Source organism: Dyadobacter arcticus (assembly GCF_011762185.1).
Taxonomy (GTDB): Bacteria; Bacteroidota; Bacteroidia; order Cytophagales; family Spirosomataceae; genus Dyadobacter; species Dyadobacter arcticus.
Genome location: NZ_JAASQJ010000003.1, coordinates 692059 through 1153431, shown reverse-complemented (window position 1 = coordinate 1153431; position 461373 = coordinate 692059). Strand labels below are relative to the sequence as shown.

General features: G+C 44.8%; 380 protein-coding genes, 3 tRNA genes and 1 pseudogene (1 of these 384 only partly in view). 196 read left to right on the top strand and 188 right to left on the bottom strand.

Annotated elements, in window-relative coordinates; all coding sequences use genetic code 11:
- The 7 genes from FHS68_RS18325 to FHS68_RS18295 all read left to right on the top strand — a co-directional run.
- Positions 1-73, top strand: the 3' portion of a protein-coding gene (locus tag FHS68_RS18325; RefSeq protein ID WP_167272931.1) for a family 1 glycosylhydrolase. Its footprint begins 1268 nt before the window's first position; only the last 73 of its 1341 coding nucleotides appear in the window; its start codon lies off the left edge, out of view; its stop codon occupies positions 71-73.
- A 2-nt stretch (positions 74-75) separates the two neighbouring features.
- Positions 76-858, top strand: coding sequence for an alpha/beta fold hydrolase (locus tag FHS68_RS18320; RefSeq protein WP_167272928.1), 783 nt, complete (start codon positions 76-78; stop codon positions 856-858).
- 111 nt (positions 859-969) lie between these two features.
- Positions 970-1548 (top strand): Crp/Fnr family transcriptional regulator, encoded by a 579-nt coding sequence (locus FHS68_RS18315; RefSeq protein ID WP_167272926.1) that lies wholly within the window; start codon positions 970-972, stop codon positions 1546-1548.
- A 138-nt stretch (positions 1549-1686) separates the two neighbouring features.
- Positions 1687-2340 carry an isochorismatase family protein gene (locus FHS68_RS18310; protein WP_167272923.1) on the top strand — a complete coding sequence of 218 codons (654 nt, stop codon included), beginning with the start codon at positions 1687-1689 and terminating at the stop codon, positions 2338-2340.
- Positions 2341-2409: 69 nt separating this feature from the next.
- Positions 2410-2844, top strand: coding sequence for a DUF6069 family protein (locus FHS68_RS18305; protein WP_167272921.1), 435 nt, complete (start codon positions 2410-2412; stop codon positions 2842-2844).
- 219 nt (positions 2845-3063) lie between these two features.
- Positions 3064-4110 carry an LLM class flavin-dependent oxidoreductase gene (locus FHS68_RS18300; protein ID WP_167272918.1) on the top strand — a complete coding sequence of 349 codons (1047 nt, stop codon included), beginning with the start codon at positions 3064-3066 and terminating at the stop codon, positions 4108-4110.
- 83 nt (positions 4111-4193) lie between these two features.
- The gene (locus FHS68_RS18295; protein ID WP_167272916.1) at positions 4194-4748 is read left to right on the top strand and encodes a dihydrofolate reductase family protein; all 555 of its coding nucleotides are present in this window, start codon (positions 4194-4196) and stop codon (positions 4746-4748) included.
- Positions 4749-4872: 124 nt separating this feature from the next.
- Here the strand turns inward: FHS68_RS18295 and FHS68_RS18290 are convergent, their stop codons facing one another.
- On the bottom strand, positions 4873-5502 hold the full coding sequence (locus tag FHS68_RS18290) for a DUF6624 domain-containing protein (RefSeq protein WP_167272914.1): 630 nt from the start codon (positions 5500-5502) through the stop codon (positions 4873-4875).
- 290 nt (positions 5503-5792) lie between these two features.
- On the opposite strand from FHS68_RS18290, the gene FHS68_RS18285 reads away from it, so the two are divergent.
- Complete coding sequence (locus FHS68_RS18285) at positions 5793-7160, top strand: alpha/beta hydrolase family protein (protein ID WP_167272913.1); 1368 nt, start codon at positions 5793-5795, stop codon at positions 7158-7160.
- A gap of 36 nt (positions 7161-7196) precedes the next feature.
- Here the strand turns inward: FHS68_RS18285 and FHS68_RS18280 are convergent, their stop codons facing one another.
- The gene (locus tag FHS68_RS18280) at positions 7197-7841 is read right to left on the bottom strand and encodes a DUF3267 domain-containing protein (protein ID WP_167272911.1); all 645 of its coding nucleotides are present in this window, start codon (positions 7839-7841) and stop codon (positions 7197-7199) included.
- A 319-nt stretch (positions 7842-8160) separates the two neighbouring features.
- Here FHS68_RS18280 and FHS68_RS18275 point away from each other — a divergent pair, with 319 nt between their 5' ends.
- The 6 genes from FHS68_RS18275 to FHS68_RS18250 all read left to right on the top strand — a co-directional run bounded on the left by FHS68_RS18275 (position 8161) and on the right by FHS68_RS18250 (position 14513).
- Positions 8161-8649, top strand: coding sequence for a hypothetical protein (locus FHS68_RS18275; protein WP_208408346.1), 489 nt, complete (start codon positions 8161-8163; stop codon positions 8647-8649).
- A gap of 378 nt (positions 8650-9027) precedes the next feature.
- Positions 9028-11118, top strand: coding sequence for a tetratricopeptide repeat-containing sensor histidine kinase (locus FHS68_RS18270; protein ID WP_167272906.1), 2091 nt, complete (start codon positions 9028-9030; stop codon positions 11116-11118).
- Positions 11111-11884 (top strand): LytR/AlgR family response regulator transcription factor, encoded by a 774-nt coding sequence (locus FHS68_RS18265; RefSeq protein ID WP_229211950.1) that lies wholly within the window; start codon positions 11111-11113, stop codon positions 11882-11884. Before FHS68_RS18270 ends, FHS68_RS18265 begins: the two co-directional genes overlap by 8 nt.
- Before the next feature lie 154 nt (positions 11885-12038).
- On the top strand, positions 12039-12938 hold the full coding sequence (locus FHS68_RS18260) for a helix-turn-helix domain-containing protein (protein ID WP_167272904.1): 900 nt from the start codon (positions 12039-12041) through the stop codon (positions 12936-12938).
- A 100-nt stretch (positions 12939-13038) separates the two neighbouring features.
- Positions 13039-13935, top strand: a complete 897-nt coding sequence (locus tag FHS68_RS18255; protein ID WP_167272901.1) for an alpha/beta hydrolase — start codon at positions 13039-13041, stop codon at positions 13933-13935.
- Positions 13936-14000: 65 nt separating this feature from the next.
- Positions 14001-14513 (top strand): nuclear transport factor 2 family protein, encoded by a 513-nt coding sequence (locus FHS68_RS18250; protein ID WP_229211949.1) that lies wholly within the window; start codon positions 14001-14003, stop codon positions 14511-14513.
- Between the two features lie 49 nt (positions 14514-14562).
- On the opposite strand, the gene FHS68_RS18245 is transcribed toward FHS68_RS18250, so the two are convergent.
- From FHS68_RS18245 to FHS68_RS18235, 3 genes are all read right to left on the bottom strand, one after another.
- The gene (locus FHS68_RS18245) at positions 14563-15336 is read right to left on the bottom strand and encodes an SDR family NAD(P)-dependent oxidoreductase (protein ID WP_167272898.1); all 774 of its coding nucleotides are present in this window, start codon (positions 15334-15336) and stop codon (positions 14563-14565) included.
- 78 nt (positions 15337-15414) lie between these two features.
- On the bottom strand, positions 15415-15984 hold the full coding sequence (locus tag FHS68_RS18240) for a Crp/Fnr family transcriptional regulator (protein WP_167272896.1): 570 nt from the start codon (positions 15982-15984) through the stop codon (positions 15415-15417).
- Between the two features lie 54 nt (positions 15985-16038).
- On the bottom strand, positions 16039-16479 hold the full coding sequence (locus FHS68_RS18235; protein WP_167272893.1) for a helix-turn-helix domain-containing protein: 441 nt from the start codon (positions 16477-16479) through the stop codon (positions 16039-16041).
- Positions 16480-16625: 146 nt separating this feature from the next.
- Here FHS68_RS18235 and FHS68_RS18230 point away from each other — a divergent pair, with 146 nt between their 5' ends.
- Positions 16626-16988, top strand: a complete 363-nt coding sequence (locus FHS68_RS18230; protein WP_167272890.1) for an ATP-binding cassette domain-containing protein — start codon at positions 16626-16628, stop codon at positions 16986-16988.
- Between the two features lie 230 nt (positions 16989-17218).
- Complete coding sequence (locus FHS68_RS18225; RefSeq protein WP_167272887.1) at positions 17219-17620, top strand: hypothetical protein; 402 nt, start codon at positions 17219-17221, stop codon at positions 17618-17620.
- A 63-nt stretch (positions 17621-17683) separates the two neighbouring features.
- Here FHS68_RS18225 and FHS68_RS18220 read toward each other — a convergent pair whose 3' ends face one another.
- The 4 genes from FHS68_RS18220 to FHS68_RS18205 all read right to left on the bottom strand — a co-directional run bounded on the left by FHS68_RS18220 (position 17684) and on the right by FHS68_RS18205 (position 23250).
- The gene (locus FHS68_RS18220) at positions 17684-19693 is read right to left on the bottom strand and encodes a hybrid sensor histidine kinase/response regulator transcription factor (protein WP_167272885.1); all 2010 of its coding nucleotides are present in this window, start codon (positions 19691-19693) and stop codon (positions 17684-17686) included.
- 8 nt (positions 19694-19701) lie between these two features.
- The gene (locus FHS68_RS18215; protein WP_310588596.1) at positions 19702-21678 is read right to left on the bottom strand and encodes an ATP-binding protein; all 1977 of its coding nucleotides are present in this window, start codon (positions 21676-21678) and stop codon (positions 19702-19704) included.
- Positions 21623-22579 (bottom strand): hypothetical protein, encoded by a 957-nt coding sequence (locus tag FHS68_RS18210; RefSeq protein ID WP_208408345.1) that lies wholly within the window; start codon positions 22577-22579, stop codon positions 21623-21625. The genes FHS68_RS18215 and FHS68_RS18210 overlap by 56 nt, the downstream gene beginning before the upstream one ends.
- A gap of 167 nt (positions 22580-22746) precedes the next feature.
- Positions 22747-23250, bottom strand: coding sequence for a VOC family protein (locus FHS68_RS18205; protein WP_208408344.1), 504 nt, complete (start codon positions 23248-23250; stop codon positions 22747-22749).
- A 317-nt stretch (positions 23251-23567) separates the two neighbouring features.
- Here FHS68_RS18205 and FHS68_RS18200 point away from each other — a divergent pair, with 317 nt between their 5' ends.
- Complete coding sequence (locus tag FHS68_RS18200; RefSeq protein WP_167272879.1) at positions 23568-25136, top strand: carbon-nitrogen hydrolase family protein; 1569 nt, start codon at positions 23568-23570, stop codon at positions 25134-25136.
- Positions 25137-25147: 11 nt separating this feature from the next.
- Here FHS68_RS18200 and FHS68_RS18195 read toward each other — a convergent pair whose 3' ends face one another.
- The 4 genes from FHS68_RS18195 to FHS68_RS18180 are packed head-to-tail and all read right to left on the bottom strand — an operon-like array spanning position 25148 to position 33411.
- Positions 25148-26008 carry an alpha/beta fold hydrolase gene (locus FHS68_RS18195; RefSeq protein WP_167272876.1) on the bottom strand — a complete coding sequence of 287 codons (861 nt, stop codon included), beginning with the start codon at positions 26006-26008 and terminating at the stop codon, positions 25148-25150.
- Between the two features lie 44 nt (positions 26009-26052).
- A complete protein-coding gene (locus FHS68_RS18190; protein ID WP_167272874.1) occupies positions 26053-28845 on the bottom strand; it encodes an alkaline phosphatase family protein in 2793 nt (930 codons plus the stop codon).
- 17 nt (positions 28846-28862) lie between these two features.
- Positions 28863-31358 (bottom strand): bifunctional YncE family protein/alkaline phosphatase family protein, encoded by a 2496-nt coding sequence (locus tag FHS68_RS18185; RefSeq protein WP_167272871.1) that lies wholly within the window; start codon positions 31356-31358, stop codon positions 28863-28865.
- A 34-nt stretch (positions 31359-31392) separates the two neighbouring features.
- On the bottom strand, positions 31393-33411 hold the full coding sequence (locus FHS68_RS18180) for a TonB-dependent receptor plug domain-containing protein (RefSeq protein ID WP_167272868.1): 2019 nt from the start codon (positions 33409-33411) through the stop codon (positions 31393-31395).
- Between the two features lie 239 nt (positions 33412-33650).
- Here FHS68_RS18180 and FHS68_RS18175 point away from each other — a divergent pair, with 239 nt between their 5' ends.
- Positions 33651-34064 carry a hypothetical protein gene (locus FHS68_RS18175; protein WP_167272866.1) on the top strand — a complete coding sequence of 138 codons (414 nt, stop codon included), beginning with the start codon at positions 33651-33653 and terminating at the stop codon, positions 34062-34064.
- A 93-nt stretch (positions 34065-34157) separates the two neighbouring features.
- On the opposite strand, the gene FHS68_RS18170 is transcribed toward FHS68_RS18175, so the two are convergent.
- The gene (locus tag FHS68_RS18170; RefSeq protein WP_167272863.1) at positions 34158-35291 is read right to left on the bottom strand and encodes an alpha/beta fold hydrolase; all 1134 of its coding nucleotides are present in this window, start codon (positions 35289-35291) and stop codon (positions 34158-34160) included.
- A gap of 246 nt (positions 35292-35537) precedes the next feature.
- Between FHS68_RS18170 and FHS68_RS18165 the strand changes: the two genes are divergently transcribed.
- The 6 genes from FHS68_RS18165 to FHS68_RS18140 all read left to right on the top strand — a co-directional run bounded on the left by FHS68_RS18165 (position 35538) and on the right by FHS68_RS18140 (position 45580).
- Positions 35538-37286 carry an alkaline phosphatase D family protein gene (locus FHS68_RS18165; protein WP_167272860.1) on the top strand — a complete coding sequence of 583 codons (1749 nt, stop codon included), beginning with the start codon at positions 35538-35540 and terminating at the stop codon, positions 37284-37286.
- 39 nt (positions 37287-37325) lie between these two features.
- Positions 37326-40706: an ExeM/NucH family extracellular endonuclease gene (locus FHS68_RS18160; RefSeq protein ID WP_167272858.1), complete on the top strand. Its 3381-nt coding sequence runs from the start codon at positions 37326-37328 to the stop codon at positions 40704-40706.
- 59 nt (positions 40707-40765) lie between these two features.
- The gene (locus tag FHS68_RS18155; RefSeq protein ID WP_167272855.1) at positions 40766-41815 is read left to right on the top strand and encodes a DUF2278 family protein; all 1050 of its coding nucleotides are present in this window, start codon (positions 40766-40768) and stop codon (positions 41813-41815) included.
- Between the two features lie 256 nt (positions 41816-42071).
- Positions 42072-43043 (top strand): glycosyltransferase family 2 protein, encoded by a 972-nt coding sequence (locus FHS68_RS18150; protein ID WP_167272852.1) that lies wholly within the window; start codon positions 42072-42074, stop codon positions 43041-43043.
- Positions 43044-43046: 3 nt separating this feature from the next.
- Positions 43047-44720: an ArnT family glycosyltransferase gene (locus FHS68_RS18145; protein ID WP_167272850.1), complete on the top strand. Its 1674-nt coding sequence runs from the start codon at positions 43047-43049 to the stop codon at positions 44718-44720.
- Entirely contained in the window at positions 44717-45580 is an 864-nt protein-coding gene (locus FHS68_RS18140; RefSeq protein ID WP_167272847.1) for a lysylphosphatidylglycerol synthase transmembrane domain-containing protein, read from the top strand. Before FHS68_RS18145 ends, FHS68_RS18140 begins: the two co-directional genes overlap by 4 nt.
- Here the strand turns inward: FHS68_RS18140 and FHS68_RS18135 are convergent, their stop codons facing one another.
- Positions 45581-47926, bottom strand: a complete 2346-nt coding sequence (locus tag FHS68_RS18135) for a ThuA domain-containing protein (RefSeq protein WP_167272844.1) — start codon at positions 47924-47926, stop codon at positions 45581-45583.
- Positions 47868-49052 carry a CehA/McbA family metallohydrolase domain-containing protein gene (locus FHS68_RS18130; protein ID WP_167272841.1) on the bottom strand — a complete coding sequence of 395 codons (1185 nt, stop codon included), beginning with the start codon at positions 49050-49052 and terminating at the stop codon, positions 47868-47870. Before FHS68_RS18130 ends, FHS68_RS18135 begins: the two co-directional genes overlap by 59 nt.
- 212 nt (positions 49053-49264) lie before the next feature.
- Between FHS68_RS18130 and FHS68_RS18125 the strand changes: the two genes are divergently transcribed.
- From FHS68_RS18125 to FHS68_RS18115, 3 genes are all read left to right on the top strand, one after another.
- Positions 49265-52591, top strand: coding sequence for a SusC/RagA family TonB-linked outer membrane protein (locus tag FHS68_RS18125; protein ID WP_167272839.1), 3327 nt, complete (start codon positions 49265-49267; stop codon positions 52589-52591).
- A 6-nt stretch (positions 52592-52597) separates the two neighbouring features.
- The gene (locus FHS68_RS18120) at positions 52598-54379 is read left to right on the top strand and encodes a RagB/SusD family nutrient uptake outer membrane protein (RefSeq protein WP_167272836.1); all 1782 of its coding nucleotides are present in this window, start codon (positions 52598-52600) and stop codon (positions 54377-54379) included.
- Positions 54380-54488: 109 nt separating this feature from the next.
- Complete coding sequence (locus tag FHS68_RS18115) at positions 54489-55055, top strand: dihydrofolate reductase family protein (RefSeq protein ID WP_167272834.1); 567 nt, start codon at positions 54489-54491, stop codon at positions 55053-55055.
- A gap of 92 nt (positions 55056-55147) precedes the next feature.
- Here the strand turns inward: FHS68_RS18115 and FHS68_RS18110 are convergent, their stop codons facing one another.
- Positions 55148-56116, bottom strand: a complete 969-nt coding sequence (locus FHS68_RS18110) for a Na/Pi cotransporter family protein (protein WP_167272831.1) — start codon at positions 56114-56116, stop codon at positions 55148-55150.
- Positions 56117-56385: 269 nt separating this feature from the next.
- On the opposite strand from FHS68_RS18110, the gene FHS68_RS18105 reads away from it, so the two are divergent.
- The 4 genes from FHS68_RS18105 to FHS68_RS18090 all read left to right on the top strand — a co-directional run bounded on the left by FHS68_RS18105 (position 56386) and on the right by FHS68_RS18090 (position 63503).
- Positions 56386-58026, top strand: coding sequence for a tetratricopeptide repeat protein (locus tag FHS68_RS18105; protein WP_167272828.1), 1641 nt, complete (start codon positions 56386-56388; stop codon positions 58024-58026).
- Positions 58027-58283: 257 nt separating this feature from the next.
- The gene (locus FHS68_RS18100; protein ID WP_167272825.1) at positions 58284-61043 is read left to right on the top strand and encodes a TonB-dependent receptor; all 2760 of its coding nucleotides are present in this window, start codon (positions 58284-58286) and stop codon (positions 61041-61043) included.
- A 24-nt stretch (positions 61044-61067) separates the two neighbouring features.
- Complete coding sequence (locus FHS68_RS18095) at positions 61068-62342, top strand: right-handed parallel beta-helix repeat-containing protein (RefSeq protein WP_167272822.1); 1275 nt, start codon at positions 61068-61070, stop codon at positions 62340-62342.
- 60 nt (positions 62343-62402) lie between these two features.
- Positions 62403-63503, top strand: a complete 1101-nt coding sequence (locus tag FHS68_RS18090; RefSeq protein ID WP_310588595.1) for a phytase — start codon at positions 62403-62405, stop codon at positions 63501-63503.
- A gap of 92 nt (positions 63504-63595) precedes the next feature.
- On the opposite strand, the gene FHS68_RS18085 is transcribed toward FHS68_RS18090, so the two are convergent.
- The 10 genes from FHS68_RS18085 to FHS68_RS18040 all read right to left on the bottom strand — a co-directional run bounded on the left by FHS68_RS18085 (position 63596) and on the right by FHS68_RS18040 (position 74409).
- Positions 63596-64888 carry an esterase-like activity of phytase family protein gene (locus FHS68_RS18085; protein ID WP_167272820.1) on the bottom strand — a complete coding sequence of 431 codons (1293 nt, stop codon included), beginning with the start codon at positions 64886-64888 and terminating at the stop codon, positions 63596-63598.
- 144 nt (positions 64889-65032) lie between these two features.
- Positions 65033-65470 carry a DUF1801 domain-containing protein gene (locus tag FHS68_RS18080; RefSeq protein ID WP_167272817.1) on the bottom strand — a complete coding sequence of 146 codons (438 nt, stop codon included), beginning with the start codon at positions 65468-65470 and terminating at the stop codon, positions 65033-65035.
- A gap of 161 nt (positions 65471-65631) precedes the next feature.
- Positions 65632-65943: a helix-turn-helix domain-containing protein gene (locus FHS68_RS18075; protein WP_167272814.1), complete on the bottom strand. Its 312-nt coding sequence runs from the start codon at positions 65941-65943 to the stop codon at positions 65632-65634.
- Positions 65921-66277 carry a type II toxin-antitoxin system RelE/ParE family toxin gene (locus FHS68_RS18070; RefSeq protein WP_167272811.1) on the bottom strand — a complete coding sequence of 119 codons (357 nt, stop codon included), beginning with the start codon at positions 66275-66277 and terminating at the stop codon, positions 65921-65923. Before FHS68_RS18070 ends, FHS68_RS18075 begins: the two co-directional genes overlap by 23 nt.
- A 72-nt stretch (positions 66278-66349) precedes the next feature.
- Positions 66350-68746, bottom strand: a complete 2397-nt coding sequence (locus tag FHS68_RS18065) for a phosphoketolase family protein (RefSeq protein ID WP_167272808.1) — start codon at positions 68744-68746, stop codon at positions 66350-66352.
- Positions 68747-68807: 61 nt separating this feature from the next.
- Entirely contained in the window at positions 68808-71468 is a 2661-nt protein-coding gene (locus FHS68_RS18060) for a cation-translocating P-type ATPase (protein ID WP_167272806.1), read from the bottom strand.
- Positions 71469-71598: 130 nt separating this feature from the next.
- Positions 71599-72222 (bottom strand): TIGR04282 family arsenosugar biosynthesis glycosyltransferase, encoded by a 624-nt coding sequence (locus FHS68_RS18055; RefSeq protein WP_167272803.1) that lies wholly within the window; start codon positions 72220-72222, stop codon positions 71599-71601.
- A 10-nt stretch (positions 72223-72232) separates the two neighbouring features.
- Positions 72233-73279 (bottom strand): arsenosugar biosynthesis radical SAM (seleno)protein ArsS, encoded by a 1047-nt coding sequence (gene arsS / locus FHS68_RS18050; protein WP_167272800.1) that lies wholly within the window; start codon positions 73277-73279, stop codon positions 72233-72235.
- A 36-nt stretch (positions 73280-73315) separates the two neighbouring features.
- Positions 73316-73648 (bottom strand): arsenosugar biosynthesis-associated peroxidase-like protein, encoded by a 333-nt coding sequence (locus tag FHS68_RS18045; protein ID WP_082217972.1) that lies wholly within the window; start codon positions 73646-73648, stop codon positions 73316-73318.
- A 68-nt stretch (positions 73649-73716) separates the two neighbouring features.
- Positions 73717-74409: a TIGR04283 family arsenosugar biosynthesis glycosyltransferase gene (locus tag FHS68_RS18040; RefSeq protein WP_167272798.1), complete on the bottom strand. Its 693-nt coding sequence runs from the start codon at positions 74407-74409 to the stop codon at positions 73717-73719.
- A gap of 146 nt (positions 74410-74555) precedes the next feature.
- Between FHS68_RS18040 and FHS68_RS18035 the strand changes: the two genes are divergently transcribed.
- Both FHS68_RS18035 and FHS68_RS18030 read left to right on the top strand, forming a co-directional pair.
- Positions 74556-75341, top strand: coding sequence for a DUF547 domain-containing protein (locus tag FHS68_RS18035; protein ID WP_167272795.1), 786 nt, complete (start codon positions 74556-74558; stop codon positions 75339-75341).
- Positions 75342-75361: 20 nt separating this feature from the next.
- Positions 75362-76351, top strand: coding sequence for a phosphotransferase (locus tag FHS68_RS18030; protein ID WP_167272793.1), 990 nt, complete (start codon positions 75362-75364; stop codon positions 76349-76351).
- Between the two features lie 19 nt (positions 76352-76370).
- On the opposite strand, the gene nhaA is transcribed toward FHS68_RS18030, so the two are convergent.
- Positions 76371-77573 carry a Na+/H+ antiporter NhaA gene (nhaA, locus tag FHS68_RS18025; protein ID WP_167272790.1) on the bottom strand — a complete coding sequence of 401 codons (1203 nt, stop codon included), beginning with the start codon at positions 77571-77573 and terminating at the stop codon, positions 76371-76373.
- Positions 77574-77737: 164 nt separating this feature from the next.
- Between nhaA and FHS68_RS18020 the strand changes: the two genes are divergently transcribed.
- Positions 77738-80143: a TonB-dependent receptor gene (locus FHS68_RS18020; RefSeq protein ID WP_167272787.1), complete on the top strand. Its 2406-nt coding sequence runs from the start codon at positions 77738-77740 to the stop codon at positions 80141-80143.
- Positions 80144-80167: 24 nt separating this feature from the next.
- On the opposite strand, the gene FHS68_RS18015 is transcribed toward FHS68_RS18020, so the two are convergent.
- Positions 80168-81151: an exonuclease/endonuclease/phosphatase family protein gene (locus tag FHS68_RS18015; RefSeq protein WP_167272785.1), complete on the bottom strand. Its 984-nt coding sequence runs from the start codon at positions 81149-81151 to the stop codon at positions 80168-80170.
- Positions 81152-81343: 192 nt separating this feature from the next.
- Between FHS68_RS18015 and FHS68_RS18010 the strand changes: the two genes are divergently transcribed.
- The 5 genes from FHS68_RS18010 (at position 81344) to FHS68_RS17990 (ending at position 86998) form a co-directional block, all read left to right on the top strand.
- Entirely contained in the window at positions 81344-82516 is a 1173-nt protein-coding gene (locus FHS68_RS18010; protein WP_167272782.1) for a glycosyltransferase family 4 protein, read from the top strand.
- Positions 82513-83508 carry a lysylphosphatidylglycerol synthase domain-containing protein gene (locus tag FHS68_RS18005; RefSeq protein ID WP_167272780.1) on the top strand — a complete coding sequence of 332 codons (996 nt, stop codon included), beginning with the start codon at positions 82513-82515 and terminating at the stop codon, positions 83506-83508. The genes FHS68_RS18010 and FHS68_RS18005 overlap by 4 nt, the downstream gene beginning before the upstream one ends.
- A 54-nt stretch (positions 83509-83562) precedes the next feature.
- Entirely contained in the window at positions 83563-84678 is a 1116-nt protein-coding gene (locus FHS68_RS18000; protein ID WP_208408343.1) for a glycosyltransferase family 4 protein, read from the top strand.
- A 140-nt stretch (positions 84679-84818) separates the two neighbouring features.
- The gene (locus FHS68_RS17995; RefSeq protein WP_167272775.1) at positions 84819-85688 is read left to right on the top strand and encodes a helix-turn-helix domain-containing protein; all 870 of its coding nucleotides are present in this window, start codon (positions 84819-84821) and stop codon (positions 85686-85688) included.
- Between the two features lie 176 nt (positions 85689-85864).
- Positions 85865-86998 carry an epoxide hydrolase family protein gene (locus tag FHS68_RS17990; RefSeq protein WP_167272772.1) on the top strand — a complete coding sequence of 378 codons (1134 nt, stop codon included), beginning with the start codon at positions 85865-85867 and terminating at the stop codon, positions 86996-86998.
- On the opposite strand, the gene FHS68_RS17985 is transcribed toward FHS68_RS17990, so the two are convergent.
- The 3 genes from FHS68_RS17985 to FHS68_RS17975 form a co-directional block, all read right to left on the bottom strand.
- Entirely contained in the window at positions 86990-88045 is a 1056-nt protein-coding gene (locus tag FHS68_RS17985) for a phosphatidylinositol-specific phospholipase C1-like protein (RefSeq protein ID WP_167272771.1), read from the bottom strand. The genes FHS68_RS17990 and FHS68_RS17985 overlap by 9 nt on opposite strands.
- Before the next feature lie 175 nt (positions 88046-88220).
- Positions 88221-88502 (bottom strand): TIGR03643 family protein, encoded by a 282-nt coding sequence (locus FHS68_RS17980; RefSeq protein ID WP_310588599.1) that lies wholly within the window; start codon positions 88500-88502, stop codon positions 88221-88223.
- 18 nt (positions 88503-88520) lie between these two features.
- Positions 88521-89729 carry a glycosyltransferase family 2 protein gene (locus FHS68_RS17975; RefSeq protein ID WP_167272768.1) on the bottom strand — a complete coding sequence of 403 codons (1209 nt, stop codon included), beginning with the start codon at positions 89727-89729 and terminating at the stop codon, positions 88521-88523.
- A gap of 122 nt (positions 89730-89851) precedes the next feature.
- Here FHS68_RS17975 and FHS68_RS17970 point away from each other — a divergent pair, with 122 nt between their 5' ends.
- A complete protein-coding gene (locus FHS68_RS17970; RefSeq protein ID WP_167272766.1) occupies positions 89852-90961 on the top strand; it encodes an acyl-CoA dehydrogenase family protein in 1110 nt (369 codons plus the stop codon).
- Between the two features lie 10 nt (positions 90962-90971).
- Here FHS68_RS17970 and FHS68_RS17965 read toward each other — a convergent pair whose 3' ends face one another.
- Entirely contained in the window at positions 90972-92360 is a 1389-nt protein-coding gene (locus FHS68_RS17965; RefSeq protein ID WP_167272763.1) for a glycoside hydrolase 5 family protein, read from the bottom strand.
- A 151-nt stretch (positions 92361-92511) separates the two neighbouring features.
- On the opposite strand from FHS68_RS17965, the gene FHS68_RS17960 reads away from it, so the two are divergent.
- The 11 genes from FHS68_RS17960 (at position 92512) to FHS68_RS17910 (ending at position 102895) form a co-directional block, all read left to right on the top strand.
- On the top strand, positions 92512-93063 hold the full coding sequence (locus tag FHS68_RS17960) for a YciE/YciF ferroxidase family protein (RefSeq protein WP_167272762.1): 552 nt from the start codon (positions 92512-92514) through the stop codon (positions 93061-93063).
- Between the two features lie 19 nt (positions 93064-93082).
- Entirely contained in the window at positions 93083-95272 is a 2190-nt protein-coding gene (locus tag FHS68_RS17955; RefSeq protein ID WP_167272759.1) for a catalase, read from the top strand.
- A gap of 123 nt (positions 95273-95395) precedes the next feature.
- The gene (locus FHS68_RS17950) at positions 95396-95746 is read left to right on the top strand and encodes an ArsR/SmtB family transcription factor (RefSeq protein ID WP_167272756.1); all 351 of its coding nucleotides are present in this window, start codon (positions 95396-95398) and stop codon (positions 95744-95746) included.
- Positions 95747-95775: 29 nt separating this feature from the next.
- Positions 95776-96213 (top strand): SRPBCC family protein, encoded by a 438-nt coding sequence (locus FHS68_RS17945; protein WP_208408342.1) that lies wholly within the window; start codon positions 95776-95778, stop codon positions 96211-96213.
- Between the two features lie 19 nt (positions 96214-96232).
- Positions 96233-96679 carry a nuclear transport factor 2 family protein gene (locus FHS68_RS17940; protein ID WP_208408341.1) on the top strand — a complete coding sequence of 149 codons (447 nt, stop codon included), beginning with the start codon at positions 96233-96235 and terminating at the stop codon, positions 96677-96679.
- Between the two features lie 134 nt (positions 96680-96813).
- The gene (gene ppsA, locus FHS68_RS17935; RefSeq protein WP_167272754.1) at positions 96814-99453 is read left to right on the top strand and encodes a phosphoenolpyruvate synthase; all 2640 of its coding nucleotides are present in this window, start codon (positions 96814-96816) and stop codon (positions 99451-99453) included.
- 91 nt (positions 99454-99544) lie between these two features.
- On the top strand, positions 99545-99916 hold the full coding sequence (locus FHS68_RS17930) for a hypothetical protein (RefSeq protein WP_167272751.1): 372 nt from the start codon (positions 99545-99547) through the stop codon (positions 99914-99916).
- Positions 99917-100089: 173 nt separating this feature from the next.
- Positions 100090-100971 (top strand): SDR family NAD(P)-dependent oxidoreductase, encoded by an 882-nt coding sequence (locus FHS68_RS17925; protein ID WP_310588594.1) that lies wholly within the window; start codon positions 100090-100092, stop codon positions 100969-100971.
- A gap of 12 nt (positions 100972-100983) precedes the next feature.
- A complete protein-coding gene (locus tag FHS68_RS17920) occupies positions 100984-101910 on the top strand; it encodes a helix-turn-helix domain-containing protein (protein ID WP_167272749.1) in 927 nt (308 codons plus the stop codon).
- A gap of 94 nt (positions 101911-102004) precedes the next feature.
- A complete protein-coding gene (locus tag FHS68_RS17915; protein WP_167272746.1) occupies positions 102005-102379 on the top strand; it encodes a VOC family protein in 375 nt (124 codons plus the stop codon).
- Positions 102380-102400: 21 nt separating this feature from the next.
- Positions 102401-102895: a hypothetical protein gene (locus tag FHS68_RS17910; RefSeq protein ID WP_167272744.1), complete on the top strand. Its 495-nt coding sequence runs from the start codon at positions 102401-102403 to the stop codon at positions 102893-102895.
- A gap of 39 nt (positions 102896-102934) precedes the next feature.
- Here the strand turns inward: FHS68_RS17910 and FHS68_RS17905 are convergent, their stop codons facing one another.
- On the bottom strand, positions 102935-103561 hold the full coding sequence (locus tag FHS68_RS17905) for a hypothetical protein (RefSeq protein ID WP_167272741.1): 627 nt from the start codon (positions 103559-103561) through the stop codon (positions 102935-102937).
- 255 nt (positions 103562-103816) lie between these two features.
- On the opposite strand from FHS68_RS17905, the gene FHS68_RS17900 reads away from it, so the two are divergent.
- The 4 genes from FHS68_RS17900 to FHS68_RS26790 all read left to right on the top strand — a co-directional run bounded on the left by FHS68_RS17900 (position 103817) and on the right by FHS68_RS26790 (position 105663).
- Positions 103817-104581: a PIG-L deacetylase family protein gene (locus tag FHS68_RS17900; protein WP_167272739.1), complete on the top strand. Its 765-nt coding sequence runs from the start codon at positions 103817-103819 to the stop codon at positions 104579-104581.
- Complete coding sequence (locus tag FHS68_RS17895) at positions 104574-105173, top strand: SAM-dependent methyltransferase (RefSeq protein WP_167272736.1); 600 nt, start codon at positions 104574-104576, stop codon at positions 105171-105173. The genes FHS68_RS17900 and FHS68_RS17895 overlap by 8 nt, the downstream gene beginning before the upstream one ends.
- Positions 105174-105268: 95 nt before the next feature.
- Complete coding sequence (locus FHS68_RS17890) at positions 105269-105472, top strand: type II toxin-antitoxin system HicB family antitoxin (RefSeq protein ID WP_167272734.1); 204 nt, start codon at positions 105269-105271, stop codon at positions 105470-105472.
- A 53-nt stretch (positions 105473-105525) separates the two neighbouring features.
- Complete coding sequence (locus tag FHS68_RS26790) at positions 105526-105663, top strand: type II toxin-antitoxin system HicA family toxin (RefSeq protein ID WP_208408365.1); 138 nt, start codon at positions 105526-105528, stop codon at positions 105661-105663.
- A gap of 98 nt (positions 105664-105761) precedes the next feature.
- On the opposite strand, the gene FHS68_RS17880 is transcribed toward FHS68_RS26790, so the two are convergent.
- The 4 genes from FHS68_RS17880 to FHS68_RS17865 are packed head-to-tail and all read right to left on the bottom strand — an operon-like array spanning position 105762 to position 111894.
- Positions 105762-107192, bottom strand: coding sequence for a TolC family protein (locus FHS68_RS17880; protein WP_167273405.1), 1431 nt, complete (start codon positions 107190-107192; stop codon positions 105762-105764).
- Positions 107182-110385 carry an efflux RND transporter permease subunit gene (locus FHS68_RS17875; protein ID WP_167272731.1) on the bottom strand — a complete coding sequence of 1068 codons (3204 nt, stop codon included), beginning with the start codon at positions 110383-110385 and terminating at the stop codon, positions 107182-107184. The genes FHS68_RS17880 and FHS68_RS17875 overlap by 11 nt, the downstream gene beginning before the upstream one ends.
- Before the next feature lie 24 nt (positions 110386-110409).
- On the bottom strand, positions 110410-111492 hold the full coding sequence (locus FHS68_RS17870) for an efflux RND transporter periplasmic adaptor subunit (RefSeq protein WP_167272728.1): 1083 nt from the start codon (positions 111490-111492) through the stop codon (positions 110410-110412).
- A gap of 33 nt (positions 111493-111525) precedes the next feature.
- Positions 111526-111894: a hypothetical protein gene (locus FHS68_RS17865; RefSeq protein WP_167272725.1), complete on the bottom strand. Its 369-nt coding sequence runs from the start codon at positions 111892-111894 to the stop codon at positions 111526-111528.
- Between the two features lie 315 nt (positions 111895-112209).
- Between FHS68_RS17865 and FHS68_RS17860 the strand changes: the two genes are divergently transcribed.
- The 3 genes from FHS68_RS17860 to FHS68_RS17850 all read left to right on the top strand — a co-directional run bounded on the left by FHS68_RS17860 (position 112210) and on the right by FHS68_RS17850 (position 114101).
- Positions 112210-112455, top strand: a complete 246-nt coding sequence (locus tag FHS68_RS17860; protein ID WP_167272722.1) for a hypothetical protein — start codon at positions 112210-112212, stop codon at positions 112453-112455.
- The gene (locus tag FHS68_RS17855) at positions 112452-112853 is read left to right on the top strand and encodes a type II toxin-antitoxin system VapC family toxin (protein ID WP_167272720.1); all 402 of its coding nucleotides are present in this window, start codon (positions 112452-112454) and stop codon (positions 112851-112853) included. The genes FHS68_RS17860 and FHS68_RS17855 overlap by 4 nt, the downstream gene beginning before the upstream one ends.
- A 183-nt stretch (positions 112854-113036) precedes the next feature.
- Positions 113037-114101 carry a fatty acid desaturase gene (locus tag FHS68_RS17850; protein WP_167272717.1) on the top strand — a complete coding sequence of 355 codons (1065 nt, stop codon included), beginning with the start codon at positions 113037-113039 and terminating at the stop codon, positions 114099-114101.
- A 19-nt stretch (positions 114102-114120) separates the two neighbouring features.
- On the opposite strand, the gene FHS68_RS17845 is transcribed toward FHS68_RS17850, so the two are convergent.
- Positions 114121-116079: a T9SS type A sorting domain-containing protein gene (locus tag FHS68_RS17845; protein ID WP_167272715.1), complete on the bottom strand. Its 1959-nt coding sequence runs from the start codon at positions 116077-116079 to the stop codon at positions 114121-114123.
- A 245-nt stretch (positions 116080-116324) separates the two neighbouring features.
- On the opposite strand from FHS68_RS17845, the gene FHS68_RS17840 reads away from it, so the two are divergent.
- Entirely contained in the window at positions 116325-116852 is a 528-nt protein-coding gene (locus tag FHS68_RS17840) for a hypothetical protein (protein ID WP_167272712.1), read from the top strand.
- A gap of 74 nt (positions 116853-116926) precedes the next feature.
- On the opposite strand, the gene FHS68_RS17835 is transcribed toward FHS68_RS17840, so the two are convergent.
- A complete protein-coding gene (locus tag FHS68_RS17835; protein WP_167272710.1) occupies positions 116927-118396 on the bottom strand; it encodes an MBOAT family O-acyltransferase in 1470 nt (489 codons plus the stop codon).
- Positions 118397-118407: 11 nt separating this feature from the next.
- Entirely contained in the window at positions 118408-119463 is a 1056-nt protein-coding gene (locus FHS68_RS17830) for a hypothetical protein (protein WP_167272707.1), read from the bottom strand.
- Positions 119464-119732: 269 nt separating this feature from the next.
- On the opposite strand from FHS68_RS17830, the gene FHS68_RS17825 reads away from it, so the two are divergent.
- A complete protein-coding gene (locus FHS68_RS17825; protein WP_167272704.1) occupies positions 119733-120560 on the top strand; it encodes an Ig-like domain-containing protein in 828 nt (275 codons plus the stop codon).
- On the opposite strand, the gene FHS68_RS17820 is transcribed toward FHS68_RS17825, so the two are convergent.
- Both FHS68_RS17820 and FHS68_RS17815 read right to left on the bottom strand, forming a co-directional pair.
- Positions 120557-120964, bottom strand: coding sequence for a helix-turn-helix domain-containing protein (locus FHS68_RS17820; protein ID WP_167272702.1), 408 nt, complete (start codon positions 120962-120964; stop codon positions 120557-120559). The genes FHS68_RS17825 and FHS68_RS17820 overlap by 4 nt on opposite strands.
- 48 nt (positions 120965-121012) lie before the next feature.
- The gene (locus FHS68_RS17815) at positions 121013-121393 is read right to left on the bottom strand and encodes a hypothetical protein (RefSeq protein ID WP_167272700.1); all 381 of its coding nucleotides are present in this window, start codon (positions 121391-121393) and stop codon (positions 121013-121015) included.
- Between the two features lie 294 nt (positions 121394-121687).
- Between FHS68_RS17815 and FHS68_RS17810 the strand changes: the two genes are divergently transcribed.
- The 6 genes from FHS68_RS17810 (at position 121688) to FHS68_RS17785 (ending at position 132404) form a co-directional block, all read left to right on the top strand.
- Positions 121688-122293 carry an RNA polymerase sigma factor gene (locus tag FHS68_RS17810; protein WP_167272697.1) on the top strand — a complete coding sequence of 202 codons (606 nt, stop codon included), beginning with the start codon at positions 121688-121690 and terminating at the stop codon, positions 122291-122293.
- Positions 122294-122324: 31 nt separating this feature from the next.
- Complete coding sequence (locus FHS68_RS17805; RefSeq protein ID WP_167272695.1) at positions 122325-123431, top strand: FecR family protein; 1107 nt, start codon at positions 122325-122327, stop codon at positions 123429-123431.
- A gap of 227 nt (positions 123432-123658) precedes the next feature.
- The gene (locus FHS68_RS17800; protein WP_167272693.1) at positions 123659-126988 is read left to right on the top strand and encodes a TonB-dependent receptor; all 3330 of its coding nucleotides are present in this window, start codon (positions 123659-123661) and stop codon (positions 126986-126988) included.
- 19 nt (positions 126989-127007) lie between these two features.
- Positions 127008-128546 (top strand): RagB/SusD family nutrient uptake outer membrane protein, encoded by a 1539-nt coding sequence (locus tag FHS68_RS17795; protein ID WP_167272691.1) that lies wholly within the window; start codon positions 127008-127010, stop codon positions 128544-128546.
- 61 nt (positions 128547-128607) lie between these two features.
- A complete protein-coding gene (locus FHS68_RS17790) occupies positions 128608-130941 on the top strand; it encodes a PSD1 and planctomycete cytochrome C domain-containing protein (protein WP_167273402.1) in 2334 nt (777 codons plus the stop codon).
- Between the two features lie 5 nt (positions 130942-130946).
- On the top strand, positions 130947-132404 hold the full coding sequence (locus tag FHS68_RS17785; protein WP_167272688.1) for a DUF1501 domain-containing protein: 1458 nt from the start codon (positions 130947-130949) through the stop codon (positions 132402-132404).
- Between the two features lie 101 nt (positions 132405-132505).
- Here the strand turns inward: FHS68_RS17785 and FHS68_RS17780 are convergent, their stop codons facing one another.
- Positions 132506-133321, bottom strand: a complete 816-nt coding sequence (locus tag FHS68_RS17780) for a class I SAM-dependent methyltransferase (protein ID WP_229211948.1) — start codon at positions 133319-133321, stop codon at positions 132506-132508.
- Between the two features lie 194 nt (positions 133322-133515).
- Between FHS68_RS17780 and FHS68_RS17775 the strand changes: the two genes are divergently transcribed.
- Together FHS68_RS17775 and FHS68_RS17770 are read left to right on the top strand one after the other, a co-directional pair.
- Positions 133516-134394 (top strand): helix-turn-helix domain-containing protein, encoded by an 879-nt coding sequence (locus tag FHS68_RS17775; RefSeq protein ID WP_167272686.1) that lies wholly within the window; start codon positions 133516-133518, stop codon positions 134392-134394.
- 113 nt (positions 134395-134507) lie between these two features.
- On the top strand, positions 134508-135305 hold the full coding sequence (locus tag FHS68_RS17770) for a TlpA family protein disulfide reductase (protein ID WP_167272683.1): 798 nt from the start codon (positions 134508-134510) through the stop codon (positions 135303-135305).
- 72 nt (positions 135306-135377) lie between these two features.
- On the opposite strand, the gene FHS68_RS17765 is transcribed toward FHS68_RS17770, so the two are convergent.
- The 3 genes from FHS68_RS17765 to FHS68_RS17755 all read right to left on the bottom strand — a co-directional run bounded on the left by FHS68_RS17765 (position 135378) and on the right by FHS68_RS17755 (position 138061).
- Entirely contained in the window at positions 135378-135956 is a 579-nt protein-coding gene (locus FHS68_RS17765) for a PIN domain-containing protein (RefSeq protein ID WP_167272681.1), read from the bottom strand.
- Positions 135953-136402, bottom strand: a complete 450-nt coding sequence (locus tag FHS68_RS17760) for an excisionase family DNA-binding protein (protein WP_208408340.1) — start codon at positions 136400-136402, stop codon at positions 135953-135955. The genes FHS68_RS17765 and FHS68_RS17760 overlap by 4 nt, the downstream gene beginning before the upstream one ends.
- Before the next feature lie 63 nt (positions 136403-136465).
- On the bottom strand, positions 136466-138061 hold the full coding sequence (locus FHS68_RS17755) for an aminopeptidase P family protein (RefSeq protein ID WP_167272678.1): 1596 nt from the start codon (positions 138059-138061) through the stop codon (positions 136466-136468).
- A gap of 443 nt (positions 138062-138504) precedes the next feature.
- Between FHS68_RS17755 and FHS68_RS17750 the strand changes: the two genes are divergently transcribed.
- A complete protein-coding gene (locus tag FHS68_RS17750; RefSeq protein WP_167272667.1) occupies positions 138505-139110 on the top strand; it encodes a YdeI/OmpD-associated family protein in 606 nt (201 codons plus the stop codon).
- Between the two features lie 52 nt (positions 139111-139162).
- Here the strand turns inward: FHS68_RS17750 and FHS68_RS17745 are convergent, their stop codons facing one another.
- Both FHS68_RS17745 and FHS68_RS17740 read right to left on the bottom strand, forming a co-directional pair.
- The gene (locus FHS68_RS17745; protein ID WP_167272665.1) at positions 139163-139435 is read right to left on the bottom strand and encodes a hypothetical protein; all 273 of its coding nucleotides are present in this window, start codon (positions 139433-139435) and stop codon (positions 139163-139165) included.
- Positions 139436-139604: 169 nt separating this feature from the next.
- Positions 139605-139982 carry a hypothetical protein gene (locus FHS68_RS17740; RefSeq protein ID WP_167272663.1) on the bottom strand — a complete coding sequence of 126 codons (378 nt, stop codon included), beginning with the start codon at positions 139980-139982 and terminating at the stop codon, positions 139605-139607.
- A 313-nt stretch (positions 139983-140295) separates the two neighbouring features.
- On the opposite strand from FHS68_RS17740, the gene FHS68_RS17735 reads away from it, so the two are divergent.
- Positions 140296-140700, top strand: a complete 405-nt coding sequence (locus FHS68_RS17735; RefSeq protein WP_167272660.1) for a VOC family protein — start codon at positions 140296-140298, stop codon at positions 140698-140700.
- A gap of 4 nt (positions 140701-140704) precedes the next feature.
- On the top strand, positions 140705-141604 hold the full coding sequence (locus tag FHS68_RS17730) for a histone deacetylase family protein (protein ID WP_167272657.1): 900 nt from the start codon (positions 140705-140707) through the stop codon (positions 141602-141604).
- 1 nt (position 141605) lies between these two features.
- Here FHS68_RS17730 and FHS68_RS17725 read toward each other — a convergent pair whose 3' ends face one another.
- Positions 141606-143285, bottom strand: coding sequence for an N-acyl-D-amino-acid deacylase family protein (locus FHS68_RS17725; RefSeq protein ID WP_167272654.1), 1680 nt, complete (start codon positions 143283-143285; stop codon positions 141606-141608).
- A gap of 17 nt (positions 143286-143302) precedes the next feature.
- On the opposite strand from FHS68_RS17725, the gene FHS68_RS17720 reads away from it, so the two are divergent.
- Genes FHS68_RS17720 through FHS68_RS17705 form a run of 4 tightly spaced genes read left to right on the top strand, consistent with a single transcriptional unit; the run spans position 143303 to position 146347 of the window.
- Positions 143303-143452, top strand: a complete 150-nt coding sequence (locus tag FHS68_RS17720) for a hypothetical protein (RefSeq protein ID WP_167272651.1) — start codon at positions 143303-143305, stop codon at positions 143450-143452.
- Positions 143413-144621 (top strand): acyltransferase family protein, encoded by a 1209-nt coding sequence (locus FHS68_RS17715; RefSeq protein WP_167272649.1) that lies wholly within the window; start codon positions 143413-143415, stop codon positions 144619-144621. The genes FHS68_RS17720 and FHS68_RS17715 overlap by 40 nt, the downstream gene beginning before the upstream one ends.
- A 3-nt stretch (positions 144622-144624) precedes the next feature.
- Positions 144625-145653, top strand: coding sequence for a sensor histidine kinase (locus tag FHS68_RS17710; RefSeq protein WP_167272646.1), 1029 nt, complete (start codon positions 144625-144627; stop codon positions 145651-145653).
- A 1-nt stretch (position 145654) separates the two neighbouring features.
- Positions 145655-146347 (top strand): LytR/AlgR family response regulator transcription factor, encoded by a 693-nt coding sequence (locus FHS68_RS17705; RefSeq protein ID WP_167272643.1) that lies wholly within the window; start codon positions 145655-145657, stop codon positions 146345-146347.
- A gap of 29 nt (positions 146348-146376) precedes the next feature.
- Here the strand turns inward: FHS68_RS17705 and FHS68_RS17700 are convergent, their stop codons facing one another.
- Both FHS68_RS17700 and FHS68_RS17695 read right to left on the bottom strand, forming a co-directional pair.
- Positions 146377-147186 (bottom strand): pseudouridylate synthase, encoded by an 810-nt coding sequence (locus FHS68_RS17700; protein WP_167272640.1) that lies wholly within the window; start codon positions 147184-147186, stop codon positions 146377-146379.
- 74 nt (positions 147187-147260) lie between these two features.
- Positions 147261-147632, bottom strand: a complete 372-nt coding sequence (locus FHS68_RS17695; RefSeq protein WP_167272637.1) for a VOC family protein — start codon at positions 147630-147632, stop codon at positions 147261-147263.
- A gap of 239 nt (positions 147633-147871) precedes the next feature.
- Here FHS68_RS17695 and FHS68_RS17690 point away from each other — a divergent pair, with 239 nt between their 5' ends.
- The 6 genes from FHS68_RS17690 (at position 147872) to FHS68_RS17665 (ending at position 156019) form a co-directional block, all read left to right on the top strand.
- Positions 147872-148588: a YqjF family protein gene (locus FHS68_RS17690; protein ID WP_167272634.1), complete on the top strand. Its 717-nt coding sequence runs from the start codon at positions 147872-147874 to the stop codon at positions 148586-148588.
- A 55-nt stretch (positions 148589-148643) separates the two neighbouring features.
- The gene (locus FHS68_RS17685) at positions 148644-149510 is read left to right on the top strand and encodes an N-acyl homoserine lactonase family protein (RefSeq protein WP_208408339.1); all 867 of its coding nucleotides are present in this window, start codon (positions 148644-148646) and stop codon (positions 149508-149510) included.
- A 134-nt stretch (positions 149511-149644) separates the two neighbouring features.
- A complete protein-coding gene (locus FHS68_RS17680; RefSeq protein ID WP_167272631.1) occupies positions 149645-150361 on the top strand; it encodes a DUF3891 family protein in 717 nt (238 codons plus the stop codon).
- A 100-nt stretch (positions 150362-150461) separates the two neighbouring features.
- Entirely contained in the window at positions 150462-154613 is a 4152-nt protein-coding gene (locus tag FHS68_RS17675) for a hybrid sensor histidine kinase/response regulator transcription factor (RefSeq protein ID WP_167272628.1), read from the top strand.
- A 204-nt stretch (positions 154614-154817) separates the two neighbouring features.
- The gene (locus FHS68_RS17670) at positions 154818-154988 is read left to right on the top strand and encodes a hypothetical protein (protein WP_167272625.1); all 171 of its coding nucleotides are present in this window, start codon (positions 154818-154820) and stop codon (positions 154986-154988) included.
- 32 nt (positions 154989-155020) lie between these two features.
- The gene (locus FHS68_RS17665; protein ID WP_167272622.1) at positions 155021-156019 is read left to right on the top strand and encodes a hypothetical protein; all 999 of its coding nucleotides are present in this window, start codon (positions 155021-155023) and stop codon (positions 156017-156019) included.
- An 89-nt stretch (positions 156020-156108) separates the two neighbouring features.
- Here the strand turns inward: FHS68_RS17665 and FHS68_RS17660 are convergent, their stop codons facing one another.
- Complete coding sequence (locus tag FHS68_RS17660) at positions 156109-156486, bottom strand: helix-turn-helix domain-containing protein (RefSeq protein WP_167272619.1); 378 nt, start codon at positions 156484-156486, stop codon at positions 156109-156111.
- A gap of 208 nt (positions 156487-156694) precedes the next feature.
- On the opposite strand from FHS68_RS17660, the gene FHS68_RS17655 reads away from it, so the two are divergent.
- Positions 156695-157693 carry an FAD:protein FMN transferase gene (locus FHS68_RS17655; protein WP_229211947.1) on the top strand — a complete coding sequence of 333 codons (999 nt, stop codon included), beginning with the start codon at positions 156695-156697 and terminating at the stop codon, positions 157691-157693.
- Here FHS68_RS17655 and FHS68_RS17650 read toward each other — a convergent pair.
- The 3 genes from FHS68_RS17650 to FHS68_RS17640 are packed head-to-tail and all read right to left on the bottom strand — an operon-like array spanning position 157687 to position 161861.
- On the bottom strand, positions 157687-159882 hold the full coding sequence (locus tag FHS68_RS17650; protein ID WP_167272616.1) for a PepSY domain-containing protein: 2196 nt from the start codon (positions 159880-159882) through the stop codon (positions 157687-157689). The two genes, FHS68_RS17655 and FHS68_RS17650, sit on opposite strands and share 7 nt — an antisense overlap.
- Positions 159883-159888: 6 nt before the next feature.
- Entirely contained in the window at positions 159889-160383 is a 495-nt protein-coding gene (locus tag FHS68_RS17645; RefSeq protein ID WP_167272613.1) for a DUF2271 domain-containing protein, read from the bottom strand.
- 5 nt (positions 160384-160388) lie between these two features.
- Positions 160389-161861 (bottom strand): ankyrin repeat domain-containing protein, encoded by a 1473-nt coding sequence (locus FHS68_RS17640; RefSeq protein WP_167272610.1) that lies wholly within the window; start codon positions 161859-161861, stop codon positions 160389-160391.
- A 309-nt stretch (positions 161862-162170) separates the two neighbouring features.
- On the opposite strand from FHS68_RS17640, the gene gap reads away from it, so the two are divergent.
- The 3 genes from gap to FHS68_RS17625 all read left to right on the top strand — a co-directional run bounded on the left by gap (position 162171) and on the right by FHS68_RS17625 (position 166533).
- On the top strand, positions 162171-163166 hold the full coding sequence (gap, locus tag FHS68_RS17635; protein WP_167272607.1) for a type I glyceraldehyde-3-phosphate dehydrogenase: 996 nt from the start codon (positions 162171-162173) through the stop codon (positions 163164-163166).
- A gap of 8 nt (positions 163167-163174) precedes the next feature.
- Positions 163175-164188 carry a GlxA family transcriptional regulator gene (locus FHS68_RS17630; RefSeq protein ID WP_167272604.1) on the top strand — a complete coding sequence of 338 codons (1014 nt, stop codon included), beginning with the start codon at positions 163175-163177 and terminating at the stop codon, positions 164186-164188.
- A gap of 77 nt (positions 164189-164265) precedes the next feature.
- A complete protein-coding gene (locus tag FHS68_RS17625) occupies positions 164266-166533 on the top strand; it encodes an ATP-binding cassette domain-containing protein (RefSeq protein WP_167272601.1) in 2268 nt (755 codons plus the stop codon).
- Here the strand turns inward: FHS68_RS17625 and selD are convergent.
- The 3 genes from selD to FHS68_RS17610 are packed head-to-tail and all read right to left on the bottom strand — an operon-like array spanning position 166530 to position 169084.
- Positions 166530-167570: a selenide, water dikinase SelD gene (gene selD / locus FHS68_RS17620; RefSeq protein ID WP_167272598.1), complete on the bottom strand. Its 1041-nt coding sequence runs from the start codon at positions 167568-167570 to the stop codon at positions 166530-166532. The two genes, FHS68_RS17625 and selD, sit on opposite strands and share 4 nt — an antisense overlap.
- A gap of 8 nt (positions 167571-167578) precedes the next feature.
- A complete protein-coding gene (mnmH, locus tag FHS68_RS17615; protein WP_167272595.1) occupies positions 167579-168619 on the bottom strand; it encodes a tRNA 2-selenouridine(34) synthase MnmH in 1041 nt (346 codons plus the stop codon).
- 27 nt (positions 168620-168646) lie between these two features.
- On the bottom strand, positions 168647-169084 hold the full coding sequence (locus FHS68_RS17610; RefSeq protein ID WP_208408338.1) for a rhodanese-like domain-containing protein: 438 nt from the start codon (positions 169082-169084) through the stop codon (positions 168647-168649).
- A 189-nt stretch (positions 169085-169273) separates the two neighbouring features.
- Between FHS68_RS17610 and FHS68_RS17605 the strand changes: the two genes are divergently transcribed.
- Positions 169274-171256, top strand: coding sequence for a glycoside hydrolase family 97 protein (locus FHS68_RS17605; protein ID WP_167272592.1), 1983 nt, complete (start codon positions 169274-169276; stop codon positions 171254-171256).
- Positions 171257-171271: 15 nt separating this feature from the next.
- Here FHS68_RS17605 and FHS68_RS17600 read toward each other — a convergent pair whose 3' ends face one another.
- A complete protein-coding gene (locus tag FHS68_RS17600; RefSeq protein ID WP_167272589.1) occupies positions 171272-174043 on the bottom strand; it encodes a DUF7133 domain-containing protein in 2772 nt (923 codons plus the stop codon).
- Between the two features lie 134 nt (positions 174044-174177).
- Entirely contained in the window at positions 174178-174315 is a 138-nt protein-coding gene (locus FHS68_RS17595) for a hypothetical protein (protein ID WP_167272587.1), read from the bottom strand.
- A 207-nt stretch (positions 174316-174522) separates the two neighbouring features.
- Here FHS68_RS17595 and FHS68_RS17590 point away from each other — a divergent pair, with 207 nt between their 5' ends.
- From FHS68_RS17590 to FHS68_RS17580, 3 genes are all read left to right on the top strand, one after another.
- The gene (locus FHS68_RS17590; RefSeq protein ID WP_167272584.1) at positions 174523-176493 is read left to right on the top strand and encodes an AAA family ATPase; all 1971 of its coding nucleotides are present in this window, start codon (positions 174523-174525) and stop codon (positions 176491-176493) included.
- A gap of 424 nt (positions 176494-176917) precedes the next feature.
- A complete protein-coding gene (locus FHS68_RS17585) occupies positions 176918-179353 on the top strand; it encodes an outer membrane beta-barrel family protein (RefSeq protein WP_167272581.1) in 2436 nt (811 codons plus the stop codon).
- Positions 179354-179450: 97 nt separating this feature from the next.
- Entirely contained in the window at positions 179451-179948 is a 498-nt protein-coding gene (locus tag FHS68_RS17580) for a GyrI-like domain-containing protein (RefSeq protein WP_167272579.1), read from the top strand.
- 7 nt (positions 179949-179955) lie between these two features.
- Here the strand turns inward: FHS68_RS17580 and FHS68_RS17575 are convergent, their stop codons facing one another.
- From FHS68_RS17575 to FHS68_RS17555, 5 genes are all read right to left on the bottom strand, one after another.
- Positions 179956-181296: a sensor histidine kinase gene (locus FHS68_RS17575; protein ID WP_167272576.1), complete on the bottom strand. Its 1341-nt coding sequence runs from the start codon at positions 181294-181296 to the stop codon at positions 179956-179958.
- A 2-nt stretch (positions 181297-181298) separates the two neighbouring features.
- Positions 181299-181610 carry a circadian clock KaiB family protein gene (locus tag FHS68_RS17570; RefSeq protein ID WP_167272573.1) on the bottom strand — a complete coding sequence of 104 codons (312 nt, stop codon included), beginning with the start codon at positions 181608-181610 and terminating at the stop codon, positions 181299-181301.
- Positions 181607-181906 (bottom strand): circadian clock KaiB family protein, encoded by a 300-nt coding sequence (locus FHS68_RS17565; RefSeq protein WP_167272570.1) that lies wholly within the window; start codon positions 181904-181906, stop codon positions 181607-181609. Before FHS68_RS17565 ends, FHS68_RS17570 begins: the two co-directional genes overlap by 4 nt.
- A 17-nt stretch (positions 181907-181923) precedes the next feature.
- On the bottom strand, positions 181924-183627 hold the full coding sequence (gene kaiC / locus FHS68_RS17560; protein WP_167272566.1) for a circadian clock protein KaiC: 1704 nt from the start codon (positions 183625-183627) through the stop codon (positions 181924-181926).
- A 205-nt stretch (positions 183628-183832) separates the two neighbouring features.
- Positions 183833-187813, bottom strand: a complete 3981-nt coding sequence (locus FHS68_RS17555; protein WP_167272564.1) for a PDC sensor domain-containing protein — start codon at positions 187811-187813, stop codon at positions 183833-183835.
- Between the two features lie 210 nt (positions 187814-188023).
- Here FHS68_RS17555 and FHS68_RS17550 point away from each other — a divergent pair, with 210 nt between their 5' ends.
- Both FHS68_RS17550 and FHS68_RS17545 read left to right on the top strand, forming a co-directional pair.
- On the top strand, positions 188024-191908 hold the full coding sequence (locus tag FHS68_RS17550; RefSeq protein WP_167272561.1) for a hybrid sensor histidine kinase/response regulator: 3885 nt from the start codon (positions 188024-188026) through the stop codon (positions 191906-191908).
- An 87-nt stretch (positions 191909-191995) separates the two neighbouring features.
- Positions 191996-192865 (top strand): sugar phosphate isomerase/epimerase family protein, encoded by an 870-nt coding sequence (locus FHS68_RS17545; RefSeq protein ID WP_167272557.1) that lies wholly within the window; start codon positions 191996-191998, stop codon positions 192863-192865.
- A gap of 32 nt (positions 192866-192897) precedes the next feature.
- Here the strand turns inward: FHS68_RS17545 and FHS68_RS17540 are convergent, their stop codons facing one another.
- The 4 genes from FHS68_RS17540 to FHS68_RS17525 all read right to left on the bottom strand — a co-directional run bounded on the left by FHS68_RS17540 (position 192898) and on the right by FHS68_RS17525 (position 196514).
- Entirely contained in the window at positions 192898-193419 is a 522-nt protein-coding gene (locus tag FHS68_RS17540) for a DUF4199 domain-containing protein (protein WP_167272555.1), read from the bottom strand.
- A gap of 110 nt (positions 193420-193529) precedes the next feature.
- Positions 193530-193949, bottom strand: a complete 420-nt coding sequence (locus FHS68_RS26680) for a response regulator transcription factor (protein ID WP_310588592.1) — start codon at positions 193947-193949, stop codon at positions 193530-193532.
- Between the two features lie 216 nt (positions 193950-194165).
- Positions 194166-194327: a hypothetical protein gene (locus FHS68_RS17530; protein WP_167272549.1), complete on the bottom strand. Its 162-nt coding sequence runs from the start codon at positions 194325-194327 to the stop codon at positions 194166-194168.
- Positions 194328-194330: 3 nt separating this feature from the next.
- Entirely contained in the window at positions 194331-196514 is a 2184-nt protein-coding gene (locus FHS68_RS17525) for an outer membrane protein assembly factor BamB family protein (RefSeq protein ID WP_167272546.1), read from the bottom strand.
- A 156-nt stretch (positions 196515-196670) separates the two neighbouring features.
- On the opposite strand from FHS68_RS17525, the gene FHS68_RS17520 reads away from it, so the two are divergent.
- From FHS68_RS17520 to FHS68_RS17510, 3 genes are all read left to right on the top strand, one after another.
- A complete protein-coding gene (locus FHS68_RS17520) occupies positions 196671-198230 on the top strand; it encodes a M20/M25/M40 family metallo-hydrolase (RefSeq protein ID WP_229211946.1) in 1560 nt (519 codons plus the stop codon).
- A 20-nt stretch (positions 198231-198250) separates the two neighbouring features.
- Complete coding sequence (locus FHS68_RS17515; protein ID WP_167272543.1) at positions 198251-201046, top strand: M16 family metallopeptidase; 2796 nt, start codon at positions 198251-198253, stop codon at positions 201044-201046.
- Between the two features lie 110 nt (positions 201047-201156).
- A complete protein-coding gene (locus tag FHS68_RS17510) occupies positions 201157-201432 on the top strand; it encodes a hypothetical protein (protein WP_167272540.1) in 276 nt (91 codons plus the stop codon).
- Positions 201433-201446: 14 nt separating this feature from the next.
- On the opposite strand, the gene FHS68_RS17505 is transcribed toward FHS68_RS17510, so the two are convergent.
- Positions 201447-202037 (bottom strand): ASCH domain-containing protein, encoded by a 591-nt coding sequence (locus tag FHS68_RS17505; RefSeq protein WP_167272537.1) that lies wholly within the window; start codon positions 202035-202037, stop codon positions 201447-201449.
- A 201-nt stretch (positions 202038-202238) separates the two neighbouring features.
- On the opposite strand from FHS68_RS17505, the gene FHS68_RS17500 reads away from it, so the two are divergent.
- A complete protein-coding gene (locus tag FHS68_RS17500) occupies positions 202239-204503 on the top strand; it encodes an NADP-dependent malic enzyme (protein WP_167272534.1) in 2265 nt (754 codons plus the stop codon).
- A 24-nt stretch (positions 204504-204527) separates the two neighbouring features.
- Here the strand turns inward: FHS68_RS17500 and FHS68_RS17495 are convergent, their stop codons facing one another.
- Positions 204528-205343 (bottom strand): helix-turn-helix transcriptional regulator, encoded by an 816-nt coding sequence (locus FHS68_RS17495; protein ID WP_167272531.1) that lies wholly within the window; start codon positions 205341-205343, stop codon positions 204528-204530.
- Between the two features lie 189 nt (positions 205344-205532).
- On the opposite strand from FHS68_RS17495, the gene FHS68_RS17490 reads away from it, so the two are divergent.
- The 4 genes from FHS68_RS17490 to FHS68_RS17475 all read left to right on the top strand — a co-directional run bounded on the left by FHS68_RS17490 (position 205533) and on the right by FHS68_RS17475 (position 208430).
- Positions 205533-206039 (top strand): anthrone oxygenase family protein, encoded by a 507-nt coding sequence (locus tag FHS68_RS17490; RefSeq protein ID WP_167272529.1) that lies wholly within the window; start codon positions 205533-205535, stop codon positions 206037-206039.
- 203 nt (positions 206040-206242) lie between these two features.
- The gene (locus FHS68_RS17485; RefSeq protein WP_167272526.1) at positions 206243-207184 is read left to right on the top strand and encodes a ThuA domain-containing protein; all 942 of its coding nucleotides are present in this window, start codon (positions 206243-206245) and stop codon (positions 207182-207184) included.
- A gap of 17 nt (positions 207185-207201) precedes the next feature.
- The gene (locus FHS68_RS17480; RefSeq protein ID WP_167272524.1) at positions 207202-207714 is read left to right on the top strand and encodes a glycosyl-4,4'-diaponeurosporenoate acyltransferase CrtO family protein; all 513 of its coding nucleotides are present in this window, start codon (positions 207202-207204) and stop codon (positions 207712-207714) included.
- 152 nt (positions 207715-207866) lie between these two features.
- Positions 207867-208430 (top strand): hypothetical protein, encoded by a 564-nt coding sequence (locus FHS68_RS17475; RefSeq protein ID WP_167272522.1) that lies wholly within the window; start codon positions 207867-207869, stop codon positions 208428-208430.
- Positions 208431-208597: 167 nt separating this feature from the next.
- On the opposite strand, the gene FHS68_RS17470 is transcribed toward FHS68_RS17475, so the two are convergent.
- The gene (locus FHS68_RS17470; protein ID WP_167272520.1) at positions 208598-210109 is read right to left on the bottom strand and encodes a glycoside hydrolase family 32 protein; all 1512 of its coding nucleotides are present in this window, start codon (positions 210107-210109) and stop codon (positions 208598-208600) included.
- A 261-nt stretch (positions 210110-210370) separates the two neighbouring features.
- On the opposite strand from FHS68_RS17470, the gene FHS68_RS17465 reads away from it, so the two are divergent.
- The 7 genes from FHS68_RS17465 to FHS68_RS17435 all read left to right on the top strand — a co-directional run bounded on the left by FHS68_RS17465 (position 210371) and on the right by FHS68_RS17435 (position 222007).
- Positions 210371-210970, top strand: coding sequence for an RNA polymerase sigma factor (locus FHS68_RS17465; protein WP_167272518.1), 600 nt, complete (start codon positions 210371-210373; stop codon positions 210968-210970).
- A 69-nt stretch (positions 210971-211039) separates the two neighbouring features.
- Positions 211040-212326 (top strand): FecR family protein, encoded by a 1287-nt coding sequence (locus FHS68_RS17460; protein WP_167272516.1) that lies wholly within the window; start codon positions 211040-211042, stop codon positions 212324-212326.
- A 237-nt stretch (positions 212327-212563) separates the two neighbouring features.
- Positions 212564-216079, top strand: coding sequence for a TonB-dependent receptor (locus FHS68_RS17455; protein ID WP_229211945.1), 3516 nt, complete (start codon positions 212564-212566; stop codon positions 216077-216079).
- A gap of 11 nt (positions 216080-216090) precedes the next feature.
- Positions 216091-217770, top strand: a complete 1680-nt coding sequence (locus FHS68_RS17450; RefSeq protein WP_167272514.1) for a RagB/SusD family nutrient uptake outer membrane protein — start codon at positions 216091-216093, stop codon at positions 217768-217770.
- Positions 217771-217796: 26 nt separating this feature from the next.
- On the top strand, positions 217797-218957 hold the full coding sequence (locus FHS68_RS17445) for a glycan-binding surface protein (protein ID WP_167272512.1): 1161 nt from the start codon (positions 217797-217799) through the stop codon (positions 218955-218957).
- A 16-nt stretch (positions 218958-218973) separates the two neighbouring features.
- Positions 218974-220257: an IPT/TIG domain-containing protein gene (locus FHS68_RS17440; RefSeq protein WP_167272508.1), complete on the top strand. Its 1284-nt coding sequence runs from the start codon at positions 218974-218976 to the stop codon at positions 220255-220257.
- Between the two features lie 16 nt (positions 220258-220273).
- Positions 220274-222007 carry an alpha-L-arabinofuranosidase gene (locus FHS68_RS17435; RefSeq protein ID WP_167272505.1) on the top strand — a complete coding sequence of 578 codons (1734 nt, stop codon included), beginning with the start codon at positions 220274-220276 and terminating at the stop codon, positions 222005-222007.
- 28 nt (positions 222008-222035) lie between these two features.
- Here the strand turns inward: FHS68_RS17435 and FHS68_RS17430 are convergent, their stop codons facing one another.
- Together FHS68_RS17430 and FHS68_RS17425 are read right to left on the bottom strand one after the other, a co-directional pair.
- Positions 222036-224087, bottom strand: coding sequence for an alpha-amylase family glycosyl hydrolase (locus FHS68_RS17430; protein ID WP_167272502.1), 2052 nt, complete (start codon positions 224085-224087; stop codon positions 222036-222038).
- Between the two features lie 184 nt (positions 224088-224271).
- Entirely contained in the window at positions 224272-225090 is an 819-nt protein-coding gene (locus FHS68_RS17425; RefSeq protein ID WP_167272499.1) for a DoxX-related protein, read from the bottom strand.
- 118 nt (positions 225091-225208) lie between these two features.
- On the opposite strand from FHS68_RS17425, the gene FHS68_RS17420 reads away from it, so the two are divergent.
- The 4 genes from FHS68_RS17420 (at position 225209) to FHS68_RS17405 (ending at position 230019) form a co-directional block, all read left to right on the top strand.
- Entirely contained in the window at positions 225209-226504 is a 1296-nt protein-coding gene (locus FHS68_RS17420; RefSeq protein WP_167272496.1) for a hypothetical protein, read from the top strand.
- A 97-nt stretch (positions 226505-226601) separates the two neighbouring features.
- Positions 226602-227507, top strand: coding sequence for a prohibitin family protein (locus FHS68_RS17415; protein ID WP_167272494.1), 906 nt, complete (start codon positions 226602-226604; stop codon positions 227505-227507).
- A gap of 63 nt (positions 227508-227570) precedes the next feature.
- Positions 227571-228596: a Gfo/Idh/MocA family protein gene (locus FHS68_RS17410; RefSeq protein WP_167272491.1), complete on the top strand. Its 1026-nt coding sequence runs from the start codon at positions 227571-227573 to the stop codon at positions 228594-228596.
- Between the two features lie 103 nt (positions 228597-228699).
- On the top strand, positions 228700-230019 hold the full coding sequence (locus FHS68_RS17405; protein WP_167272488.1) for a Gfo/Idh/MocA family protein: 1320 nt from the start codon (positions 228700-228702) through the stop codon (positions 230017-230019).
- 37 nt (positions 230020-230056) lie between these two features.
- Here FHS68_RS17405 and FHS68_RS17400 read toward each other — a convergent pair whose 3' ends face one another.
- On the bottom strand, positions 230057-232486 hold the full coding sequence (locus FHS68_RS17400; RefSeq protein WP_167272486.1) for an ABC transporter permease: 2430 nt from the start codon (positions 232484-232486) through the stop codon (positions 230057-230059).
- Between the two features lie 347 nt (positions 232487-232833).
- Here FHS68_RS17400 and FHS68_RS17395 point away from each other — a divergent pair, with 347 nt between their 5' ends.
- Positions 232834-233820 carry a DUF6268 family outer membrane beta-barrel protein gene (locus FHS68_RS17395; protein WP_229211944.1) on the top strand — a complete coding sequence of 329 codons (987 nt, stop codon included), beginning with the start codon at positions 232834-232836 and terminating at the stop codon, positions 233818-233820.
- A 162-nt stretch (positions 233821-233982) separates the two neighbouring features.
- On the opposite strand, the gene FHS68_RS17390 is transcribed toward FHS68_RS17395, so the two are convergent.
- Entirely contained in the window at positions 233983-234150 is a 168-nt protein-coding gene (locus FHS68_RS17390) for a RelB antitoxin-like protein (protein WP_167272483.1), read from the bottom strand.
- Positions 234151-234453: 303 nt separating this feature from the next.
- Between FHS68_RS17390 and FHS68_RS17385 the strand changes: the two genes are divergently transcribed.
- The 4 genes from FHS68_RS17385 (at position 234454) to FHS68_RS17370 (ending at position 240548) form a co-directional block, all read left to right on the top strand.
- Positions 234454-235620, top strand: coding sequence for a DUF4856 domain-containing protein (locus FHS68_RS17385; protein WP_167272481.1), 1167 nt, complete (start codon positions 234454-234456; stop codon positions 235618-235620).
- Between the two features lie 4 nt (positions 235621-235624).
- Positions 235625-236770, top strand: coding sequence for an imelysin family protein (locus tag FHS68_RS17380; RefSeq protein ID WP_229211943.1), 1146 nt, complete (start codon positions 235625-235627; stop codon positions 236768-236770).
- Positions 236771-236800: 30 nt separating this feature from the next.
- A complete protein-coding gene (locus tag FHS68_RS17375) occupies positions 236801-238150 on the top strand; it encodes an HTTM domain-containing protein (RefSeq protein ID WP_167273379.1) in 1350 nt (449 codons plus the stop codon).
- A gap of 130 nt (positions 238151-238280) precedes the next feature.
- A complete protein-coding gene (locus FHS68_RS17370; protein WP_310588590.1) occupies positions 238281-240548 on the top strand; it encodes a TonB-dependent receptor family protein in 2268 nt (755 codons plus the stop codon).
- 76 nt (positions 240549-240624) lie between these two features.
- Here the strand turns inward: FHS68_RS17370 and FHS68_RS17365 are convergent, their stop codons facing one another.
- Genes FHS68_RS17365 through FHS68_RS17350 form a run of 4 tightly spaced genes read right to left on the bottom strand, consistent with a single transcriptional unit; the run spans position 240625 to position 244745 of the window.
- Positions 240625-241143, bottom strand: a complete 519-nt coding sequence (locus FHS68_RS17365; protein ID WP_167272477.1) for a group II truncated hemoglobin — start codon at positions 241141-241143, stop codon at positions 240625-240627.
- 21 nt (positions 241144-241164) lie between these two features.
- Positions 241165-241614, bottom strand: a complete 450-nt coding sequence (locus FHS68_RS17360; RefSeq protein WP_167272474.1) for a hypothetical protein — start codon at positions 241612-241614, stop codon at positions 241165-241167.
- Between the two features lie 23 nt (positions 241615-241637).
- A complete protein-coding gene (locus tag FHS68_RS17355; protein WP_167272472.1) occupies positions 241638-244343 on the bottom strand; it encodes a PQQ-dependent sugar dehydrogenase in 2706 nt (901 codons plus the stop codon).
- 30 nt (positions 244344-244373) lie between these two features.
- Positions 244374-244745, bottom strand: a complete 372-nt coding sequence (locus FHS68_RS17350) for a hypothetical protein (protein WP_167272470.1) — start codon at positions 244743-244745, stop codon at positions 244374-244376.
- A 208-nt stretch (positions 244746-244953) separates the two neighbouring features.
- On the opposite strand from FHS68_RS17350, the gene FHS68_RS17345 reads away from it, so the two are divergent.
- A complete protein-coding gene (locus FHS68_RS17345) occupies positions 244954-246201 on the top strand; it encodes a PAS domain-containing sensor histidine kinase (protein ID WP_167272468.1) in 1248 nt (415 codons plus the stop codon).
- Between the two features lie 72 nt (positions 246202-246273).
- The gene (locus FHS68_RS17340) at positions 246274-247314 is read left to right on the top strand and encodes an SDR family NAD(P)-dependent oxidoreductase (protein ID WP_167272465.1); all 1041 of its coding nucleotides are present in this window, start codon (positions 246274-246276) and stop codon (positions 247312-247314) included.
- Between the two features lie 74 nt (positions 247315-247388).
- Here FHS68_RS17340 and FHS68_RS17335 read toward each other — a convergent pair whose 3' ends face one another.
- From FHS68_RS17335 to FHS68_RS17315, 5 genes are all read right to left on the bottom strand, one after another.
- Positions 247389-248189, bottom strand: a complete 801-nt coding sequence (locus FHS68_RS17335) for an SDR family NAD(P)-dependent oxidoreductase (RefSeq protein WP_167272463.1) — start codon at positions 248187-248189, stop codon at positions 247389-247391.
- A 57-nt stretch (positions 248190-248246) separates the two neighbouring features.
- Positions 248247-248858, bottom strand: a complete 612-nt coding sequence (locus tag FHS68_RS17330; RefSeq protein WP_167272461.1) for a hypothetical protein — start codon at positions 248856-248858, stop codon at positions 248247-248249.
- A 90-nt stretch (positions 248859-248948) separates the two neighbouring features.
- The gene (locus FHS68_RS17325; protein ID WP_167272458.1) at positions 248949-249815 is read right to left on the bottom strand and encodes a phosphoenolpyruvate hydrolase family protein; all 867 of its coding nucleotides are present in this window, start codon (positions 249813-249815) and stop codon (positions 248949-248951) included.
- A 51-nt stretch (positions 249816-249866) separates the two neighbouring features.
- The gene (locus FHS68_RS17320) at positions 249867-251099 is read right to left on the bottom strand and encodes a Tm-1-like ATP-binding domain-containing protein (protein WP_167272456.1); all 1233 of its coding nucleotides are present in this window, start codon (positions 251097-251099) and stop codon (positions 249867-249869) included.
- Between the two features lie 21 nt (positions 251100-251120).
- Positions 251121-254255, bottom strand: coding sequence for a DUF7133 domain-containing protein (locus FHS68_RS17315; RefSeq protein ID WP_167272453.1), 3135 nt, complete (start codon positions 254253-254255; stop codon positions 251121-251123).
- 198 nt (positions 254256-254453) lie between these two features.
- Here FHS68_RS17315 and FHS68_RS17310 point away from each other — a divergent pair, with 198 nt between their 5' ends.
- The 4 genes from FHS68_RS17310 (at position 254454) to FHS68_RS17295 (ending at position 257793) form a co-directional block, all read left to right on the top strand.
- The gene (locus tag FHS68_RS17310; protein WP_167272450.1) at positions 254454-255302 is read left to right on the top strand and encodes a helix-turn-helix domain-containing protein; all 849 of its coding nucleotides are present in this window, start codon (positions 254454-254456) and stop codon (positions 255300-255302) included.
- An 82-nt stretch (positions 255303-255384) separates the two neighbouring features.
- Entirely contained in the window at positions 255385-256137 is a 753-nt protein-coding gene (locus tag FHS68_RS17305) for a class I SAM-dependent methyltransferase (RefSeq protein ID WP_167272448.1), read from the top strand.
- A gap of 160 nt (positions 256138-256297) precedes the next feature.
- The gene (locus tag FHS68_RS17300) at positions 256298-256723 is read left to right on the top strand and encodes a hypothetical protein (RefSeq protein ID WP_167272445.1); all 426 of its coding nucleotides are present in this window, start codon (positions 256298-256300) and stop codon (positions 256721-256723) included.
- Between the two features lie 137 nt (positions 256724-256860).
- Complete coding sequence (locus FHS68_RS17295) at positions 256861-257793, top strand: aldo/keto reductase (protein WP_167272443.1); 933 nt, start codon at positions 256861-256863, stop codon at positions 257791-257793.
- A 37-nt stretch (positions 257794-257830) separates the two neighbouring features.
- On the opposite strand, the gene FHS68_RS17290 is transcribed toward FHS68_RS17295, so the two are convergent.
- On the bottom strand, positions 257831-259948 hold the full coding sequence (locus FHS68_RS17290) for an outer membrane protein assembly factor BamB family protein (protein ID WP_167272440.1): 2118 nt from the start codon (positions 259946-259948) through the stop codon (positions 257831-257833).
- 59 nt (positions 259949-260007) lie between these two features.
- Entirely contained in the window at positions 260008-261963 is a 1956-nt protein-coding gene (locus tag FHS68_RS17285) for a sialate O-acetylesterase (RefSeq protein WP_167272437.1), read from the bottom strand.
- Positions 261964-262041: 78 nt separating this feature from the next.
- Here FHS68_RS17285 and FHS68_RS17280 point away from each other — a divergent pair, with 78 nt between their 5' ends.
- The gene (locus FHS68_RS17280) at positions 262042-262944 is read left to right on the top strand and encodes a glycosyltransferase (protein WP_167272434.1); all 903 of its coding nucleotides are present in this window, start codon (positions 262042-262044) and stop codon (positions 262942-262944) included.
- Here FHS68_RS17280 and FHS68_RS17275 read toward each other — a convergent pair.
- The 4 genes from FHS68_RS17275 to FHS68_RS17260 form a co-directional block, all read right to left on the bottom strand.
- Complete coding sequence (locus FHS68_RS17275) at positions 262941-263750, bottom strand: DUF5672 family protein (protein ID WP_167272432.1); 810 nt, start codon at positions 263748-263750, stop codon at positions 262941-262943. The genes FHS68_RS17280 and FHS68_RS17275 overlap by 4 nt on opposite strands.
- Before the next feature lie 27 nt (positions 263751-263777).
- On the bottom strand, positions 263778-264725 hold the full coding sequence (locus tag FHS68_RS17270; protein WP_167272430.1) for a hypothetical protein: 948 nt from the start codon (positions 264723-264725) through the stop codon (positions 263778-263780).
- An 18-nt stretch (positions 264726-264743) separates the two neighbouring features.
- A complete protein-coding gene (locus FHS68_RS17265; protein ID WP_167272428.1) occupies positions 264744-266567 on the bottom strand; it encodes an ABC transporter ATP-binding protein in 1824 nt (607 codons plus the stop codon).
- 111 nt (positions 266568-266678) lie between these two features.
- Positions 266679-267662, bottom strand: coding sequence for a glycosyltransferase family 2 protein (locus FHS68_RS17260; protein ID WP_167272426.1), 984 nt, complete (start codon positions 267660-267662; stop codon positions 266679-266681).
- Between the two features lie 793 nt (positions 267663-268455).
- On the opposite strand from FHS68_RS17260, the gene FHS68_RS17255 reads away from it, so the two are divergent.
- Positions 268456-269637 carry a putative sensor domain DACNV-containing protein gene (locus FHS68_RS17255; protein ID WP_167272424.1) on the top strand — a complete coding sequence of 394 codons (1182 nt, stop codon included), beginning with the start codon at positions 268456-268458 and terminating at the stop codon, positions 269635-269637.
- 4 nt (positions 269638-269641) lie between these two features.
- Here the strand turns inward: FHS68_RS17255 and dinB are convergent, their stop codons facing one another.
- A complete protein-coding gene (gene dinB / locus FHS68_RS17250) occupies positions 269642-270727 on the bottom strand; it encodes a DNA polymerase IV (RefSeq protein ID WP_208408337.1) in 1086 nt (361 codons plus the stop codon).
- 199 nt (positions 270728-270926) lie between these two features.
- Between dinB and FHS68_RS17245 the strand changes: the two genes are divergently transcribed.
- A complete protein-coding gene (locus FHS68_RS17245; RefSeq protein WP_167272407.1) occupies positions 270927-273074 on the top strand; it encodes a M43 family zinc metalloprotease in 2148 nt (715 codons plus the stop codon).
- Between the two features lies 1 nt (position 273075).
- Here FHS68_RS17245 and FHS68_RS17240 read toward each other — a convergent pair whose 3' ends face one another.
- Positions 273076-273471, bottom strand: coding sequence for a hypothetical protein (locus FHS68_RS17240; RefSeq protein WP_167272404.1), 396 nt, complete (start codon positions 273469-273471; stop codon positions 273076-273078).
- A 16-nt stretch (positions 273472-273487) separates the two neighbouring features.
- On the bottom strand, positions 273488-273661 hold the full coding sequence (locus FHS68_RS17235; protein ID WP_167272378.1) for a hypothetical protein: 174 nt from the start codon (positions 273659-273661) through the stop codon (positions 273488-273490).
- Between the two features lie 105 nt (positions 273662-273766).
- Between FHS68_RS17235 and FHS68_RS17230 the strand changes: the two genes are divergently transcribed.
- Together FHS68_RS17230 and FHS68_RS17225 are read left to right on the top strand one after the other, a co-directional pair.
- On the top strand, positions 273767-274531 hold the full coding sequence (locus FHS68_RS17230; protein ID WP_167272376.1) for a 5'-nucleotidase C-terminal domain-containing protein: 765 nt from the start codon (positions 273767-273769) through the stop codon (positions 274529-274531).
- Positions 274503-275456, top strand: coding sequence for a bifunctional metallophosphatase/5'-nucleotidase (locus FHS68_RS17225; RefSeq protein WP_167272373.1), 954 nt, complete (start codon positions 274503-274505; stop codon positions 275454-275456). The genes FHS68_RS17230 and FHS68_RS17225 overlap by 29 nt, the downstream gene beginning before the upstream one ends.
- 83 nt (positions 275457-275539) lie before the next feature.
- Here FHS68_RS17225 and FHS68_RS17220 read toward each other — a convergent pair whose 3' ends face one another.
- From FHS68_RS17220 to FHS68_RS17205, 4 genes are read right to left on the bottom strand one after another with little or no spacing between them, the layout of a single operon-like run.
- Positions 275540-275977 carry a hypothetical protein gene (locus FHS68_RS17220; RefSeq protein WP_167272370.1) on the bottom strand — a complete coding sequence of 146 codons (438 nt, stop codon included), beginning with the start codon at positions 275975-275977 and terminating at the stop codon, positions 275540-275542.
- A complete protein-coding gene (locus FHS68_RS17215; protein ID WP_167272368.1) occupies positions 275967-276179 on the bottom strand; it encodes a hypothetical protein in 213 nt (70 codons plus the stop codon). Before FHS68_RS17215 ends, FHS68_RS17220 begins: the two co-directional genes overlap by 11 nt.
- 23 nt (positions 276180-276202) lie before the next feature.
- The gene (locus tag FHS68_RS17210; RefSeq protein ID WP_167272365.1) at positions 276203-277528 is read right to left on the bottom strand and encodes a cytochrome P450; all 1326 of its coding nucleotides are present in this window, start codon (positions 277526-277528) and stop codon (positions 276203-276205) included.
- 5 nt (positions 277529-277533) lie between these two features.
- Positions 277534-278013 (bottom strand): Dps family protein, encoded by a 480-nt coding sequence (locus FHS68_RS17205; RefSeq protein ID WP_167272362.1) that lies wholly within the window; start codon positions 278011-278013, stop codon positions 277534-277536.
- A 201-nt stretch (positions 278014-278214) separates the two neighbouring features.
- Here FHS68_RS17205 and FHS68_RS17200 point away from each other — a divergent pair, with 201 nt between their 5' ends.
- Genes FHS68_RS17200 through FHS68_RS17195 form a run of 3 tightly spaced genes read left to right on the top strand, consistent with a single transcriptional unit; the run spans position 278215 to position 279107 of the window.
- A complete protein-coding gene (locus tag FHS68_RS17200) occupies positions 278215-278754 on the top strand; it encodes a lipid-binding SYLF domain-containing protein (protein ID WP_229211942.1) in 540 nt (179 codons plus the stop codon).
- Positions 278658-278897 carry a YSC84-related protein gene (locus FHS68_RS26445; protein ID WP_229211941.1) on the top strand — a complete coding sequence of 80 codons (240 nt, stop codon included), beginning with the start codon at positions 278658-278660 and terminating at the stop codon, positions 278895-278897. Before FHS68_RS17200 ends, FHS68_RS26445 begins: the two co-directional genes overlap by 97 nt.
- 12 nt (positions 278898-278909) lie before the next feature.
- Entirely contained in the window at positions 278910-279107 is a 198-nt protein-coding gene (locus FHS68_RS17195) for a KTSC domain-containing protein (RefSeq protein WP_167272359.1), read from the top strand.
- Positions 279108-279245: 138 nt separating this feature from the next.
- Here FHS68_RS17195 and FHS68_RS17190 read toward each other — a convergent pair whose 3' ends face one another.
- The 4 genes from FHS68_RS17190 to FHS68_RS17175 form a co-directional block, all read right to left on the bottom strand.
- On the bottom strand, positions 279246-280958 hold the full coding sequence (locus FHS68_RS17190; protein WP_167272356.1) for a GMC oxidoreductase: 1713 nt from the start codon (positions 280956-280958) through the stop codon (positions 279246-279248).
- 68 nt (positions 280959-281026) lie between these two features.
- Positions 281027-282214 (bottom strand): esterase, encoded by a 1188-nt coding sequence (locus tag FHS68_RS17185; RefSeq protein WP_167272353.1) that lies wholly within the window; start codon positions 282212-282214, stop codon positions 281027-281029.
- 101 nt (positions 282215-282315) lie between these two features.
- Positions 282316-283827 (bottom strand): DUF1501 domain-containing protein, encoded by a 1512-nt coding sequence (locus FHS68_RS17180; RefSeq protein ID WP_167272350.1) that lies wholly within the window; start codon positions 283825-283827, stop codon positions 282316-282318.
- Positions 283828-283830: 3 nt separating this feature from the next.
- Positions 283831-287055, bottom strand: coding sequence for a DUF1553 domain-containing protein (locus FHS68_RS17175; protein WP_167272347.1), 3225 nt, complete (start codon positions 287053-287055; stop codon positions 283831-283833).
- A gap of 157 nt (positions 287056-287212) precedes the next feature.
- On the opposite strand from FHS68_RS17175, the gene ypfJ reads away from it, so the two are divergent.
- Positions 287213-288058: a KPN_02809 family neutral zinc metallopeptidase gene (ypfJ, locus tag FHS68_RS17170; protein ID WP_167272344.1), complete on the top strand. Its 846-nt coding sequence runs from the start codon at positions 287213-287215 to the stop codon at positions 288056-288058.
- 70 nt (positions 288059-288128) lie between these two features.
- On the opposite strand, the gene FHS68_RS17165 is transcribed toward ypfJ, so the two are convergent.
- Both FHS68_RS17165 and FHS68_RS17160 read right to left on the bottom strand, forming a co-directional pair.
- The gene (locus FHS68_RS17165; RefSeq protein WP_167272341.1) at positions 288129-288917 is read right to left on the bottom strand and encodes a phytanoyl-CoA dioxygenase family protein; all 789 of its coding nucleotides are present in this window, start codon (positions 288915-288917) and stop codon (positions 288129-288131) included.
- Positions 288918-288929: 12 nt separating this feature from the next.
- A complete protein-coding gene (locus FHS68_RS17160; RefSeq protein ID WP_167272339.1) occupies positions 288930-289160 on the bottom strand; it encodes a DUF4287 domain-containing protein in 231 nt (76 codons plus the stop codon).
- A gap of 114 nt (positions 289161-289274) precedes the next feature.
- On the opposite strand from FHS68_RS17160, the gene FHS68_RS17155 reads away from it, so the two are divergent.
- The gene (locus FHS68_RS17155; protein WP_167272337.1) at positions 289275-289661 is read left to right on the top strand and encodes a response regulator; all 387 of its coding nucleotides are present in this window, start codon (positions 289275-289277) and stop codon (positions 289659-289661) included.
- Between the two features lie 21 nt (positions 289662-289682).
- On the opposite strand, the gene FHS68_RS17150 is transcribed toward FHS68_RS17155, so the two are convergent.
- Positions 289683-290456: a DeoR/GlpR family DNA-binding transcription regulator gene (locus FHS68_RS17150; protein ID WP_167272335.1), complete on the bottom strand. Its 774-nt coding sequence runs from the start codon at positions 290454-290456 to the stop codon at positions 289683-289685.
- A 143-nt stretch (positions 290457-290599) separates the two neighbouring features.
- Between FHS68_RS17150 and FHS68_RS17145 the strand changes: the two genes are divergently transcribed.
- From FHS68_RS17145 to FHS68_RS17135, 3 genes are all read left to right on the top strand, one after another.
- Positions 290600-290968, top strand: a complete 369-nt coding sequence (locus tag FHS68_RS17145; RefSeq protein ID WP_229211940.1) for a DUF4406 domain-containing protein — start codon at positions 290600-290602, stop codon at positions 290966-290968.
- Positions 290969-291088: 120 nt separating this feature from the next.
- Entirely contained in the window at positions 291089-291610 is a 522-nt protein-coding gene (locus FHS68_RS17140; protein ID WP_229211939.1) for a hypothetical protein, read from the top strand.
- An 82-nt stretch (positions 291611-291692) separates the two neighbouring features.
- The gene (locus tag FHS68_RS17135; protein ID WP_167272333.1) at positions 291693-293303 is read left to right on the top strand and encodes an aminotransferase class V-fold PLP-dependent enzyme; all 1611 of its coding nucleotides are present in this window, start codon (positions 291693-291695) and stop codon (positions 293301-293303) included.
- A gap of 98 nt (positions 293304-293401) precedes the next feature.
- On the opposite strand, the gene FHS68_RS17130 is transcribed toward FHS68_RS17135, so the two are convergent.
- Together FHS68_RS17130 and ytxJ are read right to left on the bottom strand one after the other, a co-directional pair.
- The gene (locus FHS68_RS17130; RefSeq protein WP_167272331.1) at positions 293402-293569 is read right to left on the bottom strand and encodes a hypothetical protein; all 168 of its coding nucleotides are present in this window, start codon (positions 293567-293569) and stop codon (positions 293402-293404) included.
- Positions 293570-293688: 119 nt separating this feature from the next.
- Complete coding sequence (ytxJ, locus tag FHS68_RS17125; RefSeq protein ID WP_167272329.1) at positions 293689-294030, bottom strand: bacillithiol system redox-active protein YtxJ; 342 nt, start codon at positions 294028-294030, stop codon at positions 293689-293691.
- 298 nt (positions 294031-294328) lie between these two features.
- On the opposite strand from ytxJ, the gene FHS68_RS17120 reads away from it, so the two are divergent.
- Positions 294329-295519: a pyridoxal phosphate-dependent aminotransferase gene (locus FHS68_RS17120; RefSeq protein WP_167272327.1), complete on the top strand. Its 1191-nt coding sequence runs from the start codon at positions 294329-294331 to the stop codon at positions 295517-295519.
- A gap of 64 nt (positions 295520-295583) precedes the next feature.
- Here the strand turns inward: FHS68_RS17120 and FHS68_RS17115 are convergent, their stop codons facing one another.
- Positions 295584-296573: a S1C family serine protease gene (locus tag FHS68_RS17115; protein WP_229211938.1), complete on the bottom strand. Its 990-nt coding sequence runs from the start codon at positions 296571-296573 to the stop codon at positions 295584-295586.
- A gap of 192 nt (positions 296574-296765) precedes the next feature.
- Here FHS68_RS17115 and FHS68_RS17110 point away from each other — a divergent pair, with 192 nt between their 5' ends.
- Entirely contained in the window at positions 296766-297338 is a 573-nt protein-coding gene (locus FHS68_RS17110) for a cupin domain-containing protein (protein WP_167272325.1), read from the top strand.
- 55 nt (positions 297339-297393) lie between these two features.
- On the opposite strand, the gene FHS68_RS17105 is transcribed toward FHS68_RS17110, so the two are convergent.
- Positions 297394-299379 carry a sialate O-acetylesterase gene (locus FHS68_RS17105; protein ID WP_167272323.1) on the bottom strand — a complete coding sequence of 662 codons (1986 nt, stop codon included), beginning with the start codon at positions 299377-299379 and terminating at the stop codon, positions 297394-297396.
- 324 nt (positions 299380-299703) lie between these two features.
- Between FHS68_RS17105 and FHS68_RS17100 the strand changes: the two genes are divergently transcribed.
- The 6 genes from FHS68_RS17100 to FHS68_RS17075 all read left to right on the top strand — a co-directional run bounded on the left by FHS68_RS17100 (position 299704) and on the right by FHS68_RS17075 (position 303784).
- The gene (locus FHS68_RS17100) at positions 299704-300642 is read left to right on the top strand and encodes a ring-cleaving dioxygenase (protein ID WP_167272322.1); all 939 of its coding nucleotides are present in this window, start codon (positions 299704-299706) and stop codon (positions 300640-300642) included.
- Between the two features lie 7 nt (positions 300643-300649).
- Complete coding sequence (locus FHS68_RS17095; RefSeq protein WP_167272320.1) at positions 300650-301273, top strand: alpha/beta hydrolase; 624 nt, start codon at positions 300650-300652, stop codon at positions 301271-301273.
- A 112-nt stretch (positions 301274-301385) separates the two neighbouring features.
- Entirely contained in the window at positions 301386-301964 is a 579-nt protein-coding gene (locus tag FHS68_RS17090) for a Crp/Fnr family transcriptional regulator (protein ID WP_167272318.1), read from the top strand.
- Between the two features lie 143 nt (positions 301965-302107).
- Entirely contained in the window at positions 302108-302572 is a 465-nt protein-coding gene (locus FHS68_RS17085; RefSeq protein WP_167272308.1) for a ferritin-like domain-containing protein, read from the top strand.
- 198 nt (positions 302573-302770) lie between these two features.
- On the top strand, positions 302771-303256 hold the full coding sequence (locus tag FHS68_RS17080) for a response regulator (RefSeq protein WP_167272305.1): 486 nt from the start codon (positions 302771-302773) through the stop codon (positions 303254-303256).
- A 204-nt stretch (positions 303257-303460) separates the two neighbouring features.
- Positions 303461-303784 carry a hypothetical protein gene (locus tag FHS68_RS17075; RefSeq protein ID WP_208408335.1) on the top strand — a complete coding sequence of 108 codons (324 nt, stop codon included), beginning with the start codon at positions 303461-303463 and terminating at the stop codon, positions 303782-303784.
- Here the strand turns inward: FHS68_RS17075 and FHS68_RS17070 are convergent.
- The gene (locus FHS68_RS17070) at positions 303781-305445 is read right to left on the bottom strand and encodes a hypothetical protein (RefSeq protein WP_167272303.1); all 1665 of its coding nucleotides are present in this window, start codon (positions 305443-305445) and stop codon (positions 303781-303783) included. The two genes, FHS68_RS17075 and FHS68_RS17070, sit on opposite strands and share 4 nt — an antisense overlap.
- Positions 305446-305807: 362 nt before the next feature.
- On the bottom strand, positions 305808-308537 hold the full coding sequence (ligD, locus tag FHS68_RS17065; RefSeq protein ID WP_167273367.1) for a DNA ligase D: 2730 nt from the start codon (positions 308535-308537) through the stop codon (positions 305808-305810).
- A 250-nt stretch (positions 308538-308787) separates the two neighbouring features.
- Here ligD and FHS68_RS17060 point away from each other — a divergent pair, with 250 nt between their 5' ends.
- The 6 genes from FHS68_RS17060 (at position 308788) to FHS68_RS17035 (ending at position 314524) form a co-directional block, all read left to right on the top strand.
- A complete protein-coding gene (locus FHS68_RS17060) occupies positions 308788-309147 on the top strand; it encodes a hypothetical protein (protein ID WP_167272300.1) in 360 nt (119 codons plus the stop codon).
- A 103-nt stretch (positions 309148-309250) separates the two neighbouring features.
- Positions 309251-310651: an ATP-binding protein gene (locus FHS68_RS17055; RefSeq protein ID WP_167272297.1), complete on the top strand. Its 1401-nt coding sequence runs from the start codon at positions 309251-309253 to the stop codon at positions 310649-310651.
- Positions 310652-310681: 30 nt separating this feature from the next.
- Entirely contained in the window at positions 310682-312343 is a 1662-nt protein-coding gene (locus FHS68_RS17050; RefSeq protein ID WP_167272294.1) for a response regulator, read from the top strand.
- A complete protein-coding gene (locus FHS68_RS17045; RefSeq protein WP_167272292.1) occupies positions 312343-312612 on the top strand; it encodes a UBP-type zinc finger domain-containing protein in 270 nt (89 codons plus the stop codon). The genes FHS68_RS17050 and FHS68_RS17045 overlap by 1 nt, the downstream gene beginning before the upstream one ends.
- 105 nt (positions 312613-312717) lie before the next feature.
- Positions 312718-313143, top strand: a complete 426-nt coding sequence (locus tag FHS68_RS17040; protein ID WP_167272289.1) for a response regulator — start codon at positions 312718-312720, stop codon at positions 313141-313143.
- Between the two features lie 43 nt (positions 313144-313186).
- Complete coding sequence (locus FHS68_RS17035; RefSeq protein WP_167272287.1) at positions 313187-314524, top strand: sigma-54-dependent transcriptional regulator; 1338 nt, start codon at positions 313187-313189, stop codon at positions 314522-314524.
- Positions 314525-314555: 31 nt separating this feature from the next.
- Here the strand turns inward: FHS68_RS17035 and FHS68_RS17030 are convergent, their stop codons facing one another.
- Entirely contained in the window at positions 314556-316457 is a 1902-nt protein-coding gene (locus tag FHS68_RS17030; protein WP_229211937.1) for a CocE/NonD family hydrolase, read from the bottom strand.
- A gap of 196 nt (positions 316458-316653) precedes the next feature.
- Between FHS68_RS17030 and FHS68_RS17025 the strand changes: the two genes are divergently transcribed.
- The 6 genes from FHS68_RS17025 (at position 316654) to FHS68_RS17000 (ending at position 323207) form a co-directional block, all read left to right on the top strand.
- Positions 316654-318498: a T9SS type A sorting domain-containing protein gene (locus FHS68_RS17025; RefSeq protein WP_167272282.1), complete on the top strand. Its 1845-nt coding sequence runs from the start codon at positions 316654-316656 to the stop codon at positions 318496-318498.
- Positions 318499-318601: 103 nt separating this feature from the next.
- Entirely contained in the window at positions 318602-318970 is a 369-nt protein-coding gene (locus tag FHS68_RS17020) for a hypothetical protein (protein WP_167272279.1), read from the top strand.
- Between the two features lie 227 nt (positions 318971-319197).
- Entirely contained in the window at positions 319198-319671 is a 474-nt protein-coding gene (locus FHS68_RS17015; RefSeq protein WP_167272276.1) for a response regulator transcription factor, read from the top strand.
- Positions 319672-319793: 122 nt separating this feature from the next.
- Entirely contained in the window at positions 319794-320327 is a 534-nt protein-coding gene (locus tag FHS68_RS17010) for a DUF4199 domain-containing protein (RefSeq protein WP_167272273.1), read from the top strand.
- 107 nt (positions 320328-320434) lie between these two features.
- Positions 320435-322576 carry a T9SS type A sorting domain-containing protein gene (locus tag FHS68_RS17005; RefSeq protein ID WP_167272271.1) on the top strand — a complete coding sequence of 714 codons (2142 nt, stop codon included), beginning with the start codon at positions 320435-320437 and terminating at the stop codon, positions 322574-322576.
- 112 nt (positions 322577-322688) lie between these two features.
- A complete protein-coding gene (locus tag FHS68_RS17000; protein WP_167272268.1) occupies positions 322689-323207 on the top strand; it encodes a Riean_0653 family protein in 519 nt (172 codons plus the stop codon).
- 54 nt (positions 323208-323261) lie between these two features.
- On the opposite strand, the gene FHS68_RS16995 is transcribed toward FHS68_RS17000, so the two are convergent.
- The 6 genes from FHS68_RS16995 to FHS68_RS16970 are packed head-to-tail and all read right to left on the bottom strand — an operon-like array spanning position 323262 to position 330647.
- A complete protein-coding gene (locus FHS68_RS16995; RefSeq protein ID WP_167272265.1) occupies positions 323262-323639 on the bottom strand; it encodes a DUF983 domain-containing protein in 378 nt (125 codons plus the stop codon).
- A gap of 21 nt (positions 323640-323660) precedes the next feature.
- Entirely contained in the window at positions 323661-324242 is a 582-nt protein-coding gene (locus FHS68_RS16990; protein ID WP_167272262.1) for a chemotaxis protein CheB, read from the bottom strand.
- Complete coding sequence (locus tag FHS68_RS16985) at positions 324224-325033, bottom strand: CheR family methyltransferase (RefSeq protein ID WP_167272259.1); 810 nt, start codon at positions 325031-325033, stop codon at positions 324224-324226. The genes FHS68_RS16990 and FHS68_RS16985 overlap by 19 nt, the downstream gene beginning before the upstream one ends.
- A gap of 10 nt (positions 325034-325043) precedes the next feature.
- Positions 325044-325409 (bottom strand): response regulator, encoded by a 366-nt coding sequence (locus FHS68_RS16980; RefSeq protein WP_167272257.1) that lies wholly within the window; start codon positions 325407-325409, stop codon positions 325044-325046.
- Positions 325410-325443: 34 nt separating this feature from the next.
- On the bottom strand, positions 325444-329037 hold the full coding sequence (locus tag FHS68_RS16975) for a response regulator (RefSeq protein ID WP_167272254.1): 3594 nt from the start codon (positions 329035-329037) through the stop codon (positions 325444-325446).
- Complete coding sequence (locus tag FHS68_RS16970; protein ID WP_167272251.1) at positions 329034-330647, bottom strand: hybrid sensor histidine kinase/response regulator; 1614 nt, start codon at positions 330645-330647, stop codon at positions 329034-329036. Before FHS68_RS16970 ends, FHS68_RS16975 begins: the two co-directional genes overlap by 4 nt.
- Positions 330648-330936: 289 nt before the next feature.
- On the opposite strand from FHS68_RS16970, the gene glgX reads away from it, so the two are divergent.
- Both glgX and treZ read left to right on the top strand, forming a co-directional pair.
- Positions 330937-333117, top strand: coding sequence for a glycogen debranching protein GlgX (gene glgX / locus FHS68_RS16965; protein WP_167272248.1), 2181 nt, complete (start codon positions 330937-330939; stop codon positions 333115-333117).
- Entirely contained in the window at positions 333114-334961 is a 1848-nt protein-coding gene (gene treZ, locus FHS68_RS16960) for a malto-oligosyltrehalose trehalohydrolase (protein ID WP_167272245.1), read from the top strand. Before glgX ends, treZ begins: the two co-directional genes overlap by 4 nt.
- On the opposite strand, the gene FHS68_RS16955 is transcribed toward treZ, so the two are convergent.
- Together FHS68_RS16955 and FHS68_RS16950 are read right to left on the bottom strand one after the other, a co-directional pair.
- A complete protein-coding gene (locus tag FHS68_RS16955) occupies positions 334948-335520 on the bottom strand; it encodes a hypothetical protein (RefSeq protein ID WP_167272242.1) in 573 nt (190 codons plus the stop codon). The genes treZ and FHS68_RS16955 overlap by 14 nt on opposite strands.
- A gap of 94 nt (positions 335521-335614) precedes the next feature.
- Entirely contained in the window at positions 335615-336502 is an 888-nt protein-coding gene (locus tag FHS68_RS16950; RefSeq protein ID WP_167272239.1) for an AraC family transcriptional regulator, read from the bottom strand.
- 175 nt (positions 336503-336677) lie between these two features.
- On the opposite strand from FHS68_RS16950, the gene FHS68_RS16945 reads away from it, so the two are divergent.
- Together FHS68_RS16945 and FHS68_RS16940 are read left to right on the top strand one after the other, a co-directional pair.
- The gene (locus FHS68_RS16945; protein WP_167272236.1) at positions 336678-338117 is read left to right on the top strand and encodes an arabinose isomerase; all 1440 of its coding nucleotides are present in this window, start codon (positions 336678-336680) and stop codon (positions 338115-338117) included.
- The gene (locus FHS68_RS16940) at positions 338111-340810 is read left to right on the top strand and encodes a family 78 glycoside hydrolase catalytic domain (protein WP_167272233.1); all 2700 of its coding nucleotides are present in this window, start codon (positions 338111-338113) and stop codon (positions 340808-340810) included. Before FHS68_RS16945 ends, FHS68_RS16940 begins: the two co-directional genes overlap by 7 nt.
- A 65-nt stretch (positions 340811-340875) precedes the next feature.
- Here the strand turns inward: FHS68_RS16940 and FHS68_RS16935 are convergent, their stop codons facing one another.
- Both FHS68_RS16935 and FHS68_RS16930 read right to left on the bottom strand, forming a co-directional pair.
- Positions 340876-341055, bottom strand: coding sequence for a hypothetical protein (locus tag FHS68_RS16935; protein WP_167272230.1), 180 nt, complete (start codon positions 341053-341055; stop codon positions 340876-340878).
- A gap of 59 nt (positions 341056-341114) precedes the next feature.
- Positions 341115-342287 (bottom strand): THUMP domain-containing class I SAM-dependent RNA methyltransferase, encoded by a 1173-nt coding sequence (locus FHS68_RS16930; protein WP_167272229.1) that lies wholly within the window; start codon positions 342285-342287, stop codon positions 341115-341117.
- 262 nt (positions 342288-342549) lie between these two features.
- Here FHS68_RS16930 and FHS68_RS16925 point away from each other — a divergent pair, with 262 nt between their 5' ends.
- On the top strand, positions 342550-344799 hold the full coding sequence (locus tag FHS68_RS16925) for a hypothetical protein (protein ID WP_167272227.1): 2250 nt from the start codon (positions 342550-342552) through the stop codon (positions 344797-344799).
- A 606-nt stretch (positions 344800-345405) separates the two neighbouring features.
- Here the strand turns inward: FHS68_RS16925 and FHS68_RS16920 are convergent.
- The 4 genes from FHS68_RS16920 to FHS68_RS16905 all read right to left on the bottom strand — a co-directional run bounded on the left by FHS68_RS16920 (position 345406) and on the right by FHS68_RS16905 (position 350791).
- On the bottom strand, positions 345406-347721 hold the full coding sequence (locus tag FHS68_RS16920; RefSeq protein WP_167272224.1) for a DUF7133 domain-containing protein: 2316 nt from the start codon (positions 347719-347721) through the stop codon (positions 345406-345408).
- Complete coding sequence (locus tag FHS68_RS16915; RefSeq protein WP_167272222.1) at positions 347718-349019, bottom strand: MFS transporter; 1302 nt, start codon at positions 349017-349019, stop codon at positions 347718-347720. The genes FHS68_RS16920 and FHS68_RS16915 overlap by 4 nt, the downstream gene beginning before the upstream one ends.
- Before the next feature lie 164 nt (positions 349020-349183).
- The gene (locus tag FHS68_RS16910; RefSeq protein WP_229211936.1) at positions 349184-349900 is read right to left on the bottom strand and encodes an SGNH/GDSL hydrolase family protein; all 717 of its coding nucleotides are present in this window, start codon (positions 349898-349900) and stop codon (positions 349184-349186) included.
- 69 nt (positions 349901-349969) lie between these two features.
- Entirely contained in the window at positions 349970-350791 is an 822-nt protein-coding gene (locus tag FHS68_RS16905) for a maleylpyruvate isomerase N-terminal domain-containing protein (protein WP_167272220.1), read from the bottom strand.
- A gap of 166 nt (positions 350792-350957) precedes the next feature.
- Between FHS68_RS16905 and FHS68_RS16900 the strand changes: the two genes are divergently transcribed.
- Positions 350958-351695 carry a proteasome-type protease gene (locus tag FHS68_RS16900; RefSeq protein WP_167272218.1) on the top strand — a complete coding sequence of 246 codons (738 nt, stop codon included), beginning with the start codon at positions 350958-350960 and terminating at the stop codon, positions 351693-351695.
- 17 nt (positions 351696-351712) lie between these two features.
- Here the strand turns inward: FHS68_RS16900 and FHS68_RS16895 are convergent, their stop codons facing one another.
- The 6 genes from FHS68_RS16895 to pdxA form a co-directional block, all read right to left on the bottom strand.
- On the bottom strand, positions 351713-354034 hold the full coding sequence (locus FHS68_RS16895) for an efflux RND transporter permease subunit (RefSeq protein WP_167272215.1): 2322 nt from the start codon (positions 354032-354034) through the stop codon (positions 351713-351715).
- Positions 354035-354107: 73 nt separating this feature from the next.
- Entirely contained in the window at positions 354108-355334 is a 1227-nt protein-coding gene (locus tag FHS68_RS16890) for a class I SAM-dependent methyltransferase (RefSeq protein WP_229211935.1), read from the bottom strand.
- Between the two features lie 24 nt (positions 355335-355358).
- Positions 355359-357152: a tetratricopeptide repeat-containing sensor histidine kinase gene (locus FHS68_RS16885; RefSeq protein WP_167273360.1), complete on the bottom strand. Its 1794-nt coding sequence runs from the start codon at positions 357150-357152 to the stop codon at positions 355359-355361.
- Between the two features lie 170 nt (positions 357153-357322).
- Complete coding sequence (locus FHS68_RS16880) at positions 357323-357949, bottom strand: DNA-3-methyladenine glycosylase (RefSeq protein WP_167272213.1); 627 nt, start codon at positions 357947-357949, stop codon at positions 357323-357325.
- A gap of 4 nt (positions 357950-357953) precedes the next feature.
- Positions 357954-358841: a YicC/YloC family endoribonuclease gene (locus FHS68_RS16875; protein ID WP_167272211.1), complete on the bottom strand. Its 888-nt coding sequence runs from the start codon at positions 358839-358841 to the stop codon at positions 357954-357956.
- Positions 358842-358846: 5 nt separating this feature from the next.
- Entirely contained in the window at positions 358847-359956 is a 1110-nt protein-coding gene (gene pdxA, locus FHS68_RS16870) for a 4-hydroxythreonine-4-phosphate dehydrogenase PdxA (protein ID WP_167272208.1), read from the bottom strand.
- Between the two features lie 95 nt (positions 359957-360051).
- Between pdxA and FHS68_RS16865 the strand changes: the two genes are divergently transcribed.
- Positions 360052-360978, top strand: a complete 927-nt coding sequence (locus FHS68_RS16865) for a 2-hydroxyacid dehydrogenase (RefSeq protein WP_167272206.1) — start codon at positions 360052-360054, stop codon at positions 360976-360978.
- Between the two features lie 60 nt (positions 360979-361038).
- On the opposite strand, the gene FHS68_RS16860 is transcribed toward FHS68_RS16865, so the two are convergent.
- The 4 genes from FHS68_RS16860 to trpS are packed head-to-tail and all read right to left on the bottom strand — an operon-like array spanning position 361039 to position 364174.
- Positions 361039-361605, bottom strand: a complete 567-nt coding sequence (locus FHS68_RS16860) for a 50S ribosomal protein L25/general stress protein Ctc (protein ID WP_167272203.1) — start codon at positions 361603-361605, stop codon at positions 361039-361041.
- Between the two features lie 36 nt (positions 361606-361641).
- Complete coding sequence (locus FHS68_RS16855) at positions 361642-362586, bottom strand: ribose-phosphate pyrophosphokinase (RefSeq protein WP_167272200.1); 945 nt, start codon at positions 362584-362586, stop codon at positions 361642-361644.
- Between the two features lie 38 nt (positions 362587-362624).
- Positions 362625-363200, bottom strand: a complete 576-nt coding sequence (locus tag FHS68_RS16850; RefSeq protein WP_167272199.1) for a phosphatase PAP2 family protein — start codon at positions 363198-363200, stop codon at positions 362625-362627.
- Positions 363197-364174, bottom strand: coding sequence for a tryptophan--tRNA ligase (trpS, locus tag FHS68_RS16845; RefSeq protein WP_167272197.1), 978 nt, complete (start codon positions 364172-364174; stop codon positions 363197-363199). The genes FHS68_RS16850 and trpS overlap by 4 nt, the downstream gene beginning before the upstream one ends.
- A 163-nt stretch (positions 364175-364337) precedes the next feature.
- Here trpS and FHS68_RS16840 point away from each other — a divergent pair, with 163 nt between their 5' ends.
- The 5 genes from FHS68_RS16840 to FHS68_RS16820 all read left to right on the top strand — a co-directional run bounded on the left by FHS68_RS16840 (position 364338) and on the right by FHS68_RS16820 (position 369808).
- A complete protein-coding gene (locus tag FHS68_RS16840; RefSeq protein WP_167272194.1) occupies positions 364338-365009 on the top strand; it encodes a DUF2461 domain-containing protein in 672 nt (223 codons plus the stop codon).
- Positions 365010-365045: 36 nt separating this feature from the next.
- Complete coding sequence (gene dnaE, locus FHS68_RS16835) at positions 365046-368684, top strand: DNA polymerase III subunit alpha (protein WP_167272192.1); 3639 nt, start codon at positions 365046-365048, stop codon at positions 368682-368684.
- A gap of 88 nt (positions 368685-368772) precedes the next feature.
- The gene (gene trxA, locus FHS68_RS16830; protein ID WP_167272190.1) at positions 368773-369105 is read left to right on the top strand and encodes a thioredoxin; all 333 of its coding nucleotides are present in this window, start codon (positions 368773-368775) and stop codon (positions 369103-369105) included.
- Positions 369106-369227: 122 nt separating this feature from the next.
- The gene (locus FHS68_RS26785; protein ID WP_167272188.1) at positions 369228-369407 is read left to right on the top strand and encodes a type II toxin-antitoxin system HicA family toxin; all 180 of its coding nucleotides are present in this window, start codon (positions 369228-369230) and stop codon (positions 369405-369407) included.
- 5 nt (positions 369408-369412) lie between these two features.
- A complete protein-coding gene (locus tag FHS68_RS16820) occupies positions 369413-369808 on the top strand; it encodes a type II toxin-antitoxin system HicB family antitoxin (RefSeq protein ID WP_167272185.1) in 396 nt (131 codons plus the stop codon).
- 32 nt (positions 369809-369840) lie between these two features.
- On the opposite strand, the gene FHS68_RS16815 is transcribed toward FHS68_RS16820, so the two are convergent.
- The 7 genes from FHS68_RS16815 to FHS68_RS16785 all read right to left on the bottom strand — a co-directional run bounded on the left by FHS68_RS16815 (position 369841) and on the right by FHS68_RS16785 (position 377141).
- Positions 369841-370719, bottom strand: coding sequence for an aldose 1-epimerase family protein (locus FHS68_RS16815; RefSeq protein ID WP_167272183.1), 879 nt, complete (start codon positions 370717-370719; stop codon positions 369841-369843).
- A gap of 71 nt (positions 370720-370790) precedes the next feature.
- A complete protein-coding gene (locus FHS68_RS16810; RefSeq protein WP_167272181.1) occupies positions 370791-372002 on the bottom strand; it encodes an aspartate aminotransferase family protein in 1212 nt (403 codons plus the stop codon).
- Positions 372003-372063: 61 nt separating this feature from the next.
- Positions 372064-373257 carry a hypothetical protein gene (locus FHS68_RS16805; RefSeq protein WP_167272179.1) on the bottom strand — a complete coding sequence of 398 codons (1194 nt, stop codon included), beginning with the start codon at positions 373255-373257 and terminating at the stop codon, positions 372064-372066.
- Positions 373250-374092, bottom strand: coding sequence for a type 1 glutamine amidotransferase (locus FHS68_RS16800; RefSeq protein ID WP_167272177.1), 843 nt, complete (start codon positions 374090-374092; stop codon positions 373250-373252). The genes FHS68_RS16805 and FHS68_RS16800 overlap by 8 nt, the downstream gene beginning before the upstream one ends.
- A 29-nt stretch (positions 374093-374121) precedes the next feature.
- Positions 374122-375219: a carboxylate-amine ligase gene (locus tag FHS68_RS16795; protein ID WP_167272175.1), complete on the bottom strand. Its 1098-nt coding sequence runs from the start codon at positions 375217-375219 to the stop codon at positions 374122-374124.
- 20 nt (positions 375220-375239) lie between these two features.
- Positions 375240-376403 (bottom strand): ATP-grasp domain-containing protein, encoded by a 1164-nt coding sequence (locus tag FHS68_RS16790; protein WP_167272172.1) that lies wholly within the window; start codon positions 376401-376403, stop codon positions 375240-375242.
- Between the two features lie 30 nt (positions 376404-376433).
- Positions 376434-377141, bottom strand: coding sequence for an esterase family protein (locus FHS68_RS16785; protein ID WP_167272170.1), 708 nt, complete (start codon positions 377139-377141; stop codon positions 376434-376436).
- Between the two features lie 27 nt (positions 377142-377168).
- On the opposite strand from FHS68_RS16785, the gene FHS68_RS16780 reads away from it, so the two are divergent.
- Positions 377169-378089, top strand: coding sequence for an alpha/beta hydrolase (locus FHS68_RS16780; RefSeq protein WP_167272168.1), 921 nt, complete (start codon positions 377169-377171; stop codon positions 378087-378089).
- Here FHS68_RS16780 and FHS68_RS16775 read toward each other — a convergent pair.
- The gene (locus FHS68_RS16775; RefSeq protein WP_167272165.1) at positions 378061-379086 is read right to left on the bottom strand and encodes an acyl-CoA reductase; all 1026 of its coding nucleotides are present in this window, start codon (positions 379084-379086) and stop codon (positions 378061-378063) included. The genes FHS68_RS16780 and FHS68_RS16775 overlap by 29 nt on opposite strands.
- Positions 379087-379216: 130 nt before the next feature.
- Between FHS68_RS16775 and FHS68_RS16770 the strand changes: the two genes are divergently transcribed.
- The 3 genes from FHS68_RS16770 to FHS68_RS16760 all read left to right on the top strand — a co-directional run bounded on the left by FHS68_RS16770 (position 379217) and on the right by FHS68_RS16760 (position 382476).
- Positions 379217-379564 carry a 4Fe-4S dicluster domain-containing protein gene (locus FHS68_RS16770; RefSeq protein WP_167272163.1) on the top strand — a complete coding sequence of 116 codons (348 nt, stop codon included), beginning with the start codon at positions 379217-379219 and terminating at the stop codon, positions 379562-379564.
- Positions 379565-379911: 347 nt separating this feature from the next.
- Positions 379912-381105: a porin gene (locus FHS68_RS16765; RefSeq protein ID WP_229211933.1), complete on the top strand. Its 1194-nt coding sequence runs from the start codon at positions 379912-379914 to the stop codon at positions 381103-381105.
- Positions 381106-381156: 51 nt separating this feature from the next.
- Positions 381157-382476 (top strand): ammonium transporter, encoded by a 1320-nt coding sequence (locus FHS68_RS16760; protein ID WP_167272160.1) that lies wholly within the window; start codon positions 381157-381159, stop codon positions 382474-382476.
- Positions 382477-382688: 212 nt separating this feature from the next.
- Here the strand turns inward: FHS68_RS16760 and mtaB are convergent, their stop codons facing one another.
- Together mtaB and FHS68_RS16750 are read right to left on the bottom strand one after the other, a co-directional pair.
- A complete protein-coding gene (mtaB, locus tag FHS68_RS16755; RefSeq protein WP_167272157.1) occupies positions 382689-384017 on the bottom strand; it encodes a tRNA (N(6)-L-threonylcarbamoyladenosine(37)-C(2))-methylthiotransferase MtaB in 1329 nt (442 codons plus the stop codon).
- Between the two features lie 37 nt (positions 384018-384054).
- Positions 384055-385890, bottom strand: a complete 1836-nt coding sequence (locus FHS68_RS16750) for an LTA synthase family protein (RefSeq protein ID WP_167272154.1) — start codon at positions 385888-385890, stop codon at positions 384055-384057.
- Between the two features lie 147 nt (positions 385891-386037).
- Here FHS68_RS16750 and FHS68_RS16745 point away from each other — a divergent pair, with 147 nt between their 5' ends.
- Positions 386038-388224, top strand: a complete 2187-nt coding sequence (locus FHS68_RS16745) for a glutamine synthetase III family protein (RefSeq protein ID WP_167272152.1) — start codon at positions 386038-386040, stop codon at positions 388222-388224.
- 33 nt (positions 388225-388257) lie between these two features.
- The gene (locus FHS68_RS16740) at positions 388258-388809 is read left to right on the top strand and encodes a hypothetical protein (protein WP_167272149.1); all 552 of its coding nucleotides are present in this window, start codon (positions 388258-388260) and stop codon (positions 388807-388809) included.
- Positions 388810-388875: 66 nt separating this feature from the next.
- On the opposite strand, the gene FHS68_RS16735 is transcribed toward FHS68_RS16740, so the two are convergent.
- Positions 388876-389889: a glutamine synthetase beta-grasp domain-containing protein gene (locus FHS68_RS16735; protein WP_167272146.1), complete on the bottom strand. Its 1014-nt coding sequence runs from the start codon at positions 389887-389889 to the stop codon at positions 388876-388878.
- Positions 389890-390280: 391 nt separating this feature from the next.
- Between FHS68_RS16735 and FHS68_RS16730 the strand changes: the two genes are divergently transcribed.
- The 3 genes from FHS68_RS16730 to FHS68_RS16720 all read left to right on the top strand — a co-directional run bounded on the left by FHS68_RS16730 (position 390281) and on the right by FHS68_RS16720 (position 392558).
- Positions 390281-390988, top strand: coding sequence for an RsmE family RNA methyltransferase (locus FHS68_RS16730; protein ID WP_167272143.1), 708 nt, complete (start codon positions 390281-390283; stop codon positions 390986-390988).
- A gap of 16 nt (positions 390989-391004) precedes the next feature.
- Complete coding sequence (locus tag FHS68_RS16725) at positions 391005-391679, top strand: DUF4159 domain-containing protein (RefSeq protein ID WP_167273354.1); 675 nt, start codon at positions 391005-391007, stop codon at positions 391677-391679.
- A gap of 132 nt (positions 391680-391811) precedes the next feature.
- Entirely contained in the window at positions 391812-392558 is a 747-nt protein-coding gene (locus tag FHS68_RS16720) for an acyl-CoA desaturase (RefSeq protein ID WP_167272140.1), read from the top strand.
- A gap of 267 nt (positions 392559-392825) precedes the next feature.
- On the opposite strand, the gene FHS68_RS16715 is transcribed toward FHS68_RS16720, so the two are convergent.
- The 5 genes from FHS68_RS16715 to FHS68_RS16695 are packed head-to-tail and all read right to left on the bottom strand — an operon-like array spanning position 392826 to position 398028.
- A complete protein-coding gene (locus FHS68_RS16715; protein WP_167272137.1) occupies positions 392826-394208 on the bottom strand; it encodes a sensor histidine kinase in 1383 nt (460 codons plus the stop codon).
- A gap of 3 nt (positions 394209-394211) precedes the next feature.
- Positions 394212-394889, bottom strand: coding sequence for a response regulator (locus tag FHS68_RS16710; protein ID WP_167272135.1), 678 nt, complete (start codon positions 394887-394889; stop codon positions 394212-394214).
- Positions 394886-395419, bottom strand: a complete 534-nt coding sequence (locus tag FHS68_RS16705; RefSeq protein WP_229211932.1) for a 5' nucleotidase, NT5C type — start codon at positions 395417-395419, stop codon at positions 394886-394888. Before FHS68_RS16705 ends, FHS68_RS16710 begins: the two co-directional genes overlap by 4 nt.
- Positions 395419-396696, bottom strand: coding sequence for a dihydrolipoamide acetyltransferase family protein (locus tag FHS68_RS16700; protein WP_167272133.1), 1278 nt, complete (start codon positions 396694-396696; stop codon positions 395419-395421). Before FHS68_RS16700 ends, FHS68_RS16705 begins: the two co-directional genes overlap by 1 nt.
- Before the next feature lie 57 nt (positions 396697-396753).
- Entirely contained in the window at positions 396754-398028 is a 1275-nt protein-coding gene (locus FHS68_RS16695; protein ID WP_167272130.1) for a competence/damage-inducible protein A, read from the bottom strand.
- Between the two features lie 104 nt (positions 398029-398132).
- On the opposite strand from FHS68_RS16695, the gene FHS68_RS16690 reads away from it, so the two are divergent.
- Complete coding sequence (locus FHS68_RS16690; protein ID WP_208408334.1) at positions 398133-398861, top strand: DUF4197 domain-containing protein; 729 nt, start codon at positions 398133-398135, stop codon at positions 398859-398861.
- A gap of 58 nt (positions 398862-398919) precedes the next feature.
- On the top strand, positions 398920-399261 hold the full coding sequence (gldC, locus tag FHS68_RS16685) for a gliding motility protein GldC (protein WP_167272128.1): 342 nt from the start codon (positions 398920-398922) through the stop codon (positions 399259-399261).
- An 80-nt stretch (positions 399262-399341) separates the two neighbouring features.
- Here gldC and FHS68_RS16680 read toward each other — a convergent pair whose 3' ends face one another.
- The 5 genes from FHS68_RS16680 to FHS68_RS16660 form a co-directional block, all read right to left on the bottom strand.
- A complete protein-coding gene (locus tag FHS68_RS16680) occupies positions 399342-399698 on the bottom strand; it encodes an MmcQ/YjbR family DNA-binding protein (RefSeq protein WP_167272119.1) in 357 nt (118 codons plus the stop codon).
- Positions 399695-399874, bottom strand: coding sequence for a DUF6728 family protein (locus FHS68_RS16675; RefSeq protein ID WP_167272116.1), 180 nt, complete (start codon positions 399872-399874; stop codon positions 399695-399697). Before FHS68_RS16675 ends, FHS68_RS16680 begins: the two co-directional genes overlap by 4 nt.
- Before the next feature lie 33 nt (positions 399875-399907).
- Positions 399908-401911: a (E)-4-hydroxy-3-methylbut-2-enyl-diphosphate synthase gene (ispG, locus tag FHS68_RS16670; protein WP_167272113.1), complete on the bottom strand. Its 2004-nt coding sequence runs from the start codon at positions 401909-401911 to the stop codon at positions 399908-399910.
- A 79-nt stretch (positions 401912-401990) separates the two neighbouring features.
- Entirely contained in the window at positions 401991-403073 is a 1083-nt protein-coding gene (locus FHS68_RS16665) for a mevalonate kinase family protein (protein WP_167272110.1), read from the bottom strand.
- A gap of 3 nt (positions 403074-403076) precedes the next feature.
- Entirely contained in the window at positions 403077-404300 is a 1224-nt protein-coding gene (locus FHS68_RS16660; RefSeq protein ID WP_167272107.1) for a sugar MFS transporter, read from the bottom strand.
- Positions 404301-404646: 346 nt separating this feature from the next.
- Here FHS68_RS16660 and FHS68_RS16655 point away from each other — a divergent pair, with 346 nt between their 5' ends.
- Together FHS68_RS16655 and folE are read left to right on the top strand one after the other, a co-directional pair.
- Complete coding sequence (locus FHS68_RS16655) at positions 404647-405063, top strand: 6-pyruvoyl trahydropterin synthase family protein (protein WP_167272105.1); 417 nt, start codon at positions 404647-404649, stop codon at positions 405061-405063.
- Positions 405023-405712, top strand: coding sequence for a GTP cyclohydrolase I FolE (gene folE, locus FHS68_RS16650; protein ID WP_167272102.1), 690 nt, complete (start codon positions 405023-405025; stop codon positions 405710-405712). The genes FHS68_RS16655 and folE overlap by 41 nt, the downstream gene beginning before the upstream one ends.
- 176 nt (positions 405713-405888) lie before the next feature.
- On the opposite strand, the gene FHS68_RS16645 is transcribed toward folE, so the two are convergent.
- On the bottom strand, positions 405889-406812 hold the full coding sequence (locus FHS68_RS16645) for a sugar phosphate isomerase/epimerase family protein (RefSeq protein WP_167272099.1): 924 nt from the start codon (positions 406810-406812) through the stop codon (positions 405889-405891).
- Positions 406813-406836: 24 nt separating this feature from the next.
- Positions 406837-407850 (bottom strand): cation diffusion facilitator family transporter, encoded by a 1014-nt coding sequence (locus FHS68_RS16640; protein WP_167272096.1) that lies wholly within the window; start codon positions 407848-407850, stop codon positions 406837-406839.
- 38 nt (positions 407851-407888) lie between these two features.
- Between FHS68_RS16640 and FHS68_RS16635 the strand changes: the two genes are divergently transcribed.
- Together FHS68_RS16635 and FHS68_RS16630 are read left to right on the top strand one after the other, a co-directional pair.
- Positions 407889-408443 carry an NUDIX domain-containing protein gene (locus FHS68_RS16635; protein WP_167272094.1) on the top strand — a complete coding sequence of 185 codons (555 nt, stop codon included), beginning with the start codon at positions 407889-407891 and terminating at the stop codon, positions 408441-408443.
- Between the two features lies 1 nt (position 408444).
- Positions 408445-409059, top strand: a complete 615-nt coding sequence (locus FHS68_RS16630; protein ID WP_167272091.1) for a LysE family translocator — start codon at positions 408445-408447, stop codon at positions 409057-409059.
- Between the two features lie 6 nt (positions 409060-409065).
- Here the strand turns inward: FHS68_RS16630 and FHS68_RS16625 are convergent, their stop codons facing one another.
- Entirely contained in the window at positions 409066-410631 is a 1566-nt protein-coding gene (locus tag FHS68_RS16625) for a GH3 family acyl-acid amido synthetase (RefSeq protein ID WP_167272089.1), read from the bottom strand.
- 14 nt (positions 410632-410645) lie between these two features.
- A complete protein-coding gene (surE, locus tag FHS68_RS16620; RefSeq protein ID WP_167272086.1) occupies positions 410646-411413 on the bottom strand; it encodes a 5'/3'-nucleotidase SurE in 768 nt (255 codons plus the stop codon).
- A gap of 113 nt (positions 411414-411526) precedes the next feature.
- On the opposite strand from surE, the gene FHS68_RS16615 reads away from it, so the two are divergent.
- Positions 411527-412027, top strand: coding sequence for a GNAT family N-acetyltransferase (locus tag FHS68_RS16615; protein ID WP_167272084.1), 501 nt, complete (start codon positions 411527-411529; stop codon positions 412025-412027).
- Here FHS68_RS16615 and trhO read toward each other — a convergent pair.
- Complete coding sequence (gene trhO / locus FHS68_RS16610; protein WP_167272082.1) at positions 412024-413010, bottom strand: oxygen-dependent tRNA uridine(34) hydroxylase TrhO; 987 nt, start codon at positions 413008-413010, stop codon at positions 412024-412026. The two genes, FHS68_RS16615 and trhO, sit on opposite strands and share 4 nt — an antisense overlap.
- A gap of 190 nt (positions 413011-413200) precedes the next feature.
- Between trhO and FHS68_RS16605 the strand changes: the two genes are divergently transcribed.
- The gene (locus FHS68_RS16605; RefSeq protein WP_167272081.1) at positions 413201-413815 is read left to right on the top strand and encodes a deoxynucleoside kinase; all 615 of its coding nucleotides are present in this window, start codon (positions 413201-413203) and stop codon (positions 413813-413815) included.
- Positions 413816-413821: 6 nt separating this feature from the next.
- Here the strand turns inward: FHS68_RS16605 and FHS68_RS16600 are convergent, their stop codons facing one another.
- Positions 413822-414304, bottom strand: coding sequence for a hypothetical protein (locus FHS68_RS16600; RefSeq protein WP_208408333.1), 483 nt, complete (start codon positions 414302-414304; stop codon positions 413822-413824).
- A gap of 124 nt (positions 414305-414428) precedes the next feature.
- Positions 414429-414510 (bottom strand) — tRNA-Leu (locus FHS68_RS16595).
- A gap of 157 nt (positions 414511-414667) precedes the next feature.
- Here FHS68_RS16595 and FHS68_RS16590 point away from each other — a divergent pair.
- Positions 414668-416071 (top strand): Gfo/Idh/MocA family protein, encoded by a 1404-nt coding sequence (locus FHS68_RS16590; protein WP_167272079.1) that lies wholly within the window; start codon positions 414668-414670, stop codon positions 416069-416071.
- 110 nt (positions 416072-416181) lie between these two features.
- Here FHS68_RS16590 and FHS68_RS16585 read toward each other — a convergent pair whose 3' ends face one another.
- The gene (locus FHS68_RS16585) at positions 416182-417507 is read right to left on the bottom strand and encodes an amidohydrolase/deacetylase family metallohydrolase (protein WP_167272077.1); all 1326 of its coding nucleotides are present in this window, start codon (positions 417505-417507) and stop codon (positions 416182-416184) included.
- 257 nt (positions 417508-417764) lie between these two features.
- Here FHS68_RS16585 and FHS68_RS16580 point away from each other — a divergent pair, with 257 nt between their 5' ends.
- The 4 genes from FHS68_RS16580 to FHS68_RS16565 all read left to right on the top strand — a co-directional run bounded on the left by FHS68_RS16580 (position 417765) and on the right by FHS68_RS16565 (position 422119).
- Positions 417765-419501, top strand: coding sequence for a T9SS type B sorting domain-containing protein (locus FHS68_RS16580; RefSeq protein ID WP_167272075.1), 1737 nt, complete (start codon positions 417765-417767; stop codon positions 419499-419501).
- 393 nt (positions 419502-419894) lie between these two features.
- The gene (locus FHS68_RS16575) at positions 419895-420464 is read left to right on the top strand and encodes a dihydrofolate reductase family protein (RefSeq protein WP_167272073.1); all 570 of its coding nucleotides are present in this window, start codon (positions 419895-419897) and stop codon (positions 420462-420464) included.
- A 12-nt stretch (positions 420465-420476) separates the two neighbouring features.
- A complete protein-coding gene (locus FHS68_RS16570; protein ID WP_167272071.1) occupies positions 420477-420833 on the top strand; it encodes a YciI family protein in 357 nt (118 codons plus the stop codon).
- A gap of 44 nt (positions 420834-420877) precedes the next feature.
- Positions 420878-422119, top strand: coding sequence for an RNA polymerase sigma factor (locus FHS68_RS16565; protein WP_167272069.1), 1242 nt, complete (start codon positions 420878-420880; stop codon positions 422117-422119).
- On the opposite strand, the gene FHS68_RS16560 is transcribed toward FHS68_RS16565, so the two are convergent.
- From FHS68_RS16560 to FHS68_RS16550, 3 genes are all read right to left on the bottom strand, one after another.
- A complete protein-coding gene (locus tag FHS68_RS16560) occupies positions 422104-422604 on the bottom strand; it encodes a VOC family protein (protein WP_167272067.1) in 501 nt (166 codons plus the stop codon). The two genes, FHS68_RS16565 and FHS68_RS16560, sit on opposite strands and share 16 nt — an antisense overlap.
- A 99-nt stretch (positions 422605-422703) precedes the next feature.
- Positions 422704-424020: a WG repeat-containing protein gene (locus tag FHS68_RS16555; RefSeq protein WP_167272065.1), complete on the bottom strand. Its 1317-nt coding sequence runs from the start codon at positions 424018-424020 to the stop codon at positions 422704-422706.
- A gap of 172 nt (positions 424021-424192) precedes the next feature.
- Complete coding sequence (locus FHS68_RS16550; RefSeq protein WP_167272063.1) at positions 424193-426985, bottom strand: ATP-binding protein; 2793 nt, start codon at positions 426983-426985, stop codon at positions 424193-424195.
- Between the two features lie 349 nt (positions 426986-427334).
- On the opposite strand from FHS68_RS16550, the gene FHS68_RS16545 reads away from it, so the two are divergent.
- Entirely contained in the window at positions 427335-429719 is a 2385-nt protein-coding gene (locus FHS68_RS16545; RefSeq protein ID WP_167272061.1) for an ABC transporter permease, read from the top strand.
- 213 nt (positions 429720-429932) lie between these two features.
- On the opposite strand, the gene FHS68_RS26675 is transcribed toward FHS68_RS16545, so the two are convergent.
- From FHS68_RS26675 to FHS68_RS16490, 11 genes are all read right to left on the bottom strand, one after another.
- Positions 429933-433781, bottom strand: coding sequence for a two-component regulator propeller domain-containing protein (locus FHS68_RS26675; protein ID WP_310588589.1), 3849 nt, complete (start codon positions 433779-433781; stop codon positions 429933-429935).
- An 18-nt stretch (positions 433782-433799) separates the two neighbouring features.
- The gene (locus FHS68_RS16535) at positions 433800-435800 is read right to left on the bottom strand and encodes an ATP-binding protein (RefSeq protein ID WP_167272059.1); all 2001 of its coding nucleotides are present in this window, start codon (positions 435798-435800) and stop codon (positions 433800-433802) included.
- A 47-nt stretch (positions 435801-435847) separates the two neighbouring features.
- Complete coding sequence (locus FHS68_RS16530) at positions 435848-437014, bottom strand: acetyltransferase domain-containing protein (protein ID WP_167272057.1); 1167 nt, start codon at positions 437012-437014, stop codon at positions 435848-435850.
- Between the two features lie 313 nt (positions 437015-437327).
- Positions 437328-438905 (bottom strand): serine hydrolase, encoded by a 1578-nt coding sequence (locus FHS68_RS16525; protein ID WP_167272055.1) that lies wholly within the window; start codon positions 438903-438905, stop codon positions 437328-437330.
- A gap of 18 nt (positions 438906-438923) precedes the next feature.
- On the bottom strand, positions 438924-439559 hold the full coding sequence (locus FHS68_RS16520; RefSeq protein ID WP_167272053.1) for a hypothetical protein: 636 nt from the start codon (positions 439557-439559) through the stop codon (positions 438924-438926).
- A gap of 45 nt (positions 439560-439604) precedes the next feature.
- Positions 439605-440333, bottom strand: a complete 729-nt coding sequence (locus FHS68_RS16515; protein WP_167272051.1) for a DUF418 domain-containing protein — start codon at positions 440331-440333, stop codon at positions 439605-439607.
- A gap of 19 nt (positions 440334-440352) precedes the next feature.
- Positions 440353-441834 carry a M20/M25/M40 family metallo-hydrolase gene (locus FHS68_RS16510; protein ID WP_167272050.1) on the bottom strand — a complete coding sequence of 494 codons (1482 nt, stop codon included), beginning with the start codon at positions 441832-441834 and terminating at the stop codon, positions 440353-440355.
- Positions 441835-441853: 19 nt separating this feature from the next.
- Positions 441854-442303: a hypothetical protein gene (locus FHS68_RS16505; RefSeq protein ID WP_167272048.1), complete on the bottom strand. Its 450-nt coding sequence runs from the start codon at positions 442301-442303 to the stop codon at positions 441854-441856.
- 193 nt (positions 442304-442496) lie between these two features.
- Positions 442497-443999 carry a YfcC family protein gene (locus tag FHS68_RS16500; RefSeq protein WP_167272046.1) on the bottom strand — a complete coding sequence of 501 codons (1503 nt, stop codon included), beginning with the start codon at positions 443997-443999 and terminating at the stop codon, positions 442497-442499.
- A 313-nt stretch (positions 444000-444312) separates the two neighbouring features.
- Complete coding sequence (locus tag FHS68_RS16495; RefSeq protein ID WP_167272044.1) at positions 444313-445737, bottom strand: AraC family transcriptional regulator; 1425 nt, start codon at positions 445735-445737, stop codon at positions 444313-444315.
- A gap of 60 nt (positions 445738-445797) precedes the next feature.
- Positions 445798-446658, bottom strand: a complete 861-nt coding sequence (locus FHS68_RS16490; protein ID WP_229211931.1) for an alpha/beta fold hydrolase — start codon at positions 446656-446658, stop codon at positions 445798-445800.
- A gap of 295 nt (positions 446659-446953) precedes the next feature.
- Between FHS68_RS16490 and FHS68_RS16485 the strand changes: the two genes are divergently transcribed.
- The 5 genes and pseudogenes from FHS68_RS16485 to FHS68_RS16465 all read left to right on the top strand — a co-directional run.
- Positions 446954-450583 carry a S8 family serine peptidase gene (locus FHS68_RS16485; RefSeq protein ID WP_167272041.1) on the top strand — a complete coding sequence of 1210 codons (3630 nt, stop codon included), beginning with the start codon at positions 446954-446956 and terminating at the stop codon, positions 450581-450583.
- Between the two features lie 138 nt (positions 450584-450721).
- Complete coding sequence (locus tag FHS68_RS16480; protein ID WP_167272040.1) at positions 450722-451294, top strand: Crp/Fnr family transcriptional regulator; 573 nt, start codon at positions 450722-450724, stop codon at positions 451292-451294.
- Between the two features lie 116 nt (positions 451295-451410).
- Positions 451411-452250 (top strand): DUF2306 domain-containing protein, encoded by an 840-nt coding sequence (locus FHS68_RS16475; protein WP_229211930.1) that lies wholly within the window; start codon positions 451411-451413, stop codon positions 452248-452250.
- Positions 452251-452321: 71 nt separating this feature from the next.
- Entirely contained in the window at positions 452322-452624 is a 303-nt protein-coding gene (locus FHS68_RS16470; RefSeq protein ID WP_167272038.1) for a DUF1330 domain-containing protein, read from the top strand.
- Positions 452625-452759: 135 nt separating this feature from the next.
- A pseudogene (locus FHS68_RS16465) lies at positions 452760-453017 on the top strand (aldo/keto reductase); the annotation flags it as partial.
- A gap of 227 nt (positions 453018-453244) precedes the next feature.
- On the opposite strand, the gene FHS68_RS16460 reads toward FHS68_RS16465, so the two are convergent.
- Both FHS68_RS16460 and FHS68_RS16455 read right to left on the bottom strand, forming a co-directional pair.
- Positions 453245-454162 (bottom strand): helix-turn-helix domain-containing protein, encoded by a 918-nt coding sequence (locus FHS68_RS16460; RefSeq protein WP_167272036.1) that lies wholly within the window; start codon positions 454160-454162, stop codon positions 453245-453247.
- A gap of 12 nt (positions 454163-454174) precedes the next feature.
- Positions 454175-455074: an NAD(P)H-binding protein gene (locus FHS68_RS16455; RefSeq protein ID WP_167272034.1), complete on the bottom strand. Its 900-nt coding sequence runs from the start codon at positions 455072-455074 to the stop codon at positions 454175-454177.
- Between the two features lie 168 nt (positions 455075-455242).
- Between FHS68_RS16455 and FHS68_RS16450 the strand changes: the two genes are divergently transcribed.
- A complete protein-coding gene (locus FHS68_RS16450) occupies positions 455243-455467 on the top strand; it encodes a hypothetical protein (RefSeq protein WP_167272032.1) in 225 nt (74 codons plus the stop codon).
- On the opposite strand, the gene FHS68_RS16445 is transcribed toward FHS68_RS16450, so the two are convergent.
- The 6 genes from FHS68_RS16445 to FHS68_RS16420 all read right to left on the bottom strand — a co-directional run bounded on the left by FHS68_RS16445 (position 455424) and on the right by FHS68_RS16420 (position 460598).
- Complete coding sequence (locus FHS68_RS16445; RefSeq protein WP_167272030.1) at positions 455424-456086, bottom strand: L-2-amino-thiazoline-4-carboxylic acid hydrolase; 663 nt, start codon at positions 456084-456086, stop codon at positions 455424-455426. The genes FHS68_RS16450 and FHS68_RS16445 overlap by 44 nt on opposite strands.
- A gap of 84 nt (positions 456087-456170) precedes the next feature.
- Positions 456171-457385 carry a sigma-70 family RNA polymerase sigma factor gene (locus tag FHS68_RS16440; RefSeq protein ID WP_167272028.1) on the bottom strand — a complete coding sequence of 405 codons (1215 nt, stop codon included), beginning with the start codon at positions 457383-457385 and terminating at the stop codon, positions 456171-456173.
- 2 nt (positions 457386-457387) lie between these two features.
- Positions 457388-457735 carry a YciI family protein gene (locus FHS68_RS16435; protein ID WP_167272026.1) on the bottom strand — a complete coding sequence of 116 codons (348 nt, stop codon included), beginning with the start codon at positions 457733-457735 and terminating at the stop codon, positions 457388-457390.
- A gap of 320 nt (positions 457736-458055) precedes the next feature.
- Positions 458056-458131: transfer RNA gene (locus tag FHS68_RS16430), tRNA-Lys, on the bottom strand.
- A 377-nt stretch (positions 458132-458508) separates the two neighbouring features.
- A tRNA-Thr gene (locus tag FHS68_RS16425) sits at positions 458509-458581 on the bottom strand.
- 112 nt (positions 458582-458693) lie between these two features.
- On the bottom strand, positions 458694-460598 hold the full coding sequence (locus FHS68_RS16420) for a DUF349 domain-containing protein (protein ID WP_167272024.1): 1905 nt from the start codon (positions 460596-460598) through the stop codon (positions 458694-458696).
- A gap of 106 nt (positions 460599-460704) precedes the next feature.
- Between FHS68_RS16420 and pdxH the strand changes: the two genes are divergently transcribed.
- Positions 460705-461346, top strand: a complete 642-nt coding sequence (pdxH, locus tag FHS68_RS16415; RefSeq protein ID WP_167272022.1) for a pyridoxamine 5'-phosphate oxidase — start codon at positions 460705-460707, stop codon at positions 461344-461346.
- Positions 461347-461373 lie beyond the last annotated feature (27 nt).

Sequence of the window (461373 nt, the reverse complement as noted above, 5' to 3'; positions counted from 1 at the left end):
AATTACGATTTTCCCGCACGGAGAACTTTTCGAGATCACAACAAGTGAGGCCCTGCTTAAAGTAGCTATCTGATCATGCAAACGCAATCATCCACGTTAAACTTTCTGGCGCAGGGAGATCCGGATAATCCGGTGCTTGTTTTCCTGCATTTCTTTGGAGGATCTTCCAGGACATGGTCAGCTGTGATGGAAGGGTTGTCGGATCAGTTCTATTGTGTCGCACCCGATCTCCCGGGCTGGGGAGACTCCGCTGCTCCTTCCGGGCAGATCTCCGTAAAGGCGAGTGTGGATCTGGTCATGCAGCTATTAAAGAGTTTAGACTTAGATCATTTCACACTTGTTGGTCATTCAATGGGTGGTAAGATTGCATATTTTATTGCAGCTCATCAGCCGCAAAGCGTTCAAAACCTGATTCTTATTGCTCCTTCCCCGCCTACGCCGGAGCCAATGAGTGAGGAGGACAGAATAAATTTGTCCAAAGCATTTGCTAACCGGCCTGCCGTGGAAAAGTTAATGGAGAAAACTACTTTTAAAACGATCTCCCCATTGCTGAAGGAAGCAGTCATCCATGACCATTTGCAGGCAACCTACAATGCCTGGAATTCCTGGATTGAAATAGGATCCCGCGAGGATATTTCAAATTTGCGTGTCGATGCGATGTTGTCGGCGTTAATCGTAAGTGGCGAAAAGGATTCGAACTTTTCGTCAGGTTTTCTAAAACAGGAATTCACAAAATACTTTCCGTCGGCGTTGTTTCATGAGGTTCCGGAAACTGGACATCTGCTACCGCTTGAATCTCCGTCTGAATTGGTCGCCATAGTGCGGGGTTTTATAGAAAAGAATAACCTGGCTCCTTAAAGTCCAATAAACCATGGGGGTTTCGTGAAGGATGATGGTTGTGTATAGGCTTATTTGTAACTTGGTGCGTAAGCGGCAACACAATCAATTTTTAAGTTTCACTTTTTTCTCATGCACCAAGAACTTAGAAACTACATCAATAAATATGCATCCACAGAAGTAACAGATGATGATTTTGAGTTGATAAAAGAGAAGTTTATCGCAAAACATTTCCGCAAGAACCAATACCTGTTGCAGGAAGGCGAAGTTAGCAAGCATGCAATATTTGTAGTTAAGGGAGCATTACGACAATACAGCGTCGATCAAAAGGGCGTAGAGCATATTGTAAATTTGTGCACAGAAAACTGGTGGGTTGGCGACAGGGAAAGCTTTACCATGCTGACGCCTTCCAAGTATAACATTGAAGCGGTAGAAGATGCTGATGTTTTGCTGCTAACGAAAGCAGGCTTCGGGGAGCTGGTAGATACTGTCCCCATTTTCGTTACCGTTTTAAGCGCAATGGATTATAACTATCAAATTGCATCGCAGGAAAGAATCAACTCCGCCATCAGTTTTTCCGCGGAAGAAAGATATCTAAACCTGGTGGCAACCAATCCTGCGTTGATACAACGTTTTCCTCAAACCATGATTGCTTCATTTCTCGGCGTTTCTCCTGAAACAATAAGCCGCATCCGCAATAAGGCGCATTAATATAGTATTCCTTTCTTCTTGTTTCATATCTCGTCTCTTGACAAATGTCAAGCCAATTTCTTGCTGTTTGTCATTGCAACAGGCCCCTCCGCGAATGCACCTTTGTACAGTAAAATTTTAAAACAAAAAATTCATCAAATGAACGCGACAACGAAATATATACAATTCAATCCTTCAAATGCTGCGATTGTTTTAGTTGATCATCAACCCGGCGTACTTGCCATGGTTGGCAGCTTTCCCGCAAAGTCAGTTGCTGCAAACACAGCACTCCTTGCACAGTTAGGTGAAGAACTTGGGATCCCTATGGTAATTACCAGCACACGCGAAAACCTTAAGTTTTTAGGAACCAATTTGCCGGAGATACAAAAGGCTGCACCGATAGGTTATAAAAATCGCGTTCGTCGTGCCGGTACACTAAATGCCTTTCACGACCCCGCATTTGTTGACGCCGTTAAAAACCTCAACCGCAAAAATTTGGTGATGGCGGGACTGCTAACAGATGTATGTCTCTTTCATAGTGTAGTAAGTGCAATTGAAGCAGGTTACAATGTTCAGGTAGTTGCCGATGCAAGTGGGACAAGCACGCCGCTTGCCAATAGCGTAACATATGACAGGCTTCGCGACCTTGGAGCAGTAATCACGTCAACCTACGGCATCCTGTTTGAATTATATTCAGACTTATCTACGCCCGAAGGTCAGAAAGCAGAAGGGATTGCAGCAGCATCTGCCCAGGCGCAACAAAAGGAAGCTGCTCCAAAGGCAGCTCTTCTGGAGAACATCACAAGTAATTAATTGCCAGTTGCCTCTATAATCCTGCACTCTTCACATCAAAAGCAAACCTCACAAATTAAAACAAATACAATGATATCAAAATTAGACATCAAGCAATCTCTTGTTGCCGGGCTATTGGCAGGCATCACATCGGCGGTAATCAACGCAATTCTATTTTTTATTTTTCATGGCGCAGGTGTCATCACCGATACGATATACCCGCAGCCTGATAAGCCAATGACGATTGCTCCTGTGATCATGGCATCAATCGTTCCATCAATAATTGGAAGCCTTGTGTTTTTCCTGTTTGAAAAATTTACAAACAATGGTTATAAGATATTTTCTATCGTTGCCATTGTGCTCATGGTGCTTTCACTTTTCAGCCCATTTACAGTTATACCTGGTGTAACTATGGGTTATTCATTAGTGCTTTGTGTAATGCACATCGTAGTGCCATTAACATTGCTTTACTTCATTCGCCGGGCAAAACAAACAAAGGGAATGAAAACAAGTACGACACTTTAACATTTTTTATAAACTAATTAAACTTTCAATTATGCCAAAAGGTTATTGGATCGCCAACTCAGATGTTCGCGACATGGAAGGTCTCATGAGGATTGGAATTGTAACCGTCTCGAAGTTTTGAACCACCATGTCACGAAGGGCACGAAGAGTAAAAAAGCCTTCGTGAAACTTTGTGTTTTTGTGGTTCCGGTTCATTAATAAAAATTAGAAAGAAGATATATGGAAATTGGAATTGACAGTTTTGCAGCAAAGTTTGATGATAACTCAAACGACAACGATGTGGAGGCTTTGGAACAGTTGCTGGACCGAATTGAGCACGCCGATAAAATGGGGCTGCATTCATTCGGCATTGGCGAGCATCATCGTAGAGAGTTTCTTGACTCTGCACCTACTATGATTTTGGCAGCAGCAGCGGCACGCACTAAACGTATCCGGCTCCACAGTGCTGTTACGGTGCTTAGTGCCGGCGACCCTGTACGGGTTTTTCAAAATTTTGCAACGTTAGATTTGCTATCAAAAGGCAGAGCGGAGATGGTTGTAGGACGTGGTTCTTTCGTTGAAGCGTACCCGCTATTTGGATTGAGCCTCCAGGATTATGATGCCTTGTTTGCGGAGAAGCTTGGGCTGCTTCTTAAAATTCGTGATAATGAATTTGTAACATGGTCAGGAAAATTTCGTCCGGCGATGAACAATCAACCCGTGTACCCGCGACCGGTCCAGAAACCCTTACCTATATGGTTAGGCGTAGGTGGTACACCTGAGTCTTTTGTGAGAGCTGGAATGCTGGGGTTGCCTTTAATGGTTGCAATCATTGGTGGTGAAACACATCGCTTTCGTCCGCTGGTTGATTTGTATCGCCAGGCGGGGTTGCGCGCCGGTTATAAACCTGAGCAGCTAATTGTAGGTATGCATGCCTTTGGCTATGTGGCAGAAAACAGTAAGCAGGCCGCAGATGAAATGTATGAAGGGTATAAAATTGCTATGTCGGGAAGTATTGCGAAAGACCGCAATTTTCCACCTATAACACGGCCACGATTTGATGCACAAGCAGGCCCCCTTGGCGCATTTTTATTAGGTAGTCCGCAGGATGTTGCCGAAAAAATAAAACGCCACAGCGATGCATTAGGCGGGCTTACAAGAGTAAGTTTTCAAATGGACACGGCGAACATGAAACACGATCAATTAATGAACGCTATTGAGCTGATCGGGACGCAGGTGATACCAATGGTGAATGATATTAATGACCTAGGCTTACCGCTTAAATGAATAGGCAAATACATTTAATAGTGCCTGTTTGCAGTTAGCTATTTTTGCTACTGTTCAAAACCTATCAACAAATTTGATCACGTATGAGAAAGATAATTGCCGCTATCAATATGACGCTCGACGGTTTTTGCGATCACACCGCAGTCTCGCCCGACGAAGCAGTGCACGATCACTACGGTGAGCTCCTGAAAAATGCCGGTACTGCATTGTACGGCAGGAAAACTTATCTGCTAATGGAGTTCTGGAAAGGCTTGGCGGAACACCCTAGCGGAGAAAAATCGATGGATGATTTTGCAATGAATATGGACGCTATCCCCAAAATCGTATTTTCCCGCACCTTGCAAAGTGTGGATTGGAAAAGCGCAAAGGTTGCTACCCGCGACCTCGAAGCGGAAACGCTGGCGCTCCGAGGAGAAGATGGCGGTGATATTCTGGTTTGCAGCCGCAGCCTGATTATTGCCCTGATCAACCTCGGCCTCGTAGATGAATTTCAGCTGATGGTCCACCCGGTGGTGGCGCGAAAAGGCTTGCCTTTATTTGACGAACTGGCAGACGAAGTGGTTTTGCAATTGATAAAGACGCACGCCTTCACTAGTGGTGCCGTATTGCTGTACTACGCTCCATCAATGCAACAATAGCTGAACCGGACGCATCTCTTCAGCGCTGATATCAGTCCTGATGCTTCGAAAAACTTATATGCGCCCAAACGCGCTGCTGAGTTTTACTCGCGGCTGCTGCCCGTTATGAATAGGCCTTATTTCTCTATTTCTTAGGTAAAGTCCTAATTTTGTACGCTACTCCGAGACGTTTCGCATTTTGTTCAACTGTAGTCTTAAATCCTGCCTGTTTTCTGCGTTGATTAACTTGAGTAGGATTGGCAATTGGCCATACATAGCACTCCGAATTTTCGCATCGTACTTGTGTGCCGTACAGCTGCTCCTTCCCTTGACCCATGAGTAGCCGGTCTTGCATCATAGCCACTAAATCAAAGGGTAGTTCTTTGCTTTTTCCAGCCTTCTCAATCAAGGGGAAATATTCAGAAATATCTTCCGAGTGCTGAATAACGTACCAGGCAGCTTCGTTTGTGGGAGAGCCAACCAACTTAGTGCCAGGGTATCCATACTGCTCAATGATCTTTTTGACCCGTTTTATATTAGAGTGGTCAATCTCGGTCATTTTGTCAAAAATGCGTTGATCGACCTCCTGCCCGGATAAGTTGTGTACTTTCGCCAGCGAGTCCTTCTTCGGTGGATTGTCTAAGATGTCTCTGTACAATTGATCGACATGATAGATGCTATCTAATTCAGCTTTGAGCTGATTGTTGATTTGGCCACAAACACAAAACGGCACCAGGTAAACGAAAATCGAAACAGTTAAGCGCAGTATATGCATATAGATGAATTAAGAAGCCTGATATTAATGATAAGTGAAAATCTCAAAATGTGAAGAGACAGTCCATTTACTCAACTGACGAAATTTTTATTTTTTAGCCTGCTTGCTTCTCTTCAATGACAAAAGCGTTACCGATAACTGTGACAGTTACCGCCTGGCGCGGAGCATTTGACGTAGCTGATAGCTGGTTTAAATGGAGGGGGGTAGGTAGTCCACTTCCGTGATTCTGTTCGGATCTTTACTGCGAACAATCCATCGTAAAGTTTTCTTAAAACTGTTTCTAATAACCAATGAATAGCTTGGATATCTTGATTTTGGTAGTGCTTTTGATAACTACGGTTTATGCAATAGTCTCTGCTAATCGGGCCAATGGCATACTCACCGTCTCAATAAGCTTATTGGCCCTGTTATTAGTGATTCAATTTTTTTGGAAAGGTTTTTATTGGCAATACATTCCAGCCTATTTGCAAATCTGTTTGTTGATAATCATAATTTACGTCAACGCAGCATTACATCGAAAACTTCAGAACATTAGCTTAGGGGTTTTACTGGTCGTTACCTTGGTGCCCTGGGCTATTTTTCTGCCTGTTCCTAGTTTAACAGAGCCTATGGGCAAGTATGCTGTTGGAACCCAGGTTTTTCGCTGGGTAGATTCAACTAGAACTGAACAAATAACCAAAGACCCCTTTGACAAGAGAAATGTAATTGTTCAAGCCTGGTATCCAGCACAGGGGGACTTAAAAGGCATCCACTCACTTTATCTGGATGGGTTGCGTACCTTACCGCCAAAGGTGAGTGTTATACCAAGCTTTTTATTGGACCGCTACGATCAAATTGATACTTATGCGATAATAAATGCAACACCGGCAGGCGCTCGGGGAAAGTGGCCTGTTGTGCTTTTTCTACCTGGTTATGGAGCCGCGCGCGCATTTTATACCAGCCTTGCTGTTGGCCTGGCTAGTCATGGCTACGTTGTTCTCTGTCTTGATCACCCCTATGAAGCCGCTATTACTCAACTGGCTAACGGTAAATTAGCCACTACGATTGAAAACTTTCAACCGGAGGCTCCCGACCGACTTGGGTTTATGGAAAACCGGCTCGATATTCGTGTTGCAGATGTGCAGTTCGTACTCCATCAATTAGAAAATAAAAATTCTTCCACTAATACTTTCTTCACTTCACTTGACCTGAACCGGATAGGTATCGCTGGTCATTCCTTCGGTGGTGCCACGGGTGCCGCTGCGATGGCTCATGATTCAAGAATTAAAGCAGCGGTCAATATAGATGGCACCTTGTATGGCGGATTGCCCAAATCGACTGGGTATCGTCCTTTTCTAATAATAGAAAGTAATAAAGATGAAATAGGTCGTTTCGCAAGATACGAAGCAGGCAATCAGTTGTTATTCAAGCAATTTCGAGGTGGGTATCGATACGAACTGGAAGACGCCGATCATTACAGTTTTACGGATGTCCCGCTCCTGTTAGCACCTCCTGCCCGCCTGTTGGCAGGGTACCTTTTAAGCGTTGGTCAACAATCGACAAAAACTCATACGGCAACCATCAGCCTACTAGATGCGTTTTTTGATCATACGCTAAATGGTAATCCATCCCAGATTGACGCCGTTGCCAACCGCTATGAGGCTATCGTGCGGCGGTGAGCTCTTCACATCTTACTTTGGTCTGTCCGTAACTTTTTAGATCCATGCGTTGTTTTCAATGTTGGCCTTCGCATAGAAGTAGGAGATACCCTTTTCTTTGTCGTCATAGGTCAGCACCTCCTTGTCGCGGTGAAAATCGAAATAGCTTAAAAGGCCAAAGTCACCTGAGCAACAAGCTGCGTGTACCAGCAGCATGGTCATAATAGTGAGTGTCCAAAGCTTGCCCGTGAGTAACATCAGCAGTAACAATGCGATGGAAATGACCGTAAACGGAGCGAGTGCGACAATCTGAAACTCTTTCCGGTTGGCAACAAACTTGTCTGCGATGGCCATGAAATAAAACTTTTTCAGGTTCGCATCATATGACGTCTTTGTTGCACCCTGAGATTTGTAGGCAAGTACATGAATATACTCGTGCAAGGGGATCAGCGCGAAGGCGAACGCCAAGCCGTAGGAAAGATGTGAGAGACCGGCCTCCAATGAAAAGGCGCCACTGCCCACGTTTTTCCCGAGATACCAGCCAACGCACGCCAGAAGGACGATGTTGATCACCATATAAAAAATAGAAAAGCGGGTCCTTTTTTTTATGTATTCTTGAACGAAAGGCACAATTTCCATGTGGCCAAGGGTATCGAGCAAAACGAAGTCGGTTTGACTTAACTGCTCAGGATCCAGTTTCATAGCATCGGAGGTAAGGCATTAATTTTCATTTTCTGCTTTCAGAATATCCAGCCGGTCATGCATATCATTACTAAGATCGGAAATCATTTTGGATTTAAATAGCGCACTGGCCATATCCAAAAGCTCATTTTGAACATGCCAAAAATTCAACCACGCACCGAAACCAGGTGTCTATACACCCATTGATCCAACTACACATTGTGCTTAGGAGACCTGTTATCGGGTCAATAATTTCGTAAAGGATCTAAATAATTTAAAAACCTTTGCTATGAAATTCAAACGCCTATTCTTTTCGGCCGAATCTAAAACCTATTTTTCAATGAACCGATTTAAACACACTCGATGGTTGATGCGGCCCCCGATCTTGCTACTTGTTTGTATACTGCTGACAAACTCCTGCACAGATCACCAAATCCCACAGCCCAACTTCAACCTGGATGTCACGCTTCTGGGAACAGGCAATGCTTCTGGCTTCGTGAAATTTCGGCAGTTCCCCGAAAAACCATTCACCATCAATCTGGGCACGTCCATACAGGGATTGGAACCCAATACCAACTACGTGCTTCAACGAGCCGTAGACACGAACCTGGATGGCAATTGCACCAGTACAACATGGCTGACGCTCGGTAAAGGCCTTGTGGCGCAAGCCATTTTGACGGATAATGTGGGTGCTGGCACTGCGGACCTTTTTCGTGATATCTCGGCTTTTCCCGCGGGCACAACCTTCGACATTCACTTCCAGATCGTTAATCAGCAAACCTCCGCGGTCGTGCTGACCAGTAATTGCTATCAATATACCGTTAGGTAAATCTTTACAGAAAAAGATATCGGCTCTATTTGGAGTAGATCTCTTTTTGACATAGCCATTTGCCTAATACGCTGGAAGGTCAAGGCTGCTTGGCGGGCTCCATTATGCGCCTTCTATTACAATAGGCCTGGTTCAAGGAAGACAAATCGGAGAAATGGCTGTTAAGCTAAAAATAGAACATTGACGGAATGAAAACATCGGCATTCGGCCATCGGCAATCGCATAAATAATCCGCGAGCCGATAGCTGATTGCCGACTGCTTTTCATTAATTTTAATTTGCTTGATTTCCTCGCGCCCAACCCGCTTCGATCGATTACCCAACCCGCTACTTCAATTTTTTTATAAAGAGAGTGATGCTAAAAAAGTGGATTATACTCTTGATCTTTTTGCTGCCTTCTGTTTCCAAGGCACAGCAAGCCGGTGTGGACAGCCTTTTAAAAATCTTACCGACTTTGAAAGGCAGGCCTCGTATAGATTGTCTCAATGAAATAGCAGAACATTGTTTATGGACAAGATCCGACTCTGTTGCATGGTATGCACAAAAAGCATTAGAAGAATCATCCGCCATTCATTATCAGAAAGGGATTGACATTGCGTGGTTTTCTATTGGCACAACAAAAATAGTAAACCTTCAAAACGTCGAAGCCGAAAGACTCATGCGCCGTTCGTTAGCAGCGTTTGAAGGGGTCGACGCGTATCATACCGGATGGTCTATGTTGTATCTGGCTGATTTGTTATCTCACCAATGCAAATACGACTCATCCATAACACTACTGGAAGCGTCAATACCCATCCTCAGGATACATGACAAACCGGGAGGTGATGGCGTAGCAAGAGCCCTCACATTACTTGGTCTTGCTTATGGCGCAAAAGGTGATTACGAAACTGCGCTGGACAGGGCACAAAAAAGTTACACAATACGAAACAAAACAGGCGATAATGTAAGCATGGCCTGTTCCTTGCACAATCTTGGTAGTCTGTATGGCCAGGTTGGCGATAATGAAACAGCATTCAGTTATTACCGCCAGGCCCTGCGTTTATATCAAACGGTATTTGAACCATTTTCGCTTTATGCGGATATGGCCCGCCTTTTCAGCAATACCGAAAAGCTTGATTCCGCACATATTTATGTAAACAAGGCATTGCGAATATCTCGTGGCCAGTACGGGGATGCTGTTTCCGGTGAAATAGACCTGAAAGAATTTCACTACGACAAAGCCATACCGAAATTTCAAAAATCCATGGTTGTTGCCGGAAATAATAACGGCCGGGAAGATGTGGTGATCAATCTGCTTAACCTTTCCAAAGCCTTTATCGGTAAAAAGCAGTACCAAAAGGCACTTGGCTATGCTTCGGAAGCCTACGCGATAGCTGACGCTGCGGGGGCCAGGCCGGTAATACGCGATGCAAGTGGCTTGCTTTCTGATATCTACAATGGCCTGGGCAAAGCCGACAGTGCTTATCACTTCCTCTCCTTGTACACAAAACTTAAATCGGAAGTATTAAATGACCAGTTTAAAGGAAAGCTATTTGCATTCAGAAGCAGCGTAGAAGACGAAAGGCAACAGGCAAAAATTGAATTGCTAAGCAAAGCAAAAATAATCAGTGAGCAGGAGCTAAAAAGAGAATCGTCCATAACAAGAATATTGATCGGGAGTATTGTTGTTATGCTGCTGCTGGCAATCGTTATATTCAGGAACATTACACTTTCCAGAAGAAATGTCAAACTGGAAGCGGAACGTTTTAAAAAAGATTTACAAGTGCAGCAAATGGAAAATGATAGTAAGGAAACCGAATTACTGCAAAAAGCGGAGCGGCTTGAGATGAAAGCACTTCGCGCTCAAATGAACCCACATTTTATTTTCAATTGTCTGAGTTCAATTAACCGGTTTATTCTTGTCAATAATCGGGAAGAAGCGTCAGATTACCTCACTAAATTTTCCAGGCTTATCAGATTGGTTTTGCAGAATTCCGAAAAAACATTAATAACGCTGGAAGCCGAGCTGGATATGTTGCGCCTCTACCTGGAAATGGAAAGGCTAAGGTTTAGAAATGCTTTTAACTACCGCATTACTTTCATGAATACCATTGATTCAGCCACAATATTTATTCCACCCTTGCTCATGCAGCCTTTTGCAGAAAATGCGATTTGGCATGGTTTGATGCATAAGGAAGGTGTTGGAGATCTTGAAATAGCCCTGAGCATTGATGGTAAAATTTTGAATTGCATCATTACGGATAATGGCCTGGGGCGGCAACAGGCTGCCAAATTAAAACTCAAATCTGCCGGAGAAAATAAATCCATGGGCATGCAAATTACAGTTGACCGACTGGCCCTTCTAAATCAGCTATCAGGTGAAAATGCTTTTTTCGATATTGAAGATATACTGGATGACAAAGGAAGTAATTCAGGAACAAAAGTGATCTTAAAAATGCAATACAAAAATCTGATGGAAGCTTATGAGTAGTTTCAAAACAGATGGAATGGTTAGTGCAGTCATTGTGGATGATGAACCTGATTGTTGCGAATCGCTGGCAACATTGCTGGAATTATACTGCCCGAATGTAAAGATCATTGATATCTGTTTTTCTGCTGAATCTGCTTTGAAATCGCTGAGGGCAAACCCGCCTCAAATACTTTTTCTTGATATAGAAATGCCCTTTTTTAATGGGTTTGAACTGCTGGAAAAGTTGGGTGATATCAACTTCCAACTAATCTTCACGACAAGCTATAATCAATATGCGATCAAGGCCATCCGGTTCAGTGCATTGGAATATTTGTTAAAACCTGTTGACAGGGAAGAGCTCCGTTTCGCTGTTCAAAAAGCTGTTAAAAAAAGCTTAAATCCATTGCCCCACCAATTGAAAATTTTATTGGAAAGAATCAGGCAACCTGCCATATCAGTCAATAAAATCGCCATCCCGACCCTTGAAGGCTTTAAAATGGTACTGGCCGAATCGGTCGTCAGATGCGAAGCCGATGGAAATTACACACACCTGTACCTGAGGGATAAGTCAAAATTAACAGCTTCACGTAATCTGAAGGACATGGAAGAAATGCTTGAAGATTATCCTTTCATCAGGGTACACAATTCCTATCTGGTAAACATCAACGAAATAGATCAATATGTTAAGGGAGAAGGAGGGTATTTGGTGATGAGTGATGCTTCAATTGTTAACGTGTCCCGCAGCCGAAAAGAGTTGCTATTAAAAAAAATCATAGCGGGAAACTGACTTCATTTAACAAAAAACATCCGGTATCCATAAAAAGAGGGGATAGGCGTCTCAGGAATGAGGGTTTCATGAGACCATCGGTGGTTACGGATTTTATCCATTCTTTAAATTTAATTAGATTTGAATACCTAACACCTCGGTAGCCTGACTTCCATTGAAAACAATCACAACCCTCCCAGACTATTGCAGGCACATCAATATTCCACCGCCTAAGTATGCCTTCTTTGACATTAGGCGATTTGAAGATAAAACAAAAACCGAAAACGCAAAACAAGCCCCGTTTCGCCACGAATTTTATGCCGTAGCGCTACGTCATGCCGGCAAAAATAAAGAAGTGAATGGGCAGCCCCTGCAAGCTGACCTATTCTTCAACTCACCCTACCAGACTGTTTCCTGGGATGTTTTGCCCGACTGGAAAGGTTGGTACATCATGTTTGGCCAGGATTTTCTGGTCATGAATCCAGCCTGGAAAAACTTTATCCTGGATTTTCCTTTCTTTAGGCTCGACCAGTCAATTCCATTCGACCTTTCGGCAGACGACATGGTGTTCGTGACGCAGATTTTCGAGCGGATTTTTGACGAATATGTGTCTGACCGTGCTGATAAATTCCTGCACATACAAACTTATACGCAACTTTTACTCATACTAACAAAGCGCTATTTCAACCAATCGCACTTCGATCAGGTCAGTAAGCAGGCCAGCCGAACCGCTGACATATTGTTGGTATCCCGCTTTCAATCGCTGATTGAAACCGCCATGACCGCCGAAACGGCAGGCGCTGAAATTAGGCAGACGTCTTTTTATGCTAATACATTAAGGATTCACCCGAATCACTTAAATGCGGTTGTCAAACGAATTACCGGCAGCACCGCAACCAATCTTATTCAGAATCAATTGACTATCTCCGCCAAATCCTTGCTTCAACAAACCACGCTTTCGGCCAAAGAAATTGCGTTTCGGCTTCATTTTTCCGAGGCCACCCATTTTAACGCCTTTTTCAAAAAAAGAACAGGTCTTACGCCACGTCAATACCGGGAAACGCAGAGGCTTTGAAAGCACATGCTTTGAAATTTGTCAGTAATTCGTTGAACCGTGTTAGCACGACCTTGCCTGGAAGTCGCATCTTGCAATTGAATCTAAACACGCAACGCAGATGGTACAGGCAGTTCAATTCAACAGTGATGGGTTAATACTGGCAGGAAACCTTTACACACCCGACGATTTCGATTTCGATAAAAAATACCCCGCTATTTTGGTCGGCGGTTCGTGGACTACTGTAAAAGAACAAATGAGTGGGCTGTACGCCGAAGAACTGGCAAAACAGGGGTTCATCACTTTGGCCATCGACCCGCGTTACTTTGGGGAAAGCGAAGGGCAACCCCGGTTCTGGGAAAGTCCTACCGCCAAAACGGCCGACTTCAAAAACGCGATTACCTACCTGCAAACGGTAGAAGGCGTCGACCCCGATCATCTTTTTCTGGTTTCGGTTTGTGCCAGTTCGGGCTATATGGTCAATCTGGCCGCCGAGGACGAACGCGTAAAAGCATTGGCAACGGTTGCGGCATGGCTGCACGATGCCGAATCGGTTGAAGCGATATACGGTGGTGCCGAGGCAATCAAAACAAAAATTAGCCAGGCGCAGGCGGCCAAAAAGAAATTTGCCGAAACCGGTGAGGTCGACTACATCCCCGCAATTAGTACGACCGATAAAGATGCGGCCATGTTCGGGGAAGAATTCGACTATTATCTTAACTCTGACCGGGGCGCTATTCCCGAATGGAGTGCGGATAAATTTGCCGTCATGAGTTGGGAGGGATGGCTGACTTTCGACCCGATGCCGACGGCAAAGCACCTTCACTTACCCGTGCTGATGATTCACTCCGATGAGGCCGTATTGCCCGACAATGCCAAACGGTTCTTTAAGGATATACCCAACACCAACAAGGATTTGCTCTGGACGAAGGGTACGCAAATGGACTTTTACGACCAGCCCAAACAGGTTTCAGAAGCGGCGGCAGCAATTACTGATTTTTTTCAAAAACTGCATTAATCAAATTAAGAATACACAAACCATCATAACACCTGGAAGAGTAAGATCACTAATCATCCATAACCATGAAAAAGGCAAACATCCTATTCGTAGCCATGTTTAGTCTGTCACTTTTGACAGGCTGTGAGAACAAAGAGGATTTCACTGAAGTACGGGATAAGCAGCAACTGACGGAATTGGTCAATCGGCTGTTCATGTACACCGACTCCCGGAACTGGACGGGTATTGCCAATGAAGTGTTTACACCGAATGTCTACCTGGATATGCAGTCGAACGGCGGCGGGCCACCTGCAACCATGACGGCGAAGGCCGTTACCGACGGCTGGGAACAGGGCTTTCAGGGTGTTGATGCGATACACCACCAAGGCGGGCATTACCTTATTACGGTTAAGGGGGATCAGGCGGATATTTTTGGGTACGCCGTCGCAACGCATTACCGGGCGGCTGCCACGAAAGGCAAGACCCGCACGTTTGTGGGCGACTATGATATCAAAGCCGAGCGGACCAGTAGCGGCTGGCGCCTCAACCATCTCAAGTACAACCTAAAGTACACCGAAGGGAACACGGCTCTGGAGTGATTGCTATCATCACATGCAAGTACCCATGCCTCATCACTTGCATACCGGCCTAACGGAATGGTACGGTCATCCCGCCGTCTACCACCATCGTATGACCAGTCACAAAGGAAGCGTGGTCGGAGCAGAGCCAAATTACTGCATTTGCAATTTCCTCAGGATCTCCAATCCGGGCGAGGGGAATGTTTTTCTCGAAGTGACTTTTGACTGCGTTTGGATCAGTAGGATTGCTTTTTGTCATATTTCGTGCCAGCATGGGCGTATTAAACATGCCCGGGCAAACGACATTGATCCTGATCTTATCGCTTGCATACTCGAGTGCAGCTGACTTACTGAGGCCGATCAATGCGTGTTTTGCAGAAGAATATGCGGCTGCACCGGGTGTGCCACCTAAGCCGTTAATTGAAGAAATGTTGACAATAGCGCCCGCAGAATTGCTTCGCATCATGTTTAGCTCAGATTTCATGCATAACCAGACAGCCTTTAAGTTGACTCTCAGCTGGATATCAAAGTCTTCCTCCGCAATATCAGCTGTAAGTGCGCCTGTTCCTTGATCGGTCCCTGCATTATTACAGGCAAAATCCAGCCGTCCATAGCTCGATTGGATGGTTGAGAAAAGTTGGTGAATGTCTTCGGGCACGGACATGTCTGCCTTGATAAAGGTTGCATCTCCACAATGCTTGTTCAGATCCTCCAGCGCCGCTTCGCCCCGAAGGATGTTTCTACCGGTAATGATGACTTTGGCTCCTGCTGATGCAAATTTCATGGCAACAGCTTTTCCGATGCCTGAGGTGCCACCGGTTACAAGTGCGATTTTGTTTTTCATTTTACAAATATCCAGTGATGTGACCTGTGATAAGCATGTAAAATTAGCAGACGTTTTCGTCGGAAATATTGATGGAGATCAACGTTTCCTTAGTCTGCTTAGCGTCTCTGGTTTCATTCCGAGATACAATGCGATGTGTTTGTTGGGGATGTGCTGGAATATCTCCGGTTTTCTGTCGTAGAGTCGTCGAAGACGGTTGGCCGGAGATTTGCTCAATAGATCTATTTCTCTTTGTGCGAAGTTAAGTAGTTGTTTTTCAAGATTATTTTGCCAGTGTGCCGACAAGGACGGGCTCTCTACAAGCATTTTAAGAAAATTGCTTTTTGAAATTCCTACTAAACGCGTCGCTTTAATGGCTTGAATGTAGAATTCGGAAGGGGAATCGGTGATAAATGAAGGCAAATTAAAAACGCAGGAGTTTTTATATCCGAACTCGACTATTATTTCTTCCTCATCCGATTCGTGGCAAATTTTGACTGCGCCTTCCTCGATGAAGTAAATGTTGTTTTCGCTGGTGCCTGCTTTGTAAAGAAGCTCGTTCCGTTTGATTGTTTTGCTGATCGTCCACATTCTCACGAACCGGTCGAGCTCGCCGTCACTTAGGCCAGGAATCTGGCTTTTTAGGTGATTTTGAAGGAGTGTGTTCATTTTTTGCGAAATATTTACCAGACGTAATCAGGTCGACATGCAGTTACCTTAAACCTACCGCCAAATCAGGAAAACGATCATCGTATAAAATATTGCAACTGCTGCCCAAAGCAAAGCCGCCTCGAAGGCTGTTTCCGGAAAAGTTGGTGATTGAAAGATGTACGCAGAAACCAGCAGTACGATCACGGACGCAACACCGATTGTCAAAATGATTTTTTGTGTTTTATTGGTCCTTCGCACCACTTCTGGTTTGTCGATGGTTTTCACCAGAGGGACTATCGCATCTTCCAGCTCAAATGGTTCCGTCACAAAATCCAGGTGTTCTGCCAAAACCTTCACGGTATACAGCCTGGGCTGCACTTCTCCATTCTCGATACGCTGTATAGACCGCAGGCTGATTCCATTCATGTCGGAAAGTTCCAATTGGGTCAATCCCTTCGCAGCCCGACTTTCCCTGACACGCCTGGCAATTTTATTCTTCTTATTTAATTCCATAACCATCCCCAATGATAGGCCACTTAACGCCATATAAGCGACATTTCGCAAATGTCGTCCATATTCCAGGCGAAAGATAATAATTTTCGGATCGTTGGGGCTTACTGGTTGAGCATAACGATCAGCACTTTATATAATTCGTAGCCATGATCGAAATAGAAAATCTTAGTTATCTATTCAGCAAAAAGAAACGGCTTTTTAATGGCCTGAACCTGAAACTCCCTGCTGGTAAAATTTATGGATTGTTAGGGAAGAATGGCGCTGGAAAATCAAGTTTAATAAAAAACATGGCAGGCCTTCTTTTCCCTTCTGAAGGCAGCTGTCGGGTCAATGAATTCATTCCTCGTTATCGAAAAACCGAATTTTTAGAACAGCTGTTTTTGATACCCGAAGAATGTTATTTGCCACCGATGTCTATCCACGAATTCATCCAGGTTTATGCCCCATTTTATCCGAATTTTAGCGAAGCTCTGTTTTTTCTTCGGCATTCCGGCCCGATCAAATCCTGATTATTTCTACCCACCAGGTCCGTGATTTAGACGATTTGATTGACTCCGTCATCATTCTGGAAGACGGCGAAATACTGTTTCATGCTACCAAAGAGCACATAACAAACAAGCTATTTTTTGTACTGATGTTGAAACAAACGCCACTCAGGAAATTCTATATGCTGAACAAACCCCGGCAGGAGAGATTTCTATGACTGAAATACTCGGTTAACGATGGCAAACTTTCCATCGTGTTCAGCGTGGCAAAAGTCGGTATTGAAAATATTAATCCTCAAAACATTCCAATTGGCCTGCTTATTACTTGCCCGAAGCTTATTTCATTCACGTCAACCGATAGTTATAACATATTGGATAGCCTTCAACAGGATAGTCTGTCGGTTATGTTGAATGGCAACAGCTACACACGTTTCAGCAAAAACAATGTTAAGCAGTTTACGGTGACCGCGGGGGATTATTCTTATGCTGAATTTACGGATGCTAATACTGCAAATGAATTGCAAACGAGATTGTCGGGTAAAACCAAATTGCGATTAAATGAAGTTCAGTTCTCAACATTTATTCCGGTCGTGAAGGAACAGGCAGAAATTATCTTGTCAGCATCAGCAATAGCGCAAATGCAACTTCCCATGTAATAATATAGCATCATCCAAATCATCCACATTGCGATTGTGACTTGCGAAATAATTTTGGGCGTTTCAGTTTATCATCGTCACGTACTCGGTGGGTGTTTTTTGGAAGTACTCTTTGAATGCCGTAGCGAAGTAGGAGGGACTGTCGAAACCTACGGCATATGCACTTTCTGAAATGGAGACGCCTGCTCGAAGCATCTCTCCTGCTTTCCTAAGCCGGTAAATTCTGATGAGCCTGGCAGGACTTATACCCGTTAAGGTCGTCAATTTTCTGGTGAGCGTTCGGATACTCATTGCAACTTCTGACGCCAGGTGTTCCGGTCCAAATTCACTATTGTCAAGGTTATGGTCGATCAGATTGTGCAATTTTTGTACGAAAGGATTGGGCATTTCGGTTTCTATGGCGGAAGTGTCGGCGGCCGACGATATGGCGGCCGACGTGTCGGTAAGGGATAAACGTCGTTGAAAGTGATCCCTGATTTTTTGTTGCCGATTGAGCAGGTTTTGGAGCCTCAGTTCCAATTCTGATAAATGAAATGGCTTTGAAATATAATGATCTGCTCCTGCAGTAAGCCCGACCATCCGGCTGTTCTGTGCGTCGCGCGAGGTGAGCAAAATCACGGAAATATGACTGGTTTGAGCGTCATTTTTCAATTGGTTGACGAGCTCATAGCCATCCATTTCAGGCATCATTACATCGCTGATCACAACATCCGGCAGCTCTCTGCGAGCGATAATCAGACCTTCTCTGCCATTTTCGGCTACAAGCACGCGGTATTTGTCTTTTAGTGATCCGCGCATGAATTCCAATAGTTCGGCATTGTCCTCCACCAGCAGAACGATTGGATCATCCGTTTCCAGGCTTGCGGTATGCAATACGTCTGTTTCCATAACGCCGGGTTGATAGCCATGGAAAGACAGGTTTGGTTCGGGCACACTGGCTTGGGACATTTCCGGTGCCGGCAAAAAGGACTCATTCAGTTTTTTTAACGGTAATCGGATCCTGAAGGACGTTCCCATGCCAGGCTGACTTTCCACTTCGGCGCTCCCTCCCAGCAGGTTGCTCAACTCGCGCACTAAAGCCAGTCCGATTCCAGATCCTCCGTATGCACGTGTTTGCGAATCATCAACCTGGAAAAAGCGATCAAATACGTGGTCCAATTTATCCTTTGAAATGCCAATCCCTGTGTCGTTGACACTTAGGTTCAAATTCATCGAGTCAGACAAATTTGCTTCAACATCTATATTCCCACCGCCTTTTGTAAATTTTAATGCATTGGAAAGCAGGTTATTGACAATTTGTTCCCATTTATTTTTATCAAACACAAATAACTTATCGATATCGTTTTTTTGAAAGGAGAGCAGTATCCCTTTGTGTTCAGCCGCTGTCCTAAACGACTCTACCAACTGACCAATAAATGAACCGACGTTACCAGGAGATTCAACAATGGCAAGCTTGCCGGCTTCCAGTTTTGAAAGTTCGAGAAGCTGGTTGATCAGTAGGAGCAGATGATGCGCGCTTCTCTCAATGGTTAATAAATCCTGGCGCGTTGCGTCGGATAACGCAGATGATTGCAGCTGTCGCTCCGCTGGGGCAAGGATCAATGTGAGCGGCGTACGAAACTCATGGGTTATGTTGTCAAAAAAGCGGGCTTTCAGGTTAGCAATTGCTTCCGTGCGAATGGATTCGCGAAGTTGACCCACATGCCTGGCTGTTTTGTCAATGGTCAGTTCGAGATCCTGAAAATTGATTGGTTTAAGCACAAAATCAAAAGCGCCGCGATTCATGGCCGTCCGAATATTGCTCATATCGCCGTAAGCTGATACCATTACAGTCCGGGACGACGGCAGCAGCTCCGAAAGCTGCCCAAGAAGCGCCAGTCCGTTGATGTCCGGCATGTTAATATCCAGCAGCACAACGTCTATTTCAGGTTGATTCTTAATGATCGACAATGCTTCGCGGCCGCTGGTGGCAAAAAGAAATGCATACTGATTTGCCTGAATTTTACGGCGGAACCTCAGCTGCATCAAAGGCTGCATCTGCGCCTCGTCGTCAACAACCAAAATATTGACCATGTTTGTAATTAATTAACGGGGAAGCAAATGACAAATTCTGTAAAAATACCGGGCTCAGAAGAAACATATATTTCACCTGCATAACCTTTCGCGATGATGTCATAACTAAGGCTTAATCCCAATCCTGTTCCCTGGCCGGTAGGTTTTGTCGTAAAAAATGGCTGAAAAATTTTGCGAAGAATTTCCGTTGGAATCCCTGTTCCGTTATCTCTTACTTTTAAAGTGACGGAATTTTTTAACCGTTTGGTGCTCAGCCAAAGTGTCGGTGGCTGGTCACCTTCGGCATAGTTAAGTTCTGTTTGTTTTTTCTTTACTGCATAAAAGGCATTGCTGTAAAGATTTAATAAAACCCGACCGATATCCTGGGGTACCAGTTTGACTTGTCCTAAGTTTTCGTCAAAATCCGTAACAAACTCAATGTTGAAATCGGGGTCCTTGGACCTAATGCCGTGATAGGCCAGTTTGAAGTATTCTTCCGCCAGATTATTCAGGTCGGTGGACTGCGCTTCGCCGGTTGTTGTTCTACTATGTTCCAGCATACTCCGAACAATGTCAGAAGCACGCTGGCCATTCTGAGCAATATGGATCATATTCTGCCGCAAATCATGGGATAATGCTTGAATCATTTTTGTGTCACCCTGACTTACAGATTCATCCAGTTCCTCTGCTAGCTCCACCGAAACCTCAGCGAAATTGTTTACAAAGTTGAGCGGATTTTGAATTTCATGCGCGATACCGGCCGTAAGCTCCCCAAGAGATGCCAATTTTTCATTCTGTATAAGCTGGGCCTGTGTAGTTTTAAGCTTTTCGAGGGTTGACTCAAGTTCTTGGTTTGCAATGTGTTTCAGCCTGTTGTTTCGCCAGAGTATGATTGCCAGGATCAGGAAAAATGCAAGAACTCCGCCCAAAGACAATTGCATAAACCGGTTTCTATCCGCCGTCAGCCTTTTTTGAAGTTCGAATTTATTTTCCTGTTCGTTTAATTTGAGTTGCTCGAGTTGTCTCAGTTTCTGTGAATTATAGAGCGAATCTTTGGAGTCACTATAGATTTGCAGGTAACGCATAGCCTCTTTCGGATTTGACTTCGCATACTCTTTTGCTAATATTTTGGAAGACTCCTGAATTCCAAGGGGATCTTTTTGTATCAGGTTGAATTTCAGACCAATTTTTGCATAAAAAACGGCTGAATCATGCTCATTTAAAATCTGATACGTTTTTGCAAGGCCAATTTCATCCGGGGCCAGATGATAATTTTTAATGGCTGATGGATAATCCTTACTACTGAAAGCAAGGTTGCCAAACAATATGTACGAATTTCTGGCCAGGTCGGGGATTGCTTTTGCATACTTTTTTACATACATGGAGATAATGTCTGCATAATATCTGGAAGAGTCCAGCCTATTCAGAATATAATAGATTCGCCCGAGCTGCATGTAAGTCGGCCAGTTGCTAATTTCCGGGCCGGATCCGAAGGCAGGATTGCGCAGTGCTTTAAGCGAATATTGCAATGCCATTTCATTCTCTCCTTTTGTGTGAGCAACGATGACCATGATATTATTCATGTAAATAAGCTTGGCGGGATCGTATTTTTCACACAGTGGAATGGCCTTATTCACGTCATTTGTTGCTTTGACCCACTCGCCGCTCTGCGCATAGCAGAACGCCGATTGTGCCAAACACCCTATTTCACCAACCGGGTCGTCAATCCTTTCCGCTATCGCTGTGCCTTCCTTTGCGTATTTGATCGTCAAAGCGGGATTCACCATCAAATGCATCGAAGCTAGAAGCCTTAATTGTTCCACTTTTGCTTTGCTGTCCGACATTTTGGGTAGCAAAACGATAACGCTATCGACATACTTCTTATCGAAAGGGGTGGGCTGCGCAAAACCAGCCGCGCTTTTGATAACGACAATCAGCAATGCCAGATATTTAAAGTTTGGAGTAAAAAGCGCGTGGGGCATGGTCTTTCTCAGGCTGTATTTCACTTTTTTTGAATTTTGTCACCAGCGCAACCCCTAACCAATATAATAGAATAAAAGGTATTCCTGGAATAAAGAATAGAAATAAAAACTCAAATCCCTTCGGAAGGTTCATTTTAGTAACAAGGATTAATGTTGCTGAGACAATACCCAATAAGCTAATTAGTATAAGTATGATTGGACTCCATATTTTGATTTGACGCAACTTGTATAAATATAATGAAAGCCAAATTATTGATATGAATTGAAAGTATCGTCCAATCGATCCAAATGTTATTGCATTGAAATTGTCGTAATTTTTCCCAAATTCATCGGCGTTTTTACCCTGGCCTAACCATTCCCTTAGTCCTTCCGGATATAAATAGTGGTGCGTGAACTCCCAGGTAAATTCTGCGAAGACCATAATAAAAATCACAGTCATTATCCATCTGATTGATTTTTTTATTGTTAATAATTCACTTCTAAATAGAAATAGGATAAAGCCCGCAAAAAGTATTTCTGCTATAAAGAGCAAACTATACCTAAAATGTTCTCGTTCTGGGTGTTCAAGCATTTTAAGGCTGAGGTCGGGCGCGGAAGCTAGACCATATATTCCAATAATTGGACACGCTAGTAAAAAAAGCAATATTCCACCAACCGGAATTTTCTCAAAAGATTGATGGAAATATTTAAATGATGGCAACGCAATCGCGACAGTGACAATGGAAGTAACGATCCAAATTATTACATAACTCTGAAAACTGTTGCCTTCCAAATAGGGCGTATAGTTGCTTATCCAAGTCCCTACTAAAAACGGAAGTATAATTAAAAACAAGGTGGCCAAAATGGTCGCCAAATTGGCCCCTGGCGTGATTGGTATTTTATTTTTCATTGATTGATTGATTAAATTTTTTGGTTTCGAAGTCATTTGGAATGTGATTTTCTATTAAATCATTTTCCGCAATCCCATATCCCAAAGTTGCCTGTTCAATCAATAAATCTTGTTTGATTCTTAGCCATATATCTGCGATTTCCGGACAAAATGCAGACAGCTGTTCGAACGAATATGAGCATTGCCTGCTCGAAAATGATTATTTATGGTTCGGGACTTTCTCCGTTGTAGGCGCGCTGAATTTCCGCAATATCGAGTTTTTGCATTTGATAAATCGCGTTCAATACCCGCTGTGTCTTTTTGGTGTCAGGGTCTTTCATCATTTCCCACAGGATCGACGGTGCAATTTGCCAGTATACCCCAAATTTGTCCTTTAGCCATCCACACTCCTGCGGCTGGCCGCCTTCCAGCAATTTTTCCCATACTTCATCGATTTCCTCTTGTGTTTCGCAGTTCATATAGATCGACAATCCCTCACTAAACTTGAAGGTGGGCCCGCCATTTGCCACCCGGAATTCCTGCCCGTCAAGATAAAATGCGATCAAACTTACCTGGCCTTTGGGAACAAACTGCCCCTCAGCGGAGCGGATTATATTAATGATGCCGGAATTTTTGAAAACCGACACGTAAAAATTAACGGCCTCTTCTGCCTGGTTGTCAAACACCAGCGAAGGCAAGATTTTGGGGATGATTGTTTGCGTAGCCATAATGGAGTAGTTATATATAAGAATTAGATACGATGTTTCCATTGAAATTGTGATTTATTTCTTGCAAAGCCAACCTTTGGGAAACATCTATTCCCGGTTCCTCCTTTTTTGGGAAACTTCCGGGTTGTTTCTTTGTTACTTCTCTGTATTGTTCGCAATTTTAGATGGACCTTTTATTATGAAGACGCCAAAAAAGTTGGCATTCACCGTTTGTTATACAACACAATCTGCAAGTAAACATTTCAAATCAACCGGTTATAACAACCCAATCCCCGTCATTCACCCTGCAAAAGACAGGTAAAACGGCGTGAAACACCATGGAAACTACAAAAGACATTAAATCAATTGAAAATATTGAGTTGGTTTTTCTAAAACCAGAAGATTACCGGGAGATTAAGGAAATGATGATAGAGACCTATTCCAGTTTGGCGAATGCCTATTGGAAAGAACATCACATCAAAACACTGATCACCATTTTTCACGAGGGGCAAGTAGGCATAAGAGTAGATAATGAACTGGCCGGGTGCGCATTATCAATTATTGTAGACTACGACAAAGTTGACTCTAAACATACCTATAGAGAGATCACGGGAAATTACAGTTTTAAGACCCACACAAACGAAGGAGATGTTTTGTACGGGATCGATGTATTTATACGGCCTAAGTTTCGCGGCCTGCGATTGGGAAGGCGTTTGTATGATTACAGAAAAGAGCTTTGTGAGGAATTAAATTTAAAAGGAATAGTATTTGGTGGCCGAATCCCAAATTACCATCAATATTCCGATTCCATGTCCCCCAAAGAGTATATTGATAAGGTTCGAAACAAGGATATACACGATCCTGTTTTAAATTTCCAATTGTCCAATGACTTCCACCCTGCCAGAATATTGCAAGGGTATCTTGAAGGCGATAAGGACTCCAATGAATATGCCGTATTGCTTGAGTGGGATAATGTTTACTATGAGAAAAGTTCAGATCAGGCTGCGTTCAAAAAGTCAATTATCAGATTGGGTTTGATACAATGGCAAATGCGGTTGTATAACGACTTTGATGAACTCATGCAGCAGGTTGAATATTTTGTGGATGCGGTATCGGGTTACAGGTGTGACTTTGCCCTTTTTCCTGAATTTTTCAATGCCCCATTAATGTCGGATTACAATCATCTCGCAGAACCGGACGCAATAAGAAAGTTAGCAGAATATACGGAGAGAATTGTTAACCGCTTTTCTGAGCTTGCCATTTCCTACAACATCAACATCATTACGGGAAGTATGCCGGAGGTCGTTGGCCATAGTCTCTATAACGTGGGTTATTTATGCAAAAGGGACGGCGGCATTGAACGGTTCGAAAAGTTGCATGTAACGCCGGATGAAGCAAAGATATGGGGCATGCAGGGCGGTAACACTCTAAAAACGTTTAATACCGACTGCGGGAAAATAGGTATCCTAATTTGCTATGATGTTGAGTTTCCCGAGTTAAGCCGCATTTTAGCCGATGAGGGTATGAATATTCTATTTGTACCCTTCCTGACCGACACCCAAAATGGTTATTCGAGGGTAAGAAACTGCGCCCAGGCAAGAGCTATTGAAAATGAATGTTATGTTGCCATCGCCGGCAGTGTTGGCAACTTGCCGAAGGTCCACAATATGGATATTCAATATGCCCAGTCCATGGTTTTTACCCCATGTGATTTTTCATTTCCCACTAACGGAATAAAAGCAGAAGCAACCCCAAATACAGAAATGATTTTAATTGCCGACGTTGATATTGATATGTTGCGGGAATTAAATCAATTTGGAAGTGTTCGAAATCTAAAAGACAGAAGAACTGATATTTATTCAATCATACGTAACAAGGACAGCAAAGACAATGGCACCGGTGCCTGACAAACCACAAATTAATGTGTTTGTAAAATCTGATGCAATGCTTTGTTAAACTGTTTGGGTCGCTCAATCATTGGAAAATGGCCTGAGCTGTCGATAGTGATGATTTGGTAGCCATTTTTGCAATATTTTTTAAGCGCATTTTCGTCATATGGCGTGTTAGTGCTCATGATAAATTTCATCGTAAATGGCATTGTAAGTAGTCTGTCTTTTGCTTTGGCAGCTTTGGGATACAGGTTCATGAGCGATGGAACCGCAATAGAAGGATCGGCATATTTGTAACTATTTACCAGCCTGTGAACGATTGCACTATCCTTTGAAACGGTAAACTCTCTGGCCATTTTTTCGGCTATTTTAGGATAGTTGGCAAGAAATTCTTTGATATAAGGCTGCATCCCGTCCTGATCTTTCTTCGAAATAGTCATCCCGACGTTTTTTAGGTTATCTATACCAATAATTCCAATTACTTTACCAGGGGTGGCTGCGGCAACATCCAATGCAATTTCTCCGCCCATGGAGTGCGCGACCAACACTACGTTGTTGAGCTGTTCTTTGTTGATCACAGATGAAATATCCCTGGCAAAATTTTCGACCGTCCAATTTTTCCGGTTTTTTCCCGACGATCCGCAGCCTGCCAGGTCGAACAATACCAAACGATAAGAGGTGGAAAACTCAGCCTCCTGATTTTGCCAGTAGGTATGATCTAAATTCCATCCATGGATAAAAAATAGAGTAGTATCTCCTTTGCCCGTGATCTTGTAATTCAATTTGACCTTTTCATAGGCCTCGGCATCATATTGAAAAGGATCGAACGATGAACCTTTATGATTTGTGCAAGCCGTAGCTATTAAAAGAAATAGAAGAAAACGGTACATTGGCAGCGTATAATTTATTGAGCAAGGCCAATTGCACTATAAATTTACTCTTTTGGACGACTTAAATTTGACTTCCTTTGCCGATAACTTTTCTTCCGCAAATCTTCATCATCTTCTGCTCGCCTTTTTTGCATTGTTTCGGTCCGGTCCATTTCTTCAGATTCCGAAAATGCCTTCCAGTCAAATTTCTCATCAAACGGATCAAGGGCTTTTTGAGGATCAAACAAACGCGGGTCGATGGCAACAGCATTGTAAGGCGTAAAGTCAGGCTTATCGGTGAACAGATCATTCATATCCGTAGCCGTGGCGTCGTACTGGTTCAGGTACGGAATACCCAGAATATGCCAGAATGTTTTAAAAATACTGCCAAAACTGTAATGCTGCTTTCCAACATAATTCTTCTTCATGTATGGCGAAATGGTCATCAGAATGCTCCTGTGCGCATCCACATGATCGACGCCACCCTGTGGATCATCTTCGGTGATCACAATCAGCATATTTTTCCAATATGGCGTGTGCGATAGAAATTCTATTGTACGGCCCAAAGCGAGATCATTATCGGCCATGTAACTTTCCCCGAACGGAAAGCCTGCATCCGGTCGTTCCTTCGTTCCATGGTCATTGGGCAGCATAAGTGTTATCATGGAAGGCAGCGTTTTACCGTCGCCGATCCATTTTTCCTTGAACTCTTTTATAAAAACATCCGCCCTGAATTGATCCGGTATTGCCATATTATAGCTGGGAAATGTCTTCGACGATTTGTCAAAAATCGGCGCGGGCACCGGGTAATTGGCCATATACAATTCACCAATATGCTTCATGGTACTGTCCGAATAATTGGCAGCCATTTCCAGCCCAAAACCGAAGTTGAAAAAATCCTTCTTATTCCGCTGCAAATGGTCCCAAAGCGAACCGGCTTCGTTATAGTCTTCCGGATAAATGCTTCCCGCAGAACCGTAAAATGACAAATTTCCCGGAGCGGAAGAAGTGTCCAACAAATTACGGCCACCCCCATACGCAGCCGCAGTCCCGGTTTCGACCCATTCATTGGGGTAAGTATTTACCAGCCAGCGATGCCCGTCAGCGGAAACATCGGAATCACAATAGTAGTTATCCGAAATCGCGAATTGTCTGGCCAGGGCAATGTGGTTTGGCATCACATCCACACCTTTTAGCGAGGATGTTTTTTTCCTGTTTTCAAAGTTTCTTTTCAACCCAAATCTCGCTATGGTCGAATCCCCGTTTCCGGAAGTGAGCTGCCCGAAAACCTCGTCATAAGTTCTATTTTCTTTTGAAATAAAGACAATGTGCTTAGTGGGAGATTCGGTCGCACCCGGATAAACCGGGACAGGATTTTTAGAATTAGCCGAAACCTGGGTGAATGTATAATTGTTGTCCAGCACCTTTTTAGTCAAACTAGGCAGCTCACTATCTGCCGGAATATCGATTACGGAAACGGTGCCTTTCATCAGGCTTCCGATAAAACTTCCTTCAATGCCCAGTTTATAATTTTTGCCTCCATTCGGTCCGCTGCCCAATCCTTTCGCATTGCTCACGATGAGCTTTTTGCCGTCCGGGCTTACTTTCAATTTGCTCGGAAACCAGCCTGTCGGAATATGTCCGAGTACTTTCATCGTCGGGATGTCAATAACAGCAACTGCATTAATTCCCGCTTCGGCGACAAATAGCCTTTTCTGATCCGGCGAAACAGTTACGCCAAAAGGAATAAGTCCGCGAAGTGAGCCAAGCCGCGGCTCAGGATTGAGATGCAAGGTATTGACAACAGTATCTTTTGCAATATCAATAACCGAAACGCAATCATTATTCCCATTGCTGACAAATACAAACTCATTGGTAGCGGCGAGTGAATTTGGGCTGCTTCCACCAACGGCCGGGAAATCTTCCACCATTTGACCTACCAGGATACCCGTTTTAATCTTGGCTTTAACGGCAGGTTTCGTGCCTGTCAAATCGTAGCTCCATACAGAGAATGCTTCCAATACATTCGGGTCACCTAATGCAGGGACGCCTTTCTCAGGAACGCCATCTTTCATTTCTTTCGATCCATATTTGGACGAAGGCCATTCGTGCGCGGTTCCCTTCAGGTTATTTTTATCAAGATCGGTGAAAGGTTTGTATTCGAAAACACCCACATTGGCAACATAAATGCGCTTTTCATCCGGCGAAAGGCAGATCCCGAACGGGTACCGGCCCGTGGGAATGTTGCTGACAATCTTATTGGTTTTGGTGTCGATCACCATCATCCGGAACCCGATCTGATCCAATGCATAAAGTGTGGATCCGTCTTTGGTCAGCACCATATCGCCAATGTAGCCGTGACTGTACTTATTGCCATTTTCAGTCGCCTGGCAGTTGATAGTCAGTTTATTCTTGCCCGTTTCGATATCAAAAACGAAGATCTTATTGGTTTGGCCGCCAGCAACATAAATCGATTTGTTATCCGGCGTGATCGCTAAACCCATAAAGCAGGCTTCCAGAATTCCTTTATCCGTTTTCGGCCCTTCAGGAATTTGCCTCACCATTGGATTTTCGCTCAAAATGTTTTTCAATACACTGATTGAGAACGGATTAATGCCTGAGTTGGCCGTAACCGCGATGTTACCATCAGCACTTAACGCGAGGCCGTAGGGATGCGGTGCGACGGTTAGTTGCTTTCCGGCAGGGGTGAGGTACCGTCCATTGGGAATGATTGTTTTCCCAGTTTCATTTTTCTGCGGATATTCCTTGCCCGACGGTGCATTGGCGACCCATTTCTGCGCCGCGGCGTGCAACGTACTTGCGAGAAATACAACAATCAGGAGCTGGTACTTTTTCATGGTTTGTCAGATTTCGATTAATCTTCGTCAAATCCTTCCTCCTCATCCTCATCCCCTTTTTCAAGTCTGACAAAAGCACCCCGGCGCGGCGCGGGCATGATGCTCTTTTCACCACGGACGGTTTGCCACACAATCCGGCTGAAAATAAGGTCGTCAATGGCATCAGGTACTGAAAGATCGAACTGATCAGATTGGCGGGAATTGGAGTTCACTGCCATATTTTTCTGTGCAAGGTCAACCCCTGCTTCCCTGGATGTAAAAGTGGCTGGATTTGCTGTTTTATTAAAGCATCTCCACATGGGCGTAGCGGCTGCATCGTACTGGCTCATCGGTTTCAGGCCCAGGATCAGCTCCATCGTACGGAGCATTCCTGAGGTTGAATACATGGTATGATCTACAAAACCTCTTTTCACGAAGCCCCCGGCAACATATGCAGGCGAGCGGTGGGCATCCACGTGGTCCGGTCCATTCTGGGCGTCGTCTTCCAGGATAAATACTACTGATTCATTCCAAACCTTACTTTTGGAAAGATGTTCAATAAAACGCCCCACGGCCAGGTCATTGTCTGCCACAGCCGCAAATGGCGTTGGTTTCCCAACACTCGCACCGGAAGTATGGTCGTTGCCTAACCGGAGTGTATTTAACCTCGGAAGCTTGCCCGCAGCCAGCAATTCATCAAAATCCTTTTCCCAGGCTGCTTCGCGGTCAATGTCCATGTAGTTAAGATTATACCCCTTATATGTTGGACAATACTTCCCTTCAAGCGTTTTGATATTGGCTTTCCCTTCGTCAGCAAACCAGCCGTAGCTGCGGAACGTAACGCCTGCCCGTAACGCATGGTCCCAGATAAAGCCGTCCCTCGGATGAGCGATTTCCTTGCTGCCTTCATAATCATAGGTGCCGCCACGACCGCCGTAGCTGGTCACCCAGTTTTTTTCCACATAATCATTAGCATAGGCAGCAGAAGACCAGTTATGCCCGTCGGCACTTACCTCAGCGTCCACATAAAAGTTATCGAGCAGCACAAACTCGCGGGCGATTGCATGCTGGTTTGGCGTTACTTTTTCCGGAAATAAGCAAAGTGATGCATCGCCATTTCCTTCCTTCATATCTCCCAGAACCTGATCGTAAGTCCGGTTTTCCTTGATGATGTAAAATACATATTTAATTGGCGAATTGTCGGCTACTTTCATCGGGATCGGGTTTCCAGTTTCCCCTTCTGCATTTAACTCCTTGTTTTTGGTATACGGTGTGTTGGCATAAACCACACGTGAGTAGGCGGAAAGTGTTTCCTTTGACGGGGCGTCGATGATCGACAAAGTACCTTTAAACAAACCTCCAATGTACTGCTCCCGGCCGGTGTAAGCCTGCGGATTAGGCCCTACCTGCTGCGGGACTTTCGATAAGTTTGGATTTGGGCCTTTGGGGTTTGCTTTGGAAGAAAACCCTTTTCCATTGGTAACAAATATCTTCGAACCAATCGTTTTCACAGCGGTCGGATACCAGCCGGTCGGGATAAATCCGATGGAATGGCTGCGTCCTTTGGTTTCTACATCAAATACCGCAAGACAGTTGTTATCGGCATTGGCTATATATAATGTTTTCTCATCCTCGCTCAGCGCCAGGCCATTGGGAGTCGTTCCGACGGGTGCATTTGGAAAAAGAGATGTGGTTAATGTCTCTGATATCTGACGTTTTGTAAGGTCAATGAGTCCGACAGTGTTGTCATTGCCATTGGCTACGTACAAAAATTTGCCGTCTTTGGTCAATAGTAAATCATTTGGGTTTTTGTTAGTGGCAATTTCGGCTGCTATTTTCTGCGTTTCCGTATTCACAATCACAACACGCGAGCCGCCCCAAAGTGAAACATAAAGTTCTTTTTTATCATTGGAAAGCAGACAGGTGTAAGCTGCTGCGCCCAGATTTAGTTTACCAATGGTTTTTTTGGTTTGAGAATCACAAATGTAAAGTGAGCTATCTTCCTTGGTCACGACATAAATCCTGTTCTGGGCGTCGTCAACTGATATTCCGGTTGGGGAAATTTTCACTGGCCAGGGTTTGCCCAGCTCAATCGGCTCAGCAGGGACAAGCTGCTGATTTTCAATTTTGAATACCAAAATTTTATTGTCATTCCCGCCCGATGCATAAATTGTTTTCTCATCCTGACTGAAAGCAAGGCCAAGGTATGACTTTGCTACTCCCGCCGAATCCAGCACTTTTTCCGAAGCGGCATCAATTAGGGTAATGCTCTGTGTGCTTTGCCCATTATTAGTAACTGCCAGGTACTTTTTCGACGGAGAAACCACGAGGTTCAAAGGCAGGTCATCCAGATCCAGGCTTCTGCCAACCGGCGTGAGTGACCAGCCATTGGGCAAATTGATGCGTTTTGACGAAAGCTCTTTAAAAAGGGCAAGCTCCTCCGGCTGACCGGTTGAGCTGATATTCTTTTTGCAGCCATAGGCGAATACGCCGGCCAGCAGCAAGTAAAGTCCGAATTTCAAATGTCGTGTCATGGTGAGTTATGGGTAGTATTGAGAAAATGCGTCTTTAAAACTTTCCTGTCAAAGTCAGCCAGAGGCTCCGGCCTACGCCATTGATCCCCGACCCGTGCGTACGATAATCTTTATTAGTAAGGTTTTGGGCAACAGCGTTAACCGCAAAATGTTTTGCATCATAACCTGCCATCAGGTTAATAACTACCCAGCCAGGTGTGCCGCCTTTTGGGATGCGGTTATCTCCGGCATCTCCCGCTGCCAATCGCGTTTGATCATCTGCAAACCATCCTTCCGGACGGGCATACCATCCTTTTTTTCGGTATTCAAGTCCAAACCGCCCGTTTAATGGCGGAATGCGCCGCACCGGTTCATTTTTGGTGACATTTTTGCCGAAATTATAAGCTCCCGACCCGTACACTCTCCAATAGTTGCTGAACACATATTCTGCTTCCAGCTCTCCGCCGCGGATGTAAGCGCGCTCTACATTTTCCTTTCGGTACACATCTATTCCGTCAATTTTCTCTCCCGCCACTTTCACGCGCGTGATCAGGTTGCGAAGATTATTCTGGAATAATGCTGCGCTGAGGGCTAACCCGCCTGAATGGTATTTATAACCTGCTTCGAAGTTGTAAGATGTCTCTGGTTTAAGGTCATAAGCAGGCAGCTCGTACCGAAAATCAACGATGCCCAGCGTTCCCATATCATCAATGTTCGGTGCGCGGAAACCTGAGTGGAAAGATGTGTAGAAATTGGAATGTTCTTGAGGTAAGTATGAAATCGATGCATTTCCCACCAATGCCTGTGGCTTTACAGACACATTACCCAGCACTTCGTCTGCAACTTTTATACGAAAACCATTAAACCGGCCACCGAACGTAAACTGCCAGGCATCCAATTTCAACTGGTGAAGTGAATAGATAGCATAATTAAGGTATTTGCTGTCGTCCGGATAAAGACCTCGGCTGGCAACCGGATCACCACCCGCAACCTGATCAACCTTATCGCTGTTTACAAGATCATTGTAAATTTCAATACCTGAACTTGCTTTCCAGAATTCAGTGATATCAGATTGTACATTAAAGATCAATCCTGATGTCTGCACCTTGTCCGTTTCAGTGCGAAGGCTGTTACTGCCATTTTTCCGGCTGAGCCGCCCTTCATTGGTTGCCTGCCATGATCCGGTCAGCGATATTTCGGTAGCCAATTTATTTAAGGTAGTGCCTTTTAATTTGAAATAACTTAAAGAACGTTTTTGCGGATTGAATTCATTCAAAGCGAAATTTTCAAGTTTGTAGCGGTAATAAAGCGGGACATGTTTTTGAGAAACTGATTGATGGGCCAATGTGAGTGTCCACGAATCGCTCAGGCCAAAAACCAATTTAGCGTCAAAAGCCCGGTCTTTGTAGCCACTCGGTGATTGCTTACCGGTGGTATCCCCGCCAATCAGATCGCCAAAATTCCGGATACTCAGGCCTCCCGAGAATGCGACACGTGAGCCGGAAAGCGCTATTCCCGCCCGCAATGTTTTTTCCATTTCGCCGGTTGCATACCGTGCGACCGCTTTACCGTGAACAGCCGGTTTTTCTGAAAATGCCGGATCAAAACTAAAAATTTGAAGCGTGCCGCCCAATGCATCGGATCCGTAAGCGACAGAACCTCCGCCGCGCAAGACTTCTATTTTGTCAATGGTGAAAGGGTCAATGGTGTTTAGGTACTGATTCGGCCCGTAGCGGAATGTACTGTTATTCAGGCGGATCCCATCGAACAGGATCAGTGTTTGGTTTCCGGTCAATCCGCGTAAAAAAGGCGATCCCGCACCATGGGTGGACTTTTGAACAAAAACCCCGGTGGCTCCCATAAGGACCTCCGGTGTCGTTCGTGGCTGGTAAGTTTGTAAAGCCTGAGAGGAGATTACTGATACAGATCCGGCGGTCTCAAAGGATTTCTCCCGGGTCCTGTTGGCCGTGACAGTTACCTGACTAAGCATCTCAGTTTGAAGTGAGTCACTGGTCTGGGCAATTCCAGGGAGCGCAGAAGATAGTGTGATTAAACAGCAGTAGAATACCTTCATAATTCGCCGGTGTAAGTCATTACAAGGCAGCAAAACTAGACGTTATACTCAGCGAAAAGCAGTTTCCCAAATTATGATTTTGTTAAGTTAAATTTTGAAAACCTGGCAGGGATATGCCATTTTTTTGCCACTAACTCAAGAATTTTACCAGTAACTCATTTAACCGCAGCACTTTCATTGCAGATTTTTACGTTTGTACCGCCTTTTGGATGTACTAGGAGGTTTAACAAATATTAGCTATGAAAACGACTTATTTTATGAACGGCTTATGCCAAAGACTTTCCAGAACGATGGCTCTGATTGTCATTCTTGCCACAACTATGTTTCTTGCTCCGTTTGCTGCTGAGGCCGAGAACAATTCACCACGAAAGCAAGTTTCGTCCAGGCTGGACAGAAACCTGGGGCAGCAAATCGGACGGTACATTAAAGTAGAAAATTCCGATCTTGCCGAGCTGGAAAAGGGGATCATTGTAATCAGTTTTTCCCTCAATGAGAAAAATCAATTAAGCCAGGTTGTCTCGCACAGCCAAATCCCTGCTGTTGATCTTTATATAAAATCGAACTTGGAAGGTAAAACAGTAGAAATAGCGGAAGGGGAAATGGTCAATCATGATCGTCAATACGTTAAACTCAGGTTTTTTACTGAGGAATGATTGATTTTGGCCGATGAGATGATTAATCTGCACGGAATTCAGCCTGGCAATCAATGATTGTCAGGCTGAATTTTTGTTAGGTATCTAGAAGTTTCAGGTAAGACCTGCTATGACAGGAGAGAAAAATTGGCTCACAGCTTCATTTACTTCCTGGTGCCGTTCAACAAGTCCCATATGCCCTGCCGGCTGTAATGTCACGAGCTTTGAGCCGGGGATGCTTAGGTTCATTTTGATACTAGCTTCGTTCTTTGTCAAACGGTCTTTGTTTGCCCCAATAACCAGTGTTGGCACTTGAATTCCGGAAAGAATGTCAGATGCATCATAATCAAACATAGCAAGAACACCCCTGCCCGTAACAGCTGGTGGCGCCATGGCGGCAAGAAAACTGGCAAAATCAAGCTGCTTACCCGTCTGCGTCCCTGCGAAAGTCAAAAATCTGGTCATGATCAGCATGTTGCCATTGAAATAACTCATCCACCTGCTTATCCATAAAATAGGGGATAGCAGGATCATCAGCCAGCAGATAGGCTTCAATATTGGGTTTTGTATGGTGGTCAATAATTTGCTCAAAATGGATGTCTTGGTGGGATTGGTAAAAGTGGTGTGTTCCAGGACAATGCCCTTGATTTTCGACATTTTGTGCTTGTAAACTTTGCAGAATGTTAAAATGGTCATGCCTCCCATGCTATGTCCCCACAAAATCGGATCCTTCGCGTCCGATTCATCTATTACCGCGTCCAAGTCAGCAGCCAGCTTTTCCAGGCTGAAATCTTTATTACTAGCCCGTTTTGACTTGCCCAAACCGGGGTGATCCATCAGTACAAGATGGTAGTTACTGCTGAAATATTTTTTTTGATAATACCACTGCATGCTGTTTGAGTTCCAGCCATGGATAAAGATGATGGTTTGCTTACCCTTCATTCCTCCCTGTTCAATATTAATTACGCTTCCATCTGGTCTTTGCAGTTTAGATTGGTCTTTCAGACGTTCTGCCCGGGGTTCATCAACACCCTTGCCACCTTTGCTCAAAAGGATGCGGATCAGCGCCTTCCCAAATAACATGAAAACAAGTAAAGCAAACGCACCAATCAAACAGCGCTGGGCGTAATCGTGATCACCGATGATATCTTTATGTAAGTACCATTCACGGCCTAAGTAGACCTCGAGGCCCAAAAATGCAATCGTAGATAGATTGGTTAGTAACAAGGCAAGTAATAAAATTGGCATACGAATGTTGGTGAAGTTTCTGGAACGCCTAACCTTAATAAATACCGTTCCATAAGGGGCTAATGAAGATTAACGATATGTTATGATTTATTGTGAGCCGGGCAAATCTTGCTAGCGACCAGCCTATCGGCTTTCTCATCCCTACAGGTGAAAAGAGATCGCTTAACAGCAATTTAAACTTGTGGTTACATATTGGAAACAATGGGAAGGTAGCTTTATGGATTAATCTCAATAATCCATAATTGTATGAAAGGTAACTTTACGATTAACCGCAGGAAATTTTTGGAACGCTCTGTGCTGGGGGCAGGAGGTGTTATTTTATCAACTGTCCTGGTTGGAAGCTGCACTGATCACAACATTCCCGACCCTAACGATCCCAATCAGAATGGCAGCTTTGATTACAACGTCGCCAGTTTTGACCCGACCGACAGTCAGATCATTCTTTGGACAAGGGTTTCTCCCGCCAACGCTTCCTCCCAAAAAGTAACCCTTACCTATGATATTGCTACCGACCCTGGTTTTGGACAAATCATTAAAACCGAAATGCTGGACGCATCAGTCAATGATGATTTTACAGTAAGTGTTGACATTAGTGGCCTGAAATCAAACACCAAATACTACTATCGTTTCGCCATCACAAATACCAATGTGATATCGCCGACCGGGGAAACAAAAACGCTCGCCAAGGCCGGTGAAATGGAAGATGTGAAGCTGGCAGTGTGTTCATGTTCCAACTATCCGGCAGGGTTGTTCAATGTTTATGGGGCCATCGCAGCTTCCGAGGCCGACGTTGTACTACACCTGGGCGATTACATTTATGAATACGGCGCCGGCCAGTACGGTTCCAACCCAAACACAATCGCACTGGGACGTCTTCACCTTCCGGCGAATGAAATCCTATCCCTGGACGACTACCGCACCCGCTTTAAACAATACCGCAGCGATCCGCAATTGCAATTGGCGCATCAGAAAAAGCCATTCATTTGCGTATGGGACGATCACGAGGTTGCAAATGATGCGTTCAAAGACGGTGCACAAAATCATAACCAAAATGAAGGCAGTTTCGAAGCCAGAAGGGAGCGGGCGATCAAAGCCTATCACGAGTACATTGGAGTAAGAACACTGGTCGATGCGAAAATTTACCGGAGCTTCTCTTTCGGTAATATTATGGACCTGCACATGCTCGACACCCGGATTATTGGTCGCGATGAGCAACTTTCTTATGCAGATTATCTGACCCAAACGGGATTAGACGCAGCGGCTTTCCAGAAAGATTGGCTTAATCCAAACCGTACAATTCTTGGAAAAGAACAGCTTACCTGGCTGGGATCCGCAATTGGGACTGGTAAAGGCGTATGGCAGGTTCTTGGGCAACAAGTTTTGATGGGTAAAATGTATGTTCCTGCTGAACTGCTTTTGGCGATCGTCCAGATCGTTGGTGAGGTAGATGCTACCGGCTCTGCTACTCCGGCGACATTTAAGATGTTCCAGACCCTCTTAATCCAGCTTACACAGATTAAAGGCCGTTTCCTGGCCAACGATCCTTCTTTGACACCTCAGGAGATTGCACGGATACAAACGGTGCTGCCGTACAACCTCGATGCATGGGACGGTTATCCGATTGAGAGAGAAATCGTATATGCGATGGCAAAGGGCAAGAAGCTAATTGCGCTGTCGGGAGATTCACACAATGGATGGTATTCCCAATTGAAAGCGAATGACAAAACGGAGGCAGGCCGCGAACTGGCCACATCTTCGGTTACCTCGCCGGGTTTTGAAGAATATCTTGGTGCCGATCCGGCTTCACTTGGCGGTTTTGAGCAGGCGCTGGCATTGTTGGTGGATGACCTGGAATACCTGGATGCATCCCGGAGAGGATATGTTCTGGCAAAATTCAGCACAAGTAAGATTGTCAGCGAGTGGCGCTATGTGTCGACCATTATCACCCCGACTACCGCAACAACTGTCGGACATACTGAAACGATTAACGCGTAAAGCGAAGTAATCAAATTTTCACTTTCATCAACATTACATATGATCAAATACCTATCCGGTAAAAACTTCGGTCTTTTACTCGTTCCAGCATGGATTTTCCTTTTGGCTTCGAATGTGCTTGCACAAACGTCACCGCCTCCCCAAACCCTACCATTTTCCTTTACCGAGATCTCAGGTTCGACACTTCCGGCCGGCGTAGCGGTTCACCGCTTCGGGACAACCACCGGCAGCATTCCAACTACAAGAACAGCAAGCCCGGGAAATGGTGACCTGCCCTACTTAACCAACACAAGTTCTGGTGGCTGGCTAAACGCAGGAACGAATGGAGAAAATGGGATTGCAATGCTTGCTTCCGGATCAAACGCCGCAGGTGCGGTAGTGATCTCTGTCAATACTTTGGGGAAAACAAATATCCTGGTTGAATGGACGGCCCGGACGATCCAGCAACAGGCTAGCCGTGACAACAGCCTGGCCCTTCAATACAGGATTGGAGATTCCGGCAATTTCTTTGATTTAGGTACTGCATCTGACATTTATTCATCTGCGGGGAATATCGTCGGGCATTCCCAGTCATTTTCGCTGGTACTTCCAGCTGCACTCGAAAATCAGAGTGTCGTACAATTAAGATGGGTGTACTGGGAATCTTCCGTAGGTACCACCGGCAGCCGCGACCGCATCGCATTGGACGACGTAACTATTGATGAAAGCATTCCGGGACCGGACGTTACTGCACCTGTGATTAGCACGCTTAATCCGGCCGATAATGCTGTGAATGTGCAATTGACAGCGAATCTGGTACTGACTTTTTCTGAAAGTGTTTCTAAAAAGACTGGTGCATTTACGATTACCAACACAACCGATAACACAACCGAGGTAATCGATATCCAATCGGCTAATGTTACCGTTAATGGTCCATCTGTTACAATATCGGGTGTAACTTTACTCAATAGCAAGGTGTACTCGGTAACTTTGTCGGCCGGGGCATTCAGCGACGCCGCCAATAATGACTTTGCTGGTATCACCGATGCATCAACCTGGAATTTTACCACCATCGCTCCTCAGGGATTGCCAACGAAGATCAGTGCGATCCAGGGAAGCGGACAGCTGGCGGCGCTGACGGGCGATTTCACGATTGAAGGCGTGGTTACCCGAACTTTTTTTGGGTCAACCGGGCTGAATGGTTTCTATATGCAGGAAGAAGATGCGGATGCTGACGGAGATCCGGCTACATCGGAAGGAATATTCGTTTTCAATGTTGCTTCCAACGCAACGGGGGTGGTAACCCCCAATCAGGGAGATAAAGTGAGCCTGACGGGTACGGTAGTAGATTTTGTAAGCACAACCAGCGGCGTTACCACACGTTTGACGGAGATAACATCGCTGACCAGCTTTACCAATCTGGGGCCAGTCGCATTGCCTGCCCCGGTTTCTGTTAAAATGCCGGTCGCCAGCATTGCTGATCTGGAACGATATGAGGGGATGCTGGCCGAATTGAGCGCGACAACTGGCAATCTCACGGTCACCGAATTCTTTGAGCTGGGACGCTATGGACAGGTATTGCTTTCGGCAGAAGGCCCGGGTAACCAGCCGGATACCGATGCGCGGCTGGATCAGTTTACTCAGTTCAATGCGCCTAGCACAAGTGGATACACTGCCTATCTGGCCGAAAACGCCAAACGACAAATTTTGCTGGACGACGGGAGCACGCGTCAAAACCCCGATCCGATTATTTTTGGACGCGGCGGAAATCCGCTTAGCGCATCCAATACATTGAGGGGCGGCGACCAGGTTGCCAGTATTACCGGGATCCTGGACGAGCGGCTTGAAGGTTACCGCATGCAAACCGCAACCGGTGTCAACTTTTTGCCCTCGAATCCCCGTCCTGTCGCTGTACCCGCTCTGACGGGAGGCGCGGTTTCCGGGACACCGTCGCTTACGATTGCAAGCGCCAATGTGCTGAACTATTTTGTGGACCTGGATGTCAGCGGTGATACGTACCGCGGAGCGAATACCGCCACGGAATTTGAACGGCAAAAAACGAAAATCATTAAGGCATTGATCCGGTCGGGTGCGGATTTGATTGGATTAATGGAAATCCAGGTCAACGGCGCCACGCCTACAACAGCTCTGGAAGACCTTGTAAATGGTCTGAATGCTGACCTGGAAGGAAGTGGCAGCTATGCCTTTATAGATCCGGCAAGCGCTGGTGATCCGATTTCGACAGATGCGATTACAGTAGGGTTCATCTACAAAACGGATAAAGTAACTCCAAAAGGGAACGCAGCAACGTTGTCCACCAGTGCGGCTTTTGATCTGGTGAGACGCAGGCCGTTGGCGCAGACTTTTACCCAAAATTCAAATGGCGAAGAGTTCACAGTCGTGGTCAACCATTTTAAATCCAAGGGATCCAGCTCGGGAGGAGTAGGCGATGAGGACACTGGAAACGGACAAGGATTGTCAAACGGGACACGGAGCCGGCAGGCAACGGACCTGGCTGCCTGGCTGGCGGGAAAACCTACCGGCAGCACAGATCCGGATTATTTAATCCTCGGTGATTTGAATGCTTATGCAAAGGAAGAGCCGCTCACGATCCTGGAAGCGGCAGGATATAAGAATCAGCTCCCAGCAACTTCCTATTCGTACGTGTTCGACGGGCAGTTTGGCTCCCTTGACCATGCATTGGCAAATACCACATTAACCAGGCAGGTAACCGGGGCTGCCAAGTGGCATATCAATGCCGATGAGCCGGGTGTAATGGACTACAATACGGAGTTTAAATCCCCGGGACAGGTAACCAGCTTATACAGTGCCGACCAATTCAGGGCCGCTGACCATGATCCTGTGCTGATTGGGCTAAGTCTGGACAAGTCACTGCCAGTTGAGTACATCTCATTCGATGGCGTTGCCGCCGGGCAAACAATAAGGTTAAGCTGGAAAACATCCAGCGAAGAGGACAACATGGGTTTTGATGTTTTGAAAAGCACGGATGGAAAGCATTTTGAGAAAATCGGGTCCGTTCCGGGTAAGGCGACGACAAACCAGCAAAGCACTTATGATTTCGATGATGCAAATGTCGGGGCCGGACGAATTTATTATTACCAGTTGAAACAGGTTGATTTCGATGGCAGGTCAGAATTTTCAAGGATAATCGCCGTTAAATCAGCCTCCAATCCATCACAGTTTGCGGTTTATCCAAACCCTAATCAGGGGAATTTTAAGCTTGTCGGTTACAATGTAGACCAATATTCTATCCGGATGTTTAGCATAACAGGAGTGCCAGTCAATACAACCGTTTCAAAAGCGGAAGGTGAAAATACATTCTCAGTTCAGTCGAAACAAGTCTTGACGCCTGGGTTGTACTATATTCAGTTTGCTTCTGAACCACTTGGTAAACAGAATGTTAAATTGATTATAAGGTAGTTTTAAAAGTACCGGGGAGTGCGACATTTGGCTGTTTTTAAACACAAAACCAACTTAACATGGGCTTAAAAAATTATCACCTGTTTATTGGAACGTTCGAACGCGGCATGATGGCACCGGACGCAAATCATTATGAAATTAAGCTAAATACAGGCGGCGATTTTTATCGTATCGCTGTCAACGTCCGCTCGCAGGACGGCTCTATGCTGATGACGTTTATCGACGAAAATTTTCAGCATGAATTGTGCGACCGCCTGCTTGCAGCGTTTCCGGAAAACGGGACTTATAACATCAATGATCCGGATAGCCGCCGCCAGTTCGGCCTGGATTTTCTCAGGAGAAACCTGGTTGTTGACTTCAACCAGATGGTAATTCTTCCTAATAACGCCCCCGGGTTGGACAACGACCTTCAAGAGAAGCTGACAGCCCTGTTAAATAAAACTTTTGGGGACGAAGGCGCACGGATTTTTGCATTTGGTGAGCAGTGGCCAAGTACCAGCGCAAAGGACAGGTATTTCCCCGAGATCAAGGATCAGGGCTTGCATGATATCCATATGAACCAAGGCAACCCGACCGGGCGTTTTGATAAGGATAATGGTGTTTATCAGGACGGAGGTATCTTGTTCTACTTTCCTTCACTTAACCGCTGGGCTGTGATCCTGTTGGCTTTCCAAAGCCAGTTTAATACGCTGAACCCAGCCACCCTGCATACGGACGACGTTACCGGGCACAGGATTACCAGTGGAACCGGAGAAGATCCTGACCAGCCAACTGATGTCGATGGAGATGTTGTGATCGTAGGTGCCCTCGTCAATCCGAAAGGGAATGAAGAAGGTAAGGAAAAAGTTATATTGATGAATACGACGGATGAGCCGATCAGCCTGGATGGATGGCAGTTGCTTGACCGGCTACGCAATCCTTTTATCATTAATAATGCCACAATTGGTGCTGCAGGGACATTAGAAGTAATTATTCCTGCTGCCAGCAACCTTGCTTTGGGCAATAAAGGTGGAACGATATCGCTTCTGAATAAGCAGGGTATTAAGACCAGCGGCGTGCAGTATACCAAGCAGCAAGCCCAAAACGAGGGTCGGGTAATTCATTTTTAAAAACCTCACAACGCTTTTAAAGAGGTCGCTCACCGGAGCGGCCTTTTTTTATGACCTCAAATATGCGATTGTAAAAAATTGTATTGTGTTTTACCCGAAATGCTAACTGCCGTGAACCGAGTGTTATTGGAAGATTATCTAATTATTAAAGGTTTAGCGCAAATCAAGGATTTTTTAACAAATTGTTAAGAGTCAGTATTCAATAAACCAGCCAGCTATTTTCCATGTTTCCCGGTCGTTAAGTAAATTTTCTTTTATGACCGCTGCCAGGTTGATTTCCGTGGTAATACCGCTTTTTAATGAACAAGATAATATAGTACATCTGCTCCAGGCTATCAGGCTTGCCCTGACTGGTTATGACTACGAAATCGTTGCCGTTGACGATGGCTCAACAGACCAGACCGTCGAGGTGTTAAGGAAACAGATTGACGACCGGCTGCGCATTGTGGTGCTCATGCGTAATTACGGACAAACCAGCGCCATGGCGGCGGGTATATCAGTATCGGATGGCAAGTATGTGGTCACAATTGACGGCGATCTCCAGAATGATCCTGAGGATATTATCCGGATGTTTGTCCGGGCTTCTCAGGGCGATTGGGACGTGGTGGCCGGCTACCGCGCCAACCGGCTGGACGACTGGCTCTTTCGCAAGCTTCCGAGCAGGATCGCAAACAAGATCATCCGTACGCTCACCGGCGTACACCTGAGAGACTATGGCTGTACATTAAAAATATTCAAACGGGAAATCGCCCAAAATCTGGGGTTGTATGGGGAGCTGCACCGATTTATTCCGGTTCTGGCAAGTATGATGGGTGCACGGATGACCGAGATGCCCGTCAGACATCACAGGCGACTTTTTGGAACCTCAAAGTATGGCCTCGGCAGGACATCCAAAGTACTTGGTGACCTGCTGCTCATGCTTTATATGCAGCGCTATATGAAAAAACCCATGCATCTTTTCGGAGCGATCGGCGGTGCGTCCGTTCTTGGCGGTGTATTGCTGATTTTATCCCAGGTCATATCCTACATTGTCACCGATCACTTGGAAAAACTATGGATTGTATCTGCACTAATGCTTCTGCTTTCAGGGGTATTCATAATCCTGATGGGTTTTTTTGCCGAGATACAAATGCGCATTTACTACGAAGGGTCTGGCAAAACCCCCTATCTGATCCGAAAAATCCTGCAACAAAAAGGAAGCGCGGTTTCAGAGGATTTAAGCATTTAGCGAATGGCACGTTTCAATTACGTTCCTTATATCTACGCTATCCTGATCCTGGCCGTTTACTTTTTTGGACTCAGCATACCGCTTTTTGACGACGACAGCGCACACCATGCACTGATCGGCATGCACATGTACCTCACCGGCGATTACGTAGACCTGATTGACCGCGGCCACGACTATCTGGACAAGCCACACCTTTTGTTTTGGATATCGGCTATTGGTGACGAGCTTCTGGGCGTCGGTACGTGGTCGTATAAGCTGCCGACTTTTTTGTTGGCCCTACCAGGAGTATATGCAACTTTCAGGCTCGCCCGTCGGCTTTATGGACAAAATGCGGCCAGAAATGCAGTTTTGGTCCTGGTGTCATCTCAGGCGTACATTCTTGCGCACAACGATGTGCGGATGGACGCGATCCTGCTTTCGTTCATCATTAGCGCTACTTGGCTATTATACGAATACACCCTCACCAGCCGCATCGATCGCCTGATTTTGGGTACACTATTTCTGTCACTCGCTTTTGCGACAAAAGGTATGACGGGCGCGGCTGTGCCCGTGATTGCCGTCGGATCGCAGGTGTTGTACCAGCGAAACTGGCTGTTCATTCGCTCTTTAAAATGGTTATGGGCAGTTCCGTTGTTCTTTATTTTTATAAGTCCCGTGTTGTTTTGCTATTATCTCCAGTTTGATCTTCATCCCGAAAAGGTGATCCGGGGCATGGGTAATATCTCCGGGGTCGCATTCATACTTTTTTTTCAAAATACCGAGCGTCTGCAGGGTGTCAATTGGGGGAGTTCCGGCGGTAGCGACCCATTTCTGTTCTTTCATTCACTCCTCTGGGCGTTGCTGCCGTGGTGTCTGCTGGGATATTGGGCGGTTTTTAGGAAAGGTTTATTTTTAGTTAAAACAAAATTCACATTTCTTCAGGGCGAAGAGATCATGTGCTGGACTACGATTGTCATCATGTTCGCTATCCTCACTTCCTCAAACTTTCGGTTGCCGCACTACCTGAATATTCTTTTTCCTTTCTTTTCGATCCTTATTGCGGGAGAGCTTGAAAAAGTTGTTTCTACGCAGGCCGAGGGCAAATGGCTGATGATTGTCCAGAACTTTGTAGCGGTGCTCATGCTGCTGTTTGGCCTGATTATTAACTTCTATATCTTCCCGATAAAAAATATCGGCGTCCTGATACTTAGTTCATCAGCATTGGTTTTGCTAATCTGTGAATGGAGGTATAACCGCACCTTTGTGAATAAATTGGTCATGATCTCTTTTTGCGCCTCCCTGTTCGCCAACCTTTTGATGAATGGAAATTTTTATGTACAAATTCAGCAACTTCAGGCCGGACATCTGATTGCAGCCAGGATCAGACAGTTGGACATCCCACTGAAAAATGTGTACATGATGGATTGGAAAAGCCCCTCCATGCATTACTACTCGGAGTATTTCTTTAAGGATGCCGGGTCCGATACGCTTGCGAAACAAACGGATTTTTGGGTTGCAGCACCCATGCAAAGTATCAATTTGCTGGCGCAGGAAAGTCAACTGGAAATCAAAGAATCCTATATTTTTCCTGATTTCGATACGACAAAATTAAAATTCGAATTTCTTAACCCGGCCACCAGGCATGATGCCTGCGATTACATTGGATTGGTTCACCTGAGAAAAGAGCAAAGCGATTGAAGCAATATTTAAAATGGGCCGCCAAGCTGCTGGCTACCGGAGCGCTATTATACTGGGTTTTTTTGCAAACGGACCGGGAAAGTCTTTTTAAGGCATTGAAAGGCTCCAACAAAGTTGCCTTATTATTATCGTTTGTTCCGTACCTCGTTTCCCGGGTATCCGGTGCGATGAGGCTTACTGCCATTTTAAATGCAATAGGGGTGCCTCTTTCCCAGGCCTCAGGCATGCGGCTAAACTGGGTCAGCATGTTTTACGGAATGTTTTTGCCGGGAGGGCTTGGCGGTGATGCCTACAAGCTGATCCACCTAAAAAGACTTTCACCGGACAAAGGCACGCTGCTACTCACCCGGGCGCTGCTTTGGGACAGGTTGATCGGTTTGGTCTTGCTGGTCATGATTACTGCGCTCTTTTCAATGCCTTACTTGTCTTTAAACCTGCGTATTTTAACTTTTGCGGTTGTCCTGGCTGGTTGCATTGTATTCTGGCTGGCAGGTAAACGATGGTTTCCTGAGATTATCCCGCGTCTTGGCAAGCTACTCGCATTATCATCCGTCGTTCAGTCTGCACAGATTTTCTGCATCTGCATCTTACTTTATTCCATACAGGTCTATACTGATTTTGGGAAGTACAATCTCTTGTTTCTGATTTCATCGGCGGCATCAACACTTCCAATCAGCGTCGGCGGAATAGGAGTGAGGGAAGTTGTTTTTTTGAAGGGTGCGGAGCTTTTAGTGATTCCTACGCAAGCCGCAGTCACAGTGAGCGTCCTGTTTGATATTATTGTGACCCTCGCAGCCGCTACGGGATGCATACCAATAATCATTAAGTCACGATCCGGTTCTTCCCTGAAACCGAACTGATCAGTCCAGCTTTCCCGCCCACTTGATGCCTCCCATGATGTGTCGCATGGCATTATCGTCTGTGAAGGTCTCTTTATTATGTCCCAGAGCGGTATAAAACATTCTGCCTTTTTCCACTGAATGCGTCCATGAGATCGGGTGATCGCCGTCCATTTTATACCAGATAGAACTGTACGACTTTTCATTGAGGCTTAGTAAAACCTCAAAACCGGGTTTACCGCGGATATTGTCTTGAAAGTTATACCATTCATCTGCTTTATGCCATCTTGCCGGAAGTCCCTGGTTTGCCGGGTGGGCGGGACTCTCTGTTAAAAGTTCGCCATCGGGAATGTGGGTGGGGAAGAAGGTATGGTCGCGGAACAGCGTCCCAAGTAAGGTGCGATACCAGGGCCAATGATGTTCCGTGTCCCCGGCAGAATGAATACCTGCATATCCGCCGCCATTTTCAATATACTTTTCAAAATCCGTTTTTTGTGAAGGACTTAAAATAGCGCCTGTGGTGGATAAGAACACGACGACTTTAAAATGGGCCAGGTATTTAGAGTTGATCATTGCAGCGTTTTCTGTGACCTGTACGTCCCAGCCGTTTTGTACGCAGGCTTTTCGGATCGCGGCAATAGCTGGTTCAATGGACTTGTGCCGGAAACCGCTCGTTTTACTGAAAATAAGGACATTATCCTGCCCTGCACTTTGAATAGACTCGGGCATTGGAGCATCTCCTTTGGCATTTTTCAGCCGGTATACAAACCAGTTCCTGGCCGTCGCGCCATTCCTTTTCTGTACGATGGTAGCCGCTTTTTCATAAGTTTTAAATTGGTCGCCGTAAATCGCTACAGGGTCAGTGAAATTATTGGATGGCGAAATATAGTAGGCATTGTCCCCTGGTAGTATCGCGTCGTAGCGCTGGTTGAGCCACTGAAATTTGTGCAGATCACTTAATTTACCCATTCCCAGGAGGTTCATTCCCAGAGGATAAGCGACATAGTAGTACAAATGTGCCCCTGGAAACCATTTGTGCACGACAATCGGCGCATCGGGGGACATGACCTTCCCTGCAATGTCTGTTTCTCGTATTTTCTTAAAAGACGGCAAAAGGGCGTCCCAGCCATAGAGATCCAGGGTTGCATCGCCATTTCCAATATTTGGAAAGGATTTTTTGCCCATTGTTCCAGGATACAAATGAATGAGCGGAAGGCCTGCCAGAATGACGAAAAGAATCAAAGCGGAGGAAGCATTCAACAACTGATGGTATAATTTTCCTCTTGCATGGGACAAACCGTTTTCAACAAAAGCAGCGGACAAGATCATTAACGCAACGAACCCTGGTCCGCTCCAATGCGGAAGCGTATCCCGAACCAGGGAAACGAGCGTGGTACAAAGGATGATCGGCAGGCTGCTCCAAAGCAGAAGCTGTACCTGAGTCCGATCTGCAAACCATTTGTTATTCAGGACCGCAGCCATGGTCAGAATAAAAATCACAAACTGAAATGGGTTATTGTATAGGATCTGGCCAAATGTGGTTTTTAAGAATGATTTCCAGCTGATCCCGAAATCGGTGGGCCCGACCCTTTCGCTATGGAAACGCCATGTAATAAAATCATTGTCCATATTCCAGATCAGGATTGGAGAAATAATGACTGCGGTGATTAAAACAGATAGGTACAGATATGGGTTTTTAAGCCAGGCTGGTTTATTAAAAGTAATAAATCCGAGAAAACCAGCCCACAGAAAAACGCCGTGAACTTTGCTCATGATCGCTAGCCCTGCCCAAAAACCTACCCACAGAATCTGCTTATTTTTTATGCTATCTGATTTTGTATGAGCACTTTGTAGCATTGCATACAATGCCAGAAGCCAGAATACGAGCTGGACGGAATCGGGCAAAATAAAAACGCCCGATACGATACTGGTGTAAATGGAGGTGTTGTAGAGGATTGCCGCGATAATGCCCGCCTTCTCATTGCGGACGAGCTTGCCACATTTCGCGATGAGCCAGGTGTTAATGGCCGCACCCACAATGGCTGGCAGCCGCATGAACAATTCGCCGTAATGATGCAGATTGAATGTGAAAAGCCGTATTAAGATTCCTACCAGCGGCGGGTGGTCGAAATGGTTCAAGTCGGGCTGGACTGCGTAGGTAAAGTAGTAAACTTCATCATTTCCAAGGTCAAGGCTGCCAGCGACAATGCAGCGAATGGCTGTCGCAATGATCATAATCCAGAAAACGGAAAACCTATTGCTGCTGATCAGAGGCATGAGTGCATTTACATGTGAACCGGCAAAGGTATTATCTCCATGACAATCTCCTCCTGCTAAATCTTTGACTTTTATTTCGTGGCAGGCCATTCCAAATTATCAGCGCCCACAGTGCGAGGACGCCCACTCCTAACGCCCGGAAAATGGTCGTTTCACCCCCGTCTTCGTAAGCGCCTAATTTCCTGTAACCTGATTTTGAAACGAAAAAAACAGGGTTCAGGTAAAGTGCGGTGCCGTTTTCGTATTTGAAAGTTGCCCGGGCATAATGGTCATCCGGGGAAACTTTGAAATTGATTTTGTCGGTGTGATTTCCCGAAGCGAGTATTTTTCCATTTTGCCCGGTTAATGTTACTTCCCTGGCAGGCTTACTTGTGACAATGAATACCGAGTCGCCATTGACGTCAAATGATTTCACAAGCGGGAGCGAGTCGGGCGATTGTCCCGCGCCGATTACTACCCCGTAACTTCTTCCTGTTTTTAGCGCATTTAAGACATGGTCAGCTGATCTGTCAGGCACATTGACGACGGTGCACATTTCGCCGAGCCGTTTTTTGGCTGGGGCGTTGTGCGTATCATCGTCACCTACAATAAACACTTTTTTGCCGGAAGAAAGCGCAGCGTCCCATTGCTTTGTCGAGATTACAGAAGGACTGAGGACTTCCATGCAGTCGTATCCGCTAACCTGGGAAAGATCTTCGGCGGTATATCCGTTTTTCAGTGCCGGGTGGTTGAGGATCACTACCCGGCCGGATTCGCTGAGGTGTTTCAATACATGCTGCTTGTTGTGGACGGATTGAGGAAAAAGATAATCCAGCCATTGCACGTTTTCGGATCCCAGGACAAGCTGATGCGTTTTATTAATATTATAGCCGTGCTCATAGGCAGAAATATAACCCGGATCGGAAGAATGTGTGGTGTCGATATGGTGATAGTTGGACACGCAGTGCACGCCGTAGTTCAATGCCTTGTAAGCTTCATGTACTTCTTCGGCAGTTCCGTGTCCATTTGTAACGCCTTCCCATGCCCTTGAATGTGCGTGAAAGTTACACTTCACCCAGTCGCCGGCATTTATTGAATCGTAAGGATTAAAGAGGACGGGGCCTTCGAATGGGATAGGGTCGTCGAATTGAAAACGAGCACATAAAAGGTATTGGGATACCAGAAGCCACAATATCCAGGTCAGGAAAATCAAGGCGATGAAACTGAGTATTTTCATGAAAGCAAAGATGGCTTTCTCCTGTTACCCCAGTATTAGCTAAATAAAAAATCAGTCATTATCAATCGCCCCTCACCATTCAATAAATTATCAAATTGTTAAATAGCGCCTTCTGAAAAGCAGTTGTTATAGGAATTATTCAATTTTGCGGCGTTAAGGAGTTCTATCTTATTTCTCATCCATCTCCTATTTTATTCTACAAACTATACGCTATGTTTAGCTGCAAGCATCGGTGGCCTTTTTCAGGGAACACCTTAATCAAATCGCTCGCCTGCTTTGCGTTGATCATTCCGATTGGCGGTAAAAGCTGGGCAAAGACCCCTTATGAGACAAATAGGGCACTAATATCGTCTAACTTGAATGCATCAGCTGCGAAGGCAGAACGCCAGATAAGTGGCAAAGTAACAGACGGAACCTCATCCGAAGGGTTGCCGGGTGTTAATGTCGTAATTAAAGGCAGTCAGACAGGAACTGTAACAGACGTAAATGGAGGCTACACACTGAGCATTCCGGACGAAGGAGCCGTATTGGTTTTTTCATATGTGGGTTACCTCAGTCAGGAAGTCAGTGCAGGTACCAGATCGACGATTGATTTACAATTAATTGCCGATGCAAAATCGCTCAACGAGGTAGTCGTTGTAGGATACGGAACGCAAAAGAAGGTGAACCTGACCGGTGCTGTGGACCAGGTAGGGCCGGAGGTATTTCAAAACCGCCCCATTCCAAATATTGCGCAGGGACTTGTAGGTGCAATTCCCAATCTTAACCTGCGAATGCTGGATGGAAAGCCAACGCAGTCGCCCAGCTTCAACATCCGCGGGACGACTTCAATCGGACAGGGCGGCAATGCACTGGTATTGATCGACGGTGTGGAAGGTGACCCCCGCGTGCTGAACCCCAACGATATTGAAAGTATATCCGTTTTGAAAGACGCCGCTTCGGCTTCCATTTATGGTGCCCGGGCGGCATTTGGCGTGGTGCTGATCACAACAAGAATGCCGGTGGAGGGTAAGACGTCTGTATCCTACTCAGCCAATTATTCAATCAAATCACCCACCGAGGTTCCTGATAATATTACCGATTCCTATCCATGGGCTAAGGGATTCAGCGATGCATGGTCGAGGTGGAATGACAATGGAAGTACGCCGACGGCGATCAACAAAACGATCAGCTTTTCACCGGCCTACCTCGCCGAACTTAAGAGAAGATATGAAGATCCGTCCCTGCCGAGAATAGAAGTAAACCCTACTACTGGTGAGTACCAGTATTTTTACAGTACCGACTGGTATAAAGAGCTATACAAGAAGCGTTTCAGTGCGCAGGATCACAACCTATCCATTTCCGGCGGGAGCGACAAGGCTACATTTTTATTGAGCGGCCGTTACAATGGTCAAAGTGGTTTGTTCCGTTACAATTCGGATGATTACCAGATGTACAATTTACGTGCAAAAGGAAGCATCCAGGTTGCTCCGTGGCTGCGCATTGATAACAACACCGAGTATTCGTCCCAGAAATACCATCAGCCACTAAACGTAGGAGAAGGCAGCGGTATTTACCGGAATATTGCCGATGAAGGACACCCACTGGCCCCTTTGCTGAATCCTGACGGAACATTGTCTTTTTCAGCAGCTTACACAGTCGGAGACTATTATCTCGCCAAGAGTGGCATTGATAACACCCAGCGGTTTTTGAAAAACCAGATTGCTGCAAAGGCGCAGTTCTTCGATAACGCTTTGTCTGTACGTGCAAACGTAACATTCCAAAGCACTGACATTGGTACGCAGCAGAACCGTGTGCAGGTACCTTACAGCCGTTCGAAAGGCGTGATTGGTTACACAGGGACCAATACGAATGACATCATGCAGAGAAAAAGGACGACCAATTATCTGGCGACGAACTTCTATGCTGACTATTCTAAAACGATTAATGAATCCCATAACCTTACATTGCTGGCCGGTATCAACTACGAGCAATCTGTGTACAGCAACGTTGCTGCCCAGCGGAATGGGATCGTTTATTCCGGTGCCGACGACATTAACCTGGCCCTGGGACAGAGTATTGTAACAAATGGGGGCTATCAGAAATGGGCGATTGCAGGAGGATTTTTCCGTGTGAACTACAACTTCCGCGAGCGCTACCTGCTCGAAATCAACGGGCGTTATGACGGATCTTCCAAATTCCCCACCGACCAGCAATGGGCATTTTTCCCGTCTGCATCAGCTGGCTGGCGAATTTCCGAAGAGCCTTTCTGGAAGGTTAGCCCCAAGGTTCTTTCCAATGTAAAACTGCGTGCTTCTTATGGCTCGCTTGGAAATGGAAATATCGACCCGTACACATTTAATGAGCGATTTTCGATTGGACAGTCCGGTAGGGTTATCAATGGAATAAGGCCACAGGCAACACGCCAGCCAAACGTGGTTCCCGATGGACTTACCTGGGAAACTTCTACAACCGGCAATGTTGGTCTTGAATTCAGCAGTATGAATAAGCGCCTGACGTTTGTCGGAGATGTGTACCGCCGGTGGACAACGGATATGTTCACGAACGGTCCAACGGTCCCCAATATCTACGGTACCAATGTTCCGAAAGGCAACTACGCCGATTTAAACACGACAGGATGGGAGCTTTCCATCAACTGGGCGGACCATTTCACGATGGCATCCAAACCATTCAATTATAGTGCTCGGTTTATCCTTGCCGATTCGAAAGCTATTATTACCAAATACAATAACCCGGACAAAAATCTGACTGACTACTACGAAGGACAGCGCATCGGGGAAATCTGGGGGTACCGTGTGGAGTGGTTATTCAGGTCGGCAGCTGAAATAGCTGAATCGCCTTCTCAGGCCAACATTCCGAACACCAATACCCGCAAAAATTATGTGGGAGATATCAAATTCAGAAATCTGGACGGCGACAATGTGATCTATCAGGGCTTGAACAGGGTAGGGGATTCGGGTGACAAAACGATTATTGGGAACTCGGAGCCACGCTACACATTCGGTTTAAATCTTTCAGGTGACTGGAACGGGTTTTTCTTAGCCGGACTTTTCCAGGGCGTTATGAAGCAGGATTGGTACCCATCCGCCGAAGCGCGTTTTTGGGGACAGTATAACCGCCCATACAATGCATACCCACGCTGGCACCAGGATAATATGTTCCGCGAGGAGCTTGGTAATTTCGACGCATACCTGCCACGTCTTGTTGGCTACACAGCGCAGGGCACTGGCCGGGCTTTGCAGGTCGCCAACGACCGTTACCTGCAGAATGCTGCATACATCAGGCTAAGGAACCTTCAGGTAGGATACACTATTCCAGACCGCATTGTTTCGAAAATCCACGCGAGCAATCTGAGAATTTACTTGTCAGCAGAAAATATCTGGACCTGGTCGCCGATGTACAAATGGACACGTGATACTGACGTAACAAACATTTACGGATCCGACCGCGATCTGAGCAATCCTCAGGGAACTGCCGGAGACGGTTACAATTATCCAATGCTGAAAGCCGTATCAATGGGTCTGACACTCAACTTTTAATCAATCATGAAAACGACAAAGATATTTAACTATACCCTGGCCCTGTTGCTACTGGGCAGCGCCAGCTCCTGCGATTTGACCGAAGTGCCTGTTGATACGGCCACCAATGAAGCCGTATTTGGTTCAGAAGGTGGTTTGGACTTGTATGCCAATTCATTTTACGACTTGCTTCCCAATACGGACGTGGGTGTATTCCAGGACGACGACATTTCGGACCTGGTAGCGCGCAACGGCGTTGACAATTACCTCGCACCCAATGCACTTAGCCCGATCACTAGCTCGGGATGGGATTTGAATGCATGGATACCGCTTCGAAATATCAATTATTTCCTTGAAAACGCTGAGAAGAGTGAGGTACCAACCAAAACGCATTACATGGGGGTCGCTCGGTTTTTCCGTGCCCTGTTCTACTTTGACAAAGTAAAAAGGTTTGGCGATGTGCCATGGATTGATAAAACAATTGATGTGAATGATCAGGCGGCGCTTTATGGCCCCCGCACAGACCGGTTCGAGGTAATGGATAATGTATTGGCCGACTTGAACTACGCGATTGAAAACATCACATTAACTTCCGACCCAAGCGTTACGAGGATTACGAAGAATGTGGCACGGGCGTACAAAACGCGTATCTGTCTTTTTGAAGCATCTTTCCGCAAATACCACACTGAGTATAACAAGCAATCCACTGCCAACACCTGGTATGAGGAAGTAGTGAAAGAATCAAACAATATAAAAGGTTTCACCCTGCACGAGGGCGTGTCTCCGGACCGGGCTTATCGCGAACTATTCATTGCCAAGGCTGCTTTTACAGACGAGACAATCCTTTCGGTTGCATTGAGCGCAAGTCTGCAGGTTTTCAGCTCGGCCAACCGCCGGTTTATCAGCCCTACTTATGGTAACCGCCCGAGTCTGACACGCCGATTTGTCAATACCTATCTCAATCTGGACGGAACACCTTTTACAAGCAAAGCAGGCTATCTGACCACTCCTTTTGTGGAGGAGGTAAAAAACCGCGATTTACGGCTAAAACAGACCATCCGCGTAGGAGATTATAAAAGGACTGAGAATGGTATCCCCGTAGTTGCCCCACCAAATTTCAGCCAGACTTATACTGGATACCAACCAATCAAATGGAGCTACGACGAGCGCTTTCCATACGATGACGAAAGCCGTAATGACAATGCGCACATCATCATGCGCTGGGGAGAAGTACTTTTGAACAAAGCAGAAGCATTGGCCGAGCTGGACAAAATGACTGCCGCAGACTGGACTGCCACCATCGGTGCTTTGCGCAAAAGAGCCGGCATTACCGGAGTTACGCTCACCACAGTGCCCACGGTAGCGGATCCCTATATGGTATCTTTTTTCGCAAATAAGTTTACCAGTCCCGTCTTACTGGAGGTACTTCGCGACAGAGGTACAGAATTGATCTTTGAAGGCCTCCGTCCTGACGACCTGAGAAGATGGAAGCTGGGCGAATTGTTCCAGACCGCGCCGATGAACGGAATGTACGTTCCTGCTTTGGGGGAGTATGACCTTAATGGTGACGGAACCAAAGACGTTTACTTCTATCAGGGAACCAAACCGGCTTCTACGACGCCAGGGATTGCATTTGTGGATGTTAGTCCCTCAACTGCCGTAGGAAGATTGCAGCTTTCCAAAGGAACTTCGGGTGAAGTGATATGGAACCCGGGAGCGCGTGAATGGGCCGATAAAAAATATTTGTACCCCATTCCGGAAGCAGACCGCACCCGGAATCCTGCGCTGGGTCAGAACCCAGGCTGGTGACAATAGATTTTTTGCTGTTATTTCTTTACTAAGGCTGTATTTTTCAATGCAGCCTTAGTAATTTTAGATGAGCAATTATCTGTTATAACTTTTAAGCCCCTGGCTGTCAATGAGAAAGGTAGTTTTATTTGCGCACATCTCGCTGGATGGTTTTGCAGGAGATGTCAATGGCGGACTGGGCTTTTTGACCTATAATGAAGAATTACAAGAATATGCGGATGAACTGGTAAAAACAGTGGGCGCTCCCTTATATGGAAAGACTACCTACCAATTGATGGAAGGTTATTGGCCTACTGTATTGAACAACCCCGATGCCAGTAAACAATCGCTCGCACATGCTCAATGGGTGCAGCATGTTCCCAAAGTAGTGTTCTCAACGACTTTGGACGAAGTGACATGGAACAACACTACTTTGATCAAAGAGAATGTTGTAGAAGAGGTGGACAGACTCAAACAACAACCAGGCAAAGACCTGGTGATATTCGGCAGCCCCGGTCTCGCCAAAAGTTTCATGAATCTGGGGCTGATAGATGAGTACAAACTCACCTTGCATCCCGTGATATTGGGAAATGGTATTAGGCTATTCGACAGTCACGAAACCATCAGTTCCCTGAAATTGCTTGAATCAAGAACGCTTCAATCAGGGGTAATTACGATGCATTATTCAGTGAATTGATCAAAGCGAAGGACTCTGTTTTTATTTGCTCTGAATATCCCCCATAAAACAGCCAAATCTTAGAGACGCGAATGCGACGTTTGTAGCTTGCGTTAACCAGTGGTTAAAGACGGTTCATTCTCCGGTACTTTTTCTTTATTAGGAAGCAAGCGATCAAGCAATCTTTCGACCATCGGAATAAAAGGTAAGAACAAAATTACTCCGGCAATGTTGAAGATCATGTGCGCATTAGCAATCTTCTGTTCTATCACGGCAGATCCTGAAACCCACTCAATAAGTTTATTAAATAATGGAAATACCGCCAGTCCAACAGCAATACAAATGATGTTGAAGGACAAATGGAAGAGTCCAGTCTTCACCGCTTGTCTATCCGACCGGATGGTTGCAAGTAAAGTATCCGAGCAGGTCCCCAATTCGGCACCTAACATAACCGCTATTGCGCCGGGTAAATGGATGAGTTCTTTTTTGGCTAATGTAATCACCATCCCAACTGTTGCTGAGGACGACTGGATCACAAGTGTAACCAATGCACCTATCAATGTGCCGCGCAGGGGATTATCCAGCTTTTCCATCCAGGAGAGAAATTCTGGATGATCTTTCAATGGCTCAACAGCCCTCTCCATTGTATATAAACCAAAAAATAAAATACCGAAAAACAAAACCACACGTGCCGTTTTGGTAATTTTTTCGCTTTTGGCAAGAAAGCTGAAAACCAAACCGAGAAAAATTGGGATTGGCGAATATTGCCCAACGTCCAGCGCAATAAGCTGGCTGGAAAACGTGGTCCCGATATTAGCGCCCATCACAATTCCAAGCGATTGCCGGAATGACAATGCTCCTGTATTGACCAGCACGATCGTCATGATAATTACTGCCGATGACGAATCCAGCAGGATGGTCGCTACGGTTCCGGTGAGGATCGAGGCTATTAAATTCTTTGTAAAAAGGTTTAACCACTTGTTCGCCTTGTTGCCGATCAAATCTTTTAATGTATCGGACAAATTATTGATTGCAAACAGGAAAAGGCCAAGCCCGCCGAGCACCATTAAAAATATATCCATGTGCAGACTTTCTTAACAAGATAGCGGCTTTAATGTTATGCAAAAGTTAATTTACAATTCGCCGGAAACCGGCTATCACGCTATGCTCTTTTGACAATTTGATAAACATTATTGGTCATTTGGTACTGTTTCAAATATGGATTTTAGGTTTTGATCCCTTTTTTTTATTAATGTCGAAACCAAAACCGTCCTATATTCACGATTGCGTAACATTCAGGTAAAATACGGGTACAATGCTTCTTTTAGATTTGTGTAAAACTGTCTTGTAGATGAGGTATAGGTCTTGCCTGGTAATGTTGATCAGCTGCTGCATGATTGCGGGCATTTGCCCCGCACAGGAAGACCTGTCCCCGGATCCGGAAAGCAATAGCGAACGGATTATAAGCACTTTCTCCCGGCCCGACTCCCTGCTTCTGGTAACAAAAGAAAAGTACAATCTGGCTATTAAAAATGATAAGGAATTGGAAGCCGCGGGTTATCTTCAGCAAATGGGCCGGATATTGTTTTTCTCAGGACATTACCCGCAATCACTTGATTATCTGCTTAAAGCGGATAAAATCTATCGAAACGGAAATGATAAAAGCCTGCTGGCAGAAAACCTGGGCGTAATCGGGGAGCTTTATTACCGGAACAGGCAGAGTCCATTGGCCCGAAAACAATATGAAGAAGCACTGCAATATTATGAGGACTTGAAAAGTGAAGCCGGGAAAGCAGGGATATTTGGGAGGATAGGACATTTATATGAGAAAAAACAGCTTTACGACAGCGCTTTCTATTTTCAGAACAAGGCACTTCAGGCTTACCAGCACGCGAACAACCGGGAAGGGACCGCTAAAATCTACGAGAACCTGGGAAGCATTTATGAAGATCAGGAACGTTACGATTCGGCTTACGCCAACTTCAACCGGGCTTACACATTAAATAAGCAACACGGAGATGAAAGGGCTCAGATTGAGGTGCTGAACAACCTGGGAGATGTGCTGCGAAAAACCGGGCAATATCGAAAAGGGTTGGTTTTTAGTTTTCAGGCATTGGCACTGGCGCAGCGGAAAGACGAATTTTATCAGCTTTCGGGCGCGTACAACGACATTGCGAAGGGATACAATTTCCTGAATAAAAACGACAGCGCTTTTTATTACCTGGCGCTGAGCAGGGAGTTTCTGAGTTCCATTTATTCGCAAGAAAGTAATAAGCAACTCGCTCTGCTGCAAACGCTTTATGACATTGAAAAAAAGGACAACGAGATTGAAAAACTGACCCAGGCGAGGAGGGCAGACCTTGTATTTGCGATTGCGACCGGGGTTGTGGTGGTCCTCGTCATTTTAATCGCTGCGCTAATCCTGAGCAGGCAACGATTGAAATTCAAGAATGAACAAAAGCTTCATGCACAAAACAAGCAGGTATTTGAAACGCAGAGCCAGCTGATGGAAGTAGAATTACAGAATAAAAGGTTGCAGGAGGAAAATCTTAAGCAGCAATTGGAAATCAAAACAAAGGAATTGAGTAGCTATACCCTACATGTCATTCGCAAGAATCAGCTGCTGGAAGATTTGCAGTCGAAGTTGGAAGAATTGGGGAAGGAGGAAAAGCGTGACCAGAAGAAACAGATCCGACAGCTCTCGGAAAAGATCAGGCTGGGACTGAACGATGACCAGCATTGGGAAGAGTTCCGAACGATTTTTGAACAGGTACACCAATCATTTTTCGACCGCTTGCAGCAGCAGACAGATTCACTCACTTCCAACGACCTGCGGCTGATCGCCCTGATCAAAATGAACCATACTTCCACGGACATTGCCACTTTACTTGGTGTTTCGCAGGATAGTTTGCGGGTGATGCGGCACCGTTTACGCAAAAAGCTGAACCTGGCCCAAGGCGACAATATTTCTACCTATATCCAGTCAATCTAGGCTGGTAACATTAGCTTAACATTGAGGTAACATAATGTTAATGGCGTAAAATTATTGTTGTAACTAACTGATTTTTAACCAAGTAATACCTTTATGTACTGCCTCAATCTTTTTTGTAACGCCAATTTTCGCCCAGCTGCTTTTTTGTAACGCCCGCTATTGGGCAGCCTACTCATTCTTTTATCACCTTCGCAGCGTCATTGCCGGAAAGCAAAAAACGCAGTGACTTGATTTTCCAACCGTCTGCGATTTGAAACATGATCTATAAAATTTATGCATGCCTGGTATTGTCGATCCTGACTTCGGTAATACTTCATGCAGGTACCGTGAAAGGGAAATTACTGGAAGCCGCCACCGGGGAGCCTGCATTGGGTGTGGTGGTTACCATAGAGGGCACCGACTTCCATGATGTGTCGGGAATGGACGGGACTTACAATATACCAAATGTCAAAAACGGATCCTACCGGCTGGTTACGCACCATATTTCTTATGCTTTGCTGCAAAAGGATTTCATAATAAGCGCCAATCAAGTAGTTCAGCTGGATCTGTCACTTGAAACGGCCAGCGATTTGAAACTCAATGAAATAGCGGTTTTTGGTAAAAAAGACGGAGCTAGTGACAATATGGCCAGGTCTTTGGAACGGAATGCGAGTCAGGTCATGAACATTGTTTCCGGTAAAACGATCCAGATATCGCCTGACCTGACTGTTGCCAATGTTATTCAACGGGTTTCTGGCGTAAGCATTGAACGTAACAGCAACGGGGATGGGCAGCATGCTATCCTGCGCGGAATGGACAAACGGTACAATTATACATTGGTCAATGGTGTGAAAATCCCCAGCCCGGACAACAAGTACCGCTATGTGCCATTGGACATTTTCCCGTCCGATCTCTTGGACAGGCTGGAAGTGTACAAAGCCTTAACGCCGTCGATGGAAGGGGATGCGATCGGTGGGGCAATTAATATGGTGATGAAAGATGCGCCGGACCATTTTACCTTATCTGCCAATGTTTCTACCGGATATAATGAATTGTTCGTGCAGCGTGATTTTATGGGTTTCGATTTTCGTAATATTCAGTCGAAATCACCTTACGAGAAGAATGGTAACCAATACAATGCAACGCCCCAGGATTTTTCGAAAGCAGCCATTGATTATCATTCCAAATCACCCGCTCCTAACCTGCTTGGAAGCCTTGCTATTGGAAACCGCTATTTGAATAATAAGCTGGGCATTTTGTTGGCAGGAAGCTATCAGAATACCTATCGAGGAAGTAATAGCTTGTTTTTTGACTCCCAAACCGTGGATACGCTGCAAGGCGAAACATTGACGAAAATGAATGAAAGGCAGTATTCGGAACAGCAGATTCGATATGGCCTGCATTCGAAAATTGATTTTCGGATCAGTGAGAAACATAAGATCCAGTTCTACAATGCATTCATGAACCTGACCAATGTGCAGGTAAGAGACGTAAAATCGACCCAGCTGACCATTGGCGGCTACGATCCGATCCGCGGGAATGCTACCCTCGGATTTGCAACCCGGTCGAGACTGACCAAACAGCAGATATTAAATAGTACGCTTCAGGGAAAGCATCAGTTGTCCAACAAGTTTGCATTGCAATGGTCGGCCGTTTATTCGAAGGCAACCAATGAAGTACCCGACAATGTAACTGTACCCTTGCTGGGAATCCGTGAGAATTTTATCGAAAAGCGCACAACCGTGGATGACGCCACCCGAAGATGGGAGCATAATTCTGACCGGGATTTATCAGGATATCTGAACCTGACCTACACTATGCCAATTGGCGCGATGCAGGGAGAATTGATGGCAGGGGGATTGTACCGGGACAAAACAAGAAGCAATTTTTACAATAATTATCAGCTTCGCCCTTCCCGTCCATTTGATGAATACGGCGTTGACTTTACCGAATATGCTCAAATAGGTTGGGTGATCCAAAATCCCCGTGGTTCTGTCGCGTCAGCCTTGAATTATGATGCCAGCGAGAAGATAACAGCCGGTTATATACAGTTCAAAGCAAGTTCTGAAACATTGGAAATATTGGGTGGGCTCCGCGTGGAAGCAACCGATCAGGGGTATGAAATGCTTTTTCCAATAGGTGAAGACAGACCGGAGGGAAGCCAGGTTTACACGGATCTATTGCCGAGCCTTCATTTGAAATACAAAACGCGAGAGAATGTCAACCTTCGGGCCTCTTATTTCCGATCGCTCAACCGGCCGGGCTTTTTCGAAATTGTGCCTTACCGGATTGTGCAGGAAGAATATCAGGAACGCGGCAATGCGGATCTGAAAAGGGCTATTGCGGATAACATTGATTTGCGTTATGAGCTATTTCCAAAGCCTTCTGAGCAGATCATGTTAGGGATTTTTTACAAACACATTAAAGACCCGATCGAGTACACTTTGCAGCGGGATGCAAATCGCGGGCAGGACATTTATTACGCGCCGGGCAACTTTGGAAATGCAGCCAATTATGGATTGGAAATTGATTATATCAAATATTTCAAGATACTCGGGATCAAGGCCAATTACACTTATACCCATTCGCAGATCACCACTCCCAAGTCCAAAAGGATTAGAAATGCCATTGGCGACCTGGAAACGATCAATGTAGACCAGACGAGGCCGCTGTATGGGCAGTCCGCACATGTAGCCAATCTCTCGGTACTATTAAAGGATTCGAAACGAGGTATCGATGCCCAACTTTCCGGCTCGTATACAGGTGACCGTATCAACACAGTCGCGCAGTTTGTAAACAACGACCTTTGGCAAAAAGGCTTTGTACAGATGGACGCATCGCTTGAAAAAACCTTCAAAAATGGTCTGGGTATATTTTTAAAAGCCAATAACCTGCTCAATACACCGATGGAAGTATATATGAAAAGCCGAAGCCCTGCGAATGAAAATGTTCCCAATCAGAACAGTGCAGGCAGGACGCTCGTACGCAAGGATTTTTACCAGCGGTCATACCTGCTGGGGATACGATTTAAACTTTAAACAATTCACATAAAATCAAGTAAAATGTACAATCTGAAAATGAAAAGCACAATGATAGCCGCCAGCCTCGCGATTTTCGCTCTGGCAGGATGCAGCGACGACACAAGTGAGCCGACACCGGTGATCCCGCCAGTTGTTCAGGAATCCGTATCTGGTGAAGTTTCTGGTGTTTGGACCAAGGGAGGAACCTACAAGATAACTGGGCACATCCTTGTTCCAGCGGGAAAATCATTGACCATCGAAGAAGGCGCAACGGTATTGTTCAGCGATTCGGTTGTGAAGCCGGAAGTGGTCGTGCTGGGTAACCTTTACAGTATGGGATCTGCGGAGAAACCTGTGAAATTTACGGTGCCAGATGCATGGAAAACGGCAGCGAACCAATTTGGAAACCTTTGGGGCGGTATTATTGCAGGACCAAACTCGACAGAATTAGTCCTTAGCAACACCATTCTGGAATACGGCGGCGCAGTGACTACCGAAGAATCGCCATCCGTAAAAGCACAGCTTTACAAAGCGGAAGCGGGAGAACACGTTCCGGTTGCCTATTTTATGAATCTGGCTGGAAAATTTGTCGTGGTGAACAGTATCATCCGGAATTTCAATGAAGACGGTTTTTATATTGAAGGCGGGAAGGTGATCATTGCCAACAATATGTTCTATACAACGGGCGTATCCGGCGGTGATGCCATCAACATTAAGTCTGGCGTGCAGGCCGATGTCGCATTCAATGTTGTTTACAGCCCCAATACCAATGCGCTGAAACTTTCCAATTCGGGTGAGCGCAGCCCCCAGGCTTATGTAGTGGGTTATAACAATACGATTATCAATGCTGGATGGAGAAGACCTACTACCAAAGGAGGATCGATCTGGCTTGAAGCGGGCGTGCGCGCAGATTTGTATAACAACCTGCTTGCGAATGACCGGTATGGAATCAAAAGAAATGCGGGCGAACCGGAGGATAAACGTTCGGTAATTGCGAACACATTTTACTACGGCGCCGACCAGGTTACTGCCAACCAGTTCCAGCCTTCTACCGAAATCGTGAAAGGGCTTAATGACATGATCTCGACCAAAGCCGGAGAAAACGACCCGAAATTTGTAAATTATCCGTTGACGACTGCGACCAACAACGCAAATTTTGATACAGCCTGGGATTTTCACTTGCAGGCAGGATCTCCCGCATTGGGTAAGGGTAAGACAGATTTTGCCCGCTTGTATGCCGATGGCATTGTGGTGAATGGAGTTACTTACAAATCCCCGGCACCTGCCAATTACGCAGGCGCATTTGGAACAAAATAACAAATCCTCCCTCCCGGCAAAAGCATTTGCAGCGCCGGGAGGTTTTTTAATTCTGACTTTGTGAAAAAAACGAATATCTTATTTTTGAGCCTGGGAATATGTTTTTTTTCTTGCGGGGACAAAAAGCAGCTTGCCAAAAGGGCGACCGGCAGTGAACGTGCAAACGATTCTCTCGCTGTTTTAAAACCACTTTACATTACAGATACCGTTGCCCACGACACAGACGATCCGGCAGTGTGGATCAATCCCGCTGATCCCGCAGCCAGCCTGATCGTCGGAACTGACAAGGACCAGGACGGTGGCTTATACGTTTTCGACCTGCACGGAAAGCTTCAAAAAAACAAAACAGTACGGGGCCTGAAACGGCCGGATAATGTCGATATTGAATATGGGTTCGTGTTAAAGGGTAAGAAAACGGATATTGCTGTCACTACCGAACGGTTTACGCACAAGCTGCGGATTTACTCCCTGCCTGATATGCTTCCGATTGATGGGGGAGGAATTGAAGTTTTTACAGGGGAAAAGGGCGTGAATGAAAGGGACCTGATGGGCATTGCACTTTACAAAGCCAATTCAGGTAACATATATGCGATCACAGGCCGGAAATCCGGGCCAACCGACGGGACTTACCTGTGGCAATATTTGCTGGAAGACAACGGAAAAGGGAGAGTCAAGGCCAGGCTGGTCCGTAAATTTGGAGCATATAGCGGCTTGAAAGAGATAGAATCGATTGCAGTAGATGATGAGCTCGGCTATGTGTATTATTCGGATGAGGGCAAGGGCGTGCGAAAATATTATGCCGATCCTGAAAAAGGAAACAAAGAACTCGCGCTGTTTGCTACCACGGGTTTTACCGAAGACCATGAGGGTATCTCTATTTATCAGTTAACAGACACCACCGGCTACATTGTCGTTTCAGACCAGGGTGCCAATTGTTTTCAGATATTTCCGCGTGAAGGGGATGCCAAGGATCCAAATAACCACCCTTTGTTGAAAAAAATAAAGGTATCCGCTAACAAAAGCGACGGCTCAGAAATGGTATCGGTACCCTTGAATACTGATTTCACCAAAGGGCTTTTCATCGCCATGAGTGATGACAAAACTTTTCATTTGTACCGATGGGAAGACATCGCTGGCCTAACATTAAAGGAAATACGATAAAAAACCTGCTATAAAAAGCCCGTTCGATGATTCTATAAACTTTGGCACTCACCGGGTGGCGGGATTATTATAGCAGGTTTCATGGATACAACCTACCAAAGCGGTTGTTTCAGCTTCACGAAGTAAATGGTATTGCGGTCGACGGCGCCGGTACTGGGAAGAATTTTCGGAGCATATGTACCAAGTCCCACCACGCCAAAGTCATCGTCATTGGCAATGGCAATGGTGGTTGAATTGATGATGGCAATACCTTCCGCCTTATCGTGCGGATATAAAGAAGGAATGTCCGTCATCAGATCGGCAACCAGCATTTTCTTGACAGGTACTATTCCGTTTGTTGATAATGTTGCAGCGTCTTTCAGCTGTTCTACGGTTAAGCCCGCGTATAATTTACCACTAGCGGTATTGGCAGGATCACTGATATCTGTGGCACCCGCGATGTCGATTTTATAAACCTTTTTTACAACCGTGGATTTATTGGCATTAGTAGCATATTCTCCGTCCCGCTCCAAAACCAGGAAGGTCGTGTTGCTGATAGCAGCAATCTCGCTGTTCGCCTGAAGATTTGCCTTTTCTATAAGGTATACATATTCCTTGCTTTTTCCGCTGGCAATGTCATAAGCCAAAATGCGCGTAACCAGCGAGCCCGCAATTGCTGCAGACGAAGGATTGTAAAGTGGAAACTGCATGATTCCTACCAGCGTTTTGCCATCAGGTGTGATCGCCAGTCCTTCCATGCCGCGATTGGGCCTTCTTTTCGCAAAAACCAAAGGAATAGTTCTTCCGCCTTTTCCATTTCCAAATGGGTTTATCCGTTCAATGGTATTACCCATTGCATCAAAATGGACCAAATGCGGGCCATATTCATCACTGACCCAGAAAGTACCGTCTTGTGCCATTGCAAGGCCTTCCGAATCAAGTCCGTCGACGCTGTTTGGGAGGATATTGCCCATCATATCCAAAGCCGTTTCGCCGCTAAAACCGAAACCGGCCGGATTAGGCAGACCTGTCAGATCTACGCCATTCTCATTTTTGAGTTTGATGGTTTTTTCCAAAACAAGCTGATCGCCAATCAACCTGAATTTGCCGATCTGCGGAACGAAACCAGGGGAAGCAAAAACTTTGGAATTGGCAACCGTCCCATCGATATTAGGGCCGCGGTCGGTTAACAAATAGAAAGCCATGCGATCATTCGGGTCCTGCACGATCGCAGATCCAAAACCGCCATTGTAAACTTTCACGCCGCTCACCTCAGCAAGTAACGCGGCATTAGAGGCTTCGGCCTTATCTGGATAATTTTCAGAAGGGAAATCGTGGTCTGTGCAGCTACTAATCACACAGCCAGCAAGAAGGATTTTGAGACAAGAACGTAAAGGGATAGTCATTTTAACAGAATTTTAGTTTCTGTAAAACTACATTTACGCATTTTACCAAAAAGTTAAGTTGGCATCGTGAATGTTATGCAAATGTTAAAAACATTCGATGTGCCGTGCATAAGCGATCCGTGCTTATTCCAAAGTGGTAGTGCCTTACTCTTTATCAGCGGACTCGTAATTTTCATTTACGTATTTAATTGTCGCTTTACAGAGTTTTTCCAATGTGTCGAGATTAAGGTCAGCCAACTTTTTGAAATAAATGCAGGCTTTACCCATTTTATATTTCCCTAAATTTTCAAGAAGCTTTTTATTGTCATTGCCTGGATCTATAACATAAAGGGAGAACTCGGCCTTTCGAGGGGAAAAGCCAATGAGCATGGCGTCCCCTTCGTGTCCGCTTGCATATTTGTAATGGTAACGACCATAACCTATCATGGTCGGTCCCCACATTCTTGGTTCAAAACCCGACCATTCCCGCATCAGTTCTATGAGGCGAAAGCTGTCTTGTTTTTTTGGCTCGTTGTCAACGAATGAGTTAATAAAATCAATCACGTCGACTTTTGTTTCCGTAGTTTTATTTATGGTGGCCATATGGGTTGTCAATTACTTTTTTCAGTATCGTAGATTAGAGGTTTAATGGTGTTTCGTCGGTTCAAAGAGTGGTTATTTAAGCCAATTCCCTTATTCGCCAATGTGTTTGTCAATCATTATGTCAAGCGAAACTGTTCAAGCGCTCGCGTTGAGGTAGACGATCAGCCCGTCACGCTCAATTTCAAATTTCCACCTAAACCTTCCCTAACAATTCGCATCAAAGTGGAAAGCCTTATGTCGCTTGCGTTGTTTTCAATGCGTGAAATGTAGGTTTTTGTCGTGCCGCATTTGTCGGCAAGTTGTTCTTGTGTCAAACCTTGTTTCTTTCGCAATTCCTGAATCATTGCTCCCAATTTGAAGGCTTCAAATTCTTCTTCGTATTGGTCTCTCTCATGCGTTCCCGCTTTTCCATACTGATCGTCCAAATGTGCGGAAAAGGATGTTAACTTTTTATTTAGAGTCTCGTTGCTCATTGAAGTATTGCTTTTTAAGTTTTTCTGCCAGGTCTAGTTCACTTTCAGGCGTTTTCTGCGTTTTCTTTTTAAATCCATTTAGCAGTACAATCAGGTTTCCTTTGTCGAAAAAACTGAAAACACGGTAAATGTCAGACCCAACTTCAACTCTGACTTCATAAATTCCTGTTGAGTTAGTCATATGCTTGAAATATTTTTCAGGCACTTTGTCAATGGTCGCAATGAGTTGAAATGTCCAGTTGAACTTCTTTTTTACTTCGGGTTTCAACTCCTCAAAAAAATCAAGATAGTAGTTTTCATAATAAAAGATATCCCTGATAAACTTTTCGCTCATTGCTGATATAGTGGTGTCAATTTTTATGAAGTTAGCTAATTAGATAACAATTAGAAAATCCTTCATCAATTATTATTTGATCACCCCCAACTCCCACTTCCATTCCAATATCTCAGGCATATCTTCTCCATGCACTTCAATGTAAGCTTTGTGATCGAGCAGCTTATCTCGCAGGAATTGTTTGAGATATGCCCCTTTTGCGCCTAAACCAGGCAGCCGGTCAATGACATCGCTGACCAAATGAAAACGGTCCAGGTCATTGAGCACAACCATGTCAAATGGGGTTGTGGTCGTACCTTCGCCTTTGTAGCCTCGTACATGGAGATTCTTGTGGTTTGTGCGGCGGTAGGTCAGACGGTGGATCAGCAGGGGATATCCATGGAATGCAAAGATGATGGGTTTGTCTTTGGTGAAAAGGATGTCAAAATCATTATCGTTCAAACCATGCGGATGCTCACTTTCGGGTTGGAGCGTCATCAGGTCTATCACATTGATCACACGAATCTTTAATTCAGGCAAATGTTCCCTGAGAATCTGAACAGCAGCTATGGTTTCAAGCGTGGGCACATCTCCGGCGCAAGCCATGACCACATCGGGTTCAAAGCCTTCGTCATTACTGGCCCATTTCCAGATACCCAAGCCAGCCGTGCAATGTTTGATCGCATCATCCATATCCAGCCATTGCATTTCCGGCTGTTTCCCGGCAACGATCACATTGATATAGTCCCGACTCCTGAGACAATGGTCAGTTACCGAAAGCAGTGTATTCGCATCCGGCGGCAGATAAATACGAACAATATCAGCCGTTTTATTGGCCACAACATCCAGAAATCCCGGATCCTGATGGCTATTCCCATTATGGTCCTGTCGCCACACATGCGATGTCAGCAGATAATTGAGCGATGCGATTGGTTTGCGCCACATAAGGTTTCTGGTAACCTGAAGCCACTTCGCGTGTTGGTTAAACATCGAATCCACAATGTGAATGAACGCTTCGTAGCAGGAAAACAGTCCGTGCCTGCCGGTTAAAAGATAACCTTCCAGCCAGCCCTGACAAAGATGTTCGCTCAACACTTCCATAACCCGGCCATTGGGTGAAATATGGTTATCTCCCGGGATGATCTCAGCCGTGGATGTCCTTTCGGTTACGTCAAAAAGATGAGAAAGGCGGTTAGAACTCGTTTCATCCGGCCCGAATATTCTGAAATTCCGTTCATTCCAGTTTGTCTTCATCACATCCCTCAAAAATCCTCCCATCACCGAAGTTGCTTCGGCAGTAATGTTTCCTGGGGTTTGGACTGCCACTGCATGATCCCTGAAATCCGGCATCTTCAAGTCCACAAGAAGCGATCCGCCGTTGGCACTAGGATTTGCCCCCATTCTTCTGTTTCCTTTTGGGGCCAGTTCGGCGAGTTCAGCGATTAGTTTTCCATTTTCATCAAACAGCAGTTCGGGCTTGTAACTTTTCAGCCATGATTCGAGCATTTGAACATGTTCGGGTTTGGTGGCTAGTTCCGCCAATGGTACCTGGTGAGCACGCCAGGTACCTTCTACTTGAAGCCCATCCACTACTTTTGGCCCCGTCCATCCTTTTGGTGTACGGAAAATAATCATCGGCCAAACCGGGCGTTTTTTATATCCATAAACCCGCGCGTCACTCTGTATTTCCCGGATTTCTTCTATTACGATATCCAATGTCGAAGCCAGCAATTCATGCATCGTATCAGGGTCATCGCCTTCCACAAAATAGGGATTGTAACCGTAACCACGAAAAAGCTGCTCCAACTCTTCTTTTGGAATTCTTGCTAAAATGGTAGGATTTGCAATTTTGTAACCATTTAAATGCAGTATTGGGAGTACCGCTCCATCATGCACGGGATTTAAAAATTTGTTGGAATGCCAGCTTGCTGCCAGTGCCCCGGTTTCGGCCTCGCCGTCTCCGATGATACATGCTGCGATGAGGTAAGGATTATCAAAAACGGCCCCAAATGCATGGACAAGCGAATAACCAAGTTCACCGCCTTCGTTGATGGAGCCAGGCGTTTCCGGTGCCACGTGGCTTGGGATGCCGCCTGGAAATGAAAACTGTTTGAAAAGCCTCTGTATTCCGGGTTCATCCTCACTGATATTCGGATAAACCTCACTGTAAGTTCCCTCCAGATAGGTATTGGCTACCAGTCCAGGCCCGCCGTGCCCTGGGCCGGTAACGTAAATGATATCCAGATCGTACTGTTTGATGATACGGTTGAGATGGACATAAATGAAATTGAGTCCCGGCGTGGTACCCCAATGTCCCAATAGCCGCGGCTTAATATGTTCAAGCGTCAATTTTTCTTTTAGTAACGGATTACCATATAGGTATATCTGGCCGACGGATAGATAGTTGGCTGCGTGCCAGTAGGCATTCATTTTTCGTAATAATTCCGGCGTTAAAGTTTTCACCTCAGAACTTGCGTCTTCAATTTTCATAATCTTTTTGTTTAAAGGTGTTAAATGAAAGATCTATTCTTGATTGCCTGTCTAAGCTGTATTATTTTATGGGGTATAATATGCGCACCGCTTGTATTACCAAAACAGGAACAATCCCGGCAGCCAATATCAGTTTGAGGGAATTAATGTCAATGATTTGAAGCGAAAGTATTTGTCGGAAGAAGGGAATGTAGTTGGTTGCAAACATAATTAGGATGCACAAAACCAGCGCCATCCAGATAAATTTGTTCCGTGTGACTTCGTTGCTAAAAAAACGCAGTTTACCGGAGTACAGGTTAAATACATGTAGCAGCTGTGCCAGTGAAAGCGCATAAAATGTAATGGTGTTTCCTTCCTCCGGGCTCAACCCTAATTGATTGATTGCATACCAGTAAACGCCCAGTACAGAAATTGTCATAACGAGGGCATAAAATACAATCCGTTTCCAATCTGCCATTTGTAGAATGGGCTGTTTTGGATCCCTTGGTGGAGATTTCATTAGTTTCTTGTTGTCTTTGCCAACACCCAATGCAAGTGCTGGGAAAACGTCTGTAATGATATTAATGAAAAGGATTTGCAACGGTAGGAGCGGACTTCCCACATTAAGAAAGCCTGCAAATGTGACAACAAAAATTTCACTCATATTACAGGACAACAGAAAAACGATGAACTTTCTGATGTTTTCAAAAATCACTCTTCCCTGCTCAATTGCGAGCACGATGGATGCGAAGGAATCATCTTTCAAAACCATGTCAGCTGCTTCGGCGGCAACAGCAGTTCCGCGCAGCCCCATCGCTATACCGATATCCGATTTTTTTAATGCAGGTGCGTCATTCACGCCATCGCCGGTCATGCCGACAATGTCCCCCTGTTTTTGGTAGAAATCGATCATATCCAGTTTCTGCGCAGGATTTACCCGGGCAAATACGTGGCACTGGATCATTTTGTTTTGATCATCCGCAGATGAAAAGTCAAATGATTCGAGCTCCTTTCCCGTGATCACCAATTGCTCTTCCGGTCCTATCAGGTTGACCTGTTTAGCGATTTTCAGCGAAGTAGCCGGATGGTCACCAGTAACCATAATAACCTTTATACCCGCTTCATGACATGCATTTAAAGATTTAATCACTTCCTTACGCGGCGGATCAAGAAAGCCGATCAGCCCCGCATAGGTCAGTTTTTCGTCATTTGTAAAGTTTTCGCCCGGTTTGCGATCAGTTTGCCGGTACGCGAACGCAAGGGTTCGAAGCCCGTCAGCTGCCATCGCCTCGGATATTTCAAGTTCCCTATTTCTATCTTCCGGATTATCCCAGTTACAAAGTGCAGAGACTTCTTCTACCGCGCCTTTTACACCAATAAAGTAGTCCGTTCCGACCAGGTCAAGGGTAGCCATCATACGCGTGTCGGAACTGAACGCTTGTTCGGCCTGACGTTTATAATCCTTATGTAGCTTGTGAAGATCTATACCAGAAGCTCGTGCATACACAAGCAAGGCAACTTCGACAGGGTCACCCAATTCTTTCCGATCTGATTTTTTGGAATCCAGCTGTGCGTTATTAACCAGAGCGCCGATTCGGGATAACATCTCAAAATCGGGAGAATGGATGAGCTCCTGATCACCCTTAATGACTTCCAATTTTCGAGCACCCTCATTATTTGTATCCAGCCGAATTGTAAAATCATTTCCAGCAACACGCAAGGTTTGAACTTCAATTTTATTTTGGGTAAGTGTGCCGGTTTTGTCGGTGAAAATAACATTGGTCCCTCCCAATGTTTCAACGGCAGACAGCCGTTTTACAATCACTTTCTTTTCAGCCAGGCGAAGCATCCCATAGGCCAGCGCAACGGTGGCAACTACGGACATGCCTTCCGGAATCGCTGCAATAGCTAATGCCACGGCTGTTTCTATCAACTGTTTAATCTCCTGCCCTCTCAAAAATCCAACGATTAAAAATAGCGTCGCCATGCCGAGTGTGACCCAGATCAGCACTTTACCCAATGCATCCAGTTTCGCCTCCAGGGGTGTGGCCGTGCGCTTCGCTTCGCTAACCATGGTTGCGATCTTACCCAGCTCAGTAGATTGTCCAATTTTGGTCACCAACGCTTTGGCGTTTCCATTGGTGATAGCAGTTCCTTTAAATAGCCAGTCGTGCCGGTCGCCCAGTGGCGTGTCTTCGGCCGACGGATCCGTACTTTTTTGAGAAGGGACAGACTCGCCCGTGAGTGCCGATTCGTCAACCGTCAGCTGATTGACTTCTAAAATGCGCGCATCCGCAGGTATCAGGTCACCGGCCTCTAAAATCAGGATATCGCCCATTGTCAACTGATCGGAAGGGACTTCTTTGATTTTTCCGTCACGCAGTACCCTGGCTGGTGTAGTGTCCAGTTTTCGCAATGCCTCCATGGACTGCCGGGCATTGTATTCGAGTATAAAACCGGTCATTGCATTGATCAAAATCACCGCAATCACCGCAAAGCCTTCAAGGGTATCTCCAATGAAAAAGGACACGATTGCAGCCGCTGCCAGGATCCAGACAATGACACTGTTAACCTGCCGTAAAAGGATGGACCAGATACTTTCGGGCTTTACTTGTTCTAATTCGTTCAGGCCAAATTGCTCGGTGCGCAGCGCTGCTTCCTGACTGGATAGGCCGGTTTTTAAATCTGTAATTGCAAGCTTGCCAGGCTCTTCGATCGAATTTTGGCGGGGTGTTGCTGACATGTTACAGTTTTAAATTTCAAACCTCACTTGTCAAATTATAATAATCAAACCAATATATAAGCTGAAGGGGTATTACCTTATAGTTACTTTAGTAAAGCGCAACAATTTCGGCTAACCATTGCGAGGTTTATCAGTATTTGATGCGTGTCGACAGATCATTCCCTTGCAATTCATTCCAAGAACGAAGGTCAGTTTCATTATCAATGTCTGAAAGTTCTTTAAGCAAAGTATATGTAAGCTTCTGGTTAGCACATTTATTAAGTGTCAATTCCAGTACTTTGGAGGTACTCCATGGGATGTCTTCAAAGAGACAGCCGTAGAAGTTTTTCATGCCAAGAAGATAATAACCGCCGTCAGTCGCCGGCCCTATCACAACCTGATGCGCATCCAGGGCATCAAAGCCCTGTTCAATAATGGATGAATCCAAACCAGGGCAATCAGTTCCAATGATCATTACTTTCTGGGCAGGTGAATCGAATACGTCTTCAAATGCATTTGACATCCGTTCTCCCAAATCATCTCCTTTTTGTAGTCGAAGGGAAAATTGTTTTTCGATTTGTGGCAGATCGCTATCCAGATGATCCGAGAAGTAAAGCAGTGCGTCCTGTTCGGTCTGGCTGACCTGCTTTAAGGTATGTGCAACGAGCTGGCCATAAATATCAAGGGCTTTTTGGTCGCCAATGGTCGCTGCCAATCTGGTTTTAACCTTCCCCAGGCTCAAATTCTTCAAAAAAACGATAACAGCACTGGTCATAAGTAAGAGGCTAGATCGTGTTACCGCCGCAACTGGAACCTGCGCCTGCGGTGCAGCCATAGCAATGCTGGCCGGTCAGGATCTCACGGTGATCTATCAACTCCTGATTATAGCGGCTGATGTGGTTGTATTCAGGGGCAAATTCCATGTCCAGCATTTGATTGAAATCACAATCGTACAATAAGCCATCCCACCCGACGGAAACCATCGACCTGCACATGACACCGGTTGCAGCAACCGGATTGAAGGCATTAACAAGTTTTTCCATGTAGCCGTCATAATTGCCGGAGCTGATCAAATAGTCCAGATAACGGCTGACAGGAATATTGGTAATTGCAAAAAGCTCATTAAATACAATACCGAATTCATCAAGCAGTGCCTTTTTAAACTGGCGCTCCAAGCCTTGCTGCGGGGCAGGCATGAATGCCCCATTTGGATTATATACTAAATTAAGAATAAGCCCGCTGCCTTCTACACCATAACCTCTTGCGTTTAGCATCCTTAATGCCTTTACTGAATCCGCAAAAACACCTTTACCTCTCTGCCGGTCTGTCTTATCGGCATTATAAAAGGGTAACGAGCTGACCACTTCCACCCCATGTTCCTTGAAAAAGTCTGGCAGGTCATGGTATTTTGGATTGGCAACGATAATGGTCAGGTTACAGCGTACGATGATGTGCTTGCCAAGTGCAGTAAGTTGCTGAACAAACCAGCGAAAATCCGGATTCATTTCGGGCGCTCCGCCTGTGAGATCAACGGTGGTAATTTCAGAATTCGTAAGCGTATCCAGACATTGCTGCATGGTATGCCTGGTCATGATTTCCTTCCGGTCGGGACCTGCATCCACGTGGCAGTGCTTGCAGATCTGATTGCACATTTTACCCACATTGATCTGCATGGTAGTAGTGCGTATTGCTTTCAAAGGAAACAGAGATGCGGCTTCCAGCTTTTGTTCAAAAAGAGGCAGATGCAAATTCTCGAAAACCTCGTCATGCAATGTCTTGATTTGCGATGCAGAATCCGCCAACACATGCCCGCTTGCCTTGAGTGATTTCATTGGATCAATATTTTGTTCAAAAACGCCGACTGTTGCCTACATCGAAAGGTCTTTTGCTTTGTTCATCATCTGAACACCGTGTACCAAAGTCGCCCCACCTCTAATGGCGGCCGCCACGTGCACAGCCTCCATCATCTCTGCTTCCGAGCATCCTTTTTCAAGGGTATCTGTGGTGTAGGCATCAATGCAGTAAGGACATTGGACGGTATGCGAAACAGCCAGGGCAATAAGTGATTTTTCCCGGGCTGTGAGTGCACCTTCGGCAAAAACGGAGCCATAATAGGAGAAAAATTTATCGGCCAGTTCTTTTTGGAATTCCCCAATTGAACCAAATTTTTTCAGGTCTTCCGGGTTATAGTAGGTATTCATTTTTGGCAGGTTAAGATGATCGTTTATATACGAAAATGAGAATTATAAAGATTGAGTATGCCGGGTTCTCACAGGTAATCCAGCATGGATTTATATTTTAAAGCAATGCTGGCCGGTTCTTTTTTTAAATAAAACATGGTAAACGCGGTCAGATTGGCAAGTTGTACCCGCAGCCAGCTATTGTTCTCATATTTCCTGGCAGAAACGATTACCTCCTTGGGAATGATCTTAAACCGCGCGATTTTCCAGATCCGGATGATGATATCGTAGTCCTCCATAATGGTGTGGTACTCGTCGAATCCATTAAGCTGATCAAACAATTTTCTGGTAACAAAAAGGGTCTGGTCACCGCCGCGGCACATCAGCCTGTTAAATCGTGTAAAGTAACTATTAATCTTGAGTATCGCGCGGTCAGAATCAAAGCGAAAGCGGTAACAACCGGCATCAAAACCATCTGAGACTGCATTTTCAATGTCTTTAAAATAATCGGGATGTATGCCAACATCCGCGTGAACAAAATAAAGTACGTCGCCTTGTGCAAATTGGGAGGCGTAATTCATTTGTGCTGCTCGGCCCGGTTTGGGAGATTTGATCACGCTGGCGCCAGCTAATGCAGCTATGTCCATGGTAGCATCTTTGCTTCCGCCATCCGATACAATGACTTCAATGCATTGTTCACCAGCATATCTGTACAAATCCCTGACAAGACCAGCAATGTTGGCGGCCTCATTATAAGTGGGAATGATTACACTGAGCTTCATAAGTGTACCGGCATAATCCGGTTGAACAATCTAAATAATATTACTGTCCGTATGTACGGGGGCGAACAGTAAATAGTTTTGTAAAAAGAACGGGATTTGTAATTTAAAGTCTGCTTCGGTAATTGGTGCAGCATTTTGACGGATTAATGATGAATCAATTAAAATGGATATGGATAATAGCAGGCATTGTTTTGGCCCTATGGGGAATTGGCTTACTGCCTGTGACCGGTCAAACTAACAAGGAGCCTGACCGGAAATTGGTGGATTTATCCGGAAAACTGCTTTTGCAGGTAAAGATGGATGAACCCGTTGATAGTCTTCGCGAGGTTTTGGCGAAAATAGAAACCGATAGTCTGATTTGGAGCCTGTCCAACGATGATGCCCGTAAAACATTCTGGATCAACATCTATAACGCCTATTTTCAGATTCTTGCAACTAAGGAGAAGAAAACCAGACCTGCTATTTTTAAAGAAAAACGGATCACCATTGGCGGGGTAAGGCTGAGTCTTGACCAGATCGAACATGGAATCCTGAGAAGGTATCGGTCCAAATTTAGTCTGGGCTATCTGCCGCAGTTTTTCCCGGGCAAGATCATTAAGCAGCTCGCGGTTTCACAAATAGATTACCGTATTCATTTTGCCTTAAACTGTGGTGCGACCAGCTGTCCGCCGATTGCTTTTTACGATTATAGTAAAATTGACAAACAACTTAGTATTGCCGCATCATCGTTTTTAAAAACAGACACGCAGATCGATTCGCTGGAAAAACAGGTAATGGTCAGCAGGATATTGCAATGGTTCAAAGCTGACTTTGGCGGAAATAAGGGAATAAGAATCATTTTGAAAAAATACCTGAGCCAGGATTTTTCAGACTACTCATTGAAATTCAAAGAATACGACTGGACGCAAAAAATGAAAAACTTTGATTCATAATTTACCCTAGACAGCCACACATGTTTATTCTGGACGCAAACGATATTACTTCGCTGGAAATTTATTTGCAGCGCCAGGAATGGTTATCAAGCAATGAAGCGATCAGTCAGGTTTCAGTGCCGGGCGAAGGGAATATGAATTATGTTCTGCGAATTACTACCCGTGAGAGATCTTTCGTCATTAAGCAATCCAGGGGATATGTCGAAAAATACCCGAATGTCCTTGCACCTGCTGAGCGGGTTTTAATGGAAGGCGCTTTTTATCAAACGACAAAGGTTGACCCATTCATTGCGAAGTTTACCCCGGAACTCATTGGCGTTGATCAGGTCAACAATATCATGGCTTTGGAAGACCTGGGCGAGGCGAGTGATTTTATGTTTCTGTATAATTCATTTAAGGTTATCGAAATCTCTCAACTTACGCAGTTGACTGATTTTTTGGGCAGCTTGCATAAGAATTTTTACAGCCTTTCACCAGGGGAAAATTTTAGCAACAGTGCGATGAGGTCGCTTAATCATGAGCACATTTTTTTATATCCGTTCATGGAAAAAAATGGCTTTGATCTGGATTCGGTCCAGCCAGGATTGCAGGCTGTTGCCGCTATTTATAAGGATGATAAGGAGCTAAAAAATGAGGTTGAGCGATTAGGTCAAATCTATCTTTCTACCGGAAACTGCCTTTTGCACGGAGATTTTTATCCTGGAAGCTGGCTTGAAACAATGCATGGGATCAAAATTATCGACCCCGAATTCTGCTTTTATGGTCCGGCCGGGTTTGATCTGGGTGTCATGATAGCGCACCTGCACCTGGCGGGGCAAGGCAAGTCATTAATCGATTTTACATTGGATAGGTATAGCTCCATCAATCAAATCGATTACGCTACACTGAATCAGTTCGCAGGTATCGAAATCATCAGGCGGCTGATTGGATTGGCGCAGTTACCCCTGCAAAGAACTTTGCAGGAAAAACAGGAATTGTTAAGATTTGCAAGAACGTTGATTATGGCATAGCCTCATGAAGCGATTCCATTTATAATTTGGTCGTTCTGGTCCTTGATTTGTTCCTTTCACTTTCAACCATACTCAGCCAGACATAGCCAATAATACCAGACATAACCGAAGCGGTTAATACGGAGAATTTAGCCTTCGAAAGGATTATTTCCTGTCCGGAAAAAGAAAGCAGGGCAATAAATATGGACATTGTAAAACCGATTCCTCCAAGCATCCCTACACCAATGATATGCATCCAGGAAGCATGCCTTGGCATTTTACCAATCCCAATCTTGACAGCGATCCATGAGAATAGTGTTATGCCCATTGGCTTTCCAGTAACAAGTCCGGCGATAATGCCAAGCCCAAGTGCGGTGGTCAGTCCTTGCAGCATTCCCGATTCGAACTTGATATTGGTGTTTGCAAGGGCAAAAATGGGCATAATGACGAAATTGACGGGGTTGACGAGGATACGTTCCAGCTTTTCCAGAGGTGATTCGGTTGAGTCCGGGGTAGTCGGCAGGGCAAACGCAGTCAGCACACCCGCAATGGTTGCATGTACGCCTGAGTGATGGATAAAATACCAGATAAAAAGTCCAGGGACCAGATATGCAGCCAGATTCTTGACTTTCAGTTTGTTGAGGAGCAGCAGGAAAATAAAAATCCCTAGCGCATACAAAAGGTAGTTGTAATGGATCTTATTGGAATAGAATAGGGCGATAACCAGTATCGCCATTAAATCGTCAACAATCGCCAATGCTGAAAGAAATATTTTTAATGAAGACGGCGCACGTTTTCCCAGCATTGAAATGACGGCAATAGCGAAAGCAATGTCGGTTGCCATCGGTATCCCCCAACCACCAGCCGTTTCGGTGCCCGTGTTAATAGCGAAGTAAATCGTCGCCGGTATCATTACTCCCCCGATTGCTGCCAGGATTGGTAAAGACGCTTTTTTGAAAGAAGAAAGTTCTCCTTCCACCATTTCCCTTTTGATTTCAAGGCCTACCAACAGAAAGAAAATCGCCATTAACCCATCATTGATCCAGAGCAAAACAGGATACCGGAGGTGAATGCCAGCCATTTCCGCCCCGATTTCGGTAGCCAGAAATGCTTCGAGGACAGGTCCGGCGCTTGTGTTTGCAATAATGATTGAGATGATCACACAAATGATCAGGATGATCCCACCCGTTGAGCTGGATTGAAAGAATTTCTTGAAGGAATGAAGGTTGATTAGTTTTGCCATGACGGTAAAACTAGTCATCTTTGGTAAGACTTGGTTGCGCAGAAAATCATTTGAGAAGAAGCGTTGCTGGTGTGAAATTTTCTGGTAACAAGTACTCCATCAGTCTGATCCGTTTCTTATTGGGGTTTGACTAACCGACTGACTCACTTAATTGAACCACCCAAATGAAAACCTTTTATTTTATTATACTTCTTTTGTTGTCCGGGTTAAACTCCATTCTCGCACAAGATGTGCCGGTAAATGATTTAATCATCAGCGGCAACCTTGAAGAAGCCAATAACAAGCCCATTCTTTTTGCAAACGTCGCCCTTTACTCATCACTGGATTCTGCACTGATTGGAGGCGCTGTCTCTGATGAAAAGGGGAATTTTGCTATTCCTGCCGAACCTGGAAAATATTTCCTCAAAATCTCCTATTTAGGCCTCAATGAGAAGATTGTACCCAGTGTAGTCGTTCAGGATCAGGCAGTAAACTTGGGAATCATATCATTGAATGCAGATGCAAAACAATTGCAAGAGCTTTTAGTGACAGGGGAAAAAAGCCAGATGGATTTGCAGCTTGACAAGAGGGTTTTCAATGTCGGTAAGGACCTGAGCAATCTTGGAAGCAACGCTTCTGATATTTTAAACAACATGCCTTCGGTTACCGTAGATGTGGATGGCAATGTAGCGCTCCGCGGAAGCGGTAACGTCCGGATTTTGATTGATGGCAAACAGTCCGGGATGGTGGGAATGAACCCTGCCGAGGCGCTTCGCCAGATTCCCGGTGACCTGATTGAGAGCATAGAAATCATTACAAACCCATCGTCGCGATATGATGCCGAGGGCGAAGTGGGGATCCTCAATATCGTGATGAAGAAAAATATCAAGTACGGATTGAACGGATCATTCACTGCCACAGCAGGGTATCCGTCCAACTTTGGCGGTTCATTCAACGTCAACTACCGCAAAAAGAAGGTCAACCTAATTGCGAGCTACGGGAACATCTACCGGGAAGGCCCGGGTAAAGGAACTTCCCGGCAAGTGTACAATGGCGCCGATACAAGTTTTGTTTACGAGCAGGTTAATAAACGGACAAGGGGTGGATATTCCAATAGCTTCATGGTAGGGATGGATTATTTTGTCAATGACCAAAATACGCTTACCGGGACTTTGTCTTATCGGAATTCCCAAAACAGTAATAACTCTAGGCTAGAATACCGTGACTTTGATTTCAATAACAACTTAACCAGAACAGTAGTACGCACAGAAAAAGAAACAGAACCTCGAAACAACCTTGAAGCAGCACTTAATTATAGTAAAACCTTTGAGAAGAAAGGTCAGAGCCTCGAATTTTCGGCAAAGTACATTGTGAGCGACGAAACGGAGGCTGCAAAGTTTAATCAGAGTACAACAGAAGGGCTCGCCAATCTTATGCAGCGTTCCTACAATACTGAAGATGAAAAGAACATCCTTTTTCAATTGGATTATATATATCCATTTGGGAAAAATGGCAAGCTTGAAACCGGGCTCAAAAGTTCTATCAGGTTGCTTGACAATGACTTCTCGGTTCAGCAGCAAAATGAGGAAGGCAATTGGGTTATTCTTCCCCAATTCGATAACCGGCTTGCTTATGATGAGAAAATCCATGCGGGTTATCTGATGGCCAGCAATCAATTCGGCAAATTTTTCATGCAGGCGGGCTTGCGTGGGGAATATTCAGATATTCAGACCGAGCTGAAAAAGACGAGTGAGGCTAACCACCGCAAATACTTCAACCTGTTTCCAAGCCTACACCTTACCTATAAACTCAAAGACGCCCAGACACTGCAGTTAAGTTACAGTTATCGTTTAAGCCGACCAAGTTTCAGGGACCTGCTTCCATTTTCAAGTTTTAGTGATTCCCGCGTTTTCAGGTTGGGTAATCCGTTGCTAAACCCGGAATATACCCATTCGTTTGAAGCAGGGCATTTGCTTAACATGTCAAAAGGGACATTACTGTCGAGTGTCTATTATCGTCACAGGTTGGGTGTTGTCGAAAATATTACTTCGGTTGACTCAACGGGCTTTACCACCATCAGACCTGTCAATTTATCAACCGGAGACTCTTATGGATTTGAATTTAACCTGACATATGATCCTTTCGAATGGTGGAAATGGACGGCAAACGCCAATATATTCCGGGCAATTAATGAAGGGGTTTATCAGGATCGGTTATTAAAAAGCGATACTTATTCATGGACAAGCCGGATTTCATCCCGGGTCACGCTCTTCAAAAGTTTGGATTTTCAATTATCATTCAATTATAGAGCACCCCGAAAAACCACTCAGGGGCGCGAGCTTGCGCAATATTTTATTGACTTGGGACTTTCGCGCGACTTGCTCAAAGGCAGGGCCACCGTTACGGCCGGCGTACGTGACTTATTTAATACCAGAAAACAACGCCAGGTGGTGCAGAATGCCGGATACTATTCCAGTTCAGAGTTTCAATGGCGGGCACGCCAGTTCCTGGTCACCTTTTCATACAGGCTCAACAGGTCTAAGGATAGAGATCGCGAGGATAATGATGGAGATGGGGGAGACGAAGGTTGATCATCCTGAAAAAACCAATCAGGGTTAATTGTCGGAGACGGTCAACCGGGGCTGGTCCTGAATGTGGGTTGTCCACATGATGCGGGCACTCACAGGGTGGTGGTCGGAGAGGGGCAATCCTTCCGCATTTTTGAAAAGGTTGTTTTCAAGTCGGTAATCTACCGCTTTGAGTTGAATAGCGGGACTGCTCCGATAGAGGATTTTATCTATTGTTTCCGATGAATCACTCAGGGCAAGGATATTGCTTGCTGGCATATCAAGCGAACTTACCGGGAATGCTCCATTGTTTTTGAGCACGATCCATGAGTCTTCGAGACCATGCCCAGTGGTCAGCAAGCCGATGTTGTCGTGCCCGTAAGAATAGTGCCCGTTGAGGTCACCCATCACGACCACCGCATTTCCGATCGAATTCGTTTGAATAAAGTCCGACAGCTGCATGATATTTTTCCGGCGGGCTGCTGCCGCCGCCAAATGGTTATAGGCATTGGCATGCACATTGTAAAAATCGATAAAAACACCTTTTGCTATTTCCAATTGGCTATATGTAAAACCTTTGGGTGTGAGGCAATCCGCACCTGAACAGTCATTCCATTTGATCCGTTTCACATTGTGGATTGGAAATTTGGAAAGGGTATTTAATCCATCTCCGAACAGCACTTTTCCTTTCGTAATCGTCCGGAAGTTATGCTCGCTTGCCCGATAGAGAAACCGGTTATAGTTGAAGTCTTCCTGGACATGCGCAATGTCAAACCGGTTGAGTTTTCGACCAATTTCTTCGGTGCTCGCTGCTCGGTCCGTGGTGGCACTCGAAATGATCTGTGGAAGGCCTGCAATGTTGTATGAGATTACTGAAAGATTGCCGCTTTTAAGGTGGGCAAGGTTAAGTAGGGAAGGAAGCGTTTCAACGGATGTCCGTTTGAATTCGGTACTGCTAATTAAAAAAGGGAAGAGAAGAGAGAGCCAAATCGAGTGGCGTGCAATGAGATTTTTGTTGGTTTGACCAGACATGTAATCAAAGTTGACCTGCAACAAAATTACCGTTAGCATGTGACCGGTATGCCAGGTATACATTACCCTGTTATTATCTTAATGCACTTATTTTAAAATATATGTTATATTTCCAGGTGATGGCGAGAATTAATATACAGTTCACTTTAAAAAGAATGTGATCTCTTACCTTAGTTGTTTTAAATATATTGAATGAGAAAAATTAAGGTTGTTTTCTTTGCCGAAATCCTGGTGCCAGATTTTGATGGCGCAAGCAGAACGATGTTTCAACTTCTTGACCGGATTGATGCCGGGAGATTTGATTTTCTTTTTGTTTGTGGAAGCGGAGCTGACAGGATTAATCAATTCGAATGTATAAAACTTCCCACACTGCCAATCCCGCTGAACCCGAAATACAAACTGGCCATTCCATCTTTCAGCACCGAAGAACTCTTGCGTAAGCTTGATGGGTTCGCACCGGACGTGATCCACATTGCAACACCATCGCTTCTGGGCCACTTTGGTTTGAAATATGCGCGCAGCAGACATATTCCGGTCATCAGCATCTATCACACGCATTTCATCAGCTATATCAGCTACTATTTCAAATACTTTCCTTTCCTGATACGGCCGGTTCGAAATTATCTCAGAAAAACTCAGAATGAATTTTACGGATATTGTCAAAAAATATATATCCCTTCGGTTACACTGGCACGCGAGCTGATCGAAAGCGGGATGCCGAAGGAAAATATTAAAATCTGGCAAAGGGGAATAGATACGACCCTCTTCTCTCCAAACAAGAAAAATGAAGTTTATATAAGACAATTAACAGGCAATGATCGTCCGGTAATATTGTTTGCGAGTCGCTTGGTTTGGGAAAAAAACCTGGAAACTTTGATAGCGATTTACGCGAAACTCAAAGAAAAGGGTATTCAATACAATTGGGTCGTCGCCGGGGATGGGTCTGCCCGGAAGGAATGTGAGAGACGGATGCCTGATGCAATCTTTTTGGGCCAGTTAGATCATGGCAGCTTGTCTGTGCTTTATGCATCCGCTTCGCTGTTTATCTTCCCATCTATTTCCGAAACATTTGGAAACGTAGTATTAGAAGCCATGGCGTCCGGACTAGTGCCGGTTATTGCCGACGGTGGGGGAAGTAAGGACATGATTACCAACGGATTCAACGGCTACAAATGCAAGGCTGACGACCCGGATGCATTTGTAGAGAAAATAGCCGTTATCCTGGAAGACGAAGCTTTGCGCCTGACGTTGCGTAAAAATGCCCTGGAATATATCAAAGCGTTTGACTGGGAAGAACTCGCGCAAATCTACTTTGATGATCTGGTTGAGTTGGCTTCATTGATTATTGAAAATGAAAGGGCTTGAAAATCTCTCCGCGTTCTATTAAGATTATCAAGGCAGTGCTTTTAGTGAGCGTGCTGATTTTACTGTGGCAGTATGTTAAAGTCATAGATCCCGCGGAGGTGAAGGCTGCATTGATGAAGGCGGGGGCCGGTTTTGGCTGGATGATTCTCAGCACCTTTGTCGCCTATTCGCTTGCCACGCTAGGCTGGTGGTATTGCCTCAGCGACGCCCGAAAAGGCATTCCCAAGGCAGGACTTTTTGTGATCCGGCATGTATGCGAAACATTCGGAATGTTCACCCCGGCTAGTGTTGCAGGTGGAGATATGCTCAAAATCGTCTTACTCAAACCTTACGCAATTAATCCACCGACTGTGGTTGCCTCCGTCGTCGTGTCGAGGCTGCTCATGATTACCAGCCAGGTTTGTCTGCTGTTGAGTGCAATTGCCTGGCTTCTTTTCAACCACAAGCTGGACTCTGAACCATGGCCTTCACATTCCCTCGCAATCATTGCCGTGGTTTGTGCGGTACTGGCCGCGGGGTTTTATGGACTAGTGAAGTTCAGGCGCAGCATGTGGCTGAAATATGCCGGCACAAACGCCAAATGGCTACGATTCAGGTCGAGGATGATGGAAGTTTGGTTGGAGATCAGTCGCTTTTACCGCCAATATCCCAAAGAATTGGCGATTGCATTTACCCTTTTTACCTCTCACTGGATCATTGGGTCACTGGAATTCTACATCATATTAAAACTTCTAGGCTATCCGATTTCACTGGTCGATTCCCTCGTGCTTGATATGGGGGTAATAGCCGTTAAAGCCGCAGGGGCTTTTATTCCGGGCCAGCTGGGTGTTGAGGAGTTGGGAAATAAGATGATGCTATCGCTGATCGGTTTTGCGAGCATTCCGCTTTGGATTTCTGTTTCCGCCTTGCGGCGCACCCGGCAACTCTTCTGGATATTGGTCGGAGTTCTCTTATACTCTATAATCATACACAAGAAAAAAAGCACTGTTTGACGGACTATGGAGATTTTGTTTGTCAGCCACAAATTTCCACCGTCGGTGGGGGGTATGGAAAAGCAGAGTTTTGAGCTCATTACAGGGATGCAGCGGCATTGTAATGTCCATCGCATTGTCTATGACGGAGCAGGCAGCAGGGTACTTTTTTTTCTGCAATTGAGGAAAAGGATCCTGCAAGTGTGCCAGCAACATCCCAAAATACAGGTTATCCATTTTAATGATGCCCTTTTGGCTACATTCTGTATCTGGCACAAAGGATATGAGCACCTGAAACGAACCGTAACACTGCATGGTCTGGACGTTGTCTTTCCCAGCGGGATTTACCGGAAACACGTCCTTCCAAAATTCAATCAATTTGACCATTTAATAGCGGTAAGCCGCGCCACGGCGGACCGCGCGATTGCCCTGGGAATTGCAGCAGATAAGGTAAGCGTTATCAGCAATGGAGTGGACCAAAGGAGTGACGATTCCCATAATTTGTCCTGGCCAAAGCCCGAATTTTTGAAACAGTATGCCATTCCGCCTGGCAAGCTTATCCTGCTTGCTATTGGTCGACCGGTTAAACGAAAGGGCTTTTCGTGGTTTATTCGTGAGGTAGTTCCAAAGCTGAATGGTTCGTTTATCGTTTTGTTCATCGGGCCGTTCGACAAACAGCCGAAGATTCTGGAACGTGTATTGTCGGTTGTGCCTGAAAACCTGCGTCAGAAAATTATGCTTTTTCTGGGTTTCGGTTCCGATGCCGGTGCAATCCGGGAATTACTGGATATACCAGGGGCCGACGGACAGGTAAGGCACCTGGGCCGCCTGCCGGAAGAGCAGAAGCAAGCGATACTAAAATTTTCAGACGCTTTCATTATGCCAAATGTGTCGGTAAATGGTGATATGGAAGGCTTTGGCCTGGTTTGTCTGGAAGCAGCCCTGGCAGGAGCCACCGTATTCGCGGCGAACATCGACGGTATTCCCGACGCCATTCAGCACGAAAAAAATGGTTTTTTGCTACCCATTGAGGATTCAAACATTTGGGCTTCTAAGCTTAATAAGCTGATAGCAAATCCCGAAGGTTTTGAGGCTCACAAAATGAACTTCCAACAATTCACCATGGACAATTACAGTTGGGAAAAGATGGTGAAAGCATATTACGAGCTGTTTCTCTCGCTTCGGGGTTGATTAGTTAGAGGCCAATTGAGGCTATTGAAATGGCTTGTGAGAGCTAGTGGAATTAAGGCGACAAGCCTGTAATTGAATTGAAAAATTGCTTTTAATAGTAAAAACAATGTCATTGCCTTGCCAACAAGTACATAACCGACATGCAGCAAAAACTTAATCTAAAATCCTTTAACCTGTACGAGTTTTTAAAACATCAGAATTCAGAAAGCCTTTATGCCCCATACTTTTTGGCCGACAAACAAACTTATAAAAATGCCCACGTCAACTTTCCCTTCCGAACATCTACCTATGGGCTGGGAATCACGTATTCGGGTGAGGGAGACGTATTCACGATCGGCAGCACGGATTATCTCGTGAAAACCGGATGCCTGATGACAATAGGGCCGGGGTTGGTTTGCCAATGGAAGGGTAATTATACTGCGGAACACGATACCGTTTATTTTACAGAAGAATTGTTTAACGGTATGCAAAGCAGTTCCTTTTTACAGTCAATGCCGTTTTTTTTTCACGGTGGTAAGCATGTCATCAGTTTGACAGCCGACCAGACCGACAAGATGGCTTCGCTATTTAATTTATTGAAAGAATTAAAAGACCAGCCAAGTGCCATCCCGGGCATTGTGTATGCGCTGTTGATGTTGACCGATTCCTTTCATACTAAATTGGACGGGAAGCCTAAAAACGGTTCTATTTCAAATGGGGAAAAAATCACGCAGACATTCAGAAGGTTGGTTGCTGAGCATTTTCCGGAGCATAAGGAGGTATCCTACTATGCAAATGAACTCAATATTACATCGAAATATCTAAGCGAAGTTTTGCAGACTGAGTTAGGAAAAGCAGCGAAGACATTTATTGACGAATATGTGATGATGGAAGCTAAAAGTTTGTTAAAACAGACCAGCTTATCCATACAAGAGATATGTTATTGGCTGGGTTTTGAAGATGCCTCACATTTCAACAAGTCGTTCAAAAAGCTGACAAACACGACGCCCACCGAATACCGCCGGAGGTAAAATTTCTCACTGCAGTTTTTACCATTATTCCCGCCATTCTTCCTAGCAAAGCCTTCTTTCGCAGTAATACCTTTGTTTAGTAAAATAACTGGCGGCCGGAAAAGGCTTTTCGCTTGTTACGCTTCATCACGATTAAGCCAACTTATTTCTTATTTATAAACAAAAAGATGTCAACAATGGAAAACACGGAAATATTCAAAGTATCAGTCCCACAACAAGTGCTTGATGATTTAAAAAGCCGTTTGGAAAATACCCGCTGGCCGGGCGAAGCAACAGGCTCGGGCTGGACCTTCGGCACCAGCGAGGCATACCTGAAAGAGCTGGTGAAATATTGGCTCACCGAATACGACTGGCGTAAACAGGAAAAAGCGCTTAACATATATCCTCAATACATCGCCAATGTGAATGGGGTGAAGATCCATTTTCAATATGTCAAAGGAAAAAGCGAAAACTCAAAACCACTCGTATTGACACACGGCTGGCCCGACAGCTACTACCGATTTCACAAGATTATTCCGCTACTGACCGAAGGCGTACAGAGTTTTGATCTGATCATCCCATCCATTCCAGGGTTTGGATTTTCCGATAAAACGGCTCTCACGAGCGAAGCGGTTGCTGATTTATGGAAAGGACTCATGACTGAAAATCTAGGCTATGAGAAATTCTATGCAGCTGGCGGGGACGTGGGTATGGGTGTAACCAAAGCATTGGCGTCCAAATATCCCGATGTGGTGGCCGGCGTCCATTTCACTGACCTTGGTTACCCAATGGGACAGGAAGACCCTGCTACTATGACTGAGGCCGAAAAGCAATTTGCAGAGTTTGTGCAGGAGTGGTGGTACAGCGAAGGGGCATATGCGATGGTACATTCCACCAAACCGCAATCGCTCGCATATGGACTGAATGAGTCGCCTGCCGGATTGGCATCCTGGATTATCAGCTTTGGCACTGCGGGTGCTTCTCCGGATATCCTGGAAGATGCTTTCGGAGGAAAGGATGAATTGCTCACCAACATCATGATCTACTGGGTTACGCAGACAATTGCTACTTCTATGCGGATGTACAAGGTGGATGCCGCAGCACAATGGAGCGGGGCCGAACCTTTACAGAAATCCGACGTACCTTCCGGCGTTGCAACATTCCCTCGGGAAGCCCAGTTTCCCAAAGAATGGGCGGAACGCTTTGTAAATGTGGTCAGCTTTACGAAAATGAAAGAAGGCGGTCACTTTGCTGCCCTGGAAGTGCCTGAAATCTTCGCGGGAGAACTACAAACCTTCTTTTACGGCATTGATAAAAAGTCCTTAAAATAGCGGATTGGGCCGGAAATAGGTGCCACCTTCAAAGCTGACGGAGTAATCCGATTTGAAATGCGTGCTTTTCATATAATAATCGGTGGTGATGATCTGCGCACCGGAGTTGCAGGCAGCTTCAAATGAACTCCTGTCATTGACACGTGCTTCCCGGGTATCTGAGTCGGCGCGGGTGCGGATGATATAACCTTTTTTGACAAGGTCTTTAATTTCTGCTGCTCTGGGGTTATTCCTGATCATCATACCTGCCTCAGGTGTGCCCGGAGCAGCGTTTACAAACATGGTCCGTCCCGTCAAAGATGGATGTCCTGCAACATACAAATCCCGTTTTGCGCCGGAGTCGTCCAGAATGAAGAGATACCTACCTTTTGAGTTTTTCAGGGTTGGCCAATCATTTTGAAGAACAGCGCTTTCCAGATTTTCATGCTTGCCCCTTACCATATCAGGCGTGATGATGTGATCTTTGCCAAGGTTGTCCATCAGGATCTTATCCAGCTCGTCGAAGTTTTTTGCTGAGACTCCTTGCACTGCTGCTGCCACACCACTGCCCTGCGCCAATGGACCTTTCACTTCCAGAGTGACGAAAATGGGGCTATGGTCGGGATTTGCATCAGACCATTTTCTCAGATCTTCTAGGCAATCAATCAATGTGAGGTAATGACTGCGGAAATCCAGATCTGGAACATGCAGAATTTTAAATCCGGGTTGTTTCATTTTACCCTCCGGATCATATGGCTTTTGCCCAGGGGCCATGTCAAGACCTTTCGGATGCGCATATTTACCGCCGTTGTCATCGGGATATACGTCTATTTCAAGATTGCGAAGGCCTAGGTCAAGCTGCCGGGTGATCGGGATATGCTCGTAGTCGATTTTGCTGACTGAAACAGAGTCTTTTCGTTGAAACACACTAAACAAAACGGTATCAATTGCTTGCTTGTAACTATTATGAGATCCGATGACCTGGATCTTGTTGATCGGTAAATCTTCGTTAGTTTGACTTACGGCCGGCAGGCTGAGAATTAGAGAGAGCCCAGCAAACAGTTTCATAGTAGCAACCTTTGTTTTTTCACGTGTCATAAATAGTTTCGCCTGTTTCCAATTGCAAAGTTAACGTTTGCAGCGCCGGATGGTTGGGGTTAATAATAAGATAACACAGCATTGGTTTGATACTACCGAATAGAACGCCGTTGCAGCGTGTAACATGCTTAAGCCAATCCCTCAATCACAGATTGATAGGGCGTTTGCTGATTTTGTTTGCGCTGATTAGCTTCTGCAAGCTGGATTTGAACCGGTAATCTTGGACTTCTGACAATTTTAGATGCTTTGTAACCCGGCCCTGAACGCGCTTCCGCCACATTCTGAAACTGCTCGGCTTCATTTCCCGGCGCATCAGGGTTATTACCTGTTGTTCGCTTAACCCAAACTGCGCCTTGATTACATCAAAAGGCGTTCTGTCTTCCCAGGCCATTTCAATTACACGATCAATCTCTTCTGGTTTCAAAATCTTTTAGTTTTCAATTAATCACTTACGGCTGGATATATTACGCTCCGGCAACCGAAGTTGCAACTGACTGGATATCCTGAATATTTCATTTTTTAGCTGTGGTATTGCTTTCACCACATCCACCGCTGGCCAGGTCTCCGACCAGCCTTCCTTTTCTATTCTTTCTTCAACGCTTTCCCAGAGCTCGCCAAAATAACGTTTAGTTCCCATCTGTTCTTCAATCCAGTAAGGTTCCAAACCAAGCAATGAGCCAATTTGGGCTAACGTTTGAGGATTGGTAAACTGGGCATTCCACACATCGCGAAGCGTTTTTCTTGCATTGAGTTTCAAAATCAGCGATCCCACTGGCTCCACCATCAGCGGGTGTCTGTCCGCGGTCATTTCACCCCATTGTTTGAGCTGGATCGATAACCCAAAATCGACCCTTCCCTGTATTCTGGCCGAAGTTGAAACCTGGACGAGCGGACTTAGGCGGATCTTGGCGTCTACCCTGATCAGCGATTTATGAAAGGCCATATCTTCTAAAAACGGTACAACCGGCAATCGGCCGCTCAAATCATACATCCGGCAAGTAACAGCAAAGCTGGCCCCAAAACATTGGAAATGCCTGGGCCATCTGTCGTTAACAACCGGGTCTAACAAGTCTTCAACCCTGGATACCAAATATTTATAAGTAATGTCGCGCAAATAATACAGGCGGGAAATACTCTTATCGGGCTTTGTCAGGATCCTGCCGCCTACCACATCATTGCCCTTCCTAATCTCTGTCAAGGTCTGGTATAACCAATGATGATCTACTTCCGAATCGCTATCCGTGCTCGCAATAACACCCTCAGGTTTGTTGATAATCGAAAAGCGTTCATAGGCAGCATCCATCAGCAGCCGTCTTACCGTGCCTATATGGGCTACCGGAGCAGGTAATTTAATATCTTCAATATGAAGGTTAAAACCTGGATGTTGTTTCTGGTACGACCTGGCCAAAACAACCGACTGGTCTGAACAATTGTTGGCCAGCAACAATACTTCATAGTGTTTGTAGGGGAAGGGTTTCCCCGAGCAATCCATTTGTAATCGCAAGGCATTCAATGCTTTGACGATGTTATCCTCCTCATTGCGAACGGGGAGTATGACACAAATCTTTAAGTTAGGGTTTGCCGGGCAACTGCTGAAAAGGTCTTTATTTATCAATAATTCCGGCGATTGCCGTGCCGCGAAAATTTCAGTCATGTAGTGAATAAATGTGTTCGTGGCCTCTCTATTAAATCCATGCCATTTATGTGATGCGGCAACTTTTAAAGCCTGGGTATGATAATGATAGTAAGCATTGCGTATCAGCTACTGGCATTTAAATGGACATTCTCTCTCGAAGATCACTTATAGAACAACTTAAAAAACATGCTCAGGCAAGCGACCGGGAGGGGGCATTCCCAGAACAGGAATTTGAGTTGGTCCGCAAAGCAGGACTTCTGGAAATGTCCTTGCTGGCAAATCCGTATCGATATAAAGAATTCAACACCAGCCAATTAATTGATGTTCTTATTATGCTGGGATCAGCCAGCCTTCCTGTGGGCAGAATATATGAAGGCCATGCAAATGCACTGCTCTTGATCAGTTTATTTGGGGATCAACAACAAAAGGATACGTACTTCAGTGAAGTCTTTAACAAACAGTGCTTGTTCGGTGTTTGGAATACCCAGGATGGTGATGGCGTAAAGATTCACGACATCGGGAATGGAAAATACAAGCTTAGCGGCGCCAAAACCTTTTGCTCCGGCGCAGGATGGATTCAGCGCCCACTGATTACCGGAGAACTCATATCGACAAAGACAGAAGGTTGGCAAATGTGCATTATCCCGGAAGCAAAAGTGAAGGAAATCGTCTCGGACGCGAGTTTCTGGCAGCCACTGGGCATGCGTGCTTCTGCCAGTTTTAGAATGGATTTTTCAGGAATTGTTCTTGATCAGTCCGACCTGCTGGGGCCACCTGGCGCATATTATCAGCAACCGTATTTTTCTGGCGGCGCCATTCGTTTTGCTGCTGTCCAGCTTGGCGGGGCGATTGCGATGATGGAAGAAACCCACCGATTTTTGAAAGAACTTAACCGCACCGACGATCCTTTTCAGAGAGCAAGAATGGGCGAAATCGCTTATTTGGTTGAAACTGGAAATTTGTGGCTGGGCCGGGCTACACAAAAGACAGAATCTTCCGCAGATCAAACCGGGCAACTTCTTGCCTATATCAATATGACGCGGACGGTTATAAATGAAGTTTGTCTTAAAAGCATGCATCTGGCTGAATGCTCCGTTGGGGCAAGAGGCTTAATGCGACCTTATTCGCTGGAAAGAATTCATAGGGATTTAACAACATACCTTAAACAACCAGCGCCCGACGCAACCCTAACTTCAATCGGAAAATATGTATTCGATCAGAAGGATACCTCGTCACTATGGACAGATTGATGAAACCAATTCATAGCTGCCTGCGGATGGCCAGCGCCAGATTAGTAGTAGTCATTTGACATTGAATTGACAACTCTGCGTCCTGCTTTATAATGTTGTTACTGCTCAAAATGCCGGTAAGTGTATCCCAGAAATGAACGATATATGCGCCATCGGCAAGACCTGGTACCGATAATGTTAGCAGCGATTCATCGGCCGATGTCAGTATCCATACTATCGCCTGATGCGCATCCCCGCAGCCAAAAACCTGCACCTTCGGCCCAATAACGGAGATTTGATCATTCAAATTCTTCCGTTTGAAATTCTGCCAGTCGATCAGGCGGGCAAATTGTGCCAGGTTCAGCTGCGCCCGGCGCATGCCGTGCGTTAATGTGTGCGGATACCGGTAAGGCCAGCGCATACCACCACCCGCTGCTCCCGCCGCCAGGTGCGCCCATTGCATATGCAGGAAATAGAGATCATCAAATGCTTCCGGTAACCCGCGCCTGCGCCTGCGAAAATAGCTGATCGGCCCATGTTCAGTATCTAGGAAAGGGCGTCCTGGAGGGAGCAACTGCAATGCTTCTTTGACCATTTTCCCGGTTGTGACTGCCGCTGCGTTCACATTTCTGGGATAGTCTATTGAGCCCGTCTGGTAAAAATGGGTAGAGGCAAAGTCGAGCATTGGATGTCGAAAGATGATGTCGTCCATCGCATGCTTTTTTTGCAAAGGGGCAAAAACAGATACAGTTTGCGGACGGGGTTTTTTATACAAAAGCATTTCCTTTTCGCGAATGTGTGCGCTGATCTGGTCAATATATTGATATAGGTTTTCTAAACTCTTGCCTGCGTTCAGCGGGTTGATTTCATTCCATAAATCCCAACCGAAAATTACGCCGCTTGCACCCCAGCGCTCAATAAAAAAAGTGAAGCGGTTTTTGATAGCCATTATCATCCCCTCATCAGTAAGCCACTGCCATTTGCTTTTGCAAGGCCCGCCCGAAAGTGCATTGTATTGATGACATTTCCACCTTCTCGCCATCCAGAATGTGTCAAATGGGGTTAATAGGACCCGTATTTTATATTGCTCACAAAGCCGGAAAAGGTCATCCCAGAACTGGATCATATTAGGCTGAAATGTTCCAACCGGCTTTTCCAGATACCGGTTTTCAGTCTGGCCATATTCCATCATCATCCGGATGCAGGTAATGCCGTGGGCTGCGAGGTATGCCATATGGCCTTCAACCCGGGCAACATCCTTTCTTCTGAAAAGCCCCTGAAAGTCCGGCCAGGTGATCGCGTCGTTCTGTCCGATAGGGATCCAGCTATCTCCCTGTTCAGTTTCAAAGTAAGGAGCGTCCCCGCAAACCCTGATCCACGCCAATGGTTTGGGCTGGGAGGGTTGGGTTGAATTCAACATATAAAAATTAGAGATCTTTTGAAGTCGAAGGCAAGTAATCAATTTTATGCAAAGAAACTGCCCACGCTGAAGATTTAATGGGATAATACGGGGTTGTATTTTTGCCGGGAATACATTTTGTAGAGGGCAGGCAACTTAACCATCTTCAACTATGGACATCGAATCAGGCTCAGAGCCAAAATTTAAAACTAAAACATCGACAAAGGCGGAGCCTGCGTTAAATGAATTATTCCTGGATAGTCTTCGCGATATTTATTGGGCTGAAAATCACCTGGTAAAGGCACTTCCCAAGATGATCCAGGCTGCAAGTTCACCAAAATTGGTGCAAGCAATTGAAAATCATCTGGATCAAACCATTGAGCATGTAAGCAGGCTGGAAGTCATTTTTGACATGCTTGGAGAAAAGGCAATTGCCAAGAAATGCGATGCAATGGAAGGGCTTTCCAAAGAAGCCGAGGGCATCGTGGAGGGTACTGATGAGGGTACTGCCACCAGGGATGTAGGAATTATATTGGCCTCACAAAAAGTAGAACATTATGAAATTGCCACTTACGGCGGCCTGACACAACTTGCCAAAACATTAGGATTGGACGATGTGGCTGATATTTTGGCCCAAACCCTTGCCGAGGAGAAAAAAGCAGATGAGCTCCTTACTGAGGTAGCAGAAAATGAAGTCAATTACAAAGCGGCAGAAGAAGCCTGACCCACAATCAAAAATAGAAATGGCAACAAAAAAAGATTTGGAAAACCCGTCTTTACAGCCGGACAATGACAAGACATCAAAGCTAATGCCTCATACGGCTGATGGTAATGGTGAATTTTTAACTACTAATCACGGGCTTAGAATCAATGATGACCAAAATTCCCTGAAAGCTGGGGAAAGAGGTGCAACATTGCTGGAAGATTTTATACTTCGGGAGAAGATTACTCATTTTGATCATGAGCGCATTCCGGAGCGCATTGTACATGCACGCGGGTCGGCGGCACATGGTGTTTTTAAAGTTTATGAACCCATGGGCGCCGTGACCAAAGCTGGATTTTTGAATGATCCTGCCATTGAAACCCCCGTTTTTGTAAGATTTTCTACTGTCGCTGGCTCCCGCGGATCTTCTGATCTGGCAAGGGATGTGAGGGGGTTTGCAGTAAAATTTTATACCCAGGAGGGAAACTTTGATTTAGTGGGCAATAATATGCCCGTGTTTTTTATTCAGGATGCGATTAAATTCCCAGATCTGATCCACGCGGTTAAACCGGAGCCGGATAGTGAAATGCCGCAGGCCGCTTCGGCTCACGATACTTTCTGGGACTTTATTTCTTTGATGCCCGAATCCGCACATATGATCATGTGGGTGATGAGCGACAGGGCGCTTCCGCGCAGCTATCGGATGATGGAAGGTTTCGGTGTGCATACATTCCGTTTTGTAAATCAGGAAGAGGTATCAAGTTTTGTGAAATTTCTTTGGAAGCCACTTTTGGGCGTTCATGCTGTGGCTTGGGACGAGGCGCAAAATATCTCTGGAAAAGATCCTGATTATCACCGCCGCGACCTTTGGGACGCGATCGAAAGTGGTAATTTCCCAGAGTGGGAACTTGGCGTGCAAATCGTTCCGGAAGAAGATGAGTTTAAATTCGAATTCGATCTCTTGGATCCAACCAAGCTGATACCTGAGGAACTGGTGCCCGTGCAACGCATTGGCAAACTCACTTTGAACCGTAACCCGGATAACTTTTTTGCAGAAACCGAGCAGGTAGCCTATCACCTTGGGCATGTCGTTCCTGGTATCGATTTTTCCAATGATCCTTTACTTCAAGGAAGGCTATTCTCTTACACTGATACGCAGTTACTCAGATTGGGAGGCCCCAATTTCCACGAAATTCCAATCAACAGGCCTGTTGTGCCAGTGCACAATAATCAGCGCGATGGACACATGCGGCAGACGATTAACAGAGGAAAAACCAGTTACGGCCCCAATAAAATCGGTGACAACTTTCCTTTACAAGCCAAGGCATCCGAAGGTGGATTTACGACTTACCCCGAGCGGATTGATGCCAGAAAAGTGAGGGCTAGGAGCAAAAGCTTTTTCGATCATTTCAGTCAGGCGCGCCTGTTTTTCAACAGCCAGTCTGATCCAGAGAAGAACCACATTGTGGATGCATTGAGTTTTGAGCTGGGCAAACTTAAAACCGTAAGCATTCGTGAAAGGATGCTCGGGATATTGTCAATGATCGATAAGAGCCTAGCCGCAGAAGTAGCTTTTGCGCTTCGGATATCTGTTCCCCAGGATCCTGAACTTCCTATGAATCACAGCATTCCGGCAGATGGAAATCCGGCGGATTTTGATTCAGTTATCTTTAAAGGTTCTCTTATATCATCGGCTGCGCTAAGTATGGCGAACACGCCGAAGGATAGTGTTAAAACGCGGAAAATTGCATTCCTCGCAGCGGATGGAGTGGATGAGGAATCGCTTAAAACTGTCAAAGATGCGTTGGAAGCGGCAGGTGCAATTGTTGAGGTAATTGCGCCAAGGCTTAACTATATTATCTCTAAAAATGATGTAGAAATTCCTGTCGATCATAGTTTTTTGACTGCTGCTTCGGTGTTTTACGATGCAGTGTACGTGCCGGGGGGTACCAATAGTGTGGCTACCGTTGAGGCAGACGCGGATGCGGTACATTTTCTGAATGAGGCTTTCAAACATTGTAAAGCGGTCGCAGCTGATGCTTCGGCGATGCAGGTAGTGGAAGCAACCTATTTCAGCAAGAAAATCCCTGCTGAGTTTTCTGATGAAACTGTGGTTAGAGAGGGTATAGTAATTGGCGAAGATGCGGGGGTTTTGGTGGATAAATTTATCCTGGCCATTTCCCAGCACCGTTTCTGGGAGCGCGAAAAGCCAAGGAAAATTCCTGCTTAATTATTGGAGTATAAATGACGAAGGCTGATTGTTATCCACAATCAGCCTTTTTTGCATTTTTTCCATAGCTACTTGCGCAAGCAGATCCTTGCGCTTATATTTGCAAGCACTTACTTGCAGATTATGAAAGCCAGACGAGACGTATACCAGGCAATAGCCGATCCGACGAGACGTGATATTATCAATCTTATTGCAGCTCAACCTGATGTAGCCCGGCCTTACAATGTGAATACGATCGCAGAAAAATTTGATATGACCAGGCAGGCAGTTTCTCTTCATGTGAAAATACTGGCGGATTGCGGGCTGATTATGATTACAAAAAGCGGAAGGGAACGATTCTGCGAGGCGCACTTAGAGCAACTCGATGAAGTGGAGACCTGGATAGAACAATCAAAAAAACTGTGGACCAGGAGATTTGAAAAATTAGGTAGCTATTTGAAGGAAGTAAAAAACAAAAGCAATGAAGACAAATAAAGGAGACCTTTTGCTCACGCATGTGTTCGATGCCACGTGAGCTCGTTTTCGCGGCTTGGACGGACCCGGAGCAATTACAACACTGGTACGCCCCCGACGGATGTACCATTGAATATAGATCCATTGAAGTGAAGGCTGGGGGTGAATTTCATTCTTGCATTCACGATCCCGTGCATGGAGATTGCTGGATAAAAGGTGTTTATCATGAGGTGTCATCTCCTGAGAAATTGGTTCTGACGATGACGCTGAGCAATGAACAAGGGGATGTTGTGACAGCTAACAATGCAGGAAAGCCGGAAGACTGGCCACAGGCCATTGTCACTACCGTCACATTTGTTTCCATTGGTGAAAAAACCGAGGTAACCCTGCATCAGACTGTCGCAGAAAGTGAAGCCAGAAAAACAGGTGCCTATCAAAGCTGGTTCAGTATGTTCGATCGCCTAAATAACCTTTTAGTAACCCGCTAACTTTAAACATTTGAACATCATGGCTACACGTCAATTCATACAATTCATGTTGCTCTTCTTCACATTCATCCTGAGCAGCTTCACCAACTTTTCTAAACTTCAACCAATCCAGAACATGAGCAAAAACAAAGAGACGGTCACCAAATACATGGAAGGTTTCAATGCAACCGACCATGCGAAAATACTTTCCTGCCTGACGGAAGATGTCATTTGGGAATTACCGGGCGCATATCTTCACAAGGGTAAAGCTGCTTTCGATAAAGAAATAGAAAATGAAGCTTTTACGGGCAAGCCTATTATTAAAGTGACCCGGATGATCGAGGAAGACAATGTGGTAATCGCTGAGGGAACCGTCAAGGCAACAAAAAAGGATGGGACGGTACTTAACCTCGTTTTCTGCGATGTATTTGAATTAGAAGACGGGCTGATAAAAAAGCTGACCAGTTACTTGATGACAACCCCTTGAAAACCGGCTGGTTGTATGGATAACGTCCCTACTTTCTGCGGTATTGTGCATCAAAAACTATAGTTGAAAAACCGCGTTTTCATGCTTCCTTCCCCATATTTTTGGCTTTCCACATCATAAAAAGGCCACGAAATATGAACATTTACGTACGCGGTTTTCGGGAGATTAACAGATCCATGTTGTCCGTTGTCGGAGGTAAGGGTGCTAACCTGGGCGAATTGTCAAAGATCCCGGGAATATGGGTGCCTGATGGGTTTTGTGTTGCCACTCATGCATATCAAAAAGTAACCAAAAACAATCAGGAGCTCGACATCCTGCTGGACGCCTTATCAGGTCTCAAAGCAGAAGAGCGGTCTTCGGTCCGCGAGGTCAGTGCGAAGATCCGAGTGCTCATTGAAAGCATTTCTATTCCAAATGATATAGTTGACGAAATATCAGATTACCTCACAAAATTTGGTGAAGAGGATGCTTTCGCTGTACGGTCCAGCGCGACCGCGGAAGACTTGCCAACAGCATCCTTTGCAGGCCAGCAGGATACGTATTTAAACATTATTGGATTAAAGGCAATCCTGAGACACATTAGCAAGTGCTGGGCTTCGCTGTTTACCGACCGAGCTGTTACCTACCGTCTGCAAAATGGATTTGACCACCGAAAGGTTTATTTGTCAGTCGTTATTCAGAAAATGATTTTCCCCTATGCGGCTGGCATTATGTTTACAGCTGATCCTGTCAATGGTAATCGGAAAGTGTTATCCATTGATGCCAGCTTCGGTTTGGGTGAGGCACTGGTTTCCGGATTGGTGAATGCGGATCATTACAATGTTCGGGAGGGCAACATTATCGATAAAAAGATCTCGGCCAAAAAACTTGCTATCTATGCATTGAAAGAAGGCGGTACCAAAGAACAGGAGATTGCGCCGGAGCAGCAGCATGATCAGTCGCTAACCGATGAGGAGATTTTGGAATTGGCCCAAATTGGCAGAAAGATTGAAGCACATTTCGGCAGCCCCCAAGACATTGAATGGTGTTTGTCTGATGATAAATTTTACATTGTCCAGAGCCGACCGATCACTACTTTATACCCGATCCCCGAAGCAATTGACCCGGGGAATAACGTGCAAATTTACCTCTCTGTCGGTCACCAGCAGATGATGACAGATGCGATGAAACCATTGGGATTGTCGGTCTGGCTGTTAACAACGCCTGCATCCATGCGGACAGCCGGTGGAAGGTTGTTTGTTGATGTTACGTCGATGCTGGCTTCGCCCGAGAGCAGGCATACGATTATAGACACCTTGGGCAAATTCGACCCGCTCATCAAAGACGCCTTGACCACCATAGTTAACCGGGGATATTTTGAAGAATCGCTTGTCGATAATCAAAACGAACCGAGTAACGACAAAAGCAAAAAAGCTGAATCGCTCCCGAATTATAAGGCATTAAACGAATACGATTTGCCAGGCGGTCCGGCGGCAATCGTGTCTGATTTGATCAATCGTAGTCAAACAGGGCTGGAAGCATTAAAACAAAACATCAAAGCGAAATCAGGAACGGATCTTTTTGATTTTATCCTGGAAGATATCCAGCAATTGAAGAAGACTTTACATCATCCGCAAAGTTTTGATGTGATTATGACCGGAATGAATGCCTCAGCATGGGTCAATGAAAAAATGAATGAATGGTTAGGTGAGAAAAATGCTGCAGACACGCTTGCCCAATCTGTGCCGAACAATGTTACTTCCGAAATGGGGCTGGCGCTATTGGATGTCGCAGATGTAGTCCGTCCCTTTCCGGACGTAATTGAATTTTTGAAGTCTGCGAAAGACGATAAATTCTTGGAAGATTTTTTTCAATTAAACGGCGGAAAGGAAACCCGCAACGCTATCCATTTTTTCCTCAGCAAATATGGAATGCGATGTGCAGGTGAAATCGATATTACCAGGACACGCTGGGCTGAAAGACCAGCGACGCTTCTCCCGTTAATTCTAAGTCATATCAAAAACTTCGAGCCGAATGCAGGGGAACGGAAATTTGAGCAAGGGCGACAGGAGGCTTTGAAAAAAGAACAAGAGTTATTAGACCGCTTAAGACAACTACCGGACGGGGAACGAAAGGCGGAAGAAACAAAACGAATGATCGGCCTTATCCGGAATTTGAGTGGTTATCGTGAATATCCAAAATATGGTCTGGTCAATTGCTACTTCGTTTATAAGCAGGCGTTACTGAAAGAAGCCGGGCAACTTTTGGAGGCCAATGTTATTCGGAGAAGAGAAGACATTTACTATCTTACTTTTGAAGAACTTCGCGAAGTGGTCCGCACTAATAAAGTGGATGATCAGCTCATTGAAAAGAGAAAAGCCGAATACGAAACCTATCAAAAACTAACTCCGCCACGCGTTATGACGTCTGATGGCGAGATCATCGGAGGTTCGTATGCGCGGGAAAATCTTCCCGACAATGCGCTTGTCGGTTTAGCTGTTTCCTCGGGAATAGTAGAGGGGCGTGCACGTGTGACCTTGAAGATGGAGGAAACCGATCTGGAAGATGGGGATATATTAGTCACCACATTTACCGATCCAAGCTGGACACCATTGTTTGTTTCCGTCAAAGGTCTGATTACCGAAGTAGGCGGACTGATGACCCATGGAGCGGTGATCGCTCGTGAATATGGATTACCGGCAGTGGTCGGAGTGGAGAATGCTACGAAACTGATCAAGGACAGACAGCGGATCCGGGTGAACGGAACGGAGGGGTATGTAGAGATTCTCTCGTAACCTTGTTTCATAAAATCTTTGCACAAAATCAGGATTTATATTTATTTTTCAATCACATTTGAAACTTCAAACTTTAAACTACTAATCCACGATGAAAACTAAGTATCATTTTTTGATGGTCATTGCCATTGGTATTTTTTCAATTGCTGCGACAAGATCAATCACTGCCGACGACCTGGTAGGCACCTGGAAATATCTGATCAGCGACGTTCCTGCGGAATACGAATCGGGGTTTCTCAAATTTGAACAAAAAGATAACAAAACGGTAGGATACGTCGAGGCCGCTGAAAAACAGGAAGTTAAGGATCTGACCATGGATCAGGGAAAAGTAACTTTTTCAACTGAAAACCAGAACGGCGTGTTCAAATACAGCTTAGTTCAAAAAGGCGACACATTAACCGGCCTGATCTCATCTCAATACGGAGATTTCCCAATCAAAGCGGTCAGGGAAGCAAAGAAGTAGCCGATTGCGACAAGACTTGGATTGTTGATGCAAATTAGAAGATAGGTGCCTGTAAATCATTGGTTTGCAGGCATTTTTTTGGATTCTCATTTTGGCTACGAAAACCCGCGATTAGGCTACAAATGGCCAGCGGCCAAGGTAGACCTTTGTTGTACTTAAATCAAAAAATCAAAATGATGGCACAACAAGAAGAAATTTCAACCGCTGGCATTGCGCCGGCCACAGCTTTGGCTGATAAAGTATGGTTTATTACGGGCGCCTCCCGCGGTTTTGGACGCGTTTGGGCTGAGGCTGCGCTTGAACGTGGCGATAAGGTTGCGGCAACCGCGCGTTCGCTGGCAAGCATTGCCGATCTCGAAGAAAAATTTGGCGCAAATGTGTTAACGCTGGAGCTCGATGTTACAAACACCGAGCAGGTGAAATCTGCTGTGGCGCAAGCTCACGTGCATTTTGGAAGACTCGATATTGTGCTTAATAATGCAGGCTATTCATTGGTTGGTACGATCGAGGAAGCTAGTGCGGACGATGTTCGGGCACTTTACGACACGAACATTTTCGGGCCCCTTGCCGTTATCCAGGCAGCGCTGCCTTTGCTCCGTGAACAGGGTTATGGCCACATACTTGGCACTTCCAGTAATCTCGGGCACGTAGTACTTCCGGTGATTGGCTACTATTGTTCTTCCAAATGGGCGTTCGAGGCCATTCACGAAAGTTTGGCAGCGGAAGTCAAAGCGTTTGGGATCAAAGTAACGATCATAGAGCCAGGTGCTTATGCGACGGAATTTGGGAGTCAGGAGTCTTTAAAATTTGCTGCCGGAATGGACATTTACTCGGATTTTAAAGAGCAGTTTATCAACGGGATCAGGAACCTGGAAAGAGGCGATCCAGCCGCAACACCACAGGCGCTTTTCAAGATGGTAGATTCGCCCAATCCGCCGCTGCGGTTCTTTCTTGGAAGCCACAATTTGCCTTGGGTGCGTAAGGATTACGCTGAGCGGTTGGCAATCTGGGAGGAGTGGGAGGAAGTTTCAAACGCTGCTCAGGCGATAATTTAAAACTCAAACCAAATGAAAAACGAAGACGCCCCGTATAAATTCGACTCCTTATCTGAAATGCACCGGGCATTTGGTATGCCCAAGCCGCTGCATCCGCTGATTAGCTTGATCGATAATAGCAAAACGCCGATTGAACTCAGAAAGCTGCGACATTCGCATATGCTGACTTTTTATAAAATAGCCTTAAAAGGAAAACTCAGCGGAAAGTTGCGATATGGTCAGGATTATTATGATTTTGATGAGGGCGGACTTTTGTTTGCGGCTCCTGGCCAGATCATTGGTCATCAGGCCGATGACACTAATGTGACCGAGAGTTGTTCGCTGTTTACGCTATTGATTCATCCGGATTTTCTGCTGAATTACCCTTTGGCAAAAAAGATTCGTCAGTATGGATTCTTTTCCTATTCCGCCAATGAAGCATTGCATTTGTCGGACCAGGAAAAGGCTGTGATATTATCGCTTTTTGACATCATGAACGGAGAGTTGCGCAGCCGGATCGATGAATTCAGTCAAGATGTAATGATTTCCCAGATTGAATTATTGCTGAATTACGCAAACAGGTTTTACAAACGTCAATTCATTACCCGCAAGGCATCAGGCAACAATCTGCTGCAAAAGCTGGAAGAAATTTTAGACGAATATTTTAACGAGGAAAAGTCTATAAACCAGGGAATTCCGACCGTTCATTTTCTTTCAGACAATCTCAATATCTCTCCCAGTTATCTAAGTGATATGCTGCGTTCCCTGACCGGCCAAAATGCACAACAGCATATTCATCAAAAACTCATTGAAAAAGCAAAGGAAAAGCTTTCAACGACCAGCTTAACTGTGAGCGAAGTTGCCTACGAACTGGGTTTTGAGCACCCGCAATCATTCAGTAAGTTATTTAAGACGAAAACAAGCTTCTCCCCACTGGAATTCAGGAGATCATTTAACTGACAAATCCTGGTGTTCCTTACGGTCTCGCCGGGGCTGGCGTTTCAGGAAGGAAAATGTCAGTAAGTAGTGTATATTTAGTGAAAAACTAATCACAATGAAACGAGTAACAGGAATTGGCGGCATTTTTTTCAAATGCAAGGACACAGAGCAAATCAATGAATGGTATAAAACCCATCTCGGGTTAGAGACAAGCCCATACGGAGCGAAGTTTGACTGGATACAAGACGGAGACTCGGCTGAGAAAGGATATACGCTATGGTCCCCGTTTGCTGATAAGACCAAATATTTTGAGCCTTCAACAAAGGATTTTATGATTAATTATCGGGTTGAAAACATTGAAGCACTCGTAGAAGAGTTGAAAAGGGAAGGGGTGACTGTGTTGGATGAAATCGCGACCTATGATTATGGAAAATTTGTTCATATTCTTGATTTAGAGGGCAACAAAATTGAGTTATTTGAGGCAGCATAATGAATTAAATGTTAACCCGATATGGCAGAATATCAAGCAAAACCAAACAACTCATTAAATTTTGATTTGATTAAGGCTGAGAAATTGATTGGAAAACTTTCTTACAAAAGTTGGTTCAAATTTGACGCTTTAATTGAGCTGACAAACAACATCAATTATCAGGTCGAACCAAAAGGATTTTGGGGTACAACAATTGAACTCAAAGAAAGGGGACAGGTGCTATTAAAGTTCGAAATGAATTGGAACGGGAAAATTGTCATTCAAACTTTTCATCACCACGTCGAAAAAGGTTATGTTTTTAAACATAAAGGTTTTTTTAAAGAGTCATATACACTTGCGGACAAAGAAGGAATTGAACTTTTAATAATGAAACCTTCTGTGAAATGGAATAAAATGAGTTACGAGCATCAAATAACAACCTCGGATGATTTTGAGCTTTTATCTGACAAGGAAATGCTATTGATGATCTCCCTACATTGTGCAAATTATTATGTGTCAATGATGGGTTCATACTAGTATCTAAGCGCCTGCCTGAATTAGCTCTGCGATCGGGAACTAGGTAGCCATTGTAAAGCGCTCGTACGTTGTTGTTACAATTACTTCTTTAACCCCGTCACTCGTATAGAGTCTGCGCGTTGCAATTACAACAAGCTTCCCATCATTCAATACAGTGACGCTTTTAGGAGCTGACAGCTTGAATACAGGATCTTCAGAATCATCCGGAATAACGATCAACTGTTTGAGGTCTTCTGAGAAGCTGAATTCCCGAACGAGAACCTTCATATCGAAGTCGAACGTATAATCTTTGTTAAAGGGAATTATTGCTATTCCGTCCCAAACCTTTCCCTGTTCCAGCCGCAAAAACTGTTCGGGCCAATTTTGAATAAAGAGAAACGATGGTTTGGGAGTGGCATTGAACGATCTCGGAATATTGACCTGTGAATAAAATTCTGTCTGTGCCCCAGTTCGCAATTCATCTATTTCCGCTAATAAGTTTGTTGAAGGATTTCCATCGAAATTTACATCCAAAGCTTCACTAGCGACAGCGCTGACGATTTTGTATCGGCCATGAAATTGTTGGTAAAGCGCGTCCAGATCTTGTTCTGGTGGCAATGGCGTATCCTCAGATTTACAGCTAAAAAGCTGACTTAGAGCTAGTGCAAACAATAATATTCTTCTCATGGTACACTGATTAATATACCGAAAGTTACTTAAAGTAGATAATTGTGCATTTAATTTTGTATTAAGATATTGTTAAGTTGAACATTAACAGATCAATCATAGCACCCCGTACTTCCTGAGATTTTAAAGAGGCCATTGTAATGACTGTGTTATTAAATCATTAATATTTCGTCGGGTATGGTATTTGCTTTACGGCTGAGTTATCAAATGTTACTACACAGTTAATATGAAGAATCACATCAAGGCAGCCTTCTAATGGACAGCCAGCCGGTAGTGGATTTCGAGAAAAAAATGGCGGATGTACCTACCGTTCCAGCCAGTTCATTTGGAGATAGCATGGTCATTGCACCTCATGCAGATGATGAAACCTTGGGATGCGGGGGCACGGCAGCGCTGCTTTTGCGGGAAGGTTTTACTGTACAGTTTGTATTTGTCAGTGACGGAACGCTATCTCATCCCAATTCAAAAAAATATCCTGCTCCGAGGTTAAGGGTACTTCGGGAGCTGGAAGCTATTCATGCGGTGGAGATACTCGGCGGCAAAAAAGAAAATGTAGATTTTTTGTCTCTGCCAGATCGAAATGTCCCTCATGCTGACAGCCTTTATTTTGAATCTGTTGTGCGATTGATGATGGCCTGCATTCGGCAACATCAACCTCAGACCATTTTTATTCCCTGGCAGAATGATCCGCATCCAGACCATCGCGCCAGTTTTCAAATTCTAACTGAGGCCGTTTTGCGATTAGATGTCAAGCCCAGAATATTGCAGTATCCGATTTGGCTTTGGGAAATGGGCAACGTTAGGGATATTGAATTAATCTCGAAGATGCAGATCTGCGGTGTCGATATCAGGAACGTATTAGAGATCAAACGAAAAGCATTGGATGCACACCAGTCCCAGATCACCGATTTAATTGATGACGATCCGGATGGTTTCCGGTTATCCGAAGAAATGATTGCCCATTTTAGCAATGCAAGAGAAATATTTTTTGAAAACGAACGTACGATTTTTGATGGATGAAAATAAAAAGACGCTTGATGCTTCCTATTTTAACAATTTGTATACGCAAAATCAGGATCCCTGGAACTTCGAAGAAAGCGAATACGAGAGAAAGAAATACGACCAGACAATGCTATTCCTTCCCGACGGCGTTTATGCAAGTGGTTTTGAAATCGGCTGTTCCAATGGTTTGCTGAGCTCAATGCTCCGTCAAAGGTGCCAAAAACTGCTTGCGGTAGATTCAAGTACCATTGCTGTTGCAAATGCACAAAAACGACTGGCAGAATATTCGAACGTTACTGTCAGGGAAATGGAGATACCCAATGATTTTCCGGATGAAAAGTTTGATTTGATCCTGCTTTCAGAAGTAGGGTACTTTTTAAGTGAAGCAGATCTGCTCGCAGCGCGTGAGAAAATCAACGGTGCCTTATTGCCCGGCGGCAAACTGTTGCTGGTCCATTGGACACCGCTTGTAGACGAATTTCCGCTTACCGGTGACCAGGTACATGAAATTTTCATCAATACTTCGGGAGATGAAATGTCCAAGCCGCTGATCCATTTGAAAAATCAGACCGAACCGCAGTATCGAATGGATTTGTTTCAGAGGAGGTAGTAGAATGTGCTTTTTGGCTATTTTCAGCGAAATTTCGTGGATTTACGTTATTTTTATGTTTTAAAGAAGATATAAGTTGTTAACGCTTACAGCTCATGAAACTAACAGTTTTAATTGTACAGGGAGCCGAGTATCTGATAGGATCTATCAAGGAGATACCTGCGGTAGTTACTCAGGGAACGTCGCGTCAGGAAGTTTTGGAAAATATACAGGACGCACTTGAACTCTACATGGAAGATATGCGATCCGAGGAGGATTTTGGTAATGTCATCTCAAAAGAGGAATTCGTATTTGCCTGATGTCTATCAAGAGAAGCAAATTTATCAGGCATCTGGAATAAAATTCATGCTACCTGCACCGAAATGGTTCCAAACACGATATTTTCAAAAATGAGCTAACTGGTAAAAAGACAACAGTTCCCCGCCATCCGCAACTTGATCCATTTTTATGTGACGTAATCTGCAAGCAGCTTGAAATAGGTAAAATGTAGCAGTTCAGTTCGAGCGAAATCGTTTCTTTTTCTTTAAATATCCAAAAAAGGCCGCCGCGGATACCGAGACGGCCTCTTTCATTTCTCATTAAAGCTAATCAATTCCACCCGCCACCTAACGCCCGATATATATTGACCGTGGCGCTCATTTGCTGCATTTTGGTTTCGATGAGGTCGAATCTCGATTCCAATGCATCTCGCTGGGTTAGTAGCACTTCCATATAATCTGCGCGGGCTGAACGGAAAAGGCCATTTGAGATGGTGATCGATTGGGTCAATGCATCCACTTCTTTCGATTTCAGATCATAGCTGCTGGCCAGGTTACCGATGTTGGATAGCTGATTGGCAACTTCAATGTAAGCATTCAAAACCGTCCGTTCGTAATCATAAACCGCCTGGATCTGGCGGGCATTCGCGCTGGCATAAGTTGCCTTGATCGCATTTTTGTTGATCAATGGCCCAGCCAGGTCACCTGCCAGCGTTGCGACCAGGGATTCTGGTAATCTCGCAATATATAACGGGCTGAACGCTCGAACGCCCAAAGTAGCGTTTAGACTCAGACTCGGATAAAAATTTGCTCTCGCAACTTCCACATCCAGCCTGGCTGCGGCCAGGTTGTTTTCAGCTTGTCTCACGTCGGGACGGTTCTGCAGCAATTGCGACGGAATACCGGTCTGAATAATATTGGGGAGCAGAGTTGCAAAACCAGCGCTATTTCTCAGAACCGGCTGCGGATACCTGCCCAACAGGAAGTTAATTCTATTTTCAGTTACCGTAATCCGCTGTTTGATATCATATTGCAGATCTTGCGTGTGCAATACCTGCGCTTCAAATCTCTTGACAGCCAGTTCTGTTACCCGCGTGGCCTCTTTCTCCATTCTCACAATTTTCAGCGCATTATTCTGAATTTCAATGTTCTGTTGAATGATAGCGAGTTGCGTATCCAGTGCAAGCAATTCATAATAGGAATTGGCAATTTCCGAAATGATATTGGTCATCATAAAATTTTTCCCTTCCACAGAAGCCAGGTATCTTGATACCGCTGCTTTCCTCGCATTTCGCAGTTTGTGCCAAATGTCAACTTCCCAATGTGCAAATGCTGCTACCTGGACATCCGGCAAAAATTCCGGCGTTTCTTTTCCTGGTTTGATGTCCGTTGTGGCTTCACTCGCACCGATGTTGGTGTACCTGCCAATCTTATCCACACCTGCACCGCCGCCCAAGCCGACAAAAGGCAAGTATTCCCCCTTTCTGGCCCTGATTTCCTGCCTGGAAATTTCGATTTCCTGTAAGGTAATGTTCAGTTCCTGATTGTTTTTGAAAGCCGTGTCAATCAGTGCGACCAGGTTAGGATCTGTAAAATAGGTTTTCCAGCTCAATTTGCCTGTGTTGGTAGAGTCCTGTGAGCCATTATAGCTCACAGGCGTCGTTCTGTTCTCGGATCTGTGAACTACTGGCGGTACACTGCATCCGGTATATATCAAGGTCAGGAGTACGATCCCGACCCTTATTTGTCTTTTATTGCGCATCATTTTGAGTTTCTTGAGTTACTGGGAAGGCGTCGATCGCGTGGACAAATTGCTCAGACAATGAGCTGTCCTCTTCGTCTTTGATCATTTTTCTACCGTCGGCCAGCGAACCGAATATGAAGTACAGTCCCGGAATAATGATAACCCCGAAAACTGTCCCGAATAACATACCACCCATTGCCGAAGCACCGATGGTACGGTTTCCAATGGCTCCCGCGCCCGACGCACCGATTAATGGAATCAAACCTGCAATGAAAGCGAACGAAGTCATTAAGATCGGGCGGAAACGCACCTTGGCGCCTTCAATGGCTGCATTTAGGATGGTTTCACCCTGATGTCGCTTCTGAACCGCAAACTCGACGATCAGTACGGCATTTTTACCCAATAAACCAACCAGCATGATCAATCCGATCTGGGCATAAATGTTGTTTTCAAGACCCATGAGTTTCAGCAGCAGGAAAGAACCAAATACCCCAACCGGCAAAGACAACACAACCGCCAAAGGAATGATGAAACTTTCATATTGAGCAGCAAGCACGAAGTACACAAAGGCCAACACGATCAGGAACACATAAAGAGACTCATTTCCCCGACTTGCTTCGTCATAAGAAAGCCCCTCGAAAGCGATATCGTATCCTTTTGGCAATGTTTTAGCTGATACTTCTCTAATGGCCTGAATAGCATCCGCAGTGGTATACCCTTTCGCGGGAAGACCCTGAATCGCCGATGAATTGTACAAATTGAATCGGGTAATCTCATTGGGGCCCTGGCCTTTTTTAAGCTTCATAAATGAAGAATAAGGCACCATTTCCCCTGCGTCGTTTTTCACAAAAAGCTTTAAGAGATCCGATGGAAGTCGTCTGAAACCTGGGTCAGACTGTACGTACACTTTGAAGAACTGGTTAAACCGTGTGAACCCTTGTTCGTAGGTACTGCCGATCATAATGTTGAGGTTCTCCATTGCCTTTCCAATGGATACCCCTTTTTGCATCGCCAGCTTATTGTCTATTTCCAGCTCGTATTGCGGATAATTGGCTGAGAAAAACGTGAACAAGCCTGTAAGCTCTTTCCGTTTTGCCAGATTTTCCATAAATTCCTTATTTATCTTATCAAACTCGCTATAATCCGTGTCGCTTGTTTTATCCAACAAACGCATTGAAAAACCTCCTGAAGTACCAAAACCTGGAATCGCTGGTGGTTCAAAGAATTCAACAACTGCACCAAGACCTCTTGTCTTTTCTTCCAGTTCTTCCATGATTTCCTTCACATTCTGTTTTCGGTCCGACCATGATTTAAGGTTGATCAAACAAGTACCCGCATTGGATCCACGTCCTTCTGTCATGATTTCATAACCAGCCAGAGACGATACCGATTCGATTCCATCAATTTCTTCACAAATTTTCTGAAGCCTTTGAGAAACCTCGTTCGTTTTTTCCAGAGTAGAACCCGGGGGGGTCTGGACAATCGCATAGATAGTGCCCTGGTCTTCATTTGGAATAAAGCCTGAAGGCAGAATTACATTTACGAAATAGGTCCCGGCGCAGAATGCCAATAAAATTACGATGGTAACCACTCTTCGATTGACGATTAGTCTTAACAAGCCTACGTATTTGCCCGTAACCCTTTCAAAACCACGGTTAAAACTGTCGAGCAGCCTGGACAGGGGATTTCTTGATTTGGGTTTTCCATGGTTATTTTTCAATAACATCGCACATAGCACAGGAGTGAACGTCAGGGCCACCACTGCCGAAATTACAATTGAGCTGGCCATCGTTATGGAAAACTGCCGATAGAAAACACCAACCGGGCCGGACATAAATACCAGGGGTACAAATACCGCGGTCATTACCAAAGTGATCGCGATGATAGCGCCACCGAGTTCACGAAGTACTTCCAGGGTGGCTTTATAAGGTGAAAAATTCATTTCTTCCATCTTGGCATGCACCCCTTCCACGACTACAATAGCATTATCTACCACAATACCGATCGACAATACAAGTGCGAAAAGCGTGATGAGGTTGATGGAGATTCCGAAAAATTGCATTACAAAAAAAGATCCTACCAAAGAAACCGGAATCGCGAGAATTGGAATCACCGTAGACCGCCAGTCGCCCAGGAATACAAATACGACCAGGGCAACCAGTAAAAACGCATCCCGCAAGGTATCGATCACCTGCTCAATAGATGCATCCAGGAATTGAGATACATCGTAGCTGATCTTATAATCCATTCCCGGCGGAAAAGATTTTTTCATGATATCGAGTTTGAGTTTTACGGCCGCAATCACATCATTGGCATTCGTACCATAGTTCTGCTTTAGTACGATCGCGGCAGAAGGGTGGCCATCGAGATTTGAGTAAATATCGAAAAACTCACTGCCCAGCTCTATCCGTGCTATATCTTTCAGAAGGATGCTTTCACCTGCTGCATTGGCTCTGATGATGATATTCTCATACTCTTCCGGTTTGTTAAATCTACCTTTATAGGTAAGCACATATTCCAGCGATTGGGCCGCTATTCCGGAACTTTGACCGATCCTTCCGGGACGACCTACCACGCTTTGCTCACCTATGGCTTCCATTACGTCTTCCACCGAAATCTTATAGGCACGCATCCGGTCAGGATTAAGCCAAACCCGCATGGCATAACGGCGACTACCTAATATTTGAGTCCGGGCTACGCCTTTGGTGCGGTTAATTTCCGGAATCATGTTTACCGTAGCATAGTTGAATAAGAACTTTTCGTCCATACCCTTATCCTTTGAGAACAAGTTGACGTACATCAACATACTCGGTTGAATAGGGGTAATTACAACGCCCTCACGCTGAACTAATTCCGGCAAAAGCGGCATAACCTGATCCACTCTCGTTTTCACCCGGATAACGGCATCATTCGGATCCGTACCGGGTTCAAATATGATCCGGAGCGTTGCCTCCCCTGCACTGGTTGCATCGGTTGCAATGTACCGCATATCCTGAACCCCGTTGATCGCCTGTTCGAGGGTGATCAGCGTGGATTTAACCAATACGTCGGCACTGGCCCCGGGATAAGCAATAAATATATTTACTGTTGTCGGGGCAATGTCGGGGAACTGCGAAATAGGTAATTTCTTGATAGCCAGTACACCTATAAAGACGATCATAATCGAAATTATGATGGCAAATACTGGCCTATGTATGAACTTGGTAAACATGTTCTTTTCTTTTAAAATGTTGAACTACTCAGCATACAAGCCTAAATTGGAAATGACAGCTTCCGGCTTCATAAATTTGTAGTGGATCTTTTCGTTTTCGTGCACCTGCCTGAGGCCTTCCAGCAGAATTTTGTCATCCTTTTTCAAGCCACCCTGAACAAGAAAAACGTGTGGCAACTCTGCTCCGATGGTGATTTCCCTTGATTGGATCTTGCTGTCTTTGTCCACTACGTACACATATTTCTTTTCGAGCACTTCGAAGGTGGCTTTTTGAGGAATGATCAATGCATTTTTTAAGGGAGTGGTAATGATGATACTACCGGTTTCTCCGTGCCGCAGCAGTCCTTTTGGATTAGGAAATGTTGCCCGGAAAGCGATGTTACCAGTCTCGTTGTTGAAATCCGCTTCAATTGTTTCCACAACTCCCGAGTGACCGAATAGCTCATTGTTAGCCATCTTCAATTTCACTACTTCCTTATTGTTGGATTTGAGGCCATTCTGATAATTAAGATATTCGGCTTCTGGTACGTTAAAGTACACCCACATTTTACTGTTGTCGGAGAGGGTAGTCAGTAAATCACCTTCATCTACCAAACTTCCCAGCCTTACCTGAAAGTGGTCCATCATACCATTAAAAGGTGCTTTTACCTTTGTAAAGCCTAAATGCACCGATGCAAGCGACAGCTCCGCTTTGGCTTTATCCAGCTTTGCCTTTGCCATCGCAAGTTCATTTTTCGAAACAATATTGCTATCGGCCAGCGACTTTGTATTCTTATATTCAACATCAGCGAAATTGGCTTCCGCCTGTGCTTTTTGCTGCTCTGCTTCATAAAGCATCGGCATGATCTGGAACATCAGCTGTCCCTGCTTTACACGTTGACCTTCATCAACATAAATTTTTTGCAGATAGCCTTTTTCCAGGGCCCTTAATTCAATGTGGCTGATGGCGCGGATTTGGGCAACATACTCTTTGTCTACAAGCGTGTCTTTTTCCACAGGACTGGTTACCAGGAAATTAACCTCTTCTTCCTTTTCTTCTTTTTTTGATTCACAGCCTGTGTGGAGCATCAATGTGCACAAGCTGATGAACATGAGAATTCTCTTCATGATTTTGTTTTTCTAGTTAATTAAATTAGGATTTTAGTAGTAGTAAGATTGGATTGAAAGATTCTCAGATCCTGATGACCCGAAGTGTAAAGCAGCGTTGAGAAGATGTATAAAACCAATGTGGAAAGAAAGGCAGGTACCGCCTCGTTGTCTGCCATCTTCTACGTCACTTTCCTCCGAATAAATAGAATGATTCCCAGTTTCTTTAGTACCCTGCAAAAAAGGTTTATTAAGAATCGCCAGGCTTATGTTGGGGTCAAATCCGGCACATTCTGATTTTTCAAAACGGGTTATTGGTGCATAGCAAAGCTGAACCTTGCAGGAATGGGCAGGCAACAAGCGATATACGCCTCTCAAAAAAATGCACAGCGGCAGAATATATTTCCTTAACTTTTTGGACATCCGGGACTGCAGTGTGTCAAATTAGATTATTCATAGAAAGTGACCCTTTGTTAACTTGAATACAAAAACCGCATGTTATCCTTAATTACACGTTAAAAGCAAGTTAAAAAGCCATTAAAATCCAGCCGATCCCCGGCGGCAAAACAAATCAAAGAAATAATAATCCGCATTTTAGAAGTTAAGATTTATCTCCCAAGCACCGGTATATGGCTAAACTTAACATTTGTTGATTCGGACTTTGCAAACAATATTTAATACACCAATCTTAGCAGCAGGAATATTTTTGTAGATTTGTAATGTGTTAAAGGACAAAAAATGAAGACAGGAAATATTGATACAGCCCTGATTGACAGCTACTTTACAATGCTAAAAGGGCTAAGTCCTAATAATAAGTTAGAACTCATTGCAAAGCTGTCAAAGTCTATGAAGACTACAAAAAAAGCCGAAGATACATCTTGGAAAATGTTGTTTGGCGCTTTGCAACTTGACCAATCGGCTGATGATTTTGTAGAGGATTTGAAAAAAGACAGAGAGTTTAGCCGCAAATCCATTGACTTTTGAAAAAGTATCTGTTAGACACCAATATTTGTGCATACTTCCTAAATGGGAAATTCAATCTCAAAGCAAAAATTGACGAAGTTGGTTTTCGAAACTGTGTCGTATCTGAAATCACAATTGCCGAGCTGAAATACGGAGTTGAAAAAAGTACACACACAGAAAAGAACAGACAAACCCTTGAAACGTTTCAAACGAAGTTTGACGTAATTCCCATTTTTCCCGCACTTGACATTTATGCGAGGGAAAAAGCACGACTAAAAACAAAAGGAAAGATTCTAGACGATTTTGATTTGCTTATTGGCGCAACAGCTATTTTTAACGGCCTAACCCTCGTAACAAGAAATATTAGCGATTTTGACCGGCTCGAAGATATAGGGATCGAGGATTGGACGGAAACCTGAGAAGTCCAAGAGCAAATAATAACTTTAGTCGCCGATTTTCGGATTTTCAAGAGGCAAACCTACATTTCTCCCGTTACCTCAAATTATCGGTTTACCTTTGATATAATATATCGATCCTGGGAAAACATCCGCTTGGATCAATTATTGTATATCCGGTCGAGCTAATCACCTAAAATAACGCTAATGACATTTATTGATATTGTCCTCCGTCGCCCGTCATACGGATGGCAAGATTCGACCGGCCAATTGGTCAAGCCAAGTGCCGGGCAAATTTTTAGTGAGTTTTTTTCCAGATTGAATGTATTTAAAGACCGGAAGAACTGGCTGCCGTTTATGAGCTGGCTGAAAGTGCTTTGCATGGTTCCATTTTTGTTACTGTTTATTTTCAAATTTTTCAGCTTTTGGATGTTGGGGGCGGCGTTTCTTTACAGCATGATTATCATGGGGACGCACGGTACCATCTGGCACCACCGGTATTGTACACACGGGGCTTATAAGTTCAGGAATGCATTCTGGCGCTTTTTCACACAGAACCTCACAATCAGCATGATACCTGAGGAAATCTACGTCATTTCCCACCACGTCCATCACGCAAAATCCGATCAGCCCGGTGATCCATACAATGCACAGGCTGGTTTTCTGTACTGTTTTCTGGCCGATGTAAATCATCAGCCTATCGCGACAAATCTGACTGAGCCTGAATACAACCGGGTAAAATTGCTGATGAGACACACCGGTGTTGCAGGTAATACTTACCGGCAATATCTCAAATGGGGGTCTTATCTTAACCCTGGCAATGCCATTTTTTCCTGGGTCATGAATTGGTCGTTTTGGTACCTGATTTTTTATCTGGTTGGCGGTCATGCGCTTGCTTGTACGTTATTTGGAGCGGCCGGTTTCTGGGCAGTCGGGGTGCGGACGTTCAATTATGAAGGGCACGGAAAAGGGGAGGCTGTGCAGCGCGATGGTATTGATTACAATAAAAAGGATGGTTCAGTCAATCAGCTTTGGCCTGGCATTGTTGCAGGCGAATGGCATAATAACCACCATTTATTTCCCAAAAGTGCACGGAGCGGATTCAAGCCGCATCAAATTGACCTGGCCTGGTATTACATCAAATTCATGAGCATCATTGGCGTGGTAACAAGTTATAGGGATTCTAAAAAGCAGTTTTACGAACAATACCATTTGCCTTATGAAGCCGCGAAGGCAATGCAAAGTAAACCTGTGCTTGCAGAGATAAATTAGTCAGACGGCAATAGGTAGCTTACTTATTCACCGTAATCTTCTGCGTTGCTATTGAGCCGTCCACATTCCTCAGCTGAATATAGTAAATGCCTGCCGAGAAATTCCCGGTGGAAATGCCTTCCCCATTTGCGATGGCAGCTTCATAAACCATTTGGCCTGCATTATTCAAGACCTTGATGGATGAGCTCTTGTTGAAATCTGTGGTTTTGATGAAAATCCTGTTCACTGCCGGATTCGGAAATACAACCAACGCCTCCCTGTCTTTTGATAGCAGGCTGCGGATGCTGCTGAAAGTAAAGGTTCCATCCTGGTGGTCCTCCGCGCGGTCTATCATTTTTAGGCGGTAGTAAATGCTGCCGACGCCAATGTTATAGTCCCAATGGGTATAATGCAATGGTCTGTTACTCTCCCTCGCGGCGTCGATGATGCCAATCGGATTCCAATCTCTGGCATTCAGGCTTTTTTGTACTTCAAAATAAGCGGTATTGGTTTCCGCAGACGTAGTCCATTGCAATAATGCCTGGTTCTCAATCTTCGAAACCTCAAAACTCGCGAGGGTAACGGGCAGGGAATTAAGCTGCTTGAAAACGAATACAGCGCCCGGGAATGAAACGGTGCTCAGGTCACCCGGTTCTCTGGCAACGCCCAGCGAACTAACGAATAAAGTTTTGCCGTCCAGGGCTACCCAGATGCCGAAGTTTTCGGAAGGGACGCGTGTGGAGGGAAACAATTTAGCCGATAGCCCCCAATTATTTTCACTGCCTGTATTCCGCTCATAAATGTAGGTTGCGCCGGATTCATACATATAGTTTTCTTGTTTGGCGTCCATGTTCTCCCTTCTGCCGCCGACTACTGCAATGTCTTTGCCAATTCCAACACTCTCGCCGTACGTGCCGTTGTATCCACGGGTATTAGAAATTAGTTTTTTCGCCTGTCCCCAGTTACCAGCGCCACCTTTATCTTTTGCGAAAATATATGCGGCGCCAGCATCGTTCATAGAATTCTGTTCATTCGCGTCTTCATCTTCGCCACTGGCCCCAACGATGATATGATCGCCGGAGATATCGACACCAACCCCGAAATTATCGTTATCAGTACGCACTGCAGGGGTAATTTTTTTCACCTGTCCCCAATTGTTGTTGCCACCCTGATCCCTGCGAAACACGTAAGCCGCTCCTGAAAAGGACAATGTGCTTCCACCCGAAACGGCTTCGCTTCCTCCTTGCGCACTCACGATCAGCTGGTCCCCATCGATCGCCGCTGCATATCCGAAATAGTCGTATTGTGCCCTTACATTTGTAGTAATTTTCTTCACCAGTCCCCAATTCTCCACGCCACCGAGATTTTTCTGAAAAATGAACGCGGCCCCTGAGCCATCCAGAAAACTGCCATCGCCCGAGTCCAGGTCATCATAACGCGATGTCACGACAACGAAATCGTTGCTGATGTCAACCATTAGTCCGAAGCTGTCAAAACTACTCCGAGTGCGTGCGTGGAGCCTTTTGACTAACCCCCAATTGCCTGCTCCTCCCTGATCTTTCCTAAAAATGTAAGCAGAGCCCTTCGGAGATCCGTCGAGCCGCTCGTCAGATTCCCCGACTATCATGTAATCACCGCTGATAGCCACGGAGCAACCAAAGCGTCCGTAAAGGCTTCGCACAGGTGCGGTCAATTTTTTTAATGGTTTCCAAATGCCGCCGTCATTATACAAAATAAAAGCACTTCCGGCCGATTGCATTGGGTTACCCCCGGATTCATCAACCCCGTCATTGACAGCGCCGACCACCGCATAATTGCCGGAAACACTGACAGCATTTCCATATGTCATATTATCAATTGATGCCGCATTGCCGTTTGCATAACGGGCCACGAGCTTGGTCACTTGTTCCCAATCCTGGGCTTTGGAAGTTATGGAGTGGGCAAAAAAAAGCGCACAGGTCAAAAAACCAGGGCGAAGTAGACGTAAAAGATTTTGCATGAAGTTATGGAGGGTGGAAAGGGCAATAAATGCTTATTCCAAATATAATATGTAACCATGAGACTAGAAAATGAGCCGAAACCTTTACAAGCTTTTTTTACGGGTGAAAAGAAAATTTGCACCAAAACATTTAAGCCAGTTACAGACGGGTCTAAAAAGTGGAAAATCAATTTCCAAACGCGGCCCAAATTGCCCCTGGCATGGTTTGTTTAAATTTTAATTCTCAAAATCTAAACTGAAAAATCATGCTTGATGAATTGTTTAATCTGATAAAGCAAAACGGACAACAAACAGTTGTTGAAAATGAGGCTGTGCCGAATGAACACAACGAAGCCGTTATGCAGGAGGCCCAAACCTCCATCGTGGATGGTCTTAGCAACCTTAGAGACCCATCTCAGGTAGATAGTTTGTTTGAATCTGTGCGAAACGGGCAGACAGAAAGTAACCCGGCGGTGCAGCAGATTTCAAACAATTTTACCGGAAACATCATGCAAAAGTTTGGCATTAATGGCAGTACAGCCGCGTCGATTGCTGCTTCCCTGATTCCAATGGTATTGAGCAAGCTGGGTAACAGAGGCAATCAAGGTGGGTCAGGCGGTTTCGATTTGGGCGGACTGATCGGATCATTAACCGGTGGTGGCATGTCAGGTGGCAATGCGACCTCGGGAGGTGGATTGGGAGGAAATATCGGTGGCATGGGCGCGAAGCTCGGGTTGGACAAGGATGGTGACGGCGATGTCGATCTGAATGATCTTACCAAGATGTTCAAGTAACTTGCAGCTTTTCCGATCAGTTATAAATGTTCAAAGGGCGGTTTCAACTGCACCGCCCTTCGACATCTCCGTAATTAAAATTGGAAATAGATAAATGAACCAGTGCTTTTCTGGGTCATGACAATTAGTATCAGCATAATAGCCCATATTATTCCCGAGGACCACCAGGGCAGCGATTTGAATAAATCTTTCACAGAACGGTCACGCATACTCCAGTGCGAAATGATAAGCGCCACCGTAACGATAGCGACTTTGAGCATATCAGGCGTGCTGAGCATCTTAGGTCCTTCGGTGATAACGCCGAACATGCAAAGCAGCATCAGCATGGCCTTTTGAAAATCGGGCGCCCGGAAGAATACCCAGGTTACGTTTACCAGGAAAAAAGTTAATAGTGCGAGCATAAAGTTGGATACATTTTTGCTGCGTATGGGGATCACCGTTGCCTGTAATACGACCTCGTCTACCACAGCGGATTTGCGCCGTTTTTTTGACCAATTTTGATACAATCTTTCCACGCAAAGAAATATACCGTGCAAGCCGCCCCATATCACAAAATTCCAGGAAGCACCGTGCCACAAGCCACCCAATAACATGGTGATCATCAGATTAACGTAGGTCCTGAAACGACCTACCCGATTTCCGCCAAGCGGAATATAAAGATAGTCGCGCAGCCAGGTGGACAAGGTAATGTGCCAGCGACGCCAGAAATCCGAGAAGCCAATGGATGCGTAGGGATACCGGAAATTTTCGGGCAGCTTAAATCCCAGACATAATGATACCCCAATTGCGCAGGTGGAGTAACCGCTGAAATCGCAGAAAATCTGTCCCGAGAAGGCCAGTACAGCCGACCAGGCGTCGAGCGGGTTGACGGGAAATGGCAGGCTGAAAATGAGGTCTGATGTTTCGGAGAGCCAACCGTCTGCAATCACCACTTTCAGGAACAAACCCAGTGTCAAAAGGAACAATCCCCAGATCATTTGTTCGGAAGTCGCTTTTTTCGGTTCCTTGAATTGCGGGATCAAATCTTCCGGACGGACGATCGGTCCGGCTACCAGGTGAGGAAAGTAAGTAACGAAAAGAGCAAAATCTAAAATCGACGTTTCAGGTGTGAACTTACGCCGGTATACGTCAATGGTGTAGGACAATGTAACGAACGTATAGAAGGAAATTCCGACAGGCAAAATAATGTCCGGTTTGGCGGCCTGGAATGCGATTCCCATTGAATTCATCAATACGGTAAAATTTTCGAGCAGAAATCCGCCGTATTTGAAATAGCTCAGCATACCCAGGTTCAACACCAGGCTTACCGCCAGCCAAAGCCGACGGCGATTTTTTTCTTCCGTAACCGAAATCAATCTCGCCATGTAAAAATCAACCACAGTCGATAGCCACAGCAGCAGGATAAAGGGCGGGTTCCAAAGCGCATAGAAAAGGTAACTGGCTCCCAGAAGATTGATTTTCTTGGTTTTCCAGGAGAACGGAAGATTGTGCAGCACAAGCAGGAGCACAAAAAACAGGATGAAGGTATACGAGTTAAAAACCATGACTTGTGGTGTTAAGGAATGTTCTGAGAAACTGCATTTTGTAACGGCCATTTGGTTTTGGCCTCAATAATCCTGGTTAGATCTTTTGTGAAAATCCGCGCATCGGCTGGACTAAGGTGCGACCACTCAGGGCATACATACTTGGAAAGCTCAGGATAATCCTTAAAGTGAATGCCAGTGACGCCGGTATCTTTCAACAACCTCTCCCAATAAAGCTCCCTGGGATAGGCCTGTTGTTCAGCCTTCCAAACCGGGTCGCTGGATGGGAAGCGGATAAAAATAACCTGACCACCACGCGCCCGAATTTGATTGACTGATTTCGCGACAGACTGGATAACCCGAGTCAATGTGTCACCGCCAATCCCTCGTTTTGTATTCGTGAGTCCTAGCTTTGTCCATACATCCGTCATTTCACGAAGGGCGGTGGTATCTTTCAAAAAATTGTCGGTAAAGGTCAATTGCCCATCTGGCAAAGCATATTCCAGATCAATGGGGAAATTGGGAAATACAAAAACGCCCGGCCTGCTCTCGATAGGAAGCCTTTTTAAGAGCGAATTCAGCGAGAACCGTTCCTCGTCCAGGAATATTAAATGGTCTTCGAGTTGCCGGTTGATATGAAAACCGGCTTGCTGTGAAAGCGACCAACGCGGATAATAATCCAGCCGTTTCTTGGCCGAAATTTCCATAAATGATCCATCGGGTTGGAAGAAAAGCGCTTCCAGGACATCGACCAGCACAGTACCTTTAAATTCAGGATCGCTCGCCAGGTCGCGGAGGACGGGGCGTGGGTTGGTCCCTACGATAGCCAGCTGTACCGGGACTTTTCCGGTGATGCTTTTCCAGGTTTTAAGATCAATGTCAAACTTGGCACGCGAGGTACCGACGATGACCGGTGCAGCCGGCGATGTGTCATAAATCCTGTTCCTGGCATTCGCCCACAGGCTTTCATCATCGTTGTATGACAAGGTGAATCCCTGCGAGCGAAGATAGGATTCCCAACCAATGAGAAACAGAATGACAAACGTACCGGCAAGGCACGCAGTTTTCAGGTAGTTTGTTCTTTGCATGACTGTGAATTTGAGGAATGAGTGCGAATGCCAAGTTGCTTATTCGTGGTAATGAATTGTATATCAATTATTTATTATTACAAAAATAAAAATTAAACTGTTACCGCTACAACCGATGAATAACTGCGCGTGAATTTATTATTCATCGGTATTACTTTATCCCAACACCATTTTTATTGCCATTTGAAACATACGTGTTCCTGCAAAGAATTGCCTGGCAATATCTTTACAGCTTCGCTGGATTTTCCAATGAAGCTTAGCCATGAACTATGAAAAACGCCTTTCTACCTTTTGCATTGATGTTCTTTTGGTCCTGTTCCGGTTCGAAAGACGATAAGGATTTGCCTTTTCCCGATGAGAACATTACGGTCGCATTTGTGACCCCGGTACCAACATCCGATTTAGCATATAACAAAGCCTATGACTTGGAGGTGAGTGCAACGGGCGACGTTAAGTCAGTGGAATTTTTTCTGGATGGGAAAAGCATTGGCTCAGTCGCTGCCCGTCCCTATAAAATTTCGTGGACTGCCAGAGATCTGGATCCCGGATCACATCAGTTGAAGGCGATTGCTACCTCCGCGAAGCGAAATGAATTTAAAAGTGAAATCGAAATTGCCTTGAAGCTAGCATTGGGCGATGATTTTAGGGGCGGAAGAGTATTTGAAATTGATCCCTCAGGAAATCACGGGCTTATTGCCGCAAAGGAGGATTTAGCAGATGAAAAAGGTCAGCCGCAGTATTTGATATGGGGAGCCGATGGAATGATCGGGACTTCTTTTGAGGATGGGATTGAAAATACAAGGAAAATATCTGTCCAGGCAACTGGTCCCAATCAAATGGGCGACAGATTTAAGGGTAACGGATTGGAGATCAATGGCTTTAAAGACTGGTATATCCCTTCCTTTTTTGAGCTTGGAACATTGAGAGGGAATGCGGCTTTGGTCGGCGGATTTAGTAAAATCGATCGTGAAGCCACTTACTGGTCTTCCTCAGAACGGAACTTGCAGCAGGCTTTTTATATCAATTTTGTTTCTGTAAAAGAGGTCTACAATTTCAGGACCGTGAAGGCAAAGGTCAGGCCGATACGAAAATTTTAGTAGGAGGCTTCGCTATCAAAATCAATGGATAGCGAAGCATTTAGCCCGGAGGAAGTGATCATGTGCTGCCGATAATCGCTGGGGTTGATACCGAACATCTTCTTAAAATTAGTGGCAAAATACGATGCATGGTTAAATCCTACCTCATACATCACTTCGGTTACATTGCCGAAGCCCTGCTCTAAAAGGCTGGCAGCTCTCTTCAAACGGATAGAGCGGATAAATTCACTCGTAGACTGGTCGGTAAGGGCTTTTAACTTTCGATGCACCTGAAGCCGGCCCATGTCAATTTTTGATACGAATGTTTCAACTGTGAAATCAGTATCGGTCAAATGATCTTCAATGAGCTTGACGGCACGCTGAAGGAAAACCTCATCTGATGTGTCTCTTGGCTGTAATTTCATTTCTTTTGAAAAACGTTCTCTTAAAAGTTTCTTCAATTCACAACATTATCAATAAACCGTCAGATGGCGCGGCAAAAAGGTAGCCACCGGGCCTATGTGAAAATCTTTGATTTCTACATTGTCCCCGATGTAAATTAAGACTTTATAATCACCGTCTTTCAGTTCCGAAAGGTCATAATTGATCGCTGTTTTAACGCGTGTCCGGCCGACATAATTTTTGTGGACGGTTTCACCTTCCTGACATTTAATGAGTACCAACATCCTCTCCCTCTTATGGTTATTAATATTCACCCTGAGCTTGCCGTCTTTCGATGGAAAGATCACCCATTCGAAGGATTTGGCATTTTTGGTTTCTTTATCATCCGCATTGGCCTGCAACGCAAACAACAGGGCGAATTGAAAAATGAATGCTTTAAAAGTAATTTTCATGGTCTTTTTAATTTTTGTTATCAGAAACAGTTCAGATCTGCTGGCCAACAAATCGGAAACAAAAGTAGCAGTCTCGTATACGTTTGAAGAACACAGATGCTACAAACCAGAACAGAGATGTTTCATTTTAAAGTAAATGTCAATTTTCGAGGAAAATGCGAAATAGTCTTTCACCACTGTCCCGCTGCCACAGCCAATTATATTTTAATATTTCTGTAAAAAATATAAATTTCTTCATTTTTCGAGGGGTAAGTTTTCCCATTTATTGGCTCAAGCTTGTATATGTTATGAGTTATGGTCAGACGGCTTACTAATTCGGAGGGAAAACAGCTTTGGCAGGATTACCGGCAAGGCAATATATATGCACTCGGTGAACTGCTGGATGTATATTATAGTGACCTCTACCATTGGGGAATGCGGTTGCATCATGACAGAGAATTTGTGAAAGATTCTATTCAGGAAGTTTTTTTAAACCTCTGGAAGGTTCAACAAACCACATCTTCTGTTGAAAACGTTCGCGCTTATCTCTTAATGGTCCTGAAAAACCACATGTTGCGAGAACTTTGCGACAAACACAACAAGCTTCAATCGAGCCTGAGTGAGGACTATTCCTTTTCCGTAGAATTTGCGGCCGACTTTCGGATGATCGAGGAGGAGCGGGAAGTTTATCAGTTCCGTAAGCTGGAAACGATCATGAATAGCCTCCCGCCCAGACAAAAGGAATTGCTGTATCTTAAGTTCTACCAGAACCTTGATTTTGAGGAAATAGCGGATGTGATGAATCTCGGACGACAATCCGCCTATAACCTTTTTCAAAAGTCTATCAATAATTTTCGCAAAAACTGGCCGGTAACTATGTTGATGCTTCTATTTTTCGGTGCGATCCTAAATATATTCTAGCAGTTACTTATAAAGCTTTCAAGAATTCGATATGAAAAATTATATGTCTTACACATTGGAAGATTTTGTAGATGACCAGGATTTTATTGATTGGGTGCAAGGACGCAGCGATAGCAATGACTTTTGGCCGTCTTATGCGAAGCGTTTTCCAGACAAGGCAGAGGTTATGAAACAAGCCGAACAGATTATCCGCACCGCGCAGGTTCATACCGACAAAGTAGGTAAGAGGGAAATAAGGTTGGAGGTAGAGCAATTTTTACACAGCGCGCGCAACATGAAGATTGTGAATTCCGAGGTGAAAGTTTTCACAAAGACAATGTTGTCTTTCCCAAATCTAATGAGAGCTTCCGCCATAGCTGCGGTTATCGTATTTATTATAGGATTAACCTGGTATTTGCTTCCCATTGAGGATGGGAATTTTGAGAACTCAATCTCTGAGGTTATGCAAAACAGTCTTGCGCAGGCAAAAAATGATACGGATAAACCATTGCGAGTAGTCCTGAATGATAACTCAATCGTTGTTTTAAGTCCGCAAAGTTCTCTTAGCTATCCATCCGTTTTTTCTGGCAGCGACCGGAAAGTTTACCTCCATGGAGAAGCAAGTTTTTCTGTGACGCATAGGTCGTCGCCGTTTATGGTCTACACGGGAGAAATGGTCACGAAAGTAATGGGGACCAGATTCGTAGTAAGATCTTTTGATCACGACCAAAAAATAAGTGTTCAGGTACAATCAGGCAAGGTGTCGGTGTACTCAACCAAACCCTCGATTTCTGCAAATGCGATGGAGAAAAACGGTGTCATACTCACGGCTAACCAGGCCGCTTTTTTTGAAAAAGATAAACATCAGATATCTAAAACATTGGTAGCCAATCCAATACTGGTAAACAAGGATAACAAGAGCGTAAATTTTTATTACGATGAAGTACCTCTGCCTGTAATCATAAGAGAATTAGAGAAAGGGTATGGTATCCCAATCCAGTTTGATGAGCAAAGCTTTCAGGGATGTAGGATCACAGCAACTTTCTCCAGAGAAACATTATTTGAAAAGCTCGATCTGCTGTGCAAGACGGTGAGCGCAACTTATGAGATTGTAGATGGACAAATTGCCATTAACGGAAGTGGATGCAGCAGTTTATAAATCCCGATTTACCCTAAAACTTTAACAAAATGACCTGAAAAAAATAAAAAAAATCGGCAATAGCGAACTATTGCCGAAGGCAAAGAAACTGAATGACCGCTCGCCAAAGTAACCATTCAGAAAATTCTGTAACAGAACCTTTAACCTTTAACAAAACTATGAAAATAAATGCTACCCGACAATTTGGCTTCGAACTCATGAAATTTTCTCTGACCCAATGTTTATTCATGATATTGATAGTAGGTGTTTCATACGCCCATACCTCCAACGCGCAGCAATATCTGGATAAACGCCTTAGCCTAAACGCAGAAAATAGGGAGATTAAGAAAGTGTTTGCCGACATTGAAAAGTCAACAGACGTCAGATTTGTATATAGCTCGCAGGTGATTGAATCGTCGAGAAAAGTATCTGTTCATCAGAACAATACGACGTTGGCGCAGGTCTTAGCCGATCTGCTGCTTCCTCTGAAAGTGGAGTATGAACTGGTGGGCAGAAAAGTGGTATTATCAACCAGCCGGGCAGAAAGCAATCTCATTGATAAAGGCCCGCAACCCGACATAATTCAGTCTGTAAATGCGATTGAACGTATAACAACTGGTAAGGTTACCGATGAGAAAGGGCTGGTTCTTGCTGGTGTAAACGTGATTCTGAAAGGAACTCAGACAGGTAGTACAACCGATACCGACGGGCAATATTCCATTCAGGTTCCCGACGAAAATGCGATACTCGTTTTCAGTTTTGTGGGTTATCAAAGCCAGGAAATTGCAGTCGGTGACAAAACCAGTATTTCCATTAGTCTTAAACCAGAAGATAGAGCGCTTGAAGAAATTATTGTCGTGGGCTACGGAACCCAAAAACAGAGAGAAGTTACCGGCTCGATAGCTACAATACAGGCGGCGCAACTGGAAGATCAGCCGGTAGGGCAATTTGCACAAAAGCTTCAGGGAAGAGTGGCGGGGGTGCAGATCAATCAGTCGACAGGTGTTCCTGGTGCAGGCATTGCCATACGTATCCGGGGAGCAGCTTCAATTAATGCAGGTAACAATCCCCTGTACGTCGTTGATGGTTTTCCTATTGTGGGAGGAATTAATAATATTAACCCCAATGAAATTGAAAGCTTTTCCATACTGAAAGGAGCATCGGCCGCGGCTTTGTACGGATCCCGGGCAGCAAACGGAGTGGTACTTATCACCACCAAGCAAGCTAAGCCTGGAAAGACCTCCATACAGTTCAGCGCTACTTACGGTGTCGCGAGGGTGCCGCAGCGGGGAAGGGCCAAGCTGATGAATGCAAAAGAATTCCTGGCTGACAGAAAAGCCATATTTGAAGATAAAATAAAATATGAGGGCTGGACAGGTGGCATACCGGAGCTTTATCAGAATCCGGAAGCATATTCCGGCCCCGACACGGATTGGTACGAAGAGCTTTTGCAGCCGGCTGGGCAAAACAGTTATAACCTGACGTTGCTATCGAATAAGGATAATTTCAGCACTGCAACAACCCTGGGGTATTATAAAGAGAAGGGCTCAATTATCAACACAGATTTTCAGCGTTTCTCTCTCAGGTCAAATAATGAATATAAGGTTAACAAAGCGATAAAAGTAGGGATCAACATCGCGCCAACTTACCAAACAAGCAATAATCCGGACTCGGACAATTTTTATAGCCTGATTTATGCAGCTGTTATTACGCCATCCATTTTTTCTCCGGATGATACTAATCCCGATGGCTCGCGAAAATTGAGTTTTACAGGACCCGGCTTGTTTACTTTTCCAAACTGGAAACGTTCCTTGGAAGAAACTAAAAATGTCACAAACGCAACCAGACTACTCAGCAGTGCTTATGCACAAGTAGAGTTCCTCAAAGATTTCAGGTTCAAAAGCTCGGTTTCTATTGACATTGAAAACAGAAAGCAGCGTATTTTCAGCCCATCAACAGTCGGAACAATCTTTGCTAATGCACCCAAACTCGCAACTGGTTCCTATCAGACAAATCAGTATACATCCTGGTTAACCGAGAACACGCTCAACTACGCCAAAACCTTTGGCGGAGATCATACGGTTGAAGCTCTGGTCGGCTACTCGGCCCAGTTGTTCAGACAGGAAAACAATACCCTTACCGGCACCAGTTTTCCGGATGATGCGGTAAGCTGGATCGATGCCGCAGCGCTCAAAAGTGGAAGCAGTAATGCCACAGAATGGTCGTTGTTATCATTGTATAGCCGCTTGAATTACAATTTTAAAGGTAAATATCTGCTTTCCGCATCAATACGCAGGGACGGTTCTTCCCGCTTCGGTTCTGACAACCGTTGGGGTGCATTTCCTTCCATATCAGCAGGATGGATTATTTCCGACGAAGGTTTTGCCCAAAGATGGAGATCGGTCAGTTATTTGAAATTAAGGACTGAATTTGGAGATGCGGGTAACTTCAACATTGGTAATTACAGCCAGTTTGGTAACATCAATTCAACCAATTATGTCTTTGGCGGCGCATTGGTACAGGGACGAAGCCCTTCTTCTATTGGTAATTCGCTGCTTACCTGGGAAACAACGCGTGGAATGGATGTCGGGCTGGATATCGGGCTCTTTAAAGACCGGATTTCCCTAACCCTGGATTATTACAACAAAAGCACAAAAAATATGCTTTATCAGGTTGATATTCCAAATGGCGCGGGATTTTCGAACATTCAGGATAATATCGGGGAATTCCATTTTTGGGGGTATGAAGCAGGTGTTACAACCAAAAACCTCGTGGGCGATCTGAAATGGAGTACCGACTTTAACATTTCAATAAACCGCAATAAAGTAATCAAGCTGGGCACCAACAATACGCCCATCGGAGGAATTGGTGAATATTCTTCTGATATATGGAAAACGGAAGTGGGAAATCCAATGGGCCAGTTCTATGGTTACGTATTTGACGGGATTTATATGACTAAATCCGAATTTGACTCTCAGCCCAAGCACAGCACATCGCAGATCGGGACAATGCGGATGAAAGATTTAAATGCTGACGGTGTCATCAATAGCTTGGACAGGACGTACATCGGTAATCCAAGTCCAAAGTTTTTATTCGGTATCAACAATAGCCTCACTTACAAAAGTTTTGATCTGAATCTGGTCTTCTCGGGATCATATGGGGGCAAAATGTACTATTCACTTGCCGAATGGTCGGAAACACTGGAAGGGATCTTCAATGTTGAAAAATACATGAAAGACAGATGGCGCTCAGAAGAAAATCCGGGTGCAGGAATTGTTGGGCGCTCGCTATCTGGTACTACCTCTTTTCCGAGGAGCAATCAGGACAGACTAGTGCTTGATGCCTCTTATTTAACGCTTAAAAATGTGACGCTGGGCTACACTTTTCCTGCATTGACTAAATACGTAAGTAAGGCCCGTATCTTCATTAGTGTACAGCAGGCATTTATTCTGACCAAATATAAAGGTGCAAATCCGGAGGCCAGTCTCAATGGGCTTAACGGTTTGAGAGAAGGTGTGGATGTCAGCCCATATCCGATTCCCAGGACTGTGGCGTTGGGTGTTAACTTAAGTTTTTAATCTTCAAAAGATCTCAATCATGAAAAAGTCAATATATATACTTGCGTTAACCACATTGTTCCTGACGGCGTGTTCGGAGGAATTTTTGAACCGTGTGCCCGAAAGCTCTGTCACTTCAGGCAATTTTTATAAAACTGAGGCGCAATTTGAGCAGGCATTGGTCGGCGCATACGCGGCTACAAGAAATGCCAAAAGCTCCATTTCGGACTGGTCAATGGGTGAGATGCGTTCCGATAATACCCATATTGAGTTCAATAACACCAATAGGGGCGGACAATATATTGAGAGGGAAGATGCAGATTTCTTCCTGGATAAAAATGTAAGCGGACTGGTTGCCAGCAAATACAATAGCCTTTACGTCGGTATTGCAAGAGCAAATAACATTCTGGATTATATCGTTGCTGCCGGCCTGAGCCCTGACGCTGTCAACAGATTTACCGGTCAGGCCAAATTTTTACGTGCGCTATTTTACTTTGACCTGGTAAGGTATTTCGGTGGTGTGCCGCTTTATCTGAAAGCTGTCCAGGGTGCCGGTGACGCGTATGTGCCACGGTCATCTGTTGCCGAGGTTTATAACGTAATCATTGAAGATTTGAAAGATGCGATAAGTAAATTGCCTGTACCCGCATTTCCTCAAAACGGCCGCGCGACACAGGGTGCAGCAAGGATGCTGCTGGCAGATGTTTATTTAGTGCAAAAAAACTTTGCAGCGGCGGAAACAGAATTAAAAAGTGTCACCCAGATGGGATATGCATTGCTTCCTGATTATGCTGCGGCTTTTAGCTTAGCGAACAAAAATAGCAAGGAATCCATTTTTGAAATTCAATATCAACAGGGCAATCAATTGCAGGCCAGTGATTTTGTGTACCCGTTTTTACCATTATCTTCTGATGTAAAGATCATTACCGGCATCGCTTCCCAAAATCGTCAGGGCGGCGGATGGAATGTCCCCACCTTTGAAATGATCGGGACTTATGAGCCGGGTGATAAACGATTGGAGGCTTCTATTGCCATTGCGGAGGGTACGGGCGTAATCGGTGATATGGTAATTGACGCCATTAAGAGTCCGGTAGGATACAAGATGGCTGCTGGCAAACGTGCTTATCCTTACATTAAAAAGTATCTGCACCCGCACGCCCTGGAACAGAATACCGACGACAATTTCCCCATTTACAGATATTCAGATGCCTTGCTTTCCCTTGCAGAAGCATTGAATGAGCAAAATAAGACAGCTGATGCGTTAGTATATCTGAACCCAGTTCGCACCAGGGCCGGACTTGCGGCTGTCACTTCTTCTACTCAGGCTGCTTTACGGGATATTATCCTGCATGAGCGTAGGGTTGAACTTGCATTTGAAAATAAAAGATGGCTGGATCTTGTCAGGACCGGGAAAGCCATAGATGTAATGACGAAAAATGGGGAGTATATTAAGCAAGCCCATAAAGGAGAATCCTATATTCCAGCTACCAGTTATAATGTTACACCTGATAAGTTGATTTATCCAATTCCCAACCGGGAAATCTTAATCGGGGCACTGGATCAAAATCCAGGATATTAATTAATTCGAATTGTCTATGCGGGATCAGAATCGTGAAAGTGAAAGCAATAAAGTGTATGTGATGCGTGTGAAATATCTTGGGTCTTTTCTTGCAGTACTGTACGCTATAATTTTCCTGGAATCATGCACAGGGTCTTCAAAAGACAATTTACCCGAGCGTATTCCGAATGAGATCAGCTACAATTTCGATGTAAGGCCGATTCTCTCCGACAAATGCCTGGCATGTCACGGCCCTGATGCCAACAAAAGGGAGGCAGGTTTGCGGCTCGACATTGCCGAGGAGGCTTATCGGGCATTAAAGGAAAATCCCTCCGCACATGCAATTGTCCCGGGAAAACCGGAATTGTCGCAGATGTATCTCAGGATATCGACCACCGATACAAGCATGCAAATGCCGCCTAAGTCTTCGAATCTAAGGCTGTCGGCATATGAGATTGATTTGCTAAAAGCCTGGATCAAACAAGGCGCGAAGTATGAAAAGCATTGGGCATTTACGGTGCCGAAAAAACCAGCGTTACCCGCTGTCAAAAAAGAAGGTTGGAGTAAAAATGAGATCGATCTTTTCATCCTGGCCCGGCAGGAACAAAAAGGATTATCTCCCAACGAGGAAGCTGATCAGGAGCGGCTGCTCAAAAGATTAAGCCTCGATCTGACCGGCTTACCGCCAACTTTGGCCATGATGGACGGTTTCGTCGCCAATCAAAATGCCAATGCTTATGAAAAGGTCGTCGATAAGTTGCTGGCAAGTCCGGAGTATGGAGAGCGAATGGCTTTGCCTTGGCTGGATGTGGCCCGTTATTCTGATTCTTACGGTTACCAGATGGATAATTACCGGTCGCAATGGCCCTGGCGCGATTGGGTGATCCATGCTTTAAACAAAAATATATCTTACAAGGACTTCATTACCTGGCAGCTGGCGGGGGATTTGATTCCGAATGCCAATAAAGAACAATTGCTGGCAACGGGCTTCAACCGTAACCACAAAATCACAGAAGAAGGCGCTGTGGATGAGGAAGAGTATCGAATTACCTATGTCACGGATCGCAGCGACACATTTGGGAAGGCATTGCTCGGCGTAACTATGGAATGTGCGCATTGCCACGATCACAAGTACGACCCGTTTTCTCAAAAGGAGTATTATCAGATGTTCTCCTTTTTCAATAATGTGAATGAAATGAGGGCAACATATACCGCCATTGACCCATCGGTCGGTAAACCCGAGTCCTTTGCGAAGAAACCCATGATGGAGATCAGCAATGAGGATGTCAAATCGATACTGAAATTTGTCAATAAGCCGGATACCAGTCGGTTAATCGTCTCGGTCATGGGTGATTTGGACACGACCAGAAAGACTTATGTGCTGAAAAGAGGTGTTTTTAATGCATATGGCGATCAAGTACAACCCGGAACTCCCAAATCAATACTTCCTTTTGATCCAAAATACCCTAAAAACCGGCTCGGCCTGGCACAGTGGCTCTTTGACAAACGTAACCCATTGACTGCAAGGGTGTTTGTTAACCGAATGTGGCAGGAGTTCTTTGGACGCGGAATCGTAAAAACATCCGGAGATTTTGGGATGCAGGGAGAATTGCCCACCCATCCGGCCTTGCTCGACTGGCTGGCCGTGGATTTCATGGAACACAATTGGGATATGAAAAGGCTTGTGAAACAGGTCGTTATGTCGGCAACTTACAGGCAGTCGGTGGTAGTAACTCCTGAAAAAAGGGATGCCGATCCTGAGAACATTTATCTTGCAAGATCTCCGAGATACCGCATTCAGGCAGAGTTTATCAAGGACCTGGTGCTGTCCAGTAGCGGGTTGCTGGTGAAGACCATTGGCGGGCCAAGTGTGAAACCTTACCAGCCAGAAGGCCTGTGGGAAAGTGCCACTGCGGGCGGTGACGTGATGCTATCTGTATACAGGCAGGATCATGGCGCTAGTTTGTACCGTCGCGGCATGTATACTTTCGTGAAACGCACCGTCCCTCCTCCGTCCATGGGAATATTCGACGCAAGTAACCGCGACTTGTGCGAGATCAGCAGACAAAAAACCAATACCCCATTGCAGGCACTGGTGATGATGAACGATCCAACTGTATTGGAAGCTTCACGGGTTCTGGCAGACAGGTTATTGAGTGAAAAATCGGAGACGAAAGCGAAAATTACAAAAGCATTCAGGATGATCATCTGTCGCACGCCTACTGACAAAGAGATCGCTGTCCTTACTGAATATTATGCTGGCGAAGCGAAATCAATGAATATTAAGCAAGCGGAAAGACTTCTTTCAGTGGGAGAATATCCGCAATCAAATAAAGCAGACAAAAAGCTACTGGTAGCCATGATGCGCGTCATTTCTACGATTTACAACCTTGAAGAGGCGATCACGAAAACTTAACGATTATGGAAAACGAGATCCGGGAACATTCTCTCAACTTCAACAGGCGGCGGTTTTTGTCGAAACTTAGTCTTGGATTGGGAAGTATCGGATTGGGCTCCCTGCTGATCCCTGACCTTTTCACGCAGAACAATGCAGACGATGGTCCTATTTTCAGTCCAGGTATTCCAAGCTTTGCACCGAAAGCGAAACGGGTTATTTACCTGTTCCAAAACGGGGCACCGTCTCAGCTGGAATCCTTTGATTACAAACCCAAATTGAGGGAAATGATGGGGCAGGACCTTCCGGCTTCCGTTCGCGGCGGGCAAAGGCTTACGGGTTTTACGGCCAATCAGGCAGCGCTGCCCCTGGTTGGATCTTTTGTGGATTTCAAACAATATGGGGAGTCGCGCGCTTGGATCAGCGACCTGTTCCCGCATACCGCAAAAATTGTGGGTGATATCTGCATTGTACGTTCCATGCACACGGAGGCGATCAATCATGACCCTGCGATTACATTTTTTCAAACGGGTGCGCAGCAGGGTAACCGCCCGAGTATGGGCGCCTGGCTTAGTTATGGGCTGGGGAGCGAGAATAAAAATCTTCCCGCATTTACCGTGCTCATATCAAGAGGCAAGGGTAATAGCCAGGGTGTTTATTCCAAATTGTGGTCCAATGGATTTCTGGATTCCATTCATCAGGGCGTTCAGTTTGGGAAAGGCGATGATCCTGTATTGTACCTCCGCGACCCCGAGGGCATGAACAAACTGGATCGCCGCAAAATGCTGGACAAATTGTCGGTTTTGAATGAACTGGCCTATGACGAACTGGGTGATCCGGAAATCATCGCAAAAGTAAAGCAATATGAAATGGCCTACCGGATGCAAACCGCTGTTCCGGAAACGCTGGACATTTCGCAGGAACCTGATGATATCATTAAGTTATATGGTACTGAATGCCTTATTCCAGGCACGTTTGCCGCAAATTGCCTTCTCGCCCGCAAGCTGTCAGAAAATGGCGTGCGTTTTGTGCAGTTATACCACCAGGGCTGGGACCAGCATGCCAACCTTCCTGGTGATATTACCGGACAGGCCAAAGACGTTGATCAGGCCTCAGCAGCATTGGTTACCGATTTGAAACAAAGAGGGTTATTGGATGAAACGCTGGTAATCTGGGGCGGTGAGTTTGGCCGGACCAATTTCAGCCAGGGGCAACTTACCAAGGATAATTATGGCCGCGACCATCATCCTCGCTGTTTCAGCATCTGGATGGCAGGAGGCGGCATTAAGCCGGGCATTGCGTATGGGCAAACGGATGAGTTCGGCTACAATGTTGTTGAAAACCCAGTGCACGTCCATGATTTCCAGGCTACTGTGCTTCACCAGCTCGGGCTTGACCACGAAAAGCTCGTTTATAAGCACTTAGGACGAAGGTTCAGGCTTACGGATGTGTCAGGGAAGGTTGTAAAGGATATTATAAGTTAAGTAGTAGATATTAGCGTTAGTTTAAGTCCTTAGAGAAAGGTCCTGCAAACCAGTAGTTTGCAGGACCTTTTTTGATTGGCTAATAAATGAAAACAATTACCTCAGCATTGAACGGTAACCCTCAGAAACTTAGCTGGGATAGATGTCGTAGCTTCGTTCCCAGAAGTGTTTTGGCTGGCGAACAATGCTTCCAGTTCGCGCTGCAAATCAGCCGCTTTTCCGTTTTTCTCTGCCGCTTCGAAAGCATTCATCGTGGGGCCATAGAAGTTTTTGAAATTACTTACCAGTATGGCCGTGGGGTAGGAGGCATTGAAAGTGAAGGTGTCTTTAATGAACGAAATGTTCTCTTTTGACACCCCAGCTGCACCAAACCGCTCAATGACCTGCTCCTCAACACCCCACAACATCGGGCTGATGAAGCCTTCCGGTGGCGCAGGCGTGTATGCCGAGCTGATCTTTAATATTTGCGCAACCAGCGTTGGGTCGCCGGGTATCCAGTTTCCCATCACAATCCGGCCGCCCGGACGGGTAACCCTGACCATTTCTTTCGCTACATCAAATGGCCTCGGTGCGAACATAACGCCAAAGATGCTGACAACCAGATCCAACGTATCATCCGCGAGTTCGCTCAAATCCGTTCCGTCGCCTTCCTGGAACGTCAGGTTGGTAAGTCCCGCTGCTTTTGCACGGACGTTTCCAGCTGCAACCAGGTTTCTTGCAATGTCTACACCAAGTACATCCGCCCCTAACTGTGCTTCTGGTAGGGCAGTGGTACCATCGCCGCAACCTAGATCTAAAACTTTAAGGCCGTGGGTAACGCCTAGCTGTGCAACAAGTGCTGAGCCGCTTTCCCTCATAGTGTCCGCGAGTACGGTGAAATCGCCTTTTTCCCACAGTGCTTTGTTTGCATTCATCATGTTTTGTGTTTTGTGTAATAAAAATTAAGAAAAATATGCACTATTTTCAAGGCACAATATTACCGATCCTCAGATTGATGCTGATGACTTCAACGTTCAATTTTCTGCCTGCAAAGTCCAGCTATTAAACGGCTGTAATCTGATTCAAATCTTATCTTACTCAATGTTTATTACTTAAACAGTCTGTGCGACAAATGGTTAACTTCTTTGAACGTGTACTGCAGCATCCAAATTATTACCGGCAGTTCAACTGCGGACAATCACTTATTACCGCATTCAATTGCCCGATGGAGGCCCGGCTGATGAAAACCCGGTTTGCTGATCTGTGGACGCAATACAATTACCTCTTTTATGTGATCGACGGCGAAAAGACCTGGCATACCGCAAGGGGCAGTTACCATATTCAGAAAGATAGCTGCGTGTTTGTGAGAAAGGGCGGTTTTATCCTGGAACAATTGATGGATACCGGATTTTGTGTGATGTTGTTTTTTATTCCTGACCAATTCATTTGCGATACTTTGTACTCCCGGACTAAGCCGCTCCAGAAATACGAGCAGCAACACGAGCCCGTCATGCTTCTCGAATCCAGTGAAATGCTACAGGGTTTCTTTCTGTCGATGTCAGCTTATTTTGCCGGGATGGAAGATCCGGACCCATCATTGCTGGAATTGAAATTCAAAGAGCTGGTGCTGAATATTGCAGATAATGCGGTCAACAAGGATCTTCTGTCGTATTTCTGCACGTTACTTCATCGTCCGCAGGCTATCCTGCTGCAACGGGTCATGGAGGATAATTTTTGTTATAATTTAAAACTCGACGTTTACGCTGAGTTAAGTAACCGCAGCCTGTCTGCATTTAAAAGGGATTTTGAAAAGATTTTTAACTGCACACCAGGCAAGTGGCTGCTTGAAAAAAGGCTGCAATACGCATTACATTTACTAAGTAACCAGCATAAAACGGTTGGCGAAGCCGCATTTGAAAGTGGCTTTGAAAGCGCTTCCCACTTCAGCCGCGCATTTAAAACTAGATTTGGAAAAGGGCCTGCGGCAATGAGAAATGAGGTGCTGGTTTGAAAAACTGTGGACTGGATTCCTGACAGAAGAAATAATTAAGTATTGATAAGTAGATTTATTATATATATAATTTTATTATATATTATTCTAAATTTACTTTGATTTAAGAAACTATGGAAAGGATTTCAAAACTGCCGATAACAATCTTTCTGCTGAGTATTATATGGGTTGCGGGCTGCTCCGAGGACAAAGACAAACTCGGAACACCGGTTGCCGGAACGGAGATGGCCATGTCCGATTTTGCCCACTTTTGGTCGTATTATTCCAATCACGTCAAATTTTATAAGGACTTCGAGACATTCAATACCGATTCGAAACCAATGCCGGCAGATAGTTTCATGGCCAGGTACAAAACGGGAGAATATGTAGTCCTCAAATACATGGCGCGGGATACGGTAATTCAATACAAGTTGGAAAAACTCAAACCCAATGTTGAAGACAACATTAAAAATCAATTGCGAAGCCAGGCGTTTACCGATTACAATTTTTACAAAAAGAGGGGAAAGCCGCTTGACGGGCTGAATTTTACAGATTTAAACGGTAAGGTTTACAATCCGAAAAATACGCTTGGCAAGTATGTGGTGATGAAATTCTGGTTTATCGGCTGTGTGCCTTGTGTGGAAGAAATGCCGGAATTGAATGAAATGGTGGCTAAAAACAAAGACCGCGATGATGTCGTTTTCCTGGGCATTGCCCTGGATCCGGAAAAGGCATTAAATAAATTCCTGACCAAGAAACGCTTCGACTACCATGTGATCGGCAATAAAAATGATTATGTGATGGACACGCTTAAGATTAATCAATTCCCGACGCATCTGGTCATCGACAAAGAAGGCAAAGTAATGGGCCTGTGCAACTCTTCGAGGGAATTGAAAGATTTGATCAAATCCCGGACTTCGATCCGGATTTGATGATTAGGAGGACTAATTTGCTAGCTTTGGGCATTTCTGGTGGAAGTCGCTGTTACGGTTGTAAGTAGTGCTTTATTCGCAATACCACAATTGATCCAGACTTTCAGAAGTATTTTGTAGTCCTGCCTTCCTTAACTTATCAAGCACCGTGTGTGCGGTCATGGGTGGATTTCGCAAATTTCCTATTTGATTGTTGAAGGCAGTCAATGCACATTCCGGATTTAGTTCAATCAGATTCGATATAAAGAAATCTGGATGTTGAGCCTCGATATCAAACTGTTGTAGATATTTATTTGGAAAGTCCTTCATGTTGGCAGTCACAATCACGTCTGCTTTACAGCGAATCGCTGCGGCAAGTACGTGAGCGTCGTTCGGATCAGGCAGCTTAAATGATTCGATGAGCGATTCGTAATTGGACACATTTGCATCGGGAAAGGTATTTTGCATCGCCGCAATGGTTCTTTGCAACTGTTTCGATGCAATGTCAGGTCGGTTCTGCAACAAATTACGCGTCCATTCTTCATGGATTTTGTCAGTCCATTTAGGCGTGTATAAACCCACATCGGCAAGGTGCATAAGCAAATCACGTACTGGTGCCGGATACAGAATGCATGCGTCAAGGATTGCTACAAACCTTGCGGAATGAATCATTCGTAACCAAGATTTAATTCCTGGGCCTGCTCTGAAAGGAATTTTAGATTTTTCTTTCTTGTCTCTTTTTGCAACCCGGCATATTTCATCAAGTCTTCGAGTAAAATCCTTCGATGACTGCCCGCTTTTTTAAAAGGGATGACTCCCTGTTCGAGCAACTTCACGATATGCGGCCTGGATACATTGAGCATGTCGGCTGCCTGCTGTGTACTCAACTCAGACTCAGACGGTATCAGTGAAATGGCCTTTCCCTCGGCCATGATTGACAAGATATAAGAAAGAAATTCAAGGGCTTTTCTGGGAATTATAAACGACTCTTCGCTCTCATGAATTCTAATATTGACATTATCCGACTTTCGCCTGGATATGGCCGAAGTAAAGTTTGCAACCGTTTCGCTTGCCATTTTTTGTTCCCGTTTTGTTGGCCTTTCTAATACCGTTTCCATCTTGAGTAAGTTTCCCAAATGTACAAACGAAATAAACGAAACAGAAATTTCCAACAAATTTTATTACTTATCCAGCAGCGGCAAATTCACCGCATCCAAAAAGCTTTTTTCACGGGTCATTTTCTCAACTTCGTCCCACTTCCGGGGAGCGTCCAGGGACAGGATTGTGCCTTTGTCTTTTCCGATCACGACGTCGTCCTCAATCCTGACAGCGATATTCCACCATTTTTTATCGCAAGGACTGCCTTCGGGAATGTATAGACCTGGTTCGACAGTGATTACCATATTTTCCATCAATGTTTTATAGGAACCTTTATCATGCACATCCAGACCCAAATGATGTGAGCAGCCATGGGGATAGTAGGTATTCACCTCGTCTGCCGTTTTGATAATCCCGAGTTTGATCAGTCCGGCAGCCAATACCGATTGGGCTTTTTTGTTCAAATCGGCAAATGGCACCCCAGCTTTACAAAGCTTGAAAACTTCTTCCTGGGCGTCAAACACGAGCTGATAAATCGCCTTTTGCTCATCTGTAAATTTTCCGTTAGCAGGTATGGTACGGGTAACGTCAGCGGAATAACCGTGATATTCTGCGCCTACATCCATTAATACCAGCTGATTGTTGACCGTCGTCACCTCATTTTCGATGTAATGCAGAATACAGCCATTTGCACCTGCGCCCACAATCGGCGGGTAACCTTCATCCTCGGCCCCGTATTTTTTATGAACATATAAAAACACACCTTCCAGCTCCGATTCAGACATATTGGGTTTTATAGCCCGCATTACCTCCGCGTGTGCAATGCTCGATAGCTTGATTGACTTACGCAAAAGTTCAAGTTCCTCTGATGTCTTAATGCCCCGTAAATCGTTTGTAAATCTATTAAAGCTGGCAATTCCGCCATATTGCGCCTGATAGCCAGCCCTGAATGCCATCAGACCCAAAGAATCGGGTTGGCGGTACAGATTCTGGATCAGTGAGTTGTTTTTGTATGCTTCCAACGTAAGTTTTGGTTCTATGAATCGCTTAGCAGCAGCGGCGACGTTCTGAGGGGTGGCCATTGCGTTGGTAAATACCAGGTCTTTCAGTAACCCTTCGTCTACGGGCGTTACGCCGGATTTTTCGGTAAATGCCCGGTATAAATCGTTCATATTACCTGTGTTACGAGGAATGACGTCGTGAAAAAGCTTGAATTTTTTAAGGTCAACCGGAAACTTGGCAAATTCATCGCTATTGTAAACCCTTTTGAAGCCCAATTGCGTTTTTACCCCTTCAATACCGAGACGCCTTCCTGTCCATTGTTCCTGCGCCGGGTTTCTCGACTGTACAAAAAAGAGCTCATTGAAATCGCCGTCGGCGTCGTGCTGCATATTTTTAAATATCACCAAAACACCGCTGGTCTCTTTGTATCCGGAAAAGTAAAGCAGATCGGGATTCGGGTGGTAAGCATAGTTTATGTCTTTGGAGAAAACCTCCAACGGATATGCAAAAAGCACGGTAGCAGAACTATCGGGCATTAATTTTCTCAAAGCCTCCCGCCGCCCTGCTCGAAATTCCTTTGTTAGATAGTCCTTCGGAAGATCAGATTGGGAAAAAACCTGGCCCGAAAACAGGCTGATAATTAATAATGTGCAGAGGAGCCTTGCGAAAAATTTCATTGTAATTTTTTGGTTGATTATTTGGAAGACTTAAGATCTTGCAGAAATCTTTTATGTGGATTTATAAATATATTAAAACACATCTACTTTTATCGCTGTTCCGCAAAACGGTTTTATGAATCTTTCTTCTCAGGCCTGCTTCTTGCCATTTTCCCCATTGTCTTTCTCGGAACTTAAGATTGCAGATGCTGTGGGAATGCTTGTGGCTGATAAAAGCTAGTTTTTGACCCGGTGTAAGACAACGGGGGCTTTTACGGCAAATCTTTGGTCACCCGAATCATGGCAGGTTAGGCGGTTGAGTAAGAAATAAAGTTAATGATCAGTTCGCAGGATCGCTACTGTTCGGATTTCCCGGGTTGGAATTTTCGCAGGCAGTCGCCGATTCTTCATGATTTTTCGCTATAAAAATAGTTGCTACTTTTGGTGAAAGCCAGCAGAAGATCATGACTGAAAAAGAGCTATATACTTTTTGTCCGGTGAACCATCAACAATGGAGAGATTGGTTGCAGAAACATCATGATAAGGAAAAATCGGTCTGGCTGATTTACTATAAGAAAAAGCCAAACAATGAGAGGCTGACATGGAGCGAAGCTGTCGACCAAGCGCTTTGTTTCGGATGGATAGATAGTTTGGCGAAGCCTTTGGATGAAGAACGGTACATGCAGTTTTTTACCAGACGAAAAGCAAATAGCGTCTGGTCACGAATCAACAAAGAGAAAGTCCAGCGCCTCATTGACGAAGGATTGATGACAAAAGCCGGTTTTGATAGCATTGAAACCGCCAAACAAAATGGCTCATGGTCGATCCTGGATGATGCCGAAGCGCTCATAATTCCTGCGGATATGGAGGAGGAGCTTGGAAAAAAAACTAATGCAAAAAACTACTTTTTAAGTTTAAGCAAGACCGACAAACGAAATCTTTTGCAATGGCTTGTTCAGGCCAAACGGCCCGAGACGCGACAAAAACGCATTATGGAAATTGTGGAATGTGCCGACCAAAACGTGAAACCCAAAATCATTCAATGGACCAAAAAGCCCGCCGATGATTGACCCTTATGAAAAAACAGATTTCAAGTATGGATAAGTTTTTATCCCCGCCATTTCACTTGCAGAAATTTTGTTTGAAAGAATCCCTCGAGTTTTCATAGGATTTTTTATCCGCACAGTCCTTCGATAGGTACAGATCATAAGCCTCTAACACCTTCTGACAATTCGAAGGATTTTGATTGGCAAAGAAATTTTTGGTGGCCGTTTCGATTTCTTTCTCCTGAACCTCGCAATCAAAATCCTTTTCCTTTTCTTGACAACTATTGGTCAGGCAAAAAGCGCATAATAGAATCACATACGCGATCAGATTCAGGTTTCGAAATTTCATGATATTCTGGTTAAGATTTAAAAGCCCTGCGTCCTTCGCTTAGGTGTTCAAAGTACGCGATGTTAAGCTGCCTGATAAATAGTTAGTTATAACGATTTTGGCAACATCGACCACAAAAAAAGCCTCCGGGGTAACCCGGAAGCTTTTTACTTGAACCTTTAAAGCGTGACTATTTAACAGTCAGAATTCTTTCAGTTTGTTGTTCCGAAACCTGGAAAGATTTGGTTTGGACTTCGTCTCCGCTGATCACATCCAATTTGTACTGGCCGGCTTCCATTTGGTCCATGTTCAAAGAACGACCGAATTTTTGGTTGTCTTTGCCGACCGTTTCACGATATACAACGTCTCCGTTTTCATTTCTCAATAAAAGAACGGTGTTGCTTTCAGCGTCAGCTTTGTTCACCAGGACGTTGATTTTTCCGTTTTTGGTTGGATAGATACCGGTTCCAAATTTGGATGCTTTGGTTTCTTTGTCTTCGGCGTTGGCAGCGAAGGTTGAAGCGATAAATGCGAATGCAAATGCGAAAGTTTTAATTGTGATTTTCATGGCTATTTAATTTTAAAGATTGATTATTTTAATTTTCATGGTTGACTATATATTAAAAAAGGCTGTGCCATATCAAGGATCACACGCCATTTCGATAATAACCTTGGATATAACTATCTTATTTTTAAATAGTTAGAAATATTTTTCATAAAACTTTAAAATTTTTGATCAAACCTTATAGTGTTCGGAAGCGGACGAACGATCGCCGAATCGTACGGTTTTTGACCTGGACATAAGTGATATGAAACGCTGTTGACATGGGGTTGTCACAGGCGATGTTTTACTTTGTCCTACCAACAAACTAAATACCATTATGAATTTTTCATCCGTGCGGATCATTACCGCTGACATTAACCGACTCGTGCCGTTTTATGAAAAAATCTCCGGTATGCCGGTCACGAAGTATACAGATGATTTCGCCGAATTACGTACCTCATTGGCAACATTAGCGATTGGAAGCATTCGCACACTGGCGCTATTCGGAGGAGATAAAGTGGCCAGTGCGGCAAATAACCGTTCCGCTATCATCGAATTTCGGGTTGATAATGTTGATGATACCTATTTAAAACTCGCCGAATTTCTCGGCGATGCCGTCGTTCAAAAGCCAACAACCATGCCTTGGGGTAATCGTTCGCTATCATTCAGGGATCCGGACGGTAATTTGGTTAACTTTTTTACACCAATCACTTCGGAGGCCCAAGAAAGGTCGGATTCGTAACGATATGTTTCCAATCGCATTCAATTCCATTTATAAATATCCCGTTCCGGAAGGCCATCGCTTTCCGATGGACAAATACGAGTTGCTGCCTTTACAGCTATTGCGGGAAGGTATTGCGGAAGAATCCGATTTCTTTGACCCGGAACCTGTTGATATGCAGGCGGTTTATGCGGTGCACGACCGGGCATATGCGGACTGCTTTGTGCAGGGAAAGCTCAGTAAGCAGGAAATGAGGAGGATTGGTTTTGAGCAGACACCGCTGCTCGCCGAGCGGGAACTGCGGATCACGAACGGAACATTAAAAGGTGCGCTCAGTGCCTTCGACACTGGAATCGCCTTCAACATTGCCGGTGGTACGCACCATGCCGGGCGCGATTTCGGCGAGGGATTTTGTATGATCAATGACCAGGCCGTTGCTGCTCAATACCTTCTTGATCATAAGAAGGCAAAGCAGATACTGGTCATTGACCTGGACGTTCATCAGGGAAACGGAACGGCCAATATCTTCGCCAATCAGCAGCGGGTATTTACCTTTTCGATGCATGGCAAGAATAATTACCCTTTCAGAAAGGAAAAAAGTGACCTGGATATTCCGCTTGAGGACAGGACAGACGATAAAACATATCTTGGCAGGTTGGAAGGGACGCTGCCTATGCTAATTGAGAAAGTTCAGCCGGATTTTATTTTCTATCAGGCTGGTGTGGACATTCTGCAGACGGACAAAATTGGTCGTATGTCCTGCACGGTGCAGGGTTGCCGGTTACGCGACGAAATCGTATTCCGCATGGCATGGAAACATTGTATTCCGGTGCAATGCAGCATGGGCGGCGGTTACTCGCCCCAGCTTAAGACAATTCTGGAAGCGCATTCCAATACTTTTCGCATTGCCGGGCAAATCTTTTAGCTTATTGATTTCCCGCAAATCCTGGCCCTTTCACAAACCTGCCCGGCCTGGCATTGGTATGTTCCCCATTTTTTAAAACCTGCACGCCATTGACAAACACATCGGAGACCCCCGAAGCAAATTGCTGCGGCTTGTCGTAAGTGGCGTGATCCTGTACTTTTTCGGGATCGAAAATAACTACATCGGCGTAGTTACCCACTTTCAATTCGCCGCGCTTTTTGAGTTTTAAATTGGTGGCAGGTAGCTTTGCCAATTTATAAATGGCTTTTTCCAGCGGTAGTATCTTTTCATCCCGAACATAATGTCCGATCACCCGGGCGAAGTTTCCATAAGACCTCGGATGTGGCTGCGATTTGAGAAACACGCCTTCCGGGCTATAACTTCCCGCGTCCGAGCCAAAACTGACCCAAGGCAATGCGATCTCCTTTTTCAGATTACTTTCCGTCATAAAAAAGTAGGCGACATCGATCCGCGTGCTATCCTGGACGATCAGGTCCATAGCGGTTTCCTCAGGAGAAGTACCCCTTATTTTCGCCACTGCCGCCAGTGATTTGCCTGTGAACTTTTTGAGAGAATCCTGTTTGAAGCCAAGCAGCAACACATTCTCAGGAGATCCGGCTCCATAATACAGGTTTTCCCATTCTTTGGGGTTGGATTTCATGACCGTCTTCATTTGCGAACGGATGGCTGGATCCTGCAAACGCTGCCATAATTTCCCGAAGCCTCCATCTTGCAATGAAGGAGGAAAGGCGGCAGTAAGTCCCGTCGCGCCAGCCTCGTAAGTGTACATGTCTGCGGTAATCCGCAACCCTTCCGACCTGGCTTTTTCTATGCGTTTGATGACGCCATCCATTTTATGCCAGTTGCCTTTGCCCACTGCTTTAATGTGGTATATCTCCGCCGGAATGTTGGCCTCTTTGGAAATGGTAATCAATTCTTCAACGGCTTCATCCAGCTTGTTTCCCTCGCTTCTCATATGCGAAATGTACATGCCGCCGTGCTTTGCGGCTTCTTTGCACAGCGTGATCAACTCATGCGTATCTGCGAAAAAATCGGGTGGGTAAATGAGCGAAGACCCGACTCCCAGAGCGCCTTCTTCCATGGCCTGTTTCACCAGTAATTGCATGCTATCCAGTTCTGCCGGAGTCGCCTTCCTGTTATCTTCACCCACCACATAGGTTCGGACAGTCCCGGATCCGATGAACGAGGCGACATTACAACTGACGCCTCTCTTTTCGAGGAAAGTCAGATATTCCCCCAGCGTATTCCATTCTACTTTGTACTTAATGTCCCCTTGCCCCGCCTGCCACTCCCGTTTCATCTTTGCATTAAACGGTCCTGCACTAGTGCCTTCGCCCATTACTTCCAGCGTCACACCCTGGCGGATATCGCTTTGACTGCGCCCATCCTGTATCAGGGATTCGACAGCCCAGCTTAGCATATTGACAAATCCCGGAGCTACTGCTTTCCCCTTTGCATCGGTTTCATTGGCGGCATTCGCATCTTTCAAGTCGCCTATAAAAGCTATGGTATCTGCATTGATCCCAACATCGGCCGTGTAGGGCTTTTCACCGTTGCCATCGTAGATCGTTCCGTTGCGGATGATGGTTTCATATTTCGGTTTGGTGTTGCAGGAAAGCATTGTGGCGCTGATCAGCACCAGGAGTATCAGATGTTTCATAGAGATAAGGTTGCGAAATGGAATATACCAAAAACCGCCTGAATGTCACCAATAACCTGCAATTGGTCAAAGAAATCTCATCGGAAAGCCTGCATTGCATTCTTTTGAAGAAAAAACAAAAAGAAATATGGAAACTACCAAACGACAAAGCTACCTGGATTGGTTAAGGATCATCTCCATTGCCGGTGTCCTCATTTTCCACTCCGCAATGCCTTACGTATCAGACGAATGGTGGCACGTTCGCAATGCGCAAACCAGTCCGCTTATGGCAATGTCTAATTATTTCATGCATTTGGTGCGCATGCCGCTACTGTTCTTCATTTCGGGAACGGTCAGCTATTATATGATGCAGCGCCGCACAGCAGTGAGTTTTATTAAAATGCGGTTTACGAGGTTATTCATTCCATTGCTGGTCGGGATGTTCATCATTGTGCCGCCTCAGATTTACTTGGAGCGCATTACACAGGGATTTAGCGGGAATTATTGGGATTTTTACAAAACTGTGTTTCAGTTCGAGCCTTATCCAAAGGGAAGTTTCAGCTGGCACCACCTTTGGTTCATTGTTTACCTGTTTGTTTACGATATCGTTTTTGCACCCGTTTTTATGTGGCTGATGTCTGAGAAAAGCCGTAAGTTCAGAATGTCTCTGGATGTATTGGGTAAAGGCAAATGGGTTTATGTGCTGGCTCTTCCGTCCATTGTCTGGTATACAATGTTAAGCGAGCAATTCCCCGAAACCAATAACCTCATTCAGGATGGCTGCTTTTTTGTTTATTGGCTGTTATTTCTGCTAGCCGGTTTCTTTTGCATTTTACAGCCGTCCCTCATGAACAGTTTGCAGCGAAACCGTCGCTTCGCGATCACCATTGGTTTTCTTTGCCTTATTCCCCTTTATTATTTATGGCTGCTTCCTGACACGGACAATGCGTTTATGGCCGAGTGGGGACGCGTTATTTTCCGGACATTGAGCCCGGTCATAGCCTGGAGTTGGGTACTCGGATTGGTGGGCTATGGAAAGCAATATCTGAACCGCTTTCACCCCGCTTTAAATTATCTGAATCAGGCAGTATACCCTTTTTATATCCTGCACCAAACCATAATCGTCATTTTAGCTTACTATATTACCCGTAATAATCAGGATACGGTGCTGATGAAATACATTTATACCGTTGGCGTCACCTTGTTTTTTACAATGGGAATATTTCATTTGCTGATAAAGCCTTATCCGGTTATGCGGTTCCTGTTTGGCATGAAACCCATGGAAAAATTAATAGGCAAGGTGGAAATAACTGACAAACCCAAAAGCATTAAAGTAGTGGAAAGAATACTGGTTTAGCTAATGAAAAGATTGTTCAAAATTGTATTTCCTGGGATTTACGGGCTTATCAATTACTTCACGATCAGGCTTTTGCAGGATATAGGATCCTCGTTTCATTTTTGGCAAAGACCGGTACTCACTACGTCACTTGAATTAGGAATAAGTATCATTACCGGATACGTTGTCGTCTTTGGGGTGAGCAGGATTTGCGACTATACCGATAGGCATCGCGTAGCAGGTGAGGCGGATTCTGCATCGCTTGGCAAAGAGCTTTTGATGGTGGTAGCGATGTCAGTGATTGTTGCAAACGGGATCCTTCTGCCATTTACGGCGCTTACCGACGACGGATTATCAATGAATGACATGGCCACCATCAACACAATTCCACTACTTTATACCTTAATCTATTATGGCATCATCCGCAGCCGGACTTATCTGAAAGGGTATGTGCAGCACCGGTTGCTTTCAGAAAAGTTGGCCAATGAAAATTTGCAGACCGAGCTAAGATTTTTGAAGGCGCAATATCATCCTCATTTTTTGTTCAATGCACTGAATACCATTTATTTTCAGATCGATGACGATGTGCCCGGCGCAAAGCAAAGCATTGAGTTATTATCCGAGTTGCTGCGCTATCAGCTTTACGACCGCCAGCAAAAGGTTACTATGAGGGAGGAACTGGCTTATCTTCAAAATTACATTCTATTGCACAAAGTCAGAACAAGCAAGAAAATGAAACTGAAAACAGAATTCGACCCGACTTTGAGCGATCAACAGGTTTACCCACTGTTATTTTTACCGCTGGTTGAAAATGCTTTTAAATATGTCGGCGGGAATTATGGCATTACCATCGCCGCGACCAGCAGCAGCGACGGCATTACATTCAGAGTTGAAAACGATCTGCCCGAGCTGGATCATGCCCGTGCTGAAAAGGGAGGGATTGGCATTGAAAACCTGAAAAGGCGGCTTGAACTTCTGTATCCCGGAAGGCACCATTTACTATTGGAAAAGCAGAGCGACCATTTTACAGCGGAACTTGAACTGATATTCTGATATGAACCAACCGATCAGCTGCATCATCACCGACGACGAACCATACGCCCGCAAAGGCTTGCGGGCGTATGTGGACAAAACCAGGTTCTTGGATTTGAAGGGTGAATGTGAAGACGCCATGGAGCTTGGCCAAATGCTTAAAACGGAATCTGTTGATCTATTATTTCTGGATATACAAATGCCTCATATCAGCGGAATTGAATTTCTGCGGTCATGCGTTAACCCGCCTAAGGTGATTTTTACCACTGCTTTTAAAGAATATGCGGTGGAAGGATTTGAGCTGGACGTGCTTGATTATATGTTGAAACCTATCTCCTACGAACGTTTCCTAAAAGCAGCCAACAAAGCGCGGGACTATTTCGATTTGCTTCATGATAAAAATGAGCCCGCCTACTTATTTGTAAAAGCCGATGGCCGTCTGGAAAAAATCGTTTTTGAGGAAATATTATATCTTGAAGCCATGCAAAACTATGTGATCATCCACATGCCCGGGAAAAAGGTCATTACCCACAGCACATTCAAAGCATTGGCCGAGCGACTTCCCAAACGCGGGTTTTTCCAAACACACAAATCCTTTATTGTAGCCATCAACAAAGTGAATGCTGTCGAAGGCAATATGTTGCTGATCGCCGGAAAGCAGGTACCCATCAGCCGTCAGCTGCGGGATGATGTTCTGGGTGCGATTGTAAGGTGACAGGCGGCATCGAGGTCCGGTACTTCGCATTAAGATAAAGTTGGCTCCGCGTATGTTTCCGTCGCAGACAACATATGTTCGAGAATAGGCGCACATTTTTCGCGGCATGCGGGATAAAAATGGCCGTGTTTCCAAAAGTCGGATTTAGGGGACAGGCCCCACCAGAATTCAGCCATCGCGATCGGTTTCATGTTGTGCCGAAAAGCATATTGGAGCAATTTAGGCGCGGCACATTCACCGGCACCAGCAGGTGGATTTTTGTAAGAAGCATCGACGAAGATTTTGCGCAGACTGCACTCCTCGCCAGTCTGGTTCAGAAAGCGATACTGATCAAAAATCTCATTTTGTAAGGAAACGGAGTGGTTTCTTCGCAATACTTTCAAATTCCTAACCTGAGTCTCGTGGGATTCACTTTTCTGATCTTCCCGCATCCTGATTTCGGAATTCATCCTGGAAAGCGCTATCATCCCCGCATTCAAAAACCCCCCTTTGGCTATTCCGTCGAAAATTGGGGGTACAAATCGGGCATGATGATTTCCTCCCGCAAGTTTCCCTGAAAACGCTGCAAGGTACCCAATTTCATTTCGCTCGGTCCTGACCACCAACACGCCAAACATTTTACCAATTACGCTTCCTGCCTCATCCGATAATCCAAAGTTATGCTGCCAATCCTGCTGGGTTTCCAGATGTAACTGGAGCATTTCAACGGCCGGTAAACTCAGCGGATGAGGAATGTAATTGAATGGCGAAGGGAATTTATCGGGTAAGGAATAATCTGCTATCGATCCTTCGAAAGGCGTGAAAAACGGGTTGACAGTCGGATGGGAGGGTGTTAACAAAGGATTTTGGGGTTGGGGCTAGTTTTATGCATTTGGTGGTCAATACTTACAAAACCTCTGTAAGTATAGGCCATTTAGCTGGTTTGGTTAAATTGCCCAAAGTGCCAGAGAATCCCAGAGGGATCGTGCAAGAAGCATTCCCGGCCCCAGTAATCCACTTGGATAGGTGTCAATCTTGTCCCTTCATATTTGCTGGGCAGGTTCAATGCAAGCAGTTCGTTATAGTAACGGTCAACATCATCGACTTCAAGGAAGATCATGGTGTTATCTATCCAATCCTTCACATAAGAATCTTGCAGATAAAAAGCGAGCTGTTTGATTTTGAAAACAGAAAAATCAGGACCCAGCACAGTCTCCTCAAATCCCAGGTCACGATAAAAGCGCCTGGATACTTCAAAATCTTTTGCCCCAATAAATGGCCGAAGCGATGCAGCTCGATGTTCCATCGTGTACTTAAATTTTCTGTTTAATGAAAAACAAAAATAGAAAAGTGTTTCGGTTTCCGCACTTGATAGAAATCAAGAAATGACATAGGAACGCAATATTAAAAGGACCACATTTCATTGGTCAATAAAAAACAGTTGTTAGGCGTCCGGCTCTTTGGAGGGATTATCGAGAGAATTTGAATACTTGAAATTACTTGTGTCAAAGTTCTGTTAGTTTTAACATACCCAAAAATTAGATTGTGACCAATTTTTTAAATGCAAAGTGGGAAAACCTGATCATGGCCAATTACAGCATTGGACCGGAAATACTTTTACCGTACCTGCCAAAGGGCACGGAACTCGATTATCATGACGGAAAAACCTTCGTGAGCCTGGTCGGTTTTCTTTTCAGGGATACCCGGATATTCGGCCTGCCAATTCCATTTCTTGGGACTTTTGAGGAAATCAATTTAAGATTTTACGTGACCCGCAAAGTAGGCAGTGAAGTGCGTCGCGGTGTGGTTTTCGTGAATGAAACGGTACCAAACCGGTTTGTAGCCTGGGTCGCAAACTATCTTTATAAAGAGCATTATGTAGCGGTGCCAACAACGCATGACTGGACGGTTAACGAAAATGTCAAACGGGTTAAGTATCAGTGGATCAATGATAAGGAGTGGAAAAGCATCTACGCCGAGGCACAGGCAATAAATAAGCCTCTTATAGTCGGAAGCGAAGAGGAATTTATATTTGAACATTACTACGGATATACCAGGGTGGACGAGCGAACCTCAGAGGAATACGCCGTGCAGCACCCAAGATGGAACGTGAATGACGTGACCAGCTACCAAATCGACTGTAATTTTGAAACGATGTACGGCAAGGACTTTGCGTTTTTAAACAATGTTAAACCTGATTCTGTATTTCTCGCGGAAGGCTCCACCGTGAGTGTTAAATGGAAAAGGAACCGGTTTGTATAATAATTAGGATCAGTTGAGTAAATTGGCATTACTCATTCTTCAGAACCTTTTCTATATGATCAGCTTCTCCTACCGGAAAATTAAGCTAATGCTGATTGTTCCAATGCTGCTTTCCCTGCATTGTATCCATGCACAAACTCCAACCTATAAGGTCTATGCGGTAAAATTTGCAGATTCATCTTATCCCTTTACAATCGGTGACTGGGCTGATGGCGGATCAAAGACGGATAAAGTTGAGATCGACTTCATGGTTTGGCTGATCAAAGGCGGTAATGGAAAAAGCATTTTGGTAGATGCGGGTTTTTTAGGCGATAACGAAGGTGCGAAAGAATTTAAGCTCACCAGTTACATCAGGCCTGATTCTGCCCTCTCAAAAATAGGAGTGAAGGCGGAAGATGTTACTGATATTATTTTAAGTCACCCGCATTGGGACCACCTCGATGGAATAAGTTTATTCCCCAATGCTCAATTATGGATGCAGAAGAAGGACTACGAATATTTCATTGGAGGCGCCTGGCAAAAGGAGGGCCAAAACGGCGGCTTTGACAAAAAGACTGTCCGACAGGTAGTGGAGTTAAACTTAAATGGCAAAGTGACGCTTGTTGACGGAGATGATAAGCAAATCCTGCCGGGAATAACCGTGTATACCGGGTCCCGACATACTTTCGACTCTCAATATGTGCTGGTCAATACAGGTAGTAATAAGGTTATCTTCGCCTCTGACAACATTTGGATTTATTATAACCTGGAACATCCGGCACCTGCTTCTCCCGGCGGCACCTTTGATGCGCCGGGATATTTAAAAGCGATTGAGCGAATGAAATCCATGGTGACAGATCCCAAATTCATTATCCCTGGCCATGACGGTGCATTATTTAAAAAGTTTCCCGCAGTTTCCGAAGGTGTGGCCGAAATCAAATAGACAATTTATTTAGAGCGGAATGTTTTCGCCGGATTCAGCTTCTCCTGTTTTTCCAGGTGCCGCAACACATCTTCCCGATCCAGCAGTGCCGGAAATTATACATATGTGGCACGTTTTTAATCTAGGCCTATTTCATGATTGTAACTTACACAGAAGAAGGATGGTCCATTATTTTGCAACGTTCCCACGGACTGCTGGCAGGCCAGATTTGCGGCCATTGGAAGAGAAGCAAACAACCGGAAAGATGGGTTGAAACGCTGATTGCCACCGCAGAGCACGACGATGTGAGCAACGAGTTAAATAGTTCGGATCTTCTGACACAATCCGGCGGGCCGAAAAATTTTAAAGCCAATAAATTTAACAAGGAAGAATGTGATCATTTGCTGGCACGCGCTATTGAAAAGGGCTTATATGTTGCGTTGTTAATCGCACGACATGTCACATTCCTGTATGGAAAAGAACCATCCGCCAAAACATATTTTGCCGCGCTAAAAAAAAGAGAAAAGGAATGGATCAGACAGACGAAAACAACTTCTGAAGAAATAGCAGCGAGTTATGAATTGGTTGAATTTTGCGATGCCATGTCCCTATTGATTTGTCAGGATCTGATCCAGCCCGAAGAACGAAAGATTGAAATCAGCACCGGCCCCGGTGGTGCGCATTACGAATTATGGAAAAGAGATGACCAGCACCTTATTGTGTCCCCATGGCCATTCGAGGAAGATTCCTTTACCGCCAATTATGAAACGCGAAGCATTGCGCAACTAGCATTTAAAAATGACACCGAATTCAAAGAAATTCTGGAATCGTCCGAGGTCACACTGATGTCATTGAAAATATCGAAGGACTAATAAATTTCCTCATTGTATTCCGCTCCCTAAGTTTCCTACTCTAAACGCCTGATTCAAAGAAAAATAAGGTAGCTTAATAGCGAATCTTGCTTAGATCATCATGATCCAATTTGCTATCCGCTATTTGCTTGCATTCACGCTCTTTTTATTCAGCGGGATGCGGCTTTGGGCACAAAACCCTGCCCTTGAAACGGTTAGTATGCCACCGAGTGTTGATCCGCAGGAAATAGCGGATATCCGTCAGGACGCGCAAGGATATCTTTGGCTTGCTACCGGTTCAGGATTGATGCGTTTCGACGGTTATACCTGGAAAGTTTACCAACATGATCCGAAAAATGCCAATTCTCTTGCAGGCAATAATATCCGGAGCATTTGTCCTACCCGCGACGGATTGATCTGGGTCGGCGGATGGAATTCAGGACTGGATTGTCTAAACCCCCGAACAGACAAAGTCACGCACTATCAGGTTATCAAGCGCAAGGAATACAAATATGAAGACAATGTCATCAGTGCGCTGGTTGAAGATCATTTGGGTAACCTCTGGGTCGGCACGGTGGGTGGGCTGTACCGTTTAGATAAAGCGAGCGAAAAATTCATTCCGTATTTATCAGTTGCAAAAAAAGCCCGGACGCTGAGCCACAAGCATGTGAGCAGTATTTACGAGGACAGGCAAGGCACACTTTGGGTAGGCACCGGCGATCAGGGCGGTAGCAAGCTTTTTGAGGGAGGTTTGAATAAACTCGATCGCAAGACAAATACATTCACCCGCTATCTCAACAAACCTGGCGATGCGAACAGCCTCATAGAAAACAGGGTGCTGGCCATTTTTGAGGATAGTCGCGGCACATTCTGGGTGGGGACGGGTGGGGATGGTTTGCATACAATGGACCGCAAATCGGGCAAATTTACCCGATATCCTTTTCAGGACGAACACAGTGGCAAGCTCAGCCGCCCCTTTCCAAAAGAAAAGAACCTTCGGACATTTCCTACAAGCGGAATCCGGTTTATCCAGGAAGATGCAGCAGGCGCGATCTGGATTGGTACATTTGATGCAGGCGCAAACCGATACGAGCCAGCGTCTGGACTTGTGACAAAATATGCAACGCCCGCGGACGGATTTCCTGATTTTAACCTTTTTTCTGCTTGCCTTACCCGTGACGGTACGCTTTGGATGGGGACCATTCCAGGCCATCTTATCAAGATTGTGACCACAAATAGTCCGATTGCAAAAGTGAAAATGCCCTCGGGCGTCCATTATTTTCAGGAAGATACTTCGGGTACGCTTTGGATCGGGACGATTGTGGGATTAACAGCAGCCGATCCTGTTACAAAAGAAGCGGGAAAATGGCTAGGGGAAGCTGCCAGGCAAACCGGCCTTTTGACCGATCATGTGACACGGCTAAATTCGGACAGGCAAGGAAATCGCTGGATTTCAACCTGGAATAATGGATTATATCAATATCAGCTAACAAACGGTAAGTTTACTCACTATCTCCACGACTCATTAAACATGGCCAGCATCAGCCCCGGAGAAGCAGCTGGCTTTTACCAGGACCGCAGCGGAGCAAATTGGGTATTGACAGCAGGGGGACTGGATAAACTGGACACTAAAACCGGAAAATTCATACATTATCGCCACCAGGAGCGGGATACCACTTCTCTTCGTAATGATTATATCCTTGTAGTCAAAGAAGACCATGCGGGCGCCTTTTGGGTGGGAACAAATGGCGGTGGGCTGAACCTGATGGATCGTGCAACCGGAAAGTTTAAACATTTTCTAGCGTGGAGTATTGTTACTGAACTGGTAGAAGATGCATCCGCCACACTTTGGGTGGCTTCCAGCCTCGGACTGCACCGGTACGACCGTAAGCGTGGCGTTTTCGTACCTTTTATTGATCCTGGCTCGGGCAAACAACTTTCTTTCGTCAGATCAATTGTCGAGGATAATGAAGGCAATTTGTGGGCTGCAATGCCTAATGGTATTGCAGCAATTAGTGCTAACCGGCGATCTATGCGCTGGTTTGGAGCCAATTACGGCATTTCGCCCGGTGAAGATTTCTTTTTTGGAGGAAGTTATAAAAGGCGTGACGGCAGCATTTATTTTGGAAGTATGGAAAAGTACTTTCATTTTCAACCGAAAGTGCTTTTGAAACACCACCCGATCACACCGTTACTCCACTTTTCTGCGTTCCGGGTTCATAATCAACTGATCACGCTTCCTGCGAAATCCGTGGAGCTGGCCTATAACCAGAACGTTTTCTCCATCGACTTTGCAGCCATCGATTTCCGGCATCCTGAACTTCATTTATACACTTACAAACTGGAAAATTACGATCTGGAATGGCGTCCGGTGAGTGCCGAACGTACTGCCAATTATTTCAATGTTCCGCCGGGAAAATTTAAACTTCGCGTAAGAGCTGCTAACAGTGATGGGATTTGGGTTGAAAAGTCCATTATGATATTTATTTCACCGCCCTGGTGGCGTACTGGTTGGGCTTTTGCTGTTTATGTTCTTATGCTGGCAGGGCTTTTCTTTGGTGGCTGGCAGGTTTTACTTCGTCGTGAACGTGCAAAAAGTGCATTCAACATCAGGGAAATGAAAGCGCAGCAGTTGCTCGAAATGGACCGCCTTAAATCCGATTTCTTCGCCAATGTTACCCATGAGTTTCGCACGCCCTTAACCCTCATTCTTAGTCCGTTGGAGCATTGGCTTAGCAATATGCCTGATGATGATCCCTATGCCCAACCATTTAGGAGTATGCGAACGAATGGAAGGCGGTTGTTACATTTGGTCAATCAATTGCTGGACCTGTCGAAACTGGACGCAGGGAAGATGCAGCTAAAAACGCAGCCGGGCGACCTCATTCATCTTGTACATCGCATTGCCAGTTCTTTTTCCGCTATTGCCGAGAACCGTGGGATCGCTTTTCAGGTCACCGCTCCCGAGGGAAGCCTTTGGCTGAGCTTCGACGCAGATAAGCTGGAAAAAATTCTCAATAATCTGCTTTCCAACGCCTTCAAATTCACGCCCGACAATGGCCAGGTTTCCTTATCAATGCTATTGGCCCCGGTTCCGGAAATACAGAAGAAGCCAGGCGAAAAACCATTTGTATCGGCCGAATTAAAAGTTACAGACAGCGGAACAGGCATTCCGCCCGATCAACTCGAACGAATTTTTGACCGTTTCCATCAGGTTGACCATTCTCTTGCCCGTGAGCAGGAAGGGTCTGGCATTGGTCTGGCGCTTACACGGGAATTGGTGGAACTTCAGGGGGGCACCATTGCCGCATTAAGTTCAGCAGGTCAGGGAAGTCAGTTTGTGGTATCTATGCCGTTGGAGTTATTACACCCTGGCCAGCTCGGGCAACAGCAAGCATTCTTTAACCCGGTTTCACAAGAGGTTTCATCCATCTCGGATATATATGAGCCGCTCGCATTGCAGGAAAATCAACAAGTGAGCGGAAATGCAAACCCGGATGCGCCGCTAGTGTTGGTCGTGGAGGACAATGCGGACCTGCGCAATTTCATTTGCCAGTCGCTTACGCAGCATTCGGCCTATCGGATATTGAAGGCGATCCATGGCATGGAAGGTTATTCGTTGGCGCAGGAGCACATTCCCGATCTGGTTATATCCGACATTATGATGCCTAAGATGGACGGAATTGAATTTTGCAGACGTCTGAAAACCAACGAAAAAACCAGCCACATTCCTATAATTCTGCTTACTGCGAAAGCTTCGGGTGAAAATAAATTGCACGGCCTGCAAACAGGCGCTGATGATTACCTGACTAAACCATTCGAAGTAAAAGAGCTGCTGACCCGGGTTCATAACCTCATAGAAGGACGCCGACAACTCAAAGAACGATATACTCGGCAGGTCACACTCCAGCCCAGCAATATTGCCATTACTTCTACCGATGAGCAGTTTCTGAACCGTACCATGGCGATTATCGAGCGGTATATGGCCGAGGAGCATTTCAGTGTCGAGGTTTTTGGCAGAGAGATTGGTATGAGCCGGATGCAATTGTACCGCAAACTGCAAGCTTTGACCGGCCAGTCACCCAGCGATTTCATCCGAACCGTCCGACTGCAACGCGCTGCGCAATTGCTATCTGCGAACAGCGGTACGGTATCCCAGATCGCCGATCAAGTCGGGTTTGCTTCGCATTCTTACTTCTCTAAATGTTTTCAGGAGCAATACGGCAAGTCGCCGTCTGCATTTGTCGCAGAACTGGACCGTGCTCATAAGTAGCGCTTTTTATCCACGTATAACTACCATCGGTTACCACTGTTACAGCTTTTGTTACGAGCGTTACAAGGCTAGCATTTGGAAAATTTCCTGCTATTTGAGGGTTACGAGATTGTTACATTGAGGGCTGATCGTGTTAACCCCTGCCTGATCAGCCTATTTACTTTTGGTTGAAAGTTTTCCAACAACTCAACCATCCGAAATCCAATGAAAACCTACATGCTTTCCTTATTAGATGAAAAGCCGCTCCTGCTCATCCTGAGCTGTATCTACTGGATCGTTTTCCTGGCCATCTGCTGGTTCTCGTTCGACAGTGTCATGCAATATTTAATGTATATCCTTTCCAAAATTGATGTAACCACATTTCCAAAGTCATGATAGACGCTCCAAACGAAAACATTCATTCAGGGATGGATAGACTTTTAACGAAAAAAAGGACGGGCCGCTACTTTTTCGTTGCCATGGCCATTGTGTTCCCAATCCTGGTTATGCTGGGATTTGTCCCTGATTATCAGATGATCGCAAGTGGGCAGATTAAAGTACATTGGTTTTTGCATGTACATGGAGTCATTATGACCGCTTGGCTGGGAATTTTTCTGGCGCAAAGTCTGCTGATAGCAAATGATAATGTAAAACGTCATAGGCAACTCGGCCAAATAGGTTTCATATTTGGCATTTTGGTCTGGATTTCTCTGGTCATTATTACAGTTCGTGCATTAATTGTCAACAACCCACCGGAGGCCGACGGACAGTTTGATATCCTTTTTATTCAATTACAGGGCCTGGTGCTTTTCGGGATTTTCTTTACCTGGGGTATGTGGGTGCGCAAAAAGAATATCGGGGCTCATAAGCGGTTGCTTCTTCTGGCAACTGTAATCATTTTGCAGGCTGCGGTGGACCGGATCCGCTTTCTGCCAGGATTGCAATACGCGATATTTATCAGGTTTCTCTATCTGGATTTACTCCTGATCCCCTTATTTATTTACGATTGGATTAGCGTGAGGCGCATTCATAGAATGACGTTGCTTGGCACTTTGCTAATCTGCGTTGTGCAGGCAGGCATTACCTTTGGCTGGGGCTCGCCTGTGTGGCACCGGTTTTGGTATAATGCCATCACGCCATTGGTGGAGCGTCTACCCGAAGTGAACCTTGACAATGCGCAAAGTGACCTGCTAATCGGCCACTACGGCGATGCGAAATGGCACCTGACCGTTAGCCGTAACGCCGGGAAACTCTACCTTCAGCTTCCCGGCCAGGATAAATGGGAACTCGGTGCAACCTCTGAAACCCAGTTATTTGTAAGGATCATGAATTGGAAACTAAATTTCGTCAAAGGCCCCGATGGGAAGGTTGAAAAATTAATCAACGACCAGATATTCACTGTTTGGGAAGTACCGAAAATGCCATGAGAAGTTCAGTTACCTGGCTGATAGTAAAGGTTTTTCTCATTCCGCAAAATAAGAATGAAATAGAGGATAAGTACGCCGACCGTTGAAATTCAGGCATTATCAAGCAAAAACCCCGGATCCACACCTAATTTCTGATAAACTGCTTTCAGGAAAGGAACATCCGGCTCACGTTTTCCATTGAGGATCTGAGAAAGTTTTGGCGTTCCCAATCCAAGCATCTCAGCCAATGCCGTTTGGGTTAATTTGAGTTGAAAGCGCTTTAATTCAACCATTTCGGGGATGGTTTTGGGTTTTGGCAACGGGTAGTGGATATCCTCAAATTCTTCCGCAGCAACAGCCATTTTTTGAAGCTTCCAAACTTCATTTTTTGAAAGATTTCCCTCCCCCTTGTTCATCAGGGCAAGTATTTCTTTCATTGCGATTTCGTATTCTCCTTCGTTTGAGTAACTGAGTTTGTCGTTTTCCATAGCCTAGCCCCTGAAAGTAATTTGTGTTGCATCTACTCTATCATATTCTGCAGAAGCGCATCGGTTGCTCGCGGCTCAGTTTCAGCAAATACATTAATCGCTCGCTTGGAAATGATAACCATTTAAGTGTGTGTTACGAAACAAATGTCAGTAAAAATTCCAATATTTGAAATACAATTTCATATTATGAAACATATTTAGTTCCTGAATGAATGAGATGAAATACTATTTCTCGATGCTTCTCATCTTCTTTTGTCTCGCTTCCCATGCCCAGGTTGTGCGAAAACGTACTACCATGCTGATGGGCGGACGGTTCGACATTACCATTGTGGCAAAGGATTCGTTGGCGGCGGAAATGAACATTGATACTGTGATTGCAGAAATTACCAGGATAGAAAATCTGATATCCGACTGGATTCCCGCTTCCCAGGTTTCGCAGGTAAATGCAAATGCAGGAATTCGCCCAATCAAGGTTGATCAGGAAGTTTTTGAACTTACAGCAAGGGCTATTGCACTTTCGAAGCTTACCAACGGTGCCTTCGACATTAGCTTTGCGGCGATGGATCGGATCTGGAAGTTCGATGGTTCCATGACTAAGATGCCAACAGCCGCAGCTATCAGGAAATCCGTTGAAAAGGTAGGCTACCAAAATATTATCCTGGACAAAGAACATTCAACCATTTTCCTGAAAATGATAGGAATGAAGATTGGTTTTGGGGCCTTGGGGGAAGGTTATGCGGCCGATCAATGTCGTGAAATGATGTTGAAAAAGGGGATTAATTCGGGTATAGTAAACGGTTCGGGAGACATGAGTGCCTGGGGGATGCAGCCGGACGGTAGCGACTGGATCATTGGCATCAATGATCCGGTTCATCAGGGCGAACTTTTTGCGGTGGTACCGTTACGCCAGGGCGCGGTCGTAACTTCGGGAAGTTATGAGAAGTATGTGACTTTCAACGGAAAACGCTATTCCCACATTATCAATCCCGCGACTGGATATCCAGCTACGGGAGTTACCAGTGTGACCGTTTTTGGTCCAAGTGCCGAAAAGGCCAATGGTTTCAGCACTTCGATAATGGTTTTGGGCGAAGAGGCAGGACTTAAATTGATTAACCGTTTTCCGGAGTTCAGCTGCGTCATGATTACAGACGACGGCAAAGTTTTTACTTCCAGAAATTTCGATATTACAAAATACAAATCTCAATAACAATCCATAAGGACCTGGCCGTGGGATTGATAAAAGCTTACGCTTTTACCCAGCCGGGTCTGACAAATGTGATCCAGTAACGCGACCACGTTGTTTTGCATCGAAAGGGATCCGCAAAGCATGATAACGCCGTTATTTTTTAGAGTATCCGCCACAAAAGCTTCATCCTTTGTAAGCAGGTCTTTCACGTATTGCTTCTCTCCATCCCGTGAATATGCTATGTGCAAGCTTTTTAATTTTTTCTTTTCCAAATTCTTTTGAACGGCAGCATTGTAAAGCGCAAATGACTTCTGATCGCGAAAACCGCAGTACAAATGACATTGTGCATTTGCCGTTTGCTGGTCGATCATTCCTAGGAATGGCGCAATGCCTGTTCCGTTAGAAATCATGATAACTGAATTTGCCTTTTCCGGAAAATGGAAATGTCCGTTGCTCACAATGCGTGCGCTGATGGTGTTACCTGAATCCTGACGATTTAAATAACTTGAACCCTGACCCTGCGCATGCAGTTTTATACTCAATTGAATGTCTGTCCCGATTTTTCCAATAGAATAAAGCCGTTCCCGATGATCGTTTGCTGGGTAAATCGCCAGAAGATCGCCAGAAGTAAAGTTCGAGCGGCGTTTTGGGCGCAAACTGATTAGGAAAGACTCGCCTGAGCTGGTAATCTCTGTTTTGTCAATCACAGTCAATTCCTGCAGACTCTCGTGCCGCGTTATGAGCAAACTGGGTGAAATGGACAGTGCGACTCCTGCCAGCTGCGACCAGCTAGCAGCCCATTGACTGAATTCGTCGGGGGATTTATCATTAACAGTATGGATTTCGAGCATTGGAATAGCCCAATCCTGCCTGGCAAATACATTATCGACTTCAAAAGCGAATTTACAAAAGTCAGGATAGCTGTGCGATCCAAAGCCTACCACCGAGAAGCGGACAGGATTAGGCTGTTTGTGCTTTTCAAAAATTTTTGCAAAATGAGCCGCATTGGTTGGCGGGTTGCCCAGTCCGTAAGTCGCGGTCATCACAATCATGTTCGATGCTTTTGGGAAGACTTTGTAATTGTTTAGTTCGGTGACGTAAGCCGATTTTCCTCCCGCAGTCAGTTGCTGATGAATGGCATTGGCGAACCCGAACGTACTGCCATTTTCAGAACCAACGAGAATAATAAATTCACTTTCATCGGCACCGTACTTGTTTCTTACCCGACTAGCTCTGCGTTTGAAGGTCATCGCAAAACCCGAGTAAATGAAAAAAAGAATATTGCCCGAAGCGATTGCAAGTATTATAGCCCATATGCCGCTCGTCCGACCGGTATGCAAATCCCCACTTAATTCAGTGAGCAATGCAGAAGTTGGGGATTTAATCTCCCTCAATATCTCGCCAGTTATTTGGTTTACAGTAACCTCCCGGTCGTGAAGTTTCAATGTGTAGTAATCTTCGGGATCTTCTGAAAACGGGAACTCAACCGTCTGTACTTCTGGTAGCCTTATCTGTTTGAAAATCTCAAAATCAGCCGGATTTTTGGCAGGTCCGGTTTTGATTGCGTCAAAATCCACCTCGGATGACACTTTGGGAGATTCAATGAATCCAAAACGCGCCAGCGACAGGTAAGTCCCGCTTAATGCAATGATGAATATGGGGACAAGCGACAAGCGTCCCAGGACGACATGGAAATATTGAGCGAAGTTTTCACGGACAATGCGGGTGAAGAAACGTTTCAATCCCCGCTGCCGCTGGATAATCAGCATCGTGCCGGAAACGGTGATCAGCAGCAGCAAAAATGAGGTCAGTCCAATGAAAAACCGGCCGGTTTCATGAATAAAAAGTGAACGATGCAATGCAGTTACCCACTCAAAAAACGCACTTTTTGGGGTTGGATAACCTAAAATTTTGCCGGTTTGCGGATCGATGTAGGCGTCGAGCTTCTTACCGTCGGTGTCACTGCCTTTGATGCTGACGAATTTGTTCTTATCAACCGCTAGTTCGCTGATTTCCGGGTATTGCTTTCTTAATGTTGGAAGTGTTTGTGCGAGCGTGGTCTCGTCGAAATGATTGGTGCGATAGGGCAGGACTTTTTCCGATAATGGCTGGAATGACAGCACTATTCCAGTTACAGAAGCGAGGGACAGTAAAAGAAAAGAAGATACAGCCAGTGCAAGGTGGCTATATCTCCATATAGAAATGGTCATAAAGCATTAATTGGGGCTAAACCGGACGTAGCGGATGTAGCCGGTACCCTCGCTTTTTGCGGAAAGTGTTTCCGTCGTCAAAGGTATTTCCAGGTCTTTTACATGGTAATCTTTGTCTTCCACCGCGCTTTCAAACCGGATTTTATATCCTGCATTGATTTTAGCATTATCAATTTCGAAAACATTCACGCTGCGGTCGCCTCCTGTAACCGACGCCCCGGTGATGGCGCTGATATTAGCGGGCTTTTTGGCATTGAATTTATGCCACTCTTTCAGACTGTTATACCATTTTTTATCCGGGCCGAGTACATATAATGTTTTGTCATACGCGCCTTTACTGTTGATGAGCGAAATGATGATATAGGCGCCTTCACCCATGTAATTCGTCATTTGAATCATGCATTTGTATTTGCTGTTTCCTGTGTTTTGAGCGAATGTGGCAGTAGGGCCGGCAAATGTCAGCCCCAAAATTATTAGCGCCGTTTTTAGTAAGTTGGACATGAAATTTATTTCAGGAAATTAACAGTAACATTGTTTTTTGACAGCGTTTCATTCTCGCCTGCCAGGTCATAGGCAGTTTCTCTGAAGTTGGTCTCAATGTCTTTTTTTGCACCAATGGATATCAGGTATTTCAGCATATTATCATCCTTCGAAACCATCGCAGCCTTGTGCAGAGCAGTTATCCCTTCACTATTTTTGGCATTCACATCAATTTGATATGCTTCCAGTTTCTTGACCAGTGAAAGGTCATTTTTCGCAACCGCCACATGGTACATCGTGTTGCCATTTTTTGCAGGAACAGTTAGTTTGAAACCTTTATCTTGCAGCACTTTCACTTTGGCATCAAAATCATCGGCCTTTTGTGCATTGTAAGATTGCGCCAGATGAAGTGACAAGTTATCACCATTTTTATCGGTCATATTTATATCGGCTCCCTTGTCAATCAGGTAACCGATCACCTCGGGTGAATTGCTGCGGACGGCCATGGCTAATGCGCTCACGCCTTTTGCGTTACCCTGATTGATATCCTTTACCTTAGGAAGCAAAATGTCAAGTGTTGCCGTTTCACGATTGCTGGCTGCCGCATTCATAAAGACGGTATTTCCATTTTCATCTGCCTGGTTTACATCAACACCCTTACCCAAAAAATACTTGATAATTTCTTCCTGCTTAGGTTTGCGAACGATTGCGTGCAACGCATTTTCTCCGTTTTTCCCAATCACAGTCGGTTTCAGGCTCAGGCTTTCCAGATATTGGTATAAATCAATCGGATTCGCATTACCGCGTGATCCCTGTGATGCCATCAAAATTGCGTTTGAATTTGCTGGAACACCTTTTTCCAAAAGCGTTTTCAATACATCAATTTTACCGGCACGGGCGGCATAGCTGAATGCATTGTTACCCGCAGCATCGGTACTTTTTAAGTCGAGGCCTTTTGAGATGAAATAATTGGTTAGCGCAAGGTTCTTATCATTGGCCACAGCTATGAGCAATGCATTCGCGCCATCATGATTGAGGTCCTTTTTCAAATCGGCACCATTTGCCAGGCAGATATCGTAAACTTTGGTATTCTGCTGACCGCCGCCTGCTGCAAAATTGATCGGCGTAGCGCCATGTCCATCGATAAAATTGCCTTTTGATCCTTTTGCAATAAGGTATTCCATCAACTCAATATTGCCTCGCATGGCAGCCCAATGTATGTAGATGCGCCCATCGTGGGTTAATTTGTCGACCGTATTACCCGGCTGGGTCATCAAATATTCAATGGTTGGATTAGGAGCCTGGGCATTGATTGCCAGCACCACAGGATCAAACATATTGTTGTTGAATTGAGCAGGATTTGCACCTTTTTCAATTTCTGCTTTCACTGCATTCACATCCGGGGAGGATTTCCAGAACGATTGATCCAAAAGCACATTTTGCTGTGCCTGGGCAGCGAAAGCAAATAAAATATAGACGGCTATAAGAAGTTTTTTCATATAAACACAAATTATTGAGACCTGGGTTATCTGCGAAGGATTCTTTGTCAAATCAAAGTACGCAAAGCTAACGATAATTAGTCTAAATAATAGGCTTGGCACAATGAATCCTTTTTAGTGACCCAATTAGTCACACCCTGGAATGTACTCTCCTGCTGGCAGTTCAGGAAACCACTTATCGCTGAGCATTTTGGCAGAATTAGTATATTTTTTGTCATTTCGGACAAATTGCAAATCTGTTAAATTCGCGTATTAATTCGGAGACGTTCGAGAGATTGGTTTCCGGATAGTACTTTAAAATTTACAGATATGAAAATTGCAATTAATGGATTTGGAAGAATAGGACGCATGACTTTACGTGCGTTGCAAAACAAGGAAAATGTTGAAGTCGTAGCAATTAACGATTTGACTGATATAAAGACGCTTACGCATTTATTGAAGTACGATTCGTCGCACGGACATTTTCCCGGTCCGGTTTCGGAAGACGGAACGAGTATTCGGGTTAACGGAAAAGACATTGTTCTGCTGAGCGAGAAAGATCCGGCAAAATTGCCCTGGAAAGATCTCGGAATAGATGTGGTAATAGAGTCGACCGGCCGGTTTACGGAAAAAGAAAAGGCGCAACTGCACATTACCGCCGGTGCAAAAAAAGTGCTGATTACTGCGCCCGCAACCGGTGGTGTGAAAACCATTGTAAGCGGTGTTAATAATGACATGATCACATCGGAAGAAGATATTTTTTCAACGGCTTCCTGTACCACCAATGCTATCGCCCCGGTTTTGCACATTTTGGATAAAGAATTTGGGATCGAGTCGGGTTATATGAGTACGGTACACGCTTTCACGGCCGACCAGGTATTGCAGGATGCGCCACATCGTGATTTGCGGAGGGCCAGGGCTGCGACGCAATCCATTATCCCAACTACCACTGGCGCGGCAAAAGCAATTGGAGACGTATTACCAAACCTGAAAGGCAAATTGGACGGTTTTTCTTATCGTGTTCCAGTTGTAGATGGCTCCATTGTCGACCTTTCGCTTAATCTTGTTAAACCGGCTTCGGCGCAGGAAATCAATGATGTATTGAAATCATATGCAGAAAATCAGCTGAAAGGCGTGCTCGAATACACGGAGGAACAGTTTGTTTCAGTGGACATTTTAGGTAACACCCACTCATCCATTGTCGACGGAACACTAACAAAAAGCATTGGCAAGATTGTGAAGGTCGTTGCCTGGTACGACAATGAGGTAGGTATTTCAAACCGTATTTCCGAACTTGTTTCTGAGCTCGTAAATACACCAGAGTAAATCGCCAAATGGAGGCAGTCCAGCATTCAAAGCTCATTGTAATCGTCGCATTCCCGAACCTGCCATTGCTGGAAATAGCAGGTCCGGGGGATATCTTTTTTCAGGCTTCCAAAGCGGTTTATGAAAAAATTGGTTTTGAAAATGCGTATAAAGTACTGGTAGTGGCTGCTGACCGCTCTGAGCAAATCGTGACGCGGTCAGGTATTACCATTAGCTCTCCAACCAAACGAGACGACATTCAGCAACCTATTGATACACTGCTGATTGCAGGTTATAACTTTGAAAATCCAGCCATAGAATCATCCGACTTCTATGACTGGCTTTCTGATATCTATCCCAAAGTGCGTCGCATAGGGTCCATTTGTGTCGGTACTTTTGCGCTGGCCAGGGCAGGGTTGCTTACTAATAAACAAGTCACCACGCATTGGGAAAAAGGGCCCAAATTACTTCGTGAATTTCCGGATGTGCGCGTCGATTCCTCACAACTTTTTATCAGGGATGGGAATATTTATACGTCCGGCGGCGTGTCGTCGGCGACAGACCTTTCCCTTGCTTTGGTAGAGGAAGATTACGGCCGCGAAATTGCAGTTTCCGTTGCCCGACATTTGGTATTGCATCTCAAACGCCCCGGTTACCAATCACAATTCGGAGACTTACTGCCTGAGCCAGAGCTCGAACATGGTGTTTTTGGCAAAATTCAGGATTGGATGATCGCAAACCTGGACAAGGATTTGAGTGTGGAACAGCTGGCTGCGCATAGCAACATGAGCCCAAGGAATTTCGCGAGGGTCTTCCTAAGGGAGACCGGTTTAACGCCAGCGAAATTTGTGGAAAAACTCCGGGTTGAAATGGCCCGTAAATTATTGGAAGAAAGTGATTTAAATATAGAACAGGTCGCCGGAAAGGCCGGATTAGTTAGCCTCGTTTCCATGCGCCGTATATTTTTGCGCAATCTCATGATCACGCCCAGCGATTACAGGAGAATGTTCCGGACAACCAGGAATGAAGTTGCATTTGCATAACCGCAGCTAAAAGGGAGTATTTTGGATTTGATCAAATCTTCTAGTTTTGTAAAATCAACAAAACTTAAAATACGAACATGGCCCAGGAGTATATCGAAATCCGTGGAGCACGGGAGAATAACCTTAAAAATGTGTCGCTCCGCATACCTAAACGTAAGATTACCATCTTCACTGGGGTGTCGGGATCGGGGAAATCCTCCATTGTTTTTGATACCATTGCTACGGAGGCCCAGCGTCAGCTGAATGAAAATTTCAGTATGTTCATTCGCAATTTTCTTCCCAAGTATGCCCAGCCGCATGCCGACGCTATCGAAAATCTGAGCATGGCCATTGTGGTCGACCAGCGCAGGCTTGGAGGAAATTCGCATTCAACAATGGGAACGATAACGGATATTTCTCCTGTTCTGAGGCTGTTGTTTTCGCGGATTGGTGTGCCGCATATAGGCGGTTCCAATGCATTTTCATTTAACGATCCCACCGGAATGTGTCCTGAATGCAATGGGATTGGGAAGAAAATGGTCGTTATCGCTGATTCATTTCTCGATATGAACAAGTCGCTCAATGAAGGTGCCGTGCAGGTTCCGGTGTTTGCGACCTGGGAAAAAAGCAGTTATGCCGCGTCGGGATTTTTTGATAACGATAAAAAGCTCTCCGACTTTTCTCCGGAAGAAATGGACCTTCTACTTTACGGCAAAGACCTGAAATTCAAATTACAGGTGGGCGGCGGATCCATGAATGCCACTTATCTGGGCGTGATTGAAAAATTTGAAAAGGCATACATCAAAAGGGACATTAAAACCTTATCCGAACGCACCCAGAAATCGGTGGCTCCTTACATTGCTCTCGGTCCTTGCCCGTCCTGCAAAGGTGCACGGCTGAGCCAGGCCGCACTGGGTTGCAAAATTGACGGGAAGAACATCGCTGAAATGGCGGCGATGGAAGTTTCGGAATTGCTTTCATTGGTAAGTAAGATCAAAGATCAGATCGCTGTTTCCATGGTCGCGACATTATGCGAAAGATTGCAGCATTTGGTGGATATTGGTCTTGAATATCTCAGCCTCGACCGCGAAACGAGTACATTGTCGGGAGGGGAATCGCAGCGGGTGAAAATGGTTAAACACCTCAGCAGCAGCCTGATCGACGTGATGTATATTTTCGATGAACCAAGCGTCGGCTTGCATCCCCGGGATGTACACCGGCTGAACGAGCTCCTTGGAAAGCTCCGCGACAAGGGTAACACGGTGATCGTTGTTGAACATGATCCGGACGTAATCAAAGTGGCAGACCACGTTGTCGACGTGGGTCCGCATGCAGGAAGTAAGGGAGGGCAAATTGTTTTTGAAGGAACCTTTGCCGAACTCGTGAAGGCCGATACGCTCACAGGCCGTTTTATCAAACAATCATTGCCTGTTAAAGAAAAGTCCCGCAAACCAAAAGGAAAACTTTCGGTGGTAAATGCCAAAATCAATAATCTGCACAATGTGAGTGTCGATATTCCAACAGGTGTGCTTACGGTCGTAACCGGCGTGGCGGGTTCAGGCAAAAGCTCGCTGATCAACCATGTGTTTTTGAAACAACATCCCAAAGCAATCGTCATCGACCAGTCGGCAGTAGGTACCTCCACGCGCTCCAATCCGGCTACATACACGGGTGTGATGGATGATGTGCGCAAGGCTTTTGCAAAGGAAAATGGCGTGAGCGCATCGTTATTTAGTTTTAATTCCCAAGGTGCCTGCGAAAATTGCCAGGGCCTCGGCGTGATCTACACTGACCTTGCATTTATGGACGGAATCAAAACACCCTGCGAAGTTTGTGAAGGGAAACGATTTAAAGAAGAAGTACTGGCATATAAGCTGGATGGTAAGTCCATTTCCGATATTCTGGAACTGACCGTTTTGCAATCTTTGGACTATTTTACCCAAAAAGACATTCTTCATAAGTTACAGGCTATGAGCGATGTGGGGCTCGATTACCTGACTCTCGGCCAGCCGCTCAGCACCTTATCAGGCGGTGAATGCCAGCGGATCAAATTAGCCAGCGAGCTACACAAAAAGAGTGGCGTTTATGTCCTCGACGAGCCGACAACCGGTTTGCATATGTCGGACATCAGTCACCTGCTTTCCATTATGAACCGCCTGGTCGACTCGGGCAATACAATGATCGTGATCGAGCATAATCTTGATGTGATCAAAAATGCCGACTGGATCATTGATATGGGCCCGGATGGTGGTACGAAAGGCGGAAAGGTAGTTTTTGAAGGTACACCCACGCAATTGCTAGGTGCAAAAGGGTCAATTACAAGTCAGTATCTGAGCAACGTCCGGTACAAAAGTCTTATCGATTAAGTCACATTAATTAATGGCCCATTATCCTGAACTTTCAAAAACCCAAAGGAATTGAAATGGTGACCAAGATCCGACAGTGTTTGTTCAAATTCACCTCCAAATTCCTTAGAAACAGCTACTAACAAGCCACCGCTGGTTTGGGGATCTGCCAGAATATATCGCTGATCGTCGCTCACATTTGAGATTTTATGGCCATAGCTGTTCCAGTTACGCTGTGTTCCGCCCGGAAAGCATTTTCGGTCAAGGTAATAGGGCAGGCTTTCAATAACGGGAATCTGATCAAACTGTATTTCCGCTGACAACTGACTTCCCTCGCACATTTCACAGAGATGTCCGAGCAGACCAAAACCTGTTACGTCCGTCATGGCTTTTACACCGTCCATCCGACCAAACATTTCTCCTAACTTGTTCAAAGTAACCATACTCTCCAAGGCGATCATAGCATCCTGTGGTAAAAGCAGGCCTTTCTTTTGTGCCGTGGACAAGATGCCCACACCCAAGGGTTTGGTCAGATAGAGCTTGCATCCGGCTGTTGCAGTGGAATTCTGTTTTAATTGCGCAATGCCAACCATTCCGCTGACGGCCAGTCCAAAAACCGGCTCAGGACAGTCAATACTGTGGCCACCAGCCAGGGTAATGCCTGCTTCTGCACAAATGGCGCGGGATCCTTCCAGTACTTTCTGCGCAACCTCGGGAGGCAATTTATCAATGGGCCATCCCAAAATCGCGATGGCGAGCACCGGTTTTCCACCCATTGCGTACACATCGCTGATCGCATTGGCTGATGCGATTCGACCAAAATCGTAAGCGTCATCAACGATAGGCATAAAAAAATCGGTAGTCGAAATCAATGCCGTTCCGTTTCCTAAATCCAGTACAGCCGCGTCATCGCGTTTGTCGTTGCCGACCAACAGGCGCGGATCAGCTTGGAGAGCCACGGAACTATGCAAAATCTTGTCCAGAATTGCCGGACTAATCTTGCAGCCGCACCCGGCGCCATGGGAATAATGTGTAAGCTTAATGTCTCGTACGTCCATGAATTGAATTATATCCTGCCTGCCGGAATTGTATTGATAAATTCTAGTATTTGCTCAGCAGTATTTTTCATTGGATCGCCAGTTAGCTTCATTGAAAAAACCTGATCTGAATTCCGCCTGATAAGACTGTTGCGATATGATTTGTCATAATAAACAAGCACCAGTCGGATAAACGCTTCCATCCGGTCCTCTCTGATTGCCTCAACTGCCTGCCTGGTCTGGACAGGGCCTAAACGCTTTCCGATCCGCTCCGTACAGGCAACCAGAAAATCTTTATCAAGCTGTCCGTACTCTTTTACCAACGCACTTACCCGCTGGTCCAGTTCAACTTTTAGGTCGATTAAAACAGCGCTAGTCATTTGGTCCCAAAAGGCATTAGGTACGGAAAGCTTGCCAATGTTATGGCTTTCATCTTCCACCCAAATGCTGCGGTCATGGTTTAGGTTATTCAATTTGGCAGCCAGATTATTTTCAAACTGCTCCTGCGTGGGCTGCAACATTTTGTTCATGCTCCCGAACGACGAACCCTGATGCTGGGCCAGGTTCTCAAGGTCTATCATTTGTGCGCCTGACATCTCCATTTCCTGCAAAATCCGGGTTTTGCCCGAACCTGTCATGCCTCCCAGCGTGAGCAGATGATAGGGTTTTTCAAACTGGTTCAATACCCATCTCCGATAATGCTTGTAACCGCCTTCAATCAGGTAAACTTCAAAACCGTACAGATCCAATGCCCAGGCCATGGCGCCGCTGCGCATCCCGCCGCGCCAGCAATGAACACCGATTTTTTTCCCAGGTGCCATAAGCAAGGCATCCTGGATAAAACCTGACCATTTTGGTCCTGTCAGGTCAAAACCCAAAAGGATCGCCTGCTCCCGGCCGATCTGTTTGTAGGTTGTGCCAACCAGTACCCGCTCTTCATTGCTGAAAAGCGGAAGATTGAATGCGCCTGGTACGTGTCCGTGCTGATATTCCGCGGGTGTCCGTACGTCTGCAAGCGCAACCATTGTTGTCAGATTAAAGAATTCCTGGACCGTAATGTTTTTGATCATCCTACACGCCTCGCAAAATTGTGGCCATCAGTTCATTGGATAACCTTTGTCAATCCAGTTGACTTTCAGATTTTGGGTGAGATTTAGGAGCTTATGATTTTTGAAACCCATTTGATTGAGTAAACTAAATGCAGGCCGGATGTTCGGGCAGTCTTTGAATGGGCAGCAGCCGCAATAAATTACGACTTGCCTGGTCTTCGATTCCTGGGACAGCCTGGTGCGAAGCTTTTCAAGATTTTCTTTGTCCTTGGCCGGGTTAGCTTCGATGGCGCCTTTAATCAGACCAGCCGGGCCGACGCTGATGATAAGGGGCTGCGGCTGGGTCGGATCTGTAATGACATCGGCCAATGCTTTTGGTTCCAGAAGCTGAAACGGGTTCCAGGGCTCTTCTTTAATGATAATGAAGCTCAGAAACAAAATGCCCAATCCCAGGGCTGCGTAAGAAAGTTTTTTGTGATGATGCATGATTTGAAGTTTTTAAAGTGTCAAGAGGTTTTGATCCGGCAATTCCAAATGTAATGTATAAACCTTTTATATAAAGCAACAACGCAGTTTGCATTTTAACAGGCAGGTAGTAATGGATGAATGTTTGCTTACCTAAACATTACCTTACCTCATTTTTGAAATAAGAAATCTTAACCTGAATTCGCCGCAATGAGCTCCATTTTTAAAGCCCTGCTTCTGTTTTTACTCTGCCATGGAGTGAATGTCCTGGCGCAAAATAAGATCACGCTTAAATCTCCGGATGGGAAGCTTGTCTTTGCATTCAAACTGACAAAAGAAAAGCCGCTTTACCAGGTAAGCTATAAGGGGAAATTGCTGATTAATGACTCCGAACTTAATCTTCAGTTTAAGGAAGGCGGCAATTTTGGGACGAATCTCAAAGCGCTAAAACCTATTTTTAGTGATGTGAATGAAAACTATGAACTTGCTGTCGGTAAGACGAAAGTCGTTCGTGACCTGCACCGTCAAGTAATCATACCATTGGTGCATCCGGCGGGAAGTGAAAGGAAGCTAAACCTGGTGGTCAGGGCTTTTAATGATGGAATTGCCTTTCGCTATGAATTTCCGGTGCAAAAAAATTGGTCTGAATATACCTTGACAGACGAAAATACCTGGTTTAATATCGTCGGAAGTCCGAAAGTCACCACGCTTTTATTCGACAATTACACAAGCAGCCACGAAGGGTTATACCAAAAGCAATCATTGACCGAGCTGCCTGAAAACAAGCTGATGGATATGCCTGCACTGTTTGAGTTTTCGGACAAAACATACCTGGCTATTACGGAGGCGAGTTTGAGAGATTATGCAGGAATGTATCTGGTCAAAAAAAATGGGGCACTCAAAAGCCAGCTATCGCCGTGGCCCGGGCAACAGGAAATAAAGGTAAAAGCTGTGCTCCCGCATCAGAGCCCCTGGCGCGTGTTGCTGATCAGTGACCGGATAGGCGCTTTGATCGAATCCAACATCATAACAAGCTTGAACGAGCCGACTAAACTTAAAGATCTTAGCTGGCTCAAACCCGGTAAAACCTCGTTTCACTGGTGGAATGGCGACGTCCTTCCAGATTCCACGATTTCACCCGGTATCAATTTTGAAACCAACAAATATTACATCGATTTCTGCGCCAGAAACCATATAGAATATCATTCCGTGATTGGCTACGGCGGTATTGCCTGGTACCCTACGAATGGTCCGGGTTATGGCGACCCTGGTACATTTTCGGATGTTACCAAAACCGTCCCTTCCCTGGACATGCAGCAGGTTTGCGATTACGCGAAGCAAAAAGGAGTAGGCATTCACGTGTGGATTAATTGGAAGGCGCTGTACCCGCAGCTGGAAGCCGCGTTTACCCAATTTGAAAAATGGGGGATCAAAGGAATGATGGTCGATTTTATGGACCGGGATGATCAGGAAATGGTGAAAATACAGGAAGAAATTCTTAGCAGCGCGGCTGCACACAAGCTTTTTATCCAGTTTCATGGATCTTTCAAACCCACTGGCCTGAGTCGCACGTATCCAAACGAGTTTACCCGTGAGGGGACTTACAATTACGAAAATAACAAATGGCTTGCAGCTGGTATCAGTCCCGAGCACGACCTGGATATTGGTTTTACACGTTTGCTAGCCGGTGCCAGTGACTATCATTTGGGCGGTTTCAGGGCGGTAAGGCCTGATCTTTTCAAAACACATTACGTGCGCCCAATGATGATTGGGACCCGCTGCCACATGCTCGCCATGTACGTGGTTATGGAAAGTTACCTCCATATGGCCGCAGATTATCCGGAGGCTTACGAAGGTCAGCCAGGATTTGATTTTCTTCAAAAAGTGCCGACTACCTGGGATGAAACCCGGGTGCTGGATGCGGCATTGGGCGAAGTACTCACGATTGCGCGCCGAAAAGGGAAGGATTGGTATATTGGGACGATCAACAACAGCACGACCAGGACCATAAAGGTCAATATGGATTTTCTGGGTGAGGGGAATTTTCAAGCGGAATTATATTCAGATGCGCCGGATCCGGATACTGATCCGAACCATCTGACGAAGAAAATAAAAGATATTACTGGCAAGGACGTACTGGAGGTGAAGCTGGCATCGGGAGGCGGCCAGGTAATGCGCATCATTTCAAAATAGGGTTTTGAGCTTAAATCACGGCATGGCAAGCGCAAATACTTTCATCTGCCGCATCGACCAGGCTACTTCATCCGGGTCGACAGCCACGGTTTCGCGGAGACGCAGCTTTAAAAATTTCCCTTTGCTGCCATTCAGGGATATGATGTTCTCTCCGTTAACACCTTTGATTTCGGGTATTACTTCCTGCCAGTTTTTTCCATCCGAAGACGTTTCAATAGCAAAGACCCTTGGATAGGTCTGGATATAAGGCGCTGGGCTGGTTTGCGGCCCGGGCGGCCGTTTCCAACCTTTTCTGATCGTTTGCGAAGCTGTAAAATGTAGCTCGGCTATCGATATTTCGGTTGGAAATTCGATTTGATACCACATATCTTTTTCCTGCCTGACTCCGGTTGACCAGCCTTCGTAGGTAAATGCGCTGGCAGCCGACACATTCCCACCAATGCGGGTTGAAGCAGTATGGCTGGCTGTGGCGACCATTTCCTTCGGCATCAGTTCGTACGGAACCGATTTGTACAATTCGGCATATTGGTACAAACCCTGCTGTCTTGCCGTGGATTTGCGGACTTTAGCAACCTGTTCCGCAGATATCAGGGATGCGTCATTTGATAGACCATTGCGGATATATGAAAGCACATCCGCTATCCATTCGTCAGGCTGTTCCTTCATGCTCGTCATCAAACCTCCCGCGTAAGTTTTGCCATCAATGGCACCTTCCAATCCGTGAAGTACCACGCGTATCGCGTAATCAGGGTGCGATTGCATATGTGCAGATCCCGCAAGCGCCGGTGCGAGTAACCTTCCATTTCCGGCTGGCGTTCCCATGCCGCTATTGCCATGACATTGTGAGCATAACTCATTGTAAATCAATGTTCCATTTTCAATCTGGGTCTTTTGAGCAACAGTCAACTCCGGTCCTGCATTCCGCGGCTTCGGTGGGTTCAGGATTTGTTCACCAACAAGTTTTACCCCTGCCGCCTTGTTGCTGGCCATGGCTGACTTCATACCATTTTCAAATCCTGGAAGTTTCAGGAATTTTGCGGTGAGCATTGCCTGGATCTGCACGTCGGTATCGGTATCATACAATGCGTTGATGAAATTGGCTTCCAGTGTTTTGTCGCCAGCTTTGATCAGGCTTTCTCCCGTCCTTAACCCTTGAATCCTCATTTTCGGATTGACGTCTTTGAGTGTTTTTTGAACAACATCGGTTTTCAATGCACCCAAACCCTCCAATGTCCAGAGCGCATGTGTTCGGGTCAATGGATTTTTATCTGAAAGTGCCATTGCAGTTAGTTGCGGCACAATTGCTACGTCTTTACGCTGCACAAGAACCTGCTGCGCCGCATCACGCCACCAGCCGTTCGGGTGGTCAAGATGCTTTACAAGTTCGGCGGATCTGGCTGCATACATGTTTGGTCTTGCCTTATCACGTTCTTTTCCTTCGTACGAAATCCGCCATATCCGGCCTAGTCCAACCACTTTATCCAGTTGATATTGTTCGATTTTGGCGCGTAAGTAAGTGCCTTTCTGCGTCCACTGGCCTTCCTGGATGATACCATGGTACATATCGGTAATATATAGAGTGCCGTCCGGTGCTGTCGTCATATCCACTGGCCTGAACAATGGGTCCGTTGAGCGCAAAAACTCGGATTGCTGATCCTGAAAAACATTGTGAAGCGTCGTAAGTCCTTCATTTACAACCGGATTGATCTGCCTGACGATCCTGGCAACAGGTTCACCGTAAAAGTACTGCCCTTTTAAAGTGGCCGGGAGCCTGTCCCCGCGATAAATGTCATTGCCAGCCGCGCCGGTAACCCTGGCCAACGAGCCGTCTGGTTGGCGGACTTCGTCCATTCCGCCTTGCATATCAGCCAGTTTCACAGCTGCTCCCCAGGGTATATCGAAGCCTTTGGCAAATTCATCAGGCACTTCAAAATTTCCATAATGAATGGGGAACTGAAAGTAGGAGGGAAGACCGCTAGCCCCGCCCTGAAACCACAATTTTCCCGCATCGTCATGGGTAATTCCCCATTGGGCGCGATTGGTGCCGGTTTTTTCACGGATAATGCCGGTCGGGGTTTCTCTGATGCGAAAGGCATTTACGGTACTGTAAAGCCAGTTATCCATTCCCCAATACATAAAAGCCTGCTGATGCTCGACATTTCCCGAACGTCCATACTTATTGGTAAATAACTCTTTCTTATCGGCTTTGCCATCGCCATTGGTATCGGTGTGTTTGAACACATTGTCCTGATCCGATTCCATCGTAAGGATGCAATCTTTACCATATGGCAGTACGAAACGCGGGAAAATCAGACTGTCAACAAATGTGGTGCCTGTTTCATAAACCCCATCGTTGTTTTTGTCTTCCCACCTGGAAATCCGGCTGGTCGGCTGCAATTCATCTTTGGAATCTGCCGTCAGCATATAAGTCCGCAATTCGAGTACATACATGCGGCCATTGCCATCGAAACTAATGGCGGCGGGTTGCTGAATGGCCGGCTCGGTCAAAACAGGTTCTATTTTGTACCCGGGTGGCAAGAGGAAAAGCTTTTGTTCTTCGGCTGCCTCGAGTGGCTGGACGGGTGCTTTCGGCGCCAGGTCAATGCCTGCCCAATCCGGATCTTCTGGATTCGCACCTTCGGGCAGAGTGGGTTTCGGCAGTGTGTCGGATTGATTGTAAGCCTGCCGCAGCCGGATGTCCCTGATAGGAGATGAGCCTACAAACGATAATAAAGCAATTGTACTCAGCGCGATGGATAGCGCAAGTTTGTAGATAGGTTTTATCATAAGGGGCTTACTTGCTTTTTTTATAATAAATATAGTCAAAGCAATAATCCCGACTGCAATGTTGTAGAGATTATAGATCAAACAGGGTCAAACACCGATAGAACTATGGTTTTAACCTCTCGACATTGGAGGCGTTAACCCCATTTGCCCATTAAATCCCGGATAGCATCCTTAGATAACTCATCGACAGCTATTTCCACATTGCCAATATTGACATCATTTCTGCTGATCGAACCGATTTTATTGATGTCGACAATGAACAAACGGTGCACGCGCAGAAATTTTGACAGTCATTCTTTCAGAGGAATTAGAGAAGCTCGGTAGCACCTCGTCATGGAATTCAAAAGCGGACAAAAAAAAATCGTTGCAGTGATGCTCTGACCAAGAGCTAACTTTTAAGCACGAAATAGTAAGTTTTTGAAGTAGCTATTATAGTCATACCCCTTCTCTTGGTTGTGCAATCATAACATACCCAGACCATGATTATCAACCTTCCAGACCGTTTCAAATCGCTATTCCCATTTTCAAATCCAGTTGTTTTGCCGCAGCTCACAATTATTACTGGAAAGAATGGAAGTGGGAAAACACACTTCCTTGAGGCATTTGTAGAGTCTGGTGCGATGCTTATCTATGACAATAAATCGATACCCGAAGGCAAGTGGCGGCCTAGTAACGATTTTTCGTTTTTTGATCGGGCCGATCTCTCTAACTTAGACACACCAAATAAACTACTTCCGTCAACAACACCGGGACCTGGATATCCGCGAAATCAAGTTGACGATTCCACTTATAAATTGATTGATTTCATTTTGGAACATGATCTCATGGACAGTGCATTAGATAAAGGTAGGACAGAGATGTTGAGTACAGAAGAAGCTTATATTGGTATTATCGACGAACTTACTGAGGGAACTTGGCCCTTTGACTCAGAAACAAATGATAAACTGAAAGAGCAACGATGCATTGAAGAGCGCCTCACATCTGACAACGTGGAAGCCGTTAAGGAAGTTAGGCGTCGCCAGGCAATCATGCAGACTGAATTCAGGGATTCACAAGTAGGTCAGTATTACCCCGACCTTGTAGCTGGTCTCCGGCTTTCTCAAATAACATTAGGAAATTTACATGACCAATATATCAGTCGTAGATACGATAATAGGGTGAAGCATGCCTTGGCTGGAACAGACTCGCTACCTGGGGAGGCTATTTCGGATGAACAGTTTGTCAAAAATTACCCACCACCGCTTGAAACGTTAAATGGAATACTTAGCCGTAATGAACTTGGCTTTCGATTAACGGGACCTACTCTTACGGAATACCACAATGACAAAACCCCGAAAATTGGCCTAATAAATCAACGCCTAAACACACCGTTTCAATTCAACGAGCTGTCATCAGGCGAGTCGAAGATTTTTGGCATTATCTTGAAAATATTTTATTCTATATATTTTAGAGGAATAATCACCTACCCAAAATTGCTATTGTTCGACGAACCCGATGCACATCTGCATCCTGAATTCGTGCAAATGATGCTAGGTATATTGCAAGATGAATTTATTACCAAAAAAGACGTGTCAATAATAATGACCACACACTCACCGACTACGGTGGCTATTGCGCCAGATGATAGCATATTCGAAATAAGAAACGGTGAACCTACTATCTTCCGCAGCATTCATAAGGACGACGCGCTTAATATTCTGACCGATTTTCTCCCGACATTAAGCATTGATTATAAAAACCACAGGCAAATTTTTACCGAAAGTGACCGTGATCTCCAATATTATCAAGCGATTTTTGATGCCCATTATCCAAAGAATAAAAATAGTTTGCCCCATAGGCTTTATTTTGTTTCCGGTAGCAAAGGCAATTCAAATTGTGAAACTGTGAAAACCATCGTAAAGGCTCTTAGAGATGGCGGAAGTGTAAGCGCATTTGGCATTCTTGATTACGATAATGGGGCTTTCCAAAACGGCCAATTTGAAAACATTTATGTGCATGGACAGGGTGAACGATACTCACTGGAAAATTTGATTTTCGACCCTATCTATTGCATTGCTTACCTTTTGTCGAAAGATGATGGATTGCTTCGAACGAGCATGGGACTTTCTTCCAATTATTCCCACCTCGAAATGGCAAAAGAGTCAGAAACAGATTTACAGCAAATGATAGACCAATTCTACGCGAAGATGTGTCTTGCCCTTCCGGCTTTCCCATTCAATGCTGAAAGAGAATTTACCTATTGTAATGGTGTTCGTCTTAGACAACCGGCAAATTTCATGATGGAGAAGGGGCACACGTCATTCCTTCCTAAGATCAATAAAGCTTTTCCCGATATTCCAGCCAATCCAAATGGGCCGTTTTATATGGAGATGATTGAAATGATAGCGCAATTATATCCACTAGTCCCCAGCTCATCTATTCAATTGTTGGAGCGCTTGGCCAGACCTTGAGTGTGATACTCTGTAACATACAGCAATTGATTAAAAGGACAGTCTGCCTGAACCTACCATAACTTCTCGCAAAAAGTATATAAAAATTAAAATCCTTTTTGGCAGAATTTTCGAATCTTAAAGCAGCGAATTCAAAACTTTGTATCGCTGATACAAAATGAAATCAACCAGTTTTCTATCTAACAGCTCATCAATATCATCTCTAGAATATGAAGAGCAACAACCCCCCTGCAGCGTCGGAGAGATTATAGATCAAAACGGGTCACCGATAGAACTATGGTATTAACCTCTCGAAATTGGCGTGCTTCCCTCAACGTTTTCCGCCGTTCAATCAATAATGCATGGTATTCCTCCTGAATTGTTTCTATACGCTTGTCTGGACTCGTATATTTGAATGATAGCGAAATGCTTGATTCTCAAACACATGAAAACAACTCTATTGCTTCTGCTCGGCGGGATGTTCTATCTGTCGCCCTTTCAGGCTATTTCTCAAACCACGCTAAGCGGGACTATCCGGGATGCGTCTGAAAAGCCTGTTCCGTTCGTAAATGTTGCCTTGCTGACCGATGGCGATTCCAGTATTTCGAAAGGTACTGCAAGTGATCAGCAGGGATTTTACACATTCGACAATGTCAGGGCGGGCAGGTATCTCGTACGCGCAACTGCCGTCGGTTACCAAAAAGTGCATTCGGCGGTGATCGACGTATCAGGCCAACCGGTAACGATGCCTTTGCTGACATTGAATGAACTGACTGGCCAACTGGGCCAGGTGGAAGTGCGGGCGAAGAAGCCATTTGTTGAACAGCAGCTGGATCGCATGGTAGTAAATGTAGCCAACAGCATTGTGGGCAGTGGGAGTACTGCATTGGAGGTATTGGAAAAATCGCCGGGTGTGACGGTCGACTATCAGAACGAGCGGCTGCAATTGCGCGGCAAGGAAGGGGTCATCGTCCAAATCGATGGAAAGCAAACCTATTTATCGGCCCAGGATGTGATTGCGATGCTGCGTGGAATGTCCAGCGATAATATTGATAAAATTGAATTGATTACCAATCCTTCTGCCAGATATGATGCGGCGGGCAATTCGGGTATTATCAATATCCGACTCAAAAAAAATGCGGGTATCGGCACCAATGCGACGATTTCCGCAGGTGCCGGATCGGGGCGGTTCGACCGGGAGCGGGGAAGCATCCAATTAAACCACCGTACCCTTAAATTCAATTTGTTTGGCAACTACAGCATCAATCGCGGTGGCAATTATTGGGATTTTGACCTAAACCGTAATCAGCCGGATGCTACGGGTGATGAGCCAGGAAGGCGAAATCTGGTATCGCAATTCAGCCGCCTTTCGTTTCGCGACCTCGGGCAGAATGCAAAGGCCGGACTCGATTTCTCTCCCTCTAAAAATACAACGATCGGTGTCGTTTGGACAGGCCTTTGGAGCAAACACAGCGAGCTTGGGCCGGCTGGCGCTAGTTTCCGGCGCGCGGAGAACACACCTGTCTACCTGCAGACTTCAACTAAAAAAACCTATAATACCTATTCTCAAAACCAGATTGGTAATGTGAACCTGCAGCATGCTTTTGGTGAAAAGGGTGGACAGCTTACGGCAGACTTTGATTTGGGGCATTTCAGCAGGGAATTTGCCAATAGTTTGCAGACGCAGACGGTTATTAACATGGGAAATGAAATTGGCCCGGTTGCAAACCTACTCATCACGCAACCCACCGAAATTGATATCCGCACAGCGCAGCTTGCCTATAACAGGCCTTTGAAGGATAATTGGAAATTGGAAACCGGGTTGAAAAGCGCGTCGGTGAAAACGGATAACGTGCTCGAGTTGAGCAGTGGAACCTCCGGTGTGCTGGTTCCGGATCCAAAGCTTTCCAATCATTTCCAATATACCGAAAGGGTCAATGCAGGTTTTGTGAGCGTATCGGGAAAATGGCGAAAAACAAACTTACAGGTAGGGTTGCGCACTGAACATACGCACTCGGAAGGTAAATCGCTGACGCTGAATCAAAATATCATCAAAAATTACCTGAAATGGTTTCCAAGTATGTTTGTATCGCGCCCGCTTTCAGAACAGCAGACCCTTACACTTTCCTACAGCTACCGCATAGACCGGCCCAATTACCAGAACTTAAACCCGGCCCGGGGATATGTTGATCCGTATGCATATCATCAGGGCAATGCGTACCTCAGACCGCAGTTTACGCATGCGTTTGAAGCAAAGCTTGGTATGAAAAATGGCGTTTTCGCTTCAATCGGAGCTAATTATACTACCGACCTCATGTTTTTCACGATCCATGCAATTGAAGGTAATAAGTCCTATGTGACGACGGAAAACCTGGACCATTCGTCGGGATACAACGCTACGCTCAGCTGGCCGGTGACGGTGGTGAAAGGCTGGCAGCTGCAAACCAATCTGATGGGTTACTATAACCGTTTTCAATACAGTTACGAAGGCACCGTGCTCAACATTGAAAACATTTCGGGACGTTTGAATGGCAACAACGCGTTCACATTGGGAAAGCGCTGGACGGCAGAACTGAATGGCTGGGTAAGTACGCCTTCAGTAAACGGGATCTGGTCTTCGCCCTGGTTGGGAGCTATGGACTTCGGATTGCAGCGGACCGTTACATCCACGTTAAAGTTAAAACTTAGTGTCCAGGATGTTTTTCATTCCAACCGTTACCGGCCCAGGATTGATACGCCAAGCAGCAAGCAAAGCGGAGTTTTGACCTTTGATACCCGTGTGGCTTTACTCAACATTACCTATTCCTTTGGCAATCAGCAGGTAAAAGCGGCCAGGCAACGGCGTCTGAGCTCTGATGAAGAGTCCAGGCGCACCAACTAGGAAATGTCGCAATTAGCCATGCATAATGTCGCAATCACACCCTTTTGGTAGTTTTACGAAGCAATATATTTGTGATTGAAAAACTAAATCAGACGTCATGCTTTCAGAACCTAAAATCGAGCATCTCCCGGAACGCCCTTATCTTGTGATCCAGAAAAGCGTACACCAGCGTGATATCCCGAATATACTTCCGCCATTGATCCCGGAAGTGAAGGAATGGATGAATCATCATCGTATAGAACCTGCGGGCGTTGATTTTTTTCATTATAAATCCATGAACGTCCAAGGTGAAATGGGATGCGAAGTGGGGTTCACGGTGCATGCACTTGTTCAGGGTGACGGACGCATTGTAGGCGGCGCATTTCCAGCAGGGACTTATGCCAGCATTGTCTACACGGGTGATTTTAAAAATATGATGGAAGGGCATATGGCTTTGGAGAGCTGGATCAAAACGCAGGGTCTGAAAGAGAAAACGACAACTTCCGAAGGCCTCGTCGAATGGGGCGGGCGTACAGAATTTTATCTCATTGATCCGGATAATGAGCCAGATCCAAACAAATGGCAAACTGAAATCATGTTCCTTCTCCAGGGCTAAAAACTATTTACGCTGGGTGGACATTGGATCTTGTGGAGACGGAATTTCGATTGTTCAAGTTGGCCTTCACCTGCTGTTTCATTGGAAGCTTAATGGTAAACCGGGCTCCTTCGCCAAGGACGCTGTCAGCGAAGATAGTGCCGTTGTGTTTGTCAACGATTTTCTTAGTGATGGCCAACCCGATGCCGGAGCCTTCGTATTTATCTTTCGTATTCAATCTTTCGAAAAGGGAAAATATCCTTTCCTGATAAGCCGCGTCGAAGCCAATGCCATTATCACTGATCAGGATTGTGCAGGTAGGGTCTTCATCAGATCCTGGCGTGGCTTGTTGCGTTGATGGTTGCGGGTTAATTTCAATTAAAGGCGTCTGGTCACTTTTAGAGAACTTGATTGAATTGCTGATGAGATTTTGAAAAACCTGCTTGATCTGGGCCCGGTTTGCTTGAATTTCAGGTAGATCGCCAATGGCTACCTCTACCTTTTTTTCGGCTAAAAGAATTTCGTAGTCCTCCAAAATTTCCATCACAACTTCTCTCAGATTGACCTGCTCAAAATTGTCAAAGTGGGTGGATAGTCTGGAATAGTTCAGAATGTCGGAGATCATGGCACGCATTCTTAACGATGCCGAAACGATTTTTTCAAGCTGTATCCTGCTTTCGGCAGGAAAATCTTCATCGTGCCTACTCTTAAGCATATTGGAAAAAATCAGGATTTTTCGCAAAGGTTCCTGAAGATCATGTGAAGCGACGGAGGCGAACTGTTGCAAATCATAATTGCTGGCTTCCAGCTCTGAATTAATTTCTTCCAGCCGTTTATTGTTCGCTTTCAGCTGATTTTCAATGTCTTTTTGACTTGTCAGGTCAGTAATAATCACACTTAAAGAGCGGCCCTCATCCAATTGCAGGGTAGTGACAGATAACTGACACGGGACGAGACCATCCCTTTTCCGGACCGCCAGCTCCATTTTAGTATCTTGTACCCAGCCATTTTGAAAAAGTACTTGAAAAAGCTCCTGATACTCGGCTGGTATAAAAGACTTAAAAGTTGAACCCACAACCTTAGATAAGGGTATTTCCAACATTGAAGCGAACATCGAATTGGAATAAAGAATAACGCCATGCTCATTCAACGTGACAGCGCCTTCATTCATTTTTTCAATAAAAACCCGGTAAGTCTGGTCAGCAGTTTTGAGCGTGTAGAGCTGGTGACCAAGGCTTTCGTCATTGACGACCAGGGCATCCACCTGACCAGTACGGATCGCCGTAATTGTCTCGGTAGCTTCTTCCAGGCGCAGGGAAAGCTCCTCATTTTCCCTGATCAGTTCTTCGTAGGTCTTTACTGTATTCATACTCACATCTGAGAAATTCCGAGGCCTTTCAAGACCTTCGGAGTGTCTGACATATCACCAATCAACCTTCTCTCCGGACTGGGACTTAATTTAATCAGCATTGGAAGCGCGATGAGCTGCTCTTTCGCAGCGATCGACTTCTCCTGATGTACGTCCACAATCTCAAGGGAATAGTTGTCTTTAATGTATTTTTCACAAATTTCTTTCAAATTGGCTACTGCCCTCATGGAATTCAGGGAAGCACCTATAATGAATAAGCGCAGCACATAGCGCTCCTCTTCTTCATCAGATTGGGGCTGGGTTTCGCTATTCATTCCGTTTTATTTGCGGGACGAATGTTAAGACCAACCAATACTTTTTCCTCATTGGAGAGGTCCCCAATGATCTTGCGAATAGGTTCAGGTACCTTTTTTACAAGTGTTGGAATGGCCAGGATCTGGTCACCTTCCGCCAATTGTGGTTGTACCAGCAAGTCAATTACCTCAATGACATATTTATCTTTAAGATGCTCTTCACAATATCTTTTCAAGTTGGTGAGCGCTGCCACCGACCGGGTTGTTTTCCCCGCGACATACAGTCTGAGTTCCCATATTTCTTCCTGTTCTTCCATGTTTAACTTTGAAGGGTTTATATCGACTTATCCCGCTTTTGGGTCAGTTCCTTTTTATTTTCGTCCAGGATACTTTGTTTAAGCTTATCCGCTATGTAAGTTTTATTGAGCTCTTCCTTTATAGACTCAAATTCTTCTTTCATTGACGCTATTTTTGCTTCAAGCAACGTTCTTTTCCGTTCAATCTCGCGATCGGTGCGCGTAATGGCTTGGTCGCGAAGGGCAACATCCGTTTTCTCCAATAGCTGCTGGGTTTCTCTTGCCGAACCGGTAAGCACGCCATCCGGGCCGACGAAAACTTCGACCAGCCTGAGTCCTTTATCTGTAATCAGAAATTCCCTGACCTTGTTCGAGTGTTTCATGCCCCTTGACTTCATAACGTAAAGACATCGGTTGCGCTCACCGTTCGATTCAATGTCCCTCAGAAGCAGCCATGCATCCACCAGGGACGAAACGCTCTCATCTGTTTGCTCCGCCCGCTTGTCACCCAATGCCAATGAGGTAAACATGACCGTTATTTGATAGGCTTGCAGAAAATCTATAAGCCTTATCAGGAGGTTTTTCACTTCACTCGCCGAGCCAACAGTGATGAGATTGCTGATAGGATCCAGGACAATTACAGCAGGTTTGAATCTCTCGATCAGCCGTGTAATGGATAACAGGTGCATTTCCAATCCCCTAAGCGTTGGCCTTGAAGCGCTAAAAATCAAAAGGCCCTTATCAATGTGGGTCTGGAGGTCGATCTTGATCGAACGCATGTTCCTGACGATCTGATGAGGGGATTCTTCAAAAGCAAAGTAAATGGCTCGCTTTCCATCCAAGCAGGCCTCATTGACGAAGCTTCCTGCAATGCTCGTTTTGCCTGTCCCAGCGGTACCGGATACAAGAATGCTGCTGGTCCTGAAAAATCCTTCACCTCCAAGCATCCTGTCCAGCTCTGGAATACCGGATGAAAGCCGTTCGGAAGTAACCTCGTGATTGAGAAGTAAAGAGGTGACGGGCAACACGGAAATGCCTTCCTCATCGATCAGAAATGGATATTCATTGGTTCCATGTACGGAGCCCCGATATTTGACGATGCGTAAAATTCGGGTGGAAATTTTATTTTCAACCCGATGGTCGAGCATGATCACGCAGTCGGACACATATTCTTCCAAACCCTGACGAGTGAGCATTCCGTCGCCTTTTTCACCGGTAATAATGGTAGTTACCTTCTTTTCTTTCAGCCATTCAAACAACCGTCTGAGCTCTGCTCGCAGGATAGCCTCATTGGTAAGTCCGGAAAATAAGCTTTCGATTGTATCTAAAACGACGCGTTTGGCACCAATGCTGTCTATTGCATACCCCAGCCGGATAAACAAACCGTCCAGGTTATACTCACCAGTCTCCTCAATTTCACTGCGCTCAATGCGAACGTGATCCAGCTTGATCAGCTTGTCAGCCTGCATCTGCTGAAGGTCAAACCCGAGGGAGGCGACATTAATGGAAAGTTCGTCGGTTTTCTCTTCAAAGGCAATAAAAACGCCTGGCTCATGATACATGACGGCACCATGAACGAGGAATTCCATCGAAAAGAGGGTTTTTCCGGATCCGGCTGCGCCGCATATTAAGGTTGGTCTGGCCTCAGGAAGACCGCCCTGGGTGATTTCATCCAATCCCTGGATGCCAGTCAAAGTTTTTGGTAAGGTGTTGAATTGTGATTTAGAGGGTTCAATACTCATTGCTGCTAAATAGGAACAAGGTTTAACATCATTTTCAATCTATTTAGCAACTTACAAAAATATCGTGCCCTATTGTAAGTCAATTGCACTGTTCGAACATTACCTAAGGTTGTCAAAAGCGGGTTTAATGACTCTTGTGCTGGTACATTTCGATCTGGTGCAAGAAATTGCGAAGATGCGTGGATGAGATGTCAAGATGAAGGTTTCACTTTCCCGACGCCTTAAATAATGAAAAGAACTGAATGACAGCTGCGACAGCGCCGGATATAGCCGTAATATAGCTTAATGAAGCAGAATATACTTTTTGATTGGATGCGAAAACGATGGCGAACGAGGTTATTAAAATGATAATCAGTAGTGTTCGCAATTGAACCCAAGTTCCATTTTCACTGATCTGTTTCCTTATTTTTACGGCATCAGCATTACCAATATCAGCAAGGACAAAATTCCTGAATCTGTCATTGAAAAGTTTGATTCCAGATTCAGTTTGTACCATCAGACCCTTGCTGATTAAAATAGACAAATTTCGACTATCGTGTGTATTTACAAGGCCATCCTCCGCCAGATCATATAGAAGGAATTTTTCTTCACTGGTTAAGTACATCCATAAATTTTGAAAATGAGAGTCAGGCAATGATTCCGTTAGATTATAGGTATCGGAGTCTATCTTAATGTTCTTGTCATATTTAGACTTGCTCCGGCTGTCTTGTACTGGTCGCCTGATTGACTGTGAAAAGGCATGATTATTCGTAATTCTGGATGAATTTTGCTCTGAGGAATCTGGCGTTGCCCCTGCACTATCTTTTATGGCATTCATATTCTTGAAAACTATTTTAAAGTGGCGTTGTGATGATGACCATCGAGCCAAAACTTGTTCTGATCCCGTGGTTGCATCAAGGGCGCCTGAACTTCCAGTACTAAGCGATTCAAAAAATTGATATGGATTAATCGCGGAATTAACGATAATCCTTGAACGGTCATTGGTAACTAAATTTTCGATTAAATCAAATTTTAGCTGGTTGGAATAAGAATTGCTAATGTTGTTTTCGAAATTAGCGAGGATAATGAATGGTTTGAATTCTCCAAATATCGTGCTTAACTGATCTTGCCAGCGTTTATTTTTTTCAGGGTTTTCATCTGAAGTAGGAGCTAAGCTCATGTCCGTAAAGTGGTATGGCTTAAAGCTCTTGTCAGGACAGTCAATGTGCAAATGCCTGTTATCTTTTCCCTTGATAACACCTTTTGTTATGAGTCTGCAAATCTCGTTCACTGTCCCTTCGCCAGCAATGATGCTGGGTTGAGAAATAACAAACAAATTACGCCCGTCATCTTTTTTGAAAATCCCATCGAAGTCATTTGTCGTTTGATCTAATAAAATATCCAACCCAAAAAGTTTGAGAAGTACCTTATGAAAGGTGTACCACAGGATACCAAGCGCTAGGGCTACCATTAACCAATAAAATGCATGATATGGAGAGTTTGCAGATCCAGCAACAAAATTTGGGAAAGAATAGCCAAGTGGAAGACTTAATAAGCTTAGCTTGCCTGCTTTGGAATCTGAAAAGAATGTTTCACTCTTGCCGCCTTCAAAATTATTGTATTTAAATCCTTTTGGATTTTGATAGTCGCTTGATATTATTCCGCCGGTCAGATAACCAATTAACTTGTTTTCGCTTTCTTTATCCCACGTTGGCTTATACGAGCTATTGCTGGAATGGCTCACTTTATTAATCCATACACCATCGGGAACTGCGCCATTAAACTCGACCTCGGATGATTGTGTATTTATTTTTGAAATATTTTCGGCTATGAATGAACTCTGCCTGAATCTGCTCAATAACATATTTTCATTGTTATAGACAGATACATAAAACGCCGCAACAGGAATTCCAATAATAATGATCAATCGCGTAAATACCATCAAAGAAAAACTCTTTTCAAACCCATATTGGTTAAATATTTTTTTAGAATTGTTATTTGGAAGAAGATAGAGTAGGAAAGTGGATAGCAGGCCAAACAGAAATACCCATAACTGAAAAATCCACGGCATTTTGTTTTCAGTTTTGATTAAAGCGACAATATTAAGTGCGACTACTGCGAGAAAAAGTATAAAGAAAATCCTGACCCTTATCAAACTTAAACTATCACCCAACATATTGCGCCATACGAACAGACGATAGTTTTCAAAAATTATATTAAACGAAATTGTCACAAAAAGAATAAGAAGAAATTGTAGGATTGAGGTATAATTATACAATACCACCAGATATGCAATGCTAAACAGATTCCAGATAATATTTAAACAGTATTGGTAATGATATTCTTTCTTAGGACCAAATCGAGTGAAATCGAATGTGCCATTAATCCAGAAAGATGAGTTGGTGGACAGCGCGATCATGAATACCAATGCCAGGAAAATAGATAATCCAACCAGCATGTATAGAATAAAGGTTATGATTTTTAATTCAATGGAATTATGAATTGATGTGTCTTCAAAAATGACAATATGATAAGGAATAGTCTTCATACTCCGTATGAAGACCCTATATTCCTTGCCAAAATATTTTGTCACAAAAAATTTTTCGTTTTCCGAAATAATTGCGTTGCTAAGTTTCTCATTCTCGGAAAACTCATTGATCAAATTTTCATTCAGATTTTTCGATTGATTATCATGATATAAGACTTTCCCTGTTTTGTCAATGATACAGTAGGAGAATCCGGCAGGAACCAACTTGCCACTTAATTTTTCCAGCCGGAATGAGATTGAGGTATAAATGTTTTCTTTACAGGATGGGATGGACAAAACTGATGTGAACCTTCCACTGGTCCAGGAAGTTACCTGTTCAAGAGAGAAGGTCTTGGCTTTGTTGTCATTTAAATAATAGGGCCTCTTATCTACAAGTTGCCTGAAATAGCCTCTTGCCGCGTAATTAGCCGAAGGAGCGTTCTTGCGGCCAGCGGTCCAATTCAATACCTCATCGCCTTTGTGATTCAGCCAGAAGACCTGGCTTATCTTTAACTTTTCCGAAAGCAAACGGATTTTTCTCAATGAACGCACACTATCGGAAGCGGATTTCGAATCCAGACTGTCGGGAGATGCACCGATATCTACCGCGTTGTATTTATATGTGAGACTTAGTTTATCCATTTCATGGACTATTGCATAGGCGTTGTTGACTTCGGAAATGAATGTCTTCTCAATACCATCAGCCAGTGTCTTCTTCATTGTTTGTGGATATTCGCTGTCTGGCCTGAGGAATTCGTTGTATTTCACAAAACCATAAGCAAGAATTGACATCAGGATCACTGCGGGTAGAAAGCAGAGGATGCCGTCCGTTGTCGTCAAGCGTTCGCGATTGCCCAAATGAAAAAGTTTAACCCAGGGCATTGTAACGATTATTGCAATTCCAATAATCGCCAGTAACAACACCAATGTTTCCGGAAGCTGAGTTTTTAACTGCTGATAATTTTCGGTTTTTAACAGCCCAAGGATCATGATCTGGTGCATCTTATCAATACTCAGACGTTGGGTGAAGAACCGGTAATCTGAGCCGCCTAACCGCAGTTCGCCCAATTCCCTGTGCAAAAAGGCATCATTATGGCCTTGTAGCGAATCCCTGTTTAATTCGGTAACCCCACTCGGAAAAGTCTGGTAAAGTACTCGTCCTGCGGAATCCAGCAAGAGATACTGGTCAAAGATCTCGGCCGGTAATAGGGGTTCGATGAATCGATTAAGGTAATACTTGAGGCTGATTACATGCTGATTTTTTTGTAGCATAACAGTTATCTCATTATTGCTAAATATTGTGGACGAAAGACTATCCGTCTTCAATACCTCGCTTGTGGCGGGCATGGAGTCGACCTGACTCACTTTGAACTTGTCATTGGGGTAAGTCCTGATATATTCCCGCAGCGTATCTTTATTGTAATTATACTCTGGCCTTTGGTTTTTAAATGTTTCCAGCAGCTGGTTAAGCAGGACAACCGAATTATCGATTTTGGAATGTACGTTGTTATCAATGGTTTGCAGACTGCGGAAACGTAATTGTTCCAGATTTCTCTGGTTTTCCGGAATGTAAACAAACACATAAGTGACCCCCGAAAATAGGACCAGTAAAATAGAAAAGATAACCGCTCTATGTTTGCGTTTGACTACGAATAGCCCGGAAAGATTTGGGAATTCCATGAGATGAACGTTGAAGGAGTCAGTTTTGAAGGTAACTAATAATCAATAAGTTACATCAGATTAACTTCTAAACTTATTAAGCGGATCAGGGGTGATGAACAGGCGCCGGACCCAAATCAAATTCCTGAGAAAATAGTGTGCAAGCGCTTTTTAAACGTATATTACCGCGTAAAAATCTACGAAGTAATTTTACGTTTGGCGAGAAAAAACATGAAGCTATTTTTGTGCTTTTTTTATTATGCATGGCTGCTGCAAGGGCTGTCAGCAGTAGCATTCGGGCAAAGCAAGCCTCTTCATTTTAAGCATCTTTCTTCGGAAAACGGACTGATTGATAATCATGTAAACTGCGTATTTCAGGATAGGAAAGGTTTTGTCTGGATTGGAACAAATGGTGGGTTAAACAGGTACGACGGAACGGAATTCAAAACCTATAAGAATGATGAAAAAGACCAGAACAGCCTGAGCAATGATGTTATAACAAGCCTTGCAGAAGATGGGTCCGGAAATATTTGGATTGCGACAAGCGGAGGCGGATTGAATAGGTTCGACCGGAAAAAAGGGCTCTTTAAACATTACCTCTCCGACAAAAAGAATCAAACAAGCATTGCCGGCAATTTCATCAACAGGATTGTTTTCGACAAGGGAGGTAACTTATGGTTGGCGACCACCGGCGGACTCGACGTTTTTGATCCCGTGAAGCAGATCGTAACTACCCATTACAAGTTTGATCTGAAAAATGAGAAAAGCCTGAGTGATGATAATGTAAATACCGTTTTTTGTGATCGGGAAGGACGTATCTGGGCAGGGACTTCATCGGGCCTGAACCTGCTGGATCAGCATACCGGCCTATTCAAACGATTTATTACAGATATTAACTCGGAAACTTCGCTGTCCGGAAATGACGTAAGATGCGTTTACCAGGATAGTAAAAACAGGATCTGGATCGGAACGTATGGGAGTGGCCTCAACCTCTATCAATCGAATGACGGAACATTCCGTCGCTTTAAAAACAACCCGGAGAATCCTTCATCGATATCAATTAATACGGTTACGAGTATTAATGAAAACAATGGGAGCATTTGGGTCGGGACTGAAAACGGAGGGCTCAATATTCTAAATACCACAGCCTGGACTTTCGCGGCTTACAAGCATGATGAAATCGATCCAAGCAGCATTGCAGGCAACTCAGTTGATTACATTTATAAGGACCGGCAGGGCAACCTATGGCTGGGTATCTACAGCGGCGGTATCAACATTTATAAAAGCAATAACAGCTTCGAGCATTTTCAACATAACTCTTCCGAAAATAGCATTTCCAATAATTCTGTACTCTGTTTTTATCAGGATGACGCCCGGAACCTGTGGATCGGTACGGACGGCGGGGGACTCAATTTGTTTGACCCCAAAACCCAAAAATTTAAAGCTTACCAGCATAATAAATCAGGCAATGCGATTTCGGGAGATTATGTTCTGGCTATTATCGGCGACGATGACCAAAACATATGGGTCGGCACCTGGGGCGAGGGCGTGAGTGTCTTTGATCCGAAGACACGCCAGTTCACCGTTTTCAAACACCAGCCCGAAGTACCCACCAGTCTACAAAATAATGATATATACGCGCTGGCAAAGACACCTGACCATAAAATATGGCTGAGCACTTACGGTCAGGGAATTGATGCCTATGATCCGGCGACAAAGATTTTTAAGCATTATTTAAATGATCCTTCCAATTCCAAAAGTCTGTCTGACAATACCGTCAATTGCTTTCTGACTGATCGTAAGGGTAACCTTTGGCTTGGCACAGGTTCCGGTCAGCTTAGCCGTTATGATAAAGCATCGGATACCTTTACCGCGTTTACGGTTTCAGGGAATGAAACAGTAAGCAACAGTTCCGTTAACAGCCTGGTGGAAGACCGTAACGGGATCTTATGGCTTTGCACGCTAAAAGGGCTCGTCCGGTTTGACCCGGTAAGCCACAAGTTCAAAAAGTATACTACTGAGAGCGGTCTCATTAACAATGTGACAGAAGCGATTGTCGAAGATGCTATGGGAATGTTGTGGATCAGCACCGATGAAGGGTTGTCAAAATTTGATCCGAAACTTGAAAAATTTCAGAATTATTCCACCGCATACGGACTTCAGGCAAAGGAGTTTAAGCAAAAGTCGGGTTATAAAGACCGTGAGGGTAATTTGTATTTCGGCGGGGTAAATGGTTTTAACAAATTCAATCCCAGCCAGATCAGCCAGGACAATGGCCGGTATCCCATCGTAATTACTCGTTTCAAAATATTCAACCGGGATATTACCGCCGCAAAAAGCGGAGATATGGAGTCCGTTTTGTCGCAGGACATTTCTGAAACGCGCTCGGTCACACTTTCACATGACCAATCCTTCATTTCCCTGGATTATGCAGCCCTGGATTATATTTCAAACCAAAAAAACTACGCATATATCCTTGAAAAGTTTGATAAGGACTGGAACTATGTGGGTAACGAAAATACGGCGGTGTACACCAACCTGCCGCCGGGGCGTTACCTTTTTAAAGTGAAGGTCCAGAACATTGCAGGAGAATGGATAGGAGGTACTGACAGTCTGGCGATCATTATTACACCGCCTTTTTGGGCAACCTGGTGGTTTAGGTTAGCGGCAGTTTTGTTTATATTGACTTCGGCTTATCTGCTTCACAGGTACCGCGTCAACGCGATGATCAGGCAAAAAGCGGTATTGGAAAAATTGGTCGAAGAGCGGACCACGACCGTACAAAAGCAAAGCGAGGAATTGCACGCGCAATCGGACCATCTGCAATTACTGAATGAAGAATTGCAGTCGCAGTCCGAAGAACTGCGCGTACAAGCAGAGGAACTGCACGAACAGCACGATCAGGAACAGCTTGCCAGAGAAGAAGCTGAACGTGCCAATCAGGCTAAAAGCATTTTTCTGGCTACCATGAGCCATGAAATCAGGACGCCCATGAACGGGGTTATTGGTATGACTGCATTATTGTCGGAAACAGAATTGACCGATGAACAGCGGGAATACACCAAAACAATCGCAAGCTGCGGGGAGACGCTGGTGAATGTGATTAACGACATTCTTGATTTTTCAAAAATAGAATCCGGAAAAACGGATCTGGAAGAGCGGGAGTATGAGCTGCGACTGACGATTGGAGAGATTAAAGACCTTTTTGCCTTGACGGCATCGAAGAAAAATATTGACTTATTGTACCACATTGACCCAGATCTGCCGGAATTCCTGATTGGGGACAGTTTGAGGCTCAAACAAATTTTGACAAACCTGATCAGTAATGCCATCAAGTTTACGGCTAAGGGCGAAGTTTCTGTCAACATTTTTAAGCATTCCGAAGCGGCCAACGGTGAAATGGGCATTGGCTTTATCGTGAAGGATACAGGGATCGGGATTAAATCGGACGATCTTTCCAATTTGTTCAAGGCATTTTCACAGGTGGATTCCTCCGTCAATCGCAGATATGGCGGAACTGGCCTCGGTTTGGTGATCAGTGAAAGATTAATCAGGCTGATGGGTGGCGAGATTTCCGTGAAAAGTGAATATGGGATTGGCTCAGTGTTTCAATTTCACATCATGACCAAATTGAGCAGCCGGATATCAGAAAAAGGCATGGCAGCCATTGCATTGTCCGGTATAAAAGAAAAACAGGTATTGCTTCATGAAGACTTTGCGGCCGAGTATCCGTTGGTGATTCTGGTTGCAGAAGATAATTTGGTCAATCAAAAGTTTATCCGTTATGTGCTCAAAAAGATGGGATATGAGGTTGAGATCGCCAGCAACGGAGCCGAAGTGCTGGCCAGGTTGGCGAAGAATTCTTATGACGTGATATTAATGGATGTGCAAATGCCTGAAATGGACGGTCTCGAAGCAACAAAGGTCATCCGGGAGCAATATGGCCCGCTACCCTATATTGTTGCGTTAACTGCTAATGCGATGAATGAAGACAGAAATAATTGTTTGAGCATTGGGATGGACGATTATATGGCTAAGCCAATGAAACTGGAATTAATCAAAGAGGTTTTGATCAGGGCATTCCAAAAAATCCACAAGCAACATCCCGATATTTAATATGCTGCATGGAAATGTCATGGTATCCGATGATATTTAACAGGTTTCTGTCTTCTGGTTTAGATTATCCATTTAAAAGACAAAACGATGTTGATAGGCAGAGACATATTTTTGAAAAGAATTTCGCTCCTCGCAGGTGCAACGGTGTTATCTACGGACCTGCTAGCAAATGCGCTGCAAAAAAAGCCGCAAATGCAGCTGGGTTTTGTTACCTACCTGTGGGGAAAAGACTGGGACGTTCCAACGATCATCAAAAACCTTTCGGAAACCCACATCCATGGTGTGGAGCTGCGGGTGGAGCACGCACATAAGGTAATGCCTGAGCTTACGGCCGCTGAACGGACCGAGGTGAAAAAGAAATTTGCAGACAGCCCGGTTAAGATCGTCGGCCTGGGAACGAACCAGCAGTTCGACTTCCCTGATCAGGAAAAGCTCAAAATATCCATCGAACGTGCTAAAGAGTTCATCCGGCTGAGTGCCGATGTGGGCGGGACCGGGGTTAAGGTGAAACCCAATGCATTGCACAAGGATGTGCCCGTGGAGCAGACCCTTGCGCAAATTGGAAAGTCGTTGCATGAACTGGCGGCTTATGCCGCTGATTTTGGGCAGCAACTGCGCTTGGAAGTGCACGGCGAGCAAACACAGGAACTGCCCAACACTAAAAAGATTATGGAATATGCCGATCATAAAAACGCAAAGATCTGCTGGAACTGTAATCCGCAGGATTTGAACGGCAAAGGGTTCCAATCCAATTTTGATCTTGTAAAACAATATTTTGGCGACACAATTCATGTTCGCGAATTGGACAGGACGGATTATCCTTACCCCGAGCTGATTATAAACCTGATCAAAATGGATTACAAAGGCTGGGTACTGTTGGAATGTCATACCAATCCCGATGATAAAGTCAAATCCCTGGCAGAACAGCGGAAAGTGTTTGATAAGATGGTTGTATAGTGCAAAAAGAGTCCGGAAAGGCGGAGGAGCTTTTACACATTCGCTTTCTTTTTCAAAATCAAAGAACTAATCAGCGAAACAATAAGGCCGACCGGCAAGACTTCCACATAAGTAATGAGGACGATGAATAGTGGGTTCTTATACATTTCCTTAAACTTTTGCATTTCCGTGTTTGTAGATGCCAATTCCCTGGCTGTGGCCCCGTTTCGGGCGGCATCTTTCAATACGTGCGGAATATATTTATCCATAAAATCGGGCACAAATAAATAATAATAAAACAGCCAGACGATGACATAAATGGTTGAACCCATCAGCGCAATGAGTGCGCCTGTCTTAAATGCTTTTCCTAGCGAAATGAAGCCGCCAAGTTCTTTGTTGCGGTAGTTTCTGATACCAAAAAAGGTGAGGGAGAAAACGACAACCATTGCGGTGTAGCCAACGACATCATTACCTACAAAGTCGGGGTGGTTGTAGCAGATGTCTACAATGTACACCAGATTTGCGCAAAGGATTACACCGAGGATCAGTCCGAAAATCAATACATTTCTTTTCATTGTTTTTGCATTAGGTTCAGGGCAAAACTAAGATGGACGTTAGTTTTTGACTTCATACTTTAGTACCGATTGCATTTGTCCGACCGATTTCATACTAAAGTCCAGGTTTTTCACGCAGTTATTTTCAGCCGTTTTGCTTTTTCAATGGCCTGCGCCCTGCTTTTAACATCCATTTTTACAAAGAGGCTGGATACATGGGTTTTCACGGTACTCAATGATAGGAACAAGGTCTCAGAGATCTCAGTATTACTATAACCCTTGGTCAACAGCTGTAATACTTCATGTTCGCGGTTGCTGAGGTTAAGCTTTCTCAACTCATCCTCATTGATTTCGAATTCTGTCGGCGGTTCAATAAATATTTCTTTTTCTACTACGACCGTCTGGATTTTGGGTTTGATAAGCTGCATGGCGGCCCATACACCTAATACAGTAAAAAAGATGGCAATTAAGCCAATGTATATTTCGAGCGAATTATCAACAATCAGGAATTTCCATTGCAGCCATTTCAAAACGAAAACGAGAATGGCCATGAGCGCCCCGTAAAAAGCAATATGTCGAGTCCTGAGAAAAAAGTCTTTCAAAAAAGGCATGAGGAAATGGGAAGCTACAAAAATAGACGTAAAGCTGGGTGAAAAGCTATTAGCTGTTAGCGATTAGCTTGATGACTGGCTGCAATTTCGAAAAAGCTAACCGTGCGACGGCCGCAGCTAACAGCTTCTAAACCCCAACCCAATGAGCCAGGCGGTTTACTGTACCAATGTTACGTTCATATTGCCGGTACGTATTCTTTTGAGGACAAAACCTCTTTTCAATTCCAATGCGTGAAAGGCGGTGTCGTCCCATTTGAAATTCACAGGAATCCATTGACCATCAACAGCTTGCAAGTGAATACCCGTTGTAGCCGGCAAAGGTCACGGGAGTTTGAACGCCATGATAAACCCGGAAGGATTTTCCTTCGTACCCCCGACGGATAATGCAACATATTGCTTGCCGCCGCTCATATAGGTGCATGCGGTGGCATTGGCGATCCCTGGAAGTTCCGTTTTCCAGAGCAGTTTGCCCGTTTTCTTATCGAATGCACGGAGATTTTTGTCGTTGGTGCCGCTGATGAAAACGAGTCCGCCAGCTGTGACGATCGGTCCGGCAGAACCTTCCTGTCCTGTTTCCGGGCCATTTTTTTGCTGCCTTTTTTCATCATTGCCCAGCGGTACCTGCCATTCGTATTCCCCTGTGTTGAGGTTAACAGCGCTTAATGTTCCCCAGGGTGGCGTGAGGGCAGGATTGCCATTTGGGTCACGGAAGTGGCCGTAAGCGGTGAGATTCAGGTATTTGTCTGCGCCAGGTTTGGTTTTGCCTGTTTCAAATTTGGTCACAGCACTGGTACTATGCTGCTCTCTTTCGTACAAAAATGCAATAATCGCTTTGTCTTTTCCTTTGACAACGCTGGCAAAAGCAGGCATTTTCCCTGCTCCTTTTTTGATTTTATCCAATGCGGCTTCCCTCGTCAACCGGTTCCGTAAGCCAATCAATGAAGGGTAAGTCGGTTCATCCCCATTTTTGTCTTTCCCGTGACAAGCCACGCAATATGTCATGTAAAGAGACTTTCCTTGTTGAAAAACAGACATATTCTTCGATGCCTCTTCCAAATCAACCTTTTTCATGGATTCGATTTCGGGGGAGTCATTGGATTTAACAAACAATACGCTCGATGTTGGGTCAATCGCTGCTCCTCCCCATTCTGCACCGCCGCGGGAGCCAGGCAGCATTAAAGTCCCTTTCAGATCGGGAGGAGTAAAAAGGCCTTCATACCGCATGGAGCGGTATTTTTTCACGATAGAATCATGACCAGCATTGGTATAATGCGTTAAATCCGACTCTGTCATGAACTGTCTTGCGAAAGGTTTCGGTTTCAGCGGAAATGGCTGGGTGGGCCAGGCTTCTTCGCCGGGAATGTTGGATGCAGGTACTTTGCGTTCTTCAATCGGGAAAAGTGGTTCTCCGGTTTCACGGTTAAAAACAAAAATGAAACCGTGTTTGCTTACCTGCGCCACGGCATCCACTTTTTGGGTCCGACCGTCGGGACCGTCTTTTTTAACGGTTACCAGGTTTGGAGGGCAGGGGAGGTCGTAATCCCAAAGGTCGTGGTGGACGGTCTGAAAATGCCAGCCATATTTTCCGGTTGCGGCATCCAATGCGACCACGCTGTTTCCGTACAGATTTTTGCCTTTACGGTCGGCGCCATAATAATCATAGGTAGGTGAGCCGGTTGCCAAAAAGACCATTCCTCGTTTCGTATCTACGCTCATGCCACCCCAATCATTGGCGCCGCCCGCATATTTGTAAGCATCTTTTGGCCAGGTTTCATAACCCGGTTCGCCTGGCAATGGAATAGTATGGAATGTCCAGACGAGCTTGCCGGTTTTGCAATGATAGGCCCGGATGTAACCAGGCTGCGCGCCATATAACTCGGACACTTCCGCGCCCATGATCAACAAGTCTTTGAAAATAATACCAGGGGAAGTGGGAATGACAGAAATGGTTTTGGGATCGTCCCTTAACCCGACATTCATGCTTACTTTGCCATTTTTGCCAAAATCCAGAATCGGTTTTCCGCTTTTGATATCCAACGCAAAAAGGTTATCCCCGCCCGTTACCAAAATCCTTTTTTCATTACCGCCTTCACTTTCCCAATAAGTTACTCCGCGACTTACGCCGCCACCTTCCGCACCCGCAAACGGATCAAAAGACCAGATTTGCTCACCCGTTGATGCATTCACTGCATAAACCCAATGCTTCGCGGAAGTCGCGTACATGACGCCGTCGACAATGACCGGATTACATTCCGCGCTGCCTGGACGTGCGCCGTCTTTCATGTCTTTTAAAGCAAAAGTCCAGGCTGGCTGAAGTCGGGTAACATTGGCGGTATTGATCTGATCCAAAGGAGAATAGCTGGTGCTGTGGGAGTCTGCTTTGTAAACGCTCCACGTCCGGCCTTCTTCCTTGCTGGTTTGATAAGCAACCAAAAGAATAAAAGCGAAAAAGGAGATCAGGAGCCCGGAATGCTGATTGAGGAGGTGGAATTGAGGTTTTTTCATGCAAAAGGTATAAGTCAGGTAACGTTTCATTTTACTACCTATCGCTTTTTGCGTATCAAATTTGGAGCGCAGGCAACGTTTTGAAAAATGTTTAGAGTAGATTGTGTTTGAATGCGCCAGGTAAGGCATAGTCATTTTTTAATTAATCAAGACAAAATGAAAAATTTCTCTTTCAGATCCATGTTTGCTGTGTTAATTCTTACGGGTACAAGCGTTTATGCGCAGCAAGAGGCGATTGACACGGCAGTTTTCGGCGCCATACGCCGTGCTGAGCTCAAAAGCTCACAAATTCCTCAATTGGCTCATTACCTTACCGATGTGTCGGGTCCACGGCTCACTAATTCTGCTGGTTTCAAACGGGCCAGCAACTGGGCGGTGGCAACCATGAAAAAGTGGGGACTGGAAAATGTGGCGCTCGAACCATGGGGTGAGTTTGGCAAACAATGGGAGCCGGAAGAATTCAGCATTGCAATCACTGCACCTTATCCGCAATCTGTCATTGCTTATCCGACTCCATGGACTGTGGGAACCAAAGGATTGAAAAAGGCAAAAGTGGTTGTGCTTTCGTCCGTTCAATTAAGGGATAGCGCCTACGTCACGAAACATTTGAATGAATTCAAAGGCAAGATTATCCTGGTTGCAAACAGTGAGCCGAGTGGGGAACCTGTGGAGGAAGCATCCGTTGAACGCTTTTCGGATAGTACGCTCGCCAATATGAAGGACCAGTACCATGTTACCCGGCCCATGATCGAATTTTATATGAAATATCATAAAGCCATGGATAGGATTGCCCAAATGCTCAAAAAATCGGGGGCGATCGCAGTCATCCATTCAGAAGAGGGACATACAAACGGGCCGGTCCTTGTACAAGCCAATGGGGGTCAGAAATTGGATGCGCCCGAAACATTACCACAGGTTTCTATGGCATTTGACGACGGACAAAAAATTGCGAGACTGATAAAGTCCGGTCATGAAGTGGAAATATCGCTGAATATAAAAAGCAAATTTTCAACAGAAGATACCAAAGGTTATAATGTTGTTGCTGAAATTCCCGGCTCGGATCCTACGCTCAAATCAGAGTTGGTCATGCTGGGCGGGCACCTTGATTCCTGGCAGTCGTCCGAGGGCGCTACTGATAATGCTGCGGGTTGTGTGGTCATGATGGAAGTGGTCCGTTTGCTGGATTCTTTGAATATCAAGCCAAAAAGAACTGTGCGTATTGCGCTTTGGAGCGGCGAGGAGCAGGGGGTTTTTGGTTCCTATAATTATGTTAAAAATCATTTTATGAATGCGGATGGCACGCCAAAACCGGAGAATGGGAAGGTATCTGCTTACTTTAATCTGGATAATGGCACTGGAAAGATCAGGGGTATTTTTAGTCAAAATAATACTGCGATCAAGCCAATTTTTGAACAATGGTTTACGCCGTTCCATGATCTGGGTGCAAAAACGGTCACGACAAAAAACACGGGATCAACCGACCACATTTCCTTCGACTGGGCAGGAATTCCAGGTTTTCAGTTTATCCAGGACCCGATGGATTATGAAGCCAGGACGCATCATACGAATCTCGACGATTACGATCACTTGCAGATCGATGACTTGAAACAGGCTGCGATCATTGTTGCATCATTTGTTTACCAGGCCAGTGTTCGTCCCGAGCTGCTGCCAAGAAAAGCGCCGGTAAAAGAGACATTTGTTTTCGAAGGTTTTTGAGCAGAAAAAAATTTATTGACATGATCAGAACTGGCTTATCCCTAACCCTTTTCCTATGCATCTTACAGGCGAAAGCCCAAAATGCAATTGATATTAACTTCGAAAAGTTCACACTGGATAATGGCCTGACGGTCGTCTTTCACATCGACCGTTCGGATCCGGTTGTGGCCGTCGCATTGACGACCCATGTTGGTTCTTCACGGGAAAAGGTTAAAAGGACAGGATTTGCACATATGTTTGAGCATTTGCTGTTTCTGGAATCTGAAAATCTAGGAAAAGGGGGTTTAGATAGGCTGAGCTCGCGGATTGGAGGCAGCGGTGCCAATGGATTTACAAACCGGGACATTACCACTTATCACCAGACTGTCCCGAATGACGCTTTGGAAAAAATGCTTTGGGCTGAGGCGGATAAGCTTGGGTATTTTATCAACACGGTAAGTGATCCTGTTTTAGCCAAGGAAAAACAGGTTGTGAAAAATGAAAAGCGGCAATCGTACGATAATCGCGCGTATGGCTTTAATTTTCAAGTTATTGACATGAATCTTTATCCTGAGAACCATCCTTACAACTGGGAGGTGATCGGTTCGCTGGAAGATTTGCAAAATGCAACCTTGCAAGATGTGAAGGATTTTTACAACCGCTGGTATGTACCTAATAATGTTACGCTGGTGGTAGCGGGGGACTTTGATCCGGCGCAGGCGAAAACCTGGGTTCAAAAGTATTTTGGAGAGATTAAAAAAGGGGAGGCGATCCCGGAAGTTAAAAAAATGCCGGTTTCCCTTTCGAGTACAAAGAGACTGTTTTATGAAGATAATTTCGCCCAGTCCCCCCAGCTAAGCCTCGTTTGGCCCACTGCTCCCAATTATGCAGCAGACTCCTATCCGCTCGAAGTTTTAGGGAAATATCTGACGGAAGGGAAAAAGGCTCCATTCTATAAAATATTAGTGGAAGAGAAAAAGCTGACGGATCAGGTGCAGGCATATAATTACAATTCAGAACTGGCGGGGCAGATGATTTTTGAAGTAAGGGCTTATGAAAATGTGAGCTTGGACAGTGTCAATGCCGCGATGAATACTGCTTTTACCAAATTTGAAAAAGAGGGAATTTCGGAAAGTGACCTGAACCGGATCAAAGCGTTGGTTGAAGTTGATTATTATAATGGAATATCCAATGTGCTGGGTAAGGCGTTCCTGCTGGCTCAGTATCAGATCTTTACAGGAGATCCTGGATTTGTCAAAAAGGATATCAGTAACATTTTGGGCGTGAGCGCCGCAGATGTGATGCGGGTTTATAGTCAGTATATCAAAGGGAAAAACTTTATAGCCACCAGTTTTGTGCCAAAGGGACAGTCCAAACTAATGCTGACGGGTTCGACACCCGCCGTGATCGAAGAAGAGAAAATCGTGGAAGGAGCGGAGAAGGCAGTGGATGCTTCCATTAAGGCCACTTACACAAAAAGTCCGTCCTCATTTGACCGCACTGTGGAGCCTCCATACGGTAAAAGTCCGCAAGTAACTGTGCCGAAAATCTGGGACGCCAAGCTGGATAAAGGATTAAGGGTTTTTGGGATAGAGGACAAAGAGATTCCATTGGTACAGGCGCAGTTAAGTATTAAGGGCGGGCAATTATTGGATAGTAAAGAAAAAACAGGTGTTGCGAACTTGCTGGCTGAAATGCTTACAAAAGGTACCAAGACCAAAACGGCCGAGCAGCTTGAAGAAGCGATGATGAACCTCGGGACATCTATTACCGTGAAAATAGCGCCAGAAGAGATGAACATTGGATTCAGCGCGTTGGCCCGAAACTATCAGGCGGTGATGGACCTAGTGAAGGAAATAATCCTAATGCCCAGGTGGGAGGAAAAAGAGCTGGAACTGGCCAGGGCTGCGGTTTTAAACCACATCAAACAAGAAAAGGCCGATCCCAATGCAATTGGAGACAATGCATTCACTAAGATCCTTTATGGTCCTGAAAACATTCTTTCGCAGAACATTTTGGGTACGGAAGAATCTTTGAAATCCATTACAATGGCCGACCTTCAAAAATATTATGAAGCCTATTTATCTCCTTCCGTAGGCACATTTCATATTGTAGGGGATATTTCAAAAGAGCAGGCTGTGAAAGCAGTGGAGAAACTGAATACAGATTGGAAGGAGAAGAAAGTAACATTACCTATGTTACCAGCCCTGACGAAGCTTACGAAGCCGACTTTGTATTTCTCCAATGTGCCAGGTGCGAAGCAGTCCGTACTATTTTTTGGTTATCCGGCTGTGAAAGCAACCGATCTGGACTATTATCCTTTGCAGGTGATGAACTACATTCTGGGCGGCGGCGGCTTTGCGTCCAGGTTTACCCAGCAATTGCGTGAGGGCAAGGGTTATACCTACGGAATACAGTCTGGCTTTAAAGCCTCCGCTACTTCCGGGTACTTTTTGGTGCTAAGCGGTGTGCGGAGCAATGTAACCTATGAGTCGGCCGCGCTCGTGAAAGATATTCTGCAAAACTATGGCAACACATTCACCGAGCAGGACCTTGAAATAACCCAAAGTTTTCTCTCGAAAAGCAGCGCGAGGGAATTCGAAACCCGAAATGCAAAATTGGGTATGCTCAAAAATATCAGCACTTACAACTGGCCGTATGATTACGCAAAACAGCGACAAGAGATTGTAAAGACAATGACGCTTGCCAGGATCAAGGAATTGGCCGGGAAATACATCACCCCCGACAAAATGAATTATGTGATCGTCGGCGACGCTGAATCACAATTAAAGAAATTGAGCGGACTGGGGATTGGGGAGGCTGTGATAATCAACTGATTGGTATATAAATCGTTACAACTAACTATTGAGCCTGCACCGCAACTTCATTTACTTTGAGAGTCGGCTTCATAACGTCGCCGACGTCTCACTTATAAATGTTGAAAATCATGAAATTCCGAGGCGGAGGTTTTATTAGTTATGCGCTTATTTTGTGCATTTTTCCTTTGATTAATGGCTGTGGCGGCAACATGGAAGGCGATATACAGTGTGATGTCCTGGTTACCGAAATAGATATAGCAAAGGAAAAATACTTCGCCGACAAAAATGCAGGCAATTGTCAAAAGGTCGTGGAAGCCTATGATAAATATATAAAAAACGACTGCGAGGATAAGGGTTCTTATGTGAACTCGCGGGATTCCTTCAAAGACGATAACTGCAAGTAATGTATCTATTGGAATCAGGCCTTTCTAGTGCCAACCCTTTCAAGATAATGTTCGCCCAGGGGTGAAAGGGTATAGCCGGGTTCGTGGCTGATGGTGAGGCCGAGATTTTTCAGTTTACGGACGTTGAGTTTGAGCCATTCTTTTTCTTTTTTAGCTTTCACGGCCAGATCAGCCGCGCGTAGTTTAGGATTTTCCTGGATGGCGCGGAGGACTTTTATGGTCCAATTACCCAATTTGCTTGCCTGGTCCAGTCGGGTGAGTTTTTCTTTTAATGCTTCAAATTCTTCATCCGGCATCGTAGGTTGCTCCCGAAGATCAATCCTCGGATCTTCGCTGAAATACTTGACATCCATTTTATAAATACTGCCTTCGGTAAATTTGTCTAGGGCAGCAAGCAACGATTTTGAATCCCGAAAACCTGCCTGAATGGCATCCTGCTCCGATATATCATTTCGATTGCATTCAGAAAGGGCAGAGATTTCGACCAGACCAATGCCCGTCTGTACCCTGCTTCCGTTTTTCACAGCCAGCTTTTTCCATTTGCGAAAAGCCAGGGTGATTTTCCCGGACTTGATCTCCCCCAAATGCTTCATCGTAAAGAGCATATCTATAGAGCTTTATTGTTATTAATTTCCCGAAGTTAGCCAGTCCGGCGATATAAAAGCACATTCCGCTAGGTGCCTCTCCCTGGCAGGGTTTCTGAGCTATGTATTTTTAGTAGGGAAGGTCGAAAGGATCAGCTAATTTAGGCAAAAGCTGAATGGCAGGATTTGAAATAATCTGACCTTCTGAATAAACCAACCGCAATGAATACGCAAAAACTGAAAGAGGACGCGCTGCATTATCACGCAAAAGGGCGTCCGGGAAAAATAGAAGTAAGACCAACCAAAGAAACATCAAACCAGCGTGACCTCTCGCTGGCCTATTCACCCGGAGTCGCGGAGCCTTGTCTGGAAATTGGCCGGATACCTGATACCGTTTACGATTATACGACGAAGGGGAATCTCGTCGCGGTGATCACCAACGGAACGGCTGTGCTTGGCCTGGGTGACATTGGCCCCGAGGCTTCCAAGCCGGTAATGGAAGGTAAATGTCTCCTATTCAAAATTTATGCCGATATCGATGCATTCGACATCGAGCTGGACACTAAAAATATAGACGAGTTTGTGCGCACCGTTCGGATCCTGCAACCGACTTTCGGGGCAATTAATCTGGAAGACATTGCGGCCCCGGCTTGCTTTGAAATCGAAGAACGGCTTCGGAAAGAAATGTCCATACCGGTCATGCACGACGACCAGCACGGTACAGCGATTTGCAGCGCAGCGGCATTGCTCAATGCTTTGGATATCTCCGGAAAGGACATTACCACGATTAAATTGGTGGTAAATGGCGCAGGTGCCGCCGCCATCGCCTGCATTGACTTATATGTGGCGCTTGGTGTCTGCAAAGAGAACATTACTGTTTTTGACAAAGACGGTTTGCTCCATTCTGAGCGGGTTAACCTGGTTCCAAATCAATATAAGTATGTAAAGGATCAATTACCATTGGATTGGAAACTTGCGGACGCGCTGGCAGGAGCGGATGTATTTCTGGGTTTGTCTGTGGGGAATGTGGTGAGCAAAGAAATGGTGAAATCGATGGCCGCTGATTGCATTGTGTTTGCTATGGCCAATCCAAATCCTGAAATCTCTTTCGAAGATGCGGTGGAAGTGCGTCCGGATATCATTATGGCGACGGGCCGCTCCGACTATCCGAATCAGGTCAATAATGTATTAGGCTTTCCCTACATTTTTCGGGGCGCGTTGGATGTGCGGGCGACGACGATCAATGAAGCCATGAAGCTGGCTGCGGTAAAAGCATTGGCGGGTTTGGCTAAAAAGACAGTACCTGAAATTGTGAATATGACTTATGGAGAAACCAATCTTACATTTGGAAGACGTTATATCCTGCCAAAACCAACCGATCCGCGTTTGTTAACCACCGTCGCACCTGCCGTCGCAAAGGCAGCGATGGAAAGCGGTGTAGCCCGTACTTCGATTACCGATTGGCAAGCCTATAACCATAAACTCACGAGTAGGATCGGATTGGATAACTCATTGATCCGGGGCATTATCAACCAGGCAAAACAAAACCCAAAAAGGGTAGTATTTACCGACGGAGAAAATCTGACGGTGCTCCGTGCAGTTCAGGAAGTACTTGAACAGGGAATTGCCATTCCGATCTTATTGGGCAACGCCATTAAAATCAACCGCATTATCCGCGAACATAAGCTGGTGATTGAGAAAGTAACGATTATCGATCCGCGATCTAGCAGGCAGGCGAAAAATGTGGATGATTATGCGTCCATACTTTACAAAAAACGGGAGCGCAAGGGCATGACCTTTTCGGACGCAAAGGGACTGATCCTGCATCGCAATTATTTTGGTGCCGTCATGGTGGAAGTTGGGAAGGCCGATGTGCTGATTTCCGGCCTGACGCGCAATTACCCCCAGACGCTTCGCCCTGCACTTCAGGTGATTGGAAGACAGGCGGGTATTAATAAGATCATGGGAATGTATATCCTGATGAGCCGTTTCGGGCCGATTTTCCTGGCAGATACCACCGTTAATATTAGTCCGACAGCCGAAGAACTGGTTGAGATTGCGGAAATCACGGCGAAGGAGGTTAAGAAATTGAATGTGGAGCCAAAGATCGCTTTTCTGTCCTATTCAACATTCGGAAGTGCCGAAGGCGAGGATGCGCTCAAAATGCAGAAGGCGGTGAAAATTTTGCGCGAGAAACGTCCTGATCTGATTGTCGACGGTGAAATGCAAGCGCATTTGCCTTTTAATTTGAACTTGCTGCAAGAATCCTATCCCTTTTCGCCACTGGGTAAAACGGGCGCCAATACCTTGATATTCCCGAACTTATCTTCCTCAAACATTGCTTATAACCTGCTCAAAGAAATCGCGCAAATCGAGAAGATCGGGCCTGTGTTAATGGGTCTTAAGAAGCCGATCCACGTGCTGCAGCTAGGCAGTACCGTCAGGGAAATTTTTAATATGGTGGCTGTGGCGGTTGTGGATATGTAAAAAAATGAGCGTTTGACCAGCGATTTATCCCGCAATTCCCGAAAGATTTTGAAACAGTCCGGAAGTCTGTTTTTGGTACTGACCAGGCGAAATGCCGGCAAATTCCTTGAAACTTCTGATGAAATGCGATTGATCGGCATAGCCATTCTCAAAGGCGACATCGGATAATTTGGAATAAGATTTATCCTCAATGTTGGCGAGCGTTCCCTGAAACTGGCATATCCTCAGGAAAAGTTTGGGTGACATACCCACCTGCTGCTGGAATTTGCGCTCGAAATTCCTGGGAGAAACAGGTAATACGCTTAAAATGGATTTCAATGTCACATTGCCATTGGATCCAATAAACTGACGCAACGCGTATCCAATGGCCTGGTCGGCCAGCGAGCTGTTTCTTTTGATCTTGGCAAACAGATATTTACAGATGATATCAATCTGCTGGTCGGTCGAATCAGCATTCAGTAACTTTTCGGAGATATCTTGCTCGCAACCGTTTGATATTTGGGTGGGGTTGATGCAGGAATTGGTAAGTTCGTTTGCATTGAGCCCGAAAACGGATTTCAAGGCATCTGGATAGAAGTAAACTCCGATCGTCCTGAATTTTCCGGATAGTTTCACTTCATAACAGCTGGTAGCCTGCCCATAGAGGAATAGCGGAGGAAGCTTTTTGCCTTCTTTATGAAAAGCCCCTGAATCATTGTGCTGAAATATCAGACCCGGACTTCCATCGGCCGCCAGGCGAAAGGAATGATAAGAGCTCGCCGTTTCATCGCAGTCAAACACCCAAAAGGATTTGACATAATCCTCTAAATAGTCTGGCGGCTGAATTTCGCGGTAGTTCATTTTCTTATTCTATGGCTAATAGTCAATTTGCATTCTGAAACGCAATTTTCAAATTTTTTTGTGCAAAAAATAGAATGAATCCGCCAAAAGCCATGCTCCGAAAGAGATATCTGTCGTTTTTCTTCTATTTTCCAATCCGCACCGTGCTGATTTTTGTGGAAAGCATTTGGGATTTTAAAAAAGAAAAACATGGTAACCAAAACAATCATTCTTCTGATAACGGCCGTCAGCACTTCATTAATTGGCGGACTGCTTTACGCTTATTCCGTTTCGGTATCGCCTGGTTTGGGCAGATTAACTGATCTTGCCTATTTGTCGGCTATGCAAGCCATTAACAAAGCCATTCTGAATCCGCTGTTTTTTGCAAGTTTTATTGGGACTGCTGTTTTGTTGCCTGTCAGTACTTACCTGCATTACAATAATAGCGGCCCTTCACCGCGCTTTTACTTTTTGCTTGCCGCGTCCGTCATTTACCTGATTGGAGTATTAGGCGTGACAATAGGAGGTAATGTTCCGCTAAATGAATGGCTCGCTAAAATTAACCTGTCTTCACTCGATTCGGCAGAAGCCGCAAAGGCGCGCCTCCGTTTTGAGGGCCCTTGGAACAGACTGCATTCCATAAGGACGTTTTCAGCATTCTTGGCAGTTGTACTGACGATCTGTGCTTGTTTAATGCAACCTGCTATTGAGAAATAAATACATTTTTGTTTCGGGCCTGAATTCATTGCCGATCTTTCTGTTTCCACCCGGGTCTTTATCTGACGGGAACAAGCCAAAGGGTATTTATCATAAAGCGATATTGCAGAATGAAGAACGATATATTAAATATTTAAACGCGGGTAAAAAGGCGTGGGTGACAGGTTTTAAACTAGAAATCAATGTTTAAAAACCAAATACTCATGAGGAAAATCAATTTAACAATCTGTGCGTTCTTTCTCTTTTCCGGCTTCTTGCTTCAAGCCCAAAGCCCGATCAAAGTGATGATCCTGGACGGGGAAACAAATCCATATCACCGCTGGGACCTGGGAACACCTATCTTAAAAATGCTTTTGGAGGAATCCAAGAAATTTGAAGTAACTGTCGTCAGCGCACCCGGAAAAGACGGAGATTTTAGCAGCTTCATGCCCAAATTTTCGGACTACAAGGCAATTGTTCTGAACTACGATGTGCCAGATGAACGCTGGCCGGACGCAATTAAAAAATCATTTGAACAATATGTGGCAAATGGCGGTGGATTGGTAATCATTCATGCCGCCAATAACTCGTTTCCGGGATGGGCTGAGTATAACAAGATGATAGGTATAGGCGGCTGGCGTAACCGGACCGAGAAAGATGGTGCGTATTGGTATTATGTGGATGGAAAATTGGTGGAAGACAAAAAACCGGGAAGCGCAGGAAGCCATGGGGCCAAGCTGCCATTCCAAATGAAAGTGGTGAACGACCATCCGATCACCAGGGGCCTGCCGCCCGTTTGGGCACATCAAAATGACGAATTATATGCGCAATTACGCGGCCCTGGCGAAAATATGGCAGTACTGGCGACCGCGCGCTCGGAAAAAGACAATAAGGGAACCGGATACGACGAGCCGCAGGTAATGGTATTGAATTATAAAAAAGGAAAGGTTTTTCATCATGCTACCGGCCATGATCCTGTCGGCATGAGTTCAGTGGATTATGGTGTATTACTTACCCGCGGTACGGAATGGGTGGCGACTGGAAAGGTGACGCAAAAAATACCCGCCAATTTCCCAACTGCAACGACAGTATCTTATCGTGTGGATATTGCTGCGATGAACCCGGCTCCTGCTCCGCCGAAACCTGCGGCGGCAGCGGTTAGGTAATTAGCAAACGAAATCCAATGACGCTTGTCAATCAATTGATCAATCTGGTCTGGACCATTCTTGCCTTTCTGGTCTTTGTTTTATATTGGTATGCCAACCCAAATCTGATTTGGCTGATCGCCTTTTTATTGATCAGCACTGCGGGTTCGATGATTCCTTTGCGCTGGTACCAGTTAAGCACTGTAAGCAAATTTTATGAACGGCTTGGCGTCCGCCTGGTCAGAAAGTTTGTCCAGGACGGCGATTTTATCAACACTGCGATCCGAAAAAAAAGCAATACGCACAGAGTTATCAAGGATCGGCGCAATTACGGATCGTTCTTGCAGACAGTGAATATGTACGAGCGCTATCATATTCATTGTCTTATCTTTTTTCTGCTCAGCACTGCCCATGCGGCCTATCATCAACATTACCCGACGGCGTTTCTGATGCTGGTGAGCAATGTCATTTACAACCTGTGCCCCATCCTTTTGCAACAATATAATCGCCTGAGGATTGCAAAGATCGCCGGAAGGCCTTATGTGCCATAATGCTATGACGGTAAATTAAAAATAACCCAAAACGGTGTAATAGCGCTCTGGAATTTACCTTTAAATAATCGAATAACTTCCCAGGGAAATCGAAACTAAACATCGAGGAATTCTTAATTACATTGACCGGGATAAATAATAACCCCTTCGACATGGTCTATTTTTTTAAGAACCACATTTTCACTCCGGATTTTTCGGCAAGTTTAGTTTCCGGCTTTATTACTTCTTTTGTATTCTTATTTATATTGCTTTTTCTCTTTCGGCCACATATTAAGATAGGCCCCTCAATCGCGCTGCACGTAGATGATCTTGATCCGACCCTGAGACTTTGTTGTGCATTCAAGATCGTCAACAAATCATTTTTTGGAGCATATGATCTCAAAGTAGAAGTTTGTCAAAAGTTAGTTTCTTTTGGACCTAACGGAGCAACTAATTACCGCACTGTGCCGCTGCCGTTGTTGAGGGACCATTATCCGCATGTCGCTCCTTTTAAGGTCGTTTTTTCCAGCAATGCCAGTACAGATTTTGCATTGTGGTTTATTACTTATAGTGATCTAAAAGGAATTTTAACAACGACGCCTCATACTAAAATCGAAATACGCGTTACATGCCGGCACGCATTAACAGGGCTTGGAAATGTCTGGACGAGAGAATACACAAAGACCGATATTACTTTGGGTACGTTCAAATCTGGCAACACTTTTGAGATTGTGTAGAATTCTCAGAATTAAGTGTTAATTTTAGCACATTCTATACATAGACAGCGTTGGATATGAAAGCACAAGACATTATTGTTCGATAACATTAGAAGGAAAAGAGGGCCGGATGAAAATTCGGCCCTCTTTTTTATGCCCTAGGGCGAATTTATTCCCCGACCGATCTTTCAGTTTAAAACCATCGACGGCCTGATACCTGAATATTTAAGGTTGTCGATGGTGATTCCGGAAACAGATTTAACGTACAATTTCGTCATAGCGTAGTCGGGGAAGAAGATGTCGGTCATGACGGTAAGTCCCGCATCGGCGAAGAGCTCGACTGATGCTGCATCCGCGATCAAAGTGAGGGAAATGGTTGTGCTTTTTGCAAGCCTGGGCGCTGTATGCTTTTCGCCGAAGCCTTTTTCAAAATCTGTTTTTCCGGATTTGGAACGGTCGATGTAATATTGGTTTGCTGCTTTGTCGTAGCCAATTACCAGCTCGTTCCCAGATTGATTTGCCAGCACAATTGCGAAATCAGCATTATTTTTTGTATCAAAATCCAGCCGGAAAAGACCCGTAGCATTTTTGGCTTTTTCTGTAAGATCTACCTGGCCTTTTACCTGCATACTTTTTTGAGAAAAACCGGGCGTGCTCAATGCGTCCAGCTCTTTGACTGGGACAGAAATGAGGTATATCTCTTTGTCGACCGATTTCAAGCCAAGGTCGCGGGCGATGGTGTTCGCACTGCGCCACGGATCGGTAGGGACTTGATTGGCATATTGCCAGTTGCTCATCCAACCCAAGAGAACATGGCGGTCGCCCGTATTGCCAAATGTTACTGCCGCATAATTATCCGCACCGAAATCTAGCCACTTGGTTTCCTTGGAATAGGCTTTAAAATCTTTTCCGTCAAAATCACCGAGAAAATATTGACCTGCCGAGCCCTTATTTGGCCCGCCGGGATTGATGTTCACGATCAAAACCCAAACCTGTTTTCCATTGTGCATAATCGGAAACAAATCAGGGCATTCCCAGACGCCACCATGCGCACCTGCATCTGCACCAAATTCGCTTTCCCGCGTCCAGGTTTTCAGGTTTGGCGATGAGTAAAACGTGATCCTGTCCTTGGTGGCCAATGTCATGATCCATTTTTTCTGAGGAGCATACCAGCTCACTTTCGGATCACGGAAATCGGTGATGCCAGGATTGGGCAATACCGGGTTACCGCTGTATTTAGTCCAGCTTTTTCCATCGTCAAGGCTGTATGCAATGCTCTGATACTCATGCTTTCCGGTCTTTTGTTTTTCGAGAATGGGATTATGATGTGTGAAAATAGCGACCAGTGGCGCCTTCCCATCTTTTCCGAAACCGGAGGTGTTTTGAACATCTACCACCGCACTTCCCGAGAAAATGTAACCCAGCGAGTCTGGATAGAGGGCAATCGGCTCTTCTTTCCAGGACACCATATCCTTGCTCGTTGCATGGCCCCAATGCATGGGTCCCCAGATTTTATCATCAGGATAATATTGGAAAAACAAATGGTAAACCCCATTGTTATAAACCATCCCATTGGGATCGTTCATCCAATTTGCCTTTGGCGAAAAATGGAATTGGGGGCGGTATTTTTCTTTTATTTCCTGCGCTTCTACGGTGAGCACAGCGATAAGCAGGAAAACAGCAAGTAAGATTTTATGCATGGTTAGGATTTGTTAGGTCAGTTTGAATGTTGAGGCCTGGTTTGGGAATGCTATTTACAAGAAATAATCAGTTTTTATTTTTGATCATAACTAATTTGTTTCAACAATTCCATTGGATTAACTCCCGTTTATTAAGTAATTTGCATAGAACAAATTATAGAATAAATGTGATGATGGCTTGTTAAACTTTGGCTATTTTTGAAAAAACAACATTTATATTTTTTGTTTGATCTAATCAACAACTTGAATTAAAGGTAGTTAATGAGGGAATTTTCGGATGAGCGGGTGCTTTTGGATCGCTGTGCGAGCGGGGACAGGGGAGCTTATACGGCGTTATACAAGTCGTACATTTCCGGGCTGCTGAAATACATTTATTTATTTACTAAAAGCCACGACCTTAGCGAGGAAATCGTTCAGGATGCATTTGTGAAAATTTGGGATCATAGGGATGGATTGAAGGATGTACAGTTATTTGAACCTTATCTGTTCAAAACGGCCAAAAACCTGTTACTAGACCATTTAAGAAAAGAAAAAATCCAGCAGAAGTATCATTCACTCACATCCCCATTTTCAGAAGAAAGCGAGGATTATGCAGATAGCGAGGTCATTTACGGACAATGCTACCAGCTTGCGGAAAACGCTATCAACATGTTGCCCGAAAAGCGGAAGCAGATCTTTGAACTCAAAATGAAAGAGGAATTTTCGTTGGATGAGATTGCAGCAAGACTTGGGATATCCAAATCGGTTGTTAAAAAGCAACTTTATGCGGCCAATAGTTTTGTGAGAGAATACCTTCGCAGGCATGGAGAAATTACAGCAAATCTGCTGATATTCATGTATTTAATCCTACCTATTCGATAAATTCAAAAAAAAGTAAAAATATTTTAATGCCGAGGGGTTCTTTTGGCACGCTCGTACGTCTTTCGCTATATGGAAGAAAACGACTACAAATCCTTTGACGGCAAATCCTTTGACTGCAAAGCATTCTTACAAAAGTACCTTCAAAACCGGCACTCTCCTGAAGAGCACGAGCTGTTCCTGAAATGGTTCCATACCATTTCGCCAGAGGAAGCAGACTTGGTCATAGAACAGTACGGCGGCATGGCAGACTTGCGGTCCATCCTGGAAATGCAAAATCAGAATGATGCGCTGATTAAAAATATAGAATCGAGGCTCGATCAGGCAGACATCCGTGAAATACCACAAGAAACACCTATTTTTACTTTATGGCCATATTTTCGGAGGTTTTCGGCGGCGGCCGTTTTTATTCTCATCGGACTGGGCAGTTATTATCTCTTCATCAAACAAAGTAGCCCAACGGTTACAGCCCCTCAGCCGGTTATAGCGACTGAGGGTGCACCCGGGGGTAACAGGGCCATGCTGACGCTGGCGGATGGTTCGAAGATCAATCTCAATGAGGCCGTCGATGGACAAATCGCCCTTCAGTCCAATATCCAGATATACAAAGTGACCGACGGCCAGCTGGTTTATTCAAAACCTGAAATGGATAAACCGACGAAAAACAATCCCGAAAATTACAATCAGATCACAACTCCTAAGGCAGGACAGTACCAGATCAACCTGTCGGATGGAACGAAAGTGTGGCTTAACTCGCTGTCATCCATTCGGTTCCCTGCAACATTTGACGCCAACGAACGGAAGGTAGAAATTACCGGGGAGGTTTACTTTGAAGTAGCCCGTTATCGTCTGAATAGCCGCAAAGTTCCTTTTATGGTTGTTTGTAACAACCAGGTTATTGAAGTTGTTGGTACGCATTTCAATGTTAATTCATATCGCGACGAAGCTGCGGTGAAGACTACCTTGCTGGAAGGCAGCGTGAAAGTGTATGCAGTTCGTAACAACTCCAAAAAGTTGGGTACGCCGGTCCGCCTGCATCCCGGAGAGCAATCTATTGTAAACCAAACGAATTCAAATGGTTCTTCGATTGCGGTTGAAAAAGTGGATACCGAAAGTGCCATTGCGTGGCAGAAAGGGTTTTTCAAGTTTCGAGACACAGATATCCGTGAGGTTATGCGGCAGCTTTCGCGTTGGTATGACCTGGATGTGGTTTACAAGGGGCCTTTGCCGCAAGACCAGTTTACCGGTTATGTGTCGAAAAAAGTGGCGATCTCGAATGTGCTGAACATTCTGGAAGAAGGCGGCGGGGTGAAATTTAATGTGAAGGAAAATCAGGTAGAAGTGATGGCGGCGGAGTAAGCAGCTTGATATACAATGAATAGCTAATTAAAATTTAACTAAAACGATATATGAACGACAGCTGAGCGATGTAATGCTGGTCGACTAAAAAAAACACTTCGGATTGGAGTCCGAAGTGGCAAAATCTACACTGAAATCTTTGGCCGGACTCAGTATAGCAGCAATTCAGGTTGACACAGTCAGGAATTTTTGAGAGACACTAAACCATGTACAATTAATCCTAAAAAATGTAAAAGTATGAATTATGCTTTACGAATTATGAAGCTCACTGCATTTCTCTCATTTTTGCTTATTACGCAGGTTTCAGCCGGCGTATATTCTCAAACCGTTAGGCTTAACGAGAATAACAGCGGTTTGGAAAAGATTTTTACGGAGATCAGAAAACAAACCGGCTATAACTTCCTATACAACAACAGGTTGTTAAGAAAAACGGTCCCTGTAAATATCAAGGTGAACGGTGAGGAGCTGAAATCGGTGCTAGACCGCGTTTTTGAAAATCAGCCTCTGAGCTATTCAATCATTGATAAAACCATTGTGGTTAAAAAACGCAAAACCAACGCGGAACAAACCGAAATGCCTGTGAATAAGCAGGAAACAATGCCGGAGCCTAGCTTTGGCAAGAATGATCTCGGCGCGCCCAATCTGCTGGCTAATAAGGTAACGGCCTATCAACTCCCGGTTGCGGACGTGACGGGTAAGGTTACGGATGATAGAGGGGAACCGTTGCCAGGTGTTAGTATCGTGATTAAAGGATTGTCCCAAGGAACGACAACCTCCGCTGACGGAAGGTTTTCACTCGCTGTTCCTGGTACCAGCTCTGTTCTGATTTTTTCTTTTGTAGGATATGTTTCAAGAGAAGTGATCGTGGGAACGCAAAGTGTTATTAATCTGACACTTGCAGTGGATACCAAAGCGTTGGAAGAAGTGGTTGTCGTTGGTTACGGTGAAATGAAACGCGCCGATCTGACGACTGCACAAACGTCTGTTTCGGCCAAAGACATTGGCAAAACTGTTAATACGACCATTGAGCAAGCCATACAGGGACGTGCGGCGGGTGTATATGTGACCCAAAACTCAGGGCAGCCGGGTGGTGGGATTTCGGTGAATATCCGTGGGGTTAACTCCATAAGCGGTAGTAATGAGCCTTTATATGTCGTTGATGGCGTTCAGATCCCGGGTCAATCGGTTTCTTTTGGCTCGCAAAGTTCTTCTAATCCGCTTGCAGGACTTAACCCTGCCGACATTGAGTCTATTGAAGTATTGCAGGGACCCTCGGCAACGGCCATTTATGGTTCCAGGGCTACCAATGGGGTTTTGATCGTAACTACAAAAAGAGGAAAATCGGGCGATACCAAAATTTCTTATGGCTACCAATACAGCCTGCAGACCGCGCCGCAATCGCTGAATGTGATGAACTTGCAGCAATACGCTCAAATGGTGGGCGAATACCATGCATTGGCAGGAGGGGAAACGCCTCAGGAATTTTTGGATCCTTCATTGCTAGGAAATGGTACCGACTGGCAAAAGGAATTGTTCAAAAGTGCACCGATGAATAAGCACCAGCTGAGTTTGAGTGGCGGTAATGATAAGACTACTTATTATCTGTCGGGCGAATATTTGAAACAGGATGGTGTCGCGTTGGGTTCAGGCTTTAACCGGTATGGATTCAGGTTAAACCTGGATAATAAACCTAGGAAATGGGCTTCTATTGGCGCTAACCTCAGTTTTAACCAAACCAATGATAACCTGACGACCAGCCAGGAAAACGTGATTGCAAGCGCATTGCAACTTACGCCGCAAGTACCTGTCCGAAATCTGGACGGAAGCTGGGGTGGAGGCGACGAAAACAATGGCGCGAACCAATTTGCACCAGTTAACCCAATCGCAATTGCCAACTTGACAACCAATAAACTGGTAAGAAGACAATTTTTGGGCGGTTTGAATTTGGGTATCGAAATTATGAAAGGTCTTAATTTGAGGTCATCATTCAATACCAATCTGGGTTTCTCAAATTCCACTTATTATATCCCTACTTACGCAATTGGCTGGGCGAGAAATGTAACAGCTTCGCTGACAAATGGAAACGGTGTAAACACTTATTATAACTGGAACCAGCTGCTTGAATACAACAAACAGTTTGGCAAGCACAGCATCAATGCAATGGTTAGCCATGAAGCGCAGGCATCGACTTATAAGAATGTGGGTGCCACACGTACCGGTTTCTTGACCAACGACATTCTGGATCTTGCTGCTGGTGATGCACTTACATCCAGTAATTCAGGCGGATCGGGTGAGTGGGCGATGGAGTCGTACCTGGGACGGCTTAATTATAATTATGCAGACCGATACATTGTGATGGCGACAGTGCGCCGTGACGGTTCAGCCAATTTTGGTAAAGAAAACAAATGGGGCTTTTTCCCGTCTGTTTCTGCGGCATGGCGGGTTTCTCAGGAGGCGTTCTTCAATGTACCTGCTGTCAGTGAATTGAAACTGCGTTTTGAAACAGGTGTAACTGGTAACCAGGGCGGTGGAGGCATATATTCTCCTTTGGGAACGGGCGCTACCCCCACAACAACAGGGTTTTTACCAACAAAATACAGTAATCCTGGTTTGAAATGGGAAGAAACTAAAACCGTCAACTTTGGTATTAATGTAGGCCTGCTTGAAAACAGGATTCAGTTTGAAGTGGATTATTATGTCAAAAATACTGATAACCTGTTGATGGAAAAGCCATTGCCCTGGTATATGGGAACAAATGGTACCGGTGCTGTGGGCTCGCCGACGGTCAATATTGGTGCGTTGCAAAACAAAGGGTTTGGTTTTACCATTAATACGATCAATATCAATCGTGGCGGTTTCAAATGGGAGAGCAGCCTGAACATTTCCAGCTTTAAAACCAAAATCAAATCCTTTTACTCCGAAAGTGCTTTTGTAGACCGTACTTCCTGGTGGTTACAGGATTGGACGCAGCGTTCGGAAGTGGGTAAGGCGCCTTGGTTATTCCGCGGCTATGTGGAAGAAGGCTTATTCCAGAGTGTTGCCGAGATTGACGGCAGCGCGGTGCCCGTGGATAACAATGGAAACCGGATGCCAACCAATGTCAATAACATCTGGGTAGGTGATGTGAAATTTAAGGACCTTAATGCCGACGGTAAAATCGATGAGCAAGATCTCACAAACATCGGTAACCCCTGGCCAAAAATGTTTGCAGGCTTTACCAACACCTTTTCTTACAAAGGTTTTGACCTGAGTTTGCTTTTCACAAGTACCTATGGCAACGACATTTACAACTATCTCGGCAAACTCAACACGAATGCGAGCAACATTAACCTGAGCCGTAACCTGTTGGAACATGCCATGGATTATGCCAAACCAACCACCAATGAAAGCGGTGAAGTGGTGCTTTCCAACCCCGGAACTGATGTAGCAAGAATTTCAAACGGTCCGAACGGGAATTTTACGCGGCATACCGATAAATGGGTGGAAGACGGCTCATTTATCCGGCTTAAAAACGTTTCGCTGAGCTACAACGTGCCAGCCGCATTCCTGACAAAACAAAAAATTGTACGGGGAGCGAGGTTGACAGTGGGTGCGCAGAATGTGCTCACGTTTACCAAATACACGGGATTTGACCCGGAGGTAGGCGCTTATGTATCAAGGGATTCCGGACCGACCAATCAGGCGATTGGCCTCGATTACGGCCGCTACCCGCTGACTCCTATTTATACTTTTAGCCTTGGCCTTGACTTTTAAAATCGATTCAGATGAAAAATCTTAAAAACATAATTTACGGAACAGGGCTATTTGCCTCACTATTCATTGTAAGTGGCTGCTCGGAAGATTTCCTGGAAAGGCCGCCCGTCGATTCCATCGTGGACGCTGGTTTTTACCAGACCGACGATCAGGTTTTGGCATCTACTGCATTGTTGTATAGCAAAGTATGGTTTGATTACAATGATAAGGCATCCTACAATTTGGGCGATTTTAGGGCAGGGACAGCATTTTCCGCTTATAATGATCGTGGTAATGTACTTTTCAACACTACTGGAAACACGCCTGAAAATGGTTCATCCTGGCGGTCGTTTTTTATCGTGGTCGGACAATCGAACCTTGCGATCAGCAACATTAACCAATATGCAGGGCCTGCTGTTTCTCCCACTATCAAAAAAATGGCGATTGCAGAGGCGCGGTTTATGCGGGCCGTGGCCTACCGGTCACTCGTGATGAACTGGGGTGCGGTGCCTATCATCGAAAATAATCTCGAATTGCTTTCAGATACCAGCGTTTCCCGCAATACCCCTGAAAGCGTTTGGAAATTCCTGACCAGCGAAATGCGCCAGGTAGCAGAAGACCTGCCTGCTACGCCTTTGCGTCCGGGACGGGTTACCAAATGGTCGGCGGAAGGAATGCTTGCCAGATTTTATCTCACACGTTCAGGTGTGGAAGCAGGTGGCGCGGGGCAGCGGAACCAGGTTTTTTTGGACAGCGCCAAATATTATTCCGAAAGGGTGATCGCCAATAGCGGGTTGTCACTGCTGAAAAACTATGGGGACTTGTTTTTATTCCCTTACGATAACAATTCGGAATCTTTGTTTTCATTGCAATGGGTATATTCTCCTGGTGCGTGGGGTACTCAAAATTCTACCCCGGCCTATCTGGCTTACAGTCCGGACATTGCAAATGGTGATGGCTGGGGTGGCGACAAAAGTGCTACCTGGTGGATGCTGAGCCAGTATGAAGGTATTAAGGCTACTGCCACGGGAATGCAGGGACGTACTGTTGATCAGCGGCTTAAAGCGACATTCATGTTGCCGGGCGCTTCTTATCCCGAAATTTCGCAGACGATTCCGGGCGGTGAGCAAAAGCTTGTATTTCCATTTACTGGCACAGATAACAACTTTATTGCCATCAAAAAGTACATAACTGGCAAAGCAAAAGACGTAGGCGGATTATCGGCACAACAGAATTATGGCAATGACACCTACATGATGCGTCTTTCGGAAATGTACCTGATTTATGCAGAGGCGGTTTTGGGAAACAATGCTTCCACTGCCGATCCTGTGGCTTTGAAATACTTCAACCTTGTACATATGCGTGCCGGACTACCCGTTTTTGCCGGACCGCTCACTTTTGACGTAATATTCAAGGAGCGTCTGGTTGAATTTGCAATGGAGGGAATGGCCTGGTACGATTTGGTAAGTCTGCATTATTACAATGCGGCCAAAGCCTATTCGATCCTGAATAGCCAGGACCGCGGCATATTCTTTACCGCGCCGGATCATTTTCCAAATCCAACATCCTGGACGTTTACCAAAACTTCCTGGGCAACCACCGAGCGGACGATTGATGCGAACAGCGGGAATTTTCTCTTGCCGATCCCTTCTGCGGAGTTAAGTCAGGCACCCAATCTGCAAAAAGCGCCTGTTGATTATTACAGCAAATAAATCCATTGATCTTAATCGATTTCAAGATGAAAAATACATATAGATCCGTACTGCTTTTTGCCTTGATGGCACTTGTGGCAGTGTTTCAGATATCTTGTTCGGAGGACGACCTGCCGAATGACGGCGAGCCCAAAATTACCTACATCCGGATCACCGATCCGGCTTCTTCCGATTCATTATTGGTAGGGGCATTTCAGAGTAACCTGATTGCCATTGTCGGTGAAAATCTGGGTGGTGCCAGTGAAATCTGGTTCAATGATCAGAAAGCCATTTTAACACCAACTTACATTACCAATAAGACAATTCTGGTTAGTGTGCCGGGTATGGTGCCAAAGGAAATCACCAATAAATTGAAAATTACATTTACAAATGGCAAAATACTGGAACACGACTTCGAGGTACAGATCAGCGAACCGGTTGTGGCCAACATGAACAGCGAATTTGTGGTCACGGCCAGTGTTGCTACTATCAACGGAAACTTCTTTTATGAGCCGCTCACCGTCACTTTTGCAGGTGGCGTAAAAGGAGAACTGGTTTCAGTGACTGATCAGATCGTGCAGGTGCGTGTGCCGGAAGGTGCGCTTCCAGGGCAGGTGACGGTGAAGACCAATTTTGGGGAAACAAAATCGGATTTCTGGTTTAGAGATAACCGCAACATTTTTTTAAGCAGCGACCCGTTCACGGGCTGGTGGAATGAGAAGTATGTAGTTACTAAACCCGCTGCCGGGGATCCGGTTGCGATCAATGGCAACTACATCCGCGTGAAAGAGGCAATAGGCGGTTGGAACTGGAAAGAGGTAGCGGGTGGTCCGCCGGATGCAATGGGGGCGATCAGTAAAAATGTACCGGATGAAGCCATCCTGAAACCATCGGATTACAACCTGAAATTTGAGGTCAATACATTGAAACCTTACAACAACAACATGTTGAAAATCAATGTGGGCCTGACCAATGACTTTGTTACAGATGCATTTCAATGGGCTCCTCCTTACGATACAAAAGGAGAATGGAGAACAGTGATTATTCCTTTTGAAGAGGTAGCTGCAAGCTATGACAAGCTGGGCGTGAAGCTCAGCGTGAGTCCAAAGGGTTATTACACCCGACTTTTGTTTCACGGAGGCGGGGACCTGGACGCTGATATCTCGCTGGACAACTTCCGGATCGTGCCAAAAATTCTCAAAAAATAGCCCTAAAAACATTCAAATGAAAAACATATTTAATCCACGCTTTTGGGCCGTGATATGCTTCGTCACGCTTTTTGGATTGCTGTTAGCTTGCGATGACAAGGAAGTTGGGACAACAAGTGAAGTTCAGTTGCTGAGCTTTGGCCCGTCGGGTGTGAAGCCTGGTGACGAAATTAGTTTTATCGGAAAAAATCTGGATAAAGTAACTTCTGTTGAACTGACGGGAGCAAGCGTTCCGGCGTCTGGATTTGTGAAACAATCGCCCGAACTGATCGTGCTAAAAGTACCCAATGAAACCTCAGAAGGATTGGTAACCCTGAAAACTACGCAGGGAGATATCATTTCCAAAACCATCCTGAGCTTCGAAGTAGCCGTCAAAATCGATAAGGTACCCGCGCAGGCAAGGCCGGGAGAGAACATTACCATTACGGGCGAATACCTCAACTGGGTCAAATCTGTCACGTTCGCGAAAGACACGACCGTGGTACAGTTTGTAAGTCAAAAGCTGAATGAACTGGTGGTAACCGTTCCGTTTGGAGCAGAAACCGGCCCGCTTGTTTTTTCAACTGGTGGTACCGAGCCATTGACTATTGAAACGGAGGCTGATGTGGTGATTGCATTACCAGCTGTTAAAAGCTTTACGCCAGCCGTTGCCGAACGCGAAAAAAACCTGACCATCACTGGTACCAACCTTGACCTGACCATGGGCGTGTTGTTCAAAGGATTAGCGGCGCCGGTTACCAATTTTGTGAGCAAAGCAGCCGGCCAATTGGTTGTGAAAATCCCGAAAGGTGCTAACAAAGGCAAAATCACACTGGTATCCTATTCCGGATTGATGATCGAGTCGGCGGATGCATTGAAATTCACAGACGACCTGCCCGATCTGGCCGCATTGAAATATGCGATGTATGAAGACGCGTTGGTCAATTCATGGCAAAACTGGGGCTGGGGCGCAACATTCGATTTTGCAAACACGGAGAATGTCCGTGACGGAAGCGCCGCTGCCAAAGTGGTTTTTGCCGGGACTTATGGCGCATTGAAATTTGCAAACGGAACCGTGGCAACTGCTGCTTACACGACGATTACTTTCTCGATTTTCGGAACACCTGGTACCAAAGATAAGGTCATTAATGTGTCTGCAAATGGCGGAAAAGCATTTCCAATCACAGTGAAAGAAGGTGTTTGGACGGAATTCAAGCTGACAAAGGCAAATCTTGGAAGTCCGGCTACCTTAACCGACCTCGCATTTCAAGAAGCAGGCTGGGCCGGAACGATCTTCATTGATCACGTGGGGCTACAATAACATTTCGAAGAATTTTATGCTTAAAAAACAATACGAACTGGCGTTGCCTTGCATGCTTCTGCTAATCATAGCGGTATCATGCAAGGACGATGCTGTTCCAGCAAAGGTGGATCCGCCGAAGGAAGAAGTTATTGAACCTGCCGTGGATCCTGAAATTGCCAAAACGATGGGCTTTTTCATGGACGGCTGGGCAGAAAAGGTTTTCGCTATCCCTAATTTCTTAGACGAAAAAGCACCAGCGTCGGTCAGTGGAACGGTTACCATTGATGCGTCCAAAGTGGTTACCAAAATCCCGCAAACGATTTTTGGGCATAATGCCAATATCTGGATGTCCCCAATGGTCACTGAACCATTGTTCATGACTCATATCACCAACCTTAAACCGAACATTATCCGTTTTCCGGCGGGCAGTGGCAGCGACGTATATTTCTGGAATGCGTCGCCGGGTAAGCTGCCTGCCGATGTTCCAATGCTTTTGACCGGAGCCGATGGCTCCAAGAAAGATCCGGGTTTTGGTTATGGTATGACCAACGACAACTGGCGTGCTTCGCTTGATAATTATTATGAAATGTGCAGTAAGAGCGGAAATAAAGGTGTTTTTACGGTAAATTATGGTTATGCCAGATATGGTACCAGTGCCAATCCGGTTGCAACCGCCGCACATTTGGCTGCCAATTGGGTGCGTTACGACAAAGGGCGTACGCAATTTTGGGAGATTGGGAATGAAAATTATGCCGATTGGGAGTGGGGTTACCGCATTGATGTTGCTAAAAATAAAGATGGCCAGCCAGAATATCTGACCGGCAAGTTATATGCCCAGCATTTCAAGGTTTTTGCTGATTCCATGCAAAAAGCGGCCGCCGAAATTGGGGCGAAAATTTACATTGGGGCAGTGATGTATGAATCAGAAACGGAAGCGTGGCAGGTGACGACGACCAAAACCTGGAATGCCACCATGCTTCCGGAATTAAATAACCGGGCCGATTTTTACATTGTCCACAATTATTTTACGCCTTATGATCAGAATTCAACTGCTGCGGTGGTGCTGAGCTCGGCGCTGTCCCAGCCTTCCAAAATGATGAATTTTGTTACTAAAACCATTGCTGAGAATGGCGTTCTACAAAAACCCATTGCAATGACGGAATGGAATATGTGGGCAAGAGGATCCAAACAGCAGGTTTCCAATGTGAGCGGGGCATTCGCCGTAATTGTATTGGGCGAGTCGCTGACAAACAAATACGGCCTGGCGGCACGCTGGGATTTGCTGAATTTTTGGGCAGAAGGTGATGATCACGGACTTTTTAGCGACGGAAACGAGCCTGGCGTTCCCAAATGGACGCCGAGGCCATCATTCTACTATTTGTATTTTCTTCAAAAAATGATGGGGGACCGGCTGGTGGCTAGTGAACTCAATACTGGAAATACCAATGTTAAAGCTTATGCATCTACTTACTCATCAGGTCAGGTGAATGTAAATCTTGTAAACCTGACGGCCTCTCCTCAAACCGTGGAAGTGAAAATCAAAAACTTCAAGATTGGCGAGCGATTTTATTGGTACAGTCTGGAAGGAAGTAATGACAACGGTGAGTTTTCCAGAAAGGTTATGATCAACAATATTGTGCCGCAGGGTGTTGCAGGTGGCCCGGCAGACTACGCGACATTGAAACCAAGATCAGCATTAACGGCTTCGGGGATCAGATTGACAGTGCCGGCCAGAGGGATGATCAGTGCGGTTATTGATAAGAAATAATCTTGGATAACCAGTGGGTAAAGGAATTTCAGGCGAAAGTATCTTTAATCAAAACGATTACTTCTGCTGGCTGGACGTTCCGGATCTCAATAAATGCAGGTTCGCCAGGTGAATTTCTTTTCACGGTCAGCTTCGATCCAATAGAGTGAGTTCCGGTATAGCCTGGTCCGGTAGCCGCCTGGGCTGTGTTACCAATCACAACATACTCAACACCTGTTGGCGAAAGCTCGCCAGCGATCACCACATTGCCGCCCCGCTCATTTACACCATTGGGATTGACGATGCAAAGCGCTTCCTGATTATATAGGATCCGTGACCAGGCCACAATTTCACCCGGCGCCGGAAATTCGAAACCCGTGCCCGGAAGCTGAATTTGCCTTGGGTATTGACGGCCTAGCCGTAAAACCGGATGTCCCGCCCTTAATTCACAAAGATTTGAAATGCGCACAAAAGCCGGGCTGTTCTCGTCAAAGCAGTGTTTACCAGCGGTACCAAACGGGCCAAAGCCGGGTAGGGATTCGTCGAGTTGATCCAATTGGGTTTGCAATTCCAGCTTAAAGTTCGCACGCGGATGTGAGGGACCAAACATTGCTTCCCGAAGATATTTGTCGTGCCCGGGCCAATTTTGGACCTTGCCTGCCTGCGAATTGGCTGGTCCGGCAAAAGCCTGTTCGGTACCATAATAAATGCATGGGATACCGAGTGTAAATAGTTGAATGGCAACTGGCACGGTCACATAATAATCTTTCACGGCGAAATCGTCGGGTACCTCCGCAGAAAACCGGATTTTACTCCCAAAAACATGATCATGATCATCCAAGATAGAAACATGGCGGTCGCCAAAGTTGCGGTGCGACTCGAAGCCCTGGCTTTGCTGGTTGAAAATATGGAAGTAAGCATTGCCATTGACGAGGCCTTTGGCCACAGATGATAACGTGAGCCGCGCACCTCCGATATCCAGGGCTGCATTCAGGTTCCGTTCCATCATGGCGGTATAGTCCATCACAATGTCCTGAAAATTATCCCCGCCTGCTATCTCTCCGATTAAAAGGAAGTTATGCTTTCCGATCAGATCTGCAAATTCCCGGATCGCGCCGCAAAAATTCCGGGTCTCTTCCAGCGCCATATGCTTAACGGTATCGATGCGGAAGCCGTCGCAATCGGTCAATGCAATCCAATATTGCAGACATTGGATTAGTTGGGTCAATGTTCCGGGAACGTCGAGCGCAAAATCCTTTAATGCCAGAAAATCGGTGCGCTTATGCTGGGCATGCGGATCGCTGATGTTATTGGATTCTCCCAAGTCGCCCATTCCGGCGCGGGTATAAATATCTTTTGATTGGAATTCAAGTGGCCAGGCTCCTTCGTGCCGCGAGATAATGTCCGATGGCTCTGTCGTAAATCCCGCCTGCGCCTCGTCCCGCCAGGCCAGTTTCCACTTTCTCATATTTTCATCGTCAGGATTGCCGTAGTAATTGGCCCATCCCTGGTAAGGAGGCTGATTTTGAGCTGTATTCAACTCATTATCAGGTGCTACATATCCCCAGTTATCGCCGGAATGATTTACAATGACGTCTAATAGTATACGTATTCCTTGGTCGTGAGCTTCCTTTACCAGGGTTACTAACTCCGCCCTGTTTCCGAAACGCGGGTCGACATCGAGGAAATCCTGGATGCCATATCCATGGTAAGTATCCAACCTGGCACGCTGTTTGAAGATCGGGCCGATCCAAATGGCGGATATGCCTAACTTTTTTAAGTATCCCAATTGATTACGTATGCCGTTAATCGTTCCGCCCTGCCATCTTTCCCCCGAATCGGACCATAAATTCCAATCCCAGTCCGGACGGTTGGGTGTTTGGCGCAGTTCGGCGATCTCCTCACGCGTCAGCATGGGCCGGGTAGATTCCTGTCCATCGCTAAACCGGTCGGGAAGTAGAAAGTAAAGCACTTCATCCCGCCAGCTGATCGGCGAAGGGAAATAGGAAACACCTTCCCGGATGGCGCGGTTAATGAGAGATTTGGCCCCGGCCAGTGAGTCAGGACGGTCTGGTTCAATAAGATCGAATGGAGTGGACATAGGGATATAACAGGTAACGTGAGTAAAAATCAGGGTTGATTTACCTAAATATATCCTTCACCAACTGTATATCTTCAATATTCCTGGGATTGTTATTCAACGGTTATCTGGCCAATATATATTCGCAACAACGGGCCGCTAGCACGGCCTTCAATTTGATGAAGCTGTCCTGATCGGGGCCGACTTATCGAAAATCATTGTGAAAGATTTCCAATAAGTCGCTTTTCAAGGTACCTAGCGAGATAACGAATGCAATCCCACAAAACGCCAGCGCGTCGAAAACACTGGATACCTCATTACCCCGAGCAGTAAACGGATCCTGGGCAGCCCTGGGAATATGAAGTGTAATAACCCAAAGAAACAGCACCAGGCCGAACAGCATTGCAACAACACCCCTTCTTATTTTTAATGTAATAGCCAGTCCCGATCCAATTAACACCACCCCGGTCAGCCGCGTCCAAAATAGCCGATCGGGAAGCCACCCGGGAACGAGCGTGGAAACAAAATCGGCATAGAGAAAATGGTCGATCCCAAAAGCGATCATGGTAATGGAAAAAAACAGCGGCCCAAAAGGAATGATCTTTTCCGAAAGCCTGACCAGCGGCGATGTCGGTAACCCCGGATTATGAAATGTGCCAGCCATCACAAATGCACCTCCTGACAATGCCAGGCCCTTTAATGCATTGGTCCAAAGTCCCAGGTGCAGGCTGCTGTTTACTTCACCAAACATTTCATAGGGAACCTGTACGAACAAAAACAGAAAGAGAAAACTGTAACCCAGAATCAGTGATGCTTCCTTTGCCTTTTTATCAAAAATAATGGCCGCGCCCGAGAGCATTAGGCCAACGCCTGTAAAATACGCCCACACAGGAAGCAAAGGTAAGTGCGACTGCCAGGCAGGAAACTGAACCGCGCGAAAATCGGCATACCATAACTGTTGGATTCCATAGAACACGATTGAAATTCCAAAGAAGATGTGTCCAAGTCTGGCAGGTCTTTTCATCGTTCGTTCCGGTGATTATATTTTATAAAGGTAGATTTGGAAATGGCGAACTTTGTAATCAAAAGCTCAGCAAAGTCCGTCAAAAGCTCAAAAAATAGATTAACAACTTGTTAAGACGATGACCGAACAAGACATAGTCAAACAATGCCTTATTGGAATATTCAAAAAGAATGGCTATCAAAAACTGGATGGCCTGACGCAGCGCGATTTTGATCACGTTGGCAATGAAATAGAACGTTTTACGGGCATATCAATCAGTGGCTCTACCATTAAGAGATTGTTAAGCGGCCAATTCAGCAGGTTACCTCAAATTGCCACGCTGGATGCCATTTCCAAATACTCAGGGTTTAAGAATTGGCAGGAATACAAATCGGCATTAAAACAGGGTGAAAATGATAAGCTTTCGGAAAATGCATTTGAAGACCCTAAAATTGAAAAGATTAAAAAGGCAAAACCCGAAAATAAAACCCTCAAATTAGCATTAACCGGCCTGATAGTGACAGCAATCGGCATTTTGGCCTTTATGCAATTGTCAAGGCGGTCGGCCCATTTCGAGAAAGCTTCATTCTCCATGCGCAAAACAACCGCCGACAATATTCCTAACACTGTTATTTTTCAATATAATGTGGATGACGTAGTGGCCGATAGTTTTTTTATCCAGCAATCGTGGGATTCGAGCAAGCGGGTGAGGATTTTTAAAAACAACTACACGCTGACCGATATTTACTTTGAACCTGGTTATCACATCGCCAAACTAATCGCCAATGATTCCGTCATTAAAGCGATTGACGTGAGTATCCCTACAGACCGCTGGTTTTTATTTGCCAAGGATAATTTGAGCGGAATGCCACAGTACATTACAACTAGCAATGCGCATTCTGGCGTGGATTTTGGAATTACCGCGAAGGATCTGACTGACAACAAGATTGATATCACCAAGGAGAAGTTTTATGTATCAACCTTTTTTCCGGGTAAAATAGATGTTAGCAGCGATAATTTTACGCTCAAAACCAGGGTGAAAATTAAAGAAGTGAGGAAAAACTTCTGTCCATACGTTGCCCTCGAAATCTTTACCCAGCGCTATCCGATGTTTTTCACAATCACTCCCAAGGGTTGCGTGAGCGAGGCAATGGTACAGTTCGGTGAAAAATTCATTAGCGGTAAGGAAACGGACCTGGCTTCTCTGGGATTTGACGTCAAACAATGGATGGACATTGAGCTGATTGTCAAAAACCGCCATGCCAGAATTACGCTCAACAATAAGGAAATCTTCACCATAACGTATAAAAACACCTCCAAACTCATCGCCGGCCTGGGATTCATGTCAAATGGTCTTTGTGAAATTGAATTTGTTGAATTGAAGGGATTAGATGGGAAAGTGGTTTATCGGGATGGACTTACAGATGAACCCTGATTAAACAGCCATAAAGTCAGGCCTTAAGCTGGGGCACAGATTTGGAATGCATTGATTATTATTTCATTAATTACATTAAGATTTAACAAACTATCCCATGTTTCTAGTTGTAGTTGGTATTTTAATCGTCCTTGCTGGATTTGCAGTAAGTAAATCCACACTCAATATTTACCGTTATGCACCTATTTTCAAAATTGTAGGTGTTGCCATCGTTATCCTCGGGATCCTTTCTTCATCCGTTCGTCAGATTGATGCGGGTACCATTGGTGTTCAGTCACTTTTTGGAAAAGTTAGTCCGCAGGTATTGGAAAACGGGCTCAATTTTGTTAATCCACTGGCTGATGTGGCCGTTTTTGATACAAAAACCCAGAATTACACCATGTCCGCAACCGCGAAGGAAGGCGAGATAGAGGGGGATGATGCCATTCGGGTTCTCTCAGCAGATGGTTTGGAAGTGGTAATCGACTTGACGGTATTGTATAAGATCATGCCGGACAAAGCGCCGGCAATTTACAAAGGAATCGGTACGGATTACAAGGACAAAATTGTTCGTCCTATTACCAGGACCCGGATCCGCGACAATGCAGTTTATTATGATGCAGTGGCGCTATATTCCAAAAGAAGGGACGAGTTTCAGAACCGGATTTATCAGACAATCGATAAGGATTTTAAAGGTCGCGGCCTGATCCTGGAACAACTATTGATCCGTAATATCAATCTGCCCGAATCGGTGAAGAAGACCATTGAATCGAAGATCAATGCGGAACAAGACGCGCAGAAAATGGAATTTGTATTGCAAAAAGAAAAACAAGAAGCAGAACGTAAGCGTGTGGAAGCCAGAGGTATCGCTGACTATCAAACGATCATCGCATTAAGTCTTACGGATCGTCAGCTGCAATATGAGAGCATTAAAGCGCAGAAGGAATTGGCGGCTTCTCCCAATGCGAAAATCGTTGTGCTTGGAGGAAAGGGAAATGTGCCGTTAATTCTGAACGAAAAATAAAAAACCAATCATTAATTCACGAATGGACAAGGCAGCGGTATGCCGACTCCTCAGGAATTTCGTATGAAAATCTACAAGTTTGCGGTTTTAGGTACTGGATTCTGGTCTGGCTATCAGCTTGCTGGCTGGAGTGAGTTGGAGAACGTACAACCAATCGCATTTTATAACCGAACATTGGACAAGGCCCGGGCTCTCGCCGACCAGTTCAATGTGGAGCATGTTTATGACGACGTGGATGAGCTTTTTGAGAATCACGCCGCCGAACTTGATTTTGTAGATATCATTACCGATGTGGGTACCCACGAATTGTTTACAACCAAAGCCGCACTTCACGGCCTGAATGTGATTTGCCAAAAACCAATGTCGCCAACTCTGGAGGCATCCGAAAACATGGTAAAGGTTTGTAAAGAGGCCAATGTGGGATTTTATGTGCACGAGAATTTTCGGTTCCAGGCCCCCATCAGAAAATTGAGAGAAATACTTGGTTCCGGTGTGATTGGTAAGGTATTCAAAGCCAATGTGGCATTCTGTTCAGGTTTTCCGGTTTTTGACAACCAGCCATTTTTGAAAGAACTGGATGAATTTATATTAACCGACATCGGGTCGCATGTGCTGGATATTGCAAGATACCTTTTCGGAGAGGCTGAATCCTTATTTTGCCATACGGCACGGGTTAATCAGGAGATTAGGGGCGAGGACGTTGCCAATGTGCTTTTGCGCATGCGGAACGGCATTTCCTGCTACGTTGAAATGTCTTACGCGACCATTGCTGAGAACGAAACATTCCCGCAAACGCTGGTGCGCGTGGAGGGTGACCTTGGAACAATTGAGCTCCTCCAAAACTTTGAAATCAGGACCACAACGCGTATGGGGACAATGGTTACCAATGCAGAACCCCTCATGTACTCTTGGGTAGATCCTGCTTATGCTGTTGTACATTCCTCCATTGTAGATTGCAACCGCAATATCCTTGCCGAAATAGCCGGAACGGCGCAAGCGGAAACAACCGGCATGGATAATCTTGAAACGACCCGGCTGGTGCACCTGGCTTACCAGTCTGCACGGGAAAAAAAGGTTATTTCCCTTTGATTTTCAACTTCAAGCCACTAAATGTATTCCATCAATCATGGGTAATAATTTGCAATAGTGGTGTTTTTATGATAGTGTAGAAATCACAAAGCAATTACCGGATATGACAAACTCAAGACGAAAATTTATAGGCTCAGCCTCCGCAATCATGGCAGGCGCGGGGATATCGGCCATCATTCCTTCCTCGCTGTCGGCTTTTCCAGTATTGGCATTGCCTGCTGATACCATACGGGTCGGCGCGATTGGCGTCAATGGAATGGGCTGGTCGGATTTGACGGCTATTCTCAAAAATCCGGGTGTGGAATGTGTCGCCCTGTGCGATGTCGATAAAAATGTTTTGGATAAACGCGTCGCCGAGCTTGCTGCCAAAAATGTCAAGGTAAAAGCTTATTCCGACTATCGTAAGTTGCTGGAAGACAAAGACATTGATGCCGTGGTAATCGGTGCGCCGGATCACTGGCATTGCCTGATGATGGTGGAAGCCTGCCAGGCCGGAAAGGATGTATATGTAGAAAAGCCGATTGGGAATTCGATTGCCGAGTGTCGGAGTATGATAGCCGCGCAACATAAATACAACCGCGTGGTGCAGGTGGGTCAGTGGCAGCGGAGCCAGAGACATTTCAGGGATGCAATGGAATTTGTGCATTCCGGGAAGTTGGGTAAAGTCCGGCTGGTGAAAGTATGGTCATATTTCAGTTGGGTAACGCCCATTACCAAACTACCGGATGGTACGCCGCCAGCGGGTGTGGATTATGATATGTGGCTGGGGCCGGCTCCGAAAAGACCATTCAATCCCAATCGTTTCCATTTCAATTTTCGCTGGTTTTGGGATTATGCCGGCGGCCTGATGACCGACTGGGGCGTCCATTTGCTCGATTACGCGCTTTTGGGAATGAAAGCCGCGATTCCGAACAGTATTATGGCAGCCGGAGGCAAATTCGCCAACCCGGATTCAGGTGCTGAAACGCCGGATACTTTAACGACGGTTTACGAATTCGACGATTTCAACATTCAATGGGAACACGCAATTGGTATCGACGATGGACCTTACAACCGCCAGCACGGAATTGCATTCATTGGAAACAACGGAACATTGGTGCTTGATAGGGAAGGCTGGGAAGTAATCCCGGAAGGCAAAAAGATGGAAGCTGTTGCGCTTCGGAAATCCTCGGACAATGGGCTGGACCTGCATGCCAAAAACTTCATTGAAGTCGTTAAATCCAGGAAAATGGAGGACTTGAATGCGCCTGTGAAAATCGGCGCGGACATCGCTATTTTCTCGCAAATGGGCAACATTGCGTTCAGGACCGGCAAGAAAATATATTGGGACAAAGAAAAAGGCAAGTTTACCGACGATGAGGCCAACAAGCTGATTGCGAAGGAATACCACAATGGCTATAAAATGCCCAAGTTGTCAACCTGATTTTCATCCAGTAAGTATTTCCTGGCAACGGCTCTCCTCATTCGCTCCGTAAACTCTCGACAGGGTTGACCAATGCAGCTTTGACCGTGTGAATGCCAACGGTTACAAAGGCAATTGCCATTGACGCTAGTCCAACCAATGCGAAAACCCAGAAGCTCAGTTCAATGCGCTCCGGATAGTTATCAAGCCATTTTTGCATTCCGAACCATGCAATCGGGATTGCGATCGCCAAGGATATCGCAACCAATTTTACAAAATCATTGGAAAGCACCATAATGATATTGGGAATGCTGGCACCCATTACCTTCCGGATACCGATCTCCTTGGTACGTTGTTCAATGATCATTAATGCGATGGCAAATAAGCCGAGACAGGAAAGGAAAATTGCGATTGCAGAAGCCAGACTGCATATTTCTGATAGTTTTTGCTCATTCTGATACCAGCTGTCCAGGTTATCATCGAGAAACGAACCCATGAATTCTGCTTCGGGTGCTACCTGCCGCCAAACTTTTTCCAGCTTTTCCATTGAAGCCGGGAGATTTTTTAGCGCGACCCTAACGAAAATGTAGTAAATCGACTCCGAGCCGGAAATGTGCATGGTCAAAGGTCTGCGCTCATCGGCCAGGGAATACAAATGAAAATCGGACACGACGCCGATCACTTCCGATTTGGCCCCGGTACTATCCGAATCGTCGCCCAGGAACATTCCCACGGGATTTTTTTCGCCGATCATTTTGGCCATACCTTCGGAAATGATCACCCTTTTGGAAGAGTCGGCTGCAAAGGTCCGGTCGAAATCACGACCAGATTTCAGTTTGATATTCAGGGTTTTAAGATAATCGTAATCAACCAACAGCATGTCAGTATTCACATCCTTTCCTTTGTATTTAAAACCAATCACCGTCCGGGAGCTTACGTGGTCTTTGCCGCGGCCGAGGTTTACATTGGTTCCGGTTATGGAAAGTATACCAGGATCATTGGCCAATGTATTGCGCATCCGGGCCAGCACCTGCCGTCCGTTGAGCTGGTATCCGATGGGGATACTGATCACTTGTTCTTTTTGAAATCCGAGAGGAATAGCTTTCATGTAATCAACTTGCTGAACGGCAATAATGGTGCAGCAAACCAGTAAGACCGAGATAGCAAACTGGGTTACAATAAGGGAATTACGAAGGACTCCCGGCTTTTTCATCGATACTTTTCCTTTTAAAACTTCCACGGCATTGAATTTGGCCATTTGCCACGCAGGGTACCCGCCCGCCACAAAAGTTACAACCGCAAAAACAGCCAGGATCAATGCAATGAAGCCCGGTTGCAACATGGAATCGAATGTGAGTGTTGACCCAAAAGTGGCATTGAAAGTGGGTAAAAGGGTATAGGTTAGCAGAGCGCCAAGCAGAAATCCGACCAGACAGATCACTGTTGTCTCGCCCCATATCTGAACAAAAAGCTGTTTTTTAAGCGCTCCCAATGATTTGCGAACACCTACTTCTCGTGCTCGGGTGAATGAGCGGGCAATGCTCAGGTTAATGAAATTGATACAGGCGATCAGCAGGATGAAAATTGCAATGGCCAAAAGCGTATATATGACAGCGACAGGTGTGCCTTTGCCACCCGCTATCTCCTTGTCGAAATGGACTTTGGAAAGTTTCTGTAACCTCAAAGCGAAGATATCGCCCAACTGATCGGGTTTGGCGCCTTTTTTCGTCAGGTCGTCTATTTTAGATGCGAAGTATTTTTTAGTAAAAGGTTTTAGCCTGCCTTCAAATACCGCCTGATCAACATGGGGAGCCAGTTTGACGTACAGGGCATGAGAATTATCTTCCCAATTGTTTTTATTAGTCGAATAATTGGACAAATTTTCAATTCGGACCAGCGCGTCATATTGGATTGACGAACTGAAAGGCACATCGTCTGTCACACCGCTTACGATGTATTGTTTTCGGCTGTTACCCCCGCCCACAATCATCGATTTTCCGATTGGATCCTTGTTTCCGTACAAAGTTTGCGCCATACTCTGGCTGATCACAATGCTGCTCAGGTTAGTCAGTGCATTGCTTTTGTTTCCTTTGATGAGATTAAAAGAAAAGATCTTGAAAAAGTCGGGATCTGTGAATACGACCATCTTATCAAAATATTTCCCATTCACTTCCACCGCACTTTGCCTGCCTGACATGATCCTTGCAGCGCCTTCAATTTCAGGAAAATCAGCCTTTAAGGCAGGCATAACCGGGAGTGCCATGTTGCCATAACGGTTTTGTCTTTCCGGATCATTCTCTACAAAATAAGCCTTGAATATCCGGTCGCTGTCGCTGTGAAATAAATCGAATGTGAAATGAAGATAGGAGAGAAGAAACAGGAATACGCAGATGCAAAATGCAACGGATAGCCCGGTAACATTGACTGCCGTATATCCTTTGCTTTTCCAAAGATTTCGAAATGCGATTTTTATATAGTTTCGCAGCATAAGTAAGGATTTAGAAAAAATAAAGGGAAGTAATAATACCAGAGCAAAATAACATGCCAAAATTTAAAAACGTTGATTTGAGCTAATTGGGAGGGTTATGCCTAGGCTTTGAAGATTTTTATGTTCGCGAACGAACAGTGAATGTACGCTGGTGGATCGTAGCACGTTAAACCATCGGCTTCAATGATAAGTATATGGAGCAATCATATATGTTTCGACAAAATTTACTCGCTAACTATCAGGAACTTAATGCGAATATGGATTTGTTCCGTCCAAGTGCAGGTTAAGTTTGAAGCAGAGTTTCGTTAGTGCTGTTTACCCAATAACATTTTCATTTTTAGAAGTTTATGCTGATTGACTACCGGAAGGCTGTTGTGTTTTTCCTCTGCCTGATCACAGGCAATGCAATTTGTCAATCACTTAAACCCGGCTTGTCGAAGCCCGGCTTGTCGAAGCCCGGCTTGTCGAAGCCCGGCTTACCGGGTATGGCGCCTTCCAAATGGCTTACTTTCAGAAGCACCCACGCACCGGGCAAAGTTTATCAGTTTTCCAATTCCGGTATTAAAAAGTTCACCCACGAAGAGATTTACGTAAGAGCCTGGCTTCCCGTTGTGAAAAGCAAACGGGTAACTATTTTGCTCGGTCCCAGTTACAGAACGGAGCAATTTGAACTAAAAACACCAGGAGAAAATCCGATCAAAAATATGCAGGGCTGGAACCTCCGTTCTTATGGGCTGGACCTAAATTCATTGATCAAACTCGACAGCACTTCCTGGCTGATCACAACTTCTCACATGAATAGAAGCGGTAATATCGCTGAGCTTTCATTCAAACAAATCCCAATTAATTTCACAATGTCGGCTTCTTTCTTGCGGAAGAAATCGGTGAATAAGGAGGTTGGGGCTGGTATAATGGTAAATCAAAGTTTCAGAACAACCATTTTGCCGATATTCATTCTCAATTATAACTACTCCGAACAAGGCGGTTTTGAAGTAATGCTACCCAAAAGAATTGCGTGGCGAAACAACCTATCAGCCAATGATATTTTATATATCAAAGCGGAATCAGTCACCAGGACTTATTACCTCAACCCACTCGGAAATAACGAGCCGGATGTATGTCGCCGTGTCGACATTGATATGGGTTTGACCTACAATCGCAAAATCGGTAGTTATGTGGGTGTGGAGCTTTCCGCCGGATATCGCAAAAACCTCAGTTCCAAACTCATTTCTGGAGCAGTGCCCATCAGGACTTCAGGCCTTGCCATGACTTTTGATATCTACGTCCAGCCTCCGAGCCTCAAAGGAAAAAGGCGGACAAGCCAGTTAAGATAATCCTGCACCTGAAAATGATTTATATGTTTGGGTATATCGCACCGCAAATGATGCGATAATGATGGGATTGGCAATATTATCAGAAAGCTTGTCCAATTGCCCTTGGGCTTTCCTCGATAAGACGACGGTGAATTTAGGCACTTTTTTCTTTCCTGTTTTCAATTATTCCGAAAATAAGATGCGCTCTCCTTTGTCTTCTTTTTTCGCTTCATTGTAGAGACGAATATCTTCAAGTTCTTCCATGAGAGAGTCGAACTCAGCGGCAGGAATCACAACCATAGACTTATTACCATTGGAGTCTTTGATGTATTGGGGATGAACAGTCAGCATAACGAAACCTCCTTTTACAAAAATAGCAAGACCGGCAAGTATTCGTTTCCTTTTGTCTGCAACCTATTTTTTCAAGTATTTTTATTTAGAATGAGTATAAAGTCGGAATTTAATAGTTATTTCGCAGCAGGAAATCGCTGATATGAATTCCTACTAAACAATGTTTTTAACTCAAGCAAACCCATTCTATCCGACGTTTCCATAAAACCATTTAACCGCTTTTTTTTGAGAATTAGCTTATAATCAGTCCAGATAATAATAAACATCCAGTCCATTATCTTTTTAAATCAATTCCCCTATACAATGCTTAAAACTACTAACAAGCTGAAGTATGTCATGGTCGCATTAGCCATCTTCGGATTCACATCGTGCAGTGACGGTACCGACGAGCCAACCCCGATTGTCGAAACACCATTGCGTGCGAAAATCGAATATCCGACTTTGGCGGCCACTACTTCTTATACCACCCCGTTTGTGGATGCAAGTGCCAAATCGACAGTCGACCTGAGCAATGGTAACAACCGTTACAAAATGTTCCAGGCGCTAAATTCCTATATGAGCTCGTCGATCAGTGGTCTTAAACCAATTGATGCAACGGTCCTTAAAAATATGTTTGCCAATACTGGAAGCGCTTTTGCGGACAGTACAAAACTAAATGCTTCGGGTGTGCAGCTTCGCAGCACAGTTGCCACGTCATGGCCAACTGCTGATGCAGACGCAGTTAGGGCTAATTTTGAAACTACATTTGGACAACTTGCTGAGGCGAGCAAATCAGTGGGAGCCGTAGGTGCTCCAGGAAAAGCTGGTAAAATCGGAAACTATTTGGTGACTGCGCAAGGTATTGAGCCTAGCCAGGTTATTCAGAAATCTTTGATCGGAGCACTTCAGTACGATTATATCGCTAACGTTCTGCTAACAAAAGGGTTGGATGCAGACAACAAAGCGGTTGTTTCCGGTAAGCCTTACACGCAATTGGAACAAAACTGGGACGAAGCATATGGTTTGCTCACCCTAAACCCTGTGTATCTGGCAGGATCAACAGATGACAAAAGAGGTACGACCGAATTTGCATTGGGATCTTATATTTGGGAATACAACAAAGCATCTTATGCCAAAATTTATCCTGCATTCCTGAAAGGACGTGCTGCGATTGTAAATAATGACAAGACCGAATTGAAAGCGCAGGCTGACTTTATCAAAGCCGAAATGGAAAAGGCAATTGCTGGCGCAGCCGTAGGTTACCTGGGAAAATACCTGACCGCAACCACGGATGCGGCACGCGTTCACGCAATGGGTGAAGGCCTGGGCTTTATCTACTCGTTGCGGTTTTTGAATGTAAATGGTGGAACAGCCGCATTTTCGGATGGTCTGTTAGTAGGACTTGTAGGCACAGCAGGTGGCGTTTGGGATTTAACTCCTGCCAAAATCAATACTGCGTCAGAGGCAATCAAGGCGAAATTCAAGTTATAAGATTATGATACGAGTTAGCCGGTTAAATGCAGGAATGATCCTTATCGTAGGGTTGGTTACCTACGGCTGTTCCGGAAGTGGCACCGATACGCCCAGTCCTGAACCCGTTGATCAGGGAAAAGACAGGAAAGCTATTCTGACGCATTGGGCAGATAATATCATCATTCCAAGTTATTCAAGTTTCAAGCTGAAGCTCGATGCATTGACTGCTAAATCCGATGCATTCGCTGCCAAACCGGAAACCGCTTCGCTCGTTGAACTTAGAAAAGCATGGATAGAGGCTTATAATGAGTGGCAGAAAGCCGAACTTTTTGATGTCGGCCCGGGCGCAAAAAGAGCGATCAGAAGTTACTATAACATTTATCCAACCCATGTACAGGGTATCCTGGCCAATATTGAAAATCCTTCATCCAGCCTGGAAACGACGGTTTCTTTCGACCGTCAAGGTTTTCCAGCGCTGGATTATCTTATCAATGGTGTGGGAACGACCGACGCGGCAATTGTAGCTTTCTACACGGCACCTGACGCTGGCGCCAAACGCATTGCCTACATCAAGCGCGTTACCGAGCATATGCAATCACTGCTGACTGCTGTGATCACAGATTGGAACGGCGCTTATCACAACGAGTTTATTACCAAAACAGGAACGGATATTGGCTCGCCGATGGGAGAGCTTGTTAATGGTTATGTGCTTCATTATGAACGTTATATCCGGTCCGGCAAATTTGGAATTCCATCCGGCGCAATGCTGAACGGGGTAGTGGCGGCAGATAAAGTGGAGGCTTTTTACCAAAAAGATATTTCAAAAAGGTTGGCACAAACCGCCCACCAGGCTGTGGAGGATTTTTTTAATGGAAAAAGTGTCAAAACCGACGCTGAGGGACCTTCATTCAAATCATACCTCAATGCATTGGGGGCTAAGGACAGCGCAACCGGGCAATCGCTCAGTAAAATCATCAACGCACAATTTGCGGCGAGCAAAGCAAAGATCGATGCATTGGGGCCTGATCTGCACCAACAGGTCATTGAAAATAACCAGGCAATGAAGGACGTGTACACGGTATTACAAAAGGCGGTCCGGATGCTAAAAGTGGATATGACATCGGCGATGAGCATTACCATTACCTACACCGATAACGACGGGGACTAATAAAAACCAGCGTCAAGCGTGCCTGCATTCATCGATATTTATCTGAAAGAGAAAACCGCGGCAGCTTCATTGGCGGTACTCAGGATATTGGTCGGAGTAATGCTTTTCGCAAGCATCGTGCGCTTTTGGAGCAAAGGCTGGATAGACGAACTTTATATTAAGCCCAGGTATTTTTTTCCATTTTATGGTTTTGAATGGGTCAAACCTTTGGGAGGTTATACCTATTTGTTGTTTGCAGTCTGCGCAGTTTCGGCTGTTTTTGTAGCGCTGGGATTATTTTACAGGTCCTCCGTTACTACACTTTTTCTGAGTTTCACGTACATTGAGCTCATCGATAAAAGCACGTATCTCAACCATTATTATTTTGTAAGCCTAATTTGCCTGCTGTTGGTTTTTCTTCCTGCCTATGTCTGTTTTTCCGTGGATGCGTACCGAAATCCGGAAATACAAGCGGGCTTGGTTCCGAAGTGGTGTGTGGATGTGGTTAAGTTGCTGGTTTTCATCCTCTATTTTTATGCCGGCCTGGCCAAGCTCAACAGTGACTGGCTCCTGCAAGCGCTGCCACTAAAAATCTGGTTACCTGCCCGGAACGATATGCCGGTCATTGGCTTTTTATTTAATTATGACCTGACAGCTTATCTTTTCAGCTGGTTTGGCTGCATTTATGATCTGACAATTGTCTTTCTCCTGCTCAATCGCAGGACGAGGTTGTTTGCATATTTAACGGTAGTCGTATTCCACGCAATTACCGCGATCTTGTTCCCAATTGGCATGTTTCCGTATGTTATGATCGTCACCGCGCTGATCTTTTTCTCCCCTGAATTCCATCAACGAGTCATTGCGAAAGTCAGCGCACTATTCAAGCTTCCCCAAAATTTTCTGGCTTCAAAGAAGTCATATACATTTTCTGCCAATGCTAATAAGTGGTTGTTTATTGGATTTTCAGTGTTTTTTGTATTCCAACTCACATTCCCCTTTCGCTGTTTGCTTTATCCGGGAGAGCTTTTCTGGACGGAGCAGGGGTATCGTTTTTCCTGGCGGGTGATGCTCATGGAGAAGGCTGGAAATGCCCAGTTTTTGGTAAAAGATGATCGCGGAAAACAGGTAACCGTCGACAACACCGAGTTTTTGACCACTCTTCAGGAAAAGATGATGGCCACCCAGCCGGATATGATTTTGCAATACGCACACATCTTAAAAGATTTTTATTCCAAAAAGGGCTATGAATCCCCGCAGGTTTTCGTGGATTCGTATGTCGCGCTCAATGGGAGGTTGGGCAAGCCAATGATCAATCCTGAAACGGATCTGGCGAAAGAGACCGAATCCTTCCGTGCCAAACCCTGGATTTTACCCTTAAATGATGAAATTAAAGGCTTTTAGTACATTGATTTTTTGTTGGATTTCAATCTGTTCATATGGTCAGCACCGTTTGAGCGGCATTGTTAAATCCGCGGCAGATAGCTTGCCAGTTCGGGGGTGTCAGGTTTTTTTAAATGGTGATCAAAAAATAATGACAGACAGTCTGGGCCACTTTGAATTCCTTTCTTTGGCCAATCGCAAGTACACTTTGCAGATGATATTGGATGATTTCAAGCCTGTTACTCGGGAGATTTCAATTCGTGGAAAAGATTTGGTATTGGAACTTTTTGTCTATCCCCGGAGCGAAAATCTCAATGAGATTATGGTTTCGGAAAAGAAAACAGATTTCGGTTTTTCGAGACTTCGGGGCGTGGAAAATATGGGGATATATGAAGGGAAAAAATCGGAAGTAATTAATCCTGAACAATTGGTGGCCAACCTATCGACCAATAATGCAAGACAAATATATGCACGTGTGGCAGGGCTGAACATTTGGGAAAATGAAGGTGGCGGTTTGCAGTTGAGCATCGGGGGCCGCGGCCTGGACCCCAACCGGACTTCCAATTTTAATGTCAGGCAAAACGGGCACGACATCAGCGCGGACGCATTGGGCTATCCTGAAAGTTACTATACCCCGCCCGTGGAGGCGGTCGGTCGGATCCAGATCGTTCGCGGCGCGGCGTCACTGCAGTATGGTACTCAATTCGGTGGACTAATCAATTTCGTCATGAGGAAGCCGGTAGCTGATCGCAAATTTGAGCCCGTGGCTCGTCAAAGTATAGGCTCGTTCGGTTTTTACAATGCTTTCTCCAGCGTGAGCGGAACGGTCGGGAAGCTCAGCTATTATTCATTTTTTCAATACAAAAAAGCGGACGGCTGGCGGGCGAATTCGCTTTTTAATAACTATACTTTTTATACGGACATTGATTATAAACTGTCGGAAAACACGTCTGTCGGGTTGGATGTGACGCATATGAACTATCTGGCCAAACAACCCGGTGGACTTTCAGATGCCATGTTTGCGCAAAATCCAAGACAAACGATCCGGGAGAGAAACTGGTTTGATGTGGGCTGGAATATGCTGGCCGTGCATTTTGACCATAAATTCAATGCTACTTCGGATTTTAACCTGCGCTTTTTTGGATTGAGCGCGCATCGCTATTCGCTCGGTTTTCGGCCCAACCGTGTTGCGACGATTGATGACAACGGTGAACGGGATTTGATCAAAGGGGAATTTACAAACTGGGGAACGGAAGCTCGATACCTAAAACGTTATTCATTGGCTAAAAATCAATCGGTATTATTGGCCGGTGCGCGATATTACCATGGATTCAACCATAGCCTGCAAGGTCAGGGAAGCAACGGGAAGGATGCCAATTTCAGTTTTGTAGAGCCCGAGCGGTTCATTACTTACGATTATGAGTTTCCAAACAGGAATGTTTCATTATTTGCGGAGAACATTTTTTATCTGGGCGAAAGGTTTTCAATCACGCCTGGGGTCAGGTTTGAGTACATCAGCACGAAAGCAGATGGATATTATGGCACCATTCAACGCGACCTGGCGGGCAATGTAATCAACATTACGCGCTCGGACGAGTTTCGGAAGAATAACAGACAATTCCTATTGGCAGGAGTCGGACTTAGTTACAAGCCATTTGAGCTGGTGGAAGCCTACGGTAACTTTTCGCAAAATTACCGGTCGATTACATTCAGCGATATGCGTATTGCCAATCCATCGTCCGTCATTGATCCGGACATGAAGGATGAAAAAGGTTACTCCGTAGATATCGGGGTTAGGAGCAGGCAAACGTCCGTTTTCAATTACGACGTTAGTTTTTTTTATCTCAATTATAATAATCGCATTGGAGAAATCCAGTTCTATGATGAAAGCAACCGCATTCTGAGGCTTCGCACCAATGTAGGACAAGCTGTGATTTTAGGGCTCGAATCGTATGCAGAGGCTGATTTTTACAAATTATTTTCACCAGATAGCAGGAATTTCAGCGCAGTCCTATTTGGGAATTTTGCCTTTATACAATCAGAATACAGAAAAAGTAAAATGACGGGCGTTGAGGGTAATCAAGTGGAATTTGTACCAAAAGTAAATCTGAAAACCGGATTCAAGCTGGCCTACAAGAATCTTAAAGGCTCAATTCAGTTTACCCATCTGACAGATCAGTTTTCGGACGCTACCAACGCCCGTGACGGCGGGATCTCCTCAGTTGTCGGACTGATACCTGCTTACCAGATCATGGATGTAAGTTTTTCCTACGAAATCAAAAATTTCAGGGTTGAAAGCAGCATCAACAATCTCGCCAATGCCATGTATTTCACCAGAAGGGCCACAGGCTATCCTGGGCCAGGCATACTTCCTTCCGACGGCAGGAGTTTTTATCTGACTTTGCAAGTAAAAATTTGAAACCGCCATATTCCGATTCCACCTGGATTAGAATCTACATTCACAGTTGGGCGGTGAATTCAGCAATTATTTTCGTCTAATTTTCATCCGGTTTTCTCTCAAATAGCGATCCCACAACTTCAAATGGCCCTTTAACTTCACCCCAGCCCCATTGCGGAATGTGATGCCGATCGGTAGTGGGGTTTTCAGACAATTGCGAATTGATGACCGCAACCCGCGTTCCCCATTCGATATGTCCGACAAAGGTCGACCGGAACTCGGGATCATCGGGCAGGCCTATTTCGTCTGCGCTCAACATTAACAGATCGGACCAGCGTTTGCGATGCTGCTCGGTCAGATGCTTGCCAATGTGCTTTCCAACCATATGTTTCAAGGCATCCTCCCCGTACTCCTCGCTGTAAACCTTCGGACCTTTTAAAACCTCAGACAGAAAATGGGCGACATGGCGGGAGTGTTCCGGCGACATATGCCTGAAAATAGGTTCGAGCAAATCATCGTTTAAGACTTTGGCGTAAAATACATCTGTCAGTTTTTCAAAGGCACTTACGCCACCTGCCCACTCGCAGGGAGATGGAATTTTTTGTAATTCTTGCATAAATCTCTTTTTAAACTATGTTCAGTTCGGTTTCACGATCCGGATAACACCTTGGTTCTCAATTTCCTTATTGTTATGCGTGAAACCATTGTAGCTATAATAATTGCTGCAATCGTTTTTTTGATGCGTATAGAAAGTAGTGAGCGTATCTGTATCGAGCTGATTGAAATACAGAATCAGGTCGGTCCGTCCGGATGCATTATTCGGTGGATAGGCTTCAAATACGTAGACGTTTAAAACGGAATTATACGCTTTGCTTTGGATAGTATTTTCTTTTCCGGCCAATAATTTGATAGAATCGGGATGGTAGCGGGCATTTTGATCTGACACAAGATTTTCGCCCTTTTCATTCACAATCGCAAATCGTACCGGTGCAGTAATTGCCTGGTCGACCGTATCGCAATCGGTACAAGATTGAATGAATGGCAACAGGAGTACAATACAAATGAGTTGTTGACGGACTTTTTTCATGGCAGAACCGATTGTCTGGCAATTCATTCCCCCTCACCAAACCGCACCGCCCGCACCCGAATCGGCGCGCCTGTCATCACAAAATAAACATCCTTAACCCCGCTCTCAGTGCCGGTCGCAACGTCGATCATAATCTTGCTGCCGTATTCACCTGAAAATTTGCCTAGGAGTTTGCCATCTGCTGCTCCGATCCGTGCTTCGATGGTTCCGGTAGGAGGGGTTGGGGCGCTTCGGCCCGGCGCGCGAACGATTTCAATTTGTTTAATACCAGTGAGGTCCGTGTCTTTGAATCGCAGAAATCCGCCGGAACTAGCGACCATGGCGACTGTGCTGTCGTTGGTGAAGCGGATGTCTTTTGCAAGATCAGCGTAGGAAACCGGCACGATGGGGTTCCGAAGTACCACCGTCATTTCGGATGCCTGGGAAGCGGCGGTTTTCGTTCCCCGATCGGCATAAGCAGCCCGGAAAATGAAGCTGCCTTCGGGGTTTTCGCCTTTCGGAACAACAGTAGCATAAGTACCTTTAACTGCAAGTGTTTTGGCTGGTTTTGGGGCGTCCGACAGGCTCATAATGTATTTCACGATGGATTTTACATCACTTTCAGCCATGGTAGGGTGGGCGGGCATGAAGGCATCTCCCCAAACGCCCGAACCGCCTGCTAATATCTTCTTGGATAAACCCGCAATCCCGGAAACATCTCCTTTGTATTTGACCGAAATGTCTGTAAATGAAGGCCCAAGAACTTTTTCTTTCACTGCGTGGCAGGCTTTGCAATCGCTTTTATTGATAACCGAAATTGCGGTGGCATACTGTGCAGAGGCATCTACGCTTAATTGTGTTTGGGCAATTTTGGTTAAATTGAAACCTTCGGAAAGGTAATTGGTGCTTACAGAAACCTGCGAAGGCAAAATCTTTTTGTTGACCAAACTGCCGTCTTCTTTATCTGCGACAGTTACCTCATAATCAATGCTTTTTCCAGGGAAAAAGAAACTGGAATTTCCCTTGGTAATGGTGAATTTCACGACGGGCGGTTCGTTACCTGCTTTGATTTCAACCGATTTGGTATTCTTTTCACCCGATTTGTCGGTAACCGTCAATGTAGCTTTGTAAGTGCCGGATGTGGCGAATGTAACGCTGGGACTTGCTTCTGTCAGGGTTTTGTATGCAGCACCGTTTTTGGTTACGACCCAATTGTATTGCAATGCATCACCTTCATCAAAATCTTTGGTACCCTCCGACGACAGGATCACTTGCAAAGGAAGCGCCCCGGCTGTTTTGCTCGCGGTTGCTTCCACCTGCGGTTTGCGGTTCCCACCATTGTATTCGATCCGGATCAGCTCCGCTTCGGGATTGTCTTTAAAATAGCCATTGCCATATTCCAGTACATATAAGTCGCCATCCGGCCCGAATTTAATGTCAATCGGTCCTTTTAGTTTCAAATCGGGCAGAAATCGCTCCATGGATTTGTAATCGCCATTTTCATCCATTTCCACCACATTGATCCAGCCTCTTACCCAATCGGTAATAAACCATTTTCCTTCGTAATAATCCGGAAAAATGCGTTTGGCATCTTGGAAATCAGCCTTGCGAAAAACCGGTCCGCCCACGGCGCTGTTACCGCCGCTTTCCATCAATGGAAATTCCTGGCTCTGGGCTTTGGAATACCAAATGAATGCAGGTGTTGCTTTTGGCAATTCTTTTAAGCCGCTGCTGTTCGGCGAATTGTTTACAGGATGTTCCGGATCGAATGGTTTGCCGGATACTTTGGTTGCGAAATCGTATTCAATGTAAGCCTTATTATTGCCGACAAAATATGGCCAGCCATAAAAACCCGGCCCTTTTGCGCGGTTGAATTCATCATAGGACTGCGGACCTCTTTTCTCAAGATCATCCCGGGAACCGTCGGGCCCCACTTCTCCCCAATACAGCCAGCCCGTTTTTGAATCAATGGTCGGACGCCATGGGTTGCGGTTACCCATCGTGTAAATCTCCGGACGGGTATTTGGGGTGCCGGGTTCAAAAAGGTTTCCTTTTGGAATGGTATATGTACCATCAGCTTCCGGATGAATGCGCAGGATTTTTCCTCTCAGGTCATTGGTGTTGGGCGACGATTTCTGCGAATCCCTGGCCGATTCGCCAGGTCGGGTATCTAATGGAGCGAAACCATCGGAGGCGCGGGAAAAAGTATTGTCGCCTGTGGTCAGATATAGATTTTTATCTTTGTCGAAAACCATCCCGCCGCCTACGTGGCAGCATTCTTCTCTTTGAACCACCACTTCCATCACCACTTTGCGGGAGCTTTCCAGCAGTTCTTTTCCATGCCATTCGTAGCGGACCAGGAGATTCTTCGCATCGTCGCCGGCAACGGAATAGTAAATGTAAATCCAATGGTTTTTATCATAATCCGGGTCCAGGATCACGCCTTGCATACCGTCTTCTCCCTCTGTTACCTCGCCTTTTTTACTAACATATTTTGTACTTACGGCAAATTCGGCGACTAATGTCAGCTCACCTGATTTGGGATCATATACTTTCAATTTGCCTTTTCTTTCAGCATAAAGTACGCGCCCGTCTTTCAGAATCTGAAACTGGATCGGTTCTTCGAGCCTTTGGGCCAGCACTACTTTGGTAAACCGGTTACTGTCCGGTTTTTTGGTTTGCGAAAATGACTGGGAAACGAAAAGAACGTAACAAAGGAAAGTAGAAAGGATGAATGAGGACTTGATCATGTTGGGTTAGGATAATTTGCCTGGTATGATTTATTTCTTGATTTCCTTTACGGCAGTGATCGGGTATTCCTCATCGTCGGCGACAATATTGCCTTTGAGCATTTCACCATCCATCACCAGATTTACAATGAGGATCCTCCCCTCAAAGTCACGTTTAAATGTTATTTTTTGCTCATCAACCTTCAGGTCTTTCAGCTCCGTCATTTCCTCTCCCACAAATCCGACTATTTTGTCACCTTTTTGCTGGAAGGTTATGGTGCCCGATTCGTATTCGGGTGGTACATTGGATACCGTATATTTCCAGGTACCAATCAAATCGATCGCTTTTGTTTCGATACTCGCCTTAGCCGTCAATGTGCAAATCGCCACTATGGCAATCATGAAATAATTAATCCTCTTCATTATGAAATAGATTTAATGGGTTATTTTAAGAATTCAATGGTAAGTTAAAGTTTTGGAATGGAACAAAAGGATCTACAGATAAACAATTAACAAGGCAAGACCAATCTTTTTTGTAACTACTGGATTCAAGGAACACTTTTTATATACTATTCAAAAAGAAATAGTTCTAAAAATGTATTCCAGTATTATCGTTTCAAACGGATCTGCCATGACTAGTCTCAAAAGTCCTTTCAGTAGTGACGGACCGGGCGAAACCGCCAGACTCAATAATGCATTGAATCTGGCAGGTGTAGGTTGCTGGGAACTTGATTTATTCAGTCAGCAATTCTGGATGAACGAACAATGCAAACGCAGTTTTTCGCTTGCGGAAAATGATACTGTCTCTGTTGATGAAGTGCTCAACCTTGTTTGCCCCGATGATCGCGAAAACGTGAGAAAATCCATCATGGGCGCAACGACCGCAGGATCAGAAGGTTCTTTGGATATTGAAGTCCGGGTCGGATCTGACGAAAAACCATATCGTTGGGTTAATTGGAAAGGTCAGGCTGGGTTTGGCAGCGACGGGAAGGCTGAATGCTTCTCTGGGATCATTGTCAATATCAATGGCAAGGTGCCGTTTGAAAAGGACGAAAAAGATCGCATCGCGTATCTGGAAAGTACCAACTACGAACTGGAAAATTTGAATGTCGAATATACAGCGATCAATGAAGAGTTGGTTCATAGTAATGAATTGCTTCAAAGGTCAAATGAAAATCTTCAGCAATTTGCCTACGTAGCCAGTCATGATTTGCAGGAGCCACTCCGCAAGATCATATCATTTGGCGACCTGCTTAAGACAAGATTTGGTCAGGAGTTAGGTGACGGTAGCGAATATCTTGACAGAATGCAAGTTGCCGCGAGGCGCATGTCCATACTTATCAACGACTTGCTTGTTTTTTCCCGCGTTAATGAAGGCCAGATACAACACAAATCGGTAGATCTGAACACGATCGTATCGGACGTTATAACTGATCTTGAAGTGTCTATAAAGCAATCTTGTGCAGTCGTGAAGGTCTCGGAGCTGCCGGCCGTCAAAGGGGATCCGCGACAACTTAACCAGCTGTTTCAGAATTTAATAGGTAATGCATTAAAATTCAGGAAAGTGGGTGTATGTCCTGAAATACGGGTTGATTGGACAATCATCAAAACTTCCAATCTTCCACCAAATGTGCATCCGAAGATCGGCGCACGAGCCTATGATCAGGTATCTGTATCGGATAACGGTATTGGTTTTGACCCTAAAAATGGAAAAAAGATCTTTCAGGTATTCCAGCGGCTGCATAGCAAAAGTGAATATGAAGGAACCGGTATCGGTCTAGCCATTTGCGAAAAGGTAGTGGCCAACCATGGTGCTGCGATATTTGCCGAGAGTGAGATTGGGATAGGGTCGAGGTTTAGTGTTTATTTTCCGATTTGAAGAAAAGAAGAGGGTGGAAAGGGAATAAGGGGAAGAGGGAGGAAGGGGATTGAAAGGTTAATGACTGCTTATATGAAGAAAAATAATTTGGATTTGTTTTCGGGGGTTAGTTCGCGGGGGGTTTGGATGGCTGCGGCGGGAATTGGGTTGGCGGCTTTGGCGAAGATTGTTTATACGAAGATGACGCGGTATGACTTTCGGGATAAGGTGGTACTTATTACGGGCGGATCGCGGGGACTTGGGCTGGAAATGGCGCGGGTATTGGCTACAAAGGGCTCTAAAATTGCTATTTGTGCCAGAACTGAGAATCAGCTTGAAAAGGCAGAGTTCGATCCTGAACTGGAAGGAGCAGAAATCCTTGCCATACGCGCAGATCTGACCAATGCTTCCGAAGCAAACAAAGTTGTTCAGGAAGTGATTAGCCATTTTGGCCGCCTGGATGTCCTCATCAATAATGCGGGAATTATGGTTGTCGGTCCGGAAAATGTGATGGAAATTGAAGATTACCAACATGTTATGGACGCTAATTTGTGGTCGGCATTGTATACTATGAAGGCGGCTATTCCGCATTTCTTGATTCAGGGAGAGGGCCGGATTGCCAATATTTGTTCCATTGGAGGAAAGATTGCCGTGCCACATATGCTTCCATACAGCGTTAGCAAATTTGCAATGGTCGGACTTTCCGAAGGTATGGGTGCTGAATTGAAGAAGGATAACATTCAGGTTACGACGGTCATTCCTAATCTGATGCGAACAGGAAGTCCGAGAAATGTATCTGTAAAAGGTAATCATGAAAGTGAATACGAATGGTTCAAACTGGCGGATTCTTTGCCATTTTTGGCACAGGATTCCAAAACGGCCGCCAAAGAAATCATAGAAGCAATTGAAGATGGAGAAAATGAGGTAGTACTGACGGCGACGGGAAAGATTGTTACTGCCCTCAAAGGTATCATGCCGGGATCTGTCACTACGCTTACTCAGTTTGCCGATCGGTTCTTTCCACGAAGTAATAATAAAGAATTAAAAAAGGGTTCCGAAAGTGAAACAGAAGCGACAACCGGGTTGGTAGGGTCCGTCACTGATCGAGCGGCAGCTGCTAATAACGAGCTTTAATTTTATCGCGTTTAAAAATAATGAGGCCGGAAATTCAGGATTTCCGGCCTCATTATTTTTTCAGGATTGCTATGCTATTCTCCTAGCTCAATCGGTTTTTGCTGCTCATTCATCTGGTGCGCCACCATGCTGTCTGGCGTCACAGCAGATATTGCCATTTGCAATTTATTTTTGAATCCTGATACTACCTTATCTTTTCCGGCCATTAATGCATCGTAACCGTCTTTCGCAACATCGGCAGGATCGGACAATGCGCCTTCATCCTGCACTGCCTTACTTTCGAGCATATCCGCTTTTGCAAAAAAGTCGGTATCTGTTGCTCCCGGCATCAAAGCAGTAATGGTAATGTCTGTGTCTTTGAGCTCTTCCCGCACAGCTTCGGTAAAAGAAAGCACAAATGCTTTGGTCCCATGATAAACCGATTGCCACGGGCCAGGCAACTTACTGGCTACGGAAGCGAGGTTCAGGATTTTTCCCGAGTTTCTGTCAATCATATCCTGTAAAAAGCATTTGGTTAAAATGACCAGCGACGCAACATTCAGGTCGATGATCATCAATTCCCGGTCAATGTCCGTTTGCTCAAATTTGCCATAAACACCCTGACCGGCGTTATTAACCAATATCTCTATTTCAATCCCTTGTTGCTTGATTTCGGCATATAGTGAAAATGCCTCTTCTCGGTCAAAAAGGTCTTTTACGATGGTCACCACCTCCACGCCTTCGGTTCGGAGCACATTGGCAGTGATTTCTAGTTCTTCATTATCCCTTGCTGCAATAACCAGATTGTAGCCATCTTTCGCAAATAATTTAGCCAGTTCCAAACCAATCCCACTTGTCGCCCCGGTAACTAACGCGTATTTCCCCGAATTTTCCATAAAATCATTTTTAGTTTGTTGATGGGTCTTGTCTTATAAATCGCGTGCCAGAAAAGGCTACAATTCTACCCAGGCAGTGGCCAAGTATTGCCATTGAATTTTGGAAAAAAAAGTTTTTCCCACTAACCCAATCAACGAATTTCTGGCTTGGTCGAGCAGGCTTTCTGAAGATGAATTGACCTTAATATTCCGGTCGTAAACTGCCGCCGTGACCTTTGTGCCTTCCCTTGTAATGGTAAAAGTGCTGGTGGAGTCATCCGTATAAAAGTGTGCAATGTCAGATGCACTTTCAGTCGGGTTAGCGGCCGGCCTCACGCGCATTCCAATGCTTTCAACATTGTCACTAGCGTATTTTTCAATCGACTCCACCCTTACCCAATCATAGCCGTCGCCCGTTGCAGTTCCCGGGCCAATGATATTGATTTTGATATAATTACCTTCCTCCGCGGGCGCTCCCAGATATGCACCGTTTTTATCAGTTAACTGGAACTTGCTGAGCAGTTTGGTGGCGATCCCATTCCAATCATTCACATCGAGCAAACGGCGTTGCGCGGTTTCATATAACATCCTGGCCGAGCGCTCGTCCGGCAGATTTTGAATGCTTTCCGAATCGATGACGACTCCGTCCCGGTTTTCAGGGATTGTACCAGTATAGTTTTTTTCGTCCATGTTGTGAAGGCGTTAAGTGTCCGTCTTATGAAGTCGCGATCACTAATTTAAAATTGTGCCAATTAAGATTGGGGAGTGACCGTGCTGATCCTATGGATTTTTAAGTGTAATAGATTTAAAATCCCTTGTCAGATCGGTAAGGGATTTTTCTACGCCCATGCGTTCAAGGCTTGATGCCCCTACAAAGCCGTGCACATTAGTTTTAGAGAGAATTTCGCGAACATCGTCGGGCGTGTTAATTGGACCACCATGGGCAAGGAAAAATATATCGGGATTTACCTCCCTGCCCGCGTCCGCAATTTTTTGGGTTTGTTCGATGGCATGATTCATCGTTACCGTCGCATTCACCACACCTACTGAACCGCCGATGGTCGTGCCCACATGCGCAATGATCGCGTCGGCACCTACTTTGGCCATTTGGCGCGCCTCTTCCGGAGTTGCGACATAGACAATGGAAAACAGATCCATCATCGTGGCGAGACGGACCATTTCGACTTCTTTGTCAAAACCCATCCCGGTTTCCTCTAAAACCTGCCTGAAATGCCCGTCGACAATGGAATGTGTGGGAAAATTATTGACCCCTGAAAATCCCATCTCCTTTACTTTCAGCAAATGGTGCCACATTCTGCGACGCGGATCCGAGCCATGCACGCCGCAGATCACAGGAATTTCTTCCACCACAGGCAGTACTTCAAACTCGCCGATTTCCATTGCTACCGCATTGGCGTCGCCATATGCCATGAGGCCTGCGGTGGAACCGTGTCCTGACATTCTGAACCGGCCAGAGTTGTAAATGATAATCAGGTCAGCTCCGCCTTTTTCGATGAATTTGGCGCTGATCCCGGTTCCCGCGCCCGCAGCAATAATGGCTTTTCCCTGATCCAGCGTGGCTTGCAAACGATCGCGCACCTCCTGTTTTGTATATGGATTTCCCTTACCTGTCCATTGATTTGGCATAATGTTCTTTCGTGGCTGTTAATGTGGCTGAAACTGTTTTAGGAGACAAATTTATCTGATATCGGCCCTGGCAAGCAAATCCAAAAGCGTTTTTACGAGGATAGCTGAAAATTCGGGATCATTGATGTGCAAGTCAGCTTCGTGAATTACTACCTGATCATTCACATTTTCCCTGATGGCGCTGAACAATGCTTCGTTCGCTTCCGGCCAGTAAAATACCCCGCCTTTCGAGTCGATTTGCGACAGGCCTTTTAATGGTAAAACAATGGATACCGGTCCTGCGGAGCCGTTCACTTTGAGAGCCAATCGTTTTCCCAATGTTGCGTTTTCTACCAAGTCGGTCCGCATCAAGGTTACATCCGGTGCCCAATTATACAGCTTTCGATCTTTGTATTGCACCGGAATAGTATCCATATGCGCAAAGTTGACCATATCCATACAGCCCGGAACTACCACCTGCGGGATACCCATTTCTGCGGCTGCGGTGAGCCTGTCAGGTCCTGCGCTGCAAATGCCACCGCATAGATCGTCGGCCAATTCGGTGGTGGTAACATCCAATACTGCGTCAAAAATGCCTCCGCGGATTAATGATTCCATGGTTTTTCCACCTACTCCGGTCGCGTGGAATGCCAGTACTTCATAACCTGCCTTATTGAGCAGTTCCGTACATTTGTCGACACATTCGGTGGTATTGCCAAACATACTGATGGCAATGCTTTTTGAATTGCGATGCGATTTGACTTCTACATTGGCCATCGCACAAATCGCGGCGGCGGCCTGTGCAACCAGCAAATGCAAAATGTTATTCATTCCTGCAACGTCCACAACGGACGACATCAGGGTAATATCCTTGTTACCGATCTGGCGCGAAAGGTCTTTTGCTGCTAACGTGGTAAGACAAAGTTTCGGCATACCGAACGGAACTTCCTGCATCGCCGCCAGTGCAATGTAAGTACCCCCGCCGCCACCCATTCCAATCACCGCTTTGATTTCTCCATTGGCTACCAATTTGGAAATGATCCTGGCAGCGCCTTTGCCCATAATATCAATGGCTTTCCCACGATCCCGGGCTTCTCCGAGGCTGGCAATATTGCCGCCGCCTTCGTAGGCGACGACATCAGATTCGAAATCAATATGAAATAAATCCGTTGTGCCCAATACGCCGGTGTTCATGGTGATCACCCGCTCACTTTTAGCTAGAATGCATGTTCTGAGGTAAGAAAAGATCTCGCCTTTGGTATCAAAACACCCCAGTATCAATATACTTTTTTCTTTCGACGACATATTGCAGATGAGCTCAGCGCACTATTTCAAAGTTTTAATGTAGGAAAGCAAAGCAGCGACCTGCTTGTCGGAATAACCATCGATCAACCCTTTTACCATAAAGGATCGTCCGCCCAAAAATCCCTGGCTTTTAATGGCATTGGCTTCAATAAACATTTTTGCGCCACCCATAAAAGCAACGGTCGTGCCTTGATTGTCCTTATTAACAAGGTATCCCTCCACACTCGAACCGTCTTTTTTGAGAATCCGGTAAACCGCATAACCCGACTCCACCGCAGCATCGGGATCCAGGATCGCGGTGAGCAAAGCCTCGTTTTCCCGGTTGGCCGAACCGTCCAGGGCGGGTGCAATATTTTGTCCTTTATTACCCACCTGATGACAGGATAAGCAGGTTTGAAAAAGCAATTTTCCAGCATCAGCATCGCCATTGTTCTTTGCAGCCACTGCCATGTACCGCGTCAACTTTCCTTTGAATGCAATCCTGCTTTCCTCCTCCCGCTTTTTTACAGCATTCAGGATAACGGTTGCCCGGCTGTCATTTTTGTTTGAATTGACAATGCGTTCGGCAGCAGGGAGATTGAATGCTGAAAGCTCAATCAGTTTTTTCTCGTGCAAACGAACAAGTAAAGCTGAACCCTGGCTGGATGAGGATAGGCTATTGGCCAGGTCACTTTTTTGAGTTGCATTGAGTTCTGGAATCCATTTAAATGTTGCTTGTTCGCCGGCTGCCGCGTCCATTTTTAATAATGTGTTCAATGCGGAAGTACGTGTTTCAAAGCTTTGCTTTTTGTCGGCTGAGATCCTCCCAAAGACTTCCTGATTTCTAATATCCCCTTCCAATGCTTTTAATGCTAATTTCAGGGTATTGTCTGAGCTCTCATCATTCATCAATGCAATAACAGCTTCCCGTAACTCCGGGACTTTAAATCGTCCGATCGCATCCAGCGCCAGATCTGCATCCGGCTGGGAACCGCTTTTCAGCAAAGTATTTACCGGGCCAATCAATAGACTGGAAAGCTCGTCGGACTGGATTTGTGACTGGTTTTGAAGCGCAAATGTGAGGTAAGTCCTGGCATTGGCCGGATTTTCAATAACCGGTTTAATTGTTTGATAAATGCCCTTGTTTTTCAACATTCCGGCAATGGCCACAAAAGACGATTCATCCAGAGCAGAAACATTTGCTTTTGGCCAAAATTTCAGGAAAGCAATATCTCTTTGGACGTCAGGGAGCGCCTGAACGGCCCAGAGCATGTTTACAGCCGGGGCCTGATCCGCGGCTCCACTATTTACATACTTCATCAATTCATCCTGATATTGTTCCAATGCTTTTCTGGCCAGAAACCGCTCCTGTTTTCTTTCATAACCACCACCCATCGCATTACCGCCAAGTTCGGGTTTGGAAGCCTGAACCAACAAGCCGATTACATTTTGGTCCGCCTTGTCAGCTTCCGAAATTGTTCGCAATACCTGCGCCCGGATAGCCGGATTTTTATCCTCAATAAGGTCTTTAAGATCAGGGACTTTTTGCAAGGGTTGCAGCGGAAAGCTGTTTAGCGAACGAATGGCCTCCCGTTTAATGTCAGCATCGTGTGATTTCAGGAATGCTGAAATGACGCTCTCATCGTAATGCTTTATCCCTTCCAATGACCACAATGCATGAATGCGCGTTACGGCATCCTGCGAGGCGTCGAAAGCGAGGGAAACCAGTGCAGGTGACAGTGATTTTGTCTCAGCTTCCGGCCGATCGGTGATCTGGTGCCAGGCAGCGCGTTTTTCCCAAAGCGATGGTGATTTAAGATGTTCAACTAGTTCAGCGGTCGGTGTGGCATAAAAATCGGGAATTGTCCTCGGTTTCTGATTCACATGCCGGATCCGCCAGATGCGTCCGTGCGTCTTGTCGCGGTCGGGATGGGTGGTGGGTAACTCGTTATGCGAAACGATTTTGTTGTACCAATCGGCCATGTAAAGACAGCCATCCGGGCCGAATTCCATATTAACGGGCCGGAACCAGTCGTCTTCGGATGTTAGTAAGTCAGGTAAATGTTTTGCCGTTACCGTACCATCCTCATTGTGAATAATTTGGACAGCATTGATCGTGCTCGTTATTGGATTTGCCAGAAAGGCCACATTCTTATATTCATCGGGAAACGAACCGGAGGCATCATCGGCAAACGCAGTACCGGAAATCCCTGTGCCGCCCACGCGGAATTCGTGCAATGCTGGCATAAATGGCTGATAAGGCCGGATATGGTCATTCCCAATGCCCGGAAAGCCTGAGCCAGGATCCATTGGCGCTACGGAGTAACCGAGGTCATTTGCTTCCGAACCATACCATTGCCCATTGTGCCTCAGCTGAAATCCCCAGATGTTATTTAAGCCGACACTGACGATTTCGAGCTTTTTAGCATCAAGCGAGAACCGGGCAATCTTGCTGAAATCAATTTTGAGTTTGGCATCGCTTTTCAGGGAGGTTACCTCGCCTTTATTCAAAGCACCATGACTGAAATGGATCCAGTCGCCCGGGCCGCGCACCAATGAATGCGTCATGGTGTGAGTATCTGTAAATCCAAATCCCGTGAGCATTGGGACGCGCTCATCAGCTTTGCCGTCCTTATTTTTATCATTCAGGAAAAACAATTCGGATCCCTGCGCCACGTAAGCGCCATCCCTATACGGTAGAATACTCATGGGAATTGTGAGCCCATCCGCCCAAATAGTCGTTTTCGCGGGGGTTTTACCATACAGATCAGAAATGACGATAATCTTGTCGGTACCTTTTGTTTTGCCTTGATAAAGATTGAGGATCCGTTTAAAGCTCGGGTGTTTTTTTTGCGCTTCCTGATCGTCCATCAGTTTCAGCAGATCGTTCCACTTAATGTCGGCAATAGGATCCAGCGGGTACATGCGGGCTGTTTGTGTCCAAAGTCTTCCAGCGTCGTCAAAAGTAAGGTCAACAGGATTAACAATGCTGTCCCGCTCACTGGCTACCAATTCCACTACAAAGCCCGGCAGCACTTTAAACCCGGCCAATTCTTCTTCGGGCGTATTGATTTTTGTCCGGACGGACTGTGTTTTGTTTTTTTGCGCAAAAGAGTTTTCACACTGGATTAAACACATCAGAAACGAAGCGGCAATCCAAGGTTTCCTAAATTTCATAGTTCCTGATTATTGGCACGTTTGACGAGATTCATTTCGGGCAATGTAGGTCTTGCCTATAAAATTAGATCGCGGGCATTTCTTACTGACTTGCGTACATAAACATTGAAAAATGCCTCAACTAGGTCGGATAATCTATTGTTTGCGTAACTTCATAGGGCATTGTTCTCGAAATCTTTCCAAATAAGCAATAGCATAATGATTACCAACTTTTTCATAAAACCGCATCCAGCCGTTGCAGTTTTTGTTGATCATTACATCCTGTCCACTTCGGGGGATGAGCAAGTTACATTTGGTGGAACCTGGCCTGCAAGCAATGAAACGAGCCTGGTGTTTTATCTGGCTGACAAGCCTGAGGTTTATGAAGTTTCGGTTTTTGGCAAAGAAAATATGAACAATGCCAATTGGGTAGTTGGATTGCTGACGCGGAGCAACGGCTTGTTATCATTTCAAGGCGTATATAAGACGTTCGTTGTACAGTTTAAAGCAAATGGATTTTCGAAGATTTTCGGGTTACCTGTATCAGAGCTTACCAACAACATTTTTTCAGGTGAGGCAGTCTTTGGTCAAACCGCAGGGGTCTTGCACGACAAGTTATTAAATGCAAATGATGTTTCTCAGATGGCTGAATTTGCTGATCATTTCCTGTTCCATTATCTCAAAAAACAAAAAACAATCCAAATCAATGATGGTATCACAGCTATTGCCAACCAGTTGCTCTCGGGTGGTAAGATTTTGGATGTGACCGATTATGCTTCTGCTGCCAACATGAGCCTGCGCAATTTTGAAAGGCGTTTTAATGAGCAGGTAGGTACATCTCCTAAATTCTTCTTCAGGCTTTTTAGGTTCAATAATACGATCCTTAAAAAGATGCGCTTTCCTGAAAAAAATTGGACAGTGATCGCCCATGAATGTGGTTATTACGATCAGATGCACCTGATTAAAGATTTCAGGAATTTCGCAGATACTACCCCAACCACTTTTTTACAGCAAAACGACGGAATGCAGGATGAGCAGTTTGTAGAGGTAAAGAGAACGCATCACTGATTTTGGCAGATTTTTACTATTCACGCCTAATCGCTGCATGTAATTTTGATTCAAAATAAACGAACCAGATTTACATTCGCTCATGACTGCAATTATTGAAGACAATTGGTATGAAACATTTTTCTCCGGCCTGAACTGTGAGATGTGGGAGCGTGCGGCAGTTCCGGATTGGACCGAAAATGAAGTTGATTTCCTTTTGAAGGTATTTGGGGACAAGGTAACCTCCATACTCGACATTCCGTGCGGATTCGGCAGGCACACAATCTCGCTGGCGAGGAGGGGATTCAATGTTACCGGCCTGGACATTTCGGCCGAATTTATTTCCACGCTTAGGGATCAGTTAGCGACTGAAAATCTGCCTGTTACCGTGATTCAGGGCGATATCCTAACCACGACATTTTCGCAAAAATTTGACGCCGCTTATTGCCTCGGCAATAGTTTTGGGTATGTTGATGATGATGGGATGAACCTGTTTGTACAAAACGTGTCGGCTGCATTGAAAACCGGAGCTCGGCTGGTCATTAATTCCGGGCTGGTGGCGGAAAGCATCCTCGTGAACTTCCCGAAAACCAAACAATTTGTGCTCGGCGATATGGTAATGGATATCAGCAATTCATATGACATGAGGGAAAGCTGTATGATCACGGAACTGACTTATACCAAACCTGACCGGATTGAGAAGCATTCGTTTAAACATTACGTATACACATTATCGGAGATCAGGAGGCTGCTGCGAAAACACGGCCTTAAAACGATTGATGTCTATAATTCGACAGAAATGGTGCCTTATCAATTAGGCGATGCGCAGATTTATTTGGTGGCAGAAAAGGAGTGAAAATCTGGCTGGCCACCATGTAGAAGGGGAACACTGGACTACCTATGATAGTTAATTCCAGGCAGGCGAATTGGATTTGTAAAATTTCAGAATATCGTTTTGTGATTACAACCAATCGTTTCAGTAATGTTTCTTTTCATCATTATAATTATATTTTAGCATGAAAAAAACGATTCTATTTGCACTGATTTGGGTGGCTGCTGTTGCCTGTGATCAGAAACAAGAGGCAGCTCCGCAATCTGAACTCAAAAGTACAAGTATCCCTTACCGCCAATTAACCACCGTTGCTACCTCTGGCGACAATTTGAAAGTAGAACTTCGGGAAGTTAACGATAGCCGTTGCCCTAAAAATGTCGTTTGCATTCACATGGGTAGTGCGCAGGTTAAATTTAATGTGTCTGACGGTACCAACCAGACGGATGTAAACCTGACATTCAAAGGCGATAAGAATGCAGATTTCCAAACATTTGCTTTGAGTGGCGTGAATTACGTTATCCGGGTAAGCGAAATACTTCCTTATCCAGACACGACCCAATCACCAAAGCTGGAAGATTACAAGGTGAATGTCACAATTGAGAAAAAGTAGTAGAGTAGATTTTGGTTTAAAATTGAGTAAAAGGAGTCTGGTTTCTACCTGGCTCCTTTTCTGTTTTTAGCCGTTTTGGTATTCATTTTTACTTTTTGTTATGTAACTTGAACATCAACAAACGACGCCACGATACAATGAGGCCTATTTTTTCAAGAAGGGAAGTTCTAAAAGGAATTGCAGCCACGGGTGCGGCAATAATGCTCGAACGCAATTTATCATTTGCAGAAAACGCTCAGAAAATGCTGATTGAAAGAAAAATACCATCGACAGGAGAAAAGCTTCCGGTAGTAGGACTTGGATCCTGGCAGCAGTTTGATGTGGGCAACGACTCTATTGAACGAAATCCATTGAAAGAGGTATTGTCTAGAATGCATGAATTAGGTGGCAAAGTCATTGACGCTTCACCGATGTATGGCCGGGCAGAAGAGGTAATTGGCGACTTAACCAACGAGCTTAAAATGAATGACCATTTCTTTCTTGCCACCAAAGTGTGGACAACAGGCAAAGAGCAGGGGATCATGCAAATGAACGATTCGTTGCGAAAAATGAAGCGCAGCAAAATAGACCTGATGCAGATTCACAATTTACAGGACTGGCAAACGCATTTAACCACTTTGAAATCCTGGAAAGAACAGGGAAAAGTAAAATACATTGGGATAACCCATTATACCGACTCTGCCCACGCTCGTTTGGAGCAAATTGTAAAATCGAAAGCCGTTGACTTTGTCCAGTTCAACTACTCAATCCGCTCGCGAAATGCAGAAAAAAGCCTGCTCAATGCCGCTAAGGACAATGGGGTAGCAGTGATTATTAATGAGCCATTTGAACAGGGTGCGTTGTTCAGGGCGGTGAAAGGTAAGGAGCTTCCGGAGTGGGCGGCAGATTATGACATTAAAAGCTGGGCGCAGTTTTTTCTCAAATTTATCCTTAGCAACGAGGCCGTTACCTGCGTCATCCCAGGCACATCCGATGCCAAACATCTCGTTGACAACATTTCTGCCGGAACAGGTAAATTGCCGGATGCGGCTGGCCGCAAGAAAATGTTGAGTTGGATCCAGACGGTTTAGTACAACACTCGCTCAAAGCCAGAAGGAGCCCTATTATTTATTCAAGGGCGAATGCCACGTACTGATTTCCCTTTCTAGTCCCGAGTTTAGAACCTCCGCAAGCAATCACAACAAATTGTTTTCCATTGACCTCATAAGTAGAAGGTGTTGCAAAAGCGGCTGCCGGCAGAACGGTTTCCCACAATAGCTTTCCGGTTTTTTTATCAAATGCCCGAAACATGCCATCCTTGGTTGCAGCAATGAATAAAAGCCCACTGGCTGTTACTACCGGGCCTCCATAGTTTTCGGTACCGGTTGTGGGGACACCTTTGGCTTTTAAAGAGGCTACTTCGCCGAAGGGGATTTTCCAAAGGTACTCGCCTGTATTTAAATTAATTGCATTCAATGTTCCCCAGGGAGGTGATATGGCCGGAAGGCCGTTGGCGTCAAGAAATTTATTGTAACCAGTACTTTCAAAAGGCAGATAGGTCTTTTTTGATACAGGGACAGCCGATGCAGCCTCTACTTTTTCATCCCCAAACAGGAATGCAATCAGCGAATGCTTTTCCTTCGCAGTAAGCATGGGGAAACCTGGCATCATGCCTTTTCCGGTGGTGATCAATTGATTTACAAAAGCCCTGTCTCGGCGCTGGCCAATATCCACCAGACATGGATAGCCGCTTTTAGCATTTCCTTTCCGCTGCGGGCCATGGCAGGTGACGCAATAAGTGGTGTACGTTTTCTCGCCGGGGCTCAGACTCGACAATTGGCTTTCTCTTGGCTTATCCTGCATAGTCAGGATCCAGGCCATTTCATTGCTATTGACATATAAAATGCCTTCATCCGGATCGGCAGCGGCTCCGCCCCATTCTGCTCCGCCGTCGAAACCGGGCATGATAATGGTCCCTTCCTTGCTCGGCGCTGCAAATAATGCTTTTTTATATCCTTTGAATTTAATGACGAGGGAATCGTGGTCAGGCGCATGGATACTGATGTCTTTTTCGGTAAGTGTGTAAGCCTGCCGTGCATAAGCAGCCGGTTTTGTAGGCACAGGTTGGGTAGGCCAGGGGAATTCGCCGGGAAGTGCGTTTGAGGGAGCAGTTACTTCTTTAATTGGGAAAAGCGGTTTTCCTGTAACGCGGTCAAAGATAAAAACGTAACCTTGCTTACTTACCTGCGCAACTGCGTCGATTTTCTGACCGTTTTTGGTTACCGTAATCAGGTTAGGAGGTGCTGGCAGGTCGCGGTCCCAGATGTCGTGGTGCATGGTCTGGTAATGCCAGAGGCGCTTGCCGGTCCGGGCATCCAATGCGAGCAGACAGTTTGCGAAAAGGTTAGCTCCTTTTCTTTTCGCGCCATAAAAATCATATCCCGCCGAGCCGGTAGGAACATATAATATGCCCCGCTGGCGGTCTATGGCGGTTCCCGACCAGTTATTGGCTGCTCCGGTAAAGGTATTTTTATACGCATCTGGGGGGAATGTCTCGTATCCGAATTCGCCAGGGTAAGGGATGGTGTGAAATGTCCATTCCAATTTACCGGTGCGCACATTAAATGCGCGCAAATCGCCGGGTGCGGCATCGGAATCTTCAGAAAGCCGGATCGGCATAATAATCAGATCTTCAAAAATGGTCCCTGGCGTGTTGGAAACCATGTATTTGTTCTTAGCAACGTCCGGAAGTCCCGTGCGCAAATCTATTTTCCCCTTATCTCCAAAGCTTTCAATGATTTTTCCTGTTTTGGCGTCGAGTGCGTACAGGAAAGCACCCATAGCATGCATGATCCTGATATCGTCCCCATCACGCCAATAGGTGAGGCCGCGGCTTGTATTGGAGCTGTTTTTTGATTTATCACCAAAAATCCAGATCTGTTTTCCCGTGGCAGCATCCAATGCAAATGCCTGAACGGCAGGCGTAACGCCGTACAAAATGCCATCGACAATGATTGGATTAGCCTGTGTCTGACCCGAGTCCGGCATGGAATAGCTCCAAGCTACTTTCAGGTTTTTAACATTCTCCGGATTAATCTGGGTCAGCGTGGAATAGTGGTTACGGTCAGGCCCACCGAGATATTCCGGCCAATCATTCCCGGAAGCTTTTTTGTCCCCATTAAACCGATAAGCCCCAAAAATGAGAACCGAACCAACCGCAACACACAAAACGAAAAATCGAACCATAAAAACAATCATTCATTCATTCATTCAAAATTCACTCATTCACTCATTCAAAATTGACATCATTGAAACTTCCCCTTCTCCGTAATCCCCGGCCAGTTATCCGTCCTGAACGCACTTGCTGGAAAGCCGTCGGTGCTGTACAGATTGGCGTCTTCGGGCGCATCCGACCAGCCGTATCTCACAGCCGCAGGCTTGGGCACTTTGGGATGGGATAACACTACTTTATTTCCCTGAATTTCCGCTTTCGCGTAATAAAAGACCTTATCGTCACCAGCGATTTCAAAGCCTTTCAGGTACTCATAGCGATCTTTGACCATTAATCCGTTTTCTGCATGTTTAAAGGAGATTACAGCTTTTGCATCATCAAATTGCGCATTGTCGAAAAGGGGTGATGCGTATGGAATGTCCATCCCATAATCCAGTTTAAGCGCATTTTTCGCCAGCCTGTGAGCCACATCTTGCTTATTCGTCGGGTGGATATCTTTGGGGTTGCCTACATCAGTGCTGACGGCCATCCCGGTTTTGGGCAGGCTTAATGTCATGTTTTGCGCTTCGCGCAGTTCGGCCCAATTGCTTCCCTGATTGCTACTTTGGTCGCTTCCAAAGCTGGATAGCTGTACCCAATAAAATGAAAAGTTATCGTTCCATGATTTGCGCCAATCGTTGATCATTAAAGGAAACGATTGACGGTACTGATAAGCTCTTCCCGCATTGCTTTCGCCCTGATACCAAAGACTTCCGCGAATTGCAAAAGGCAGCAGGGGCACAATCATGGCATTGTAAATGGTCGTTCCTACATTGTTCATCAAATGTGCGAACTCATGTTTCTCGGCAAACGACGGCATGAGATACCAATCTTTCGACAGGCTTATTTTTTTAGCACCTTCCTCAATATATAGATCATTGGCAGATCCCATAAAACCGGGACCGAACCAGGGAGTTGAGATCATATTGCCCGATTTGATGACCAATTGATTTTTCCCGGCCTTCCAGCTGCCGGCCGGGATCTGTATTTTTCGGACGCCTTTCAATGCGCTTTCGTTAATCAATTTTCCATTGATAAAAATTTCATTGGGACTGTCATTTTCAGGCAATGTCAGCATGGTTGATTTAGAGACAATGTCATCGGCCAGTTCAATTTCTTTGGCCATATAACCCTTACCCCGAAAACCCATTAAGCCTTTCCAATCCCATTGTCCAATCGGATCGGCTGCTTTTTGCCAGTTTCCAAAATCAGCATTGCCAGATACATATTTTTTCTCATCCTCTGCAGTAGGCATTGCAGACTCACTTTTCAAAAGCTGCTTTTTAAGTTTGGCTCCCATTACCAAATCCGCATCCTCCCATGTTTTTGGCATGGTCTGCGCGTATGATTTCAATTCATTATCAGCCATCATGGCTTCTTTGCTGATCCAGCCTTCGATCTGCGAACCACCCCAGGATGAATGCAGGATACCAATAGGAACATTCAGTTTTTGGTATAATTCGCGGGCGAAGAAAAAGCCGATCGCTGAAAAGCCACCAACTGTTTCCTCGGAAGCTATTTCCCATTCGCCGGTTTTGAGATCCTTTTCCGGCGTGAGCGTTACCAAATGTTCAACCCTGAAATGTCGAATTTGGGGAAATTCGGCGTTTTGCTTTTCTTTTTCATAATTATTCGCAGCCCGTACCGGCCATTCCATGTTGGATTGTCCGGAGCAAAGCCATACTTCTCCGATCAGCACATCACTGATGCTTGAATTGCCCGACTTCGCTGTTACTAAGAGTGTATGCGGGCCACCAGCTTCCAATGCCTTAATTGTAACCATCCATTTTCCTGAGGCATCGCTCTTCGCTTCGGCCGTATGACCAGCCAGTGCCACTTTTACTTTTTCGCCTGCCTTTGCCCAACCCCAAACCGGAATTGGTTTTTGCCTTTGTAATACAACGTGATCGGAAAATAGGCGCGCTAATTTTACCTGGCCAAAGACGGTCGTGTTGACGATGAGTAATAGGACGAGAAGCAAGCGGTTCATAATAATTCTTGGAATTGATAATGGTTATAAAACACGATGAAGGGGCGGATTCTACTTAAACTATTAACTTTACGCTTCATGATATCTGTTATAATATGCTCTGTCGACCCCCAGGATTTATCTGTCGTAAAGGAGAATATTGAGAAAACCATTGGGACAAAATACGAAATCATCGCGTTCGACAATTCACAGGATCAAAAAGGTATTTGTGAAATATATAACCTTGGAATTCAGCGTGCTAAGTACGAATATCTTTGCTTTATGCATGAAGACATCGAGATGCTGACGGCGGAATGGGGAGTAAAGGTTATCGAGATTTTCGAAAAAAATAAGGAATTGGGCCTTTTTGGTATTGCTGGCGGAGGGTATAAATCGCTGGTACCTTCCAGCTGGTACAATGCAGATTTAGAAATAAATGGTCAGTTCTACTGCAATTTGATCCAGGGGTTTAAATATGGAGGCAAGAAAGAATTTCTTGACCATCGGAATCCAAAAAATGAAAGGCTTTCGCTGGTGGCAACCATTGATGGCTGCTGGATGTGCGCGCGAAAATCTATTTTGCCAGCAAAGGCATTTGATCAAAATCTATTGACTGGCTTTCATGGTTACGACATCGATTTTTCACTAACGGTAGGGCAAAAGCATCAGGTAGCGGTCACTTATGATATCCTTTTAAAGCATTTTTCCGAGGGAACGTTTTCGAAGCAATGGGAAGATGCCATACTGAAAATCCATAAAAAATGGAGTCGGCATTTACCAGTGAATGTGGACGGACTGGATGAAAAAATGATGCTGCGTTATGAAAGACGGGCCTTTAAAATGTTCTTCAACAGGCAGTTAAACCTAGGAAGTTCGTATGACAAATTAATTGCAATCATTTGGAATGCACGTCATTCACGTATTTTCGGGCCTTTTAAATGGTATAAGGTCTACGCTGACCTTTGGCGTGTTTGGAGAAAGCGGGATAGAAGCATTACTTAAACTTTGTATCCCAAATCGGTTAGGTAAGGTTTCCAGAAATCGAGATGGTGGTCCCAGGAATGACAGCCGAAAGGAAGTTTACCACCGTTAAATTTTACGCCCCGCTCGGGATTATTTTCAATGGAAAATTTATAGGCCGTTTTGAAAGAAGGGATTTTGAGCCTGCGAAGTTTGCGGTTCACTTCAATGCTCCAGAATACATCTTCGTGAAACTGGTGTTCGGTGCGCAAATGATATTCATTTATTTTTTCCTGCATTCGGCTGGCCAATCCGAAAAATTTCTCTACCCTTCGCAAAGAAAATCCGCCATTACCTACCTGATTATCAAATTGACGCTGGCTTGGCAAGCCGTCTTCTATGGTATTGCGCCACTGATGATAGAAAGTAATGAGTTTGGTTTTCGTGGCTTTGATGATGTCAGGCTCTGCCAGCCGCTTGGGCCAGGGAGCGCCAATGTAATCGTATCCGCTATTACACCAAAGCAGGAGCGAATCGCTAAACACAAAAGCATCCAGCTGGTAAATCAAAATAAACTCGAAATCATTGAGTTTTTCGTAAAAATTGGCGCTTAGCATCAGGCTATTGTAACCCTGGACTCCCTGAAAGAATGTTTTGTCGAAAGTGATAATCTGGCTGAAATTCGAACCGGCTCCCAATTCTGATAAGTCGAGCCCTTCCGGGGCTACTGCGATGATTGGATGATTGGAGAGGACTTTTTGGCATTGCATTAAAGATATCTTTTCAAATGCAGAAAGCTCCGTTTTATAAATGGGGATGACAACAGCTGCTTTTTTCTTTGAATCCATATCTGACAATCAGCTTTTCAAAACGGTTTATTTTTGTTCATCAAGCGTTTTGACCAGCGATTCAAGGTGCTCCTGGAAGAAGAAATCGTATCCATTTCCGCCTTCAGGCACTACATTGATCACTTCAAAAGAAGTTTCCAGGATACGCGGGACTTTCAGGCCTTCGGCAATGGAGTAGGGAAATGATTGGTTTCCGATAAAAAACTTCGCCCCTGCGATGATTTGGGCCATTTGCATAAAATCATCGACCTGTACCCACTGAATGTGAGGGATTGTTTTCTTGATATCAATAAATTCCGATTCTACCCCAATGAACACAATATTTTGATAGTCATTCAGGAATTTATAGTTGATCGTATAATTCCGGTAACGCTCGCTTCTGGCCATCACGATGGTATCAGAATAACTTTTATCAGGTTCTACATTCAGCCATGACTTCCATAAAACCGGATTGACGCCGGTCAGGTAACTGCACCAGCGGGCAATGTTGCCTTTATCCAAGGGTATGCCTCCGGCGCGGAAATAATCGAGGTCGATATCGATAATCTGATCCGTATGAATGTCGATCAGGTCAATGTAGGGCTGCGGTTTCAGAAGGGTAATCAGCATTTCTGCCATTTTCTGATTCATCATCACATTTCCCAATGGATGTGAGTTGTAACCCGAAAGGATCAGGGGCTGGCCTAAGCGCAGATATAATTCTATTTTAACATTGGTAAAATTGCGAATGGCTTCGATGGTAGGCAACGCATAAATTATATCGCCGGCATTGCCGCTGTGACTCAGCCTGATACGGCCATTTTGCTCGGCGTATTTTTTAATTTTTGCGGGGCTGGTTAGTTTTTCCGCCTCCGTAATGAAGTTAGCAAATGCCAACTGTTTCTGATTTCTTAACTCCCACTTGTACTGCTTGTAACGGATTTTGTCCGTATGTTTCAGCCAAAGCCTGGAAATCAGATTTCTCTTTTTGAACATATTCACTAATTGATAAAACTACTCATTAAATGTCTGCATATCGATCAGCCGTTTGTAGAGGCCTCCGTGTGCGATCAGCTCGAAATGAGATCCTTGCTCAACAATTTTCCCATCTTCCAAAACCAGTATCTTATCCGCTTTCTGGATCGTGCTCAATCGGTGCGCGATGACAAGAGACGTCCTGTTTTGCATCAGATTGTTCAGGGCTTCCTGCACCAGTTTTTCCGATTCTGTATCTAATGCTGAGGTAGCTTCATCTAAAAGCATGATCGGCGGGTTTTTTAATACTGCCCTGGCAATGCAGATCCTTTGTTTTTGTCCTCCCGAAAGCTTCATACCCCGATCCCCGATGTTACTCCAGTAGCCATTTTCGGTGTCCGTAATGAATTCGTGGGCATTCGCCACTCTGGCAGCCGCTTCCACTTGCTCTAAGGTAGCATCCGGATTACCAAATGCAATGTTATTGAAAATCGTATCATTGAAAAGCATGGATTCCTGATTGACAAATCCGAAAAGCGACCAGAGCGATTCCAGTTTGATTTGTTTCACATTGATCCCGTCAATGGTCACTGCACCATCCTGCGCGTCGATAAATCTCGGGATTAAGTCCATTAAGGTAGACTTACCACCGCCAGACGGCCCGACCAGGGCAACCGTTTTCCCTTTCGGTATCACAACATTAATTGATTTTAGAACGGGCCGGGCGGGATAAGAAAAAGAGAGATTTTCGAGCTTAATACCTTCATTGAATTCAACAATATCAACAGCATCCGGGGCGTCCCTGATTTCAGGCTTTTCATCAATCAATTCCAAAACACGCTCGCCTGCTGCAATACCCGCGTGAATCGTGCTGAACGAATCCGTGATTGCTTTGGCAGGACGCATCACCTGGGAGAATAATGCAATGTAGGCTACAAATTTAGAAACGCTCAGTTCCGACTGATTATCAAGAATTAAGGAGCCGCCATAAAGCACAATGATGGCGACCATGGTTACGCCAAGAAACTCTGAAACCGGAGAACTAAGCTGCTGCCGACGTGCCATCTTACGTCCAAGTTCAGAATAGCGGACATTTTCCTGATGGAATTTATCCTTGATTTCCTCGGTAGCATTAAATGCTTTGATCACTTTGATTCCAGACAATGCTTCGTCGAGGTAACTGATCATTAAACCAAAAAGGTGCTGCGCCTGGCTTGCCTGTTCCTTTAATCTTTTTACGATCCTGGAAATCAGAAACGCGGATATTGGAATAACCAGAATAGCGAAAAACGTAAGCTTTGCGGAAGTAGCGAAAAGCATGAAGATATAGGCCAGTAATTGCAGGGGTTCTTTGAAAACAACCTGTAATGTTCCCGTGACGGAAAACTGTACTACCTGTACGTCGGAAGCGATTTTTGAAATAATATCCCCTTTTCTCTGGCTGCTGAAATAGCCCACATGCAGGTTCATCACATTGTTAAAGACCTTTTTGCGCAAGCTCAGCAAGGTATGGATCCGGAGATTTTCCATGATCCTTTGCGAAAAGTATTTGAAGACATTGGATAGCAATACGGAAGCGACAATGATACCGCAGACGATTTGCAAAGCCCCATGCGGGCCATACGTGAGGTTGGCTTGTTGCGCGTAATAATTGAGCAACCCGGTAACATCGAACCAGCTATTTGGCTTGGTAACCAGCTCTGCCTCAGCAGAATTGTTATTGAATAAGGTTGTGAGCAGCGGAGCAAGAAGCGCCAGATTTAATGTATTGAATATGACCCCCAGAACTGTACAAAAGACGTATGGAAAAGCAAATCGGGCAATGGGTTGAGCAAAGGATAATAATCGGAAGTATGTTTTCATTATTAAAAGGTGGCAACACGGGGTGTGCCTAAAAAGTAAAAGCCGGAAATCGTTAAATTTCCGGTTTGGGGATGCAAATTACTGCTTATCCGTTTAGAGTAGCGTCGGTGACTATAATTTAATTACCTGCTTGTATTTAAGCATGATATGAATATTCTTGATAACGTCGATAATCCCAATGTTAGACTTATGGATTTTCATTTGTCTCTTGAACGCGGTTTTCTTCATTTTTAGCTCATTCATATTTCTCAGAAAATCAACATATGCCTGGGCTTTGTAGAATTGAAGTGTCAAAATACTGGGAAGCACATCGCTTAGCACAACCTGCAAATGATATAGATTCAGATCAGCTCCGTGCAGATGCAAATGATGCATGTAGTAGCGATTGCGGAAATAAATCCGTTTGATGGAATTCGCATCTTTATGGCTTTTAGTGCTTGCAGATACCTCGTGACGGCATACCGCGTTGTGCTCGTAATAGCATTTCCAGCCCAATCGCCATGCCCGGATCGACATTTCCTGATCTTCTCCATAATAGGGATTAAACATCTCATTGAACCCGTTGATGGCTTTCAGCTTCCTGGTGTCCATTAATGCGATGGCGCCGGAAAGGTAGAATGTAGGGGTGAGGCTGTCGGAATCCTGCAGATAAAAGAAATTACTTGGCTTGATCTTCCTTCCCAGAATTTTGGGAGACCGGGCGGCATCCAGAATGTTGTCATCCTCCATGCCAATGATGCGGCCCATCACACCAAAAGTATCTTCGAGCTCAAAATATTTGTAAAGTTTTTCGAAATAACCTTCTTCCAACGTCACATCTGTGTTGAGCAGGAAGATAAGGTCATTAAAGGCTTTTTTGATTCCCAGGTTACAAGTATTCGCAAAACCTGAGTTTTTTTCTTTGCGGATTATGGTAATGTTGTCGCCATAATTTTCTTCTAAATAATTGACTGAGTCATCTGTGGAGGCGTCGTCCACCACGATGATCTGAACTTTGGGACCAAGTCCGTTGAGTATCTTGTAATTGTTCTCAAAATATTTTTCGAACAAATGTTTTCCGTTAAAATTCGGAATTACTACGGAGATGCTTTTCATTAATCATACAGTTTAGTGTAGCGTATAATGTTTTATCGATAGCTTTTCTTTTTTACATCGCAGTGAAGCACTGCCTGTTGTTAAATAATTGAACCAATGAAAAATTGTATTTTCTAAGCTCTCAAAAACTATATACGCCTGGTATCAGAATGACTTGAATTTCTGTAATTCAAGCAACAAAATTTTCAGGATTAGTTAATCCCGGACACTATTTAAAGATAGATTCAGAGAAGGGAGGAATTGAACTTAAATCAGAAGCCCGAATTTGATTTATAGATTTAGGTCAGGCTTTACGGGATTTTCCGAACACTTAATTTGATTATTACAACTTTGTGTTCTTATACTGAGAAAATAACGGGATTGTTGCAAGCAAGGTATATTTTTCAGAAAATCAAGCATAACTTCTAACTGTTTTAACAAATGTTCGCGGCAAATTATTTACCGGCATGTTTTGAATGATACAATACTCTACGGATTGGTTGCAAGAACATTTGATAAAATTTATTCGATATTGAAGGGCCACTTTTATTTATTTCGGAAGCAATTCAATATCAGTGTGGAAACCAAAAATTGTGGGTAGGGTTTAATTGAATGTGTGAAAAAAAATACTCAGTGCGTTTTTAGAGAACGATCTTTCAGGGTTTAAATGATTGTGGCAGCCCAACTTTTTGAGAAAAGTCTTTGTTCAACCAAGTAACTCGGCTTCAATTCAACCTAAGTGCGCTGCAACGCGGGTTGCAACCGCGTTGCAGCCTTTGACACTGCTCCTTTTCAAAATTTCAGGTAATGCGAAATGACGGATAATCCAGAATTTAACATCAAAACCGGCGATACAGTACCGGTATCTACCTATAAAGCTGCGCGTTCTGTGGCTGCGCTGGTAGCAGCTCATTTTGAGCGTCACCATATTTCGGTTGGCAAATATTACGAGCACGAACTGGCTCCCAAGCCCGATGCTAAAATCGTTGAAACAATCATCGATACAACTTTTTGGGCGAGTTTGCGACGTGAGGAGGGTAGGTCACCCAAGGTGTCCATTGCCTACTTGCCGCCTGAATCTGCGGAGCATCCCCTGATTTTTGCTGAGAAACTTTCATTGACAGCCAATGTCCTAACCAAGCTTGCACCCGCAGTAGAACGCTCAGGTATTCATTTGGGTGTTTGGATGGATGGTGACGAATTGCGCATATGGGGTACTACAAGGGTTATTCCCGGATTGTGTTTCGTATTGGAGGTTATCGAACCGGGCATGCTGGTCATTAAGCATCGCAGGGTGGATGGGTTTGGGAAATTCGTTAATGTTGCGGTCTTGAAAGGCGATCAGGTGAAAATTGTGAACGAACAAAGCGGAAAAGTCCGTGATTGTCCGTCTGTGATCAATTCTATGATCGGTTTTGGTTCCAGACCGCTTTGGAATGAATCGCCCAATTTGCTGGTGCAACTCGCGGTTTCCATGCGAAGCCACGAGCGCGGCGGTATTTTATTGGTTGTTCCAAAGGGCAAAGAAACCTGGCGAAATTCAATTATACATCCCATTACCTATCATGTTCAGCCTGCTTTTTCGGAGTTAGCAGAATTGAACAAACGATATCTGGCGGAACCCAATCCGATTTCATGGCAAAATCAATTTAGTTCGGCTATCAGCAATTTGGCAGGGTTAACTGCGGTTGATGGTGCTACAATCATCAACGATAGTTACGAATTGCTGGCATTTGGCGCGAAGATCGGCCGGGCTGCCGAAGGTTCCCCAGTGGAAGAAATGCTGGTTACCGAACCGATTATAGGCAATGTCGGACAGGTGATCCACCCGGTTCAGAATGGTGGGACAAGACACTTATCAGCTGCTCAGTTTGTATTCGATCAGCGGGATTCCATTGCGCTGGTTGCTTCGCAGGATGGTCGTTTTACGATCTTCTCCTGGTCTGGCTGTGAAAACAAAGTGCTGGCTTTCCGGGTAGATACATTGCTTTTGTAAGCAATCATGGAAACAATTCAAGCTGCTCCGGATTCTTTGGTTTTCTGGACTTAACCTCGATTTCCTGGAAATTCGACAGTGAAATGCCCAGCAACCTCACCGGCTTATCGTTCATTTCAACCTTATCAAGCAGTTGTTTCGCAGTCTCAATGATTGTATCCAGATCGCCTGTTGGCTGATTGAATGATTGATTTCTTGTAATTTGGGTAAAATCGCTGAACTTGACTTTGAGCGTAACGGTCCTTCCTTTCAGCTGATTTTTCTGCAACCTATTGAAGACAATCGCGCCGATTCTGTCGAGTTCCTTATACATTTCCTCCTGGGTGGTCAGGTCGTAAGTGAATGTATCTTCGGCTCCCAGCGATTTTGTTTCGCGGTGCGTTTGTACCTCACGGTCATCAATTCCCCTCACGATCTGATAATAAAAGTGTCCGGTCTTCCCGAAACGTTTTACGAGTTCATCCTCAGACAGCTTTTTGAGGTCCGCGCCGGTGTATAGCTGCATACTTTTCATTTTCTCGGCCGTAACCTTTCCTACTCCATGAAATTTTTCAACCGGCAGGTTATTCATGAAATTCTCGATTTTGGAAGGGCCTATGAAGGTTAATCCATTGGGTTTATCAAGGTCTGAGGCGATTTTTGCAACAAATTTGTTGATCGAAACACCAGCCGAAGCGGTAAGGTTTAATTCTTCAAAAATCTCTTTCTTAATTCGTTTAGCGATTTCCAATGCCGAACCGATTTGCAGTTTATCTTCCGAAACATCCAGGTATGCTTCATCCAGCGAAAGCGGTTCGATTAAGTCCGTATATCTCGAAAAGATCTCCCGAATGCTTCTGGAAACGGCTTTATACACTTCAAATCTAGGAGAAACAAAAATGATATTCGGACAAAGCTGAATGGCATTGCGTGACGACATGGCCGAACGGACGCCAAATTTACGGGCCTCATAACTCGCCGTCGCCACCACACCCCGACCCGTGGGGGAGCCGCCCACAGCCAGCGGTTTTCCTCTGTATTCAGGAAAATCACGCTGTTCTACCGATGCGTAAAAAGCGTCCATGTCGATATGAATGATCTTTCTTTGCATTGCTGGCATGCGTTGTGTATGGATCAAATGCGCATTGGAGGACAATTATGTCAATTAAAAACAAATTAAATAATTAACAATTCGCATCATTTAGCATTTTTTTTACGTACTAGATTGAGTATTTCGCCTGCGCCAGTCGCCTGCGCCAGCCGATTTAAGCCCAAATAAATATTTTCCAATCCGTTCCTGCATACATCTGATGCGATACACTATACCTATTTTTATTTGTTTCCTGATTATTCCACTACTGCTTATTCTTCCTTCTTCCGTGTTGATCGCGCAGGATAAATGCGGTACCATGGAGCTGCTTAGTAAAAGGTTTGTCGATCAGCCCTCATTAAAGTTGATGTTCGATCAGCGGGAAATCCGTCTGAAACAAATCATCAGTGATCGAATCAGGTCTGGAAAGTCCCTCAAATCAACCGAAGATGTTACCATACCTGTTGTATTTCACGTCGTCCTGACCCGCCAAAGCCAGGCATTGGTTACGGATGCGCAAATTATGACGCAGCTGGAAAGGATTAACAAAGACTATGCGGGCGCAGATGAAAACCTCTCCATTATTCCGGCCCATTTCAAATCACTTTTTGGAAAAACAGGCATTCAGTTTTGTTTGGCGCAACGCGCTCCCGACGATGCGCCTGCAACAGGTATCGTCCGTTACACTACCACCAGGAGCTCATTTGATTATACTACTAATCTGGTAAAACATGCTGAATCCGGCGGGGCCGATGCCTGGGATACGGATAAGTATCTGAATATCTGGATCTGTGATTTGTCTGGCGGTACTTTAGGTTATGCAACATTTCCGGACGATGGAGTGAAGGATGAGCAGGGCGTTGCAATAGACCTGGCATGTTTGCCCGGCGGTTCGGCAACCAATTACAATGAAGGTAAAACCTTGACCCACGAACTGGGCCATTATTTTAATTTATATCACATTTGGGGCGATGATAATGGCTCCTGCTCAGGCACCGATCAGGTAGATGATACACCAAACCAAGCCAATAGCACGACGACCTGCCGGACGGGCATAGTAACCGACAATTGCACGCCAAACTCTCCAGGTATTATGTACCAAAATTATATGGATTACACATCGGATGGCTGTCTGGCGATGTTTACGAAAATGCAGGTGGCGCGAATGGAAGAGGCGTTCAATACTTACAGATCATTGCTGAGCTTTTCTAATGGATGTACGCCTGTGGATGTAAAAAGCAAGGATGCATCGTTAAAAAGCATTTTACAGCCTGATCAGAGATTGTGTACAAATACCTTCACGCCGAGTGTTACGCTGGTTAACAAAGGCAGCGAAACGCTGACCTCCGTAATAATCCATGCTGTCATAGACAATGGTACTGTGGTAAATTTCACCTGGACGGGCTCACTCGCAACTTATGCGGAGACGACGGTTACTTTGCCCACATTGACAACCGTTGAAGGGAACCATGTACTGAGCATTTACACCTCTAACCCCAATGGTGCGGCAGACGAGGATACTGCCAACGACGCCCTTGCACTGGATTTCATTTACTACGAGCCGATCAATCCTCCGGTGACAGAAAGTTTCGAAGGTTTATTCCCGCCGCAAGGTTGGGATATTGTGAATGAAGATGGTGGCGCAACCTGGGAGAAAACGACCGCGGCTGCTAAAACAGGAACTGCATCCGTAAGAATCGGTAATTTCGATAATGAAGCGGTTGGCCAACGGGATTATCTTAGACTTCCGACAGTGAACATTGCGGGAACGGATTCAGCGTTTGTGTCTTTCCAGGTGGCTGCGGCAACTTATACTAATACTTCGGCGCAAAGTAATGTGTGGGACACACTTCAGGTGATGATCAGTACGGATTGTGGCCAGACCTATACCAGTGTTTACAAAAAATGGGGATCAACGCTGATCACGCGAAGTGCTGCTACGAGAGTCGCATTTACGCCGGCTGCGAGTGAGTGGAGACGAGAGGAGATCAATATCAGTAATTTCATTGGCCAGGGCGAGGTATTGGTGGCCTTCCTGAATACGAATGGTAATGAGAACAATGTTTTTCTGGACGATATCAATCTGCGGACGGTGACCGTGAATCCAAATCTGAAAGAAGCAGGGTTCTTAGTATCACCAAACCCAACCAGCGGATTGTTTTCCGTGCAGTTCTATCCGCATCCTGCCAACCTGAAATCAGTAACGATTTACAATGCATCCGGACAGAAAATTGCTGAGGAGTTGACTAATGGTAATGTAGCTACCAATGTTTACGATTTCGACCTGACGCATTACGCCAGCGGACTCTACATTGTCAAAGCAGAGTTTTCGGACAGGGTTTTGACAAAGAAGATTATCAAAAATTAAATCAATATATCCTTTTAACAATTACTTTGCTGTTCGTCTGAGTGACTGCAAATTCCTTGGCATTCTCATTGGGTGGAGAAATAAAGATCTGTTTTTTCTTCTTTCCGTCAGTGCTTACCCAATTTGCCGAGTAAATCTCGGGTAGTGCTCCTGTGTAAATCGGGTGGTTTTCTGAAGCCATAAATACTTCTTCCTGTTCGTAAGCCATTTCAAGATCGCTTCCTTCAATGATGTCACAAATAATTTTCAATCCTCCCGTATCCCCGTCGACCAACCCTTTGATCCTGGCTTTTCCAAAGAAGGGATCCTCTTCAAATTCCCAGCGAATGTAATATTCTATCACATTTCCTATCTGAGAATCAATATAGTCGGCAGTAAGCAGTTGTTCCTTGTGCATAGTTGATGTTAGTTTCTTATCCTTCCTTCAAAGCAATTTTCTGACGCCCGTAAGTATGAGGCATTTTGACAAATGTAATTGGAACCATGTTGTTTCCAAAAATAATAGGCTGTGTTTCACCAATATTTAGAATTTTGAAAAATTGCATGTGCTGAATGGCCCGCGAACCGCGTCCTTCGGGTGCAGCCATTCGGGGTTATAGCGCCGATTTAATGGCTGGTAAGTCAACAAACGGGTACGCTAGCTAGTCGAATCCGGATATTACGTGCTAATTTAGTAGTTCAAATCAGCGTTCATGAAAATTCAGACTCATTTCAGACCCTTCATTTTAACGGTACCCCTTTGGATTGCCCTTATATGTTCCTGCCAGAAACATCTGACGCTGTCGAAAAATGAGTACAAACAATACGGCATTGATCAGCAGGCAGGCGAGGACTCGTCGATTGTAAAATACTACCTTCCTTATAAAGAAAAAATGCAGGCTGAAATGGACAAGGTGATCGGGCAAACAGAGCAGGCGCTGACTAAGCCTGGACAGCCGGAAACGCTGATGGGCAATTATTTTGCGGATGCAATGCTGAAAGAAGGCTTGAAAAAAGATCCGAACATTCAATTTACATTCTCAACAAAAGGAGGCCTGCGAAGCACGTTTCCAAAAGGGGATATCACGGTTTCAGATGTTTTTGAGCTAATGCCTTTTGAAAATGAGATGGTCACGTTGAAATTAACTGGTGCATCGGTTCAGCAACTCATTGACTTTATCGTGAAAAAAGATGGCGAACCGATTTCAGGTATGCGGCTTAAGATCAAAGATGGAAAAGCATATGATATCACCATTGGAAATCAGCCATTTGACATCAATAAAACCTACAATTTGCTAACGTATGATTATCTGGCTGATGGCGGAGACGAACTGGACTTTCTGAAAAAGCCGGTTGAGAGAAAGGATATTGGAATCAAATTAAGGGATGCATTGCTTGACAACATTAACGATCTGACGGCTCAGGGAAAAAAAATAACTGCTCAACTTGATGGAAGAATTATTATTGACAAAAACTAACCGCAGGGATTTCCTGAAAAAAGGAGCAGGTGCTGCGGCGATATTTACACTGGGGACTGTACCATTTACTGCTTTTGGCAGGGATTCAAATGTCCAGCTTACCATTCTTCATACGAATGATGTGCATAGCCGCATTGAACCGTTCCCGATGGATGGCTCTCGCAACCAGGGTTTGGGTGGCGTGGCAAGAAGGGCTGCATTGGTCAAGAAAATCCGGCAAGAACAACCAAATGTGCTCTTACTGGATGCAGGAGATGTTTTTCAGGGAACACCGTATTTTAATTTATATGGCGGTGAGGTGGAAATGACGGTGATGAGCGACATGGGTTATGACGCGGCAACCATGGGTAATCATGATTTTGACAATGGGATAGCCGGTTTTGTTAAGCAGCTGCCGCATGCCAATTTTCCCTTTTTGGTAAGCAATTACAATTTTGAGAATACGGAGTTAAAAGGCAAAATCCAATCGTATAAGATCTTCAAAAAGCAAGGGATAAAAATCGGTGTATTCGGGCTTGGACTTGAGTTGAACGGATTGGTCAATAAGAAAAATTATGGCGAAACGGTTTATACAGATCCAATCGCCAAAGCCAATGAAGTTGCTTCGATTTTGAAAAATGAGGAGCATTGCGATCTGATAATCTGCCTTTCCCATTTGGGCTACAAGTACAGAGAGGAAAAGGTTTCGGATCAAATACTGGCTAAATCAACCCGAAATATCAATCTCATTATTGGCGGGCATACGCATACTTTCATGAAAGCCCCGGAAGATATTTTGAACCTGGACGGCAAGGTAACGACGATCAATCAGGTGGGTTTTGCAGGGATTAATCTCGGCAGGCTGGATTATTTTTTCAACCGCGAATCCGGCAAACACAAGATGGTATCGGCCGTTTATCCGGTTCACGAGTACGGACTCGCATAGTTTTCGGCAGCATTATTCCATGTGCAGGAATTGCTGCCGGATTTTTTCCTCTTCCAAATCAAGCTGCAATAAATGCTGCTTGATCACATCATCTTCAAACATTTCCTTTTTGTTGAACTGATGAAGAAGTATGCGCTTCTTTTCAAGTATTCTTTGGTAATCACCTGAAATTGGGTCACGTAGTCATGGCCAGAATGCAAGGGGTTTTCCTCTTTAACATGGTTGAGGAATCCGATATCGCTTTCCAGTTTGTATTTAAGACCTTGCAATAATTCATTGCGGGGTATTTCATCCGAATACTTTTCGTCAATAAAATCAAGGGATGCCTGCGCGAGCTTTCTTCTGATGATCACGTCCTGTTCCGGGGAAGTAATGTCATAATCTCTTTCTCTTAAGTTCATCCATTTGATCACAAAAGGCAGGGTTAACCCCTGAAAAACCAATGTGACGAGGATCACTACGAATGTGATAAACGAAATCAGGTTACGCTGCGGAAACGGTTGTCCGTTGTTAATCAGCAATGGGATCGAGAGGGCAGAAGCAAGGGAACCCCAATGGCAATGTAAAGCCCGGAATAATGGAATTGGAGATGTAAGCAATGACGCAGGAGGTCAGGATCACAATGATGAACGCGAAGGAGCCAATGACCCGGCGCCATTTCCAAAATCTTTCCAGGAAGTCTGCGATAATCAGCGAAAGATAAAGGATAATGGTGTTATGCATTGTGAACGTTGAGAATTAGCGTCTTAGCGGACATACAATTTAATGCCATTTGTAGACTTAAGTACAATCAGCGGATGCATTCCAACCGGATGTGACACATCGCTTTCAAAAGTAAATCGTTTGATCAGCGAGGCAAGGATCAGCTGCATTTCCATCATCGCAAATTGCTGCCCGATGCAGATTCTCGGTCCTGCACCAAATGGTAGGTAATTAAATTTTGCGCGGTTCTTAACTGCTTCGGGACTGAAATTATCAGGATTAAATGCCTGTGGATTGTCCCACAGATTAGGGTTCCTGTGCAGTTCGAAAACAGAAAGGAATACAGAAGTACCTTTTGTAAGCTGGTAACCCTCAATGTCACTGTCCGCCGTGGCTTCCCGGGTCATCGTCCATGCCGGTGGATAAAGTCTCAGGCCTTCTTCCACAACCTGCCTGGTATAAGGCATTTGCATCAATTGCCAAAAGGAGGGTACGTCATCAAATAGCTCACTTTCCTTCCTGATTTTGCGTACGATTTCGGGCTGTTTAGCCAACTCCCAAAGTAACCAGCTCAGCCCGGTAGCTGACGTTTCGTGTCCGGCTGCAAACATGGTGATCGCTTCGTCGCGGATCTGCTGGTCGTTCATTTGTTCCCCGGTATCTTCATCGGTGCTGTCCAGCAGCAATTGCAACAGGTCATTCGGTGTTTCCCCGGAAATGCGTCTTTGTTTGATAAATTCAAAAACCAGTCTGTTGAAATATTCCAAGTCTTTCCTGAAACGGCGGTCTTCCCCGTTCAATGCCATCCATGGTACCCGGTATGGCCGCCGGACACGGGTAACAAGATAGCGTTGCGTCCGGCTTACCTGATGGTAAATCTGCGCTTTATCTTCGGTTGTCATATTTCCGAATAGCGTTTTCAGCGCTATATCAGAAGTGATACCCATCATTTTGGCATCAATGTCTATTGCCTCCTTGCCCCTAAATGCTTCCATTTCAAGCAAAAAATCAGCCGTAAGCTGGCCCATGGCAAGGAATAATTCCTGTAACCTTTCCCGGTGAAAGGCAGGCTGCACCAATCTCCTCTGACGAAGCCAAAAATCCCCGTCACTGGTCACCAGGCCATTGCCCAATACGGGGCGAAGCATTTTAGAGGAACTGCCCTTTTTGAAATTCTTATTATTCTGTTGCAGGATATGCCTGAAAAAGGCTGGGTCGCGGCTGACCACAAATTCACGGAAGAGCCGGAGCCGGAAGGTATCGCCACAGGTATCAAAGCCTTGCCGGAGAAACCGCAATGGATCTCCGGCAAACTTGAAAGGGCTCAAAATGCTTATTTTTCCTAGTTTAAAATCCGGGATCGGGCGCATTTATATTATTTCTTACCTGCAAAAGACCGTAGCATCCAGGTATTTTTTTCCTTGAATTGCATAAAGCGGTTTACCATATCATTGGAACCATCATCTCCTGCCTCGTCAGTTGCTTCCAGCAGCTCGCGTTCAAGGCCAATCAATTTAGCCATATCATCCAGAATCGCATCCACCATATCCAGGTCTTTCATGCCAATGGTATCAATCTCTTTGATGGCAGACTCATTGATATAATCCACGAAACGGCTGTGTGGCGGCTTGCCTAAGGTAAGTACCCGCTCTGCGATTTCATCAATGGTCAGCTGTGCATTGGTGTACAATTCCTCAAATTTGACGTGCAGGGTAAAAAAATTCTGGCCTTTAATATTCCAGTGGCAGCCCCTTAATTTCTGATAGTGGATATGATAATTGGCCAGATAGTCGTTCAAGAGGTCCACAACGGGTTTCACTTCCTGCTCATTCAGGCTGATTGCTTTGGCATCCATAATGATAAATTGATTGAAAAGATTTGAATATAAATCAACAAAACCGTACCAAAATAAAGAAACGTCCTTCGTATACGTTCTTAATTCGGAAACAAACAAAAATGGCTATAAAAGTCCGTTTTCCGCGTATCCAATCTGACTTTTTGCATGCCCGGCACGATACTTTTTATCCAACTACCATAACCACTAATATTTCAAATTATGTCTATTAAAATGCTAAAATCGCTGAAATCGCAAGCTTTGACACTGATTCTTTTGGTAGCGTCAATTCCAACTTTCGCGCAGAATAAAGAAGATGACAAGATCAAGGCTGCTACTGCGGTCCTAAATGATTTTACCGAAATGAAAGAGAACATTCCATCGCAGCTGCTGAACCTTTCGAAGGGTGTGATTATCATTCTTAAAATGATCAATGCGGGCTTAATGGTGGGTGGAAAGTATGGACGCGGTTTGGCTATGGTGAAAAGCGGGAATGGTGAATGGAGTGACCCGGTTTTTATTACAATAGCCGGTGGCAGTATCGGCGCACAGATCGGCGTGCAGTCCGTAGATCTTGTGTTGGTTTTCAAAAACAGCAAAACACTTATGGACATTGGTACGGGAGTTTTACCCTCGGCGGGGACTTATCGGTTGCAGCAGGGCCAATGGGCAGAAGTTCATCGGCGCAAACAGATTACAAGCTGGAAGCAGAAGTTTATTCCTATTCCCGGAGCAAAGGTTTGTTTGCAGGAATTACGCTAAACGGTGCAGTGCTGGCCGTTGATGAAAAAGCAAACAAGGCCTTTCATAGTGATTGGGTGAATGCAAACACGACTTTCAAAGACTCAAGCATTAAATCCGAACCGGTTTCGGAATTGCGGGCAAAATTGGAAGAGTTCAATTAAGGTAAGCTGACCATGCCATCCTCTGTCATATCCAGGCTTATTTACGACGGTGACAAGGAAACATTGCGCGTGGTTTATGTTTCAGGAATGGTGTATGATTACAAAAAAGTCCCTCTGGAAGTGTATCAGTCTATGATGGCTGCATTCTCCAAAGGGACTTTTTTAAACAGATATATTAAAGGGAATTTTGAATTTGAGAAGGTGGAATAAGGGAATTGTGAATGAGTGAATGATTGAATGAGTGAATGAGTGAATTTTGAATGAGTGAATGAATTAATTCCGTTGTACTGGAGATTCTATTATCCTCATTCCGCGGCGGACTTATTTACTCATTCACTCATTCAAAATTCATAGGTTCCCCTTCCTCATCTCCTTCACCGCATAATCCACTGCCCTCGCCGTGAGCGCCATATAGGTCAGGGATGGGTTTTGGGTTGAAGTCGATGTCATGCTGGCGCCATCAGTTACAAATACATTATTCACTGTATGCATCTGGTTCCATTTGTTTAGTAGTGATGTCTTGGGATCCTTTCCCATTCTTGCGCCACCCATTTCATGATTTTCGCTTCCGGGTTTTCTGTTTGTATCGGATGTTTTAATGTTGGTGAAACCTGCTTTATCAAGCATTTCGCTGAGTTCTGTATAAAAATCCTTTATCATTTTCATATCGTTATCATCAAAATCCACCGACATGCGGAGCTGCGGAATGCCCCATGGGTCTTTCAATGTAGGGTCAAGGCGTACAGAATTTGACTCTTTGGGTATCGTTTCTCCCATCATCTGCGCGCCCAGGCTCCATCCGCTTTCGTCGGGTTTGAAAAGATTTTCCTTTAACGTGTCCCCAATCCCGGCATTCGAATTGCCCATTTTATTTGCAGAAAAAGACACCGCATAGCCTCGGAGAAAATCAGTTTCCTGCTTGAATACATTGCGAAATCTCGGAATATAAGCTCCATTGGGCCTTCTGCCGTCTGTTGTTTTATCATGAAACCCATCAAACTCTGCGTTAACACGTCCGCGATAATTGTGAAAGCCAATAAACTTACCCAAAACGCCGCTATCATTGCCCAATCCGTTTGGAAATCGATTGGAAATTGAGTTAAGTAAAATCAGGTTTGAGTTAATCGCAGAAGCATTGATGAAAATGATCTTTGCGTAATACTCCGTCATTTCTTTCGTCAATGCGTCCACGACTCTTACGCCAGTCGCTTTCTTTTTCTTTTCATCATAAATCACCGAATGCACCACCGAATGCGGCCTTAATGTGAGATTACCCGTTTTTTCGGCCCAGGGTAAGGTGGATGCATTTGTGCTAAAATACCCTCCAAAAGGGCAGCCTCTCTGGCACATGTTCCTGTGCTGGCATTTCGCCCGGCCTTGCTGCAAGTGTACAGGCTGTGGGTCTGTGATATGCGCGGCCCTGCCGATGATAACCGGGCGGGCATTTTTGTAATTTTTGGCCGTCTGGTCGCTAAAATGTTTTTCGACACAACTCATTTCGTGCGGAGGCAGAAACTCGCCGTCGGGCAATTGAGGTAACCCATCCTTATTTCCTGAAATGCCTGCAAATTTCTCCACGTAACTATACCATGGTGCGATGTCAGCATAACGTATAGGCCAGTCCGTTGCAAAGCCATCGCGGGCTGGTCCTTCAAAGTCGAAGTCGGACCATCGCTGGGTTTGTCGCGCCCATAACAGCGAACGTCCGCCTACCTGGTAGCCGCGCATCCATGAGAATGGTTTATCCTGAACATATGGATGTTCGGCGTCTTTGACGACAAAATGCATTGCATCTTCTCGGAAAATGTAGTGCTGGCTTGCCATGGGATTTGCCTCTCGTATTGCGAGCGTGGGTTGCCCGAGATGCTCAAATTCCCAGGGCATCATGTTAGTCGTTGGATAATCCACAATATGCTTCACATCCCGTCCACGCTCCAATACCAGTGTTTTTAATCCCTTCTCAGTCAACTCTTTGGCAGCCCAGCCACCACTGATACCCGTGCCCACCACTATGGCATCGAAGGTTTGTTCCTTTATTGAATCAATGTTTAGATATGCCATTTCACCAATTTTTATTTAAAAAATATTTCTTGTGTAGGATCTTGCTGAGACTTGATTGCCTGATTTCCCTATTTTTTCCAAAGACTAGGCAGCAACTTATCATGCAGCAAAAGTCGCCACGTTCCCCAATCGTGGGCTCCTTCGCCGCCAATGAAATACTCGTGTTTGAAACCTGCTTTTTCCAATGCTTTGTGGGTAGCAGCAGATCGTTTTCCAACCGCAGAGTCCGATTCCCCTTTGCCCAGCCCGACCAATAAGTAATCCACTTTTTCCTTCGCCTTTGGATCATTGAAGAATGAAGGGTTCAATTTTTCAGGCTCGAGGTCGCCTGCGCTGAGAATCCCAAAAGAACTGAATAAGTCCAATGCATTGAAACCCACGGCTTCGGTATGACGTCCACCCATTGAAAGTCCTGACAGAGCACGACCCTTTCTGTCTCTAATTGTACTGTACTGCTTGTCGATTAAGGGAACAATCTGTTTTCTCAACTCGTCTTCAAAAAGCTTGTGAGTTTTGTTAACATGGTCCGGATCACTTCTGTGAAGAACCTGATTATTAGGCATTGCAATGATCATCGGAACGATCTTGCCTTCCGCTAACAGGTTGTCAGCGATAAAATTAGCTCGGCCATCGAGCATCCAACCTGAAGCCAATTCTCCACTTCCGCCCACCAGATACAGAACCGGGTATTTCGTTTTCGGATTGTAACCGGGAGGCGTGTAAGCGAACATTTCCCGCTCACCATTTAGAACCTCCGAATGATAAATATGTCGGGTAACATTGCCATGAGGAACGTTTAGCGCGTCATAATATGCTGGCTTACTGTCGTGTACCACGACATTGCTGTAACCGGGCTGATTGGAAGTTCCCGTGAAGGTATTGTTCGGATCAACAATAGACACACCATCCAGAATAAACCGATAAACGTAAATATCGGGCTTCACCGGTCCGACGGTCAGCGCCCAAAAGCCATCGGCTCCCTTTACAAAAGGAATGTTGGCTTTCGATTTTAACGCCAGCAGGATCGGTCCGCCGGTGAGCTCGACTTTGGTAGCGTCAGGTGCTTTGAGCTTGAATGTAATCGTGTGATCATCGCGCACTTCGGGAGATATGATGTTTCCACCATAAGGAACCAGGTTTTCCGTATTTTTTTGCGGGTTGAAGTCCAGGTTTACATTGGCCTGCTGAGCGAAGGTCATTGGAGACGCGGTCAGGAAGATCAGGGAAAAGCCTAGATATGAGTAAGATAGCTTCATTGCTCAGGAAACGTTAATTTTAAGCGCGTTTTTTCATACGCTTGCCTGATGTAAAGACGAGAATGTGCGGACGTTACCCGGGGTTTTCGAAAAAGTAACTTTCATGCCAGGATATCTTTCACCACTTTCCCATGTACATCCGTAAGCCTAAACCTGCGCCCCTGAAACTTGTAGGTCAATCTTTCATGATCTACACCCATTAAGTGCATCAATGTCGCATGGAAATCGTGTACATGCACGGGATCTTTCACAATGTTGTAGCTGAAATCGTCCGTTTCGCCATAGCTGATTCCCGCCTTAACACCCGCGCCCGCCATCCACATCGTGAAACATCGCGGGTGATGGTCGCGGCCGTAATCGTCTGCCGTTAATTTACCCTGCGAATAAACAGTCCGGCCGAATTCTCCGCCCCAGATCACCAGCGTATCGTCTAGCAAACCCCTTCTTTTCAGATCCATGATCAACGCAGCGGTCGCCTGATCGGTCTGTTTGCATTGATTCGCGATGCCTTTCGGTAATCCTCCATGCTGATCCCAGCCCTGGTGATATAGCTGAACAAACTTCACATCTTTTTCCAACAACTTCCTCGCAAGCAGGCAGTTCGCTGCGTAAGTACCAGGATCGCGGCTTTCCGGACCATATAAATCAAAAACCTCATCGGGCTCGTCAGATGTATCGATCACCTCAGGCACAGACGTTTGCATGCGGAATGCCATTTCGTATTGCGCAATACGGTTATCGATCTCGGGATCGCCGTATGAATCATTTTGCAAGTGGTTTAGTTTGGCAAGATATTGCAGCATTTCTTTTCGGTCGGTGCCGTCGTAGCCCTCCGGATTATTCAGGAACAGGACCGGATCCTTGCCAGAGCGAAATTGAACACCCTGATGTCTGGATTCCAGAAAGCCATTTCCCCACAATCTTGCATAAAGAGGCTGGTCTTTCGGTGCATTTTTTGAAACCAAAACAATGAATGTAGGCAGGTTGTTATTGTCTGTTCCAAGTCCGTAACTCACCCAGGAGCCAATGGCAGGCCTGCCGGGAAGCTGGTTGCCAGTTTGGAAAAAGGTAATCGCCGGATCGTGGTTAATTGCTTCGGAATAAATGGATTTAACAATGCATAAGTCGTCCACCACTTGCGAAGTATATGGCAAAAGCTCGCTTACCCAGGTCTGGCTTTTCCCGTGCTGACCAAATTTATAGATCGACGGTACCATTGGCAGCGCACTTTGATTGGCGCTCATTCCCGTCAGCCGCTGCCCTTTCCTAACCGAATCTGGTAAGTTCTGACCCGCCAGATTAACCAGTTTGGGTTTATAATCAAATGTTTCAAATTGCGAAGGGCCGCCGCTCATAAACAGGTAAACCACCCGCTTTGCTTTGGGCGCAATGTGCGGCAATGCTTTGAGAATATCCGCTTCCAGATCGCCTGAGGCAGGCGCATTGCGCGACGCCGAGCCATGAAGTTTATCCAATCCAAACAACGATCCCACAGCCAATGCACCCAACCCAAGCGAGGTTTTGGTCAAAAACCTGCGACGATCGAGCTTTTTATGCAGGTCATTAAAGTCGGGGGTATGCAGCCTGAATTCTTCGGCGTGATGATGGTGCATGACTTATCTCTTGGTTAAACAGGCGTCCGAATTGAGAATGGTGCTTGCAACAACACTGTTGGCTGCCAAAAGTGCGGAATCCAACTTTTTGTCAACTTTATATTGGCCGGTCGCAAGCCAGCCAGCAGCCTTTTTTGGATCTTTTCTGAATTTGTCTTCTTCCAATTTCTGTAAGGTAAACAGCAAGTCTACTTCTTTTTGAGGCGGTTTTCTGCCGGTCAGTTTCCTGTAAGTATTGGTGATAGCGGTTTTGCCGTCGGCAATTTTTGTCATTTGTTCACCCAATACTTTTGCGGCTTCAATAAATGTCGGGTCGTTTAATGTAACCAATGCTTGCAAAGGCGTATTGGTTTTCTGTCTGCGGACTAAGCAAAAGCTTCGAGAAGTGGCGTCAAAAGTGGAAAGGGTAGGATTCGGCACCGACCTTTTGGCAAGAATGTAGAGGCTTCGCCGGTAGACTGCATCGCCGGAATCAGGAACATAGTTGCTGCTGTTGATCGACCATAACCCTTCGGGCTGGTATGGTTTTACACTTTTTCCACCAATCTTCTCATTTAATAATCCACTCGCCATCAACACATTATCCCGAATCATTTCTGCCGACATCCGGTTAGCCGGTCCTCTGGCATATAACCTGTTCTCAGGATCATTCTCCCTCGCTTCACGGCTCGCGCGGGAGTCCTGGCGATACGTAGCTGACATTACCATCAGCTTACTCATTTTTTTAATATCCCATCCCGATTCCCTGAATGTTACGGCCAGCCAATCCAGCAATTCGGGGTGACTAGGCATTTCTCCCTGGTTTCCAAAGTCTTCGGTGGTTTTGACCAGACCGGTTCCAAAGAAATTTTGCCATAAACGGTTCACTTCCACACGGGCAGTCAGCGGGTTATCCGGGTGTGTAAGCCATTGCGCTAGTCCGTAACGGTTTTTGGGTAGGTTTTTTGGGAATGCAAAAATAGAAGCAGGTGTTCCGGGAAAAACCTTTTCTCCCAATGCATCATAATTTCCCCTGATCAAAACATGCGCCTGTTTGGGTTTTGACATTTCCTGCATCACCATTAGCTCGCGGATATATTCTGTGGAATCACTTTGCAATGTCCTCGCTTTTTGCAGTTCCAGCCTCGACTTCACTGTTTCTTTGTCAATGGTCGAGAGGTAGAACGCTCTCAATGTATTTTTTTCAACGGGTAAAAGTTGCTGTGGCGATTTGGCAGCAATGTCAATCCAATTCTGTTTACGTGCCAGGATTTTAATTTCGAATGGGGTTAATGTCCTGCTATAAATCGCGATGTCATCCACTTTGCCATCCTTAAACCCAAGTCCCCGCCACCAGCCGCCAATCTGCAATCCAGGCTGATTTTCTCCCTTGAATAAAATATCTTTGGTCAGCTGGTTCATGGTAATGTCCGTAGCTGTTTCATTTCCATTGATATACAATTTGTAACCTTCGGCTTTGGACGAACCGTCATAGGCAATGGTCAGCTGGATCCACTGATTTCTTGGAACGGGTCGTTTGGTGACTTTGGTGATGGCATTGGACGGAGCTGTATGCGCCATGTTGAGTTCAAGCCGGTCATTTTTGAGATATAAATGATAACCCCTGAAGTTATACAGCCGCTCAGCATTGCTCTTATGCAGGATTACGCCTTCTTTTAATTCTTTGGGAATATTTACCCAAATCCCAATGGTAAATGCTTCGGATTTTCTGAAAACCCCCGCTGGCGAAAGATCGAGGAAAACGTCGCCATTCAATAAAAGCGACTTGCCGTAATTGGTCTTTTCAAATTCGGGCATACCACCATCCTGGCCCGATTCCCGTTTCATTGTCCCGCTTTGCTTTGCATTGACGGTGTTTTTCAACGCGACATTTTCGAAATTATAAAAAGCCTGTAATCCCGATTCAGGGATTGTTTGCCTCGTGAGATGGTTATATTCTCGCTGATTAATCCATTGTTCAAAAGCAGGTTCCGACTTTCTTTTTGTTTCAACTAATATTTTTTCCTGGCTGCTGATTTTTGATTGAATGAACGCAAGCATTTTCTCCTGCTCGGCGGTTGGCAACATCAATGTCGGTGTGGGTAAGGCGTCGTCCCAGGAAATCTGCCCGGCTTCCTTTACATTGTTGAAAAAGCTGAACAGCTCATAATAGTTTTTCTGAGAAACCGGATCGTACTTATGGTCATGGCATTTGGCGCACCCCACTGATAATCCGAGAAATGCGTCGCCAAATGTATTGGTGCGATCGATTACATATTCGGTTTGAAATTCTTCTTCAACAATACCGCCCTCCATATTTTGCTGATGGTTCCTATTGAATGCCGTGGCGATTTGCATATCCCGAGTGGGCTTGGGCATCAGGTCGCCTGCTAACTGCCAATGTATGAATTGGTCATAATGCATATTTTTATTGAATGCATTGATCACCCAATCCCGGTAAGGCGACATATCCCGCAACCGGTCCACCGTGTAGCCGTGGGAATCCGCGAAACGGGCGAGATCCAACCAATCGACGGCCATTTTTTCACCATAATGTAGAGAATTCAGCAATCTGTCAACTTGCTTCTCATAGGCGTTCGCCGAATTGTCTTTTAGAAAAGCATCCGTTTCTTGCAATGTTGGCGGTAAACCTATGAGATCGAGCGACACGCGGCGCAACAATATTTCCTTTTCAGCCTGGGCAGATGGCTGCAGCTTTTCTTCTTCCAGTTTCCGGAAAATGAAATGATCTATCTCATTGACAATCAGATTGGTGTGAGATACTTTCACGATTTTTGATTTTTCAGGCTTTACAAATGCCCAATGCGGTTTGTATTCGGCGCCATCGCGGATCCATTTGATCAGGGTTGCCTTTTCTTTGGCTGAAAGTGCCAGATGCGACTCCGGTGTGGGCATCATATATTCAGGATCGGCTGAGACAATGCGGTGAAAGAACTCGCTATCGGCCAAATCGCCCGGATTAATTGCAACTCTTCCTGATTTTTTGGATTGTTTTACAAATGCTGATTCGGCCATATCCAATCTTAGACCCGCTTTTTGCTTGGCCTTATCCGGGCCATGGCAGGCAAAGCATTTATCAGAAAGGACGGGTTTGACATGTCTGTTGTAATCCAGTTCTTCCGGCAATTCGTTCATTGCGATCTCTACATCCTCGGGCAGCTCGGGTGAACAGGAGAAAAAAAGAAGAGACGCAAACAAATAAAGAAGAATGAGTTTAGCCAAAGTCATAGCACAATCAGGATCACTTTAACAAAAATATAATTTAAGATTTTGTATAAATAATACAAGGCAGAATAATTCAGAGATAATTACATTTACAACTTATCGTTGTGGCACATTATTTAGATAATATTATTAATAGTTTTCAACCTAAACATATAAGCACATGCGTTGGCAGGATTTACGGAGAAGTAGTAATGTAGAAGATCGCCGTGGAATGTCTGGCGGTGGTAAAATTGCATTAGGCGGCATTGGTACCATTATCGTTTTGGCCATTGGCCTGCTAACCGGTCAGGATCCGGGAGAAATTCTTTCGAACATCCAAGGAACGCAGACGGAGCAGGCACAAACGCGTCCGCCTGGCCCGCGGCCGGACGATAAAACCGCCGATTTTGTCACTGCCGTGCTTGGAAGTACGGAAGATGTTTGGACGCAGATTTACACCGAGAACGACGCTAAATATGAGAAACCAAATCTTCAAATATTTGAAGACGCTACGCAGAGCGGCTGCGGGGGCGCATCCTCGGCTATGGGGCCATTTTACTGCCCGGCGGATCATAAAGTTTATATTGACCTTTCTTTTTGTGACCTATTGCGCGAACGTTTCAATGCGCCGGGGGATTTCGCGGTCGCATATGTCGTCGCGCATGAAGTTGGGCACCACGTACAAAACCTGATGGGGCTTAGCGAAAAAATGCAGGAGCAACGCGGCAGGCTTAGCGAAGCAGAATATAACAAATTGTCTGTTAAACTTGAATTACAAGCTGATTTCCTCGCAGGCGTATGGGCCAATCACGCCCAGGAAATGAGTAAAATCCTTGAACCGGGGGACATTGAGTCGGCGTTGAATGCGGCCAATGCAATCGGCGATGACAAATTACAACAAGAGTCACAAGGTCGGGTCGTACCGGATGCCTTCACCCACGGGACTTCGCAGCAAAGAATGTATTGGTTTAAAAAGGGATTTGAGACCGGGGATTTGAGTCAGGGGAAGTTTGATGATATTAGATAGCTTGACTTTTTAATTCGATTTTTCGGCTGACCAATGTGCTGTTTCGCATATTGGTCAGCCGAAATTCTTTCTAGAATAACCCGATCCCACGCCTAATAGCGAATTCAACAGGCGAATAGTCATGACCCTCATCATAAATTTCAAAATCCATTGCAGGCAGGAGTGGCGGCTGGGCCATGAAACGCGGGTTTTTCCCGTGGTGAGGCTGTGCAGAATGGACAAGAAATGGATGGCACAAGTAAACTGTCCCGGCTTTTCCCGTCGCGCTGACTTCCGGCTTGCCAGCGGTTGCCGGGAGTTTGTCTGCTAGTTCCATGAAGGTTAAACCAGTTTCACCGAATGGTTCGAGGATTCGGGCCACGTCCAGGTGGGAACCTTCACGAATGCGCGTGGGAGCATCTTCCTGACCGACGTCTGAAAATAGGAACAACATCAGAAGTGCACGGCCACGCGACCTGACATTAATTCGCCATTTAAAATAATCATTCACCTCATCGCCAGGAAAACTGGCCTCAACGTGCCAGCCGGTATCACCTGGATCAGTTTGGGACGGGAAACGCACTGGAAATGTTCCCAGGCTATTACGCGGAAGCCATTTTCCCGCACCAACTAACTCGTCAAACGCGGCATGTAGCAATGGTGCATTGGCGGCTTCCCTGAACGGTTCCTGCGCATACTCGCCTAACCTGATTACAGGTTTCGTCCAGGTAGCGGGATCGTCGGGATTGCAGCCGGTATCTTTCCAAAGCAAGGAACAGCCTCTTTCGGCAACTTCCTTTGAAAATGCATTATCAAGCCTGAGATAGCCTTTTTGAATAAAATTCTGAACTAGGTCAGGAGTTAAATGAAATGGAATCATTGGTTTGCATTTCTAATCGCTAGTTTCATCCTTAATACCTTTTAATAAGGCGTAAATCGCCATGGCGTGTCCCTGCCCCAGCTCGAAATCAGCTTGCAACCATTTTACTATGTCACCAGCCTTTACGCTGGTTTTGATCTGTCCGTTTTCGGTAAAGCCTTTTTCAGCGGCGAGTTTTCTAAAATCGTCCGGGCCTTTGCCTGTCTTTGATTTAATGGTTTTGAGATATCCCTGGAATGACATAAATGGTTTGTTTTAGGTGTGGCAACGCGAAGTAGGCAAAAGATAAAAGATATAAATTATTAGAGCAACCGCAGATATTTATAATTTGCAACCCTACTACTAACGAATCCTTGAATGTTGTACCAGAATGTCCTTCTCATCGATGACGATGAAGATGACCAGGAAATTTTTTTGAATGCCCTTGAAAAGGCGACACATTCCGTAAACTGCCTCGCATTTGATAGCGCTGGCGAGGCTCTCAACAAACTATTAAGGAAAGAAATCAGAACCGACGTAATCTTCCTCGATTTGAATATGCCTCTTATGAACGGGCAACAGTTCCTTTCAGAGATTAAAAGGAAAGAGTTACTCAGGGATATTCCGGTAATTATTCTCTCAACTTCATCCAATGTCAATGTCATCGAACTGACCAAGAAGTTAGGGGCAATGGATTTTATCACCAAGCCCGATAGGTTTGAAGATCTGATTACCGTTCTCAAATCGATCTTTACAAGCGCGTGATAAGGTATTGTCTCGGTGTCTTCATACCCCAGGAATAGCGATAATCAGCCGTTTTAAGCCGTTCTTCGCCAGCTTGTTTTCGTTCTCAGCACTGATCTCCGAGTCGGTGATGAGACAGGTGATGTCCGATAATGCTGCAAATTTGATATAGCTGTCCTTTCCAATTTTAGAGGAGTCGGTGAGCAGGAAAACCAGCTCCGCATTGCGGATAAAGGCGGAGGTGATGCTGGATTCGTGTTCCCCGTGCGCCGTCAGGCCGTTTTCTGCCGAAATTCCATCCACGCCGACGAACGCTTTCCGAACATGATAGCTGTCAATATGCTGAATGGCTTTCTCGCCATGCACAGCCTTTCTGGATTTGTCAAGCTCTCCGCCAATGAGGTTGATGCTGATAGACGGAATGTCAATCAGTTCGGCGAGAATGGGTAGTGAATTGGTAATCACCCTGATGTCATTTTTCTTTTTCAAGTAAGTACACATCCGGAAAACGGTGCTGCCACAATCGAGGAAAATAGTGTCCCCATCTGCAACCTGCTCGCTTGCGAGTTTGCTGATGCGGTCCTTCTGAGCATCACGCACACCAGCTTTTTCAACGAAACTGGTCAGGATCGGATTTTCAGGCTTCATTGCGCCGCCATGAGTTCTCAAAAGCAAACCTTCTTCAGCAATATCGTGCAGGTCACGCCGGATCGTAGCGGGAGACATTGCCAGCTTTTCGGATAATTCGAACACAGATAGGCTGCCTGTTTCGTAAACGGCGGTAAGGATTTTTTTCTTTCTCTCTTGGAAATTCATGTTAAACTATTACTTTTGATCAAAAATAATCAATAATAATCAAAATTGATACTTTTGTTTGCGTCTATTAGCCATAAAATAAATACTAAAAGTGGGCAGATCGCTTCACCCGTCGATTGGAATTTTTTAAACTTAAATAATTAATGATGAAAAAATTAATGATACTTGTAGCGGGGCCTTATCGCTCGGGTACAAACGATGACCCAGCGCTCATGCGGCAGAATTTGTCGAACCTGGAAGCGGTTACCCTCGATTTGTTCAGGGCTGGTCACTTGCCTGTGATCGGTGAATGGCTTGCGTTGCCGTTGTTGCATCTCGCAGGTTCGAAAGTGCCGGGAGATGCGCCTTATAATGAAATAGTGTATCCGGTTGCAGAGCGTCTTTTGCAAAAATGCGATGCAATTCTGCGCATGGATGGGGTTTCGAAAGGAGCAGATGAGGATGTCAGGATCGGTAAGGAGCGCGGTTTGCCGATATTCTACAAACTTTCTGACATTCCCGGTTGCGCCTAAAATATAAAATTCCGATGGCCATACCGGATTATCTTTACAATGTAACTTACTCTAAGAAAGCTTAAATGTTGCATCTGACGCTGGAATACTGTTGTTTGCATTTATAAAATTGCTGGCGTAATGATGAAGTATCACAACAGGCTTTCAGCTGGGGCCAATAACATTGTAATAGCGCTTTCAGAAACAGAAGTAGCAAAGCTTTTTGTAGGTGACACCCGGTCGGATATCGGCTCGGAGGCTGGAAAAATGAGGTTTGCGAACAATGTCAATGCGCTGATGGTCAAATTTATCAGACTTGATTTCAACGAGGACCTGGGTGCTGAAATGCTGGTGATGGAGCGGTTAAAGCCTATTGACTTTCGGGCATATGAGTTGAGTATCCGTGAATTGTGGCTGGATCTATTTGAAGACGAGTTGCGCGAACTCCACCGCGCTGGTTTCGTGCATAGGGATTTGAGACGCCCTTCCGGAATCGGCGGACTGGCATTTGACAACATCTTACTGACCGACAATGGATTAAGGCTAATTGATGTTGGCATTTCAGCAATTTCAGAGCAGGTAGGAAGCAAAATTTTTGAAAAATATCTTGAAACGGAGGAGAACGAAATGGTCCAATTCCGTGAGTTCTTCCTCAATCGATAGTTCTGCTTTCGGCGATTCGCTATATTTGGTTAAGACATCCTTTGTATCACCCAATATTCCCGAACTCCTATTGAAAAAGTTAATGAAACGCAGACAAGCGCTTAAAGATTTATCGCTGCTTCCCCTCGCCGGAACGGTCATGCTCCCAACCAAATCAGCTCAAAAGCCGGAAAAAACCGATCCGAAATTGGCTGCTAGCAAAGAAATTTACCAGGCAATCGGCGTTGAACCGATCATCAACTGCCGCGGGACTTTTACCATCATTGGCGGGTCGGTGGAAAGGCCCGAAGTAAGGGCTGCCATGGATGCCGCTGCGCAGGTGTTTGTGCAGTACGATGAGCTCGCTTTTGGAGCTGGCAAACGTCTGGCTGAACTGACAGGAGCCGAATGGGGCCTCGTTTCCGCTGGTTGTGCAGCCGGGTTGAAGCATGTGACAGTTGCTTGTGTGACAGGTGGAAACCCTGAAAAGCTCATCCGTATTCCTGATTTGTCTGGTTTTGAAAAAACAGAGGTAATTGTTCCCAGATATTCCCGCAATGTTTATGACCACGCGCTTCGGAATGTGGGTGTGAAATTGATAACCGTCGATTCTATTGAGGAATTGGCTAATGCGATCAGTCCTCGTACCGCACAGATTTATCTGATGGCGTGTGCACAATCCATGAGCGGACCAATGTCCCTGGAGGCGATCTCTAAAATTGCCAAGCCGAAAAATATCCCTATCCTGATCGACGCGGCAGCGGAGGATCTTACAATCCCGAATATTCATTTGAAAATGGGCGCGGATGTAGTCGTTTACAGCGGCGGAAAAGCAATTTGCGGACCGCAATGTGCGGGTTTGGCTTTAGGCCGAAAAGATCTGCTAATGTCGGCCTGGCAGGCGAGTGCTCCTCACCATGGTCCGGGACGCGACAATAAAGTCGGCCGGGAGGAAACAATGGGAATGGTAGCGGCCGTGGAAGCCTGGACGAAAAGGGATCACGCTGGGGAATGGAAAAGATGGTTATCGTGGCTGGATAGCATTTCCAAGAAAGTCTCTGGCATTGAATCCGTTAAAACTACTGTCATTGAACCAAAAGAACTATCTAACAGAACACCTGTACTTCGGGTTGCCTGGGATGCTGCCAAACTAAATATCACAGGTGAGGAAGTGGCTGAGCTTTTTGGACGCACCAAACCACGTATTGCATTGGGCGGCGGCAGTAATGAAAAAGAAACTTTTATTTCAATTACGACCGGACAAATGCAGCCTGGTGATGAGCAAGTTGTGGCCACCAGGATTGTTGAAGTTTTGTCGCAAAAAAGGGCCCCAAAGAAATCTGAAATGGAAGTGGCATCGGTTTCTTTGAAAGGACATTGGGAGGCTGATATCGAATTCTTTTCGAGTACGAGCAAACATTCGCTGATCATCGAACAGGACGGCAACTGGCTTCAGGGATCGCATAAAGGGGAATTCAGCGTTCGGGAAATGCAGGGAACTGTTGAGGGAAATGAATTTAAAATGCGCAGCACTGACCGCCAGATCGGCGATGCGATCACCTTTTTATTTTCGGGCTCGGTTAAAGATGATATGATGACCGGCTCAATTTATATGGGAGAATATATGACTGCCAAGTTCACTGCGAAAAAATATAAGTTTAAATACAAAAAAGAGAAAGTTTTCATCCCATCGGGGCCACCGCTGGCGACGTAGTCTTTTTTGGGTTGTTTTAAATGCAAATGAGCAGCTTTCGGCTGCTCATTTGCATTTAAATTGATGATGAAGTGCAATTGTCAATGAAGTGTAATTTGTTATTCCGTTGAATCAATTTTTTGCTTGACAGTTTCCTGCCCAAGTTTTTTAACATACTCCCTGGCCTCTCGATCATAAAGTTCTCTGATATGTTTTCCCCCATATTCATCATAGTACCATAACCAGACCATTTCCTCTGATACAATTGCTTGATGCAGGTTTTCCATATCCGTTGATGTAATGTTTTCCAAATATATGGAATAAATCCATTTAATTGGAAATAATCCATATTGAAATTTTGCGAAATTAAAACAACTCTTCTAACGTCTATTGCACCATCAGAAGACTAATTGGTTACAGGCACAAAGCTTAAAGTTTGTTTCAGGGAAATGGCTTCGTGTGAGGCGTCATAAAGACATTCCCCGTTTTTCACGACAAGTATCTGGGGAGACTGATGTTGTACCTGAAAGTTGCTGGCGATTGCCATTGACTCTCTGCGATTGCTGATCACATCAACGATGTAAAGGGGCATGTCCAAATGCTGGACAGCATTGACATCATTTTTAAGCTGACGGTAAGCCATTAGGCTGGTCATGCAGCGCGGACTATGCTTGTAAATAATGGAATAGTCGGCCGAGTTATAAATGCTTTCTACTTCTTCTTCACTATTAATTGTGACCCAATTCATATCGTATCTATTATGATCATTATCCAGCTAACAAAAATTGGCTGCTTTTTCATTCCCGCAACACAAAGAAATTGCGTCTTGGAGTTACATAATAGAATTTTAAATATTTAGAATAGAAATATTGTCACAACGGACGAAATTCCTGGACATTTAAGATGTTTTTTGTTTCTCCTGTTCTTGTAAATGATTATATTTATAAATCTCAAATACTCAATAGATTATTTGTAGATCCCGCCGTAAGCAAAATATTCCGGTAGCCGCACTGCCCGACTTGTTCAAACCACCAAATCATTTTATCATGGTACAGAAAATCAATCGTCGCAGTTTGCTAAAATCAGGTTTTGCCACCATTGGGGCTATGGCGGCAGCGCCTTTCATCGCTGAGGGAGCATTTGCCGGAACGCCATTAAGGCTCGACAAATCCAATCGCATTTTTTACAGTCCGATGGTTCGCGGACATTTTTTGGACCAGGAACCAGATTTGGCAAAGGTTATGGCCAGAATTGGCTCCAATGAAAACCCATATGGCCCACCGCCAATGGCCAGAAAGGCAATTTCTGACTCCATCGAAAAAGGAAACCGGTACGCACGTACAGAATTGAAATCCCTCACTGAAAAAATTTCCGCGAAGGAAGGAGTTTCAGGAGACCACATTATGATGGGCAATGGTTCCGGCGATTTACTAGAAAAGACAGCGCTTGCGATGTTCAAGGATGGAGGAAATATAGTTTCAGCTGATCCAACTTATATGTCGCTGATCCGTGTGGCCGAATCCATTGGCGCCACCTGGAAACCAGTGCCTTGCAATGCAGATTGGTCGCATAACCTGGACGCCATGGAAAAAGCGATCGACAAGGATACGAAGCTGATCTACATATGTAATCCAAATAACCCGGTTGGCGCGGTTACGTCTACAAAAGCGCTTATGGATTTTTGTAGCCGTGTATCCGAAAAAGTGCCCATTTTCATCGATGAAGCCTACATTGAGCTGGTTGAAGGAGCGGATAATACGAGTATGGTTGGCTTGCTGAAAGAAAACAAAAATGTGATCATCGCTCGTACTTTTTCGAAGATTATGGGAATGGCAGGCCTTAGGGTGGGTTACATCGCGGCCAAGCCGTCGACTTTGGAAATGATCAGGAAAATAGCAAAAGGTGGCGGTTCAGGTATTGCCTGCACATCTGTTTATGCGGCTTCTGCTGCCATGGATGATGTTGAATTCCAGAACAGTACCCGAAAAATGAATACGGAAGCCAAGACGTATTTGTATGATAACCTGAAAACAATGGGTTACAAATATGTACCTTCCTTTACCAACTTTGTGATATTTCCCATAAATATGCCCGGGAAAGAATTCTTGAAGAAAATGGTAGATAAAGGGATTATCGTCAAAGCAATGGATATTCAGGACAAACCCTGGTGCCGGGTAAGTATTGGTACAAAGGATGAGATGAAGCTGTTCGTGAGTGCCTTACAGGAAATTAGCTAGATTTTACAGATTTCATGGGGAAAGGATGGGCTCGGGCGAGTCCATCCTTTCTTTGTTCTTAAACCTAACCTTTCTTTTCAACCGGTACTATAATAAAGCTCAGCAGCTCGGTATGCCGGAGCACAGAAATATTCGTGATATCCAGGATTTCCTTATGTGTAAGCTCTTTAAATAACTCGTTGGAATTGGTTACTATCTTATTGTTAAAGGAAACTATAATATCCCCTTCCAGCAATTGCGACCGTGATGCGGGGGTATTTGCTTCTATTTTAGTGATGAAAACGCCTCCACGGTTGGACAGTTTGTAATGCTGACGCACTTTTTCGTTAATCGGCACATCTTGCAGCTGCAAGCCAAGAAATGCTTTGAAAACCTTCCCGTCGCGGATGATCTGCCGGGCGATTTCTTTGGCTGTATTAATGTCTACCGAAAAGCTCAAACCCTGCGCGCCTTGTATCACGGCAGTATTTACGCCAATCACTTCGCCATCGGTGTTAATCATCGGCCCGCCTGAATTTCCAGGATTGAGTGCTGCATCAGACTGGATCACATTGTCGACCATCCGCCCGGATTGCGTTTGCAATGTCCGGCCTAAGGCGCTCACAACACCAGTCGTAACCGTATGCTGAAAACCATAAGGGTTCCCAATTGCAATTACAAACTGGCCAATCTGAAGTTCGCTTGTGTCGCCCAACTTAGCGACTGAATGTCCCTGTGCATATATTTTTAGAATGGCCAGGTCGGTATCGGGATCTTTTCCGATCAAATTGGCTTCAATTTCATTTTCGTTAAGCAGGCTCACCATTATTTTCTCTGCACCCTCTACCACATGGCTATTGGTAAAAACGTATCCATCAGAAGAAAATATAAAGCCTGATCCCGAGCCTGCGGGCCGTAATTTGCCATTTACGGTCTTGTATGTATCAATTTTAACAACGGCGTTCTTGATCTTGTCCACTGCGCCGATAATCATGGTCGAAAAGGAATCCATAGCGATTGCGTTTAGCTTTCGGGTTGTGATCAAAAAGTCATCCAGCAAAATTTTTTGTGTCAATTTGTCGCTGAAGGTATTTGGCATACGCCAAAAGGACATACGTAACCCAATGATCTAACATTAAGTTAAATACCGTTTACTAAAATGCAATGGAATTGTAAATAGGGGTTATTATATTTGATATTGCCTCCTCTTGCTACCAATCATCTAAAATCTTTCACTCAATTAATCCGATCGAACCAAACAAATGCTATGAAAAGAAGCAAATTTCTCAAACTGTCCCTTGCATTGCCACTTGCGCCCGATTTTATATCAGGAAGCCGACTTCTCAGCCCGGACAGGTCCAAAAAAGGATTCGCCGTGACCAATGGGAAAGATCGGTTCGACCAGGCGATATCACTCCTGGAGGGAGATATGTTTTTCACCAAAATTTCATCAAAGGACACAAACGGCGATTTATATACTTTTGAATCGACCCGTGTTAAAAATGGCGGACCTACGCTTCATACCCATAAAGATCAGGATGAGTGGTGGTATATACTGGAGGGAGAATTCAAAGTGAAAGTGGGGGATGAGATTTACGAGACAAAAGCCGGGGACAGCGTTTTCGGGCCGCGGGGTGTGCCTCACACATTTACGAAGACAGGAGAGGGTACTGCACGCATGATTATCTCTTTCCAGCCAGCAGGGAAAATGGAGGATTTTTTTACGGCTATATCAGCAGGCGCCATGAAAGGCAAGAGTGAAAAAGAGCAGGACGATTTCAGAAAAGCGCATGGGTTTGAAAGGGTGGGCCCGCCGCTCGAATATTTTAAGAAGTTTTAGCAGACATTTTTATAACATTCCGGCAGCAAGTACCGGAATGTTATTGATGACCTTTTTATTTTGCTATCTTAAAAATTTTCCCGTTGACAATGACTGTGTAAAGCCCGCTTGGGAACGAATTCATATTAACTTCCGTAGTCCTAAGCCTTGTGTCAAAAGTGTACCGTTTTACACCTCTTAAATCAATTACCTCGACTTGTCCAAGTGATTCGCCTGCTTCGATAGTTAATTTCTCTTTAACCGGATTGGGATAAGCTTTCGCAGCAAAATTTGCATTGACCTTCACGCTTTCAATCCTGGTATATTCAAATCTCTCATCCAAATCCACTTGTTTCAGACGATAGTAATACGTGCCTGAGGGAAGATACTCGTCTTCAAATTGGTAGCTAATCGCGTTTTTCGATTCTCCCGCAGCGTTTACTGTTTTGATCGACTTAAAGGATATCGCGTCGGTACTTCTCTCCACTTCAAAGTGAGAGGAATTGATTTCGGCAGCAGTTGACCATTCTATCAACGCACGGCCAGAATAGCTTGTCTTTACATGGAACGATTTCCATGTGACAGGCAATGAAGAGCTGGAGACAAATAATCGCGGCGAATACACTGTATTATTATTGTTATCTGTCATCTTGAGTTTATAATTTCCTGCGCCTACCGTCCATGACTGGGAAGTGGCTTCCGATTGATTGCAATCTACTCCCAGCCAGTTATATGACCCGGATCCTGGTGCTGTGAAAGTAATTTGCAAACCAGTGTTTGCATATGATGCGGAGACAGCTGGCGGTGGTATTGCGGCATACGGCTGTGATTGGTTCATGAAATCAGCGGTAATCTGATCTGCCCAAAATCCGGCAAGGTGGATCAAACCCGAATAGACAATTCCATCACTATTATCAGGATTTACCCCATCTCCTCTAAAATGTATCTGGTCACCCCCCCTGTAAGTTTTGCCGTAATACGGGTCGGTTTCAGGTCCTGGATACACATATGGATAGTTTTCGTCCTCGTTAATAATTTTATTCTGGGAGTCGATCACATGTTGCGACGTTGTTGTAAGGTTGTTTATGGTAAATCTGGAAGCTCGTGCAACTACCCATGCGAGGTTTTCCTTTCCTGAGACCGTCCTGCTAGCACTGATTACCTGCCAGAGGTTGTTCACATAATCGGTTGGCGCATTATTAACTTTTTCCAGATAATTGTCTGTTTCACCCTGGTGCCATAAGATGGCCCTTATTCCTAGCTGTGCCGCATAATTGTTCAGTGCTAGCCTCAGGTGTCCAAAAGGCTGGCCTTCGGGAAAAGGCAAGCCAAACGCGCTGTTGGTAATTCCATTAGTTGGAATGCTTTGTTGCCAATTGGCACTGCCTGTACTTGACCAACCGGCATTAAAAATCATAATAGGGACGTGGAACTTTTCATAAAGTTTGTCACCGAAGGAAGCCCAGCACCAGGCATAATTACCAAATGGTGCCGTCTTGGTGTTTGCGTCCAGGTGAACATATTCCGGACAAGGTAATTGTGTGTTGGAATAAGAATAAGAAGTAAGCGTCCCGGCGTTATAGTTCTGAAAGTTAACACTGCTGACCTGATCGTGCTGAGCGCTCGGACCTGTTGGATTTTGATCACCGCCCGTGGCATTGGATTGCCCGGCTATGACAAAAACTTCGCCAACCCCCACATGGTCGATAGCTGTCGAAACCGTCAGGCCACTCTTTTTGACCCCTCTTACTTCGAGTTTGTACCAACCTTCGCGGACGACCATGGACCCATAGAAATGGCCGGCCTCTATGGAATTATCGACGACGGCCCAACCGTCTCCGACTGGAACCGCTGTTGTATAAGCGTCCAGCGAAACAAATCGGGCTTCTATTCTTTCAAATGGTTCGGATATATACCCACCAATGTATACGCTGGCTTCATGTGAGTTGTTTCGCTGAAATACTGCGCGATCCGAAGGAAATGTTACTGTGACTTGTCCAAATAAAATGGAACTGAATTGCAGTAAAAAAACAAATGATAATAGAGGTAGGTTTTTTTTCATAACGAGGTAGTAATTAAAATGATAGAAGATTTCAAGGGGTTTTATCCAAGCAAAAAGCCAAAAATTTATAAAGGGCGCCCGGCTTTTAAATAATCAGGGCTTTTGATGCAATATTTTCAGATTTTTAATAAATGAGAAATGGAAGATATGTAATATCAGCAATAAATCTGTGTAGCAATGATGGCAATTGATTATTCGGAAAGGCATTCTATGGAAATCCATTTTTTCCCGGCCTGAGCTTTTTCTTGTCCTAGTTCAATGCTTTTACCTTGGCTGATGCGATAAATTTGTTTCATTAAAAGCAAAACAAAACGAAATAAGAACATGGAAAATACAATCAACGGGATACATCACATTACAGCCATCGCTGGTGATCCCAAAAAAAATTATGATTTCTACACCCGTATTTTGGGATTAAGAATGGTTAAAAAAACAGTCAACTTTGATGATCCAAACACCTATCATTTTTATTACGGTGACAGAGAAGGCACTCCTGGCACAATCCTGACTTTCTTCCCATGGGGGAATCAGATTCCTGCGGGCCGGAGAGGCACAAGGCAGGTTACTGAAATCGGATATTCGGTTCCTGAGGGAAGCCTTGATTTTTGGCTTAACAGGTTTGAAGCAAACGGCGTCACTTATAATAAAGCATCCGAAAAATTTGGGGAAGAATATCTGACTTTCCTGGATCCGGACGGACTGAAATTTGAATTGACAGTTCCAAAAAAAGCAGACAACCGGACTCCCTGGGAAACCAATGAAGTATCTGCTGAGGTGGCCACGCGTGGTTTTCACCATATCACAATAACAAGTAACAAAATTGAGGATACAGCTAAAATCCTCACCGATATCTTTGGATACAAGTTGGTTGAACAACATGTAAACAGATTCCGGTTTTTGACAGATGCCGTAGAAAATGCCGCTATTGTCGATCTGGTAGAAGCACCAGGTGAACGGGCAGGTCATGTAGCCGGGGGTTCAGTACATCACGTGGCGTTTCGGGTAGCCAATGATGACATTTTGATGGAGTTCCGAGAAAAGATTGTAGAGGCAGGTTATCAGATTACCGATAAAATTGACCGCAATTATTTTTATTCTTTGTATTTCCGTGAGCCAGGCGGCGTACTGTTTGAAATTGCCAGCGATAATCCAGGTTTCCAGACAGACGAAACAGTTGAAACATTGGGCTCAGGTTTAATGCTTCCACCACAATACGAACCTCGCAGGGCACAAATTGAAAAAGTGCTTCCTGTACTGAACTAACCTTAAGATGTACACCCATAGCAAAGAGATCTTAACCAGCGGTCCACCTATCGCAGAAGCTAAAAAAGCGATCATCATGCTTCATGGCCGGGGAGGATCGGCAGAAGATATTATTTCCCTGAAACGTAATCTGAACCTGGAAGGGATGGCCATTTACGCGCCAAAGGCGACAAATAGTAGCTGGTACCCTAATAGTTTTATGGCGCCGGTGATACAAAATCAGCCCGCGCTGGATTCGGCATTGGTGCTGATCGGTCAGGTTGTCGCGGATATTGAATCAGGCGGCATTGCAACTGAAAATATTTACTTCGCCGGTTTTTCACAGGGAGCTTGTCTTACATTGGAGTATGTGACACGAAACGCCCGGCGATATGGCGGAATTATTGCTTTCACAGGAGGATTGATTGGACAGGAATTGAATGAAGGGAATTACAATGGTGATTTTTTAGATACACCGACTTTCATTTCCACGGGTAATCCTGATCCGCACGTCCCGGTGTCAAGGGTGAAGGAAACGATCGCAATACTTGAAAGAATGAACGCGTCTGTTACGTATTCCATCTATCCCGGTCGTCAGCATACCATTTCGTCCGACGAAATCAGGCTTGCTAACCGTCGAATTTTGGAATAGAAGGGCTTTAAATGCTTCTAAGATAACAGTTCGAACATATAGCATCCGGTTAAAAATCCCGAAAAAGTATACTTTTGGCATTGCTTTTCAAAAGGATTTATTAACCGGATGTATGTTTGAAAAAATTAATGATTATGCATTAAGGTGCATGCCTTTCTCTTCGCAAGACCTTGCTCTATTCGACTCATTACTTCAATTTAAAAAATTCCCAAAAAAGACTTTTCTCCTACTGGAAGGGGAGGTCTGCAAGTTTGAAGCTTACCTTCTCAAAGGGTGCATCCGTACTTATTATATAGATGGGACGGGCGCTGAGGTGACACTGCAGTTTGCGATTGAAGATTGGTGGGTTAGCGATATCATTAGTTTTCAATATCAGACACCTAGTCATATGTATATTGAGACCTTAGAAGACTGCGAACTCCTGACACTTTCGCCAGAAAATAAGGAAGAGTTACTAACGCAGTCGCCCGGGTTTGAGCGAATGTTTAGGCTGATGGTTCAACGCAACCTGGCGCAAACACAGGAAAGGCTTTTCCGTACCATTTCAACCAGTGCAGTTGAAAAGTATCTTGACTTTCTTAACCGTTACCCCACCATTCCCCAACGCGTTGCCCAACATTACATCGCATCTTACCTTGGCTTTTCCCCGGAATTTCTTAGTAAGGTCAGGAAAAAGCTTAGTGCTGGTTAGTTAGTCTTCAAATTATACCTTACCATTTTGGCTATACGGCGCAAAAACCTCCCCAAATTTTCAGCAGAGCTGTGTATTGCCGGCTTCTGGCGCTTTGGAACAATAATTTTCATAAGCATGACATAACCAATTGATATGTAGTCATGGCACAAAATTCAGAAATGATAGAGGTATTAAATGATTTGATCCTTATAAATAATGACAGGGTTGTCGGGTATCAAAAAGCATATGATGAAACGAACGAGACGGATATGGATCTTCGAACATTGTATAATCAACTAGCTGACCAAAGCCGTCAAATTGCATCTGAATTATCGTCTGAGGTAATTACATTAGGCGGAGAGCCAGCAACTGGTACGATGCTTTCGGGGAAGCTTTACAGAACGTGGATGGACGTTAGAGCTGTTTTTAGCAGTGACGACAGACAAACATCGCTTGATAATTCAGAATTTGGAGAAGACGCTGCTCAGAAGGCTTACGACACAGCATTAATGTCGGATGACTTAACGCCAGAATTGCACACACTAATCGCAACGCAAAAAGCGACATTGAAAACTGGCCACGATACGATAAAAGGATTGCGTGACGCTGAAAAAGTGTTGCACTAAAATAACATCTTCATCAACAGACAAAGCGAAGGCCGATTTAATCGGTCTTTGCTTTTTTTTGTAATCTGCTGATCGTAGCTCAGAAAGACTTCTGTCGGATGAATTGAAATCGTTGAAGATGAGTTTGCCTGGTATGATCTTTTAGCATTTGAGTTACCATTTTAAACCTTAATGTTATCAAATATCTGCAAAATTACTATGGACAAAAAGGAAGTTTATCTGGTAGAAGACTCTGCTGATTACAGATTTTTAGTTCGAAATGTTTTTAACAAATTCCTGCCTAATTACCATTTACGTTTTTTTCAAGGTGCGCAGGAACTGTATCAATTTCTGATTCTTCAGTCAGCACCGGAGTATAAAGGCCGAAGGCCGGGCGTGATCATCCTGGATTTGAAATTACCGGCAATTGATGGCTACGAACTCTTAAAGTTAATCAGGCAGACGCCCGACAATGAAATAACCCAATGGAAAACGGTCCCCGTAGTTATTCTTACCGCTGGGTGCCAGGACAGGGATATAGAAAAATGTTACAAGGCAGGGGCTAATTCATTTATGATCAAGCCTATTGATATTGAAGAGCTCCGCCACCTACTCGAAACCATCTGTCATTACTGGATCGATTACAATCAGATGCCAGTTGCAAAACAGTCACAGACGTTGCGAACGGAAGAGGCAACAGAATAATTTCTTAAACTGGTATGATGAAGTGTTGCTGGATTTGTAACTACCAGTAAGCATTAACTACCACTAACTAAGAAAAGGAGCCGTTCAATAAGCAAAACAATTTCTGTGTAACACCAAATGCTTTATTTGTTCTACAACACGAAACATATCAAAGCCGTGGAAAGCAACAACAGAGCAATAGGTGCTACGATTATACTGATTTGCATGATAGCATTTTGGATAGTTTCATCGATACGGAAACGGATACGAAATGAGCGGAAGAAGCGAATCCTTAAGGGTGGTGTTGAAGCGAATGCTACGGTACTCAACATTAAGCCTACCGGTGAATATTTAAACAACCTACCCGAGTTCCAGGTAAGGGTACAAATTAAACCACAAGCAGGCGAATACTTTGAAGCCGAGATGACGGAAGTATTGTCTTACTCTAAATACGATTCGATAAGGCAGGGAAGTCAGGTACTTGTAAAATATGACCCTGAATATTATACACGCGTTATTTTCCTGCAAATGGCAGAAACGCTGATCTAAATTATAATCGTTTGCATTTTTAAGGCCCGGGCAACCTGGCCTTTTTTTATTTCCACCAAATAGATGTCGTATGCGCCCTTGTTAAGTTTTCTTTTATAAATCACACAACTAAATCCTGGGGAAATGGGCTTACTAAAAGAAATATAAAATTGTTTGTAGGCACGTCCGTAATGGTTCTCAATGGAAAAAAGGTACTTGGGCTGTGTAGTCGATTGGTCTACTGCTACGGCATACAGGGCTTCTGTTTTCCCAGTTTCATCTCCCCATTCGCTATTCGCAAACGTAATGGTTGATTTCGTCTCCATTTTTTCAATGATAACTGAATCCTTAATATTCCCCCAACTGATTTCTGCAAAAGCCAGATCGTTGATTTCGGGTGGTTTGTGAAAAAAACTTTTTTGGGCAAAGTCCATATAGGAGGCGGTAGTCGGATCTTGGTAAATGATTGGGTAATAGATTGTTTTGCTCCATAAAAAATTATATTCATTGGCCTCAATTGTATTTCTGTAATTGACAATGTTGCCATAATATGCATAATAAGATCCCACACAAAAGACAAGAGACGATCCCGCTATGACAAATCTCATCAACGCTCCTATCCTTGGAACCGACCAGTAGGGATCGTAAAAACCAATCGCCAGGACTGCAAAAAATGCCGCGTATATCTTGTACCGATCCATTTTGTAACCTATAAAATCAGGTTCGACGCCCCTTGCGAACACGATCAGAAAAGCGACAAATAACAATGTCACTATCCCCGCCGCGCAAAACCATTGCAGGGCAGTGATTGGCGGGTATTTCCCCCTTACAACCTGAAGGCAAACTATAAGTAGCGGAGTCAGGAAAATAGCACCTAAAATGACACTCGGAGCGATATGACCTATCATATTAACGTCAGCCACCTGCCCGGCAAATGATAGGAGAAGAATAAATTTGACTGGGATATTGCTTGTCGCATGCTCAACCAGCGAGCCTGAATGGATAGTCAAGGTAGTGAGGTGAACCAGTGTGAGCGTTACCAGGATCAGAGATGGGATAACCATCTTTCTACGATCCTGAGTTGTAAAAAAAACGATTACAAGCCAGATTAAAATACTGGATAATCCATTGGCGCTTGTAAAAAGTGCCATTAACACCAAACCGGCGCCAAGAAATAAGTTGCCCCGGTTGAGCGCGATATGAAAGCTCAAAAGTGAAAAAAATATGCACGGTGCGTGTTGCAGGCTGCAAGTAGCCCAGGAAATGGTGTCTTCGTAATGTTGTACCTGGAAAAGCAGGCAGGTAATTGAAAAGAGGGAAATTAGTGCTAGTTGATTTCTGAAAAAGTATTTGCAGAAAAGAAAAAGAATGCCCAGCAAACTTAGGTTTCCCAAAATGATAAGCCACTGAATATTGACCTGTCCTGTAAAATAATATTGAAATAAGGTCAGCAGCTTGGCAAAAAGAACGCGATGCTCAAAATTTTGTTCAAAAAGAAGCGACAGTTTCATCCAAATGCCGTCGGCTTTGAGATACTTATATACGAACTGGATAATGTTTTGAAAATCGTCGTAATAAGGGAAGTTATAGGAAAACCGGTAAGCTGTGGCCCAAAAAACGATGACGATGGTTATGATAAGGATCCATATTAACCCGACAAACCACTTTTGGTATTTCACCATTAAACTAAGTATCGTAAGAAGAAAAGGGATAATGATCTTTTACGATCAAATATCACGACTTCAAATATAGAAAGTTAATCTTTTACGAGGAAAGGTTTACTTGAAGCGAATTAGCGGAGGAACCAGAAGCGGTTTATGAGTAAGTGTGTGTATAGCTTTATAAAATAGTGTGTGGTCCTTTTTATTAAGCCGCTACAAACAAAATACTAAATGAGCTGTTCTACAAAGTTGTTGATTAATAGGTTACCCTCAATTAGCCATCGGTAAGAAACAACCAGAAAGAAGAAAATACTTGGTAAAATTACCGCATATGTAACCACTGACGCATGGGCAATGATGTCGTCTGCTGGTTCACTTATTCATCAGGCTGGTTCGTTCAGATCGATCTTTGCAATTACATCTTCTAAAACAATCCCTTTTCCAAGAACAGGTTTAAACAAGTCGCCTACCTCGTTGATCCGCTCCACTGCATTGTGTATGGTGAAGTCTTTTAGTTGAAGTCCTTCTTTCACTTCTTCCCAGTACAGCGGCATGGATACCGTAGCCCCTGGTTTCGGGCGAATTGAGTAAGGTGCGGCCAATGTGGCTTTCGGCCTGTTCTGCAGATAATCAATGTATAACTTGCCCTTCCTATTTTTTGTCATCCTCTCCACGCTCGTAAAACCGGGAAGTTCCTGCTGCACCTGGCCAGCCACCCATTGTGCAAACATCTGACACTGGTCATAGCTGTATTTGGCGCCAAGCGGAATGTAAATGTGCAGCCCTGTTGATCCGGAAGTTTTACAATGACTTTCGACCTGAAGGGAGTCCAGCAATTGCTTGATCGTTTGTGCGGTAAGTATCACTTGTTCGAAAGTATTGGTAGTATCGGGATCCAGATCCAAGAGGCACCAGTCAGGGTTATCCGGCGTGGTTATTCGACTATTCCAGGGATTCATATCGATACAGCCTAAATTGGCCATGTAGAGAAGACTGGCATCATCATTACTTAACATAAAATTCTTTTGCTCATCATCATCACCTGCGGTATACGGAGTTGTTTCAATCCAGGGCGGAACCTTTCCGGTAACATCCTTTTGATAAAAGCTCTTCCCATTGATCCCGTTCGGATAACGGTTCAGGGACAAAGGCCGGTTTTCGAGATAGGGGAGGATAAACGGTGCGACCTGGTAGTAATAGTTGATAAGGTCGCGCTTGGTGATTTTATCGTCGGGCCAGAATACTTTGCTGAGATTTGAGAATTTCAGCTCATTGCCGTTTACTTTCCTAACCTGCGTTTCATCCTTTGGGTTAAGCAATGTTTTTCGCTTGGCCTTGGAAGGTTTTTTGATTACCTCATTTTCAGGTGTGCTATCTGTTTCATTTACAACTTCTTCGGTGGATTTTGCAATTTCCCTTATTACATCTTTTGCCGATTTATCATCCCGCATTCCCTCAAACGAGGGATGCCTGAAAACGCCGTCAGATGTTACTTCTGTGAAGCTTACCTCGCACACCAATTCGGGTTTCAGCCAGGTGGCATTCGCTTTTGGCGGATTAGGGCGGAAGCGTGAAGGTTTATTATAATCCGGCGTTTCTTTGAAGGGGCTTTCTTTTATTATATGGGGTTTAAAAAGTGTCAGCATCTCCTTTTGCTGCTTGTCACTGAACCCTGTCCCTACTTTGCCAACATATTGCAAAGCACCATTCTCATAAGCTGCAAGCAACAAGGCGCTGAATGGTTTGGACGTGCCTTCATTGTGGGTATAGCCTGCGACAATCACCTCCTGGCGTTTGTTAATCTTGATTTTTAGCCAATCCTTCGAACGAATCCCCAGGGCATATACACTTTCGGATTTTTTTGCAATAATACCTTCGAGTCCCATTTCGCGGGCAGCATCAAAAAATGCTGTTCCTTCGGCAGCAACGCTATAACCTATTTTTACTGGGCTATCATCATCTACAATGCTTTGTAAAATCGCCTTTCGCTCCGTCAGCGGTAGCTGCGTAAGGTCTTTGCCATCCAGCCAGAGCACATCAAACACATAATAAACCAATTGCCCATCAGCCTCGCTCCGCCAATTTTGCAATGCGCCGAAATCAGAATGGCCTTTCTCGTTGATGACTACTATTTCACCATCCAAAACAGCATTGATTTTCCAATTCTTCAGATCTTCGTAAACCGGGTAAAATTTGTCGACGAAGGATTTTTTGTTTCTTGATTTAAGTTCGACAGACCCTTTATTGAGGTAAGCAATGGCACGGTAACCATCCCATTTGACCTCATATTCCCAGCCTGGATCATCAAACGGCTCGGCGACCAGCGTGGCAAGCATTGGAATAAATGTTTCAGGAAATTTACTTTTTGGCGCGCTTTTCAGGAGGTCCGCCGTTTTTTTTTTAGCCTCAGGTTTTTCTTCTTCAGATTTCTCCTCTAACACCTCGTTTGCTTTTGCGGTGCTTTTCGTATTCTTAGGTTCCTTTTTCGTTTTACTTTTAGTATCAGGTTCCGACTCCTTTTCACCATATACCTCACCCGGATTTTCCTCAATCCCTTTCAATGTCTTCCTCGAAATTACCGACCTATCTTTTTCTGTTATGTCCGCCTCATCTGCGAATTTGTCCCTATGTTTAATCAGCAACCAGGAATTTTCGGCCATGCCTTTGGTTTTTACCAATGCAAATTCACCTTTTAGCTTCTTACCGTGCATTCTGATCTTTACCGAACCAGACGCAAGTTCTTTCAGCAGCAATTTTTCCTTGCCTTCTTTCGAATCGACATCTTCCAATGGTTCGTAAGTGCCATAATCCCAAACCATTACCGTTCCGGCGCCATAGTTTCCATCCGGAATGATACCTTCGAAATCCTTATAATCGTACGGATGGTCTTCCACCATCATCGCAAGTCTTTTCACGGCTGGATCGGTCGAAGGGCCTTTGGGTACTGCCCAGCTTTTCAGCACACCGTCCATTTCCAGGCGAAAATCATAATGTAACCGGCTGGCGTCATGTTTTTGTATTACAAATATCAGTTCCTCCGATTTCGCCTCTCCTCCTTTTGGTTCCGGCGTTTTATCGAATTTTCGTTTCTCGTTGTATTTGGTAAGGCCCATGGTTCTGGATTTACTAGGTGATGACTTTTGCATCAGTCAGAAGTGAATCTGACTAAATTCTGATGTTAATCAGTCAAAAAATCACGATAAAATAATCATACCGATTTGATATTAACCAAGATAGCTAACGCTGGCTTCTCGCCCCCGTCTTGAATAATAACCCTTCCACCGGTCGGGGGCAGCACTCACGCACCCGCAGGAACAATTTTTGACCATCAAACCATTATCATTTGAACAAAATCCAAACAATATGAGTGTTATCGATATTTTGGGTGACCAGGAAGAGACCTTAGGAACTGCCGAAGACTTGCGTGAAGAGATCGTTGTGGAGGTTATGCAGCCGGAAATTTCAGGGAGTTTGATCAAGATAGAATTCGAAACGTCCATCGGCCTTTGCAGGGGACATTATCATGCAAGCGACCTTGGGCATGAGGAAATTACCCTGGAACCGGATTCGATTGATATGTTGAAATCGCTGTTTCCATCATCTAATGGAGCATTTGTGCATCAGAATAATCGCGATTGGGTTGAAATTAGCCTTACCGATTCTCCCGATGTTTTTCCCGAATACAAGATGTATACCCGCATCGTGACCGGCAGCGCAGCATAAGTCGGCTGAATGTCGATTTCGTCAGCTTAACGTAAATTTTTTGAATGTAAATTCTGTTAATTAACGTAATTAGAGACTGACTTAACGACAACCCTTACTTTTCATGCAGGATATAAGTGCAAAGGATTTAAAAGCCATCAAAATTTTTAAGGATGTACCCGAGGATCAGTTGCAATGGATGATTGATCAAAGTAATCATTACGAATTGCAGGAAGGCGAATACCTGACGAAACCCGGGTTACCATTGATGGGGACACATGTCATTATATCCGGGAAAATTGAGCTTTACCGCATTCAGAACAATGCTAAACTTTTCATTGCGGAATTTGCTGCCGGATATGTGACTGGTATGCTTCCATTTTCGCGTGGTACCATCGGCGTTGCTTATGGTCAATGCACAGAACTAACGCAATTAATGACATTTCCCAAGGAGAAAATGCGGGAACTGATCGTCTCGCACTACGAGCTGACGCAGGCACTTGTCATCGTAATGACGTCCCGTGTACGCGAATTCACCGAACTGGAACAGCAGAATGAGAAAATGATGGCGCTTGGAAAATTATCAGCAGGCCTTGCGCACGAACTCAATAATCCCGCCGCTGCCATTGTCCGGGGTTCGGTTTCGCTGAAAAACCATTTGCTAATGCAGCCCGACGACTTCAAAAAACTGATTTCCATTCATTTGTCCCCGGAAGAAGTCGACCTGATTAATAACAAAATGTCTTCTATTCTTGCCAATACCGACCGGCCTGTGTTGAGCATGATGAAGCGTTCACAACGGGAAGATGAGATATTGGATTGGCTGGACGACCATCAAGTGAACGGATGCGAGGATATCGCTGATAATTTGGTTGAATTTGGTGTTACAGAGGAAGATCTTGAAGATTTGAAAAACAAAATCAACAAGAACGACTTCTCACCCATATTGCTCTGGATCAACAATAACTTGACGACGGAGCGGATGGTGGCGGACATTCAGGAGGCTTCCAAACGGATTGCCGATTTGGTAGGTTCTGTCAAAACCTTCACACACATGGACAGGGGCGGGGAAAAGGAGGTGATCGACATCCACACCGGGATCAGGAACACGCTGACGATGCTGAATTACAAACTGAAAAAAGGTAACATTAAGATCACTGAGGATTTTGATCTTGATTTGCCGCATATCAAAGCAATGGTAGGCGAGCTTAACCAGGTATGGACCAACCTTATCGACAACGCGATCGATGCTTTGGAGAATCAGCCCGATCCCGAATTGGAAATTTGCACCCGCCTGGAAAAAGATTTTGTGAAAGTTGGAATCATAGACAACGGTCCGGGCGTTCCCGAAACAATCCGTAACAAGATCTTTGACCCTTTTTTCACAACCAAATCAGTTGGTAAAGGGACCGGATTGGGGTTGGATGTGGTGCTAAGGATCGTAAAGCAGCACAATGGTTCGGTAACGCTTCTTTCTGAGCCGGGAAAAACAGAATTTCTGGTTTGTTTCCCTATTAATGGATAAATTGATTTAAATCTTAACAACAATCTTCCTATGGGTTTGCCCATTATATTTTCAATTGACGACGATCCGCAGGTACTGAGAGCTATAAGCCGTGATCTTAAAACGCATTATAGGGATAAATACAAGGTTTTAAGTACAACTTCAGTTGCCGAGGCGATGGAGAGCTTATTGGAGCTTCAGAATAAAGGTGAAGAAGTCGCCATATTCGTTTCGGACCAAAGAATGCCTGAAATGCAAGGCGTTGAGTTTTTGGAAAAAGCCATGGTACTTTTTCCTTTTGCCAAAAGGGTGCTGCTGACCGCATATTCGGATACAGAAGCTGCAATTAAAGCCATTAATGATGTTCGGCTGGATTATTATCTCATGAAACCCTGGGATCCTCCGGAGGAAAAGCTATATCCAGCTATCGACGAACTTCTGCATGATTGGCAGGCCAATTATCGACCTGATTTCAAAGGTATTAAAGTCATAGGTTATCAATTTTCGCCCAAAGCACACGAGATTAAGGATTTCCTTGCAGGTAACCTGGTGCCTTTCGCGTGGCTGGATGCCGAAACCAATGAGATTGGGAAACAGATCGCTGCAACCAATAGCCTTTGTCCGGTAGATTTCCCTGCTGTGGTCTTCGAAGACGGCTCTTTATTGAAAACTCCATCCCTGATTGACATTGCATCCCGTATCGGGTTGAATGCGAAAACAAAACAGCAGATTTACGATGTTGTAATAATCGGGGCCGGTCCCGCGGGTCTGGCAGCCTCCGTTTACGGTGCCTCCGAAGGTTTAAGTACTTTACTGATCGAGCGCAAAGCGCCTGGTGGTCAAGCTGGTACCAGTTCGAGAATTGAAAATTACCTTGGCTTCCCAACTGGGTTAAGCGGAGCCGAACTAACGCGCCGTGCAATCACCCAGGCAACGCGTTTCGGTACTGAATTTCTATCTCCCCAGTTTGTGAAGGAGATTAAATTAAAAGATAAGTATAAAACCATTGTTTTGGGCGATGGCAATGAGGTGAATGCAAAAGCCGTGGTAATCACGACCGGCGTGGATTATCGCAAGCTGGAAACAAAAGGTATCGAGGATTTTACGGGCAAAGGAATTTATTATGGAGCCGCGAGCACCGAAGCCTCTTCCTGCGGGAATAAGGATGCATATGTGCTCGGAGGTGGGAATTCTGCAGGTCAGGCTGCGATGTATTTGTCCAAATTCGCGAAAAACGTCTACATACTGATCCGTAAAAACGATCTCACATCCTCCATGTCCTCTTATCTGATCGACCAGATTAAAGGGACGGACAATATCACCATTATGGGCTGTACCGAAATTGTTGAAGCATCGGGAACCGATCATTTGGAAGCATTGAAACTGGTGGACTTGAATACCAGTGAAGAGCGAACGGTGCCGGCAGATGCACTATTTATTTTCATTGGTGCAAAGCCATATACCGATTGGATCGGCCTTGAAATCATTAAAAATGGCAAAGGGTTTATTGAAACCGGGCGGGATATGAAAAGTCATGTCAATTTTAAGCAGATATGGAAATCCCAGCGTGACCCTTATTTGCTGGAAACGAGTTCACCGGGTATTTTTGCAGCCGGAGATGTGCGTGCAGGCGCGATGAACCGGGTTACCTCCGCAGTAGGAGAGGGTTCTATGTCGATTAGTTTTGTTCATCAATATTTAAGTGAAGTGTAATGGGGGAGATTTGTAAACACATTGAAGCAATAACAGATATCAAAACCCCTGTTGAAAATCAATGCGAGGAGTGTAGGAGAGTCGGTGGGCACTGGGTTCATCTACGCACCTGCCAGACCTGCGGGGTTACTTTATGTTGCGACACTTCTCCCGCCAAGCACATGACGCAGCATTTCAATCAGACCGGCCATCCGGTGGTCATTTCCGCTGAACCCGATGAAAAGTGGTTGTGGTGTTATGAAGATGAAGCATTTGTGACATATACCTAGAATTAAACCCCATTCGCAACGGATCATTTGCAAGTGAAGCTGGATTGGTATTAGGCCGAATTAATGCGATATTTACCGCAAAGCCGATAACTTAACAACCCCATAATGTCAATAAAAGGACCGATCATATCCATAGAAGACGATGCTGACGATCAGTTTTTAATTAAAAGTGTGATAGAGGAACTGGAAATTCCCAACAAGCTTCTATTCTTCGGTAACGGACTAGAGGCGTTACTACATCTTGAAACAACAATGGAACAACCGTTCCTGATTATTTGCGATATCAACATGCCTGTCATGAACGGACTGGAACTCAGGGATCGGATCGACACGAATGAATACCTGAGAAAAAAGGCCATTCCATTTATATTTCTCAGCACTGCCGACAACCCTGTGGTGATTGACGAGGCTTATGAGTCAACTATTCAGGGTTTTTTCAAAAAGGAGAACAGTTTCAGGGACTTAAAGCAAAGGTTCAAAGCCATTTTTGATTACTGGCAATGTTGCCTGCATCCAAATAATTATTCTTAGCCCGCCCCAATATTCCTTCCTGCCTTGTTAAGATCTTACCCAAATGAATAAAGTTCTGATCATTGACGATGAAGAGAAGTTAAGGGGATTGCTTGGGCGCGTTATCAAGCTCGAAGGCTTCGATGTACTGGAAGCCGGGGATTTAAAATCAGCTCTGAAAAAACTTGATCAATCGAACATTGATGTGGTGCTTTGTGACGTAAAGCTGCCAGATGGCAACGGTGTTGATTTCCTAAAAATCTTGCGGGAAAAGCACCCGCTTGTAGAAGTTATCTTGCTGACGGCTTACGGCAACATTCCTGATGGCGTCCAGGCTATAAAAAACGGCGCTTTCGATTACATCACAAAAGGCGACGACAACAATAAGATCGTTCCGCTGCTATATAAGGCAATGGAAAAGGCCGAGCTGAATAAGAGGATTAATAATCTTGAAAAACAGGTTGGCGATAAGTTCTCGTTTGACTCGATTATTGGTAAATCGAAAAGGATACAAGCAAGCATCGACCTGGCAAAACGCGTTGCACCAACGGATACAACGGTTTTGTTATTAGGCGAAACTGGAACTGGAAAAGAGGTTTTTGCCCAATCCATTCATCAGGCAAGCAATAGGTCCAGGAAGTCTTTCGTCGCAATAAATTGCTCTGCTTTTGGGAAGGATTTGCTGGAAAGTGAAATGTTTGGACATAAGGCTGGCGCATTTACAGGGGCTATCCGTGACAAAAAAGGGCTTTTTGAAGAAGCAAATGCAGGTACTATCTTTCTGGATGAAATTGGGGAGCTTGCTCCTGAGTTGCAGGCCAAATTGCTGCGCGTGCTGGAATCCGGTGAATTTATAAAGATTGGCGAAACCCATCCCACCAAAGTGAATGTGCGCGTCATCGCCGCAACGAACCGTGATCTCCAAAAGGAAATTGAGTCAGGGGATTTCAGGAGCGACTTATTTTACAGATTATCCGTTTTTCAAATTACCATTCCGGCATTACGGGAGCGGGTTGAAGATATTGAAGCATTGGCGATTGCATTTGCTTCAAGATTTGGGTTAAAAGCAAATAAAAAGATCAGGACATTATCCCCCGGATTTATCTCAGCGTTGGAAGCCAATTCCTGGAATGGCAATATCCGCGAGCTCAAAAATGTGATCGAAAGAAGCGTCATTCTTACGGACGGAACGGAACTCGACGTCGAAAGTCTGCCGATTGAACTGCTTCACGGCCGCAATGGTGGCATAAAAAGTATGTCGGCATTTTCACTCGCCAGTGCCGAAAAGTTGCATTTTCAAAAAGTCTTAAATTATACAAAAGGTAATAGGGCCGAAGCCGCGCGGCTTTTGGAGGTTGGCATAGCTACATTATACCGGAAGATCGACGAATTCAAATTGTAGGCAGTTGGAGCTGATTTGTGCGTGAAACAAGCTAGTCCAAAACCCTAACCCCAACATAGGAAGAGCTACTCCCGGACAAATAAACGCGATGCTGGGCAGCTTGAAAATCCTTTTCCGAAGCTTTGTAAATGTTTACAAATTTCTGAGGATTGCGATCCACGAGCGGGAACCAGGAGCTTTGTATCTGGATCATGATCTTATGGCCTTTTTTGAAATTGTGGGCCGCATCCTGCATATCAAATTTTACATTTTCAATCTTTCCGGGCCTCATCGGTTCCGGTTGTGAAAAGCTCTTCCGGAATTTCGAACGCATTACTTCGCCGCGGATCAGCAGCTGAAAACCTCCCATTTTCATATTAGGGTTAATCGGGCTGTCATTGGGTGCATCACCGGGATAGACGTCAATCAATTTCACTACAAAATCGGCATCCGTTCCGGTTGTGGAGACAAACAGATCGGCAAAGACATTCCCTGAGATGGTTACATTTTCAGTAAGAACTTCTGATTGGAAAACCAACACATCTGGCCGGGTGGCAGCAAAACGCTGATCTTCATACATAAAATCACTTCCGCGAATGATCCGTATTTCGGAGGTATACGGGACCGGTTTGGCCGGATCGCTGGTATATTCCTGAAAATTAGGTTTGGCGCCCACTTGCATGGTAGTCATGGTCGGAGTGAATGATAATGTGCCATCTGGATGCAGGTACAGCTTTTTCTCTACCGTATTTTTAGGCGGCCACTGGTCATACTTCTTCCATTCATTAGATCCGGTTTCAAATATATAGGCCTTTGGAAGAGCCGGATCGGGTGTTTCTTTCAAATAATGACTGAAGAAGGGAAATTCAATTTCTTTCTGATAAAAAGCACTGGTTTTAGAACCAAAACGAATGTTTCCCAGATTTTCTCCCGCCCCGCGCGCCCAGCCCCCATGAATCCACGGCCCCATGACAAGCATGTTTGGAGATTTCGGTTTATTGTTTTCAATGCCCTGATACGTTTTTAAAGGGCCATAAAGATCTTCCTGATCAAACCAGCCTCCAACCACCATTACGGCAGATTTAATATTCTTTAAATGTGGTACCGGAGTGCGCGCTTTCCAGAAGTCATTGTAGGTGTCGTTGTCCATCATCTGGTTCCAGATGCGGTTCTGGTTTTTGAATATCTTCTCGTTTACATTCTTCAACGGCCCGAGATTTTTGTAAAATTCATAAGAATCCGGCGTGCCGTAAGCTGCGAACTGCGGCGCGCCTTTCGGTTCGGGAACAGGTCGCGGCGCGCCATATGATGATAAAAACGCAAAAGTCCCCATCAGGAAAAATGCGCCGTTATGATGGCGGTCGTCCCCCATAAACCAGTCGGTTACAGGTGCTTGCGGAGACGCGACCTTCAATGCAGGGTGTGCGTCGATGGCCGTCATGGTGGTGTAGTAACCCGGAGCCGAAATTCCCCAGGACCCAACCTTACCATTGTTTCCTTCAATGTTTTTGAGGAGCCATTCAATGGTGTCATAAGTGTCCGAGCTCTCATCATAATCCGCTTTGGACTTTTTATTAGGGATAATGGGACGATTTGCTTCAAAGTCTCCCTCTGACATAAATTTTCCCCGAACATCTTGATATACAATAATATAGCCATCCCTGGCAAAATACATGCTCGGCCCGATGTTTGCTTTGAAAAGCGTTTCCCCATAAGGAGCTACCCCATAAGGTGTCCTGTTCAGCAGAATCGGGAAAGTTTTCGCAACAGAAATATCTTTTGGTAAATAAATGGCAGTAAAAAGCTTGACCCCGTCGCGCATAGGCACCATCCGCTCTATCTTATTGTAATGCTCGCGGATGTAGAGGGAATCTGGGTTGGGTTTGGTTTGGGCGTGGGAATTGGTCAGGCACAGTAACGATAAAAGTATGCAAGCTAATACTTTGGAAATCATTTTTAGGTAATTAGGAGTTGGTGAATTTGATATTCTAATAATCAGCGAAATTACAAGGTAGTAAAAAGGTTGTTTTTGCCAATCAGATGGAGGCATTACGCCGATGGATAAAACATCATACCGGCAAATCATCGAAACGAAAAATATAGTTCTGACCAGATAGTTTCCGACATCTTTCACAAAAACAATTTCGGAAATGAAAAGAGCATTACTATTTGTTATTACCCTGCTATGGAATGACGCGTTCGGCCAATCAGGAGCACTGGATCCTACATTCGGTCAAGGAGGTAAAGTTGTGACCGACGTGGATCAGGTAAGAAATGCTACCAACAAAATTTTGATTCAACCCGACGGAAAGGTTGTTTTGATCGGATATTGTGTCCCGTCTTATCAGCAGGGCTATTTTACCCTAATTAGATACAATGTAGACGGTTCCCTTGACCAGTCATTCGGCCAAAATGGAATCGTTAAAACCATTGTCGGTCCGGAAGAAGATATTCCATTTTCAGGAGCTCTTCAACCCGATGGCAAAATCTTAGCGGCTGGATACTCATGGAATGGGCTAAGCTATGATTTTGCAATGGTGAGGTATACAACAAACGGAGCCCGGGATCTCACCTTCGGAGTCAGCGGAATTGTTAGCACGGATTTTGGAGACGAATTCAGTGAAGTGGCAAATATCATTTTGTTGCAACCCGACGGCAAAATTATTCTAGCAGGGTATTCTCAGGATGCTGTGAACAATGACCTTAACATGGCTATGGCACGATACAACGCCAATGGTTCGCTTGACGACTCATTCGGTATCGAGGGAAAAGTAATTGTAGAAATCGGAGAAGCGGGTTTGGTGCAATCCATCAGATCGATCGCATTGCAGTCTGACGGGAAAATCGTCGGAGCCGGTTATACCGAGCAAATAAATGCAGCGCAGGACGAAATTTCAAATGTAGTTGCATTGATAAGACTGACACAGAACGGACTGTTAGATAACTCCTTTGGAAATGGAGGAATTGTACAAACTGCTATTGGAAAAAATGATGTCGCTGCCGCAATTGCGGTGCAACCGAATAATAGGATACTGGTTTTAGGTAAAACCAAGGCTGTGAAGTATGGGTACACGGATTTTTTACTTCTCAGATACAAATCCGATGGGCAACTTGACCCTGTTTTTGGACAAGATGGTATTGTGATTACCTCATTCGATAATACCGATGATGAAGGGAGTGCGCTCATTTTGCAGCCTGACAGCAAAATTCTCGCCGCTGGTTTTACAGCAAAAAACAATGGATCGACCGTAGATTTTGCATTATGCCGCTACAATAGTAATGGCAGCTTAGATCTGGGCTTTGGGGACAGTGGCAAGATTTCCACGGATTTTATTGGTAGTCTCGACTTCGGAAGCTGCATAGCGTTACAACAAAATGCGAGGATCATCGTAGGAGGATATGCCAGAAAGGGCACCGACTATGACTTCGCACTGGCCAGATATCAAAATGACGCAGCCTTGCCTGTGAAATTGATCAGCTTTCAGGCTGAAAAGCTCGAAAAAAGTGTCCGCCTGAAATGGGAAACAAATGGCGAATTCAATAGCGATTTATTTGTAATCCAAAGAAGCAGTAGCGGAAAGGAATGGGAAGTGATAGGAACTCGTGACGCTGCGGCTATATCCGATACTATCAGATCCTATGAATTCATTGATACTGTTTCCATCGCAGGAGAAGTGCTTTACCGTCTCAAAATGATCGATTTAGATCAAACTTACTGTTACAGCTTAATCAAAATGGTAAAGTTTGAAAAGCTAATGAACGAATCATTGCTCTTAGTGTACCCTAATCCGGTTTCCGACATATTAAAGGTTAGCCTGCCAGATGCAGAAGGCTTCCAGAAAATGGAATTGATAAACGTCAAGGGAGAGGTTGTATCGAACTGGCCATATCCGCAAGATCAGCTTGACATTAGCAAATTCTCGTCTGGGACATATTTTTTGAGGATAGTATACTGCGATCAAAGCGTAACTAGGAAACTTGTAATCAACGACTAGAAAGCTTACCACAAGCAACTCTGCATTTAATATTCACCTAGTTGCTTGCTTATACAATCTCACTACTGTATATTGCATAGTACCTTGCAAAACACTTTTAGCCATGAAAACAAAAATTACAATCACACTTTGCTTGATTATTTTCACCCTGGTCTCCTGTCGTAATTCGGATAACATTGACATTAAGGTGGTCGATAGTGACAATGTTTACCGATACACCGCAACATTTCCCCGAAGCAAGAGCCGGCAAGTTGAAAGGTTTATAAACAGCCGGATCGCGCCAAGCAGCATTCGTTATGACGACGATGTTGATCTTACCACCATATTGGATGATCGGACAAAATTTGATTATGAGGCCTCGCCGGGGGAATTGGAGATTGAACTGGATAAAAATGAAAATAGCCGCGAGTCCTACATTCGGATCAAAGAGATGTGTCAAGGGCTTAATCAGATTATTAATCCTAAGATATAGGTTCGAAATTTAACGGTTTTAGGGAGGAAGGGAGGAGAGGGAGGAAGGGAGGAGAGGGAGGAAAGGGAGGAGAGGGAGGAAAGGGAGGAGAGGGAGGAGAGGGAGGAGAGGGAGGAAAGGGAGGAGAGGGAGGAGAGGGAGGAAAGGGGAGGAGGATGGGTGTGGCAAATTAAAGCTTTGTAACTTCGAAAAAGCTTTAATTTTGATACCACTAAAATGCATTTCGCATGGTGCTCCGTTTTTTTGCTAAAAACAGGCAAGTTATTCTTTACGGTTTATCGCTTGCACTGCTTTTATTTCTCTTGAAGTGGCTGGAACTCCGTTTTTTGATTGTCAATCACATCGTTGAAATCTATGCAGGAAGCATTGCGCTCATCTTCACCGGACTTGGTATTTGGCTAGCACTTAAACTCACCAACCCGCGCGTTGAGACGATCGTAATCGAGAAAGAAGTCTTGGTTGTTTCCGACGGGAACTTCATGTTTAATGAGGCCGAAATGCTCCAGCTTGGAATTAGCAAACGCGAGCTGGAAGTATTGCAGTTGATGGCCGATGGTCTGAGTAACCAGGAAATTGCTTCAAGATTGTTTGTTTCCCTGAACACTATAAAAACGCATTCGTCCCGTCTTTTTGAAAAGATGGAGGTAAAGAGTCGTACGCAAGCGGTAGAAAAGGCGAAAAGATTAAGTCTCATTCCATAAAGGACATTCACACTTTAGTTTGAAAAACATACTTTCGGCGCAAAATCACCCAAAAGTATGAGTAGCGAGTGGCGGTAAGGATTCAATTTTGCACATCACATTTACCTAACTTTTTAGAAACTATGAAAAAAGTTGTAATCACTTGCGGCTTAATCGCCGGAACCATTGTCTCCGTTTTTATGCTCTCCTCGATAGCCTGGTCTTCCTCGAGGGATAACTTTGAAGGGAGTATGCTTGTCGGCTATGCCTCCATGCTGCTTTCATTTTCCCTGATTTTTGTTGGCATCAAAAACTTCCGCGATAAGTATAACCACGGCTTGGTCTCGTTTGGAAAGGCATTTCAGATCGGGCTTTACATTACGCTCATTGCTTCCACTATGTATGTAATTGCCTGGTATATAGACTATCACTTTTTCGTGCCGGATTTTATGGACAAGTTTACTGACGCAACGCTCAAAGAGCTTCGGGCTGAAGGGGTTTCAGGCGCGGAATTGGAAAAGCAGATTGTTGAATTGAACAGTTACAAAGAAATGTACAAGAACCCTGCAATGATCATCCTGATGACTTACATGGAAATCCTTCCGGTCGGCTTGCTTGTCTCTTTGATCAGCGCGCTATTGTTGAAAAAGCAAAGTCAGCCAGCAAGGGTTTCCTGACCAACAATCGGCGAAAATTTGGAACTATTGCGGCGGGAAACGAGGTTTGGCAGATAACGGTAAAATATTGTATTTTACCGCAGATTTACTCAACCAAACCCTCCGTTATGATTAAAATCTACGCCCTCGTCGCGCTTTTACTGCCTTTTTCCGCCCTCGCCCAATGTCCCACCGATCTTAATTTTGCTGATCAGGCTTCGATTAATTCTTTTCTGACTGATTACACGGATTGTACCGTACTAGAAGGAAATCTTGTCATTCAAGGGGACGATATTACCAATTTAACCCCTCTAAGCACCCTTGTAGATGTAGGTGGATCGTTGCAAATTTTAGAAAATCCAATGCTTACCAGCCTTGCCGGCCTTCAAAACATCGCAAGTGTTGGCAACAATGTGATTGTAGAGGACAATCCGTTGTTGGAAAATCTCAATGGTTTGACTGGTATCACTACCGTTCCGGGAGATCTGGTAATACAAAATAATGATGCACTCGTCAACTTAGAAGGGCTTTTTCAAATTACTTCGGTGACTGGTTATTTTGGTATCGGCGGAAATGACCTCCTGGCCAGCCTGGGTACCATGTCCCTTACCAGCGCCGGGGGGTTGGGATTTGGTTTCAACGACCTGCTAACCGACCTGACCGGCTTGGAAAGTCTGACAACCATTACTGGCGATTTTGACATCACCAATAACCTGGGCCTGCTGCACCTGACGGGATTGACAGGCTTAACTTCGGTTGGGGGCGATCTTTATTTCGATTTTAATGATGCGCTGGAAGATCTTTCGGGGCTGGATAATCTGGAAACCATTGGAGGGGACTTTATACTCGATGCTAACATATCGCTGCTGAGTCTTCATGGCCTCGAAAAGCTGGAATCCATTGACGGTTATATGGTTATCTCCGACCACGAGGTACTGGCGAGCCTGAGCGCGTTGACCTCATTGACGGAAGTCAGGGGAGGTTTGCAGCTCTTCTTAAATTTAGCACTCACAGACCTCACCGGACTGGATAATGTTGAATCTTTCGGGCAAGAAGTAAGCATCTTACTTCTTCCGTCGCTGACAAGCCTGACCGGTCTGGAAAAAGTGCAATCGATAGGTGGATTTGGATTATCCCTGCTTGGGAACTCCGTACTTGCTGACATCACTGCACTGGCGGCACTTACTGCCATTGACGGGGATTTGGATATTGCTGGTAACCCCTTGCTCACGAAATTAACCGGCCTGGACAATCTGGAAAGCATATACTTTGAAGGTTATGTGTCCATTCTGGGTAATCCTTCATTGATTGATCTGGAAGGGCTGGGAGGCCTTACCGAGGTTTACGACCTTTATATCCAGGGAAATGCGTCGCTGGTGGATTTGACAGGACTTGAAAATCTGGTAACAATCAATGGCTCGTTCTTGATTGAAGGAAATGAAAATATGCTGGATCTAAGCGGCCTGGATGCGCTGGAAACAATTACCGAGGACTTTGGTATTGTTGATAATCTATTAATCAACAGTCTGACAGGACTATCCAGCCTGACTTCAATCGGCCGCTTGCTGCTCGTTGCTGATAATCCCGAACTTGAAAATTGCGCTGTTGTGCCAATTTGCGCCTATCTGGCCACCGCTGATGCCGAATTGATTATAATAGAAAATAACAAAGCGGGCTGTTCTTCGGTGGAAGAAGTACAATCGGCTTGCGATGCCTTGCCCGTTACGTTGGTTGATTTTTCGGCCCAAAAAGAGGAAAACGCTATTTTGTTAACCTGGTCGACCAGCGCTGAGGTGAATAGCGATCATTTCAAAGTTGAGCACAGTACCGACTCAGGCAAGAACTGGGCCGTGATTGCCAACATGGCAGCTGGCGGAGAAAGCAAGGATATCAGGAAATATTCTTTTATGCATCTTGAGCCTCAAAATGGTACTAACTTTTATCGCCTAAAAATGACGGACAAGGACGGCACTTATGCTTACAGTCGGATCCGCAATGTTTCATTTGAAAACCTCGATCTTTTAACCTCCGTTTATCCCAATCCGGTGGTAAACAATCTGATCATCCAAATTAAGGACAGAGAGCCATTGCGTAAAATCGAGTTCTTTAATATTTCGGGAGTTTTAGTACTGGCAAGGGAATTTTCAAAAAATGGAATCACGAACGCACCATATAACATTGACACTGCGGAGCTTCCCGCAGGTTTGTACACCATGCGCATTACAAAGGACTCGGGAAGTACCGACATGCGAAAAGTTGTGAGGCAATGATGTTCTGATTTTTTATTATTGAGTTGTGCGAGGAGCCTGAATATCGTTAGGCCTAACTATTTTTCCAGTCCGCGACATTTTTGAATTTTACAATCGTGTAATCAAAAATGTTATGAAAAAGATACCCTTTGTAATTGTCGCAATTCTTTGCTTTTCAGGTTGTAAAAATGATGATGCGGAGCCTGAATTCGTGTTCGGTGCCAAAATCGACGGCCAGGTTTGGACTTCGAATGTGGCTAATAGTGAAAATTCGACCGTAGCCGCCACCATTGCCCAGAATATCGTGGTTGTCGTAGGCGTGCAGGATGTTGACAAAACAGGTACTGCATTGGGCCTGTTCTTTCCTGAGGATATCAAGTTGAACGAGGATGTGGACTTCAATCCGCTGAACAAAGTGATTTTGGCTTATACCATTAGCAGTACAGAAGGCTATGTGGTTGACCCAGCGATGGGAGGCTCGGGCAGATTGCGGGTAACGCGGTTGGATAAAGAAAATAAGGTTGTGGAAGGGTCATTTACCGGCGAGGCAATACACAGTCAAAACGGAAGCAAAATCAAGATTCAGAACGGTATTTTCCGTTCCAAAATTTATGATACTCCTGTAAAAACAACCCCGCCAGGAAAAAGGTAGTGTCGGCCAGAGACCTTAGCATATTTTACGAACGTCCACTTTCGCACCAAAGGGTCAAATTGTCTCGTTAGACGCAGGTTTAATAAACAACGCCAGCCACGACCTCCTGGCCAAACGATAAAATAAAGGAGTCAGCAGGATGAGGACAGGGATGATGCTGATGAGAAAATAGTCAAGATATTGCTCAAAAAAATTGACAAATATCAGGAAGTAAATGACCATGAAGGCCACATAAAATGCGTAACTCATGTAGAGTGCGCCCTGATAAAATCCTGGTTCGGGTACCAGATTTTCCCCGCAATGCGGACAACTTTTGTTCATCTTGTCGAAATTCCTGAGGTTGTAAGCATTTTTGGAAATAAAGAAGTCGCCTACGCCGCATCTCGGGCATTTGTTGAATAATACGCTATATAATTTATTAGGCTTCGCCATAATATTGAGTGATATAGAAATTTAAGTGAGCTCATTGATAAATGTGGACATCTGCTCAATATCAAGAATATAATTCACAGCACCGCGAGAAATGGCATTCTGGGGCATAAATGGCATCTGAGCACTTTCAGGTTTTTGGGCGATCGTCCGGCCTCCTCTTTTTTGAATGCATAACATGCCTTGCGTCCCGTCTTCGTTGGCACCCGACAAAATTAGTGCCACCAACGCTTTACCATAAATTTCCGAAGCCGATTCAAACGTAACGTCAATGCTCGGACGGCTGAAATTTACCTTTTCCGAGTAGTCTAGCGAAAAGGTGCGGTTTTTCTCGATCAGCAAATGATAGTCGGCAGGTGCCAGGTATATATTGCCTGGAACGACCGGGTCTTTATCGTCCACTTCCCGGGTAGGAAGCACGGTTTTGGATGCAAGCAATTCAGCCAGGAAGGATTCCACGGAATTACGGCGATGTAAAATCACGACAATAGGGAAAGTTAACCCAGCTTTTAATCTTGGAAGCAGCTTGAAAAGTACATCAAGGCTTCCGGCAGATCCTCCGATGACCAGCAGTTGGCAAGACGTTTCTAGGCGATCTTCTTCCATATCTTTTCCTTATTCAATTGCTTGAACTTATTTTGTACTGCGGAAAATTTCAGGGTTTCCTTCGTCCCAAGCGCCAGATAACCCAATGTGCCCAGGCTGGCATCGAACAGTTTCAACACTCTGTCCTGCAAATCTTTATCAAAATAAATCAGCACATTCCGGCAAACGATAAGGTCAAATTCATTAAATGAGCTGTCTGATACCAGGTTATGCGTGGAGATAATAATCTTCTCGGATAGCTCGCGATCGAATTTGGCCTGTCCGTAATTGGCCGTGTAATAAGTGGAAAAATCATTGATACCCCCAGAGGAAATGTAGCTTTCCGAGTATTGCTTCATCTGGGTAAGTGGAAAGATACCTCTTCTGACGTTATCCAATACGCTCGGATTAAGGTCGGTAGCATATAAAAGTGATTTCTTGAGTAGATTGGCTTCTTTCAACAAAATCGCCATGGAGAAAACTTCTTCACCAGTGGAACAGCCCGCATGCCAGATCCGGATAAACGGCTTTGTCCCAAAAATGGGTAAGATATCGTCCCGGAGCGATTTGTAGAAAGAAGGGTCCCGGAACATTTCAGTTACATTGACCGTAATTTCCTCAACAAAGCGCTTCAGATAAGTGGGGTCAGTTTTGACGTGGTATCGTAATTCGGCGAAGCTGGGGAATTTATCAAGAGAACATAGCCTTACGATCCGTCTTTTTAACGAAGCTCTCGAATAACTTGTGAAATCGTAGCCATAGAGGTCAAACAAGTCATTCAATAAAAGGTCAATTTCCTCCTCGTCAATCATTTCGCTGCCCTTAAATAGCCCTCAGTATATGCAATAATTTTTCAACGTCGATCGGTTTTGAAATGTAGTCATCAGCCCCTGCCCGTAAACATTTTTCTTTATCTCCGACCATAGCCTGCGCAGTGACCGCAATCACCGGAATATGCCTTCCCTGACCCAGCTTTTTAATCAGCGGAATCGCCTCATAACCGTCCATTTCGGGCATCATCATGTCGATCAGTACCACGTCGACTTCCTGCTCCGCTTGAAGCAGCTCCAACGCTTCCGGCGCCCCGGAACATGAAATGCAATCGAATCCCTTCGCTTTCAAAGTAGCCTTCAAAGCGAAAATATTTCGCACATCATCATCCACAATCAAAACTTTTTTCTTATTCATTGGAGGTAAAGATCATCATTCACTCATTCAAAATTCAAAACCTCTCATACAACCAAACCCTTAATAGCGACATCAACTGGTCAATGTCAACCGGTTTAGTTATGTAATCAGAGGCGCCGGCATTGATGCATTTCTCCCGGTCACCTGTCATCGCTTTGGCCGTCACTGCAATTACCGGAAGGTTCCGCCATTGTGGATTTTCACGGATCCGTTTTGCCGTCTCGTAACCGTCCATCCGGGGCATCATCATATCAAGCAAAACGACATCTACCCCTGGATTTTCTTCCAGTTTCATCAGCGCTTCCTTGCCGTCCAAAGCCGTGATCACATTCATTTTATAGTTTTCCAGGGATTTGGAAAGCGAGAAGATATTTCTGACGTCATCATCGGCGATCAAAACGGTTTTGTTGCTCAGGATTTCTCCAAGCCCGCCCAGCTTCCTCTGCCCCGACAGCTTCTTGGTGTCTTTCTTATTTTCCTCCACCACATGCAGGAATAGCGACACCTCATCGAGCATTCTCTGGTAGGAGTGGGCCGTTTTCACAATAATGGAATCCGCATATTGCTTAATCCGCAGTTCCTCCGACATGGAGAGGCTTTTGCCCGTGAAAATGATGATGGGAATATTTTCAAATCCAGGATTTTTCTTCGCCTCTTCCAATGTGTCATAAGCTTTCTTGTCCGGGATACCCATGTCCAGAATGACGCAATCCACCTGTGTACTATTCAATGCTTCAATTCCTTCGGTTATGTCGCTCTTGAGTTCTGAGTTAATGTTAAAAGTTTCCAGATAATAGGCTAATGCCTTGGCATGCATGGAGTTATCTTCCAGGATCAATACTTTTTTGGATTCATTATTGATGGCATGTTCAATCTTTTTGAAGACCTCTTGTATTTTATCACCAACCATTGGCTTGTCGATAAAATCAACTGCACCCTTTAACAGGCTTTCATTTTTCATCCGGTGGGACGACATAATGTGTACAGGTATATGCCTCGTCTCAGGATTGGATTTGAGGTGATCCATCACTTCCCATCCGCTGACGACGGGTAGCTGAATGTCCAGCAGAATACCCATGGGCTTAAAGGCTTGGGCTAGTTGCAAACCTTCATCGCCTCTCACAGCCACAATCCCTTTATAACCTTGTTTACGTGTGTATTCCAAAAGCGATTTCGCAAATAAGGTGTCATCTTCAATAATCAGGATCGTCTTATCTGTTTCAATGACGTGGCTGCGGTCGTCGGGTATATTCTCGGGAATAATGGGACTGACAAACCTTGTCTCGGTTTTCACTGGTTTCATTTCATCCTGCTCACCAATGAAAAAATTCGTATTCTCCTGATCCGGCAGGGAATGGGTTAAGGAGATAGGAATAATTACTTGAAACTCGCTGCCTTGGTCTAAAACGCTGGATAAGGAAATTTCTCCCCCAAGCAATTTTACCAATTCCCTGCTGATGGAAAGGCCTAGTCCGGTACCGCCATATTTTCGTTTGGTTGAACCGTCTGCTTGTTGGAAGGCTTCGAAAATATGTTGCTGTTTCTCCGTCGCCACCCCAATACCCGTATCCCTTACTGCAAAGCAGATCGTGTTGTCATGGCCCTCATGCATTTTGATGTTTACGTTTACCGACCCGCGGGACGTAAATTTCAACGCATTGGAAATCAGGTTTTTAAGGATCTGTTCCAATCTCATTTTATCTGTTTCGATCACCGCGGGAACACCTGGCTCGATCACAATTTCAAAGTCAAGCCCTCTTTCCCTTGCAATGGGGGCAAAAAGGGATTTCATGTCATCACTGATTTCTTTTGGGGAAACATAAATATAGTCGAGCTCCATTTTGCCCGCCTCGATTTTTGAAAGGTCAAGAATTTCGTCAATCAGACCCAATAAGCCGTTACCAGAAGATTGGATGACCGTCGCATATTCTATTTGCTCCTCGTTCAAATTCTTTTCATCATTTTCCGCTAAAAGCCTGCTGAGCAGCAAAATAGAATTAAGCGGAGTTCGCAACTCATGCGACATATTGGCCAGGAATTCTGATTTATAGCGGGTGGTCAATTCCAGTTCTTCAGCTTTTTTCTGGATTTCCAGATTTTTTTCTTCCAGCAAGCCACTCCGCTCTTCCAGTTCCTCATTGGTTTGCTGCAACTCTTCTTGTTGCACCCGAAGCTCTTCTTCGGAAGCTTGTAATTTCTGGGATTGCGCTTCTAGCTCCGCATTCAAGTTTTCCAGTTCATTGTGCTGGGTTTGTAGCTCTTCGGACTGTGCCTGCGTTTCTTCCAGGAAATTTTGCAATTTCAGATAGTCCAATGCCGAGTTAACCCCGGTTGCGATCGATTCCAGGTTTTCCTCCAAAAACCGGATCACCATTTTGTCCGGCATTTGAAGGAACGCTATCTCAATCAGCCCAATACATTCATAGGCATAAGTCAGTGGCAAGATCACCAGCGCCGCCGGATTGCTCTCACCCAATGTGGAGGTAACTTTCAGGTAATTGTCGGGAACTTGCCGCACAATCAGTGACTTTTTGCTTTCAATAACCTGTCCCGCCAGTCCTTTGCCAGCGACGATCAATTCGGGGGCATTTTGCACGGCATAAGCTCCCGCCAATTTGAAATTCCATCCGGAATCGAGGATGTAGAACGTGGCAAGCTGGGCATTTGCATAGCTGATGATCGTATTGACCAGATTGGACGCCAGTTTTTTCAAAACCCTTTCCCCTCTGATCGCATCACTGATTCGGACCGCCCCTGTCTGTAACCAATTTTTGGCCTGCAGATCCGTGATCGTTTGCTCTAATGATCCGGTCATGGAATTCAATGCTATCGAGATTCTGCCGAGGTCGTCTTCATCATTATCTTCGCTTCTCACTGAATAATCACCGTCGGCAACCTGCTGGGTTATTTTCTCAATGTAGCCAATGCGTCTGTTGGTTTCTTCATATTTCTCTTCATCCTGCCTTTGCTGTGCGATTCGCTTGTCCATATCGTTTTTGATACGGATATAGGCAAATACGGTGATTAAAATTGAAATAAGGGCAGCAATAACCAGCAGTATGGGCGTGTAGTCAATGTATATCTGCTGTTGTTCCAGGCGTAAAGCCAGGATCTGACTTTCTTCATCTTTGATTCTTTGTACCACCAGCCGAAGGTCGTCCATGATCTTTTTCCCCCTCACCATTTCTCTCAAACGTGCTTCGCTATCATTCAGGAAGTTGTTGTTCTTCCTGGCCTTATCAATGATGTTCTGCATCTGCCCGAACTTGGCCTCATAAAGCGCCTTGACTTCCCGAAGGTACTTTTGCTGGGTTGGATTGTCCGCGGTAAGATTGGTGAGGTTGTTGTAACTGGTGGTGGTTTTCGCGTAGGCGCCATTGTAGGGTTCAAGAAAAACGGGGTCGGATGTAACCAGGAAGCCCCGCTGGCCTGTTTCTGCATCTTTCATGTAAGAAATAATGCTTTCGGCTTCAATCAGCACCTCATTGGTGTGATTCACCAGCTCCGAATTATTGATCAGCTTTTGGGTACTGTAATACGAAGCCAGAAGGCTGAAAAAGAGCAGGAGAATGGAAAAAGAAAAAACAATCTGTAATTGTTGAATGATTGAGTTAGAACTTTTTGTCATAGGTTTTCGGTGTACTGATTTTCAGATTGGGTTTCATTGGCCGCCTTTTCCTGAACCAAAGGCAGTACCAGTATGAATTTAGCGCCATGGTTCTGCGCGCTGTGGGCAGAAATGAGGCCATTATGTTTATCCATTATTTTCTTTGCAATGGCCAGGCCAATGCCGGTGCCTTCGTAATTCCCGGGGTTATTAAGCCGCTGGAAAATGATAAAAATCCTGTCCAGAAATTTTTCGTCAAATCCTATCCCATTGTCTTCAATCGCAATCCGGCAGTATTCTCCATCCGGCGAAATAACACCATCCGTATTCTTGGTTTCGATCAGGTCATAGGTGATTGAAATCACAGGGGAAACGTCCGGTTTCGAGAATTTCAATGCATTACCCAATAGATTCTGGAAAACCTGTCTGATCTGGCTTGGAATGGTATCAATGATGGGAAGACGGTCAATGTCGATTACTGCATTTTTTTCGTGGATCAATTCGTCGAAATCCAAAAGCAATTCAGTGATCAAAATATTCAGGTCGGTTGGCTGAAAGAATGCTTTGACAGAAAGCCGTGAATAATCAAGCAAATCGCTGATCAGCCTGGACATTCTTGCAGACGAATTGATCAAACGGTTGAGGTAAGACGTTGCCTCCGCATTGCCGCTCAAATATTTATCTTTAATCAGATGACTGAATGTCTGAATTTTGCGAAGAGGTTCTTTCAGGTCGTGTGAGACCACCCAGGCAAATTGCTGCAATTCGTGATTAGTAGTTTCCAATTCCGAATTTTTGGCCATCAATTCCCTGGTTCTGATCTCGACTTTCATTTCCAGCACCTCGTGCGCCACTTTCTGTTGATGAATATCGGTAAAAGAGCCCACCCAACGGATAATCACGCCATTTTGAAAGATAGGGATGATTTTTAGCAGAAAATGTTTGTATTCCCGGGTGTCAAGATGCATAAGCCGAGCCTCACTGGTGAATTCCAGCCCCCGCTGAAAATGTGCATCCCAGCGTTCGCAAACATCATCGTCGGAATGGATTTGCGGAAAAGTGTTTGCGTCGACAGAGTATTGGAACCAATGTTCATTCACATACTCGATCTTTCCGTCCGTTTTAATGGTAAATGCAATCTGCGGCAGCGATTCGAGAATGAAGCGCAGTTCTTGCATCCTTGCCGCCAGCTCTTCCTGTGCCCGATTTCTTATCTCAATTTCTTTCCGTAATGATTCCTGAATCGCCTTTAATTCCTGCTGTTGTTCGTATAACTTATAAAATGTCTTGACTTTGAGCAGCAAGATATCCGGATCAACGGGTTTAGTGAGGTAATCTATACCGCCAGAGCTATAACCTTTTGTAATGAAGCGTTTCTCGGTGTTAATGGCCGACAAAAAGATAATTGGGGTATCCTTCGCTTTGCTAAATCCCGAAATAGCCTCCGCGACTTCGAAGCCATCCATACCTGGCATTTGCACATCCATAATGATAACGGAATAGCTGGTATTGAGGATTTTCTTTAAGGCTTCTTCACCCGATTCTGCACTGTCCGTCTGGAAATCGTGCAATTCCAGGATTTTTTTCAAAGGAAGAATGTTTTCCGGCCTGTCATCGACAATCAGAATCATGTTTTCGGGTCAAAAATGGACAAGAGCCGGAAATTTAGTCATTTTTGTTAATGTAATGCGGTTTAGTCCAGTTCCTCCTGTACAATTTTCGTCAATTAATATACCCACTTCCGGGTCGCGATCATGCGATGAACAAATGGTTTTTCAAAATGCTCGACAATAGGCTTGGCATAATTTTATAACACTATAGTTCTCAAAACAATCCACTCCACATGTTTAGTTAAAAAGGATTTGCTTCCGGTAAGTTCCTAGGTGGATAATGGTATAGTGTGAACATAAAATGAGGTATATGAGGAAAATTGCCAATCAAAAAGTAGTTGATCAATCCAAACTTGATAATGTAATCGTTTATCCGGGCAAGCCGTACCCGCTCGGAGCAACCTGGGATAATGAAGGAGTGAATTTTGCCCTGTATTCTGAAAATGCAACGGACGTGGAGCTGTGCCTGTTTGATAGGCCGGATAGTTTGACAGAGAATGTCAGAATTCAGATCAAGGAAGTTTCGCAACATATATGGCATGTGTATGTACCCGGACTTAAACCGGGCCAGCTTTACGGATATCGCGTTCACGGTCAGTATGAGCCAACGGTCGGGCTGCGTTTTAATCCTAATAAGTTATTGATAGATCCATACGCCAAATCCATTTCGGGCACCATTCAATGGCATGATGCGCTTTTCGGATATATTATCGGTGATCCGGCCGGAGATTTGAGTTATAGTGAATTGGACAGTGCCTGCTACGTCCCCAAATCAGTGGTAATCGACCATCATTTTGACTGGGAGGACGTTCAGCCGCCGGGGATACCGTATCACGATACCATCATTTACGAAGCGCACGTCAAAGGATTCACCAACTTGCATCCCGACATTCCCGAGGCGATCAGAGGAAGTTATGCCGGCCTTGCCCATCCCGCGAGCATTGATTATCTGAAAAAATTAGGCATTACTGCCATAGAGCTGATGCCCGTCCATCATTTTATTTCCGACCGACATTTGAAGGAGAAAGGACTTACCAACTACTGGGGCTATAATTCGATCGGTTTCTTTGCACCGGACGTCAGGTACAGCAGTACGGGTACCCATGGCGAACAGGTGGTCGAGTTTAAAAATATGGTAAAGGAAATGCACAAAGCGGGTATCGAGGTGATCCTGGATGTTGTGTACAACCATACCGGTGAGGGAAACCAAATGGGCCCGACGATTTCATTCAGGGGTATTGATAATATGTCGTATTACCGGTTAATGGATGGTCGATATTATATGGACTATACCGGAACTGGTAACACATTGAATGCCAGGCTTCCCAGCGTTTTACGATTGATCATGGACAGCCTGCGTTACTGGATCACTGAAATGCATGTCGACGGTTTCCGTTTTGATCTCGCGTCCACATTAGCCAGGGAATTGCACGCAGTCGACCGGTTAAGTGCATTTTTTGATATTATTCACCAGGATCCGGTGATATCGCAGGTAAAACTCATTGCAGAACCCTGGGATATTGGGCACGACGGATATCAGGTGGGTAAGTTTCCAAACGGTTGGGCGGAGTGGAACGGACGTTACCGCGATTGTATCAGGGACTACTGGCGCGGCGCAGACAGTATGCTGGCAGAGTTTGCCGAGCGTTTCACGGGCAGCTCAGATTTGTATAAAGCAGAGGACCGCACACCCACCGCAAGCATCAATTTTATCACCGCGCATGACGGTTTTACATTGAACGATCTTGTGTCGTATAATGAAAAGCGTAACATGGCAAATGGTGAGAATAGTATGGATGGAGAGTCTCATAATCAGTCGTGGAACTGTGGGGTTGAAGGGCCTACTACTGATCAGGAAATCCTTGATTTGAGAAATAAACAGAAGCGAAATTTCCTTACCACGCTATTCTTATCGCAAGGTGTGCCAATGCTTGTAGCAGGCGATGAGTGGGGACGCTCGCAGGGTGGAAATAACAATGCGTATGGTCAGGACAATGAAATTTCCTGGCTAAATTGGGAGCAGGCTGACGAGAAGTTGTTAAGATTTACACAGCAGCTCATCGCCTTTGTTAAAACCCATCCTACTTTTAGAAGGAAGCATTGGTTCCGCGGAATGCCGATCAAGGGAAAAGGATTAGAGGATATCGCCTGGTTTTTACCCGAAGGAACGGAAATGCCGGAAGAAAATTGGAAACACGATCATGCGAAGTCACTGGGCGTTTTCCTGAATGGAAAAGGGATCAGGCATATGGACCCGAAAGGCAAGCCGATTTATGACGATAGTTTTTATATGATCTTCAATGCTCATTATGAACCCGTTAATTACATTTTGCCTCCGGAAAAATACGGCAGCCAATGGCGCAAGGTGATTGATACAGCCAATAGTTGTGTCAGCAATGATGGCCAGGTTGTTAAAGCCGGAAGTTCCGTCATTGTGGATAGCCGGTCAGTTATGGTTTTTAAACATGCATTGGAAGGACAAAAAATATGATTGTTGACGCTGTATTGACCGGTATGCCGGGTGTAAGTTTCAATGAGTTTGAAGAAGCGCACATTCTCGTCTGGGCTCCGGAGGCCGAAAATGTCCAGCTATTGCTGGTGGATTCCGGGAAAAAACTGGTATTGAATAAGGAGACTTATGGCTATTGGCTGCTCGAAACCAATGAATTGAAGCCGGGTGATTTATATCAGTTTCAGCTCAATGATGACGTCATTGTCTCTGATCCCGCCTCTTTGTCCCAACCCAAAGGCATTCATGGACCCTCCAAGGCTGTTGATGTCAAGAATTTTAATTGGACGGACCGGGATTGGCAAAATACAGTGCTATCCCAATACATCATCTACGAGTTGCATGCAGGTACCTTCACACCCGAAGGTACCTTTACGTCTATAGAAAGCAAGCTGGATTATCTGGTTAACCTCGGTATTACGGCTATTGAAATCATGCCCGTATCGCAATTTGCAGGCTCCCGTAATTGGGGTTATGATGGCGTATTTCCGTATTGTGTCCAGGATTCTTATGGTGGGGTAAGGGGTCTGCAATCGTTGGTCAATGCTAGTCATGAAAAAGGCCTGGCGGTAATCCTGGATGTGGTTTACAATCATATGGGGCCCGAAGGAAATATACTCGCTGAGCTGGGGCCTTATTTTACTGAAAATTATCATACACCCTGGGGCGATGCACTCAATTTTGATGATGAATGGAGCGATGCAGTGCGACAATTTTTTGTCGAAAATGCGCTCATGTGGTTCCGCGATTTTCATATCGACGGCCTGCGCATGGATGCAGTTCACGCCATCAAAGATTTCAGTCCCGTTCATCTTTTAGAGGAGATCAGGAACCGGACTGACGAATTGACCAGACAAACCGGGAAAACACATTACCTCATTGTCGAGATGGATTTGAATGATACCCGGTTTATCAAACCGGTGCAGGAAGGCGGTTACGGGATGGATGGGCAATGGATTGATGAATTCCATCATGCATTGCGCGTGTCCTCGGGCCAGCAGCGCAGCGGATATTATTCTGATTTTGAGCCGATTACTTCTCTTGCAAAATCTTATGCAGACGCATACGTGTACGATGGCATTTATTCGGAGCACCGGAAAAGGAAATTCGGCGTGAAGGCAGACGGTTTTCCCGGGCAGCAATTTGTAGTTTTTTCCCAAAATCATGATCACATTGGGAATCGTATGCTTGGAGAGCGTACCAGCCAGTTAGTGAGTTTTGAAATGCAGAAACTGCTAGCCGGAGCCGTAATGATTAGTCCTTATGTACCACTTTTATTTATGGGAGAAGAGTGGGGTGAAACAAATCCATTTCAATACTTCGTAAGCCACACCGATCCCGAGTTGGCCGAAGCAGTGCGCAAAGGCAGAAAACAGGAATTTGCAGCCTTTCACCTGGAAGGCGACGCGCCAGACCCCATGTCGGAAGAAACATTCAATGCATCTAAACTTCAATGGGAGCTTCTGCAAAAGGAACCGCACCGGACTTTATTGGAATACTATAAAAAGCTGATCAATCTCAGAAAAATAGAGCCTGCGCTGGCAAATACAAATCGCGATGATCTGAATGTGCAGGCATTTCCTGAAAAAGAATTGATTGTGATGGGCCGCATATCTGCTGAACAGCATGTTGTAGCGATTCTTAATTTCTCCAGATCTGTTCAAGAAACTTCATTTCCCGCAGATAAGGGGATTTGGAAAAAGTTGATCGCCTCCTCGGACGAACAGTGGAATGGGGAACGTACATTATCGGAGCAAATTGATTCCGGCGTGGTACTGGTCGCTCCTGAATCTTTTACTGTGTACGCAAATGCTATAAATTCCTGATTTTGATGCGGATATCCTGCGGCGCGGGTTCATCTCCACCAAAATAAGGCAGCAATTTGTAAGCGATCCCGACTCCGCCGGAACAATGGCGCGGCATGGTGGTTTCTATGCCGTGGAAAGTGAAGAGATAGGCATTATCTTGCGTTGCGATCTTGAAGCTGGTCGGCTCATTGAGCTCGGCCGTACCCAATTCTTTTTCCATGCGCTGGCCGTTCACATATACATATGCGAAGATATGTATCGCGCCTTCGCGCCAGTTCCAGCCAAAGCGCGCGCTATTGTTCTGATGTTGAGAACTGCAATCAGAGAAACCGTATAGTTTGTTGATGTCGTTCTGGTTCTCTGCGACCGCATTTTTGTAAATACAGCTACTGTCAAAGAGCGCCTGGAAATGCATTGATTTGGAAGTAAATGGCGTGTTAATGGTATTATCAGCGTCGTGATTTCCAGATCGGATGGTATAGGTCACAAAATCGTCCCCAAAACTGGGCGAGTTTCCAATCCATTCGCAGGATGTTGCGGAGAGCAATAGAAAAATTAACAAAGCAGATAGTCTCATCTATTCGGTATTTTGCAACGTTGGCCCGGCTATTTTCCAGTCAGCTTAGGAACGACTTGCAGGATGGAAAATTGAATGCAAAAGCAATAAGATTTTAACCCTCCCGATAAGCAGACGGCGTAACGGTCATTTTTTTTCTAAAAATTCTTGAAAAATAAAATTCGGATTCAAATCCAGCCTTGTAGGCGATCTCCGAAATGGAAAAAGACGTTTCCCGCAACATTTCGCAGGCTTTCTCGATTTTAAGATTTAAGTGGTATTGGCCGGGAGAGGTACCAATTACCTCTTTAAATGCCTTACGGAACCAACCATAACTCACGCCACTTTGCGCCGCCAGCTTTTCCATATCGATCACCCCCGCACAATTTTCATGAATCTTGTAACGCATGCGGTGCACCAGTTTTTCCTTATAGGATTGCGCCTGGTCGGTCATCAGTGCGGAAGCATACACCAGCCCCAGCAATTGAATGACCAGGCACGATGATATTTGTTTATACGCAATTCCCTCGAATTTCAATGTTTGAACAAGTCGGATGAATACATTCAATAACTCCGAGTTGAAGCCAATTTTAATCAACGGGCTGTCTGCTTTGAAACAATCCTGCCGCATAAGATACTCGGAATAATTACCGCCAAATCCGACCCAGAATTCTTCCCAGCCTGTTTCCATGGTTGGCTTGTACCGATGCCATACATTGGGGAACAGCAGAAATGCGGTACCAGCCTCCACCAGCGTCGGCGGGATCGTTTCAGTTTCAAAAATACCGCTGCCATTGGAGATATAAACGATCTGGAATTCATGGATCACCCGTCCTTTGTCCCAATTGAAGTGGTAACTCTCAGGATGGTTTGCATCGGGGTAAGGTTTCTGGGCAGGATGAAGGTTATGTCCGATGTTCAGGATTGACACACCCCAGTTTGGCTCTGAGTCCGCCAGCCTTTCAAGCTGCTCCGCATCAAAGTATTTTCTGTATAGCTCCATATCAATATGTGCAAATAATGAGCCAGTTTATTCATTGGATGCAAACTTGTTTCCATCCTATTTTTACAAATTAAATTGTAAATAAATGCATTTAAAACAAGAAAACTCAATAAATAAAATTAAAATGCGTGCATTATCTTTCAGTCCTTTATAATACAGATTTGTATTTTTTGATATGTCAGTACAAAGTAAATATCACCTCAAAGCCGGACTTTTTGGCATCGGTTTGCAGGCATATTGGGAGCAATTTGAGGGTCTGGAAGAACGGCTGAAAGGCTATGTGGACGAGGTCGAAGAAAAGCTGACCGGATATGGTGCCGAGATCGTCAACCTGGGGTTAATCGACACCCCTGAAAAAGCATTGGATGCAGGCCATACGTTCCGTCAGGCGGATGTGGACCTTATTTTTTTATATGTTACCACTTATGCGCTTTCTTCTACTGTTTTGCCGGTTGTGAGAAGGGCAAAAGTACCGGTGATTATTCTTAACCTCGCTCCTGAAGCGGCGATAGATTATAAGTGGTTTAACAGTCTCAACGATCGCACCAAAATGACTGGGGAGTGGCTTGCGTACTGTTCCGCTTGTCCTGTGCCCGAGATTGCTAATGTTTTTAATCGCTCCCAAATTCCTTTTTACCAAATCACCGGAATGCTGAACAATGATCCGCTGGCCTGGGATGAAGTGCGGGATTGGATAGCTGCCGCAGGTGTTGCTAACGTCATGGCGCACAACAGATTAGGGATTATGGGCAATTATTACAGTGGCATGCTGGACATCTACTCCGATCTCACGCGGCAATGCGCCGTTTTTGGAGGACATATCGAAGTAATCGAGGTCGACGAACTTTCGGCTTTGCGCCAGGAAGTTACAGACGTGCAAATTGGAGATATGGTTACGCGTTTTGAAACCACCTTCGACGTCCAGTCCGACTGCTCAGAACAAGAATTGAAACGTGCGGCCAGAACGGCGGTAGCCTTGGAACGTCTTGTGAATAGGTATCAGCTGGGTTCTATGGCTTACTACCACAAAGGGACAGGCAATGTCATGAATGAGGATTCGATGAGTTCGGTCATTTTGGGGAACTCGCTTTTAACAGCCAGCGGCATTCCGGTTGCCGGAGAGTATGAAATTAAAAATGCGCAGGCCATGAAAATCATGGACAGCTTTGGCGCAGGAGGCTCGTTTACTGAATATTATGCGATGGATTTTATCGACGACGTGGTACTGATGGGGCACGACGGTCCGGGTCACATTGCGATTGCAGAAGGTAAAACAAAAGTAAGACCGCTCCATGTATATCATGGCAAAGTAGGCAACGGTTTGTCGGTGGAAATGAGCGTGAAACATGGCCCGGTTACCTTACTGTCCGTTGTAGAAACCTACGACGGAAAGGTTCAATTGCTGATAGCAGAAGGTGAATCAGTGCCTGGGGCGATCCTGGAAATTGGAAATACAAACAGCCGCTACCGTTTTTCTATCGGCGCCAGAAAGTTTGTGGAGAACTGGAATAGCCATGGGCCGGCCCACCATTGCGCTGTCGGGGTTGGGCATATTTCGGCCAAGATCAATAAGCTAGGTAAGTTGTTGGGTATCGAAACCATTACTGTATGTTGAAGCTATTAACATCTTTTATATCATTCATTTTCATCTCACTTTCAGGATATGGCCAGTTTAAGGTCATTAATCTTAAATGTGAGAGCCAGCAAAATCCGTTGGGCATCGAAACGCAAAGCCCTTCGCTTTCCTGGCAATTGACCTCTGATGCACGAAATGAATCACAAACAGCTTATCAGATTATTGTTTCAGAAACGCCGGAAAAGCAGCATACAGGAATAAATCTTGTTTGGAATTCCGGCAAGATTTCCAGCGACCAATCCATTCATATTCCTTACTCGGGCAAGCAGCTTGTTTCAGGAAAAATGTATTTCTGGAAGGTGAAATCCTGGGATAAGTCAGGAAAAGAGTCGGAATGGAGCGAAGTTGCTTCCTGGCAGATGGGATTGCTGGAAGCAACGGATTGGGGAAATGCAAAATGGCTGGCATTGACGGCCTGGGAAGATTCCATGCGCGTCCTGCCCGGTATCCATGTTCCGCATAATGACCCAAATTTTGGAAAAAGAAAGTCAGGAAGTCATCCGCTGCCTGTTTTCCGAAAAGCTATTAATGTGCCCAAAAACTTAAAAAAAGCGACGGCGTTTATCTCAGGGCTCGGACATTACGAGCTTAGTATCAATGGTAAAAACGCTACAAAGGATTTTCTGTCTCCCGGCTGGACCAATTATGAAGACTACATTTATTACAACAGCATTGACATAACCTCCAATTTGAAAAAGGGAGAAAATGCGATCGGCGTGATGCTAGGCAACGGTTTTTACAATGTTCCCAATGAACGTTATCGCAAGCTGCTGGTTGCGTACGGAAATCCCAAAATGATCTGCAAAGTGGTGCTGGAATATACGGACGGGACGAAACAGGAAATGGTGAGCGACCAAAGCTGGAAAGTAACAGAAAGTCCGATCACTTTTACAAGCATTTATGGAGGAGAAGATTACGACGCGACCAGGGAGCAACCCGGCTGGAACCTGCCCGGATTTGATGATAGCAAATGGAAAAAGCCTCTAATTGTTGTGAAAGAGGAGAAATTACTTGCGCAGGTCGGCTATCCGATGGCGGTGAGGGACACCTTTTCGGTTGCCAAAATTTCGCAGCCGAAACCTGGCGTTTGGGTTTATGATATGGGACAGAATGCTTCGGCAATCCCTCAATTGACGGTCAAAGGAAAGGCTGGTTCGAGTGTGAAGATTACGCCCGGCGAGTTGATCACCGATTTAGGGGACATAAACCAAAGCGCTTCCGGTTACCCTCATTTTTATCAATATACATTACGGGGAGAGAAGACAGAATCCTGGCAACCGCGGTTTACTTATTATGGTTTCAGGTATATCCAGATTGAAGGCGCGGTTCCGGAAGGAGAAGCAAATCCGTCGGGCTTACCGGTTATATTGGGATTACGGTCGCTGCATGTTCGGAATTCTGCTTCTGCAACAGGTCACTTTCAATGTTCCAATGCGCTTTTTAATCAGATATATACCCTTATCAATTGGGCAATTAAAAGCAACATTGCCCACGTGGTGACCGATTGTCCGCACCGCGAAAAACTGGGATGGCTGGAAGAAACCTACCTGATGGGCAACTCGATCCAGCTGAATGTGGACATGCAGCATTTGAACCGGAAAATGTTCAAAGACATGGAGTCGGCGCAATTAGATAATGGTTTAATCCCGGACATTGTACCCGAATTTGTTCCATTCGAAGGCGGTTTTCGTGATTCGCCGGAGTGGGGAAGCTCGGGGGTTGTCTTGCCTTGGTATTCGTATCAATGGTATGGCGACAGAAATTTGCTGTCAGATCATTACGAGATGATGAAAAGGTACGTGGATTACCTTGGAACGAAAGCTACCGGGCACATTTTAATGCATGGACTGGGCGATTGGTTTGATATGGGCCCAGGCACAATGGGCGAATCGCAGCTAACACCAAAAGGCCTGACGCCAACCGCAACTTATTATTATGATGTGACGATATTGGCCCAAATCGCAGGTATTTTGGGTAAAACCGGAGATCATAAAAAGTATCAGCAGCTTGCTCCCGAGATTAGGAAAGCATTTAATCAAAAGTTTTTTAATCCCGTCACCAAAGAATACGCTACCGGCAGCCAGACGGCCAATGCCATGGCGATATATCTTGGGCTCGTGGAAACTTCCGAAAAACAAGCCGTTTTTGACAATCTTGTTAAATCATTAAAAGACAATAACTATGTTCTCACGGCTGGGGACGTCGGTTTTCATTATCTGGTAAAAGTATTGTCAGAAGGCGGTGCAGCGGAGGTTTTGTATAAAATGAATAACCGCAATGATGTCCCGGGCTACGGGTACCAGCTCGCACATGGCGCGACGGCTTTGACGGAGAGCTGGCCCGCACTGCGGAATGTTTCCAATAACCACTTAATGCTGGGGCATTTGATGGAGTGGTTTTACGAGGGGATAGGAGGGATCAGGCAGGCTGAAGGTTCGGTTGGGTATAAACAATTGATCATTCAGCCACAATTTCCGGGCGATCTTACCAGCGCTGAAACGGCTTACGAGACGCCATACGGGGTTGTTAAGACAAAATGGTCGAGAGAAAATGGAATGGTAAATGTGCAGATCGAAATCCCTGTGAATGTCAAGGCAAATTTGGTTTTTCCGGGGCAACCTGGGAAGACGATTGGTTCCGGAAAACACGGATTTCAGTTCGCCATGCCATAAAAAAGCCGAACCCGAAAATACGGGCCCGGCTTATTCAATCTAATCACAATAAACACAAATAATCTTTATTGGCTTTGCTTTTGCTGCTTGCCCTGGCTACGGTGCTCTTTTTCATTATTAGTGATATGATCACCTTTCACCATCTCTTCTTCTTTGTGCCTGCTGTCCAAATTGTCCTTGTTTTCAGGCTTTTGTCGGGAAGTTTGACTTTGCGTCTTTGTCCCCGAATTCTGTGACTGTTTCATGACAAATTGCTGTTTGATTATGCTTTTATTGTTAAAACATTGTGCCAAACAACGTTGCCTTATTCAACAATTTCTCTCCTCGTTCCTTGATAAAGTTCATATTCGAGCAAACGACAATCTATTTTACCCGAATAAAATTCAATTCTGCGCTTTGCTTTCAGTCCAATTTTTTTGGCCAGGTCCATATTGCCCGTGAAAACATACCCCGAATATCCTCCACACTTTTGTTTCATAAAGTCACCAATCCGTCCGTAGGTTTCTTCAAGTTCCTTTTCTTCACCCAGTCGTTCGCCGTATTCGGGGTTGATAAAAAGTACGCCCTTATGCTCGGTGGGTACTTCCGTGTCTGCAAAATCACAAACATTGAATTCGATTATATCGGCCACGCCCGCCGCAATCGCATTTTTCTTTGAAAACGCAATCGCTTCCACACTGTGGTCGGTGGCGATGATGCGCAGGTTAGGTACCTCAATGATCTGTGCTTCTACCTTATCCTGTTCGGCATAGTAAAATTCCTGATCATAACCGTGCAAATGCATAAATGAGTAGTTATTGCGAAACAGCCCGGGGCGGCTTTTGGTGGCAATAAGCGCCGCTTCAATCGCCAATGTTCCTGAACCGCACATGGGATTAATGAACGCCGATGCCCTGTCCCAATTGCTTGCCAGAATCGTAGCGGACGCTAATCCTTCCAGCATCGGAGCTTTCCCGGGTAATTTTCGGTATCCATGCCGGGCCAGCGAATCGCCCGAAGTATCGATAAAGATCTCAGCATCTTCGTCCTTCCAATATAAATAGACTACGGCCGAGGATAAGTCGGGGCCGGATGATGGCCGCTCACCCTTTTTCGACCTGATCCTGTCCACAATCGCATCCTTCACTTTCACATTGGCGTACATGGAATTGTTGACGGTAGGATTCTGCACATTGCTGGTCACTGAAAAATAGCCGTTGTCCAGCAGAATATCTTCCCAGGCGATATCTGACAAAAATTTATAGACGTCATCCGCATTTCTCGCCTTGAAGGTCTCGAGGCTGTATAGCACCTGGCTGGCGCAAAAAAGGTTGAGGTTAAGTCGAATGCAATCATTCAATGTCCCACGTATACGCACACCCGTCACAAAAGTTTCGATGATCGTGAAGCCGAATTCGCTAACCTCCTTCTGGAGACTTGGAGCAAGCCATTTGTGACAGGTTATAGTAATGGGGGCGGTGGTTTCGAAGTTGGGCATTTTGGGGGCTTTTAGCGGTTAGCTTTTGGCTTTTAGCTCTTTTTGCTTGCTGCTAAACGCTAACAGCTAACGGCTAAAAGCACTATGGCTTTCCACAAACTTACGCCTAAGGGTTGAAACAACCAGTTGAAAATATTTTTAAAAATAATAGTGACCGATTGAAACAGGTGACGTCTAAGTACTAAGGCCCTCTTCCGCCTAGTAGTGAAAAATTACTGCGGAATGCCTCATGGTCCTATTTTGTACTTAAACCTTCCAAGTGATGTTGAGACACATTTTATTTAGTTTTATTTCTCCATTTTGTTTGTTGGGTGGCCCGGCATTGGCTCAGGTGCTTTCTGATCCGGGAACGCCGCATGATCCGATCACCGCAATAATCCTGGACAATGAACCAAACGCCATCCAGGCCGAAAGCGGTTTCTCCAAGGTTACTCCGCCTTCCCCGCAGTCTGCTGCCTTCCAGCGGTATGGCGATTATCCGGTCGGTCACATTACCGGAGTGCCGGAGATTAATGTTCCTCTTTATACGATCAACACGGGGAAACTTAAACTTCCAATTTCCATATCCTACCATGCAGGCGGCTTCAAACCAAGGGAGAACAGTGGGATAATTGGTTTAGGTTGGTCGCTGAATGCGGGTGGGAGGATTTCGAGAAATGTCATAGGAGATCCGGATGAGCTTGCATTAACGCCAACAGCAATCATTCCGTCAGGGCAGTTGGGCGGTACAACAACACAAGCTGCCGACGCGGCCAGGCGCTTTTACCAGCAGCAACTCGCCGCTGACGAAACGGCTTCCGGCTCAGATCTTCAACCCGATATTTTTTATTACAGCTTTCCCTCCGGCGGCGGCAAGTTTATGCTTAAGAACATATTTGACCTAAATGGAAATTACACTGGGAACAATAAACCGGTAACCGTGCCTTTCCGGCCAATAAAGATTTCGTCTAATGCTCCATCCTTCAATTCGGCCTTCACGTATTTTGATATTGTTGATGAAGACGGTGCTACGTACCGTTATGGCCGTTCAATTGGAAATTTGGACGTTGTGGAAAGTACGATTCCGGACCAGAAAAATGCCGGTCGGTCATTTACTACCAGCTGGCTGTTAACCGATATCATTTCACAGGGAGGCAAGGAACATATCACTTTGAAGTATGCGGCCGGAATATATCACAACAGCAGCACCAGGACCGACTTAGGTAAAATCAGCAGTTTCGATCTGGGCAATCCGCCGCAGTCCATTAACAGTTTTGTGACTGCTGCTGTAAATGCATTCCCGCAGATTAATATCTACCAGGGAATTGTAACCTCCACGCACTATGTTACCATGCTCAAATCCATTGAGTGGGACAATGGTAAAGTTTCATTTTCTTATGAAACCGGGGGTACATCACCTAATATTTTTGAGGCTAACAAGCTCAAATTCATGGAAGTATATGACGCATCCAATAATCTGATCCAAAAACATTCTTTTTCACACGCACTATATTCGGGCGATACCAAGCGCTATAAGTTGACCAAGGTGGAGCGCTTTGGTGTCCCGGCAGGAGCAACTTCGGAAACGCATAGTTTTGAATACAATGAGCCCGTCCAGGCCGCTCCAAATAATCCCGTCGATTTGAAGGGCATTGATTACTGGGGTTTTTACAATGGTTTTAATTCAAATGGCAGCTTGATTCCTGGAAACTTTAAAGTGCTGGTGACAGCAAAAGGAGGAGGGCAAACCAATTATTCGTCCGGGGCAGCCGTCCGCGATCCGAATGAGGCTACAACCCAGTTTTATGTCTTAAAGAAAATTACTTTTCCAACATCAGGTTCAACAGAGTTTGAATACGAAGGAAATAAGGTCTGGTGGGCTGGCGTGGCAACCAATGCAGGCGGTTTGCGGGTAAAGAGGGTCATTAATAATGTGGAAGGTCAGCAGGAGATCAAATCTTATGAATATGGAGGAGAGCAATGTAATGGCTGCGGCTTCATCCGGCTAAATCCATTTCAAACTGAAAGTTTCTGGACTCTGGGCTACTCGCACAGCGAACTTTCAGTTAATGGCTGTTTGGCTGAAAATGCATATGTGATTAAAGTATCATCCGATATCGTGGATGGGTCAGCTAGTTTCGAAACCAGCCCGGTTTTATATACCACTGTAACCGAATTTATTGGCAGTTCCAACAACGTCAATCAGGGAAAGACGGTATTTACCTATGATGCCCCCAGCCTGACGTTTTCCAACAATCCTTTGATACGCTATCTGTCCACTGTAGATTTCTGGCGAGGCTCCAATTTGCTTTCCAAGGAGACATTTGGCTATATCAGTGGAGGATATGATGCCATTGAAAAGGAAAGTTACCAGTATAAAAATGTCATTCGGGATTCGCTACAGGCTCAATATATAGAACCGTTCGCGATTGATGCGGATACTGGTGACCCCTCATTCGCCCATCTGGTATGCGGACATGCGATGGATGCTTTTAAGTTATTTGATTATAAAATAAGGACAGGGTCTGCATAGGGGAGTGAAGGCTTCCGAAATGCTAGAAGCAGTCAGAAACCCAAAAAAGGTTACTAGTCAGAACAACGGTAGTATTAAATATGACGGCATTGGTGCGAAAGTTGTTGTAAACTCAGATGGCAAAGTCATAAGTACTTTTGGAAAAGCGAGAGGAGAACTCATGTATCCTATTGGGAAAGGTAACAAAGCCTTAAATAGAGCCAAAGCGCTCGGATTAGAATACGAACCAAAACAAATACGATAATGAAAGAAATAGAATTTTCAAACAGCCAGTTTCAATTCTTAATTGATAGCTTTCCAATTTTAAGGCTGACTTTGGAAGGGAAAAAGGAAAGATTTCAAAATAATATCGTTTTCATGGGAAATGAGCAAATTGAATATTTGTTGGATGGACTGTCCAATTTGCTCTCAGAAAAGGGAATCAAAAGGATTCAGAGCCCAATGAATTTGGCTATTTTATTGAATCTATAATTGATCCACTCAGTCGGGCTCTTTATGTTTCTGCCATATCAAAGGCAAAACTTAGTGATGTATAGAAAACAGCAAAAAGCCCGGATAAACCGAGCTTTTTGCGTTATAAGTCAATCACTAATTCATTTCCCTCTCTCAAATCCCATTCAGCTCAGCCTCGGTGAAAGCCTTTTCCCTCCCTGTCAACCTCGCACGGACTTTGGTGACTTCGTCCGTGGTGATGACGTCAGCATTGTTGCGCCAGGATTTGCGGATGAAGCTGAGCAGTTGGGCGATGTCTTCGCTGGGCATATCTTTGTCGTAACCTATTCCGGGCATATCTCCGCTCACTTCGGGGGTTTGGTATATGTGTCCGGCCACTTTTACTGGGCCGGTAAGGCCGAAGAGGACGATGGAAATAAGCTTATCCTTGTTACCTGTTACCCATTCCGACTGGTTCAATGGGGGTGCCAGAGATTTTACCCCGCTGCCGTCCGGGCCGTGGCAGGTCTGGCAAATGGAAGTAAAGAGTAATTCTCCTTTGGGAAATTGCTTTTTGAGCATTGCGGGATCACGGTTATTTTGTGCGCTTTTTACAGCTGTAATGACCCGGGTTAATTGCTTGTTAAAAATTACTTCGGCATTGTTAAGGGAAGCGGTAATTTCTCCCTGGAACACTTCTTCACGATCCTGCAGGTTGCTGATCACCGCATCGGCCACATATCGGTTGTCAGGATATTTGGTGATGAGTTTGGTTAGCAGGTTTTGTGAAACATTAAAATCAAATTTCTCAATGCTCTTGCAAAGGAATGCAATGTAAGGGGCAGCAAGCGTGTCATTGTCATTCACCATTCCGTCAAATGCGGAGGCGATCTGCTGATAGGAACCAGGGGTCAGGATGGATGGGGAAATTGCCAATCCCTGCATTCTGTATGTCCAATCCGGTTGTCTCAGCCAGCCCAATACTTCCTCGGTTTTTAAAGAATGAAGTCCTTCAAGCGTCCATAAGGCATGTATCGCAAGTAATGGATTTTCAGTCTGTTTGATAGCCTCACGCAATGCAGGAACGGTTTGATTGTATTTTCCGTCGATCAATTTCTGCTGCGCGCGATCGCGTACCCAACCATTGGCATGTCCGAGTAATTTGACCAGGTCACCAGCTCCTTCTGGAATGGTTACCTGTTTTGCTTTGGTATTTTTGGGTACCACTTTATAGATCCGGCCCGCGGAAAGTGGCTGGGTAAGATTTCTTTTTCCGATCTGATCTTTCAGATAAGGCGTCAGATACGTTTTGTGCTGGATGATGCCTCTGTACATATCTAAAATATACATGGCACCGTCCGGCGCATTGTATAAACTTACAGGCCTGAATCGCTCATCAGTGCTGGCAAGAAACTCTTTTCCTTTATATGCTTGCTTGCCTTTGACCACATAACCCTTCGGGTCCAAGACATTGCGTTTGATAAGATTTGCGGACGGTTCAGGAACAAAGGCGTTGAAATCAAATGATTTGCCGAACAAGTCGCCTCGATAGACGACCGGCCCAGCCGCAGCAGTAAATGTGTTCAGGCGGAGACTGTCGTCCAGCACGTCCTTCATATAACCACGGTTGACGCCCGGCGTAGGGTGCAATGGGAACACTTTGTTGTCGGTGACGGATTTTTCATTGTATCCTGCCACGCCGCGCTGGTTTTTGTTAGAGGCACCAAGTCCTGCAGGAAAGTAATCGCCCAGCAAATTTTGGGAATTGTTATTATAATAGAGCCTTCCGTAATTATCCTGGCAAATTCCCCACTGGCCCCGGAAATGGGTATGCTCGATTTCCCATTTGTTGCCGGTTTTTCTGTAACGTTTGTCGGATTTCGCATTGTAGATCCAGTTATCCATGGCTCGCAACAGTCCGTTTGGCTGGTGCTCCACATTTCCGCCTTCGGTGTATTTATCATCAACCAAAACACGCTTTCCAGCCTGATCATTTTTGATTTCATAAAACCATAAATTAGTCGGTTCGGCCACTAATATGCCATTTTCGATCAGGCAAATGGCTCTGGGAAGTACCAGGGAATCGATTATAACCTTTCGGTCATCGTAAACGCCGTCATGATTTTTATCGTCGAGGATTACAATGTTACCGTTCGGAATGTCTTCGCCGGTACCAATGGTGTCAGGCATATAACCTGTCATTTCCACCACCCACATTCTTGCTTTATCATCAAAAAGCATCGCAACGGGTGAACTGACCAAAGGTTCGGAGGCAACGAGTTTTACTTCAAAGCCGTCTTCAACCTGCATTTTTGCAATGGTATTTTCAGGCGCAATGAATGGGGAAAGCCCCGGCTTGCTAACCGGCGCTTCCTGCTTTTGAATTGCTTCGGCAGTGGTTTGTCCGGTTACGGTCTTCTTATTTGTTTTACAATAAAATAATGTAAAAGAAATGGCGAGAAAGAAAATAGGATAGCAGTACTTTTTCATAATGCTTTTAACGATTCTTCAACTGGTTTCATATTCTTGGTCAGAAAATGAATGATCACCCAGGCCACCATATAGGCCAGCCCACAAATAATAAATAAAATATTATACCCGGCCCCAATATTCCCCTGTCCTTTATAATAATCCAAAAGCGCGCCCACGACCAATGGAAAGAAAGTAGAACCAAGAGAGCCAGCCATACCACCAATTCCTACCACCGAACTCACTGCTCTTTTTGGAAACATATCCGAAACGGTGGTGAAAATATTGGCACTCCAAGCCTGATGCGCGGCGGTTGCAAGACTTATAATACCAACAACCACCCATACATTGGTTGCGAATTGCGCAAGAATTATAGGTAGTACCGCAAATGCTACAATCAGCATGGTGAATTTACGGGCCCGTAAAGGCGCCCAGCCAGTTTTGATCAGATATGAGGATAAGTAGCCGCCCGCAATGCTTCCGAATGTGGTTGCAGAATATACAATTGCCAGGTGAATGCTTGGCTTTTTGAGGTCCAGCGCAAAAGTGGTCGCGAAGTAGGATGGAAGCCAGAAAAGGAAAAACCACCAAATCGGGTCAGTAAGGAATTTGCCGACGATGAAAACCCAGGATTGGCGCAATTGAAGCAGCTTCGTCCAATGGATTGGCGTCTGACTTTCGCCTTCAACAATCTCATTATCACTGTGAATAAATGCGAATTCTTCAGGGGTGATCTTCTTGTGCCTGGACGGGATTTCATAAAATAACCACCAAAATATCAGCCAGATAAATCCGAGTGCACCAGTGATCAGAAAAGCCTCCTGCCAGCCATAAGCGCCAAGTAGCCAGGGAACCAGAATTGGGGCCATTACTGCTCCGATACTGGTACCGGAGTTGAATATACCGGTTGCCAAGGCACGCTGCTGCTTGGGAAACCATTCCGCGGTAGCTTTCACTGCGGCTGGGAAGTTACCAGATTCACCTAACCCCAAAAGCGCCCTGACCGCTCCAAAGCCAAATGTACTTTTAACAAAAGCATGCAAAATCGCCGCAACGCTCCAGATAATGATGGATATGGAGTATCCGAGTTTTGTACCTATTTTATCAATGATGTTACCAAAAACAATGTATCCCAGTGCATAAAAGCCTGCGAAGACCATTACAATATTGGCATAATCAGTTTCTGTCCAATTGAATTCTACCTCGAGAGTGGGTTTAAGTAATCCAAGAATTTGCCGGTCAATGTAATTGATTGTGGTTGCAAAGAATAGTAATGCGCAGATAACCCAGCGGTAATTCCCAATGTTGGTTTGTTTCATATCGAGGATAAAGAGATATGCAGGTAAGACTGCTTTTACATCATTCTACCCCTTAAAACAGACACAAAGACTTCACAGAAAAGAATCCTGCCCTGACAATAAAAGTTGCAGGAGCAGGATCAGAAAATGAATTTAGAACCGGCTATAATACGATCACATCAAATTTAGATTTTAGACTTAACCAGTCCCAAAGCTTCATTAACCCAAAGCTGGTACATCTTTCCTGAAAAGTGAAGATTATCGCTGGCAATCATGGAGGGATCGTTCAGCGCTGTCCGGGAAATGGGTGTAATATCAATAAAAAGAATTTTCTCCTTTTTGCATTCTTCTTTTGCTACGCTATTGAAATTGTTAATCTCCTTTGCGATGGATTCGCGATTGGCTGTGCCATAAGGGGTTACGCCCCAATCAGGAATGGACAATACAAATACATTTTCTTTTTCGCCGCCTGCGTATCCAATGCTCTTTATCAATAACTCATGAAATTCCGTCCGGAACTCTTCCAGGCTTCTTCCCCGATATTGATTGTTGACGCCTATCAAGAGCGATACCATATCATAAGGTTTCTCCGGGGTGTAATTTTGAATGGCGTTGAGTAAATCCCTGGTTGTCCAACCTGATCTTGCGATGATGTATGGCGATTGGACAGGTTTACCAGATTTGTTTAGCGCATCAGCCAGTAACACGGGCCACCTTTGCTCCTGCGGAACACTTTCTCCAATGGTGTATGAATCGCCTAAAGCCAGATAACTCGCTCCGCTTTTATCACCGTTACCTTGTTTGGAAGGAGAGGGGTGATTGTTACAGTTCCCAAGTAACAGCATTAACGCAAGAAGGGATGTAGAGGCTTTCATAACACCATATACCTTGAATAATAGCATTCAGATCATTTCACGCAATTTCTAACAGTGTAAAATTTTATTATGAATGAAAAATCTCGATTTTACCCACTAAGCCATCACCGCGATGAGTTTTAATGCAGTTTGTCCAAGTGACTGATTTCCCGTAATCGAAATGGTTTCCAATGCTTCGGCAGGTGACATTGCCTTGGTGAACAACTTCCAGGCTGTATCTGCTGGTAAATGGATTTTTGATGATGCTTCTCCAGTAAATTCCTTTTTAAGTTGCCAGCCTTCCTCACTTTTGATCAGATACCAATGCATTTCCTCGCCTAATAATATACAAATGTTCACAGCGGTGCCATTGGGCGCGTCGGTTGTTCTGTAAGTATGCGGAAGTCCATGCAGAAATGTTTCGATCAAGGGGTAAAATAGGGTTTTCGTCATGATACCTGGCTTGTTCACAGCCTCGCGGATTTGTTGCTGATGATGCCATTTCTCGGTGTATTCTCTTGCGATGTGAAACCAGTTTTTCGAAACCTGCTCCCCGGCCCAGGCCACTGAAAAGATTGCGTCGGCATCCAGGTCCTGCGTGCGCATAATCTCAGAATATTGCTTACCAGTTGTTTCGAGCAAGTCAATCAAAACTGCCGGGCTGAGCCTCCTGGTAGCTTTTACCCAATCCGCATTGAACTCGTTGAGATAAGCGACCAGATCAGAATAGGAATGGATTTCTCGGTCCGGAGCTACCTGATGTTGGTCCCGCATCGTAGAAATAGTCCTTAAATTGCCATCAAGCAAATGTGTTGCTACATCTTTTACAGTCCAAAGCTTGGCAACGGTTTTTTTGTTCCAATCATCCGGCGAAAGAGATTTCAGAAGTTCAATAAGTTCTTGATCCAATAATGGAAAAAGGGAGGCGGTCTCGATCATTATGATTCGTTTCTTTTCTGGGCAATGTTAAAAATTTATTATGAAAAAAGTATTTTTTTCCCCTCCTCATCGCTCAATTTGGTACTTTTGACCCTGGTTTAAGTAGGAGCCGGGTAACATTTAACTATTTAGAGGAGGTTTGCCCGGCATATTAAAGAAAGAAATAATGACGTATTGTTTAGGAATAAAAGTAAAGGAGGGATTGGTTGCAATCGCTGACACACGGATCACCGCAGGTACCAATACTACGGTCAAGAAGAAAATGTACATTACCCAAAAGGATAATTACTCCATGTTTATCATGACGAGTGGCCTTCGCTCGGTCCGGGACAAAGCAGTACATTATTTTGAAGAATTGATTACGGAAGGCGTAACTTATAACAAGCTTTACAAGGCTGTAAATGCGTTTGGTGAACAAATTAAGCGGGTGGCAGATGAAGATAAGGCGAACCTGGAACGTTCGGGTTTGAAATTTAACCTGAACACTATTGTTGGAGGCCAGCTCAAAGATGACGTCGAGCATAAGCTGTTCCTATTGTATTCGGAAGGCAATTGGGTGGAGCTTGATGAAGGTTCCCCATATGTTATTATTGGAAACTCGGGGCAGGGCAAAGCGATCCTGAACCGTGTGCTGAATGAGAACTCAACGATGAAACAGGCATTAAAAGCCGGTTTCCTATCTTTCGATTCCACACGGGTTAGTAATAATGATGTTGATTTTCCGATTGATGTGGTGCTTTATAAGAAAAACAGCTTTGCGATTGTTGAGCATCGTTACGAGCAAAAAGATTTGCAGGCCATTTCGGAAATGTGGGCAAATAAATTAAAACAAGCGCTCGACGACATTCCGGAGGAATGGATGGATCAGAGTTTTGACAAGATCCCGGAAGTAATTATTAAATAAGAAATACCTGTTCCAAGTTAGCTTGGTTTTACATCCTTCCCCTGCCTTTTGGCAATAGATAGCAAGAGTGCTGGCAGCAATATCAGGTTGGTACACATGGCAACCAGCAATGTGATGGATACCATGACGCCCATGGCAGCGGTACCGCCAAAGCTGGAAGCGGAGAAAATGGAAAACCCGCAGAACAGGATTACAGCGGTGTAAATCATACTTAACCCGGTGCCGTAAAGAGATCTGGTAACCGCATTCGATGGGCTTAGTCCATTTTTATACAATTCTTCCCGATACCTCGTCAGGAAATAAACGGTACCGTCGGAGGCGATACCGAATGTAATGCTGAAAATGAGAATAGTGGTTGGTTTGAAGTAAATGTCAAAATAGCCCATAATGCCAGCTGTCAATGCCAGGGGAATTAAGCAGGGTAATTTTGAAAGTAGGATGATTGGGACAGAGCGAAAAAGCACCATACCAACAATGGCGATAAGGCCAATTGCAATCGCCAGACTCTCGTACAGATTGCTCAACAGATAATCGTTGCTTTTCAGGAACACCAGGCTATGACCTGTGAGACTAACCTTATATTTTGAGGGGTTGAAAATCGAATCGACTTTTGGACGAATTTGCTGCATTAATACCTTAATGCGCTCAGAACCAACATCCGCCATCTGAAAACTCACCCGGGTCACACTTTTATCATCATTCAGAAATGCATTAATCTGTTTCGTGGCTCCCTGTTTTCCCTGGACGTAATTGGTAAGTTTGTTGAGTTCCAAAACCCCAGGCAGAGCGTAGTATTTAGAATCCCCGCCACGGTAAGCCTGATAAAGAAAACGGGAAGCTTCGGCCACTGACAGCGGTTTTGAAAACTCAGGAAACTTGGCCATTTCGTTCTGAAAAGACCTGATCTTATACAATGCTTCGGCTTGATCAGCGAAAATTCCGTTGGGCTGTTTGGTATTAATCATTACTTCGAAAGGCAGAACACCATTAAAGTTCTTTTCAAAGAAGCGCAGATCTGTATACACCACATCCTTTTTGGGAAGATCGTCCACTACATAACCGATTGTTTTGATCTTGGTCATTCCAAAAGCCGAAACGATAATCATGACCACCATAGCAATGTAGATTTCCTTTCTGCGATGGTGAACGAGGAAATTAATCTTTCTCAAAAAGCCCATAGCCCACTTGCCTTCCAAATGCTTCAAATGACGCGCTTTTGGTATGCTCATATAATGCAAAGTAATTGGAAGCAATACCAGACAAAGTACATAAGTGACCATGACGCTGATCGCCGCCACAACACCAAACTCTACCAGCAAAATGCTGTTTGTGAAATAGAATACCCCAAAACCAATCGCGGTGGTCATGTTCGCCAGAAAGGTAGATAGCCCAATCTGACGGATCATTTCCTTCAATGCTTCATCTTTATTACTGTGCGCAACAAGCTCGGATTGATATTTATTGATCAGGAATACACAATTAGGAACGCCGATTACAATCAGCAGCGGTGGAATCAGACCAGTTAATGCAGTGATTTTATAGTCGAAAAGATGCAATATCCCTACGGAAAATACGACGCCAATCAAAACCACGACAATTGAAAGAATTGTGAGGCGGAGTGACCGGAAGAATGCCCAAAGTATCAATAACGTCACGAAAACAGCGAGTCCCATGAATAACTCCATTTCATGAGAGATTTTCTTCATATTAATAGTCCGTATATAGGGCATACCTGAATAATGCAGGTCGGTCTCATACTTTTGGGCAAATTTCTCAGCAAGCGCTTCAATGTCACCCACAATGGTCAGACGGCGTTTGGAATTAAGCTCCTTGTCGTTGAAGGTTACAATGATTAGCGTAGCACTGCTTTTGCTGTTCAGGATAAGCCCTTCATAAAACGGGAGGTTCACAATTTCCTTTTTAATGCTGTCAGCTTCTGCCTGCGTAGATGGAATTTGTTTGATTACCGGAGCGAAATCAAAGCGGGAAAGGCTGTCATTCCTCACAATTTTATTGACATTAGCCAGCGACAGCACATTCTTAATTCCTTGTGTAGCCTTGATTTCCTGTGAGAGCTTACACCAGTCGCGGAATTTATTTACTTCAAAAAGCTGCGGATCCTGCCACCCGATGACCATTACACTGCCATCTTCACCGAATAATTTTCTGAAATCCTGGTACTCTTTTTCGACGGGGTCATTGGACGGTAAAATCCGGGCGAAATTATAGGAGAGTTCGATTTTGCTGGCTTCAAAAGCCATGAAGACTGTTGTAATTAATACTATGGCAACCCACGCCAGCCGGTAACGGATAATGTAAGTTGCTATTTTATTCCACATATATGATGAATCAGGTTACCGCAAAAAGTTGCAAATATTAAGAACAGAGGGGGAAAGAGGCTTTTTGAGAAGGTTAAATACCTGCCATTCTTTCCAAATGATGGTATTCAATACCAAAGTATTTCTTGGCTTCATTTATTTTATCAAGGATCATTTCCTTGTCGGCTGTATTTCTATGATCTTTCACGCCAACGATCATTACATTTTTTGGTGTGTGCGCGTCGGAGATAAATTCAAAAACTTTTGTTTTATATCCAAAATATTCAAGAACCATTGCCCTGATGCCGTCGGTTACCATTTCTGCCTGCCTTTCCAGAAAAATTCCGTATTTGGTCAGGAATTGTATATCGTTCTTTGCCTTGTTTTTTTCAATCTCCCGGCGAATTTGTTTGTGGCAGCATGGAGCTACCACGATCAACTCGGCACCGGCCATAATTCCTTTGTAAATAGCGTCATCGGTTGCAGTATCGCAGGCATGTAGCGCAATCAGAATGTCGGTACCTGCGCTATCAAATGCGTCAATAGTTCCCTCTTTAAAATGAAGATTACTAAAATTAGCGTTCCAGGCAATACTGTTGCATAAGTTCACCAGATCAGGCCGGAACTCGATGCCCGTCACGTCCGCACGGACATTCAATACGTTTTGGAGATAATCATACAATGCAAAGGTCAGATATCCCTTTCCGGAGCCCATATCCGCCACTTTCAGCAATTCTTTATTTGGAATTTCCTTAATCAGGGTGCTGAGGATTTCGATGTAGTGATTAATCTGTCGGTACTTATCCTGCGCGTTTTTCAGTACGTTGCCCTGATCGTCTGTTACTTTTAAAGCCTGCAGGTAACCTTTTCCCTGAGGAGTAATCGGCCGGTTTTTCGCTTTGTCGTGATCTTGTGACGGTATTTCGCGGACCGTTGTTTCCGTCTTTTTGAAAATAACTTTTTTGTTATTTTGGATTTCAAATTGCAAATCGAAAGTACTGGTAAGGAGCGTTGCAACGTGAAAGTGAGCACCAATCAACTCGCTTAATAAATCTTTTGCCTCATCAAAAGCGTAATTTTTAACAATATCCCTGGTCTTGTAACGATATGTAAAGCTGAGCTTCTCCTCCCGCTTGATCAGGACTTTTTTGACGTAGATATTTTTGAGATTTTCTTTCGTGCCCTTGTAATTGCCCAAAGAGAGCTTATTAAAGGAATTTTCCAGAAGACTTTGCTCTAATCCGGATATAAATTCCAATACCTTTTCGGTGATGTCCATGCGTGCTTTGTTCTTTTCCTCTATGCTAACGGCAAAAAGCATTGTACTGTTTTAGGGTATCGCATTCTAGCGGGTGATGACTTTGGGTATCTCTATTTCAACCCTGGTACCGCTTTTTTTCTCGTTCAGTATTTGAATTTTTCCATGCACACTTTCTACCCGGCTTTTCACATTTTTCAAACCAATACCCTGCCGCGATGCATCAATGATACCCACGCCGTTGTCGCTTACAGTCAGTGAAATGGTTTTGAGATTTTCGGTGAGGTCAATGGTCGCATTATTCGCTCCGGAATGTTTCATAATGTTGTTGGTCAATTCCAGGACAATGCTGTAAAGTTCAAATTCGATCTTGTTGTTAAGCCGGTTATTCAGTCCGGAAAGATTAAATTTGAAATCAATGTTTTTGTTCTCATTTAGTTTATCGATGAGCCGGTTTAATGCCATGATCAAGCCGTGTTCTTCCAGTTCAGCGGGCATCAGGTTGTGCGAAAGACTGCGTACTTCACGATAGGCAGAACCAACCATCTGGTGTACACTGTCGTAAATCTTCTGTTCTTCCAGCGAAAGCACCTTTCTGTCAATCCCATACAAATACCAGTTGAGAGAGGCCAGCGTTCCGCCCAAATGATCATGAAGCTCTGCGGCAACACGCTTACGTTCAATCGTTTGCCCCTGAATCATGGCTTCCCTGATCTCCGCGTTTTTCCTCCGTAATTTCTTATTGTTGAACCAGAGAAATGTGGCAAATGCGATGATAAGGCAAGAGAAAATTGTTAAAACGGTCTGTATATTCTTTTGCTCGCTGATAATTTTCTCCTGAATTGCCGAATCTTTAAGTTCATTTTCATAGGTCAGCTGATACATGGTGTGTTGGCGCTCCACATACTCGTCGTGTACCATCCGCCGGTTGTGGCTTACCATTTCGTTGTATGCCAGTGCCTCCTTGAACATTTTCTTGGCCTTGTAAGCCCTCGAAACGGTTTCCAATGCCCAATTCGTCTGCTGCGTAGAGTGGTAGATCTTAGACTGCTCGAAGGCTTTTAATCCGGTTTCAATCGCTTTATCATATTCCCCTTGTTTATAATAAGTGTTACTAAGATCATTCAGCGTATTTAATTCACCATACCTGCTATCTACCTTTTTAGAAAGTTCAAGGCTTTGTTTAAAATATTGCTCCGCTTTGGAAAACTCTTCGAGCCTCACATTCATATAACCCCTGCTCTGAAGTACCGTAGATTTTCCCCAATCGGAATTCAATTTTCCAAATATCTGGTAAGCCTGGTCGTAGTAGCGATTTGCTTGCTCATATTTGCTTTTGTCGCGGTAGTGATTTGCGAGATTTTCGATGGTCAGGGCGCGGGCGCTGTCTGCTCCGAGATCTGTAAAAATCTTAATCGCCTGGTCGTAATTGATTCTTGCTGAATCCCATTGTCTGTATTCGGAGTAGCTTTCTGCCATAAAACGTTTGGCATGGGCCGTGTACAGCGGCATGTTCAATCGCTTGGACAGTGTCATCGTTTCATTGGACAATTCACGAAGAATATCATAACTCCCGTCGAGCAAATAGTAGGTGCTTAATAGATTGTAGGCCAGTATTTTGCCTTTACTCCACTGATGTTTTTGGGAAAGAAATAAAAGGTGTTTGGCATAATACATTGATTTCTCCGCATCAATAAAGAGATAAGCAGCTCCTAAATCGTAATATTCGATGATCGTCAATGTGTCTTCCGCAAAGTTCTCCTTCGGTACGGCTTCCTGAGTCTCGGATTTTGACTTTGAATTCCCCGATGAGGTACATCCACTTCCGGATAGAAAAGCGCAGAGAAAGAAGAAAATGAGAAGTCTCCAGAGATCACTCATAACATCCTGATACCATGCCGGCAATATTTCCGAAAGAACCGGAAAGAGTGGAAGAATTTCATGGTATTCGTTGAGATACGGGGTTTTGCAATCCAAATATAAAAAATCAATCCTAAACCCTACCGGATATTTGTGATTGTAATGTATATCTGAATTTGATAAGATGCAGCTTACGAATGTTTACTCACGTAAACATTATCTTTAATGTAGTAGCGATAGGGAAGGTCAACACCGACATTAATACCGACGCGTAGAGAAGAAACGATCTCGAAACCTTCTTTCATTGGAGGCGTAATAAATATGGGGCCTTCCGACAAATGAAGGTTGTTGTGCACGGCACGTTCAATACCCATTGCCTTGACCAGCTTTCCAGGGCCTCTGCAGAGTTCTACATTGCTGATTTTTTTGTTTTGTATCGGCCTGATAATTTTGCCGGGAACGATCAAGCGGCGCAAATACATCAAATCCATTCCTCTCGTGGGCTGTAAAGCGCGTATCAGTACGGCTTCTCCAATGTCCTCCTGATTGCTGACCACATTAAAGCATTGGTACATGCCGTAAATCAGGTAGATGTAAATGGTGCCGGCAATCCCGTACATGGGTTCAGATCTCACGGTTCGCCTGTTGTAAGCGTGTGAGGCCGGATCGTTCTGCAGGTAAGCCTCTGTTTCGACGATGATCCCGCTGGTTAACCCATCGGGACTGTCGTGGACCAGTTCGCAGCCCAATAGTTTTTGGGCAAGTAAGCAAGTATTATATTTTTGGAAAAAAGAATGCGATAACCTCCCGCGCGACATTCGCCTAGATAATGTTCATGGTTTGTTCCTTGATCTTTTCCAGCTCATCCTTCATCTGTACCACCAGGTGCTGGATGGACACGTCATTTGCCTTGGAACCGATGGTATTAATCTCTCTTCCGATTTCCTGGGCAATGAAGTTAAGTTTTTTACCATTGCTTTCCGAAGCTTTCATAGTTTGAATAAAATAGGTAAGGTGATTAGCCAAACGTATTTTTTCTTCTGAAATATCGAATTTCTCAACGTAGTAAATCAACTCCTGCTCAAAGCGGTTTGGGTCAAAATTGTCGTCAGATAACAATTCCCTTACTTGTTTTTCTAGCCTTTCGCGCACCGCTGGAATTCGGAGCTTATCCTGGTCAGCCACGCCGTCCAGTAACGTCTGAATCGTTTGAATGTAGTCTCCAAATTTATCCGAAGTCATTTTGCCCTCTTGCTCCCTGAAAACGTTGCATTTGCGCAGGGCCTCCATAACAGCTACTTTGACCTGCACCCAGTCATTTTCTTTACCCGAATCATCAACCGTTTCGTTGTTATATGCATTTGGCATTTGGAGCGCGATACGCAATAACTCAGTTGTATCCGGCGCAAATCCAAGGTCATTGGCCGTTGATGTCAGGTCGTGATAATAAGCTGAAACCAATTGCCGATTGACGGAAGTAGAAGCTATTGTTTTTCCAATAGGCTGCACCGCCAGCGTGAACTCCACCTTTCCGCGTTCCAGTGATTGCGTGATAAGGTTGCGGATTTCAATCTCTTTTTCTGAATAGTTTCGGGGTATGCGGCAATAAATATCCAGGAATTTTGAGTTCAGGGTTTTGATTTCAACGGTTACATTGATGGAATCAGATTCGATATTGGATACACCGTACCCGGTCATTGATTTTAGCATTTTTATTAATTGTTAAATCGTTGTTTTCCACCCGATTTGGCCGGATGCTGACTTTCGGATGGTTGGGGTTTGGATACTAAAGCATTTTGCTCCATTTCAGCATCAAATATCCTGAATCTTGAAATGTCACATGCCGTATAAATGGCCCGCAGCAAGGAGCCTGGTTCAGCGAGGTTTTTACCGGCGATATTGTAGGCAGTCCCATGGTCGGGCGAAGTCCGTACCACGGAAAGACCAGCTGTAAAATTCACGCCTTCATTAAAAGCAAGGGTTTTGAAGGGAACCAGCCCCTGATCGTGGTACATCGCCAGTACTGCGTCATATTGTTTGTATGTTCCCGCAGCGAAAAAACCATCTGCAGGAAATGGACCTACCACCAGATTTCCTCTTTCCTTAAATGTTTTGATAACCGGCTGGATGATTTCGATTTCCTCATTACCCAGCAGGCCATTTTCGCCAGCATGAGGATTAAGTCCTAGAACCGCCAGACGTGGTTTTTTTATGCCAAAATCCCCTTTCAACGATTGCAGGATTTGCTCGATCTTGGCACTAAGCCTTTCCGGGGTGATATGGGACTTAACTTGTTCAAGCGGAATGTGCCCCGTCAAAACGCCAACCCTCAAATCGTCTGATACCATAAACATCAAGGCATCCTCTTTTTCAAAAGCCTGTGCGAGATACTCTGTGTGTCCCGGGAATTTGAACGTTTCGCTTTGAATGTTGTCCTTATTGATCGGGCCTGTCACGAGTGCCTGGATTTTGCCCTCTTTCAGGTCTTCTACTGCACGTTTCAGAGAAGCTAATGAACCCTGACCTGCCTCTGCGGTAATTTTGCCCGGCTCGATTTCGGTCTGATGGTCGTGCCAGCAGGTGATGACGTTTGTTAACTTGGGGTTCACCTGGTCTGCCTTCTGAATACCGTGAAGCGCCCAGTCTTTCATTTCCAACAGATTTCGGTATTGATTCAAAACTCTCAGGGAGCCATAAATAATAGGTGTGCAAAGCCGTGCTAACTGATTTCCTTCGAGTGCTTTAAGGATCACTTCGGGCCCTATGCCATTGTAATCGCCAATTGTAATTCCTATAATGGGTTTATCGATATGTTGGTCGTTCATGGAGGTAAAATGCTGTTGAATCTATTCTGCGGAGTAATTCTATATTACTTTTGCCAAAAGTTTGACCGGCAAGTTACAAAAAATCCTTTGCTCACATGAAAATCCTGATTGCAGACTCCATGCATCCGTCTCTTTTTAAAATGCTTGACGATCGGGGCTGGAAGTTCGACTATCATCCCGAATACAATCGAGAAGAGATTAAATGGGAATTACCTTATTTTGACGGTTTGATCATTCGGAGTAAAACCTATCTGGACAAGGCAATGCTCTCCGGGGCCAGCAATCTCAGGTTCATTGCCAGGGCAGGAGCGGGCCTGGATCTCATAGATCTGGATGTAGCCGGCGAAATGGGGATCAAAGTGTTTCATGCAGGAAAAGGAAACCGTGACGCTGTTGCTGAGCATGCTTTGGGAATGCTGCTGGCCCTTTTTAACAATATCCTGAAAGCAGACCGAGAAGTTCGTAAAGGAACCTGGGAAAGAGAGGGAAACAGGGGCGTGGAGCTGATGAATAAGACGGTCGGTATCATTGGCTATGGTAACAATGGGACCGCCATTGCACGACGATTAAGTGGATTTGGATGTAAAGTGCTTGCTTACGATAAATATCGCGACAATTATGGAGACGCATTTGCGGAAGCGTCTTCTTTGGAGCAGATTGTGACCGAAGCCGACATTTTGAGCCTGCACATTCCACTCACTGAAATAAGCCGCTACTTGATTGATGAGACTTTCATTCGGAATTTCGTAAAGCCATTTTACCTGATTAATCTGTCCAGAGGTGAAATCGTGAAGTTGGATGCGCTGGTGGATGGTTTAAAAAGCGGAAAAGTCAAAGGGGCTTGCCTGGATGTATTAGAGAATGAAAAGATAAAAAAGCTTACTCCTTCGCAGCAAGAAGCGTTTGATTATTTACGGGCGTCGGAAAAAGTAATACTAACGCCGCATATCGGAGGTTGGACGCAAGAAAGTTATGTCCGGATCAACCAAGTTTTGGTGAAGCAGATTGAGGAAGGGCTATAAACAAAAATGCCGACCAATGGTCGGCACGTTTGCATCTATTAGCCATGAAAAATAAAATACTTATTTACCAAGTGTACCGCGAAGTGCACGTGGGATCTCAACTGATGCGATTGGGTTACTTGCGGCTGTCAATATAACATAATTTTCAGCTTTAACTGCACCAACTTTCACAGATTTTCCTAAATCAAGATCAGTGATATCAACATTTACATAGTCTGGAATGTTCTCAGCCAAACCTTGTACCCGCAATTTACGCAATTTTTGGTTCATCTTACCACCTTTCATTACCCCCGAAGAAGTACCTGTCAATTTTACAGGCACATCGACCTTAATTTCCTTACCATCAACTACCTGCAAGAAATCCGCATGGATAAGCGAATCGTTTACGGGGTGGAATTGTTTTTCCTGAAGAATGGCATTATATAATGTACCCTCGATGTTCAACGTAACGTTAAAAATATCCGGCGTGAAAAGCAACTCGCGGAACAGCATAGACGGTGCATAGAAATGTACCTGCTCGTTTCCACCATACAGCACCGACGGAACATAACCCTGTGAACGTAATTCCTGGGCTTCCGTCTTGCCGAGATTCGCTCTTTTAAACCCTACAATCTCAAGACTTTTCATAAGAATATTTAATAATAAGTTTAAATAAAATAAAATTTACTGATAATTTATAAATAATGAACTAATAGATTCATGGTCGCGAATACGGCCTATCGCTTTTGCAAATAACTCTGCAACAGACAATACGCGTATTTTATCATTGTGCTGCTTCAAAGGAATTGTATCTGTAACAATCAATTCCTCCAACACAGAATTGGCAATATTTTCATGTGCCTTACCCGACATTATGGCATGGGTGCTAATCGCCCGAACCGAACTTGCCCCTTTTTCAAGAATCAGTTCTGCGGCTTTGCAGAGTGTTCCGCCGGTATCAATAAGGTCATCTACCAAAACTACATCCATACCCTCCACATCACCGATCACCTGCATGCTTGCAATTTCGTTGGCCCTTTTCCTGTGCTTATCACAAAGGATCATATCCACATTCAAAAACTTAGCAAAATTTCGTGCCCGCGCCGCGCCGCCCATGTCGGGAGATGCGATCAATAAGTTTTTCAGGTTCAGAGATTTAATGAAAGGGACAAAAATCGATGTGCCTTCAAGGTGATCAACAGGTAAGTCAAAAAAGCCCTGGATCTGGCCTGCGTGCAGATCGATGGTAATCAACCGATCTACACCGACAGAGGTGAGTAGATTGGCAACAACTTTGGCCGCAATTGCTACCCGCGGCTTATCTTTTCTGTCCTGTCTGGCGTAGCCAAAATACGGAAGGACGACGGTCACATAATGGGACGAAGCTCTTCTAGCAGCGTCGACCATTAACAGCAATTCAAATAAATTGTCGGCTGGCGGAAATGTGGATTGTATCAAAAAAACATCACAACCGCGAATGGATTCTTCAAAGCTTGGGGATAACTCTCCATCACTAAATTTGCGTAAAGTGTAGCCTCCCAGCTCCTTACCATAATACCTGGCAATGTCCTTGGCCAAATACTCGGACTGACTTCCCGAAAATATTTTTACTGTATTAAATGAACCCATGGACAGACTAAAATTTCCGCAAAATTAAAGAAAATCAGTTAAATACGATTATATCTTTCCAAAAAGATATGATAAAGTTGAATTATAAGCCAACCTACCAGTAACCCAATCAAAGCACCAATCACAATATCGGCTGGATAGTGAACGCCAACATAAACCCTGCTATATGAATAAATGCATGCCCAGACGAAAAGAAGGCCAATATATTTAACATTTGGCCTCAATAAGGCAAACCATGTGGTCGCAAGTGCAAAACTGGTCGATGCATGTGAGGAGGCAAATCCATATAATCCGCCACACCCGGTCACCTGATGCACCATACCTTGCAATGTTGGCTCATGGCATGGCCTGAACCGGATGAAGTATGGTTTCATAAGTCCCGAAGTGATCTTATCGGCAATTACGACGGAGATCAAGACAATTAAGATGGTTCCCAGGCCTCTTCTGGCGCCTGGTTTCATGGAGAAGAAAACTAAAATCAGGTACATGGGTACCCAGGTGTATTTGAACGTGATCCAGTACATCAGGGTATCCATCCAAGGGACGTGATGGCCATTGAGCCAGAGAAACAGCTCCTGATCAGAGTGGATCAATGTATCAACAGCCTCGGTCATGAACTATAACCTAGAATTTTACGGACTTTTTGAATGGTCTGCTGTGCAATTTCGCGGGCTTTCATCTCTCCGTCAATTAAAATGGCCTCCAATTCATCATCGTTTTCCATATAATAGTTGAAGATGCGTCGTGGTTCCGCAAATTTTTCCAGCATGCATTCCAACAAAGCTTGTTTGGCGTGCCCGTAACCGTAACCGCCTTGTAAGTAGTCATGACGCATGGTTTCAACTTGGGCCTCGGAAGCGACTAAGCTATATATCTTGAATGTGATATCCGAGTCCGGGTCCTTCGGCTCTTCGAGTGGAGTCGAATCAGAAACGATTTTTTTGAGGACTTTTTTCAGTTCGTTTTCGGGAAGGAAAATGTCAATGTAATTGTGATAAGATTTACTCATTTTTTGCCCGTCAATACCAGGAACGGTCATCACTTTTTCATCGATCTGGGACTCAGGCAGCACCAGAATTTCTTCCCCAGCCAGCAAATTGAAACGGCTGGCAATGTCCTTGGTCATTTCCAGGTGTTGTTTTTGGTCTTTGCCCACCGGAATGATGTTGGCGTTATAAAGTAAAATATCAGCAGCCTGCAAGGCAGGATACATAAAAAGGCCAGCATTGACATCCGCCAGCTTTTCAGATTTTTCCTTGAATGAAGTGGCATTTGCCAGCATTGGGAACGGCGTGAAGCAATCCAGGTACCAGGCAAGTTCGGTATGTTCCTGAATGCGAGATTGACGCCAGAAAACATTCTTTTTTACATCAAAACCAAATGCAAGCCAGGCAGCTGCGATCGCTCTTACATATTCCATACGTTCCGGCCCGCTCTTTAAGGAGACGAGAGAATGAAGGTCTGCTATAAAAAAGAAGGATTCGTTATTTGGATCTTTGGAAAGCTCAATGCCTGGCAGAATGGCTCCCAAAATATTACCTAAATGCGGCCTTCCGCTACTTTGAATGCCTGTAAGAATTCTGGCCATTTAAAATTGTTTGCAATTACAGATTTGGAACTAGGATGGCAGCTTCATAGCATACAGCAAGTTATATTTTATAAGGAGCGTCAGCCGTTTTCAATCGCCAAAATTCGTTAAATTGAATCACAAAACGTAGTAAATTTGAATTTTATAGCTTCATTAACATACGATGGATTCCAAAACACTTCACTTTTTAAGTCAATTAGCAGAAAATAATAACAGGGACTGGTTCCAGGAAAACAGGAAGTTATACGATGCGTCAAAGGCGGATATGGAGCAATTGGTAGGATACCTTATTACAGAAGTTGGCAAATTTCAGGACCTTGGTAATCTGCAGGTAAAAGAGTGTTTGTTACGTATCAATCGGGATATCAGGTTCTCCAAAAATAAAGCGCCATATAAAAATAACCTGAGTGCCGGAATCGGTCCGGGAGGAAAGAGTTCTGGAAAAATTGACTATTATATTCAGGTGCAGCCACATGATCAAACATTTATAGGTGGAGGAATGTGGGAAACGACGACCGAGCAGCTGGCCCGATTTCGTCAGGAAATCGACTATAATGCGGATGAATTGAAAGCCATTATTAGTAAGGATGATTTTCGGGAATACTTCCCTGAAATACACGGTGAGGTTTTGAAAACAACGCCAAAAGGCTACTCAAAGGAACATCCGGAAATTGACCTTTTAAAACACAAGCAGCTTTTTTTTATACATAAGTACAGCGATAAAGAGGTAGCCTCCAGGGACTTTGGAGCAATGGTTTTAAAAGGAATCGGACTCCTTAAACCTTTTACCGATTATATGAATTATGTATTGTATGAACATGCCGCTGAGCATTGATTTTCCAGTCTGACCAGTCTTTTCAAAACCCACCCAATGCAATTTTCACACCTACATTGCCATACCCAGTTCTCGTTGCTCGACGGCGCTGCTGATATCAAAAAACTCTTCAAGAAAGCAAAAGAGGATAATATGCCTGCTGTTGCAATTACCGATCATGGTAATATGTTTGGGGTGTTTGAATTTGTGGCAGAGGGTAACAAGCAAGGTATCAAACCCATTGTTGGCTGTGAATTTTATGTTGTCGAGGACAGGAACATCCGCCAGTTCACAAAGGATAAAAAGGACGTTCGTTTTCACCAATTGCTTCTTGCGAAAGATGAGATAGGCTATAAGAACCTGATCAAAATGTGCTCTCTGGGGTTTATGGAGGGTATGTACGGTAAATATCCCCGTATCGATAAGGAGCTGATTGTAAAATACCACAAAGGTTTGATTGCGACCACATGTTGTATTGGTGCTGTCATCCCTAAAACTATCATAAGGCTGGGGGAAGAGGCAGCGGAGAAGGAATTCAAATGGTGGCTGGACTTATTTGGTGACGATTTTTACGTGGAGCTTCAACGGCATGACATTCGTGATCAACACATTGTCAATGAGGTACTTGTTAGATTTGCTAAGAAGTATAAGGTGAAGGTGATCTGCTCCAATGATTCGCATTATGTGGATCGCGATGATTGGAATGCTCATGACATTTTGCTTTGTATTAATACAGGTGATAAGCAAAGCACGCCATCCGCCAAAGATTTCGATGATGACAAAGGAATTCCCAAAGGCTCACGATTTGCTTTTTACAACGACCAGTTTTATTTCAAGAAGACCAGCGAAATGCTGACACTCTTCAATGATCTGCCGGAGTCGCTGGACAATACCAATGAGATTGTTGACAAAATAAAAACCCTTGATTTAAGGAAAGATATTCTGTTACCCAACTTCCCGATTCCCGAAGAATTCAAGACGCATACCTTGTCGGAAATGGCTGGGAAAAAGGAACTTACTGCTGATGTTTTGAATCAATGGGAATATCTCAAACACCTCACATTTGAAGGCGGAGCACGGAAATATGGAACGATAACGCCGGAAATCGAGGAGCGGATGAATTTCGAATTGAATGTAATCCGTAACATGGGTTTCCCGGGTTACTTTCTTATCGTCGCTGATTTTATTGATGCCGGGCGTAAGATGGGCGTATTTATAGGCCCGGGCCGTGGTTCCGCAGCCGGATCGGTAGTCGCATATTCGACTGGTATTACCAACATTGACCCAATCAAATACGACCTCCTTTTTGAGCGTTTTCTGAATCCTGATCGGATATCATTACCTGATATTGATACCGATTTTGACGATGAAGGCCGTCAGAAAGTGATTGATTATGTTGTAAAAAAATATGGTTACAATCAGGTTGCACAAATTGTTACGTATGGTACAATGGCAGCCAAATCGGCGATCAAAGATGTGGCCAGGGTAATGGACCTTCCGCTTTCCGACGCCAACATGCTGGCTAAGCTGGTTCCTGATAAACCGACTTACAACATGACCCTCAACAGGATTTTCACAGCACCGCTCGAAGGAGAGGGGAGTTTAACAAAAAAAGAGGGCATTGCGCCGGATGAATTAGATAATGTGAAAAAAATGCGGGCCATTGCATCAGGTAACGATTTGCAGGCGAGTGTTTTACAAGAGGCTCGCAGGCTGGAAGGTACTGTGAGAAATACGGGTATCCATGCTGCCGGGATCATTATTGCACCGAGCGATTTAACCGAAATTATTCCGGTTAGTACTTCAAAAGATTCTGATTTTCTGATTACCCAATATCAGGGAAAAATCATTGAGGATGCAGGAGTCATCAAGATGGATTTTCTGGGTTTGCGAAATCTGACGATCATTAAAGAGGCGCTGCGGTTGATCAAACAAAACCATAATAAGGATATCGTTATTGACGACATTCCGTTGGACGATCCGAAGGTTTTTGAATTATTCCAGAGAGGGGAGACCAACGCGATTTTCCAGTTTGAATCGGATGGTATGAAAAAGCACATGCGCGATCTCATTCCGGATCGTTTTGAGCATTTGATCGCCATGAATGCATTGTACCGCCCAGGTCCGATCGCATACATCCCAAACTTTATACGCCGTAAAAATGGTCACGAGGAAATAACCTATGACTTACCGGAACTGGAAGAGTATTTGTCTGATACCTATGGCATTACAGTTTATCAGGAGCAGGTAATGCTTCTTTCGCAGAAGCTGGCTGGTTTTACAAAAGGTCAGGCGGATACATTGCGGAAAGCGATGGGTAAGAAGCAAATTGAGACGCTGAATAAGCTCAAAGGTGATTTCATGAAAGGCGGGACAGATAATGGTCTCGATGCCAAGAAACTAGAAAAGATCTGGACGGACTGGGAAGCCTTTGCATCCTATGCATTCAACAAATCCCACTCGACTTGCTACGCTTTTGTTGCATACCAAACGGCTTATCTCAAGGCACATTACCCGGCCGAGTACATGGCGGCGGTTTTGACCAGTTCTCTTGGGAACATTGACAAGATTACCTTTTTCATGGAGGAATGTAAAAATCTGGGAATTAAAGTATTAGGCCCTGATGTAAATGAATCGGATCGCCAGTTTAATGTGAATAAGAAGCATGAAATCCGATTTGGGTTAGCCGGGGTAAAGGGAAGCGGGGACGCGGCCGTAGAAGCGATAATCGAGGAAAGGAATACAAAGGGACCTTTTCAGGATGTTTTCGATTTTATGACACGTGTGAATTTGAGAACGGTTAATAAAAAAACTTTGGAAAGCCTGGCTTACGCGGGTGGTTTTGACTGTTTTTCAGAATACCACAGAGCCCAGTATTTTGCGTCAGACGCCAGCGAAAACGCCACATTTATTGAAAAGCTGATTCGCTATGCCAATAAGTTTCAGGGTGGTGGCGCTATTGACTTATTCAGCCACTCAGGTGGCGGAGCGGATGTGGCAAAGCCCAAGGCGCAGGTTATGGCTCCATGGGATGACCTGGTCAAGCTTCGCTATGAGCAGGAGGTAGTGGGGTTTTACATTTCGGGGCATCCATTGGATACATTCCGGGTCGAGCTTGACAATTTTTGTAATTGTACGCTCGAAAAGGTGATGGAAATCAACGACGGCGAAAAGTCTCCGAGATATTTTGGAAAAGAGATCAGTGTCGCAGGAATTGTTACCAGTTCACAAGAAAAAATGTCGAGAAACGGGAGCAACTTTATGATTTTTAAGATTGAGGATTATCAGGGTTCCATGGAAATGTTGCTTGGAGGCGAGGATTATATTCGTTTCAAAAACTATATGCAGGTAGGCCAGTTCTTGTATATCAAAGGAAAAGTCCAGAACCGTTGGAAGCAGGAAGATCAGTTTGAATTTAAGATATCCCAGATTCAGTTGCTGCCAGAAATCAGGGAGAAAATGTGTAAAAAAATTAAGATCAACCTTACGTTAGATCAAATCGACGCGCAATTTATACACTTACTGAACGATACATTCAACAGCCATCCTGGTGCCTGTTCGGTGAATATGACGGTGATAGATCCTGATACGCACCTGGAAGTTGAGATGCTGTCTCGCGGGTACCGCATTTCCCCCTCCAATGAACTGTTCAAAGAGTTGAGAGGGTTTCATGGTGTTAAATTCTCTCTGAACTGATCGTGTTAGTAGCGTAAATCAGGAACTTTTAGATATAAATAATCCTTATCATACCAGATTTATAAAATAACATTAGACACTTTTTAACATGGGAAAAGCAGTTGAAATAACCGATAGCACCTTCGAAGAACTTATCCAGGGCGACAAACCGGTACTTGTGGATTTTTGGGCAGAATGGTGTGGCCCCTGTAAGATGATCGGACCGGTTGTAGAGCAATTGGCTGGTGAGTATGAAGGAAAAGCAATCATTGGTAAGATGGACGTAGATATGAATTCTTCTGTTCCCGCCAAATTCGGTATCCGCAGTATCCCGACATTGATGATTTTTAAAGGAGGACAATTAGTTGATAAAGTGGTAGGTGTAGTACCTAAAACTACTTTGGAAGATAAATTAAATGCTCAAATCGAAGCTACTGTTTAAGTAATAGCGATTTGTGAAGTTAAGAAAGCTCCGATTTTTTCGGAGCTTTTTTTATGGTCTAAGCTTTGATTAAGGTATATTATTATATACCTTTAAAAATATTACCTTTTACCACACTATCTATGAAATCTTCTGAGTTTCATCGCATCATAAAGCGGAATGGTTGGGTCTGTATTAGATCTAGGGGAAGCCACTACGTTTATAGGAAGGGAGAAGAGACCTATGTTGTCGCGTATCATGGATCAAAGGAAATTGGAGAGGGAATACGATTGCAAACCGTCAAAAAAATGAAATTAATATAGTTGTTATGAAAAAGATAAGAGTGATTATAGAGCGAAGCAAGGATTTCTTCTGGGCTTACGGCGACAATGTAGACAAAATCAATGGGGGTGGAGAAACCATCGAGGAAGTAAAACAGTCCATTCTCGAATGTATAGAAATTGTCAAATCTTTCGATGACAAAAATATTCCTGCTGCACTGAAAGGTGAGTATGAACTGGTATGGAAACTGGATGTGGGAAGCTTTTTGCAGTATTATAAAGGAATATTTAATCAGACGGGAATAGCAAAATTAACTGGGATTAATGAAAAGTTGCTCAACCACTATGCCTCAGGCCTGAAAAAACCGCGACCAGCGCAGGCGAAAAAAATTGAAATGGCGCTTCACAGGCTTGGAAATGAGCTCTTGTCAGTGGAGTTGTAGGTATTTGAGATATTCTGTGACCGCGGATTGGGCTATTCGTTAATTTCAATGGTATAGTTTGCATGAAAGTGAGCCGCTGGCGCTAGTGTCAGAATACCTTCTTTATTTTCAAAATTCTGATCCGAATCCGCGCTATCTGCAATTCCCAGCCAGGGTTCAATGCAAATAAAGTGTGCGTTTGGCTTCGCCCAGATTCCCAGATATGGAAAATCTTCAAAATGTAATGTGATAACCTGGCCGGATTTTGTACTCCGCAGACTTACTTGATTTGAAATTAAATGCTTGAAAATAAGCGCGTCGTGATCGAATAAGTGTGAGTTCAAATGCAGGACATTGGTATGTTCAAGTACGGGACGGGTTTCGTTACTTACTAAGCCATTTTTTTCCAGCAGCCAGGTTGAGTCGTTTTCAACTGCTTCAAATTCAAGATAATAATCTTCATAAGTTTCACCTTCGTGAAGTGGACATTTGAATGCAGGGTGACCGCCCAGAGAGAATAGCATTTCGTCGGACCCATGGTTGATCACCTTATGTTGGACGATAACATGACTGCCTTCAAGCGAATAGGTGATCAGAAATTCAAATTTGAAAGGATATACTGCCAGCGTTTCTTCGCTGTATTTCAAACCAAATGTCAGGCTGCTGTTGGTTTGACTTACCAACTTCACATTGGCGTTATTCCGGACCATACCGTGACGTGGTACAGCATATTCCTGACCTTTATAGCTAACAAAACCATTTTTAATGGCCCCAATTACCGGGAATAACACAGGGGCGTAACTTGCCCAGACTTTTGGATTGGCATTCCACAAATAATCTTTACCAGTTACCGTTGATTGGATCTGGCACAATTCTGCACCGGTCTCCTGAACCGTGATTTTTAAATGCTCATTTGCAATTGAATAATTCATGAGATTGGAGTTTTGCGTGTATTTTTTCAAATATTAAGATCGGACAATGAACGTCGATTGGTCAATAAATGTCAGGAATTCAAAACGTCAAGTATCATGGCGCAAGATTCCTTTATTTGTTCCTCGGTAATTGTGAGTGGAGGAGCGATGCGCATGGCGTTATCGCAAAATAGAAACCAGTCGGTAACGACACCTTTCCCAATGCACCGGTCAATGGTATTTTTAAGCGTTTCGAACGACTCCATTTCAGCTGCCAGCATTAGCCCAATACCCCGTACGTCTATAATTTTCGGATGGATCAAAAGCGATTTGAAGAGTTGACCTTTTTCAATGGCCAGAGGCGCCAGGTTTTCTTCCAAAATTACCTGCAATGTTGCCAGAGAAGATGCACAGCTCACCGGATGCCCACCAAACGTAGTAATGTGGCCGAGAATAGGCCTGTTTTTTAAAACCTCCATAATCTGCTGCGACGCCATGAATGCGCCGATCGGCATCCCACCGCCCATTCCTTTCGCGCTCAGCAAAATGTCGGGATATATTCCAAATGGCTCAAATGCCCAGAAGCTTCCTGTTCGTCCAAAGCCAGTCTGGATTTCGTCGATAATCAGCAGCGCACCGACATCGGTACATTTCTTCCGCAATGCAACCAGGTACTCTTTAGACGGAATGCGAACGCCCGATTCTCCGCCAATGATTTCAATTACAACCGCAGCAGTTTTGGGTGAAATTTTTTCAAGATCGGGTAAATAGTTATGAGTAATGTGCTGAATACCCGGAAGTAGCGGGCGGAAATTTCTTTTAAAAAATTCAGCTCCTGCCAAGCTTAATGCCCCTTGACTAGCCCCGTGGTATGCATTGAAACAAGAAATGAATTCGCTTCTGCCCGTGAATCGCTTAGCCAGTTTCATAGCCCCTTCCACAGCCTCCGTACCTGAATTTGTAAAATATACATGATCAATCAGTCCGAAAGGGGAGGGAAATTGTGCTGGTAAATTCAATGTATCCGTCAATGCCTTTGCAAGTCGGACTTGGATATTTTGAACATATTCACCGTAAACCAGCAAATGCATGTGTTTGTCCAGTTGTGCATGGATTGCGGCAAGTACCTTCGGGTGACGATGGCCAACATTGCTTACAGCGATACCAGATATCAGGTCAATGTAGGATTTTCCATCCGGGCCGTACATATAAATGCCCTCGGCTCTTTCAATCTCAATGGCGAGCGGATAGTCTGACGTTTGTGCTAAATGGTCAAAAAAAAGTTGGCGATGTGTAATGTACATTCTAGACTATTAATACTTTTATAAAGTATAAATCTTATGAAAAGATCAATTTGGGTTGATGTTATGTTTCAAAAAAGCCCGCGCTTCCGCCGACCCAGGTGAAGTCCTTATTGAAGCGTACGCCGATCATTTCTCCCCTGCTAAGTCTGCTGAGGCTGATCAGTAGTTCTGGTTTCGGCGCATCATCATTCCAGCCATACATCATCCGGATCTCGCATTTGACCAAACCATCAGGAGCCTGAATGACTGGTTCATAGGTCACTTTTTTCTGCAAAATATAGTTTTCGGGATCTCTTAAAGCAATCAGATCCTTCTCAGAAATATGCAACTGCACGCCCGCTCCAGCAAAAGAGAAAAGCGGTTTTAATACATAATTTTCAAGGTCATCCGGGAAGTTGCCCTGGTAGTCACTCACAAATTTGGTTTCGGGAATGTAGGGACTGCTTAAAAATGGCATGGAAAATTTACTTATTCTGAAAAACCAGTTTGGGTGACCGACCCAGGTGACATCTACCTCGTCTGTGAAGTGATAGCTGGTGTCCAGGTCAGGGTAGTTTTGCAAATCGTCAAAAATCAGGCGATTATAAATCCTTTTAATCTGGATTTTTCTACCTTCTTTTTCGTAGAACAACCGTTTTCCTTCTTTGATTAGCTTCGTGTAGCATACGGCTTTCACGCCAAGTATTGCCTCGGTTACCGCAAAATCAACCTTTGTTTTTTGCTTTTCCGGATAAATTTCCAATAAAATAACCTGTTCCGGATCTGCGCCAGCTAAAATCAGATCTTTAAGTTTTTGAACGTAACCTTCATAATCTTCACCACCCAGAACATATTCAAAACCTTCCGTGATATCGAAGAATTTTTTGAAAGATTCGGAAAGAAAAGCCTGATAACCGAAAATGGATGGAAATCCTTGTAGTTCAATTAATTGCGGGACAAGCTCGCCTGCTTTATTTCTGCAGATGGCGTAATCAATCGCCAAAAAAGATGTATGCGCATTTTCCCCAGGCACATTCTGATCCTCAGGAACAGCCCTGTCCGTCTTTTCTTTGAAATCGGGTGAAAGCAATGTGCTGATAATCTCGTCCGAAGCTTGTAAGATCTTTTCTTTGAGTTCTTTGGGTACAAAAACCGGCGTTTCGGCAACGCGGAAATCAAGCTGCCCTGGAAAAGCAGATTCAAACGATGCGACAAAATCCTGGTATTTGCTTTCTGTAAAAGAACGGTTAAATGCTTCTCGGGCTTGCTTATGCATAGGCCAGGGGAAAAGTTTTGTTCAATGCATTTTTGAGAAATGCAGGGATGACCCGAGATTCGGTCAAAGATATTTTGTCGGGATCATTCAGGTGTTCAATCATATCATTGTATTTGGCTTCACCGAGAGCCGAAATAATGCTTGTTTTTTTATCGTCCCTGAGAAAATAGCGGAGCATTCCTTCCGCGTCCGCTTCCGGGTGGAATTGTGTACCCACGATTTCATTGGAAAAACGAATGGCCATCACAGCTCTTTCCAGCGGAACATGTGGCCTTATTTTTTCCAGACAAAGTAATTTGGCACCCGTGTTTTCCATCATAAACGGATTGGGCTGAGTTACCTGAAAATCACGGGAATCAACAATCCAAAACGGGTCTGCTAATCCTTGGAGCAAAGGATCTTTTCTTCCAGTACTCGTCATGTATACGGGGAATGTACCAAAAGATGTTTTCCTTCTTTTACTTACTCCGGCCAACTCCCAGTGAATGCATGCCATTTGAAAAGAATGGCATATTAGGAAAAGATGCTTTTTGATCCGGTTTTGCCGTTTTGCATTGAATTGCAGCAGATGATCCAGAAAACTGAAAAACTTCTTTTCCCAAATTTCTCCAACCGGCGAAGGATTGCCGGGGCCGCCAGTAGATATATAGGCGTCAAATTCCAAACCTGGAATTTCGAGCTTCTGCCTCACGTCAAAGACGGTAAAGTCGACATGGACAGCCTCGTTTACACCAAAGTTGGCGATGATATTTTTGATACAACGCATGCCCTCGTTGTCGTGGCCATTGTACATGTCCAGAATGGCAATCCGGAAATGTTTATTGTTAGGTGTCATTGAGTCTTTTTGCTTAGGGATTTTTGTGATTAAAGTCCCACTTTTGTTTCTTCTACAATATAATCCACTACTGCGTTCATATCGCCCGTCTTTTCATACACAGCAAGTTGCCTGTCAGCGCCCGTTCCCATTTCCATGATCTGGTGGATGTAATCAATTTCGTTCCTGCTTCCCAATTCATCCACCACGTCATCTATAAATTCAAGCAACTCTACGACCAGGATCTTATACTCAACCTCTTCCTGTTTTCCAAAGTCAATCAGCTTACCTTGAATGCCATAGCGGGCTGCACGCCATTTATTTTCATTAATGAGCATTCGGTGATATGGCCTGAAACTCAGGTTCATGCGGTGCAGTTTGTGGATTTTTGCCACCAGCGCCTGCATGATCGCGGCAAGACAAATCGTTTCGTCGGTACGCATGGGTACGTCGCACATACGGAACTCGATGGTGTTGAAAAATGGGTGAACCCGAATGTCCCACCATATTTTTTTACCATTATCAATGCATTTGGTCTTGACCAGCAGCTCCACATATTCATCGTATTCTGACGCACTGGAGAAAAAATCCGGAATACCTGTTCTTGGGAATTTATCGAATACTTTGGAGCGATAGGATTTGAATCCAGTATTGCGCCCGCACCAAAAGGGTGAATTAGTTGATAATGCATAAATATGCGGTAAAAAGTATCTCACCGCATTCATAATCTGGATTCCTTCGTTCCGGCTTTCGATTCCCACATGCACATGAAGACCAAATATGAGGTTACCCCGCGCCACGTCCCGCATCTCATCGATAATTTCATCATACCTGGGATCAGGCGTTATCAGCTGGTCGACCCAGTCCGCAAAAGGATGGGTGCCTGCCGCTGCCACGCGCAGATCCTGTTTGGCTGCCAGGTCGAGGATCATTTTTCTGAGGTAAGTAACTTCTTCGCGTGCCTCCTGAATATTATGGCAAATATTAGTGCCCACTTCTACCACCGCCTGGTGCATTTCAGCCTTCACACGCTCTTTCAGGGTGATTTTGCCATCCTCAACAAGCTTGGACATGTGTGAGCGCAGATTGCGGGTAACCGGATCAATAGTCTGAAATTCCTCTTCAATTCCTAGTGTGAAAGTGGCCATATAAGCTTTGAATCAATAAATTAAGACTTCTTTATTTTAGAATTTTTCGCAGGTGCTTTGGTTGCTGCGGCTTTTTTGGTAGGAACAACCGGTTCTGGTTCAGCGACAGGTTTCTCAGCTACTGGCTTGGCAGCCACCGCTTTTTTAGGAACAACGGCTTTCACTTTAACCTCTTTCGCGACATCAGTCGCGGGCGTTTCAGCAGGAGTAGAAGTGGGCGCCAAAGCCGCAGGAGCTGCCGCAGCATTACTTATGAATGTGCCCCAAGTGAGATTAACCTTTCCTGGAACCTGCTTTTGCGCTCTTTCGATCGCCATATTGGCAGCTGCCTCAACAACCCAATCAAAATTATCGCGGCCCACTGAGTAAATATCAGCGTCGGGAGCAGGATTGCAGAAGTCGATTGCAATTGGAATGCCGTCGCGGACAGCGAATTCTACTGTATTGAAATCATATCCCAATGCAACATTCAATTTCAATGTGTAATCCGTAATGGTTGCAAGTAGTTTTTCACGCTCTTCGCCTGTCGCCTTTAATTCAGAGGCATATCTCAAATGATGCGGATTGCGTGGCTCGTAGGGCATGATCAGCACATCTTTTTGCCCAATGCAATAACAGCGAACGTAATCATCGAATACGATTTCCTCTTGCAGCATCATTACCAGCTGACCGGTTTCTTCGTGTTTATACCACATATCCTGTGGGTTCAAAACCTTGTAAACACTTTTCCAGCCACCTCCATCGTGCGGCTTCATATAGGCCGGAAAGCCAACATATTGGAAAATTTCTTCCCAGGCCATCGGAAATGCAAGGTTACGGAACGATGTTTCAGAAGTATTTTCAGGGCGTTCTTTGGAAGGTAGGAGCACCGTTTTCGGAACGGGTACTCCTATTTGCTCCGCCAATGCATTATTGAAAAATTTTTCATCGGCGCTCCACCAAAATGGGTTGTTGATAACCGCAGTACCACATAAAGCAGCGTTTTTAAGGAAGGCCCTGTAAAAAGGAACGTCTTGCGAAATCCTGTCAATGATTACAGCGTAATCGGTTGGGCCGGCTTGTACTACCTTATCTATTGATACAGCTTCGGCAATGATGCCGTCCACAGCTTTGCTATTTACTCTTTCAATAAATGCGTTTGGGAATGTATTTTCCATTCCAAACAGAATACCAATTTTTTTCATAACAAGGTTTTTCGTTTTGCTTTTAATCTTTTAAAGAATGCGGGAAAGGTAATGCGGGAACATGCTGTTCCATAGCGGCCAATCGTGCTTTTCCCAGCCGCGAATGTCCAGCCAGTGGTCTATTCCTTTGGTATTCAGTATGTTCGACATTCTAATATTGCTAGCAAGGCAGATATCCCAATCCGACGTACCCAGCACGATTTTCATATGCCCATACCGCCAACCCTGTTCATTAGGCATAAAATCGACGGGGTTATTGAAATAGACCGTATCATCGTAAAAGCCGTCGGTAAAGCTGCGAATGTCGAAAGCGCCGCTCATACTGACCATATAAGCCACTTGTTCGGGATGCTTGAATGCAAAATTGGCTGCATGAAACCCTCCAAAGCTGCATCCCGCCACACCGATTTTCCCAACATTGCATTCATGCCGGATGAAAGGCACAAGTTCATTGGTTAGAAATTTATCATATTGAACATGATTCAGGATACGGTACTGCGGGTTCATGTGTTTCGCGTACCAGGATTCCGCATCAATGGAATCGACACAATATATTTTGTATTTGCCCGAGTCGACCAGGCCTCTTACTGAATCTATCAGGCCCATGTCTTTGGCTTGATAGTAACGCCCCAATGTTGTTGGAAAAAGTAAAACCGGATAGCCCCAATTGCCGTATACCAGCATCTCAATGTCTCTATCGAGATGATGAGAATAGTATTTGATGTGCTTCTCGTCCAAATGAAGGGGGTTTATATTTTTTAATAAATGAAATATACAAAACAATTCATAGGAAGCAAATTAATACCTTGCACGTTTAAATTCAGCATAATCATCAGAAAAGTGAGTTTGAGTAAGCCTTATCCGGCGATAATATCCGACACCAAAAGAATCTGTTCGACCTATCTAAACAGGGAGGTTATCGTCACAATAAATCTGCCAGCCGGGTATGATTGGTCAAGAATTTACCCTCTGATCTTGTTTAATGACGGGCAGGATTTCGATGCTTTAAATATGGTTGACACCTTAAATGAGTTGATCTCAACGCAGGTAATTCATCCTTATGCCGTAGTCGGTATTCACGCCAATTTTGACCGAATCTATGAATATGGAACAGCCTTTCAGGCAGATTATGCTGATAGGGGTAACAAGGCAATGGCTACCACAGATTTTGTTTTGAAGGAGTTGCTGCCTTTTCTGGGAGAGAATTACAATGTCCTCCTGACCAACATTACGTATGCGGGTTTCTCTCTGGGTGGTTTGATGGCTTTGGATATGGTTTGGAACCACCCTGCTGTTTTTTCCAGGGCCGGGGTCTTTTCCGGTTCGTTATGGTGGAGGCAAAAGGCATTGGATGAGGGATACAGCGATTCCGACCGCATTATGCATGCCCAAATCCGCAATACCGAAGCTAAGGCTGGTTTAAAATTTTGGTTTCAATGTGGGTCTCTCGATGAGTACGACGACCGGGATGGTGATGGCGTCATTGATTCTGTACAAGATACACTAGAATGTATTTCTGAGCTTGAAAAGAAAGGTTACCGATGGAATCAGGATGTTTTTTATACCGAAATTGAGGATGGTCGCCACAATTCCGAAACCTGGTCGACGATCCTCCCGGACTTTTTCCAATGGGTGTCTGCCCACAGCGAGCCGGCTTCTAACTCAGCTCTGCCAAAAATTGCATAGTATCAATGGAATCGGCATAATCGGAAAGTCCCGGCTGCTGTGACGAGCCAAAATCCAGAGAGCCGGGCAAATGGAGACTCACGTTCCCGATCACACACTGGATCTTATCTTGCATATCCGACAACTGCGCCTCCACTTCGTCTATGGTTTCATAAGGATGATAGTGCAGTACGCTGATCGGTGAAACAAGTGCATCTCCTTCGGTGATCATCAGAAAGCCATTATCGAGATGCGGCACCCGGTTAATGAGGAAAATCGACTTATTGTATTCGTAATTATTGAAGTATTTATGATGGTGCAGGAAGGTACTTTCCATATCTGCTATGGATTCGTAAAACTTGGTAAAATCATATCCAGACGGTACAAAAAGTTTGGAGACATTGCGGCAGCCCAGGCCATAATATTGCAGCACATCCCGTCCAAGTGCAGCAAGTTCCTGAGTGGTTTCGGAGCCGTTAAGCACAGCAACAGAAGTGCGGTTCCTCCTTATCACATTTGGTTTTTTTGCGAAGTAGTAATGGAAGTAACGTGCCGTATTATTGCTTCCAGTGGCTATATATGCATCTGCATCGTTCAGTCGGTCAGCGAAAATGATGTGATCTTTTAGGTCAGGTTCAATCTCAGTCAGCTTCTTTAAAAGCGCCTGAATTAGTACTTCATCGTCTGAGCTTTGTTTCGCAAGCAATGTATGCCCGCTTATGAGCACGCAAAGCGCATCGTGAAATCCGACTGCTGGAATATTACCAGCCATCACAACCCCGACTTTTTTATATGAAGCAGGCTCCGGATATCGTTCTGACCAGCTTATTAATTTCTTTTCGTCCAGAAATTGTATTGCGATGGCCTTTAACGACATGAATACATTCTCTCTTGTAAACCAGTTATTTTTACTTTTTGCCTGATCGACCCAGTCTTCAATCACCTCTTTATGGGCAGGTTCGTTTATTATTCTGCCAAGATTTATAAAGGCTTCGACTCTCCTTGTGCGCGATATCATTCTAATTCAACTATAAAAAGTGTAATTGCAGATGCGGTTTTAATTTTTCTGATTGTTGGGAAACTATAAATAGTTATATTTGTTAATCTAAACAGAAGAAATAGTAACAAATATAAACAATCCGGCGACTATGGCTATAATGATAACCGATGAGTGCATAAACTGCGGGGCGTGTGAGCCAGAGTGCCCCAATACAGCAATTTATGAGGGAGGTGTAGAGTGGACCTGGGGGGATGGGACAAGTTTGGATGAGGTGGATTTTGGCGATGGTACCTTAGTAAGCGGTAAAGAAAAACAGTCCCCTGTCTCAGATGAATTTTACTACATTGTTTCAGATAAATGTACCGAGTGCGTAGGCTTCCATGAAGAGCCTCAATGTGCTGCCGTTTGTCCGGTGGATTGCTGCATTCCCGATCCTGACCATGAAGAAGAGGATGATACATTATTGGCTAAAAAAGCCTGGATGCACGGAGAATAGCTTTAAATGACCAAATAAGATTTCGAGCCCCGCTACTTGCGGGGCTTTTTTTGTGCTCGAACACCAAGCAAAATGGCACTATAATAATAAAATTTCTTACTAATGCCTGTGGAGGATTATTAAGAAAATTTTGTTTAATGATCCGAATACAGAATATTAATTTTCTTATTAAAGTTGTTATTTTTCAATTTTAATGTTTAAAATCTAATAAAAAAGAGCACAAAAAAATGATTATTGTATTTTTCTGTATAAATTTTGTTGAGATTATTTGATAAATATAATTTTAGAACAATATTTGATCCATAAATCCAGCCGGAGAGTAGTATTAACTTAAACAGAATATAATTATGAAAAAAGTCTATTGTGCAGTATTATCTTTGATGGTTCCTTTTTTGGGTTTTCCGAAGTCGGGTGAGGATAAGATAGCGGTCAAAGCGGATACAATAGTTGTAGCCGAAGTAGAGGAAGATGCAAAGGGTACTTTTGCGTTTTCGGGCTATCTCGATTCTTATTATATGGCCAACTTCAACAAGCCAGCATCCCGGTCCAATATGGGAGCAACCAACGCCAGGGTGTTCGACCAGAGATCGGGACAATTCTCGTTGGGTTTGGTTCAAACAAAAGTGGTTTACACCAACAGCAAATCCGAAGCCGTCGTGGATCTGACATTCGGTCCTAATGCGAACCTTGGTAATTACGGAAATGCATTATTCAGCACCGCACTTGCTATTAAACAAGCTTACTTTACTTACAAATTCACAGACAAGTTCTCGATGACTGCCGGTCAGTTCGGAACCCACATTGGCTATGAGGTGATCGATGCCCCAGCCAACTTTAATTATTCTCTATCAAATCTTTTCAACAATGGACCTTTCTACCATGCTGGCTTGAAAGCAACTTATGCTTTCTCAGACAAAGCCTCTTTAATGGTGGGTGTTGTAAATAATGTGGATGCATTAGGGGATAACAACCGCGCAAAAGGAATTATAAGCCAGTTATATTTTAAACCTGTTGATAACTGGAACGTTTATCTGAACTACATTGGCAGCAACGAGGCCAATACAGATAGCTTGGGACAACAACCCGAAGGTTTTTACCAGATGTTTGACCTTACCACCAGCTTTCAAATAACTGAAAAATTCCTGCTTGGCTTAAATGCCGCATATGGTAGCCAAAAAGGAGATTACCAGGGATTTGGCGGACCAGCTGATTCGGAATCATGGAGTGGAGTCGCCGTTTACGCAAACAGTGCGTTGACTGATAACTTTGGTATCGGTGCCCGTTATGAATATTTCAACAACGACAATGGTGTTCGTGGATTGCTAACCCGCGCAGGATTAGGGACAAAGGTTAACTCTGTTACATTGACTGGTAACATTACCCTGGCCGACGGACACATTCTGCTAAAACCTGAATTCCGTCTGGACGCTTATCCAAAGGTTTCAGGGGCTGGCGAAGAGCAACAATTTGAAGATTCTGATGGCAACTTCACCAAAAACAGCCAGACGACTTTCGGACTCGCATTTATTTACAAATTCTAATACGTTAACAAATACCTTCTTAATCTACATTAATAACCACATTTTACAACAATGAAAAAAGGTAAATTCATCCCACTGATTATCCTGTTGGTGATCAGCATCCTCGGTGCCTTCGTGCCCAATGTTCCGACACAAATTGTCACCGAAGGCGTAAATTCGGGCGACACAGCGTGGCTGCTTGTCTCTTCTGCGTTGGTACTGCTCATGACTCCGGGCCTTGCCTATTTTTACGGAGGAATGGTGAACAACAAAAATGTTATCTCCACAATGCTTCAGAGCTTTATCGCGATGGGTGTAATTAGTGTACTGTGGGTAGTTGTTGGTTTTAGTATTGCATTTGGTGAGGACATTGGTGGTTTCATCGGAAATCCAATGACCCACTTTATGTTTAAAGGCGTATTGGACGGACCAGTTTGGGGAACAATTCCTTTCGCTTTGTTCGCAATGTTCCAAATGAAGTTTGCCGTAATCACGCCTGCATTGGTAACCGGTTCAATGGCTGAGCGAGTAAATTTCCGTTCTTACGTTCTGTTCATTATCCTTTTCTGCATCTTCATCTACGCTCCGCTAGCGCATATGACCTGGCATGCAGATGGTATCCTTTTCAAAATGGGTGTACTTGACTTTGCTGGTGGAACTGTTGTTCACATGTCTGCTGGTTGGGCTGCACTTGCCGGCGCTCTTTACCTGAAAAGACGTAAGTCATTAATGGAAGATCACGTTTTGCCGCCTGCTAACATTCCTTTCGTTCTATTGGGAACAGGTTTACTTTGGTTCGGTTGGTTCGGATTTAACGCTGGTTCAGCTTTGACAGCCGGTCCTCTTGCAGTGTCTGCGTTCGCAACTACCAATACTGCCGCCGGTGCTGCCGGTCTTGCCTGGGTACTTTTCGATTCTGCAAAAGGTAAGAAAGTTTCTGCCCTTGGATTTTGTATTGGTGCGGTTGTCGGTTTGGTAGCGATTACACCAGCTGCTGGTTTTGTAACGGTTCCTGCCGCATTGTTTATCGGATCTGTTGCTGCCATTATTAGTAATTATGTGGCTCATTTGCGTACCCGTTCTACATTGGATGATACACTTGATGTGTTTCCTTGCCATGGTGTTGGTGGTATGGTTGGTATGTTGATGACAGGTATCTTCGCTACAAGCGGTGTGAACTCACTGGTTGTGGATCAGGGACTTGCGTTTGGTGAAACGACATTGTTCATCAACCACGTCATTGCGCTGGTTGGTGTATCTGTTTTCGCTTTCGCTGGTTCATTCCTGCTTCTGAAAGTTACTGACCTTATCCTGCCGCTTCGCGTTTCTGAATCAGATGAAGCTGCTGGTCTTGATATCAGCCAACATGATGAGTTCCTTGTTGAGGCATAGTTTACTCGACGTTATAAATGCAAAAAGCCTGGGATTTCCCGGGCTTTCTGCGTTTATAACGCACCGGCGCACCGGCAACATGACTACTTTGGATCTGGCCTAAGGCTTTACTTATCCTTCTGCCCTGCGGTCAACGGATTGAAATCCGTTGTTAGGATATCGTTCGAGCCTCCGGCTCTGTCCTGACGAACCCAAAACGCTCAGGTTGACGGCTATGGTGTTGAAAGCACTTCTTCGAGTTCTGTAACCTCCATGAATCCTGATCCGTTCAAATGATCATAACGGATTTCCTTCGTCTCATTGATCAGCATCGGATCATACTTCACAGCTACGCGAATGTAGTTCTCTGTAAAACCAAGCATTTGACCTTCCTGAACTTCGTCTTCAAAAAGTACCGTCGCCGTTTTCCCGATTTGTTGTTCGTAAAAAAACCTTTTCTTTTTTTCAGAGAGAATGTGCAACATTTTTGACCGGTCGGCCCGGACACTTTTAGGAACGATCGGCCGTATTTCCAAGGCTGTTGTATTTTCTCGTTCGGAATAAGTAAATACGTGCATATAGGAAATGCCGAGATCATTCAGAAACCGGTAGCTTTCCTCAAATAATTCCTGTGTCTCTCCCGGATGTCCTACGATAACGTCCACACCGATGCAGCAATCAGGCATAAGGGTTTTAATTCTGGCGACCCTTTCCGTATATAATTCTCTTTTGTAACGCCGCTTCATCAATCCCAACACCTTATTTGAACCGGATTGCAACGGAATGTGAAAATGCGGTGCAAAACGTTTTGATTGCGCAACAAATGTGATGATTTCGTCGGTTAGCAAGTTGGGCTCGATGGACGATATCCTGAACCTGACAATTCCTTCAACATCGGCCAGAGCTTTGATAAGATCCAGAAATGTTTCTTTACGTTCACCATTCTGCAAGCCAAAATCGCCGATATTAACTCCTGTAAGCACAATTTCTTTTACATCGCGAGCAGCTATTTCATACGCTGCTCTCACAATATTTTCAATGGTATCCGATCTGCTTTTGCCTCTTGCCAATGGAATGGTACAATATGCGCAGGGATAATCGCAGCCATCCTGTACTTTTAGAAAAGTACGGGTGCGGTCATTCAAAGAGTAAGAAGTATGGTATTCAATTGCCTGGTCGATGTGGGAAGCGATAATCTGTGCAGGTTGCCCGACCGGTTTTTTTTCAAAAGTGTCAATCAATTCCACAAGCCGGAACTTCTCAGCTGCTCCTAAAACAGCATCCACGCCCGGTATTTCAGAAATTTCTTTGGGTTTTAATTGCGCATAACAGCCAATGATTGCAACATAACCGTCCGGATTTATCTTTTGCGCTTCGCGAACGATTTTACGGCATTTCTTATCTGCATTCTCGGTAACCGAGCAGGTATTAATGATAAAAATATCCGGATTTTCATTGAATTCAACCCTGGAATGGCCTTTCTGCTCAAACATCCGGGCGATCGAGGAACTTTCGGAATAATTGAGTTTACAGCCTAATGTGTAGAATGCGACTTTTTTCATTATTTTCAATTATGCTGCAAAATTACACCTTTTGCGGTCAACGTCTTAAATAATCTGTAAAGGATGCCTGTAAAAAGGCTTTTCCCAGCTTCTCGTCCGCATTGTCCAATTTGCCGCCCTTCTCCGTAATGTTGCCGCCAATGTTATCACGCACTAGGAATCCGCCGGGTTTGATCCAGCCTAATCCATTGTTAAAAACAAAATAGGCAAATGGATTGCGGTCCTTTTTGAAAATATCATTGCTCCATTGGAATTGACCCGATGGCAAATGCAGCTGGTTAAGCAACGTGGCCGGCAGGTCGGTTTGTGAGCAAAGCGAGTCAATTTTCATCTTTTTATTGGCAATAGCCCCGCCCAGCCAAAGCATTGGAATGTGAAATTCAGCCGGTTTGGATCGGTCGGTTTCTGGCAACGGGTGCCCGTGATCCGCAATGATGATCACAAGTGTATTTGACCACCAAGGTTTCTTTTTTGCTTTTGCAATAAAATCACCAATCGAGGCATCTGTATAATGATGGGCATTCAAAAACAAATGTTCAGGGTCACTGCCAGGGATCGCAGTTTTTACGGGCACTTCAAATGGTTCATGACTGCTCAATGTAAATAGCGTTGTGAAAAAAGGCTCTTTCTGTGCATCCAGGTCATTTAGTAATTTATTCAAAACAATATGATCGTGTGCGCCCCATTTGGAATTCATGTCTTTTTTCTCAAAATCATTTTTATCAATAATGTTGTCAAAACCTTGCTGCAGGAAATACGATTTCATATTGGCGAATTCAGTTTCTCCTCCATAATAGAATGAGGTATACCAGCCATTTTTATGAAATTCTTTTGGCAATGAGGGTAAGGACATTGTTTTCTTCGGAATTTTAATGATTGAGTTGGTAGGCTGTGCCGGGTAGCCGCTCAATATCGCCACCATTCCTTTGTCGCTGCGGTTGCCACTCGCATATAAGTTGGTGAAGAGCATCCCATCTTTCGAAAGCTTGTCAAATTGTGGGGTAACGCCTTTCACGCCGTTTAAATGCCCAACAACTTTCGCCGTAAAGCTTTCCCAAATGATCACAACCACATTCAAACGCTTGGTCGTGTCCAAAACCTGGATAGTCTCTCCGCCTTTTTGATAAAGTGGGGAAATCATTGTATTCAGGTCATTTTCGGGGAAATACGAAAAAGGGTTGTTCTTTGAATAGGTCGCATTTAAAAGCGAGCTCATGTAATTCCATGGCACATTCACGGCGGCATAATTCGCAAAGCTTTTGTCACTGAAAAAAACCGCACTCTCGTTCATCGGGGCCAGTTGCAAACCACCGCGAATTGGAATGATGAGGCTGCCCGTCAGAACCAAAAAAACAGGAATGGTGAAGAGATAACCCGACTTTTTGAAAGCACCTACGACCCGTTTGATCAGGGCTGCAAATATCCTGTCGATCATAAAGCACAGGCTAGCGAAAAGTACCAAAAGTGCGAATACCGGTGCAGCCGCCATGGAAGCCCAGGCCTCGACGGGTGTTTCCAGATAATGTAACGAAGTACCGTCAATCCGAAAACCCCATGCCCTGAACAATTCCAGATCCGTGACCACAAGTAATGTGATCAGGAAAACAATGATAAAGCTAAATATCCTCAACGCTTTCCGGTACCATTCCCATTTTTTTGTGGTGAAAATGAGCAATAAAGTAGGTATAACCAGAATGTAGGCTGCAAAGGAAATGTCCATTTGCAATCCATGCCGGGCACTTTGGAACCACAGCAACGGTGGAAGTTCAAATGTCCTTTTGTAATGGTAAGCCAGAAATAATATCCGGAAAAGCTGGAAAAGCACGACCCAGCTTATGCCGTAAAGGGCAACGAATTCTAATCTTTTACGCATTGGTGTCTGTCGGGAATCTGCAAAGTTCCGAAAAATGCGCTTACCTATGTTTAATGGCGTAACTTATAATGAAAATGTAGGGCAGAATAGTTGTAGCTATCCTTAAATAAATAATTTTGGGGAGAATTAATATAACTCAATAAATAAATGACATTTCGTTCCAAGGCTTTTGAGATTGCCCAAGGCCGCGTTGCCCCCATATTAACCCCTCCAACTGAGAAAGTAGCAGACCTTTACGGAAGTAATACTTTCAGTGACGACGTAATGAAAACCCTTTTGTCCGCGGAGGCCTATGGCAAGATTTCAAATGCAATACGATCAGGTTCTACCATAGATAGGGAAGTGGCGGATGAAGTTTCCGCCGCCATGAAATCCTGGGCGATTTCGAAGGGCGCGACGCATTATACCCATTGGTTCCAGCCGCTTACAGGAACCACCGCCGAAAAACATGATTCATTTTTCGATCTGACCATTGACGGAAAGGCCGTTGAAAAATTCAAAGGGAGTGCGCTTGTTCAACAGGAGCCAGATGCTTCTTCTTTTCCAAGCGGGGGTTTGCGGGCCACATTTGAAGCACGAGGTTACACCGGTTGGGATCCCAGTTCACCTGCTTTTTTGATGGATAATGGCGCAGGAGGGAAGACCTTGTGCATTCCTTCCGTTTTTATTTCCTACACCGGCGAAGCATTGGATTATAAAGCGCCGCTGCTCCGATCGCTCGTCATGCTCGATAAGGCGGCGACTGGCGTATGCCAGTTTTTTAACCGTGATGTGGATAAGGTAACACCGACATTGGGAATTGAACAGGAATATTTTTTGGTCGACAAAGCGCTTTATTATGCCAGGCCGGATCTCCTGATGGCTGGCAGAACGGTTTTCGGACACAGCCCGGCGCGTGGGCAGCAATTGGATGACCATTATTTTGGCTCCATATCTCCGAGAGTCAATGCATTTATGGTGGATTTTGAGTTTGAAGCATTGAAATTGGGAATTCCGGTGAGGACACGACATAACGAAGTCGCGCCAGGGCAATTTGAATGCGCACCTACCTTTGAGGAAGTCAACCTGGCCATTGATCACAATGCATTACTTATGGATCTGATGCGGAAGACTGGTGATAAGCACAATTTTCAGGTATTGTTTCATGAAAAGCCATTTGCGGGGATTAATGGAAGTGGTAAGCATAATAACTGGTCACTTTCCACTGATACCGGAATTAACCTGCTCGCCCCAACCTCGAAACCGAAAGAAAATTTAAGGTTTCTTACCTTTTTATTGAATGTGGTAAAAGCCGTGCATGATCATGCGGATCTTCTGCGTGCGTCCATTTCATCAGCAGGAAATGAACACAGGCTCGGGGCCAATGAAGCACCACCATCTATTGTTTCAGTATTTTTGGGTAACGAGCTTACTACCATGCTGGAAGACTTGGTTAATAAAGGTGAGATAACCCTCGAAAAGGGAGAAAATTTTTATTATAAGCTGGGGTTGACCCGCATCCCGAATCTTCAAAGGGACAATACGGACCGCAACAGGACCTCGCCTTTTTGTTTTACGGGAAATAAATTTGAATACCGTGCGGTGGGAAGTTCACAGAACAGTGCTTCGCCTATGATCGTTTTGAATACGATTGTGGCTAACCAGCTTTTTGATTTTAAAAGAGAAATGGATGAACGGATGGCAGGTGGGGAGGAGAAAAAGGTGGCGACGGTCGAGATCCTGAAAAGATATTTTACTGAATCGAAAAACATCTTATTCGAAGGGAATGGTTATTCCGAGGAATGGATCGAAATGGCTCAAAAAAGGGGATTGAGTAACATAAGCAATACTTATGATGCATTGTATGCCTACAAAACCGCAAAAACAATTTCAGTATTTGAAAGGATTGGCGTACTTACTTCCAGAGAGTTGCACGCCAGATACGAAATTGAATTAGAGAATTACGTAAAAAGGTTACAGATCGAATCTCGGGTAATTGGCGATCTGGCCCTGAACCACATTGTGTCCACGGTCGTGAAATATCAATTCAAACTCGCGCAGACGGCCAGGTCATTGACAGATTTAGAAATGCTGGAAGAGGCGGAACCGATAAAGGAAATTATCCGGGATATTTCTTCACACGTAGTGGTGATCAAAAAATTGGTGCATGAAATGACCGAGCACCGAAAGACTGCGAACAACATTGAAGACCTTTTTGAACGGGCAAAATATTACGGTTCAGAGGTAAAAGGTTTCTTTGAAGAGATCCGATATCACGTGGATAAATTGGAGTTATTAATTGATGATGAGGACTGGCCTTTGGCAAAATACCGCGAAATGCTATTTTTGGAATAATTTTTTAGAAACCAAGGCAAAAAACTCAAAATTATGAATCCGGGATTCGATCCAGAAGAAATTGCTCAGCTGAGAAAGGAATGCAAAGCGGAAAGTGCAAACTTTATTTATGTAGACGACGAATTTGAAGATGAGGGTGAAAATAACGAGCACGCGCATGTTCAGTTCATAGGAGTTTACAAAAATGCAGAGGTGATTTATGACGCATTGATCTATACGCTTCGCCTGCACCATTCTACATTGGTATATGATGAGGCGTTGGAGCGGTTGAAAAAAGAAATGCCGCACTATGTATCTCAGGATGAGCGTCCCGATGATTATAAAATCAGCGCCGAGGACGAAGAAGACGCCGAAATGCTTCTGACGGAGTTCATTGAGGAAATTGAAGAAAACGAAGAAATCACTGTTCGCGAGCACGTGGACATCGATGATAAATTTGAATATGGCGTCGGTCTGGAAGTGGGGTTGAACAAAACTGAAATTACCGACAAGGTAATCGATGAATTCATTGCCGTGTTCAATGCTGACAGGGTTCAGCTGGATCCTACAATGTATTCGTTTACCGGCAGCGAGGAAGAAGATTGATTGAAATGATATAAAACGAAAAAACCACCATCCGGTGGTTTTTTCGTTGAAAAGCTTTTGAAAAAATTACAAAACTGCTGATTTTACAGTTTTGATAATGCGGGCAGCCACTTTGTAGGGATCAGCAGCCGAGTTCGGACGACGGTCTTCCAGATATCCGCTCCATCCTTTTGCAGGAACGATTACGGGTATACGAATGGAAGCTCCGCGGTCTGAAACGCCGTAGCTGAAATCGTGGATACTTGCAGTTTCATGTTTTCCAGTTAAACGAAGGTGGTTATCCGCTCCGTAAACCTCGATATGTTCTTTTACTACCGGACGGAAAGCTTCGCATATTTTGTCGAATGTTGCTTTGCTGCCTGCTGTTCTCAAAGTTGTATTTGAGAAGTTAGCGTGCATACCGCTACCATTCCAGTCAAGTGCTCCAAGTGGTTTTGGATGCCAGTTGATCGAAACACCATATTTTTCACCAATTCTTTCAAGGAGATAACGTGCAAGCCAGATCTGGTCACCAGCTTCCTGCGCACCTTTCGCGAAGATCTGGAATTCCCACTGACCAGCCGCTACTTCGGCATTGATACCTTCCACATTCAATCCGGCTTCAAGACATGCATCCAAATGCTCCTCAATGATGTCACGACCGTATGCATTGGCTGCTCCGACCGAGCAGTAATATGGCCCTTGTGGGCCTGGGTAACCATTTGCAGGAAAGCCCAATGGTTTGTTGGTTTCAATATCCCAAAGGAAATATTCTTGCTCAAATCCGAACCAGAAATCGTTGTCACCGTCTTCAATTGTTGCACGGCCGTTTGATTCGTGTGGAGTCCCGTCAGCATTGAGTACCTCGCACATCACCAGGTAACCATTTTTGCGCTGTGGATCAGTAATGATGTAAATGGGTTTTAATAAACAGTCAGAAGAACCGCCAGGCGCCTGCTCGGTAGATGAACCATCAAACGACCACATTCCGCAATCTTCAAGTTTTCCACTAAAATCGCTTTCAATTTTGGTTTTGCTGCGTAAACTTTGGGTCGGCTTGTAGCCATCCAACCAAATATATTCCAGCTTGGATTTTGACATAATAAAACTTAGATAAAGTGGTGACGAATAAATATAACGGCACAATATTAATGTAAAAATGTATTTCCCAAAAATAAAACATAAGAAAAATTAGGCTTATGCAGAATATTATTGCGTGCGTGGTAGTATTGTCAGTAAAAAATGCATTTTTCTCATAACACTGCTCACTAATATAACCCATCTATTTCCTGTTTTTTTAGGTAAAAGCAATTAAACTGGATCCGAAATATTGTTATGATAGTATTAAATAGCATTAAGGTTCAATTCTTGGGCGGTTTAGCCATATGAAATATATGCTGTCTGGGTAGTGTCTGAATTTTGAATTTATTGCAGATAATTTCTATATTTTTGAAAGGGCAATCCGCCTTGTTAAACTAATTTTTGAGAGCCAATGCATTTGTTTTATCAGCCGGAAGAAAACCTTTTTGAACTGGATGAGGAAGAAGCAAAACATACTACTAAGGTGCTCAGGCTTGGCTCGGGCGACATGATTCATGTCACAGATGGAAAGGGGTTTTTGAAAAAATGTGTGCTTAATATTCAGGGCAGGAAAGTTGGCTATGAAGTATTGGAAACAATATTTGTAGCGAGGAGGGATTTTGAAATTGCCATCGCTGTGGCACCGACCAGAAAGGCGGAACGCAATGAATGGATGGTTGAAAAAATGACCGAAATAGGAGTGGAACGTATCGATTTTCTTATTACTGAACATACAAATCCTGAGACAGTAAATCGGGTAGTCAACACAACCCGGCTCAATCGCATTGCAGCGAGCGCAATGAAACAATCACAACAATATTATAAACCGGAAATTACAGTAAATAATAAATTCGATTCGTTCATAAGGAATGCGTCCGAAGAGACAAAATTGATAGCTTATGTTCCGGGGCAGAACAAAGTGGAACACGTTTTTAGTAAGGTTAAGAAAAATAAGCGTACCTTATTATTGATAGGCCCCGAAGGTGATTTTAGCGAACGTGAAATAATGCTTGCCATGGAACAGGGCTTTTCGACGGTGTCATTGGGACCAACACGTCTTCGTACGGAAACAGCCGCAGTAGCAGGCTGCCATGCAATTAATTTGGCGCAAGCCCTGTAATAAAAATATATCTATGATGCCCCGATCCATTTTCATTTTCAAAGTTTTATTGCTTCTTGGTTTTTTGAGTCTTGCTGACAGGGCTTTTGCGCAATCGTCGCTGAAAATTGCCAAACTCAAATACGGCGGTGGCGGAGATTGGTATGCCAACAAAACTTCATTGCCTAATCTCATCAAGTTCTGCAACACGGAACTGAAAATGAACATTAACCCTGCCGAAGACGTGGTGGAAGTAGGCAGCCCGGATATTTTTACCTATCCATTTGTCCATATGACCGGGCATGGTAATGTCGTTTTCACGGATGCTGAGGCGCAAAACCTAAGAAATTATCTGCTGTCAGGAGGGTTTTTACACGTGGATGATAACTATGGTCTTGATCAATTTATAAGAAGGGAAATGAAGAAAGTTTTTCCAGAACTTTCATTCGTCGAACTGCCGTATGACCATCAGATTTATCGGGTGAAATACATTTTTCCGGAAGGTCTTCCAAAGGTGCATGAGCACGACGGCAAGCAACCGCAGGGATTTGGATTGATCTGGCAAGGCCGCCTGGTTTGCTATTACAGTTATGAAACGGACCTGGGAAATGGATGGGAAGACCAGAGTGTGTATAATGATCCGGAAGAGATGCGGAGGAAGGCTTTGCAAATGGGGGCAAATCTGCTGAGTTACGCTTTTATGATTCAGTGATCGGCATTCTGGCATGCTATTTTAAGGGCTCCACCGAACAAATATATTCCAAAATCACATTTCAAATTTCGGTTTTGTGAGCATCGCGGCTTACTTTTGTGCAAAGTTGTTTTTTTAATTTTACTTCGTTCCATGTATATTGTTCTGATTGTATTTGTAATACATTGGTATTTATCCTTATTCTGCCAAACCTTTTTTCTGCACCGCTATTCTGCTCATAAGATGTTCATAATGAGCAAGCCATGGGAACGTTTCTTTTATTTGCTGACCTATCTTTCTCAGGGTTCTTCCTATTTAAGTCCAAGAGCCTACGCCATTCTTCACCGGATGCACCATGCATTCAGTGATACCGAGAGAGATCCACATTCTCCGCATCATACAAAAAACGTTTTCACGATGATGTGGGAAACTAAAAATATTTACAATGCAGTGCTGAGCCGTAAGCGGGCAATAGAAACCCGTTTTGAAAGAAATTATCCGGAATGGAATTTCATGGAGAAACTGGGTGATTCATGGATGTCGCGGGTTGGCTGGGGTGTACTATACATTGCCTTTTATGTGCTTGCATATGTATACCTGGATATGCATTGGATTTTCTTCTTCCTGTTACCAATTCACCTGCTAATGGGCCCCATCCACGGTGCAATCGTCAACTGGAGTGGTCACAAATACGGCTATCAGAACTTTGATAACGCCGATGAATCCAAGAACTCATTGATATTCGATTTCTTAATGATGGGAGAGCTTTTCCAAAACAACCATCATAAAAAGCCCAATTCAATCAATTTCGGCTCAAAATGGTTTGAGGTTGATCCGACTTATCCGGTGATCAAGCTCCTTAATAAGCTGAAGATTATTGAGATTCGGAAGAAGGTCTAGTGAAGCGCAAGCCATGTAAATGAGAGCCCTTCGACTGCGCTCAGGGTGACAATCGCCTTGTCACCCTGAGCGCAGTCGAAGGGCTCTCACACTGGAGGTGGTGCTCCCACAAAAAAACTTTGGCAGACGTGAAGAACGCCTGCCAAGTTTGCTTATTAACACCACAAAAAATGAAATCTTTGAAAGGCCGCAGACGAGATTCTGTTGCGACAATACAAATAAATCACGTAATCCTTAAAATGGCGTTAATTACGAGTTAGAATTTCCTTAGAGTCTTGAAAAACTAATCTGAAACGTCGTGCCCTTTGGTTCATTGGAACGGATCGTTATCGTTCCATTGTGAAGTTTGACAATCCTTTCTACCAACGAAAGTCCAATCCCGTAACCTTTGATATTGGCTGTATTATCGCTTCTGAAAAATGGCTGGAACACCAAGCTCTGGTCTTCTTTTGGAATACCCTTTCCATTATCAGAAAATGCTAGGCTAACCTGACCTCTTGTGGATTGGAGGCTGATATTTACCAAATGGTCGTCGGAAAATTTACAAGCGTTGTCCATCAGGTTCAGAAAAGCGGTTTTAAGTAGGGTTGAATTTCCTGCCAGTTCCAGCCAGGTATCATCCTCTGGTAATTCGTCAAAATTGAGAATAATGTTATAATACGGATTTGCTTCGGCGAGATTAACACGACAATCCAGGAGCAACTCGTCAACTCTGATGGTTTCTGTCAGCAGGTCGCGCTGGTCTTCACTTACTTTTGCCAATTCTAATAGTGTATTGGATAATTGCGCAAGCTCCTGAATATCTTCCAGCACCGACTGAATAGTCACCTGATATTCGCTCGGATTTCTTTCTTTGAGCATACTAACTTCCAATTGCGAACGGATTTTGGTCAGGGGATTTTTGAGTTCGTGTGAAACATTGGCCACAAAAATCTTCTGCATTTGAAACGCCGTTTCAATGCGGTCCAGCAAGTTATTAAAAGTTGTAGCGAGCCGGCCGATCTCGTCTTTTTGATTGGGTACGGCCAGTCGCGTGTCCAGTTTTTGGGGCAGAATCCCTTCTACTTCATTCATAACCTTGGAAATAGGCCTCAATGCACGTTTGGAAAATATCCAGCCCACCAAAGCGACAATGATGGTGACAATGAAAAATAGAACAGTGAGGAGGGTACTAAGATTGGAGAGGTTAGCCTGACCATACAAATCTTTGGCACCTAACATAACCACCGCGCGGTTGAACGGATATTTATAATACAGTCCAACTACCTTATAATCACCATCCTTGTATCGTATTTGGCCCGATTTTCGAATCTCATCCAGCCAATAATTCGAAACATGCAGCGCCTTGATTTGCGGAGTGGTGGTATTGCTGTAAATCAGACGGTTCTTTTCATCGAAAATGAAAATATTTTCATCGTAGATCAGATCGCGATTGGTTTCGTCGAGTGCTTTGAGTACTTCCGAGTTGATCAGAGGTACCTGCACTTTGAGGAGCAATTCAGCCTGGGATTTTGCTTTTGAACGCAGCCGATCGTAGAAATCTTCGGTCACATTGGAATAGGAAAAAAAGTAGATCGCCAAAAAAGTGATCAAAAGAATACCGCTTACCAGCAAGGAAAACTGAACCGTAAGTCGGGTGCGGATTTGCATATCTTATTCTACTTTAAGCACATAGCCCATTCCGAACAATGTATGGATCAATTTGACGGGATAATCTTTGTCAATTTTTTTACGTAAATAATTTACATAAACTTCTATTACATTGGTACCGGTATCAAAACCTATATCCCAGACCTGTTCTGCAATTTCAACCTTCGAAATGACACGGCCTTGATTCCGAATAAGGTATAACAGCAAATTGAATTCGCGCGCGGTAAGGTTGATCTTGTTACCGGACCGATGTACCGTTTTAGCGTCCAGCGAAATTTCCAGATCAGCAAAGCGCAACACCTGGGCAGTATGGGAAACGGTAGCACCTCTTTTCGTCAATGCGCGGACACGAGCCAGTAACTCCTTGAATTCAAATGGCTTAACCAGGTAATCGTCGGCTCCTGCATCCAGGCCAGTCACTTTATCGTCTGTTGTTCCCAGCGCCGTAAGCATTAGTATAGGAGTTTCATCACCCCATGTCCTTATTTCCCGACACAGTTCGATGCCATTGATGCCGGGAATGATAATGTCGCTGATGATAAGTTGATAAGTATTATTCTTGGCCAATTGTCTGCCGATGAGTCCGTCGTAAGCGATATCCACCTCATATCCATTCTCTTCCAAACCTTGTTTAATGGATTGCAAGGTTTTGGGCTCATCTTCAATCAGTAGTAGTTTCATGGGATTGGTAAGAAAAGGTCGGATACTTCTTTCCAACTGGAAACCCGTTTGAAAGTATTATCTTTTACATTATGCGGGGCGGTGAATAAGATGCCTTTGCCTTTGAATGCAGTAAGATTGCGAACGTGATCGTCTATAAGATAATCGGACCTGAGGATACTTTTATAGCCGCAGAAAACAATGTTGGTCCAGGGGATAAAGGGAAAATGCTTTTTCAGCCAATTAAATTTGTCATTGAATGAGGTCGGAAATTCCATGCAGGCCGTGGCAACATACAGTTCGTAATATTTAGACAATTTGTAAACGGTATCCTCAGCACCTTCTTTGACTTTTATGTCAGCAAAAAAACCAGTTGTATCAATAATTTTATTGAGTTTGGTGAGCTGTTTGGGATGCAGTAATTCTCTGAGCGCTTTGGAACGCAACTCCTTCTCATTCAATGTAGTATCAAAGTCATTCAGGACAATATTAATCAGCTTTTCGTGCGTGTCAGCCAGGACATCGTCCATGTCTAGGGTCAGTGTCAGCATCAAAAAATGGTTCTGTGAACGTCGAAATTTTCGAGATAATCATTTACCCGTTTCAGGAACATTCCACCCAGCGAACCGTCAACCACCCGGTGATCGTACGAATGCGAAATGAACATCATGCTGCGGATCCCAAGCAAATCGCCTTGCGCAGTTTCTATCACAGCCGGTTTCTTCTTGATTGCGCCAAAAGCCATGATAGCAACTTGTGGCTGGACGATAATGGGCGTACCCATTAAGTTAGCAAAAGCGCCTATATTGGAGACGGTGTACGTGCCGCCGGAAACATCGTCGGCTTTTAATTTATTTTCTCTTGCTCTTTTGGCCAGGTCATTTACTTTTTTTGCTAATCCGGCGAGATCATACTGATCGGCACGATGAATGACGGGAACGATTAGGTTACCGTCGGGCAGTGCCACCGCCATACCAATGTTAATGTCCTTCTTTTTGATAATCCTATCACCTTCCACCGAGATATTGATCATTGGATAATCTTTGATCGCCTTCACGACGGCTTCAATCAATATGGGCGTAAATGTGATGCTGTCGCCACTTTTCTTTCTGAATTCATTTTTAACATGTTCCCGCCAGTTCACAACCGGGGTCATATCAGTCTCGATAAAAGACGTGACGTGTGCCGAAATGTTTCGGGATTCAATCATCCGCTGTGCGATCATCTTGCGCATGCGGTCCATCTCAATGATCTCGTTGCTGCCGTTCAGGGAAGTCGTAACTTTCACCTCCGACGTTGTTTTGCGCTGATCGACGAAAGCAAGAATATCATTTTTGGTTACCCTATTATCTGACCCGGACCCGTGGATTTTCTCTAATTCGTTAGAGCTAATGTTTTCCTGACGGGCGATGCTGAGAACGAGCGGGGAATAAAAGGTACTGTTTCCATTTTGCTCAAAAACAGGCTCAGCTTTTTTTGTAACCACCTGCTGATAATCTTTTTCAAGCAAACTAGCCGTTTCTACCACTTCCAATACTTCTTCCTTTGGTTCTGGCGTAAAGACGGGCGTTTTGATGTAATCCTCATCTGCCACTTCGATCGTTGCGACCACGCTTCCAATTGCTACCACATCGTTTTCTTTAACCAGCCAATCCACAATTTTGCCAGTAAAGGGGCAGGGTACTTCTGTATCTACTTTATCTGTGGCAACCTCCATTACTGAATCATCGATGGACACCGGATCACCTGCTTTTTTCAGCAAATGAAGAACCGTGCATTCCATAATACTTTCGCCCATCGGAGGCATTACCATTTCTACTATTTTCATATCGACACTTTTCGCTGATAACAGGTAAATGCTCTATTACCTGAATGAATGGACTGTTCAGTTCTTTTCAGCTAGATTACTGCTTAGAATTGTTTTTCTCAAAAGGTTGAGGGCATATGAGGATGTTAGCTCAATGTTGATTTTCCTGTTGTTTCTCAATGTGAGCAATTGGGTAAATGTTTCGTCAGGCGTAGCACAAGCGATCCATACTGTCCCAACAGGCTTTTCTGCTGTGCCACCATCGGGACCGGCAATGCCGGTAGTTGAGATGGCAAATGTTGTATTCAAAAGCCTTCTTACGCCTTCGGCCATTTCACGGGCAGTTTGCTCACTTACAGCTCCAAAGGCCTCCAATGTATCCCGGGAAACACCCAGTACATTCATTTTGACCTCATTACTATAACTAACAACAGATCCCTCGTAATACTTTGAAGAACCTGGGACACCCGTGATTTGGTTAGCAACAAAGCCACCTGTACAACTTTCTGCAGTCCCAACTGTGGCCTGGCTGTTTACCAGTAACGTTCCGATCACTGTCTCCAGTTCATCGGCGTCAAAGCCAAAAACGTGCTCACCAATGATTGGAAGGACCAGCGAAACCTGCTCCTGCAATTGTTCATCGAGTAAAGCCTGATCTGTTCCCGTTCCGGTCAGGCGAAGCCTTACCTGCCCAAAATGAGGAAGATATGCCAGTTTAATGTGAGCTGGAAGCGCATCTTCCCATGGAGCAATTTTCTCGGCCAGGAAAGATTCGCCTATGCCAATCGTACGAATGGATTTATGTTGGATGATTTGTGTAGAAAAACGATTTTTTAGCCTCGGAAGAATTTCAAATTCCATCAGGCTTTTCATTTCATAGGGAACTCCCGGTAGAGAAACATAAATCACATCGTCTTTTTCAAACCACATACCCGGCGCGGTACCCCACAGATTAGGAATGTAGGTGCAATTCTTTGGAAGTGCGGCTTGCTGAATATTAAGTTCGGTCATAACCCGACCGCGTTTTGCGAAGAATTCGGTGATGAGCGCCAATGCTTCCTGGTTGATTTCCAGCTCCGTACCGAAATATTTACAAAATGTGTGCTTGGTAATATCATCCCTTGTTGGCCCGAGACCGCCCGTCACAATGACCACATTCGCACGCTGGCTCGCTTCTTTAAAGGCGTTCAGGATATCTTGTTTATTGTCACCAACAGATGTTTTCCTGACCGGCCTGATGCCAATGTCAGTCAATTGAGTTCCAATCCATTGTGTGTTGGTGTCTGTAATCTGACCGAAAAGAATCTCGTCACCGATGGTTAAAACTTCTGCCGTGGGGGAAGAAATGGTCATGTGGAAAGAGGTTAAGGAAGACCGTTATTTTCCCAAAAATAAGTAAAATTAATCGTTATTGAGTACGTTTGAAGCATAGTCAATTAATTACAAAACCAATTGCAATGAAACAGAAAATCTTAGCAATCATCCTATTTTTGACCGTTTACGGCACTGCTGCAACGGCTCAAATCAATTTAGGAAAAGTACTGGATAAGGTCAGTGGGAAGAATGATACAGGGCTTGGCGAGAGCGAAATTGTTCAGGGATTGAAAGAGGCTTTAAACATCGGGATAAGCAACGGTTCCGCGGAAGCTTCAAAGGTAGATGGCTTTTTTAAAAATGAATTAATCAAGATTGCGGTTCCGCCTGAGGCACAAAAAGTTGCCGAGACATTGCGGAGAATGGGACTTGGAGCGGAAGTGGATAGGTTTACTCTGTCATTAAACCGAGCAGCGGAAGATGCGGCTAAAAAATCAAAGCCAATCTTTGTCAAGGCCATCACTTCGATGACGGTGCCTGATGCGTTAGGTATCCTAAAAGGCCAGGATGATGCGGCCACGCAGTATTTAAAGAAGACAACAAATGAGGACTTGTTTAAAACTTTTTTCCCGGTTGTGGATAGCACTTTGAACCTGAACAAGGCCACGGAATACTATAAAGACCTTGTCAGCACCTACAATCAGTTACCGCTGGGTAAAAAGGTAAATCCTAATTTGAAAGAATATGCGACACAAAAAACCATTGACGGACTGTATACTTTGATTGCGCAGGAAGAGAAAAAAATCCGCGAGGATCCTGTTGCAAGGGTAAATGATCTGCTTAAAAAGGTGTTTAGCAAATCAGGAAATTAGGACATAAAAGTATCCGGTAACCTCGATTGCTTATTTTTGTGAAAATTTTAAACCTTCTATGAAAAAATCAGAAATACATTTCACTGTTGAGCTTGACGATAAAAACATACCGGAAAAGATATTTTGGGAAGCTACCGACAATCCGAATGAAGGAATTAATGATACACGTGCAATTGCAATAGCAGTTTGGGACCATTATCACCGGGGAACATTGAAAATTGACCTTTGGACAAAGGATATGGAAGTTTTCGAAATGAAGCGGTTTTACATTGAATTAATGAGCGGTATTGCAGATACTTTACTTACCGCTACCAACGACAGAAGCATGGCAGATTTGATAGAAGGCGTCTGCGAAACGCTTAGTAAGCGTTTGGATGAAGAGATGAAAGCGGCGAAGTAGTAGATTGTCACACTGTGCGACCTTGTCACACTGAGCGCAGTCGAAGTGCGGTACTTGCCAGCAGCGCACTTCGACTGCGCTCAGTGTGACAATAGGGCTGCCTGCTCTTTCTTCGGCAGACTTGCTACTACCAGGTCATAAGAATCTTTTACCCAACTAAATAGCGTTTCGCTAGGAATGTTACCAGTCACGTACACCGTGTTCCAATGCTTTTTATTCATATGATATCCGGGCTTTACGTCCGGATATTTTTCTCTTAGCTCTTCCGCTTTTTCAGGATCACATTTGGCGTTGAATTGGTCGGCCACTGTGTCCATCGGCGTTAACAAAAACACTTTGCCCATTACTTTGAATACCAGCGTATCGGGTCCGAAGGGAAGCTCTTCCTTCACGCCAGGCAGTTTCAGGCAGTAATCACGCAGGGTTTCGAGGTTCATCTTGTTAAGGCTCTGACAATCATCACAATTAGACAAATCAGGAACATGACGATGGAGATACGGTTGATCCCATGCATCATGCGAAGGTTAAAGGAATCGGGTGCATTGGGGTCTTTTTTCTTGAAGACCCGGATGAAGTAATAGAACACATCACCCAGTTGGAAGTATTTTTTCATGTTATTTCGATTAAATCGCCACTAATCACATTCTCAAACTAATATTTCACGCTCATTAGGTTCAAACCATCTGCCGTCTTCGCGGATTAGCTCAATCAGTTCTTCCACCGCCCTGGCGGCAGTAACGGACCTTTTGATCACTTCCTGCCCGCGGTATAAAGCAATTTTATCCTTTCCCATACCCACATATCCGTAATCCGCATCGGCCATTTCACCCGGACCATTTACGATACACCCCATGATGCCAATTTTTACACCTTTCAAATGCTCAGTATGCTTGCGGATCATTGCGGTAGTTTCCTGCAAATCGAATAATGTGCGGCCGCAGGAAGGGCAGGAGATATACTCTGTCTTGGACATCCTAGTCCTCGCAGCCTGCAAAATGCCAAATGCGATTGAATTGTATGCAGCAGCCGATTTTATTCGTTCGCTCTTTTCAGCGTTTTCGGTGAAAATCGGGGACAACAATGTACCGTCGCCAAATCCATCGACCAATAACCCACCAATATCCGTTGCAGAATACAAGGTAAGCTTATTGCCCAGATTGGTTGAATATGCTCGGCAAATAATAACCGGTACTTTAATTTTCAATTTCGTCAACGTATAAAAAAACCTTCGCAGCTCGGGCATTGCGTGTGCATTGGTAGTTTGCGCGATGAGCACGACGTTATTATTGTCGCTTACTTTCTCTAAAAAATCTTGGTCAAAAGAGTGGATGTCTCCTTCGATAAAATTTAACTGATTGGAAACGTTAACTGCTTCATTCCAGGCATTTATTGACCATAAAGGAAATTTGTTATTTCGATCTGCGTGAATGTTCCATTGTTCGTAATCAAGAATTTCTTTCAGGCCATTTGGTAGCATGAATGGAGCCGGGTTTTTGCCGGTATATATATAATCCGCTCCCTGGTCATTCATTGCCCACTTATCCGGGACAGGTAAAAAGAAATGTCCGATGCTTTTTAAATCATCAAGGCTCTGAATCTCAATTTTAGAATAATCCGCAATAACCCTCGGCACATTCAAATGCCCAATATTATACACGTCTCTCGTATCCCGCCGGACATATTGAAAAGGATTGATCGGACATTGATCAACAGGTTCAATAAAGTCATGCGGTAAGCGGCTGGTATAACGTTCAATGAGATCGCGGGCAACGGGCGCTTCTTTTTCCGGCGCTTCGGTTAGCGAAACGCGGACGGTATCCCCAATTCCATCTTCCAGTAAAGTACCAATCCCGACAGCAGATTTAATCCGGCCATCTTCCGCCTCACCAGCCTCGGTAACCCCCAAATGCAAGGGGTATGGTTTCAAACCCTCCTGATCCAGCCGCTGAACGAGTAATCGATAGGCTTCCACCATGACCTGCGTGTTGCTGGATTTCATGGAAAGCGCAATATTGTAATAGTTGAATTCTTCACAAATTCGTAAAAACTCTAATGCGGATTCCACCATTCCCAGCGGTGTATCCCCATAACGGCTCAGGATCCTGTCGGAAAGAGAACCGTGATTGGTACCGATGCGCATGGCAGTACCATATTCTTTACAGATTCTGACCAGCGGAATAAATTTCTCCCTGATTCTTTCCAGTTCGGCGGCGTAGGAAGCGTCCGTATAATCGATGATCTCAAAGCGTTTGCGATCGGCATAATTGCCCGGATTTATACGGACTTTTTCAACAATGCGGGCGGCGAGTTCCGCCGCATTGGGTGTAAAATGAATATCTGCAATCAGCGGCACATAAATGCCGAGCTTATGCAGTCCATTTCTAATATTTTCGAGGTTTTGAGCTTCCTTTACGCTTGGTGCAGTAATACGAACATACTCGCAGCCAGAGTCCACCATCCTGATTACTTCATCAATCGAACCTTGCGTATCCATTGTATCCACGGTCGTCATGGATTGAACGCGGATAGGGTAGGCGGAGCCCATTGGAATATCCCCGATGTTGATGGTAATGGTTTCGCGCCGCTTATATGCTGTCAGCGATGGACAGTAAAGATTGGTTTTTTGTTCTGAAGCTGTAATCACTGTCATGGATTGTATTGGCTACAATGTATGCCACAAAGGTCTTAAAACAAAAACACAATCGGAATTACAATCGTGCATTTAATGACTAAGCTTCAGCGCGTGTTCCAGAATCGACTGTAATGATGTAACTTTTTCCACCTTCTTTTTCAATGGCCTCAGCCACTTCTTCGGTACGGGCAGGCGCATATACGAACATGCATCCGCCCCCGCCGGACCCATTGATTTTTCCGCCCAAAGCACCGGCATTCAATGCCGCATTCATCATTCTTTCGATTTTGGGGGTTGAGGTGCGTTTGTGGTCGCGTAGATTTTTGTAATGTTTATATAAAAGGTCGCCGAAAATTTCATCAAACAGCTCATTGACAGGCTCATTGTCATTTTCAGATAATAGCTCTTTGCCTTGAAGCAGGATGTCACGGTCTTCAATGTTGGCACACAAAAGGCTTAGCTCATCTTCTGTCAGCTGGCTTTTATAGTCAGGTGTTTGTTCAAAAGGTGTGGTGAAAATGGAGAATGAAGGATCGTAGGAAGTTACTTTCCTGATCACATCTTCCATCCCATAACGACAACGGGCCAAAATGCCTAATGTATCTTTTGGCTCCAATGAATCGCCGAGCACGAACGTTCCGAGTTGTGGCCTGAGCGTTTCCACATGAATGATGGGCGTGGATTCAAGGTAAATCACATTACCAATTGCCGTGGAATAGTGATCCATCATACCGCCTGGTTCGCCAAATTCGAGCACTTCGGCAGCATTGGCAATTTCTCCCAATTCCTTTTGAGAGAAATTCATTGGGTTATCACTCATTTTATCCAAAAAATGAGCCCACGAAACAATCAATGCGGAAGAGCTGGAAGTACCGGAGTTGATGGGAATGTTCCCGTGAATGACACATTCAAAACCTTTGGAAAATAGCAGGCCTTTCCTCTTTAAGATATTGATCGTGCTGCGGAAATAGTCCCGCTGCACCACATACGGAAAAGTATCTCTTAATGAAAACGCTTCTTTTAAACCTAGATCCGGGAGATGCAGGATCACTTTGTCATCATTGCGATAATTTCCCTCAATGCTAATTCTTCGCGAAATAGCAGCTGCGATGACGGGTAATCCAAGATAATCCTGATGTTCACCAAACAAACAAATGCGACCGGGAGTTGAAATCGTCATGAACTACCAGCTTTTCTTTTTGTGGCCAACAAGCCCGAAGTAGAGAATAAAAATGTACAGGGGGATCATGATCCAATAGGCTTTTTGGGTACTTCCAATGGAATCTGCAATGCCGCCATATAGAAGCGGAACGATAGCACCTCCGGAGATACCCATTACAAGAAGTGCAGAACCTATTTTGGTAAATTTCCCCAATCCGCTTAATGCCAACGGCCATAATGCAGGCCAGATCACCGCATTTGCAAAACCCAAAATGGCGATGCAGACGACCGACGTAAATCCTGTGGTGAAAAGGGCTACAAGTGTAACAAGCAGACCAAGAACTGCGCAGAATTTGAGATAGGCTTGCTGAGAAACGTATTTTGGGATTAGTGAGGCGCCAAGTATATACCCAAACATCATTCCATAAAGGGTATATGTTCCAAAGAGCCGGGCTTCTTCCTCGGGAAATCCGAGTGAGACGCCGTAATTAATAATCGTATCCCCTGCTATCACTTCCACGCCGACGTAGCAAAACAGGGCTATGACACCTAAAACAAGATTGGGAAACTGGAAAATACTGGTTTTCGTAACCGTTACCAGTGTCTCAGCAGAAGGCGTTTCTTCCTCTTCTTCACTTACTTCAACCAAGCCTTTGGACAAGCGAATTACCAACGCCAGAACAACCAGAACTGCCGTGAGGATAATATAGGGAAACACGACCTTGTCCAATTCATCCTTTGGGTCGACGGAAGAAGCCCCTGCAAGTAAAAGTTTACCAAAGATCAATTGGCTGATCACCCCGGCTGTTTTATTGGCAATACCCATAAAACTGATCCGCTGCGCAGCACTTTCCCTCGGTCCGAGAATGGTTGCATAAGGATTGGAAGCTGTTTGAAGAACAGTTAAACCAATTCCAATCGTGAACAAACCAACCAGGAACAGCGGATAAGAAGCCATTTCGGCGGCGGGAATAAAAATTAATGTTCCTCCGGCCATCACAAGCAATGCCAGTGACATGCCATTTTTAAAACCTGTCTTCTTCAACACAAAGGAAGAAGGGACGGCCATTAAGGTATAGGAAATGAAAAATGCAAAAGTGACGAGGTAAGAACTGGTGTTATCCAGGCTGAATGCTTTTTTGAAGAAACTAATCAGAGTTCCGTTAACCCAAGTGACGAAACCCATTATGAAGAAAATAACACCGATGATTAAAAGGGGGGCCAGGTAACTATTCTTTTTGTTCATTTAGGTTCTGATTGATTATTTGGTCAGGGTTGAAAGATATATAATATGGTATTTTTATAAAGAGTACTCAAAATTTACTGAAAAGGCCAGCCCTAGGCCAATAATGTTCGCAATTTACATTCCATTTCGAGTTTTTTATTTTTTTTATAAATTAAAATTGGTTGTACTGAAACAGATCATTTTTACCAATTCAAAATCGAGTGAACCAAAATCATCGGTTACGCTGTTAACCGATAGCAAGTGACTCCTATGAGCATTTTCACTCAGGCTCGGAGCCTTTAAATGTGTTGGACACAGACTTTGTTACGACATTTTAAGGCAGATTTAAATTTAAGACAACTATTATATGGTGCAAAAGGTGGCAGTGTTCCGAAAGGAGCATTTTAATGCGGCTCATCGTCTTCATAATCCGCAATGGTCGGATGAAAAGAACGAATTGGTTTTCGGTAAATGCAATAATCCCAACTTTCATGGCCATAATTACGAACTGATCATTCAGGTAACCGGCGAAGTTGATCCTGAAACGGGTTATGTAATTGATATGAAAGTCCTTAGCGCCATTTTGAAGGAATCAGTGATCGACCGTTTTGATCACAAAAATTTAAATCTTGACGTTGCGGAGTTTAGTAGCCTTAATCCCTCAGCTGAAAATATAGCGATCGTTATTTATTCAATCCTAAGACCAAAAATTGATTCAGGTCTGATCCTGAAAGTTAGATTATATGAAACAGAACGGAACTTTGTCGAATATCCAGCCGACTGACTTTTTAGAGATAGAAGAGATGGGTGATGATCACGTATTTTCTTCCATTGAGACACCCATGCGCAAAGATGCTTTTGCTTTGGAGGATGAGGTGAAAATTGAATTGATCGAAAAGCATTTTCGCCACATCATGGAGATTATCGGTCTTGATATGACTGATGACAGCCTTAAAGGAACGCCTAAAAGGGTGGCAAAAATGTTTATCAAAGAGGTTTTCAGCGGCTTGGATCCTAAAAATAAGCCCTCGATAACGCTTTTTGATAATAAATATAAGTATGACCAAATGTTAGTGGAGAAGGACATTTCGGTCTTTTCCAATTGCGAACATCATTTTGTACCCATATATGGAAAGGCGCATGTGGCGTACATTTCCAGCGGGAAAGTGATTGGTTTGTCAAAGCTGAACCGGATCGTGGAGTATTTCTCAAAACGCCCGCAAGTTCAGGAAAGACTGACCGTACAAATCGCAAATGAATTGAAACAAGCACTTCAAACAGAGGATATTGCCATCGTGATTGACGCGCAGCATATGTGCGTACAGTCAAGAGGGATCAGGGATTCTGGAAGTTCAACGGTTACAGCTTATTATGGAGGTAAATTCCAGGAAGAGGCGACGAAAAAGGAGTTTTTGAGCTATTTGGGGATGTAAGGAGATTGTCACACTGAGCGCAGTCGAAGTGCATTTACAGGGCGTATGAGCACTTCGACTGCGCTCAGTATGACAAATGCGCTCAGTATGACAAATGCGCTCAGTATGACAAATGCGCTCAGTATGACAAATGCGCTCAGTGTGACAAAAATGAGGTCAGGCCAGCGGGATAATTTCTAAACAGTCGGTCCAACTCTTTCAAGCAACGCTTTTGTAGCCTTTATACCTTCATACTCACCAAGTTTGCTTCCTTCGTATTCGATGCCTGCAATGCCTTTAAAACCGCTGTCTTTTACGATTTTAAGGATTTTGGTATAATCCGTTTCAATGCAATTTCCTTTTTCATCGAAATCGTAGGTTTTAGCGCTTACACCTTTTGCAAAAGGCATCAATTCTTTTGTTCCCTTATATCTGTCATACGATTCTTCACAGCCGCCCGCTTTTCTGGTAATGCAGAAATTACCAAAATCAGGTAATGTGCCCACATTTTTCATGTCAACCTGCTTCATCACGCCCGATAACCATTGACCATTGGACGAAGAACCACCATGGTTCTCGACAATTACATTGATATTCGTCTTTTTTGCGAATTCTCCCAGTTTACCAAGCCCCTCCACCGCAGCTTTGGCGATTTCTTCATTGGTACCTTTTCCAAATGCGTTGACGCGGATCGTTTTGCAGCCAAGATATTTGGCAGCTTCAACCCATTTGTAATGATTTTCCACTGCTTTGTTACGAACAGCCGCATCCAGCTCGCCCAGGCCGCCTTCACCGTCAATCATGATCAGGTGATTGGTAATGCCATTGTCTTTTGATCTTTTCAACAAATCGGCGAGATACGTTTTGTCTTCGGCTTTGTCTTTGAAAAATTGGTTTACATACTCAACAATGGAGATACCGAACTCTTTTCTAGCTAATTCAGGGAAATCGAGGTTGGCTAATTTCTTCGCAAACAGGGCCTTGTGGAGTGACCATTCGGCAAGTGAAATGTCAAACCATAATTTTTTGGCTGCCTGCTCGGCAAACAGATCAGTAAAGGCGGAAGCGGCTAGCGCAGTGGCTCCGGCTTGTTTCAGGAAGTCGCGACGGGAAACGTACATTTTGGTTAGAATTTAGATTTATGGTTATTCTTGAATGTGAATTTGGGCATCAGTATAGAGCTTTTCATTTTTGACCAGCTTGGCGGCGTCCCAATCAATATCCTGTACAAATGCATGCTGCCGGACAGGGCAATTGTCTATCTTGCAAAAATAACAACATTGGTAAAGGCAGGGATCGGCGTGGACAAAAACCTCCGTTTCGCCGGAGTGGCTACTTTTAAGGACGTTTTCAAAGTTATGAATTGTTTCATGTACTTTTTGAAGTTCCCAGTAATAAGGCAGGGTTAAATGACAATCGATATGCAGGTCGGAGCCATATTGTTGCGCCCGTAAATTGTGCACATCAATCCAGTCCGGTTTTTTATTGTCGCGAAGCGTCTGGACTACTTTTTCCAGCAGATCGTCGTCAACCGCATCCATCAGGCCTGCTACCGACTTGCTGGTGAGCTGATAACCGTTGTATGCCAGAAAAATACCAAATAACAAAGACGCCAGGCTGTCAATCCAGAGAAATCCGGTTAGCATGATCAGGCCAACACTGAGGATAAGAACGACGCTGCTGATGCTATCGGTCATCAGGTGGCGTCCGTCGGCAACTAATGCGAGGGAATTGACCTTTTTGCCTTCAACCAGCAGTTTATACCCAATTGCCGTATTCACAAAAATGGTAAAGAGAATAAACACAGATCCTTGTGCGAGGTTTTGGATAGGCTGAGGATCGAGTAATTTCTGAACAGCTTCAATGCTGATAAACAGGGAGGCAATGATGATCAATGCTCCTTCGACACCCGCTGAGAAAAATTCAACTTTGCCATGCCCGTAAGGATGGTTCCTATCTTTGGGCTGAGAAGAAAGGTAAATGCTATAAAATGCGAAACCACTGGCGATCACATTGATGATGGATTCCAGCGCATCACTCAAAATTGCATTGGAAGAAGTAATATAGTATGCAAAAAACTTCAAGCCCGTCAGCAGAATGCTTGCTACAAAAGAAAGCAGGATGAGACGTTGTTTTAGCTTATTTTGGTTTATTTGCATCGTTGAATAGAAGTCCGGGAGTTAAAATTACTAAGAAAATGCGGGTTATATCCACTGAAAATAATTGGAAAACACTTTCTTCGGAGACGGTCTACGAAAACGCCTGGCTGGAACTCAGTCATCGCGATGTCATTAACCCGTCCGGTAATAAGGGAATTTATGGATTGGTAAAATTCAAAAACCAGGCAATCGGTGTGATTCCTTTGGATGAGGAGGATAATATCTATCTCGTCGGACAATATCGGTATGCAATTGACGAATATTCCTGGGAAATTCCGGAAGGCGGCGGCTTGCTTGGAACGGATGTACTGGAAGCTGCCAAACGGGAACTCAAAGAAGAAACAGGTCTGTTAGCAGCAAAATGGACGAAGCTAGCCCGAATTCACACTTCCAATTCTGCCACAAACGAGGAAGGTTTCCTGTATATAGCAGAAGAATTAACACAAATGAATGCCGAGCCAGAAGATACCGAAGATTTGCAGGTAAGGAAGGTATCGCTTAAAGATGCGGTAGATATGGTGATGAAGTCAGAAATTACTGATTCGCTCTCGGTTTGTGCCATTTTAATGACAGCCCGTCTGAAAGGTATCTGACATGCTGCAATCCTTATTTTATGGAACGCTTACCGGATTGGCTTTATGCCTGACATTTGGCACCGTCTTTTTTTCTCTGGTTCAAAATAGCGTGGATAATGGCTATTGGACAGGTATCAAGATCGCTTTCGGCGTGTTTGTCTGCGATATCGTATTCGTTTTTTTCGCAATTTTCGGCACAGCGTTGTTACCCGACATTCCGGATTTCAGAAAGTGGATGGCTGGGACAGGCATCATTTTCCTGGTCGTTCTTGGCTTAAATAACCTGATCAGAGGCCAGCCGAAGATTGCATATCCAAGAACAAGTCTGGGTAATCTGGTTTACTACTTTACTACCGGTTTCCTGCTGAACGGACTCAATCCGGTGAATTTTATAAGCTGGGTAACCATTGCTTCATACATCCGGACGAATTTGCACTATGATCTAAATCAGGTGCTGTTTTTTTTCGGAGCGAGCGTGATAGTTGTATTTTTGGTAGAATGTGCAATGGCAGTGTTTGCACACAGATTGAAAAGGGTTTTTACCCCAAAAGTGGTCACTATTTTCAACAAAGTGACAGGCGTGGTTTTCATTCTCATCGCCTGTCAGATTGCCTATACAAATTTTTTGCAGTGAAGTCGGCTATTCAGGAATGTAGCCATTACTTTTCAAAAACCCTTTCCAGTCATCGATCAGAAAATTTTTGAAGACGCGTGGAAACTTATTCTGGCCACCCAATTTTCCTTTTGATTTCATCCAGGCGTAGAAAGCCTCGTTTGGAAGTACGGTCACCAGCACTTCCTGCAAAGCATGGCGCCGCTCTACGGCATAATCATCATTGAGTTCGGCCAATCTGGCGTCCAGTTTTTTCTTGATCATTTCCGTGTCCACATTATCTTCCTCCACGCCAATGTACCAGTGATGGGCAAACATGGTGCCGTATTCCACGCCGCTTACAGTGAATTCTTTCACGGTAAGCCCCATTTCATCAGAAACCAAATCAATGGCCTTGTTCATGTTATCCACGGAAAGGTGTTCTCCGCAAAGACTGAGGTAATGCTTTGTGCGGCCCGTGATGACGATTTCACCCCTCGTTTTATCGACAAACTTCACGGTATCGCCAATCAGGTACCGCCAGGCTCCCGAGCAGGTGGACAAGAGTAACGCATACTCCTTACCTTCTTCCACCTGGTCGATCATCAACGTTTCAGTATTTGGCAACATGGTGCCGTCGGAGTCGAAATTGTCCTCATTGAAAGGGATAAATTCAAAGAATATCCCATTGTCGCAAACCAGTTCCATGCCTTGAGCGCCCGGCCTGGTCTGGTAGGCGATGAAACCTTCGGAAGCTAGATATGTATTGATGTAAATCAGTGGTCGTGCCAATAGTTTCTCAAACCCCTTGCGGTATGGTTCAAAAGACACGCCACCATGGGCAAAAACCTGCAAGTTAGGCCAGATATCGTGGATGGTTTTCACATTGTAATAGGCAATGATCTTTTCCATCAACAACTGTATCCAGGCCGGAACGCCGACAATAAAACCAATGTCCCATTCGTGTGCTATCTTAGTTATTTCTTCCAATTTCAGTCCCCAATCCTGCTGTGCCGCAATTTTTTGGCCTGGCTTGTAGTATGGACGGAACCAGTAAGGGATCTGTTTAATCTGTATCCCGCTCAGGTCCCCCTCAAAATGTTTGTCCTGATTATTCAGATTGGTACTCCCGCTAAGCATTAGAAAACCCTTTTCGTAAAGGTCGTTGGGGAGGTCTTTGTAGTGGCCCAAGGAAAGAATTTGCCGTATACTTGTCTTTTGTATTGCCCTGGACATTGCTTTGGTGACCGGAATGTGTTTCGAGGCGGATTCCGAGGTTCCTGAACTTAATGCGTAATATTTGATCTCGCCAGGCCAACACACGTCTTTTTCCCCTTCAAGCGATTTGTGCCACCATTCATTGAAGATTTTATTATAATCGTAAATGGGGACAGCCTGTTTGTACTGCTCGTAAAACGAACCCTTTTCACCAAAAAGAATGGAGGATAACAGTTCGTCGAAATTATATTTTTCACCAAATTCGGTATATCGTGCCTTGGCCAAAAGTTTGGCCAGTGTTTTTTTCTGTTGCTGATGAAGGCTCGCTTTTCTGCGATTGGCAACAATATTGCTAAAATGAATTCCTTTTTTTAATAAACTCCCTACTAATGCCATAGCTAAGTTTTAAATTACAAATCCCAGGTTGATAGCGTCTTTACAGCCTCATATCCTGTCAGATCATATTGACACGGCACCACTGAAACATAATTGTTATCCAGTGCCCATACGTCGGTATCTTCTTTTTCAGTGTCAAAATTGACAAATTCACCCGCCATCCAAAGATACCCTCTTCCGTTGGGATCAACCCGGTAATCAAACTTTTCCTGCCATTTGGCGTGCGCTTGTCTGCAAATTTTTACTCCTCTGATCGGCAGATCGGCCTTGGCGGGGATATTGACATTTAACGCAATGCCGTTGGGTATGCCATTTTCCAACGCAGCTTCTGTAATTGATTTTATAAAAGGTATTGAATGACTGAAATCGGCGTCTTCCCGGAAATCACAAAGTGAAAAACCAATGGCCGGAATTCCTTCAATCGCCCCTTCGATCGCTGCGGACATTGTGCCGGAATAAAGAACATTAATAGAATTGTTACTTCCATGATTAATACCGCTCACTACCAAATCGGGCCTGCGGTCCAGCAAAACATAATGTTTAGCGATCTTAACGCAATCGGCTGGCGTACCGGAACATTCATATTCAACTACATCTTCAAAAATATGTGTGGAATAAAGCCTTAACGGTTCGCCTATTGTAATTGCGTGGCCCATTCCGGACTGAGGGCTATTTGGCGCTACAACAATGACTTCTCCGAGCAATTTCATTACATCTACCAGTGTTCGGATTCCTTTGGATGTTATTCCGTCGTCATTAGTTACTAAAATGAGGGGTTTCATAGAATTCTACTTGCCAGCAGTCAGAATGAGAGGGTTTGGACTCGGACGAAGTAATGTGGTTTTTGAGTGGATAAAATATTTATTTGCAGTTTTGAGAGTCAAATTTACGCAATATGCCTTCATTCACAATAAAGCATGCCACCCTGGATGACATCCCGGACATTATCGCCATCCAGGAAAAAACTTGGGAACCAACTTACGGTGAAATCCTTAGCAAGGAACAAATCGATTATATGTTCGAAAAAATATATTCTCATGAAGCGTTGACGGAGCAATTTAACCAGGGCCAGCACTTTATGATCATACTGAATGATGGTCGACCTGAGGGCTTCGCATCCGTTTCGGAAGAGAAATCTGGAAAATTTAAGTTACATAAAATCTATCTGCTTCCATCTTCACAAGGATCCGGTGCAGGCAAATATTTGCTGGGAGAGGCAGAGAATTACGTCAGATTGGCTGGCGGGAAAGTATTATTTCTGAATGTAAACAAATTCAATAAGGCTAAAACCTTTTATGAACGCATGGGTTATGAGGTAGTTGCTGAAAAAGACATTCCCATTGGCCCGTACTGGATGAATGACTTCATCCTGGAAAAACAATTGGATCGTACTTAAACCGAAGCGGGTCTTTCCGCCAATTTCAGTTTCTTTATATTCTTTTTCTGGCTTTTCAATCCCTGCAATGGATGATAATGGTTGCTTTGGCTTACATAATAGCCGGTACCGTCATAAATTCGCTTTCCCGGATGGGCCTTGCATTCCGGGGAACAGGCACCTTCCATTTCATCTCCGCATTTGTGGCAAACAGGTACGTGCGTATTGCATTCCGCATTGGCGCAATTGATCATCCGGTCGCAGGATTCATTGCAAATGAAGCAAGTCGATATAATTGTCGGATTTAAGCTATTCACTTCCACAGTTATGCGGTTATCAAACACATAGCATTTACCGTCAAAATTCTCCCCGCCTTCTTCCAGTCCGTACCGAATAATACCACCATGAAGCTGGTAAACGTCTTTAAATCCCTGATCCAGCAAATAAGCGCTTGCTTTTTCGCACTTAATGCCACCTGTACAATACGTAACTATTTTTTTATCCTTCAAATGTTCAATTTCATGCACATGATCCGGAAGCTCCCGCAGGTTATGCATGTCAAATGTGATCGCCCCTTTGAATTTCCCGACTTCATGCTCATAATCGGAACGCATATCGACCAACACCACATCGGGATCATTGATAAGCTTTTTGAAGTCAGATGGTTCCAAATGTTTTCCCGTGCGAACAAGTGGATCAACCCCCAGATCGGAGTTGACTATTTCATCTTTAACCCGCACATGTAATTTTTGAAAAGCAACCGTATCATGTTCTTCAATTTTAAACTGAACATGGGCAAAACGTGCGTCTGAGCGAACATAATGCATGTAAGCATCGCAATCTTCGGGAGTACCAGATACGGTCCCATTTAAACCTTCAGGGGCAATGATGATCCTCCCCAATAAGTTGTTTTGAACGCAAAAAACATGATGTTCATCCCGGTAAGACTCAGTATCGGCGATAGGCGAGTAACAATAATATAAAATAACCCGGTAAGGCTTCATTGCTTCAATTTATTAAATTCATAACAGGTGTACAACAATCCAACGCGGCCCAAATACTCCAAATCTGCCGCAAATATACGAAGAAGACCAGTTTAACGGAAATCAAAAAAAGCAGTTGCTCCCGGGCATCACGTCCGTCGAAATCCATATTTTTGCAACACTCATCCCGTTCACTTTAACACCATTCTTTATGCACATCGCCATTATTGGTAATATCGGCGCAGGAAAAACCACATTGACCCAAATGCTGGGCGAATATTACAAATGGGAGGTGATGTATGAGGCAGTGGAGGGAAATCCATACCTGGCCGATTTTTATCAGGATATGGATCGCTGGGCATTCAATCTTCAGATATACTTTTTGAATACCCGGTTCGCCCAGGTGCAGACGATACGGGCGACAACTTATGCCACGATCATTCAGGACCGGACCATTTATGAAGATGCTTTCATTTTTGCAAGGAACCTTCACGAATCCGGGGTGATGACGGAAAGGGATTATCAAACCTATCTTTTGTTATTTGAATCGATCATCAGGACGGTTTCCCAGCCCGATCTGCTTATTTATCTTAAAGCGGATATTCCAAAGTTAGTTTCGCAGATCAAAAAGCGGGGCAGGGATTTCGAAGCGGATATTTCCACAGATTATTTGTCAAGCCTCAATCATTATTATGATGATTTCGTCCGAAACTACGATCATGGGAAAATTTTGGAAATTGATGTGAATCAAATGGATTTTGCAGCCAATGCAGATGATTTCAAGCACATCGTAACATTGCTGAACAAAGAGCTGTTTTATATCTGACTGTAATTAGAACAGGCAGGCAACGGCTTTTTCAAGCATATTAATCTTATTAGTGTCAAAACTAAAAACTTTGTGATCTTCCGGAAGAATGATCTCAATTTTGAAGATACCTTTCATTTTTTCGAGCTCACGCGAAGTTAGCGGGGCTGAAAGGGTAAAGCAACGATTCCAGCGTGTTCGGTCGGACGTGGTTGTGAAGAGCGAAAAATCACCTTTCGATGAGAAAAACCTGATTTCTGTGAACATCTGAACGTGGAAGACCAGATCGATATCTTCATTGTGATAGCTAAACATTTTCTCCCGTCCCGAATTTGAAAATGTGAGATATTCATGCTTCCCTTGAAGCGGAATATCCTGGTACGTGACATTCCGTTTCGTCGATTCGCTCAGTCTTTGTTTGCATTGGGCAACGGCTGCATCACTGAGGTGTATGAGGCTGGCAGGAAAAAAAAATATCCAGATTGCCTTTTTGATGGAGAAATCTTTCAAGTGATTATGAGGGGCTTGCGTTGAATATATCGTAAGTTAGAGATATTCAGATAAAATTGAAACTTCATGAAAAATTGAGGTATAAAAAAACGGCATCCGGAATTTCCGGATGCCGTTTGCATTGTGACCAGGAGGAGAGTCGAACTCCCATACCCGAAGGCACTACCCCCTCAAAGTAGCGTGTCTACCAATTTCACCACCTGGCCGAGGATGAGGATGCAAAAGTAATATTAATCTCAATTGGCGCAAGTCGCTTCCGGATGTTTTTTGGGAAAGATGATTTATTGCCGCCTAATGCCCCCGATTTGCCCGAATAATAGTATTTTCATGGTTTGTAATTGTCAACATTATACATCTGTTCCTATGCCTCATCATTCTCAAAAAAATAGACGGGACTTTATCAAAAAATTGTCAGGTGGCGCTATCCTGGCTGCCAGCCCTCTGCACGACATGCTCGCAGGGAAATCGGTGAAATCTCATTCACACGAATTGCCCTGGCTGAACCAAAAAATTGCTGCCAATGATCAGATTCAGATTGCATGTATCGGTACCGGCATCATGGGCATGGGGGATACCCGTACCGCCCTGATGATACCTGGCGTCAAACTGATGGCAGTTGCGGATGTTTACGATGGCCACCTGGTCCGTGCCAAAGAGCTTTTTGGAAAAGACATTCAGACCACGCGCGATTATTCCGAAATACTGGGCAGAAAAGATATCGACGCGATCATTCTCGCCACGCCTGATCATCTTCATTCTCAGATCGGAGTTGAAGCATTAAAAGCCGGAAAGGCTGTTTATTGTGAAAAACCGATGGTTCACAAGATCGAGCAGGGGTATGAAATGATCAAGGCCCAGAATGATTCAAAAAAGGTATTTCAGGTTGGTAGCCAACGCGTAAGTTCCATTGTTTATAACAAAGTGAAAGAGCTTTACAAAGCCGGTACAATCGGTGAGTTGAATTTTGTGGAAGTTTATTATGACAGGCATTCCGCCCAGGGAGCATGGCAATATTCCATTCCGCCGGACGCTTCGCCGCAAACCGTGGATTGGAACCGATTCCTGAGCAATAAGGCCCCAAAAATGGACTATGACCCGCTTCGTTTCTTCCGGTGGAGAAATTACCAGGATTATGGAACTGGCGTAGCGGGTGACCTCTTTGTGCATTTATTTTCAGGTATGCACTACATTTTGGACAGCAAAGGCCCGACGCGTATAATGACTAGCGGTGGGCTTCGCTATTGGAAAGATGGCCGCGATGTACCGGATGTGATGGTAGGTATTTATGATTATCCCAAAACCGCATCCCACCCCGCATTCAACCTGACATTGCGGGTAAATTTTGCCGACGGGTCGGGCGGAGGATCAGGGTTCCGTTTTGTAGGTACCGACGGGCAGATCACATTGCAGGGAAATACGGTGACCGTTAAGAAGAAAAAAATGGCAAAAGCGCCGGGTTACACCATTGATACATTCCCAAAAGAGTTACAGGAAAAGTTTCTAGCCGAATACCAAACCAAATATCCTGCAATTACCGAGATGTCTGAACCAGAAACGGAGGAATACAAAGCTCCGCAGGGTTATGACGACCGTCTCGACCATTTTGCATTGTTTTTCGATGCCATGCGTGGTAAAAGAACCATTGTGGAGCACGCCGTTTTTGGAATGCGTGCGGCAGGACCGGCTTTGCTCTCCAATAAGAGTTACTTTGAAAATACAGTCGTGAACTGGAATCCTGAGGAAATGAAGATTGTGAAGGCTGTTTAGCGATATGTTGCCGGTGACAACACCGGCACTGGCAAAGTCAAAAAATGGCCAGAGACCTGACCAATCCAGTGCCCCGGGTTTCAATCCGGGGCTTTTTTGCAGCAAAATGGTCACGGGCGAGCAGGGGTCGCAGGTGCTGCATCCGGACGTGTGCGAGGCGGCAGGTTAATCGGATCAACCAAGGCATTGAGCGTGTAAACAATGCTTCCGCCTTTAATCGTCAATTCCGTTTCCAGCCTTTTTTTGCCTTCGATTTTTCCATCCCGTGCGTAAAAACCGAACTTTCCGTCGCGCAGATTGAGTACCGCAACATCGGCTGGCGAGCCCACAGAAAGATTTCCCAACTCTTCTTTTTTAATTTCTTTTGCAGGGTTCCAGGTACTCGCGGCGATGACACTTTTTAAATCCATTCCCATTGCGATAAATAATGACATAATGTTGTTCATGTCTTTCATCGGGCCATTCATGCTGCTGGTATGCTGATCGGTACTGATGGAGTTTGGATAAAAACCTTGCTTAATCGCAGGTTGTCCCTGCGCCAAAAGAAAGCTAGCACCGCCAAAGCCCACATCAAAAATGACGCCTTTTTTCTGCGCTTCGATCACATAAGGTTTAACCTTTTTTGCCACAGCGTCCACAATAGATTCCCGCCCCTTTCCACTGTTATTGCTGTTTCCGCCAAAACAATGCGTATAGATGTCACCTATCCGGAATTTTTTAAGATACAATTCTTCAAGGGATAAAACTGGATTGGCACTGCCAAAATCGACCATAATAGGAATATTGGCGAGTTTGCCTGCTTCCAATGCGCGGTCGGTTGGCGTCCAGTCATGGCCGCTGAAATGCGCAAGCTTAATGCCAACAATGTCGTCAGGATATTTTTTTGCCATTTCGGCGGTTTTTGCCGCGTCCATTTCCTCAACGCTGTTTTCAAATTTACTTCCCGCCATACCTTCGCCTACAATGTTTAGCATTGCCAGTACACGTGTTTTGGAAAGATCAATGGTTTGTTTTTTGAATGTTTCAAAGGTTTTCCAACCCGAGCTCCCTGCGTCAACAACCGTTGTAACTCCCGACCTGAAAGTAAATCCGTCTGCGGGCAATGCATTCGGGCCGTTGCGGTAGGTCCCTTTTAAATCGGTTCCCCAGAAGTAGTGGACGTGGATATCGATGATCCCAGGTGTAACGTAAAGCCCTTTGGCATCCACCACCTGAACCGCAAGGTTTTTATCAATGTTTTTGGCAACCAGCGCGATTTTTCCATCGGTACCGCCGGGCGTACCTTCAATCGCCACATCCATGACCGTGTCAATGTTATTTTTTGGGTCAATCACGTGCCCGCCTTTAATTACAATGCTGTATTTTTTTTCCTGAGACCGGGCTTGCTGCACTAGCATTAAAAGAAGCAAAAAGGGCAGAAAAGTGCGTACGCTCATAATCGGTTAATGGTTTAGTTAGTAAACAGAAAATTGTTTTTGACCGCAACAGATAAGAAGTACTGTGATCTTGCGAAATACTGCTTTAAAAGATAAGAAAAGCGCATCTGGCCCATTTAAAGCATTGTTTTCGAGGCAAAGTCCCAAACTTTTATGATTGTCTCCTATTATTTTGTTTATAATCCTCTTTTTTCAATAAATTGAATTGCAACGAGGTGGTTACAAAATGCGTAAATTGTAGTGCAAACTGCTATTTGATGAAACAATTTATACGTGTGCTGACTGTCTGGCTTTTTTCATATCCTGCATTGGCGCAGGTGGATTGCAATAATATAGGTTTTGATCAGGGGAACACAGCAGGCTGGGTGCTGGGTTACGGTACTGTGACCGATGAAAATCAGAAGACAAATTTCTCACCTGAGATCACCGGTACGCACAGCAACGAACATTATGTGACTAGCATCAGCGATGGTAACGATCCGAAGGTTCCTTCCATTCCCATGGTTGCTCCTGGAAGCAAACATTCCATTCGTATTGGAAATGTCGTAGAAGGAGGGCATTTTAGCAGGATACACGCTAGTTATAAGGTAACGCCTGACAATACCTTGTTCCAGTACAAATTCGCGGTAGTCTTGCAAAATACCGGACTCGATGGAAGAGCTAATCACCAGCCCTATCAAAAGCCGGGTTTTGATATTCTGATTTTCGACAGCAACGGAGAGGAACTTCCATGCAGCGCCTATAACATCCAATTGCAGGGCGCCAATACCGTCGATGGCTTTGAATCGTCGGGTGATATTCAATACCGTAACTGGACTACCGGCGCGATTGACCTTAGAAGTTTTGTGGGCAAAACGCTTAGCATTGTCGTTACGGTACATGGCTGTACAAGGATGCGGCATTATGGTTATGCTTATTTTGACGCGGAATGTTTAAAATCAGAGATTAAAGCGGCCTCCAATTGTCCGGATGAAAGTGGTTTTCTTACATTAATGGCACCCGCTGGATTCAGCAAATATCTTTGGAACAATGGCGAAACCACTCAAAATGTGCAGGTTAACGCCCGCCTGGGTGATGAATATGACGTTAAACTAACGCCGCTGGGCAGTCTGGATGAATCTTGCGCATTGAAGCTGGACTATACCCTGACATTTAAAAAGACTGGGGCAATGATTTCGGACACGATTTGTGAGGGCGAATCAGTTGCAGTGGGTGACACGGTGTATCGCACAAGCGGTACATTTGTTAGGAATGTAAGCAAAAGCAATGTCTGCGATAGTACGGTTACACTGACGCTCAAAGTAAATCCTGTGGGGAATTACACCCAAAATATTAGTATTTGTGAAGGAGAAAGTCTTGTGGTAGGGGATACCGCCTTCGCAACGTCCGGAACCTATATTAGAAACATCCGGCAAGTCACCGGTTGCGACAGCATTGTTACCACCATTCTGGAAGTGATCAGCATTGACTTGTCCGTATCCTCGACACTCTCCATTACGCAGGGCGACAGCGTGCAGGTACAATCGCTGGTCGAACCCGCGGGCGAATACCGATATTACTGGCAGCAACCTGGGTTATCCTGTACCAATTGCCCTAGTCCGTGGGCTTCACCCAAGGCTTCGACCGTGTTTCTTTTACAAGTTACCGATCCGAATGCAGTGTGTGAAAAGAATGCCAAAGTACAAGTGTATGTAAAACCTTGCGGCATTGAAGCGCCCGAGGCATTTTCACCCAATCAAGACGAGATGAATGAAATCTTTTTTGTTTACGGCAATAAATGCGTGAAAATGATCCGGGAAATGACGGTTTACAACCGCTGGGGTGAGATTATATTCCGTAAAACCAATTTCCCCTTCTCCGACCCATCCTCAGGCTGGGACGGCACCTACCAGGGTCTGCTCTCAGCGGCTGGTGTATATCCGTATAAAATTAAAGTGGAGCTTAATAATGGAACGGTGATTGATCACAATGGGGTTGTGAATTTGCTGCGGTAGGGGAAAGTTGAGCTGGTATTTTAGGCTTTCTGACTATTGCACCTCATCAAGACTCAGATAGGTCTCGCTAAAAAAACCTAACCTTCGTGACATTCTGCTCTCAAAATGTAGTGGTATTTGGTAACAGGTGAGAAAAACTTGAATCTTAATTGATATCCGGGGTAATTGAATGTCAAGGAATTTTAAAATTGGTGCTATGATTGGCATTTTTAGCTAGCTCATCCTTGGACAATCGCTTTCCAATCAGTATGTCACTCGTTATTTTAACAGGGGCAGACGAAGACAGCGGTTCCCAGTTGAGCCTGTCTCAACCCCATGTCCCATGTCCCATTCCTTCATTCTCATTTGTAATGATCGTGAAACGACTATTTACATTAGCAAAACTTTAAAAACATGGGAACGTTAAGCGCATTTAATTTTTTGACATTGAATGGATTTTACAAAGGGGCCGATGGAGATATCAGCTGGCATCGGCATGGAGGGGAGGAAAGCAGTTTCGCTTCCGACAAAATGGAATCGCGGACATCAATACTCATATTTGGTCGAACCACGTATGATCAAATGGCAAGCTGGTGGCCTTCGCCGATGGCATTGGAAAGTATGCCGGAAGTAGCAAAAGGCATGAACGAATCTTCTAAAATCGTGTTTTCAACAACTTTGGAATCCGTTGATTGGGAGAATACAAGGTTGATTAAAGGCGACCTGATTGAAGAGATCAAGAAACTTAAAGCTGATCCGAATGTGCAAATGACCATATTGGGCAGCGGAAGCATTGTGGCTCAATTGGCAGATGCAGGGTTGATAGACCATTTTGGGATTATGATCGATCCAGTGGCAATAGGAGAGGGTACACCGTTATTCACTGGGATTAAAAGCAAACTCGACCTTAACTTGGTGGATACCAAAACCTTTGATAGCGGAGTGGTTTTGCTTAATTATGTCCCAATGTCAATCACAAAATAAACATTAGGAACAATGGACGAATACATCATTTTTATGCGTCTGGACCTGCTCACCAAAGACGCGCAGCCGTCGCCGGAGCAAATGCAGGATTATATGAAACAATACCAGGATTGGGTAGGAGGGATAGCAGCGCAAAATAAATTTAGCGGAGGTAAAGGCTTGTCTGTGGAAGGGAAAGTCCTCAAATACGGCGATGTGGTAACTGACGGTCCATTTGTAGAGATTAAGGAATCGATTGCCGGTTTCATTATCGTCAAAGCGGCAAGCCTGGAAGAAGCAACTGAACTGGCCAGTGCCTGTCCAATCCTGAATGGCCCCGGAAATTCAGTAGAAATCCGAAAAATATCAGCCTTGCATCAACAACAGTAAAATTGTAAATCAATTACCCCCGGGCTTCGGCCCGGGGACCCAAGATGGAGCAATTGGATTTGATCCCGCATCTTTTCAGGACTGAGTACAGGAAAATTGTCGCTGTGTTGTGCCGCCGCTTTGGTTTTCAGGATATGGAAACTGCGGAGGATATTGCAAGTGAAACTTTTCTGACAGCGACTCAGTCCTGGGGAATTGAAGGGGTGCCGGCCAATCCGGCGGGCTGGCTTTACAACGTTGCGAAGAATAAAGCGAAAAATCATCTGCACCGGAATGCCATTTTCCAAGAAAAGATCCTTCCTGAGATCATAACAAATGCTTCGGATTTCGAGGAGATGGACATTGATCTTTCGCCTCAGAATATTAACGACAGCCAGTTGCAAATGATGTTTGCGGTATGTCACCCCGCCATTTCCACTGAATCACAAATTGGCTTGTCGCTCCGCATTTTATGCGGTTTCGGTATTCAAGAAATCGCCGATGCGTTTCAGACGGGAAAGGATACCATCAATAAAAGACTTTTGCGAGCAAAGGAAAAACTCAGGGAAGAAAAAATCACCATCGAACTTCCCGCTCCAGGCGACATTGAAGATAGGTTGGAGCCAGTCCTAACCACCATTTATCTGCTTTTCAATGAAGGATATTATTCTGTCAGCAAAAATGAAACGCTGCGGAAGGAGCTTTGTCTGGAAGCAATGCGCTTATGTACCATGTTGATTGAAAATAAGTTGACCAACAAACCGCAAGTCAATGCATTGCTATCTCTCATGTGCTTTCACGCTTCGCGCTTTGCTGCGCGGCTGGATGGTGATGGTGAGCTTGTGTTGTACGACGAGCAGGATACTAATCTTTGGAATACTGATCTGATCAGTAAAGGTGGCTATTTTCTGCATTGCGCTGCGGGTGGCGACAGGTTATCCAGGTATCATCTGGAAGCAGGCATTGCTTATTGGCATACCCAAAAAGCGGATACGAACGAAAAGTGGGAAAGCATTTTGCAGTACTATAACCGGCTCCTGCAAATCCAATACATGCCCATAGCAGCTTTGAACCGGACTTATGCATTATCGAAAGCAAAAGGAAAGGGAGTAGCGATTAAGGAAGCGGTGAAATTGGGATTAACAGACAACCATTTTTATTATTTGCTGCTGGGCGAGCTTTACAGTGGAATTGACAACAAAGCAGCCCAGCAGCATTTTGAAAAAGCACTTTCAATGGCCAAAACGGAAAGCGAAAAGCGCGCGATACAGAAGAAAATTGAGTACTCGCGTTATTCTCCGCGGTAGGCCTTTTCGAGCGCTGCAATATCCATTTTCTTCATCTGCATCATCGCTCCGAATGCCCTCAGGTATCCTGGATCGTCGGGATTAGAACCCATTTCTTCCAGCATCACTGGAACAACTTGCCAGGAAACGCCAAACTTATCTTTAAGCCAGCCGCATTGCTGCGCTTTGGGATCGCCGCCATCTCCGAGTTTCTCCCAGTAATAATCGATTTCTTCCTGGGTTTCACAGTCCACGATGAAAGAAATGGATTCGTTAAATCGAAACACGGGACCGCCATTTAAATTTACAAACCGCTGACCTTCAATCTCATATTCAACCGTCATTACGCTGCCTGCTTTTTGGCCATGAATGTCGTTGCCAACATTTCCGTAATAGGTAGTTTTTGTGATTTTCGAATCTTTGAAGATCGAAACATAGAAATTTGCAGCTTCTTCGGCCTGGTTATCAAACCAAAAATTCGGGGAAAGTTTGTGCTTAGTTGCCATGGGTGAGATATGTTTTAGAATTGATTGATCAAAACTAATATCAATCGATTCTCTCGGCACTGTGCAAAACCGACAAATCAGAGGGGGAATTGTGCCAAATTACTTTTGGGCTTTTAATGCTTTTGTTTTCTTGAAGCGATTAAAAAGGAAGCTGTTAATGCGGACGTAGATGAACAATGCGATGAGGATGAAAACGGCATTGAGCTTGTACGAAAAGCCAACTAACTTTTCACTTCCGTCGAGCGCCAACTGATACCTCAGCCAGGAGCGTTCGACATTGGTTGTCACTTTATCGAAAGGCAATGCTTCGTCATAGATAGCCTCTGTGATAAACCGGCCTGTGGTATCAATGTAGCCATATTTATCATCAATCCTGACCATAGAACGGCCGTGATTATAGTACGAAGCGAAATCGTATTTGAGCGGCGTTCTTATTTTTCCGGATTTATCAATGTGCCCAAATTTTCCATTGATGGCCACTGCCGAGCGGTCTTCGGCAGTAAACCCAGTGGCTTCATCGTATAGAAATGCAATTCTGGTTTTACCGGTTTTGTCAATACAGCCCCATTTATTATTCTTTTTTACCCAAAATAATCCATTAGTAGGCTTGCGGGTATCGGAATAGATAAAAGGGACAATAATATCGCCGTTGAAAACATTGATATAACCATATTTGTCCCCATATTTCACCCTTTCCATTCCCTGGCCTGAAAATTCGTAAGTTGGATCAATATCGTCCAACGAAACCGGCACTCTCAGGATCATGTTTTTATCAATGATGCCGTATTTGCCCTTATAAAGGAAATGGTAAATGAATTTTGACTTCTTGATCTCATTCTCAATGAATGGGCTAAAATTGAAATTCAGGATGAAAAAGTCCCTTTTCTGCCACCAGATCACATCTTCTCTGGTATCCCGGCTGCAAAGGAATCTCACCTCTGCTTTGGAAATCATAAAATCTTTATTGAAATAATGGATCGGAACTTTATAAATCGTTTTCCCTTGTGTATCAATGTATGATAAGCCAAATTGTTTCCCGGCGCGGTAAATAACCCAGGTTTTTCCATCCTGAAAATGATCAGTGCCTGTGTAAATGGGATTGATAATAATTTCCCCTTTTTTATTGATAAAACCGTGAAGACCAAAGCCTTCCAAATCCTGCTGCATAGGTACAAATTCGGCGAGTCCATCGTAAAAATCAGCAATATCGCGGAAGGCAGGCGTCAGCTTTTTACCGTTTGCGTCAACCAGGTAAGCTTCATAAGACCGGCAAGGAATGGCTACTTTTTTGACGATATAACCTCCGTCGAACTTGCGGTGTTCCTTATATTCGGTAAGCCAGGATTGCGCAATTGCCTGGGGAACATTCAGGAGGATTAAAAGAAAAGGAATATACCGGGAAGCCGATTGAAACATTCAAAAAGAGGAGTTTGGTCAGATGATTGGAAATGAACAGCTAATATAAAAAACCGCACCTACTTAATCTGACCGGGGCCGGTTTTAATGCTTTTATTTTTTTTACTAAAATTATCCTTGAAATTTCCAGTAAGGATTTATTCATTACTCACAGAAATTGAGAAAATCCTGATCACGGATTGGCATACTCACTGGGAGAAACACCGAATTTTCGTTTGAAACGTTTCGCGAAATACGACTGCTCGTTGTAACCCACGGCGTAGCTGATCTGCGTAAGCGAGTCGGCTTTGAAACGGATCATTTCAGCTGCGCGCTGCAATCGAATATCATTGATCAGCTCATTGGGAGAGATGTCTGTTAATGCTTTTACCTTCCTGAAAAGTTGGGTCCTGCTCATGCACATTTCCTCCGCCAGCTGCTCAACGCCGAACGAAGGATCGCTGAGATGTACCTCAATAAGTGTGCTTAAATTGATCATGAATTTGTCATCCAGCGAAACCATTTTGTTCGGTTCCGCTGGTGCCAATAAATTTCTCCGGTATTTTGAAGCCAGTTTTTTCCGTAACTCAATCAGGTTTGCCACCCGAACGCGCAATTCTTCCGTGGAAAAGGGTTTGGCCAGATAATCATCTGCGCCGCTCCGGTAACCATCCATGCGCGAATCGGCATTGGTTTTCGCGGTGAGCAGCATGACGGGGATGTGGCTTGTGCGGTCGTCAGTTTTTAGTTTTTCGGTCAATATAACCCCATCCATTTTTGGCATCATAACATCCGAAATAATGAGGTCAGGCACTTTCTCGATGGCCAGTTTTAGGCCTTCTTCGCCATCTTCCGCTTGTAAAATCCTAAAATCGTCGTCAAAACAGGAGGCAATGAAACTCCGCAGTTCCTTATTGTCTTCCACGATCAGAATGCATTCAGATCCGTGCGCATTGACCTCTGCTTTACCCGTAATGTATTCGTTAAACTCAACTTCGGGATTTACCAGTTTTGCAGGAGCAACGCTCATTACTTCTTCAAAATCCAGATCTTCTTTTCGGAATGGTAATGTGATCGAAATGGTCGTGCCGACGTTCAATTCGCTTTTCAGGTTGATTTTCCCTTTGTGCAGTTTCACGAGTTCAGCAACGAGCGTCAGTCCCAGCCCAGATCCGGGCTGGCTGTCATCGGTCATGCGTCTGGTTTGGTAAAATGGAGAGAAAACATGCGGCAGATCTTCTGCTGGAATACCCTTGCCGGTGTCCGTAACCTCGATCAGCATATCAGCGAAATCATTAGTCACCTGGATGGAAAGGGTCACAAAACCGCCAGCACCGGTAAAATTGAATGCATTGGACAGGATATTGCTAATGATCTTCTCTAATTTATCCCTATCAAACCACGCATTCCGCGAAGGCACCTGTATGGATTTGCTGAAATGAATGAGGCGGCTTTCGGCAAAAGAATCAAAAGATGCGACCAACACCTGGAGGAAATTCTGCAATCCATCGCCCTGCATTTGAAGCTTCATTTTTCCGGCATCGATCTTTGAGAGATCCAGAAGCTGGTTTACAAGGTCGAGCAGGCGGTTTGCATTCCTGCGGACCATCCGGAGATTGTTTTTATCAGATATCAGCAATGACGAGGAGGTGATCATTTCTTCAACGGGCGCCAGGATCAGCGAAAGGGGCGTACGGAATTCGTGTGAGATATTGGCAAAAAACCTGGATTTCAACTGGTCGGTTTCTTTGAGTTTATTGTTAAGCTCGGTTTGGACGTCCAGCATTTGCTTGGCCTTACGGGCCCGCAGCCGATGTAACCTATAAACCAGTACAATTGCAGTTAGCAGAAACAGCGAACCGATAATCCAGATATTTGTCCAGATTGTCTGGATCTGTTTTTGCTGTTCTAAAAACAGGATCATCTGTTCCTTTTTTTCCGTATCGAAACGGGTTTCCATTTCCACAATCTGCCGGGTCTTCTTCTCGTTCAGCAGGCTGTCGCGCACCGCATAATATTTTTCAACATATTCCAGGGCGTCAACCGATTTACCCTGCCGCACTTTCAGGTCTATAAAAGTCAGCAGGATATTTTTGATGATCCTTTTTACGTTCAGTTCCCTTGCAAGCGTCAGGGATTGGTTCAGATATTCATTGGCTTCCGCAAACCTGTTTTTTCTGATCAATGTTTTTGCAATGCTATTCAGAATGGCTGCCTCGGCAGACCTGTTCCGGGTGTTCCTCGCGACAGACAATGCTTTTTCATAGTAGTACGATTCCAGCTTCGGATCATTATATTTTTCCTTCGCATACATTTCCCCAATGTTGGAATAAACCTGCGATAAATGAAACCGGAGGGTATGATGACTTTCCACAATCGCCAGGGACTTGGTGTAGCGGGCCAACGCAAGTTCATCTTCGTTCTGGGTATATTCAATTACGCCCCAAGTGTTGTATACTCTGGAAAGCAAATCAAAATTACCGCATTTGACAGCGGCCTGCTCTGCTTTTTGAATGTACATGTGGGCTTTGGCAAGGTCCTGCTGATCGCGGTAGTTGATGGCCAAAATCCGGTAGCTTTCCCCGGCGGCGGAATAAAAGCGTTCCTTCACGGCTATGTTCGCCGACTTCAATGCCTGGTCTATAGACAGGTCACTATCTCCCAGTGCCCAATAACAATGGGCGATCCTGTGCCTGGCGATGGAGATCCCTTTTTTGTAATACAGTCGTTCAGCAATCTGCAATGCTTTTTCTGCATATGCCAGCGATCCGTAAAAGTTATACCATTGGTCCTGGTAACTGAGCTCATTCAGCAGGTTTACCTTGATGGTATCTTCCTGTTCATGATTCGAGAGCTGCGTTTTTAGTCCTTCAACCGATTTGAGCTGGGAATATCCCGGGGTGAAGAAAAGGGCAGTCATACAAATGCAGACTGCGAAGAAAAGGAATGTCTTTTTTTTGATGGCTAATAAAAATGCACTGATCATAACTCACAAATAAATTGGACTGCTTCGACCGACAATCCTGAGTTGTTACCCTATTGTTCATTGGAATCTGCAAGTTATCAGTTTCCAGGATTCAGAATTGCTTGGCTAAGCCTTTTAAATGTCAAATGCAACAAAATTATCCTTCAATGCAACGAGAATACTGTACTAATAGCTAGCCCGAATCAAAGATCAGCAGTAGCGTGCTGCAAAATTGCTTCGTTCACCGGCGTACAGGAGTGTTCAATTTCGGACAGAAAAAATTGAAGAAATTCTGTAACTATCTAGCAATATGAGAGTTACCACAAGGCATGAAAGTTGCAGCTTCCTTCTATCCCTTTATCTTATTCTTATGCTAAAAAATTACCTGAAACTTGCGTTTCGCAATCTCGTCAAGGATAAATTTTACAGCCTGATCAACATTCTTGGTCTTACCATTGGCGTTACCTGCGGCATGCTGCTGTTTTTGTATGTGTCGGATGAACTAAGTTACGACCGTTATCATGAAAAGGCCGATCGGATCTACCGGATTGTTTCCTACATCCGGGAGCCGGACAAGATCAATAAATGGACGAGCACCCAGCCTCCACTGGTCAAAACATTAAAGCAGGATTATCCTTTTGTAGAGAGTTACGTCCGGTTTTTCGGCCGGGGACGCACCATGTTCAAGCTCGGTGAAAAGCGCTTTTATGAGGAAGATGTTTACTCCACCGACTCTACGATATTCGATATTTTCACCTATAAATTCCTGGAAGGCGATCCTAAAATTGCATTGGACGAACCTGGCAGTGTGGTGCTGACAGAAAAAGTTGCGAAACGGTTCTTCGGCCAGGAAAATGCATTAGGACAGATCTTGCGCACCGACGATACCACTTCGTATAAGGTAACTGGTGTAATCAAGGATGTTCCGAAAAATTCCCACATGACATTCAATGCGTTGATGTCGCTTGATGCAAACCAGCGGAACGCCGACGGTTGGGGTGGATTTTACATCAACAGTTATTTGCTATTGGCAAAAAATGCGGATATCAAAAAACTGGAAGCCGGTTTTCCAGGACTTTATGAGAAGTATATGTCGTCCATATTCAAGCGGATGGGCATCCATATTACTTACCAGATGCAGCCGCTCACGAGTATTCACCTTTATTCCAAATTTGATGGTGAAACCAATGGCGACATTGGGTATGTGTATACTTTTAGCGCCATTGCATTCTTCATGTTGCTCATTGCCAGCATCAACTATATGAACCTGGCGACAGCCCAATCGGCCCGTCGTACAAAGGAAGTAGGTTTAAGAAAAGTAATGGGATCACTAAAAGGTGCATTGATCGCCCAATTCCTGACCGAATCGGTATTAATAACTATGATATCCCTGGTTTCCAGTCTGATCCTGGTAGCCGCATTGCTATCGTTCTTCAATACGGTTTCGGGTAAAGAAATTGGCTATATGGAATTACTGAGTCCAAAGTTCATCATCATTGGATTGTCTATTGTAGCCTTTACAGGCCTGATCAGCGGCAGTTATCCGGCCTTTTATTTATCCGCTTTCGAGCCGGCAGATGTATTGAAAGGGTCATTTAAAGCAAGAGGAGGCAGTTTTTTCAGGAAAGCGCTGGTCGTTACCCAATTCTCTATTTCCATGGTCATGCTCATTTGTACCTGGATTGTGTACCAGCAGCTGAACTACATGCGCAACAAGGATATGGGTTACGACCGGGATCAGGTTTTAACGATTGATTTTCAGGGAGAGCAACCGAAAGCCAGGTATAATGCGTTCCGGAAGGATTTGTTGGATAATCCAAATGTGAAGAGTGTTGCGTCGGCATCATCGCCGGTTAGCAACATTGGAGGACGTGTTATTTTCACCGTAGAATCCAGTACGGGAATGAAGGAAATGGCTTTTAAACCAACATTGGTGGATCATGAATATGTGAAAACGATGGGAATGAAGCTGCTTCAGGGCAGAAATTTTTCGGATGAATTGCCAGCTGATACGGCCAATAGCGTGATGATCAATGAAGCTGTGGTGAAACGGATGAACTGGAAAGATCCGATCGGTAAAAAGATTATGCTGGGAACAGTACCTGCCGATGGAAAAAACCCGCCACCGACCGCCTTGGTGGTTGGTGTTGTAAAGGATTTTCACCAACAGTCGCTTTATAATCCCATTGAACCTCTGATTATGATCTATCGCAGGGCGAACCCGGTCATTCACGTCAAGGTCAGCACAAAAAATACAAAGGAAACGATGGCTTACATTGGCCAGAAATGGCAACAAGCCTATCCGGCCCGTTTGTTTGAATACCGTTTTCTGGACCAGGATTTCCAGTCGGCCTACCGCGCCGACGAGCTTCGCGGACAGATTTTTACTGCGTTCTCAGCATTGACCATCCTGATCGCCTGCCTCGGATTGTTTGGCCTGGCGACGTTTACCACCGAACAAAGGGTGAAGGAGATTGGTGTGCGAAAAGTATTGGGAGGTTCCGTTTCCAGCGTGGTCATGCTGCTATCCAAAGATTTTACCAAACTGGTGCTCTTTTCATTCCCCATCGCCATCCCGATCGCGTATTTTTCCATGGACCGCTGGCTGCAAGGTTTTCCTTTTAAAACCGACATCAGTCCCTGGATCTTCGTTGCCGCCTGCGCCTTGACATTGGTCATTTGCTGGCTGACTGTGATTTATCAATCCTTGAAAGCAGCTTTGGCGAATCCGGTGAAATCATTGCGTTCCGAATAAATCCGCATTTTTATTCTAGGCGCTGGTGTTTCTCGATGAATTGTCAAATGCCAAGCCACGAATATATGAATTTGCACAAATATGGGGTTTTATTCGTGCCCCATTCGTGCATTCGTGGCAACTATTGGTCAGCAAGTTCAGGATCACTCTTCCCATATTTTGCGGGACTATTGCTAATTCCCTTAACTCGTCCGGGTTTTTGCTATCGATCCTTCATATAGGCAATATAATCATAAACACAGAGCCTTTTCCTTCACTGGTTTCAACCTTTAATTCTCCGCCATGTCCCTTAGTTACAATGTCATAGCTTAGTGATAACCCCAATCCGGTTCCTTGCCCGGTGGGCTTGGTCGTGAAGAAAGGCTGAAAGATTTTATCTACCACTCTTTGTGGGATACCATTACCATTGTCCCGCACATGCAGCAGTACGTTATTGGCCGTTTTTTTGGTGCTCACTGTCACAGTAGGTTCATAATCAGACTCTGGAAGTTCTTTCTGCTTTTGCTGGACCGCATAAAAAGCATTGTTCAGTAGGTTCAAAACCACTCGTCCAATGTCCTGAGGGATCATTCCCACTTTTTCAAGGGAGGGGTCAAAATCGGTTTTAATGGCTGCATTAAAGGTTTGGTCTTTTGCACGTAAACCGTGGTAACCCAGCCGGATATACTCATCGGTCAATGCATTGATGTCCGTCGGTTCCTTGATACCGCTGCTGCTCCGGCTGTGCTGCAGCATTCCCTTTACAATTGAGTCGGCGCGTTTTCCATGGTTATTGATTTTTTCCAGGTTCTGGATTACATCGTTGGCAAGCCCTGTCGCTTCTTTAACATTGCCGCTGGCCAGTTCGGTTTTCATTTCGTCTAACAGCTCCTGGTTCAGTTCCGAGAAGTTATTGATGAAGTTCAGCGGGTTTTGGATCTCATGTGCAATACCTGCTGCCAGTTCACCAAGCGACGCCATTTTTTCCGATTGGATCAGCTGGTTTTGAGTGGCTTTCAATTCGGTGTAGGCTTTTTCGATTTCCCGTGCCTGCTGTAATTCCCTTTCCCTGCTTTTTTCGCGTTCCTTCGTTTTGATCCGTTCCCGCATATATCTGTTAACACTAAAAATCAGCAATGCTAAAACGATCACATATGCTGCGTAGGCCCACCAGGTACGCCACCAAGGAGGCAGAATGGTCACTTTGAGTATTTTTCCTTTTTCATTCCAAACCCCATAAGCATTGGAAGCACGCACCATAAATTCGTAGTCTCCTGGTTCCAAATTGGTGTAACTGGCAAAATTCCGGTTGTCGTAAATCCAATCTTTGTCATAACCTTTCAGCATATGTGCATACTGATTTTTCAAAGGGTTGGCATAATGCAGTGCAGCGAATTCGAAACCAATATTGTTTTGATCGTGAGCGAAAATTACGCTTTCAGTATTCAGCAGATCGCCTTTTACAGGCGAATCTTCCTTCATATCCAAAACAGATTTATTGGAAATCAGCAGGTTTGAAATGATGATAGGTGGCGGGGTATCGTTTCCTTTAAAGCTTTTGAAACTGGTTAACCCGTGGTCGGCCCCAAAATAAAATTGGCCGTCAGCAGTTTTTGCAGCCACCAGGTAAGTACCAAAACCGTCGCTGCCCAGACCGTCGGCGGAATTGTAATTGATGAACATCACCTTACCCAAAGCCTTATTGGTAATCATTTGAGAAAGTCCGTTTTGAGTGGATATCCAAATTTCCCCTTTTTGCCCGGGCAAGAGCGAAACAGTATTGTCTGTCGGCAAACCGTCGGCTTCGCTGTATAGTGTGAATTTTTCGGTCCTGGGATCGAATTTGTTCAAACCGGCCCGGTTGGTGATCCAGACGATTCCCTCCTCATCCTCAAAGATATCCGCAATAGCATTGTCAGCCAGCGAGTTTTCGTTTTTCAAATCGTGCATAAAATGTTTAACCTCACCTGAAATGGGGTCGATGCGGTTAAAACCTTTTTCGAGCGCACCCACCCAAACATACTTTTTGCCGATTTCAATATCAATAATATCACTGCCCGTAATCGATTTTTCACGCAGTTGTTCAGGATGCAACCGTTTTTCAAGGAAAGCCTCGTCCGTGTCCGTCAGCTTCACCAGTCGCATACCATAAACAGAGCTCACGTCAGGCCCGGGCTCGTTGTAATTTCCATAGCTGTGACTATCGTCGGTCGTGTAGCGAAGCGTGTAACTTCCTGGCCGGAGGTCCAGTATTTTAATATCGATCCTGTTTTTCGCCGCTCCACCCGCGTGCATGGATTGCGCGAAAGACGCCATCTTCCAGATCGTATCCTTTGGCGCGCCCTCTATCCATCCGTAATCTGCCGGACCTGCCGGGTCACCCTCTCCCACGGCCATCACCGCATATTTTCCCGCAGACTTGATCTCCACTTTCCGGGATTTATTCTGCATCTCTGTCACACCCTCAATTCCTGCCACTTTTTGACCGGTTTCGGACAGTTTTTCCATCTCATCAACCAGCTCCTGCGGATAGCTCAAGTGATCGGTGCTGACCACATTTTGAAACTGTTCTGTTTTGGGATCGAATATATCCAGGCCGTCGGCAGTTCCCAGCCACAGGCGACCATTCTGATCCGGCTTGATCACCCGCACCTTACCGGAAGCAATACCTTCCCGGCTTTTGTATTGGTAACTGTATCGTTCTACTTCCTTGTAATTTTTGTCCAGCCTGAGCAGTCCGTCACCCCAGGTACCTACCCACAATGTTCCGTCGTCATTTTCCGCAATAGACCTGACAGAGCCGCCGTACATATCGTTTACGACATCAAATGTGACCTTTTGTGCTTTTTGGGTTTTTGTATCAAAAACCGATAAACCGTAACCTTTTGTACCCACATACAATGTCCCCGGCTTGGCTTTGGACGCGAGCAGGCTATACGGAATACCGGAAATACCGGTCGGGTCGCCATCTTTTCGCGCGATCACTGAAAAAGGTTTGCTGACCGGATTGTATTTGAGCAACCCGAACTCCAAGCTTCCAAACCAGAACACGCCGCCGCGATCCACCATAAAGTTGGTCAGCGTAATGTTCCAGCCATGCTTTGGAACCTTCACTTTTCCTGCCAGGGTTACTTCTTCGAACTGGTCGGAAGTTCCTTTAAATTTAAGTATCCCGTGAAAGTTATTGGCAACCCAGATATTTCCGGAAGGGTCTGCTCCGATCCGGTTCCAGCTCGCCCAGCCGCCCTGAATACCCTCGGTATATATTTTGATCGTTTTCAGAGTGCCCAGCGCCGGGTCGTACTTGTAGACCCCATCGGATGCGGTGATCCAGAGGATGTTGTTCACATCGAAGTAAAGGGCCGAAATCTGGTTGAAATCAGTTTTAAGATGACCAAATAAATGTGGCTGCACGAACCTGAAAGTGTCGTCACCGGGCGCAAGATGCATAAGGCCGTAAACTGCCGAGCCTATCCAGATACCACCTTTTGCGTCCTGGGTAATGGCCAGAAGTATTCCCTGGTGAGACTGCTGATTGATACTGTCGCCTTCGTACTTTGCGTATTCCCATTTTTGGGAGGCGCGGTCTAATTTCAGAAGTTCTAGCAAGCCTGTAGTCACCCACACCTGCCCTTTTTTGTCTGTTATCATCCGGAACGATCTGCCCGCTCCGCTTCCCGTTATATTTCTGAATATGGTGCCAATGTTATAATTGACAAATTCTTTTTTCTTCCGGTCGTAATAAGACACACCTTGTTCGTTGCTCACCCAGATGTTGTGGTCTGGATCCTCCATTAGATCCCAGCAGTTATTGTTCTGCAGACTATTGGATTTGCCGCGCACATTTTTGAAGGTTTCAAAACGGTAACCGTCGTATTTCTGCAAACCGTTTCCGGTGGCGAGCCAGAGTAACCCATAATGGTCCTGGAGAATATCGTTCACCGTCGGCGAGGCAATCCCATTTGCCACTGAAAGATATTCGGGATCGATGGTGATTTGGGCACTTACGTTCATACCTGATGCTACCAATAGCAGAAGGCAAGGTAGAAGGTGTTTGAGGGTCACTTTTTTAACTTTTTTCATTGATAAGGGTACGTTGAATTATAATTTAACTACGAATGTGCTTCCATCGCCCTCAGCAGATTCCACTTGCAGGGTTCCACCGTGGCCCTTTGTGACAATATCATAACTGAGCGATAGGCCCAATCCTGTTCCCTGCCCGGTGGGCTTGGTCGTGAAGAAAGGCTGGAAGATTTTGTCTAACACTCTTTTCGGGATACCGCTGCCATTATCCTGCACTCTAATAAGCACGTTATCGCCCAGTTTTTTGGTGCTCAATGTCACAATCGGTTCATAGCCAGACCCAAGAAGTACTTTTTGGTGAACGGCGTAAAAAGCATTGTTCAATAAGTTTAGAACAACCCTTCCTATATCCTGCGGGATAATGGAAATCAAAAGGATTGTTTCATCAAAATCTGTTTTTAACGTCGTATTAAAGGCATTGTCTTTTGCCCGAAATCCGTGATAAGCCAACCTCAAATATTCATCCGCCAATGCATTAATGTCTGTTGGCTCTTTGGTTGAGCTGCTTTTTTTGCTGTGTTGCAGCATTCCCTTTACAATGTTATCGGCCCGCTTTCCGTGGTGGTTTATTTTTTCAAGATTTTCCAGGATGTCATTCGCAATCGTTTTTATTTCTTCCAAATTCCCTTTTTCGATTTCCACATTCATTTCTTCGATCAGCTCAGAACTTACTTCTGAGAAGTTGTTTACAAAATTTAGCGGGTTCTGAATTTCATGAGCGATACCGGCGGTTAGCTCGCCCAACGAAGCCATTTTTTCGGATTGAATGAGTTGTTTCTGAGTTGCTCTCAGTTCATCGAGCGTGTCTTCCACTTTTTGTTTTTCTTCTTGCAAAACAACATTGGCATGCTGCTTCTGCCTGTTATTTCGGTAGAGTATCATTCCAATCACCAGAAAAATAACCAATCCGGTGATCAGTGACCAGGTCAGAACCCTTCCTTCATTTTGCGCTTTTTCTTGTTGGAGTGCCTGTAACTGTTGATCATTTTTTAAATTTTCAATCTGGTTTCTGGCTTTTTCCTGCTCGATCTGATACTTGAGCACGGCTGCCTGGCGGGTAGTTTCTTCGCCGGCGAGACTATCGCGGTAAGCTTCATACTTTTGCAGATGTGGCCAGGCGCGGGCATAATCCTTGCGACCGGCATAGGCATCGGCCATGATTTTATGCGCATCGCGGCTCTGGTTCCTGATACCAAGCGGCTCGGTAACCAGTAATATTTGTTTTGCATAAATGATCGCACTGTCCAGCTGGCCGGTATGCAGGAAGGCAGTAGCCGGAATGAGCTTAAATTCGGCGGCAACTGTCGGGCGATTGGTCGTTTCCATGAAACGAACCGTCCGCAATGACAGGGAAAAAGCAAGGTCGTATTTACCCTGCAACTCGTAGATTTCGGCCAGGTTACCGTCCATAGTCGCAACATAAAAAAGATCGTTATCCTGAACACTAGCTTGCCGGGCCTGTTTGTAATAATCGATCGCCTTCGGCAGGTTGTCCGCCGTGGCGTAGATCGTGCCGAGAATATTCAGACTTCTTCTGATTCCGAGCCAATCGTTGATTGAGCGGCTTAGTTTAAGGGCTTGCATGGCATAAGGAAGGGCCTGAGCATTATTTCTCAATCGCTGGTAAGTATGGGCAAGTCCCAGGTAGGCCAGCGCTTCCAACTTCTTGTTTCCCGTGCGTTTTGCCAGTTCCAGCGCGGCAAGGCCAACCTTTAACGCAGGTACGTAGTTGCCCTGGGATGTGTAAGCGAGGCTTATATTGAGCATCCCGGTAGTTTCGCCAGCCGTATAATGCAGCTGTTTGGACAACTTGATCGCATCATTGGCAATCTTTTGTGATTCCAGCGGGTCCACACGCGACAATTGGAAAGAGAGCCCGTTCAAACGTTGCACCCGCAAGGTATCTTGCTGCGGAAATTGTTTGAGCAACAGTTTGAGACTGTCCACATTTCCCGGTTGGGCTCGCAAGCCAATCGAAAAACAGAAGACCAGGCTCAGAAAAGTCAGCAATTTTGTCATCAGTAAAGGAGGTTGAGCAATACCATAAATATCGGAATTTCAGCTGGTTATAAATAGCTAAGCCACCACTGTTCCCTATGGGCTTGTTTATACTTATCAAACCATTTACAAAGTGGATAAAGTATTAAAATGATCCCGATCCAGATGAAGTAAACGATCACGAGGTTGAACCCGAAATCTTTGAGGTCAACATCAAATTGTTCCTGCACCATCAATTCCCAGCCATGACCAGTCAACTCTGCGGCGATCAGGCCGAGGACGCGGATGAGGTACAGGTGTAAGATGTAATAGAAAAAAGGTACGCGCCCGAATACGCAAAAGAAATCAACAACCTTTCCGCGCCATTGTTCGGAATTGGCCAGAAACAGGAATGCCATTGACAGCGTTACCAACAGATATAAAAGAGAAGGCGGATATTTGTTGAGGTTCATGAAAGACATGACCGTCCGCCCTGTGGTTTGCATATGTTGCCACACTACCGGATCTCCATATACATTTGCCCATCGGATCAGTACAAACGCAATGATCGCAGAGAAACCGATCATGGTGAAAAGCTTTTTCCTTCGACTTGTTTCAAAAGCGGCATCGTAAAATTGTCCGAAATAATAGCCCAATGCCATCACGGCAATCCAGGGGATTAGAGGATAAACGATCGTAAGTGTGAGGGTATCGGTAAGTTTTACAGAATACACTTCATGAATGATTGCCCAAAGAATGCTGCCTTCAAAATGTAATTGATCTAAGATGTTATGTCCAAAGATGATCAACAATGAAATAATGAGAATTGCATTCTTCGGAAGATGGATGAAGCCAGCCAGGAAAATCATACTCGCCCCCAGCACCCAGATCACTGCCAGATCCACATTTTTGAAATGAATGTTGAGATACCACGCAAACGACACCACCGTGAGTTCCAGAAATATCAGCCAAAGCCCGCGCTTGATCAAAAAGCTGGAAAGTTCGGCCTTGGTCTTTCGTTTGCCAGACATATAAGCTGATATCCCTGCCAAAAAGCTGAATGTAGTCGCGCAAAAGTGCGTGATCCAGCGCGTCAGATACACCGGTACAGTAGCATGGGCAGGATTGGTCATATCGAATAGCGCTGACGATTGATGAAAGTAATCGCGCGTATGATCAAGCGCCATAATCACCATTACCAACCCTTTCAAAAGGTCAATCGATTGGATGCGGGGTCTGGAAGTATGAAGGGTCATTTTGCTTTTTATTTCACATTTTTTTGAATGCTGGGCACTACGTGTCATGCGAATTACCAATTGTCATGCTGAGCGCAGTCGAAGCACGTTCCTTACCAACACCATGTCCTCTTGGCATTGTACTTACCAGTGGCGTCCTTCGACTGCGCTCAGGATGACAAAAATGGGCGCTCAGGATGACAAAAATGGGCGCTCAGGATGACAAATGGGCGCTCAGGATGACAAATGGGCGCTCAGGATGACAGAATGGGCGCTCAGGATGACAAAACTGTGCGCGTCGGATGACAAAAATGGGCGCTCAGGATGACATATTTCACTTCCCAACCCTCCGCAAATCCAGATCATGAAAATCAAAGCTGAAATCGATATTGGGCGAAATGCCTTTCATTTTGATAGATTGCGCCTTACCTTCTTCATCCAGACTGAAACTTGCGAACGCATCACAATTCATATCCTGGTATTCCCATTTGATGGCAAAGGTATTGGCCTTGTAAAACTGCATTGGGCCGTTCAGTTTGGGTGATCTTAATGCCTTGAACCACAGCTGATTTCCCTTTAAGAATATCTCGATTTTGCCAAACCATTTATCTTCATAAACGCCTACATAATCCGCCGATTTAATTGGCGTGTTTTTGGCAGCAGACACGGTTTGCCAAACCTTAATCGTCACAGAGTCCGCACTGCCTTTGCGCGCCTGAAAGTCTTTGCCATAGCGTTCCAGCCAGTCGATTTTGTCCAGGCCAAGATAACTGTCGATTATCGATTGGTTCACTGAAAGAAATAGCCCTGCGCCGCCGCTTTCGGTGTTTGTTAAAATGATAACACCCAATTTGAAGTCGGGGATCATTGTGACATTGGACAACATGCCCGGCAAACCTCCCGTGTGCGATACCCGCAAATTTCCCTTCACATCGGCTAAGTTCCACCCTAAACCGTAGCCGCCGAAATGTTGATTGTAGCGCGGATCGCGGTTGATCCCCGTTACCGTATGGATCTTCCACATTTCACGTTGTCTCGCCTCAGCAAAAAGTTGTTTTTCTAAACTGCTCCCGTATTTTCCTTTGTTCAATTGCATCAATACCCATTTTGACATATCATTTACATTGGATAAAATGCCGCCCGCCGCACCATTGATCATATCCCCAAACAATGCAATGGTCCGAATTGGCCCCGCGTCGGTCGAATGCGGCGTTGCCAGGTTAGTTTTGTCCTTGATAGCACTTGGCGTAGTGAATGTTTGGTTCATTTGAAGCGGCGCCAGGATTTTTGTTTCCACAAATTTCCCCCAGCTCATGCCACTTACCCGTGCGATCACTTCACCGGCGACAATGTAAAGTTGGTTGTCGTAATCAAACTGCGTCCTGAATCCGGAAACGGGCTTGAAATACTGAAAATTGGTTAACACATCTTTGATCGTAAAATCCGTCCCGTCGGGGATGAACATCAGGTCGCCCACACCTAAACCCAGTCCGCTCCTGTGACATAGCAAATCCGCAATCGCAAAATTCTCGGTCACATATTCATTGTACATCTTGAATTCGGGAATGTGGGTTTTCACTTTATCATTCCAGGACAGCTTTCCTTCATCAATTAAAATAGCCAGGGCTGCGGCGGTGAACGCCTTGCTATTGGAAGCGATCTGGAAATTGGTATGCTCGTCAACCGGCTTTTTAGTTTCAATAGACTTTACACCATAACCCTTTTCATGAATCACTTTCCCATCCTTTACAATCGCAACCGCTACCCCAGCCACATTAAATTTCTCTATCGCTTTCTGCACCAGGGAATCAACTTGTTTGGAAGATAGCTGGGCTTTTACTTGGTTGTTGAATAATATGAGGAAAAGGAGGGAGGGGAGAAAAAGGAGGAGGGGGAATGTTATTTTTTTCATGATTTTTCGTCTTCTTTTTTATAAAAATAGAAAATAAAATACTGCTGCATGGATCACAACTAAACCTGCTGCAATTGAATAGGGATTATAATCTCTTTTATTTTTTCGATCCATTAGTATCAATGCGAATAAAATAGAAAATGTAATTGCATATTGAACGGTTTGAGCATCCACTTCACTCATGTCAAAATATCTTGGGAAAATTCTTCCAATCGTCGGGCCTAATAATGCCAGCGAGGAAGCGATCATAAATCGCATGTGTTTCGGCGATTTCTTTTTATAGAAAATGGCGAGTGAATAAAGTACGATCATGTAAAGGCAATCGCTTATTGGGAAAAAAATAAAGATCGTTTCTCCTGAATTGATCAGCTTAGCAATTCCCGGAATAAAGGATAGAATGAGCAAAGGAAAAACGACATATGACAACTTACCGACCAGTCGGTGCCAGGCTAGTTCTTTATTGACAATTAAAAAAGGCTGGACAATCAGCATCAGCACCCATAGCGACGCCAGGAATGCGTGGATATGGATAGTATTGTCAAAATTGATCTCGTAATGTGGAAATTTTACGAGGTAGGATTTGTAAAAAGCTGCGAAAATTAAGGGTATGAATAGCAGTAAATAATAGCCGAGATATCTATAAGATTTTTCCATATTATTTGAAAACAATGATATTCATAAACGGGATGGTTGAAAGGGTTAAAACAATTCTTTCCGAAACGGCTGCCATTTTCGGTAAGTCAATGATCTCCAAAGCCATTCCGCCGGGCCGTAGCGGAAATAGTGCAGCCATATCGAACTGTAAATGAGCTGAGCAATGTAAATTGTAAATGCGATGAGCGCAAGCTTGGCCGGGCCAAGCTGTGCCTCTAAGGCTGATCCATAACTCATGAAAATGAATGCGCAAATCACCGATTGCATCAGATAGTTGGTGAGCGCCATCTGACCGACTGGCGCAAAAATCATTAACCGCTGCTTCCAAGTAGGATTTTCGAATAATAAAGCAAATACGGCGGCATAAAAAAGGCATAGTGCCGGTACACCTAATGCATATACGATCGGCTGAATGATTCCAATCGGTTCAAGTTCATAATAAGCTTCCGTGGTCATCATCACAGCCAGCACGATGTTGCAGGGGATCCCGATCACCGCCCCCCAGATCATCACCTTTTTTATGAGCGGACGAAAAGCCTGGACATTCCCATAGATCATGTTTTTTGAGATATAAAAACCAACCAGGAACATGGAAAGTGCGTAATGGTCGATTTCGGTTGTTCCCAATGCTTCCCTCCCAGCTTTCGATAAAAAGAAGTAGCCGGAATGCGATACCATATTGGCAAGCAGCACACCGAGTAAAGCAAAGCCGCGCAGTACGTCTAGCAGGCTTTGGCGTTCGGTGACAGTAGTAGGGCTTAGCGTTTTTTGCATTATTTGGTTTTCAAGGGCTCTACTTTTTTGCTTTATCCTCCTGCTCGCCTACATACATGAAATAATTGCAATACAACATTTGCCCTTTCCGGATGCTGGAAAGTCTCAGAAATTCATTGGCCGCATGGTACCTTTCATCGGGTATGGCAACACCAAATGAGTAAGCGTCCAATCCAAGTGCTTCCTTGATGTCTACCAGCGAACCTACGCTTCCGCCTTCGCCGGTTTGCAGGGGCGGTCGCCCAAATACGGTCGTTAAAGCATTGGCTACATAATTGTAGGCTTTATTATCCGAAGGAAATTTGATGGGGTGTGCCCAGCCCGGTCTGAATTTGTAGGTAACTGTTGCTCCTGCCGGTGTATTTTTTCCGATATGCTTAACAATGGCTTGGATCACCTCATCTCCTTTTTGGCTGCCCACCAACCGGCACGTAATCCGTGCAGTAGCACTTCCGGGAATAATGTTATTAAAACCTTCGACGGCCGTGTAGCCGCCCTGCATGCCAACGATTTCCAACGTAGGGCGATACCACAGCTTTTCGAGGGCTGTATAATTGGTATCGCCCACGTCAGCCGTTGAGCCTAACTCTTTCATATCAGCCGCGGCATCGTAGGGTACTTTGGCGATCATTTCCCTTTCTGCCGCGGTTATTGCGGGCACGTTGTCATAAAATCCGGCTACGGCCACGCTTCCATTTTTGTTATAAAATGATGCGATGATCTCCGAGGTAGCTTTTACTGCATTGGCTGTTTTGCCTCCAAATGAGCCGGAATGAGCGTCATAGTTTGCAGTTTTCACGTTGAATTCCAGTTGCGCGGAGCCACGGAAGGCCATGCAAATGGAAGGGATACTTTCGCTGTATTGTCCGCCATCCGCATTCAATGCGAAATCCGCTTTCAGCAATTCTTTATTGTTTATCATAAACTTATGCAGGTTCGGCCCGCCAACTTCTTCCTCTCCTTCGAACAGGAATTTTACATTTACGGGCAACGCCTTATCCTTTTTCAGGATGGCTTCCACCGCCCATATCGGGATCATTACCCCGCACTTGTCATCACTGGTACCACGCCCGAATATTTTTCCGTCTACAACTTTTGGCTCGAAAGGAGGAATTGTCCATTCGGATTCTTTTACAGGCTGAACGTCATAATGCGCGTAAATCAGCACCGTTGGCTTTCCTTTGGCGCCTTCCCAGCTTCCGTACACAACGGGAGGCCCGTCGGTTTGCATCACCTGGGCGGTGGTCATTCCGATGGCCTGTAATTTTTTTACGATCCAGGCTGCGGCTTTGTCGATATCAGGCCTGTTCGCCTGAAGTGAGGATACGGTAGGCATGGAAACCAGCTCCAAAAACTCTTTGAGGTGCACGTCTTTGTTCTCTTCGAAATACTTTTCGTAAGTGACAATGGCGGTCTGCCCTTTTTTTGAAAGTTCAACCTGGGCTTTTGCAACGATTGTTAAAGAGAGCAATAGGAATGTTAGTCGGAAAGATTTCATCATTTTGATTAGTTAATTGTATTTAGGCCCTTTTTATCAGTGTTGAATGCAGTACTTTAATTTTCCATTGCTTTTTTTCTTTGATAAGGATCACGGTCTCCATCCAATGCACGGATGTTTTTCGCTCGCCTCTCTCCATGACAGAATAAAGATTATAACTCACCCAGGCCGTGTTCTCCCTGATTGTTGTATTGATAAAATCAAATTTATTAGTGCGTTTGAAGTTGGTACCGATATTGGCCGTAATTCCTTTTTTAATCAGAGAATCCAAAGTCCAGATCTGGCCATTTTCGTATAATACCACATCCGAAGTACAGTAATTTCTAATGCCAACCGAATCCTGATCAGCTAATTTGGCAAACATGTTTACTACTGTTTGCTGTACCGATATATCACCCTCCGCTGGCTTGGATTGGGCTTGGAGTAGGAACGGGAATAGTGCAGAAAGAATGAGTAGTATTGATTTTTTCATTGTGCTTGTTTTGCCCATGAGCCACAAGCTATCAGCTTTTAGCTGTTAGCCTTTAGCTTCTTGGGTGTTAAAAATGACATGGTACTTTTCATAATTTTAAGTGTTTCGCATGAACGTTTGCAGATAAACTATTTCAGGCGATTTCAAAAAGCTAATAGCTAACAGCTAATAGCTCTCAGCTAACAGCCATACACTACAAATACATATTAACTACCAAATACACTGCGCAAATTAATAACAGGACGTACAGCAACGGCATAATAAATCGTATCCAGACTTTTAAACTCACATTCACCAGAGCGAGCGACGGCAGAAGCATAGCGGTGGGTGAGATGAAAAGCATGAGGTTCATTCCGTACAAATAAGCATTCACAATTTCACTTCCGGGAATGTTGATCAGGACAGCCAGCGTTCCCATAATCGGCATGGTGAGTACCGCCATGCCAGAAGTGGATGTGATAAATAGCGAAAAGAAAAAGAAAAAAACGAACAGCAGCAGAATAAAAATGACCGGCGGCACGTGCGTAACCAGCCCGCTCATATAAAAAAGGATGGAATCGCTTACGTGGCCATCATTCAAAACAATGGTAACACCCCGTGCCACGCCCACAATAAAGGCGACCGAAAGCAAGCTCTCAGCTCCCTTTACGAATTGCGTAATGAATATCTTTTCGTTGATTCTTGCCAAAAATCCCACGAGAAGCGATGCCCCAAAAAGAAGTGCTGACAATTCCAAGGTCCACCATTGAAGGAACATCGTACCATAGATCATAGCCAAAAATGCACCGAGGAAGATTAGCAAAAGCATCTTGGTTTTTAATCCTAATTGCTCGGCCACATCCTGGTTGCTGATATGCACTTCATACGGCGGTTTTACGACGCCGTCTATTTTTAAAACCAGTGATGTGGACGGATCTTTTTTCACTTTAGCAGCATAGCGCAGTAGGTACCAGGTAAACAAAGCCGTCGTCAGGGTGAAAAGGATCAAACGTTCGTAAATGCCGTCTTTCCAACTGATACCGGCTGCATTGGAAGCGATAATAGTTGAAAAAGGATTGGAAAATGCAGAGATACCGCCGACTGTATTTCCGCCAAAAATGACAGCGAAAGGAACAAGTAAATCGTAACCGGCTGCCAGGAAAACAGGTACCAGGATCGGATAGAACATGAGTGCTTCTTCATCCATCCCATAACTGGCCCTGCAAAAAGCGAACAAGATGGTCAGCGCTACGATCAGGACCGGCTCGCGTCCTCTCATAGCATGCGAAAGTGAGGCAATACCCTTTTCAATCGCCTGGGTTTCATTGAAAACATAAACAAAACCGCCCATGACGAGAATAAACATAATGATATCTATGCTGTCATAAATGCCCTTGATCGGTGCCTGAATGACTTTAATGAAACCTTGCGGGTTGCTCGCTTCTTGCCGATAGGTATTGGGAACAGATACCGGTTTCAGTACTTCGCCATTGATAAATTTATTGACCGAGATCCGCAAACCGAGTTGATCCAATGTTTTCTGAGTAAGCGGTAAAAGGGTATCACCGTTCGCCCCAGTCATCGAAAACGATTTATTGTCGACCATTGAAAGCTTATTGTACTGACCCGCTGGCATCAGCCAGGTACTTATGGCGGCCAGCACAATCGCAACCATCAGAATGGAAAGGGGCTGGGGAACTGATTTAAGTTTAAACATCAGCGGCTTCGGCAGTCACTGCGGGTAGAGTAATCATATCTTGAAGAAGTAATAGAGGTTTTGTTACGTAAATCAAATATCGCTAGAATCGTAAAGACTAATGTCTGCTATTATCCCAAACGCTTAGTTTATTGTCCCAAATGCTTAGTTTACTGTCCCAGATACTTAGTTACTGATACTCTTAAAAATGATGTAAAGCCCACTTAGAGATTTTGGGCGGCAGTACTCGTTCTTCCCCCAAAATTCCCTAAAGAGGAACTTGCCTAAGGCAGTATCAAAGGCATATTTAAATACTGAAAGAAAGGAAAATGCGTTACCCGCCAATCTGGCTGATCAGCGCTCCGTAACGTTCGTCGTATAATTCGCCTGAAAGCCAATCCCTGACGATATATTTAAAAAACAGCATGGGTGACTCATGCTGACTGATTGCAGCTTCAAAATATCCCATGGCGGTATCCGCATCGCCGGTCGACGCATAAACGATTCCCATGTCGTAATTGGATACGACCTGGGTTTTGCTGAGAGAGGTCATTTGGGTAACAATGTCCAATGCGCTTTCAGTCTCTCCGGACAAGCCGAATAAAGCACCGCAGGCGCTGAGCGTAATGCCATTGTAATTAATTTCCAACGCGGTTTCCAGTGATTCCTGGGCTTCGGGGTAATTTTGTAATGTGATCAGGTTCAGGCCAACGATCATGTGACCACCCCAGAAAGTAGGTTCAAGGGCAACCAATTTTCTGCCCTGCGCAATAGCTTTTTCAAAATTCTCCGTAATCCAGTATACGTACCCGGCGTAAAAGTTATTAATCAAAGAAAACGGTTCAAGCGATAACGCGAGGGAAGTTTCTTCTTCGGCTCTGGCGTAGTTGCCGGTAAGGCCACAATACAGACCATATTGACTGTGCAATTCTGCGGTATTCCAATTCAGTTCCAATGCTTTTTTGAATGAAGCGGAGGCGCCGGCGAAATCCCTTTGGTAGAGCAATTGCATACGAGCCAGAGCCAGATAACTCTCGGCGATGCCGCTGTCCAATGAAAGAGCCCGCTCAGTCGCTTGCTTCATGAGTGGCAATGCGTACGTGTCGGGCAGGTGCCTGTAAAACCACATATTCAGGTAACAAGAGGCGATCCCGGCGTATGCAATGGCATATTCCGGGTCCATTTCAATGGCCGATTCGAAATAGCCGATGGCTTTGTTGTACTCGTCCAGCCCTGCAAATTTATTGTGATAATATCGGCCGTGCAGATACAGCTCGTAAGCCGTACTGTTATTGGTATATCGTTTGAAGGTATTTTCAGGCTCGTCACCCAGCAACTGCACTTTTATTTCCCTCAAAATGGCCTGCGCGATCTCGTCCTGAATGTCGAAAATGTCTTCCAGTTCTTTGTCATACTTCTCAGACCATAGGTGATAACCGTCCGCTACTTTCACAAGCTGGGCCGTAATGCGCAGTCTGTTTCCCGACTTGCGCACGCTTCCTTCCAGGATATGATCCACATTCAGCTGCTCGCCTATCTGGCGCAAGTCCTGATTGTCGCCTTTAAACCTGAAAGACGAAGTGCGTCCTGCAACCTTTAAATTGGGGGTATGGCTTAACACATTGATAATTTCCTCTGTGACCCCATCGCTGAAATATTCTTGCTCAATATCATTACTAAGATTTAGAAATGGCAGAACCGCAATGGATACCGGCGAGGAGGATTGCGTTACGAATGTATTTTTTTCACTTAATGACATGACTTTTTAATTTGGGAGGACTGTTTATATTTTTCGTTGAAGTAGTCAGTCTACGTTTGGTTATTCAAGTTGGGACATACCCTTTACTTTTTTGTAAGGCTTTTTTAAAAAATCTGCGACTACTTGATTGAACATTTCTTTATAAACAATGAGCGTTGAATGCCCTGAATTGGGCAATATCCAAAGATAAGATTGCGGAATGCCATTGGCAATGGCCATTGTGTGTTTTGGCAAAATTACATCATTATCGCCGCCAATGACCAGGGTAGGGACTTTAACCATTTTTAGGTCGGCCGTTGAGATGTGTGGATTGAAGACCATCAGGTTCAAAAGTTTTTTCAATGCCTTCACATCTGGTGAGGGGGTTACTTTCGCGAGACTGTCATTTACGGCTACAAGTTCATTAAAAACAGATGGCACGACCGCAGTGGTATCCGGCCAGAGATTTGTACCTGTGATGGCCATTTTTTTCACCTTTTCGGGGTGACGGATTGCTAACAGCAATCCATTAATCCCACCATCGCTCCATCCGATAACGTAGCAGGAGTCTACGCTCAACTTGGTCAGCAGCGCGTCAAAATCGTCTGCCATCATTTCGTACGAGAGCGAGTCACCCGTATCAACCGACTTTCCATGAGCCCGGCTATCGACAGCGATAACCTTATAGTTTTTAGCAAAATAAGGGATCTGGTTTTTGAAGTTTTCGAGTGAACCTCCGTTGCCATGAATGAGCAGCAGAGGTTTGCCGGTACCATAAACTTCATAATACATTTTGATACCGCGAATGTCAGCGTATTTTCCAATTTTTGCGTTGCTTCCAAAAATAGTTTTTCCGGACGAAGCAACAGGTAATGTTGATTGGGCGAATGTACATTGCATTACCAAATATGCAATAATGCTTAGGAAGATGTTTTTTGACATTATTTCGTCTGTTTTCTAATTCTAATGATGGTCACTGGTGGGGTAGTTTGCATACTTAGCCTTATTATCAGAATAAGTATGCAATATTCAAATACTATCGTTCGGCAATAACAAAAGAAATGGTCGATTGTTGATTGACCCTCTTACATTAGATAAATTGTCCTTTATTAAATAAACTTGTACTCCGACGTAAGACCTCAACCTTTCCTACATCACAACCTACCAATCTATGACCCAACTTTCCTCACTTTTTTTTATATTGATTAGGGCGTTGCCGATAATACTATGCCTTTTAATGTCCAATTTGAAAGGCATCAGCCAGGGATTCCGTAAATCTGCACAAAACATTGACATGCCAGACAAGTCCAATACAGGACAGTATATTGTAGTATACAAGAGAAATGCGGTAGCTGGCAAGCGGTTGAATGCCGCGGAATCGGTACAGACCCGTCAACGGTTGATGCGGGAAGAGGTTGCCGCAACGTTGGTCAAAAACAAACTTCTCGGAAAGCAAATACTTCACATTTACGAAACTGCGCTCAATGGATTTGCAATTAACGGCTTGACCGGAGCGGAACTTGAAAGGCTCCGAAAAGATGACCAAGTGGAATATATTTTGCCCGATTCGCCAGTTTTTCTCTCCACCGGGGGTGCGCCTGTGACAATGCCATTGGCCGGGAATTGTAGCGGGCCTGCTATCATCGTGAACGGGGTACCGAACAATGCAGTTGGTCTGGCTGCATTTGGGCCAACTGCCAATGCAACCGGTGAAGCCACATTGGTCAATGATGGTTCTGGTGCTGCAACCCAAGGCCTGGGTTGCGCGCCTATACAATCAATTACGGGCAAAATAGCTGTGATAGACAGGGGCACATGCCAATATAGCGTAAAGGCATATAATGCACAGGTAGCCGGGGCTGTGGGAGTAATTATTTTGAACAATGTACCCGGGACAGCCCCGGGTATGGGCGCAGGACCTAATGCCGAGCTGGTAACGATCCCAGTTATGTCTATGTCATTGGAATCTGGGAACGCATTGAAAGCGGCCATGGCGGGCGGCGCCGTCACCGTTACATTGGATAGGGCTGCCACAATTGATCCAAACTCCCAATGCACGCCCTGGGGTATCAGCCGGGTAGGGGGTGGGGCGTCGGGCGTCGGCAAACGCGTCTGGATTATCGATTCAGGCGTCGATATTACCCATCCTGATTTAAACGTAAATACATCACTTTCCACATTTTTTATCGGCTCTAGCGCTGCTGATGCGAACGGGCATGGCACGCATGTGGCCGGTACCATAGCCGCAAAAGATAATGGGATAGGGGTAATCGGAGTGGCAGCGGGAGCAGAAGTCATTGCGGTGCGGGTATTTTCGGATCAGAATACCACTTCGTCTTCACTGGTAATTGCTGGAATAAATTATGTGGCGGCCCGTGCCTTGAACACTGACGTGGTCAATATGAGTCTTGGCGGTGTACCCAATCAGGCGACGGATGAGGCAACTTTGGCTTTGTCATTGAAATGCAGGGTAGTGGTTGCGGCAGGAAACGATAATCTTTTTGCGAATTACCGAAGTCCGGCCCGGGTGAATGCGCCCAACATTTTCACGGTTTCTGCCATGGATATGACGGACAAAATGGCAAGCTTTTCCAACTTTGGTAATGCACCTGTCGATTACAGCGCGCCGGGCGTGAATGTTGCCTCAACCTGGCTTAACGGAGGTTATGCTTATGCCAGCGGCACCTCAATGGCCGCACCCCATGTAGCCGGCATATTGCTACTGGGCAGTATTTGCGCTAGTGCCAGGGTTACGGGCGATCCGGACGGCAAACCGGATCTGATCGCAACCGTTTTCAGCGCCGCCCGCAATGTGGACACGGATAATGACGGCGTCACCGCATGCAATGGCGATCTGGACGACAACGACGCCAGCATTTTCCCGGGAGCAAACGAAATTTGTGATAATAAAGACAATGACCTCGATGGGCAGGTCGACGAAGGAAATTCCTGTTGTCCGATTGGCAATTCCGGTATCCTATATGTTAAATCCGGTCCGCCGGGGGTCGGAGATGGGCTGTCGTGGGCAACTGCATTTAGTTCACTTCAATCTGCCCTTAACGCTGCTAAAAGTTGTACGCAAATCACACAAATCTGGATTGCAAAAGGTACTTATACTCCTTCTGTTGATGCATTTGGTCAGGCAAATCCCATTGACCCACGTACAAAATCGTTTGTAATGGGAAATAATCTTGCCGTTTATGGAGGATTCAAGGGAGATGAATTGGCCCTGTCGGACCGGAATCTGTACGTTGGTGATAATGAAACCATCCTGAGCGGTGAAATCCAGTCGGACAATAATTTGGAAAACAATGTATATCATGTAGTCAATAACCTCACCGCTGTAGGGCGCGAACTGAACGGAACAGCCATTCTGGACGGACTAACCATTGGTCTGGGGTCTGCTACTTATGTGGCCGGTAATACCACATCCTATCCAGATAGTTACGGCGCAGGCATATTGAATTATAGATCCAATGCGGCCATCCGCAATTGCTCCTTCGAAGTAAACCAGGCCTATTTTGGCGGCGGATTAGATAATAATTCTTCGAGCCCAAGTGTGACCAACTGCTCTTTTGTTTACAATTATGGTCTTCGCGGGGGTGGAATGAGTAATAGTTTTTCATCTCCCGGTTTGATTAATTGTGCTTTTCAAATCAATGAAAGCGGCAATGGTGGAGGCATGTACAATGAATCATCGGGCCCTACAATTTTGAATAGCAGTTTTTCTGGCAATGATGCTTCGGGTTCGGGAGGCGGGTTATTTAACACCAGCAATGCGTCGCCAGCCGTCACCAACAGTATTTTGTGGGGAAACAGCAGCGAGGTAGCCAATCAGTCATCAAGCAATCCAGTAATCTCATACAGCATTGTTCAGGGCGGATGGAGTGGCGCTGGTTCAAATAATCTGAATGTAAATCCAAAGTTCATTAGTCAACCCGTTGCATTGTCGGGAACTCCTGGTGACCTAAGGCTTATTGCATGTTCCCCAGCTAAAAATAATGGAAATCCGGGAACAACATCAGCCACGGTCGGGAACTTCGATCTGGCTGGAAATACCCGCATTTTCAACGGTAGGGTTGATATGGGCGCTTATGAAAATTCGGAAACACCTAACTTTTCAATCAGTATCGCCGCCGATCCGGGCTTGACTGTTACAACAGGCGGCAGCACAACCCTCACCGCATCCGCTGCTGATACTTATGTGTGGTCGACCACCGCCACAACTGCTGCGATAACAGTAAGCCCTGTGACTAATACCAACTATTCAGTTACCGGGACATTTGGCATTTGTTCCGCGGTAGCAACTGCTACTGTTAATGTATCTTCCCTGCCGGTAAACCTCGTGAGCTTTTCCGCGAAAAAAGAACCAAATGGATCGGTGAAATTAACTTGGGTAACAGCTGATGAAATCGACAACGCGTTTTTCGAACTGGAAAGAAGTACCGATCTCCGGCAAATTGAATCACTGGCCAAAGTATCATCGGATCAAACGGCTTCTCAAAAGCATTCGTATCAGTATCGCGACGAACTTCCGCACCAGGGCACTAGCTATTATAGGCTGCGGCAGGTGGATTTCAATGGTAAAACGACAACCTATTCCTGGGCCGCGATAGTGATTGACCAGACTTATGTGGTTTTCCCAAACCCAGCAGTCCAAAGCCGGTTTCAGTTGAGGTTGGATGAACCGGAAAAGGCGATTTTAAAATTTTCTGATGTAAGCGGGCGCATTTATCCCTTGGAAACTGTGAGCCGCGGGAAAGCGATAATGGAATTGAAATTACCTAAGACGTTGTCTGCCGGGGTTTATATTTTGCAAGTTGACGAGCGAGGGCAGAGTCGGCAGTACCGGCTGGTTGTGGAATAAAGGATGTTTGACGGGCTGGGGACCTGCGAATGTTGTTAGTAGTCTGAACATGGCATTCAACCAGCGGTGGCGTTCGAAGTTCCAGAAATAGTATGTAAATTACTTTTGCTGTTTCTCATTGCTGTTCAACACCATCACATGGAGCATTACTACCTTGGCTTCTTCCATTATATCGAAGAGATTTTAACGTTGCCGGAATCTGATAAGGCCTCAATCCGCCGATCCTTCAAGCCGGTTTTTGTTTCAAGAGATACGATTATTGATCGGGCCGGACAAATACCCGAATTCCATAATTTCATCGTGTCGGGCTATATGCGAAACTTTCATATGGATAAGGAAGGTAATGAAATCACCACGGACCTGAATAATGGTCCCCGTTTTTTTACCTCTTACACGGGCTTTATGAACCGCACGGTTTCCGGCGAAAACCTGCATTGTATCACGGATTGTGAGTTGCTCAGGATCAGCCGAGATGATGTGGACGAAGGGGCAAAAAACAGTATTACGCAGAAGGATTATACGATACGTATCCTGCAAAGACACCTTCAGGAAGATAAAAACCGGATCAACGACATGGCTACCTTAACCGCCGAAGAACGTTATTTGAAGTTCTTGAAAGAGAAACCAAACATCGTCCGGAACGTACCGTTACGCTATATTGCCTCTTATCTGGGGATCACGCAGCGGCATTTGAGCAGATTAAGGGGATAGGAAAGTAATCAAACGCCCACACCTCAATACAACCGCTCATCCGTAATGGACATTTGTCTAGTCAGCGAAGGCAGCATCGACCTTAAGTTTAATAAAACTTAACCGGCCGTTCGATTATGATGACCAAAGCAAACATCCTACACTCCGAAAAAACAAAAACATCCTTTGTCCCGAAAATACTGACTTTTGCAGCCGCCTCCTGGCTAACCGTCGCAACGATTGGTCAATGGATATTTGCGTTTTATATCGTATCATTTTATGGCAAAAGCGCTTTCTCCGGAGCGTTCGAAAAATGGAACCAGGTACTTCCGCACGGCTATGTGGAAGGAGATTTGAAAGGGAATTTAATTGTAGGACTGCATGTGTTATTAGCCGCGATACTAGTAATTGGCGGGCCTTTGCAACTCATTCCACAAATACGCAGGCACTTACCACTTTTTCATCGTTGGCTTGGCAGGGTATATGTAATTCTTGCAATCCTTGTTGGCAGTGCAGGGCTTATCATGGTATGGACACGCGGGGGAATAGGGGATCAGACACAGCGCATCAGCATTAGCGTTCAGGCCATCTATATCATTTCATTTGCCTTGTTGGCTATCAGATATGCCCGGTCCAGGCAATTGGAAAAACACAGAAGCTGGGCGTTACGGCTGTTTATGGTCGTGAATGGCGTCTGGTTTTTCAGGGTGGGATTGATGTTCTGGTTGCTGGTCAACGGCGGCCCTGCCGGTTTCGATCCTGAAACGTTTACAGGCCCTTTCCTGACGACACTATCCATCATCACCTATTCAGTTCCGCTTTCGCTGATCGTATTAGAGATGTATTTGTACGCTCAGAAAAGTCAGCATAGGGAATTTAGTATTGTTACATCTGCGGTTATTCTGACTTTTACAGTCATGATGTGTATTGGGATATTTGGGGCAACGATGGGAATGTGGCTGCCAAGATTAAAATAATGGCATTGGTAATATGCAAAAATTTGCGTTTTTGTAAAACTTTTCCTTACAATATCTTCCAACCACCTAGAATGATCTATTATACTCAGCTTATTTTTATAAAGGAAGGAAAAGAAAGTGCCTTTCACTTTTTTGAAGACCAGGTTTTGCCATTACTTCAACGGCACAATGGGGAATTGGTCTACCGTGTACGCCCAACCGTTTCTTCGGTCGTTGCCACAACATTAGGCTTTCCTTATGAAATTCACCTTGTCATTTTTACAGATCGGAAAAGTTTTGAAGGATATCGAGACGACCCGGACCGGTTGAAGCATATGCATTTGAAAGACGAATCGGTCGAGAAGATCATACTAATTGAAGGAAATGTCCTTTGAAATATTTTAAATCATTACTCTTCTGTTGATTTTTCGTTCAAAAGTCAGGTCAACGGTGGCATAATTTTGCAGTGGTATTACCAGTATTGTTCATCACACGATGACGACGTTCTTGGTAATCCAAAATAAGAAAATATGGAAAAGCGCAAATTAGGAAGTAGTGGCCTGGAAGTTTCGGCCATAGGTTTAGGCTGCATGGGGATGAGTTTCGGTTACGGCCCGCCACAAGACAAAACGCAAATGATCGCCCTGATCCGGGCAGCGGTAGAGAAAGGGGTTACTTTTTTTGACACTGCCGAAGTATACGGACCATTTATAAATGAAGAACTGGTTGGAGATGCATTGGCACCTTTTCGCAGCGAGGTTCAGATTGCGACCAAGTTCGGGTGGAAGGCAGCGGCGGACGGCAAACACAACTGTGCCTATTGAAGAGGTAGCGGGCACGGTGAAAGGCGGCAAATGTGACGCTTTCTCCGCAAGATCTTATTCATATCGAGGATGCTGCTGCCAAGATCGAGATACAAGGCGACCGCTATACAGAGGCCGGCGAGAAGATGACTGGTATTTAGAAGCAGTTATTGACCGATCCGGTACTGACTTTCGGTTCCAAATCGGTTTTTTCAATTAAATGACTGTCGAAATTCCAATGGGGAAAAATTAGTTTTTGTTTTGAACAGCTTGCTAAAAGACTGCGGATGTTCAAAACCTAGCTCGTAGGCAATTTCGCTGACCGAAAGATTGGTAACCGATAGTTTCTCTTTTGCTTTCTCAATCAGCCTGTGGTGAATGTGTTGCTGCGTGGTTTGCCCGGTCAACAATTTGAGCATCCCACTCAAATAATTGGGTGAAAGGTTAAGCGTTTCAGCAACATAATGAACTGTGGGCAATCCGGTTTTGATCAAATCATCGCTGTTGAAGAATTCGGTAATTACGTGTTCCAGACGATCCAGGATCTGATGATTGCTTATTTTCCTGGTAATAAACTGACGTTGATAAAACCTTTCTGAATATTTAAGCAGCAATTCAATCTGGGCGATGATCAGATCCTGACTAAACTTGTCAATATTGGAACGATACTCCTGCTGAATGCTCTGCATAACTCCCGAAATGGTCGTCTCCTCTTTTTCTGAAAGAAACAGGGCTTCATTTACCGAGTAATCGAAATATTCGTATTGTTTAATGGTTTTGGCCAAAGGTGTGTTCCACAGAAAGTCGGGATGAACCAGTAACATCCATCCCGACTGCTGTATCGCAGTATCTGCTTCAACTTCAAGCCTGAGCACCTGGCCAGGAGCCATAAAAAACATTACGCCATCATTAAAGTCGAAATCCTGCTGGCCATATTTCATTTTCACATTGAAATTCCGTTTCAATGCAATGGAATAAAAGTCCTTCACCAAACCCATCTCATTGGCAGGCAAACGCTTAATCTCTTCCATATTAATAACACTCACCAATGGATGTTCCGGCTTAGGATATCCCCTGAACTGGTGAAATTCGCTGATGGTTTTGAACCGATGAATTGGCATATTCGACATATTACAAGTTAATCAATTCTGTTTGAAAGCGTCCGCAAATTCCTTTGCAAAATCTGCCAACTTCACTTTTCCCATCACAGCGGGCCGATTTCTTACATAGTCTTCCGCCAGCACGCCGGTATAAAGTGCCTCGTACATTTCCACCAATCCGGTCGCGATTTCCTTATTCATGCCTGCTGTAATAAGTTGGCTGAGCGATTCTTCGGACGAAATCAATACCCATTTTAGGTCAGGCATTCCAATTGCCGGACCAATAATGCGTGCGGACTCTTCGCCTGTAAGCTCTTCGCTGGCTACGTATCGCACCCTTCTTCCGGTAAAGGAGGTTTGGATTTCGTCAGCAACGGCCTCAGCAATATCAAAGGGCGATACCCATGGGATCATCCGGTCGGCGCCATAATTGGTAGCGATTGTGCCGGTTGCCTTTATCATCGGTACATAACCATACAAATTGTAGAAAAAGGAAACCGGCCGCATATGTGTGATTGAAACATCGGCCGGCAATGCATTCAAAGTCAGTTCAACGTTATGCGCACCGACGAGGATCCCATTTCCCGTTGCCAAATGTCCGCCGATGGTACTCAGGTTTACGACACGTTTCACACCTGACCTTGCTATCGCCCCGGCGTAATTCCTGCCCAACATTCTATAATATTCCAATAGATCAAACTCCGGATCAAAGTAACTTTTGGCAGACACCATGGTATAGACTGCATCTGCGCCAGTGAAAGTATTGGCCAGGAAATCAACGTCTTCGAATGAACCAATTGCTGCCTTCGCGCCTAATGTTTCAATAGTCTTTTGCCTTTCAGGGTTGCTGCTGATAGCAGTAACCGAATGTCCATTTTGAAGCAGTTCTTCGGTCAGGGGCTTGCTGATATGTCCCAGGGAACCTGTTAACACGATTTTCATTTGTATTTATTTTTAGTTTCTGCAAAGGTCGGTCTCACCTAAAAAGCAGACGTAGCCAAATCTATGGTTGTTGTAGTCAAATGACGGATCCGCTTTGGCGGCATGATTTTCATTAAAAACGTTCAGGTAACTTTTACTTTTGCAAAAGCTTCATAATCGGAAATGATCATGTCTGAACCACAACTTACCGGCTTGCAAAAACGGGCCTCGAAATACATTGACAAAGCAATAAACTACCAGGTCAGACCTGGTGAGACGATTGAAGGCCATTTCATCGGCTTTGATAAAACCAACATTGATCGGGCTATCATCCAAATGTCAAATGCGGCTGATAGGACCACGCTTCCTGTCATGACCGTGTTAAATTATTTTGAAGGCGTCGATGAGGAATAGACACTTTCCTTTTCCATTTGAAATCGCAAATTTCCGCCCCATAGGCAATGGTACTGGTTCGGATCAATTCGAGACCGGCGAGCTCTGAAGTTAGTTTGTCGACCTCACAAAGAATGGAAGCGTATTTTGAAGCATTGTGTTTCTGAAAAAGCTTGCAGATGCCACATTCGAGGATATTTACTCCGTAACCTAAGCCAAATGTTTCGTTTTTATCCGTGATTATTTCAGCTCTGAAACCATCCGGGTGTCCCGTTTTGCCAATTTTTTTCTTAAATATTTTCAAAGCTATTTTCGAAATTTTCAAACCAATTATTCGCGCTGGAATCTTCTTCAACCATTTCTGAAACGAGTTTTTTGGAGATACGTAGTCGTAGGTTATTTCCAGGCAAATCTCTTTAATCAGGTCAAATGATTGATTTTTACTTTCCAATGTCTGGATTAGGGAAAGGAAGTATGCGGTGAAATCGAGGCGGCGATCAATTGGATTACCCGATGTCAGCGCAAAAGCAACATCTTTTTGTATTTTATAAAATCTTACGTCAATCTCTTTGCGTAACGCATCAGAATTACCGGGGTAATACTTTTCCAGTGTTTTGGTAAAGAATTTTCTGTAGCCCATTTTTTAAGGAATGTTGATTGAAGACAAATTAGCAATAAATTTGTTTTGAGAAGAATGGATGAAGTTTCCGCCAATCGAACTTCGTCAGCAACCCATTTCCTTTTCTATAAATTGCTTCTCAAGAGCGTTGATCTGGCAGGTCAGCGCTTTTTTATAAAAGGATTTCGCGGCAGAAATATCATTTTTGTCGAGAGATATTTTTGCCTGAAAGCAATACATTAGATGATAATTCTGAAAAAATGGATTTGCTTTGAGTTGATTGAGGATTGTGATTGCACCTGCTTCATTCCCACCAAAATATAAAGCCGCAGCCTGACTTAACTTTGTAAAAGGCGATGAATTGACCAATACAAGCTTTTCATATAATTTGGCTAATCCCTGCCAATCCGTTTCCTGGAAGCTTCGAGCCTGCGTATGCAAGTAAGCGATCGCACCCTCCAATTGGTACGCGCTGACAGATGATGATTCCTTTTGCGAAAGGAACAGGTAATGGTTCGCAACAGATATTATTTCCTTGTTCCAGCCCTGTCGGTCCTGCTCAGATAGCGATTTTAATTCATGAAGCTGATTTATTCGTGATTGTGCTCTTGCCAGATTGTACAGCAGCAATGCATATAATGCTTTCACATTCCCATTAGAGCTAATACCCATCTTCATCATTTCCTGTAATAAGCTCAGGGCGTCCTCACAAAGCGCCTCGTCGGTAAAACTACCGTCTTCCGCAAGTTGATAGCCTTCTGTAAACATTACATACAAAACCTTAAGCGCCATTCTAACCTTCTGCTCGTCCGGCTCGGTTGACATACCCGCGTAAACGAAGTATCCAGATTTATTCTGCGCACGCCAGCGATAGATTACTTTAGAAATATGATCCTCGTTGGATGCCAGCAGTGCAGCGATGCGTTTCACACGTAATCCACAGACATATCTCAAAACAATTACCAACTGGACTTTGGGTGGAAAAGCTGGTTGCAAACAGGCAAAAAGTATCCTTAGTAAGTCGTGTTCGTCTACAAGCTGAGGGTCAAATGCGAGGTAATCCCCATGAAGAGCCTGTTTTTGGTTTTCCTTTTTCAAACTGTTATATGCCATATTTCTGATCGTCGCATATAACCATGCTTGCGGTTGATCGGGGACAATCACTTGCCATTTATCGGAAGCTATTGCAAATGCTTCCTGAACAATATCTTCCGCTGCCGCGATGTCATCAATGCCGGTATGATACATCAAAACCGCAACCATTTTACCAAAATGATTGCGGTGGAGTTGAGAAAGTAGGAGGGAAAGTTGTTCGTTCACGGTTATTGGGGGATCTCCATAATTGGGCGTACTTCTATGGTGATCTTACCCTGAATAATGTGAGGGCATTGTTCTGCAATGGCAGCAGCCTGTTCAAGACTTTCTGCCTGTATCATGAGGTAGCCGCTGATTCCTTCCTTTGAATCAATGAATAACCCGTCTGTCTCTACCTGTTTACCAACCAATTGATAATCATTTTCCAAAGGCTCACCAGAAATGAAGCTGTCAAATTTGATCAATTCTTCGACCCAGCTATTCATTTCAGCAATATCCTGTTGTATTTCCTCTTCAGAAAATTGCGAAAGTCGGTTAATGTCTTCACGGATAAGTAATAAAAATTTTTTCATCATGTTTTCTGATATAGTACATTGCATAGCACGTTTCCGGACACATATTAGCAAAATATTTTTTGACTACATGATTTTCGTTGACTTCCATAGCCGGTTGAACTTAGCATTAGGTGGATTTGCTAATTTAGGGATGATTTCTAAAAGCCCTGACGGACAAATTAAGGGGATTAGCAAAAAAAAAGCGCCTTTTGAGGCGCTTTGGTGATCCCGCTGGGATTCGAACGGCACCGGCCGCCCGGCCAGGATCCATTCATTAAAAACGTATTGCTCTACCAGCGGAGGCAAGAGGATTAGCAAAAAAAGCGCCTGTTGAGGCGCTTTGGTGATCCCGCTGGGATTCGAACCCAGGACCCATACATTAAAAGTGTATTGCTCTACCAGCTGAGCTACGGAATCTTATTTATGATTTTTTTCTGTTCAACCACATTGTTTCCCCTTTTTATGCCAACCCAGGACTCATACATTAAAAGCGGACGCCGCGCGTTATATTGCTCTACCTGCTGAGTTACGGAATCCCAACCTTGGCCTTCTCCCCTTATCGTGGTGCAAAAGTACAATTTTAATGAAACGTATCAAATTAAACCCAAAGGAATTTTACGCCCATTCAGCCGAAAAACGCGAAGCACATTGAACGTAAGAATTTTAGCTTTAAAAAAATACAATTTCTATTCATTGATATAGCCTATAAACTGCGAATTCTATGGAAAAATCTGTAATAAAAATGCCAGAAAAGAAAAAAAGCACCTGACATTGCTGTCAAGTGCTTTTCTATGAGCCCCCAGTCGGGATCGAACCAACGACCTACTGATTACAAGTCAGTTGCTCTACCAGCTGAGCTATGGAGGCTTTTAAAAAATGTTGATAACGCTGGTTATTCGGTTATCGTGGTGCAAAAGTAGCGCTTAGGTTTATACAATGCAATATATTGAATGATTTTTTCCTGACTTTTTGTTCAAATTCAGATTGCTTCCTGAATGATAGTCAGTTGGTGTTTTAGCTCTTCTAACTGATTTACCGCACTGTTAATCTTTCGTTCAAATTCTGCTTTGAGCTTGTCAGAAGTTTTTGATTTGGCGAAGAATTCAATGTTATTCTGCCATAAAGCGATATCATTCTCAAGCTGCGTCACCTTGCGCCTGATGTCACTTTCCTTTCTGTAAAGATTGCGATTGCTTTCTCCATCCCTTACCAACTCTACCTCACTTTCAAGAACAGCTGCCTCTTTCTCTTTCGTAGACAATTGGCCAATGGCGCTTACATAGGTATTGATTGCAGCAATGTATCGTTTTTGCACCGCCTGCATATCTTTTTTGGGAACAAAACCGATCGAAGACCACTCGCTTTTGAACGCGCTAAGCAAATTCAGCGAGGATTCATCCTTACTTTTTGCCGCCGCCTCAATGCGGTCCATTAAGTCAGTTTTACGCTTCAAGTTGATTTCAAACTCTTCTTCAACCCCCTTATTTTTTGCCCGTTTACCGTCAAAATATGCGTCACATGCCTTCTTGAAGCGATCATAAATGGTATCCTTGAATTTCTCAGGTACCTGTCCCACACCCTTCCAGCGTTTCTGCAATTCAATCACTTTCTGGGTAGTTGAAGGATTGTCTTCACCTGCTGCCAGAATTGCCTCGGCTTCCACGCAAAGTTCCGTTTTCAGTTCCAGGTTTAGCTCTCGTTTTGATTCAAGCTGGCGGAAGAATTCGCCTTTGTTGTTGAAGAATGTTTTAAGTGCCGCCCAAAACTTCTTGCTAAGATCTTTACCCTCCTCGCGAGGCATAATCCCTTTCAACGCAACCCACTGATCCTGGAATGCCATGATCTCCTTGGTCTTTCCATTCCACTCTTTGATGCTCCCAGAATTATATGTGGTGAAAGGTACAATTGCTTCATAAATTTTAAGTTTTTGTTCAAAATTCTCTTGCATCGATTTCTTCTGCTCAGCAAATTGCCCTCTATGTGCATTGTAAAGCACATCCAAAGCCTCTTTGAACCGCTGCCACAACTTCTCCTGATCCTCTTTTGGAGCAGGACCTAAATGTTTATAATCTTCAAAAATATGATTGGCTTCGTTTAGGATCTCTTTGGTCATTGGTCTGCTTTCCAGAGACTTACCAAGCTCCTCTACCTTTTCGCACAATTCAGCTTTGAGATCCGCATTGCGTCTTCTGTCCAGCTCCTTTAACTCAAAATAAATATTCCGATTGCTGAAATAGCGATCGATTAATGCATTGTAAGTAGCCCATAGCGTTCCATTGTGAGGAGAAGCGATATTACCAGCCTGTTTCCAATCGTCCTGAATCTTCTTAAATTCTTCCCAGCTCGACTTTAAACCGGTAGCATCCGTTTCCCTGGTTCCTTCATCGTCCAGGAGAGCGCGAAGACGTTGCAGAAGAGCTGTTTTGACATTGAAATTCTTCTCTTTTTCCTTTTCCTGGCCTTGGTAAAATGAATTTTTCAAACCCCGGATTTCCCGGCTCAAAGCATCTATTTTCTGCGTTTCTGCGTCATATTTATATTCAAATCCTTCCTCACCACCTGTATCAGCCACAAATGCTTTTAGTGCTGCTTCCCGATCTTTCAATTTGATTTGATCCAGAACCGGACGAATTTCCTTGGCTACTGCCTCCGCTTTTTTAAGAGAAGCTGGTTTCAAGCCTTCATTTTGAATCGACGATAATTCATTTTCTAACAAGTTAACCAGCTGTTCCTTTGACAGTTGGCTATAATCAACATCTGGCGTTTCCTCCTCATGCTCTTCCGTCAACTCACTGTTAAGATCAATTTCGAGGGTGTCGACCGTCTTTTGTTCCAGGTCTTCTTGCTCTTCGCTCCTGACCCCTTCTTCTTGTTCTTGTGCCATCGTGATTCTTGTTTCGTACGTACGTCTCTTCTGGATTACAAATCTAATAATCTTTCCTCTGAAATGGCTACTTTTGAAATCCTAACATTGAACATATTCACACCGAATGGACCATAATATCGCAAAAATCCGGCACGATTATCACTTGAAAGGACTGAGGGAGCAGGATTTGAATGCTGACCCATTGAAACAGTTTAGATTATGGTTTGACGAGGCCATTGCATCCGGCATTTTTGAAGCCAATGCAATGTTGCTCAGCACAGTGGCAGACGGCCGCCCATCGGGCAGAATTGTATTGCTTAAAGACCTGGATGAAACGGGCTTTTCCTTTTTTACAAATTACCTAAGCAAGAAGGGAAAACAAATGGCAGCCAACCCCCAGGCAGCTCTTACATTCTTCTGGAAGGAGTTGGAAAGGCAGGTCAGGGTGGAAGGCTGGATCAAGAAGACAACTGATTTCGAATCAGACGAATACTTTTCGATCAGGCCGCGAGGGAGTCAGATAGGGGCCTGGGTTTCGGCTCAAAGTGAGATTATTCCTGACCGTGCGTATCTGGAAGAAAAAACAAGGGAAATTGACACAAAATATGAAGGGATGAATGTGCCCAGGCCACCATTTTGGGGTGGTTACAGGCTAATTCCGGACTATATCGAATTTTGGCAAGGCCGCCCAAGCCGCTTACATGATCGGCTGGTTTATACGAGAAGTGAAAGGGGTTTGTGGGAGATAGAAAGATTGTCTCCATAGATCTCTCCTTGAGTGAAGTCGAAAGAA

Bases quoted from the DNA above. Each gene is read 5' to 3' on its own strand.
- FHS68_RS16625 (WP_167272089.1), bottom strand. From the start codon at position 410,631: ATGGCATTAGTAGGGAGTTTATTAAAAAAAGGAATTCATTTTAGCAAT.
- FHS68_RS18150 (WP_167272852.1), top strand. From the start codon at position 42,072: ATGACCGCTGCCAGGTTGATTTCCGTGGTAATACCGCTTTTTAATGAA.
- FHS68_RS17990 (WP_167272772.1), top strand. From the start codon at position 85,865: ATGGAAAACACGGAAATATTCAAAGTATCAGTCCCACAACAAGTGCTT.
- FHS68_RS17590 (WP_167272584.1), top strand. From the start codon at position 174,523: ATGATTATCAACCTTCCAGACCGTTTCAAATCGCTATTCCCATTTTCA.
- FHS68_RS16575 (WP_167272073.1), top strand. From the start codon at position 419,895: ATGGGAACGTTAAGCGCATTTAATTTTTTGACATTGAATGGATTTTAC.
- FHS68_RS17825 (WP_167272704.1), top strand. From the start codon at position 119,733: ATGAAAAACGCCTTTCTACCTTTTGCATTGATGTTCTTTTGGTCCTGT.
- FHS68_RS16700 (WP_167272133.1), bottom strand. From the start codon at position 396,696: ATGAAAATAGTAGAAATGGTAATGCCTCCGATGGGCGAAAGTATTATG.
- FHS68_RS18095 (WP_167272822.1), top strand. From the start codon at position 61,068: ATGTACAATCTGAAAATGAAAAGCACAATGATAGCCGCCAGCCTCGCG.
- FHS68_RS17080 (WP_167272305.1), top strand. From the start codon at position 302,771: ATGGACAAAAAGGAAGTTTATCTGGTAGAAGACTCTGCTGATTACAGA.
- FHS68_RS18135 (WP_167272844.1), bottom strand. From the start codon at position 47,926: ATGGCCTGCCACGAAATAAAAGTCAAAGATTTAGCAGGAGGAGATTGT.
- FHS68_RS17730 (WP_167272657.1), top strand. From the start codon at position 140,705: ATGTTTCCAATCGCATTCAATTCCATTTATAAATATCCCGTTCCGGAA.
- FHS68_RS17665 (WP_167272622.1), top strand. From the start codon at position 155,021: ATGGATAGACTTTTAACGAAAAAAAGGACGGGCCGCTACTTTTTCGTT.
- FHS68_RS16675 (WP_167272116.1), bottom strand. From the start codon at position 399,874: ATGAAAAAATACTTCCAACTGGGTGATGTGTTCTATTACTTCATCCGG.
- FHS68_RS17465 (WP_167272518.1), top strand. From the start codon at position 210,371: ATGAGGGAATTTTCGGATGAGCGGGTGCTTTTGGATCGCTGTGCGAGC.
- FHS68_RS17415 (WP_167272494.1), top strand. From the start codon at position 226,602: ATGTTTCTAGTTGTAGTTGGTATTTTAATCGTCCTTGCTGGATTTGCA.
- FHS68_RS17015 (WP_167272276.1), top strand. From the start codon at position 319,198: ATGGTGCTCCGTTTTTTTGCTAAAAACAGGCAAGTTATTCTTTACGGT.
- FHS68_RS16765 (WP_229211933.1), top strand. From the start codon at position 379,912: ATGAAAAAAGTCTATTGTGCAGTATTATCTTTGATGGTTCCTTTTTTG.
- FHS68_RS16735 (WP_167272146.1), bottom strand. From the start codon at position 389,889: ATGTCAAAATCCAAGCTGGAATATATTTGGTTGGATGGCTACAAGCCG.
- FHS68_RS16695 (WP_167272130.1), bottom strand. From the start codon at position 398,028: ATGACCATTTCTTCCCCCACGGCAGAAGTTTTAACCATCGGTGACGAG.
- FHS68_RS17460 (WP_167272516.1), top strand. From the start codon at position 211,040: ATGGAAGAAAACGACTACAAATCCTTTGACGGCAAATCCTTTGACTGC.
- FHS68_RS17945 (WP_208408342.1), top strand. From the start codon at position 95,776: ATGCCACGTGAGCTCGTTTTCGCGGCTTGGACGGACCCGGAGCAATTA.
- FHS68_RS18200 (WP_167272879.1), top strand. From the start codon at position 23,568: ATGGAAACTACAAAAGACATTAAATCAATTGAAAATATTGAGTTGGTT.
- FHS68_RS18030 (WP_167272793.1), top strand. From the start codon at position 75,362: ATGTTTATTCTGGACGCAAACGATATTACTTCGCTGGAAATTTATTTG.
- FHS68_RS16490 (WP_229211931.1), bottom strand. From the start codon at position 446,658: ATGTCAAAAAACATCTTCCTAAGCATTATTGCATATTTGGTAATGCAA.
- FHS68_RS17145 (WP_229211940.1), top strand. From the start codon at position 290,600: ATGATGAAAAAATTAATGATACTTGTAGCGGGGCCTTATCGCTCGGGT.
- FHS68_RS17810 (WP_167272697.1), top strand. From the start codon at position 121,688: ATGGTCAGACGGCTTACTAATTCGGAGGGAAAACAGCTTTGGCAGGAT.
- FHS68_RS17660 (WP_167272619.1), bottom strand. From the start codon at position 156,486: ATGGAAAACGACAAACTCAGTTACTCAAACGAAGGAGAATACGAAATC.
- FHS68_RS17510 (WP_167272540.1), top strand. From the start codon at position 201,157: ATGAAATTCCGAGGCGGAGGTTTTATTAGTTATGCGCTTATTTTGTGC.
- FHS68_RS17225 (WP_167272373.1), top strand. From the start codon at position 274,503: ATGGAAGAATTATTATTGACAAAAACTAACCGCAGGGATTTCCTGAAA.
- FHS68_RS17380 (WP_229211943.1), top strand. From the start codon at position 235,625: ATGATACGAGTTAGCCGGTTAAATGCAGGAATGATCCTTATCGTAGGG.
- FHS68_RS16715 (WP_167272137.1), bottom strand. From the start codon at position 394,208: ATGCAAATCCGCACCCGACTTACGGTTCAGTTTTCCTTGCTGGTAAGC.
- FHS68_RS18070 (WP_167272811.1), bottom strand. From the start codon at position 66,277: ATGAGCGAAAAGTTTATCAGGGATATCTTTTATTATGAAAACTACTAT.
- FHS68_RS16565 (WP_167272069.1), top strand. From the start codon at position 420,878: ATGGAGCAATTGGATTTGATCCCGCATCTTTTCAGGACTGAGTACAGG.
- FHS68_RS17070 (WP_167272303.1), bottom strand. From the start codon at position 305,445: ATGGTGAAATACCAAAAGTGGTTTGTCGGGTTAATATGGATCCTTATC.
- FHS68_RS16555 (WP_167272065.1), bottom strand. From the start codon at position 424,020: ATGTTTCAATCGGCTTCCCGGTATATTCCTTTTCTTTTAATCCTCCTG.
- FHS68_RS17020 (WP_167272279.1), top strand. From the start codon at position 318,602: ATGAAAACAAAAATTACAATCACACTTTGCTTGATTATTTTCACCCTG.
- FHS68_RS18300 (WP_167272918.1), top strand. From the start codon at position 3,064: ATGGAAATTGGAATTGACAGTTTTGCAGCAAAGTTTGATGATAACTCA.
- FHS68_RS17120 (WP_167272327.1), top strand. From the start codon at position 294,329: ATGGTACAGAAAATCAATCGTCGCAGTTTGCTAAAATCAGGTTTTGCC.
- FHS68_RS17815 (WP_167272700.1), bottom strand. From the start codon at position 121,393: ATGAAAATTACTTTTAAAGCATTCATTTTTCAATTCGCCCTGTTGTTT.
- FHS68_RS16710 (WP_167272135.1), bottom strand. From the start codon at position 394,889: ATGAAACTACTACTGATTGAAGATGAGCCCAAAACCTTGCAATCCATT.
- FHS68_RS17110 (WP_167272325.1), top strand. From the start codon at position 296,766: ATGAAAAGAAGCAAATTTCTCAAACTGTCCCTTGCATTGCCACTTGCG.
- FHS68_RS16840 (WP_167272194.1), top strand. From the start codon at position 364,338: ATGGATTCCAAAACACTTCACTTTTTAAGTCAATTAGCAGAAAATAAT.
- FHS68_RS17965 (WP_167272763.1), bottom strand. From the start codon at position 92,360: ATGTTGAATTCAACCCAACCCTCCCAGCCCAAACCATTGGCGTGGATC.
- FHS68_RS18055 (WP_167272803.1), bottom strand. From the start codon at position 72,222: ATGACCAGTGCTGTTATCGTTTTTTTGAAGAATTTGAGCCTGGGGAAG.
- FHS68_RS16705 (WP_229211932.1), bottom strand. From the start codon at position 395,419: ATGCTGACACTGACCCTAGACATGGACGATGTCCTGGCTGACACGCAC.
- FHS68_RS18040 (WP_167272798.1), bottom strand. From the start codon at position 74,409: ATGAAGCTCAGTGTAATCATTCCCACTTATAATGAGGCCGCCAACATT.
- FHS68_RS17565 (WP_167272570.1), bottom strand. From the start codon at position 181,906: ATGGAAGAACAGGAAGAAATATGGGAACTCAGACTGTATGTCGCGGGG.
- FHS68_RS17130 (WP_167272331.1), bottom strand. From the start codon at position 293,569: ATGGAAAACCTGCATCAAGCAATTGTATCAGAGGAAATGGTCTGGTTA.
- treZ (WP_167272245.1), top strand. From the start codon at position 333,114: ATGATTGTTGACGCTGTATTGACCGGTATGCCGGGTGTAAGTTTCAAT.
- FHS68_RS18110 (WP_167272831.1), bottom strand. From the start codon at position 56,116: ATGGATATATTTTTAATGGTGCTCGGCGGGCTTGGCCTTTTCCTGTTT.
- FHS68_RS16725 (WP_167273354.1), top strand. From the start codon at position 391,005: ATGCCCCGATCCATTTTCATTTTCAAAGTTTTATTGCTTCTTGGTTTT.
- FHS68_RS18240 (WP_167272896.1), bottom strand. From the start codon at position 15,984: ATGAACACACTCCTTCAAAATCACCTAAAAAGCCAGATTCCTGGCCTA.
- FHS68_RS18080 (WP_167272817.1), bottom strand. From the start codon at position 65,470: ATGGCCACCATAAATAAAACTACGGAAACAAAAGTCGACGTGATTGAT.
- FHS68_RS16720 (WP_167272140.1), top strand. From the start codon at position 391,812: ATGTATATTGTTCTGATTGTATTTGTAATACATTGGTATTTATCCTTA.
- FHS68_RS18310 (WP_167272923.1), top strand. From the start codon at position 1,687: ATGAACGCGACAACGAAATATATACAATTCAATCCTTCAAATGCTGCG.
- FHS68_RS16985 (WP_167272259.1), bottom strand. From the start codon at position 325,033: ATGATTGACGAGGAGGAAATTGACCTTTTATTGAATGACTTGTTTGAC.
- FHS68_RS17215 (WP_167272368.1), bottom strand. From the start codon at position 276,179: ATGCATAACACCATTATCCTTTATCTTTCGCTGATTATCGCAGACTTC.
- FHS68_RS17240 (WP_167272404.1), bottom strand. From the start codon at position 273,471: ATGCACAAGGAACAACTGCTTACTGCCGACTATATTGATTCTCAGATA.
- FHS68_RS18065 (WP_167272808.1), bottom strand. From the start codon at position 68,746: ATGAAAATTGAAGACGCAAGTTCTGAGGTGAAAACTTTAACGCCGGAA.
- FHS68_RS16790 (WP_167272172.1), bottom strand. From the start codon at position 376,403: ATGAAAAAAATTGGTATTCTGTTTGGAATGGAAAATACATTCCCAAAC.
- FHS68_RS16775 (WP_167272165.1), bottom strand. From the start codon at position 379,086: ATGATATCGCGCACAAGGAGAGTCGAAGCCTTTATAAATCTTGGCAGA.
- FHS68_RS18100 (WP_167272825.1), top strand. From the start codon at position 58,284: ATGATCTATAAAATTTATGCATGCCTGGTATTGTCGATCCTGACTTCG.
- FHS68_RS18195 (WP_167272876.1), bottom strand. From the start codon at position 26,008: ATGTACCGTTTTCTTCTATTTCTTTTAATAGCTACGGCTTGCACAAAT.
- FHS68_RS17905 (WP_167272741.1), bottom strand. From the start codon at position 103,561: ATGAGAAGAATATTATTGTTTGCACTAGCTCTAAGTCAGCTTTTTAGC.
- FHS68_RS17025 (WP_167272282.1), top strand. From the start codon at position 316,654: ATGAAAAGAGCATTACTATTTGTTATTACCCTGCTATGGAATGACGCG.
- FHS68_RS17190 (WP_167272356.1), bottom strand. From the start codon at position 280,958: ATGGCATATCTAAACATTGATTCAATAAAGGAACAAACCTTCGATGCC.
- FHS68_RS17760 (WP_208408340.1), bottom strand. From the start codon at position 136,402: ATGGAAACGGTATTAGAAAGGCCAACAAAACGGGAACAAAAAATGGCA.
- FHS68_RS16935 (WP_167272230.1), bottom strand. From the start codon at position 341,055: ATGAAACAGTCACAGAATTCGGGGACAAAGACGCAAAGTCAAACTTCC.
- FHS68_RS17745 (WP_167272665.1), bottom strand. From the start codon at position 139,435: ATGAAATTTCGAAACCTGAATCTGATCGCGTATGTGATTCTATTATGC.
- FHS68_RS16525 (WP_167272055.1), bottom strand. From the start codon at position 438,905: ATGAAAAAAATAACATTCCCCCTCCTCCTTTTTCTCCCCTCCCTCCTT.
- FHS68_RS17105 (WP_167272323.1), bottom strand. From the start codon at position 299,379: ATGAAAAAAAACCTACCTCTATTATCATTTGTTTTTTTACTGCAATTC.
- FHS68_RS17930 (WP_167272751.1), top strand. From the start codon at position 99,545: ATGAAAACTAAGTATCATTTTTTGATGGTCATTGCCATTGGTATTTTT.
- FHS68_RS18245 (WP_167272898.1), bottom strand. From the start codon at position 15,336: ATGAAAAACAAAATCGCACTTGTAACCGGTGGCACCTCAGGCATCGGA.
- FHS68_RS17420 (WP_167272496.1), top strand. From the start codon at position 225,209: ATGACCGAACAAGACATAGTCAAACAATGCCTTATTGGAATATTCAAA.
- FHS68_RS16925 (WP_167272227.1), top strand. From the start codon at position 342,550: ATGTTGAGACACATTTTATTTAGTTTTATTTCTCCATTTTGTTTGTTG.
- gap (WP_167272607.1), top strand. From the start codon at position 162,171: ATGAAAATTGCAATTAATGGATTTGGAAGAATAGGACGCATGACTTTA.
- FHS68_RS18265 (WP_229211950.1), top strand. From the start codon at position 11,111: ATGAGTAGTTTCAAAACAGATGGAATGGTTAGTGCAGTCATTGTGGAT.
- FHS68_RS17830 (WP_167272707.1), bottom strand. From the start codon at position 119,463: ATGCAAAGAACAAACTACCTGAAAACTGCGTGCCTTGCCGGTACGTTT.
- glgX (WP_167272248.1), top strand. From the start codon at position 330,937: ATGAGGAAAATTGCCAATCAAAAAGTAGTTGATCAATCCAAACTTGAT.
- FHS68_RS17000 (WP_167272268.1), top strand. From the start codon at position 322,689: ATGAAAAAGATACCCTTTGTAATTGTCGCAATTCTTTGCTTTTCAGGT.
- FHS68_RS17995 (WP_167272775.1), top strand. From the start codon at position 84,819: ATGCAGCAAAAACTTAATCTAAAATCCTTTAACCTGTACGAGTTTTTA.
- FHS68_RS17685 (WP_208408339.1), top strand. From the start codon at position 148,644: ATGATCAGCTTCTCCTACCGGAAAATTAAGCTAATGCTGATTGTTCCA.
- FHS68_RS18205 (WP_208408344.1), bottom strand. From the start codon at position 23,250: ATGGCTACGCAAACAATCATCCCCAAAATCTTGCCTTCGCTGGTGTTT.
- FHS68_RS17725 (WP_167272654.1), bottom strand. From the start codon at position 143,285: ATGAAACATCTGATACTCCTGGTGCTGATCAGCGCCACAATGCTTTCC.
- ypfJ (WP_167272344.1), top strand. From the start codon at position 287,213: ATGCGTTGGCAGGATTTACGGAGAAGTAGTAATGTAGAAGATCGCCGT.
- FHS68_RS16760 (WP_167272160.1), top strand. From the start codon at position 381,157: ATGAAAAAAGGTAAATTCATCCCACTGATTATCCTGTTGGTGATCAGC.
- FHS68_RS18275 (WP_208408346.1), top strand. From the start codon at position 8,161: ATGAACCGATTTAAACACACTCGATGGTTGATGCGGCCCCCGATCTTG.
- FHS68_RS18320 (WP_167272928.1), top strand. From the start codon at position 76: ATGCAAACGCAATCATCCACGTTAAACTTTCTGGCGCAGGGAGATCCG.
- trxA (WP_167272190.1), top strand. From the start codon at position 368,773: ATGGGAAAAGCAGTTGAAATAACCGATAGCACCTTCGAAGAACTTATC.
- FHS68_RS16930 (WP_167272229.1), bottom strand. From the start codon at position 342,287: ATGCCCAACTTCGAAACCACCGCCCCCATTACTATAACCTGTCACAAA.
- FHS68_RS16605 (WP_167272081.1), top strand. From the start codon at position 413,201: ATGCACATCGCCATTATTGGTAATATCGGCGCAGGAAAAACCACATTG.
- FHS68_RS17525 (WP_167272546.1), bottom strand. From the start codon at position 196,514: ATGAAAAAACCTCAATTCCACCTCCTCAATCAGCATTCCGGGCTCCTG.
- FHS68_RS17390 (WP_167272483.1), bottom strand. From the start codon at position 234,150: ATGCTGACTGTTCATCCCCAATACATCAAAGACTCCAATGGTAATAAG.
- FHS68_RS17895 (WP_167272736.1), top strand. From the start codon at position 104,574: ATGGATGAAAATAAAAAGACGCTTGATGCTTCCTATTTTAACAATTTG.
- FHS68_RS16570 (WP_167272071.1), top strand. From the start codon at position 420,477: ATGGACGAATACATCATTTTTATGCGTCTGGACCTGCTCACCAAAGAC.
- FHS68_RS17395 (WP_229211944.1), top strand. From the start codon at position 232,834: ATGCTGATTGACTACCGGAAGGCTGTTGTGTTTTTCCTCTGCCTGATC.
- FHS68_RS17340 (WP_167272465.1), top strand. From the start codon at position 246,274: ATGAAGAAAAATAATTTGGATTTGTTTTCGGGGGTTAGTTCGCGGGGG.
- kaiC (WP_167272566.1), bottom strand. From the start codon at position 183,627: ATGAGTATTGAACCCTCTAAATCACAATTCAACACCTTACCAAAAACT.
- trhO (WP_167272082.1), bottom strand. From the start codon at position 413,010: ATGAAGCCTTACCGGGTTATTTTATATTATTGTTACTCGCCTATCGCC.
- FHS68_RS17580 (WP_167272579.1), top strand. From the start codon at position 179,451: ATGCTTTCAGAACCTAAAATCGAGCATCTCCCGGAACGCCCTTATCTT.
- FHS68_RS18290 (WP_167272914.1), bottom strand. From the start codon at position 5,502: ATGCATATACTGCGCTTAACTGTTTCGATTTTCGTTTACCTGGTGCCG.
- FHS68_RS16485 (WP_167272041.1), top strand. From the start codon at position 446,954: ATGTCCAATTTGAAAGGCATCAGCCAGGGATTCCGTAAATCTGCACAA.
- FHS68_RS17275 (WP_167272432.1), bottom strand. From the start codon at position 263,750: ATGGATTCAAAGAAAAAAGCAGCTGTTGTCATCCCCATTTATAAAACG.
- FHS68_RS17985 (WP_167272771.1), bottom strand. From the start codon at position 88,045: ATGAAACTGTTTGCTGGGCTCTCTCTAATTCTCAGCCTGCCGGCCGTA.
- FHS68_RS16655 (WP_167272105.1), top strand. From the start codon at position 404,647: ATGGTGCAAAAGGTGGCAGTGTTCCGAAAGGAGCATTTTAATGCGGCT.
- FHS68_RS16815 (WP_167272183.1), bottom strand. From the start codon at position 370,719: ATGAATTATTCAATTGCAAATGAGCATTTAAAAATCACGGTTCAGGAG.
- FHS68_RS16770 (WP_167272163.1), top strand. From the start codon at position 379,217: ATGGCTATAATGATAACCGATGAGTGCATAAACTGCGGGGCGTGTGAG.
- FHS68_RS16495 (WP_167272044.1), bottom strand. From the start codon at position 445,737: ATGTCATTAAGTGAAAAAAATACATTCGTAACGCAATCCTCCTCGCCG.
- FHS68_RS26680 (WP_310588592.1), bottom strand. From the start codon at position 193,949: ATGGCCATTCTCGTTTTCGTTTTGAAATGGCTGCAATGGAAATTCCTG.
- FHS68_RS17780 (WP_229211948.1), bottom strand. From the start codon at position 133,321: ATGATGAATGCAAACAAAGCACTGTGGGAAAAAGGCGATTTCACCGTA.
- FHS68_RS17435 (WP_167272505.1), top strand. From the start codon at position 220,274: ATGCTTAAAAAACAATACGAACTGGCGTTGCCTTGCATGCTTCTGCTA.
- FHS68_RS17790 (WP_167273402.1), top strand. From the start codon at position 128,608: ATGCGTGTGAAATATCTTGGGTCTTTTCTTGCAGTACTGTACGCTATA.
- FHS68_RS18125 (WP_167272839.1), top strand. From the start codon at position 49,265: ATGTTTAGCTGCAAGCATCGGTGGCCTTTTTCAGGGAACACCTTAATC.
- FHS68_RS17090 (WP_167272318.1), top strand. From the start codon at position 301,386: ATGTTTGAAAAAATTAATGATTATGCATTAAGGTGCATGCCTTTCTCT.
- FHS68_RS17410 (WP_167272491.1), top strand. From the start codon at position 227,571: ATGAAAATCTACAAGTTTGCGGTTTTAGGTACTGGATTCTGGTCTGGC.
- FHS68_RS16795 (WP_167272175.1), bottom strand. From the start codon at position 375,219: ATGGCCACTTTCACACTAGGAATTGAAGAGGAATTTCAGACTATTGAT.
- mnmH (WP_167272595.1), bottom strand. From the start codon at position 168,619: ATGATCAAAAACATTACGGTCCAGGAATTCTTTAATCTGACAACAATG.
- FHS68_RS16955 (WP_167272242.1), bottom strand. From the start codon at position 335,520: ATGAGACTATCTGCTTTGTTAATTTTTCTATTGCTCTCCGCAACATCC.
- pdxA (WP_167272208.1), bottom strand. From the start codon at position 359,956: ATGAACGACCAACATATCGATAAACCCATTATAGGAATTACAATTGGC.
- FHS68_RS17775 (WP_167272686.1), top strand. From the start codon at position 133,516: ATGGTTAACTTCTTTGAACGTGTACTGCAGCATCCAAATTATTACCGG.
- FHS68_RS18185 (WP_167272871.1), bottom strand. From the start codon at position 31,358: ATGACACGACATTTGAAATTCGGACTTTACTTGCTGCTGGCCGGCGTA.
- FHS68_RS17680 (WP_167272631.1), top strand. From the start codon at position 149,645: ATGATTGTAACTTACACAGAAGAAGGATGGTCCATTATTTTGCAACGT.
- FHS68_RS16780 (WP_167272168.1), top strand. From the start codon at position 377,169: ATGAAATATACAAAACAATTCATAGGAAGCAAATTAATACCTTGCACG.
- FHS68_RS18120 (WP_167272836.1), top strand. From the start codon at position 52,598: ATGAAAACGACAAAGATATTTAACTATACCCTGGCCCTGTTGCTACTG.
- FHS68_RS16530 (WP_167272057.1), bottom strand. From the start codon at position 437,014: ATGACCCTTCATACTTCCAGACCCCGCATCCAATCGATTGACCTTTTG.
- FHS68_RS18170 (WP_167272863.1), bottom strand. From the start codon at position 35,291: ATGCCAATTTTATTACTTGCCTTGTTACTAACCAATCTATCTACGATT.
- FHS68_RS17505 (WP_167272537.1), bottom strand. From the start codon at position 202,037: ATGCTCTTTACGATGAAGCATTTGGGGGAGATCAAGTCCGGGAAAATC.
- FHS68_RS16460 (WP_167272036.1), bottom strand. From the start codon at position 454,162: ATGTCGAATATGCCAATTCATCGGTTCAAAACCATCAGCGAATTTCAC.
- FHS68_RS17400 (WP_167272486.1), bottom strand. From the start codon at position 232,486: ATGCTGCGAAACTATATAAAAATCGCATTTCGAAATCTTTGGAAAAGC.
- FHS68_RS16645 (WP_167272099.1), bottom strand. From the start codon at position 406,812: ATGTACGTTTCCCGTCGCGACTTCCTGAAACAAGCCGGAGCCACTGCG.
- FHS68_RS18010 (WP_167272782.1), top strand. From the start codon at position 81,344: ATGAGAAAAATTAAGGTTGTTTTCTTTGCCGAAATCCTGGTGCCAGAT.
- FHS68_RS17625 (WP_167272601.1), top strand. From the start codon at position 164,266: ATGGCCCAGGAGTATATCGAAATCCGTGGAGCACGGGAGAATAACCTT.
- FHS68_RS17695 (WP_167272637.1), bottom strand. From the start codon at position 147,632: ATGGAACATCGAGCTGCATCGCTTCGGCCATTTATTGGGGCAAAAGAT.
- FHS68_RS17605 (WP_167272592.1), top strand. From the start codon at position 169,274: ATGAGCTCCATTTTTAAAGCCCTGCTTCTGTTTTTACTCTGCCATGGA.
- FHS68_RS17740 (WP_167272663.1), bottom strand. From the start codon at position 139,982: ATGAAAATCACAATTAAAACTTTCGCATTTGCATTCGCATTTATCGCT.
- FHS68_RS17970 (WP_167272766.1), top strand. From the start codon at position 89,852: ATGGACATTCTCTCTCGAAGATCACTTATAGAACAACTTAAAAAACAT.
- FHS68_RS17255 (WP_167272424.1), top strand. From the start codon at position 268,456: ATGACGGATAATCCAGAATTTAACATCAAAACCGGCGATACAGTACCG.
- FHS68_RS17440 (WP_167272508.1), top strand. From the start codon at position 218,974: ATGAAAAACATATTTAATCCACGCTTTTGGGCCGTGATATGCTTCGTC.
- FHS68_RS16730 (WP_167272143.1), top strand. From the start codon at position 390,281: ATGCATTTGTTTTATCAGCCGGAAGAAAACCTTTTTGAACTGGATGAG.
- pdxH (WP_167272022.1), top strand. From the start codon at position 460,705: ATGGACCATAATATCGCAAAAATCCGGCACGATTATCACTTGAAAGGA.
- FHS68_RS17795 (WP_167272691.1), top strand. From the start codon at position 127,008: ATGAAAAAGTCAATATATATACTTGCGTTAACCACATTGTTCCTGACG.
- FHS68_RS16660 (WP_167272107.1), bottom strand. From the start codon at position 404,300: ATGAACAAAAAGAATAGTTACCTGGCCCCCCTTTTAATCATCGGTGTT.
- FHS68_RS18035 (WP_167272795.1), top strand. From the start codon at position 74,556: ATGATGAATCAATTAAAATGGATATGGATAATAGCAGGCATTGTTTTG.
- FHS68_RS17950 (WP_167272756.1), top strand. From the start codon at position 95,396: ATGAAAGCCAGACGAGACGTATACCAGGCAATAGCCGATCCGACGAGA.
- FHS68_RS17610 (WP_208408338.1), bottom strand. From the start codon at position 169,084: ATGCATCATCACAAAAAACTTTCTTACGCAGCCCTGGGATTGGGCATT.
- FHS68_RS18210 (WP_208408345.1), bottom strand. From the start codon at position 22,579: ATGACTTCGAAACCAAAAAATTTAATCAATCAATCAATGAAAAATAAA.
- FHS68_RS17040 (WP_167272289.1), top strand. From the start codon at position 312,718: ATGTCAATAAAAGGACCGATCATATCCATAGAAGACGATGCTGACGAT.
- FHS68_RS17050 (WP_167272294.1), top strand. From the start codon at position 310,682: ATGGGTTTGCCCATTATATTTTCAATTGACGACGATCCGCAGGTACTG.
- FHS68_RS17320 (WP_167272456.1), bottom strand. From the start codon at position 251,099: ATGTCGTCGAAAGAAAAAAGTATATTGATACTGGGGTGTTTTGATACC.
- FHS68_RS17480 (WP_167272524.1), top strand. From the start codon at position 207,202: ATGACGCTTGTCAATCAATTGATCAATCTGGTCTGGACCATTCTTGCC.
- FHS68_RS17100 (WP_167272322.1), top strand. From the start codon at position 299,704: ATGGAAAATACAATCAACGGGATACATCACATTACAGCCATCGCTGGT.
- FHS68_RS18085 (WP_167272820.1), bottom strand. From the start codon at position 64,888: ATGACTATCCCTTTACGTTCTTGTCTCAAAATCCTTCTTGCTGGCTGT.
- FHS68_RS17305 (WP_167272448.1), top strand. From the start codon at position 255,385: ATGACTGCAATTATTGAAGACAATTGGTATGAAACATTTTTCTCCGGC.
- FHS68_RS17495 (WP_167272531.1), bottom strand. From the start codon at position 205,343: ATGAACTACCGCGAAATTCAGCCGCCAGACTATTTAGAGGATTATGTC.
- FHS68_RS17245 (WP_167272407.1), top strand. From the start codon at position 270,927: ATGCGATACACTATACCTATTTTTATTTGTTTCCTGATTATTCCACTA.
- FHS68_RS17160 (WP_167272339.1), bottom strand. From the start codon at position 289,160: ATGTCATTCCAGGGATATCTCAAAACCATTAAATCAAAGACAGGCAAA.
- FHS68_RS18220 (WP_167272885.1), bottom strand. From the start codon at position 19,693: ATGGTCAATATTTTGGTTGTTGACGACGAGGCGCAGATGCAGCCTTTG.
- FHS68_RS17005 (WP_167272271.1), top strand. From the start codon at position 320,435: ATGATTAAAATCTACGCCCTCGTCGCGCTTTTACTGCCTTTTTCCGCC.
- FHS68_RS17470 (WP_167272520.1), bottom strand. From the start codon at position 210,109: ATGCATAAAATCTTACTTGCTGTTTTCCTGCTTATCGCTGTGCTCACC.
- FHS68_RS18015 (WP_167272785.1), bottom strand. From the start codon at position 81,151: ATGTCTGGTCAAACCAACAAAAATCTCATTGCACGCCACTCGATTTGG.
- mtaB (WP_167272157.1), bottom strand. From the start codon at position 384,017: ATGAAAAAAGTCGCATTCTACACATTAGGCTGTAAACTCAATTATTCC.
- FHS68_RS17835 (WP_167272710.1), bottom strand. From the start codon at position 118,396: ATGGTTTTTAACTCGTATACCTTCATCCTGTTTTTTGTGCTCCTGCTT.
- FHS68_RS17800 (WP_167272693.1), top strand. From the start codon at position 123,659: ATGATATTGATAGTAGGTGTTTCATACGCCCATACCTCCAACGCGCAG.
- FHS68_RS17805 (WP_167272695.1), top strand. From the start codon at position 122,325: ATGAAAAATTATATGTCTTACACATTGGAAGATTTTGTAGATGACCAG.
- FHS68_RS17085 (WP_167272308.1), top strand. From the start codon at position 302,108: ATGGCACAAAATTCAGAAATGATAGAGGTATTAAATGATTTGATCCTT.
- FHS68_RS17890 (WP_167272734.1), top strand. From the start codon at position 105,269: ATGAAACTAACAGTTTTAATTGTACAGGGAGCCGAGTATCTGATAGGA.
- FHS68_RS17705 (WP_167272643.1), top strand. From the start codon at position 145,655: ATGAACCAACCGATCAGCTGCATCATCACCGACGACGAACCATACGCC.
- FHS68_RS16680 (WP_167272119.1), bottom strand. From the start codon at position 399,698: ATGAACCTCGAAACCCTGCGTGATTACTGCCTGAAACTGCCTGGCGTG.
- FHS68_RS18145 (WP_167272850.1), top strand. From the start codon at position 43,047: ATGGCACGTTTCAATTACGTTCCTTATATCTACGCTATCCTGATCCTG.
- FHS68_RS17645 (WP_167272613.1), bottom strand. From the start codon at position 160,383: ATGTCCAACTTACTAAAAACGGCGCTAATAATTTTGGGGCTGACATTT.
- folE (WP_167272102.1), top strand. From the start codon at position 405,023: ATGAAACAGAACGGAACTTTGTCGAATATCCAGCCGACTGACTTTTTA.
- FHS68_RS17880 (WP_167273405.1), bottom strand. From the start codon at position 107,192: ATGCGCAATAAAAGACAAATAAGGGTCGGGATCGTACTCCTGACCTTG.
- FHS68_RS16420 (WP_167272024.1), bottom strand. From the start codon at position 460,598: ATGGCACAAGAACAAGAAGAAGGGGTCAGGAGCGAAGAGCAAGAAGAC.
- FHS68_RS16450 (WP_167272032.1), top strand. From the start codon at position 455,243: ATGTCTGAACCACAACTTACCGGCTTGCAAAAACGGGCCTCGAAATAC.
- FHS68_RS18020 (WP_167272787.1), top strand. From the start codon at position 77,738: ATGAAAACCTTTTATTTTATTATACTTCTTTTGTTGTCCGGGTTAAAC.
- FHS68_RS17285 (WP_167272437.1), bottom strand. From the start codon at position 261,963: ATGAACCGCTTGCTTCTCGTCCTATTACTCATCGTCAACACGACCGTC.
- FHS68_RS16470 (WP_167272038.1), top strand. From the start codon at position 452,322: ATGATCTATTATACTCAGCTTATTTTTATAAAGGAAGGAAAAGAAAGT.
- FHS68_RS17960 (WP_167272762.1), top strand. From the start codon at position 92,512: ATGGACATCGAATCAGGCTCAGAGCCAAAATTTAAAACTAAAACATCG.
- FHS68_RS17330 (WP_167272461.1), bottom strand. From the start codon at position 248,858: ATGGACGAAAAAAACTATACTGGTACAATCCCTGAAAACCGGGACGGA.
- FHS68_RS17925 (WP_310588594.1), top strand. From the start codon at position 100,090: ATGATGGCACAACAAGAAGAAATTTCAACCGCTGGCATTGCGCCGGCC.
- FHS68_RS17450 (WP_167272514.1), top strand. From the start codon at position 216,091: ATGAAAAATCTTAAAAACATAATTTACGGAACAGGGCTATTTGCCTCA.
- FHS68_RS16750 (WP_167272154.1), bottom strand. From the start codon at position 385,890: ATGCGTAAAAGATTAGAATTCGTTGCCCTTTACGGCATAAGCTGGGTC.
- FHS68_RS17585 (WP_167272581.1), top strand. From the start codon at position 176,918: ATGAAAACAACTCTATTGCTTCTGCTCGGCGGGATGTTCTATCTGTCG.
- FHS68_RS16975 (WP_167272254.1), bottom strand. From the start codon at position 329,037: ATGACAAAAAGTTCTAACTCAATCATTCAACAATTACAGATTGTTTTT.
- FHS68_RS18000 (WP_208408343.1), top strand. From the start codon at position 83,563: ATGGAAAAGCAGAGTTTTGAGCTCATTACAGGGATGCAGCGGCATTGT.
- FHS68_RS16545 (WP_167272061.1), top strand. From the start codon at position 427,335: ATGCTAAAAAATTACCTGAAACTTGCGTTTCGCAATCTCGTCAAGGAT.
- FHS68_RS16800 (WP_167272177.1), bottom strand. From the start codon at position 374,092: ATGACACCTAACAATAAACATTTCCGGATTGCCATTCTGGACATGTAC.
- FHS68_RS18175 (WP_167272866.1), top strand. From the start codon at position 33,651: ATGAAAACGACTTATTTTATGAACGGCTTATGCCAAAGACTTTCCAGA.
- FHS68_RS17210 (WP_167272365.1), bottom strand. From the start codon at position 277,528: ATGCGCCCGATCCCGGATTTTAAACTAGGAAAAATAAGCATTTTGAGC.
- FHS68_RS17035 (WP_167272287.1), top strand. From the start codon at position 313,187: ATGAATAAAGTTCTGATCATTGACGATGAAGAGAAGTTAAGGGGATTG.
- FHS68_RS17520 (WP_229211946.1), top strand. From the start codon at position 196,671: ATGAAAAATTTCTCTTTCAGATCCATGTTTGCTGTGTTAATTCTTACG.
- FHS68_RS17765 (WP_167272681.1), bottom strand. From the start codon at position 135,956: ATGATTCATTCCGCAAGGTTTGTAGCAATCCTTGACGCATGCATTCTG.
- FHS68_RS17500 (WP_167272534.1), top strand. From the start codon at position 202,239: ATGAATACGCAAAAACTGAAAGAGGACGCGCTGCATTATCACGCAAAA.
- FHS68_RS17865 (WP_167272725.1), bottom strand. From the start codon at position 111,894: ATGTCCAAAAAGTTAAGGAAATATATTCTGCCGCTGTGCATTTTTTTG.
- FHS68_RS17820 (WP_167272702.1), bottom strand. From the start codon at position 120,964: ATGAAATTACAGCCAAGAGACACATCAGATGAGGTTTTCCTTCAGCGT.
- FHS68_RS16970 (WP_167272251.1), bottom strand. From the start codon at position 330,647: ATGATTCTGATTGTCGATGACAGGCCGGAAAACATTCTTCCTTTGAAA.
- FHS68_RS18155 (WP_167272855.1), top strand. From the start codon at position 40,766: ATGGGCTTAAAAAATTATCACCTGTTTATTGGAACGTTCGAACGCGGC.
- FHS68_RS17140 (WP_229211939.1), top strand. From the start codon at position 291,089: ATGATGAAGTATCACAACAGGCTTTCAGCTGGGGCCAATAACATTGTA.
- FHS68_RS16640 (WP_167272096.1), bottom strand. From the start codon at position 407,850: ATGCAAATAAACCAAAATAAGCTAAAACAACGTCTCATCCTGCTTTCT.
- FHS68_RS16745 (WP_167272152.1), top strand. From the start codon at position 386,038: ATGACATTTCGTTCCAAGGCTTTTGAGATTGCCCAAGGCCGCGTTGCC.
- FHS68_RS17055 (WP_167272297.1), top strand. From the start codon at position 309,251: ATGCAGGATATAAGTGCAAAGGATTTAAAAGCCATCAAAATTTTTAAG.
- FHS68_RS18280 (WP_167272911.1), bottom strand. From the start codon at position 7,841: ATGAAACTGGATCCTGAGCAGTTAAGTCAAACCGACTTCGTTTTGCTC.
- FHS68_RS17655 (WP_229211947.1), top strand. From the start codon at position 156,695: ATGAATGAGATGAAATACTATTTCTCGATGCTTCTCATCTTCTTTTGT.
- FHS68_RS17550 (WP_167272561.1), top strand. From the start codon at position 188,024: ATGAAGCTATTTTTGTGCTTTTTTTATTATGCATGGCTGCTGCAAGGG.
- FHS68_RS17755 (WP_167272678.1), bottom strand. From the start codon at position 138,061: ATGAAATTTTTCGCAAGGCTCCTCTGCACATTATTAATTATCAGCCTG.
- FHS68_RS17445 (WP_167272512.1), top strand. From the start codon at position 217,797: ATGAAAAATACATATAGATCCGTACTGCTTTTTGCCTTGATGGCACTT.
- FHS68_RS17770 (WP_167272683.1), top strand. From the start codon at position 134,508: ATGGAAAGGATTTCAAAACTGCCGATAACAATCTTTCTGCTGAGTATT.
- FHS68_RS17200 (WP_229211942.1), top strand. From the start codon at position 278,215: ATGTCTATTAAAATGCTAAAATCGCTGAAATCGCAAGCTTTGACACTG.
- FHS68_RS16995 (WP_167272265.1), bottom strand. From the start codon at position 323,639: ATGGCGAAGCCTAATAAATTATATAGCGTATTATTCAACAAATGCCCG.
- FHS68_RS17850 (WP_167272717.1), top strand. From the start codon at position 113,037: ATGACATTTATTGATATTGTCCTCCGTCGCCCGTCATACGGATGGCAA.
- FHS68_RS17290 (WP_167272440.1), bottom strand. From the start codon at position 259,948: ATGGTTCGATTTTTCGTTTTGTGTGTTGCGGTTGGTTCGGTTCTCATT.
- ispG (WP_167272113.1), bottom strand. From the start codon at position 401,911: ATGACAGTGATTACAGCTTCAGAACAAAAAACCAATCTTTACTGTCCA.
- FHS68_RS17325 (WP_167272458.1), bottom strand. From the start codon at position 249,815: ATGCCAAATCAATGGACAGGTAAGGGAAATCCATATACAAAACAGGAG.
- FHS68_RS17280 (WP_167272434.1), top strand. From the start codon at position 262,042: ATGATATCTGTTATAATATGCTCTGTCGACCCCCAGGATTTATCTGTC.
- FHS68_RS16445 (WP_167272030.1), bottom strand. From the start codon at position 456,086: ATGGGCTACAGAAAATTCTTTACCAAAACACTGGAAAAGTATTACCCC.
- FHS68_RS17750 (WP_167272667.1), top strand. From the start codon at position 138,505: ATGACTGAAAAAGAGCTATATACTTTTTGTCCGGTGAACCATCAACAA.
- FHS68_RS17575 (WP_167272576.1), bottom strand. From the start codon at position 181,296: ATGAATACAGTAAAGACCTACGAAGAACTGATCAGGGAAAATGAGGAG.
- FHS68_RS17295 (WP_167272443.1), top strand. From the start codon at position 256,861: ATGAGGCCTATTTTTTCAAGAAGGGAAGTTCTAAAAGGAATTGCAGCC.
- FHS68_RS26785 (WP_167272188.1), top strand. From the start codon at position 369,228: ATGAAATCTTCTGAGTTTCATCGCATCATAAAGCGGAATGGTTGGGTC.
- FHS68_RS18060 (WP_167272806.1), bottom strand. From the start codon at position 71,468: ATGTCAGCAACACCCCGCCAAAATTCGATCGAAGAGCCTGGCAAGCTT.
- FHS68_RS16900 (WP_167272218.1), top strand. From the start codon at position 350,958: ATGACGTATTGTTTAGGAATAAAAGTAAAGGAGGGATTGGTTGCAATC.
- nhaA (WP_167272790.1), bottom strand. From the start codon at position 77,573: ATGGCAAAACTAATCAACCTTCATTCCTTCAAGAAATTCTTTCAATCC.
- FHS68_RS17370 (WP_310588590.1), top strand. From the start codon at position 238,281: ATGACAGACAGTCTGGGCCACTTTGAATTCCTTTCTTTGGCCAATCGC.
- FHS68_RS18230 (WP_167272890.1), top strand. From the start codon at position 16,626: ATGATCGAAATAGAAAATCTTAGTTATCTATTCAGCAAAAAGAAACGG.
- FHS68_RS17365 (WP_167272477.1), bottom strand. From the start codon at position 241,143: ATGCAAGAATTACAAAAAATTCCATCTCCCTGCGAGTGGGCAGGTGGC.
- ytxJ (WP_167272329.1), bottom strand. From the start codon at position 294,030: ATGAATTGGGTCACAATTAATAGTGAAGAAGAAGTAGAAAGCATTTAT.
- trpS (WP_167272197.1), bottom strand. From the start codon at position 364,174: ATGGCCAGAATTCTTACAGGCATTCAAAGTAGCGGAAGGCCGCATTTA.
- FHS68_RS18255 (WP_167272901.1), top strand. From the start codon at position 13,039: ATGGTACAGGCAGTTCAATTCAACAGTGATGGGTTAATACTGGCAGGA.
- FHS68_RS16435 (WP_167272026.1), bottom strand. From the start codon at position 457,735: ATGATGAAAAAATTTTTATTACTTATCCGTGAAGACATTAACCGACTT.
- FHS68_RS16990 (WP_167272262.1), bottom strand. From the start codon at position 324,242: ATGGAAGAAGATCGCCTAGAAACGTCTTGCCAACTGCTGGTCATCGGA.
- FHS68_RS17670 (WP_167272625.1), top strand. From the start codon at position 154,818: ATGAAAACCTACATGCTTTCCTTATTAGATGAAAAGCCGCTCCTGCTC.
- FHS68_RS16855 (WP_167272200.1), bottom strand. From the start codon at position 362,586: ATGGGTTCATTTAATACAGTAAAAATATTTTCGGGAAGTCAGTCCGAG.
- FHS68_RS16630 (WP_167272091.1), top strand. From the start codon at position 408,445: ATGCTGCAATCCTTATTTTATGGAACGCTTACCGGATTGGCTTTATGC.
- FHS68_RS16550 (WP_167272063.1), bottom strand. From the start codon at position 426,985: ATGATCAGTGCATTTTTATTAGCCATCAAAAAAAAGACATTCCTTTTC.
- FHS68_RS17875 (WP_167272731.1), bottom strand. From the start codon at position 110,385: ATGTTTACCAAGTTCATACATAGGCCAGTATTTGCCATCATAATTTCG.
- FHS68_RS16805 (WP_167272179.1), bottom strand. From the start codon at position 373,257: ATGCATAAGCAAGCCCGAGAAGCATTTAACCGTTCTTTTACAGAAAGC.
- arsS (WP_167272800.1), bottom strand. From the start codon at position 73,279: ATGAAATCACTCAAGGCAAGCGGGCATGTGTTGGCGGATTCTGCATCG.
- FHS68_RS16980 (WP_167272257.1), bottom strand. From the start codon at position 325,409: ATGAATAAGAAAAAAGTTTTGATTGTGGATGATGATGTGCGAAATATT.
- FHS68_RS17300 (WP_167272445.1), top strand. From the start codon at position 256,298: ATGAAAAAAACGATTCTATTTGCACTGATTTGGGTGGCTGCTGTTGCC.
- FHS68_RS17545 (WP_167272557.1), top strand. From the start codon at position 191,996: ATGTTGATAGGCAGAGACATATTTTTGAAAAGAATTTCGCTCCTCGCA.
- FHS68_RS17845 (WP_167272715.1), bottom strand. From the start codon at position 116,079: ATGCAAAATCTTTTACGTCTACTTCGCCCTGGTTTTTTGACCTGTGCG.
- FHS68_RS18165 (WP_167272860.1), top strand. From the start codon at position 35,538: ATGAAAGGTAACTTTACGATTAACCGCAGGAAATTTTTGGAACGCTCT.
- FHS68_RS17860 (WP_167272722.1), top strand. From the start codon at position 112,210: ATGAAGACAGGAAATATTGATACAGCCCTGATTGACAGCTACTTTACA.
- FHS68_RS17900 (WP_167272739.1), top strand. From the start codon at position 103,817: ATGGACAGCCAGCCGGTAGTGGATTTCGAGAAAAAAATGGCGGATGTA.
- FHS68_RS18315 (WP_167272926.1), top strand. From the start codon at position 970: ATGCACCAAGAACTTAGAAACTACATCAATAAATATGCATCCACAGAA.
- FHS68_RS18250 (WP_229211949.1), top strand. From the start codon at position 14,001: ATGAAAAAGGCAAACATCCTATTCGTAGCCATGTTTAGTCTGTCACTT.
- FHS68_RS17405 (WP_167272488.1), top strand. From the start codon at position 228,700: ATGACAAACTCAAGACGAAAATTTATAGGCTCAGCCTCCGCAATCATG.
- FHS68_RS17385 (WP_167272481.1), top strand. From the start codon at position 234,454: ATGCTTAAAACTACTAACAAGCTGAAGTATGTCATGGTCGCATTAGCC.
- FHS68_RS17785 (WP_167272688.1), top strand. From the start codon at position 130,947: ATGGAAAACGAGATCCGGGAACATTCTCTCAACTTCAACAGGCGGCGG.
- ligD (WP_167273367.1), bottom strand. From the start codon at position 308,537: ATGGGCCTTACCAAATACAACGAGAAACGAAAATTCGATAAAACGCCG.
- FHS68_RS17075 (WP_208408335.1), top strand. From the start codon at position 303,461: ATGATAGCATTTTGGATAGTTTCATCGATACGGAAACGGATACGAAAT.
- FHS68_RS17630 (WP_167272604.1), top strand. From the start codon at position 163,175: ATGGAGGCAGTCCAGCATTCAAAGCTCATTGTAATCGTCGCATTCCCG.
- FHS68_RS17425 (WP_167272499.1), bottom strand. From the start codon at position 225,090: ATGAAAAGACCTGCCAGACTTGGACACATCTTCTTTGGAATTTCAATC.
- FHS68_RS17555 (WP_167272564.1), bottom strand. From the start codon at position 187,813: ATGGAATTCCCAAATCTTTCCGGGCTATTCGTAGTCAAACGCAAACAT.
- FHS68_RS17710 (WP_167272646.1), top strand. From the start codon at position 144,625: ATGAAAAGATTGTTCAAAATTGTATTTCCTGGGATTTACGGGCTTATC.
- FHS68_RS17650 (WP_167272616.1), bottom strand. From the start codon at position 159,882: ATGACCATTTCTATATGGAGATATAGCCACCTTGCACTGGCTGTATCT.
- FHS68_RS17675 (WP_167272628.1), top strand. From the start codon at position 150,462: ATGATCCAATTTGCTATCCGCTATTTGCTTGCATTCACGCTCTTTTTA.
- FHS68_RS16820 (WP_167272185.1), top strand. From the start codon at position 369,413: ATGAAAAAGATAAGAGTGATTATAGAGCGAAGCAAGGATTTCTTCTGG.
- FHS68_RS17315 (WP_167272453.1), bottom strand. From the start codon at position 254,255: ATGAAATTTAGGAAACCTTGGATTGCCGCTTCGTTTCTGATGTGTTTA.
- FHS68_RS16880 (WP_167272213.1), bottom strand. From the start codon at position 357,949: ATGTCGCGCGGGAGGTTATCGCATTCTTTTTTCCAAAAATATAATACT.
- FHS68_RS16940 (WP_167272233.1), top strand. From the start codon at position 338,111: ATGTTGAAGCTATTAACATCTTTTATATCATTCATTTTCATCTCACTT.
- FHS68_RS17570 (WP_167272573.1), bottom strand. From the start codon at position 181,610: ATGAATAGCGAAACCCAGCCCCAATCTGATGAAGAAGAGGAGCGCTAT.
- FHS68_RS17205 (WP_167272362.1), bottom strand. From the start codon at position 278,013: ATGGATGCCAAAGCAATCAGCCTGAATGAGCAGGAAGTGAAACCCGTT.
- FHS68_RS16535 (WP_167272059.1), bottom strand. From the start codon at position 435,800: ATGACAAAATTGCTGACTTTTCTGAGCCTGGTCTTCTGTTTTTCGATT.
- FHS68_RS16810 (WP_167272181.1), bottom strand. From the start codon at position 372,002: ATGTACATTACACATCGCCAACTTTTTTTTGACCATTTAGCACAAACG.
- FHS68_RS17430 (WP_167272502.1), bottom strand. From the start codon at position 224,087: ATGTCCACTCCATTCGATCTTATTGAACCAGACCGTCCTGACTCACTG.
- dinB (WP_208408337.1), bottom strand. From the start codon at position 270,727: ATGCAAAGAAAGATCATTCATATCGACATGGACGCTTTTTACGCATCG.
- FHS68_RS18115 (WP_167272834.1), top strand. From the start codon at position 54,489: ATGAGAAAGGTAGTTTTATTTGCGCACATCTCGCTGGATGGTTTTGCA.
- ppsA (WP_167272754.1), top strand. From the start codon at position 96,814: ATGAACATTTACGTACGCGGTTTTCGGGAGATTAACAGATCCATGTTG.
- FHS68_RS17515 (WP_167272543.1), top strand. From the start codon at position 198,251: ATGATCAGAACTGGCTTATCCCTAACCCTTTTCCTATGCATCTTACAG.
- FHS68_RS16860 (WP_167272203.1), bottom strand. From the start codon at position 361,605: ATGAAAAGTCTTGAGATTGTAGGGTTTAAAAGAGCGAATCTCGGCAAG.
- FHS68_RS17165 (WP_167272341.1), bottom strand. From the start codon at position 288,917: ATGATTCCATTTCATTTAACTCCTGACCTAGTTCAGAATTTTATTCAA.
- FHS68_RS18075 (WP_167272814.1), bottom strand. From the start codon at position 65,943: ATGAGCAACGAGACTCTAAATAAAAAGTTAACATCCTTTTCCGCACAT.
- FHS68_RS17265 (WP_167272428.1), bottom strand. From the start codon at position 266,567: ATGAAAACATACTTCCGATTATTATCCTTTGCTCAACCCATTGCCCGA.
- FHS68_RS17310 (WP_167272450.1), top strand. From the start codon at position 254,454: ATGATTACCAACTTTTTCATAAAACCGCATCCAGCCGTTGCAGTTTTT.
- FHS68_RS16875 (WP_167272211.1), bottom strand. From the start codon at position 358,841: ATGCTAAAATCAATGACCGGGTACGGTGTATCCAATATCGAATCTGAT.
- FHS68_RS17185 (WP_167272353.1), bottom strand. From the start codon at position 282,214: ATGAAGCTATCTTACTCATATCTAGGCTTTTCCCTGATCTTCCTGACC.
- surE (WP_167272086.1), bottom strand. From the start codon at position 411,413: ATGAAACCCCTCATTTTAGTAACTAATGACGACGGAATAACATCCAAA.
- FHS68_RS16950 (WP_167272239.1), bottom strand. From the start codon at position 336,502: ATGGAGCTATACAGAAAATACTTTGATGCGGAGCAGCTTGAAAGGCTG.
- FHS68_RS18045 (WP_082217972.1), bottom strand. From the start codon at position 73,648: ATGAATACCTACTATAACCCGGAAGACCTGAAAAAATTTGGTTCAATT.
- FHS68_RS16560 (WP_167272067.1), bottom strand. From the start codon at position 422,604: ATGGCAACTAAGCACAAACTTTCCCCGAATTTTTGGTTTGATAACCAG.
- FHS68_RS18305 (WP_167272921.1), top strand. From the start codon at position 2,410: ATGATATCAAAATTAGACATCAAGCAATCTCTTGTTGCCGGGCTATTG.
- FHS68_RS16500 (WP_167272046.1), bottom strand. From the start codon at position 443,999: ATGTTTAAACTTAAATCAGTTCCCCAGCCCCTTTCCATTCTGATGGTT.
- FHS68_RS18295 (WP_167272916.1), top strand. From the start codon at position 4,194: ATGAGAAAGATAATTGCCGCTATCAATATGACGCTCGACGGTTTTTGC.
- FHS68_RS17260 (WP_167272426.1), bottom strand. From the start codon at position 267,662: ATGAAAAGCATCTCCGTAGTAATTCCGAATTTTAACGGAAAACATTTG.
- FHS68_RS17920 (WP_167272749.1), top strand. From the start codon at position 100,984: ATGAAAAACGAAGACGCCCCGTATAAATTCGACTCCTTATCTGAAATG.
- FHS68_RS17485 (WP_167272526.1), top strand. From the start codon at position 206,243: ATGAGGAAAATCAATTTAACAATCTGTGCGTTCTTTCTCTTTTCCGGC.
- FHS68_RS17840 (WP_167272712.1), top strand. From the start codon at position 116,325: ATGCTTGATGAATTGTTTAATCTGATAAAGCAAAACGGACAACAAACA.
- FHS68_RS16515 (WP_167272051.1), bottom strand. From the start codon at position 440,333: ATGCAAAAAACGCTAAGCCCTACTACTGTCACCGAACGCCAAAGCCTG.
- FHS68_RS26675 (WP_310588589.1), bottom strand. From the start codon at position 433,781: ATGAAAAAAGTTAAAAAAGTGACCCTCAAACACCTTCTACCTTGCCTT.
- FHS68_RS18180 (WP_167272868.1), bottom strand. From the start codon at position 33,411: ATGAAGGTATTCTACTGCTGTTTAATCACACTATCTTCTGCGCTCCCT.
- FHS68_RS17195 (WP_167272359.1), top strand. From the start codon at position 278,910: ATGCCATCCTCTGTCATATCCAGGCTTATTTACGACGGTGACAAGGAA.
- FHS68_RS16920 (WP_167272224.1), bottom strand. From the start codon at position 347,721: ATGAAAAAGTACTGCTATCCTATTTTCTTTCTCGCCATTTCTTTTACA.
- FHS68_RS17175 (WP_167272347.1), bottom strand. From the start codon at position 287,055: ATGACTTTGGCTAAACTCATTCTTCTTTATTTGTTTGCGTCTCTTCTT.
- FHS68_RS16690 (WP_208408334.1), top strand. From the start codon at position 398,133: ATGAAACAGAAAATCTTAGCAATCATCCTATTTTTGACCGTTTACGGC.
- FHS68_RS17350 (WP_167272470.1), bottom strand. From the start codon at position 244,745: ATGAAGAGGATTAATTATTTCATGATTGCCATAGTGGCGATTTGCACA.
- FHS68_RS16850 (WP_167272199.1), bottom strand. From the start codon at position 363,200: ATGACCGAGGCTGTTGATACATTGATCCACTCTGATCAGGAGCTGTTT.
- FHS68_RS16905 (WP_167272220.1), bottom strand. From the start codon at position 350,791: ATGATCGAGACCGCCTCCCTTTTTCCATTATTGGATCAAGAACTTATT.
- FHS68_RS17975 (WP_167272768.1), bottom strand. From the start codon at position 89,729: ATGACTGAAATTTTCGCGGCACGGCAATCGCCGGAATTATTGATAAAT.
- FHS68_RS17910 (WP_167272744.1), top strand. From the start codon at position 102,401: ATGGCAGAATATCAAGCAAAACCAAACAACTCATTAAATTTTGATTTG.
- FHS68_RS26445 (WP_229211941.1), top strand. From the start codon at position 278,658: ATGGGCAGAAGTTCATCGGCGCAAACAGATTACAAGCTGGAAGCAGAA.
- FHS68_RS18130 (WP_167272841.1), bottom strand. From the start codon at position 49,052: ATGAAAATACTCAGTTTCATCGCCTTGATTTTCCTGACCTGGATATTG.
- FHS68_RS17735 (WP_167272660.1), top strand. From the start codon at position 140,296: ATGAATTTTTCATCCGTGCGGATCATTACCGCTGACATTAACCGACTC.
- FHS68_RS18160 (WP_167272858.1), top strand. From the start codon at position 37,326: ATGATCAAATACCTATCCGGTAAAAACTTCGGTCTTTTACTCGTTCCA.
- FHS68_RS16740 (WP_167272149.1), top strand. From the start codon at position 388,258: ATGAATCCGGGATTCGATCCAGAAGAAATTGCTCAGCTGAGAAAGGAA.
- FHS68_RS18235 (WP_167272893.1), bottom strand. From the start codon at position 16,479: ATGGAATTAAATAAGAAGAATAAAATTGCCAGGCGTGTCAGGGAAAGT.
- FHS68_RS17135 (WP_167272333.1), top strand. From the start codon at position 291,693: ATGAAACGCAGACAAGCGCTTAAAGATTTATCGCTGCTTCCCCTCGCC.
- FHS68_RS17955 (WP_167272759.1), top strand. From the start codon at position 93,083: ATGGCAACAAAAAAAGATTTGGAAAACCCGTCTTTACAGCCGGACAAT.
- FHS68_RS16590 (WP_167272079.1), top strand. From the start codon at position 414,668: ATGCCTCATCATTCTCAAAAAAATAGACGGGACTTTATCAAAAAATTG.
- FHS68_RS16665 (WP_167272110.1), bottom strand. From the start codon at position 403,073: ATGACGATTTCAACTCCCGGTCGCATTTGTTTGTTTGGTGAACATCAG.
- FHS68_RS16510 (WP_167272050.1), bottom strand. From the start codon at position 441,834: ATGATGAAATCTTTCCGACTAACATTCCTATTGCTCTCTTTAACAATC.
- FHS68_RS16580 (WP_167272075.1), top strand. From the start codon at position 417,765: ATGAAACAATTTATACGTGTGCTGACTGTCTGGCTTTTTTCATATCCT.
- FHS68_RS16895 (WP_167272215.1), bottom strand. From the start codon at position 354,034: ATGTGGAATAAAATAGCAACTTACATTATCCGTTACCGGCTGGCGTGG.
- FHS68_RS17915 (WP_167272746.1), top strand. From the start codon at position 102,005: ATGAAACGAGTAACAGGAATTGGCGGCATTTTTTTCAAATGCAAGGAC.
- FHS68_RS17345 (WP_167272468.1), top strand. From the start codon at position 244,954: ATGACTAGTCTCAAAAGTCCTTTCAGTAGTGACGGACCGGGCGAAACC.
- FHS68_RS17540 (WP_167272555.1), bottom strand. From the start codon at position 193,419: ATGAAAAGAAATGTATTGATTTTCGGACTGATCCTCGGTGTAATCCTT.
- FHS68_RS17045 (WP_167272292.1), top strand. From the start codon at position 312,343: ATGGGGGAGATTTGTAAACACATTGAAGCAATAACAGATATCAAAACC.
- FHS68_RS17270 (WP_167272430.1), bottom strand. From the start codon at position 264,725: ATGTTCAAAAAGAGAAATCTGATTTCCAGGCTTTGGCTGAAACATACG.
- FHS68_RS17180 (WP_167272350.1), bottom strand. From the start codon at position 283,827: ATGCACCATCATCACGCCGAAGAATTCAGGCTGCATACCCCCGACTTT.
- FHS68_RS17360 (WP_167272474.1), bottom strand. From the start codon at position 241,614: ATGAAAAAAGTCCGTCAACAACTCATTTGTATTGTACTCCTGTTGCCA.
- FHS68_RS16585 (WP_167272077.1), bottom strand. From the start codon at position 417,507: ATGAGCGTACGCACTTTTCTGCCCTTTTTGCTTCTTTTAATGCTAGTG.
- FHS68_RS18105 (WP_167272828.1), top strand. From the start codon at position 56,386: ATGAGGTATAGGTCTTGCCTGGTAATGTTGATCAGCTGCTGCATGATT.
- FHS68_RS16915 (WP_167272222.1), bottom strand. From the start codon at position 349,019: ATGAAACAAACCAACATTGGGAATTACCGCTGGGTTATCTGCGCATTA.
- FHS68_RS17060 (WP_167272300.1), top strand. From the start codon at position 308,788: ATGAGTGTTATCGATATTTTGGGTGACCAGGAAGAGACCTTAGGAACT.
- FHS68_RS16945 (WP_167272236.1), top strand. From the start codon at position 336,678: ATGTCAGTACAAAGTAAATATCACCTCAAAGCCGGACTTTTTGGCATC.
- FHS68_RS16475 (WP_229211930.1), top strand. From the start codon at position 451,411: ATGATGACCAAAGCAAACATCCTACACTCCGAAAAAACAAAAACATCC.
- FHS68_RS17030 (WP_229211937.1), bottom strand. From the start codon at position 316,457: ATGATTTCCAAAGTATTAGCTTGCATACTTTTATCGTTACTGTGCCTG.
- FHS68_RS17490 (WP_167272529.1), top strand. From the start codon at position 205,533: ATGGTAACCAAAACAATCATTCTTCTGATAACGGCCGTCAGCACTTCA.
- FHS68_RS16480 (WP_167272040.1), top strand. From the start codon at position 450,722: ATGGAGCATTACTACCTTGGCTTCTTCCATTATATCGAAGAGATTTTA.
- FHS68_RS16910 (WP_229211936.1), bottom strand. From the start codon at position 349,900: ATGCTATTATTCAAGGTATATGGTGTTATGAAAGCCTCTACATCCCTT.
- FHS68_RS18190 (WP_167272874.1), bottom strand. From the start codon at position 28,845: ATGAAAAAGTACCAGCTCCTGATTGTTGTATTTCTCGCAAGTACGTTG.
- FHS68_RS17095 (WP_167272320.1), top strand. From the start codon at position 300,650: ATGTACACCCATAGCAAAGAGATCTTAACCAGCGGTCCACCTATCGCA.
- FHS68_RS17150 (WP_167272335.1), bottom strand. From the start codon at position 290,456: ATGAATTTCCAAGAGAGAAAGAAAAAAATCCTTACCGCCGTTTACGAA.
- FHS68_RS16865 (WP_167272206.1), top strand. From the start codon at position 360,052: ATGAAAATCCTGATTGCAGACTCCATGCATCCGTCTCTTTTTAAAATG.
- FHS68_RS17600 (WP_167272589.1), bottom strand. From the start codon at position 174,043: ATGATAAAACCTATCTACAAACTTGCGCTATCCATCGCGCTGAGTACA.
- FHS68_RS17720 (WP_167272651.1), top strand. From the start codon at position 143,303: ATGGAATATACCAAAAACCGCCTGAATGTCACCAATAACCTGCAATTG.
- FHS68_RS17235 (WP_167272378.1), bottom strand. From the start codon at position 273,661: ATGGCTGCACCCGAAGGACGCGGTTCGCGGGCCATTCAGCACATGCAA.
- FHS68_RS16885 (WP_167273360.1), bottom strand. From the start codon at position 357,152: ATGAGTGATCTCTGGAGACTTCTCATTTTCTTCTTTCTCTGCGCTTTT.
- FHS68_RS16615 (WP_167272084.1), top strand. From the start codon at position 411,527: ATGCCTTCATTCACAATAAAGCATGCCACCCTGGATGACATCCCGGAC.
- FHS68_RS17335 (WP_167272463.1), bottom strand. From the start codon at position 248,189: ATGGAAAATTCGGGGAAATACGCGTTAGTTACCGGGGCGACAAGTGGG.
- FHS68_RS17640 (WP_167272610.1), bottom strand. From the start codon at position 161,861: ATGAAAAAACTTCTTATAGCCGTCTATATTTTATTTGCTTTCGCTGCC.
- gldC (WP_167272128.1), top strand. From the start codon at position 398,920: ATGAAAAAATCAGAAATACATTTCACTGTTGAGCTTGACGATAAAAAC.
- FHS68_RS16635 (WP_167272094.1), top strand. From the start codon at position 407,889: ATGCGGGTTATATCCACTGAAAATAATTGGAAAACACTTTCTTCGGAG.
- dnaE (WP_167272192.1), top strand. From the start codon at position 365,046: ATGCAATTTTCACACCTACATTGCCATACCCAGTTCTCGTTGCTCGAC.
- selD (WP_167272598.1), bottom strand. From the start codon at position 167,570: ATGGACGTACGAGACATTAAGCTTACACATTATTCCCATGGCGCCGGG.
- FHS68_RS17715 (WP_167272649.1), top strand. From the start codon at position 143,413: ATGGAAACTACCAAACGACAAAGCTACCTGGATTGGTTAAGGATCATC.
- FHS68_RS17155 (WP_167272337.1), top strand. From the start codon at position 289,275: ATGTTGTACCAGAATGTCCTTCTCATCGATGACGATGAAGATGACCAG.
- FHS68_RS17010 (WP_167272273.1), top strand. From the start codon at position 319,794: ATGAAAAAAGTTGTAATCACTTGCGGCTTAATCGCCGGAACCATTGTC.
- FHS68_RS17355 (WP_167272472.1), bottom strand. From the start codon at position 244,343: ATGATCAAGTCCTCATTCATCCTTTCTACTTTCCTTTGTTACGTTCTT.
- FHS68_RS17475 (WP_167272522.1), top strand. From the start codon at position 207,867: ATGGTCTATTTTTTTAAGAACCACATTTTCACTCCGGATTTTTCGGCA.
- FHS68_RS16520 (WP_167272053.1), bottom strand. From the start codon at position 439,559: ATGGAAAAATCTTATAGATATCTCGGCTATTATTTACTGCTATTCATA.
- FHS68_RS17455 (WP_229211945.1), top strand. From the start codon at position 212,564: ATGAATTATGCTTTACGAATTATGAAGCTCACTGCATTTCTCTCATTT.
- FHS68_RS18285 (WP_167272913.1), top strand. From the start codon at position 5,793: ATGAATAGCTTGGATATCTTGATTTTGGTAGTGCTTTTGATAACTACG.
- FHS68_RS16505 (WP_167272048.1), bottom strand. From the start codon at position 442,303: ATGAAAAAATCAATACTACTCATTCTTTCTGCACTATTCCCGTTCCTA.
- FHS68_RS17870 (WP_167272728.1), bottom strand. From the start codon at position 111,492: ATGAAGAGAATTCTCATGTTCATCAGCTTGTGCACATTGATGCTCCAC.
- FHS68_RS17230 (WP_167272376.1), top strand. From the start codon at position 273,767: ATGAAAATTCAGACTCATTTCAGACCCTTCATTTTAACGGTACCCCTT.
- FHS68_RS16455 (WP_167272034.1), bottom strand. From the start codon at position 455,074: ATGAAAATCGTGTTAACAGGTTCCCTGGGACATATCAGCAAGCCCCTG.
- FHS68_RS17940 (WP_208408341.1), top strand. From the start codon at position 96,233: ATGGCTACACGTCAATTCATACAATTCATGTTGCTCTTCTTCACATTC.
- FHS68_RS16890 (WP_229211935.1), bottom strand. From the start codon at position 355,334: ATGCTTTTTGCCGTTAGCATAGAGGAAAAGAACAAAGCACGCATGGAC.